This window comes from Methylobacillus flagellatus KT, from assembly GCF_000013705.1.
Taxonomy (GTDB): domain Bacteria; phylum Pseudomonadota; class Gammaproteobacteria; order Burkholderiales; family Methylophilaceae; genus Methylobacillus; species Methylobacillus flagellatus.
Window position 1 is genome coordinate 1 of the sequence record NC_007947.1, and the last position, 457586, is coordinate 457586.

The window sequence follows — 457586 nt, forward strand, 5'->3', positions numbered from 1 at the left end:
CTTGACCTCGTCATTTCACTTTCACTGCGGAGTTTCGGGCAACCGATGGAAAATTTTTGGTCACTGTGTCTCGGTCGCTTTGAAGAAGAGTTATCAGCCCAGCAATTCAACACCTGGATCAAGCCACTGCGCTTCGAAGCACGCGAAGGAACCTTGCGACTGCTCGCGCCCAACCGTTTCGTACAGCAATGGGTGAAAGACCGTTTCCTGCAAAAGATCAGCGCTCTAGCGGAAGAGGTATTATCCACACCTGTGCAGATCGAGCTGGCCTTGTACGATGCCAGCGAAAAGTCACCCATAACGCTCGCAAAACCCAAACCCGCTGAAGCGCCCGGCGCTGCAGCAAAAATTGAAGCTGAAATCAGCAAAGTCACGAAAACTGTCTCGCCTGCCAAACCCGCTTCAGCCGCGCCCAAAAAACCCAAAACGTTAACGGAGACCAGCGGTCTCAACCCGGCATTCCGCTTTGACAATTTTGTCACGGGCAAGGCCAATCAATTGGCTCGCGCTGCAGCAATCCAAGTAGCAGAAAACCCAGGTACTGCCTATAACCCATTGTTCATCTATGGCGGGGTCGGCTTGGGCAAGACCCATGTTCTGCAAGCGATCGGCAACCACCTGAAGTCGCAGCGACCCGATGCCAAGATCCGCTATCTGCACGCCGAACGCTATGTTTCAGATGTGGTGAAAGCCTACGAACACAAGGCTTTCGACGAATTCAAGCGCCAGTATCATTCCCTGGATCTACTGTTGATCGACGATATCCAGTTCTTCGCCAAGAAGAGCCGCACGCAGGAAGAGTTCTTCTATGCCTTCAATTCGCTGATTGAAGCCAAGAAACAAATCATCATCACCTGCGATACCTATCCCAAGGAAATCGCCGATGTCGATGAACGCCTGCGCACACGCTTCAGCTGGGGTCTGACCGTGGCAGTAGAACCGCCCGAGCTGGAAATGCGCGTCGCGATCCTGCTCAAGAAAGCAGAAGCAGCCAGGGTCACGCTGGATGAAGATGTAGCATTCTTTATTGCCAAGCAAGTGCGCTCCAGCGTTCGTGAACTCGAGGGCGCACTGAACCGCATCATCGCGATGGCCAACTTCACCGGGCATGCCATCGACGTCAGCCTGGCCAAGGAAGCCCTAAAGGATCTGATCGCTGTACGTGGCCGCCAGATCACCATCGAGAACATCCAGAAAACCGTTGCTGATTATTACAAGATCAAGGTCGCCGAGATGTACAGCAAGAAGCGCTCACGCAACTTTGCCCGTCCACGACAGATTGCCATGACACTGGCACGTGAGCTCACCAACCACAGCTTTCCTGAAATCGGCGAAGCCTTTGGCGGTAGGCACCATACCACGGTCATGCACGCTTGCGATGAAATCGAACAATTGCGGCAGAATGATCAAAACGTGGCACGCGATATCGCGGTATTGATCCAAGTCATCCGCGATTAGGAAGGGCATCAGGCCTATGGAAAGGCTGTGGGTAGAAATACAGTTTAAAAGCGTTTTTCAGAAAGCGGTAAAATAAGCCACAATCTATCCACAGCAGCGTATAACAGTTTCAAGATGGTACAGCCTCTCAAAGGTTGTTGATTTTAAATTTAAAAATGGCGTTATCAACAGAAGTTTCCGACATTATTGTTATTACCAATTTATTTTTTATATATTAGGTTTTAAAGATATGAACATCAAAATCAATCGCGATACACTGCTAAAACCTCTTTCATCCGTCAGTAGTATTGTTGAAAGACGTCATACCTTGCCTATACTCTCCAACCTGCTTCTGGAAGCCAAACAAGACAAAATCAAGCTGACAGCCACGGATCTCGAAATGCAGATTTCACTCTCTGTAGACTCAGCCGCAGGGGGTGAGCTTTCGACCACCATCTCCGCCAAGAAACTTCTCGATATTTGCCGTTCATTGCCTGAAAACGCTGAAATCACGATGGCTACCCAGGACAGCCGCATCCAGGTAAAGACCGGGAAAAGCCGTTTCAACCTGCAGACATTGCCTGCCGGTGATTATCCATTGATGACCAAGACGGAGGATGCCAGCAGTACACTCATCAAGATCGGCCAGAAATCCTTGAAACGCCTATTCAAGCAAGTCGAGTTTGCCATGGCGCAGCAAGATATCCGTTACTACCTCAATGGCTTGCTGTTCGAGGTCAACGGCAACCGCCTGAATGTCGTGGGTACCGATGGCCACAGGTTGAGTTTCACTTCCACCGAACTTGCCAGCAGCTATGAAAAACAGGAAATCATTCTGCCTCGCAAGACGGTGATCGAATTGATAAAACTGTTGGACGAAAGCGAAGATGAGGTCACAATAGAGCTTGCCAATGGCCAAGCTAATTTTGCATTTGGAGATATCCACTTGATTTCAAAGGTGATTGATGGGAAATTCCCGGATTACACCCGCGTCATCCCGACAGGACACCAGAACAGTTTTTCCGTGGATCGCACGATGATCCTACTGTCCATGCAGCGTGCTTCCATTCTTTCCAATGAAAAATACCGTGGCATTAGGATGGTGCTCTCAGCCAATAGCCTGAAATTGATCAGCACCAACAGCGAGCAGGAAGAAGCCGAAGAAGAGCTTGAAATCAGCTACGGGGGTAGCAACCTGGACATCGGCTTTAACGTCACCTATATGATCGACGTACTAAACAACTCAGATAGCGAAAGCGTGACCTTCTCCTTTGCAGATGCGAATAGCAGTTGCCTGGTGACTGTTGAAAACGACGATAACTACAAATACGTCGTCATGCCAATGAGAATTTAACTTACTGAATATTAAAATAATTTATTGTTTCACGTGAAACCTACAGGACTATGACCGATTACAATTCCGATAGTATTAAAATCCTCGAAGGCCTAGATGCAGTTCGTAAACGCCCCGGTATGTATATTGGCGATACATCCGATGGCAGCGGTTTACACCATATGGTGTTCGAGGTGCTGGATAACGCAATTGATGAAGCCCTGGCAGGTCACTGTGATGACATCAAGGTCACTATCCATCCTGATAATTCCATCAGTGTTTCCGATAATGGGCGCGGCATTCCAACCGACATCAAGGAAGACGACAAGCACGAACCCAAGCGTTCTGCCGCTGAAATCGTGATGACTGAACTGCATGCCGGGGGCAAGTTTGACCAGAATTCCTACAAGGTTTCCGGTGGTTTGCACGGGGTGGGCGTTTCTGTCGTGAACGCGCTTTCAGACTGGCTGAAATTGCGGATTTTCCGCAATGGCCAGGTCCATCAGATGGAATTCCGCCGAGGGGTGGCTGTTTCTCCACTCACCATTACCGGGACAACGGAACGGCGCGGTACCGAGGTACACTTCCTTGCGTCCACTGAAACATTCACCAATGTGGAATTTCATTTTGAAATTTTGGCAAAACGCATCCGTGAGCTTTCCTTCCTCAACAATGGTGTCAAGATCGAGTTGATCGACCAGCGCAACGGAAAATCGGAAAATTTTGCCCACTCTGGCGGCGTCAGGGGCTTTGTCGAATACATGAACCGCAGCAAGACCGTCCTGCACCCTAAGCCTTTCTATGCATCGGGTGAAAAAGACGGCATCATCGTAGAAGTCTCCATGCAATGGAACGACTCCTACAGTGAAAACGTATTGTGCTTCACCAATAACATTCCCCAGCGTGACGGTGGAACCCATTTGACCGGATTGCGTACGGCCATGACGCGCACGCTCAACAGTTATATCGAGCAGAATGATTTGGCGAAAAAGGCCAAGGTAGATACCAGCGGAGACGATATGCGGGAAGGATTGACTTGCGTATTATCCGTCAAGGTACCCGAGCCGAAATTCTCTTCCCAGACCAAGGACAAGCTCGTATCCAGTGAAGTACAGCCCGTTGTGCAGGAAGTGGTATCTGCGAAACTGGCCGAATTCCTGCTGGAAAACCCGAACGAAGCCAAGATCATCTGCAACAAGATTATCGATGCCGCCCGGGCGCGCGATGCTGCCCGCAAGGCACGTGAAATGACACGCCGCAAAGGTGCCATGGATACCATGGGCCTACCAGGCAAGCTGGCCGACTGCCAGGAAAAAGACCCAGCCCTCAGCGAACTCTACCTCGTCGAGGGAGATTCGGCGGGCGGATCAGCAAAACAGGGTCGGGACCGCAAATTCCAGGCCATTCTCCCATTGAAGGGCAAAATCCTGAATGTGGAAAAAGCACGTTTCGACAAGCTGTTGTCCTCACAGGAAATTGCGACCCTGATTACCGCATTGGGTACTGGGATCGGCAAGGCCGATTTCAATCCCGAAAAGCTGCGATACCACCGCATCATCATCATGACCGATGCCGACGTTGACGGTGCTCACATCCGAACCTTGTTGCTGACCTTCTTCTACCGCCAGATGGGCGAGCTGGTCGAACGCGGCCATGTCTATATTGCCCAGCCTCCCTTGTACAAGGTCAAGCAAGGCCGTGACGAGCGTTATCTCAAGGATGAGCAGGAACTGGACCAGTATCTTCTGCAATCCGCGCTCAAGGGGGCGGAACTGCTCAAGCAGGCCGATGGTGAAACCATCAGCGGCGAAGCACTGGCTGCCATTGCCAAACAAATGGTATTGACTGAAGCCATTATCCGCCGGCTGAGCCCCTTGTACGATGAAAGCATCCTGCGTGCATTGATCAGCCTGGGCAAGCTCGAGTTGGACACTGAAACACAAGCCGAAGCGACAGCAGCAAAGCTACGGGCCTTGCTGGGTCACACAGGCAGTGAAGTGCTGGTGACGCAGAACCAGGAAAACGGTGATTACCGTTTGGAAATCAACAAGTACATCCACGGCAACCTGCAAGCCAGCGTGATCGATAGCGATTTCATCAACAGTGGCGATTACCAGCAAATTCTTGCAACTTCCCTGACATTGCAAGGACTCGTAGGCGAAGGTGCGACTATCAAGCGGGGCGAGAAACAGCAACCGGTCAACAGCTTCAAGGAGGCCCTTGACTGGCTCATGTCCGAAGCCAAGCACGGACTCAATATCCAGCGTTACAAAGGGCTGGGCGAAATGAACCCAGAACAGTTGTGGGAAACTACCATGGATCCCGCCGTACGCCGCTTACTCAGAGTGCAGATCGATGATGCAATTGCCGCTGATGAAATCTTCACTACGTTGATGGGAGATCAGGTGGAGCCGCGCCGCGCCTTTATCGAAGGCAATGCGCTGGGTGTGAGCAATCTTGATGTTTGATTGAAGGCTGCAGAAGCTGCCGGAAAAAACGGCGCTTCTGCACGAGTGCAGTACCAGGTAAAGGTGTTCCCGCCAGTGGAGATGATAGTGGCTTATACCTTCACTTTCCGGAAAGGGAATCCAGCCATTTCAATGGTTTGGGCGAAACAACATAGGTAATGCCGCCAATATCCGACTTGAAAACAAATCCATAGTTGAATACCGCAGCATCCGGAAACCAGAATACCACTGGTTCCTGGCGGTTGATGCCGTCATAGCCATGCGCGAGTGCGGCATCATGGGCATAGTGGTAACTCGCCAGGAATGTTTCTACAGTGGGATGATCTGCCACTAGCCCATTGACTGCTGCTTCCGCCCAGTGACCGCCCAGCAGGTGTGCGGTTTCGCCTACGGTCCTGAGATAAAGCCAGCCATGGTCAATCGGGGCAATTTTGTACACATTCCATTGATCTTTCATAGGGATATTCCTGAGCCGGATAATGGGAAAAGTATCCAATATGTGGCACATTTTTACCACGGTCATTTGGCGGGATTTGCCATTGATGAAATAATGTCGGGCTTGCTTTTCCCATACCAAGCCCGTATTGGACCCATGTGATTTCCTTGATTCAGCCATTATTTAAACGAGATATCCATGGGTTGTATACGCCTGAACCATGCCGGCGCATGACAATGGCTGCTGAGCAGTACCGGAGCATATGATGTCAAATGCAGTACCCAGCGGGTTGAGCCCTGCCCAAATCAAGACCAATGTATTGAGCGGACTGACCGTGGCGCTGGCGATGGTGCCAGAGACGATTGCTTTTGCATTTGTGGCACATGTCTCGCCATTGACCGGCTTGTATGCAGCGGTCATCGTGTCTTTTATCACCTCCGCCTTTGGGGGAAGGCCGGGAATGATTTCAGGGGCTGCAGGCTCATTGGCGGTGGTCATGACGGCCTTGGTCGTACAGCACGGGGTCGAGTACTTGTTTGCGACGGTGGTGCTCATGGGAGTGCTGCAAGTATTGTTCGCAGTGGCGAGAATGGGCAAGTACATCCGTATGGTGCCTTATCCGGTCATGCTAGGGTTTGTGAATGGCCTAGCCATGGTCATTTTCTTTGCCCAGTTCAATCATTTCAAGGTCGCGGCGGATGATGGCAGTCTGCAGTGGATGAGCGGCCCATTGCTTTACACCATGCTAGGGCTGGTTGGGTTGACGATGGCGGTGATTTACCTGCTGCCGCGAGTGACCAGGGTGGTGCCGTCGGCGCTGGTTGCAATTGTGATGGTATCTGCGGCGGTTGCCGTCATGGGCTTGGAAACCAGGACGGTCGGCGATCTCGGGTCGATTGCAGGGGGATTGCCCAGTTTCCATGTCCCGCAGGTGCCGTTCAATCTGGAGACCATGAAGATCATCTTCCCTTATTCCCTGATCCTTGCTGCCATCGGACTGATCGAAACCTTGCTGACGCTCAATCTTATAGACGAGATGACCAATACGCGTGGCCAGCCCAACCGCGAATCCATGGCACAAGGTGCTGCCAATGTGGCAACCGGCTTTTTCAGTGGCATGGGAGGTTGCGCGATGATCGGACAGAGCATGATCAACATGAATGCAGGAGGCTTGCATCGTTTGTCCGGTATTGCCATGTCAGCATTCCTGCTGTCCTTTATTCTCTTTGCCTCGCACTGGATCGAAATGATCCCGCTTGCAGCCCTGATCGGCGTGATTTTTGTCATGGCGATCAAGACCTTTGAATGGGGTAGTTTCAGATTGTTTGGCAAGATTCCTGTGCCGGATATCTTTGTCGGCATCCTGGTAGCTATCATTACGCTGATCAGTGACCTGGCAATTGCTGTACTGGTCGGCGTGATTGTCTCCGCGCTGGTGTTTGCGTGGGAGCACGCCAAGGAGATAGCCGCGACCACCTATATCGACGAAGCGGGTCGCAAGGTCTATAGGCTCAAGGGTAGTGTGTTCTTTGCCTCGATCGCCAACTTCCAGGCCTTGTTTACGCCGCAGGAAGATCCAGTGCAGGTGGTAGTGGACTTCAAACAGGCCAAGGTCGTGGATCACTCGGCGCTGGCTGCGATTGATGCCTTGGCTGAGCGCTATGCGCAGCAGGGCAAGCAGTTATCGCTCAAGCACCTGAGCCCGGATTGCCGGGCATTGCTCGGGCGTGCGCGCGACCTGGTCGAGGTCAATTTGCTCGAAGACCCGACTTATCCGGTAGCAGACGATAAGCTGGGTTAGTGTTTTTGCGCTGGATCATCAAATCCACGGGTATCTACTTCACGCTGAAACGGTACTGGTTACGTCCCATGGATTTTCCATCCTGCCCGGTGATCTCGGCCTTGATCTCATATTGCCCCTTCTCAAGCACTGGTAGCGCGTAATCACGCAGCTTGTAGCCGGAATCAGGTAGCATTTCCAGTGGCAGTTTAAGCATATCCAATGGCTTACCCTCCCGATATAGGGTCACTGTATAACTTGCATGCTCGAATCCGCTCCAGGTATCGTTAATCGCCCATAGCCCAATCCGAGGTGAGGCGCCTGCCTCGTACTCGTCCTGCTTCCATTCCAAGCTGGGCAGGACGGGCTGGTAAGCCACGCGCAATGCTTCATAGCCTGCCTTGGGTTCCCGCCAATAATCGACGATGCCCCAATTGATGGAAGGCCAGTTTTCCACAAACATGAATTGGAACACGGCCGAAACCGGCGCATAACGCTGCCGACGGTAATTCTCCACGGCGAACTGGATCAAGCGCGCCTGATAATGCTGGCTGTTGGCAATGAATTCCTCAATGTTGCCGCCTTGCTTCACGCCAGCAAACTCGAATGTCTCCTTGCGCTGGAAGTTGTGATACTCCCATACCTGCCATTTTGCTTCAGTATCGGGCCAGAGCAATGCTTTGCTGAACATGCGTTCCAGGCTCTTGAGGTTAGGCAGCGCCTGGGCGCCGAATTCCGTGCTCCATGGAGTCGGGGCAGGGCGGGAAAATGCGAGCCAGTGGTCGAAGTACCATCCCATCCATTCGTGCTCCTTGGTGGCAGATTCCTTGCGTACCACGCGCAATGTATCCAGCTTGCTGACATCTTCATACAGCAACGCATCCAGTCTACGATTGATGTCGGGATGGTAGTCGGGGTATTTCTGTGCCATCCAGGGCGAATCCCAGGGAGGCTCATTGTGCATGGTCCAGGAAATGATGGAGGGGTGTCGCTGCAGTAATTGCACCATGTCCTTGGCCTGGCGGCGAGCCTCGGCGATAAAGTCCGGGTCGTCACTGTAGCCCCACAGTAGGGGGAAATCCTGAGTGACCAGGATGCCCATGCGATCACATAATTCATAAAAGTCTTGACCAGTGACATGGGCGTGCACGCGTACAGCGTTGATATGAGCTGCCTGCATCATTTCCAGGTCACGCCGGTAGCGATCGGGTGTCATTTCGGCCAGCCATTGGCTGGCAATATAATTGGTGCCCCTGAGGAACATGCGGCGACCATTGATGAACCATTGCAGGCCGTCATCTACCTTGACTTCCCGTACGCCGAATACTTGTTCCCGTTGGTCAAGCAGCTTGCCTGATGCGTCCTTGACGCTGAGTTCGAGTCTATATAGGTTGGGGTGGCCATATTCATATGGCCACCATAGAGCGGGATTATCCACAGGGAAACTGAATGCGATATGGTTGCCGCCCGGTTGCAGGGTTTGCGATTGTTTAAAGGCGAAGGACGCGCCTTTGAAGTTCTCCGGAAGGATGCGCGCTTCCACCGTGACCGATGTTTCATGTGAAACATCATGATGAATGTCGGCTTCCGTGCTGACCACCCATTGCTGGGGATTGGCCTCTGTCGCTTGTTTACGGGGAGTGACCTGTAATTGCCGCACTGCAGCCCGGTCGGCAAACTGCAGTTCAACAGGCGCCCATATGCCACCAGTATTCTTTTCCTGCCCGCGCTCGGACCAGGCGCCGCCAGGCCGGGTGTCATGATGGCTGAAAATGCCCTTGACCAGGCGTTTATGCAAGGACCAATCCTGCGGCTGCTCCAAGGGACTGTTTACTAATACCCGCAGCTGGTTTTCTCCTGGCTTCACCAGGCCGGTGACATCAAATTCAAATGGCTGGAAATAGCCGGTATGGTGACCAAGGTAACGATCATTGAGCCATACGTCAGCTGAGTAATCCACCCCATGGAATACAAGATGGGCGACTCTGGAGGCATTGTGAGCATCCAGCGCGAAGCGGGTCTGATACCACGCATAACCGCTGATGTCATGTCCCTGGCGATACCAATTGTCGGGAACATTGATCTTTTTCCAACCCCCTGCAGGTGCCTGCAGCTGAGGCGTGACGTGAAGCGTGGCGGCGACAGGCTGAAATTGCCAGCTGCCATTCAAGGACTGATGAGTGGTGCGCTCCTGTGCGTGCGACGATACTGCAGGCAGGGTAGTCAACAAGAGGGTGAGCAGGGTGGAAAGATAACGCATGGTTGATTTCTATAAAAAACAAGCCGGGCATAGCCCGGCGATTAAGATTAAGCGTCTACTAGTTTCGGTTTTTTGTGATTGAGATAATACTGTGTCAGCCGTTTGGCAACATAACCTGCAATCAAGGTCTTGAGTACTAGTTTCATAACACCTCCTAAGTGAACAATATATTGGAAAAAATTAATGTCGCTGGATGCTGCCTTGCTGGCTATCTGCATCCACCTGACCACGCCAGGCGCCTGTGGCTGCACCGCGGGATTCGATAAATTCCTTGAAGCGTTCGAGGTCGCCGTTGACGCGGTGGGTGAGGACGCCAAGGGCGTCACCCGCATTTTCCAATAGGCCTTCAGGGTCGTAATCCATTTGCAGCATGATGCGCGAAGTAGAAGCGTCCAGATGGTGGAATGTCACCACGCCAGCATTGCGTGCGCCGGAAATACTGCGCCAGGCAATGCGCTTGCCGGGGATCTGTTCTGTAATTTCAGCATCCCATTCCTTGCGCTGGCCGGCGACATCCGCTTTCCAGTGCAGATGAGTATCGTCCAGCTGGGTGACTTCGACAATACCGTCCATAAACAGTGGAAAATCCTCAAACTGGGTCCATTGGTCATAAGCGACCTGTGCGGGTACGTTGACTTCTATGGATTTCTCGATGATTGGCATAATGCCCTCCTATTTATATGGATGGTTTTCAAGCTAAACAGTTCCGCTGGAATATGTCTCTCTCAGCAGATATCCTGAACACCAGTCTAAGGGGGGCATCAAGTTCATTACATAAGCCAGCATCCGATAAGCGCGTCAGAGAAAGTGAATGCCCACAAATAATCCCGGCACATCCCTACCAGCGGTATAGCTGCAGAAACAGGAGCGTGCAGGCAGCCGGGAAATCGCTCTTTGCCTCGCGGTGCGCGTAGGGGGAGGCAATATGATCCAGGCCTTGATGCACGATATGATGCGGGTGCGCAACCTTGCCGGCGATGATTCCCTGTTTCCTCAGCCGAACAGGCTGGCCTGTTCCGGCAAATGCGGACCCAGGTCGTCTGCGCGTACCAGGTTGCTCACCTTGACGCCCAGCAAGCGGAAACGCTGATCCAGTGATACGCGCTTCAGGCAAGCGCCCGCAGCACGGCGGATGGCGGCAGCGTCATTGACAGGGGAGGGCAAGGTAAGGTCACGGGTAGCTGTGCGGAAATCCTGGTATTTGATCTTGATGCCCACCGTGTATCCGAAATAACCTTTGTGTTGTAGGTCGTTGGCGACACGTTCGCACAGCGATGTGAAGGCCATACCGAGCTGGCGCTTGTCCTGCCGGGCATGCATGTCGCGCTCAAAGGTGGTTTCACGGCTCATGGACTTGGGTGTCGAGGTTGTGACTACAGGTCGGTCATCCTGCCCCCGGGCCACGCGCATCAGCCAATGCGCGTAGCTCTGGCCAAAGTTTTCCTGCAGCAAGGCCAAGTCCACCATCGCCAGGTCGGCGATGGTGTGGATGCCAAGCTTTTCCAGCTTGGTGGCAGCTTTGGGGCCTATGCCGTTGATTTTTCTGGCTGGCAGCGGCCAGATGCGCGTATGGAAAGCCTGTTCGTCAATAATGGTCAGCCCATCGGGCTTGTCGAGATCGGAAGCGATCTTGGCCAGCAGCTTGTTGGTGGCAATACCGATGGAGCATGTCAGTCCGGTGGCTTCCTGGACTGCAGCCTTGAGGCGCTGCGCCAGTGGTTCGGAGTGTTCCTCGATAGCGCTGAGGTCAATATAGATTTCGTCGATCCCACGGTTTTCGACCAATGGAGCGATTTCCGCGACAGCTGCTTTGAACAGCCGGGAATAATGACGGTAAGACTCGAAATTTGCGGGAAGAAGGATGGCATCTGGCGCCAGCTGCGCGGATTTCATGAGGCCCATGGCAGAGAACACGCCCAACGCCCGCGCCTCGTAGGTCGAGGTGGTGACAACCCCGCGACCGTTATACTCGCGCAGGCGCGAGAAATGATGTTGCCCATTGGCGAGCCTGCGTGGCTGTTGCGTGGAACGTCCGCCCACGACGACGGCCTCACCGCGCAATTCCGGGTAGCGCAGCAGCTCCACGCCGGCAAAGAACATGTCCATGTCGAGGTGGGCGATGCGGCGATTGGGAAAGCGGGGGTCTTTCATTCAAGGATCAGTAAAATCTATTCAAGCGTTCAAAGCGCATTATCGTACCACTTGATGTTGCCGCCCAAATGCGCGGTGTTAGCGCGATGAGTATGTTGTGTGCTCATCTGCAGTCGGTCTGCTGTTCTCATGCCCGCTGGGCTATTGAACCCCGTTCTTTACACTGAAACGAGCAAGATAGAACCAAGTTTGCGCATGCGGATGCAGGGGTGGATCCCGGGCGTATTTCTGGAAGATGGAATATTTTTTCAGAATAAGCTGGTGTTCATCAGGGTTTTTAGTTAGAATTCGCACCCTCTAGAAACATTATGTTTCATGTCCCCATCGTCTAGAGGCCTAGGACATCGCCCTTTCACGGCGGTAACCGGGGTTCGAATCCCCGTGGGGACGCCAATTCCAATAAAAGCAGACCAGAGCGTCTGCTTTTGTTTTGCCCATGATATTGATCAGTTGATTGCAATATGTTTGTTGGTGCGAGCGAATTCAGGTTGACAGATGCAGAGCATGGGCTTTCATTCCCGGTATTGGTGATGTATCCCACCCGGCAGCTACCGTCTCGTCATGCGTTCGGCCCTTATCTGATGGATGTCAGTATGAATGCCCCCATTGCTGGTGGGCAGCATCCCTTGATCCTGGTCTCGCACGGCAGTGGCGGCTCGCACCTGCTATACCGGACGATGACTGCCCATCTTGCCCAGCACGGATATGTGGTGGCAATGATAGAACATCCCGGTAACAACCGGGTCGACAACCAATTCATGGGCAAGGTGGAAAACCTGCAATACCGTCCACGCCACCTGCGGCTCACTGCCGATGCACTATATGGGGATGCCGTTCTGGGCCCGCATCTACAGGCTGGCCGGATTGGTGTGATTGGACATTCCATGGGCGGTTATACCGCCCTCGCATTAGCAGGAGGAACCCCGTGGTATCCGCCAGAGGCATTTCAACCTGACTATCGGGGGCCAGCGCCAGCCGTCGTCGATGTGGAGCATGATGATAGAGTGAAGGCGCTGGTATTACTGGCGCCAGCTACGGTATGGTTCATGCCTGAACATGCCCTTGAAGACGTTGACGTACCCATTCTAATGTTGAGCGCGGAGCATGACCCGTACACGCCTGCATGGCATGGTGAAATCGTGCGCAAGGGGGTGCGTGATCCTGCCAATGTCACCAGCCGTTGCGTGAAGAATGCCGGCCATTTCTCTTTTCTTAGCCCGTTCCCTCCCAAGATCAAACAGGGGGGTGCGCTCCCGACCATCGATCCGGAAGGGTTCGACCGCGAGCGCTTCCATGAGCAGCTCAAGCAGGAAATACTGGCTTATTTCAATCTCAGACTCAAGACAGCACCTGCTTAACGACAATGGGGCATTGCCCCATTGTCGTTTTCAATAGCTAGTTGTTAGCTCAAGGAACGACAATATCGTCCTTGACGCCAGTGACGCCCTTGACTGCCTTGGTCAGCTCGACAGCGCGCTTTGCTTCTTCCTTGCTCTTGGCTGTACCGCTCAATTGCACGAGTCCGTCGCTGTCGGTCTCGACCTTGATATCTGTGGCGCTGACTAGTTTGTCCTTAGCAAATGCGGCTTTCACCTTGGTGGTGATGACGGAGTCGCTGAGCTTGGTTTCAATACTATCGCCCTCGGCAGCGATGCTGGCAATGGGCATCATCAACGCACCGATGAGGACGAGGCTTTTCAATTCTACTTTCATTTGAGACTCCTTTTGGGTGTAGTGATCGAGAACACGCATCCATTCTAGAAAGATAGGCTGACAGCATGAATCAGCACGCCGCTGAAACCGCTGTAGGAATGAGCTGACTGTCACGAGCGATAGGTTCTCCGCCTCATTCCTTTACAACATAGGTGATCAGAGGGTGGGCATACTGGGTTGCAAATTTATATTCAGTAGAAAGGGATCTGGAGGATGGCCGAAAGGGCCAGAGATGGAAGATGCCGACAGCGCCGGCTGGCATTTGTCTGGGAAGCTTGAAGGATTAGAACACCTTTTTTAGGTTCAAGCGGCCCGGATCAAGCGAACAAGATGGACGGACAGTCGCTCATCCTGACAAATGCCAGCGGCCTGCACAATGTACCCGGGCTCAGCCAAAAATGAAGCCAAGCGCAATCGGGCCGAACATGGCGGTTACCAGCACCGCATTAAGTAAGGCATGCATGATGGTCTCCTTATCATTACAAACATGGCGCTCATATTAAGCCGCATGTGTTGCGAGTGTTATCTGGAGAATTCTGATATGCATGTAGGACAGTTGGAAATGGCAGACTGTGACGAACAGGCAACAGGATGCGCAAGTCTGCCTATGTCAATTTCAAGCGCGAGAGGGTGTGGTATCGCACGGCCCTGAGCAATTCGGCATCTTCTATCAGGGATTGCCCGTAGGAAGGCAGCATCTCGCGCATGCGTTCTTGCCAGGCGGCGCTTTGCAATTGCGGCGAGAAGCAGCGCTGCAATACTTCCAGCATGGCTGGTACTGACGTGGAGGCGCCAGGGGACGCACCCAGCAATGCGGCAAGACTGCCATCCGCGGAAGACACGATTTCGGTACCGAATTCCAGCTTGCCGCCTTGATGCTCACATTGCTTGATGATCTGTACCCGCTGTCCTGCGGAGACAAGCGACCACTCGCTTTCGTTGGCCAATGGGTAGAAATTCCTCAATGCTGCCATGCGTTGCTGATGGCTCTGGAATACTTCACCGATCAGGTAACGGGTCAGGTCCATATGGTGGCGCCCGGCCCCGAGCATGGATTTGAGATTGCTGCGCTTGACCGAGTTGACCAAGTCAAGCAAAGAGCCCCGTTTGAGGAAGCGGGTGGTGAATCCGGCAAACGGGCCGAACAGCAAGGCAGGCTTTCCGTTGATGATGCGGGTATCCAGATGGGGCACCGACATCGGCGGGGCGCCAAGGGGCGCCTTGCCATAGACTTTGGCATGGTGCTGGTGGATAACGTCCGGGTTATGGCATACCAGCCACTGTCCGCTGACCGGGAAGCCGCCATAACCCCGGGCCTCCTGGATGGCGGATTTTTGCAACAGGGGCAGTGTGGCGCCGCCAGCGCCCAGAAAAACAAATCCCGCACGGATCTCCACGGGTTTGCCTTGTGACAAGTCGACGGCCTTTACCTGCCAGCTGCCCTGCTGCTTGAGTCCGGTGACGGCATGGCGGGTGAGCAGCTTGAACCCAGGCCGGCCCTGCAGATGCTGTACCAGCTGGCGAGTGAGGGAGCCAAAATCGACGTCGCTGCCGTAGGCAACGCGTGTTGCTGCCACCGGGATGCTGGGGTCGCGACCAGCCATGACCAGGGGCATCCATTGCTGCAGCACGGCAGGATCTTGACTGTATTCCATATCGGCAAACAGATGATGCGCACGCAATGCCTGGTGACGCTTCCGGAGAAAGGCCACGTTTTTCTCCCCCCAGACGAAGCTGCTATGCGGGGTGGGATTGATGAAGCTGGCAGGTTCCCGCAGGATGCCTTTTTCCACCAGCCAGGCCCAGAACTGCAGCGATTCCTCAAAGGCGGCATTGATCTTGAGCGCACGTGCGATGGGGACGCTGCCATCCGCATCCTGCGGGGTGTAGTTCAGCTCGCAATATCCCGCGTGTCCGGTCCCGGCATTATTCCAGCCGTCGCTGCTTTCCGTCGCTACTTCTGCCTGCAGTTCCACCAGCGTAATGCGCAGTTCCGGATTGAGCTGGTGCAGCAAGGTGCCGAGGGTGGCGCTCATGATGCCGCCGCCAACCAGCAGGATGTCGGTGTCCAGGGAAGAAGTCATGTCAGGGTGATATATCGGGTTGATTGCGAGCTTGGGCCGCCATGATATGCATAAGCCTCGCTGCTGTAAAACCCTGTTTCCAATTCAATCAACATTTTCCAGCCAATGCACCAGCACCCTGACTACATATGCTTGCTCGTCCGCGCTCAATGCGCGACCTGCAGGAATCAGGTGCCACTTCTGCAGGCAGCCCCGGCAGCAGCAGGCGGTGGCATGTTGTGCCACGAATACCGGGTGACCGCGATAAGGGGTTTGCTTGCCATCATTGGCAATCACGGCTGGAGCGAGCCGCTTGGCAATGAAATCGCGGGCATGATCCTGGATTAGCGACAAGCCCTTGGCGTGCAGGTAGGCGCGGTCATGCGCATTGAGCTTGAACGAGCTGCGGAAGCGTGACCGTGCCAGTGCAGCAAACAATTCATCCAGTTCGCGCATCAGGAATTGGTCAGCTTGGCTCGAAGCGCAGGGATGCGGAGTTGATACAGTAACGCAGGCCAGTAGGCGGCGGGCCATCGGGGAAGACATGCCCCAAGTGGGCGTCGCAGACATTGCAGATCACCTCGGTGCGCACCATGCCGTAAGCATAATCTGCTTTTTCCCGGATATTGTCCGGGTCGAGCGCCTCGAAATAGCTGGGCCAGCCGCAACCGGCATCGAACTTGGTGTCCGAGGCGAACAACGGTGTCCCGCAGCACACGCAATGATAGATGCCATGCTCGAAATGAAAGGCATATTCCCCTGTGCCGGCACGCTCGGTGGCTGCATGGCGGGTGACCTCATACTGTAGCGGGGTCAGTTGTTCGCGCCATTCGGCATCTGTCTTGAAGACCTTGGTCATGACTTCCTTCTCCTCCTCATGTGTGACGAGTCATATCGTGGTTCAAAACCAGTACAATGCTGGATTCAATGCATTAAGGAAACTGTAGTGACGCAACACGGCAAAGCCATCAGCATCCAGGGAGTAAGCGCCATTCTTCTCGATATCGATTACGGCGAATCACGGGAGAATGACGCTGCCACTGCCTATTTTAATATCAGATTCGACCTGGAGTTACGCCAACGGCAATATTCATTGACCTACAGCAAGCCTGTGGGCAGCGACGACCATTTCGGCGTCTCGGGCGACGATTACGAGCCTTTGCTACAGGCGCTGGAACCCGATCCAGCTTTGACCGCGCTACACCAATATAGTGTCATGACCGAACAGGCTTTGCACGAAGTACTGCTGCCGATGGCAGAGTCGGTGTACGAAGACGTTGAACACCATTCCCCGGACCAGGATGAAGAATAGTCTGCCGGGTGAGGTCGTGGTCGAAATATGCGACTTCAATGGCGATGAAATGCGGTGCTTGATGCAAAAGCTGGAGCAGGAGCTCTTGCAGATCTACCCTGGCATGCCCAGATCATCTCCTCTACAGCCATCCCTGGCGTTGGTTGCGCGTGCCGGAGCCCGGCCATTGGGATGTGTCGCCCTGCTGCCCTGGGGAACAGAGGCGGCAGAGATCAAGCGGTTGTTCATTGAGCCATCGGCACGCAGACATGGCCTGGCGAAACGCCTGCTCGCTGAGTTGGAGCGGCAAGCATCGCAGTTCGGAATCAAGCGCCTCTTGGTCGAGACTGGAAATCTGCAGGCACCTGCACTGTCCTTGTACCAAAGCCTGGGCTACCGGCCTATTGCTCCCTTTGGCCCTTATATCGGCAATCCTGTGAGCTGCTGCTTTGAGAAGTTGCTGGGCCATTGAGCCTCTCCGCCTCCTCTGGAACATGGCTGGTGCTGTGTGCCTGTGTCATTGATGTCTTCGGGCAATAAAAAACGCCAGTATCAACTGGCGTTTTTTATTGCCCATCGGGACTAGGCAACTTTTAGTTCAATGCATCCTTCAACGCCTTGCCGGCCTTGAAGCTAGGAGCCTTACGCGCAGCAATCTTGATTTCCTTACCGGTTTGAGGATTGCGGCCAGTGCGGGCAGCACGCTCGGAAACGCCAAAAGTACCGAAGCCGATCAATGTTACTGTATCGCCACTCTTCAGGGCTGCAGTAACGGATGCAGTGAATGCATCAACAGCTTTACCAGCAGCAGCCTTGGAAATTCCCGCTTCCTTGGCGATTTCTTCGATCAGTTCTGTCTTGTTCATATTTGTCCAGTCCTTGTGTTATTGGGTTATCAAGCTAATTTTGGTAAGGCTGATACTTCGCCTCGTTACCAGGTTAAGTAGTAACAGGGGAGAAAATATCACAACCCGTGCCCAATGAAACCCCTTTTGGCGCGGAATCCAGCAAATTTTTCCATCTCAAGCCCGGAATGTCCCCACCTGGAGACATTTCCGAAGGTTTTCAAGCATTACAGGGCATTAGTCCCTGTCAATCCGAGGATACCGATAATGATCAGGTAGAGCGCCACGATGTAATTGAGCAGGCGCGGGATGACGAGAATCAAGATACCGGCAATCAGGGAAACAAGCGGGGCCAGGCTGAGTTGGAAATCCATGATGATTCCTTTGTGAATGGATCAGGGACGATGCATGAAAAAGGGAGCGCGAACTCCCTCTTGGATTAAGCCTTTTTCAGATAGGATTTTGCCAGGCGCTTGACAACATAAGTCAGGACAGCTGCTTTGATCAGAAACTTCATGGTGCTTCTCCTTCAAGATTGAGTCTTCATCATATAACTCAGCTGTCACGTAGCACATCGGGCAGAAGCTGATCTTGCTGTAGGACAATGCCAGACAAAACCTGATGCCGGAAATTAAGATGATGTAATGGAATAGGCCACTTGATCTGGTATGCGGAGAAATACAATTGCCTATCCTCACTCGACATAGCCCGGTGCAAGCTGAGTCAGCCGTGTTATATCTGTCCCCTGTGGCGAGGCATGCTGTTGACCCAGTGTTACGGTGTCTGCCCAGCCGTGGATTAAACAAGATCAAGGTAATTGAAGCCAAAGTCCAATGGGGCAATAGATAATTTTTCTGAACCTATTCCATCCCTCGCGTACTAAAGAAGCTATTCCCGAGCTCATCCATTTGTTGCCGATCCTTGCTTTGCAAGGCTATTGGTGCTTTTGCTTTTGTGCAGCGGGAATGATCGCAGTGGTTGGTCAAGTCTCAGCCACACGTGTTGCAACAGGTAGGAAAGAGAACGATGACAGAAGATTGGAATAATTTTATAGGGTGGCTGCAAGGCCATCAGGAAGTGTACAGCCTGATGTGCGTTGTGCTGTTGATCGCAGGCGCCTGGGTTGCGAACTGGATCGTCAAACATATCCTGGTGCGCGGTTTGCACAAGGTGTTACGTTCTGCCAATGTTGGACAGGCTATTGCAAGAAGCCGCGTGGTCGCTAGGCTCTCGAATATCGTCCCTGCCTTGATCATTTCGGTGGGCATCGCCTGGATTCCTGGGCTGCCGGAAGCGCTGGTGACGGTAGTGCGCAATGTGGCGCATGGTTTCATTGTACTGACGATAGGCCTGGCAATTGCTGGCATGCTGGATATTGTGAATGATGTCTGGCAACAGCGGCCAGACGCCCACCGCAAGCCGATCAAGGGGTATGTGCAGGTGGTGAAGCTGGTGATCTATATCATTGCAGCCATCTTGGTGGTCGCGACGCTGATGGATCGTTCCCCCGTGATTCTGTTATCCGGTATCGGCGCCATGGCAGCGGTGCTCATGCTGATTTTCCAGGATACCCTCTTGTCGCTGGTGGCCAGCGTGCAGATTACTTCCAATGACATTATCCGCGTGGGTGACTGGGTGGAGATGCCGCAGCTCAATGCGGATGGGGATGTGATCGATATTGCGCTGCATACGGTCAAGGTGCAGAACTGGGATAAGACCATCACGACAATTCCCACCAAGCGCTTTATCACCGATTCGTTCAAGAACTGGCGTGGCATGTTCGAGTCCGGGGGGCGCCGCATCAAGCGCAGTATTTTCATCGATCAGAACAGTATTCATTTCCTGACCAATGAAGAATTGGCGCATTTGCGCCAATTCAGTCTGCTGGATGATTATTTGAAAAAGAAGCAGGATGAGCTGGATGAGTGGAACAGGGCGTTGGGAGAGAAGGGCAAGCAGCCGATCAATACGCGCCGCGTGACCAATATCGGCACATTCCGTGCCTATGTCGAACAATATTTGAAAAACCACCCGCGTGTAAACCAGAACATGACCATGGTCGTACGCCAGCAGAACTTGTCAGCCGAGGGCATCCCGCTGGAAATATGGTGTTTTACCAATACGACGGTATGGGTGCAGTACGAGGCTATCCAGGCTGATATCTTCGACCATTTGTTGGCGATCCTGCCGGAGTTTGGCTTGCGTGTATTCCAGAATCCGAGCGGAGCGGATTTCCAGGCTTTGCGTCCATCACCCGCTCGATCCGGAGACAGTTGAGTCGGAGCCCAGCGCTCCTGTTTCTTCCAATCGTCCGCGGTAGAGCGCGGCAATCAAATCGGTCTGGGTCACGATGCCGACCAGTCGGCGTTCGTGATCCAATACTGGCACATGGTGGATGCCACGTTCGGACAACAGTGGGACAAGCTGCACGATATGTGTGTCCTCGCTGACAGTGAGGACTTTGCTGGTCATGATCTGCCCTACCACCTCCGGCTTGTCTGTCTCGACCAGGAAGGTGCGGCGGATGAATTTCCTGAGTTTTTCCTCAAACCCGGGGTAAGCTTCTAGGTTGGCATGCTTCATGAAATCAAAACGGGTGATGATGCCGATGACGCGGTGCGCGCGGTCTATCACCGGCAATGCCTTGATATGGTGGTTAAGCAATAACGGCCAGGCCTCCTCCAGAAGCGTGCCATATTCCACGCTGACCACATCCCGCGACATGATGTCGCCACAGGTGATTTCTCCAAAACGCCGCTTGTAGGCCTGCATCTCAGTGCGCAGCATAAGGTTTTCCAGATCGACCCGTGCAATATCCAGTACCTGGTTATATTCCCTGAGCACGGTATCTACGTCTGCGGTGGTGAAGCCTACGCGGTGGGCCGGACGCATATCTTTGGTCTGGTGTGTCGTTTCGGGCCTGGACTGATGGGGGTAGCGCCGGCGGCTAGCATTGTTGTAGACCAGGGCAACCACCAACAATACGCCTGAATTAATCGCGACGAGCAGCATGAAGTAAGCAGTATGTTCCAACGCCAGAGATCCCGACAATACGGCAGTCAGCGCCACGGCTCCCCCAGGTGGATGCAGGCAGCGCAATACGAACATGACACCGATGGCAACTGATACAGCGACTGCTGCTGCTATGGGAATGCTGGCTATCCAATGCAGGCTGGCGACGCCTACCAACGCTGAAAGCAGGTTGCCGCCGATGAGAGACCAGGGTTGAGCCAGTGGGCTTGCTGGGACGGCATAGAGCAATACCGCCGACGCCCCCAGCGGAGCCATCAGGAACGGCAGGCTTTCTGCGCCCAGTAGCCAGGCGCTCAGGAAACCGCTTGCCAACATGCCGAGCAGGGCGCCCAGGCAGGCGCGAAATTTCTCCTGATGGTTGACCGGGTTTTGTTGCGGTTTGAAGCCTTTGAGCCAGTTGAGTGTGGCAGACACAAGCAGGACCTTATGTAAAACAAGAGAATCTATCATCAAATCGCAGGAATGATCCGGAATGGGGATGATGGTTTTTTTTGATAAGATATATCACCCGCTTATTAACTGTTTTAGGTCGATTAATAGTAACTATCATGACAATATGACATTAAGTGAATTGAAGTTTATTGTGGCAGTGGCGAAAGAACGCAATTTCAGGCGTGCTGCAGAGAAATGCTTTGTGAGCCAGCCGGCCCTGAGCTTGGCAGTGAAAAAACTGGAAGAGGAGCTGGGTGTCACCATTTTCGAACGCAGCCACAGGGATGTAGCGACGACACCGATTGGAGAACAGATCATTGCTCAGGCAATCCGCACCTTGGAAGAGTCTGACCGCATCAAGGAAATTGCGCGCATGGGCAATAACCAGCTTGCTGGACCGTTTAAGCTAGGGGTGATTTACTCCACAGGGCCTTACTTGTTGCCCGAGATTATTCCCGCCCTGCGGCGCCTCGCACCGGAAATGCCCCTGGAAGTGGAAGAAAACCTGACTGCCAACCTGGAGACGCAATTGCGCAATCGGGTGATTGATGCTGCGATCATTGCCTTGCCTTTCGATGTTCCGGGCGTACGCTGCGAACCCTTGTACGATGAAAGTTTTGTCGTGGCCGTACCAGATATTCATCCTTGGGCGGAGCGCAAGGAGATTCGTGCGGAAGAATTGGCTGATGAGAAAGTCTTGTTGTTAAACAGCGGCCATTGTTTCAGCAACCAGGTAGTGCTGGCCTGTCCGGAACTCTCGCGTCACGGTGAGGTGCTCCAAGGAAACTCCCTTGAAACCATCCGCAATATGGTGGCTTCCAACTTGGGGATCACTGTCTTGCCATGCAGTGCGGCTGCAGGACGCTACCAGAACCCGCTGATCAGGACGATTCCATTTGCGGATCCGGTCCCTACGCGCCGCATAGCCTTGGCCTGGCGCAAAGGGTATACCCGGGAAAAAGCCATCGACTGCCTGTTGCAGGCAATCAGAGCCCTGCAGTCACCTTGCTTGCAAGCCATCACAGCATTCTGACATTGAGCATTCGAGGCACGGCAGACATGGCTGCGTGGTCAAGAGCAGTAACAGCCGGTGCGGAAATGGAAAAAGCAAAAGGGGCCTGGCGGCCCCTTACGTACGGAGATGAGCAACAGCTTAGCGGTTGCAGACGTACATTGTTACTTCAAAACCAAAACGCATTTCGGTGACTTCTGGCTTGGTCCACATGATCAATCTCCTTTTAAGGTGGGTAGAGGCTGCACAATCAGTACCGCGCAATCCATGGTTCCCATCATATAGCCCGAGCTTGCTCATGCCATGCGCAGCATCATGATCTGCGCCTCATGATTTTCATTAGTATGTGCAAAGTCGGAGGGAGAATGGGCTCGAAAAACCAAGTATGCATGTTATACAGCCACAATATAGAGGCGCCCTTGAACAACCGCGGCATCAGTAAGTGACAAATACGCGGTAGCCTGAAACAGTTTCGCCGCTGGTGGAGAATGCCAGGTTGATCTGGATTTCGCCGTGGGCGGGCAGGCCTGCCTGGATATCCAGGCCAGAGGGCAGGTATTCCTCTGGGCTGAATATGCGGCGTAGCTTGGGCTGGTCCTCGTCGTCCGTCAGCGTCAGTTCTAGCATGGGGTACGCCTGGGCGTAGTTGGCGTTGTTGATTAGCTTGGTCGAAAGCTGGATGACGTCGGGATGCTCGAAATCCTCTTGCAAATCGGAGTCGTCGAGCGCCAGCATTTCTGCATTGCGTGGCAATGATACCGTGCATCCTAGCCACTGGCAGGCAGATTCCAGAGCCGGCCGGCTCGACGGCCAGTATCCTGCCAGCTGGGTACGGAAGAAATAGATGGATTGCCCAAATAGCATCAGCAGGAGCAGCAGGCTGATTGGCACCGTCAGCCAGAGGGAGACACGTCGTTGACGCGCCGGTTTTTCCGGGGTGAGAAAGCTGGCGGCGACGGGCTGCCCATCAGTGTCAGGAGCTTCCGCAATCTGCTCTTCTGCGTGATGTTCGCTGGATGCGGTGCTTGGCTCTGTTTCAGTATCTATCGATTCCCCGTGGTCGATTTCAATAGTACCTGTCGGCTCTACTTCAGGAATAGTTGTTGGTTCCTCGATCGGCGTGATCTCTTCTGGCGCTGGTGAATCCGCTGTTTCGCTATCTGTGTCGCCGGAGATGAAGTGCGTCGCCGGAGGCAGGGCAGGGCTTGCCTCTTCCGCCTCAGGTGGTATGTGATCGGAAAAGGGTTCCTCGCTTGCGTCGCTGGGCGGCAAGGGTGCCAGGGTTTGTGGCTCCAGAATCTCGTAAATCCGCGAGCCGGCATTGAAGAGATGCTGGCATTGACCGCAACGCAGGTCGCCGCCATGGGCCGCCAGTTGTTCCGGCTTGACGTGGAACCGGGTGTCGCACGCTGGGCAGGAGGTCACTAGCCGCATATCAGGTGTTCACCTTCTGCTTCCTGTGAGCAGCACCCAGCTATCCATGAACACCGGCGCATCCATCTCGAACCATTCCTGGTAAATGGCACTGACCTGATCGGCTTGTTCGCGAAGGATGCCAGAAAGTGCAATCCTGCCGCCGGATCGTGCGGCCCGCGCCAATGCCGGCGCAAGGACGGAAAGGGCACTGGAAAGGATGTTGGCCACGACGATGTCAAACTGTCCGCCAGGCAGGTCGCTGGCCAGATAGAAGCTGGCATCCACCTGGTTCTGGTCCGCGTTGTAGACGCTGGATTGAATGGCCTGAGCATCAATGTCTACGCCGACGACCTTGCCGGCCCCCAGTTTTCGTGCTGCGATGGCGAGAATGCCGGAACCGCAGCCGTAATCCAGCACACTCGTGTCCGGCTTCACTGTGTCGGCAAGCCAGCTGAGGCATAAGTGGGTGGTCGGGTGGCTGCCAGTGCCAAACGCCAGGCCGGGATCCAGCACAATGTTGAGGCCATCCGGGTTAGGTGCATCATGCCAGGAAGGCACGATCCATAAATCATCCCGGATACGGATGGGCTCGAATTGCGACTGGGTCGCGCGCACCCAGTCCTGTTCGGCAATCGTTTCCGTGCTGTAACGGAAATCGGTAATGCCTGTGGCAGCACTCAGTTCCTCCAGCAGGGAGTCCAGGTCTGCGCTCTCATCCAGTAGTGCAGTGACGACATTCTGCTGCCAGATGCCAGGAGGTGGGTCGCCCGGTTCGCCGAAAATTGGCTGTTCGTCCGGTGTTTCGGCATTGGCATCCTCTATGCTTGCAGAGAGTGCGCCGAGCTCCATCAGGGTGTCGCTGAGGAGCTCGGCGTTGTCATCCCGGGCGTCTATTCTGAGTGAAATCCAGGCCATTACTTACTTGCTATACCCAGTTTTTGTTCCAGATAGTGGATGCTGGTGCCGCCTTGATGGAATGCTGTATCGGCAAGCAGTTCCTTGTGCAGGGCCACATTGGTTTTGATGCCTTCGATCACCATTTCCGATAAGGCGATCTGCATGCGTGCAATGGCCTGTTCACGCGTGTCGCCATAGGCGATCAGTTTGCCGATCATGGAGTCGTAGTTGGGTGGCACCATATAGCCTTGATACGCATGGGTGTCGACGCGGATGCCGGGGCCGCCGGGCATATGAAAGGTCGTGATGCGGCCGGGAGACGGCACGAAGTTGAAAGGGTCTTCCGCATTGATACGACACTCGATCGAGTGGCCGGTGATCTTGACATCCTTCTGCTTGATGCCGAGCTTTTTATTGGCTGCAATCAGAATTTGTTGCTGGACGATATCAATGCCGGTGACCATTTCCGTGACGGGATGCTCTACCTGCACGCGCGTGTTCATTTCGATGAAATAAAACTCGCCGTTTTCGTAAAGGAATTCGAAAGTGCCGGCGCCGCGGTAGTTGATGCGTTTGCAGGCCTCGGCACAGGCGGTGCCGATCTTCTCGCGCAATTGCGGCGAGATGCCGAAAGCAGGCGCCTCCTCCAGCACCTTTTGGTGGCGGCGTTGCATTGAGCAGTCGCGTTCACCCAGGTATATGGCGTTGCCATGCTGGTCTGCCAGTATCTGGATCTCGATATGGCGCGGCTGTTCAAGGAACTTCTCCATGTAGACCATGGGGTTGCCGAATGCGGCCTGGGCTTCCGCCTTGGTCATGCTGACGGCGTTGAGCAGTGCGGCTTCTGTATGCACCACACGCATGCCGCGGCCACCACCACCACCGGCTGCCTTGATGATGACGGGATAACCAATATCCTTGGCGATACGCAGGATTTCATCGTTATCGTCGCCCAAGGCCCCTTCGGAGCCGGGAACGCAGGGCACTCCTGCGGCTTTCATGGTGTCCTTGGCACTGACTTTATCGCCCATGAGGCGGATGGTCTCGGCGCGCGGACCGATGAATGTGAAGCCGCTCTGCTCTACGCGTTCTGCAAAATCGGCATTTTCGGAGAGAAAACCATAGCCAGGATGGATGGCTTCCGCATCCGTGACCTCAGCTGCACTGATGACGGCAGGAATGTTGAGATAGCTTTGGCTGGAAGGCGCTGGGCCGATGCATACGGATTCGTCGGCAAGCTTGACGTACTTGGCTTCGCGGTCAGCCTCTGAGTGGACGGCGACCGTTTTGATGCCAAGCTCTCGGCAGGCACGCTGAATGCGCAGCGCAATCTCGCCACGGTTGGCAATAAGGACTTTATCGAACATGAGGATATTTCCTAACCGATGATGAACAGCGGTTCACCATATTCAACGGGCTGGCCGTTCTCGACCAGAATTGCCTTGATCACGCCGGCCTTGTCTGCCTCGATTTCATTGAGGAGCTTCATCGCCTCGATGATGCAGAGGGTGTCGCCGGCGTTGACGGTACTGCCGACATCAACAAACGCCTTGGCATCTGGAGATGGCGCACGATAGAAAGTGCCTACCATGGGCGATTTCACCACATGGCCTTCGATAGCAGGAGCAGTGGCGGCCTCGGCAGCTGGTGCGGCAGGGGCTGCCTGGGGAGCGGCAGGCGCGGCAATGTAAGGCTGGGCAAATTGGACTGGCGCCTGGTTGTTGGGCAGGTGGCGCGAAATGCGCACTTTCTCCTCGCCTTCGGTGAGTTCCAGCTCGGATATGCCGGACTCTTCGACCAGGTCGATCAGTTTTTTCAGTTTGCGTAAATCCATGGTTAACCTCTAAGAAGTGTAAAGGGTGCCGGTCAGGCACGGCTAATGTGGTGGATGGCGTAGTCCAGCGCCATTAAATATCCACGTGCGCCCAGGCCGCTGATCACGCCGACTGCCAGGTCGGAGAAATACGAATGATGCCTGAAGGATTCGCGTGCGTAGATATTGGAAAGATGGACTTCAATGAATGGGATTTTTACCGCGGACAATGCATCGCGCAAAGCCACGGAAGTATGGGTGAAAGCTGCCGGATTGATGATGATGAAATCCACTGGGGCATGCGCCAGTGCATGGATTTTTTCCATCAATGCCGCTTCATGGTTGCTCTGGAAGGTTTCAATGGCGATCCCCGCGCTGTCAGCATGATGCTTGAGCTGGTGGTTAATGCTTTCCAGTGTGTCCGAACCGTAATGGGTGGGTTCACGCAATCCCAGCAGATTGAGGTTGGGTCCGTGTAATACCAGTACGGTGTTGGAGGAGGGTTGGGCCATGAATGGGGGCGGTTTTGGCCGCCATGCAACTTTGATGGCTGCAAGTTTGCCGTAATTTGGGGTATTTTGTCTAGAGAATTGACGAAATTTAGCGAAATTGCTCGATATTGTTCAGCTTGGGAATTTGGCTCATGAATCAAGTGCGGGCTGCAATGTTTCTAGCAAAAGCACCTTGGTGACACGACCAAAATAACTCTTGAGGATTTTACCATCGGGACCGATGATCACGGTATGTGGAACCACACTATTCAGGTTACCGAGCGAAGCACTGAGAGTCATACCTTCATCCTCTGCGGACAATAAAGGATAGGGTACGGGCGTGTCTTGGGCAAAAACCTGCATTTTCTCCACGCTATCCAGGGAGATGCCAAGTACGACCAGCTTGCCCGCGTACTCACGTGCCAGCTCCGCGAGCTCTGGCATTTCCTCGCGACAGGGTGCGCACCAGGTCGCCCAGAAATTCACGATCAGTAGCTGTCCCTGCCACTGTGATAACGGCTGCTCCATGCCCTGGAGATCCGATGCATGAGCGGCAAAGAATGGCGTGGTGGAGGCAAATGTCTCGACGGGATGTGCCAAGCGAGGTTTGCTGGCATATTGCTGGATAAGCAGGATGGAGGCTGCCAGCGCCAATGCCAACATGAAAAATCCGCGCTTGCTCAAGCCCTTCTTATTGGATCGTGTCATTGGCCGATTTTACCCTATTCAATGTCTGGAGGAATTGATTGCTGTTTTGATAGCCGATGACCCGGTGATGCGTCATTTCCTGCCCTTTTCCGTCAAAGAAAATGATGCCGGGCGGACCAAACAGGCCGAAATGCTTGAGCAGCGCCTGGTCTTCGGCATCATTGACAGTCACATCTGCCTGCAGGAGGACGAATGCCTGCAAGTGGGCGCGTACATCGGCATCGCGGAAGGTGAAGTGCTCCATTTCCTTGCAAGCGGCGCACCAGTCGGCGTAAAAATCCAGCAACACCGGCTTGCCTGGATGCTGGCTTAGTGCTTGCTCCAGGTCGCTTACCTGCTTGATGCGCTGGAACGGCAGGCTGGTGTCGGGGCCAGCCTGGCCCAGTGCCAGTCTTTCCAACGGCTGCAGGGGAGACTTGGCGCCCGAGGCTGCACCAATGACCAAGGTGGCGCCCGCCAGCAGCATGATGATGGCAATCCCCTTCCAGAAACGTTGCCAGGCCGTGGCAGCCTCGTGGAGACGGTCGAGCGCACGCATGAAAATGGCCGGCACGATGAGCAGCGCAGCCCAGAGCAAGAGCTGGAGGCTGGTGGGCAGCAGTGGGGATACAATCCAGAGGGCGACAGCCAGCATGAAGACGCCAAACGCCTGGCGTATCGCGATCATCCACGGCCCGGCCTTGGGCAAGACGGCTCCCGCCGATGCCCCCACCAATAGGAGTGGCATACCCATGCCCATGGATAAGGCAAACAAGGCAGTGGCGCCTAGGGCAACATCCTGCGTCTGCCCGACGTAAAGCAGGGCGCCCGCCAGCGGAGCCGCGACGCAGGGACTCACAATCAGTGCGGAAAGCACGCCCATGGCAAATACACCGATCAGGTGGCCCCCCGGCAGACGGTTGCTGGCATTCACCAAGCGGTGCTCGAGCATGGCCGGCAATTTCAGCTCGTACAGGCCGAACATGGAAAGGGCCAACAAGATGAACACCAGTGCACTTGCGCCCAGTACCCAGGCATTCTGCAAGGTCGCGCTCAGCAGCTGCCCGGAAAGCCCGGCAGCTACGCCTGCGGCGGTATAGCTCAATGCCATGCCCAATGTATATGCCAGGGAAAGCCAGAAAGCATATAAGCGATGTTTGCGTTGGCTGCCGACGATGATGCCGGAAAGGATAGGGATCATGGGAAGCACGCATGGGGTGAGCGATAGCAATAGGCCGAACCCGAAAAAACCCGCGACAATCAGCCAGAATTGACCACTTGCGAGCAGGCTGGCAGCACGATCATGCTCAGCCTGTGGTGCTGGAATGGAACCTGGGCCGGCATGCGTGGTCGCAAGCAGGGAGTCCAGCGCAATGGTCTGATGCACAGGCGGGTAGCACAGGCCTTTTTCACTGCAGCCTTGATAGGTGGCCTTGAGGATGAGGTTACTGCTCAAGGTGGCGGCAGGCGTCATGCGCATATCTGCGGTAAAGTCGCGGTGGAACACTTCGGTGCGACCAAAGGTGGGATCCTGTTTCCATTCGCCTTGCGGCAGGTTGAGATCACTGACACTATGCCCGGCAGGCTCCAGCTCGAACTTGATTCTGTCCTTGTATAGGTAATGCCCGGGCGCTATCTTGAATGCTGCCTGTAGTCGGCTGGCGTCAATGAATTCGACCTGGAGCTTGAAAGCTTGCTCTGGTGGCAGAATATGATCGGTATCGGTTCCCAGGAATGCATTGCGTCCCTGATTCAGCCAGTCGCTTAACTGACTGCCGGGTGCGGCCTGCACGATGCTGGTTGTGAGCGGCATCGTGAAGAGCAGCAGGATGGATGTCAGCATGCAAGCCAGCTGGCGCGGTAATGCAGATTTCAATCCCGGGTTTCCTCGTGTAGCCATGTAAGATAGGCAGGCAAACCGCCCGTGACTGGGACATGGATGATCTCGGGAAGTTCGTATGGATGCAGCTCACGAATGACTTGCTCTAGCTGGGGGTAGCGCAGGCTGGTGGTTTTGATGAGCAAGGGTATTTCCGTTGCGGTTTCCATCTTGCCCTGCCACTGATAAACCGACTGGCACGGGGCGAGCAGGTTGACGCAGGCAGCCAGTTTCCGGCTGATGAGCTCACGCGCAATGTTTGCGGCACTATGCTGGTCTGGCAGGTTGGTCAGTACCAGGATGGCGTCGCTGTTTTCTATGATTGGAGATTGATTTTTCATGCGTTTTCTTTTCCTCTTGCTGATTTTACTCGCATTCCCGATTGCTGAGGTATGGGTGTTGGTGGAGTTGGCAGCAAGGTATGGCTGGCTGGTGCTGGCCTATTTGATATTAGTGGGCATGCTGGGATGGCGACTCATCCAGGACGAAAAGCTCATGATGATGGGGCGTATGGTGCAAACCTTGCAGGCTGGCGGCACTCCGCTGCGTGCCATTTTCGGCAGCGCGAAGAATATGCTGGCAGGCATGCTGCTCATCATGCCGGGGGTAATCAGTGACGCCATTGCCGTCGTCCTGCTCCTGCTGCCTGGCGGGAGCAAGCTTCACGAAGCCGCCAATGATGATATCGTTTCACGTGAAACCAGTAGCCAGAGTCAACGTCAGGAGACACACAGGCCCCCGGGCCGGGGTGATGTGATCGAAGGGGAGTACCGGCGCGAGGATTAGCGCTATGCTAGACTTGCGGATTTTTCCGGCCTGTTGGGGCTGTGCATAAGTCGGGGATATCTCCATGTCTTTTCAAGTCATTATCAAGCCTAGTGATCGCACGTTCATTGTCGAGGATGACGATACCGTGCTGGATGCCGCGATTGAGGCGGGAATCAATCTTCCTTATGGTTGCCGCAATGGCACTTGTGGTGCTTGCAAGGGTCAGTTGCTGGCCGGTGATGTCGAGTATGGTGAATATTTCGACAGTGCATTGAGCGAGCTCGAGAAGAAAACTGGCAAGGCGCTGTTTTGCTGTGCCCGGCCCTTGGCCGACTTGGTGATCGAATGCCGGGAGGTGGTCGGGGAAGGCATTCCGCCCCGTATCATGCCTGTACGTGTGGAGAAGCTCGAAAAGCTTTCTCACGATGTCATGGGTATGACACTGAAGTTGCCGAGCCACGAGCGCATGCAGTTTATGGCGGGTCAATATATCGAATTCCTGCTCAATGATGGCAGGCGCCGTGCATTCTCACTTGCCAGTGCGCCGCATCAAGACCGTTTTCTCGAGCTACATATGCGCCTCGTGCCCGGCGGCCAGTTCACGCAGTATGTATTCAATGAAATGCAGGAAAAAACCATCCTGCGCATCGAAGGGCCATTCGGGACGTTCTTCCTGCGGGAGGATAGTCTGCGACCTGTCATTCTGGTGGCCGGGGGCACGGGATTCGCCCCAGTAAAAGGCATTGTCGAACATGCCTTGCAGCAGGGCATGAAGCGCCCGATGACGCTGTACTGGGGTGCCAGGACTCGTGCAGACCTTTATCTCGACGCCTTGCCGCGGCGGTGGCAGGAAGAGCATCCCTGGTTCCGTTATATCCCGGTGTTGTCGGATCCCGTGCCGGAAGATGCATGGCAAGGCCGTACCGGGCTGGTGCACCAGGCGGTGCTGGAGGATCACCCCGATATGCAGGCTTACCAGGTGTATTGCTGTGGCGCCCCGCAGATGGTGGAGGTCGCGCACCGGGATTTCCAGGCTCATGGACTGCCGGAGCAGGAATTCTTTTCCGATGCCTTCACGTTTGCCAATCCCGGGGCAAAGGCTGCTATCTAGGTCTGGCACCGGGTGAGGCGGTGGTCCCTCATGGGGATTGTTCCGCTTGCTTTATTTTTCATCCCGGCAGAACTGCACGCTGAGCCGGTAGTGATGATTGGCCGCATCGGTTTCGCCGCGGCTTTCCAACAAGTGCGCCAGGGCGAGATGCGCCGCAGCGGAAGCTTGCACGCTGATACTGGCTTCCAGATAACTTTGCGCCTTGCCCCACAGGCCCAGGCGGACGCACATCTTGCCCAGTGACAACAGGAGCTGGGCATCTTGCTCGTGGCTGAGCAGCCAATGCTCTGCCTGCTGCAACTGCTTGTGGGGATTGGTGCTCGCACAGTCGCCCAGCTTGCCGGCAAGCTCGCTGTCCCAGGTTTTGGTCAGGCTCATCTCGATGACTTCCTGTGCCTGGTTGCCTGCGTTCAGCTTGATCAGGGCTTCGGCCATGATGTTGGCGATGCGCGTATTGAGCTTGTCATCTTCCGGCACTTTTTTCCAATAGGCCATGAGGGCATTCAAATCTTTGCTGTAACGCGCGATCAAATGCTGGTGGGCCTGGTGGCGGATTTCCCGCACCTGCCAGCTTTCCATGCCGTCATGCTTCTCAAGTTGCTGCAGCAAAGTCAGGACCTGTTCCCAATTGTTGAGGCGTAGCTGTACTTTCAATTCGAGCCGCATGGCGGGTACGAATCTGGGCTCGATCTTTTCGATTTTATGCAGCACGTCCAGGGCCTGGCTGTACAGGCGGTCATCCAGCAGGAGTTCTGCTTGCATCAACAGCCTGGCCACCGCAGCTTCGGGAGCCAGGCGCTCGGCCTCTGCCAGATAGTAGTCGCGTTGGCCTTTCTGCTTGAGCTTGTGCGAGGCGCGGGCCGCCAGCAGGGCTGTCAGGCTGGGATCCTCACCGTAATCGAGCGCCTTGGATGCTGCTTTCAGGGCAAGCTGGTAGCGGCCCTGGCTCATGGCATGCAAGGCTTCGAGCAGGGCGGCATGACCAAGCCGTATGCGGCGGTTTTCCTTGTAGGCGCGAACATTGGCAGGCAAGTCGCGCGCGTAATGGATGAAGCGGAGCAGCAGGTGGAGCGAAACGAATGCCAGCACGATCAGGATGAGTAGCAGGTTGAGCGACAGTTCCAGGCGGTAGGGCGGACGCACGATCAGCACATACCCTTCGTTGTTCCCCGCCAGCAGTGATACGCCGATGGCAAGCGCCAGTATGAACAGTATCCAGATCAGTACACGCACTATTGACCTCGTTCCAGGTTGGCTCTATCCGCAGTACGCTCGGAGTTGTTGGTGCGCTCCAGCGTCAGCTTGTATTTGCTGGCCAGGCCCAGCGTTTCTGAAAGGTCGGGCAATTGGATGACGATGGTGCTGGCTGAAAGCTCTTTCAGTGTATCAAGCGCGGCAATGGTGCTTTGTTCGCGCAGGTCGAAATAGCTTTTGATCCAGTGTTCTGCTTGGTGCAGGTCGGCACGGTAAGCGTTTTCGTCGCGCTGAAGCAGAGCAGTCCTAGCGGTCAGAAGGTGCAGCTTGAGGTTCTCGCGCAGGAAAAAGGTCTGGTCAGGGGCCAGTAAAGGTGGCTCCGGCCGGTCAACGCGCTCCAGACGGATCATATCCTTGAGGTCATCCCATATTTCGCGCAGCAGCTTGCGGAATTGGTTTTCCTCAGCCATGGTGGCTGTTGGCGTCGTTGTCTTCGGATGCCGTTCGCTCACCAAGGGAAGCGTGTCTATGCTCTCCATGAGGTTTTCCAGCTTGAGACTGATGCCGATAGTATCGACCTGCGGCAACTCCTGCAGCCGTTGGATATCCTTGGCAATGGCTTTGCGCAATTGGACGGCGGGTACACTATCCATTTGCTGCAGGCGGGAATCTGCCGTTTGCAGCGCCAACAAGGCCGGTTTGATATTGCCTGCAAGTTGCAGTTGTTGGTTGGCGATCACCAGTAACTGCTCGACTTCTGCAATGAGGCGCTCGTCATGATTGTTGACGAGTTCCATGTATAAGGTTTGCAATGCTTCCTGTTGGTCGCGGGATTCCGCGAGCTGCTGCTCCAGGCGGATGATGCGTCCATTGGCTTCGGCACTGCGCTCGTCAGCATTCTTGGCCAAGGCCAGGCTCTGCTGGTTGGTCACGTTGAACTGTTCGAGTCGCTGGGTCAGTGTCTGCTCGAGCGCATTGAACCGGTGGCGCGTGCTCAGCCACTGCCAGGAGGTCAAGGCAATCGCCCCGACCGCCAATATCAGGGCGAGCCAGGCCAGGAACGAAGGTTTGCTGGCCGTACTGGCCTGTGCAAGAGGTGTCTGGGCTTCAGGTGTGTGTTGTTCAGTCATGGTTTACTTTACTTAAGCATTGCATCATGGCGTCATCCCCAGGTGCTGACGCAATCAGGACACGCAGGCCCAGGCTGGATGGCAGTTCGGCGATGCGGGCATGGTTGACGCAGATTGTGATGTCACGCAGCCATTCTGCTGTGCCACTGCCGGTCATGGCAAGCAGGTTTCGCATTGCCTCGCTACTGGTGACCACAATGGTGTCCAGTTGCCCATTGTGCCATAGCGACTGCAATTTTCCTGCATCTGCCTGCGGGTTGATGCGTCGATAGCATTCTGCAAACCTGACTTCGGCGCCACGGTCACGCAAGGTATCGGCCATCAGTTCGCGGCCCCCGACCCCGCGCACGATCATGATGCGTAGGCCCTTGACCGCCTGCATTTGGGGCAGGGCGAGCAGGGATTCGCTATCAAAACGATGCTCGGGTTGTAGCACATTGGTGATGCCATACTGCATCAGCTGGCTGGCAGTGACCGGCCCGATTGCGGCGAACTGTGGCTTGGCTGGCGGCCATTGGGGCAATTTTGCCTGCAGCCTTGACATGGCATGCTGGACAGCGTTAGAGCTGATGAAGATCAGCCAGTCTTGCATGGTCACCTCATCCAGGGTTTGCTCGAAGCTGCTGTAATCCTGCAGCGGGGCAATGGCAATCAGCGGAAAGCCGATGGCATGCCCGCCAGCGGCTTCGATCATGCTGGTCAAGCGGGTGGCCTGGTCGAGTGGCCGTGTGATTGCAATATGGCGGCCTGTTAAATTAACCATATGCCAAGATTACCCAATGAAATCAGCCATGCGGGAGGTCACTCATGCGGGAGCGCAGCAAGAATGCGGTCCGCCCCCAGTGCCACCAGTTTGGCAGCCAGTGCCTGGCCCAAAGCTTCCGGTTGCTCAGCAGGGCCTTGGACCGATTCGCGCAAAAATTCCTTGCCGTCAATGCTCGCAACAAAACCGGTCATCTGGAGCGTATCGCCATGTTGCTGGGCAAAAGCGCCCAACGGTACCTGGCAGCTTCCTGCCAGGGCGCGGCTCATGCCGCGTTCTGCTTCCACGCAGGCTGCAGTTTCGGGATGATTGAGCGGCGCCAGCACCTTCAGCAGGTCAAGGCGTTCAGCGTTGATCTCGATACCCAGTGCGCCCTGCCCGACGGCGGGGATGCTGTTGTCGGGATCAATCGATTCCCGGATGCGAGATGCCAGTCCCAGGCGCTTCAGGCCGGCAGCGGCGAGGATGATGGCGGCGTACTGACCTTCGTCCAGTTTGCGCAAGCGGGTCTGCAGGTTGCCGCGCAGCGATTCCACCTTGAGGCCGGGAAACCGTGCCTGCAATTGGCTCTGGCGGCGCAGGCTGGAGGTGCCGACAATGCTGCCTGCAGGCAGGGAGGCCAGGTTGGGGTAATCATTGGAAACGAACGCATCGCGCGGGTCATCGCGCTCGCTGATCGCGGCCAGGGCAAAGCCGGGCGGCAAATGCATGGGCACGTCCTTCATGGAATGCACGGCGAGGTCGGCACGGCCGTCCGCCAGTGCTTGCTCCAGCTCCTTGACGAACAAGCCCTTGCCGCCGATACGGGCCAGGGGTGAATCCAGGATCTGGTCGCCTGTGGTTGTCATGCCGAGGATGGTGACCTCGGTTTCCGGATACAAGGTTTGCAAACGGCCCTGGATGTATTGGGCCTGCCACATGGCCAATGCGCTTTCGCGCGAGGCGATCACCAGTGTCTTGGGAGCGTTCATGGGGAAGTCGGGCAGGCCGGCATAATGGCCGCCTGCCGGTTTGTCATTATAAAGCGCTATCTTAGCATGTCCGGTCTTGCTTTTAGATCAGAGGGAGCCTAATGCGAGACCAGCTTGCGCAGCAGGTGATACTGCCGCCGGCTGACGGCGACAGTCTCCGGAACGTCCTTGAGGATGGCGTGCCACCTGCTTTCGCCGTTATTGTTGCGTTTCTCATAGCCCCTGATGCTGGCTTGCGCCACCAGGCAATTGCGATGGAGGCGTAGGAAGAGGTGTCCCAGCTCCTGTTCCAGGCTGGTGAGCGACTCCTCGATCAGGTACTCCTGCAACCGAGTGCGCAAGGTGACATACTTGAGCTCGGCACGCAGGTAGATGACCTCGTGCACCGGGATGAGAAGAATGCGGCCATGATCGCTGACGCTGAAATGCGTGCGTGCGCGCTGCAATGGCCTGAGTGCTTCGAGCTGGGCTGGCAGCAGCACGCGGGCTTTGTGGAGCGCAGATGCAAGACGTTCCTGCCGAATAGGCTTGAGCAAATAGTCGACGGCATTCATTTCGAATGCCTGGATGGCATAGCCGTCGAACGCGGTAGTGAAAATGATGGCCGGCGGCTGGGCCAGCTTTTGCGCATGGCTGGCGGCTTCTATGCCATCCATGCTGGGCATGCGGATATCGAGCAGTAACACGTGGGGCTGGAGCTGTTGGGCCAGATCAAGCGCCTCGTTGCCATGCCTGGCCTCGCCCACCAGTGCCACGCCTGGGATATCGGCGAGCAGGTCGCGCAAGCGGTTGCGAGCTGGCGGCTCGTCATCGGCAATCACGACATTGAGCAGGGAGCCACTCATGATACGGTCCTGTTGCGGTAAGGGATGATGATATGCACGGTAAATTCGTTGCCATCCTGGCGGATGGTGAGACGTGCTTCAGCGTCGAAATGCAGTTGCAGACGCTCTCGGATGTTACCCAATGCCATGCGGTTGCCCTGATGATTGCCCGAGCCGGGCCGGTAGGGATTGCGTAGCCGGATATGCAGCTCATCGCGCGTGCGGCTGAACTGGATGACGATGGTGCCACCTGCATCCAGTGGCTCGATGCCATGGTAGACGGCGTTTTCCAGCAGAGGTTGCAGGATGAGCGGGGGAATCATGGCGTCCGGTGGCATTTCGTCGACTTGCCAATCAACACTCAGGCGGTTTTCCAGGCGAAGTTTCTCCAGTGCCAGGTATTGCCTGCACAAGGCCAGCTCTTGCGCCAAAGGTACCAGCTCGCGGTTGTCCGCCATCAAGACACGGAACAGGTCGGCCATGTCCATTAACGCGGTTTCCGCCCGCCGACTATCGCTGCGTACGATGGAAAGCACAGCGTTGATGCTATTGAAGAGAAAATGCGGACGTATTCTGGCTTGCAAGGCTTGTAAACGGGCTTCTGAGATCGCAGGCGTCAGGGCGCGCTGGCGCAGTTGCAGGTAGGTCAGCGTGATGATCGCAATGCCCGCAGTCAGTGTCATGCTGCGCAAGGGGCTACCAGGCAATTCGATATTGAGTGCATGGACGGCTGTCATGTGGGCCAGCAGGCTGAGTGCCGTAGGCACCAGGCCTGCCATCGTGTAGCTAAGGATGGCATCAAGCCTAGCCAGCCAGGGCTGCAACGCATACAGCACCAACAGGCTTGCCAGGAGCACGGGTTGCATGAAGGCGCACCAGCGCGTGAAGCTTGGCAGCCATTCTGCCAGGGTGGCGATGCTGGCCAATGAAGCGAACAAGCCCATCAGGTTGGCAACCACCAGGATGCGCAGGCAGATGCCGAGATTGCGGAAGTCGGGCAGCTTCGCGGAATGAATGGCGTTTTGCTTTATAATGGCCATGGTTTAGCGCACTATTTCCACACTTATCGGTATCGTGAGTTCATCACGCAACATCATGACAGAAAAGTCCAATCACTTGAATCAACCCTCTTCCAAAACCTGGTCCGGACGTTTCAACGAGCCCGTGGCCGAGCTGGTCAAGCAATATACCGCTTCGGTGGGCTTCGACTATCGGCTGGCGGAATACGATATCCAGGGATCGCTGGCGCATGCCCGCATGCTTGGTGCCCAGGGCATCATCAGCCAGGATGACGTGGCCCAGATAGAGCAGGGCCTGGGCGAGATTATGGACGAGATCCGCAATGGCGAATTCGCCTGGCTGCTGGATCTTGAAGATGTACATCTCAATATCGAGAAACGCCTGACAGACAAGATCGGTGATGCAGGTAAGCGCTTGCATACGGGGCGTTCTCGCAACGACCAGGTAGCGACCGATATCCGCCTCTGGTTGCGTTCAATGGTGGATGATGCCTTGAGCCGCCTTCGCAAATTGCAGGCCTCGCTGGTGGCGCTCGCGGAACAGCACGCCGATACCGTGATGCCCGGGTTCACGCATTTGCAGGTGGCCCAGCCCGTGACCTTCGGCCATCATCTGCTGGCCTATTTCGAGATGCTGCAGCGCGATGCGGAACGCCTGGTGGATGCCCGCAAGCGTATCAATCGCCTGCCACTGGGCGCGGCGGCACTGGCTGGCACCAGCTATCCCATAGACCGTGAGCGCGTTGCACATGAGCTCGGGTTCGAGGCGGTTTGTGAAAACTCGCTGGACGCGGTATCTGACCGCGATTTCGCGATCGAATTTACCGCGGCGGCGGCATTGATCATGACGCACTTGTCCCGCCTCTCTGAAGAGCTGATACTCTGGTCCAGCCCGCGCTTCGGCTTTATCGACATTGCCGATCGCTTCTGCACCGGTTCGTCCATCATGCCGCAGAAGAAGAACCCGGATGTGCCGGAGCTGGTGCGCGGCAAGACCGGGCGCGTCAACGGACATCTCGTCGCGTTGTTGACCTTGATGAAGAGCCAGCCGCTGGCCTACAACAAGGATAACCAGGAAGACAAGGAACCATTGTTCGATACAGTGGATACCTTGCTGGTGACGCTGGAAATCTACGCGGATATGCTGCGCGGGATCAAGGTCAACAAGGACGCGATGCGCCTGGCGGCGGCAGAGGGTTTTGCTACCGCTACCGACCTGGCCGACTATCTGGTGAAGAAAGGCATGCCGTTCCGAGATGCGCACGAAGTGGTGGCGCTGGCGGTGCGCCATGCCGTGGAACAGGGCTGCGACCTGGCCGACCTTTCCTTGTCGCAATTGCAAAAATTTAGTCCCGAGATTGCCGAAGATGTATATGGGGTACTGACGCTGGAAGGCTCGCTGGCCAGCCGCAACCATCGCGGCGGCACGGCGCCAGCGCAGGTGCGTGAGGCATTGAAGCGTGCCCGGGCCTTGCTCGGGTGACAAATACCTGAACGATTGGCGAAAGCCCCGCTTGCGGGGCTTTGGGGTTTCTACTGTTCCGTCGCCTGATCAAGCATGCTGGCGCCCACCACCCGGTTGCGCCCACTGTTTTTTGCCCGGTACAAGGCCTGGTCTGTACGTCCGATGATGGCGTCGGCCGGTTCACCTGCCTTGCGCTCGGCGACACCAGCGCTGAAAGTGATGAGGATATGGCTGTCATTGTGCAGGAAAATTTTCCGTGTCAGCTCCCGTTGCGCGCGCATAATGACACTGATTGCGTCCTGCTCCGCAGTGCCGGGCAGGAGAATGATGAACTCTTCGCCGCCATAGCGTGCGATCACATCCGTTGTGCGCAGCGACTCCTTGATGACCGAGGCAAGGTGCGCCAGGGCCTGGTCGCCGGTGGCATGGCCAAGATTGTCATTAATCTGCTTGAAATGGTCGATATCCATCATGGCGATGCTGAGCGGCATGCCGAACCGGTCAGCCCGGTTGAGTTCCCTCACCAGTGCCTCATCCATCCCGCGGCGGTTCAAGGTGCCGGTCAGGTAATCCTCATGCGCGATTTCATTGATGCGGTCTAGTTGCAGGGTCAGTTCGTAGATTTGCTTTTCTGCTTCCCTTACTTTGCTTTCCGCCTCCATGATCTTGTTGCGGGAGTGTTGTGTCATGCTGCTGATGACCTGGGTATCTTCAAGCAGGCGGCTTAATACATGGTTGAGGTCCTGTATTTCGTCACTATGGCTGATTTCATCGCGATAGCCATTCAGCTTGCTTTGGTAATCGTCTGTTGCCAGGGTAATTTCCGCCAATTGTGCCACGAATATCTCTGCCATTTTCTTCAGTGTCTTCTTGGCCTCGATCAGCCCCGGCCGTAATTGGCCCTGCATGAAGATGAGGTCTTTCAGCGTATCCTCAGCCTTTGACAATGAGTCCAGATTCAATGGCTGGGTCAGAATTTCGCGCACTGCCGCCGTCGGGCCCTGAAGCCATTGTTCTTCCAGCACCAAGGCCTCCATGCTCACGACCAGCAGTCGCAGCAGATGCAGCAGCCGTAATTGCAGCTGGCTCTGGGTATCCAAGTGCATTTCCAGGCTAAACAGGATGTTTTTCAATGCGGTTTCCAAGGCCAGGATGTCTTCTCGGCTTTGCGCCAGCTGTGCTTCTTGCAGCAAGGCGTTTGCACGCGCCTGGGCATCGGGGACTTCCTGTAGTTGGGGTATGACTACCAGGTCTAGCGTCCTGATCAGCATGTTGCGCCAGAGCGTCACGAGGCCAGCCCTGTCTTGTGTTGTGGCGGCGGCCGGTGCGACGTGTCTGGACAAATCTGTCAGCAGCTGCAGCAGCGCAGTTTCCAGGCGGTTCCAATCCTCTGTTTCAAGGAGGTTGAGGATGTGGTTGATGCGAGTGCCGTAGGGGGGATGCTGTATGCCAACTTCCTTGAGCACGTTGCTCAATAGCCGGCCTATGGCCACTGCGCTATCTTCCGTGGCAGCCCGGCCATCAATGGCATAATAGACTTTGCGATAATTATCGGGTGTTGGCGCTATCCGGCTCTTGGCAAGCTGAATAAGGGTTTGTCGTGCAGTTTCAACTGACTTTTTATGTTGATCCATGGCCTGACCCAAGTTGTAGGTTTCCCCTGATGTTCTGGGCAAGGCTGGCAATGCTCACCCTCATGCCTGACAGTCATGCCCTTCCAGAATCGCTGTATTCTAATACAGAGTTTGTCCTACAAAGTGAAACTTAGTGTGAGACAGTCAATCCAGGAACAGTTGCAGCAGTTCATTCAGGAAGCGTTGTCCCAGCAATGTGGGGGCAATGCGCTCCTGGCCTACGTCCAATAACCCTTTTTGAACAGCATGTTGCAGCGTATGGGCAATGCTTTCCAGCGGCAGGCCGGTGCGTAGCTCGAAAAGTGCGGGTGCAAAGCCGCCGGTGAGCCGCAAGGCGTTCATCATGAACTCGAAGGGCAGTTCATGCCTGGCAATCTGCCATTGGTGCTCCACGGCATTGCCTCGGCTGGCATGTTCCAGGTAGCGTTTGGGATGTTTGTGGCGGCTTTCGCGCGTGATGCGGTCATGGAAGCTCAGTTTGCTATGTGCGCCGGCCCCGATGCCCAGGTAATCGCCGAACAGCCAATAATTGCGGTTGTGGCGGCACTGCTTGCCATGTTGCGCAAACGCCGAGGTTTCGTAATGCTCGTAGCCATGCCGGCCCAGCAGGTCTTCTATCGCTTCCTGCATGGCGGCACTGGTGTCGTCGTCCGGCAATGCAGGCGGAGTACGGTGAAACGGCGTATTGGGTTCCAGCGTCAGATGGTAGAACGACAGGTGTGCGGGTTGGAGGCTGCAGGCGCGTTGCGCGTCGGCCAGGGCATGTTCCAGGTGTTGTCCGGGCAATGCGTACATGACGTCCAGGTTGACGGAATCAAAGGTCTGCAGAGCGAGATCGGCAGCGGCCATGGCCTGTGCCTCATCATGGATGCGCCCGAGTTTCTGCAGATAGGTACTGTCGAAACTCTGAATGCCAAGCGAGAGCCGGTTGACGCCTGCCGCGCGGTATCCGCGGAAATGGGCGGCATCCACGGTGCCCGGATTGGCTTCCAGCGTGACCTCGCAATCCACGCTCAAGGGCACGAGAGCCCGCACATTGCTGAGGATGCGGTCGATCGCCTTGGGCGAGAACAGGCTGGGTGTGCCGCCGCCGAAGAAAATACTGTGCACGCGACGTCCCCAGATGCGTGGTACCGACTGCTCTAGGTCTGCAATCAACGCATCGACATAGGCTGCTTCTGGAATCTCGGTGCGCGACTCGTGCGAATTGAAATCGCAATAAGGGCACTTGCGCACACACCATGGGATATGGATGTAAAGCGACAACGGCGGGGGCTGGGTTGGCGCCGAGGCAAGCATTTCTGCAGGTGCTGGCTGCCCAGGGGGAGCGCTAATCGTCTTGATTGCTATGGTTGTGCTGATAGGGATTCACCAGTTCGTCAATCAGGCGATGCAGTGCTTCGCGCATTTGTGCCTCGGACACTTCCATCAATAGGCCGTCCTCCAGGGCATCTTGGGCGATCTGCCTGATTTCGTCGAAGTTCTCGGTCATGACTTTGACTTTTTCCGTGCAGGAAACGACGCTGCCGTCGTCTCGCAACCACTTAGGCCAGTTTCCGCTCATGACGCTAATCTTTCCAGTTGCTGCACAAGCTTGGCCAGTGCATGCCCGCGATGGCTGATGCGGTTCTTGATTTCGGCCGACAGTTCCGCTGCGGTTTGTCCGGTCTTGGCATCCAGGAATAACGGGTCGTAGCCAAAGCCGCCGCTACCTCGCGGCGCAGTAAGGATTTCGCCGTGCCAGGCACCCTCTGCGATCAATGGTTGCGGATCATCTGCATGGCGAACCAGGACCATCACGCAATAGTAGTAGGCATGCCGGTCATGCACGCCATCCAGGCTTTGCAGCAGTTTCTGGTTGTTGCGCTCGTCGGACTTGGGTTCGCCAGCATAACGTGCGGAATGGACGCCCGGCGCACCCTGCAAGGCATTGACGCAGATACCGGAATCATCGGCCAGAGCCGGGAGGCCGGTATAGCGGCTGGCATGGCGCGCCTTGGCCAGAGCGTTCTCGATGAAAGTCACGAACGGTTCTTCCGCCTCCGGCACATTGAGCGCGGATTGCGGCAGTACCTCAATCGACAGCGGCGCGAGCAAAGTCTGGATTTCCTTCAGCTTGCCCTGGTTGCCGCTGGCGATCACCAGTTTCTGGAAAGGCATTCCCATCATTATAGCCCCAGCGCTTCCTTCTGTTTGAGCAACAGGGTGCGGATGCCGCTTTCGGCCAGCTCCAGCATGCGGTTCATAGCTGCGCGCTGAAACGGCTCGCCTTCTGCGGTGCCCTGGATTTCGACAAAGCCGCCGCTGCCGGTCATGACCACGTTCATGTCGGTATCGCAGGCGGAATCCTCAATGTAATCCAAATCCAGGACTGGCGTGCCCTGATAGACACCTACCGAGATCGCGGCCACGGCATCGCGCAGGGGTGACTCTTGAATCATGTCGTTTGCCAGCATGAAACCAACGGCATCATGCAGGGCGACATAGGCACCGGTGATACTCGCGGTACGCGTGCCCCCGTCTGCCTGGATCACGTCGCAATCAAGGTGAATAGTGCGCTCGCCCAACTTCCCGAGGTCGATGACGGCGCGCAGGCTGCGCCCGATCAGGCGCTGGATTTCCTGGGTGCGGCCCGACTGCTTGCCTCGCGCTGCTTCGCGATCCATGCGGCTACCGGTAGAGCGGGGCAGCATGCCGTATTCCGCAGTTGTCCAGCCCTGATTCCTCCCGCGCAGGAAGGGCGGAACCTTGTCTTCGACGCTGGCGGTGCACAATACATGAGTGTCGCCAAACTTGACCAGCACCGACCCTTCCGCATGCTTGGTGTAATGGCGGATGATCTCGACTTCTCTTAGCTGGTCTGGAGCGCGGTTGCTGGGACGCATGATGTTTCCTGAAATTGCAAAGTGCATATTATATGCGATGGCCAGGGTAAGCGTGACGATTGCCACGGCCTGCTGCTTAGTCCTGAGCGGTGGCTATGGGTTCAATATTTGCTGCGCTTGATTGCTGCGTTGATTTCCGCGATAGCGCGCTCGATATCTTCTTCATCCAGATCTGCAGCCCGCGCCGCCGAGCTGCTGGCTGCCGGCGCTGCCAAGCCCAGGATGGTGTGGGACTGAGCCAGCGACATGTCAAGCGTGGAGATGGTCAGGGGCTGTTCAGCCTTGGTTTCCCATTGCACGCCGATGGCGCTCAGGTTGTCCATGTCCTTGCCTCCCAGTCTTTCTGCCGCATCCAGCAGGCTGGGTACGCTGTGGGCGACGCCAAGGCCATTGTTGAGGATATCCTGCATGCGTTCATCACTGAGCTGGGCCCACAGGCCGTCGCTGCAGAGCAGTATCTGGTCGCCGGCTTTCAGGGGAGAAGGGGGGGCGATGTCGATAGTGGGCAGCAATTCACTGCCCAGGCAGTTGTATATCTTGTTGCGGTCGGGGTGCTGCAGCATGGATTTCGCATCCAGCTTGCCCTGTTGCAGCATCAACTGGACGACCGAATGATCTTCGGTGCGGAACAACCGCTTGCCGTTGCGAAAATGATAGAGCCGTGAGTCGCCCACATGGGCGCAATAGAGCGTTTGGTGTTGCAGAATGCCGACGACCAGGGTGGTCTTGGGTGTTTCTGGCAATTCGCGGTTTTTTGCCAGCTGGTGGATGGCCTCATGCAATTTCATGATCTCGGTTTCCAGAAATGCCACTACATCAGGCAGCTCCGGCTGGGCTGCGCGCTGGAATGCGCTGGTCAGCATTGTGACCGCGAGCTGGGCGGCAACTTCGCCACGCTGGTGCCCGCCCATGCCGTCAGCAAGGACCAGCAACAAGGCATTCTTGCTATAGGAGTAAGCAACGCGGTCCTGGTTGACAAGCCTTCCTCCGCTGCGGCTGCTCTGGTGTATCGTGAATTTCATGGTGGTTCAGCCTGTTCTATATCAATCGCGGGTGAACAATGTAGAGATTTTGTGTAGCCAGCCATGGCGTACCGGCAGCGGCGTTTCATCCAGCAAGGATTTCTGCAAGGCAAATACGCTGGGAGGGCGGTCCATGTAATCCAAGGCCATGCAGTTGTCGATGATCTCCAGCAGGTTGGGCGAATATCTGCCTTTGCCCAGCCGCGCTGCAGGCACCAGCTGATCCTTCTTGACGCGTTGATCCGCAGCTTGTGGTGCCGCTTGGAGCAAGCAAGCATACATGCTGGCGCCTATGCTGTAGACATCGCTCCAAGGGCCCAGCTGCTTGCGGTCCCCATACTGCTCTGGTGAGGCAAAGCCCGGGGTATAGCTAGGCGGCAAGGCGTTGGATGCTTCGTTGAGCGCCATGCGGGCAGAGCCGAAATCCAGCAATACGGGAGAACCATCCAGTCGGATATAAATGTTGGCAGGCTTGATGTCGAGGTGCAGCAGCTTCTGCGCGTGCACCTCGCGCAGCCCATTGAGCAACTGGCCGAACACGCTGCGCAGCATGGTTTCCGGCAATGGCGTGTCGCGCGCCAGCACATATTCCTGCAAAGACTTTCCGCGTTCATACCGCATTACCATGTAGACGGTATCATTGGCACGGAAAAAGTTCTGCACGCGCACGATGTTCTTGTGTTCAATATTGGCTAGTGCGCGACCTTCCTCGAAAAAGCATTTCAGTCCGAAGCGGAATCCTGCGGCGGCTTCATTGGTCGGAATACGTACCTGGTCTCCCTCCTTGCGCAATGCGAGCATGTTGGGAAGGTACTCCTTGATGGCAACTGTGGTGTTGTTCTCCAGGTCGCGTGCAATATAGACAAAGCTGAATCCGCCAGCACTGAGAAGCTTTTTGATTTCATATCCCTGCAATTGGTAGCCTGGCGGCAGGGCAAGGTTCTGGTTGGCGGACATGGGCTGGTGAATGATGAGAGACAAGGGTAAAACCTATAATTTGCAGGCTATTCTGTCATGAAACCCTCTGGATTTGATACCATGGGCCAAATTTAATCAGGAATTGCCATCAATATGATTTTCAGCATGACGGGTTATGCCTCGCTGGAGCAAGAGGTGAGCCATGGTGTTCTGGTGCTAGAACTGCGCTCGGTCAATCATCGCTACCTCGAATTACAACTCAAGCTGGATGACAATGTGCGCATGTTCGAACCACAGGTGCGCGAGCTGATCGGCCAGCGCCTCAAGCGTGGCAAGGTGGAATGCCGCATCAGCCTGGCTCAGCGTGATACCGAGCAACGGCAAGTGCAACTGGATGATACGGTATTGCAGCAATTAGCACAGATGATGGTCAGCGTGCAGCGCCATTTTCCGGAAAGCCGGCCCTTGAGCGTGGCGGACATTCTGCGATGGCCGGGGGTAGTGTCGAGTGAAGGGATAGACCACGAAGCCCTGTCGATCGCCATTCGTGAAAGCCTGATGAAGCTGGTGCAGCAGATGACCGAAGCACGCGCACGCGAGGGCGCCAAGCTCAAGGCCATCATTGTCGACCGCCTGGCGGAAATGGAAACTCTGGTTGACAGGGTGCGTCCCTTGCTTCCTGAGCAGGTCAATATCTACCGGGAGCGCCTTTATGGCAAATTGCAGGATGCGATGGGTTCGGCGGATGATGAGCGTATCCGCCAGGAGCTCACCATCTTTGCCCAGCGTATTGATGTTGATGAGGAGCTGAGCCGCCTGGGCGCGCATATAGAGGAAGTCAAGCGCATTCTCGAGGCGGGCAGCCCGGCAGGTAAGCAGCTGGATTTCCTCATGCAGGAATTGAACCGCGAGGCCAATACGCTGGCTTCCAAGTCTGTTTCCACCGAAGTATCACAGGCCGCCATGGCACTCAAGCTGCTGATCGAGCAAATGCGCGAGCAGGTGCAGAACATAGAATAGCTGTCCCGATTATCCTGGCACAGGCAATGCCTGACCATGAACCTCATCGATCCGGAACTTAAGCAATGCGCGATTTCAGATATTCCTTTTTTGTCACTTTCCTCTGCCTCGGGCTGGCTGCGCTATGGGGGTATCAAAGCAAGGGTGGGCTGGTCGGCATCTGGCCTGCACTCAGCGTGGCATTGATACTCGGCATCATGGAAGTCAGCCTGTCTTTCGACAATGCTGTGGTGAATGCCTCTATCCTCAAGGAAATGGATGAGAAGTGGCGGCACATCTTTCTGACCGTAGGCATCCTGATTGCCGTGTTCGGCGTGCGCCTGCTGTTCCCTCTGCTGCTGGTGGCTGCAGCCACTGACCAGGGGTTGCTGGATGTGGCCGATATGGCCATCAATAATCCGGTGCTGTACGCCGACTACCTCGATGACGGCCATACCGCGATTGCGGCCTTCGGTGGTTCCTTCCTGTTCCTGGTGTTCCTGAGCTTCCTGCTGGACCCGGAAAAAGAGTTGCATTGGCTGGGGCGCTTGGAGGCGGCTTTCGGCAAGCTGGGCAGCCTGGAGTCGATTAAGATCATCCTCATTCTGCTGATTCTGCTGAGCCTGCAGAATTTCTTGCCCATCTCGCAGGCAGAGCGCCTGACTATTCTGCTGGCAGGACTGAGTGGTGTGGTGCTGTATGTGTTCATCGACAGCTTGAGCGGGTTCTTTTCCTCGCAGGCCGAGGGCGACGCTTTTGCCAAGACGGCGAAGCGCAACGGTGCGATGGGTTTTCTTTATCTGGAAATACTCGACGCCTCATTCTCGTTCGACGGCGTGATCGGTGCGTTTGCGATTACCCGCGATGTGGTGATCATTATGCTGGGTTTGACCATAGGTGCGATGTTCGTGCGCTCCATGACCGTACGCCTGGTGTACAAGGGTACGCTCGACAACTATGTTTATCTGGAACATGGCGCCCATTATGCGATAGGCGTCCTCGGTCTAGTCATGTTCTACACCATCTACCGGCCCGTGCCTGAGGTGGTGAGCGGGCTGATCGGCGTGGTGTTCATCATCGCGGCATTGTTGTCATCCATTTTCTACAAGCGCAGGCTGGCGCATCGGGTCTGATTTCTTAAAAGTCTGTGGACGGAACATTCATGCTATGAAAGGCAATCTATTCATCATCACCGCGCCATCAGGCGCCGGGAAAACCTCTCTGGTGCGCGCATTGCTAGACGGTGACGAGCATATCAAGCTCTCTGTCTCCCATACCACGCGCAAGCCTCGGCCCGGCGAGGAGGACGGCGTGCATTACCATTTTGTTGAGGAGGCCAGGTTCGTGGAGCTGCTCAACCATGGTGATTTTCTCGAAAGCGCGCAGGTGCACGGTGCTTATTACGGTACATCGCAGTCGACGGTAAATTCCGCACTGGCGGAAGGATATGACCTGATTCTGGAAATCGACTGGCAGGGTGCGCAGCAGGTGCGCAGCCTATATGCCGACGCCATCAGCATCTTCATCCTACCGCCTTCGATGGAGGCGTTGGAACAACGCTTGAACAACCGTGCGCAGGATAGTGCCGAAGTCATTGCGCGCAGGCTTGCTGCAGCCAGGGAAGAGATGCGCCACGTGACAGAATTTGACTATGTTACAATCAACGACAGATTCGAACATGCACTGGAAGACCTGCGGGCCATTATCCGCAGCCAGCGGTTGCGGCGTGAAAAGCAGCTCATCCGTTATCAGGATGTGGTGCAGAAACTGCTTTAGCCCGCTTCCGGTCTATGTAGATGACATGACAACATTCAGGAGATATTCATAACATGGCACGTATTACTGTTGATGATTGTCTGGAAAAGATACCCAACCGTTTCCAGCTGACCTTGGTGGCCGCTTACCGCGCCCGCCAGCTCGCCAATGGCGCGGAGCCGCTCGTGAATGTGCACGGCAGCAAGGACAAGCCCACTGTGCTGGCATTGCGTGAGATTGCAGCAGGCAAGGTCGGCTTGGAAGTGCTTAACCGCGGGCATGCCTGATCGCACGACAAAGTAGTGAATGCGAGCTGGTGATGCAGCCGGGTGATGCCGGATCATGCTTCCGGGTTGGCGACCATGTAGAACAGAATGATGACTGGAATTTATGCCTAAGACCGCAGCCAAAAGACCAGCCGAACCAACTTCACCCCCTCCTTTGCTGCCAGCCGACAGCGAAGACTCCCAGCTCACCCTGCGCCTGCGGGAATACCTCAAGCAAGATGACATAGACCACATCTGGGATGCCTACCGTTTTAGTGCGGCGGCACATGAGGGCCAGGTGCGTCGCAGCGGTGAGCCCTATGTCACTCATCCCGTCAGCGTTGCGGGCATCCTTGCCGAGCTGCATCTTGATCCTCCCACCCTGATCGCCGCCTTGCTGCACGATGTGGTCGAGGATACCGGCGTTACCAAGCAGGAGATTAGTGACAGGTTCGGCAAGCAGGTTGCCGAACTTGTAGACGGTCTATCCAAGCTCGACAAGATAGAATTCCAGAGTGCGACCCAGGCGCAGGCGGAGAATTTCCGCAAAATGCTCCTGGCAATGTCGCAGGATGTACGCGTGATCCTGGTCAAGCTCGCTGACCGACTGCACAACATGAGCACGCTCGACGTCATGAAGCCGGAGAAGCAGCGTCGTATTGCGCGCGAAACGCTGGATATCTATGCGCCGATTGCCAACCGGCTCGGACTGAACGAAATTTACCAGACGCTTGAGGATCTGAGTTTCAAGTATCTCTATCCCATGAGGCACCGCGTGATCTCCAAGGCGGTCATGGCGGCACGCGGCAACCGCAAGGAAGTGGTCGGCAAAATCCTAGATGCCATCAACCAGCGCCTGAAAGAGCAAAATATCGAAGCCGAAGTGACTGGCCGGGAAAAACACCTCTACAGCATCTACAAAAAGATGACGGGGAAGACCATCACGTTTTCACAAATCTACGATATCTACGGCTTTCGGGTCATCGTCCGTGACCTGCCGACCTGTTATGCTGCGCTAGGCGTGCTGCACGGACTCTACAAGCCCATTCCCGGCAAGTTCAAAGACTATATCGCCATTCCGAAGGCCAACGGCTATCAGTCCTTGCATACGACGCTGTTCGGCCCGTTCGGCACCCCGATAGAAATCCAGATCCGCAGCCGTGAAATGCATAACATTGCCGATGCAGGGGTTGCCGCGCACTGGCTGTACAAGACTACAGATGCCCATTTGACGGCTTTGCAGCAGCAGACGCACCAGTGGCTGCAGCGCCTGTTGGACATCCAGAGCGAAAGTACGGACTCGCTCGAGTTTCTCGAGCATTTCAAGGTGGACTTGTTCCCCGACGAGGTCTATGTTTTCACGCCCAAGGGCAATATCATGGCCTTACCCAAGGGCGCGACGGCAGTTGATTTTGCCTATGCGGTGCATACTGACATCGGCAATCGCTGTGTGGCGGTAAAAATCAACCAGGAGCTCGCTCCCTTGCGTACCGAGCTGCACAATGGCGACCATGTGGAAATCATTACCGCCGCCCATGCCCATCCCAACCCTGCATGGCTCAATTATGTGCTGACTGGCAAGGCGCGTGCCCATATCCGGCATTACCTCAAGTCCATGCAGTCTACCGAGTCGGCCTTGCTGGGCGAGCGCATGCTGAACCAGGCCCTGCGTGCGCTGCACGCGAATCCTGCGGAGATTGATGAGTCGGCCTGGCAACGCCTGGTCAGGGATTATGGCGCCAAGAGCAAGGACGAAATCCTTGCGGACATCGGCATGGGCAAGCGCCTGAATGTGATGGTGGCGCACCAGTTGATGGCGCAAGCCGGACAGCAGGACGCCGTGACAGAGCAGCAGAAAGCGCCTGCCAAGATACTGGACACGATTACGATCCGCGGTTCTGAAGGCATGGCGGTACAGTTTGCGCAATGCTGTCGCCCCATTCCCGGCGATCCCATTCTGGGTTTTATCAACAAGGACAAGGGGCTGGTGATCCATACGCACGATTGCCCTGCAATACGCAAATTCCGCCTTGACCCCGACAAATGGCTGGATGTGGAATGGGATCCGCAGGGTCACAGACTGTACAAGGTCAGCCTCAAGCTGGTGGTGGCAAATCGCCGCGGCATGTTGGCGAAAATTGCCTCCGGCATTGCCGAGGCCGGCTCGAACATTGACAATGTCAGCATGGAAGAGGCGGACAATAGCACCTATACCAACATGAATTTCACGGTGCAGGTGGAGAATCGCGTGCACCTGGCCGAGTTGATGCGGCGCCTGCGCAAGATCCCGGATGTGGTGCGCATCAATCGCGTCAAGGGGTCCGGGGCCGAGCAACGGATCCAGTAGCGCTTTATTTTCAACCAACAATACTTCAATCAGTTTTCAGGAGAGATACATGGCCAAGCAAATCATCCATACCGATGGCGCCCCCCAAGCGATCGGCACTTATTCCCAGGCAGTCAAAGTCAACGGCAGCACTGTCTACCTGTCCGGGCAGATTGGTCTTGATCCTGCGACCATGGAGTTGGTGGATGGCATCGAGGCGCAGGTTCACCGGGTATTCAAAAACCTCAAGGCTGTGGCGGAAGCCGCTGGCGGTTCGCTTGCTGATGTGGTCAAGCTCAATATTTTCCTGACTGACCTTTCCCACTTTGCGCTGGTGAATACCATCATGGCGGAATATTTCACTCAGCCTTATCCTGCCCGTGCAGCGGTCGGCGTGGCGCAATTGCCGCGCAACGCGCTGGTAGAAGCCGATGGTGTACTGGAGATTGGCGCCTAGCACACGACTTTCCTACGGCATTACTGCATTTGTGTCGAGTACAGGCGCCCAGCAATGCCACCAGGATCGCTTGCCAATTTTCCTGCCTGCTCAGACGTGAGCGATTCAGCCAGGATCAATAACTTCCCAGGATCATGGCGTCGAAACTACCGGCCAACAGCAAGCTCGATGGCATTAAAGGCATGACCCCGGCATTGCAGGGGCGGCTTGCCAAGCTTGGCATCTGCAACTGGCAGGGCCTGTTGCTGCACATGCCCCTGCGCTACCTCGACGAAACCCGCATTACGGCGATCCGTGATCTGCATACCGGCGAGCAGGCCCAGGTCCAGGGCGAGATCGTGCATACCGAAGTACAATACCGTCCGCGCAAGGCACTGGTTTGTCGGTTGCGCGACGATACTGGGCAACTGGTATTGCGTTTCCTGCATTTCTACCCCAGCCAGGTCGCCACCCTGAAAGAAGGACGGTATATTCGCGCTTTTGGCGAGGTGCGTGGTGGTTTCTTTGGCTGGGAAATGGTGCATCCGCAGTGCAGACAGGTGGAAGCTCATGCGCCAGTTGCCGAGGCATTGACGCCGTTCTATCCCACCACGGCAGGCTTGAGCCAGGCAGTGTTGCGCAAATGGATATCCTGGGCTTTGGAGCACGTGGATATTGCGGAAATCCTGCCGCAGGAAATATACAGTGGACTTTCCTTGCCAAGCTTTTCGGAAAGCCTGCACCTCCTGCACCATCCGACACCAGACACGGCGCTGCGCAGCCTGGAATCCCGCGACCATCCTGCATGGCGGCGGCTGGCCTTTGACGAATTGCTCGCGCAGCAGCTTTCCATGCGCAAGCACCATGCGCGTCGCAGGCATCAGGGTGCGCCTGCATTGGCGCCGTCCCGCACCTTGGTGACTGCTTTGCTGCGCAGCTTACCATTTACCCTGACCCAGGCTCAGCAGCGCGTCGCCGTAGAGATTTGCCGCGACCTGGAGCAGCCCTACCCCATGCAGCGCCTGTTGCAAGGCGATGTCGGCAGTGGCAAGACCATCGTCGCCGCAATGGCGGCGCTGCAGGCGGTTGAAAACGGTTGGCAGGCGGCCATCATGGCGCCGACGGAAATCCTTGCCGAGCAACACTACCAGAAAATGCAGACTTGGCTGGCGCCCTTAGGCATACGGGTAGCCTGGCTGTCGGGCAGCCAGGGCAAGAAGGAGCGGCGCGAGATGATGGCTGCTGTGGAGAACGGTGTGGCGCAGCTCGTGATTGGCACCCATGCCTTGTTTCAGGAACAGGTAGTGTTCCAGCGGCTGGGACTCGCCATTGTCGACGAGCAGCACCGCTTTGGCGTGCAGCAGCGCTTGTCATTGCGGCAGAAGGGCGTACAGCCGCATCAGCTCATGATGAGTGCCACGCCGATTCCGCGAACCTTGTCCATGAGCTATTTTGCCGACCTCGACGTATCGGTGATCGACGAGCTGCCGCCCGGGCGCACTCCCATCGTGACCCGGCTGGTGTCCGATGCCAGGCGCGACGAAGTGCTGGAGCGTGTGCAGCATGCCTGCATGGAGGGGCGTCAGGCATACTGGGTCTGCCCCTTGATCGAAGAGTCTGAGGTATTGCAATTGCAGACCGTGACCGAAACCTACGAGCGCTTGCGCGAGGCTTTCCCGCATTTACGCGTGGGGCTGGTGCATGGCCGCATGAAGCCTGCCGAGAAACAGGCGGTGATGGCTGCGTTCAGCGCAGGCGTAACCCAGCTGCTGGTGGCGACTACCGTGATCGAGGTGGGCGTGGATGTGCCCAATGCCAGCCTGATGGTAATCGAGCATGCCGAGCGCATGGGTCTGGCACAACTGCACCAATTGCGTGGCCGGGTCGGGCGCGGCGCAGCCAAAAGCAGCTGTATCCTGCTCTATCAGGAGGGCAAGCTCTCGGAAACGGCGCGCGCGCGCCTCAGGATTATCTACGAATCGAATGATGGTTTTGCCATCGCCCAGGCCGACCTCGCGTTGCGCGGGCCAGGAGAATTCATGGGCGTACGGCAGAGCGGCGTGCCGATGTTGAAGATTGCCGACCTGGAGCGGGACCAGGAGTTGCTGGAGGCCGCGCGCGATATCGCGGCGGAATTGCTGGAGAAATCACCTCGGGCGGCAGAAGCCCACCTGGCGCGCTGGCTAGGGCATGCGGAAGAATTGGTCAAAGTCTGAGATAATCGGTGAGTGAAAGTCTTTACCCACTTCCCGCAGATGCGTGACCGTTGGCTCAAGCGGGCCGTAGGTGCTCGACATTACCGTCCCTGGCTCACCGAGCGTGGTTCATTGACCAGGCGCTTGCAGCAACATAGCAGGCAGTTTGCAGTGCAGCCCTTGCATCTGGCGAGGAAAAAGCCGCCTCTTGCCGAAGCGCAGCTATTGCAGGTGTTACCTCGGCAGCATACCTTGCAGCGGGATGTCATATTGCGTTGTGACGGCGAGGCGGTAGTGTTTGCCCATAGCTTATTGCCCCAGCAAGCCATGCGAGGCACCTGGCGTGGCCTTGGCCGCCTGGGGTCTCATTCGCTCGGCAGCGCCTTGTTTGCTGATCCGCGCATGTGCCGCGGCGCATTGCAGTACAAGAAACTTTCACCGCAGCATTTTCTCTATCGCCTGGCTGTGGCGCATATTCCTGCGATGCGCGGCCCGATATGGGCGAGGCGCTCGGTATTCAGGCTGGGAAGGAAGGCAGTGCTGGTGAGCGAGTTGTTCCTGCCTAGCGTGTTGAAACTTCCCTTGATCAATAAATAGGGCAGACTGTTTGAAATGAAGAATCCCTCTCTTAGGCAAAAACTCGAAGCCTATTATCGCCTGACCCGGCTGGACAAACCTATTGGCATCTTGCTGCTGCTCTGGCCTACTTTGTGGGGGATATGGCTGGCCAGCCCGGGCTGGCCAGATGGTCTGGTATTGTTTGTCTTCATTGCCGGCACCGTGTTGATGCGTTCGGCAGGGTGTGTCATGAACGATTTGGCCGATCGCAATTTTGACGGTCATGTAGAGCGTACCCGTCAACGTCCGCTAGTAACTGGTGACGTGACGACGAAGGAGGCCGTTTTGCTGGCACTGGCATTGAGCCTTGTCGCATTTATTCTGGTATTGCAGCTCAACCCCTTGGTGGTGGCCTTGTCGTTTCCAGCCTTGTTTTTGGCCGCCAGTTACCCGCTGACCAAGCGCTTCCTCTCCATCCCCCAGGCTTATCTCGGCATTGCGTTCGGCTTCGGTATCCCGATGGCATTTGCAGCGATCACAGGCCAATTGCCGTTGGAGGCCTGGATATTACTATTGGCCAACGTGTTCTGGGCGATCGCCTATGACACAGAATATGCCATGGTGGATCGCAATGATGATCTCAATATCGGTATCAGGTCTTCGGCGATTTTCTTCGGTAGGCTGGACGTCTTCGCCGTCATGGCGTGCTACGGCGCTTTCCTGATCTTGATGGCTTGGGTGGGAGTACGGCTGCAGCAATCCTGGCCCTATTTCGCAGGGCTGGGGGTTGCGGCGCTGGTTGCTCTGTATCATTATGCGTTGATCCGCGATCGTGATCGACAGTCTTGCTTCAAGGCGTTTCTGCACAACAATTGGCTTGGCGCCGCGATCTTCGTCGGGGTGTTGGCGAGCGATTATTTCAGATCAAGTATTTTAAGTATCTAGGGAAATTGAATAATGCAGCGCGGAAATGTTTGACAAAGCTCAAGCGCCTGGCATACAATCCGCCTCTTAATTTTTCAGCGAATATTGGTTTGTCCGATGAAGACCTTTTCTGCAAAAGCGCATGAAGTAAAGCGCGACTGGTTCGTGGTAGATGCTACGGATTTGGTGCTGGGCCGTTTGGCGAGTGAAATTGCGCACCGCCTGCGTGGCAAGCATAAGACTATTTACACACCGCACGTGGATACGGGCGATTATATCGTTGTGATCAATGCCGACAAGATCAAGGTAACTGGCAACAAGGCGCTGGATAAGAAATACCACCGTCACAGTGGTTACCCAGGCGGTATCTCCACAACAACTTTTGGTAAGATGCAAGAGCGTTTCCCTGGCCGTGCACTGGAGAAAGCTGTCAAAGGCATGCTGCCAAAGGGGCCACTGGGGTATGCCATGTTCCGCAAGCTGAAGGTCTATGCTGGTGATAAGCATGACCATGTTGCGCAACAGCCGCAGCCATTGGTAATCCAAAGTCAAGCATAAGGATAAGCAGCGATGATTGGTAAATATAACTACGGTACAGGCCGCCGCAAAAGTTCGGTAGCTCGTGTATTCCTGAAGTCCGGTAGCGGTAACATCGTTGTGAACGACAAGCCTGCTGACGAATACTTCTCCCGTGTGACGTCACGCATGATTTTGCGCCAGCCATTGGCACTGACCGAGAACGAAGGCAGCTTCGATATCTTGGTGAACGTGACTGGCGGCGGTGAGTCTGGTCAAGCCGGTGCAGTGCGCCACGGTATTACCCGTGCGCTGATCGACTACGATGCGGCATTGAAGAGTGCCTTGTCCAAGGCAGGTTTCGTGACGCGTGATGCACGTGAAGTCGAGCGTAAGAAGGTTGGCCTCCGCAAGGCGCGCCGCCGTAAGCAATTCTCCAAGCGTTAAGCTTTACGTTGTTGCTGTTAATGAAAAGCCGCACTTGTTGCGGCTTTTCTGTTTTGGCGTTTTCAAAACAGGCAAGGCTTTTGTTACTATAGATTTCTGTAGAAATGGCCTGGAGCAAACGGAAGGTAAAGTCAGGTGATGCATAGCAAGAAGATAAAAGTGGGTATTGTCGGGGGCACTGGGTATACCGGCGTCGAGTTATTGCGCTTGTTGGCCTTGCATCCTGATGCGGAGTTGAGCGTCATCACCTCGCGTGGCGAGGCCGGGCTGCCGGTTGCGGATATGTTTCCCAGCCTGCGTGGGCGCGTAGACCTTGCCTTTACCGATCCTGCCCAGGCCGACCTGTCGCAGTGCGACGTGGTGTTCTTTGCAACACCGCATGGCGTCGCCATGAGCCAGGCACAGGCGCTGGTAGCAGCGGGCGTGAAGGTGATTGATCTTGCAGCGGACTTCCGGTTGCAGGATACGGCAGTCTTCGAGAAATGGTACAAACTGCCCCACGGCTGTCCTGATATCCTGGCGAATGCGGTATATGGCATTCCTGAGCTGTATCGTGAACAAGTGCGTTCCGCCCAGGTGATCGGCAACCCAGGGTGCTACCCGACGACCGTATTGCTGGGACTGGCGCCGTTGCTGGAGCAAGGACTGGTCGATTTGTCGGTTCCCATCATCTCTGACTCCAAATCGGGTGTTTCCGGCGCGGGCAGAAAGGCGGAGGTTGCGACCTTGTTTGCGGAGGCCAGCGACAACATGAAAGCCTATGGTGTTGCCGGCCACCGGCACCACCCGGAGATTCTTGCGCAATTGCAGCTATTGGCTGGTACATCGCTGCAATTCATTTTTGTGCCTCACCTGGTTCCGCTGATTCGCGGCATGTTGTCCACCATTTACGTCAAGCTGTCAGCCCGGGGACTGAAGACAGACACCCAGGCTCTGTACGAGACCCGATACCAGAATGAGCCGTTCGTCGATGTTCTGCCTCCAGGCAGTTTGCCGGAAACGCGTACGGTTCGCGGGGGCAACCAGTTGCGCCTGGCATTGCACTCGCAACCGGATAGCGGCTACCTGACGGTGATTGCGGTGCAGGATAACCTAGTCAAAGGCGCGGCAGGGCAAGCAGTGCAGAACATGAACATCATGTTCGGGCTGGATGAGCAGGCAGGGCTGAACACCGTTCCTTTGCTGCCCTGATTGGCGGATGAAGCGCATCTCGCGTCGCGTCAAGCGGCATTTCCACAAGCCGACCAAGCCGGTAACGGTCAAATCTTACCGGGCCTGGTATTGGCAGTTGCTGGGCATAATAGGCTTGATCGTGATTGGCTACGCACTAGCATACTGGAAGTTAAATGCCACAGGTACCTTGGCGCTGACACTAGAGCGACAACCTACCAGGAAGGAGCTCATGAATCGTGCTGTCCAGGCAGAAAGGCAGCTGCAAGTGCAGCGCGTTGCTCAGGAAAAGCTTACCCATGATTATGCGCAGGCACAGGATGAGTTGATGAAGCTCAAGGAAGACCTGGCTTTCTATAAAAGCATGCACAATAGCGGGGCTGCTCTGCAGGGGGTGAAGCTGACCCGTTTATTCGTGGAAAAGGGTAAGGAATCTGGCCATTATCAATATCATCTGGTGCTTTCGCAACAATCTGACGCAGGGAGGTCGGTGCAAGGCAACCTAAGCTTTATACTGCAAGGCAGGAATCAGCAAGGCCAAGTAGTTAGGGTGCCTCTGCTTCTGCAACCTGCCAACAACACTCATGCAAAAGTCAATTTCCGCTATCATCAACGCCTGGATGGCAGTTTTACGTTGCCGGGAGGTATCAAGGTTGAAGAGGTAGAACTCATTTTTCTTGAAACGGGGGCAACACAGCCCAATATCAGACAAAGGGTGGAGTTGCCACCAGAGGCTGTTGATTGTCTCCTCGATAAAGGGGCATACCCATGTTCTTGAAGAACAAGAATAAGCTGCAAAGCCGTATAGATACTTTGATCAGTACAGATCGCGCATTGAAGGCAACGTCATATTCAGTGGCGGTTTACGTGTGGATGGGCAGATCAAGGGGGATGTGAGCGAGGTGCCAGGTACTCCCAGTACATTGGTGTTGAGTGAGCATGGCAGCATTGAGGGCGCAGTCACAGTGGCGAGAATCGTATTGAATGGGGAGGTGCGTGGCCCTGTACATTCAACTCATGACCTGGAGCTGCTTGCCAAATCCAGGATTTCCGGTGATGTGCATTACAAATCGCTGGAAATCCATACTGGCGCCATCATTGAAGGGCGGCTGGTATATGTCGGTGAAAGTGCCAACGCGGAAACTCCTGCCATTTTGGAGGTCAAAGATTGACCGAAGAAGCCCCGTGCAGGATAATGAATTCAATTATTTAAGGAGTGGTTAGCCATGAATGCAGTGACAGAGGAAATCCCAAGCCCATTGATATTTACCGATAATGCGGCGCGCAAGGTCAAGGAGCTAATTGACGAGGAGGGCTCTCCAGATCTTAAATTACGTGTATTCGTGAGCGGTGGCGGTTGTTCGGGTTTTCAGTATGGCTTCACATTTGAGGAAACCATCAATGAGGATGACACGACGGTCGACAAGGATGGCGTCACATTGCTGATTGATCCCATGAGTTTGCAATACTTGGTGGGGGCGGAAATTGATTATCAGGATAGCCTGCAGGGTTCCCAGTTCGTGATTCGCAACCCTAATGCAACGACGACTTGTGGGTGCGGCTCTTCTTTCTCCGCTTGAGGCGTAAGCGCCGCGAATCCAATAGAGGAAAGGGGCCTACATGGCCCCTTTTTAAATTCTCCCCCAGAGGGTGCTCTAGCGTCTTAACGCTGATCCAGCGGAAGAAAGTCGCGACGTTCCGGACCAGTATATAGTTGGCGTGGACGGCCTATCTTGGAGCCTGGGTCGGACATCATCTCATTCCATTGAGCAACCCAGCCGACGGTACGCGCCAAGGCAAAGATAGCCGTGAACATTGAGTTCGGAATACCCATTGCACGCATGACGATGCCAGAATAGAAGTCGACATTCGGATACAGCCGACGGCTGACGAAGTATTCATCTTCCAGTGCAATCTTTTCCAGTTCCAGTGCAAGTTTGAACATGGGGTCATCATTCAGGCCGAGCTCGTCGAGCACTTGATGACAGGTCTGGCGCATGATGGCTGCGCGTGGGTCCATGTTGCGGTAGACGCGGTGGCCGAATCCCATTAAGCGGAACGAATCGGTTTTGTCTTTGGCGCGCTTAATGTACTCACCGATACGGCTGATATCGCCGATTTCCTCCAGCATTTTCAGCGTGGCTTCGTTGGCACCGCCGTGTGCGGGCCCCCACAATGAAGCAATACCCGCAGCGACACAGGCAAATGGGTTGGCCCCGCTGGAGCCTGCCAAACGGACTGTAGAGGTAGAGGCATTTTGCTCATGGTCAGCATGCAGAATCAGAATACGCTCAAAAGCCTTTGCCAATACAGGGTTGGGTTCGTAATCCTCACATGGGGTAGCGAACATCATGTGCATGAAGTTTTCCGCATAATTGAAGCGGTTCTTTGGGTACATGAAAGGCTGACCAACGTTGTACTTGTAGCTCCAGGCAGCAATGGTAGGGACTTTGGCCAACAGGCGATGCGCAGCGAACTCACGGTTTCTCGGATCGCTGACATCAATTGCCTCATGGTAGAAGGCTGACATGGAGCCGACAACACCGACCATGACTGCCATCGGATGTGCATCGCGTCTGAAGCCGCGGAAGATGTGCGTAAGCTGATCATGCACCATGCTGTGGCGCGTAATGGTATTGGTGAATTTTTCTTTCTGCTCCGCATTGGGTAGCTCGCCATAGATGAGCAAGTAGCTGACTTCCATGAAGTCGGAGTGCTCTGCGAGTTGCTCGATGGGGTAGCCGCGATAAAACAGCAATCCTTCCTCGCCATCGATGAAAGTGATATTGGAGTCACAAGAGGCTGTTGATAGGAAGCCGGGATCGTAAGTGAAATAGCCATGCTTGCTCAGGGAGCGGATATCAATAACACTGGGCCCCAGCTTGCCGGGTAGAATAGGGAGTTCGATTGGCGCGGAACCATCATCGAAAGTAAGGGTGACTTTGCTTGGTTTCATCATTCTGGAGTCATGGATGGTTGATTGGTTACAAATTAAGCAGCATAAACTGCGCCAAGTATTCTCGGACCACATGCGCCAGTCACGGCAGGCAGGTTGCCAGGCAGTCCATGTAAAGTCTGTTTCGCCAGCCAGGCAAAAGCAGCTGCTTCTACAGCATTGGCTGCAAGGCCCAGTGTATCACTCAGTGCAATAGGCACTGGCTGCAGCAATTGCCGTAAGCGTTGCATCAAGGCGTTATTATAAGCGCCACCACCACATACATACAGCTCATCAACATTACCGCAATGCTGTGTCACTGCCATGGCAATTGAAACGGCAGTCAGTTCCAATAGTGTGCGTTGCACATCCTGCGGCCGGGGTTTGTCTTTAATTTGGTGCAATAGCTGCTCAAGCCAAGCCAGGTTGAACGTATCACGGCCCGTACTTTTAGGTGGCTGTCTGGCGAAAAATGAGTCGGAAAGCATGCGGTGTAACAGATCGGGAAGGATGGAGCCGCTTGCTGCCCAAGTTCCTTGCCTATCGTAGTCCCTGCCTTGGTGTTTATTGATCCAAGCATCCATGAGCATATTGCCAGGGCCTGTATCAAATCCGATGATGTTGCCCCCTGTTGCCGGTAGGTTGGTAAGGTTGGCAATACCGCCAATATTGAGCACAACCCGGTGCTTCTCGGCAGAAGAGAACATGGCGGCATGGAAGGCAGGTACCAGGGGAGCGCCATGACCGCCTGCCGCAATGTCGCGGCTACGGAAGTCGGCGACGACGTCGATTCCTGTCAGCTCGGCCAACAATGCTGGGTTGCCGATCTGCAGCGTAAAGCCCCATTCAGGACGATGGCGTATGGTTTGGCCGTGGCAGCCAATCGCACGTATTGCCTTAGGGTGGAGACAGGCCTTCTTCAGCAATGCTTCTATATTTTCGGCGTATAACGTGGCAAGTTGGTTGCCTGTACGTGCCATTGACTCGAGCTCGTTATGGCCCGGATTATGCAATGCCAACAGCATATGTTTCAAAGCTGCGGGGTAAGGTGTGAACTGTTGCTGGATGACTTGGCAGCGCTGATTTTCCAGCTTGACGATTACGCTGTCGGCACCATCCAGGCTGGTGCCTGACATCAGGCCAATGAAAAGCTCAGGCTGCACTAGTCGAGCGAGGCGACAGTACTTGCACTCAGCAGTTGCAATTGGGCGTTCAGGTTGGCGCTATGAGCGAGAAAATCTTCCCGGTATTGAGGGGCAAGAGGTTGAGCCGCAGGCAGCGCCACTTTGAGAGGATCCCTATGGACGCCGTTCAGCAGGAACTCGTAATGCAGATGAGGGCCGGTTGCCATGCCTGTCATGCCGACATGCCCAATGATATCGCCCTGCGACACTTTCATGCCTTGACGTAGGCCAGGCGCGAAACGGGAAAGGTGGCCATAGACCGTTGTAACGCCGCCATTGTGTTGCAAATAGATGACATTGCCATATCCACCCTTGACCCCGACAAACTGCACTACGCCATCAGCGGGAGCCTTGATCCGGGTGCCGATGGGCGCGGCAAGATCTACGCCTTTGTGAGCGCGCATTTTTTGCAGGATCGGATGGAAACGGCCAAGGGTAAAGCCAGAGCTGATACGGGTAAACTCTAGTGGGGAACGCAGGAAAGACTTGTGCAAGCTCTTGCCTTCAGGCGTGTAATAAGCGACTTTGCCTTCGGGATTGCGATACATGACAGCTTTGTAGGTCTTGCCTTGATTGGTGAATTCAGCCGCCAGCACCTGCCCGGTGTTGACTAGGTTGCCGTTATTGTATTTGGCTTCGTAGATCACGACAAAACGATCACCTTTGCGCAGGTCGCTATGGAAATCAATATCGGAGGAAAAAATTTCAGCCATCTGGATGGCGATGGAATCTGGGATATCTACTGAGTCAGTCGCGGCGAAAAGCGAGCTTTTAATCTCAGCGGTTTTCAAAACGTTGTGAGTCTCTAGAGTTGGCTCGGCAGTTTTGGCCTGATAGCCGGAATCGGTACGTTCTACAGTCAAGGTGGAAGTGGGGTTGAGCTGGTATTGCAATTTGAGCAATTCACCACTGGCATTGACCTGTGCCTGGATGGCGCGTCCCGGTCGAAGCTGGGAGGCAAGCGCGCGTGCATCGGGATTCTTGCGCAAGAAATCCAGAGCCTCGCTATTTTGTACATTCAATCGGGACATCAGGCTAGCCAGAGTGTCATCACGGCGTACCTGATCGGCTTGCCAGTAATTTTCACTTTCTAGATTTTCTGAAACGAATGGTGTAGAAATTTCAGGTAGCTCGACATCTTCTACAATGGTGGAAATGGCCACATCCTGTGTAGATGTTTGTGGGGCAATACCGAATGCAGTGATGATGCCGAAGAGTGGAAGGCTTGAAATGGCGAGCAACCAACGCAGGCGTAGCTTACGTTCTTTTAATGCTGGGTTTTGCGTTAAAATAACTTTCCTTTGGCTCTGCTCAGTTTGCTGCACTGGTCGCTACCTCATGATTGCTGTGACAAATCGACGATGAGCCATGCTAACAGAAAAATTCTGCATGGTGAAGGCAAAAAAGCACCCTAAATCACGGTTATTTCTAAAGATATGGCAAATTTAAATGATAGTTTGGCGTTGATCAAACGTGGCATTGATGACTTGATCGGCGAGCAGGAGCTAATCGACAAGCTTAACACTGGGCAACCGTTGAAGGTAAAGGCAGGTTTTGACCCGACTGCGCCCGATTTGCATTTGGGGCATGCGGTATTACTTAACAAGCTGCGCCAATTCCAGGACTTAGGTCACAAAGTGCTGTTCCTGATTGGGGATTTCACCGGCATGATCGGGGATCCGACCGGCAAAAGCGCAACCCGTCCGCCACTGAGTGCTGAGCAGGTGCAAGTTAATGCGCGGACTTACCAGGAACAAGTATTCAAGATACTCAAGCCCGAGCAAACGGAAGTGGTGTTCAATTCAAGTTGGATCAATGAACTCGGCGCGGCAGGCATGCTCAAGCTGGCTGCAACACATACCGTGGCGCGGATGCTGGAACGGGATGATTTCGAGAAGCGCTACAAGAACAATCAGCCGATTGCGATCCACGAATTCCTTTATCCCTTATTACAAGGCTATGACTCGGTAGCCTTGAAGGCTGATATCGAGCTGGGCGGCACCGACCAGCGCTTCAACTTATTAATGGGGCGTGAGCTGCAAAAGCACTTTGGGCAGCTTCCGCAGTCCGTGCTGACGGTCCCGCTGCTCGAGGGGCTCGATGGCGTCAATAAGATGTCTAAATCCCTGGGCAACTATATCGGTATTGCTGAGCCTGCTAACACTATATTTAGTAAGTTGATGTCCGTTTCGGATGAGCTCATGTGGCGATATATCACTTTATTGTCGTTTGAGTCGATGGAAACGATTGAGCGTTGGCGCGCTTCCGTTCAGGCTGGGGAAAACCCGCGCAATATCAAAGTGCGCTTTGCGCAGGAAATCGTGACGCGATTCCATGGCAAGCAAGCTGCGGTTGATGCACTTGCAGATTTCGAATTGCGCTCAAAAGGCGGTATTCCTGAAAATGTGCCGGAGGTGAACGTGGTGATCAAGGAGGCTGCGGTTGCAATAGGTCCGCTATTGAAGCAGGCGGGACTGGTTGCTAGCACCTCTGAGGCTTTTCGCATGATAGAACAAGGCGGCGTGAGGTTGGATGGCGAGAAAGTCATGGATCGCGGGTTGCAGGTTGCGCAGGGCGCTGTGGTGGTGGCACAAGTGGGCAAGCGCAAGTTTGCCCGGATTACGATCAGCAAGTGATGTAAGCTTGATAGCCTTGAAATGTAATTATTTTGTAATAGTGACAAAAAAGGCTTGACCAAAATCCTGGGCTACGTAGAATGCGCACCTCGCTTGAACAGTGGGGCTCGCAGGAGGGTTTGAAGAAATGAAAATTCTCCTTGACCGATTAAAAAAGGTCTGTAAAATGCGCGGCTCGCTTGATAAAGCGAAACGCAGTTAAGCGGTTCGAAATTAATTTCAAAAATCACTTGACCAGTTCGAAAGAAACTGTAAAATGCGCGGCTCGCTGTAAGGGATGTAGATATAGAGGCGGGATCGAAGTTGTAAGAAATAAATTTCGAGACTAGCTTGACCGGATTAAAAAGGTCTGTATAATGCGCACCTCTCGCTGATTTGGAAACGAATCAGGGGCGAGTAAAAAGAAGTAACCTGCTCTTTAACAAAACGAACAACCGATAAGTGTGGGTGCTTGTAGGTGAGTGCAAAAGATACATATTAATATGTATCCCAAACTCAAAATACAAGTGCTTAACACTTAAATGAAATCTGTAGCTTTATAAGCTACACCTAAGATTCATTTGAGATTAAGCCAAGCGATATACCGGCCTCGCAAGAGGCCACAAAGTAATAGTCGGAATTAAACTGAAGAGTTTGATCCTGGCTCAGATTGAACGCTGGCGGCATGCTTTACACATGCAAGTCGAACGGCAGCACGGGGAGCTTGCTCCCTGGTGGCGAGTGGCGAACGGGTGAGTAATATATCGGAACGTGTCCAATAATGGGGGATAACTAGTCGAAAGATTAGCTAATACCGCATACGCCCTGAGGGGGAAAGTGGGGGATCTTCGGACCTCACGTTAATGGAGCGGCCGATATCTGATTAGCTAGTTGGTGGGGTAAAAGCCTACCAAGGCGACGATCAGTAGCTGGTCTGAGAGGATGATCAGCCACACTGGGACTGAGACACGGCCCAGACTCCTACGGGAGGCAGCAGTGGGGAATTTTGGACAATGGGCGCAAGCCTGATCCAGCCATGCCGCGTGAGTGAAGAAGGCCTTCGGGTTGTAAAGCTCTTTCGCAAGGAAAGAAAACTTATCCACTAATACTGGATGAGGATGACGGTACCTTGATAAGAAGCACCGGCTAACTACGTGCCAGCAGCCGCGGTAATACGTAGGGTGCAAGCGTTAATCGGAATTACTGGGCGTAAAGCGAGCGCAGGCGGTTTTGTAAGTCAGATGTGAAAGCCCCGGGCTCAACCTGGGAACTGCGTTTGAAACTACAAGGCTAGAGTATGGGAGAGGGAGGTAGAATTCCACGTGTAGCAGTGAAATGCGTAGAGATGTGGAGGAATACCAATGGCGAAGGCAGCCTCCTGGCCTAATACTGACGCTCATGCTCGAAAGCGTGGGGAGCAAACAGGATTAGATACCCTGGTAGTCCACGCCCTAAACGATGTCAACTAGTTGTTGGTGGAGTAAAATCCATTAGTAACGCAGCTAACGCGTGAAGTTGACCGCCTGGGGAGTACGGTCGCAAGATTAAAACTCAAAGGAATTGACGGGGGCCCGCACAAGCGGTGGATTATGTGGATTAATTCGATGCAACGCGAAAAACCTTACCTGGCCTTGACATGCCACTAACGAAGCAGAGATGCATTAGGTGCCCGAAAGGGAAAGTGGACACAGGTGCTGCATGGCTGTCGTCAGCTCGTGTCGTGAGATGTTGGGTTAAGTCCCGCAACGAGCGCAACCCTTGCCAATAATTGCCATCATTCAGTTGGGCACTTTATTGGGACTGCCGGTGACAAACCGGAGGAAGGTGGGGATGACGTCAAGTCCTCATGGCCCTTATGGCCAGGGCTTCACACGTAATACAATGGTCGGTACAGAGGGTTGCCAACCCGCGAGGGGGAGCTAATCTCAGAAAGCCGATCGTAGTCCGGATTGCAGTCTGCAACTCGACTGCATGAAGTCGGAATCGCTAGTAATCGCGGATCAGCATGTCGCGGTGAATACGTTCCCGGGCCTTGTACACACCGCCCGTCACACCATGGGAGTGGGTTTCACCAGAAGTAGGTAGCCTAACCGCAAGGAGGGCGCTTACCACGGTGGGATTCATGACTGGGGTGAAGTCGTAACAAGGTAGCCGTATCGGAAGGTGCGGCTGGATCACCTCCTTTCTAGAGTAAGCCTTGCTTGCAAGCATTCACACTTATCGGTTGTTTTAAAGAGCGCAACAAAGATTGGCCTTAAGGGTCTGTAGCTCAGCTGGTTAGAGCACCGTCTTGATAAGGCGGGGGTCGTTGGTTCGAGCCCAACCAGACCCACCAAGCACTTATCAAGTGGACGAGTAATACGAGGCGCGAATCTTCGCCGCATACTTTGGTATGTAAGAAGACGAGTAACGAAGTAATGCGAAGTTCAGAGGGGGATTAGCTCAGCTGGGAGAGCACCTGCTTTGCAAGCAGGGGGTCGTCGGTTCGATCCCGTCATCCTCCACCAACACTTTGTTGAAAAGTTAGACATAAGCGCAGCGTGCTGTCTTTATGTCTGGCTTTTACAAGCTAGATTGATCTTTAACAAAATGGAAGAAGTAAAGAGAATGAAGTAAGACTTTGTGATGAGGTCTGAAACATTCAATGGGTAATTTGATTGCAGAAATCAAAACATTGAACAGCGTTGTTTTTAACGTGGTTCGATAGTGCTTTAGAAGCAGCCTGTAACGGACTCACCACTACTCGTGAGTCACGGACTTGAATTTAAAAGGGTTCAGGGTCCAACGTTATAGGGTCAAGCGAATAAGTGCATGTGGTGGATGCCTTGGCGATTACAGGCGATGAAGGACGTGGTAGCCTGCGTAAAGTCTCGGGGAGCTGGCAAACAAGCTTTGATCCGGGAATGTCCGAATGGGGAAACCCACCCGCAAGGGTAACCCCCTCTGAATATATAGGAGGGCGGTGGCGAACCGAGTGAACTGAAACATCTAAGTAACTCGAGGAAAAGAAATCAACCGAGATTCCGGAAGTAGTGGCGAGCGAACCCGGAAAAGCCTGTTACTTTTAGCAGACGCGTTAGTAGAACGGAATGGAAAGTCCGGCCATAGTGGGTGATAGCCCCGTATACGAAAACCCGTTTGTGGAACTAGGGTAACGACAAGTAGGGCGGGACACGTGAAATCCTGTCTGAACATGGGGGGACCATCCTCCAAGGCTAAATACTCGTAATCGACCGATAGTGAACCAGTACCGTGAGGGAAAGGCGAAAAGAACCCCGGGAGGGGAGTGAAATAGATCCTGAAACCGCATGCATACAAACAGTGGGAGCCTCGCAAGGGGTGACTGCGTACCTTTTGTATAATGGGTCAGCGACTTACATTCAGTAGCGAGCTTAACCGATAGGGGAGGCGTAGCGAAAGCGAGTCCGAATAGGGCGTTCAGTTGCTGGGTGTAGACCCGAAACCAAGTGATCTATCCATGGCCAGGATGAAGGTGCCGTAACAGGTACTGGAGGTCCGAACCCACTAATGTTGAAAAATTAGGGGATGAGCTGTGGATAGGGGTGAAAGGCTAAACAAACTTGGAGATAGCTGGTTCTCTCCGAAAGCTATTTAGGTAGTGCCTTGTGTCTCACTCTCGGGGGTAGAGCACTGTTATGGCTAGGGGGCTCATAAGAGCTTACCAAACCATGGCAAACTCCGAATACCGAGAAGTGCAATCACAGGAGACAGTCCATGGGTGCTAACGTCCGTGGACAAGAGGGAAACAACCCAGACCGCCAGCTAAGGTCCCTAATGACGTGCTAAGTGGAAAACGAAGTGGGAAGGCACAGACAGCCAGGAGGTTGGCTTAGAAGCAGCCATCCTTTAAAGAAAGCGTAATAGCTCACTGGTCGAGTCGTCCCGCGCGGAAGATGTAACGGGGCTAAGCACGTAACCGAAGCTGCGGATGCTAGTTTACTAGCATGGTAGGAGAGCGTTCTGTAGGCCTGCGAAGGTGTTCTGTGAGGAATGCTGGAGGTATCAGAAGTGCGAATGCTGACATGAGTAGCGATAAAGGGGGTGAAAAGCCCCCTCGCCGAAAGCCCAAGGTTTCCTGCGCAACGTTCATCGGCGCAGGGTGAGTCGGCCCCTAAGGTGAGGCAGAGATGCGTAGCTGATGGGAAACAGGTTAATATTCCTGTACTTACATATGCTGCGATGTGGGGACGGAGAAGGTTAGGTCAGCCATCTGTTGGAATAGGTGGTTTAAGCGTGTAGGTTGATCTCTTAGGCAAATCCGGGAGGTTAAGACTGAGGCGTGATGACGAGTCTCCTTGTGAGACGAAGTGATTGATACCAAGCTTCCAAGAAAAGCCACTAAGCTTCAGGTATATGTGAACCGTACCGCAAACCGACACAGGTGGGCAGGATGAGAATTCTAAGGCGCTTGAGAGAACCCGGGAGAAGGAACTCGGCAAATTAGCACCGTAACTTCGGGAGAAGGTGCGCCCTTGGTATGTGAAGCGACTTGCTCGTGGAGCAGAAGAGGGTTGCAGTGAAATGGTGGCTGCGACTGTTTAATAAAAACACAGCACTGTGCAAACACGAAAGTGGACGTATACGGTGTGACGCCTGCCCGGTGCCGGAAGGTTAAGTGATGGGGTGCAAGCTCTTGATCGAAGCCCCGGTAAACGGCGGCCGTAACTATAACGGTCCTAAGGTAGCGAAATTCCTTGTCGGGTAAGTTCCGACCCGCACGAATGGCGTAACGATGGCCACACTGTCTCCTCTCGGGACTCAGCGAAGTTGAAATGTTTGTGAAGATGCAATCTACCCGCGGCTAGACGGAAAGACCCCATGAACCTTTACTGTAGCTTTGCATTGGACTTTGACAAGATTTGTGTAGGATAGGTGGGAGGCTTTGAAGCGAGGACGCCAGTTCTCGTGGAGCCAACCTTGAAATACCACCCTGATGTTGTTGAGGTTCTAACCTAGGTCCGTAATCCGGATCGGGGACCGTGCATGGTGGGCAGTTTGACTGGGGCGGTCTCCTCCCAAAGAGTAACGGAGGAGTGCGAAGGTAACCTAGGTACGGTCGGAAATCGTACTGATAGTGCAATGGCATAAGGTTGCTTGACTGCGAGACGGACAGGTCGAGCAGGTGCGAAAGCAGGTCATAGTGATCCGGTGGTTCTGTATGGAAGGGCCATCGCTCAACGGATAAAAGGTACTCTGGGGATAACAGGCTGATTCCTCCCAAGAGTTCATATCGACGGGGGAGTTTGGCACCTCGATGTCGGCTCATCACATCCTGGGGCTGTAGCCGGTCCCAAGGGTATGGCTGTTCGCCATTTAAAGTGGTACGTGAGCTGGGTTTAAAACGTCGTGAGACAGTTTGGTCCCTATCTGCCGTGGGCGTTGGAAGTTTGAGGGGGGCTGCTCCTAGTACGAGAGGACCGGAGTGGACACACCTCTGGTGGACCGGTTGTCACGCCAGTGGCATCGCCGGGTAGCTAAGTGTGGAAGAGATAAGCGCTGAAAGCATCTAAGCGCGAAACTTGCCTCAAGATGAGACTTCCCTTGTGCCTTGAGCACACTGAAGAGTCGTTCGAGACCAGGACGTTGATAGGTCGGGTGTGGAAGCGCAGTAATGCGTTAAGCTAACCGATACTAATTGCTCGTGAGGCTTGATCCTATAACCTTGAATCTTGAATCAAGGTGCTGACAAAGCAGCAATCAAAATACCATCTTTACTTCTTCTGTTTGTTGAAGACGAATTTGCTTATGCAAGTTCCATCAGATATCAGTGAATGTGTTCATACACATGCACTACCGGTTATGTCTGGCGGCCATAGCGAATTGGAACCACCCCTTCCCATCTCGAACAGGGCCGTGAAACGATTCCGCGCCAATGATAGTATGCACTACGCATGCGAAAGTAGGTCACCGCCAGGCTTTTATTTAACATTCAGAGTCTCTGAATGATGACAAAAGCCCTCTGTTAGAGGGCTTTTGTTTTTGTGTTATTGGTAGCTGATTGCTATAATAGCGATAATTGGGGATGGGCGTTGAGCCCATTTTTTATTTGTAGAATCAGGCAATAAGGTTTGCTATGCAGGATTTAAACGCACTGCTGGAAAGGTCTCTTGGTCAGCTTGGATATGAACTGGTTGACATGGAGTTGGCCAATCGTGGCAAATTGATTCGTTTGTTCATTGATAAGCCAGAAGGCATCAATATTGACGACTGCGTACTGGTGAGCAATCACCTGAGCAACTTATTGGCTGTCGAGCATGATATAGATTATGACAGGTTGGAAATCTCTTCCCCTGGCTTGGATCGCGTCTTGAAGAAAACGTCGGATTTTGTGCGGTTCGCGGGCGAGCGGGCTCAAGTGAAATTACGGATGCCGATTGAAGGCAGGAAGAATTTTTTAGGCATATTGCGTGGGGTGGATCAGGAATATCTTGTATTGGAATGCGATGGTGTGGAGCAACGTGTGCCATTTTCCAATATAGACAAAGCAAGATTGTCTCCTGAGTTCTAAGCACCAATTTTTTGGCGGAGATTGAAATGAGTCGCGAAATATTGTTATTGGTCGATGCGTTGGCCCATGAGAAGAATGTGGCCAAAACCGTTATTTTTACGGCATTGGAGCTGGCTCTGGCCTCTGCTACCAAAAAACGTTTTACTGAAGATGCTGATGTTCGTGTGGAAATTGATCGCGACAGTGGAGAGTATCGTTCTTTCCGCCGTTGGCAGGTGGTCGAGGCAGATGCGTTGGAAAATCCTGCCGCACAGATTGCGGTGGATGATGCACGTGCCGAGGGATTTGCCGTAGGCGACTATATTGAAGAGCCTCTAGAGTCAGTGGAGTTTGGGCGTATTGGGGCCCAGGCTGCCAAGCAGGTTATTCTGCAAAAGGTGCGTGAGGCCGAGCGAGAGCAGATTCTGGATGATTTTTTAGCGCGCAAGGAACATTTGGTGACAGGAGTCATCAAGCGCATGGAAAAAGGCAACGCTATCATTGAGGTTGGTCGTCTTGAGTCTGTGCTGCCTCGTGAGCAAATGATCCCTAAGGAAAACTTGCGGGTCGGCGATCGTGTGCGTGCCTATCTTTCTCGTATTGAGCGTAGTGGGCGTGGCCCACAACTCATTCTTTCCCGTGTGGCGCCTGAATTCTTGATTAAGCTGTTCGAGCTCGAAGTGCCGGAGATTGAAGAGGGCTTGCTGGAGATTAAGTCGGCTGCGCGCGATCCAGGCTTACGATCCAAGATTGCAGTGAAGTCGAATGACCAGCGATTGGACCCAGTCGGGACTTGTGTGGGCATGCGTGGTTCGCGTGTGCAGGCTGTGACAGGAGAGTTGGCAGGTGAGCGTGTCGATATCGTCTTGTGGTCCATGGATCCTGCCCAGTTCGTCATCAATGCGATGGCTCCCGCAGAAGTGTCCGGCATTGTGGTGGATGAAGACGCGCACAGCATGGATGTCATCGTCGATGAAGAGCAATTGGCCCAGGCGATCGGTCGCAACGGGCAGAATGTGCGCCTTGCTTCGGAGCTGACGGGTTGGACATTAAATATCCTCACTGAGGAAGAGGCTGCTAAAAAGAGCGAGGAAGAACATAGCAGCATCTTGCAGCTTTTTGTCGAGAAGCTGGATGTCGATGAAGAGGTTGCTGATATCCTGGTGCAGGAAGGATTCAGTACCCTGGAAGAAATCGCCTATGTGCCTTTGGCTGAAATGAGCGAGATCGAGGCTTTCGATGAAGATACTATCAATGAATTGCGCAAGCGTGCCCGCGCTGCCTTGTTGACCGAAGCGATTGCCAAGGAAGAGAAGGCCGGAGAAGCTTCTGAGGATTTGCTGCATATGGAAGGCATGGACGAAGCGACTGCGCGGACTCTGGCTGGTAAAGGTGTAGCCACAATGGATGATTTGGCAGACCTTGCCGTAGATGACTTGGTTGAATTGACAGGCATGGATGTAGAGCGCGCCAAGCAATTGATCATGACGGCGCGTGCCCCCTGGTTTGCTTGAGGCAGGGATAGATTAGCGTAGCTAAGAAAAATGCACTGGCTGACAGTGCAAGTGAAAGAGATTGGAGTAACAAAATGGGACAATCGAGCGTAGCACAGTTTGCCAGTGAATTAGGGCTGCCAGCTGAACTGCTCCTGGAGCAGTTGAGAGGAGCAGGCGTCAACAAGACTGCGTATGATGATGTACTCACAGAACAGGACAAAACCTCTTTGCTGGAATATCTGCGCAAAGAACATGGCGTACAAGAGCCTAAGAACAAGATTACGCTGACCCGTAAACAAGTTACTGAAATCAAGAAATCGGATAGCAGTGGTAAGGCGCGGACCATTCAGGTGGAAGTGCGGAAGAAGCGTGTACTTGTGCGGCGCGACCCAGCATTGGAGCCTGTGGTTGCAGAGGAGTCGGCTGAGATAGCGCCTGCTGCGGTTATAGATGAGCCAACATTGCAAGCCGCACCAGTTGTATTACCCGAGCCCGAGCCTGTTGTCGAGGCTGTGCCAGAGCCCGTTGCAGTAGAGCAGGAATTGGAGTCTGAGCCAGAGCCTACTGTTGCTCCCGCCGAACCTGAAGCCGGAGAAGTGGCTGTGGCAGTGGACGAAAAGCCAACAGCAGATGCGCGCCCGAAATTGACTGCTAGGGAGTTACTCGGCGCTGAAGAATTGGCTTTGCGCGAGCGCGAGGCTAAACGCCAGGCCGCATTGATGGCAATTCAAGCTGAGGAGCTGCGCAAGAAGCAAGAGCTGGCTCAGCGGCGCCAAGAAGAGGCCAAGCGTGCGGCTGAGGCTGCCGCGAACAAGCTGTCTGAAGGTACATTGCATAAGCCCGTAGCCAAAGAGGCTCCAAAGCCAGAAGAAAAGAATGCCAAGAAAACTGGCAAGAGCGGTGGCAAGGATTGGAACGACAGCGACGGTAAAAAGCGTGGTGGTGTCAAAGGTCGTAGTGATGCCGGCGTGGCTGGTCAGGGCTGGCGCGCCAAGGGAAGCAAGTCAAAGTCAAAGAACAATGAAAACCAGCAGCATGCATTCACAGCACCGACAGAGCCAATTGTGCATGATGTGTTGGTGCCAGAAACGATTACCGTGGGCGATCTCGCTCATAAGATGGCCGTCAAAGCCAGCGAGGTCATCAAGACCCTCATGAAAATGGGTATGATGGTCACGATCAATCAAGTGCTCGACCAAGAAACGGCAATTATTATCGTTGAAGAGATGGGTCACAACGCGAAGGCTGCTGCCTCCAATGATCCTGAAGCCTTCCTGGACGAGGCCGAACATGCTGAAGCTGTTCAAGAACCACGTCCACCTGTGGTGACGGTCATGGGGCATGTGGATCATGGCAAGACATCGTTGCTGGATTATATCCGTCGTAGTCGTGTGGCCTCTGGTGAGGCTGGCGGCATTACTCAGCACATCGGCGCTTACCATGTTGAGACGCCACGAGGCATGGTGACTTTTCTTGACACCCCGGGTCACGAGGCCTTTACTGCAATGCGCGCTCGCGGCGCCAAGGCAACCGATGTCGTCATCCTCGTCGTGGCAGCGGATGATGGTGTAATGCCGCAGACTATCGAAGCGGTGCACCATGCTAAGGCGGCAAATGTGCCGATTGTCGTGGCGGTGAACAAGATTGACAAGCCAGAGGCTAACCCAGAGCGTGTGAAACAGGAACTGGTCAGTCATGAAGTCGTGCCGGAAGACTGGGGCGGGGACACCATGTTCGTGGAAGTGTCTGCAAAGACTGGGGCGGGTATCGACAATCTGCTGGAAGCTGTGTTGCTTCAGGCAGAAGTCCTTGAACTCAAAGCACCCAAGAATATTCCTGCCAAGGGTCTCGTGATCGAGGGTCGGCTGGATAAAGGGCGGGGTCCGGTGTCGACAATTTTGGTCCAGTCCGGCACATTGCAACGTGGCGACATGATTTTGGCTGGCACGGCTTATGGGCGGGTGCGTGCCATGCTGGACGAGTCCGGGCGTGATGTGAAAGAGGCAGGCCCTTCCATTCCCGTGGAAATCCTTGGCCTATCTGACGTGCCGAGCGCAGGGGAAGAAGTGATTGTACTCAACGATGAACGCAAGGCGCGTGAGATTGCACTGTTCCGCCAAGGAAAATTCCGGGATGTGAAGCTGGCCAAGCAGCAAGCGGCCAAACTGGAAAGCATGTTTGAACAGATGGGTGAAGGCGAAGTCAAGGTCTTGCACCTCATCATCAAATCCGATGTCCAAGGCTCCTACGAAGCTTTGTCTACCTCGTTGCAAAAGTTGTCCACCGATGAGGTCAAGGTCAACATCATCCATACCGGTGTAGGCGCTATCAGTGAGTCAGATGTTAATCTGGCGGCTGCATCCAAGGCCGTGTTGATTGGCTTCAACGTCCGTGCCGATGCGGGGGCCCGCAAGCTGATTGAGAGCACCGGCGTTGATGTGCGTTATTACAACATCATCTATGAGGCTGTAGATGAAGTGAAGGCGGCATTGGGTGGCATGCTCTCTCCTGAGCAGAAGGAAAACGTCATTGGCACTGTGGAAATTCGCGAAGTATTCCGTATCTCCAAGGTTGGCTCTGTTGCGGGTTGTTATGTCCAAGATGGTGTGGTGCGTCGTAACTCCAAGGTACGCCTGATTCGGGACAATGTCGTGATCCATACTGGCGAATTGGATTCTCTGAAGCGATTCAAGGATGACGTCAAGGAAGTGAAGTCCAATTTCGAATGCGGTCTGTCGTTGAAGAACTACAATGAAATCGAGGTGGGCGATATCCTTGAAGTGTTTGAAGTCGTGGAAGTCGCACGGACTCTTTAAGCCATGGTGAAGGAATTTTCCAGAAGTGATCGTGTTGCTGAGCAGATTCAGCGAGAACTCGCTGATCTGCTGCAATTCGAGGTCAAGGATCCCAGGGTTTCTTCCATGGTAACGGTGACCGAGGTTGAAGTAAGTGGCGATATGTCGCATGCCAAGGTTTACTATACTGCCCCCCAAGGTACGCCTGAGCTACAAAAAGGATTAGAGAAAACAGCAGGCTTCCTGCGCAGTCAGCTGGCCAGGCGCCTGTTGTTGAGAACTGTGCCCCAGTTGCATTTCGTTTATGATGCTTCCATTGACCGGGGCATGCGCATTGCCAAGCTGATTGATGAGGCGCTGCCTCCTGTCGCCGATCCTGATCAGGACAGCGAGCCCAATTAACAAAACGGTTTTGGTGTGCAATTCAAACGAGTCAAGCGCAATATAGATGGTGTGCTGTTGCTGGACAAGCCGCTCGGCATTTCCTCCAATCAGGCATTGCAAATGGTCAAGCGGCTTTACCAGGCAGCCAAGGCTGGACATACAGGCAGCCTTGACCCACTGGCCAGTGGCCTGTTGCCCATTTGCCTGGGTGAAGCCACCAAATTTTCCCATTTTCTGCTTGATGCAGACAAAAGTTACCGGGCATTGGTGACATTGGGCAGTACGACAACCACTGGCGACGTTGAAGGCGAGATCATGACGCAAGCACCGGTAACGGTGACGCAGTCCGAATTGGAAGCCATACTACAGGACATGGTGGGCGATATATTGCAAGTTCCTCCCATGTATTCTGCATTGAAGCATGAAGGAAAAGCGTTATATGCATATGCGCGCGAGGGGGTAGAAATTCCCCGGAAGCCAAGGCCGGTGACCATACATGCCATTGCACTCGAGCGGTTTGACGGCAAGCAGTTCGAGATGGTGGTGTCGTGCAGTAAAGGGACTTATATCAGGACGCTGGCAGAGGATATAGGCAGTCGCCTGGGTTGTGGCGCTCACCTCGGTGGCTTGCGGCGCCTGACGACGGCGCACTTCAATCTAAAGAATGCTGTGACCATCGAACAGCTCGATCAAATGTCGCAAGCAGAGCGGGATGCAGTCTTGTTGCAAGTGGATGCTGCTATTGAAGACTTTCCAATTGTTACCCTGGATGCTGACAGCGCTTTTTATTTATTGCAAGGCCAAGAAGTGTGGAAGTCCGGGTTGAGCATTTCCGGGTTGTTCAGGTTATATTCCGAACAAGGTGCTTTTCTGGGTCTCGGTGAACAAACTTCCCGAGGATCCATTGCTCCCAGGCGTTTGCTTCGCCAGGCTGGCGAGTAATGAGCACGGTGCCTGCTCCAGGCGATCAGCCATTGTTGATCTATTGAACTTGGGCCTAGACTAGGTTATAATTAAAAGTTGATTGTAAATGAATGCTCTAGCGGGGTGGATGTAACCTGCATTTGCATTGACGCAAAACACATCTAACAAAACAGGATTAAGTTATGGCAATTACAGTTCAAGAAACAGCAAAAATTGTTGCTGATTTCCAACAAGCTCCAAACGATACGGGCAGCCCGGAAGTTCAGGTTGCGCTTCTTAGCGCCCGCATTACTTACTTGACAGAGCATTTCAAAAGCCATGCCAAGGATCATCACTCCCGTCGTGGTCTGTTGAAGTTGGTAAGCCAGCGTCGCAAGTTGCTGGATTATCTCAAGCGTAAGAATGCAGACCGCTATCGTACATTGATCGAACGTTTGGGTCTGCGTAAGTAGTTATCGCGCACTTGTGAATTCATAGGATAAGCCGAAAGCAACGCGGAGACGCAATGCTTGTCGGCTTATTTTTTTATTAAAGGACAAATATTGTGACGGCAATCAAGAAAACGATTACCTATGGTCAGCATGAGCTGACACTTGAAACCGGAGAAATTGCACGCCAGGCCGATGGTGCCGTAATGGTTAGTTACGGGGATACAGTGGTTCTGGTAAGCGTAGTTGGCAAGCGTGAAGTGAAAGAGGGTCAGGATTTCTTTCCGTTGACCGTAGATTATCAAGAGAAGACCTATGCTGCCGGAAAGATTCCTGGTGGTTTTTTCAAGCGTGAAGGGCGTCCTTCCGAAAAGGAAACACTGACCTCTCGCTTAATTGATCGCCCGCTACGCCCGTTGTTCCCAGAGGCCTTCTACAATGAAGTGCAGGTGGTCGCAACTGTAATGTCTTCCGATCCTGAAATTGATGCCGATATCCCTGCAATTATTGGTGCTTCAGCAGCTTTGGCCATTTCTGGTATCCCGTTCTACGGCCCAATTGGCGCTGCTCGTGTTGGTTATATCAATGGCGAGTATGTTCTGAATCCGACAGCCTCACAGCTCAAGGAGACCGCGCTTGATCTCGTGGTGGCAGCTACTGAAAGTGCTGTTTTGATGGTGGAGTCTGAAGCCAAGGAACTGCCTGAAGATGTCATGCTAGGTTCAGTGGTGTATGGCCACGAGCAGATGCAGATCGTGATCAGTGCGATTAATGAGCTGGCTGCCGAGGTCGGCAAGGAGCCGTGGGACTGGGCGCCTCCAGAGCCCAACACCGAGCTGATTGCCAAAGTTGAGGCGCTGGCTGGGGCTGACATCAATGAGGCCTATAAGATCAAGTCCAAGAGTGCTCGCTCCAGCAAGCTGGACGAAATCCGCAGTCGAGTGCTGGGTGAGCTGATCACGGAGACAACCTCGACCAGCGAAGCAAATGAAATCAAGTCCATTTTCCATAACCTGGAAGCCAAGGTTGTACGTAGCCAGATCCTGAATGGTGAGCCACGTATCGATGGGCGTGATACACGCACTGTGCGCCCAATCAGCATCCGCACTGGTGTATTGCCGCGCACCCACGGTTCTGCACTGTTCACCCGTGGCGAAACCCAAGCATTGGTCGTTGCTACATTGGGTACCGGCCGCGACGAACAGATCATCGATGCGCTGCAGGGCGAGTATGCCGACCGTTTCATGCTGCATTACAATATGCCTCCATATGCCACGGGCGAAACCGGTCGTGTCGGCACACCAAAGCGTCGTGAAATTGGTCATGGTCGTTTGGCAAAGCGTGCACTGCTGGCAGTACTGCCAAGTCAGGAAGAGTTTGGTTATACCATTCGCGTTGTTTCTGAAATCACCGAATCGAACGGCTCCAGCTCCATGGCCTCCGTCTGTGGTGGCTGTCTCTCCCTGCTCGATGCGGGCGTTCCGTTGAAAGCGCATGTCGCAGGTATCGCCATGGGCTTAATCAAGGAAGGCAACCGGGTTGCCGTATTGACGGATATCCTGGGTGATGAAGATCATTTGGGTGATATGGACTTCAAGGTGGCTGGTACTGAATCCGGTATTACTGCCTTGCAGATGGATATCAAGATCACCGGAATTACTGCGGAAATCATGCGAGTTGCATTGTCACAAGCCAAGGAGGGCCGTTTGCATATCCTCGGCCTGATGAAGGAAGCTGTTGGCGAGCAGCCTCAGGAACTTTCCGAGTTTGCACCACGTATCATCACCATGAAAATTAATCCTGAGAAGATCCGTGATGTGATCGGCAAAGGCGGCGCAGTGATTCGTGCATTGACCGAAGAAACAGGCACCACTATTGATATCGAGGAAGATGGCACGATCAAGATTGGGTGCACCAGTGCCGAAGCAGGGGAAGAGGCTAAGAAGCGTATTGAAGCGATCACTGCTGAAGTAGAAGTGGGGCAGGTTTATGATGGTACGGTCCTTAAGTTGCTGGATTTCGGTGCGATTGTTTCACTGCTGCCAGGTAAAGATGGTTTGCTGCATATCTCTCAAATTGCGCACCAACGTGTGAATGCCGTGGCCGATTTTCTCAAGGAAGGCCAAGTGGTGAAGGTCAAGGTATTGGAAGTGGATGACAAGGGCCGCGTGCGTCTGAGCGCTAAGGCATTGATCGAAGCACCTAGTGCCGAAGCGCCAGAAGAGCCAGCAGTAGCTGCAACAGGGGCGGATCAACAGTAGCCGTTATCTTGCTTCAGTAAAAAGGCCGGTGTATACCGGCCTTTTTATTTGATGATAGATGAAAACAATATGAAGATAGGTGATGCCCGCTCGGCGAAGCTGAACGGATAATTGCACCACTATTTTGCTTCGACCACTTTCTGGCGCAAGATTACATACGCCTTCATCGTGATGATAAACACTGAAAGTCAGGTGATGGTTATTTTGCTACCTGTTTTTCACGGATCTCGTCCAGCGTTTTGCAGTCAATGCATAGTGTTGCAGTAGGGCGGGCTTCCAATCGTTTTAGCCCGATCTCAATACCGCAACCGCTGCAATAACCATAATCGCCTTCGTCTATCTTGGCCAGCGTCTCGTCAATTTTCTTGATCAACTTGCGTTCACGGTCACGGTTACGCAACTCCAGCGCCATGTCGGACTCCTGGCTTGCCCGGTCATTTGGGTCGGCAAACATGGTGACTTCGTCCTGCATGGTATGAACCGTGCGATCAATGTCATGACTAAGCTCTGCTTTCCAGTCATTCAGAATTTTCCGGAAATGATCAAGCTGCTTATCATTCATGTATTCCTCACCAGGCTTTGGTTGGTAAGGAACAAACTGTCTTGTAATTGCTTCAGCCATGTGCGCCTTAAAAAGTTAATTTTCGATTAACAGAAAAATAAAGCAGGCGCAAGTGTACACTGAATAATTCAGTGATGCAAAAGCCCCGTAATGCAGGGCCTGGTGTACTGATCCATACACATTGGAAATTTAGGCTGGGGCTTGGTCGGATTCGCCTAATTCGAGTGCTGTCAGTGTATTCTGCATCAACGTGGCAACCGTCATGGGACCTACGCCGCCTGGAACGGGCGTAATCCAGGCGGCACGGGTTTTGGCAATGTCAAACTCGACATCGCCACATAGACTGCCGTCTGCTAATCGATTAATGCCAATATCTATTACGATTGCGCCAGGCTTGATCCACTCGCCTTTGATCAGGTGCGGCTTGCCTACGGCCGCAACCACGATGTCGGCGCGTGCTATGCTTGCCTGCAAATCTTTGGTGTGGCGATGGCAGCTGGTAACCGTGCAGCCTGCAAGCAGGAGTTCGAGCGCCATTGGGCGTCCTACGTGATTGGAAACGCCGACAACCACGGCATCCAGACCGAGCAGCCTGACACCTGTGGACTGCAACAACTTGATCACACCATACGGTGTACATGAACGCAGTGTGGGCTGGCGTACAGCCAGGCGCCCGATGTTGTATGGATGAAAGCCATCTACGTCCTTGGTGGCGCTGATGGTTTCTATAATTTTCTTTTCTTCGATATGCGCAGGAAGAGGAGACTGCACCAGAATACCATCCACTGCGTCGTCCTGATTGAGCTGCTTGATCAGTGCGAGCAATTCGGCTTCACTCGTCGTATCGGGTAGGTCATAGGCGAGAGAGCGAATACCGGTTTTATCGCAGGCCAGTCTTTTGTTGCGAACATAGATTGTAGAGGCGGGATCCGAGCCAAGAAGGATGACAGCCAATGTTGGAGCCCGCAGGCCTTTCTCCAACCTTTTGTCTATTAATGACTTTGTCTCGGACAGGGTGGCTTCGGCGATGGCTTTTCCGTTGATGATTTGGGCGGTCATGACAAGTTTTTTCAAAAATAATGCGATATTTTAGCAGAATCAGTTTGACCTTCCTGCCGGAGTGCGCTATATTTCTCGCCCTCGGGGTGTAGCGTAGCCTGGTAGCGCGCCTGGTTTGGGACCAGGATGTCGGGAGTTCGAATCTCTCCACCCCGACCATTTTCTTTATTGATGATTGCCCGACAATCTGCCCGTAGCTCAACCGGATAGAGCACCAGCCTTCTAAGCTGGGGGTTACAGGTTCGATTCCTGTCGGGCAGGCCATTACACTGGTTTTTATAATCCGGTTTCAATGGTGGCTGTAGCTCAGTTGGTAGAGCCCTGGATTGTGATTCCAGTTGTCGTCGGTTCGAGCCCGATCAGCCACCCCATTCTCCTTGCAATCTTGTGCCGACAGGGCGTTATGCTTATAGTAGCGCCATGGTTTGTACTCATTTCTCCCCCCACATGATTCACGGAAAGCCGTTCCGATGGTTGCACAGCTTCCTGCGCTGATCATCATTGATGATGATCCATTGATCACCGATACCCTGCATTTTCTGCTTGGCAAGGATTTCGACGTCTATGTTGCCGAGTCGCGCATGCAGGCCAGGAGCACGCTGCGTCAGCTTGAGACTCCGCCCCCGCTTGCACTGGTGGATTTAGGGTTGCCTCCGGTACCGCACAAGCCTGACGAGGGTTTCAAGGTGATTGGTGAGCTGCTTGCACATGCACCTACCATGAAAATCCTTGTGCTTTCTGGCCAGAACGAAGAGGCGAACGTCAAGCATGCACTGGCCTTGGGTGCGGTCGACTTCATTCCCAAGCCGTGCGATGTGGAACGCCTGCGCCAATTGCTGCAAAATGCGTTGAAGCTGCAAGACGCAGAACTGAGTGAGACGGCGAGCGCGGATGATGACTGGGGGTTGCTGGGCAATAGTCTGCCCATGCAAACCTTACGCACGCAGATTGCCCAGTTTGCGGATGCTCCTTTCCCTGTACTGATTGAAGGGGAGTCTGGTAGCGGCAAAGAATTGGTTGCCAGTTGCCTGCATCGCTTCAGCCGCCGCTCGCAACAGCCTTATCTTTCCCTGAATTGTGCTGCGATTTCGCCAAATCTTGCAGAGTCCATCCTGTTCGGTCATGGCAAGGGTTCATTCACCGGGGCAGCAAACGCGCATAGCGGCTATTTCGAGGATGCTGGTGAAGGCACATTGTTTCTCGATGAGGTGGGTGAACTGCCGCTGGAGTTGCAAGCCAAGCTGTTGAGGGTGCTGGAAAACGGCGAGTATCAGCGCATCGGGGAAACCCAGACGCGCCGCAGTCGTGCACGCATCGTCGCTGCAACGAATCGCGATTTGCGGGAGGAAGTTCGTGCGGGTAATTTCCGAATCGACCTCTATCACCGGCTAAGCGTATTTTCGGTACGCGTACCACCATTACGGGATCTGGACCAGGACCGCTGTCTGTTGTTGGAGCATTTCAATCAGTTTTACGCCCGTGAAACTGGGCAAACTCCTTTTGTTCTGGATAGCCAGGCCAAAGAGCGCTGGCTGGGCTATCACTTTCCCGGTAACGTCAGGGAGTTACGCAACATCATCATCCGGCTGGTGGCCAAATATTCTGGGCAGGTTGTGACGGATGTGCAGTTGGCCTCGGAGCTGGATCTGATGCATAGCGGCCTGGATCAAGGTACCGGGAATGGTGCAGATGTCCCGCTGATCACCGATGAAAATGCGATGGCGAGTCAAGCACACAAGCACTTGCAGATACAGGCCAATGTCAATCTGGACCAAGTGCTGAAATCCTGGGAGCGGGCGTATGTGGACGCTGCCATGAAAATTACCCATGGCAACCTGAGTCAGGCGGCTAAGCTGCTGGGCATCAACCGCACGACACTCTATAGCCGTATCCAGCTACAGCAGGACTACAAAGGCGAATAGTGTATTACGCACATTTTGGCCTCAAAGAGCCGCCGTTCAAGATTACCCCCAATACTGACTTTTTCTTCCGCGGTGGCAATCGCGGCGCGGTGCTGGAAGCGCTACGCTATGCCATCCTGCATGGGGAGGGGATTGTCAAGGTGGTCGGCGAGGTGGGTAGTGGCAAGACCATGCTGTGCCGCATGCTGCAAACCCAGCTGCCAGACCATGTGGACAGCGTCTACCTGGCCAATCCCAGCATGGCGCCGGAAGACGTGCTGCATGCGATTGCGCTGGAGCTGCACCTGGACATTCCTGACAGGCTGAGCAAGCTGGAGGTCATGCAGCGGCTGCAGCAGGCCTTGCTCGACAAGCATGAAGCCAGACGCCAGGTGGTAGTCTTTGTAGAAGAAGCGCAAGGCATGCCATTGGCCACGCTGGAAGAAATCCGTTTGCTCACCAATCTGGAAACCCGCCACCACAAGCTCCTGCAGATTGTGCTGTTTGGCCAGCCTGAGTTGGATGACAACCTCAACCAACGACAAATCCGCCAGCTCAAGGAACGCATTACCCATAGTTTCTATCTGGGCCCTCTGAGCAGGGATGAGATTGCTGAATACCTGATGTTTCGCCTGCGAGCAGCAGGATATTACGGGCCCCCATTGTTCACCAAGCGTGCCGTCAAACAATTGGCCAAAATGGCGCAGGGGTTGGTGCGCCGGGTGAATATTCTGGCCGACAAATCCTTGTTGGCGGCCTTTGCCGCCAATGCCGATCAGGTAACGCCGAGGCATGTCGCTGCTGCGATCCGAGACAGCGAGTTCGCCGGTGAAATACAGCGTCCGGTAGGACGCTGGAGCGTCCTGATCGGGGGGCTAGTACTGGGGGTAGCTGGCATGGCTTTATATGCCTGGAGTCAGGGCATGCTGCCGTTGCCTGTCGCGCCTGCACCAGTGACGCATGCCGAGACGGAGCAGCGTCTGGAAGAAGCGCATTCCTTGGAAAATGAAAGCGGACGCGGGATGTCTGGCGTCCTTCCACTGTTGATGCAACGTGAGGAGGCATCGCTTGTCTGGCTCGACAGCACACCGCCGGAATATATCACCATAGCGCTGATGCATGATTTTCCGGAGACCGACCAGGAAAAAGAGCAGCAGTTGTTATCGGCGAACCTGGTGCTGGATGATGTTTATGCCCTGAGGACTAAAGTTGGCGAAGAAGACCGCGTTATCATACTGTATGGCGCATATGAGAACCGTCAGCAGGCTTTGGAGGAATTCAGGTCATTACCAAAAGCGCTGCAAATGGGCGCATACTTGCGCACTATTGCTGGGATCAGAGAGGAACTGTTGCAACATCAATGACTTGGTTGTCATTATTTGTGTGTGGGCTGAGTTTGCAATCGTATAATTGAGTATGGGATCAATCCCGGAAATAGAAATGACGAGAAGGGGGTAACGCGTTGTCCGGCCAATTGCCAAAAATTGCCAGCATTCTTATCCTGCCATGTGTGCTTGGATTGGTGGGTTGCGCCCACCAATCCACAGTTTCTCCTTCCAGCGGTCATATTGACGAAGATCCGTCTGTGAGGCTGGCCTCGCCTGCCAGCATTCCCAAGCCGGTCAAGAGCAGCAACTATCTGCCCCACCCAAGCCCAGAGTCAAGGAGCAGACCTATAGCGTGGTCGTCAACGATGTGCCGGTCAAGGAAATCCTCTTTGCACTTGCGCGAGAAAGCAAGCTGAATATTGACATTCACCCGGCCATCCAGGGGCGGGCGACACTCAATGCGGTTGACCAGACCCTGCCTGCCATCCTGGAACGCCTCGCCAAGCAGGTCGACCTCACCTACCGTGTGGACGGCAATGTATTGAACATTACGCCTGATATGCCGGTGCTGCGTAGTTACAAGGTGGATTATGTCAACATGTCACGTGATACCACAGGATTCATCGGTGCCGCGGCAGAGATTGCGAGCACTGGACGGGCAGCTGCGACTGGTGGGATCGGTGGGGCCAGTGGCGGCATGGGCGTCTCGGGCGCCAGTACGTCCGGTGCTTCCGGTACCGCGAATAGCTCACGCACTGCAGTCAACAGCGAGTCCAGAAATCACTTTTGGGAAACCTTGATCCAGAACCTCAAGGATATTCTTGCCGAGACTGATAAGGAGGTGATCATCACTCGCACTGGTACTGCATCTCAGACAGAGGATGCTGCTGCAACCCATGCCGAAGATGAAGCCTCATCCTCTATACAGGCACCGTCACGCAATAGCGCGGAAGAGCGCGAGCAGGCGCGTACGGAATACAGGACATTGTTTGCCGCCACTGTCATTGCCAGCCCGGAAACAGGCATCATCAGTGTGCGTGCGACCAACCGCCAGCATGAGAAAGTGCAGGAGTTCCTTGATAAGGTGATGGACAGCGCCAGGCGCCAGGTATTGATCGAGGCCTCCATCGTAGAAGTGACATTGAACGATACTTTTCAGGCTGGCATTGACTGGAGTCGGTTGGGCAATGGCTTCAATATGAGAAGTGAGCTCGGGTTGAGCTCTGTGCTGACGCCTGCGGGGATCGCAGGAACGGCAGGCACATCCGTTCCGTTCAGTGTGGGGTATTCGAGCACCAACAGTGATATTGATTTCAGCCTGCGGCTGTTGCGGCAATTCGGCGATACCAAGGTGCTGTCCAGTCCAAAGCTGATGGTATTGAACAACCAGACCGCCGTTCTCAAGGTAGTGGATAATCTGGTCTATTTTACCATTCAGTCGCAAATATCTCAGGGCACCGTCCAAGGCTCCGCCAACTTGCAGGCCGTGACCACTACGCCGAATACTGTGCCTGTGGGTGTCGTGATGAGCGTCACGCCTCAGATTAACGACTCAGGACTGGTAAATATCAATGTACGCCCTACTATTTCGCGGGTGTTGGGATACGTGGATGACCCCAATCCCCAGCTAGCTGCGGTGACACCACCGATCGTGAGCAGGATCCCTCAGATCCAGGTGCGTGAGCTGGAGTCAATGCTACAGATCAATAGCGGCAATACCGCAGTGCTTGGGGGCCTGATGCAGGACAATATCCAGCAAGCGACGGACAAGGTGCCGGGTATTGCTAAGGTGCCATTGGTGGGCAAGCTGTTCACCGCGCGCAGCAATTTCAATGTGAAGACCGAGCTGGTGATTTTCCTGCGGCCCATTGTGATTCGGAATGCCAGTCTGGAAAGTGATGAGCTCGCCTCATATAAGCAATACCTGCCTGCCCAGCAGTTGCAGAGGTTGATTGATGAGTCTGTTAATTAGCGCATTGCAAAAGGCGGAGCAGGCCAAACAACAGCCCTTGGAGAAGGCCGAGCTCGAGGAGTTCTTGCTGGATATCGCGCCAGCTGAACCTGTGCGTGGCGGCGAGGCCAACCAGCCTTCAGTAGCGGAAGCAGGTACGTCCCCGTCGATGGGCGAGCCTGCTGCACAACAGCGCGCGGCGGCTCAGCTGCTTGCCGCCAGGGCCGATAAGATAAAGCGGGATGCGCTGATTTCGCCATTTGCCCAGGGGCGTTTATTGCTTTTGCTGGTGCTGCTATTAGGGGGTGCCGTGTTCTGGTACTTGAACTCCTTGGACCAGCCGGAAGTGATGGTACCCAAGCCTGTAGTCATGAGTGCTGCACAGGATGCCAGCCAGCCCGAGCACGATCTTAGGGAAGCAAGTGTTGCTACACCCGAAGTGATGAAAGAGCCCAATCCTGTTCAGGCGCAAGAGCAAGCGGTGGGACTGTCTGCAGCCAGTACGCCCGCGAATGTCATAGCGCAGAAAACAGTGCCTCAGGTATTTGGTGAAGTGCCAATAACACCGGCTGATAACCAAATATCGGTCACTCGCAATCGTCCGGCGGCGGTGGTCAATCAATATGTGCTTACGGCCTATGAGGCATTCAACCGCGGCGATGATACGGCTGCGCAGCAAGCATACCGGCAAGCATTGCAGGCAGATGTGCGCAATATCGATGCGCTGCTGGGCATGGCGGCGATTGCAGCACGCCAAGGCCGGACGCAGGATGCCGTAGGGTGGTATCAGCAGGTGCTGCAGGTCGAGCCGCGCAACAGCATCGCACAGACAGCCTTGCTGGAATTGCAGGGGCAGGCCGATCCGCTGAGCAGTGAAACCCAGCTCAAGAACCTCATCGGCCAGCAGCCGGGGGAGGCCTACCTGCATGCCGCATTGGGCAACCATTATGCTGAACAAGGACAATGGCCGCTGGCGCAACAATCCTATTTCCAGGCGCACCACCTTGATACCGCCAATCCCGAATATGCATTCAATCTGGCGGTGAGCCTAGATCACCTGGGAAAACACAGCCTAGCATTGGAATATTATCAGCAGGCACAGGCATTACTGGCCGGCAATGACGCTGCGAGTGTGGACCAGGCACAGCTGGCTGCCAGGATACGCCAGCTTCAGTAGGGCTTTCCGCTCGTAGGATATGCCGTGGTTCGGGGTGCTCGGGCCCACACATAACGGAAGCAACATCATTCATGGTAGAACAACGTCGCAAGCTCCGCTTGGGGGAGTTAATGGTGCAGCAGGGGCTGATCAGCCAGGACCAGCTGCGTATCGCCCTCATGGAGCAGGAGCAGAGCAATATTCCGCTGGGGCGCCAGCTGGTGCGCCTGGGCTTCGTTACCGAAGCGATGGTGCGCGATCTGGTGGCGCATACCATTGGCCAGGAAAGTATCGATCTTGCCACGGTCGTGGCCGATGGCGAGGCGCTGAAAATGGTGCAGGAGAGTTTCGCGCGCCGCTATCATATCCTGCCGGTGGCATTCGATGCCAACACGCGGCAGTTGACTGTGGCAATGTCCGATATGTTCAACGTGGTGGCGCTGGACCAGTTGCGGGCGACTGTGGGCGCCCAGGTGCAGGTCAAGCCTGTGCTCGCCGCGGAGGCTCAGCTTGAAGACTATATTGACCAGTTCTACGGCTACGAGCTGTCGGTGGATGGCATTCTTCGCGAGATCGAGACTGGGGAAATCGACTACCAGAGCCTGCAGACAGGCGGGGACGAATATACCCAGCCGGTGGTGCGCTTGGTCGGTGCCCTACTCATGGATGCGGTGAAGCGCGGAGCATCTGATATCCACTTCGAACCCGAGTATGCCTTTCTGCGCATCCGTTACCGCATTGATGGTGTGCTGCAGCAAGTGCGCAGTCTGCACAAGACCTATTGGCCCGGCATTGCCGTGCGCCTCAAGGTCATCAGTGGCATGGACATTGCCGAGACGCGATCTCCGCAGGATGGACGCTTGAACATGAACCTGTCTGGCAGACCGATCGATTTCCGTGTTGCCAGCCATCCCACCATCCATGGCGAGAATATCGTACTGCGGGTGCTCGACCGCGAAAAGTCGATTATCCCGCTCGAGCGCATGGGCTTGCGCGATCAGGCGCTGGACGAGTTGAAGCTCATGATGACGCGGCCGGAGGGCATCGTCATCGTGACCGGCCCTACCGGCAGCGGCAAGACCACGACGCTCTATTCGCTGCTTTCCTTCCTCAATACCGAAGGCGTCAACATCATGACATTGGAAGACCCGGTCGAATATCCTGTGACCATGATGCGCCAGACCTCGGTGGCGGAAGTGAATAAAGTCGACTTTGCCAACGGCATCCGATCCATCATGCGCCAGGACCCGGACATTATCCTGGTGGGCGAGGTGCGGGATGCCGATACTGCCACCATGGCGTTCCGCGCTGCGATGACTGGCCATCAGGTGTTTACCACGTTGCACACTAATTCTGCGCTGGGCACGTTTCCGCGCCTGCTTGATATTGGCATCTCGCCCGACATCATGGCTGGTAACATCATTGGCGTAGTGGCACAGCGCCTGGTGCGTGTATTGTGCCAGCACTGCAAGGAAGCCTATTTCCCAAATGACGAAGAGCGTAAGCTGCTGGGCAAGAACATTCGACCGGATTTGCGAATTCACCGTGCACCTGGTTGCAAGCAGTGCGGTTATACCGGCTTTCGCGGGCGCATGGCCATCATGGAGCTGCTGAGGGTGGATAGCGAGATGGATGCGTTGGTGGCGCGTCGTGCGCATTTTGACGAAATGCGCGACCTGGCATTGCGGAAAGGATTCGTCACGCTTGCGGAAGACGGTATCCGGCGCATCATCGAAGGACATACCAGCCTTGCTGAAGTGATGCGGGTGATTGATCTCACTAGTCGGGTCAGTTAGAAAGCCAGCGGATGCCAACCTTCAACTATAAGGCAGTGGATCAAACGGGCAAGGCGGCGCATGGTCAGATCGATGCCTTGAACGAAATCGACCTGGAGCTGCGGCTGAAGCGCGTGGGTTTGGACTTGATCACGTTCCGGCCATCCAGCCTGAGGCCGTCGATCCTGAGCCGCAGCAAGGTCAGCCTGCAGGATCTCGTGATTTTCTGTTTCCAGCTCGAGCAACTTACCTCGGCCGGCGTGCCGTTGCTGGAGGGGCTGGTGGATCTGCGGGACAGTACCACCAACCCGCATTTCCAGAAGATTATCGGCTCCCTGGTTTCCTCAGTGGAGGGCGGCAAAATGCTGTCGCAGGCATTGGCGGAGTACCCGTATGTCTTCAATCGCGTATTCGTCAGCCTGATCAAAGCCGGGGAGCAAACCGGGCGTCTACCGGAAATTTTCCGCCATCTGGCTGATACGCTCAAGTGGCAGGACGAACTGATCTCGCAGACCCGCAAGCTATTGGCATATCCCACGTTTGTCCTGGTGGTGGTTGTAGCAGCCGTGATTTTTCTCATGGCCTACCTGGTGCCACAGATGGTGTCGTTCCTGGGCAATATTGGCCAGGCATTGCCGTTGCAGACCCGCATCCTGATCGCGGTATCGAATGCCGTGGTCGGATATTGGTGGTTGATACTGGGCCTGCCGTTATTGATAGCTACCATATTTGGCATTGCCATCCATCGCAACCCTGACGTGCGATACCGCTATGACTTCATCAAGTTGCATCTGCCGGTCACGGGAAATATTCTCAATAAAATCATCCTGGCGCGGTTCTCGCGCTATTTTGCGCTGATGTACCAGACAGGCATTCCCGTGCTGGACGGCATACGCAGTTGCGAAGAGGTCGTGGATAACCTTGTGGTGGCAGAAGCATTGAACCGGGCTTGGCAGCAGATCAATGCAGGGGAAAGCATGAGCGACAGTTTCCGTAATGTCGGCCTGTTCCCGCCCTTGGTGGTGCGCATGATCCGCGTAGGCGAGAGCACTGGCGCGTTGGACAAGGCATTGCTCAATGTCAGCTATTTTTACGACAGGGATGTCAATGAGTCCGTGGAGAAGCTGCTCAAGATGATTGAGCCAGCCTTGACCGTGATATTGGGCGCTATTCTGGCGCTGATCATGTTCTCTGTGCTTGGTCCGGTGTACGATTCCTTCAGCCAACTTAAATTATAGCCATATGTTCGAACGCCTCATCCTGTGTGCTACCCATGACCGGTTGATTGCCAGTCGCTGGCGTTTCGGGCGTTTGCGCGGGATCGAGATATTCGATAACCAGCCGCATGGCCACCTCGGATTCGCTGAATTCCTGGCACGCTACCATTACATCCCGACCTATCTCATGGTAGATGCGCTGGAAGAGGATTTCCACCTTGAGATTTTGCCTCATACCTCGGGTCGTTCTCGCAAGGAACTGTTGCAGCGCAAGCTCAACCAAGTCTATCGCGGCACTACCTTCAAGGCGGCGCAGTTTCTCAGTCGCGAACGCGACAAGCGCAGAGATGACCGTTTTCTCTTCGTCGCATTGAACAATACCGAATCCCTGCAGCCATGGCTGGATGCTCTGGCTGCCCAGGATGTGCCGCTTGCGGGCGTCTACAGCCTGCCGATGGTCAGCCAGCTGTTGCTGCACAAACTCAAGTTCAAGGCCGGTGATATTCTGCTCAGCGAGCAGCTGTCGTCAGGCTTGCGCCAAAGCTATTTCAACCAGGGGCGCCTGCGCGTCAGCCGGATGGTGCAAATATCTCCCGAGGCATATCAGCAGGTATCTTACTTTCATCTGGTGGAAACGGACAAAGCCAGGCTCTATCTGTTGAGCCAGCGCCTGATCGCGCGCGATACTTCGCTCCGGGTAGTCGTACTCACGCCGGCAGAGGACGCAGAGCAGATCAGCCGCAATATCCAGCAAGAGCAGGGACTACCATGCGAGCATATCAACTTGGCGCAACTGGCAAAACGCAGCGGGTTACCTCTGGAGCAAGTGCGCCAGTTGCCAGAGCTGGTGCATATGCAACTGCTGGCACGCGGTCACAGGCCGGACAACCTGGCTCCCGAGCCGCTGGTCAAAACCTACAGGGTGGAGCTGGTACGCAAAGGCTTGGTGCTTTCCGCGCTGATCATTGCCGTCCTGGGATTGTTGCTGACCTCGCTGTATGTGGCGAAATCGGTCGAAGATATGCACCAACTCAATCAACTGGCAGTAGAAACCAGCCAGCAGGAGCAACGCTATAAAGAGGTCGCGGATAACTTCCCGGTCACGCCGGTTCAGGGCATGGATCTGCAAGTCGTTGCCAGCGTGCATGATGCCATTGCCAGGCAGACGGCTACACCGGCCAGGATGATGAATGTCTTGGGCACCGTCATGGATCAGATGAGCAGCATACAATTGAACCGCTTGCGCTGGGTCGTCAGTCAGGATGTCCATTTCAAGGATGAAGCAAGTGCTAGCGCTATACAGCCAGAAAATTCTGCTGGTACGGGAGAGGCTTACCAGATAGGGTTCATGACCGGTGAAATCCGCAATTTCAATGGAGATTATCGTGCGGCGCTGGAAACGGTGCAACGGTTTGTCGAGATGTTGAATGCAGATGATGAGGTACAAGATGCCACTGTGCTGCAACAACCGGTAAATGTGAGCTCTTACTCAAATTTGCAGGGCAGTACCACTGATGAGCGTACAGCGCGAAATGAAAAGGCCGAGTTCAAGCTCAAGGTCATACTGAGGCCGGAAGTGGAGCAGGGAGTGCAGCCATGAAATTGAACCGACAGGACTGGCAAAGACTGGCACTGCCATTGGCCGCCTTGCTGGTGTCGCTGGTGTTTGCCATCGGCATGGTGACATATGCCCAGGGCTACCATGGTGAAATCGAACAACGGCTGCAGCAGCAGCAAAACCTGTTGATGCAGGCACGCTCGCGCCTGTTGGCCTCGGATCAGGAGCGTGACAACATCATCCGCTACTTGCCGGTCTACCAGCGCCTGATGGATCAAGGCTTCATCGGCGAAGAGCACCGCATTGAATGGGTGGATGCATTGCGCAATATCCACCAGACTCAGCGGCTGTTTGGCATCAAGTACAGTATTGGCGCACAAGCACCCTACCAGCCCGGCTTCATCGGCAATACCGCGCCCTTTACCCTGTACCGCTCCGTCATGAAACTTGAGCTTTCCTTGCTGCATGAGGGTGATCTTCTCGTCTTGCTGGACGGTCTGAGGCGCTACCAGAGCACGCCTTTCCTGGTGCGGGATTGCACCATGGAACGCAGCGGTGTCCCAAGCACCACGATATTGGTTCCAGTGGCTTCAGCGGCCTGCGAGATCGACTGGCTGACCTTGCGCGAGTCCACGGCCGGAGCAATGCCATGATGAGAGTCATCCTTCTATCCCTGTTGCTGTGTGTCCATGTCGGTGCTGCGGCACAGTCTTTTGGTCGGTTGTTTACCACGCCTGCCGAGCGGGAAAGCCTGGAAAAATTGCGCCAACATCAGGGTGGCCAGTTACTGGAGCAGCCGGTCCAGGCGCCTGCTGTTTCTGGACAAGTACCAGCTCCCGTGCCGCCGCAGGAACTCAGTGTACAAGGCTATATACAACGCAGCGACGGTGGCAAGGGCACGGTCTGGATCAACCACCAGCCGTTACAGGAAGGCAGCGACAACGGCCAACTGCAAGTGGGGAAAGTCAACCGCCAGGGCATTCCCCTCACTATCCATGAAAGCGGGCGCCAAGTACGTCTCAAGGCCGGACAGGCATTCAATCCGGACACTGGCGAGATCATTGAGCGCAACGTGCACACGGCGGCACCCGGGCCGGCGACCAACCCGGCTGAACAGGGGACGATCCGGTAGCGTGCTGATGATGGTTGTTCATCGTTCCCATTTTTACCGGCATTCTTGCCGTGCTCAACGCGGGGCGGCATTGCTGCTTGCCATGTTCATTATCGGATTGGCAGTAACGGCGTTGGTGATGAGATCTTACGATGCTGCTGAAATGAAGGCCCGGCAAGAAGAAAAGACAATGAAGGCATTGGCGGAAGCAAAGGCTGCTTTAATTGCGTGGTCGGTTGCACATCCTCAATGGCCGGGTGTAATGCCGTTCCCCGATAGAAGCGATGATCCAGAGGGATATGACGGTAAAAGTGATTGTCCTCCTGCATCTGCAACCAACTTTTCTGATGGCTTATTGATCGGGCAATTACCAATATATGGGCAAACGACGCCATGTATTTCTCCACACATTGGGATAGGAGGGAATTGGCGCGATGGAGCAGGAAATAGAATCTGGTACGCAGTATCGCGAAACCTTGTACGGACAAGAACAGCTGCCGCTTCAAATTTACCTATTATTAATCCAGGTATATTGACTGCTGCAGGAGCGAGCTCGCCCTATAATGGCACAGATGCGACAAAGCCACATGCGTGGCTTAAAGTCGTAGATGCTAATGGAAATATTTTATCTGATCGTGTTGCTGCAGTTCTCATTGCACCTGGTGCGCCTATCGGTAATCAAAATAGAACAATAAACGCGGGTGTAAGTCATTTTCTTGAAAGTTCTTTGAATAATAATCAGACGTTTGTTAGGAAAAATCAAAGTACAGATTTTAATGACAAATTAATTTACATCACGATTGATGAATTAGTTGAAGCGTTGGCTCATAGAGTGGTGCGGGAAATCAAGAATGCGAGTTTTCCTGAGAATGGCTTAATCAGACAGTGCATTTTGCACGACACCTGCCAGATTGATACTGCATTGTCTTGGAAAATGCGGGGAATTTATGTAAGTGAAGGGCAACCACCTGCAAGTGACCAAATCGACAAACAATTACATTGTAGGCGTGAGCCGGTGTCAGATGCGCTGGAATGTAGTGATAAGTCCCAAATTGAGCTCAGTGAAGAAGATAGTAAAGCACTCTCACTTACTATACCTCTAGATAGTTCTTATCTTGGTCTGACAATGACTATGAGAAACATTGAGAAGCTCAGAGCTATGCATGCTGTTATCGAAGTCAAGGATAAGTCTAATCAAGTGCTTGGGCGAATTAAGCCGACTAATTCTGGAGGAATGCTAGAAGTATCCAATGCGAACCTAATGCAAGTGTCAAAAGAGGCATACTGGGATGATTGGTTTTTTCAGAATGAATGGGGAAGCTATACTGACATAGTGATTTCACCAGCTATGCGCAGGCTAGAATCTGATTGTGATTCTGGTTGTTTTACTGTGCATAGAAGCAATGGTGTTATTGAACATAATGTGAAGATGTTGATATTGGTAAGACGCGAAGGCGTAGGAGATATTGCCCTGCCAATTGTTTACGAGTCAGACCCAAAATTTCTTGCTATGTATTGGTTGCAATAAATGCTAAACATGAAAGTTGAGCGAGGATTTTCTTTGGTTGAAATGGCCGTAGTCCTGGTCATTCTTGGTTTTGTGATTACTGCTTTGATTTTACCTGTGTCAGCGCAGAGAAACGCTGGTTTTCTACGCCAAACAGATGATCAATTAGAAATTGCTCAAAAAGCTTTAATTGGATTTGCACAAACATATGGGCGTTTGCCTTGCCCTGCGTCGGCTGTTGGAAACGATGATCCAGGAAGCAGAGGGGTTGCGCAGCCAACAGAAGGAGGGCAATGTGCTGATATAAATGGTGCCAACACTGTTGCAATAGGTTATCTGCCTGCAGCGACGTTGGGTTTGGCACAAGTAGATCAGCATGGATTTGCCATAGATGGCTGGGGAAACCGGATTCGTTATGCTCTTACACAAAGTCCATCAGTTTCTAATCCAGTGATAATGACTCCTTTTTCGATTAATAATGGCATGATAAGTGCAAGAATGGGAAACTTAGTCCCCAACTTGCAAGTGTTGAACGGTGTAGGCGGTACTGCACTTATTAGTAATGCTGTGGCGGTAGTATATTCAACTGGAAAAGACCTAAATGTTGGTGGGATAGATGAAGCCGCCAATCTTGACGAAGATCATGTTTTTATTAGCCATGATATTCAAGCGAATGGCCCCAATGGTGAGTTTGACCATAGAGTGATTTGGATTTCTCCTTATGTTCTGTATAACGCCATGATCCAGGCCGGGCAACTACCATAAGCTTGACTGTCCTATTGGTAATTAACTAAGCGAATTGCAATCTCTCCCATCCATGAACGATAACCAACTTCTCCGCTATAGCCGTCATATTCTTTTGCCTCAGATCAGCTACGAGGGGCAGGAGCAGCTTGTTAATAGCCATGCGCTGGTGATCGGGGCGGGCGGGCTTGGCTCGCCGGTGGCGTTGTATCTTGCGGCAGGCGGCGTCGGTACGCTGACGATTTGCGATTTCGACGAGGTGGACCTCACCAACCTGCAGCGGCAGATCATTCACACCACAGCCGCGGTGGGGCGCAACAAGGCAGTCTCGGCTGCGGAAACGATAGCGACGCTCAACCCTGAGGTAACGGTCAATCCCCTGCAGCAGCGCGTGGATGAGGCAAGCTTGCGCGGACTGGTACAGGCTGCGGATGTAGTGGTGGACTGCACGGATAATTTCACGGTGCGTTATGCGGTCAACCAGGTGTGCGTGGAATTGCGCAAGCCCTTGGTATCGGGAGCCGCAATCGGGTTCGAGGGGCAGGTGACGGTGTTCGACATGCGGCATGACGACAGCCCTTGCTATCATTGCCTGTTCCCTGACCTCGGCGGCGACGAAGGGCTGCGCTGTGCCGAGAATGGGGTATTCGCGCCGCTGGTGGGCATGATAGGCACCACCCAGGCAGCGGAGACGATGAAGCTGTTGCTGGGCCTGGGCAAGAGTTTGCAGGGCAGGCTGCTGTTGCTCGATACGATTTCGATGGAATGGCGCACGCTCAAGTTGAGCAAGGATGAGGCTTGTCCTGTATGTAACAAGCCATCAATATAACTAATAAAAAAGGGAGCATATGCTCCCTTGGTTTTTATTTGCTCCCGCCAATCAGTGCTTTTACCGCACTGACTACATCACCTGGCATGACCACAATCTTACTGTTGCTGGAGCTGGACATTTTTTGCAAAGTTTGGATGTAGCGGTCACCCAGCAAGAAAGTGGCGGATGTGTCATTCTGCTTGACGGCCTCAGCAATCAGGCGGATCGATTCTGCGGAAGCCTCGGCAGCTACCTTTTGCGCCTCGGCATCCTTGCGGGCCGCTTCCAGCCTCGCCTCGGCATTGAGGATGAGAGATTGCTTGTCGCCCTCAGCGCGCGTCACCACGGCTACGCGCTCGCGTTCTGCGGAGGCCTGTTGTTCCATGGCGTTCTGCATGTTCACGGATGGCTTGATGTCCTGGATTTCTACCGACTTGACGGTAAGGCCCCAGTCGGCGGCTTCGTCGGCAATGGCGTTTTTCAGCTCGGTTTTGATGCGTTCACGCGAGGTGAGGGCTTCGTTGAGATCCATGCCGCCGATGATGGAGCGCAGGTTAGTCTGCACCATGTTGCGCATGGCTTCGCGGAAATCCTCGATGCCATAGACGGAACGTTCGATATTGGTCACCTTGATGAAAGCGACAGCATTGGCAAGGATGACGGCGTTGTCGCGGGTGATGACGTCCTGCTCGGGCACGTCGAGGATAATATCCTTGGTGGTGACCTTGTAGGTGACTTTACTGAAGATGGGATTGATCACGTGGAGGCCGGGAGTGAGGACAGCGCTGAATTTCCCCAGGCGTTCCACTACCCATTCTTCGCCTTGCGGCACGATGCGGATGCCTTTCCACGCCAGGATGGCAACGGCGGCGATCAATACAAATGCGAACTCGAACATGGTCTCTCCTCTGTAAGTATTAGTGCGCGGTTTTCCTGCTGACTCGCAGGCGGTTGCCTTCGACTGCCACGATGACGGCCTCGGCGCCTGCCTCGATTTCCTCGCTGGCCACGGCTTCCCATCGACGGCTGCCCAGCACGCCCTGTGCGAATTCGATCATACCGTTCTGCCTGGGGCTTACCGGCTCGATGATGATGCCGGTACGGCCGATTTCATCACTGCGCGATTGGCCGATATTGAAATTGTTCTTTTCACGGCGGTAGAACTGCTTCCATACCGCGAGCGAACCCAACGATAGCGCGGCAAAGATCAGCAACTGCCAGGCAATGCCCAATGCGGGCAGCAAGTAGGTCAGCAAGGCAAGACATAAGGCGGCAATGCCGAACCAGAGGATGTATAGTGTGCTGCTGAGCATTTCCAGCGCGATGAGTACCAATCCGAGTATGCCCCATATCCAGAACGGTTCAAGCATGGTGGTGGTTCCGTATTGATTTAGTACGCCATCGTACCAGAACTTTCAACTGACCATAGGTGTCATGCCACGGGGGGGAATTTTCAGGCACGAGATTTAGCTCGAGCTTTCATACAACATTCAAGGAGGTCGTGATGAAAATTCCAGCACTGGGATTCATGTTGTCTTTAGCATTTGCATCTGCAGCCAGCGCCAATACCACTATCAGTACACTCGATGATTGGGACAGCAGCGTTTCACCATTCGGTACACCAGAAACTGCCACCTATGGCCAGACCATTACCATCGGCGATAAGGCGCAGATTCTGGAGTCGTTTTCCTTCATCCTCAGCGATCTGAGTGCCGCATTCACGATTGAAGTGGGCAGCTGGACCGGCTCCAGGGTGGGGGAGATTCTCTATGCATCCGATCCATTCAAGTTTGTAGCCACCAGCGATTACATGGAGATCACGGCATTTCCATCCGTGACGCTTGCAGCAAACAGCCAGTATGTCCTGTATTTCACGACTTCCGGCATTCAGGATGGTGTAACCAGTACTAATGAGTGGGGCTTCACGCCGGACGAGGCTTATGCGGGAGGGACGTTCGTTTACCTGAACAACGGTAATGACCGCAGTCAGTTGACCGGGGCAGACTGGAGGACGAACCTTGGCGGTGACCTGGCCTTTACCGCGACACTGGCTCCTGTGCCGGAGCCCAGCATTTACGGGTTGATGCTGGTGGGCGTGGGACTGGTCGGGTTTGCTGCCCGCCGCAGGATATTTCGCTAAGACTTGAAGCAGTGGAGCAAAAAGCCAGCATTGCTGGCTTTTTGTTTTCCCCCAGGCGAGGGCTTGTCGCATGAAGTGTCTGCAAGATCGTATCGACGGGGTAACCCATGGTGCTTGGGTTTCTGGATGACAGCATTGCCCTGCGGCAGATATGCGGATTACACTGCTTGCAAAAAGGGGAGGGCATATGCAGATTATCTTGCTGGGATTGCTGGTGGCCGCTGTCGTGTATGTCATCATGATATACAACGGGTTGGTCAACCTGAGGCACAATATCGAGAAGGCTTGGGCCAATATCGACGTATTGCTCAAGCAGCGTCATGAGGAGCTGCCCAAGCTGGTCGATACCTGCAAGCAATACATGCAGCACGAGCAGGCCACCTTGCAGCAGGTGATCCAGGCGCGTTCGCGCGTGCAGGAAGCCAGCCAGCATCATGACGTCGCGGCGCTGGGTGCGGCGGAGAGTGCCTTGCGCTCCGGCCTGGGTGCATTGTTCGCACTGGCGGAATCCTATCCCGAGCTCAAGGCCAACGAGCAGTTCATGCATCTGCAGGCGCGCATCAGCAGCCTGGAAAACGCGATTGCCGATCGCCGCGAGTTCTATAATGAAAGTGTCAATCTGCATAATGTGCGCATTGCGCAATTTCCCGACCTGCTGGTGGCCCGCGCACTGGGCTTCAGCCGTGAGGCGATGCTGCGTTTCGCCCGCAGCGAGCTCAAGGATGTTGATATCGCTGCGCGTTTCAAGCAATAAGTTTTCCAGTTAACCCGATGCGGCTTACGTGGCGCGGCTGGCGCAGCCATTACCTGGATTGCTTCAGTGGCGCTTTGTACCTGCTCTTGCTCGTGGTCGCCGTGCAGTTGAACAATCACGGCGTATGGATGGCCTGCCTGGGACTCGGCGCTTTGCTTAGCCTGGTTGCCTGGGCAGCCCACTACAGGCGTAGCCGCGCGATTGCGGATTTGCCTACCTCCCGCATTGGTTCTGCCGCGCAGGGCTATGTCGAGCTGTACGGGCGGGCGGTGCCCGATCCCGAGCATCTGATCGTCAGCCCATTTTCTGCCGTACGCTGCGTCTGGTACCGCTTCCAGGTGTTTCAGCGCCGTGATCGCCGGCACTGGCACCTGATGCATGAAGGCACCAGCCATGAAACTTTTGTCATCGGCGACGGTTCAGGAGAGTGCTTCGTCGACCCTGACCATGCGGAGGTCATCGGTCCGGAGCGCAGGGTCAGTTATGCCGCAGGCTACAAGCGCGTGGAGGAAATCCTGTTTGCCGGGCCGATTTACGTACTGGGAGAATTTACCACGGTAGGCGGCGCGAATATGCCGCTCAACCAGAAGGAGGACGTCTCTGCATTGCTTGCGGAATGGAAGCGCGACCGGCCGAGCTTGCTCAAGCGCTTTGATCTGGACGGCAATGGCGAGATCGACCTCAATGAATGGGCGCTGGCGCGCCGGGCAGCCGTGCGCGAAGTGGAAAAACAACATCGCGAATTGCGTATGGCCCCCGGTGTACATGTGATGCGGGCGCCAGTCGACGGCCGCCTGTTTCTGCTTTCCAGTCTGTCGCCGCATCGTCTCAAGCGGCGTTATTTATTGTTATGTTGGCTGCATGGGCTGGTGTTCGTGGTGCTCATGCTGGGATTGCTGCATTTGCAGTCAGGCCGGTTTTTAGCGTAGCAGCGTTTTCGCATGAATGCGCTATGCTAAAATCCCACCCCTATGACTACCGATATCTCTGCAAGCCAAACCCTGGACAAATCCTTTGAACCCAAGAACATAGAAAGCCGCTGGTACCAATTCTGGGAAGCGCGCGGCTACTATGCTGCCGGGCTGGATTCCAGCAAACAAGATAATTTCTGCATCCTGCTGCCACCCCCTAACGTGACGGGCACGCTGCACATGGGGCACGGTTTCAACCAAACCATCATGGATGCATTGACGCGTTATCACCGCATGCGCGGCGCCAATACCCTGTGGCAGCCGGGCACCGATCATGCCGGTATCGCCACGCAGATCGTCGTCGAGCGCCAGCTCGATGCGCAGGGTATCAGCCGTCACGACCTCGGCCGCGAGAAATTTCTCGAGAAGGTCTGGGAATGGAAGGAATATTCCGGCGGCAGCATCACCAAGCAGATGCGCCGCCTGGGCACCTCGCCGGACTGGAGCCGCGAGCGCTTCACCATGGATGAGGGCCTGTCGCGCACTGTCACCGAGACTTTCGTCCGCCTCTACAACGAGGGGTTGATCTATCGCGGCAAGCGCCTGGTGAACTGGGATCCCAAGCTGCATACCGCTGTCTCCGACCTCGAAGTGATTTCCGAGGAGGAAGATGGCCATCTCTGGCATATCCGCTATACATTGGCGGACGGCGATGGCGAGCTGACCGTCGCCACGACGCGTCCTGAAACCATGCTCGGTGACGTTGCCGTGATGGTCCATCCCGAGGATGAACGCTATGCGCACCTGATCGGCAAGCACGTCAAGCTGCCGTTGTGCGACCGCGAGATCCCGGTGATTGCGGACGATTACGTGGACCGCGAGTTTGGTACCGGCGTGGTCAAGGTGACACCTGCCCATGACTTCAACGACTATGCCGTCGGGCAACGCCACAAGTTGCCGCTGATCAGCATCCTCACGCTTGATGGGCATATCAACGATGCCGCCCCGGTGCAATACCAGGGACTGGAGCGCTTTGCCGCGCGTAAGCAGATCGTGGCCGACCTCGAAGCGCAGGGTTATTTGGTCAAGGTCGATAAACACAAGCTCAAGGTGCCGCGCGGCGACCGTACCGGCGTCGTGATCGAGCCCATGCTCACCGACCAGTGGTTCGTCGCCATGAGCAAGCCGGGCGCGGATGGCAAAAGCATTACCCAAAAAGCGCTGGAAGTGGTCGCCAACGGCGAGATCCGCTTCGTGCCGGAAAACTGGGTCAATACCTACAACCAGTGGCTCAACAACATCCAGGATTGGTGCATCTCGCGCCAGCTCTGGTGGGGGCACCAGATTCCCGCCTGGTACAGCGACGACGGCAAGGTCTATGTCGCGCATGATGAGGCAGAGGCAAAACAGCTTGCTGCCAACGATGGCTATCAAGGCCACTTGAAGCGCGACGAGGATGTGCTTGATACCTGGTATTCATCCGCCTTGTGGCCGTTTTCCACATTGGACTGGACCGGGGACGAGGAAAAGGACAAGGCCAACCTGGCCTTGCAGCAGTTCCTGCCGTCCTCGGTGCTGGTCACCGGCTTCGACATCATTTTCTTCTGGGTGGCGCGCATGGTGATGATGACCAAGCACATCACCGGCAAGATTCCGTTCAAGGATGTTTACGTACATGGGCTGATCCGCGATGCGGAAGGGCAGAAAATGTCCAAGTCCAAGGGCAACGTGCTTGACCCGATCGACCTGATCGACGGCATCGGCATTGAGGAGCTGGTGAAAAAGCGCACTACCGGCCTCATGAATCCCAAGCAGGCCGAGCAGATCGAGAAGCGCACGCGCAAGGAGTTCCCGGAAGGCATTCCCGCATTCGGTACCGATGCCCTGCGCTTCACTTTTGCCTCGCTGGCCTCGCCGGGCCGCGACATCAAGTTCGACCTGCAGCGTTGCGAAGGCTACCGCAACTTCTGCAACAAGCTCTGGAATGCCGCACGTTTCGTGCTCATGAATACCCAGGGCAAGGATTGTGGCCTGGAAGACTGCAAGACCCAGCCTGAGGGCTACCTGGATTTCTCGCAGGCTGACCGCTGGATCGTCAGCCTGCTGCAGCGCACCGAAGCCGATATCGAACGCGGCTTTGCCGAATACCGGTTCGACAATGTGGCGCAGGCGATCTATAAGTTCGTCTGGGATGAATATTGCGACTGGTACCTCGAACTGGCCAAGGTGCAACTGCAGAACGGAGGCGAAGCCCAGCAGCGTGCCACGCGGCGCACCCTGCTGCGCGTACTGGAAACCATACTACGCCTTGCGCACCCCTTGATGCCGTTCATTACCGAGGAAATCTGGCAAATCGTCGGCCCGCTGTCTGGCCGTACCGGGCCCAGTATCATGCTGGAGCAATACCCCGTCAGTCAGCCGGCCAAGCTGGACGAGCAGGCGGAAGCCTGGGTCGCCTTGCTCAAGGAGTCGGTGGACGCCTGCCGCAGCCTGCGCGGCGAAATGAATGTATCACCTGCTGCGCGGGTGCCGCTGATCGCCGCCGGGGACGATGAAAAGCTGGCGGCCTATGCTCCCTACCTCAAGGCGCTGGCCAAGCTGAGTGACGTCGAGATCATGGCTGAGCTGCCCGAGGCGGAAGCCCCCGTGGCATTGGCGGGTGATTTCAAACTCATGCTCAAGATCGAGATCGACGTGACTGCTGAGAGGGAGCGCCTGGGCAAGGAAATCAGCCGCCTGGAGGGTGAGGTATCCAAGGCGCAGGCCAAGCTGGGGAATGAAAGCTTCGTGGCGCGCGCGCCAGCTGCCGTGGTCGAACAGGAGAAAGCCAGGTTGGCCGCCTTCAGTGATACGCTTTCCAAGCTGCAGGCGCAGCTTGCCAAACTGAAGTAGCACAGGTCCGGACACTGGATAAAAGGATATTGTCATGATTACGCAACCGCAAAATCCCAGCACCCGTGTCCTGTTGTTTTCGCTCAAGGGCTCCATTATCCCGGTGATCTGGCGCAAGGTATTGTTTACGACCTTGCTGAGTTCCCTGGTAGTGGCTACCCACGGCACGCTTTACCATTACAAGGTGACGTTGACGGCGACGCCTTTCACCCTGTGGGGGCTGACGCTGGCGATCTTTCTCGGGTTCCGTAACAGTGCGGCCTACCAGCGTTTCTGGGAGGCGCGCACCTTGTGGGGCGAGCTGATCATCAGCGCGCGTAATCTGACGCGCCAGGTGCAGCAGTATTTCCCGCAGCTGGACCGTGACGAGCGTTTGTACCTGCTGCAGCCTTTGCTGGCTTATCCTTACGCGCTGCGCAATTTTTTACGTGGCGTTATATATGAAAATGCGAATCGAATCGCCGATGATGAAGTGCGACGGCATATGGCATCGCCCGCCTTGATCCTGAATATGCTGGGCAAACGCGTCACTGAATATGCCAGGCTGTCCCGGCTGGATCCCATCCTGCTCGCGCAAATGGATGCGCAGCTCAATCAACTGTCGCAGGTGCATGGCGGATGCGAACGCATCAAGAGCACGCCAATTCCATACCCTTATATCCTCATGCTGCACCGCATCGTGCATATCTATTGTTTCCTGCTGCCATTCTGCCTGGTCGATAGTATAGGCTGGCTGACGCCAGTGGCGGTATGCATCCTGGCCTATACTTTCTTTGGCCTGGATGCGCTGGGAGACCAGATTGCCGATCCATTCGGCACCGAGCCCAACGACCTGCCGCTGGATGCCATGAGCCGCAATATCGAGATTGCCGTGCTGGAAATCATAGCGGAGCCTTTGCCACCTGCATTGCAGCCTGAGGAAGGCGTGCTGCTTTAATGACTGGCGCCGGCTGGCGCAGAAGCCTACTGTAGCCGTTTCCTGATATGGAAAATGAACTCCTTCTGCGGAGCATCTTCATTTTCCACAACGGAGAGCATTTCATGGCCGGTCTGTTTGCAGAACGCCTGGAAATCCTTGACGGATCCGGGGTCGGTCGCGGTGACCTTGAGGATTTCGCCTGGGGCAACGTCAGCCAATGCTTTCTTGCATCGCAGGATGGGGAGAGGGCATTTCAGCCCACGTGCGTCGAGTTCTTGGTGGAATTCCATCATCAATCGGTTTTAGGGACGAAGGTATAGCCGGCATTAGCCCATGCGAGGATGCCGCCACGCAGGTTGTAGACATTTTCCCGATCCATGCCTGCGATGAAGGCGGCTGCCTGTGCAGAGCGGATGCCGCTGTGACAATAGAAAACCAGCGCAGTATCGTGATGCTCGCAGAGCAGGCTGCCCATGCTGGGAATCACCATCATGGGCAAATGCATGGCACCCTCGATCACCCCGCGCGCCACCTCGTCATCGTTTCGGACATCAACCAGGATGGTTTTGCGGGAGGCGAGCAGTGCATGGAGCTCAGTCGCATCAATATCGGTGTGGCTGGTCATCAGTATGCTGGACCGGGAGTCATCAGGCGCAACATCATAGCATAACCCTGCCTTGCGTTCTTGCCGCCTCTCTATAATGTTTCATAAATATTGCAAGATTGTTTTGCAATATGTTGGTGATGACCAATGTGTAAAAGTGTATGTAGAAGTTCGCAAATTGACATATTTTGTTACATTTTGGTCAGTTTCAACATATTGTCTTTCTCCTCCCTCTATAAAATCGCGTTGCTTTTCAAAGTGAGAATCATTCTTTATCCACTTAAGGGGGAGAAATGGCAGTATCGAAAGCTTCATCAAGCAATTCTGAATTGCAATCAAACAAGACCGTTGCCACCGTTAGCCTTGCATTATCGGCTTTATCCATGGCCAATCTGGCCCAGGCGGAAGCAGCCGGCAAACAACAAGAAGGAAGCGACGCTGGAAGAGGTCAGCGTACGGGCTGCACGCGAGAATCCTTACAAGAGCGAGAGACTTGCGTCGCCTAAATATACACAGCCTTTGCGCGATGTGCCGCAAAGCGTGACGGTGATTCCCAAGGAAATCATCAGGCTGCAGAACGCGCAGACGTTGGAAGAGGTGTTGTACAACTCTCCCGGCATTACCTTCAATTCCGGCGAGGGCGCTGGTGGTGTGGGCGATGGCATCAATATCCGCGGCCTGTCGGCCAGCACTTATGGCGGCTCGGATATTTTCATCGATGGCGTGCGTGATTCCGCCATGCGTACACGCAGCGAAATGTTCAATATCGAACAGGTCGATGTAGTGAAGGGCTCTAGTTCTGCCGAATGGGGTGGCGGCCTGATCGGCGGCGGTATCAATATGGTGACCAAGCGGCCCCACCTGGAAAATGACCGATCCGTCAGCGTTGGTGCCGGCACTGCCGATTACAAGCGGATTACGGCCGATATCAACCAGGTGCTGGATGAAGATAACGGTATTGCATTCCGCCTGAATGCCGTGCGCCACGAGAGCGGTATCAATGGCCGCGACTGGATCAACCGTGATCGCTGGGGGATTGCGCCGTCCTTGTCATTCGGCCTGGGCACGCCGACGCGTGCGATCCTGGCTTACGAGCATCTGGATGATGATGGCAATTTGGATTACGGTGTTCCCACCTGGGTGAGCGGAAAGCCTTCCCGATTCAATGCTCTTGGCGGCATTGGTAATGTGCGTATTCCTGGCTTCACGGCTCCGAACGGTGGTCGTGCCGAGCTGGCGCCTGGCGTCAAGTGGTCCGATTACTATGGTTTCCGCAACCTGGATCGCGATTACACCCGCAGCGACCGTATCAATTTCCGTGTCGAGCATGATTTCAGCGATAGCCTGCAATTGACCAACAATTTCACCTGGAACAAATTGCATCGCGAGTATATCGTGACAACCCCGGAGGGTGGCACGCTGACTTACCGTCGTTTGCTTGGGGTGGCCAGCCAGTACGAGAACGAGGCATTTGCCAACCAGACCAATGCCATTTGGAAATTCAACACCGGCGCTATTTCGCATGCTCTGGTGGGCGGGCTGGAATTTGCCCGCGAGTCCATGGATAAACGGGGCGGCACTGGTGTGGGCCTCGATAATCGCGCCACCATTGGCGATGGCGGGGTGATTGCCTATCCAACCGGCAACCACCTCACCAAGCTGCCTTATGACGTTGACTATACCTGGGGTGCGTCGGTAGAGACACGCGCGGATACCGTTTCCTATTACCTGATCGATACTATCAAATTCACCCCGCAATGGGAAATGAATCTCTCGTATCGTCACGACAAATGGAAGGCCCATTCCAAGGATACCGCCACCAGGGAAAGTGGCAGCTCTACGGAGGACCTGGATAGCGGTCGTATCGCGGTGATCTATAAGCCCGAGGAGCATGGTTCGATTTACGCTTCCTACGCCACTGCAAAACAGCCGCGCGGGCTTGCTTCCGTCGTCAACAGTACCAGTGCAGCCAACTTGCGCGATGCGGCAGCGCCCATCAAGTCTGAGACCACGGAAATCGGAACCAAGTGGGATGTGTTCAACGAGCGTCTGGCGCTGACTGCAGCTATCTTCAATACCGAGGTTAAGAACCCGGGTAGCGACCTGGATCTGACCACCGGTGCAAGTTCGGTCATCGATGGCAAGCTGCGTGTTCGTGGCCTGGAATTGGGGGCTACCGGCGCAGTGAATGACAAGCTGTCTGTGTTTGCCGGCTATACGCATCTGAACAGTGAGTTGGTCGATCAGCGCACAGGCAACGCGACAACGGGCGAAGGCGGAACATTGACCAATGCGCCGAAGAATTCGGCCAGCGTGTTCGCGACCTATGAGGTATTGCCTTCGCTGTCCATCAGCTATGGCATCCGGTACATGGATAAGCGCTACATTGCGCCTGGCAGGAGTGGTAACGAGAATTCAAACCCTGAGCTCAACCACGAAGTGCCATCGTACGTGGTGCATAACCTGACGGCGCGCTATGTCATGAACCGGAATATCGACTGGCAGTTGAACATCATCAACCTGTTCGACAAGCATTACTTCCGCCAATACAACGGTCGCGGTTTCGGGATTCCTGGCGAGGGCCTGGGAGCGCAGTTGACGATGAACTATCGTTTCTAAAACAACATCTTTAACCCTGGATGGAGCCGTGGCGGAATCGCCACGGCTTTTCACATTACGACTATGTTGATCACTATTCCTGAAGTATTTACTCCCGAAGAAGCTGAATCCATCCGCCAACGGCTGGATGCGACAGAGTGGCTGGATGGCAAGGTCACGGCAGGGTATCAATCCGCCAAGGCGAAAAACAACCTGCAATTGGCAGAAAACCATCCGCTGGCGATTGAATTGGGCGACCTGATCGTCAGTCGCCTGACCCAGCACCCCTTGTTCATGTCGGCTGCCCTGCCCAGAAAAGTCTTCCCGCCCTTGTTCAATCGCTATGAAAGCGGGCAATCATTTGGATTCCATATCGATAACGCGGTCAGGTCATTGAGCGGCTCGCGTGAGCGCGTGCGGACAGATTTGTCCAGCACTCTGTTTTTCACGCCGCCGGAAGATTATGACGGCGGGGAGCTCATACGGCACGCAAGCAATCAAATTGCCCGCGGGACATATGGTGCTGTATCCCGGCACCAGCCTGCACAAGGTCATGCCGGTGACCCGGGGGGTACGCATCTCATCTTTCTTCTGGACCCAGAGCCTGATCCGTGAGGATAGCCAGCGCACCCTGCTGTTCGATATGGACAATGCCATTCAGCGTCTCTACCAGACCGGTGCGGATGAAGAGGCCATTATCCAGCTTACCGGCACCTACCATAACCTGATACGGCACTGGAGTGAAGTGTGAGCGCTTCCTCTCTCGATACCGCAGTCCCGATCACCCCGGAGCAACTGGAACAACTTACCGAGGCAGAGTTTGCCGCCATCCTTGCCGATGACCCGCGACAGGCAAGCCGCTGGATACGCGCTGCCGCTGAGCATGGCATCGTGCAGGCACAGGCAATGTGGGGGCAGATCCTATTAGAAGGGCGTGGCACAGAGAAAAACCCTGAAGAGGCATATCAATGGTTCAAGCATGCTGCTTACCAGGATCACCCCCATGCCATGAACATGTTGGCGCGCTGCTACGAGCATGGCTGGGGCACGCCGCACAATCCCGTCGTCGCCGCCTTCTGGTACAAAAAGGCGGCCAACACGGGCCTGGACTGGGGGATGTACAACTATGCCAATCTGTTGATCAAGGGCTATGGGGTCAAGGCGGATCGCGCAGAGGCCCTGAAGTGGTATCGCCAGGCGGCTTCACTCGGTCACGCGAAATCCATCAATATCATTGGCCGTTTTCATGAGGAAGGCTGGGAAGTCCAGCAGGACATCGGGTTGGCAACCGCCTATTACAAACAGGCGGCCATCGGTGGAGATTTCCGTGGGCAGTTCAACTATGCCAGGATGCTGATCAATGCGGGCGAGGCCGCCGAAGCCGTCAAATGGCTGATGAAGATTCCCGAGACAGCCACCGAAGCCTTTATGCAGGATCTGCTCGGCTATCTCGAGACATCCACCCACCCCGTGCTGCGGCAGGCAGCCGCCAAGTTGAAAGACAGGGCGTGACGTAGAAAATGAAAAAGGGCTAGCCCCATTACTGAAGCTAGCCCTTTGATATTCCTTGGTGGCCAGGGGCAGAATCGAACTGCCGACACGCGGATTTTCAATCCGCTGCTCTACCAACTGAGCTACCTGGCCATGCTACTTTGTTTATTACGTTGGCCCTTGAGCTCACGCAAGGCCAGCATTATAGCAAACTTCAGTATTTCGTCCAGCTGCGATCGAAAAAAATCACGTTTTATTCTCGTGGTTCAAAAAAGCGACGCGCTCGGGTATGCTCCAGGCTTGATTCAAGAAGTTAATTTCATGAGCCGCCAACCACTGTCATTACCACAACTTTCTATTTCCCCGCTGGACCAGGGCCTGAAAGCCGCATTGCAAGCCAAGATCGACAATAAAACCAAGCCAAGGGGGGCATTGGGTCAGCTGGAAAGCCTGGCATTGCAGCTTGGCCTGATCCAGCAATCGTTGACGCCTGTGTTGCAGCGTCCGGCCATCCTAGTGTTCGCGGGCGATCATGGAGTAGTCGAGGAGGGGGTCAGCCCTTATCCACAGGAAGTGACGCGGCAAATGGTGATGAATTTCCTGGCCGGCGGCGCGGGAATCAATGTGTTTACGCGCCAGCATGGGATGCGGATCAAGGTCGTGGATGCCGGGGTGGCCCATGTCTTTCCGGCGCATCCGGAGCTGATTCGCGCCAAGGTTGGCATGGGAACCCATAATTTCTCCAAGATGCCTGCCATGTCTACGCAGATGTGCGACCAAGCCTTGATCAACGGTTACAGGCTGGCGCAAATGGAAGCTGCTGCTGGGACTAACGTGATGGGGTTTGGTGAGATGGGCATAGGGAATACCACATCTGCGTCGGCCATTGTCGCGGTGTTGTGCCAGTTGCCGGTAGCGCAATGTGTCGGCCGTGGCACGGGCCTGGATGACGCCGGTGTGATGCGCAAGGCAGAGGTGATCCGCCAGGCAATGGCGCGGCACCAGGTGGACAACACAGATCCCTTGGCGGTGCTGGCAACGTTTGGCGGGTTCGAGATTGCCATGATGGTGGGTGCCATGCTGGGCGCTGCAGAAAAGCGGGTTGCCTTGTTGATCGACGGTTTTATCGCCACGGCGGCCCTGCTGGTGGCAAGCCGGGTAGCGCCCGCTATATTGGAGTACTGTATTTTCGCCCACTGTTCCGACGAGGCGGGGCACCAGCTGGTGCTGCAACAGCTGGGTGCCAGGCCCTTGCTCAACCTGGGCCTGCGCCTGGGTGAGGGAACCGGCGCGGCAATGGCCTATCCATTGGTGCAGGCCGCGGTGAATTTCCTCAATGAAATGGCCTCGTTCGAGTCGGCCAATATCAGCCGACAGGATGCTTCATGAACCGGCAATGGCGCTTGTTCCTGTTGGCGTTGGGATTCTTCACGCGCCTGCCGGTGCCCGCCATCCAGCATCTTGATTCCACTGAGCTGAACGATGCGGCACGCTATTTCCCGCTGGTGGGCATGCTCATCGGGTTGGCGGCGGCGCTGGTCTTGTACTTGAGTCTGCACATTCTGCCCGCAACCGTGGCGATCATCCTCAGTATGGTCGCCACGGTGTGGCTGACTGGCGCTTTCCATGAGGATGGGCTGGCGGATACCATGGATGGACTGGGCGGCGGATGGACGAAGCAACAGACGCTGGTCATCATGAAGGATGCCCGCATCGGCAGCTATGGCGCGATAGCATTATTCCTGGCATTACTGCTCAAGTTCATCAGCCTTGGTCAAATGCCGCCCGCAATGCTGCCTTGGATCCTCGTGTCAGCCCATGCCCTGAGCCGGCTTGCCGCGGTGCTCGTGATGGCTACCCAGGAGTATGTGCGGGAGGAGGGCAAGGCCAAGCCGCTGGCGACCAACCCGTCGAGGATTAGCCTGTGGATTGCCGTGGTGTCGGGCCTGGCCCCTTTGCTGCTGCTGCTGCCGGCACGGCTGTGGCTTGCGTTGCTGCCGGTGGTGATGGTGTGGTGTTGGTTCAGCTGGAAGCTGAAGCAGCGCCTTGGCGGATATACCGGTGATTGCCTGGGTGCCATGCAGCAGTTGACGGAGCTGGCGTTTTATCTTGGCATCTTGATGCTGGTTCGCGACATGTGGAGTATTTAATTGGAAATTTACCTGGTGCGGCATACGACGCCGGATGTGTTGCCCGGCACATGCTACGGGCATAGCGATATTGACGTCACTGAAACTTTTCTTGCCGAGTTCGAGGCCTTGCATCCCAAGCTCAGGCACCTGAAGAACCCCGTGATTTACAGCAGTCCCCTGCAGCGCTGCATGAAGCTGGCGGAATCCATGGCCGCCACCTTCAGTCCGCAGTTGACAGTGCAGCCCGATCCCAGGCTCAAGGAGCTGAACTTCGGCGATTGGGAAATGCGCTCCTGGAACGACATCCCGCGTGGATTGGTCGACGTCTGGGCGGAAGACCACGTGCGTCACGTGCCGCCAAATGGGGAATCCTTCCAGCAGCTTTTCCAGCGTGCGCAATCCTTTTTTGCTGATTTGCAGCATGAGCAGCAGCCCGCGCTGGTGTTCACGCATGCCGGTGTCATCCGGGCATTGATGGGCTATGCGCTTGGCCTGCCGCTGGTGCATACCTTCAAGCTGCAAATCGACTACGCCAGCGTGAGCAAGATCATCGTCGCACCGCAGTTCACCAGCGTCGCGTACGTTAATCGCTGAGGTCCTGCAGCTGCAGTTCTTTCAGCGCCACCGCCAGTTTCTGCCACCCATCTGCGGACGGCAGGCCGATCCGCACCCCCCGCAGTGCCGGAAAATGCCGGGTCCAGACGCCCTGACGCGCCAATTGCACATGCAGTCGTTCCGCATGCTCTAACTTCAACCATTGGAACAGTGCGCAGCCCTTGCGCGCTGGCAGGCCGGCCTGCCGCAGCATATCCGCCAATTGCCGGCTTTCAGCCAGCAACTTGGCACGGTGATGCTGCTGCCATGCATGGTCGGCCAGTGCGGCCTGTGCCACGATGCTGGACGGGCCGGTAACGGCCCAGGGCCCCAGCAGGTCGGCCATCCGGGTCAGCAGCGGCGTTTCTGCCAGAACAAAGCCGACGCGCGCGCCGGCCAGGCCAAAGAATTTTCCCAGCGAGCGCAGGATGATGAGCCCGGAATGGTGGCTGTATGCTGCCAGGCTATGTTCCGGGGTGCTGTCCATGAAGGCTTCATCCACGACCAGCCAGCCATCATGCTCCGAGAGGACCTGATGCCACTCCAGCAGCGTGCTGGGCGCAAGCAGGCGGGCAGTGGGGTTGTTGGGATTGCATACCAGCAGCACATCGGTTTCAGCCAGCATTGCCGCGCTGGGCAAATAGTCAATTTCGCTGACTTGGTGCCCTTGTTGTCGCCAGGCATGGGCATGTTCAGCATACATGGGGCCCAGCACGGTGACGCGGCATGGTTGGCGCAAGCGCGGCAGCGCCTGGATCGCGGCCTGCGAACCAGCGGTCACCAGTAGGCGCTGGGCGCCATAGTAGCTCGCCGCGATGCGTTCCAATGGAGGGTCGGCTTCCGGTAGCCGGTGCCAGGCCGATGCGGGAATCTCGGGCACTGGATAGCCCTGCGGATTGATGCCGGTGGATAGGTCCAGCCAGTATTCCCGCGCAATGCCGTATTGCTGACTGGCTACATGCAGATTTCCGCCGTGCTCAAGCATAGTATGCCCCGATCAGTGCGTATGCGATAAAAATCACCAGGCACCAGAGCACGATGCTGCGATCCACCATCCGCACTGCGGCATGGAGGCTGGCAGCCGAGGCGGCTGGCCCGGTGCCCAGCGTGGGGCGTACCTTGTCCTGTCCGTGGTAGCGCGCCTTGCCGCCCAGCGTGACTTGGAGTGCGCCCGCTCCTGCCGCCATCACCGGGCCTGCGTTCGGGCTGTACCACAGCCGCGCCTGTTGCCGCCAGCACGAGAATCCGCTCCTGACATGCCCGCAAAGCGCATAACTCAAGGCGGTGAGACGAGCGGGGATAAGGTTGAGCAGGTCATCCAGCCGAGCAGCGGCCCAGCCGAAATAAAGAAAACGCGGTGAGCGGTAGCCCCACATGGCATCCAGCGTATTGGCAAGGCGGAACAACAGCGCGCCGCTGCCGCCGAGCAGTACAAACCAGAAAATCGCGCCGAAAATTGCATCATTGCCATTCTCCAGCACCGACTCCACGCCGGCGGCGGCAATCCCGCGCTCGTCGAGTTCGGCAGTGTCGCGGCTCACAATCATGCCCACCGCTTGGCGTGCGGCAGGCAAATCTTGCTGAGCAAGGGCATGGTAGATGCGCAAGGCATGTTCCTTGAGGCTGCGGGCGCCGATAGCGAAATACAGCAGCACGACGTCGAGCAGCCAGCCATATGTCAGCTGAGTGAGCCAGAAGGCAAGCACCCATGCCGGCAACAACAATACAAGCCAGGCCAGCAGGCCCAGCAGGCGCGCCAAGCGTGGCGCATGTGGGCGGTTGAGGCGCTTTTCCAGTGCGGACGCCAGGTTACCGAAACCCACCAGTGGATGCCAGCGCCCGGGCTCGCCCAGCAGCCTGTCCAGCCATAGGGCGAAGATCAGCAGGGCTGGGGTTGCAAGGAAACTAATGGGATAATGGGCCAATGACATATGCCAACACATTGATGGTTCAGGGCACCACCTCGGACGCGGGCAAGAGCACGCTGGTGGCGGGTTTATGCCGGGTATTGTACCGCAGGGGCGTGCGCGTCGCGCCGTTCAAGCCGCAGAACATGGCGCTCAATTCCGCCGTGACCAGCGACGGCGGCGAAATCGGCCGGGCCCAGGCCGTGCAGGCGCAGGCTTGCGGCCTGTTGCCGCATACCGACATGAACCCGGTATTGCTCAAACCGAATACCGACACCGGCTGCCAGGTGATCATCCACGGTAAGGTGCTGGCCAATCTTGAAGCAATGGCCTACCACGCCTACAAACCCAAGGCGCGCGAAGCTGTGCTGGCTTCATGGCAGCGCCTGCGCGAGCAATATGAATGCATCATCGTCGAGGGCGCGGGCAGCCCTGCGGAAATCAATTTGCGGCAGAACGACATTGCCAACATGGGCTTTGCCGAGGCGGCGGATTGCCCGGTAATCCTGATCGCCGACATCGACCGAGGCGGCGTGTTTGCCCATATCGTCGGCACCCTGGCGCTACTCTCCGAGTCGGAGAGAAAGCGCATCATCGGCTTCGTCATCAACCGCTTCCGCGGCGATATCGCGCTACTGCAGTCCGGACTGGACTGGCTGCAGCAGGAAACCGGCATTCCCGTGCTTGGCGTGCTGCCCTATCTGCGCAATTTGCATCTCGAAGCCGAGGATGCCGTGGCGAAAGATACGCCGGACAAGCCGCAAACCTGGTTGCGTGTGATTGCCCCGGTCCTGCCGCACGTCAGCAACCATACCGACATGGACGCCTTGCGCATGCACCCGCATGTCGATTTCCAGTTCATCGAGCTCAACGAGCCAGTGCCGCCAGCCGACCTCATCATCCTGCCCGGCAGCAAGAACGTGCGCGGCGACCTGGCAGTGCTGGCGTCTCACGGCTGGCGCGACAAAATCTCCCGCCATCTGCGCTACGGCGGCAAGCTGATGGGCATTTGCGGCGGCTTTCAGATGCTGGGCCGCAAAATCCACGATCCGCACGGTCTCGAAGGCGATGCCGGCTCCAGCGACGGCTTCGGCTGGCTGGATATGGAAACCACGCTCACCAAGGAAAAACACCTCAAGGAAGTGGAAGGCAAGCTCACTTTTGCCGACGCCGTCGTCACCGGCTACGAAATCCATATGGGTGTCAGCAGCGGCCCGGCCTTGGAGCGGCCTTTGTTGCACATCGGCACGCAGGCAGAAGGAGCGTTGTCCGAGGACGGGCAGATAGCGGGCACTTACCTGCATGGCCTGTTCGACCATGCCGAGGCGACTCAGGCCTGGCTGAACTGGGCGGGTTACAGTCAGTTGAAACAGGCTCAGGAAACCATCGCCCATTATGATTATCTGGCCCTGCGCGAGGCCAGCCTCGAGCGGCTGGCTGATGAAGTGGAGTTGCACCTGGACTGGAACCGTCTGCAATCCTACTTATGAAGACAGGCTTGCTGCGAATCGTTGAAATGTATAGGCAGGGCGCTGGGGGCAGGCTGGAGCAGTGTTGTATCCAGGTCGCCTTGCTCATGATGGCGCTTGCCGGCCTGTATGGCATATCCGCCCAGCTGCACGGTTTGGCATATTGGCCAGTGTTCGGGATGTTGGTGCTTGTCAGCCTGCCCATGTTCTTCGCGCTCTCGGAGGATGTGCTCTTCAAGCGCCAGGCCATGCTCGACAGGGCGGCCCAGCCGCATGGCTGGCTGAAGCGCTGGTTCTGGGCTGGCAATCTCGCTCTTGCAATGCAGGTCTGCCGCGCGTTTGTCCTGGCAGCATTACTGTTGTGCGTGAGCACGCTGTTAAGTACGCTGCAATGGTATGTGGTGGTCATCGATGGCGTATTGCTCCTGCTGCTTTTCCATGCCTGTTGCAGACAGTTCTCCGGGCAGGTGAAGACGGACTATCTGGCCGTGTTTGTCAGGAACTGGCCCTTGTTCTGGCTCAATACGGCGTTGCTGGCCCTGGCATTTTTCTTCCTGGATTATTGTTACGGCACGGTTGATACGCGTTCCATATCGTGGGATGCATTACAGGAAGAAACCCGGGCGACAATGGCAAGCGGGGCGGCAACAGCCTGGATAGGCTGGCTGAGCGGGTGGCTGGCAGTCATTGACCAGTCGGTCTGGCATTTTTCCCAGAAGCTTATTCCTACCATCGAAAGCACGACGGTCAAGATCATGGTGTGGCTACTCGTCCTGCTGCCGGCCGGCATTATTGCCTATACCTTGAACTATTTCCTGATTGGCGTACTTAGCATCGCCGATCATGTTGCCAGGCGACAGCCTACCGAATCGCTCACTGGGTCTTTGCTGAAGAAATTCCTGGTGGTATCGGCGGCGCTGGCCGTGCTCTACTGGCAATTGCCCAAGGTGGCCATCAAGCCGGTGATCGCGCAGGCAAGCAGTATATTCAATCCCTGCGAAGTTGATGAGGGTAGGCTGGCATCCCTCCGCCTCGAGGTCCGGGAAGACATGCAGCGCTCCATGCGCAGTGCAGTCGCCACGGCGCATCAAGACATTGACCGTCAGGTGGATCAGGCATTCCTGGGGGTGGAAGCGCGCGTGGACGATTACCTCGACTGGTATTTTTCCTTGACTGGTGAATATAGCCGCCTAGGCACGTTGGCGGTTGGCAAGGTGACGGGGAAAACGCTGGAAGCGCTCTTGCAAGAGCAGCTCCAGGCAACCATGTTCGCTCCCGAGCCTGTCGATGCGATGGTCAGGGCAATTCCCCAGCAGGTATTCCATCATTCCAGCCTGGCAATGCAGTATGCCGCCTCCAACCTGCAAGGGCGCTTAGTGCAGAATGCTAGGCAAGCGCCTTGCGCGTTGGGTGCAATTCAAGTGCCAGTACTGACCAAACTCGATTTCGCACGGGATGCGCAACGCGCTGCCCTTTCACTGGGCGCAGGTGGGGTTGCCGCGGTGACAGGTCCGCGGGTGTATCGGATGGCCCGGGCGCTTTCATCAAGGATTGCATCTGGCTCCATCGTCAGGAAGCTAATTGGCAAGCGGGGTGGCTCAGCGCTGGGGAGCGCAGGCACTGCCACCGCAATGTGCGCTCCCGGCGGGCCATTGGCACTGGCGTGCGGCGCAGTGGTTGGCGGGGTAACCTGGTTTACTGTGGACAAGGCCATGATCGCTTATGACGAGTATCGCTACCGGGAAGAAATGAAGGCGAACATCCTCGGGTTGCTGGGTCAGCAGAAAAGCGACTTGAAAATGCAGATCAAACGCGCCCACGATGCTGCTTTGATGCAGATGGCGGAGAAAATGGGCCAGAACATCGACCAGGCCTTTATTCCTGCACGGGACGGTATTTAGGCTTTGTCCCTGGTCCTATCCGGCACATGTCTGTTGTGAAGCGAGGCAGCGCGGCGAACAATCAGGAAGAAAATTGAGCGTCGTCGTGAGGAAGTCAGCAAGGCCACTTGGCGCACCCAACAAACTCACCTGATGTGTTTGCCCTTCCTGGCCGGGGCCTGCTGCATGCGCCAGCGCGTCTACCGGGACCGCCGCGCTGAGTGTGCTTGGCCCATCATTATTTCTACCGCTCAATGCCATCAGATTTTTCATGGGCGTGCCAAATCAAGCGCATCTTCGTCGCTGGGTGCTATCGATGGTCGCGTTCCAGTCAAGGTCTTTCCCCATGCCCCAGCTGGATGAAAAATCTGCGGTCAATGTGGCATTTTGCTATTATACGTTTTGTATATATTTTGTTTATTGGAGTGCCAAATGGGCATCGTCAAGATTTCAGAGGCAATGCATGAGAACATCCGTTCCGCCAGCAATGCATTCAGCCGTTCGATCAATTCGCAGGCGGAGCACTGGTTGCGCGTGGGCATGCTGGCGGAGATGCATCCCCAGCTGAATTACACGGATATCTGCCGTTTATTGCTGCACATTGAGCAAAGCGGTAGTGAGGTGGGGAATGCCTTGAAGCCGGCCGGCGGAGACGCCGCTCCCGTGGTCAATTTAAGGCGGACTGTCTGATGCGGGTGGTGTTGCATGGGGCAGAGGGAATTGCCAAGGCGCGCCAAGCCGGCCAGATGGCTGCCCAGGTGCTCGCGATGATCAAGGAATATGTAGTGCCGGGCGTGACGACGGAAGAGCTCGACCGCATTTGCCATGAATATATCGTGCATGAGTTGAAGGTGGTGCCTGCCAATCTTGGTTACAGCGGTTTCCCCAAGACCATTTGCACGTCCGTCAACCACGTGGTCTGCCATGGCATTCCTTCCGAAAAGCAGGTGTTGCGGGATGGGGATATCCTCAATATTGATGTCGCGATCATCAAGGATGGCTGGTATGGCGATACCAGCCGCATGTATGCCGTGGGAACGCTTTTGCCGGAAGCCTCCCGCCTGGTACAGGCTGCCTATGATGCGATGCGGGATGGCATTTTGCAGGTCAAGCCGGGCAACACGCTGGGCGATGTGGGGCATGCGATCCAGAAAACGGCGAATGCCCAGGGCTTTAGTGTGGTGCGCGAATATTGCGGCCATGGTGTCGGCCAGGTGTACCATGATGAGCCGCAGGTACTGAACTACGGCCAGCCCGGCAAGGGGCTCAGGCTCAAGCCAGGCATGATCTTTACGGTGGAACCCATGGTCAACGCCGGCAAGGCCGGCACCAGGACATTGCAGGATGGCTGGACGGTAGTGACACAAGACAAAGGCTGGTCTGCCCAGTGGGAACACATGGTTGTTGTCACTGACGAAGGTTTCGAATTGCTGACCGAATGGCCGGATGGAATGGGTTCCTATCAGGAGATTGCGCCAGGTGGCTAGTCAACGAACCCCTGTCAAGCTGCAGAAGTAGGTCCATAGCCTTGTCCTTGCCGCCATCACGGATTCATTTCATTTTCTGGGCAGGTGAGAAGCTGGAGAAAATGATATGAAACATATATTCTCCGCACCACTGCACATTGGGCATGCGTGGGCGAGACGTGGTTTAATCTCCCCCCTGTTTCAACCACTGGAATGATCGTCATGGCATCTGTACAAGACACTGTAGAAAACGATAAGACACCTGACCCGGGAAAGAAACCCGGCATTATCGCTTTGCTGTTGTCTGTTTTCTGCGTGCCGCTGCTTGGTGTGGTGCTTGGGATATTCGCCCTGCACAAGTCGCGCACGGTGAGCCAAGGTAATTTGTTTGCCGTCCTGGCCATCGGGATCAACCTGATCTACACGGTGCTGTTGGTGCTGTTCCTGTTCAGCGCCCATTATGTATCCCAGGGCAAGGCAGTGCAGCAGCAACAGGAGGAGGTGCTTGAGGCCTTGGCCTTGCAGCAGCGAGGGCCCGTGGATACCGATCGAATTGCCCAGGAGCTGCATGGCAAGCTGGAATTATTCCGCGAAACGCATGGCGCTTACCCCTCTTATGAGCAGTGGCTGTCTGAAAGCGGCGCATTGGCATTATCGGATGAGCAACGGGAAGTGCTGGTTGAAACGGCGACCCCGCGCAGCACGCGCGTGGGCTTCCAAGCCTGTGTGGCTTCCAATGGCGTCAGCAGCGGTGTAATACTGAGGCCGGGTTCCGGTAATCCGCCATTGGTTGCTGGTGATTGCCGCAATATCGCCGCTAGGCGCGAGTAAGGCGGCGCCAGCCCATGACCATGCCGGCGGCAGTGAGGATGGTGCCGCCGATCGAGAACAGAATGACGACGATCCAGCGCGGGATCTCGGCATTGTCGAGTGGTGCGAAGTCGAGCCTGTGCAATGCTGCAAACAGCCAGCGATAGGTACGGCTGCGATTGTCATGTGATACCACGATGCGCGTAGTGGCCGGGTCAATGTAATAGCTGGTCGCAGATGCATCATCCAGGTCGATGCGGATGACCGGGGACACCGCTTCCATCCGTTTGCCGTAGTAATACCTGTCGCCATTTTCAAGCCGTGTGACAGCCTTGACCCTTGCTTCCGGTAGCATGCCTGACGCCTGTGTGGCGAAGGCTGATGTTGCGAATGGGGCGAGCGACGCTCCGCTTTCTGCATCCAGCATCCAGGTGCGATTTTGTGCAAGGCCGAGCAGGATGGGCGTGCCCGCAAAATATATCCATTCGATCTCGCCAATTTTGTCCGTAGCGTCCATCTTTGCTGGCAATGCCGGCAGTGGCCCATGTGGGCTTCCTGCCCAATGCTGCGATTCTTCCGTGCTCAACTTCCTGCCCGCGAACATATCGAATGGCTTCATCGAGATCCAGCCGCTGAACAACCATGTCACGCACAGTATCCCTGCAAGCAGGCCGGAAATGTGGTGCCATTTGGCCCAGCCGCGGTAGGGCGTCATGCGGCCGCCTTTGTAGCGACGGCGAAGGCGCAGACGGTCTATGCCCAGCCAGATGCCGATCAGGCTCATGGCTGTGGCGGGAAATGAGAGCCACATGACGACTTGGCGCCAGGCTTGATGATGGTCAAAACGCAGTGGCGTGAAATAAATCCAGTGGATGATGGAGCCCAGCCAGTTCCAGGCGCGCTCGCTACGCGAGGTGTCCAGCACGACCTCGGCCGTGTGGCTGGACAAGTACAGCACATCCCCACTGCTGAACGTCACACGATACAGGGGCCGATAGACATTGAGCGATGAGGAGATCGACCATTGGTCACGCTCGATCAATTCCATATTGCGCATAGAGGCGCCAGGGAGGAAAGCCTGCGCCGATGCGCGAATGATCTCTGACCCAACGCTGAGCTTGTCCCCATTGTCGGCCCAGATGGCATGCCATTGATCCTGGTAAAAGGCATGGTAAAGCGGCCGACCACTGAGCATGGTCAGCCGGAGTCGGTCCGGCTCGCCGCCCAGCATGCTAGCCACCTGGGCTGGCGCTACATGTGCCAAGCCGGTATTGATCGCTTCCAGGCGCGGAAGCCGCTCTTCCGGAGTGAGCTTGGGATAGGCGACAAATAACATGACCACCCCGGAAATGAACCAGAGCAGCACCAGTACTCCGAGCGCGATCCCCAGCCAGCGGTGCCAGAGGTGGAGATTGCGCATGGAGAATAGCTTCATGGTGTTGTACTCAGGGGGGGTGGATTAGTAACGGAATTCTGCGGTGAATTCTAACTGGCGCGGTGCGCCGATGATGTGTTGTGTACTGCCATAAGCCAAAGCTGCATAAAATTTGTCCGTTAGGTTACGGATATTAGCGCGCAGTGTCATCTGTTTGTTGACATGCCAGGCTGCACTGGCGTCGTAGACGGTATAGCCAGCAAGCGAAACATTATTGGCATTGTTTGCGTAGCGCTTGCCTACGTAACGCGCCCCTATGCCCGCTTCCCATGCAGGCGCTTGATAGTAGACCCATGCATTCGCGACCTTTTCGGGGACGTTCAATGGGGTGTTGCCTGCACGAGATACCGAGGATGCTGGACTGCCAACCGCTTCGCGCAATTCATCAAAGCGCGCATTCAATAATGTGGCATTGAAATCCACCCTCCAGCGTTCGACGGGATAGAAGGTAGTTGCGAATTCAATACCACGAGAGGATTGCGAGCCTCCCTGGATAGAGGTGGATGGCGTGACAGGATCGCGTGTGATGATGTCATCTTTTGCGATATGGTAAAGCGCCAGCGTCCATTCTCCCTTGATACTTTCCAGTGACTGCTTGATGCCAATTTCGGCCTGGCGAGATCGCGTCAGGCTGAACCTGGCGTTATCCAGGTTTAATCCCAGAAGGTTGGTAACCGGGTCTGTGCCTCGGCTGATTTGCCCGTAAATGCTCGTATTTTCAGAAGTATCGAATATGGTACCTAAACGCCAAGTCACTGGTGAGAAGTTATCTCGGACTTCATTGGCGGCATTTCTGAAGTCTTCGCTATCGGTATGGATAAATTCTTTTCTGACCCCGGCGATCAGCTTCCAGCGGTTTGTCAGACTGAATGCATCTTCAGCAAAAAATGCCTGCTGTCGGATAGTGCCATCGTAATTTCTAGTGACTGGATTCAGGCTAATAAATAGCCCAGGATTGAATCCGGCAGCTGGAATGGTGTCAGTAGCGCTGCTATTACCATGAATGTTGCGATGTTGAAATTCCGAACGCATGATTTCCCAGCCGGCCGAGAATCGATTCTGATGCCCAAACCAATCTTGTTGCGAGATTAACTCCGCACGATTCCCAATCTGTTTCTGGGCGTGCTCAATGGCGGTGAAGCTGCTACGCCTGACGGTATGGGTGGCGGGCTGGAACATGAATGCCTCGGCGTTGCGCCACTCACGGTCAGACTTGAACCAATAGCTTTCATTCCTGAAAGTGAGTTGAGGACTGATTTCCCATTCAATTTTTGCACGTGCGCGCGAGTCGACAAAATCCAATTTGTTGTCGGCAACATTGTAATTTCTGCTACGCAGTGAACGAGATAGATGTCCGTTGATCAACGGCGAGCCAAGATTGGCGGTTGGCGAGTCTTCTGCATGATCCAGGGTAAAGCCAATTTTTAGATTGTCTGTGGGAGCAAACGAGAAAGAGGTCATGAGTTTCTTGCTGTCGTAATCTCCGCGACTGATATAGCCATTGCCACCCAGGACGGAAGCATCAATACGGAAAGCCCCAATTTCGCCAATGGCGCCAGTGCCCCCTAATGCGGCCCGATATGCACCATAAGAACCGGCGCCTACCAATGCCTCCAGGGAAGCATCCCGGCTGGGCTGCTTGCGCACACTGTTGATGATGCCGCCAGCAGAACCATCGCCAAACAATACTGAGGCTGGACCTCGCAATACTTCGATACGTTCATATCCCCATGCATCTGAAGGATAGGTCAATGTACCGGCACCTGTCATGAGGCGTACCCCATCTTCGGCCTGGGCAACCGAGTTGTTTCCGGTAAAGCCGCGAGAAGAGAATGACTGGCCATTGCCGATCGTGCTGATATCGGTGATGCCTGTCGTACGCGTGACCGCCTCACGAATAGAGATATCGCCACGTTGGCGAATGGTTTGAATATCCAGTGTTTCAACGCTGGCAGGCGTTTCCTTTGCCGTCAGGCCAAGCCGGCTACCTGTATTGTTTTGTTTTTTCAGGTTCAGGCCAGGCTTGTCGGATGTTGCGTTGACCTGGATTTCCTCCAACGTGGCATCTTCCGCCAGCGCCCCGCTGGAAAAGACGGCCATCAAGACAGTGGCCAGAATGGGGTTGCTGCTTTTCATGGATTGCTCCCTGGTGGATTGTTCAGCATGACAAACTGTCATGTGTAAATCAGCTATAGGGTCGGAGCAGAGAGGAGGCATGCAAAAGCCGCGGCAACGGCAACTCGACCTGAGATGCCCATGGCGCCCAAGTCTGCAATGCATCAATCATGTCGAATGGAAAATGGTGAACATTCGCCGATTTCAGGACACCCCGCCCTTCTCGAACAACATAGCTCACTTGCGGCAGGTCTCCTGACTCTCGGGTCATCGTCTTGCTTGCGGCCTTCCCGGATCAAGTCCAGTGGCAAGAGTGGCAAACAGACTCACCGATTACAGTTGCGGGGGCAGTTCCGGATTACGAACATCTTGTCTTCACCGGATTCCCTATTATTTCCCCGTGATGATGCAGGGGAAAACCGTAAGTGAGGTGGATTCTAAGACTGGGGGGAGAAGTGGTCAATGTAAATCATGGGGTTGTTACTCATGCATGAGGCAATACAACAATGCGCTGCCCCATGCATTCCACTACCTGTCCCGCGCGGATTTTGGCAGTTTTGCGTGTTTCAGGCTGGCCGTCCACTTGCACCAGGCCTCCCGTCACCATGGTCTTGCCCTGGCCGCCGGATTCGGCAATGCCGACCAGCTTGAGCAAATTGCAAAGTTCGATATAGTTGTCGCGCAGCGTGAATTCCATGATGGTGCCTTATGTTGAATGCCTGCGATTACACCATGTTTTGCATGGCAATGAAACGAGCGCCGTGGGTGTTTCGAGTAAAATGACATTCAATTTACTCAGGAAGGTATGCCATGCAAGTCGATGCCCGATTCGGACCAGCATTTACCCAGGCAATGCAGGCCTTTGACGCACGCAATGCCCAAGACCCGAACCAGACGCTGGTCAACGGCGTGGCTGTGCCCAAGGAGCTGGCCTATGCCCAACGCATGACGGAGATGTTGCAGCGCTACCGCCCGGATGCCTCCGAGGCGTTGCAACTGGCCGCGCGTTGCCAGCATATCGAGCGCTGGACCTTGCCGCGCGACGCTTACCCGATGACCAAACCGGGCTATCACCAATGGCGGCGCAAGCTCAAGCAGTATCATGCCGAAGTGGCGCGTGAGATCATGCAGCAGGCTGGATATGACGAGGAAACGATACTGCGCGTGGCGGCCTTGGTCAGCAAGGAAGCGCCGCTGGCCGATGCCGAGATGCAGGTGCTGGAAGACGTGGTCGTGATGGTGTTCGTCGAGTACTACCTTGAAGAGTTCGTCGGCCAGCACCCGGAGTATGATGTGCCGAAATGGAAAGATATTCTGCGCAAGACCTTGCGCAAAGTATCCAAAGCCGGGCACCAGGCCTTGCTGACCCAGGTGAAGCTGCCCCAGGCGCTGGTGCCGCTGATCCAGGAAGTGATGATGGAGGAAGGCTGGCTGTGAGCCTGCGGGAGCGACAGTTGGCCTTATCAAACTGCAGCGTCGTGCTCAGGATGGGTTTGCACGAAGTGCTGGTGTTTTTGGGTGAGGAACAAGCAGGGCAGGTGCGTTTCCGCGCCCTGGGTTCTGCGAATTCCGATGAACCACCGGTTTACCGGTTGCAGGATATGCAGTTGAATGATGCTTTAATGAACCATTCCGCCAACATCGGCCAAGAAGCGATCAGCTTGTTTGCTGCCTACACAGGCGCCAGGGTGATCACCCCGAAGCGCTAGCCTTTCAATACCAGCGGCAGGCCAGCCGCAATAAAGCTGACTTTGTTGCAGATGGAAGCCACGGCTTGATTGAGGCGGCCTGCCTCGTCCTGGAATCGCCGGTTGATTTCTCCCAGCGGCACGATGCCCATGCCGACTTCGTTACTCACGAGCAAAATCTTTCCTGGCAGTAGTGGAAGCGTATCAAGCAGGGTGGCGCGTTCGTGTTGCCAGTCCACACCCTCGGGCGGCGCGCATTCCGGGCAGATGCACTGGGCCAGCCATAGCGTCAGGCAATCGACGAGCAGGCAACGGCCGGGCGCGGCCTGCTGTTGCAAGGCCTCTGCCAGTTTGTGCGGTACTTCCACGGTTTGCCAGTGTGCAGGGCGGCGCTGCTGGTGCTGGCTGACGCGATGACCGAATTCATTGTCGTACACCTGGGCCGTGGCGATATAGACCACTTCCAGGCCGCTTTCATGGGCGAGTTTCTCCGCATAGGCGCTCTTGCCTGAGCGTGCGCCGCCAAGGATGAGGTGGTGGTCGTGTGCGTTCATGTTCAACTCCAATGCTTGCTGTGCGCCTGGCTCACGCCCCAGCGCTGCATGATGGTTTGCAATTGCGGCAGCCCGTGCAGGATGGCGGAAGGGCCGGGCTGCAGGATGTCGGCCGACTTGATTTCATGTACTTGCCCGGACTGCACGGCGGGAATGGTATGCCATCCCGGCCTTGCCAGCACGTGTTCTGGCTGGAATTTCTTGCCGCACCACGAGCCGATGATGATGTCTGGCTGTCGCCGCACCACTTCGTCTGGGTCGGTAATGATGCGCTCCTTGGCAGAATGGTAAGCGGATAAATCGGCAAAGCAGTCCCTGCCGCCCGCCATTTCGATCAGTTCCGCCACCCACTGGACGCCGCTGATCAAGGGATCATTCCATTCCTCAAAATACACCTTGGGCGCAGTCGGCAGGTAGCTCGCGGTCTCGGCAACTTGCTGCATTCGCTGGCGCAGCCCGGCGATCAACGCCTCCGCACGGTCAGTAGCATGGGTCAACGCCCCCAGCGTCGCCACCATGTCCAGAATGCCTTGTACCGAGCGCTGGTTGAACACATGCACTTCCACCCCGGCACGCACCAGATCGGCGGCAATGTCAGCCTGCAGGTTGGAAAACGCCAGTACCAAGTCCGGCTTTACCGCAAGAATCTTCTCGATCTTGGCGGTGCTGAATCCTGAAATCTTGGGTTTTTCCTGTCGCGCAATCGCAGGGCGGGTAGTGAAACCCGAGATGCCCACAATGCGGGCCTGTTCACCGAGCAGGTACAATACTTCGGTAGCTTCCGCCGTCAGGCAGGCGATGCGCCTCGGACCTTTCATTCGCTGTCTGTCCAGGCGTTTTCCATCATCAGTTCCGACAAGGGGCGCTCCTTGGCCCAGCCTTCCTCCACCAGCATCGGGGTTTTATAGAACTCGTCAACATGGCCCAGGCAGAGAATGGCGATAGGCTTGGCGCCTTCGGGCATATTGAGTAGCTTGGCTAGCTTGACAGGGTCGAAGATGGACACCCAGCCCATGCCCAATCCTTCTGCGCGTGCTGCCAGCCAGAGGTTCTGGATGGCGCAGGCAACCGAAGCGAGGTCCATCTCGGGCAAGGTGCGGCGGCCGAAGATATAGCGCTCGCGGTGGTCGCACAAGCCGGCCACCAATAGCTCGCTGCACTGCATGATGCCTTCTACTTTCAGGCGCAGGAATTCGGATTCCCGTTCACCCAGCGCATGGGCAGTCTGCATGCGCTCTTCCTGCACCAGGTCGTAGATGGCTTGGCGTATTGGATCGCTGGTGATGCGGATGAAGCGCCATGGCTGCATTAAGCCGACGCTAGGCGCATGATGCGCAGCATCCAGCAGCTTGTGCAGGATTTCCGGCTCTATGGTGCCGGGCTTGAAGTGCCGCATATCGCGGCGCTGGTGGATGGCACGGTAGACCCCCGCGATCTCGGGCTCGGTAAAGGCGAATTCGTTGCTGGGCATTGCGTAATTGGAGCGAAGTTGGATATTAAACAGCCAGTATAAAGCGATTCATCAATTGGTGTAGGTCTCTCAAGGTTGGATTGTCGGATTCTCGATCAATACCAGTTTGCCGGTCTTGGGATCGCGGTAGACTTGCCCGACCGCCTGGTAGCCGCTGCCGACATTGCTGCCGGTGGTTTCCGGCGCTTCGATTTCCTTGCCTTGCTCGATCTCCTTGGGCTGGACCAGCATGGCCTGTCCGCCAGCGCTCAAGGCGGCGAGCAGGCCGCAGGCGAACACCAGCATGACGTCTACCAGATTGACCAGGCTGGCGCGCGGGTCTTCGTCGTCGTGGTCGAAGCGGCTCCTGAGGCGTAGTTTGCTTATGTTGGCCTTGCTCATGGTTGGGCTTCCAATACTTCCAGCACATCTTCGTACCAGCGGCGGCGCAGCTTGCCGATCACCAAGCCGATGATGCCCGCGATCAGGCCCAGCACGGTGGCATCGAAGGCGGTGGTGACCGCTTGCGCTAATTGTGCCGGATCGCCTTGGCCGAGAGCGGCCAGGCCAGGCCCTAGCGGGATGATGGTCGCCATCAGGCCGAGCATGGGTGGGATGCGGCCGAGCAGGTCGGCGCGTTCCAGTCGGTGGCGGGCCAGTTTCACTACCGCATCGGCATTGCCCGAGTCACGCATGGCCCGGAGGCCGAACAGGCGCTCGCCCATGGCCAGCCCGGCTTCCAGCACGGCGATGATCACGCTGAGCGCCAAGATGGCGATGACCGGCTTCAATAGCCAGGTGATCGCATGGTGTAGGGTGTCGAGTTCAAATGACATGATGATGCTCCGTCCTGTGTATGGATTACAACTTTGGCTTGCGCGTGCCGAACCAGAGCCCGGCGGCGAATACCGGTAGCAATGCCAGCCACCAATACCAGTATTCCTGCACAGATTTGATGGCGACCTCGAAGGCGCGCTGTGTAGGTGCGGGCTTGGCAGGCTCAGGTTCAGGCTGCGTAACAGGTTTGTCTTGCGGCTGTTGCGTCGGCGCGGCTTCTTGCGGCGCAGGTGCGGTCTGTCCTGCCTCGATGGCAGTCTGCTCCGCAACCGCGGCTCCGGCATCCACATAGCCAGGCGTTGCGTCGCCGCGCGCCTTGGCCAGGGTTTGCTGCAATGCGGCGGCAGTGCCGCCGTCGAGATATTGGCCCAGCCAGTGCCACATCGGGTGATTGGGCGAGGTGTGCCCACTACCGGGCAGGCCGTTCTTGTTGACCAGCCTGGCCAGGTCACTGCCTAGTTGGCGTAAAGTCTGTTCATCTGCTTGCCAGAAGCCTTTTTCCGCCGCCACCATCATGATGGCGAGCATATGTGCTTTCACATGGGCATTGTGTTTTTCTTCCAGAAACGGCTTGAGTCCCAGCTTGAGGCTGTCGTCCATGTAGACTTTCTTCACTTCGTCCCAGGCCCAGTCCTTGATGATGTCGGGTCGCGTGACCTGCCAGCCCCAGAGATTTTCCATGAATTCCTGCCCCATGGTGCGCGCGCCCGCATAGCCATGCTGCATGAGCGGGCGTATCCAGGCCGGGTTGAGGTAGCGCCCGCGCAACTCCATCAACAGGGCGGTTTCCAGCGGGTCGTCGCTGAGGTTATCCGGGTCGGTATGGTTGAGAATGCGCGCGGTGGGGCGCTTGCCGGTCACGGTTTCGGTCGCGAGCGACAGGCCGCCGAGATAGTCGAAGGCGTCGTTGTTGTCCATCAGGCCGTAGAGGTTGGAGGCGCGGCCGTGATAGGTATTGGCGATGCTGGTGAGCGCGGTCTTGAAGATATCCTGTGCGGGCTGGCCCTGGGCATCCAGTCCATAGGCATGGCCCATGCGCGTGAGATAGGCCTGGCCGAGCTCACTGCGGTCCTTCCAGGTGCCCGAACGCTCGGTGAGGCGGTTGACGCCGGTGCCGTAAGCGCCCGGCGCGTCGCCGAAGATGCGCCAGGCGGCTTCACGGCCTGCCTGCGGCAATGCCATGCCTTGTTGTTGATGCGCCTGGGTGCGGCGTATCCACTGCAGGGCGACGCCGTTGCCCGAAAGCGGCTCGTCGCCTTCCGTCAAACCAGCACCCAATGGCGACAACGCTGCTTCCAATGCAGGTTGCAGGGCGGGATATTGCGCCCGTATGGTTGTGGCCGAGGCGGCCAGCGCGAGGCGGCCGCCGGTATCGATCCACTGCATGAGGTTGGGGTAGAGGTCGCGGAACAGTCCCGAAGTAGTGACGATGACATCATGACGTGCAATCCCCGGCTTGAGCTGCATGCGCTGCACGATACCGCGCGCGTTCCATTCCGGCTCTATGCCCATCAGGCTGAGGATGAAGCTCACCATCACGCCCTCGTCGCGCACGGCATCCGATGCCCAGAGGATCACGCCTTCGCTGTCCTGCACGCTGTCGCGTTCGCGCACCTTGGCAGCCATATTGGCGCCGATCTGGAAGCCGAGACGGGTCGGCAGCACGTCGCCGTCCAGTGCATGGAAGTTGCGCCCGGTAGGCAAGGCGTCGGGCGAGCGCAAGGGATCGTTTCCCTTGCCGGGTGGCACGAAGCCGCCTTCGAGCGCATGCAGCAGGCTCTGCATTTCCAGGCGCGGCGAGGCCGCCAGCTTGTCGCGGGTTTCCGCGCTGACGCCTTGCTCATGGCCGCGCGCCATGGATTCCAGCATCAATGCCAGCGATTCCTCGGGCCAATCCTTGCCGAAGATATGCAGGCCATGCGGCATAAATTTCTCCTGCAGTTTGGTCAAGTAGTGGCCGATTTCATGCGCGAGCAGGTCGTCGTCAGTCTGCTCGTAGCCAATGCCGCGCACTTCCAGCACGTCGGCCATGCTGGCTTCCAGCTCAGCGCGCAGCTGCAGCGCTTCCACCAGGCGGCGCATTTCGTGCGCGGCCTCCACTTTCAAGGTCTCGGAGCTGGAAGACTCATAGCTTTCCACCACCTGGCGCAGTTCCAGCAATCGGTCGTAGAGCGGCGTCGAGGTCAGCGGCGGCGTAAGGTGGTCCACCATCACGGCCAGGCCGCGACGCTTGGATTGCGTGCCTTCACCCACGCCGTCGACGATATAGGGATAGATGCCGGGCAGGTCGCCCGCAATCAGGCGTGAGTAATCGCTTGCTGCCAGGCCGACCGCCTTGCCGGGCAAAAATTCATAGGTGGAATGGCGGCCGATATGTACCAGCGCATCCGCCTTGAACACGCTGCGCAGCCAGTGGTAATAGCCCAGGTATTGGTGCGGCGGCGGGATGGTGGTGTTGGCGTGCAGCAGCTCCTCGTCCACTTCCCAGCCGCGTGGCGGCTGCGGCCCGATGAATATATTGCCGAACTGCACTCCGGGAATCAGGATCTGGCGGTCATGCACCATGACCTTGCCCGGCGCGGGCCCCCAGCCGCGCATGCCCTCGATGCCCAGCGCGGCGAGGCGGGTTTTCTGCAAGGCCAGGGCGTTGCAGTCGGTGTGTTTTTCCAGGCACTGCAAATAGCCGTGGTTGAGCGCCTCAAGCTGCTTGAGCGCATTGTTGCGCTGCGGATGGTCCGCGCCTTCAAGCAGGTGGCGCAGCTCGTGCATGGCCTTGTCGAGGCGGTTGCGCGCGATGTCGGTCTCCCTGGCGCGTTGCGCCGCCACCAGGTCGGCATGCAGTTTGCCAAGCGGGCCTTCCACCATCTCCCCACGCACTTGCGCAGGCAGGGTGCTGAACCAGTTGAGGTAGGCGACACTATCGAGCTTGTTGACTTGCCGGCTCATCTCGGCCAATGCGGCCTGGTCTTCCGGCAGATTGACGCCGCGATCCTGCATCAGGTCGAGCAGCGCTTCCGGCGACGCGGGCAATTCGCCGGTATTGTAGCCCGCCCGCTTCAATGCATGCAGCATCTCGAACAATGAGGCGGGCACGTCCAGGTTGTCCGCGCCGATGTTCTGTCGGCCAGGCGGATGGTTGTAGTAGATCAGCGCGACTTTCTTTTCGGCATTCGGCTTGCTGCGCAGCTGTTGCCAATTGAGGCTGCGCCTGACCAGCGATTGCACTTCGGCAGGCAGGATCTGCGGCAATTTCAGTTCGACACCAGTGAGCTTGTCTAGGGAGGCAGGCCCGGCGGCGGCCACGACCAGCGGCTGCGAGCTGCCCTGGATTTCCGGCATGGCGACGCGATATTGCACCGAGTTGGCCGGCAGGCCGTCTTCCGACAGCTGCCAGGCATTGGCGCCGCGGTCTGTCAGGCGGATAGCCTTGCACACCGGCACGTCGAGCTGCCCCAGCAGTTCGGTCACGGCCTCGCGACCCTCGGCGGCGCCGACGACAAAGTCCTGCAGGACAACCAGCCCGCTGGGAATGGCAGGCGCGAGCATGTTGCGGAGATTGGCGATGGCGTCGCGCGACGCGGCTCCCCAGCGCGTCATGATGCCGATGCAGGACTGGCCCTGGGCTTCGCTAGCGGCACAAATGGCATCGATTGGCTGCGGGTCACTGGTGCTGAGGTCTAGCACCACCAGCATGGGCTTGCCGGCACCAGCGACCCTGGGCTGGCTGACCTCCCGCCCATCCTGGCGCAGGTGTACCAGCGGTTGCGGAGTGATGTCGGGCAACTGCTTCGACGGATGCAGCAGGTAGCGCATGAAGGCGACGAGGTTGTCCCCCCCTGCCTGCCAAAGGTTGTGCAGGCCCAGCCATTGCCGCGCGGCAGCGTGTTGCTGCGCAAGGTTGGCGACTTTTTCAGAAAGCTGGTTCTGCGTCAGGGTCAGGCTCTTGGCATGTGAAAAGCTGCTGACGGCTTCCCCTTGCCAGCGGCTTTGCAGCGAGAGTGCGCTTTCCCCATTGAAGGCGATGAAGGTATGCGGCTGCCTGGCGCCAATCTGTTGCAACTGGAATTGCAATTGCTGCGAGGCTTCGCCGTAGGCTGCCACGGCGAATACCGCGTCGGCACTGCGCAGCCAACCCTGCAGCGTTTGGCTGTCCGCCGCTAGTAGCTGGGAGTGCGTGCGCAGGATGATGCGATCCTGTGTGCCGGATTGCTGCTGCAGCGCATGCTGTGCAGCCATGGCTGCGGCGGGAGCGGTGCGGTCGGATACGACGCCGAACAGCGTGGCTGCCTGGACAGGACCCTGCGAGATGATAAGTGCAATGCCGAGCAGGGTGGAAAACAAGCGCCTCATGGGTTGAACAGCCGGGCAATCGCCGAAGGATTGGATGGGAAATAAAAATGCAGGTAGCTTGCCGTGAGGCTGCCGTGGCGGTATATGGCCTCGCCTGGCTTGCCGCGCTGGGTGCTTGCCTGTACGTATACCGGCAGCGCAGTTTCAAGGCGGGAGTAGTGGAAGGTATGCGCATGTAGCCTGCCTTCCGGCAATTGGGCAAATTGCACGCCCAGTCCCTGAAACCGCGACTGCATGGTGCAACTGCCGGGCAGCAGGCCAATGCCCGGCTGCTGGTTGATGCTCTCCGCCAGCGCCATCATGCCGCCACATTCGGCCAGAATGGGTAGACCTTGCTGCCAAGCCTGGCGCAAAGCGGTGCGCATGGCGTGGTTGCGGCCCAGCGCTGAGAGGTGCAACTCGGGATAACCGCCCGGCAGCCAGATGGCGTCTATGCCCATTGGCAAGGCCTCGTCATGTAGCGGCGAGAAGAACATGGTTTGCGCGCCCAGCGCATGCAGGCAATCGAGGTTGGCGGGATAGATGAAGCAAAAGGCTTCGTCGCGCGCGATGGCGATGGTCTTGCCCGCGAGCAATCGCTTCACATCTTTCGCAGAGGGTGGAGGCGCGAAAACGGTTTCAGGCGGCAAGGGCAACGCGCCTGATTCCGTCAGCAACGTCGCAGCCTGCGCGATGCGTTGCTCCAGGCCGTCGATTTCATCGGCGCGGAACAGGCCCAGGTGACGTTCCGGCAGCGCAAGCGCTTCCTGTTTCTGCAACGCGCCCAGCCAGGGAATATCCGGCGGCAGGCTGTCGCGCAGCAAAACGCCATGCCCGGCGCTGCCGGTACGGTTGGCGATCACGCCTGCGGGGATGAGTCCAGGCCGGTGGGCAAACAACCCGGCAGCCAATGCGCCGAAAGTCTGCGCCATGCCGCTCGCGTCGATAGTGAGCGCAACGGGGAGTTGGAACCGTGCCGCAATGTCCGCACTGCTGGGGCTGCCGTCATACAGGCCCATCACGCCTTCTACCAGGATGACGTCAGACTTCTGCGCAGCCTGGTGTAGCCGGGCGGCAATGTCATCAGCGCCGCACATGGCAAGGTCGAGGTTGTAAACCGGCCTGCCTGTCGCGGTTTGCAGGATCATCGGATCGAGAAAATCCGGGCCGCATTTAAACGCTTGAACGATCAGTCCCTGGTTGCGCCATGCGCGTGCCAGCGCAGCAGATACCAGAGTTTTTCCCTGATTGGAGGCTGGCGCGGACAGCAGCAATGCCGGGCAACTGGTTGTCACGAGCCTACCACTCCACCCCTGGCATCGCCTGCACACCGTGCTTGAAGGCATGTTTGACCATGGTCATGTCGGTGACGGTGTCGGCCTGCTCGACCAGCTCGGGCTGGGCGGCGCGGCCGGTGACGACGACATGCTGCATGGCGGGACGGGCGGCAATGTCGGCCAGCACTTGCTGCAGGTCGAGATAATGGTATTTGAGGACGATGTTGAGCTCGTCGAGAATGACGACACCTACGCTTTCATCCCTGAGCGCGGCTTGCGCAGCCTGCCAGCCTTGTTGGGCAGCGGCGATGTCACGCTCGCGGTTCTGGGTTTCCCAGGTGAAGCCTTCGCCCATCACATGCCAGCTGACATTGGGCTGGTGGCGGAAGAAGGCTTCCTCGCCGGTGTCGGAACGGCCCTTGACGAACTGCACCACCACGGCTTTCATGCCGTGGCCGAGGGCGCGGGCGAGGAGGCCAAAAGCGGCAGTGGATTTGCCTTTGCCGTTGCCGGTATTCACCAGGAACAGGCCTCGCTCAATGCGCGCAGCCTCTATCTTGGCATCAACAACTGATTTTTTGCGCGCCATCCGGTCTGAATGGCGCTGGTTAAGGTCTGGTTTTTCCTGATCGGTCATGCGGTTCGTTTGCTATCAGCGTAAAGCGCCTTCACCACAATGTGGATGATGGCAGCAGTCGCCACGTAGAACGCCAGCGTACCCAAATATGATGGGTAATACTTGGCGATGCGTGGCAGGAACTCGGCCAGCGTCGGGTCGACATAGCGGCCAGAGAAGAAATAGAAACCGCCGCTGGAGAACAGGTGGCAGACAAAACTGCTGCCCACCACTGTAGCCGCCAGCAGGGCGATGCGGCTGAAGGCGAACTGGTAGTGCTTGGCGAACCAGCGGCCGCCGAGCCAGAGGCTGCCATAGGCAGGCAGCAGGAAGCCGTAGGCGGGCGAGGTGCAGAAGCCGTCGACGCCGCCCCAGGTCACGGCGGCGAAATCAAGTGCCGCGGCCAGGCCGAGCAGGGCGGGAAACACCCAGGCTGGGCGCAAGTAGACGCCGGCCAGGAAGAACACCGCCCAGGATGCGCTGGGCAGGTGGTTTACCGCGGCGAAATGGTGGCCGCGTGTCAGGACGAGCAGCGCAGTCAGCAGCAGGCCGATCATGATCTGGTGATTCTTGTTGAGTGTCAGCATGTTATGTTCCTTGGTTGGGCCGGTTGGTCAAATAGGGTTGAATTTTAACCGAAATTCCCGGCCTGTTTCGTTTTATCCACGCCTGACCGCGCCTAGAATGCCGGCGCATAGCGCAATGAGACAAACAAGTTGGCCCCCAGGGTGCTAAAGCCTTGCGCGAGTTCATAGTGCCTGTCGAACAGGTTGTTGACGCGGGCATTGAGCGTCCAGTCCGGATTGATGCGGTAGTTGGCATACACGTTGACCAGGGTGTAACCACTCATGCGGGAAGATGGCGTATTGTTGATATTGTCGTAGCGATAGGAGGATGCTTCCAGTTCGCTGCCCAGCTCGAAGGACTGCCATGTCCGGCTGACACCGAAGTTGGCATGCGCTTTCGCGCGGCGCGGCAGTAGGTTGCCCGAGGTGGTGTCGCCGCGATCTTCTGGACGCTGGAGGTCGGCACTTCCATATAGCCGCCAATCCGTGAAGTTGCCCTTGTAGCTGAGGGTCAGGCCCCTGAGCACGGCTTCATTGATATTGGTCGGCATCAAACGGTTGACGCCATTCACCAGACTGCGGCTGTTGGCGATCAGGTTATCCACTTCGTTGTGGTAGTAAATGGCACCGATCTGGTGGGTGCCGTTGTCGTATTGCAGGCTGATTTCCTTGTTACGGGATTCTTCCGGCCTGAGTTCGGCATTGCCGATATAGTTGAAGGCAGGGTTCAGTGGACTGTATAACTGGTTGAAGGTCGGGATGGCGAAAGCCGTGCCAAACGCTGCGCCTGCCCTTAGTTGGGGCGTGATGTGGTAGCCGTAGTTGATTGAGCCGGTGGTCTTGTCGCCGAACTGCGTACTGTCATCATTGCGCAAGTTCATCTGCAAGCCATGTCTGTCGAACTGTTTTTGCCAACCTGCCATCCATGAGCGGATGTTGCGCCTGTCTTCTGCCAGGTCAGCATTGCTTTCCACTTTCTGCTTGCGGTATTCCAGGCCGGCATTGAATACGCCCAGGTCAGTCGTCACCGTGTTCTGCCACAGGTATTGATCCTGCGTGGTCTTGATGGTGTCGCGGCTGGTGGCCGTGGCGGACTTCGAGTACGAGGCCAGGTCATCCATGCTTCTGGCGATGCTCAGCGTGCTGGTCCAGTTGTCGGTAAAACGGTTTTTACTGTGTACCGTGTAGCTCGACAGGGTCTGTTCGCCATAATATTCATTGGCCCTGACCGCACCATCATGAAAATTCTTGTTATCACTGATGAAGGCATTGAAGCCAAGCTCATGGTGTTCGCTGAGGTGCTGGGTGATACGGGCATTCAGGTTCTGGTTGCGGTATCCATCGTGGTCGGGGTTGTAGTTCCTGTGATGCCTGTTATATGCGCTGACACCATGCGTATGAGTAGCGCCCGCCTGCAGACTGAAGCTGGTATCACTAATTCTGCCGCTGACGCCAATATCGCCGATGGCAGTGCCATAAGTGCCAAGCCCTGCTGAAGCCTGCAGCCGGGGCTGGCCCTTGCCGGATTTAGTGAAAATCTGGATGACGCCGCCAATCGCATCTGCACCGTACATGCTGCTTGCCGGGCCGCGCAGGATCTCGATATGGTCGATCTGGTTCAGGGAGATATTCTGGATTGCGGTAGTGCCGGAAGTTGCAGAGCTGACGCGAATACCATCGATGAGTACCAGGGTATGTGTCGAATTGGCGCCACGTATAAAAATATCGGTACTTTTGCCCAAGCCGCCGTTATGCATGATTTCAATACCAGGTTCGCGGCCCAACAGCTCAAGCACGGAAGACTGGCCTGCGCGCTGGATCTGCTCCTGGGAGATGACGGAAACATCCCCTAGTACTTCGCTGCTTTTCTGTTCACTGCGCGAGGCAGTGACAATCGTGTCTTCAAGCCGCATGCCATCAGCACTGGCGATTAATGGGAAAGAATGAATTGAGGCAAGGGCGGCAATGCCCAGAGAAAAACGCAACATTAGTTAATGACTCCAAAGAGCCCCTGCGTCCCCGCAAGAGCTGGTGCATGAATGGAGTGTGCGGGAAAATGGCTTGAGCCGGATGGTCATCGGACCGCCGCATCCCCGCAGCACTTCCTTGATCGTTTTCAGGCCGGTCTCCGGGCTTGCAAGATTTAAGAATATGCCGCCTTCCCATGAAGGTCTTTCACAGTGGCATGTTGGCATATCGGCTTGCTTACCGTTGCGGGGGCAGCACAGGCATTGTGGATCGCATTGGATCTCACGCACCTGTTTCCCAGTTTCACCCTTGCGCCATGAACAGGCCAAGGACACCTCAAAACTTGGTCGCTATTATAATTGATCTGTACTTTATACGGTGAAATAAGTTATTGATATAACATATTGTAATCATGCTATAAATTCCCGACTCCAGTTGACCATGGGCTGATTTTGCAATTATAGTGGCGCCATGAATGCCGATTTGATCATGTTGGAAGAAAAGCTCACGCAGCTGATATCTTTATGCCAATTGTTGCGGGCTGAAAATCTTGAGCTTCGTCAAGAGCTTGTACGCTGCCAGGATGACAGCAAGCAGTTGAAGGAAAACATGGAGCTTGCGAGCCAGAGGCTGCAAGCCTTGATCGAACGTCTTCCGGAGGGAACCGTATGAGCAGCGTGCGTGGCGTCGATGTCAGCATCATGGGGCGCGAGCTGACGATCGCGTGTACTGACGATGAGCGCGAGGCCTTGTTGCGCTCGGTCGATTATCTCGATAAGAAAATGCGCGAAATCCGCGATACCGGCAAGGTGGTCGGTGCCGAGAAGATTGCCATCATGGCGGCGCTCAATATCACGCATGAGTTATTGACTACTGATGCCGGTGGTTTTGACATTGGTGATTTCAAGCGTAGAATCACTTTAATGCAGGAACAGATTGATGCTGTCGTTGGCGATGATCAGAACCCGTTATTCGATCGCGTTGATTGATGTCAGACAGCGCAGCTGTCACAAGTTTTCAGGGGCCGGGCGATCCCGGCTTCTTCCCTTTGTTCCCTGCGGTGCTGTTCGGGCCATAGATTCCTTGAACCATAAATTTGGCTTTGGTTTCGGTCTGTTAAGTAACAGTGTGCGCGCCCCGATGCGGGTGTACCTAACGTAGCTTTAGGTCGTTACCACTTGAACCGTACAGGTTCAGGATGCCGGTCCGGATGGCATTTGCGGGGAACTCCCATTCAGTTGTTGGGCCTCATGAGCAGCGCTCATGCCTATCTCAAGGCATGGTACTCGAGGTCTGCAAGGCTGACGATATCCAGAGCACGTTCGTGGGTGGATTCCAGTACCACGGGCGGAGCGTAGCCCGCTTCGGCGGCTTCGTGCCATCGGGATGCGCAAAGGCACCAGCGGTCGCCTGGGGCCAGCCCAGGGAATCCGTATTCCGGTCGTGGTGTGCTGAGATCGTTGCCCCTGGAGAGCGAGAACGCGAGGAATTCCTCGGTCATCATAGCGCACACGGTATGACTGCCAACATCTTCTGGCCCGGTTTCACAGCTGCCGCTGCGGGTGAAGCCGGTGACGGGGTCTGTGCTGCAGGGTAGTAATCTAGTGCCGAGGACATTGCGGACCATGCTGAGGACTCTGAATATTTGAATGCGACTCGGGTTATGATACGGAATCTGTGTTGATTTGAGAATTTCATGCGTTATTGGTTGATGAAATCCGAGCCTTCCGATGTGTCGATTGATGACCTGGCTTCCTTTCCCAATCAAACTGTGGATTGGTATGGTGTGCGCAATTACCAGGCGCGCAACTTCATGCGCGACCAGATGAAAGTGGGTGATGGCGTGCTGTTTTATCATTCAAATTGTGCTGAGCCAGGCATCGTAGGGATTGCCGAAGTCAGCAAACAGGCTTACCCAGATCGCTTCCAGTTTATCGAGGGTCATAAATATTATGACCCTAAGGCGACGCCTGAGAATCCGCGCTGGTTTAATGTGGATGTCAAACTCGTGAGGAAAACTCGCCTGTTGAGCCTGAAAGAGCTGCGCGCAACGCCAGAGCTACAGAACCTGCGCATCCTGCAGCGCGGCAACCGGCTCTCGATTACGCCGGTGGACCCCAGGGATTGGGAGTTCATCATGAAACTGCTTGCCTGATGCTTGGCATCACCCCAATGCATGATATGCTATTGCGGCGTCAGGATTCAATTGATTAAGGAGATGAGTAGTGGGGACGAAGAAAGAAGACGGATTGGTGGATCCGCATCAGGATTTGAGGAATAGTGGCCTGAAAATCACGTTGCCACGTCTCAAGGTGTTGGATATCTTTCGTAACAGCGAGCAGCGCCATCTGGCGGCGGAAGATGTCTATCGAATCCTGATCACCGAGCATTCCGAGTTCGGCCTGGCGACGGTGTACCGTGTACTGGCGCAGTTCGAGCAGACCGGGCTGTTGAAGAAAAGCCAGTTGGGCAACAACAAGGCCGTCTATGAGCTGAATGACGGTGAAGAACATCATGGTCACCTTGTAAGTACCAGCACTGGCGAGGTGCGTGAATTCTACGACCTCGGCATTGAAGAACGTCTCAAGGTGATTGTGCGCGAGCTGGGCTACGAGCTCACCGATTATGACATTACCGCGTATGGTGTTCCCTTGGCTGAGAAAGCCTGATACAGCGCTACGAGCAACAAAAAGCCCGCCAACCTGGCGGGCTTTTTGTTGGGTGCGGGATTTAGCCGAGGAATAGCTTATAAGCCGGGTTGTTGCTTTCGTCCCAGTACGGATAGCCCAGATTCTGCAGGAAATCGGTAAACTCCTGCTCTTCCCCAGGCGGTACCTGCATGCCGACCAGGACCCTGCCGAAATCCGCACCATGGTTACGATAATGAAACAGGCTGATGTTCCAGTCATGCCGCATATTGTCGAGAAAATTCATCAATGCACCGGGTTTTTCCGGGAATTCGAAGCGGTAGACCTGCTCGTGCTTTGCCTGCGGCGCATGGCCGCCAACCAGGTGGCGCAGGTGCAGCTTTGCTACTTCATTCTCACTCAGGTCCAACGCCGGCAGTCCGTGCTCCTGCAGCCGGGTGACTAGCTTGCCGGATTCACTGGGGTCCTGGATGGCGATCCCGACGTAGATATGTGCGGCCGTGGCGTCAGCATAGCGGTAATTGAACTCGGTAATGTTGCGGTGGCCGATCAGCCGGCAGAACTTCTTGAATGAGCCCGGGGTTTCCGGGATGGTCACGGCCAGCACAGCTTCGCGCTTTTCGCCAATTTCTGCGCGCTCGGCGACAAAGCGCAGGCGGTCGAAGCTCATGTTGGCGCCCGAGGCGACCGCTATCAGGGTTTTGCCTTGCAGATTGTGCTGCTGGGCATAGGCCTTGAGTCCAGCCAGGGAGAGCGCGCCCGTCGGCTCGAGGATGGCGCGCGTATCCTCGAAGACATCCTTGATAGCTGCGCAGATGGCGTCGTTGTCGACCAGGATCATCTCGTCGACGTATTGTTGGCACAGGCGGAAAGTCTCTTCTCCGACCAATTTGACGGCCTTGCCGTCTGCAAACAGGCCGACCTGGTCCAAGGTGACGCGCGCGCCCTGTTGCAGCGAAACCGTCATCGCGTTGGCATCATTGACCTCGACACCGATGACCTTGATCTCCGGACGTACTGCCTTGATGTAGGCGGCCACGCCCGCGATCAAGCCGCCGCCGCCGACAGGGCAGAAAATTGCCTCGATTGGGCCGGGGTTGTCCTGCAGTATTTCCATTGCCACGGTGCCTTGTCCCGCGATCACGTCGGGATCGTCGAACGGATGAACAAAGGTAAGTTGCTGCTCTTCCATGAGCTTCATGGCGTGGTTATAGGAGTCCGTGTAGGACTCTCCAGCCAACACTACCTCAGCGCCGCGGTGACGTACCGCATCCACCTTGATGTCAGGGGTGGTGACGGGCATGACGATGACTGCGCGACAGCCTGCGTTCTTGGCGGCCAGGGCTACACCCTGTGCATGATTGCCGGCGGATGCGGTAATGACCCCGCGCGACAGTGCCTCGGCGGAAAGCTGCGCCATCTTGTTGTAAGCACCGCGAAGCTTGAATGAAAATACAGGCTGCATATCCTCGCGTTTGAGCAGCACCTGGTTGTGAATGCGTCGGGAAAGGTTGGGAAGCAGGTCCAGCGGGGTCTTGCTTGCCACGTCGTAGACGCGGGCGGATTTGATTTTCTGCAGGTAGTCGATTTTCATTGGGGGACGCTGTCCAAGGCTGCACGGGATAGTACGGCAGTGTATGATTGAGGGGTCTGATTCACAAAGAATCTGAATTATAAAGAAAACACGGGGTCTGCAAAATGTCGCGCTGGCTCATACAGCGTTTGCAATGCCCTGATTTGGTCAAAAATAAGCAAAAGGTTGAATAAATGGCTACACAAGACGAATTGAAGCAACAGGTCGCCAAGGCGGCCATTGAGTATGTAAAGGGCGGCATCATCGGTGTGGGAACGGGCTCCACAGCCAATTTCTTCATTGATGAGCTTGCCAAGGTCAAAGATCGCATCGATGGTGCTGTCGCCAGTTCCGAAGCAACGGCGCAACGCCTACGCGGCCATGGTATCAAAGTATTCGACCTCAATGATGTTGACGGCATGGAAATCTATGTGGATGGTGCAGATGAGATCACCGAGAAGCTGCATATGCTCAAGGGCGGCGGCGGAGCATTGACCCGTGAAAAGATCGTAGCGGCCTGTGCCAAGGATTTCATCTGCATCTGCGACCAGACCAAGCTGGTGCCGGTGCTTGGTAAGTTCCCGCTGCCCGTAGAGGTCATTCCGATGGCACGCGAATATGTTGCGCGCGAGTTGGTCAAATTGGGCGGCCAGCCCAAGTTGCGTGACTTCACCACTGACAACGGTAACGTGATCCTGGATGTGCACGGCCTGACCATTACGGATCCGGTGGCGCTCGAGTCCAGGATCAATGAAATCGTCGGCGTGGTGACCAACGGCCTGTTCGCTTCCCGTCCAGCCAATGTCCTGCTGCTGGCAACCGCCGACGGTGTCAAGACATTGACGGCCAGGTAGGCGATGCGCACCATCTCAACATGAAATTGTCATAATCGGCAATTAGACTACAACGTTGACTTAAAACACTGGCCGGAAGTAGCGCAGTCTGGCCAGTTTGGACCACGGAAGGGATCGCGTGATGCAATTTGAACATACCTACAAGCAATACGATGCCGAGCTGGAATCAGTCCGTGCAAAAGTGCTCGAAATGGGTGGTTTGGTCGAGCAGCAAATCGTCAATGCGCTGGAAGCCCTGGTGACGGTCAACCTGACGTTGGCAGACAAGGTGATCGCGAACGACCATAAGGTGAATGCGCTCGAAGTGCAGGTGGACGAGGACTGCAGCCATATCATTGCACGTCGCCAGCCTGCCGCGGGCGACCTGCGCATGATCATGATGGTGGTCAAAACCATTACAGATCTGGAGCGGATCGGCGACGAGGCGACCAAGATCGCTCGCGTGGCACAGAAGGTTTCCGAGTCAGGCCGTCTGTATACGCCGCGTTTCAATGAGATCAAGACCATGGTCGGCCATGTGCGCGAAATGCTGCGCACCTCGCTGGATGCTTTTGCTCGCCTGGACGTGACCAAGACTGTCGATGTGGCGCGTCAGGACGAGCAAGTGGACGAGCAGTTCCGTGCTGCCATGCGCCAGCTGATCACTTTCATGCTGGAGGATCCACGCACCATTTCCATGTCACTGGAAGTCCTGTTCGTTGCCAAGGCCATCGAGCGCATCGGTGACCACGCCAAGAATATTGCCGAATACGTCATCTACATGGTAAAAGGTAAGGACGTACGCCACACCACGGTTCAGGAGATGGAGCGCGAAGCCCAGGAGCCCTGACGTCAACTGCCGCGGTGGCGGCACGCGGTTTACCGTTTTACTAGAAGGTCGAACTTGCCTAACAAAAAATCGGATTTTCCTGAGATCGCGGCAGTCGATCTGGGGTCCAATAGCTTCCGTCTGCAACTCGCAAGAGTTGCAGACGGTCACCTCATTTTTCATGACTCCCTCCGCGAAGCCGTGCGTCTAGGCGCCGGTCTGGATAACAATAACAACCTCAGCGCGGATGCGCAGCAACGTGCGATCGATTGCCTGAAGCGGTTTGGAGAACGATTGCGTGGCTTGCCTCCGCAAGCCGTGCGTGCAGTGGCCACCAACACTTTCCGTGTGGCACGCAATGCGCCCAACCTGATGGAGGAAGCACAGGCTGCGCTCGGCTTCCCGATCGAAATCATTGCCGGACGTGAAGAGGCGCGCATGATTTTTGTCGGCGTCAGTCACAGCCTGCCGCCCGCCATGCATAAACGTCTGGTGATCGATATTGGCGGCGGTTCGACCGAATTCATCATCGGGCGTGGTATTGAGCCGATGGAAATGGAAAGCCTGTACATGGGCTGCGTCAGCTACAGCCTGCGCTATTTTCCCGATGGCAAGCTCACCGAGAACGCATTCGAGCGTGCGCGGATTGCTGCTGCCGCCGAAATCCAGAGTATACGCAAGCATTTCGTTGCCGAAGGTTGGGATGAGGCGGTCGGGTCATCGGGCACCGCCAAGGCTCTGGGCGAGATCATTCGCCTGAGCGGATTGGGCGAAGGAGAGATCACCAGGGAAGGACTGGCATTTCTGCACGAACAATTGCTCAAGGCCAAGGAGATCAAGAGAATTGACTTACCGGGCCTGAGCGCTGACCGGGCGGCGGTATTGCCGGGCGGGTTGGCCATCATGATGGCCGCATTCGATGCTCTCAAGATCGAGCGCATGACGACGGCGAACAGCGCGTTGCGCGAAGGCGTACTGTATGAGCTGCTAGGCCGCTTGCATGACCAAGATACCCGCGAAGTCACGGTTTCAAGCTTCATGCGGCGTTATCATGTCGAGCCTGACCAGGCTGCGCGTGTGCGGGAGATGGCATTGCGCCTGCTGGCACAGTGCGCCGATCAGTTGCAGCAATGGGATGAGGAAACGGCTGCACAATACCTGACTTGGGCGGCGCACCTGCATGAGATCGGGGTCTCCATCGCCCATGCGGGTTATCACAAGCATTCCGCCTATATCGTCGAGAATGCCGATATGCCGGGCTTTTCCAATATGGAGCAGGAAACGTTGGGCCTGCTGGTCAAGGCGCACCGCCGCTCGCTCGCCAAGCTCGAAGCCAATCTGATCGGCCATCATGATCGTTTGCTGCTGATCCTGATTCTGCGCCTGGCCGTACTATTCCACCGCAATCGCCAGCCTGACCACTATCCTGAGCCAGCGCTGTCTATTCTGAAGTCTGGCTACCGGCTCAATATTACTTCCACATGGCTGAAGGATAATCCGTTGACGGAGGCGGAGTTGCTGAATGAGGTGGCCTATTGGAAGGAGATCGGCCTGAGTCTGGAGCTGGTTTCCTGAGAGGCGAAACTTTCATCAAGCGCTAGTTAAAGAAAGGAAAAAGGCCGGAATTCCGGCCTTTTCGGTATCTGGTCCAGAGGCCTGGCTCAGCTCTCGGGCAATATTTCCTGTCCATGCTCCGCCATCAGGAATTGCTGTGCTGCAAAACTGGCCCGGCGGCTGGCCTTGCGTTCGTAATGGCCATCGGACTGCATTTCCCAGGCGTTGCTGTTATCCTTGAGATAGGGTTCCAGGCCTTCCTTGAACACGCGCTTCTTTACCTTGGCATCCAGTAGCGGGAAGCAAACTTCGATGCGGCGGAAGAAATTGCGATACATCCAGTCTGCGCTCGACAGGTAAATGTGTTCTGCGCCGTCGTCATAAAAATAGAAGATGCGCGTGTGCTCGAGAAATCGTCCCACGATGGAACGCACCCGGATATTCTCCGATATGCCCGGAATGCCTGGGCGGAGGGCGCAGACGCCGCGCACGATGAGGTCGATTTGCACGCCGGCGCAGGAGGCATCGTACAAGGCTCGGATCACGTCGGGATCGAGTAGGGCATTCATCTTGGCAATGATGCGGGCCTTCTTGCCCGACCTGGCAATTTCCGCTTCATTCTGGATTGCCTTGACCGTGCGCTGGTGCAAGGTGAACGGCGACTGCCAGAGATGGCGCAGCTTGCTAGCCTTGCCCAGGCCCGTCAGCTGGGCGAAGACGTCATTCACATCCTCGCTGATTTCTTCCTGGCAGGTGAGCAGGCCGAAGTCGGTATACAGGCGCGCGGTACGCTGGTGGTAGTTGCCGGTGGCAATATGCACATAACGCCGCAGCTTGTCTTCATCGCGCCGCACCACCATGGCCATCTTGGCATGGGTCTTGTGCCCCACCACGCCATACACGACGTGAGCGCCGGCATTTTCCAGCTTGGCTGCCCAGTTGATATTGGCTTCTTCATCAAAGCGTGCCAACAGCTCCACCACCACGGTGACTTCCTTGCCGCGCTGTGCGGCGTCAATCAGGGATGTCATCAGTGTGGAGTCTGCGCTGGTGCGGTAGAACGTCTGCTTGATGGCCAACACTTGCGGATCCTCCGCAGCCTGCTTGATGAATTCTACTACCGGATTGAACGACTGGAATGGATGATGCAGCAGGATATCCTGCTTGCGGATGGCCTTGAAGATGTCCTGGTCCTTATCCAGCTCCCGTGGCAGGCTGGGCGTGTAATGCGGATACTTCAGGTCCGGGCGGTCCACGCTGTCCGGGATCTGCATCAGCCGAACGAGGTTGACCAGACCATTGACCTGGTAGAGGTCGTCCTGGCCCAGGCCAAATTGACCCAGTAAAAAGGCGGACATTTCCGCCGGGCAGCTGTCGGCTACTTCCAGGCGTACGGCATCGCCGTATTGACGGTGAGTCAGCTCACCTTGCAGGGCGAGGCGCAAGTCCTTGGTCTCTTCATCATCCAAGGTCAACTCGCTATCGCGCGTGACGCGGAACTGGTAGCAACCTTTTACCGTCATGCCGGAGAACAGTTCGTTAACATGCGCGTGCAGGATGGATGACAGGAATACGAAACCATGGTCGCAGCCGGCAATGTCGCGCGGCAGGCGGATGACGCGCGGCAGCGCGCGCGGCGCCTGCACGATGGCGACGCCCGAATTGCGCCCGAAGGCGTCCTTGCCTTCCAGCTCGACGGCAAAGTTCAGGCTTTTGTTCAGTACGCGAGGGAACGGGTGTGCTGGATCCAGCCCGATCGGGGTGAGAATGGGCATCAACTCGCGGAAGAAGTAAGTAGCAATCCACTCGCGCTGGACCTCGTTCCAGTCACCGCGGCGGATAAAGCGGATTTCCTGGGCTGCCAGCTGTGGGAGTACGATTTCATTGAGGATCTTGTACTGGTGATCCACCATTTCATGCGCCAGCTTGCTGATCTTGGCGAGCGCCTGCTTGGGCAGCATGCCGTCGGCGCCTACATGCGGCGAGTTGTATTTGATCTGGTTCTTGAGGCCTGCTACGCGCACCTCGAAGAACTCATCCATATTGCTGCTGAAAATGCAGAGGAACTTGAGGCGTTCAAGCAGGGGTACGCGTTCGTCCTCAGCTTGGGCCAATACGCGACGGTTGAAGGCGAGAATGCCTAGCTCGCGATTGATGAAATACTCGGGAGTCAATTTGACGGGCAACATGATAAAACCTTCACTGTATGCCCGCGATATGACAGTTTCATGAAAAATGGTTCAACTATTGGGCGGAACATAGCCTGACGCAGTGTCTGCACCGTCGCCGAAGAAGTAGGCTTCGGTCTGTTGCGCGAGGTATTTGCGTGCTTGTGGATCTGCCAGGCTAAGGCGGTTTTCATTGACCAGCATGGTCTGCTGCTTGAGCCAGCCAGCCCAGGCTTCCTTGGAAACATGCTCGTAGATGCGCTTGCCGAGCTCGCCGGGGTAAGGGGGAAAGTCCAGGCCTTCAGCATTGCGGCCCAGTTTAACGCAGAAAACAGTACGTGCCATGATGTCGATCTTTGGGTGAAGTGAATCAAGACCGACATCATAGCGCAAGCTGTCCACGGCGGCGATACCGCCGCAGCCTGCCGACTGTCGCTAGAAATCTCCGCGCAGGCCGACGAGCACCGAGCGGCCGCCCATGGGTGCGATATCCTTGAGCATGGAGGTGTGGTCGCGTATGGTCTGGTCCAGCAGGTTATACGCCTTGGCAAACGCTTCCAGCTGGAAATGCTGCGAGGTCGGCAGCTTGTAGGTCACGGTGGCATTGACCAAGGTGTAGCCATCCGTGACAAGCTCGTTTTCATCGGTGCGGTCTTGTTTGAAGGCGCGCAGGATATCCAGCCGGGAGCCGAATCGGTTGAAGCGGTAATCCAGCCCGAAGCCCAGCTTCAATGGCGAGATGCGTGGCAGCGGATCGCCAGTGTCGCGGTTGGTGGCACGCACATAATCGCCACGCAGATTCAGGTCCAGCGATCCGGTCTTGTCGTAGATGCGGAATTTGCCTTCGGCCTCAATGCCTCTGAATGTCGCCTTCGCGCCGGTAAACCTGGCTTCGGTAATCACGGAGTCGGCTTGCCCTGGAATGCCATCCTCGTTCACCAGCTCGCCGCTGTTGAATAGCCCAATGAAGTTGTTAAACCGGGTGTAATAGGCGCCAATCTGGAAGGCGTGGTGGTGCCGCTTCCAGCGCAATTGGGCGTCGATGCCGTTTGAGCGTTCCTTATCGAGATCGCTGGAGCCGACTTCATACTGACCGGTGGCGACATGCTCGCCGTCAGCGTATAGCTCGAAATAGCTGGGCGCGCGTTCGTTGTGCGACAGGTTGGCGGTGACGGACCATTGCTCGTCCAGCTTGAATAGCGCGCCGCCTGCAAAGCTGTATGGCGTGAAGGATTTGGACTGGCTGGGGCCGAACTCGTCCCCGCCCCTGGAGTCGATCTTGGCGTGTTCCACACGTCCGCCAAAAGTGAGCTTGAGCGCGTCCAGCGGCAGTTCTTCATACAGGTATACCGCACGCGTATTGGTGCGATTGGACGGCACGAAGGCTTCTTCCCCCATCGCCTGGAACCGGGAGTTGTGGAACTGTATGCCGACCACGCCATTGAGTGGGCCGATATTGCCATGGGTGGCTTCGATCGAGCCCTCCACGCCGCGGTTCTTGAAGGTGGTACCCACTTCACCATCCTCTAGTTCCTGGTGCTTGTAATCGGTATAAGCCATGCGCACCTTGACCTTGCTGATCATCCTGCCCAGGTCGCGTAGTTCGGAGGCAAAGTCCCAGCGGTCGCTCTTCATGTCAATGAGGACATCTGGGTCAGCGACGGTGCCATATTTGTTGTTGAAGGTGGAATAGGACATGCCGACATAGCCGTTTTCCAGCGCTATCGAGGCTCCAATTGCGCCGCCATCGGCATCTGAGCCGCTATTCACGAGGCGGCCCTTGCGTTCCCGCGCCTCTCCGCTCTGCTCGCTCTTGCGGCGGGACATGGCATAGCCTGGGATGTCGAGGTCATCGGTCTTGCGCTTGTAGGCGTCGGCATGCACGGTCAGCACGCCATTGCCAGCATCGACGACGACTGCACCGTTCTTCTGGTTTTCCGCACCGCCAAACCGCACTTCGCTGCGGCCAGTGACACCGTTGATCGCTTCTTTTGGAATGCGATGATCAATCGCGTTCACCACGCCGCCCACTGCGCTGCCGCCGTAAAGCAGGGCGGCAGGGCCACGCACCACATCGATCTGCTCGATCACCAACGGATCCAGCGGCACTGCGTGATCAAAGCTCAGGCTGGAGGCATCCAGGATGCCGACGCCGTTCTGCATCATGCGTACGCGTTCCCCATCCAGCCCGCGGATGATGGGGCGCGAGGCGTTAGGGCCGAAATAAGTGGAGGAAACGCCGGGAATGGATTTCAGGGTTTCACCTAACGTGCTTTCGCGTTGCAGCGAAAGCTCACGCCCGCTTAGGGTGGATACCGGCACGACCATATCGTCGGAGCTGACGCCCAGCGGATTCGCAGTGACAGAGACAGTGGGCAGGTTGATTTCCCCCGCTGCCTGTACGTGCATGGAAGTCAGGGTGCTGCTGAAGGCCATGGTGATCGCCGTCAGGATGTGCTTTGGCGTAACTGGTGCGGGCGGCGTGAGGGTATGGGTGACTTTCTTCCCGGTGATGTGCATCTTGTAAGTCTCGCATCTAAATCTATGAATAGGTCATGCCAAAGCATGACCATGACTTTCCCGAATGGGGAAAGCGCAATGGCAGGCATATCCCGTAATGAATCTAAAGTGAAGAAATTAGGAGGGTATGCCTTGATCAGACTGGATGGAGAGGGTGGGCGGTGCGCGCGAGCTATAGGCCATCGTGCGCTCACTGCGGCATTCAATAGCGGCTGGGCCAATGCAGCCCGTATGACTGAAGACGGGGAGGAACGCGGGGGGTGTTGCGGGAATGTAGCTTTCCAGGCTGCCTAGCCCCAGGCATTGTTCGCAGACATTGCCCTGCGACGATTGATCCTTGGCATGGCTGAGCAGCTGGTCGTGCAGATGCCAGATATCGTGCGCGGCTATGCTTTGCTGGCTGAGCAGCAGCAATAACGAAAGTACATAACCGAGCAGGATTTTGCGCAACATGGTTGCGATTCTAGCAGTCAATGATGAAAAAAAGAAAGGTCCCGCATCATGTACGGTTTAACCAGGTTGATGTCGGCAATGGCGTGCGGGGCGGCGATGAGATCGGCAATATCCCGGCCTCCAACGTGCCAGAGCGCTTCCGCGAATTGTGTATATGCATCGTCAGTGGCATGCATTTCAGGCCAGAGTGGAGCTCAGCATGGCCGTTCTCCATGGTGAGCCAGGCTTTAACCTAGCGTTGAGGCTACTGCGGTAGGGAAAAAGGCGTAGGGTCGGTCCAGGGTGTCTCGCCGCACACCAAGGCTGCAGCCAGGCTGGCGCTCGCAGGCCCCATGGTCAATCCATAGCGGAAGTGCCCGGTATTGAGATATAGGTTCTCGATGCCTGGGTGTGGGCTGATGATGGGCAGGTTTTCAGGAGTTCCTGGTCTTAAGCCGCTCCAGTGCTTGAGGATGGGAAGGTCTGCTAGTTCCGGCATCAGGGCTGCTGCCTTGGCGCGGATTGCATCCCGGACGGTATCCGTCACGGAGGGGTCGAAACCGACATCCTCAAGGGTGCTGCCAGCCAGCAGGTATCCGTCTCGGCGCGGCACCAGGTAGAAATCCTCGCGGAAGATCACGGCGCGAGGATTGTGCTCAGGCTTGTAGAGCAGGATCTGCCCGCGCATGGGCTTGATCTGCAGCTTGCTGGCCACCTCTTTGAGCAGCTCGAAGCTCCAGGCGCCGGAAGTGACGATAAAGCGGTCAGCTTCCAGTAGTTCGCCAGACGTAGTGGCCCATGCGGTAAGCCTGGATGTGCCGGGGGAAAGCGGCATGAGCTCGGTGCGTTCCAGTAAGCGTACATGGTGGTTTTCCAGCCATGTACGCAGGGCATGCATCAGGCAGGGAGGGCGCACCTGTTTGACGTCGGGCAGCCAGAGCGCATCTTGTCCATTGGGTGATTGCACCCCGAAGCCTGCGGCCTTAGTGTCTTCCGCCTTGACCTGGTAGCGGGCACACCACGTCAGCGCGGCTTCGCGATCGAATGGTGGCAACAGCAGAAAGCCGGAATCGAGCATTTGCGGATCTATGCCGGTTTCCTTGAACAAGCGTGCACAGATGTCCGGATATAGGGATGCGCCATAATGCGTGAGTGTATTGACATGGTCTGAATACATCCACGGCAGCAATGGAAACATGATGCCAGTGCCCGCCCACGAGGACTCTCCCGAGGTCTGGCTGGCGATGTTGTTGCGCTCGACAATGGTGACCCTGCAGCCACGAGAAACCAGCTCCATGGCGGTGAGGCAGCCGACGATGCCGCCGCCCGCAATCAATACATGCTGGCTCATGAGGCGTGGTTCCGGGGCTGTGTAATGTGAAGATGGCAGGAATGGAATAGAGTAATCACGCAAAAATTATGCCGACTTTACCGGCATATCCTTTATTCAGGGAACATTCCCTTTTATACTTGGCACATATGGGAATTTCCAAGTTAAAGCCGAGCAATAGCGCCACTACGCTACTGCAACTTGCGCGCGAAGTGTTGGCCATCGAGGCGAGAGAAGTGCAGGCATTGGCCGGGCGCCTCGATCAGAGCTTCGTGAACGCAGTCGAGCTCATTTTACAATGCCGGGGCCGAGTTGTCGTGACCGGTATTGGCAAATCGGGTCATATCGGCAACAAGATTGCCGCTACATTGGCCAGCACCGGGACACCGGCATTTTTCATGCATCCCGCCGAGGCGAGCCACGGCGACCTGGGCATGATCACACGGGATGACGTGGTGATTGCGCTATCCAATTCGGGAGAGGCGGACGAACTGCTGGCACTGTTGCCGCCATTGAAGCGTATTGGGACGCCTATCATCAGTATTTCAGGCAACCGCCATTCGACCTTGTCCAAGGCGGCGGATATTTTTCTCGACGCCCATGTGTCACAGGAGGCGTGTCCCCTGGGACTTGCGCCCACCGCAAGCACGACTGCGGCGCTGGCGCTGGGAGATGCGTTGGCCGTTACCCTGCTGGATCAGCGCGGGTTCTCGCGCGAGGATTTTGCCCTGGCTCATCCTGGCGGATCCATTGGCCGGCGGCTGTTGCTGCATGTACAGGACGTCATGCGTAGTGGGGACGATATTCCTGCCGTGTCGGTCAGCAGCAGCCTTAAGGATGGCTTGCTGGAGATGTCGCGCAAGGGCTTGGGCATGACTGCGGTGCTGGATGCCGCAGACAAGCCTGTGGGCATATTCACGGATGGCGACTTGCGCCGGGCGTTCGAGGCAGGCATCGACATCAACGGGACCCGCATGGCCGATGTCATGCATGCGCACCCCCGCAGCATTTTGCCCGGGCAGCTGGCCGTCGATGCCTTGGCCTTGATGGAGCAATATTCTATAAGCAGTCTGCTGGTCGTCGACCAGCAGGGTAATCTGGTCGGCGCACTCAATATGCACGACTTACTCATGGCAAAGGTGGTTTAGAAGTTGATTTCCTTAGAAGAGCGCGCAAGGCGCATCAAGATGGCAGTATTTGACGTGGATGGCGTTTTGACCAATGGCGGGCTGATGCTGGGGGATGACGGCCTGGAATACAAGATTTTCCATTCCCAGGATGGTTTGGGAATGAAGATGCTCAAGAATACTGGCATCCGCATGGCCTATATCACAGGCCGCAAGTCCAATGTGGTGGTGAAACGTGCCGAGAATACAGGTGTACAGATCATCTATCAGGGTATAGACGATAAGCTAGAGGCATTCACCGACTTGCTGGAGAAGCAGGGCGTGTCAGCCGAGGACTGTCTGTTTATGGGGGATGATGTGATCGACATTCCTCCCATGCGCCGTGCCGGGCTCGCGGTGACCGTGCCGCATGCCATGCCGCTGGTCAAGGAGTATGCTCATTACACCACCGAGCGCCAGGCCGGGTTGGGTGCTGTGCGCGAAGTCTGTGAGCTGCTCATGCGGGCGCAAGGCACCTTCGACGCGCAAATGGCGCCATATTTGAAGTAAATGCGATAAATGCAAGGGCGCACCAATACCATCCTGTTTCCACTTGCCGTACTCGGCCTGATGGCCTTGATTACATTATGGATAGACCGCACGGTGCAGCCTCCGGAGCCGCGCATCGACGGGGCAACCCGCCACGACCCGGACTATATCCTGAATAACTTCGTCACGACGAAGACGGATGCGACGGGGTCGATCAGCCATATCCTCAAGGCATCTGAGATGCGGCATTACCCGGATGACGATACTACCGAGCTGGAAAACCCGCATTTCACCCAGTTTGGGGTGGGCAGGCCTGCGACGACGATAGAAGGTAAGCGCGGCTATGTCTCCAGTGACGGGGCGGTCGTGGAATTCCGCGACAATGTGCGCGTGGTGCGGCCGGCATTCGGGGATCGCCCGGAAATGACGCTGACAACGGAATATCTGCGGGTGGAACCGGATCGCGAGGTTGCGTCGACCGATCAGCCTGTCGTGATTACCCAGGGCCCTAAGAGCGTGGTGCGCGCAGTCGGGATGGTGTATGACAAGAAAAACCAGACCATACAGCTTAATAAGCGGGTGCGTAGCCATTATGAGCGCCCTCCCGCCAAGCGGGCCAGCAGCAAGCCAAGGGCATCTGCCAAACCTGTGGCTTCCAGAACCAGCAAGCAAACATCCGGTAATAGTAAAAATGCCAAGCAGCCAACCAAGACCCAGTAGAACGATATTTTTCAGCGGAGAATCTATGCGCCACCCGCCTTATTCATTAGTGCTTGCCATACTGGCTGGCATGCTGTCAGTTTCCGCCTTCGCGGAAAAGGCCGACCGGGACAAGCCGATTGAGTTGGAGGCCGATGCCGTGCAGGTCAACGATGCCAAGAAGACCAGTACCTACACCGGTAATGTGATCCTGACCCAGGGGACCCTGGTCATCCGCGGCGACAAGCTGATCGTGCGCGAGGACAAGGAAGGCTTCCAGCACAGCACATCTTATGGCAATCCGACGACGTTCAGGCAGAAGCGCGACGGCAAGAACGAATACATGGAGGGTGGCGGCCAGCGGATAGAGTATGATGGACGCATGGACAAGGTGCAGTTGTTTACCAATGCCTGGGTCAAGCGCGGCGATGATATCGTGCATGGGGATTACATCATGTATGACGCCAACGCCGAATATGCGGAAGTCATCAGCGGCGGATCACAAGCGACAACTCCGACTGGCCGTGTGCGCGCCATTATTCAGCCGAGGAAGAAACCAGAGGCGGAGGCTCCCTGAGCCGGACGGCTGTTTGCAGCCTTCTGCCTGTTTACCGGTCAAGGCGACCGCGCTTTATATTAGAGATGGTATCGACCGCATAAATGAGTGAATTAATCGTAGAAAGCTTGCGCAAGCAATATAAATCGCGCACCGTCGTGCAGGATATTTCCCTGCAGCTCAACAGTGGCGAGGTGGTTGGACTGCTAGGACCGAATGGCGCGGGCAAGACAACCAGTTTCTACATGATGGTGGGATTGGTGCCCCTGGATGGCGGACGCATACTGCTCAATGGCAAGGACCTGAGTCGGATGCCCATCCACCAGCGCGCGCGCATGGGGTTGGCCTACCTGCCCCAGGAGCCGTCCATTTTCCGCAAGATGACGGTGACGGAGAATATCCAGGCCATCCTCGAGTTGCAGGAAATGACCGCTGAGCAGCAGAATGAGCAGCTTGAATCCTTGTTGCAGGAGCTCCATATCACCCATATACGCAACAGTATGGCAGTCAGCCTGTCCGGAGGCGAGCGCCGCCGGGTGGAAATCGCCCGCTGCCTGGCGACCAATCCCAGTTTTATACTGTTGGACGAGCCGTTTGCGGGGATTGACCCGATCGCGGTACTGGATATCCAGAAGATCGTACGTTTTCTGACCGAGCGCAACATCGGAGTTTTGATCACGGACCATAATGTGCGTGAGACATTGGGCATATGCGACCGCGCCTATATCGTGAACGAAGGCCGCGTATTCGCATCGGGGAAACCCAGTGAAATCATTCATAACGAGAGTGTAAGAGAAGTTTACCTGGGCAAGGATTTCCGCCTGTAGTCCATGCAGAATTAGAGAGATGAAACAAAGTCTACAGCTAAAATTTTCCCAAAATCTCGCATTGACGCCGCAGCTGCAGCAGTCAATCAAATTGTTGCAGCTGTCCTCGCAGGAACTCAACCAGGAGCTGGAGTCACTGTTGCAGGCCAATCCCTTGCTGGAGCGTATAGACGGTCCAGACGGTGCTGCCGAGATATCCGAAAGCTACAGTCCTGCCCCGGATGCTGCGGTTTCTGCTCCTGCCAGCGAAGCGCCTGCGCCCGCGAGCGAGGAATTGCCACGCATTGACGAATTTGGCGGCGGGGATGATTACTATGAGTCTTTCCAAGGAGGTAGCCGCTGGGAAGAAGGCGGCGCTAATAGTGAAGACGATAACGACTTCAGCTTTCAGGAAGCGGCCAACCTCACTCTGCGTGAACACCTGCTGAGCCAGATCAAGCTGCTGCCTTTGTCGGAACGTGATCAGACCTTGGCGATGGTACTGGTAGATGCGATCAATGACGATGGGTATCTGGAACAGTCCCTGGAAGAGCTGGCCGAGCTTTTGCCGGAAGAGCTGGAGATCGATCCGCTCGAGCTTGAAACGGCACTCAAGCATATCCAGAATCTGGATCCGCCGGGGATTGGCGCCCGCAACCTGGCAGAATGCCTGACATTGCAACTGCGTGCCTTGCCGGCAGAAACACCTTTTGTGGAGTTGGCGATCAAGGTTGCCGAACAGCATCTGCCCCTGCTGGCAAGTCGTGATTACACGCGCTTGCGTAAACTGCTGCATTGCGATGATGATGTCCTGAAATCGGTGCAGCAACTGGTGACCCAGCTCAATCCGCGACCAGGCGGCGAATTCAGCCACATTACTTCGGATCATTACATCCAGCATGAAATCGTGGTGAAGAAGATCAAGGGGATCTGGGTTGCCAGCCTGAATGATGAGGTCGTACCCAAGCTGCGTATCAACCAGCTTTATGCCGGCATCCTGAAACGGAATCGTGACAGCTCCAGTCAATATCTCATGAGTCAGATGCAGGAGGCGAAATGGATGATCAAGAATATCCAGCAGCGCTTCTCCACTATCCTGCGTGTGTCGCAGGCAATCGTGGACCGGCAGCGTAATTTCTTCGAGCACGGCGAAGTGGCCATGCGCCCGTTGGTGCTTCGGGAGATTGCCGATGAGCTGGGCCTGCATGAATCGACCGTGTCGCGCGTGACCACAAGAAAGCACATGCTCACACCGCGCGGTGTTTACGAGTTGAAGTATTTCTTCGGCAGCCATGTGGCGACAGAGTCGGGAGGAGCGTGCTCCGCCACGGCGATCCGTGCGTTGATCAAGCAGATGGTGAGCGAGGAAAACCCGAAGAAGCCGCTGTCCGACAATCAGATCACCGATATCCTGAGCAAGCAAGGGATTGTCGTGGCAAGAAGAACTATAGCGAAATACCGCGAGTCTCTACAGATACCCGCGGCCAACCAGCGCAAGTCGCTTTGATTTGCGCGTTTTTCAAGTAAGGAGAGTGTTATGAATTTGCACCTGACCGGACATCATCTAGAGGTTACTCCAGCGTTGCGCGAATATGTGCAGTCTAAACTGGCTCGACTCAGTAATCACTTTGATCATGTGATTGACCTCAAGGTCACCCTGAGTGTAGAAAAACTGGTGCAAAAGGCGGAAGCCACCCTGCATGTGCCTGGCAACGACCTGCATGCGGAATGTGGTGCAGAAAACATGTACAGCGCGATTGACTTGCTAGCTGACAAGCTGGACCGCCAAGTGTTGAAGCATAAGGAGAAGATCAGCAACCACAACCAAGCATCAGGTGGCCTCAAGCACCAACCGGTTGAGTAACCTTCGGTGAGATGCTGCAAGCGCTATGCTACGAGCAAGGATTTGACGCGCTTGCAGCAATTTCTTCTGCATGTTCATCCCCCAAGGTATTAAGCATACATGGCTGAAATCAGTGTGACCCAGCTTTACAAGGATATGCGCCGCAAGCTCAAGCTGAAATGGGTAGCAGGGTTGGCGGGTGGCGACAATCCCCTGACAAGTGAAACCGTGACCAAGCCATCTCTGGCGCTGGTCGGTCACCTGAATTTCGTGCATCCCAACCGTGTACAGGTCTTGGGTTGCGCGGAAATGGACTACCTGCGCAGCCTGAAGGCGCGCGAATTGTTCCAGGCGATCAAGAACCTGTTTTCCGCTGACCTGGCAGCCATCATCGTCGCTAATGGCGAAGAAGCCCCGAAAGAACTGGTGGCGGCTTCCGACGAGTTCGGCACGCCTTTGTTCACTTCACCTTTACGCAGTCCCGGCCTCATGGATGTGCTGAGCCATTACCTTGCCCAAGCCGTGGCGATATCGGAAAGCTTGCATGGCGTGTTCATGGAAGTGCAGGGTTTCGGCCTCATGATCAAGGGCACCGCGGCCATTGGCAAGAGCGAGCTGGCACTGGAGCTGATTTCGCGAGGACACCGCTTGGTGGCGGATGATATCGTCGACTTCTATCGTATCGCGCCGGACAGGCTGGAAGGGCGTTGCCCGCCGTTGCTCCAAGACTTCCTCGAAGTGCGCGGATTGGGGGTGCTCAATATCCGCGCCTTGTTTGGCGACAATGCCGTCAAGCCGACCAAGCCGCTCGACCTGATCGTGCAACTGGAAATGGCGGATACCATGGTGCCGCTGGATCGGCTCAACATCAAATCGCAGCATGAGAAAATCCTGGATGTCAAAATCCCCAAGGTCGTGATCCCGGTCGCTGCCGGCCGTAATATCGCCGTCCTGGTCGAAGTGGCCGTGCGCAACCATATGCTCCTGTTGCGCGGCATCAACGGTACCAAGCAGTTCCTGCAGCGCCAGCATCGCGAGATGGCGCGCACTTCCCGGAAAACGAAACCACAGGCCGAATAGAGCATGCAGCTTGTCATCGTGACCGGTCTTTCGGGTTCAGGCAAGAGCATCGTGCTCAAGATGCTGGAAGACAGTGGTTACTATTGCATCGACAACCTGCCTGCCACCCTGCTGCCTCAAGCTTCGGAACATCTGAGCCAAGGCAATCACCAAAGAGTGGCAATCAGCATCGATACACGCAGTGCCTCGCTCGAGGCGCTGCCAGGCAACATCCGCAAGCTCAAGGATGAGGGCATCGAGGTACAGGTGCTTTTTCTCGAGGCCAATGTGGAGACACTGGTCAAGCGCTACAGCGAAACGCGCCGGCGCCATCCCTTGAGCAGTGACACCAGCACTCTGGCGGAGAGCATCAGTCACGAACGCCACATGCTGGAGCCTCTGGTTGATCTGGGGCTGCGCATCGATACCAGCAGTCTCAGCGCCAATGCCTTGCGCAATTGGGTCAAGGAATTCGTGACGCAGAAAAACGGTGAACTCATCCTGCTCTTCTCCTCGTTTGGTTTCAAGCATGGGATTCCGCTGGATGCAGATTATGTGTTTGACGTGCGCTGCCTGCCCAACCCCTACTATGATCCGGCGCTCCGGCCCCAGACCGGACAGGACAAGCCCGTGTGTGCGTTCCTGGAGGCACATGACAGCGTACAGAACATGTATGACGATATCCGCGGTTTCATCGAGCGCTGGCTGCCCAACTTCATTGCCGACAACCGCAGCTACTTGACCGTGGCGATCGGTTGCACCGGCGGCCAGCACCGCTCGGTCTATCTTGCAGAACGTCTTGCGGCACATTTCCGCCGCCAGGAATACCGCGTGCTGGTGCGGCATCGATCACTGGAGACCAACTAGGCCGCGTAGCCAGCCGCAGCGCAGCCGAGGATATGGAATACAACGCATGATAGGTATACTCATCATTGCCCATGGCACCCTGGGCGAAAGCCTGATTCACTGTGCAAGCCACGTCATGGGCTCGCGACCGCCGTTGCTGAGGCAGCTCGGGGTTGGTACGCATGACGACCCGGGCGAATTACTGCCGCAGGCCCAGCAAATGATCAGGGAACTGGACGAGGGGCAGGGAGTGCTGATACTTTCAGATATCTACGGCGCCACACCCTGCAACCTGGTGACAAGGCTGCTGATTCCCGGCCATGTCGAAGGCGTGGCCGGGGTCAACCTGCCTATGCTGGTGCGGGCGCTCACCTATCGGCAAGACAACGGCATCATGACCCTGGTCGAGAAGTCCATCAGCGGCGGACGCGAAGGCGTGGTGCATTTTTCCAAGGACGCATGTAAGCATCATGATTAAACAAGAAATAGAAATCATCAATAAGCTGGGCCTGCATGCCCGCGCATCCACCAAGCTCACGCAGACTGCCAGCCAATATGCCTGCGAAATCTGGATCGAACGCAATGGCAGGCGCGTCAACGCCAAGAGCATCATGGGCGTGATGATGCTCGCGGCGAGCAAGGGCAGCAAGGTGACGCTCGAAACGAACGGCAGCGACGAACAGGCTGCCATGGATGCCCTGGTGAAGCTCATCAACGACCGTTTTGGCGAACCTGAATAACGGTTTCGCCATGCCTTCCTTCCCCCCTCAGGAATAATCTTCCATGGCGCAGAGCAGCAAGGTCAGTTTTTCCATGCACGGCGTCGGCGTGTCGGGTGGCATCGCCATCGGCAGCGCCCATCTCGTCGCCAATGCCCTGGTCGAAGTGGTGCATCACCAGATTCCCAGGAAAGCGGTCGCAGCCGAAATCATCCGCTTCGAGCAGGCATTGGCCCATGTCAGGCGCGACCTCGAGTCCGTGCGCGAGCAATTGCCGGCCAATGCGCCTGCAGAGCTGGCAGCCTTCATCAACACGCATCTGATGATATTGTCCGACAAGCATTTGTCGGAAGCGCCCAAGGCCATCATCGAACAGGAGCTGTGCAATGCCGAATGGGCATTGAAGCAGCAGATGCATGAGCTGGTGGCGCAGTTCGAACTGATTGAGGATGAATATCTGCGCGAGCGCAAGCAGGATGTGGTGCAAGTGGTGGAGCGCATCATCAAGGCCCTGCTTGGCCACCCCAGCGCGGCCGTACGTCCGGAGGAAAGCGCGCAGATACTCGTGGCATACGATGTGTCGCCGGCCGATGCCATCCAGTTCAAGCATCACCAGTTTGCGGCTTTCATCACGGACGTGGGCGGCGCGACCTCGCATACTGCCATCCTGGCCCGCAGCCTGGGCATTCCCTCCATTGTGGCGCTGCACCGTGCGCGTGACCTGATCCGCGACGGCGAACTCATCATCGTCGATGGCAACCACGGCATCGTCATTGTCAACCCGGACAAGGATACCCTTGCCGAATATCGCCTGCGCCAGGAGGCGTGGGAGCTCGAGCAACAGAAGCTCAAGCGCCTCAAGCTGACCAAGGCAGTAACCCTGGACGGGGTTGAGGTCGAGCTGCATGCCAACATTGAAGTGCCTTCCGACGTTGCCAAGGCCAAGGCGGTGGGGGCTACCGGCATTGGCCTCTACCGCACTGAATTCCTGTTCATGAACCGGCGCGAGATGCCGGATGAGGAGGAACAATTCGCCGCCTATCGCACAGTGGCGGAGATGATGAAAGGGATGCCGGTGACCATCCGCACCCTTGATCTGGGCGCTGACAAGCAGATGAACCCGGATGCCGCACGCAGCTGCACCAATCCCGCGCTGGGCCTGCGTGCTATCCGTCTGTGCTTATCCGAGCCGCAGATTTTCCTGACCCAGTTGCGTGCCATCCTGCGCGCCTCGCATTACGGCAAGATCAAGATTCTGATTCCCATGTTGTCGTCGTTATTGGAATTGAGGCAGACGGTCAGCTTGCTGGAGCGTGCCAAGGACAGCCTGCGCGAGCAAAACATCCCGTTCGACGACGGGATCATGCTGGGCGGCATGATCGAGATTCCTGCCGCGGCCATCAATGCCGAGGCATTCGCGCGCGAACTGGATTTCCTTTCCATCGGCACTAATGACCTGATTCAGTATTCATTGGCGATCGACCGGACGGACGATGCGGTGTCGCATCTCTACAAACCTTCCCATCCTGCCGTGCTCAAACTGATCGAAATCACGATCAAGGCTGGCAACAAGCTGGGCAAGCCGGTGTCGGTGTGCGGCGAAATGGCGGGCGAGCTTCATTTCACGCGGCTGCTGCTCGGCCTGGGACTGCGCCAGTTTTCCATGCATCCATCGCACTTGCTGACCATCAAGCGCCAGGTGCTGCAGACTGAATTGCAGTCCATCGTCGCCATGGCCCGTAAAGTCATGAACACTTACGATATCGACAAGATCGAACCTTTGCTGGAAAAACTCAATCAGTAGTGTATCCATCATTGTTCCGGTCATTCATTTCCGAGGGGATTACACCATGAGTAACCTGATTCCGGTACCCAGTGCGGACGAAAAGAACATCGCTGTGGTCACTCATTTGGCGGGCACGGTCTTCAGCGTGTTTCCCGCACTTTTCGTCTGGCTGCTGAAGAAGGACAGCAGTCCATTCATCGCCGAGCAGGCCCGCGAGGCGCTGAATTTCCAGATCACCCTCTTGATAGGGTACGCCATCAGCTCCATATTGATGGTGATACTTGTCGGCTTCCTGCTGGCTGGCATTCTCTGGATTGCCAACCTCATCCTCTGCGTCCTGGCTGCCATTGCCGCTAGCCAGGGGCAGGAATACCGCTACCCTTTTACATTGCGTTTGATTAGTTAAGGATTCCACGTGAGCATTGCCAACAACCCATTGCTGGATTTTTCCGGCTTGCCCCAGTTCGACCAAATCAAGGCTGAACATGTCACCCCTGCGGTGGACCACTTGCTGGAAAAGGGCAAGGCCCTGATAGAAACCCTGGTCACAGACCCTGCGCCGCCCACTTGGGAAAACTTCGTGCGTCCGCTGGAGGATTTCGAGGAGCAGATCTCGCGCGCCTGGTCGCAAGTCGGCCATCTCAATGCCGTGGTCAACAGCCCGGAGTTGCGCGAGGCCTACAATCAAAACCTGCCCAAGCTCACTGCATTCTATGCAGACCTCTCACAGGACGAGCGCCTGTATGCCAAGTTCCGCGCCATCAAGGCCAGCGCTGCCTATGAACAGCTCAACACTGCCCAGCGCAAGATCGTCGATAACGAATTGCGTGATTTCCGCCTCGGCGGCGCCGAGTTGCCGGCAGACAAGAAGGCCCGCTTCAAGGCGATCCAGGAAGAGCTTTCCACCCTGGCCGCCAAGTTCGAGGAAAACCTGCTCGACACTACCAACGACTATGCCTTGTTCATCGAGGACGAAGCCCAGCTGCAAGGCATCCCCCAAGATGCCTTGCAGGCTGCGGCTGAAGCCGCCAAGGCCGATGGGAAGACCGGCTGGAAGTTCACCCTGCACTTCCCCTCCTATATGCCGGTGTTGCAATATGCCGACAATCGCGAACTGCGTGAAACCCTCTACCGCGCCTATGCCACCCGCGCTTCCGAGTTCGGCAAACCGGAATGGGACAACACCGAGATCATCCGCGATATCCTCACTCTGCGCCACGAAGCTGCCTTGCTGCTGGGCTATCGCAACTATGCCGAAGTCTCGCTTGCCACCAAGATGGCAGAAACCCCGGCCCAGGTGGAAGAGTTCCTCAACAACCTCGCTGAGCGCGCCAAGCCTTTCGCCGAGCGCGACATGCAGGAGCTCAGCCAATATGCCGCTGACAAGCTGGGTCTGCCTGAGCTGCAGGCATGGGATATCGCCTATGCCTCCGAGAAACTGCGCGAGGAAAAGTACGCGTTCTCCGATCAGGAGGTGAAGCAATACTTTCCCGAGCAACAAGTGCTGCAGGGCCTGTTCAAGGTCACCGAGACCATCTTTGGCCTGCAGGTGCGCAAGAAGGAAGCACCAGTCTGGCACAAGGACGTCAGTTTCTACGAAATCACTACCCCGGCAGGGGAGCCAGTGGGCCAGTTTTACCTCGACCTCTACGCGCGCAACAACAAGCGCGGTGGCGCCTGGATGGACGAAGCCATCACCCGCCGCAGGAAGAACCACGGCGTCGAAATTCCCGTGGCTTACCTTACCTGCAATTTCTCCGCGCCGGTCGGCGGCAAGCCCGCCCTGTTCACGCATGACGAAGTCATCACCATGTTTCACGAGTTCGGCCATGGCCTGCACCACATGCTGACCCGCGTCGAGGATTATGGTGTATCCGGCATCAAGGGCGTGGAGTGGGATGCTGTGGAACTGCCCAGCCAGTTCATGGAAAACTTCTGCTGGGAATGGGACGTGCTGCGTCACATGACCAGGCACGTCGATACCGGCGAGCATTTACCCAAGGCACTGTTCGACAAGATGGTCGCTGCCAAGAATTTTCAGGCCGGCATGCAGACCGTACGCCAGATCGAGTTCTCCCTGTTCGACATGCGTCTGCATTCCGACTTCAGCGAATACGACACCACCACAGCACTTGAGCTCATCGAAGCCATCCGCGACGAAGTCGCCGTGGTGCGTCCGCCCAAGTGGAACCGCTTCCCCAACAATTTCTCGCACATCTTCGCAGGTGGTTATGCGGCCGGCTATTACAGTTACAAATGGGCGGAAGTGCTCTCCGCAGATGCCTACAGCATGTTCGAGGAAAACGGCGTGCTTTCCGCGGAAACCGGCAAGCGCTTCTGGAACGAAATCCTCGCCCAGGGCGGCTCGCGCCCCGCGCTGGAATCGTTCATCGCGTTCCGGGGCAGGGCGCCGAGCATTGATGCCTTGCTACGGCATAACGGGATGACGGCTTGAACACGATACAGGCATGATGGTCGTGTCCTGCTTTTATAGTGGCATGCAGGAGGTGCGGCATAACCGGTTAGAACCATGATGATGCTCTTCCAGCATGCAGAGAAGGCTGGTTTTGCTGACGAGTCACTTTCGCTACAGATAATTATTGGCCAATGTTGTCCTGACCATCTATGCCATGTCAGGACAACATTACTGGGGTGGCCATGAGGGTGTATCAGGACTTTCTAATCCTCATCAACCCTAACAATCCCAGACCGGCCATCAGCATCGCCAGTGAGCCCGGCTCAGGAACGGCCGTGACGGTATAGCTGATATTGTCAATGCCAACATTGTAGGCGCTGTTGTACCACTCGATGGTGATATTGCTGCCGATGCCTGCTGCACCGAAAGCCGAGAAAGTGCTGGCGAGGTTACCAGTGCCGATAATGCCCTCGAAGGCATATGTGTCTATGCCATTGGATACTGTTAAATGCGTATAACGTGCACTGGATGGATATGCGCCGAGATCCAAGCTATCGAGATTGATGAAATAGCCATCCGTTGCAGCCAGGATGATACGCCCTCGGGAGTTGCTGTCGTTTCCACCGGCCCACAGGATATTTTCTAGTTGGTTGTAACTGGTGCTCCAGAATTGCAGACTGGTGTTGTCGGTGTTGGCATTGAGATAACTGACGTCCACTTCGGCCGTATCACCGTAATTCTGGTTGATATATGAGTAATTGCTGCAGGGCGAGAACGCACCAGAGCCGTCGATGTTGGCGCTACATATGTTGCTTTCTGAAAAATCCAGGGTGCCGGCCATGGCCCCGCCAGATAGTTGCAAACCCAAGAGTAAGCCGAGCAGTGCGGCTGCTTTCATTTTTATCCCCTTTAATGTGAAATTGAATGCGTTGCACTCGATGTGAGTGTACGCTCACTTCTTGATTGAATTGTAAAAGGATATATTGAAATAGAGCAAGTGATGGACATAGTCCATTCGGGCTAGGTGGAATGATGCCACCCTGGAGTATTGAGTTTGATGATATATGATCATCAAATTGATTATTTCCAGCTTTTTTGTATGCCGTAATTGCAGTTGCAGGGCTTTGTACCGAGCAACTCAGTGCGTGCCTGGCCGACAACACCAGCGGCAAGGTTGAGCTTTAGAAAGATGCATCTGGCGGGACGATCGGCATGTGCCATTTCCCTCAGAGAACGGTCATGTAAGAGTGGCCGTACGATGTGTGGTATTTGAATAATCCCTGTTCGATTTATTTCCTTCTCAACGCCAGTGGGGAGCATTGTCGCTGCTTCCTGGTACCCAGCCGTTTTCCTCTCATCACACGCTGTGTAGGCGTTGTCTCCAGGTTGTGTTTCGTGCTCTGCCTGCGCTTCACAGCCATTGATCCAATGGATGGCTGACGCAATATCCTTGCAAATAACGTGGGCTTTTCAGCGAGTTTCTCGAGTTTTTGTGCACAAACCGTACATTTGAACGGTGTTTTTCTGATTTTCCGCTCGCTAGACTTTGACTCATCTTAATTTCAAGTCACGAGCGGAGAAATCAGTATGGACACGAATTTTGAGCGTAGGCGAATCATGCAGATGCTTGCAGCGGCTTCTGCCGCAGCGGCAGTACCCATCGGGACAATTGCGGCCGCAGCGGATGGTGCGGCGCCGAAGAAACCTACTGGCAAGCCCATTGTGCTGGGTCTGACAATTTCGACTACTGCGGCGGCAGGGGTGGCTGATCATGCTGACCACATGAATGGCTCGTTGCTTGCGCAGGAGGAGATCAATGCCAATGGCGGCATCCTTGGCCGGCCATTGGAGCTGAGGCCAGTCGATGTCGATTTGCTCTCTGCGGAAAGCTGCCAGGCTTCTATCCGCAAACTGGTTGACCTGAAGGTACATGCGATCAGTTCGCCTTTCCTGTTTGTGCCGATCCCCGCCATGGATGCCTCGGCCAACTACAAGTGTCCGTACGTCAATGGCAATACCCAGCGTGCAGCTACCGACATGGTCGCCAAGCATCCCGAGAAGTACAACCATATTTTCCAGATGGACCCGTCAGAGGTGTTCTATGGCGAGACCTTCCCGGTGTTTCTCGAGAGCCTGGCGGACAGTGGCAACTGGAAGCCCAAGAACAACAAGGTGCATATCGTTCAGGAACAGATTGCCTACTGCCAGACGATTTCACGCGCCTGCCAGGAGGCGCTCAAGAAGAGCCGTTTCGAGCTGGCCAAGGTGACCGATATCCAGTACCCGGTACAGGATTGGGGCAGCGTGATCCGTGACATCAAGAAAACGGGCGCAGGGACGGTGATGATGGACCATTGGGTGGCTGCCGAGTATGCGGCCTTCTGCAAGCAGTTCCGGGCCAACCCGCTCAAGGGGACATTGATCTATCTGCAGTACGGTCCGTCGCAACCTGAGTTTCTGGAACTCACCGGCAAGGCAGCAGAAGGCTTTGTCTGGAGCACGATGCTGGGCGTGTATGCCGACAAGAAAGGGCAGGCTTTCCGCGATAAGTACCAGAAGCGGTTCCCGGGAAAGACGATGGGGCTGTGCTACACCGGCGGCGGTTATGACATCGCCTACATGATGGCGCAGGCATGGAATGCCGTAGGCAATCCCGATGACTTCAAGGCCGTGAACGATTACATCCGCAAGACTGCATTCCGTGGCGTATGCGGCTGGTCGTACATGAACAATCCCCGGCAGGAGGCGCGTCATTTCCCACTCGGGACGGACAGCATCGAGAGCGGCATGAGCCAGCTTTACTTCCAGATCCAGGATGGCAAGAACAAGATCATTTACCCGCCACAACTCAAAGAGGCAGATTTCCGGCTAACGCCTTGGATGTAACCAGGCTTTTACAGACGATTTGATGGGTGTGGGTGATGACAGCTTTATTTGAAGGCAGGGATATCAAGCTAGAGCTTGGCGGCAGGGAGATCCTGAAAGGTATTTCTCTCTCGGTGGAAAAGGGTGAGGTGATGGGCATCATCGGCCCCAACGGGGCGGGCAAGACCAGCCTGTTCGAGGTGTTGAGTGGCCGCATATTCCCCAAGAGCGGGCAGGTGACGTTCAAGGGGCAGGATGTGACTTCCCTGCCGCTCTTCAAGCGGGCGCGCCTTGGTATCGGGCGTACTTACCAGACGCCGCTGGTGCCGGACGAACTCAAGGTAGGGGAGGTACTCAAGGCAGCACGCCAGGCCTACCTGCCTTATCTCACCAGCCATGATGCCGAATGGGGGCTGGATCTGGTGAATCTGCATGTGGATTTTGACCAGTATGCCCGCGAGTTGGAAACGCTGAACCGCCGCAAGTTATTGCTGGCGTGCCTGCTGATGCGGCGTCCGCCCTTGCTGTTGCTTGATGAGCCGGCAGCAGGCTTGATCAACTCCGAGGTCGATGAGCTGGATCACCTGATGCGCAAGCTTTCAAAGGAAATGGGCGTGTCCATCATCATTGTGGAGCACCGCATGGAGCTGCTGGAGATGATTGCGGACCGCGTCATGGTCATGGATGCAGGGGAGCAGATTGCCGAGGGGACGCTGGCCAGTGTCCTCGCCAACCCGCAGGTCCATGCCGCCTATTTCGAGAATGTCGAGTAACCACATGAGGAAGAAGATGAACAAGGACATTCAATGGGAGGTAGGCCGTGAGTGAGCGAAAGGAAATTCTCAACATTCAGGGCCTTTCCGCAGGATGGGGGCCGATGCGGGTGATTCATGACCTGGATCTGGTGGTGTATGCCGGTGAGCGCATTGGCATCGTGGGGTTGAACGGTCATGGCAAGTCCACCCTGTTTTCCGCCATTGCCGGCATGACGGACTGGCAACGTGGTTCCATCAAGCTCAATGGCAAGGAAGTGGGCGGCACGCGCAGCCAAGGGCCCGGACGCTACACGCATCTGGTGGTGAGGCAGGGATTGGCGCTCATGCCGCAGGGCGATGAGATATTTACCGGCCTGACCGTGGAAGAGCATCTGGATAGCGGCGCCTTCACGCCGGCGGCATGGCGCGATCGCAAGGCGCGCAAGGAAAAGATACTGGAGATCTTCCCGCCACTGCGGAAGTTGATGAGTACGCCGGTCGGGCGTCTGTCAGGCGGCGAGCGGCGCATGGTGTCTCTCGGACGCGGTTTGATGTCGGATGCCTCTCTCTTGCTGGTGGATGAGCCCTCGCTGGGGCTGGCTCCCAAGATCGGCAAGGGGGTGATGAAGGCCCTGATGGAAATCGAGCTGGGCAATTCCGCCATGATCATTGCAGAGCAAAACATGGCTTTGCTCGAAGGGCAGGTCGACAGGGTGATCGGCATGCATGTGGGGAAACTGAAAGGCGAGGCATCCACTTCGCTTGCCCATGAAATGAAGAGGGAGATATAGGGCCATGGACATTGATATCGGTTTTGTTGCCATCACGGCGGTTACGCTGGCCTGTATATACGGCACCCTGGCTATCGGGGTGTCGATCACATGGTCCAGCCTGGGCCTGATTAATATGAGTTACGGATTTACTTTCGCGACAGCAGGTTACGGCGCCTGGCTCGTCAGTGAGTATATTTCCTCGTTGGGCCCGGTCGTGATCCTTGGCGGCATCCTGACCGGCGCGCTGGTCGGGGTGCTGGTATGCGCGGTGGCCTTCATCCCTATCCACGACAAGCCTAATTTTACGGTACGCGGGTTGATTGCATCGCTGGCGTTGAGCCTGATCGGCACCCAGGCCCTGCTGTATTTCTTCGGGCCGCAATCGAAAACGCTGCCGCCCCTGTTTGGCGACTGGGAACTTGAGCTGGGCGAAGTGGTGCTCACTGCCGACAAGGGCGGCGCCATCCTGACCTCCATCCTGATGCTTACCCTGGCCTTATGGTGGTTGCGCTCCAGTCGCCGCGGGCTGGAAATCCGCGCCATGATGATGAACCCGCATGCAGCCTCGCTGGTAGGCATAGGCGTCAGGCGTACTGGATTCTATGTCATGGCCCTGACCGGCGGGCTGGCTGGCCTTGCATCCGTCCTGCTGTCGCAAACTTACTTCGTCAGCCCGTTTTCCGGCGTCACCCCGCTGATCAAGGGCTTGAGCGTGGCTTTGTGCGGCGGGTTGGGCAGCGTCGGCGGCGCCATGATTGCTGCGGTCATGATCGGCGTCAATGAGGCGCTGACGGCCGATATCCTCGGTGGCCAATACATCCTGATCACCCAGTTCCTGCTGATCATACTGGTGCTGATCATCCGTCCGCGCGGTATCGCCGGCATTCTCGATAAACAACGCGAGGCGTAATCATGGCAAATCTCTGGAAAAATCCCGTCGCCAATTGGAGCATCAAGGGAGAGGCGGACAATGTGCCGACCATTCCATGGACCTCTCCTCTCAAGCCTTGGATTGAGACAACCAAGGCGAAGCAGAAACTATACAAGGTAGGGCGCCTGCGCTACTACTACAAATTCCCCGGACATGGCGCCAGGACCTGGCACCGCTGGCGTTATCCCTTTACCCGCAGGCGTATCCTGAACATCCGAGGTGAGTACAACGCCAAGAGCCTGCGCCGGGAAAAAACCATTCTCGACCGCCGCCCGGTCTACTGGATGCTGAGTTTCATCGCCATGGTGATTGCACCCCTGCTCATGCCCGGCGGGCTCGAAAGTACCCTGCTCAATGCGGGGGCCGTGTTCTTCATCTACGCTGCCATCAACCTATGCTGGACGCTGGTGATCGGCACTGCAGGGATTTTCTCCCTGGCATCGATGGCCATTGTCGGCGCCGGAGCCTACGGGGCTGCCTACCTCTCCCTGACTTACGGCCTGCCGTGGTGGTCGCTGCCCATGGTGGGGTCGGTGATCGGCCTGGTGTTCGGGATATTGATCGCATTGCCGGCAACGCGGCTGGAAGGCTTCTATTACGCGCTGCTCACCTTGGGCCTGGTGGAACTGTGCCGTGTGTACGTGATCCAGTCGCGTACCTTCGGCTCAGCCACTGGCGGCGTCTATGGCGCAGACAGCTACCTGCCTGACGGCATCAGTGAGATCAGCGGCCTCACCATCAGTTACTACGTCTGTTTTGCCGTCATGCTTGCGGTGCTTTTCATGTTCCGCTTCATCCAGGGCAAGCGCCTGGGACGGATTCTGCGCATGGCGCCCGAAAAGCGCGAGGCCTTTGCCGAGGCCACAGGCGTGAACTTCCGCTGGGCGCGCATTCAGGTCTTCATCATTACCTCGGTGGTCCTGGGGGCGCTGGGCGGGGTGTATGCCAGCCACTTCCACGGTGCATCTCCTTCGCTGTTTTCCATGGATTCCGTTCTGCTTGGCCTAGCCATGCTGGTGATCGGGGGGATCGGACGCTCGGAAGGCGCGGTCTTCGGCACCCTGGTCGTCGTGATGATCGACAAGGTCTTCATCGATTGGGGCCCGCTGCGATTGATCCTGATCGGCGTGATCATGCTGTCGGTGGTGTTGTTCCTGAAGGGCGGGGTCTTCGGGATCAAGCAGCAGTTTCGCGCCTGGCGCAACAAGAAGAAAAGTGAAAACCGTTCAACTCGTGCAGAAAAAGGTGGGGAAATGTTACCTGAAGAAGCTACAGAAACACATGACAAAGACCAGATATTCCTGCGTCGCTTCGACAAGATGCAACGTGATTACCTGAAGACCCTGGTATCCGAAGAAGTCATCGAGGAACACAGGCGCAGCCCGCTTGGGCAGCACAGCGAGGCATTGGAGCGCCTGCTGAATTACTTCCGCCGGCAGCCGCAAAGCGACAAGTATGCCCTCGAAGCCATCGAGCCCTTCAAGTCCTACCGCATCATTGCGATGTCTGGACAGCGAGGGGTACCGCCCCGCGTCGTGGAAGACAAAATCTATAAATCAGAATCAGAGGCCTTGCATGCCGTGTTCGTGCGCCGTGTACAGGACTTAATGGAGAGTTAGTGCCTAAAACAAAATCTGCAAATCAACCACGTTAATTTTTGAAGGATTTTGTGATGAAGAACAGGCTTGGAAGTAATATCTTACCCTCCGTGATGTTGGCCTGCAGTATGGGCTTCGCCTCGACTGCGCAAGCAGGCGGCACCATCAATTTTGGTGAGGATAAGTGGATATCACTGGGTTTTGGTATCCGGACCACGTTCACCAGTACGGAAGATGCCGCCCCCAATGCGAGCTCCAGAAGCAAGGATTTCGAGCTGGATATCGCCCGGATCTACCTTTCTGGCTCGTTGAACCAATATATCAAGGGAACGGTGACGCTGGACAAGATAGGAGACGATGACTTCAGGGTCATCGATGCCTATGGACAACTGGAGTTCATGCCCGAGTTCAATATCTGGGTTGGCCTGCTGCTGCCGCCTTCCGATCGCGTCAATATGAATGGGCATTTTTTCATGAACGGCTGGAGTTTCCCCGGCGTTGTGTCGCAATACCAGAACAAGCAGACCGGGCGAGACAATGGCATATTGTTCTGGGGGAAAGTGCTGGACAAGCGGTTGGTGTATTCCGCCGGCATCTATGAAGGCAACCAGGCATCCAGCTTTGCGGGCAACAATATTCTGGACCCTAACCGCAGCGACAACCTCATGTACGCGGGGCGCCTGCAGTATGACTTCTGGGAGGCCAACCTGGACCCAGGTTTCTACACCAGCAGCGCCTATTTCGGCAAGGATGTGCTGTCCCTGGGCTTTTCGGGCCGCTATCAGAAAGATGCTGTCGGCAGCGTAATTGCCCGCGATGATTACCTAGGCTATAACGTCGATTTCCTGCTGGAAAAAGTGTTACCCGGCGGCGTGCTGGACATCGAGGCAGCGGCTTACCGCTATGACTTTGACAATGATGCCGTGCTGGCAGGCATGGATATCAATGGCGTCAGCCGCGTCCAGGCGGGCAAGGCCTACCTCGGAGTTCTGTCCTGGATGTTTCCGCAGACGGTTGGGTGGGGAAGGTTCCAGCCTTATACCCGCTACCAGAAGTTCGCGGCCGATGGCAATGCCAGCCTGGATGTCAGGGAATACGACATTGGGCTGAATTACATCATCGACGGCCACAATGCCCGCATCAGCGGTGTTTACACCAAGAACAAGACGGAAAACCAGGATAGCTACGACAAGTTCGTCGTTGGTCTCCAGCTGCAGTTCTAACTGCTCAGCCTGGGACCATCGATGATGGTTCCAGGCTGCAGGGTTAGCGGTTCTAAAACGCTTTCTTCAGTCAGGAAATATGTATGTCTCAAATCAAGATATTTGGCTATACCGACAAAATCTCCGTTAAGCCTGGTGATGAGATCGGATTCCATGTGAGTGTCGATGGCACGAAAAAAGTCACTGCGCAACTGGTGAGGCTGATTCATGGGGATGCCTACCCGGACGGCCCTGGCTTCATCGAGCAGGAAGTGCCTTGTCCCGTCAATGGTGAGTGGGATGTGCAAAAGCAGTTCACCCAGGTCGGCTCGTTTCTCAGGGTGGCGGATCCGGGCAACAAGCTGGCGCATGACGGCAGCTTCACCCTGTATGCCTATATCTGGCCCACGTTGCCCACCATCGGCCTGAGGCAGGCGCTGCTGGGGCGCTGGGATTGCTATCACAACCAGGGCTATTGCCTGGGCATCAACAAGCAGGGGGTGCTCGAGTTCTGGCTAGGTGATGGCAAGGAAGTGGATTATGTGGCAGCGGAAGTGCCGCTCATTGCCAAGATGTGGTATTTCGTGGCGGTCAGCTATGACGCCTCGACCGGTAAGGCCACCCTGTACCAGGAAAGCGTGGCTAACCGCTACAACAGCCTGCTTGGCAAGGTCGTGCCGATGGATTATCGCTCGCATGTGATGGAAGTCATGCGTTTCAGGGCAAGGAATATTCCAGAGGTTCCTTTTCTTATAGCAGGTTCCCAGGATTGGCATGAGCTCCGCGGACATTTTGTCAACCAGACCTACTGCGGGAAAATAGACCGGCCCGGTATGTATGGCAGGGCGCTATCGCGCGCCGAGCTTGATGAACTCAAGTCGGGCAAACCACCTTCAACAGAAGGTCTGCTCGCACACTGGGACACCACGGCAGGCTACACCGACAACGGGATAGGGGACACCGTCGTGGATGTGTCGGGCAATGGCCTGCATGCACATGGATACAACCGCCCAGTCCGCGGACAGACCGGCTGGAACTGGAGTGGTCGCAATGACAGCTTCCGTCTCGCGCCGCAGGAATACGGTGGTGTCGAGTTCCATGCCGACGCCATGATTGACTGCAACTGGAAGCAGACCAAGACGATGCGCATCCCGGAAGATCTGCGCAGCGGTGTCTATGCCATCCGATTGCGTGCGGACAACAGCAAGCAGAACACCCAGGGCCTGGATGAGGAGTATGTCGTCTTTTTCGTGAGGGCGAAGCAGCCGAAAAGCACCTTGGCGCTGCTGATTCCCACCGGCAGTTACCTGGCCTACGCCAATGAACACTTGAGTTTTGATGCGCAGATCGTCCAGCCCATGAGTGGCCGGCCTCCCATCATCTCGGCAGTTGATGTCGAGATGTACCAGAATCCCGAGTTCGGTTTTTCGACGTACGACAGTTACATGGATGGTGCAGGGGTATGCTTCAGCTCCTATCATCGTCCCATCATCAATATGCGGCCCAAATTCCGCATGTCCGGGTTCGGGTCCACCTGGCAATTCCCTGCCGACCTGTCGATTGTCGGCTGGCTTGAGCATATGCAGTATGACTATGAAGTCATCACCGAAGAGGATGTGCATCGCGAAGGACTCTCTGCCATGGCGCCCTATCGATGCATCATATCGGGTACCCACCCTGAATATATTTCGGAGCGCATTCTGGATGCCCACGAGGATTTCATCGAGCAAGGGGGCCGCTTCATTTATATGGGAGGTAACGGCTATTACTGGAATGTGGCCTATCGTGACGATGAGCCGTGGGTCATGGAGGTCAGGAAGCTGGATTCGGGCATGCGCGCATGGGCCGCCAGGCCGGGCGAGCATTACCTGCAGACCACAGGACAGAAGAGTGGCATCTGGAAAAACCTGGGGCGTCCGCCACAGAAATTATTGGGCGTCGGCTTTATCGGCGAAGGCTTCGAGAGTGGCCGGCCGTTCCGCCGTATGCCGGATAGCTATCACCGCACCGTGTCCTGGATCACGGAAGGCATAGAAGGCGAAATCCTCGGAGACTTCGGGCTGGCCCATGGGGGGGCAGCAGGGGTGGAAGTCGACCGTTACGACCTGAGCCTTGGCACGCCGCCGCATGCCAAGATCATTGCATCGTCTGGCGGTCATACCGACAATTATGTCTTGTCCACGGAAGAGCTGCTGTATGCCTACCCTGGCACTGGCGGTACGCAGGATTACAGGGTCAGGGCGGACATCGTCTATTTCACCGCTCCCAATCATGGCGGCGTCTTCTCGACCGGCTCGATTGCCTTTGGTCAGGCACTGCCCGCATACAATTTCGACAACAATATTTCCAAGCTGCTCTCCAATGTAGTCAACGCCTTCATCAAGCCAGGCGCGCTTCCTGGCGGGTTGTGGATTTCGCAAGAGAAGCAGTGGCGATGATCATGGCTGACATGGCATGAATTGACCTCCTTAACTTCCCGGCTCCTCCCTTTCGCCAGCTATCGCACACCGCATGGCTGGCGCTTTTTCACGTTCATATATTCCAGCTTCGTATTTTCTACGCATATCTAATTGATTTGAATTGATTTTGGCATCTTTATTGCTTATTTGTACATGAAAGTACCCGGCAGCGGATCAATCGCCTGAAAGACGTTGCATAGGATAAGTAATCCGTTGTTTATATTAGTGTTTTTGTAAATTTTCGTGCAGGGTGGCTGACAGGGGAGTGCCCATGACCCAAGATTGGGCAGGCCTGCCCAATTCGGTGACATCACGACTGCCTGGAAATTGCAAGGGGAGCCAAGTCATGACCAGTACTGTCGAGGCATTCAGCAACGTATTGCTTAAACTGCATGATATTGCCGAATATGCGCCTATTGATCGATATCAGGAACTTGCATTGGATACAGTGCAGGAAATCCTGCCTTTTGATACCGCGTGGTGGGGGATCATGTCTCCCAATGAGATCAGTTTCAGCTTGCACGGCTCGCATCTGCATAACTTGCCGAACTCCTTTGTGCCGATGTGGGAAGAGCTCAAATACGATGATGCGTTGGCAAAGGCGGTGGAAGTCAAACCGGCGCAGACGGTGTATTTTGACCAGCCTGCATTTGACGATGCGCCCGGGCTGGCGACCCTGATGGGCGAACATGCCGTGAAGCAGGCTTTCTGCACTTCCCACTATCTGCCTTCTGAAAATGCTTTTGTCTTTCTGTCTCTTTATCGCGAGCAAGGGTCGCCGCGCTTCACTGTCAGGGAAGGCTTGCTCAACAAATTCCTCATGCCGCATTTGTGCGCACTATGGGAAAGCAACAGGATGCGCTACAGCGAGCAATACAAGGACAGATTGCAAGACGAATCCATCTACCTTGCCATTGTCGACCGGCAGTTCCAGATATTTGACGCCGATAACACCTTCTTCGATATCTTGCGGCAGGAGTGGCCGAAGCTGAACAGCCTGACCCTGCCTCAGGCGATGATTGCCCAAATGAGCCGTGAGACGAGGATTGCTGAAATCAAGTTCTCCAAGATCATTGCGCGTTATGAGTTCATTGGCGATTTCTGTATCCTGGCCATCCGGCAAAGGCAGCGGATCGATTTGCTGACCAAGCGAGAGTTGATGGTGGCCCAAGCCTTTTCCACCGGAGCCAGTTATAAGGATATCGCCAAGTCAGCCAACCTTTCACCCACCACCATACGCTACTACCTGCGGGTGATTTACGATAAGCTCAATGTCAACAACAAGGCCGAAATGGCGACCGTGCTCAGAAACACCTCCCTTTCTGAGTCGCAAAAAACCTGGATGCAGTCTTACCGCGTCATACAACGCGTGAGTGGGCGCGCCAGTGGCCCGATATTCAGCCTACCAGGCAAATGATCTGCGACGTGCAGCCGGAATGGTGGCAATCGCCACAAGATGTGCGTAAGCTTGCGTCCTTCTTTCACTCACTCCAGGCATGTCATGGCGCTCAAATCCACCGTATTCAAGGTCACCCTGCAGGTGGCGGATATGGATCGGCATTATTATCAAGACCATGCGTTGACCTTGGCGCGCCATCCGTCCGAAACGGATGAACGCATGATGGTGCGCTTGCTTGCGTTCGCATTGCAGGCGCATGAGCTGCTGGCATTCGGCCAGGGCATGACGGAAGACGAGGAGGCGGATCTCTGGCGCAAGGACCTCACAGGCAAGATCGAACAATGGATCGATGTGGGGCTGCCGGATGAAAAACTGGTCCGCAAGGCCTGTGGACGGGCGGATGAAGTGTTGGTCTATGCCTATGGCGGCCGTACGGCGGAGATGTGGTTCGAGCAGAACCGCAATGCGTTTGCGCGGCTCAGGAATCTGGGCGTGTTCAACCTGCCGCAGGCGCAGACCAAGGCTTTGGCAGCGCTGGCACAGCGCACGATGACCCTGCAATGCACGATCCAGGACGGCCAGACCTGGTTGAGCGACGGCGCGCGCAGCGTCGAGGTGTCATGCGACAGGGTGAAGTGACCCGCAGGGGTGGCAGCCGCTTTTACAACATGGCAATCCGCAGGATGACGGATCAGTTGACTCAAACCTTGGCAAAGCTGCCTTGTTCCGCATCGCCTAATAATTTCAGCAAATCCGTCCCTTTCAGCGCCAGGGCATAACCCAGTACGCCGCTGCCGATCACTACGGTTTCATAATCCTTCACGCTGTTGTCCACCAACACCTTGAGTCCTTCTGGCAGGGCGACCGGCGGCACGGCGCCGACCACGTAGCCTGTCGCCTCGGGCACTTCGTCATATTCCGCCATGCGCAGTTTGCGCTCGTTGAGGTGGTTGCGCAGGATCGCCCAGTCGGCACGACCGCCGCCAGCCACGGCAAGCAGGATGAACTGGTCCGAACCGGTGCGGAACAGCACGCTGCGCACTACCGATTTAGGGTCCAGTCCCTGGCTTTCCAAAAGCTCTTCCAGGTTGCGAACCGGTTTCTTGTCCTCACTCAACGGGATTTCAATGACGGTGAACGGGATGGAGTGGGCGTTCAGGAGGTCGGTGACGGGAGAGGCGAGTGAAGTCATGATGATCCTTAATCTTGTATTTGATGGTAGGAATTTACCCTATTTTTGCGGGACGTTGGCGCCATGCGGTCTAGTGAGGAATGGCGAATGGGGTATGATGGGATGTGTTGCCACATTATTGATGGCATACATACCCTTCGCCTGATCCCAGAATAATCCTGTCATGCGCGCTTATATAGGTTCTTTTTTCATCGCTATCTGCCTGATGCTGTGCATGAGCGGCCGCGCATATTCGGCATTGGAGGAATCCATCGTCCAATTGCAAACCGCCAACGGCGTGCTTGAAGGGACATTGCTGGTGCCTGAGGCGAGTCGAGGCATGCCCGTGGTCCTTCTGGTGGCAGGGTCTGGCCCGACGGACAGGAACGGCAACCAGCCCGGCCTGCATCACAATGCCTTATTGCAGCTATCCGGTGCGTTGGCCCAGTATGGGATTGCGAGCTTGCGCTACGACAAGCGCGGCGTGGGCCAGAGCATGGGTGCGGCGCCCAGGGAAGAGGATTTGCGTTTCGAGCAATATGCCGCCGACGTGCGGGACTGGGTGAAATGGCTTGCGCGGGACAAGCGCTTCGGCAAGATCACCGTGATCGGCCACAGTGAGGGCTCGCTGCTCGGCATGCTGGCTGCGCGGCAGGCGAAGGTGGCGAATTTTATTTCCATTGCCGGGCCAGGCAGGCCCGCCGACCAATTGTTGCAAATGCAACTGGCTTCTCAGCCTGCCGAGATACAGGCCATGGCATTGCCTGTGCTCGAGAGGTTGAAGCAGGGCAAGACGGTCAGTCCGGTGAACCCTGCCCTGCAGGCATTGTTCCGGCCGAGCGTGCAGCCGTACCTGATTTCGTGGTTCAAATATGACCCAGCTAAAGAAATTGCCAAATTAAAGATGCCGATATTGATCGTGCAGGGGACCGCGGACATCCAGGTGGGTGAAGAGGATGCCAGGCTGCTGGGCTTTGCCAATCAGGATGCTGCCGTGGTGCTGATTGATGGCATGAACCATATTCTCAAGCAATCGGTACCGGACCGGGCGCAGAACTGGAATACCTATACGCAACCCGAGCTGCCTGTGATGCCGGAGTTGACTGCAGTGCTGGCGAGGTTCATCCGCCAGGACGGCAAACTGGATTAGCAATAACGCTGGAGCAATTACCATGTGGGACGAACGATACGGCACCGAGGATTATGCTTACGGCAAGGCCGCGAATACTTTTCTTGCGGAGCATTTCCGCGCCATTCCCCAGGGCCGGGTCCTGAGCATTGCCGAAGGCGAGGGGCGCAATGCGGTATTTCTTGCCAGGCAAGGATACGCCGTGACTGCGGTAGACAGTTCCGCCATTGGGCTGGAAAAAGCCGGGAAGCTTGCCAGGGAGAATGGCGTCGAGATTGAATGCATCCATGCCGACCTCGCCAGTTTCGATTTCGGCGAGCAGCAATGGGACGGTATCGTCTCGATTTTCTGTCCTATGCCGTCGGCCTTGAAGGCCATTGTCTTTCCCAAGATCGTCAAGGGGCTGAAGCCCGGCGGGATTTCCTGCTGGAGGCCTACACGCCTGGGCAATTGGAATACGGCACCGGCGGCGGCAAGGACGCGGACGCCATGATGACCCAAGCCATACTGAGCCGCGAATTGCATGGATTCGTTTTCCATTGCCTGCAGGAAGTGGAGCGCGAAGTGGTGGAAGGCGCTTACCATATCGGGCTGGCCTCGGCGGTGCAGGCGATAGCCGCCAACCCAAACTAAGTGTCAAGGAGCGAGTTGCCATGTTGAAAGTGATCGCGCAGGATTTTATCAAGCCGGAATTTATCGACCTGTTAGCGCCGCTTTGTGCGGAGCGGACCGAGAAGACATGGTAGGAGCCGAACGATAACATAGTAATGGCCTTAGATTTGTTGCTTTTTCTCCTGAAAATCAAAATGCAATTTAAAATTCCATAGTTGGTGGAAATGTAGGTGTTAATTTTTAATTGATAAATCAATAAGTTGTTTTAAGTGTGTTCCCCGCACATGCGGGGATGAACCGGCATAGAGCTAATAAGAGTAACGGCAATGTAAGTGTTCCCCGCACATGCGGGGATGAACCGGCTCATTGGGACCAGAGCGGCTTTATGGCGTGGTGTTCCCCGCACATGCGGGGATGAACCGCCCACGAAAGGGCTTATATTGCGTACGACCTGTTTATTGACCAGAAAGACCCTGGGCATTTCATTTTTGTCGAGGAGTGGCCCGACCAGGCGGCGTTGGATATTCATTGCCAGACCAAGCATTTCCGGCGGCTGGTGCCGGCCATCAACCAGTACCGGCGGCAGGAAGGGATATTCCTGCTGATGGATGCGTTCTCAATGTAGCGCGGCTATAGCCATCCTATGAGCCAGCGTTCCCTCCCGGACGAGAAATCCGGCCTGCATCCGCGCAATCGGCACCGCCAGCGCTACGATTTTGCGTTGCTGGTCGAAGCCCACCCACCCCTGGCAGCGTTTGTCAGGCTCAATCAATATGAGGATGCCAGCATCGACTTCGCCGATGCGCAGGCCGTCAAAACCCTGAACCAGGCTTTGCTCAAGTGTTACTACGGCATCGCAGCATGGGACATCCCGCCGCAATTCCTCTGCCCGCCGATTCCCGGCCGGGCGGATTACGTGCATTGCCTGGCAGACCTGCTGGCCGCAGGCAATGACGGAAACATGCCATATGGCGGCAACGTCAGGGTGCTGGATATCGGGACCGGCGCCAACCTGGTGTATCCCATCATCGGGCAGAAGGAGTACGGCTGGCATTTCGTCGGCACCGATATCAACGTTGAGGCGCTGGAAAATGCGCAAGGGATCGTGGCTGCCAATCCCGGCCTTGCCGGTGCTATTGAATTGCGTTTGCAGCGCAATGTAGGGGCGGTGTTCTCCGGGGTGGTGCAAGAAAGCGAGCGTTTCGACCTGACCATGTGCAATCCACCGTTCCATGCATCCCAGGCGGCGGCGATGGCGGGCACAGAGCGCAAGTGGCATCACCTGGAGCGCAGCCGCGGCAAGCCTACGGGCAAGGGTGTGCGGCGCGTCAGATCAGGCCGCATGTCAGGAAATCGGCTCAATTTTGGCGGGCAGGCCGCCGAGCTCTATTGCGAAGGCGGCGAAGAGGGATTCATCAGCCGCATGATCAAGGAAAGCGCGGCGGTGGGGGCGCAATGCCTCTGGTTTACCACGCTGGTATCCAAGGCGGCGACGTTGCCGGCGGTATACCGCAGCCTGAGGGCGGTGGATGCCTACAAGGTGAAGACCATCGACATGGCACAGGGGCAGAAGAAAAGCCGTTTCGTTGCCTGGACGTTCCACGACACAGCCGGTCAGCGCGCATGGCGTCGCCAGCATTGGCGGGATGTTTGACAAACCTCCGCGAGCGCTCCTGGCCAGATGGCCTGTCGTAAACAGGCGCTAAGCCATGCGGCTGATGGTGTTGCGGAAGCGCGTCAGCGAGACGATGAACAGCACGGTGCCGATCAGCAACAGTGCCAGGAAAGAACCCCAGACCACATCCAGCCCGGCGCCGCGGAACAAGATCGCCTGTCCCAGTTCCACGAAGTGGGTGGTCGGTGCCAGCAGCATGATGTTCTGCACGAATTCCGGCATGCTTTCGCGCGGCGTGAGACCGCCGGACAGCATTTGCAACGGCAGCAGGGTCAGGATCAACAGCATGCCGAACTGCGGCATGTTGCGCGCCAGCGTCGCCATGAAGATGCCCATGGAGGTGGTGGCGAACAAATGCAGGGTGGCGCCCAGCAGGAACAGGCCGATCGAGCCCTGGATGGGCACTTTCAGCAAGCCTTCGACGACGAACACCAGGGAGCAGGTCGAGGCCACCAGCACCACCAGTGCCATGGACCAGACCTTGGCCAGCATGATTTCGGTCGGCGTGACCGGCATCACCAACAAGTGTTCGATGGTGCCATGCTCGCGCTCGCGGATCAGCGCCGCGCCGGTAAGGATGATGGAGAGCATGGTGATGTTGTTGATGATTTCGTTCATGGCGCCAAACCATGACTGGATCAGGCTGGGGTTGAAGCGCATGCGCAACGCCAGCTCGACTGGGAGCTCGGTGGCGCTGCGATAGCGCTGTACGAATTCGTTGACCTCGGTGAGCACGATTTCCTGGATATAACGGTTGCCGGAAAAGGCTTGCGACATGCGCGTGGCATCGACATTGAGCTGTAGCGCAGGCGACTTGCCGGCCAGCACGTCGCGCTGGAAATCGGGTGGGATATGCAGGGCGAACGTGTACTCGCCCGCATCCATGCCCGGGTCGATCTGGCTTTGCGTGATCAGCGGCGGCGTGGAAAAGTGCGGCGGGTAGAACGCGGAGATGATGCGTGCGGACAAGGGTGAGGCATCCTCGTCGACAATGGCGATCGGGGCCTTGTGCAGGGTTTCCGGCACTGCGGTGGCCGAGCTGTAGATCATAAGCGTGAAGGTGTAGCCGATCAGCACCAGCATGACCGGGTCGCGGATCAGGCTCCAGAGCTCCTTGACGCCCAGCCGGTAGATGTTGGCTAGATGGCGCATGGGGCATTGCTCTGGAATGGAATCAGGCGGTGCTGCATGTCATTTGTCCTGTTTCTTCAGTAGGAGCACTGTTGTCACCAGGACCACGGGAATGGCGGCCAACAACGGCCAGAATGAGGCTTGCAGGTCGGAGAAATCCAGCGCCTTGCTGAACACACCGCGGGTGATGATCAGCATATAAGTCGTCGGGTAGATCTCGCCGACGATGCGGCCTGCGCCTTCCAGCGACGAGACCGGGTTGAGCATGCCGGCGAACTGCACCGCCGGGACGATGGAAGCGATCATGGTGAAAAACAGCGCAGCAATCTGGCTGCGGGTGAAGGTGGAGGCGAGCAGGCCAATCCCAGTGGCGACGATGCTATAGAGGAAGGCTGCCAGCGCCAGTGTGGCGAAGCTGCCCTTGACCGGCACGTCGAATACCGTCACGGCGAGCAATACCATCAGCAGGAAATTCAGCATGGCAAGTGCGACATAGGGCAATTGCTTGCCGAGCAGGAATTCGGTGCGGGTCACTGGCGTCACGTACAGGTTGATGATGGAACCCAGCTCCTTCTCGCGCACCACGGACAGGGCGGACAGCATGGCAGGCAGCATGAGCAGCAGCAGAGGGATCACGGCCGGCACCATTGCCGGCAGGCTGCGCACATCTGGATTGTAGCGGTAGCGCGTCTCTATGGTGGCCGCGCTTGCGACCGTGACGCCCAGCCGCTCCTGCGCCTGTTGTTGCAGCCATTGCTGGTGGATACCTTGCACATAGCCCTGCACTGTCTCGGCGCGCTGCGGCATGGCGCCGTTCACCCAGGCGCCGATTTCGGCCCGGCTGCCGCGTTGCACGTCGCGGGCGAACCCCGGCGGTATTTCAATGGCGAGTGACAGTTCGCCGCTGCGCATGCGCTGGTCCAGCTCCTGATAATCCCGGATCGGTGGCTGCTCGATGAAGTAGCGCGAGCCGGAGAGATTGAGCGCGTAATTCTGGCTCAGCGTGGTCTGGTCGCGGTCCAGCACGGCATAGGTCAGGTCCTCGACATCCATGCTGATGCCGAAGCCCATGACGAACATGAGCAGCATCGAGCCTGCCAGGGCGAGGCCGCCGCGTACCGGGTCGCGCTGTAGCTCCAGCATTTCGCGCCAAAGGTAGCTGAACATGCGATTGAAGCTGAAAAACCTAAGCTTGGCCTGATGGCTGCCTTGTGCAATATCCGGCGTTGAGGGAGTGGTTTGTTGGGTGTCATTGGTGCCGGTGTCAGTGCCGCCGCCGGCTTCCACCAGGTAGTCGATGAAAGCCTGCTCCAGCGTATCGGCATTGCGCTGCGCGACGATGTTCGCAGGCGTGTCACTAACCAGCACCTTGCCCGCATGCATCAGCGACATACGGTCGCAGCGCTCGGCCTCGTTCATGAAATGGGTGGAGATGAAGATGGTGACCCGGTCACGGCGCGACAGCTCGATCAACAGGCGCCAGAAATTGTCGCGGGCGACCGGGTCGACGCCGGAGGTTGGTTCGTCGAGAATCAGCAGCTCGGGTTTGTGCACCATGGCGACGGCCAGCGACAGGCGCTGGCGGATGCCGAGCGGCAGGCCATCTGGCAGGCTGTCGAGCGCTTCCTCCAGGTCGAAGCGCTGCACCATTTCATTTACACGGGCGGGAATGTCTGCTTCCGGCACGTGGAACAGGCGGGCATGCAGCACCAGATTCTGCCGGACGGTCAGCTCGGTGTAGAGCGAAAACGCCTGCGACATGTAGCCGACGCGGCGGCGGGTGTCGATGTCCCTGGGGTCGATTTCGTGCCCGAACAGCCAGGCTTGCCCTTCGCTGGCGGGCAGCAGGCCGGTGAGCATTTTCATGGTGGTGGATTTGCCGCAGCCATTGGAGCCGAGAAAGCCGAAAATCTCGCCGCGGCGAATGCGGAAGCTGACGTGGTCGACGGCAACGAAATCGCCGAAACGCATGGTAAGGTCTTTGGCCTCGATGGCGATATCCGCGTTGCTGCCGTCGCCTTCTGGCAAGGGCGGAATCGTGACTTCCTCGTGGCCCTGTTTTTTTTCTTCCGGAAGCAGCGCGATGAACGCGGTTTCGAGGGAGCTGGAGCCCGTGCGTTCAAGCAGTTCCTGTGGCGTTCCCGTCGCCAGTACCTGGCCTTCATCCATTGCCACGAGCCAGTCGAAGCGCTGCGCCTCATCCATATAGGCCGTGGCGACAATGACGCTCATGCTGTTTCTTTCCTGGCGGATGCGCTTGATCAGATCCCAGAACTGGGCACGCGCGAGCGGGTCGACGCCGGTGGTGGGCTCGTCGAGGATCAGCAGGTCGGGGTCGTGGATCAGCGCGCAGCACAGGCCCAGTTTCTGTTTCATGCCGCCGGACAGCTTGCCTGCCGGCCGGTCTAGGAATTTTTGCAGGCCGGTGCTGCGCGTGAGATCGTCGATGCGTCGTCTGCGTTCCTGCGCATCATGGCCGAACAGGCGGCCGAAGAACTGCAGGTTTTCCTCTACCGACAATGTCGGGTAGAGGTTCTTGCCCAGGCCTTGCGGCATATAGGCGATGCGCGGGCAGACATCGTCGCGGTGCTGCTTGCTGGACATATCGCCGCCCAGCGCCTCCACCTTGCCCGTCTGCACCGCCCTTGCACCTGCCACCAGCGACAGAAGGCTGGACTTGCCGACACCGTCCGGGCCTATCATGCCCACCATGCAGCTGGCAGGGATATCGAGGCTGATACCGTCCAGTGCAATGGTCTTGCCGTAATGCAGGCTGACGTCCTGCAAGCGGACTGCGGACGCCACCTGCTGCCGGGTGTCGCTCACTCCGGTACTTTCACCGCGAGTTCAGCCGGCCATTCCGTCTGCTTGTCCACCTTGACCCAGGCTACGCCGGGCAGGCCGGTCTTGACCAGCTTCAGGTGCTTATGCAAGAGTCCGCGGTCTATCTGTGCCTTGACGCGGAACATCAACTTTTGCCGCTCGCTCTCGGTTTCCACTGTTTTGGGGGTGAATTGCGCGGTGCTGGCGACAAATGAAATCGTGGCGGGGATGACGTACTGCGGCGCGGCATCGAGGATGATGCGCGCATCTTCGCCCATTGCCAGCCTGCCGGCGGCAGCTTGGGGCAGGAAGAAGGTCATGTACACATCAGAAAGATCTACCAGGTTGAGCACCTTGCCGCCGCCCGCGAGCACTTCACCAGGTTGCGCAATGCGGTACTGCACGCGTCCATCGCGGGGAGCAGTCAGCTGGCTGTCGGCAATGTCAGCCTCGATACGCGCAATGGTAGCTTCCGCGGCGGCAACAGTGGAGCGTGCGCCAATGACTTGTGCTTTGGCCGCATCGATTGCAGCCTGCGCTGCGGAGACTTGTGCCTTGGCGGCCTCGACGGCAGCCTGTGCACTGCGTACTCTTGCCCGATCGTCATCCAGCTCTTGGATCGATGAGGCGCCTTCTGCCGAGAGCGTTTCGGAACGTGCCAGCCGGCGTTGTGCAGCATCGAGCTCGCTCTCCCGCTGTGCCACCAGCGCTTGCGTTGCGCGCTTGTCGCTTTCACGCAAGGCGACCTGGGCCTGTGCGGCGACTGCGCTATTGAGGGCCTGCTGGTATTGCGCGCGTGCTTCATCACGCTGCGCATTGAGCACGTCTATCTGCATCCTGGCGAGCAATTGCCCTTTCTCGACGAAGTCGCCTTCATTGACCAGGATATCCTCGACTCGACCTGGCAGTTTGGTGGCAACATCGATCTCCACAGCCTCTATGCGCCCATTGCCGCTGGCGAGGCCTTTGGTATTGTCGTCGCCGTTCATGGCCTGCCAGGCATACAAACCGGCAGCAGCCAAGGCGGCGATAATCACGATGGGCACTATTTTCTTGACTCTTGGATTCATGGGGCGTGATCCGTTCAGTTGGAGGGCTGTCGGGCAGCGGGAGTGGTTGAAGGTGGAGGAACGGTAATGGAGTGCGACCCTCCACCCAGGGCGGCATACAGGCTCACCTGACTTGAGAATAGCGCGCGCTGCATTTGCACCAGCTGCTGTTCAACTTCCAGCAGGCTGCGTTCCGCATCCAGCACTTCAAAGTACGAAGTAGCGCCATGGTCGTAGCGCAGCTTGGCGAGACGGGCGCGTTCCGCCTGGGCATCCAGCATCTCTTGCTGGCTGACCAGTTGCTGCCTGATGCTGTGCTGTGCAGCCAGGGCGTCCGCCACTTCGCGGAATGCGGTTTGGATGGTTTGCTCGTAGCTGGTCACGGCCAGGTCGCGCCTGACGTTTGCTAATTCCAGGTTGGAGCGGTTGCGCCAGCCGTCGAATATCGGCAGCGAAATGCTGGGGGCAAAGCTCCAGGCATGGCTGCCTGTATCGAACAATCCATCCAGCTCGCGGCTGGCGGTGCCGAGCGAGGTGGTCAGCGTGACGCGCGGGAAAAATGCGGCGCGCGCTGCGCCTATATTGGCATTGGCTGATTTCAGGATGTGTTCCGCGGCGATGATGTCCGGGCGCTGGGTCAGCACGTCAGATGGCAGTCCCGGCTTGAGCTGGTGCAGCATCTTCGTCTCGGAGAAGGCGTGGCTGGCCGGCGGCAGATCAACGGGCTTGCCCACCAGCAGGGTGAGGGCGTTGAGCTCAATGGCACGGGATTGCTGCAATTGGTAGCGCAGTGTCTGTGCCTGGGCAAGCAGCGCCTGCACCTGTTTCAGGTCCAGTTTGGAAGTGGAGCCTACATCGAACCGGCGCTGGAAAATCCGCACTGATTCCTGGCGGCTTTCTATGGTTTTCTCGGCAATCAGGATGCGCTGGTCCAGCTCGCGCAGGTTGAGGTAGCTGTTCGCCACCTGTGCCACCAGGGAAATGGCGGAAGCGCGCTGCGCAGACTCGGCGGCAAGGAAGGTTTCGAGCGCGGCATCTCTGAGGCTGCGGATACGGCCCCAGAAGTCCAGCTCCCAATTGGTGATGCCGAACCCGACGCGGTATTCGCTCAGGACCATGGGGCGCCCGATCAGGCTCATGTCTTCCGGCGTGCGCGAGCGTCCAAAGCTGCCTTGGGCGTTAAGGCCGGGAAACAGGTCGGCCCGTTGCACGCCATACAACGCCCGTGCACCTTCCACTCGCTGGATCGCGCTGCGCAGGTCACGGTTATTGGCCAGGGCTTCTTGGATCAGGTCTTGCAGGGTGGTATCGGCGAAATAATCCTGCCAGGCCAGGCTTGGGGCGTCGGCGGTGCCTGTGCCGGCCTGGGGGAAATGTTCCGCCACCGGCGCGGCTGGCCGTTCATAGTCGGGGGCCATGGACTGGCAGCCTGCAAGTGCGAGGCATAAGGCTGCAATCGCGATCTGCCAGTGCTGATGCCTGCTCCGTGGAAACGGCAAAGGAGGGGGTGTTTTCATTGTTGTCGTATCTCGCTAGCCCGGGCAAGAAAGCTTTTTGCCTACCCTGATACAAGTAATTTCTAAACTCAACAATGGTTACTTTACTCTAGTTTCAATTACAATTGAAACTGTTTTTGCCAGGAGGCATCGTGACTCCTGGCCATGGCGATCCACCATTAATCAGGCACAACATGAATGTTTCATCCCCATTAAGCCAGCCGCTCGCAGTCCGTGAAATCCGCTCTGACGGCCTGGCCACGCGCAAGCAGCTTTTGCAATCCGCGGGCGAGGTGTTCGCCGAGCGCGGCTATAGCGACACCACGAGCAAGGAAATCTGCGAGCGGGCGAATGCCACAGTGGGTTCGGTGAACTATCATTTCGGCAGCAAGGCGGGTTTGTATCATGCAATATTGGCTGAAGTGACGCAGTATCTCCTGCGTATGGACATGCTGGAAGCAATTGCGGCCAGTCAGCGCCCTGCCAAGGAAAAACTCGAAAAGATACTTGACCTGGTGCTGGTGGCACAGGCCTCGCAGGATTGGCAGATACGCCTGTTTTTCCGCGAGTTGACTTCACCGTCACCCGAATTCATCAACTACCTCAGGCTGGATACGTCTCCCAAGACCGGCATCATCAAACAGATCCTCAGTGAGATCGTGGGGGCCCCGGCCGATTCCGCCATGGTCGACCATTGCCTGCTGAGCATATTTTCCTTGTGCTCATTCCCTTTTATGGCGGACCCGCGCGTGCTGGGACACTGCGTTTCACCCACCTCATGCGAGGTAGCGCCATTGCACCAGCATATCAAGCGCTTCATCCTGGCCGGGCTGGATGCGTTTGCGGTGCGGTAGCGGGTTCTCACTTTCCCATGCGCCGCTGCTTGCACTTTTTCAAACGCGTCCTACTCAGCACAGCGTTTGTGTTGAGCGCTGGATGGGGCGCAATGGCCCTGTTGTACCAGTTTCCTTTCCCCGCATTGAAGGCGCTTGTGGTTGCGGGATGGTTAGGTGTTGCCGGGCTGAGCATATTCGTGGGGCGGCGGCATGGCGTCCTGCGCGGCAGCTTATTGTATATGGTGGCGCTGGCTGTGCTGCTGGGGTGGTGGATGAACCTCAAGCCCTCCAATACGCGCGAGTGGGCTGATGACGTCGCCGAGACCACGACCGCTGTCCGCCATGGCGACGTCGTCACGTTCAGCCATGTGCGCAATTTCGACTGGCGCAGCGAGACCGACTACACCTCGCGCTGGGAACAGCGCCAGTACGACCTTGGCCAGCTCCGCAGCGTGGATATGCTGCTTTCCTACTGGACCGTTCCGGCGATTGCCCATACCCTGGTGTCGTTCGGGTTCGCCGACGGCCGCCAGTTGGTGTTTTCGGTGGAAATCCGCAAGGAGCGCCATGAAGCCTTTTCCGAAATCGGTGGCTTCTTCAAGCAGTTCGAGACCAGCCTGATCGTGGCCGACGAGCGCGACATCGTGCGTGTGCGCACCAATATTCGCGGCGAGGATGTATATCTCTACCGCATCAACATGCCGCAGGACGCCATGCGCGAGCTCTTCCTGGCCTATGCCGACGAGGCGAACCAGCTGGCGGCCAAGCCGCGTTTTTACCATACGGTGACTGCCAACTGCACCACGGTGGTGTATGAAATGGTGCGCAAGATCATCCCGGGATTGCCCATGGACTACCGCTTGCTGCTGTCCGGCTACCTGCCTGAATACCTGTACGGTATCGGCGGCCTGGATAAGCGCTTTCCCCTGGAGGTGCTGCGTCAGCACGGAAGGATTACCGACAGGGCCAAGGCGGCAGACCAGGACCCCGATTTCTCCCGTTTGATCCGCAGCAACATGCCGGATTGACGCTGTCATCGCTATCTACAATCTGCGCGCTGTGTTCATCAGGCGTTCAAGGAAGACACCGCCTAGATTGCAGGATAAATTGCCAGCAGTGATACACTCGCGAATTCACCAATTTCCTGACACATTGCTTTATGAAACTCGCCACCTGGAACGTCAATTCCCTCAATGTCCGCTTGCCGCAGGTACTTGACTGGATCGCTGTTGAAAAGCCGGATGTGCTCTGCCTGCAGGAAACCAAGCAGGAGGACAGCAAGTTTCCCTTTGATGCATTGAAGGAAGCTGGGTATAACGCCGTCCATAGCGGTCAGAAAACCTATAATGGCGTGGCAATTCTCAGTCCGCATGAAATCGAGGATGTCACCTACGGCATTCCCGGATTGAACGATGAACAGAAGCGACTGGTGGCAGCCACCATCAATGACATCAGGATAGTGTGTGCATACATTCCGAACGGGCAGAGCCTGGACTCCGATAAATACCAGTATAAGCTGGGATGGTTGGAAGCCCTCACGGCTTATCTCAAGACCGAGCTCGCTGCCCATCCGAAACTGGCTTTGCTGGGAGATTACAACATTGCCCCGGAGGACCGTGATGTGCATGACCCGGTGGCATGGGCGGGGCAGGTGCTGGTGAGCGAGCCAGAGCGCGCGGCATTCCGTGCCATCATGGCATTGGGCCTGCATGACGGCTTCCGCCTGTTTGATCAGGAGCCGGACAGCTTCAGCTGGTGGGACTACCGCATGGCTGGTTTCCGCCGCAACCTGGGCTTGCGCATTGACCACATCCTGGTCAGCGAGGCATTGAAGAGCGAGTGCATGCGTTGCTGGATAGACAAAGGGCCGCGAAAGCTGGAACGGCCATCCGACCATACGCCGGTGGTGTTGCAGCTTGCATGCTGAGACGGCCATTTCCACACTGGGCTGAAAAAGGGAATGTGCGATATTTGACTGTCCTAGTTTCAGTGAGCAAGCTGGGATGTGGTAAGTGGCGGGATAGCGAACGTCATTTACTGGATGAATAAAGATATGATGCATTGTTGAGGAAGATATGCGTTCTACAGATGAGCAAACTTTAGAAGCTATCCTGGCCCGGCGTTCTGCCTGGCCGTTGAGCGAACCGGCGCCTGCGCCGGCAGAGCTGGAGAGCATACTGCAGGCTGCCGCCGTTGCACCGGATCATGCTGGCTTGCGGCCCTGGCATTTCAAGGTAGTGCAAGGCGACGACCGGCAGGCGCTGCTGCACAGGGTATTGCAGCACCCGGACGCCCAGAACGAACAGGTACAGGTATTGCAAGGAAAGTACACTATGAAGTTGACCACGGCCCCTGTCGTAATCGTGCTGGCTGCGCGCATCACGGTTCATCCCAAGGTGCCGGAGTTTGAGCAGTTGTTGGCGGCCGGGGCTGCCGTCATGAATATGCTCAACGCCGCCCACCTCCTGGGATATAGCGGCTTCTGGAGCAGCACGCCGGAGCCGTTGGCTGCCTTGTTGCACAACGTCATGGGGTTCGGCTCACAGGAACGTATCATTGGCTTGTTGAATGTAGGAATGCCTGCCAGTGCAGCCAGGACCGCCGTGGCCCGCCCATCCTGGCAGGAATATGCCCAGTTATGGCATGCCTGATGGCTGCCAGGCGCTATCCTGTGCAAAAACCGTCAGCTAACACAAGTCCATGACGCCATGATGTCAACGTGGTCAATGGGATAGCCGTTAAAAGCATCCTTGTGACAGAAAAGGCGTTAAGATGAATATCGCAAGTCATTATGAGGAGGTTGTGCCTGCAGCATTGTTCCGCAGACCGCAGAGTTTGTTTATTTATGTGAAGATTCCGATCAGGTCCCGTGCAAGGCCGGACCCCTTCCACCAGCGCGAGCACGAGCTTGCGCGGCTGCTGCAGGAAGCCGATGCAGGCACTGTGATAGGCTGGGGGCAGTCGTTTAGTGATGCTGGACAGGACGGTTACCAGCGCGTGGTGTATCAGCGTGTCGATATTACGACGAGCGACATCGGCAAGGCGCGCCCCGTATTGCGTACAATGCTTGAAACGCTTGCAGTGCCTGCCGGTACCGAAGTGCACTACACCCATCAAGGACAGGCATTGATGGATATTTATACCCACGGTGGCTGGCGCCTGGATCAACCCTATACCTGATACGCCTGGGTAGTCTTCACCCAGTCTGCTCAAGTTAATATTCCCGAAAGGCCGCGCTCGGTACGGCATGGTCTTTCCATTATCATGGCCGCTTCATCCTAATGACGACAGGGCACACCCTGTGAGGCCATGAATGCATGATTATTTCCTGATCACCATCCATCTTGTCAGCGCCATCGTGGCCGGCGGCATCATTGGCCTGGAGCGCAGCTTCCATGGCCGTCCTGCCGGTTTCCGCACACATACGTTGGTTTGCCTGGCTTCGAGTCTGCTCATGTTGTTGACGCTGTATCAGTGGCAGCTGTTGCCCGGAGTACCTAGGGATACCATCAATGCTGATCCTTCCCGCATGGCGCAAGGCATCATGACTGGCATCGGCTTTCTCGGCGCCGGCGTGATCTTCAAGGAAGGGTTTACAGTGCGCGGCCTGACGACGGCTGCTTCTATCTGGATCACCGCTGCGATCGGCATCATGTTCGGCATCGGTTTTTATTTCCCCGCAGTACTGGCCACCCTGATGACGCTGGGCACGCTTTCCCTGTTCCGCTGGATAGAGGTACGCCTGCCTTCCCATTATTATGCGCATTACCAGGTATCGTTTGATCGGCAAAGCCCGATGCCCGAAAGCGAGCTGCGCCAGTTCATCATGGACAAGGGGTTCACCATCGCCAATATGAGCTATGCCATTTCGCATGAAGGACGGCTGCTGGAGTACAGCATGATTCTCAGAACCTCCGACCAAGACAATATTTCCGTGTTGGCACATGCCTCGCAAAGCATGGAGATCGTCCGTATCTTTCGCATTGCGCCGACAAGGGATTAAGCGGAGCCGTCCTTTAACATTCAGCGGAAACGCTGGCTGGGCATTCTTCTGCAGACGCCTTGGGCATCGTCCCTTGCGATATCAAGATGTGGCCATGCTTTGTGCTGCGGCTGGCGAGCAAGCGGAATGTGCCGTTGCGCATGGCAATCTTCCGCGCCGTGATCCAGTTTTGCTTGCAACCTTCTATAGGCGCTGCATTGCCGTGCCTCACTATCCTGCGCGGCAACGCAGCCGTAGCCTGCGTCCCGGGTTGGATCATTAAAACTTGCGGCCGGGTGTCGTCCCGGTGCGCTTTCATGGCAATATCACGCCATGCAGAATAACCAAGACAAGACCATGCAGGACTGGGTGGACCGGCGGCGTTATGCCGCGGGCTATAGCGGGCAGCCTTTCAACTCGGATGAGGTGGATGGGGAATACCAGCGTGACCGCGCGCGCATCATCCATTCCGCCTCATTCCGCCGGCTGCAGTCCAAGACGCAGATTTTCAGCATCGGCGACAGCGACTTCTACCGCACCAGGCTCACGCACTCGCTCGAGGTCGCGCAGATCGGCTCGGGCATCTGCGAGCAGTTGCGCCAGCAATACAGAGCCCATGCAGAATACAGTACCTGGATTCCTTCCCTGAGCCTGATCGAGGCCATTTGCCTGGGTCATGACCTCGGGCACCCGCCGTTCGGGCATGGCGGCGAAGTGGCCCTGAATGCCTTCATGCATGCGCATGGCGGCTTCGAGGGCAACGGGCAGACGCTGCGCATCATCGCCCGCCTGGGCGAGTACTCGCCCGAGCACGGGCTGGACCTGACACGCCGCACCATGCTGGGCCTGCTGAAATACCCGGTGTTGCACAGCGAAGCGGCGAATTACAGCACGGCGGCGCAGGGTGTTTCTTCCAACATTGAATACGCCAAGCCGCCCAAGTGTATCCATGATGACGAGGCGGATATCCTGGATTGGATACTTGCGCCGCTACCCGAGCCAGACCGTGCCCGCTTCCGCGAAACCCGGCCGGTAGAGGGCAAGCATGCCAAGGCGTTGCACAAGGGATTCGATACGTCGATCATGGAGCTTGCGGACGATATCGCCTATGGCGTGCACGACCTGGAGGACGCGCTGGCGCTAGAGCTGGTCACCGAAAGGCAATGGAAGGCGCTGGTGATGATGCAGGTTCAAGCCTTGCCCGGCTGTCCTTTGCATGAACAGGCTGATTTCTACAACAGCAAGCTGTTCTCCGGCAGCGATCGTGACCGCAAGCATGCGATCAGCAAGCTAGTGAATTATTTCATCGGCAATATCCATATCAGCGAGCAGGGGGACTTCGTTTCCCCGTTGTTGCGCTTGCAGGCGGAAATGCAGCCGGAGGCTCGTGCATTGCTCGATATCCTCAAGAAGTTCGTTTTCGATGAAGTCATCCGCCGGCCGCAAATCCAGGCCCTGGAGTTCAAGGGACAGCAGATGATCATGCGCTTGTTTTCCACATTGCTGGAAAACCCAGAGCGCCTGCTGCCAGCCGCCCATCTGGTGCAGTGGCGCGATAGCCCGCAATCCATGCGGGTGATCTGCGACTATATCGCCAGCATGACCGATGTCTACGCCGCCCGCTTGTACAACCGTCTGTTCAGCCCGGATATAGGCTCGGTGTTTGATCGGTTGTAATGCCTATTGCCTGTGTAAGAGATATTCAAGGAGGGGTGATGAAGCATGTTTCGTTGATGCTGTTGTGCTGTTTGCCATTGGGAGCCTGCCATTCAGGGAGCGGACCTCAAGCTCGGCTTTATCAATGCGAAAGTGGTGGTGTGGCGCAGGTGGCGTATACGCAGGACAAGGCCGTGCTGCAATACCAGGAAAACACACACACGCTGACACAGGCGATCTCCGCGAGCGGGGCGCGTTATCGTAATGATGCACTCGAATGGTGGAGCAAGGGGGACGAAGCGACCTTGTTTACCGATGACCATGGGAATGCGGGAGACATCCTCGATCGCTGCAGGCATGTTCCGCACCACTGACCTCTAATTGCTGACAATTGTTGACGTTTTGATGCCGTTCAAGGGCGAAAAACCCTCCTATACTGGCGCTTGGCTATCGTTTGTCGATAGGGTGGCCGTAGACAGCTTATCAAGGAGGATCAAACAATGAATCGATATGGTGCGGAATTTTTGGGAACATTCTGGCTGGTGCTGGGTGGGTGTGGCAGTGCAGTATTGGCTGCAGCATTTCCGGAGGTGGGCATCGGCCTGCATGGCGTATCGCTGGCATTCGGCTTGACGGTGCTTACGATGGCATTTGCCATTGGTCATATTTCCGGCTGCCATTTGAATCCCGCAGTATCGATTGGTTTGTGGGCGGGCGGTCGCTTCGCAGGCAGCCAGCTGCTACCCTACATTGTTGCGCAGGTGTTGGGTGCAATAGCGGCTGGCGGCGTGCTTTATCTCATTGCGAGCGGCCAGGCCGGATTCGATGTCACTGCAGGATTTGCTTCCAATGGCTACGGGGAGCATTCGCCAGGCGGATATACCATGACGGCCGCATTGGTCGCGGAAGTGGTGCTCACCGCCTTCTTCCTGTTCATCATCATGGGCGCGACTGACCAGCGCGCACCAGCAGGTTTCGCACCGATTGCGATCGGCCTGACCTTGACCCTGATCCACTTGATTAGTATCCCTGTCACCAACACCTCCGTGAATCCGGCGCGCAGTACCGGCGTGGCCGTATATGCAGGTGGCTGGGCCGTAGACCAGCTCTGGCTGTTCTGGATCGCGCCTATCGTGGGTGGTGTGATCGGTGCCTGGGTGTATCGCGCTGTGGCGGGCAGTAAAGCCTGACACCCGCCACCTCAGACCTGCAATGGGGATGCACTGAGTACTTGTGCATGATCCATTGCAGGTCATGCCGTTTGTGTGTTTTCCTTGCAGAATGTTGCCCACTTCCGCGCTGCCTGCTGACAATTCACTCCCTGTCGCCGCCCTGCTCACATTGTCGGGCGGTTTTCTGGATGCCTTCACTTTTGTCGGGCATGGCCAGGTATTTGCCAATGCCATGACCGGCAATATCGTCCTGATGGGAATTGCGACCGCTGCCCAGGACTGGGAACAGGCGTTGCGACATGTGCCGCCTTTGCTAGCATTCATCGCCGGGGTATTTCTGGCCAACTGCTTGCGACTGCCCAGGGTGCGGGAGATGGTTGTCAGTCCGGCCTTGGTATGCCTGGCCCTCGAAATCGTGATGTTGGGCGTAGGCAGCCAGCTACCTGCAGATTTTCCGGATGCCTGGCTGGTGCCGGGGATTGCGTTGGTAGCAGCCATGCAGAATTCCAGTTTCACCCATGTGGGCAGTTCACCTTACAACTCGGTCATGACAACGGGCAACCTGCGACGCAGCATAGAAAGCCTGTTTAGAGGCCTCACACACAAAATGACACGGACCGACTTGCATGAGGCGCGCGTTTTTGGCCTGGTGTGCCTGTGTTTCCTGCTTGGCGCCGTGCTGGGCGGCCTGTGCACGATGAGTATGGACAACCAGGCCCTGCTGGTTCCTGTGCTGATCCTGGCCGTGGTGTTTGCTATCTGTCTCTACGATGCAAGGGCGCGGGGCCAGTAGCTATTTGGTCTTGACCCCGAGCTGCTTGAGTTTGCGGTAGAGGTGGGTGCGTTCGAGATGCACATTTTCTGCCACCTTGCTCATGTTGTTCCCTGCCTTGGCGATGTGATGCTCGAAGTACAAGCGCTCGAAGTCATCGCGCGCTTCCCTGAGTGGCTGGTCAAGGTCGATGGCCAAGGAGGTGGCAGCGGTATGACCGGCATTGTCCAGATGCATCTGTGCAAACTGTCCAATCACCCGGTTGACGTCTGCCAAGGTGATTTTTTCTCCTAGCGAGGTTTGCACAAGGTTGCGGATCACGCTGTCCAGCTGGGCGAGGTTGCCCGGCCAGTCAGCGTTACGCAACGCATTGAGCGCTGCAATATCGAACTCGCGGTAGGCGGCTTCGCCAGTTTCCACCATGAGGGTGACCATGGACCGGGCCAGGTCGGGAATGTCCTCGCGATGATCCTCGAGGGCCGGCACGCTGACAGTCGTAATGGAGAGCGCCTGCAGCAGGTTGCTGTCGAACGTGCCCTCCTGCACCAGTTGTGGCAGGGCGCGCGCAGTGCCGCATATCACGCGCACGTCATATTTTTCCGCCTTGGACAGCATGAGCAGCAGCCCCTTTTGCTCAGTCTTGTTCAGTTCGGCAACTTCCGGAATGAAAATCAGGCCATCGCTGGCATGTTCCAGCAATTCCAGCGGGGCTGAAGCCAGGCGCTCGGTTTCGCTAAGTTCCAGCCAGGGCGTGCCTGGCTGGTGCAAAAAGCGGGCGCAGAGTTCCAGGCCGCTGCCCTTGGCCCCGATCAATAGTAGGGCGGATCTGAGGTTGGCAACTTGTTCCAGGCGCTGGCGCAGTTCCGAGATGACGGGACTCTTGCCCAGATTGAGCAGATTCATGTCGGAGCGCGGCAACTGTTCGCCATGCTTGAGCGCTGCATTGACGGTCTTGAGCAGCTTTTGCAGTGCGATGGGTTTTTCCAGGAAGTCGAATGCGCCGATGCGGGTGGCCTCAACCGCCGTGTCGATGGTGCCGTGCCCGGACATCATGACGACGGGCATGGTCAGCAGGCCGCTGTTGCCCCATTCCTTGAGCAGGGTAATGCCGTCACAGTCCGGCATCCAGATATCGAGCAGGACCAGGTCAGGCCGGGCCTGCTGGCGCCAGGTACGGGCTTCCGCTGCATTCTCGGCCAGCCGCACCTGGTAGCCTTCATCCTGCAAAATATCCCTTAACAATTCGCGGATGCCGATTTCGTCATCCACGACCAGTACTTGCCTTGCCGTCATTGCTTCCGCTCCGCTATTGGTATGGTGACGGTGACAATTGCACCGCCCGATTCCAGGTTTTCCACTTTGATACTGCCTTTGTGTTCTTCGATGATTTTCTTGACGATGGCGAGCCCCAGGCCGGTACCATGCCGCTTTGTCGTCATGTAGGGTTCAAACGCGTGGGAAAGTATTTCCAGCGGGAAGCCCGCACCATTATCCTTGACGCATAGTTTGACGCATTCGTTCGCCAATCTGCAGGAAATGACGATTTCTGGCTGCGGATGGCGCTCCAGCGCATCCTGTGCATTCTGCAGCAGATTGTGCAGGACTTGGCGCAACATGGTCGCATCGCCGTGCACCGTGGGCAGTTCTGGAGGAATGTCCACCCGGATCTGGATAGAGGTTGCTTCGTACAATGCCAGTACGTCCTGGACCAGCTGCCTGAGATCCACGGTATCGAGGCTGAGGGCCGGTAGGCGGGCATATTCGCTGAATTCGTTGACCATGGCCTTCATGGCATTGACCTGGCTGACGATCGTGGTCGTTGCCCGGCTCAGCATTTCTGCATCCGCCTTGCTCAGCTTGGCTGCCAGTTTGTGCTCGATACGCTCGGCAGAAAGCTGGATCGGCGTAAGCGGGTTCTTGATTTCGTGTGCCAGCCTGCGTGCCACTTCCGCCCAGGCGGCATCACGCTGGGCCTGCGCCATTTGCGTGATATCGTCGAATACCACCACAAATCCGCTGTCTGGCCCATCCGGCAATCGCGTTCCCCGAACCAGCAATACCTGCTTGCCCTGGCTCGTGCTGATTTCCATCTGCTCCTGCCACTCAGAGGCGGAATCCGCCTTGAAATAGACCTGGATGCGGTTGACGAAACTTGCCAGGGTTTCCTGCTGGTGGGCGAGGAGATCCAGTGGCTGGTTGAGGGTTTCTTCGGTCAACCGGACGCCGAGGATGTGGGAGGCTGCATAGTTGAATGTGCGTAGCTGACCGTGCTCGCCTAGCACCAGCACTCCGGAGGAAAGGTGGGCGAGGATGGTTTCGAGGTAGCCGCGCGCTGCTTCGAGCCGGGCCCGATTGCGATCGGCGGCCTGGGTAGCGTCGTTGAGCTGGCGGGTCATGCTGTTGAATGATTGCACGAGGATGCCGAGCTCGTCCTTGCCATGTGCAGGCAACACCGTGTCGTAATCGCCGCGGGCGATGGCACGCGTGCCTTCGGCGAGGATGCCCAGCGGGGCGGAAAGCCGCCGACTCAGCAGGAAGGCGAATGCAATCGACGATAGCATGGCCAGCATCAATACCAGCGTCAGCGTCAGTGCAAACACCTCCTTGAGGGATTCCCGGCTGAATGAAAGCTCCTGGTAGTCCTCATAGACATCCTGCACGGCTTCTGCCGTTTCCGACAAGGATTTCGGTACCGGTTGCAGTAGCTGCAATATGCGGGTTTCTCCTGCCATGTCGTTCATCGTCACCGGTGCCAGCACCCGCAAATACAAGCCTTTGCCGAGAATAGGCTCTATGACGCCGTAGATATGCTGGCGCCCCTGGCGCAGCTGCGGGATGTTGGGCAGGTCGGGCAAGAAGCTTGACGGATCGCCGCTGGAGAAAGCCAGGATGCGTCCTTGTACGGTCAAGAGCACGGCATCGCGGACGCCGCTTTTCTCCCGCAAGTCGTTGAGCACGCTCAGGTGCAGGTTGCTGGGCTGGAATGCCAGCGACAACGCCATGGTTTCCGCCTTGTCCTCAAGGTCGGAAAGCATGATATCCAGGGCGCTTTGTCCTAGCCGTAAGCCGCCTTCAAGCGCCGCTTCCACCTTGACGTTGAACCAGGATTCGATGGACCGTGTCAGGAAGTTGACCGATACCGCATACACGATGACGCCCGGAATGATGGCCATGAGGGCAAAACTGCCGAGCAGACGCAGGGTCAGCCGGCTGCCCATGATGCTGTTGCGCATCTGGCGGTATAGCCGCCAGAGCTGGAAGCCGATCAACACGATCAGGGCCACAGCCAACGCCAGGTTCAGCACCAGCAGCAGGTTGTAGTAATTGCCCGCGGAAGCGCTGCGGGTGCTGGCGTGGGAAAGCAGGTACAGTAGTACCGCCCCCAGGACTGCGCTGATGAAGACGATGTACTTCATGTCTGTTTACGGATTGAGCGCGGGCGTCCAGCGGAAGCGCTCGGAAGCCATGTTCCAGTCTTCCGAACTCAATGTATCCACCTGCAATGCCTTTGGCAGCTTGGATTGATCCAGGCGCATGCGCAGCCCAGCCTGGTAGGGCTCACCTTTTTTCAACAGGCTGCCGTCAATGACTTGCCAGTTCCGCAGGCGTGAGATTTCTTCCTTGGCTTCCTGGATGCTGGCAAACGAGAGCTGGTGCCCATCGCGATTGACCAGATATTGCCGGGACAGGGCATGATAGCTTAGCGATACCTTGCTCGTCAGGCTGACAATTTCATCATCGAACCAGTAACGGCGGGGCGAGACAAGCTGGAATTCCACAAGGAAATTCAATGGCACCCCTTTGTTGACGGCTTCCTCCAGCCCAGGACTGAGTGTGAGGTCGAAGTCTGCATCCAGCAGGTAATCGCCATCCTCGGAGGCGACCAGCTCTGCGGATTCGATAGACAGGCTGCTTTGAATGGCGATGGCCTGATAGCTGACCAAAGCCAGCAATAAAAACAACAGCCTAAACTTTCTGCAGTAAAGCGTAAAAGAAGCCGTCATGTTCTGTACCGGGCAGTAATTGTCCTTGATTGGATTGTAAAGTGCCGTGCTTGCATGGCATCTGGCGTGCGTCGGGCTGGGTTTGCAGGAAACGCGCGATCTGTTGCTGGTTTTCCTCGTGGAATACCGAACACGTGACGTAAAGCAATTTACCACCCTTTGCCAGCAGCCGCCACAGACCCTGCAATATTAAGCGCTGTTGTTCGGCAAATGCCGCAATATCTTGCTCTCGCCGCAGCCACTTGATGTCTACGTGGCGGCGCACGATGCCCGAGGCGCTACAGGGCACATCGGCCAGGATGCGATCATAGGGCATGCCGTCCCACCACGCATCTGGGTTGGCGGCATCGCCTTGGACCAAGCTGGCAGATAGCCCTAGGCGTTCCAAATTCTGCTGGACGCGCAGCAGGCGATGGGCGTCGTTATCCATGGCTGTCATTCGTACATCTGCCAGCTCAAGCACATGACCGGTCTTGCCACCAGGGGCGCAACAGGCGTCCAGTACACGCATGCCATCGGCGACATCCAGCTCCATCGCGGCAAACTGGGCGCCCCAATCCTGGACCGAGGCATGGCCTGCCTCAAAACCTGGCAGGCGGGTGACCGGCACAGCAGACTCCAGCATGACGGCCTGTTCGTCCAGCGTACGGGCATTCAGCCCCGCTGCCCGCAATCTTTCCAAATAGCTTGCGGCATCATCATGGCGGCGATTTACGCGCAAGGTCATGGGAGGATGTTGGTTGCCAGCTTCCAGCATGGACTGCCAATGGACCGGGTATTGTTGCCGGAGTTTGTTGATCCACCATTGCGGATAGGAGTATTGAGCGACTTCGTCGTCGGCGATTCGCCGTTCCAGCATAGCGCGTTGGCGAAGGAAATTGCGCAGGACGGCGTTGACCAAGCCCTTGGCCCATGTTTTCCTGGTTTTCGCGGCGGCCAGCACAGCCTGGTTGACCACAGTGTGCGCACCGGCCCTGTCATAGACAAGCTGATACAGGCTGACCAATAGCAAGTGATGGATGAAGGCGTCGCTCAATGGTTTCTGCAGCAACTGTTGGAGTAACGCCTCCAGCCGTGCGTAGAAACGCAGCGTGCCGTAGGTCAAGTCTTGACTGGCGGCACGCTGCTGGGGCGTGATGTCGCGCTGGTGCTGGAACAATGTTTCCAGCACAACGGAAAGATTGCGCCCATCAAGCACTTGCCCGACGGCTTGCGCGGCAAGTTGCTGCGAAACCTGCACTGGTCAGGCAGCCATTGCCATGAGGCGCTTGATGCGTTCCTCGGTTTGCGGGTGAGTGCTGAACAGGCCCTTGATGCCCTCGGCTGACAGCGGGTTGATAATCATCATTTGCGCAGTCTCCGGATGTTGCTCTGCCGCTTCCAGTGGAACCTTGCGTGCGTAATTGTGGATTTTCTGCAATGCGGCGGCGAGCGCGGTAGGGTCCTTGCAGATTTCCGCCCCGGCACGGTCCGCCTCGAATTCGCGCGCGCGGGAAATCGCCATCTGGATCAGCATGGCCGCGATCGGGGCCAAGATCATGATCAGCAGTGCGACTGCCGGGTGCACATTGCGATCCCGGCCGTGCGCGAACAACATGCCAAACTGCGCAATTGAGGAAATGGCACCGGCAATGGTGGCAGAAATGGTCGAGATCAATGTATCACGATGCTTGATATGCGCAAGCTCGTGCGCCATCACGCCGCGAAGCTCCCGCTGAGTGAGGATACGCATGATGCCAGTGGTGGCCGCTACTGCGGCATTTTCGGGATTGCGGCCCGTCGCGAAGGCGTTTGGCTGATCTTCGTCGATGATATAGACCTTGGGCATTGGCAGGTCGGCATTCTGCGCCAGTTCCCGCACCATGTTATACAGTTCGGGGGCCGTGCTGGCATCGACCTCTCGGGCTTTGTACATCTTGAGCACAGCTTTGTCGGAAAACCAGTAGGCATAGATGTTCATCGCGCCTGCCAGCAGCAAGGCAATCAGCATGCCGCTTGCACCACCCAGTGCTGCGCCTACCGAGCCAAACAGCACGACTATCCCCGCCATGAGGATGGAAGTCTTGAGCCAGTTTCCTAACATTGTTGAGCTACTCCATTCTGTTATTTGGGCGATGACCGCCCTCTGTGACTGTTCTTGATTCCCCACTTAGATAGTGGTCAAGAGGGAAAATTCAAGCATACATGCAGGATTTCTGTCGATGAGGCTGAGCATGCAGCTGCGGGCGTCAGCTGCCGAACCTGTCGCCCGGGCAGAGCGGGTTGCCTGCCAGGAAATCCTTTGCCTGCAGGCGCTTGCCCCCCGGCAGTTGCAGCTCATCTATGCGTAGCAGGCCACGTCCGCATCCCACCAAAATGCCGTTGTCCACGGAGGCGATCATGCCTGGCTCTGCAGTGCCGGATACTGCTTGCGCCATCCAAATGCGGCAAGTTTCACCCTTCAACGTACTGTGTGCCACGGGGAAGGGATTGAAAGCGCGAACTTGCCTTGAAAGCTCGTCGGCGTTTTTGCGCCAGTCGATCACGGCCTCTGCCTTTTGCAGTTTTTGCGCATAGGTGACTAGGCTTTCGTCTTGGGGCTCGGCTTCCAGCCTGCCTTCCCGCTCCAGCTTGTCCATGGCCTGGAGCATGAGTTCAGCACCGATTTCCGCCAGGCCGTCGTGCAGGGTTTGTGCGGTATCGTGCTCCGTGATCGGCAAAGTGCCGCGCAATATCATCGCGCCTGCATCCAGCGCAGGCACTACTTCCATGATTGTGACGCCGGTCTCCTTGTCGCCTGCGAGCAGGGCACGCTGGATAGGTGCGGCGCCACGCCAGCGCGGCAATAGCGAGGCATGGATGTTGTAGCAGCCATAGCGCGGCATGCTGAGCACGGTCGCCGGGATAATGAGGCCATAGGCGGCAACGACGAGTGCATCGGCATGTTCTGCCGCAATCCTGGCCTGGACTGCTTCATCCTTGAGCGTTTCTGGTTGCAATAGCGGAATGCCGTGTTCCAGCGCAAGACTTTTGACCGGGCTGGGCTTCAGCTTCAAGCCCCGGCCTGCAGGGCGGTCAGGCTGGGTCAGCACTAGGCTGACCTCATGGGAGGATTGAATCAAGGCTCTCAGTGCAGGCACTGCGAAGTCGGGAGTGCCAGCGTAGATGATTTTCATGTCGATCAGGCCCGCTCGCGCTGGCGTTTCTTGAGCTTGTTCTTGATACGGGTCTGCTTGAGGCTGGAGAGATACTCAACAAATACCTTACCCAACAGGTGGTCGATTTCATGCTGGATGCAGACAGCGAGCAAACCATCGGCCTTCAGCGTAAATGGCTTGCCATGTTCATCCAGGGCCTCCACCGTGACTTCTGCCGCACGCGTGACGGGCTCGTAGATCCCGGGCACGGAAAGGCACCCTTCCTCGTATTCCTGGCTGCCGCACTGACTGACGATCTTGGGGTTGATGAACACCTGCAGTGCAGATTTGTCTTCGGACAGGTCAATGACGATCACTTGCTTATGCACGTCGACCTGGGTTGCTGCCAGCCCGATGCCAGGTGCGGCGTACATGGTTTCGGCCATGTCGCGCACTAGCTGGCGGATGTCGTCATTGACTTCCTCTACTGGCGCTGCCACTTTGTGCAGGCGCGGATCGGGATAGGTCAGGATGTCTAGAATTGCCATAGAATGCTTGATTGATTAATAGATTGATTGCAGAATCCAGTGCAAGTTTCAGAAATTAAATGAATCCTTACGCCTGCCGTTAAGATACATACCATGTATAAATACATTATAACGCTGCTCATGCTTTGTTGCCCGATTTTGCCTGTCCTGGCGGATGAGGTAAAGCTGCAACCTCATCATCCTGATCGGTATGTCGTGGTAAAAGGGGATACGTTATGGGGAATCGCTGGGCGCTTTCTCAAAGATCCCTGGCAGTGGCCGCAGGTATGGAAAATGAACCGCGAGCAGATCAAGAACCCTCATTTGATCTATCCTGGCGATGTCGTGATGCTCGATATGAGTAGCGGTTCTCCGCAATTGCGCCTGCTGCGCGAAACGGTGGCCAATCCCGAGGTAACCTTAACTCCTGGCATTCGTACTGAACAGCTGGATGTCGAAGCAATCCCGACGATTTCTCCCCGTATCATCGCTCCTTTCCTGAGCCAGCCGCTGATCATCGAAAATGACGGCCTCAAAGACGCGCCAAGGATTATCGCAGGACCGGAAAACCGCGTGGTACTGAGTCCGGGCTCCCGCATCTATGTCGACAAGATTGACGAAGGGGAGGGAACCTTGTGGAATATCTACCGTACGGGCAAGACGTATATCGACCCCGAGACCAAGGCAGTACTCGGTACGGAGGCGATTTACCTGGGAGATGCAAGGATTAGCAAGTATGGTGAGCCTGCCAGTGGCGATATCGTCAGCGCCAAGGAAGAGATATTCGCCAACGATAAACTGGTGGCAGCGCCCGAGAGCCTGCAAACCAATTTTGTGCCGCAGGCGCCGGAGGACGATGTCCAGGGGCGCATCCTCTCCATCTATGGCGGGGTGGCTGAAGCCGGGCGGAATACCATCATTGCCATCAGCAAGGGAAGTGACGACGGGCTGGAGCAAGGACATGTGCTTGCTATCAACCGTAATGGCCGGGTCATTAAGAACCCTGGTTACGACAAGAAGAACAAGAAAGGCTCAGAGAACATCAAGCTCCCCAACGAGCGTATCGGGCTCGCCATGGTGTTCCGCACTTTCGACAAGATATCCTACGCGCTGATCATGCAGGCCACCGAACCAGTCAATGTGCTGGATGTGGTGGAGAAGCCATAGGCGGCACCCGACCAGAGGAGGCCGGGCTGTGGGTCAGCCTGAGCCTGGTGCCTGGCCTTGGTGGCCAAGGTTTGTGTCGGTTGCTGGCAGCTTTGGGGTCTCCCGAGCAAATCTACAGCGCCAGCAGGCAGCAACTGCGCGATATTGTGCCGGATGCCGTGGCAAGTGCTATCGCCAGCGGCCCGGATCCTGAGCAGCAGGCCATGATCTCCGCCTGGCTGTTGCAGCCAGGAAACCACTTGCTGACCTTGGCCGATGCTTGCTACCCGCAATCGCTCCTCGATATTCCCAACCCTCCGCCCCTACTGTATGCAAAAGGGCGGCTGGAATTGCTCAAGATGCCGTCGATCGCGGTGGTGGGGAGCCGCAACGCCAGCCCACAAGGGGAGAAAAACGCCGAGGATTTCGCTGCCGCGTTGAGTAGGCAGGGTGTATGCATTGTCAGTGGCATGGCCTTGGGTATCGATGGCGCTGCGCACAAAGGCGCTTTACAGGTCGGTGGCGCCACAGTTGCAGTCGTGGGTACCGGCCTGGATATTGTTTATCCAGCCCGGCACCGTGCGTTGGCACACCAGATTGCTGAGCAAGGTTTGATCATTTCCGAGTTTGCATTGGGAACGCCTTCCCGTGCGCAGAATTTTCCGCGCCGCAACCGCATTATCAGTGGCCTGAGCCAGGGTTGCCTGGTAGTCGAGGCCAGTCTGCAGAGCGGCTCGCTCATTACGGCGCGGCTTGCGGCAGAACAGGGGCGCGAGGTGTTCGCGATACCCGGCTCCATCCATTCCCCCCATGCCAAGGGGTGTCATCAGCTGATCAAGCAGGGCGCAAAGCTGGTGGAAAGCACGCAGGACATCTTCGAAGAGATGAAGATGTTTCCGAAACCCATTCCGGATGCCATCGATACTGTGCAGCCTGCAGGAAGCGTGCATGACCCGTTGCTTGAAGCACTGGGCTACGACCCGGTCAGCCTGGATACGCTCGCTGCAAGAAGCGGCTTGACGACTGAGCGCCTTTCGGCCATGCTGTTGGTGCTGGAGTTGGAAGGTAAGGTAACCTCTCTACCGGGAGGGCGTTTCCAGCGCATCGCCTAATTCTGTGAACAATATCAACACAATGTCATGGCGATTCTCAAGGTTTGCCAAGTGAGTGGATATATCACAGGATCACCCGGGTCATTTTGATTGGGGAATGTATGTTCGAAGTCCTGGTGTATATGTTTGAAAACTACTTTGAGTCAGATATCCATCCCGACCACGAAACACTTTCTAAGGAATTATTCGCAGCAGGCTTCGACCAGGAAGACATCAACGGTGCTTTTGATTGGTATAGCGCCCTGGAGTCGATGTCTGAGGAGAGTGATGCGCAGCTTGGCACCGCTGGCATCCGGATCTACAGCGAAGCTGAGACCAAGAGGCTGAGTGCCGACAGCTTGAGTTTCATGATGTTTCTCGAGCAGGCCAAGGTGCTGACGCCAGCACAGCGTGAGTTGGTCATCGACCGCGCGATGGCATTGTCACAACCTGAAGTCGGCCTGGAAGAGACGCGCTGGATCGTATTGATGGCGCTGTGGAATCAGGACAAGGCGAACGACTACCTGTTTGTCGAGGACGCCATGTTCAACGATAACCGTCCGACCTTGCACTGAGGCGGTATTCCAGCATTACAATCCGGAGGCAGTCCCGCCTCCGGCGCATCCTTTATTTGTCCCCTGCACCTAATTGCTCAAGAATGGAAGCAATGGTGCCCGCCTGGTTAAGTGTGTAGAAGTGCAGCCCAGGGGCGCCACCGGCAAGCAGTTGTTCACATAAGTCCTCGACTACTTCGGTGCCGAAGGCGCGCAGCGAAGCGAGGTCATCCCCGTAATCTTGCAGTCTCAGTCTCAGCCAGCGAGGAATTTCCGCGCCGCACACGCTGGAAAATCGCGCGAGCTGGGTGAAGTTGTAGATGGGCATTACTCCTGGCACGATGGGAATGTCGACAGCTGACTTTTCGCACTGGTCCACGAAGCGGAAATAGGCATCGGCATTGTAGAAATATTGGGTAATGGCGCTGTTGGCGCCTGCATCCACTTTTTGCTTGAAATGCCTGATATCCGCGCTGGGTGATGAGGACTCCGGATGGAACTCGGGATAGGCTGCCACCTCGATTTCGAACCAGTCACCGGTTTCCTCGCGGATGAAGGCAACGAGTTCGCTGGCGTAGCGGAAATCTCCGGTACTCACTTCGCCAGAGGGAATGTCTCCACGCAATGCCACTAGGCGCTTGATGCCTTGGGTCTTGTATTGTGTGAGCAAGGTGCGGATTTCCGCCTTGTCCGCTGAAATGCACGATAGGTGCGGTGCGCCTTCGTATCCTGCCTGCTGGATATCGATGACGGTTTCCAGGGTGCGGTCGCGCGTCGAGCCGCCCGCGCCGAATGTGACGGAGAAGAACTTGGGATTGAAGGCGGCAAGCTGGTCGCGCGCCACGCGCAGCTTGGCCATGCCTTCTGCCGTCTTGGGCGGGAAAAACTCGAAGCTGATGGTTGGTTCAGTTTTCATTTAAAACTCATATGAAGGATCGGTTGGTCTTGAGGCTAATCCTTGTTGCCAAGCAGCAGGGCGATCAGCGCCCAGGAAATCAGGCTGTAGAGAATGGCCCCCAGAATGCCGCCCAGTAGTGTCTGGACTTCAAAACCGCTCAGGATGTTGCCGACAAAGAGGAACAACAGTCCATTGATGACAAGCAGGAACAGACCCAGCGTCAGTACGGTGACCGGCAATGTCAGGATGACCAGCACCGGCCGGATCAGCATATTCACCAGCCCGATGACGACGGCCGCGATCAAGGCGCTCCCCAGGCCGGCGACATGGATGGATGGAACCAAATAGGCCACTGCAAGCAGCGCCAGGGCATTGAGCAACCATACGATCAAGAGTTTCATACTGCTATCCTCCTTAGGTAAGCCCGGTGATGCTGGGCTGTTCGGTTACAGAGGCTGCCCAGTACTAGGCTGGGCAGCCTCACTTTCGGTATGAGCAAAACTTTCCCGGCTTGGTTGCCCTTCCTGCTGGCTTCCGGGTCTGGAGCCGGGAGGCTACTCAAGTCTTGGCTGTCGCTATCTCAGTAGCGATAGTGATCCGGTTTGAACGGGCCATGCTTGGGCACGCCGATGTAGGCAGCCTGCTCGTCGGTCAACGTCGTCAGTTGGGCATTCAGCTTCCTCAGTTGCAGCAACGCCACCTTCTCGTCCAGATGTTTTGGCAGGGTATAGACGCCTACCGGGTACTTGGCAGTATTGGTGAACAGCTCAATCTGGGCAATGGTCTGGTTAGCGAACGAGGAGCTCATCACATAGCTTGGGTGGCCTGTGGCACAACCCAGGTTGACCAGGCGACCCTTGGCCAGGAGGATGATACGCTTGCCATCCGGGAAGATGACATGATCAACCTGGGGCTTGATCTCTTCCCACTGGTATTTCTCGATCGAGGCAACATCGATTTCGTTGTCGAAGTGGCCGATGTTGCAGACGATGGCCTGGTCCTTCATCCTGAGCATGTGGTCATGGGTAATGACATGGTAGTTGCCGGTGGCCGTGACGAAGATATCGCCATGTTCGGCGGCATAGTCCATGGTGACGACACGGTAGCCTTCCATGGCTGCCTGCAGGGCGCAGATGGGGTCGATCTCGGTGACCCATACCTGGGCGGACAGCGCACGCAGGGCCTGGGCAGAGCCTTTGCCCACGTCCCCATAGCCTGCGACCACGGCAATCTTGCCTGCCACCATGACATCAGTGGCACGCTTGATGCCATCTACTAGAGATTCACGGCAGCCGTACAGGTTATCGAACTTGGATTTGGTGACCGAGTCGTTGACGTTGATGGCAGGGAAGGCCAGCTTGCCCTCCTTGTGCATCTGGTAGAGACGGTGCACGCCGGTGGTGGTTTCTTCCGTCACGCCGAGAATCTTGGACAGTCGGGTGGAGTACCAGGTCGGGTCCTGCTTGAGCTTGGTCTTGATGGCGTTGAACAGGCTGACCTCTTCCTCACTGGCAGGATGATTGAGGATGGTGGCATCTTTCTCGGCCTGGGTGCCCAGATGCAGCAGCAATGTCGCATCGCCGCCATCATCCAGGATCATGTTGCTGTAACCGCCATCTGTCCATTCGAAAATCCGGTGGGTATAGTCCCAGTACTCATCCAGGGTCTCGCCCTTGACTGCGAAGACCGGGATGCCTTGTGCTGCAATGGCGGCCGCCGCATGATCCTGGGTGGAGTAGATGTTGCAGGAGGCCCAGCGCACTTCCGCACCGAGGTCTCGCAAGGTTTCGATCAGCACGGCGGTCTGGATGGTCATGTGCAGCGAGCCAGTGATGCGTGCGCCACGTAATGGCTTGGTAGCCGCATATTCCTCACGGATCGCCATCAGGCCTGGCATTTCTGTCTCTGCAATGGCAATTTCCTTGCGGCCCCATTCAGCCAGCTTGATATCGGCAATCACGTAATCTTGGGTATTATCAGCCACAGTATTCATCCTTCAAAACGTTGAACAACGCGACACTGTTGTCGTGTCGATTGGAGAGTATGACCAGTGGGAGAGGCGATGTTGGAGTGTGTGCGTTTCACCATCTCATGACCGGTACATGTCAATCTGGTGAACGCCGTTTACACAGCTTGCGCTGCGGCAACCGAGCCTGGGGATGAACATCCTTGCAACGTTCCTCGGTAGAGGCGCCATTATAGTGGCTTTATCCTTTTTCTGTCACTGTTGGCATGGAAGATCAGGAAATACCTTGCTCTGGGCTGGGAATTTGCCGGGTACCAGGATGTTCGGTACCGGGAATGGGGAGTAAGGTAAGGCAAGTGCCCTGCATGCGAACGCATGCAGGGAGGTTAGAGCAGAGGTGTACTTGCAGGGATGAGCGGTGCGGGCTGGCAAGGAACCGCATTTCGGATGAGCCAGCCCTCGGTCGTTGGGATGCCCTCCGGTCAGAGGCCTGCCGCCGCGCGCAACAAAGCTGCTTTGTCAGTCGCTTCCCAGGTGAACTCTGGTTCGTCGCGGCCAAAGTGACCGTAAGCTGCCGTCTTGGCGTAGATGGGACGCAGCAGGTCCAGCATTTTGACGATGCCCTTGGGACGCAGGTCGAAGTGATCCAGCACCAGTTGGGTCAGTATCTCGTTCGATACTTTGCCCGTGCCATAGGTTTCGACCATGACGCTGGTAGGCTTGGCGACGCCAATGGCATAGGAAACCTGCACCAGGCAGCGCGAAGCGAGGCCAGCCGCGACGATGTTCTTGGCAACGTAGCGGCCGGCATAGGCGGCAGAACGGTCAACCTTGGAAGGATCCTTGCCTGAGAATGCGCCACCGCCGTGAGGGGCGGCGCCACCGTAGGTGTCCACGATGATCTTGCGTCCAGTCAGGCCGCAATCGCCTTGCGGGCCGCCGATCACGAATCGTCCAGTTGGGTTGACCAGGAATTTGATATCACCCTTGATCAGTTCCTGTGGCAGGGTGGGCTTGATGATTTCTTCGATGACGCTTTCACGGACCTGGTCCAGGCTGATGTCGGGCGCATGCTGCGTGGAAATCAGCACCGTGTCGATCTTGTGCGGCTTGCCGTCCATGTACTGGATAGTGACCTGGCTCTTGGCGTCAGGACGCAGCCAAGGCAGGCGGCCATCCTTACGCAGCTGGGACTGGCGTTCCACCATGCGGTGCGAGAGCCAAATGGGCAGCGGGAGCAACTGCGGAGTTTCATCGCAGGCATAGCCGAACATCAGGCCCTGATCGCCGGCCCCTTGGTCCAGAGGATCGTCGTTGGCGTTGTTGACGCCCTGGGCAATATCTGGGGATTGCTTGTCGTACGCGACCAGGACGGCGCAACTCTTGTAGTCGATACCGTAGTCGGCATTGTCGTACCCAATGCGTTTGATGGTGTCGCGCGCGATCTTAATGTAGTCGACATTGGCTGTCGTCGTGATTTCCCCCGCCAGCACGACCAAGCCGGTATTGGTCAATGTTTCTGCTGCCACGCGGGCAGTAGGGTCCTGCTCGAGAATTGCATCCAGGATGCTGTCCGAAATCTGATCCGCGACCTTGTCAGGATGGCCTTCGGAAACGGATTCGGAAGTAAATAGGTATTCGCTCATGAACTCCCACCAAATGAATTGTGCAAAAGGTTGTTAGAATAGCAAAATCATCATGTTTCAAAAAGAAGTACATGCTCAAAGCATTATTACGCGTTTTGGCGATGATGCCGCTGCCTATTATCAATGCGGTTGGCGTACTCACCGGGTGGGGGCTTTATTTCTTTTCCCACAAGGTATTGCGCCGTACGCGCAAGAATCTCAGTGTGGCCGGCATTACCTCTTCAACCGAGGAGTACCACCGGCTGGTGAGGCACAGCATCCTGGAAACCGGCAAAGGCCTGGTCGAGACGTTTGCCATCTGGTTCCGCCCGCAGGGTAAAGTGTTGCCCTGGGTCAGGGAGTGCCATGGCTGGGAGCATGTGGAGGCCGCTCAGGCTCAGGGGCAGGGCATCATTTTCCTGACGCCTCATCTGGGCTGTTATGAAGTGACCGCCCTCTACTATGCCGCACGTCACCCGATTACCGTGTTGTACCGTCCCGCGCGTCAGCAGTGGCTTGCCCCCCTGATCGACGAAGGCCGCAATCGCAGTCAGATCAAACAGGCACCGACCAGCCTGAGCGGGGTGCGTAGCTTGCTCAAAGCCTTGAAGCAAGGTGAGGCGGTTGGCATATTGCCAGACCAGGTGCCTGAGTTCGGTGAGGGCACCTGGGCGGATTTCTTCGGCACGCCGGCTTATACCATGACCCTAGTGGGAAAGCTTGCCGATACTTCGGGCGCCCGGGTGCTGCTGGCGTTCGGCGAGCGCTTGCCGTGGGGGAGAGGCTATATCATCCATATTCAGCCCCTCGAGATGGAGCCCACTCCTGCGAATATCAATCAAGGGATAGAACAGTTGATCAGGCAATGTCCTGCACAATATCTCTGGAGCTACCGCAGGTTCAAGCAGCCCAAGCCGCACGGAAAACCGCGCGAGACTCAGGGTGGGACGAATTAAATTTCACGCATGTGCGGCAGTTGCCGCCATTTCAAGGCAGTTTTTATGAAACTCAGTTTTACCAAGATGCAGGGCATAGGCAATGACTTCATTGTGGTGGATGGGTATAGCCGTCCAGTCAGCCTGGATGCAGATACCATCCGCCGTCTGGCCGATCGGCATTTCGGCATTGGCTTTGACCAGTTGCTGTTGGTAGAACGCCCTACAGTGGAGGGCGTCGATTTTCGCTACCGGATATTCAACGCCGACGGCGGCGAAGTGGAGCAATGTGGCAATGGGGCGCGCTGTTTCGTGCGTTACGTGCACGACAAGTCCCTGACCAGCAAGCGTGAAATCCGGGTACAAACGGCGCGTGGCATCATCCTGCCCAGGTTGGAAGACAATGGGTTAGTCACGGTGAATATGGGCGAGCCACGCTTTGAGCCGGCAGAGGTGCCGTTCATTGCCGACCGGGAGGCGATGACTTACCTGCTGCAAGTCGCCGACCAGGCGCTGGAAATTTCCGTGGCTTCCATGGGGAATCCCCATGCCGTGACCGTCGTTGAGGATGTCGATACGGCGCCGGTGGAAAGGCTGGGGCCTCTGGTTGAGCGCCACGAGCGCTTTCCCCAGCGGGTCAACGCAGGGTTCATGCAGATCGTAGATGAGCACCATATCCGTTTGCGCGTATTCGAGCGCGGTAGCGGCGAGACCCTGGCATGCGGGACCGGTGCCTGTGCCGCCGTGGCCAGTGGGATCAGGCGCGGCTTGCTGCAGTCCCCAGTCAGGGTTGCCACCCGGGGCGGCGAATTGATCATCGCCTGGGAAGGTGGCGGGCAGCCGGTCTGGATGACCGGCCCTGCCGAAACTGTATTCGAGGGTAGTATCGATATTGAGGTTTAGAGTGGTTGGCAACGCCAGGGAGCGCTGTCCAGGCAGCGTGCCGCAGCCGTTGCAATGGAGCGGCAGGATGATCCCATGAGGCTGGCCTAGCCGCGTTTACCCGCCAGGAATGGCGATTCAAGGAGTCAGCATGGAAGCACAAGATCACAACAACGAGCAGCAGGTGACGGAATATCAGGTAATGAGTTATCTGCGTGCCCATCCGCAGTTCTTCGAGCACCACACAGGCCTGCTGGCCGAACTCTACCTGCCCAGCCCGCATGGACAAGGTACGGTTTCCCTTGCCGAGCGCCAGCAACTGGCGCAGCGTGACCGTATCCGCGTGCTGGATGCGAAGCTTGCGCAGCTGATGAAGTACGGCGAGGAAAACGATGCGATTGGCGAAAAGGTGCACAGGCTCAGTCTGGGGTTGCTGGCCACCGAGCGGATGGAGGTCTTGGTCAGCTTGTTAGAGCATAGCTTGCACGAGGATTTCCAGGTGCCATATGTGAGTCTGCGCCTGTGGGCAAAGCCGCGTGAATCCGGTAATGGCAGCCTGCCGATCTTTGCCAGCGTCGACCAGGAGCTGCAGCGCTGGGCGCAGGGCCTGGCAACGCCATATTGCGGCAACCGGCCGGGCATGCCATTGCAGGGGTGGTTCGGCGTGGAGGCCAGGCCGGCTTCCTTTGCCGTCATGGCACTCAAGGCGCAGCAGGTGTTTGGCGTCCTGGCCCTGGCGAGCGATGACGACAAGCGTTTCTATCCCGATATGGGCACGCTTTACCTCAAGCGCATCAGCGAGCTGATCAGTGCCGCCCTGTTGCGGCATATCATTGTGTAAAGCCTGCGCCGCACAAAGCGATGGATGTGTTGCAGCGATATCTGGAGTATCTGCAATTCGAGCGAGGCTTGAGCCTGCTCACCGTCAAGCATTATCGGCGCGACCTGGAGCTGTTATTTGACCTCAAGTCCGGGATGGCGCTGGATGCGCTGCAACCATCCCACATCCGCCGCTTTATTGCTACCCTTCATGGCCGGGGGTTGAGCGGCAAAACGATTGCGCGCCACCTCTCGGGCTGGCGTGGCTTTTTCGATTACCTGGTCAAGCGCCACGGCGCAACCTGCAATCCCTGCCACGACATGCGCGCCCCCAAATCCCCCAAGTCCCTGCCCAAGGCATTGGCCATTGACCAGGCCGTGCAGCTGGTGGATATGAAAGGTGAGGACGTACTCTCGATACGGGACAAGGCTATCCTGGAACTTTTCTATTCATCCGGTTTGCGGCTTTCAGAGGTCACTGGGTTGAATATCGGGGATTTGAACTTGCATGAGGGAACGGTAAAGGTGCTGGGCAAAGGGAGTAAGTCGCGCATCGTCCCTATCGGCCGCCACGCTATCCAGGCCATGCAGGATTGGCTGGCGGTGCGCCAGCCTGCAATCTCAAGCGATGAACAAGCGGTTTTTCTCAACCGCAACGGCCGGCGCATCAGCGGCCGGGCCATCCAGTACCGCATCAAGCAATGGGCGATCAGGCGAGGCATTAGCAGCAATGTGCATCCCCACATGCTGCGACACAGCTTTGCGAGCCATGTACTGCAATCCAGCGGCGATCTGCGGGCGGTACAGGAAATGCTGGGCCATGCCAATATCAGCACGACTCAGGTATATACGCATCTGGATTTCCAGCACCTTGCCAAGGTGTATGATGCGGCGCACCCGCGGGCGCGCAAGAAATAAAGATGAATGATGCTTTATCGTACGCTGCTGGCGTATTCGCTTGACCACGTGATTGCCTTGCCTGGAGCGACTGCGCTGACAGATGACTTTACTGGAATTTCATCAGCAGCTTCCCTGGGCGGTTTTGTCACCCGAGTCAGGCAAGTTAGTCGTTGTTGCCAGCCTGCCAGTGTCCCGACTTGCCGCCCAGCTTCTCCAATAGCCGGATCTCGCCGATGGTCATGCCTCTGTCCACCGCCTTGCACATGTCGTAAATCGTCAGCAGGGCGATGCTGGTCGCGGTAAGCGCCTCCATTTCCACGCCGGTGCGACCAACGGTTTCTGCCGTCACTTGGCAATGCACGGCACTCACGGCGTCATCGATACTGAACTCCACGCCGATCCGGGTAAGCGGGATCGGGTGGCAAAGCGGAATCAATTCCGCCGTGCGCTTGGAACCTTGTATGGCGGCGATGCGGGCTATGCCCAACACGTCGCCTTTCTTCGCGTCGCCAGCAGTAATGATGGAGAGGGTGGCCGGCAGCATGCGGATGCTGCCATGCGCAACGGCAACACGCCTGGTTTCGGCTTTTTCGCCGACATCGACCATATGGGCCTGGCCGCCAGCATCGAAATGGGTAAGCTTGCTCATGCGTTTTCCTGCGTGATGGCCGGCGAATTCATGATCCGGCGCTAGTGAACTTGGTGCTTGAGGTTGCTATCATAGCAATGATGAAAGCGCTTTATCCATTTGCATTACTCTTTGGCTTGACACCCATGGCGCTTGCCGATGGCTTGCCCGAGCTTGGCGACTATTCTGCCACCGTCATGTCGCCGCTGGACGAGCAGCGCATTGCCGATGAGATCATGCGCGATGTCTATGCCAGTAGCCAGGTGCTGGAAGATCCGGAGGTCAATGACTACATCACTGCGCTGGGCTACCGGCTTGCTGCCAATGGCCCAGACAAATACCAGCGCTTCAATTTCTTCGTGGTCAAAGACAGCAGCATTAACGCGTTTGCCATGCCTGGCGGCGTGATTGGCGTGCATACCGGCCTGCTGCTTGCCGCCAAGAACGAATCGGAAGTGGCAGGCGTGCTTGGCCATGAGATCGGACACGTGGTGCAGCGCCACCTCGCACGCATGCTGGCCAAGCAGAAGAACGATTCCGTCATCAGCATGGCGACCATGGCATTGGCGCTGCTCGCTGCGCGCAGTAACCCGCAATTGACCGGGGGCGCGCTGACTGCGGCGACTGCAGGGTCGATCCAGAAGCGGATCGACTATACGCGCGAACACGAGCGAGAAGCGGATCGCGTCGGCTTGCAGATCATGGCTGATGCGGGCTTCGATACCCGCGCCATGCCCTCTTTCTTTGAAACACTGCAAAAGGGTACGCGGTTCTCGGAAGGCAGTGCTCCTGCATTCCTGCGTACCCATCCCCTCACAGTGGAGCGGATTGCGGATGTGCGCAACCGGGTGGAGCAGGGCAGCTTCCGCGTCGTACAGGAAAATCCGGATTTTTATTTCATCAAGGCCAAGTTGCTTGCCAACATCGGTACTGCGGACAGCGCCATCAATATTTTTCGCATCAACCTGCAGGAAAAGCATTATGTCAATGAGGCCGCAGAACATTATGGCATCGCACTTGCCATGTTGCGCAAGAATGATCTTGCCGGCGCACACAAAGAAGTTGCCTGGCTGCGCCAGCATACCGCATCGAATGCCCTGATAGAGACGCTGGCAACCAAGGTGGCCGTGGCAGGGCAGCCACCTGCGGTGGCAGAACAACGCTATCTGGATGCGCTGGGCTTGTATCCGGGCCATCGTGCATTGATCTATGGCTATGCTGAGCACTTGCTGGGATCGAGGCAATCGGAAAAGTTGTTGCAACTGATCGCGGACAAGCAGGCTCAGTTTCCAGATGATCCTTATTTCTACGAGTTGAAAGCGCGCGCCTACAGCATGCAGGGAAAATCCCTGCTGATGCACCAGGCACAGGGAGAGGCATATGTGCGGCGCTATAACTTGCGTGGTGCCGTAGAGCAAATGGACCTGGCAGCGAAGGCGGCAGATGGGGATTTTTATGAAAAATCCATTGTCGAGGCGCGCCTCAACCAGCTGCGCCGGCAGCTTGATGACAAGAGGTCAAGTTGAGGAAGCCCTGGATGAGCGCTGGGCGGCGCACGCTGTTGCAATGGCTAGCGGCCTGCTGTGTGATGCCGTGGCAAGCACTTGCTGCTTCGTGGCGCCTTCCGGTGATGGAACCCGGGCTGGCTGAGTCAGAAATGCAGGAGCCGGACAAGCTGGGCGATATCCAGGACAGTAGGATCGAGATCGTGGCGCCGGCTTTGGCTGAAGATGGTTCCAGCATCCGGGTCGACATCATGAGCAGGATACAGGGAACGGAAGCCATTGCTTTGTATGCGAGCAACAATCCAGAGTCTTTGATTGCCAACTTCACTTTCAGCCGTGGGGCACAGCCATGTGTCGTCACACATATCAGGCTTGCGCAGAGCCAAACCATTGAAGTCGTGGTGAAGGCTGGTAGCCGGTATTATCGGGCCAGCCGCCATATTGCCCTGACCAGTGCAGGAATGGTGAGGGATGCTCAGGGCTGATGGCATGACAGTACAGGCCCGGCTCAGTCACGGAGTAGCCGAGATAGTGCTGTCATTTTCCCTTCCCGTGGAGGACGGAATAAGGATGCAGGGTGCAGGTCCGGGAGTTTCTGCCTGTTTCATCCAGTTGGTGCAGGTCAGCCATAATGGACATCAAGTGCTGGAAGCGCATTTGAGCACCGGCACTGCCAGCGATCCTCAATTGGTTTTCTATGTAGCGGAAGCGAAGGCCGGGGATACAGTCAGCGTGACATGGCATGACAACAAGGGCCATAGTGGCCGTTATGCCATGACATTGACATCAGGGATGATTTTCCCGGCAGAGGCTAGGGTGTGATGGCTACCTTGATGACGCCGTCACGCTGATTGGCGAACAAGTCGTAAGCCTCCTCGATCTCGCTGAGCTTGAAGCGATGGGTCACCAGATTGCTCAGGTCAGCGCGGCCCGAGCCGACTGCCTCCATCAGTCTGCGCATGCGCTCCTTGCCTCCGGGACAGAGGGTGGACACGATCGTGAAGTCCCCCAGTCCGGCCCCGAAGGCATCTAGTGGCAGCCTGAGGTCGGAGGAATAGACGCCCAGGCTGGACAAGGTGCCGCCCGGACGCAGCACGCGCAGGCTGGACTCGAATGTCTGTTGCACGCCCAGTGCCTCGATTGCGACATCCACGCCGCGTCCGTCTGTCAGCTTGAGAATTTCCTGCACCGGGTCATGAGTCTTGAAGTTGATGACATGGTCTGCGCCTAGCGCGCGGGCGATGTTGAGCCTGTCAGGAATGGAATCCACGCCGATGATCTTGGTGGCTCCCAGCAGTTTGGCGCCTGCGACGGCAGAGAGGCCGATGGGGCCCAGCGCAAATATCACCACTGTATCGCCAATCTTGATGTTGCCCCGCTCTGCGCCAGAGAAGCCGGTCGACATGATGTCCGGACACATCAGTACTTGCTCGTCGCTGAGGTGGTCTGGGATCGGGCTCAGGTTAGCCATGGCATCCGGCACGCGCAGGAATTCCGCTTGGCTGCCGTCTATGGTGTTGCCAAATTTCCAGCCACCTGCCACCTTGAAACCGTGCGGGCTGTCCGGGCCATCCTGGGCGCCGATGCCGCACAGGCAGGCGTTGGAGTGCCCGCTGGGCGTGATCGCACCTGCGATGACGCGCTGGCCTACCTTGAAGCCGTGTACCTCTGACCCCAGCTTTTCAATGATGCCGACGGGCTCGTGTCCGACTGTCAGTCCTGCCGCAACTGGGTATTCACCCTTGAGGATATGCACATCTGTGCCGCAGATGGTCGTGGTGGTGATGCGGATCAAGGCATCCAGCGGGCCGATTTCAGGGACGGGCTTGTCGCGCAACGCTATTTTGCCGGGGGAGACGAATACAGCAGCTTTCATGGTAGCCATTGAAATACTCCTTTTCCAAAAATGGTTATTGCCATGGTAACAAACTTTCCCCTTGATTGCTCATCGCAATATTGGCGCTTCCCAGGCTGGCTTCTGCTATAGGCGTCTTGGCAAAATACAATTCACTGTGAACAGGGCTGTGCTGTACATCCATCATGTAGACGTTTGCAGCAATTGCTTCAGCAATGGCAGTGTCACCGCTCGCTTGCTGATGAGCGACCATTCGTCCAGTGCGTCGATGGTGGCGATCAGGCTGGGCATATCCCGGCGCAGGTGGCGCAGGCAGTAGTCGAGCACTTCATCGGGAAGTTTCATCCCGCGTGCCTCGGCGTGGTTCTTCAATGCCTGGGTTTTTTCCTCATCACTCAGGGGATGCAGCTGATAACTCAGCCCCCAGGCCAGCCGGGTGGCAAGGTCGTCGCGCAAGCCCATCTGGCTGGGTGCGGCCAGGCCGCTGACGATCAGCCTGCCGCCGGATTCGCGCAATTGGTTATAAAGGTCGAACAAGGCGACCTGGTCGTCATTGGAAAGCAAATGCACATCGTCGACGCAGATCATGTCGAGGCCAGAGGCGCTGGCCAGCGCATTGCAGGCCTGGATCAAGTGGGTCTTGCCGCAGCCGGTTTCTCCCCAAAGGTAGATGAAGCGTGCATCATCGTGTTCAAGCACCGTGCGTCTTAGCTGGAACAGGGCTTCGGCATTGCGACCAGTCACGAAGTTGTCGAGGCTAGGTGCAGCGGGTGGCTGGATATCAAGCAGTAGTTGTTTCAATATGGTTCACTTGCGGGCTGAGTTGGCAGGACGGTATCACTGCACCCTGATTCCTGCGGAGGTCTTTATTATCGTCTGTGCAGTATTATCAGGTAAAATTGCGCGTTGATTATCTAAAATTTATCCTGTGGAAAGCGAGAACTCAACTTGAATTCTGAAAAAAACTCGATTAGCTATCGCGATGCCGGTGTGGATATTGAGGCCGGGGATGCCTTGGTCGAGAGAATCAAGCCATTCGCAAAACGTACCATGCGTCCCGAAGTGCTGGGCGGTATCGGTGGTTTCGGCTCCTTGTTCGAAGTGCCGAAGAAATTCAAGAACCCGGTATTGGTGTCGGGTACCGACGGCGTCGGCACCAAGCTCAAGTTGGCTTTCCAGCTCAACAAGCATGATACAGTAGGGATAGACCTGGTCGCCATGAGCGTCAATGATATCCTGGTGCAGGGGGCTGAGCCCTTATTCTTCCTCGACTATTTCGCCTGTGGCAAGCTGGATGTCGATACGGCGGCGCAGGTGGTGCAAGGCATTGCCGCAGGCTGCGAGCAATCCGGCTGCGCGCTGGTCGGCGGCGAGACCGCAGAAATGCCTGGCATGTACCCGGCTGGCGAGTATGACCTCGCGGGGTTCGTCGTCGGGGCCGCCGACAAGGATGCGCTGATCGACGGCTCCACCATCGCCGAGGGCGACGTGGTGCTGGGGTTGGCATCCAACGGCGCACATTCCAACGGCTATTCGCTGGTGCGCAAGCTGATTGATCTTTCTGGCGTCGACCTGGAGAGCGATTTTTATGGTCGTCCTTTCCGCGACGTGGTCATGGCGCCCACACGCATCTACGTAAAACCCATCCTCAAGCTGCTGCAGGCAATCAAGGTCAAGGGCATGGCGCATATCACTGGCGGCGGCATTACCGAAAACGTGCCGCGTGTGTTGCCCGAGGGACTGACGGCCGAGGTGCGTCAGGGCAGCTGGGAGATTCCTCCGCTGTTTTCCTGGCTGCAGGAGCAAGGCAACATCACCGATCAGGAAATGTACCGGACGTTCAACTGCGGCATTGGCATGGTGGTGATCGTATCTGCACAGGACGTTGCAGCTGCCAAGGCGCTGTTGTCAGCCGAGGGCGAGCAAGTGTGGGAGATCGGGCGCATCCGTGCGCAGGGAGCGGGCGAAGCACAGACCGTGGTTGTCTAAAGAACTAAAGCACCATGGCTGTTGCCAACAGAATACTGCACGCACTTGAATAAGGATGCTTCAAGTGATGTGCCAACTCAGGGCGATGAGATGCATTGCCCTTCGATGTCCCAGGAGGTCTCATGTCTATATTTCGCTCCCTTGTTGCTAGTCTGCTGCTGCTTTGCTTGAGCAGTGTGGCAATGGCAGCACCCCAACGAGTGAAGCTCACTTATGAAGCCACGCGCAACGGCCAGCCGTTCGCGACGGTGAACGAAACCTATCGTCAAGAGGGAAGCCGTTATCGTATTGAAAGCGTGACCAAGGGTATCGGCGTGTATGCCTTATTTGGCGAGCGTAGGTTGACCAGCGAGGGAGAAGTGACGGCACAGGGTCTGAAACCCGAGCATTTCGAACTGCACCAGGGAGATAATGAAAAACGCTCCCTGTACACCGATTTTGACTGGGCGAACAACCTGCTCAAGATGAAGGTCAAGGGCAAGCTCAATAGCGTGCCGCTAGTGGCAGGCGCGCAGGATATCAGCAGCTTTGTCTATCAATTCATGTTTGTCGCGCCTTCCGGCAGTGAGCTCATATTGCCGGTAACGACGGGCAAGAAGTTGCGTACCTATCATTACCATATTGATGCCAAGGATGAATTGATGGAAGTGGGCGCGGGCAAGTTCAAGGTCATGCATCTGAGCGAGGCGGTGCAGGATGAGGACGGCAAAGAGCTATGGTTGGCAGTGGAGCACCACCACCTGCCAGTCAAGCTCAGGATGATAGATGACAAGGGCAGCAAGATAGAACAGGTGCTTACCCACATCCACATAGAATAATTCAGCCGCTATTGCCTGCATGGCTGGCTGACCAGAATCGCACTTCCCCTGATGAGCCTGTCCTGATATTGCCAGGTCATCAGCCTGGGGTTTGCCAAGCCAAGTGGATTCAATTCACCAAGTACCGCAGCGACATTTGCATGACGTGTCCGATGCTGCAAATCTGGCGTGAAATCAACGTCTGGATTTGGACTAAGCGGTTGAAAAAAGGGGATGCTCGCGGTTGTTGTTGGTAGGGGTCGCAGGCTGAACTTCCAGTCAATGGTAATAGATTGACTGTGCAACAGAGGTTTGCCGCTATGGATTGCCAACCCAGTATAGTTCAATACCAGCGACTGTTCATGTTCAACCTAATGTGGCGGGGTCATCACAAAAAACTGCAGGTGGCATATCCTGCACATTGCCAGGGCTGAGCATGATAGAAAGAAATACCAGTTATGGCAGGTAGTGAATCATCGCTGCTGGTTAAAATGCGCAACACAGAAGAGAATGGCAACGTGATCTGGCAGATGGCCGTTCACATACCGATGGATTGATTGAAACGAGTGTATGAACCAAACGATATTGAGGCTTGCCGCCATCGCCCTGGCGGATGTATTGGGTAACCCTGGCCCGGCGGACGCCAAGCTGGGCAAGTTCTTCCGCGAGCATCGCGAGCTTGGTAACAAGGAGCGGGCCTGGGTTGCCGAGGCAGTTTATGGCGTTCTACGTCGCCGCTCGTTTCTGGTTTATCTGGCAGGCAATGAAGACCCACGCCGCCTGTTGGTGGCGTGGCTCGTGCGTGTGCAGGGGAACAGTCTGCGCGAACTGGACGAGCTGCTTAACCAGCAGCAGAAGGAGTGGGCGCACGAAATCAAGGCCAAGTCGACGGAGGGCTTGAGTCCTGCGATCCAGGCCGACTTGCCCGAGTGGCTGTGGCAACGATTGGAGTCTCAGTATGGCGCAGAGGAGGCTCTGGTGATCGCACGCAGCATGCACAAGCCCGCCAGCCTGGATTTGCGTGTCAACCTGGTCAAGAGCAATCGCGAAGAAGTGCTGGCACGTTTCGCCAGCGAAAAGGCCGGGGCGGAAGCCACACCGTATTCTCCGACCGGCATTCGCCTGCCGCAGCGCATGTCCATTAACCGTCACCCTTTCTTTACCGAAGGCAAGATAGAGGTGCAGGATGAAGGCAGCCAGCTTCTGGCAATGCTGGTCGCACCGAGGCGCGGTGAAATGATCGCAGACTTCTGCGCTGGCGCCGGTGGCAAGTCATTGGCGCTAGGCGCATTGATGCGTAACACCGGCAGATTATATGCTTTCGATGTATCAGAAAGGCGTTTGCACAACCTCGGCCAGCGCCTCAAGCGTTCAGGCCTTTCCAACCTGCACAGCCAGGTCATCAGCAGCGAAAGCGATCCCAAGCTCAAACGTCTCAACGGCAAGTTCAACCGCGTGCTGGTGGATGCGCCCTGTAGCGGGCTGGGCACCTTGCGCCGCAACCCTGATCTCAAGTGGAAACAGACGCCGGAAGATATTGCAGAGCTGGTGGCCAAGCAGACTGCAATCCTGCAGCGAGCAGCCAAGCTGGTGAAGGCTGGCGGCAGATTGGTCTATGCCACATGCAGCTTGCTGGCTGAGGAAAACGAGCAGGTGGCAGAGGCATTCCTGTCAGCGCATCCGCAGTTCACATTGATCAATGCGACAGAAATCCTTGCGCAGCAACAGGTTGAGCTGGATACTGGGACTTATTTGAAACTACTGCCGCATCAACATGAAACCGATGGTTTCTTCGCTGCAGTGTTCGAACTCACTGCTTAAGGAGTCAGCATGAAGTTACCCAGCCTCAACACCCAGATATTGCTTGGCGCGTTACTGGGTGTAGGGCTGGGATGGTTACTGGGCAACCTGCATCCGGAATCAACAGCGCAAGAAGCTGGCTTATATATCAGCACAATGGCAGGCGGTATTTTCATCGGACTGCTCAAGATGGTGCTGGTGCCATTGCTGTTCACCTCAATCGTCGTGGGCGTCGCCAGCTTGCAGGCGCACCAGCAGATGCACCGTGTCTGGATTTCAACACTTGTTTTTTTCAGCATTTCCATGGCAATCGCCGTGCTGCTGGGACTGGTGGCAACTAATATATTCAAGCCTGGTGCTGGCATGCATCTCGACATGTTCGCCGATACCATGCAGAATTTTCATAGTGAAAAGCTGACGTTAGGTGAGTTTTTCAGCAATTTCCTGCTCGGATTATTCCAGAATCCTTTTGCGGCATTGGCGCAGAGTAATGTGCTGGCAGTGGTGATTTTTGCCTTGATCGTCGGCATTGCCATTGTGATGGGCGGCGAGCGCTACCGTAATTTCCTCAATATCATGCGTGAAGCCTTCGATCTGGTGATGATGGTGGTCGGATGGGTGATGCGCTTGGCGCCCATCGGCATCATGGCGTTACTCGCCAAGCTGGTGGCGACCCAGGATGCAGGCCTGTTCGCGAGCATGGGCGAGTTCATGCTGGTGGTGGTCGGGATTACCCTGGTGCATGGCATCATCATCCTGCCCGGCATCTTGTACCTGGTGACGCGGGTGACGCCGTGGACTTTCTGGAAAGGTGCCCGGGATGCCCTGGTCACGGCATTTGCCACGAGTTCCAGCTCTGCCACCATGCCGGTGACAATGCGCTGCGCCGAGCAGCAGTTAGGGGTGAGGCGTGACATCGCTGGATTCGTCGTGCCTCTGGGCGCTACCATCAATATGGATGGCACGGCATTGTATGAAGCCTCAGCCGCGCTGTTTATCGCCAACCTGGCCGGGGTTGAACTCAATCTGGTGCAACAACTCATTGTATTCTTCATGGCGATGCTGGCGTCGCTTGGCGCGCCTGGCATTCCAAGTGCCGGCATGGTCACCATGGTGATGGTGCTGCAATCGGTCGGGCTACCGGCAGAAGCGATCGCGATCCTGTTGCCAATAGATCGCTTGCTGGACACAATACGCACAACAGTGAATGTTGAGGGCGATATGATTGGTAGCCTGATTGTGCAGGAAGTTGCCTCACCCCCCGACCGCCAGCCTGTTGCAGGTGGATGATTTTGTATAGAATTGTCCGCGCTGTCATCCAAACCGCTACTGATACGTTATAGGGAACGTGTCACTGGTACTGGTCAAAGTGACCAATTTAATTGATAATATTTCTCAATTGGAAAATAATGGGAAACTGGCAATATGCCCTGATGCAGCAACATCAATATGGGCATAGTCAAAGCCAAAAGCTGTAGGGTGTTGAGTAGTAACAAAAGAGAAGTTCTATAACACAAGCCGTCTGGCTTAATTTTTAGATGAGGAAAGTAACCATGAAATCCAGCAAAATCGTCGCTTTGTTGTTCGCTTCACTGTTCTCCGGTTCCGTACTGGCTGCTGGCTGCTCGGTGGATGTCGAGGCTAACGACGCTATGCAGTTCAATACCAAGAACATCGATATTGAGAAGAGCTGTAAGGAATTCACCATCAACCTGAAGCACACAGGCTCCCTGCCCAAGAACGTCATGGGCCACAACCTGGTGATCACCAAGACTGCAGATTTCAAGGGCGCGATGAATGACGGTGTTGCTGCTGGAGAAGCTGGTCACTTCGTCAAGGCTGGCGATACTCGCGTGATTGCCCATACCAAGCTGATCGGCGGTGGTGAAAAGGATAGCGTGAAGGTCGATGTCAGTAAGCTGACCGCAGGTGAAAAGTATACCTTCTTCTGCTCCTTCCCTGGTCATGCCACGATGATGCGTGGTACCGTGACAGTGAAGTAACGCGCAATCGAACAACAGTCGTCTGGCTGTTGGCGTGTAGAAAGGCAGCTCTAGGGCTGCCTTTTTTGTATTTTTAAAACATGTATACGGACTTTACCAGTTGCTATGGTCCGGGATGATGGGCATCGAATAAAACAAACTGAAGCGTTAGCGCTTAGAACATCCGCTTTACGTTGCCGATTGTCTGGCCAGCAATCACAAAGCGACCGCACATGCTTCGCGTTGCCTAGTGTGTATGGATTATAGATTATGGTGATGGGACATTTTGTTCATGATCAAGGAATAGGCCGCTGGCACCACTACCAATGTCAACAGTGTGGAAGAGATCATGCCGCCGATGACGGCGATGGAAAGTGGACCGTTGGTCTCTGCCCCTGCCCCTAATCCAAAGGCTGCAGGCAGCAGGGCCAGGATGATGGTCAGCGAGGTCATGAGCACAGGGCGCAACCTGATGGGGCAGGCTTCGCGCAATGCGTCGTCCACTGATTTACCTTCCTCATGCAGCTGGTTGGTGAGGTCGATGAGCAGAATGGAGTTCTTGGCTACCAGGCCGATCAGCAATACCAGCCCGATCATCGAGAAGATATTGAGCGAGTTGTTGGTGATCCATAACGCAAACACCCCGCCGATAATCGCCAGGGGCTGCGCCAGCATGATGATCAAGGGCTGCAGGAACGAGTTGAACTGGCTGGCGAGCACCATATAAAGCAATACCAGCGCCAGGCCAAACGCGAATAGCATGCTGCTTACGGTTTTCTGCAGCTCTTCGGCCTGACCCACCAGGTTGAATTGGTAGCCCGGCGGTAGTGTTTCTGCGGCCAACCGGCGTACGTGCTCGACAGCGTCGCCCAAGGGCATGATGGGGTTAGAGTAGAGGCTGGCAGCATATTGCAGATCGAAGCGTCCGATCACGGCCGCGCCCAATGTCTGCTTGAAGCTTGCGACGCTATCCAGGCGCACGAGCTCCCCCGTGCCGCTGCGCAGATAAATCTTCTTGAGGTCGTCCGGGGTTTGCAGGCTGCCTTCCTTGGCCTTCAAGCGGATCTCGTAACGCTGGCCGTCTCCGGGTTCGTCGTTGAAATCGGCAATATCAATGCCGCCGGTGTACAAATTGAGCGCTGTTGCGATGTCGACAGCGGAAATGCCCAGGCTGGCGGCGCGTATCCTGTCTATTTTCAATGTGAGCTGGGGCAGGTCGAGATCCAGGTCCAGGTCTACCTTGCCGATTCCCGGAATATCCCCTAGTTTGCGTTGCATGGTTTTGCCGAGCTGGCTGACCTGCTCGAGATTGGCGCCGGTGATATTGAACTGGAGTTTTTCCGAGCGCTGGCCTCCAACAATGGCAACAGGCACAGGAAAGGCCCGTACACCGGGAATCTGGTCCAGTTCAGCGCGGATGGCGCGTATCAATGCCTGCTGGCTCATGTCGCGCTCCCGCCGATCCTTGAGGCGAATGCTGACCGTGCCCTTATTCACCTGGCCCTGCGCGCCCACGCCTATGGTACTGAAGTAGCTGGCGATCTGCGCATCATAGCGTTGCAATACTGCTTCCATTTTCTCCAGGCGACTGTTGGTGTATTCAATGCTGGAGCCCAGCGGGGTACGGAAGGAAATCAGGAAGCGGCCTTCATCTGAGTCTGGGATGAATTCCTTCTGCACCTTGCCAAAGAAGAACCCGCTGCTGACCACTACCAGCACGGTGAGCAGCATCACTTTCCAGCGGTGTCGAAGCGTCCATGCCAACATGCCGGCATAGAGATGGTCCATGCGGTGAAAGAGGCGGTCCATCCAGCCATAGAAGCGGCCTTCTGGCTCATGCGTCTTGAGATAGCGCGAGCATAGCATGGGTGTCAGTGTGAGTGAGACCAGCAGCGAGACCAGTACGCCGAAGGTGACGACTACCGCAAACGACTTGAAGAACTTGCCGATGATGCCTTCCATGAAAATCACAGGAGCGAAAATACAGACCAGCGAAAATGTGGCGGCAATCACGGCAAAAGCCACCTCCCGGCTGCCCGTGATGGCAGCCGCCCGGGCAATGGTGCCAGAGTCGGCAGCGGGCTCCTGTTGCGCACGTAGCCTCAGGTGGCGGTAGATATTCTCGAGTACCACAATGGCGTCATCCACAACCACGCCGATCAGTAATAGCAAGGCTAGCAGCGTCATGGTGTTGAAAGTAAAGCCGGAGAAATACATGACCGCGATCGAGCCCAACAGCGACACCGGGATCGCAGTGGCGATGATCAGGGTAGAGCGGACGGAACGCAGGAACAGCCAAACGATCAAGGCGGCAAGCAGGGTGCCTTCGACGAGATGCTCCTGCAATGCGCCGACGATTTCCTCAATGAACAGCGCATCGTTGGTCGAGATATCCAGCGTCATGCCGGGCGGCAAGCTGGGGCGGATTTCCGTATCCAGCTTGCGCAATACTTCATCAATGATCGCCACGGTATTGGCATTGGATACCTTGACAATCCCCAGGCCTACTGCAGGGTTGCCTTTATAACGTGCCAGTTGCCGGTAGTCGGCAACTCCATCCTCCAATTCGGCAATCTGTCTGAGCTTGATGGCAGCACCATCGCGGTATGCCACGATCATTTCCGCCATGTCGCGCAGGTTGTGGAATTCCATGTCCAGCTTCATGAGATATTCCGCATTCTCGCCTACCAGGAAACCGCCAGGCAGTTGCACATGTTCGCGCCTGAACGCATCGATCAGGTCAGTAGCCGTAATATTGTAAGCGGCCATACGTTCAGGCAGCACATTGACGCGGATGGTGCGGTCGCGTCGTCCTCCCAGGCGTACCTCGCCGACACCATTAATCGTCTCTAGCTTTTTCTTGATGACGTTGAACCCGTACAGGTTGATTTGCTGGATGGTGCGGTCGCCGCGCAATGCTAGCCACATAATGGGCTGGGCGTTGGTTTCCACTTTCTGTACCTGCGGCGGATCGGCATCATCTGGCAGGCGGCGCAGCACCTGGCTAACCTTGGCCTGCACCTCGTTGTATGCCACGTCGATGTTCTTCTCGAGGCTGAAGGTAATGGTGATGACAGAAACGCCTGGTGAAGAGGATGACTGGATATGCTCGATGCCCGGTGTGGTGTTGACCGAGGATTCGATGATGCTGGTGATGCTGGCATCGATGACGTCGGGGTTGGCGCCGGTCAAGGTGGTGGTGATTGAAATGACCGGGAATTCGATGTAGGGCAGCCGATCGACCCCGATGCGCTGGTAGCTAATGATGCCGAGCAGTACCAGCAAGCCGGAGACCATCCACGCCAATACATGGCGCTTGATCGATATTTCCGGCAAGGTCATGGCTGATCCCGCTGCGAATGGGCCTGGACCTGTACGCGGGTTTGGTCGGTGAGGAAGGCTGCGCCATCGACGGCGATGGTTTCACCTGCTTCGAGCCCTTCGATGATCTGAATGCGCCCGTCCTGATAGATACCGGTTTTGACAATGCGCTGATGTGCAACATTGTCCTTGATCACGTAGACGACCTCGCCGGCAGGACGCAGCACGATGCTTTGTTCTGGCACCACGAGCGCGGCAGGATATTCGCCGAGAATGATCTCGCCCGTGACGCTGGCGCCTGATTGCCAGCCGGGTTGGTCGACAATATCCACGAGTACGTCGATGGCGCGGTTATTGCTGCCAATGACGGGCTTGAACTCGCGCAATACACCTGTTGCCTCTTCTTCCGAGGTCGGTGTTTTCAATCTGACCTTGAGGCCAGGCTTGAGCTTGCTGCCCAGGCTTTCCGGGAAGGGAAGGTGGGCGCGCAACCGCTGGTTGCTGATGATCTGCAGGATGGGATCGCCTACCTTGACGTAGTCGCCAGGCGACACGATCTGTTTTTCTACCTTGCCATCAATGGGAGAAAGCAGCCGGGTTTTGCTGCCGTTATGCGTGATGGTGGCAAGACGGGATTTTGCGCCCTCGAGCTGGCGTTTCAAGGCGATTTTCTGCGTTTCCAGCTCGTCCAGGGCGTTTTGGGAAATGAAGTTTTTTTCCACGAGCTTCTGGTTGCGTTCCACATTACGCTGCTGGTTGAGGAGCAATGCCTCCAGTCGCGCTACTTCGCTCTCAGCCTCGCGTTGCTGCAATGCATAATCCTCGGCGTCCAGGAGGGCGATGACGTCGCCTTTTTTGACCGCCTGGCCGGGGCGGGCGAGTATTTTCAATACGCGCGCTGGCACTTCCGCGGCGACCGTAGGATCCATGATCCCCTCCAAGGTGCCAATGGATTGCTCGCGGACTTCCAGTCGGGCTGTTTCCACCGTAGTAACGCTGACCAACGGCATTGCAGCCGGTTTTGCGGGCTCTTCATTATTTTTGCCGCAGGCACTGATTAGTAAGGATAACAAGGCCAGCAAAGCAAGGCCCCTTGAGCGATAAGCTGACATCTATTCTGGTTTTCCCGGGTCATGTTGAGCGTGGGATGGAGTTTACCCACTTTCCGCTGGTCACTACAGCTTGCATGGCATACCGACAATGCCATTGAAACTCAAGAGTCTATACTGGATTGGCCATTTTTTTCCATGACTGTCCGCAGGTCACCCAGTTTTTCCCAGTCAAAAAAAGGACCGGGGTCTGTCTTGCGGCCAGGTGCAATATCGGAATGTCCGACGATATCGCAGATTGGGTATTGCAAAGCCAAAAGCTTGATCAGCGCTTCCAATACCTGGTATTGAACCTGGGTGTAAGCCTCGTCATCGCTTCCTTCCAGCTCGATACCGATGGAAAAGTCATTGCAGCGCTCTCGGCCTTGCCAGCTGGATGCCCCTGCATGCCATGCCCTGGCAGCACAGGGTACAAACTGTTGCAGGCAGCCATCCCGCCTGATGACAAAGTGTGCAGAAACCTTGAGCTGGTGTATACCTGCATAATAGGGATGCCCGGCTGGATCAAGCTGGTTGGTAAACAGTTCGGTAATGCCAGGGCCACCATACTCTCCGGGCGGCAAGCTGATGTTGTGGATGACGATCAGGCAGATGTCGGTGCCGGCAGGCCGATCATCAAAATTCGGTGAGGCGATGAACTCGGCTTCTGGCACCAGGCCTTGCGGGTCAATGGACAAGGTTGTGCCCATCGTAGATCAATCCGTATCCTTGCTCAGGCCCAGCTTGCTGAGGCGGTAGCGAAAGGTGCGGAAACTGACGCCCAATAGCTTGGCGGCGGCTGTCTTGTTATGCTGGGTTTTTTCCAGGGCATTGAGAATGGCAGTTTTTTCGATATGTTCTAGGTAGTCAGGCAATGGCAGGCCTTCGTCTTCCGGGGCTGATCGGGCAGAGGGCGCGTGAGCGCTGGCATCCTGGTCCAGCAGAAGGTCATCGACGGTGATGGTGTTGCCGTCGCATAATGCCAGGGCCCGTTCCAAGACGTTTTCCAGTTCACGCACATTGCCTGGGAAGCTATGCCTTGCCAGCATGTGGCTTGCTTCAGGGGATAATGTGGGGATGGGGCGATTCTGCTCCCGGCACTGCTTGGCTAGCAAGGCATCCACCAGCATGGGAATGTCTTCCGGCATGTCGCGCAGGGCAGGCAGCTTGAGTTCTATTACATTGAGGCGGTAATAAAGATCCTGGCGGAACTCGCCACGCTCCATGAGAACGGACAGGTTTTTATGGGTGGCGCTGATGATGCGCACATCCACGCTTTCTTCCTGGGTGCCCCCAACCATGCGCACCTTTTTTTCCTGAATGGCGCGCAACAGCTTGACCTGCATGGCAAGCGGCAGGTCGGCGACCTCATCCAGGAAAAGGGTGCCGCCCTTGGCGGCATGGAACATGCCCTCCTTATCCTGAATTGCACCGGTAAATGCCCCTTTCTTGTGGCCAAAAAATTCGCTCTCCATGAGATTTTCCGGAATGGCGCCGCAGTTGACGGCAATGAAGGGACCGTCGCGGCGCGAGCTGTGCTGATGGATCAGTCGGGCCGCCAACTCCTTGCCACTGCCGGATTCGCCACTGATATAGACTGGCGCCTGGCTGCGCGACAGTTTTTCTATCATGCTCCGCACATGCTGGATGGCGGGGCTGTTGCCGATAAGCTTCAGGGCGCCCGTGTCTTCGGATGCATTTGCCTTGTCTGCGGCGGACAGCTTGAGCGCGGATTGCACCAGGGGGCGCAATTGCTTGAGCGAAATGGGCTTGGTGAGGTAGTCGAAGGCGCCAGCTTTGAGCGCGGATACGGCATTCTCCGCACTGCCGTAGGCGGTAATGACGGCAACCGGCAGGCCGGGATAGTCCTGGGCAATGCGATTGACCAGGTCCAACCCGCTGCCATCCGGTAATCGCATGTCAGTGAGACATAAGCCATATTGCCCTTTTTTCAGCAGGTGCATAGCCTCAGATAGGCTGCTCGCGCTATCCGCACGGATGTCCATGCGCTCCAGGGTCAGCACCAGGAGTTCGCGGATATCGGTTTCGTCATCGACGACCAGACAGGCGGGGAAGGCACTCATGCAGGCTCAATTTTCTCAATGTGAATGACAAACGAGCAGCCTTGCTCGACGGCGGCATGCTCAATAGTAGCGCCATTAGCTTCGCATAGTTCGCGCGCGATATAAAGCCCAAGGCCGGTGCCTGTGCTTTCCGTGGTAAAGAAAGGCTCGAACAGGTGCGCCAGGGCGCTATCGGGAATGCCATTGCCATCGTCATGCACTTCTATCAGCCATTTCCTGGCTTCGCTGCGTAGCGACAGTGTCAGGCTGCCATTGCGTTGTCGGCTATGGCGCCAGCCGTTGCGGCAGAGATTCCACAGTACCTGATGCAGGTGGCGGTGGTCGAACATGATCGTGGGCTCCAGGACATCCGTGTCCAGCACGAACCCCTGCGGAGGAATTTTTTCCACCTGGTAGAACTGGTCGTGGAATTCGCGCAGGAAATCGGTCAGGCGGATTTCCTGCTGCCTGGTCCGGTCCCGGCGGTTGAGTTCCAGCACATCCTTGATCATCTGTTCCATACGCTGCACATTGTCGCTGATGATTTGCAGCATGCGCTGGCTGGCTGGGTCGTGGGATTCGTCCTCCTGCAATAATTGAGTCGCGTGGCTGATGGCGCTCAAGGGGTTGCGGATCTCGTGAGCAATATTGGCAGTGAGGCGGCCAAGTGCAGCGAGCTTGAGCTGCTGCGCCTGTGTCTGCAACTGGCTCCAGTCCTGGATGAAGATGACTGTACCTTGGGCATAGCTTTCACCAACGGGCATGAGCTTGAGGCGCAGGTCGCGCTTGCTCAGGCTGAGTTTGATCAGGCCTTGCTGCTTGCCGTGTCCCTGCTGTTGCCAACGCTGTAACAAGGTGGCGAGTTCGGGAACATATTCTGCCAGTGGCTGGTTAGCGCGTACTTCGCTTTGTATCCCCAGCAGGAAGTCGGCTTGCCGGTTGCGGTGGCGTAATGTGAGGGCTTGGTCAACGACAATGACACCATCGTCCATTTCCTGCGTGACCAGCTGATTGACCTGGGCCAGGTTCTCCAGGTCTATCCCGCGTTGCGACGCCAACTGCGCATTCAAGCTGGCGCGCTTGCTGAAGCTATGGGCGAGCCAGGCGGTGGCGAAGCAACTGATGCTCAGCATGACCGCATGTGAATAATCGCCGAAATCCTCGTTCCAGATCAGCATCTGGTAGGACTGCTCGAGTAGCAACCCTATGCTGGCGACCGCGGCATAAAACAGCGCCAGCCGTCCTTGGCTGATCAGGCTGGCGGCGGCAATGGTGATGATGAGAAGCAGTCCCAGCCCACTCTTGATCCCGCCGCTGGCATACATGAGCAGAATGATGAAGCCGATGTCCATCAGCGTCAGCAGGGATAGCTGTATGCTGAATCTGGGCTTGCGCAGCACGTTTAGACAAAGTGCCAGGCAGCCAAAGCTCAGGTATGCCAGAGAGAAGCTGAGGTATGAGGCTGGATTGTAATTAAGCCAGATGCGGGTTTCCTGCAGCAGGAAGTAGGAAGCAATGAAAATGATGCCAAGCAGGACGCGATAAATCCCGAACAGGGTGAGCGGCTGCCAGAAATCCGTGGCAGGGTGACCGCCGGCTTTGGATTTGGTCATTCCTGATGTTGCTGGCGGTGCGCATCCGAACAGTAGTGCAGTGCACCACTCTTGACGCTTTCGCTGCGCGGCAGGTGCACATGGCAATGGGCGCATTGCACCATGTCTTCTGGACTGCTGCGGGAAGGTGGCCGCTTTTGCACGCTGTTGCGGTAGTGCTTGAGGATGGCGTAGATCAGCCAGAATATGATGGCGAGTAGCAGCAGTTTCAGCATGATGCCCAATAGGTGGGTGAAGGATAGGGGGATTGTAGCTAAAAGCAGCCCGGGTAACAAAATCAAACCTGTTATACTCGGCGAGAACGGCTTATCCCAACTGCGTGCTGCGGCACTAAATGCAGTAATGCGCATCCAAGCAATTCAATGGCGAGCACACAAGAACTTTCCAATTTTCTAGCGCAAATAGAGCGTCGTGCTTTCAAGCAGACGGCGTATGCCGTGCGCGATGATCATGCAGCGATGGATATCGTGCAGGATGCCATGCTCAAGCTGGCGGAAAAGTATGCTGCTCGACCTGTGGAAGAATACCCCATGCTGTTCCAGCGCATTCTGCAGAACACCATGAAGGACTACTGGCGCCGGCAGAAAGTGCGCAACATCTGGACGACATTGCTTTCTTCACTTGGCGTCAGCCCGCAGGATGAGGAAGAGCACGATCCGCTGGAAACGATGGCTTCCGATCATGCTTACGAGAATCCTGAGATGCAGTATGAGCAACAGGAAACCATTGCAATTATCGAAGCCGCGATAAAAAATCTACCAAAGCGTCAACGAGAAGCATTTATCCTGCGTTACTGGGAAGATATGGATGTGGCTGAAACGGCTGCCGTCATGGGATGTTCGGAAGGTAGTGTTAAGACACATTGTTCACGGGCGGTCCACGCATTGGCTGCAGCCCTAGGACAATACGGATTTGCTAAGGAAATGCTCGATAGGGCTGGGGACGAGCAATGAATCAAGAACAGCGGTTTGCAAAAGACATCGTCCGTCGATTGGACGAAACGACGCAGCATCTTGCACCAGAGATTTCCACCCGTCTCGCGGAGGCGAGGCGCCGGGCACTTTTGCGTGCCACGGCTCAAAACCAGCAGTCTCAGGGTGGCGGCCTCATGGCCTTGTTCGGCAGTTATTTCGCGCAGTATCATCGTATCTTCTCCTGGGCAGCCCTCATTGCGGCCATATTCTTTACATTCATTGTCACCCAGCAGTTGACCGGGCACGGTCATGGTGAGCATGGTGATGCCTTTCTGCTGGCTTCTGAACTCCCCCCCGAGGCATATCTTGATCCAGGTTTCTACTCATGGTTAAAGCAGCAATAGCAACAGGCCTGTTCTTGTTCACACTGGCGGCGGCCGCCGAAACGGAACTACAAGAGCCTAGTTGGGCGCAACTGACGGAAAGCCAGCGCAAGGTGCTGGCACCTCTGGCGCAGGAATGGGACATTCTCAGGCCGTGGCAGCGTGAGAAAATGCTGGATATTGCACGCGACTACTCCAAGATGACGCCCGAGCAACAACAACGTGTGCAAAGGCGCCTGACGCACTGGAGCCGGATGACGCCCTACGAACGGGAGAATGCGCGCAAGAAATACCAGGCGTATAAAAACATGACCCCCGAACAGAAAGCGGCATTGCGCAAGAAGTGGGAAGAGTATCAGCGCCTGCCAGAAGCCAAGCGCGAGGCACTGCGCCGCGAAAACCCCGATATTGATACCGGTCTGGAAGATCTGGACTGACTCGATAGGCGCTAAGTGCGTGCGTACTGCGCCCGCAATACAGAACTACCTGCGTTCCACCCAGTACAACATGAAGATGCCGGCTGCCATGAACAGCAATGTCGGCATGACGGCGCTGAACAAGGGAGACCAGTCATTGAGCAGGCCAAGATGCACGAATACCCGGTTCAATACCTGATAGACAATACCCAGCATGATGCCGGAAAAAATCTTGGTGCTAGCCGAACTTGAACGCTGCTGCAGGAACCCGAACGGCAGCGCTAGGATGACCATGACCAGGCATGCAAGCGGGTAGATCATCTTGGACCAGAGCGCAATCTGGTGGCGTGAGGTTTTCTGCTTATTGCTCGCTAGGTGGTTGATGTAGAAATACAGGTTCCAGGCCGACATTTTTTCCGGCACGACCAGCAGCACATTCAACAGCTCTGGGCGGATCAGGGACTGCCAGGTGGCTTCCTGGAACACATTGGTGCGGATTTTCTGCTCTTCAAAATGGGTCTGCGTCACTTGGTGCAGATTCCAGCTATTGCCATCAAAGCTGCCTTCTTTCGCATTGCTGATGGTGCGCAACCGGAATTCGTTGTCGAATTCGTAAATATGGATGTCCATCAGGGAGGCATCCGGCATCACATTCTGCACGTTCACAAAGCTATTGCCATCCTTGACCCACAGGCCCGAGCGGAAATCCTGTGCCACCACGGAGTCCGTCGCCTGGATGCGGATGCGTTGCGCAGCCTTTTCGCTCATTGGAGCAATCAGCTCTCCGACGAGAAAGGTAATCACGGCAAACACCAATCCCACGCGCAACAGGGAAAATGCGATCTTGCGGATGGAAATGCCGCTCACACGCAAGATGATGAGTTCTGAATAGCGCGAGAACTGGCCGAGCGCGTACATGGTACCGACCAGCACGGCCACGGGTACCACTTCGTAGACATGCCCTGGCGCACTAAGCAGTACATACAGCAGTACCTTGCTGATACCGTAATTGCCCTTGCCCAGGCTTTCCAGCTCTTGAATAAGATCGAAAAAGGAAAACATCGCGAGCAGGGCCAGCATGATCAGCATGATGCTGGAGACGATTTCCTGTGCGAGATAGCGGTTGAGTAATTTCATCTCGGCCTATTTGCGCCACAAGCGCGGCAGGAAAGGTAACTGGAACAAACGACGGTAAAACATCCAGAATGTCAGCAACAGGAAAAATGCATGAACGGGCCACAGGCCAACCATTGCCGGCACTTTGCCTTGTGAGAGCCACGCCTGCATGATGCTGAGCAGGTTGTTGTAAACGATGTAGATCAACAGCGCCATCATCAGGTTGGCCGAACGTCCGGAACGGGGGTCGACAAAGCTCAGTGGGATGGCCAGCAGGATCAGTACGAATGCCGAAATCGGAATGGCAAGGCGCCACTGTAGTTCCGCAATGCTGTCGGGACTATGCTCATTGAAAAGCTCCAGACTGTTTTTCGACTGTGTATTGGGGGGCTGCTGCTGCACTTCGGCAGGCTCGATACGGATCGCGTAACGCTCGAATTCCGTGATCGAATACTCGGCAGTATTGGGCGTGCCTTCATAGCGGCGGCCATTCTGCATGACCAGGAAGTCGTCCCCGTTCTCTGCCGTTTCACGATGGCCGCGGGCAGCCACAATGATGCCGAGCTTCTGGTGCTGCATGGATTGTACGAAGATGTTCTTGACGATGTTGCCCAGCTCGTCGAAGCTTTCCACAAAGAACACACGGTCAGCATGACGCGACTCCTTGAAGACGCCGGGACTGATAGAGGCAAGCTCATCGCGGCTTTTCAGCTGGTCGCGGAACTCTGCTCCCTTGCCGGTCGCCCAGGGCGTGACGAACAGGCTGAGCAAGGCAATGACGACGATGACAGGCAGGCCGAATGTCAGGACTGGCCGGATCCAACTGGAGAGTCCTTGGCCGGCGCTGAACCAGACGACCATTTCGCTGTCGCGGTGCCAGCGCGACAGCGTCAACAGCACGGCGAGGAACAGCGTGAGCGAAAGCATCATCGGCAGGAACTTCAGCATGCTGAAGCCCAGCAATGTATTGATGGCATCGCTAGCAAGGCTGCCCTTGGCGGCAACGCCAATGTAATAGGCGACGCGCTGGGCGATGACAATGCCGAACAGCACCAGAAAGCCGCCGATGGCAGTGGTGACTAGCTCTTGCAGCAGTGAACGTTTGAAGAGCATCTTAGACAGGCAGGCAGTTCAGATTCCGCAATTGAGGTTGATTTACCGCGAAAACGCGGGATAATTCAGAGGGCTTTAACCTTAAGGATCAAGGAATGGAATTTAGCATAAAAAGTGGTACTCCGGAAAAACAGCGTAAAGATTGCGTTGTGGTCGGCGTGTTTGAAGCACGTAAATTCTCCGATGCGGCCGCAGTGCTCGATCGTGCATCTCAAGGCTATCTCGGTGACATCCTGCGTACTGGCGACATAGATGGGAAGCCTGGATCCACGCTACTGCTGCATTCCGTTCCAGGCGTTGCGGCAGGGCGCGTCCTGCTTGTCGGCCTGGGCAAGGAGCGTGAGCTTGATGAGCATAGCTACCGCAAGGCCTTGCGTGCTGCCATCAAAGCGCTACATACCCTGGATGATGCCGATGTGGCGATATGCCTGGCCGAAGTTCCGGTGAAAAAGCGGGATACCGCTTGGCGCGTGGCCCAGGTGGTGGAAATTGCCGAAGACAGTACTTACCGTTTTGACCGCTTCAAGAGCAAGCCAGCGAATGGCAAGAAAGGCATCGCCAAGCTACAAGTGCATGTCACCCGGCGCAGTGACGTCGCTGAAGGTGAGAAGGGCCTCAGGCAGGGCAAAGCACTTGCTGCGGGCGTGAGTTTCGCCAAGGATCTGGGTAACCTGGCACCAAACTATTGCACTCCCTCTTACCTGGCAGAACAGGCAGAGGCGCTGAGCGATAGTCATGGTTTGCAGGTGGAAGTGCTGGAGAAGGAGGATATCGAAAAGCTGGGCATGGGGTCGTTCCTGGGGGTGACCAAGGGCAGTGTGCAGCCGCCCAAGCTGATCGTGCTGCAGCACAGGAAAGGCAAGAAGAGCCAGAAGCCGGTGGTGCTGGTGGGGAAAGGTATTACCTTCGATACGGGCGGCATCTCGCTCAAGCCCGGCGCCGACATGGACGAAATGAAGTATGACATGTGTGGTGCGGCTAGCGTGCTGGGGACATTCAAGGCTATTGCCGAGCTGGACTTGCCACTGAATGTGGTAGGCATCATTCCGACGTGTGAGAACATGCCTGACGGTAATGCGACACGGCCTGGCGATGTGCTGACCAGCATGTCTGGCCAGACCATCGAGGTGTTGAATACCGATGCGGAAGGCCGGCTGATCCTCTGTGATGCCTTGACCTATGCAGAACGTTTCGAGCCGCAGGCCGTGGTGGATGTGGCCACCCTGACAGGGGCATGCGTGATTGCGCTTGGACATCACGCCAGCGGCTTGTTCAGCAACAAGGACAGCCTAGCCGAAGAATTGCTGGATGCAGGTAACGAGGCATATGACAGGGCATGGCGCTTGCCGCTCTGGGATGATTATCAGTCCCAGCTCGACAGTAATTTTGCCGATATGGCGAATATCGGCGGCAGGGCCGGCGGCAGTATCACCGCCGCATGCTTTCTCTCGCGTTTTGCCAAGAAATACGACTGGGCCCATCTGGACATTGCGGGTACTGCCTGGAAGTCCGGCAAGGAAAAAGGGGCCACGGGACGCCCAGTACCGCTGCTTACCGAGTTTCTCAAGCAGCGCGCCGGGAAGTAGGACCGCATGACCCGGGTTGATTTCTTTTTCAATGTGCCCAACAAGGCCGCCCATGTCGCCAGTCTCAGCAGCCGTGCCGTGCAACGGGGGCGCAGGCTGATGGTGCTGGCCTCTACCCAGCAGGCTGCAGAGCAGCTGGGCTCATTTCTATGGAGCAGTCCGCCGACCGGCTTCCTGCCGCACTGTCATGCCACGCATCCCCGTGCGGCAGAAACGCCCGTTATTATAGATTGGCGTCATGAACCGTTGCCTCATGACGATATCCTGATCAATCTTGATAGCCAATATCCACCATTCTTCAGCCGGTTCAGGCGACTGATCGAGATTGTCGGGTTGGAGGAAGAGGATCGTGCGGCGGCGCGTGAGCGGTATCGGTTCTATCGTGACCGCGGCTATGAGCTCAGGACATTCGATGCGAGTGGCGCTGCCTTGATGAAAGGAGGGTCCGATGAGCGATCAACCTCAAGATGAACTGGCGCTGGTGCTGCGCCGCATTAACGCGCTGAGCAATGTAGCAACGCCGACATCCGGGCAGGCAACCGAGGATGACATTCCCATATTGACGGAGTTTTATGAGGGAGGCGGTGCACTCAGTGCTATCGCGGTTGAGCAGCTGCTGGCGTCTTATCATGCCGATGATGTGCCTGCAAGCCTGGGGGATACGCCCGAGGTGTTACCTTCTCCCTCTGAAGGAAAGACGGCATCTCAGGTGCCAGGCATCAAGTTCTTGCCAGCGGATGAGGACGTGGAGCATCCTAGAGATGTTTCGAGCGAGCAGGAAACGGAGCATCCGCCATTGCTGCTGGCGCGTCGAGAACTGGCTGAGGCAGTGATTGCCGATATGCAGCCGGTGATTGCCCAGGCCATTCAGGAGGCCTTGGCAAAGGAAATGCAAGCATTGACTCCCAGGCTCAGTGCCGAGGTCGAGCGTGTATTGGCTGATAGTTTCAGGGAGCGCGTGCTCCAGGTGTTGAAAAAGGATTAGCCCAGCAGTGCTCTGTATTCAGCTGCACTTAGCAGTCCCGTAGGTGCATGCTCAGGCTCGAAGGAAAAAATCCAGGCATCGTAAGGCCTGTCGTTGATCTCTTCCGGTGTAATTTGCAGGGCTTCATTGATGGCGGTTACGGTACCATCGAGAGGGGCATGCAGGTCGGAACCGGTCTTGACAGATTCTACCAGTCCGCAAGGCTGGCCTGCGGATAGGCGGGTTCCCGGCTTAGGGGCCTCGACATATACGATATCGCCCAGCAAATCCTGGGCATGGTCGGTAATGCCGGCGAGCCAATGGCCGTTCTCGTCTGGACGTACCCACAGATGTTCGGCAGTGTATTGCAGGTTTTCAGGAATATTCATGAAAAGCTCAGGGGAATGATGTCGGCATATTTTCTCATAAACCAGTGAAACCGATACAGAGGCAGATTTTTTTATCTTTCTTCTATTAAGAAAATATATAAACTTCCGTTGCTATGTTAATGACAAATCAAATCTTTTTGGATATTATTTTTTCGATCATTGACGGGGCGGGTGTGACATGAAGCGTATCATCACATTATGGCTGACCATGCTGGCATTGTGTATGCCGCCGGTCTTGGCCTGTGCAGCGGAGAAAAAGCCGCAGAAATCTGCAGCCAGCAAAACCAAGGCGAGTAACAAAACCGTTGCCAATAAGAAAGCGGCGGTAGCAAAGAAAAATGAAGCCAGCGGCAGGATCATCAGTACCATACGTTCCAACAGTGCTGTTGCCACAGCCAGCCCTAGCGTGTTCAAGGATGAGGATGCGGGCTTAAAGCTGGCTTCCAGCAAGGCCATGATCGTGAATCAGGAGTCCGGCGAGGTTTTGTTTGCCAAGGGAACAGATATCGCTGCGCCGATTGCTTCTCTGACCAAGCTGATGACGGCAATGGTGGTGCTGGATGCCCAGCAGGATATGAATGAAAAGCTGAGAATCACGCGGGAAGACATTGACACCCTCAAGGGAACCGGCTCGCGGATGCCGATCGGGGCGACCCTGACAAGGGCAGAAATGCTGCAGCTTGCCTTGATGGCCTCAGAAAACCGAGCAGCTTCAGCGCTGGGCCGTCATTATCCGGGGGGGCTCAATGCATTTGTCGCTGCGATGAATGCCAAGGCCCTGCAATTGGGCATGCTGCATTCGCGTTTTGCCGACCCGACCGGGTTGAATAGCGCAAATGTTTCCACTGCTGAGGATCTGGTCAAGATGGTGCGCGCTGCATACCAATATCCCGAGATCCGCCATGTATCGACCACTACCGCCTATGCCGTGCCAGTCAATGGCGCGCGCGCGCCATTGCATTATGTGAATAGCAATGTACTGGTACGCAACAGCGACTGGGTGATCGGCTTGTCCAAGACCGGCTACATCAATGAGGCTGGCCGCTGTCTGGTGATGCAGGCGGAGGTTGGTGGCCAGCCCCTGATCATTGTGCTGCTGGATTCATTCAGCAAGAATGCCCGGGTAGGCGACGCACAGAAAATCCGCAAGTGGATAGAAAGTAGCAATAACCATCGCGATGCAAGCTGATGTGGCGATTCCTGAATAAATAAAAAGCGGCCTTGGCCGCTTTTTATTTATTCAGGCCCTATTGGTGCGTGATGGGCTGTGAGATGGATAGCGTATTGAGGAGGCTATTCGCTCTCGCCCGCCGATGCTTTTTTCCTGCGAGTCGTTGTAGCCGCCTTCTTGGTGCTGCTTGTCTTTTTCGCAGTAGTAGTCTTGGCCTTCTTGGCCGGAGCATCTTTTGCCGCCTTGGCTGATAGCAGCTCCAGGGCCTGCTCCATGGTCAGGGTTTCCGGTTCCTGGCCCTTGGGCAAGGTGGCGCGCAACTTGCCGTGTTGCACATAAGGGCCGAAGCGTCCAGCATAGATGGCAATATTACCCGTGCCGTCCGGGTGGTTGCCCAGCTCCTTGATGGGCGCTGCGCCGGCATTGGCCTGCGCCAGCAGTTCGATAGCACGTGCCAGGTCAATATCGAAAACACTCTCGCTCTTGGGAATAGACTTGAACTTGCCATCGTGGTTGACGTAAGGCCCAAAGCGTCCGATATTGGCGACCACTTTCTTGCCCGTTTCGGGATGCTGGCCCAAGTCACGCGGCAATGCAATGAGCTTGAGCGCCGTTTCCATATCCAGGCTGGAAACAGGGATTTCCTTGGGGATGCTGACGCGCTTGGGTTTCTTCTTGCTGTCTGCCTCGGGCAGGCCGATCTGCAGGTAGGGACCATAAGGACCATTCAGCAGCAGGATGTCCTTGCCGCTCTCGGGTTCCTGCCCAATGACCGTAGGCTCATTGTTGTTGGCATTCGCGTTCGGGTTACGGATATAGTCGCACTCGGGATAGCCCGAGCAGCCGATGAATTTTCCGAAGCGGCCCAAGCGGGACTGCAACGGTTTGCCGCATTTGGGGCATGCCTCATCGAGCATTTCAACGCCGGGGCGCTCCACGTTGCTTTTTTCATGAATTTGGTTGTTGAAGCCTTGCCAGAATTCATTGAGAACGGGAATCCATTCGCGCTCACCCTCCGCGATGTCATCCAGCTCATTTTCCAGGTTGGCGGTAAAACCGTAGTCCACATAGCGGGTAAAATGCTCGGTAAGGAATTTGTTTACCACGCGGCCAACATCAGTAGGGATGAAGCGTTTCTTGTCCAGCACTACATATTCGCGATCTTGCAGCGTGGAAATGATGCTGGCATAAGTCGAGGGGCGTCCAATGCCATATTCCTCAAGTGCCTTGACCAGGCTGGCCTCGGAATAGCGCGGGGGTGGTTCTGTGAAATGCTGATCCCCGTATATTTTCTGCACGGCGAGCACTTCGCCGGTTTCGAGGTGCGGCAGCTTGCTTTCGCCTTCCTCTTCCTCGTCGTCCACCCCCTCCATGTAAACCGCAATAAAACCCGGAAATATCAGTGTCTGGCCTGTGGCACGGAACAGGTTGGCATCGGATCCAACGGCGAGATCAATGCTGACGGCATCGAATTTGGCCTGGGTCATCTGGCAAGCCAGTGCACGCTTCCAGATCATCTCATACAACCTGAACTGCTCGTCAGTGAGGAACGCACGCATGCTGGCCGGAGTGCGTGAGATGTCGGTCGGACGTATCGCTTCATGCGCCTCCTGTGCGTTCTTGGCCTTGGTCTTGTACATGATCGGGGACTTGGGCAGATATTCGGCGGCAAAATTCTGCTTGATATAGTCGCGGATCTGCATGACTGCCTCGGTCGCTAGGCTGAAGCTGTCGGTACGCATATAGGTGATCAAGCCCATCGTGCCACTACCGATGTCGATACCTTCGTACAATTGCTGGGCGACCCGCATGGTGCGGCTGGTGGTGAAGCCGAGCTTGCGCACGGCTTCCTGCTGCAGGGTGGATGTCGTGAATGGGGCGGCCGGGCTGCGGCTGCGCTGTTTTTTCTCGACGCGGGAGACGGTGGTCTTGCCTGCACTCACGGCAAGCAGCTTGCCGACGACTTCCTGTTGCTGTGCTTGGTTGGTAATGGTGAACTGCTCTACCTTCTTGCCTTCAAGTTGCACCAGCTTGGCATCGAACACATGCTGGTGCTTGGCGGATTCCAGATGGATGGTCCAGTATTCCTGGCTCTTGAATGCCTCGATCTCAAGCTCGCGCTCGACGATCAGGCGCAATGCCGGGCTTTGCACGCGGCCGGCGGACAAGCCACGGCGAATCTTCTTCCACAACAAAGGCGACAGGTTGAAGCCAACCAGGTAATCCAGTGCCCGACGTGCCTGCTGGGCATTGACCAGCGGCATGGAAATGTCACGTGGTTCTTCGATCGCGTTCTGTACGGCATTTTTGGTGATTTCGTGGAACACGACGCGCTTGATCAGCTTGTCTTTGAGCAGTTTCTTGCTTTTGAGGATCTCGGCAATGTGCCAGGAAATGGCTTCCCCTTCGCGGTCCGGGTCGGTGGCGAGGTAGATGGCATCGGCAGTCTTGACCGCCTTGGCAATGGCATCCACATGGCGTGCGTTGCGGTCGATCACTTCATATTTCATGGCAAAGTCATGATCCGGATCGACGGCCCCGGTCTTGGGAACCAGGTCACGGACGTGCCCATATGAGGCCAAAACCTCAAAATCCTTGCCCAGGTATTTTTTCAGGGTCTTGGCCTTGGATGGCGATTCGACGATCAGCAGTTTTGACATGGACACATGACTTGTGGGATGCAGAGCGGCAGATGATAAGAGTAAATCGCCCGCTGCACAAGAAATCACTGTAAATTTAGATGCTTGCCGCTGATCTTTTCTTGAAGGGTGGAACGAGCTGTCAGGCGATATTGCGTTTGAACTCGATGCGGAAACCTTCGCTGGAAACCAGGCTCAAGGCCGGATTGCTTTCTTTATCAATATCGCCGAACAGCGGATCTTCATCCTCGGCCTTGCTCTGCGACATGTGCTTGAAATCATAGAGGTCGGTATCGGCGAGGTGCGAGGGTTCGACATTGCAGATGGCGCGAAAGATATTGTTGACGCGGCCCGGTTGCTCCCGCTCCCAGGCTTGCAGCATGTCCTTGACCTTCTGTCGTTGCAGATTCTCCTGGGAGCCGCAGAGGTCGCAGGGAATGATGGGGAAGTCCATCCCACGTGCATAACTGGCGATGTCCTTCTCGGCACAATAGGCGAGCGGACGGATCACGTGGAACTCTCCCTTGTTGGTGGCAAGCTTGGGTGGCATGGCTTTCATCTTGGCACCAAAAAACATATTGAGGAACAGCGTTTCCACGATGTCGTCACGATGATGACCCAATGCGATTTTATTTGCGCCCAGTTCTTGTGCCGTGCGGTAGATGATGCCACGGCGCAGCCGTGAGCAAAGGGAGCAGGTCGTCTTGCCTTCTGGGATCTTCTCCTTGACGATGGAGTAGGTGTCGGCCTCGACAATACGATGATCGACGCCCAGTTGTTCCAGATAGGCAGGCAGGATGTGAGCTGGAAAGCCCGGCTGTTTCTGGTCCAGGTTCATGGCGATCAGCTTGAAGTTGACGGGTGCGCGCTCCTGCAACGCCAGCAGCATCATGAGCATGGTATAGGAGTCCTTGCCGCCGCTCATGCAGACGAGAATGGTGTCGCCGTCTTCGATCATGTTGTAGTCGCCTATAGCTTTGCCAGTGGCGCTGATGAGGCTGTTGCGCAATTTGAGGAAGCTGTTGGAGGCATTGTCGGGATAATGTTTGATCATGATGGAATGATTTAAAGGTTGAGTGAACGTCCGCCATCGACGGCGATCACGTGTCCGGTGATGAAAGGCGCGTCCTGCAACAGGAAGCGCACCGCCTTGGCGACATCGTCACCCTCGCCGATGCGTTTCAGCAGTGTCTGGGAGATGACGCGCTGGCGGTATACTTCGTCGAACTGCGGGTTGTTTTCAGGCCATAACACTGGTCCGGGGGCGACAGCGTTGACCCTGACCTCCGGCGCCAATTCGTGCGCCAATGACTTGGTCAGTGTCACCAGACCTGCTTTGGCAACACTGTAAACGATATATCCTTTTTTCGGGCGCTCTACATGCGTGTCCGTGATATTGATGATGGTGCCGTGCGTTTTCTTGAGCTCGGGGGCGGCAGCCTGCGACAGGAACAATGGTGCCTTGAGATTGGGGCCGATCAGGTCTTCCCATTGGTCTTCGGTGATGCTGCCCAGCTCGCTGGGGTAGTAGCTGGAAGCGTTATTGATAAGGGCGTCCAGACGGCCGAAGTGGCGCACGGTCTCCTGTACCAGCTTGGGCAATACGCTTAACCGCAACAAGTCCCCCTGGATGATGGCGACAGAGTTAGGGCGTTGCAGATTCAGCTCGGATTGCAAGGTGCGCGCTTCATCGTCCGAGCTGCGGTAATGGATCATCAGGCTGGCGCCTTCAGCATGCAGCAGGCGGCAGATGGCCGCGCCCACCCTCCTGGCACCGCCAGTAATCAAAACCACCTTGCTGTCCAGGGATGCATCCACCAAATGTTCCAGATCGCGTCAAAATTCAGGAATAACTTGGCATTATAATCCAATACCATGAATATCTCCGCCTTGCCTGTCCCCGATGCAGACGCTATCAAGCATAGTGCACAGCTGATCGCACTCATTCGCCAAGAGGTGGTTGATGCAGGGGGGTGGGTCAGTTTTGCCCGGTATATGGAGCTGGCGTTGTATGCGCCTGGCCTGGGCTATTACAGTGCGGGCGCGCAGAAATTCGGTGTGGCTGGCGACTTTGTGACAGCGCCGGAAATGACGCCGTTGTTCGGCCAGACCCTGGCGCGACAGGTAATGGCGGTGTTGACGCAGACTGGCGGCAGTATTCTTGAGCTGGGCGCAGGGCGAGGCAAGCTGGCTGCTGTCATGCTTGAGGAGTTGCAGCTTGCCAACGCGCTGCCCGAGCGATATGAGATCCTGGAAGTGAGTGCGGGGTTGAGAAGTGTGCAGCAGCAATATCTGCAGTCTGTTCTGGCGCCCGCGCTCTATGCACGTGTTGCGTGGCTGGACAGCTTGCCAGAGGCGTTTACAGGCGTTGTGCTTGCAAACGAGGTGCTTGATGCCGTGCCTGTACATCTCGTACGGAAAGAAGAAGCAGGTTGGCAGGAGCTGGGGGTGGCTTTGAATCAGGAGGGGAACTTGATGCTGGCGTCCCGGCCCCTGGTGGATGCCGGCCTGGTCAGTGGAATCGAAGTGCTTGCATTGCCGGAATACTACCAGACGGAGACCAGTCCTGCAGCGCGGGCGCTGGTGGCAAGCCTGGCACAGTGCCTGCAGGAAGGTGTGCTGCTGTTTATCGACTACGGGTTCCCACGGGCGGAGTACTACCACCCGCAACGTCACCAGGGCACCCTGATGTGCCACTATCGCCATTATGCCCACCAAGACCCCTTGCTGTACCCGGGCTTGCAGGACTTGACCGCCCACGTTGATTTTTCTGCCGTGGCAGAAGCGGGCATTGGGAACGGGCTCCATTTGCTGGGATATTGCACGCAGGCGCAGTTCCTGATCAATTGCGGGATTACCGAGCTGATGTCACGTGTGCCGGCGCATGACCTGATGCGGTATGCGCCACTGGCAAGCGCGGCGCAGAAGCTATTGTCACCTGCCGAAATGGGTGAACTGTTCAAGGTGATTGCGCTGGGTCGGCACGTGCAGCCGCTTTCGGGTTTTGTTCGCGGTGACCGTTCCCATACCCTATAATCGCGGTTTTTTTCAGTGATTGAATCGGCATGGCTCAAGAGATGACAGGCAATGAAAATATCGGCAAGGAGGAGCTTGCAAGACGCCCGATCCGCAGCTTCGTGTTGCGCCAGGGCCGACTGACGCACGCCCAGCAGCGCGCATTGGACGAGCTGATGCCGGTGTTCGGGGTGCCCTATGCCCCTGTCATTCTGGACCTGGATTCGCTATTCGGCCGAGAAGGGAGCCCTAAAGTCCTGGAAATTGGCTTCGGCATGGGGGATAGCACGGCCAAGATTGCCCAGAGCCAACCGGAGTGCGATTTTATCGGCGTGGAAGTGCACACGCCAGGGGTAGGCAGCCTGCTCAAGCAGATTGGAGAATTGCAGCTGAACAACCTGCGCATCATCCAGCACGATGCGGTGGAAGTGCTGCAGCATATGATCGCCGACGCCAGCCTGGACGGCGTGCACATATTCTTTCCCGATCCCTGGCATAAGAAGCGCCACCACAAGCGCCGGCTGATCCAGGCGGCGTTCGTCAAACTGCTATGCAGCAAAATGAAGGCGGGCGCTTACTTGCATGTGGCGACGGACTGGCAGGAGTATGCGGAGTGGGTGCTGGATATCCTGCAGCAAGAGCCCTTGCTAGAGAATACGGCGCAGAGTTATGCGCCCAAGCCGGACTATCGCCCGCTGACCAAGTTCGAGAACCGTGGCATCAAGCTAGGCCACGGCGTCTGGGACATCATCTTCCGGCGCAAATAACCAGCGCCCGATCACGGTTTCGGCCTCTTCCACGCCTTGCTTCTTCAGGCTGGAGAACAATTGCACGCTGCAGTTGCCCCAGCTGGCCTCCAGTTCTTTCCTGACCTGTTGCAATGTCTGGTTGGCTGCCTGGCGCGACAGCTTGTCTGCCTTGGTGAGCAGGGCGTGGATGGGCTTGCCGCTCGGGCTGTACCAATTCAGCATCTGGCGGTCCAGTGGGGTGAGGGGGTGGCGACAGTCCATCACCAGCACCAGCCCGCCGATGCAGGGGCGCTGGCTCAGGTAGCTGGCCAGTGTAAGCTGCCAGTGCTTGCGCACGGCTTCTGGCACCTTGGCGTAACCGTACCCTGGCAAGTCCACCAGGAAGCGGTCATTGCCCAGGCTGAAAAAATTGATGAGCTGGGTGCGCCCGGGCTGTTTGCTCACGAAGGCCAGGCGGTTATGGTTGGCCAGTGTGTTCAATGCACTGGATTTACCGGCGTTCGAGCGCCCTGCAAATACCACCTCGATGCCCGCGGGGGCAGGCAGGTCGCTCAGATTGTGGGCGGAAATATGAAAAGTGGCGTTTTGAAACAAAGGCATGGAGGGTAGGCGCCGTGACGGAAAAGGGAAAAATATTAGCACGAAGTGGGGGTTTTTATATAAAATGCGGCCCTACTTGCAGTGTTGGTATCCGGAGAGTTGAGTGTTGCCAGCGCGCTAGCGTTGGGTAGGGTCAGGATTTCGCGACAAGTATATGTTTTGCCCGCCTGACAACCAGAAGCCTCGTACAAGCGTTAAGGGTGGCATCAGCCACCCTTAGTTTTTTGCCAGGCTTGCAACCAACCATAGGCATGATGGTCTCATCTCAAATTTTTTACATGGTCTTGTTTTGAATCCCATACAGTCCACCAGGCACAGGCTATATGAGCTGCTGAGCTCCATGCGCTTTGCAGTCAGCGTGTTGGTCGTGCTCGGCATTGCTTCCATTATCGGCACAGTGCTTAAGCAGAATGAGCCATATACCAACTATATTGTGCAATTTGGCCAGTTCTGGTTCGAGTTTTTTGAGTTTCTCGGGCTTTACGACGTCTACCACTCGGGCTGGTTCCTGCTCATTCTGCTCTTTCTCGTGCTTTCCACATCCTTGTGTATTTATCGCAACACCCCGCTCATGCTGAAGGAGCTGCGCGCATTCCGGGAGAGTGCCAAGGAAACTTCACTGCGCAGCTTCAGCCATCATCATGAGTACCACACCCCATATTCCACCGAAGAGACTGCTTCTCGATTGGCGCGATTCCTCGCAGCGCATGGGTTTCGGTACAAGACAGTGCGGCAAGAGAATGGTGATAGCCTGTTTGCCGCCAAGGCGGGCAGCTATCAGCGCCTGGGTTATATCCTGACCCATGCTGCGATTGTCGTTATCTGTGTCGGTGGCCTTCTGGACGGAAACCTGGTATTCAAGGCGCAGGAGCTGCTTGGGTACAAGGTGGTAGAAACGCGCGATATCCCTGAGCGCAAGGTGCCGCCGCAAAGCCGTATGTCTCCGGCGAACCTTTCGTTCCGCGCCAATATGACGCTGCCCGAAGGTGCCGGTGCCAGCGCAGCCTTCCTGCGCGTGCGTGATGGATACCTGGTGCAGGATTTGCCGTTCAGCATTGTCTTGAAGGCTTTCCGTATTGAGCATTACGATACTGGCCAGCCCAAGTCGTTCGAGAGCGATATCATGATCATCGATCCTGAGCGCGAGGAGCCGGTCACAGCGACGATCAAGGTAAACCACCCCTTGATTTACAAGGGGATAGCCATCTACCAGTCCGACTTCGGCGATGGTGGCTCCAAGCTGGACTTCAAGGTATGGAACCTGCTGGGTAGCCATGCCGACCATATTCCGTTCAGCGGCAACGTATTCAACAAATATGACGTCAGCGGTGGCAATAGCCCATTGAGCGTAGAGTTGTCCGATTTTCGCCTGTTCAATATCCTGAACCTGTCTATCGACGGCAAGGGCAAGCCGCGCAATGTCGGCCCGAACGTCACCTTCAAAGTGCGGGATGCCGAAGGTCAGGCGCGCGAATATGTGAACTACATGAACCCGCTGCTGCTGGACGGACGGCAGTATTTTCTCTCTGGCGTGCGTTCCATGCAGCAGGATAGTTATCGCTATCTGCGGATTCCTGCGGATGAGAATGGGGAAGTCGATGGCTATATGAACTTACGGGCGGCGATGTTTGACCAAACGCTGTATCCGGAGATTGTACGCCGCGTCTCCCAGCTGGCCCTGTCCAGTCATGGCGATCTCGACACGGAAACGCGCGGCAGGTTCGAAGCCAGTGTCAGGCAGTTGTTGTTGGCGTTCAGCCGTGGCGGATTTGGCCAGGTGGCCGAAATGATCGATGAAGCCGTGCCGGAGGCGCAACGTGCTGGCGCTGCGCAGGCATACGTCAAAATCGTGACGACGGCTGCCTTTGCTGCCCATGCGATCAGTCGCGAGCGTGCCGGTCTCCCTCCGGCAGAGAATGACGAGGCGTTGCAGGCTTTCATCGAGGACAGCCTGCACGCGATCAGCGACAGCTTCCATTACGGAGCGCCGCTATATCTGCAATTGACCGGGTTCGAGCATCGCCAGTCCAGCGGTTTGCAGCTGACGCGCTCGCCGGGCAAGGTGCTGGTCTATTCCGGTTCCGTGTTGTTGGTACTGGGTATATTCGCCATGATTTATATCCGCGAGCGGCGTATCTGGTTGCTGGTGAAGCCGGAAAGCAGCCGTGTGCTGTTTGCCATGTCGGCCAATCGCAAGAACCGTGATTTCGACATTGAGTTCGACAATATGCGCGGTAAGCTCGCGCGACTGCTGGAAAACCAGCACATGTGACTTGTGTCACGTAACCAATATGGATTGGGGTTGATGATGAAGACTGCCTATATGGAAGATGCGCCGGAGCCGTTGCTCAGGCGCCTGAGCTTGGCGGACTGGGCCTATGCGCTATTGCTGCTGCTTGGAGGAGTGTTCGCATACCGGCAATATGCCGAATTCATGGATGCATATGAAGTCGGTATCCTGTTTGGTTCGGTCGCGTTGTTCAGCTGGCTGGGGTGGCAATGGAAGCCCATGCGTATCCTGTTGCTGGTCGTAGCGGGCATCAGCCTGGCATCCATCCGGCTTTATGATGGCAGTCAGGCGAATGTGGAGCAGGTATTTTTGCTCAAGTACCTGATTTCCAGCCAGTCGGCCATCATGTGGATGAACGTGTTGTTCGTCCTATCCATGCTGGCCTACTGGCTGGGCCTGTTAGCGCGTTCCGCCTTTGCGTCCAAGGTGGGGTCTGGCCTGGTCTGGTCTGCCGTGGTCATGGGCTTTGTTGGTCTGATGGTGCGCTGGTATGAGTCCTACCTGATCGCCCCGGATGTCGGGCACATTCCGATCAGCAACCTGTATGAAGTCTTCATCCTGTTCTGCCTGATTACCGCGCTGGCTTATCTCTATTACGAGGGACGTTATGCCACGCGCCAGCTTGGCGGTTTCGTGCTGATCGTCATCAACGCCGCCGTGGGCTTCATCCTCTGGTACACCTTCGACCGCCAAGCTTATGAAATCCAGCCATTGGTGCCTGCCTTGCAATCTTACTGGATGAAAATCCATGTCCCGGCCAATTTTATCGGTTATGGCACGTTCGCCCTGGCGGCCATGGTCGGCCTGGCCTATTTGCTGGTGAGCAAGGGCGTGCTTGCATCGCGCCTGCCTAGCCTGGAAGTGCTGGATGACGTGATGTACAAGGCCATCTCGGTCGGATTCGCCTTCTTTACCATCGCCACCATCCTGGGCGCCATGTGGGCCGCTGAAGCGTGGGGCGGCTATTGGTCTTGGGACCCGAAAGAGACCTGGGCGCTGATCGTCTGGCTCAATTATGCAGCCTGGCTGCACCTGCGGCTGGTCAAGGGACTGCGCGGGCCTATCCTGGCATGGTGGGCATTGGTGGGCTTGCTGGTCACCACCTTCGCCTTCCTGGGTGTGAACATGTTCCTGTCCGGCCTGCATTCTTACGGCGAACTATAGACGCGTGCGGCAAGGAAAAGGGGCATGCATGCCTCGGCCTGAGGTGAAGAAGGCCGCGCCTGCACTGCAGCGTGGCCTGTTCCTGTTTGGTTAAGCCATCTCCAATCGGAAACGAACTGCACCTGGATTGTTCTCCACCAGTGCAAGCTGATAGCCGGCCTGTTGCGCCTGGCGCCCAGCTTGGTACAGCCCAATCCCTAGCCCGCCTTCGGAGCGGATGCGCTTGCGAAAAAGGTTGGTCGCCACCTCTGCTGGCATGGGGTTGCCGCTGTCGGCGATTTCCACAAATTTCTGATTGCCGACCATCAATGAGGCGGAGATGCTGATATCCGGTTCGTGCCGGGATTTTGCCAGGGCATTTTGCAACAGATTGTCCACGACACTATCCCAGACCTCGCTGTCTATCGTTGGATCTGCTTCGGTGCTGATGGTCTCGCTGAAGCTGATGCGACTGCCAGCATAGCGCTGTTGCAGATTGTCCCACCATTCGAGCAAGGGCAGCATGCGTGTGTTCTCGTTGCGTGGCGCGCCCAACTTGTCGATCGTCAATGCCAGGCGTTGATTGAGCAAAGGCAGTTGCTTGCGAATCAGCGCGACCAATCGTTCATTGTCGGCCTCGGTTGCCTGCTCTGCCGCACTACAGAGTGCGCTCATCGATTGCACGATATTTTTCATGTCGTGGGTGAGGCGTGCCCCCGTCTCATAAATAGCCTGCATATAAGTGTTCTGCAGCAAAGCTTCCTCGCGCCGCTTGGCTTCATGGAACTCGCCAAGTATCTGCGCGAGCAGTTTGAGATGCATTGTGAGCGCAGGTGTCAGCGGCCAACGGCTATAAAGCGTCAGGTGGAAGTCATGGAACGCGAGGTCGGCGAAGTAGGGCGCAGGGGCTCCAAACTCGCCTTGGTCATCTTCAGTCCTCCATTTTCCGCCTACCACCCACGGCAGGGCTTCCACTTCGCTCATTGCCGCTTGCATGAATTCCCTGGCGCTGGTTTCGCGCTCGGCGAGCTCGGCAATATTCTTGATCCAGCGTTCGAATGGCAGACCCACGCTGAGAAGATAGCGAGACAGTAGCTGCCCGATACCACTGAAACCCGCACGCGGGTTCCATAGCCAGCTGGCCAGCAATAAGACGGCGGCGAGGCCGAACACTACCCATACCACGACCTCGGCGTAATCCGCCTCGGTGGTGCGCGAGAGCGTGAAAATGCTGAGGATCAAAGTCACCGAGAGCAAGAACAGCAGTAGGGTGTAGAAGAAATCCAGAATGGGCGCATGCTGGTGAGTCTCCTGCTTGACATGCAGGAACAGAATGACCAGTGGAAGAATGGGCAGCAGGTAGAGCATGAGGAATTCTGTCACTTGCAAGGTCGTGTCGGCATCCAGCAGGTGAGGGATGACCCACAGCAGGAGGACCGAAAGCAGGTAGGTGGCAGCGAACAGGTAGCTGTGGCGCGAAGCGCGCGCAGTCGCGGAAAAAACGCGTCCACCCAGCAGGCCGAACAAGGCAGAGAGCCAGATGGCCAGCAACCACCAACTTACGAACAAGGTAAGCAGGATGCCACCTGCTGCGAACAACAGAATGGCTTGCGGGGAAAGTTTCTCCTTGGTTTGCCAGATTGGCTGCCAGATCAGGAACAAGCCATAGTGGCAGAGCAGTAGCCCCTTCTGCAGCGGATCCTCGAAACCCCATAGCAGCACGCCGTGAAAACTCAATAACATCAATCCCAGCATCCACTGCTGCAACGTTGATGCGCTGGGTCGGGGAAAATTGTGACTGTTGCTCAGAATGGCCATGAGGCGAGAGGGGTCTCTAATAATGAAGTGTCGTAATTTTGTCACTATAGACGAAATGTCAACACTTTGACGATATTTTGGCAAATGTGAAATTTGCCCTGATCTGCTAGAAAACCCCAGGGCTGCCGGGCTTCTGGGCAGTCTTGATGTCAGGCAGGCTGGCATGGGAGTTGCATATCTCATACCACCTTATTTTTTAGCTGCCGCGATCTGGCGGCCTCTCGCAAGGATAGTATATGAAAAAAACATCCGGCTTCACGCTGATCGAGCTGGCGATTGTCCTCGTGATTATCGGCCTGCTACTGGGCGGCGTGCTCAAGGGGCAGGAGTTGATTAATAGTGCTAAGGCAAAAAATATTGCCAATGATTTTAAAAATACGCAGATATTGCTGTATGGGTATCAGGACAAATATAGGGCATTGCCTGGGGATGACGCGGCAGTCGCCATGCACATAACGAATGGAACGCCAGCTGCTGCTGCTAATCGTGGGAATGGTCGAATTGATGGACATTGGAATTCTGTGACGCCGACAGATGAGTCCTATTTGTTCTGGCAACATGTCAGGTTGGCTGGCTTGGCTACAGGTTCGACTCAAGTGGGGACTGATGCTTACATTCCACGCAATGCTGATGGTGGGCGTATTGGGGTGCAAAGTTTGAATGGATTTAATACGATTCAGGATGATGAAAACCCGATGGTGGGAACCTTTGTTGTTTGCTCCGAAGGAATTACTGGGCGTTTAGCAAAGCAGATTGATGTATTACTGGATGATGGATTGACAAATAATGGGGCGGTACGTGTTACTACGACTCCTGCTGCTGTTGGAGCAGCTGGCAACTCGCTGGCGAATGCCGCTGTTCCTGACGGTGGAACTTTCACTGTTTGTATGTCTTTCTAGTCAGAAATGATTTAAGTAAAAGCCCGCATTTGCGGGCTTTTACTTTTTCGGCGATATGAACTCAAGCGCTTTTGCATTAAAATACTGGGCTAACCTGAAAAGTGGCGATCATGAGCGACAATATCGTCGAAATCGACAATTTATCCTTTGGCTACAAGACGCGCTTGCTGCACAAGGGCATCAACATGAAATTTCCGCGCGGCAAGGTCGTGGCGATCATGGGCGGCAGCGGTAGCGGCAAGACCACGCTATTGCGATTGATTGGCGGGCAGTTGAAGCCGTCGGGCGGCGAAGTGCGCGTGACGGGCGAGGTGGTGCATAAGCAGGACCGCAAGGGCTTGCAAAAGCTGCGTCGCAAGATGGGCATGCTGTTTCAGCAAGGCGCCTTGTTCACTGATCTTTCCGTTTATGAGAATGTGGCCTTCCCGATCCGCGAGCATACCGACCTGCCGGAATCCATGATCCGCGACCTGGTGATGATGAAGCTCAATGCAGTGGGCCTGCGCGGTGCGCGGAATCTCAAGGCGACAGAGCTCTCCGGAGGTATGGCGCGCCGCGTGGCGCTGGCAAGGGCGGTGGCGCTCGACCCTTCCATCATTATGTATGACGAGCCGTTCGCCGGGCTGGACCCGATTTCGATGGCAGTGATATGCAACCTCATCCGCAAGCTCAACGATGCGCTGGGCGCGACCTCCATCATCGTGACGCATGATGTGCAGGAGGTGTTCGCCTTTGCCGATTATGTCTATTTCGTGGCGGACGGCGTCGTGGCGGCAGAAGGCGTGCCTGATGACCTACGCAAGTCCGAGATGCCGTTCGTGCACCAGTTCGTGCATGGCGAGGTGGATGGGCCGGTGCCTTTCCATTACGCCGCTCCCGACTACCGGCAGGATATCCTGAGGAGCGTGAATGTTTAGTGCTGTGGCGAATATGCTGCGCGGGATCGGTCATCGCGTGATTGACCGCCTGTGGCGGTTCGGTGCCGGGATCCGTTTTTTCTTCTACGTCCTGATTTACTCAGGCGAGAGTTTCCGCAGGCTACACCTGACCATACGCGAGATTTATTTTACTGGCGTGTTGTCATTGATCATTATCCTCGTCTCGGCGTTCTTCGTTGGCATGGTGCTGGCCTTGCAAGGATATAACACCTTGCAGCGCTATGGCTCTTCCGAGGCGATTGGCGTGCTGGTGGCCTTGTCGCTGGTGCGTGAGCTGGGACCGGTGGTTACCGCCTTGCTGTTCGCCGGGCGCGCCGGTACCGCGATCACGGCGGAAATTGGTCTGATGAGGGCGACTGAGCAGTTATCTGCCATGGAGATGATGGCGGTTAGCCCCATCGCCCGCGTGGTGGCGCCGAGATTCTGGGCGGGGCTGTTCTCCATGCCGTTGCTGGCGGCCTTGTTCTCCATGGTCGGGGTGCTGGGCGGCTACCTGGTGGCGGTTCCCTTGATTGGAGTGGATGCAGGTGCGTTCTGGTCGCAAATGCAGGCCAGTGTGGATTTTCGCGAAGATATTGTGAATGGGGTAATCAAGAGCCTGGTGTTCGGTATTGCCTGCACCATGATTGCCCTGTTTGAAGGTTTTGATGCGCCACCGACTGCCGAGGGCGTCAGCCGCGCGACGACACGTACGGTGGTGAATTCCTCTCTGGCAGTACTAGGGCTCGATTTTATAATGACTTCGTTCATGATTGTTGCGTAAGCGCAACACACTGGAGAAAAGATGGAACGTACTACAATTGATCTTTGGGTCGGTGTTTTTGTGGCGGCAGGCATTGCCGCACTGTTCGGCTTGGCCTTGAAAGTGGGCAACTTCAATAGCGCCACCCTTGGCGAGACCTATAGTGTGACAGGGGCCTTCGAGAATATCGGCAGTCTCAAGCCTCGTGCCCCGGTGAAAAGTGCAGGCGTGGTCGTGGGGCGTGTGGATGCCATCCGGTTCGACCCCGAGACTTATGAAGCGCTCGTGACAGTGAAGGTGGACAAGCGGTATCCTTTCCCCAAGGATACCTTCGCCAATATTTATACTGCCGGCTTGCTTGGTGAGCAGTATATTGGCTTGGAAGCGGGCGGCGATGACAAGATGCTGCAGGATGGCGACAAGTTCATCAAGACGCAGGATGCTGTAGTGCTGGAGAAAATGATCAGCCAGTTTCTTTACAGCAAGGCATCCGAGTCAGCCGATGGTCAGTCTAACAATAGCAAAGAGGCGGAGTAAGCATGCAAACAATGATGAAGTGGATGGCTGCGATGGCGTTTGTCGGGTGTGCAAACTTGGCTGTGGCGGAGGTGGCGCCCGATGCCCTGGTGAAGCAGACTGCCGAGGATGTGCTGGCGATAGTGAAGCAGGACAAGGATATTCAGGCAGGTAACCAGAGTAAGATTTTTGCGCTGGCAGAGGAAAAGATCCTGCCCAATTTCAACTTCGATCGTGTGTCGCGCCTAGTATTGGGCAAGGCCTGGAACAAGGCGACTCCCGAGCAGAAGGCAGCGTTTCAGGCTGAGTTTCGTACCTTGCTCCTCCGTACTTATGCAACTGCGTTGTCCAAGTACCGTGACCAGACCATTGAGTATAAGCCGTTTCGCGCTCAGCCTGGTGATACTGACGTCAAGGTGAAAACCCAGATACTGCAGCCAGGCGGTCAGCCGGTGGCTGTCGATTACAGCCTGGAGAAGAGTGGCGATGGTTGGAAAGTGTATGACATCACCATAGAAGGCGTCAGTCTGGTGACCAATTATCGTAGCCAATTCAGCAATGAGATTCGCCAGGGTGGCCTGGACAGCTTGATTCAGAAACTGGCTGCCAAGAACCAGGAATCCAACAAATAAGCGTAGAGTACAACTTGGCACAGATTCAACAACAAGGAAATCGCTGGCTGCTCAGTGGCGACATGACCATCAACCAGGTCAATGTTCTGCTTGCCGAAAGCAGAGCGCTGCAGATGCCCAGCGTACTGGAGGTCGACCTCGCCCAAGTGGCGGAGGTCGACACCGTGGCGCTCAGCTTGATTTTCGAATGGATGCGGCATGCTGCAGCCAACAAGGTCGATATTCGCGTGGTAAACCTTCCAGCCAATCTTGTCGGCTTGGCGACGCTATATGGCGTGCTTGAGCTGATTCCCCAATCCGACTCCAGTCATTACCATTGAAATGGTGGGGCTTGGTTCCCCGTCTTCCCTATGATTCCCGCGATCAATATCCAGCAGGTCCACAAGCGTTTTGGCGATCTACATGCGCTGAAAGGCATCGATTTGTCCATCGAGCAGGGGGAGTTCTTCGCATTGCTTGGCCCGAATGGGGCGGGAAAGTCAACGCTCATCAGCCTGTTGGCTGGCTTGTCTCGTCCCAGCAGCGGTAGCCTGCAGGTAATGGGTTTTGACGTCAGCACGCATTATGCCCAGGCGCGGCAGGCGCTGGGGGTAGTACCACAGGAGCTGGTGTTCGATCCTTTCTTCAATGTACGTGAGATGCTGCGCTTCCAGGCGGGGTATTTTGGCCGTGGTCGCGAAAATGATGCCTGGGTGGATGAAATCATCGAGTCTCTAGGCTTGGCTGACAAGGCTAGCACCAATATGCGCCGCCTGTCGGGCGGGATGAAGCGGCGTGCATTGATCGGCCAGGCACTTGCGCACAAGCCCCCCGTGATCGTGCTGGACGAGCCGACTGCCGGTGTGGATGTCGAGTTGCGCCAGACTATGTGGGAGTTCATTCGCAGGCTCAATCGCGAAGGCCACACTATTATCCTGACGACGCATTATCTGGAAGAAGCAGAAACACTCTGTAGCCGCATTGCCATGATGAAGCAAGGTGAAATCGTGGCACTGGACAGTACGCGCAACCTGTTGAATCGTGTCCCCGGAAAGCGCTTGCGCCTCAAGCTTTCTGCCAACCTGCCTGCTTCACTGGCCTCGCTGGTGAAAGAGGGGCAGGCAGGCGAATATGTCCTCGCTCTTGCCGATGTGGCGCAGCTGGAATTCATCCTGGCTGAGCTGCGGCTTGCGGGCGTGACTGTCGAGGATATGCAGCTGATCGAGGCTGACCTTGAGGATGTCTTCGTGGAGATTGTAGGCTGATGACCAAGGTAGCAACCTGGAATCTGCGTGGGACGTGGACCTTGTTCAAGAAGGAGCTGCTACGCTTCTGGCGCGTCAGCTTCCAGACGGTGGCTGCGCCGGTGATGACCGCGCTGTTGTACTTGCTGATATTTTCTCATGTGCTGGAGGGGCGCGTGCAGGTGTATCCCGGCGTTGGGTATACAGCGTTCCTGATCCCGGGCTTGATCATGATGTCGCTGCTGCAGAACGCGTTTGCCAATAGCTCGTCCAGCCTGATTCAATCCAAGATCATGGGTAGCCTGATCTTTATCCTGCTGACGCCGATTTCACACTTTGGCTTCTACTTGGCTTTTCTTGCCGCTTCTATCATCCGCGGGCTGGTGGTAGGCCTGGGCATCTACCTGGTTGCCATGTTCTTCATCGACTTGCCGGTAGCGCATCCTGGGTGGATATTGGCATTTGCCTTGCTGGGCAGCGCATTGCTGGGAACTGCCGGCATCATCGCAGGTATCTGGGCAGAAAAGTTCGACCAGATGGCAGCTTTCCAGAACTTCATCATCATGCCGCTTTCATTCTTGTCCGGTGTATTTTATTCGATACACTCTCTGCCACCATTCTGGCAGCAGGTGTCGCATCTCAATCCGTTCTTTTACATGATAGACGGCTTCCGCTACGGCTTTTTTGGGGTGGGAGATATTTCGCCTTATATCAGTCTAGGCGTTGTGGCAGGGTGCTTTTTTACCCTATCATTCATTACTTTACGGATGTTGAAATCCGGCTATAAATTGCGAGGCTGAACCGTGCTGAGTGCAGAAGCATTGAAAAACTATATTGCCCAGGGTCTTCCCTGTGATCATGTTCAGGTGCTAGGAGACGATGGGCAGCATTTCGAGGCGGTCATCGTGAGCCCGTTGTTTGCAGGCAAGAATATGGTGCAACAACACCAGTTGGTGTATCAGGCCCTGGGTGATCGGATGAAAGAGGAGATTCACGCCTTGTCGATGCGGACATTCACCCCGGAAGCCTGGGCTAAATTCAATGCCATGCGCTAATGGCAACCGATTGACAGAACAAGGATATGATATGGATACACAAGCATTGATAAAAAACCAGGTGACGAGCAATCCGGTCGTGCTATACATGAAAGGCAGTCCCAAGTTCCCGCAATGCGGCTTTTCCGGACTGGCCGTACAAATCCTGCAAGCCTGCGGCTTGAAGGACTTCGTCGCCGTTGACGTGTTAGCCGATCCGGCAATTCGTGAGGGTATCAAAACCTATGCCAATTGGCCGACCATTCCTCAGCTTTACATCAAGGGAGAGTTCATCGGCGGTGCGGATATCATGCGGGATCTCTACCAGCAAGGTGAATTGCAGAAACTGTTGCAGGAAGCCCAGGCATAACACGTGGATAAGCTAGTCATCCAGGGCGGTGTCCCTTTGCACGGCGAAATATCGGTTTCCGGCGCCAAGAACGCAGCCTTGCCTATTCTGTGTGCGGGTCTGCTGACGGATGGACCACTGACGCTGGATAATGTGCCGCAATTGCAGGATATCGCCACCATGCGCAAATTGCTGCTGCACATGGGCGTGAAGATTGCTGAGTTGGGAGCGCATTGTCTGCGCCTGGATGCCAGCGATGTTCATACCTGCGAAGCGCCGTACGACATGGTGAAAACAATGCGTGCCTCCATTCTTGTATTGGGGCCATTGCTTGCCAGGTTCGGTCATGCGAGGGTTTCATTGCCTGGTGGTTGTGCCATCGGCTCGCGTCCGGTTGACCTGCATATCAAGGGCTTGCAGGCTATGGGTGCGGAGATTCATATCGATCATGGCTATATCGAGGCCAAGGCTGCCAAGCTCAAAGGCGCGCGCGTCTTCATGGATATTGTGACCGTGACGGGCACGGAAAACCTCATGATGGCTGCAACTCTCGCAGACGGCTTGACGATACTGGAAAACGCAGCCAAGGAGCCCGAGGTGGTGGATCTGGCAGAGTGCCTGGTCAAAATGGGGGCAAAGATTGAGGGTGCCGGTACCGATGTGATCACGGTCACGGGTGTTGCCAGCCTGCATGCGGCTAGCCATGATGTGGTATGTGACCGGATCGAAGCGGGTACTTACATGGTGGCTACTGCCATGACCGGTGGGGAAGTCAGACTCAGCAATGCACGTGCCGACCTGCTTGATGCGGTGATCGACAAGCTGCGCGAGAGTGGCGCTGAAGTCGAATGCAGTGACAACAGCATCATTGTGCGGAGCAAGGGAGTGGTAGAGCATCCCGGTACGCTGAAATCGGTGAGCATCCGCACTGCCCCACATCCGGCATTCCCCACCGATATGCAAGCCCAGTTCATGGCGCTGAACACGGTGGCTGACACAGTGGCGACGGTGACGGAAACCATTTTCGAAAATCGCTTCATGCATGTGCAGGAAATGCAGCGCCTGGGCGCCAATATCGAGGTAGAAGGGAATACGGCCATTGTGCGCGGCCGCGAGTTTCTCGAAGGGGCGACCGTGATGGCGACTGATTTGCGTGCTTCGGCCAGTTTGGTACTGGCCGCATTGGTTGCGCGTGGTGAAACGGTCATCGAACGCATTTACCACCTGGACCGTGGCTATGAGCGATTGGAAGAAAAGCTCCGGCAGCTGGGCGCGCGCATCCAGCGGATAAAGTAAGCCCCTACAGGCTACATAAACAAGAAAGACAGTCATGATTACTATCGCCCTTTCCAAGGGTCGCATTTTTGAGGAAACCACGCCTTTGCTTGCAGCGGCAGGGATTACCGCGCTTGAGGATCCTGAGGCATCGCGCAAGCTGATCCTGCCTACCAATCGCTCCGATGTCCGTCTGATCATCGTGCGGGCCACCGATGTGCCGACTTACGTACAATACGGCGCCGCCGATCTGGGGATTGCAGGCAAGGACGTGCTGGACGAACATGGCGGCGAAGGCTTGTACCAGCCGCTGGACCTGAACATTGCGCGTTGCCGCATGATGGTCGCGGTCCGCGAGGATTTCGACTATGTTGGCTCCATTCGCCGCGGTGCGCGGCTCAAGGTCGTGACCAAGTACGTCAAGACTGCGCGTGAGCATTTCGCGGCCAAGGGTATGCATGTCGACCTCATCAAGCTCTATGGCTCGATGGAGCTCGGCCCCCTGGTTGGCCTGGCTGATGCCATCGTGGACTTGGTCAGTACAGGCGGTACTTTGCGTGCCAACAACCTCAAGGCGGTAGAGGAAATTACCGACATCAGTTCGCGCCTCGTCGTGAACCAGGCGTCACTCAAGCTCAAGCGCGACCAGTTGCAGCCCATCATGGATGCGTTTGCCCAGGCCGTGGCGGCCAATCAATAACCCAGGTTGAAATCATGAATATCAGACGTTTTTCTACAAGCGATGCAAGTTTTGATCAGGACCTAAAAGCCCTGCTTGCATTTGAGACCGCACAAGACGACACGATAGACAACGTCGTGGCGGACATTCTGCGCAATGTCAAAACCCGTGGCGATGCTGCCGTGCTGGAATATACTCAGCGTTTCGACCGACTGGATGCGCAATCCATGGCCCAGCTCGAAATCGCCGAGGCCGAGCTCCATGCCGCCCTGGATGGTCTGCCCGCTGAGCAGCGCGAAGCATTGCAGCAGGCGGCGCAACGTGTGCGGGATTACCACGAGAAACAGCTGATGTCCTCCTGGACCTATACCGAGGCAGACGGTACCTTGCTCGGGCAGCAGGTCACTGCGCTGGACCGCGTCGGCCTCTATGTGCCCGGTGGCAAGGCGGCTTATCCGTCTTCTGTGCTCATGAATGCAATCCCAGCCAAGGTCGCTGGGGTGCAGGAGCTCATCATGGTGGTGCCGACCCCGGGTGGGGAAAAGAATCAACTGGTGCTAGCAGCTGCGGCGGTGTGCGGCGTCGATCGCGTCTTTTGTATCGGCGGAGCCCAGGCAGTAGGTGCATTGGCGTATGGCACGGAAACCGTGCCGCAGGTCGACAAGATCGTCGGCCCCGGCAATGCCTATGTGGCGGCAGCCAAGCGCCGCGTGTTCGGCGTGGTGGGCATCGACATGGTGGCCGGTCCGTCTGAAATCCTCGTGATCTGCGACGGCAAGACCAATCCCGACTGGGTGGCGATGGATTTGTTTTCCCAGGCCGAGCACGATGAGCTGGCGCAAGCCATCCTGCTGTCGCCTGATGCCGCTTTCCTCGATGCGGTGCAAGCCAGTATCGAGAGGTTGGTCGAGGAAATGCCGCGCAAGGAGATTATCCGCACCTCGCTTCAGAACCGCGGCGCCCTCATCAAGGTGAATGATCTGGACCAGGCGGCGGAGATTGCCAACTATATCGCGCCTGAGCACTTGGAACTGTCGGTGGATGATCCGCTGACATACAGCAAGAAAATCCGCCACGCGGGTGCCATCTTCATGGGGCGCGACACTTGCGAGGCATTGGGAGATTACTGCGCTGGCCCGAACCACGTCCTGCCTACATCCCGTACCGCACGCTTTTCATCGCCGCTCGGCGTCTATGACTTCCAGAAGCGCTCCAGCCTGATCATGGTGTCCAGCGCCGGCGCGCAGAAGTTAGGCCGTGTGGCGGCCACCTTGGCCTATGGCGAAGGCTTGCAGGCGCACGCTCGTTCTGCTGAATTCCGCTTGAAGGGGTGATCTTGAGCAAGTTCTGGAGCGCGATTGTGCATGAGCTGACGCCCTATGTTCCAGGGGAGCAGCCTAAACTGACCAATCTGGTCAAGCTCAATACCAATGAGAATCCCTATGGACCAAGCCCCAAGGTACTTGCTGCACTTGAGGCGGAGGTGGCAGACAGCCTGCGCCTGTATCCTGATCCGACCTCGGCCAAACTGGTACAGGCCGTGGCGAAATTCTATAACGTGCCTGCCACGCATGTGTTTGTCGGCAACGGCTCCGATGAAGTGCTGGCCCACACTTTTCAGGCATTGCTCAAGCATGATCAGCCGATTCTGTTTCCTGACATCACTTATAGTTTTTACCCGGTATATTGCGGATTGTATGGGATCGAATACCAGACCATCGCCTTGAATGATGAATTCCAAATTGATGTAAGCGATTACAAACGCCCGAACGGTGGCATCATCTTCCCCAATCCAAATGCACCGACGGGTTGCGGCCTGCCGCTTGCTGAGATCGAACGGCTGCTCGAGGTGAATACCGAGTCGGTAGTGGTAGTCGACGAAGCGTATGTCGACTTCGGTGCCGAATCGGTAGTGGGACTGGTTGCCCGGTATCCCAACCTGCTGGTGACGCATACCATGTCCAAGGCACGCTCCCTGGCTGGTCTTCGTGTTGGCTATGCCATCGGGCAGCCACCCCTGATTGAAGCATTGACCCGGGTCAAGGATAGCTTCAACTCCTATCCGCTGGACCGCTTTGCAATCAGCGGCGCTACCGCGGCAATCGAAGACAAGGCCTACTTTGAAGAAACCTGCCGCAAGGTGGTTGCCACCAGGCAGGCGCTGGTCAGGGAGTTACAGGCTTTGGGGTTTTTCGTGCTACCCTCCGTTGCCAATTTCATTTTTGCGCGTCATGGCAAGCGCAGCGGTGATGAGCTGGCTGCCAGTTTGCGTGCACGCAACATCATCGTGAGGCATTTCAGCAAACCTGCCCGTATCAGTGATTTCTTGCGGATTACGATTGGCACCGATGTCCAGTCGCAGGCGCTGGTCGAGGCTCTGAAAGACATTTTGATTCATTGAGGATTGGTGTATTCGGTAGGCTATGACATTGATTCCCTGATAAATTAAGAGAATGCTGCACCATTACTTCCCTTAATCAATGGAAAAAATGTATCATAGCGCGGTCAGTACATCATAATTCTGTAATTAAAGCGGAGGAAGCATCGTGGCAAAACCATTAGTTCAAATGGCATTAGATTCACTAGATTTCGATCAGACTGTAGCGCTTGCTACGACTGTTGCACCACATGTTGATATTCTTGAAATCGGTACTCCTTGTATCAAGTACAACGGTATCAAGTTGCTGGAGACTCTCCGCGCAAAGTTCCCTAACAACAAGATCCTGGTTGACCTGAAGACCATGGATGCTGGTTTTTACGAAGCAGAGCCTTTCTACAAGGCAGGTGCCGACATCGTGACCGTGCTCGGCACTGCTGACATTGGCACGATCAAAGGCGTCATTGATGTTGCCAACAAATACGGCAAGAAGGCTCAAGTCGACCTGATCAACGTGACTGACAAGGCTGCACGCACCAAGGAAGTGGCCAAGCTCGGCGCTCACATCATTGGCGTTCACACTGGTTTGGATCAACAGGCTGCTGGTCAGACACCGTTTGCCGATCTCAACCTTGTTTCCAGCCTGAACCTGGGTGTTGACATTTCCGTAGCTGGTGGCGTGAAGGCGACTACCGCCAAACAAGTGGTTGATGCAGGTGCCACAATTGTTGTTGCTGGTGCGGCTATCTATGGTGCTGCCGATCCTGCTGCTGCTGCTGCTGAAATCAGCGCTGCGGCCAAGGGTACACAAAGCAGTGGTGGCCTGTTTGGCTGGCTGAAGAAACTGTTCAGCTAATTAAGCTTTGTCGCGGCATGCCTTGTTGGCATGCCTGCATTAGCTTGTCTGGAACCGTTGCAAGACTGCGTGGACTGTTTTGCAACGGTTTTGATTTTTGAGACTGATTGAATGACTGCCATGCGTAACGCTGAAGTGAGCCGCAATACCCTGGAAACCAAGATTGCCGTTGCCATCAACTTGGATGGTACGGGTATATCCAGGCTGAATAGCGGAGTCGGTTTTTTCGACCATATGCTGGACCAGATTGCACGGCATGGCATGATGGATATCAGCGTCGAGTGCCAGGGAGACCTGCATATCGATGCGCACCATACCGTTGAGGATGTGGGTATCGCCTTGGGGCAGGCGTTTAGCAAGGCCCTGGGCGACAAGAAAGGCATACGACGCTATGCGCATGCCTATGTGCCGCTGGACGAAGCCCTGTCGCGGGTCGTGCTGGATATTTCCGGGCGGCCAGGACTCGAGTTCAATGTGGAGTTTACTCGAGCCCGCATTGGGGAGTTTGATGTTGACCTGGTTAGTGAATTCTTCCAGGGATTTGTCAATCACGCTGCTATCACGCTGCATATAGACAATTTACGCGGCAAAAATGCGCACCATCAAGCAGAAACCATTTTCAAGGCATTTGGCCGTGCTTTGCGCGCTGCAGTTGAACTCGACCCCCGTATGGTGGGTATAATGCCTTCAACTAAAGGCAGCTTATAGATTTTTTCGGTTTTCTACCGATCCTACCATGACAGATATAGCCGTTGTTGATTATGGCATGGGCAATTTACGCTCCGTGTCCAAGGCGCTGGAGCATGTCGCCCCCAACCAGACTGTGATTGTGACCAGTGACCCGGCACAGATTGCCGCCGCCCGTCGCGTGGTGTTCCCTGGTCAAGGTGCCATGCCAGATTGCATGCGCGAGCTGGATGCGCGCGGCTTGCGGAATGCCGTTATTGCCGCTGCCGCCGAAAAGCCATTCTTGGGGATCTGCATTGGCTTGCAGTTGCTGTTCGAGCATAGCGAAGAAGGAAATGCTGCCGGTTTGGGGGTACTCAAAGGCAAGGTAAAGCGCTTTGCGGCGGCAGAGATGCACGATGAGCACGGAGCCAAACTCAAGGTGCCGCATATGGGTTGGAATCAGGTCTACCAGAGCCTGGAGCATCCGCTATGGCATGGTATTGCCGACGGTGAACGTTTCTATTACGTGCATAGTTATTACGTTTTACCGGAAGATGCTGGACTGGCTGCGGGCTATAGTGAGTATCCCAAGCGGTTCACCAGTTCCATTGCCCGCGGTAACCTGTTTGCTGTCCAGTTCCATCCGGAGAAGAGCCATGATGCCGGGCTCAAGCTTCTTTCCAACTTCGTCCGGTGGGACGGGGTGTTTTAATCATTAATTTGTCAATATCATGCTGATTATTCCTGCTATCGACCTGAAAGATGGTCATTGTGTTCGTTTGAAACAGGGTTTGATGGAAGATGCCACTGTATTTTCCGAGGATCCCGGCGCCATGGCCAGGCACTGGGTTGACCAGGGTGGCAAGCGCTTGCACCTGGTAGATTTGAATGGTGCGTTTGCTGGCAAGCCTGTCAATGAGGGCGCCATCAAGGCAATTGTCAAGGCTGTTGGCAACGATATTCCTATCCAGCTTGGTGGTGGTATTCGCGATCTGGATACGATAGAGCGTTACTTGGATGATGGCATCAGTTATGTGATTGTGGGCACTGCTGCCGTCAAGAGTCCCGGATTCCTCCATGAGGCATGCTATGCATTCCCTGGGCAGATCATGGTGGGTCTGGATGCCAAGGATGGCAAGGTGGCCGTGGATGGCTGGTCCAAGCTGACTGGCCACGACGTGATCGACCTCGCCAAGAAGTTCGAGGATTACGGCGTGGAAGCCGTGGTGTACACTGATATCGGTCGTGATGGCATGTTAACGGGTGTCAATATCGAAGCGACCGTGGCTTTGGCCCAAGCGCTGACCATTCCCGTCATCGCCAGTGGCGGCGTCACTAACTTGGATGACGTGCGTCGCTTGGCCGAAGTCGAAAGCGAAGGCATCATTGGAGCAATTACAGGCCGCGCAATTTACGAAGGAACATTGAATTTTACCGAAGCTCAGGCGCTCGCGGATGAGCTGAGTCAGATATGAGTCTAGCCAAGCGCATTATTCCCTGTTTGGATGTGACAAATGGGCGCGTGGTCAAAGGTGTCAATTTTCTCGAATTGCGTGATGCTGGCGACCCAGTGGAAATTGCGCGACGTTATGATGAGCAGGGTGCCGACGAGCTGACCTTCCTGGATATTACTGCCAGCTCGGATAACCGTGGCTTGATGCTAGGCATCATCGAACAGGTGGCTTCTCAGGTGTTCATTCCCCTGACGGTCGGCGGCGGGGTGCGTGAAGTAGAGGATATCCGCCGCTTGCTCAATGCAGGTGCTGACAAGGTCAGCATCAATACCGCCGCTGTGACCAATCCACAGCTGGTGGCAGACGCGGCGTCGCGTTTTGGTTCGCAATGTATTGTCGTCGCGATTGATGCCAAGCAAGTGGGTGATCATTGGGAGATTTTTACCCATGGCGGGCGTACGCCAACCGGCCTCAATGCCGTTGACTGGGCGCGGAAAATGGTCGAGCTTGGAGCGGGTGAGTTGCTTGTCACCAGCATGGATCGCGATGGTACCAAAATGGGGTTCAACCTCCCGCTCAACCGTGCAATCAGTGAGGCAGTCGATGTTCCTATCATTGCATCGGGCGGTGTGGGCAACCTGGTGCACTTGGTTGAAGGCGTCAGGGAAGGGGGTGCGGATGCAGTACTGGCTGCCAGCATCTTCCATTACGGTGAGTATACGGTGCGCCAAGCCAAGGAGTATATGCGCGATCAGGGAATCGAGGTGCGCTTATGAGCGATACATGGCTGGATAAGGTCCATTGGACGCCGGATGGCTTGGTACCCGTTATCGCACAGGAGGCAGGTACAAACAAGGTGCTGATGTTCGCGTGGATGAACCGCGAGTCATTGCGGCTCACGGCTGAAACCGGCCAGGCAGTGTACTGGTCGCGTTCCCGTAACCGCCTTTGGCATAAGGGCGAAGAGTCTGGCCATGTGCAGAAGGTGCACGAGATCAGGTTGGATTGCGACGAGGACGTCATCCTCATTCTGGTCGAGCAGGTAGGCGGCATCGCATGCCATACTGGCCGCCACAATTGCTTTTTTCAGAAACTGGAGCAGGACGGTTGGGTTACCGATCAGGCCATCATCAAGAACCCCGAGGATATTTATCACCATGAGTGATGTGCTGGATAGGCTTGCTGAACTGCTGGAGCAGCGCAAGAGCGCAGACCCGCAGTCATCTTATGTTGCCAAGCTGTATGCCAAGGGCACGGATGCGATTTTGAAGAAAATTGGCGAAGAGGCGACTGAAGCTATCATCGCCGCCAAGGATGGGGATGCGGAGCAAATCGTATATGAAACAGCCGATCTCTGGTTCCATAGCTTAGTTATGCTGGCGAACGCTGGGTTAGGCCCTCAGGATGTGTTGCGCGAGCTGGCAAGACGAGAAGGTTTATCGGGGCTTGAGGAAAAGGCCTCCCGTCCGGTAGAGTGATGGGTAAGATTGTTGGATAGGGACGCAATGTCAATGAGTGCTGACTGTATTTTCTGTAAGATAGTGACTAATGATATCCCTGCGCGCAAGTTTCACGAGGATGAAGAGGTCATTGCATTTCACGATATTCGTCCTATTGCACCGGTGCACTTTCTCCTCGTCCCCAAGGAGCATGTCGCGAGCCTGGCGGACTGTGATGCTACTCACCAGGCCTTGCTCGGAAAGATATTGTTATTAGCGCCCAGGCTCGCTTCCCAGTTAGGCCTGAAAGGATTCCGCACCATGATCAATACTGGGCGTGAAGGCGGGCAAGAGGTGTTTCATTTACATGTGCATGTATTTGGCGGTGGCGATACATTGCCAAAGGTTTGAGATTAGGAGAACTAGAAATGGGTTCATTCAGTATTTGGCATTGGCTGATCGTGCTGGCAATCGTGATTCTGATTTTCGGTACTAAGCGCCTGCGCAACCTAGGCAGTGATGTCGGTGGCGCTGTGAAAGGTTTCAAGGAGGCGGTGAACGAAGGCAAGTCCGCAGCGGCTGCGCTTGACGATGACGCTAAGGGACAGACCGTTGAGAACGACGTCAGACAAAAGGAAAAGCAGTAACGGAGCGGGACGGCTGTGTTCGATATTGCCTTTTCGGAACTGGTTGTCATCGGCATCGTGGCGCTGGTAGTCATTGGTCCAGAAAAACTGCCCAAGGTCGCCCGTACCGTGGGCTTGCTGCTGGGGCGTGCACAGCGCTATGTCAATAACGTCAAATCTGACATCAGTCGCGAGTTGCGTTTCGATGAATTGCAGAGACTGCAGGCGGACATGCGGGATGCGGAGTCTGCCCTCAAGCAGACGGGTGCTAGCATAGAACAAGATATACAAAGAATTGCATCGCCCGACAACGAAGGCACAGAAAGCACAGTCCCACGGAGCGATAGCTCTACTACTGATGATGGCTCCCAAGAGCGCGGCAGGCCAGATTGAATAACGCTTCAGATACTTTCGTCTCGCACTTGATTGAGTTGCGTGACCGCTTGCTACGCATCATTATCGGTATCGTGCTGTGTACGCTGGTGTTGTTCCCGTTCGCCAACGACATTTACCAGTTTCTTGCCAAACCTCTGTTGCATAGCTTGCCCGTTGGCGGTCAAATGATTGCGACTGATGTCACGACGCCATTCTTTGTGCCCATGAAAGTGGTATTTCTCACGGCATTCATACTTTCCCTGCCACACACCCTGTATCAAGTGTGGGCATTTGTCGCGCCAGGGCTTTATACACACGAGCGGCGCCTGATCGGGCCGCTTGTATTTGCGAGTACCGTGTTATTCCTGATGGGGATGGCATTCGCTTATTTTCTAGTGTTCCCCGTTGTCTTTGGCTTTATTACCCACACTGCGCCTGAAGGGGTGGCGGTGATGACGGATATTGGCAAGTACCTAGACTTTGCCATGACTCTTTTCATTGCATTTGGATTGGCGTTTGAGGTGCCGGTTGCCGTGGTCCTGCTGGTGAGTGCTGGTGTCGTCAGTGTTGCATCCTTGCGCGAAGCGCGTTCATACGTGATTGTCGGAGCATTTGTCATCGGCGCTATTTTTACCCCGCCTGATGTGATTTCTCAGGTGATGCTGGCTGTGCCTTTATGGGTGCTGTACGAGGCCGGCATCCTAGTGGCCAGCTTGATCCAGAAAAAAGGCCAACGGCAACTGGATTAATTGCATGAGCTGCATGAGCCGCAGCCCATTGCCGGTGCTGATGAACGACACATTCTTAACGGCCGCTGGCAATTTGGGGAGTCGGGCGTTTTCCAATGACGATAGGCAATACCAGTTCAGTCTGGTTACGTGCAATCTTGACCAGCACTTTCTTTTCCGGCTTCAGGTTCGAGATCACATTCAGCATCGTGGAGCTATCGGTGACTTCTCGACCATCAATCTCTAGCAAGATATCGCCAGGTCGCAGTCCAGCCTTGTCTGCCGGGCTGCCTCGTACTACGCCTGCTACTAGTGATCCGCGCGCCTGCTTGAGTCGGAAAGACTCTGCCAGTTCGGGAGTGATATCTTGGGCCTCGATCCCGATCCAGCCTCGGATTACGCTGCCTTGACGAATAATTTGCTCCATCACTTGCTTGGCTAGACTGACGGGAATGGCAAAACCGATACCCATGGAGCCGCCGCTGCGAGAATAAATCGCACTATTGATGCCGACTAGATTGCCTTCGGTATCGATCAATGCCCCTCCGGAGTTGCCGGGATTGATCGGCGCGTCGGTCTGGATGAAGTTCTCGAAGGTGTTGATGCCAAGATGGCTACGACCTAATGCGCTAATGATGCCTTGGGTGACGGTCTGTCCTACGCCAAATGGATTGCCGATTGCCAATACGACATCGCCAACGCTGATATTGTTGGATTGTGCGAATGTAATGGCAGGCAGGTTACGGACATTGATCTTGAGTACCGCAAGATCGGTTTCAGGATCGGTGCCCACAATTCTGGCCGGGAATGTTCGACCATCAGGCAATGCTACCTCGATCTCATCAGCGCCATCAATGACATGATGGTTGGTGAGGATGAGGCCCTGGCTATTGACGATGACGCCGGATCCTAGGCTATTCTCGCGTTGACTGGGATATTCGTTCCACTGGTCGCCAAAGAAATGGCGGAATAACGGGTCATCCAGAAAAGGATTTCCTATTGATTGCCTGGTTTTTTTTGACGTGAAAATGTTGACCACGCTCGGGATGGCTGCCTGGGCCGCCCGGCGATAGGAGCCGGGGGGCGCTTGGCTGCCATCATGATTGGGTGATACTTCATTGATGGGATTGTAGGCAGGAGCTTCCTTAATGGAAGTGCCGGACTTGTCGCCGAAAGGGAGTAGTTGTGGGTAAAACAACTGTGCCACGAAAAGAGCCGCCAGGCTAATGGTGACTGTCTGTGCAAAAATGAGCCAGAGTTTGCGCATATTGATTTCGACGAAGTGCGAATATGAATGTTAGGAAACAGAATGAAGCTAATAGAATTGATTGATTATACCGGACAATTTCTTGAGATTGAGCGGTTCCGGGATTATTGTCCCAATGGTTTGCAGGTGCAAGGACGTAGTGAGGTCGGCAAGTTGGTGACTGGTGTCACCGCCAGTCTTACCTTGCTTGAGGCGGCGAACCGCGCCGGTGCTGATGCCATCTTGGTGCATCATGGATACTTCTGGCGCAATGAGTCGCCCGTCGTCACGGGGATCAAGCATGCACGCTTGAAATTTCTGTTGCAGCATGACATCAGTCTGCTTGCATACCATTTGCCGCTTGATGCCCATCAAACGCTTGGCAATAACGCGCGATTAGGCCAAATCATGGGCGCCGAATTGGAAGGGTGGGCAGGCGAGCAGAATTTGATCGCATATGGTCGCTTGCCGGTTGAAACTACGCTGGGCGCATTTTCTGACACGCTCTCTAACCAACTGCGTAGATCACCACAAGTGTTGGGTGACCCGCAAAAAAAAGTACGTCGTATCGCCTGGTGCAGTGGTGGGGCCCAAGGTTATTTTGAGACTGCTATCGGGCTAGGCGTAGATCTCTACATTAGCGGGGAGATATCAGAACCAACATTCCACCTGGCGCGTGAGACGGGCGTGGCCTACATTGCCGCAGGACACCATGCGACAGAGCGGTACGGAGTTGCGGCATTGGGAGCTCACCTTGCCGAAAAGTTTGCACTGGCACATGAGTTCATCGACATTGAAAATCAAATATAAGTCAATGATTGGTAAGTGTAAAATGTGATTTCCCTTTCATTTTTCCGTCAGTGTCTGTAAAATCCCTCGCTTGCCTGAAGCGGATGATTTCATCATTGCGCTGAAAGCCTTTCTGTTCTCTGGCGGGACGCTAACCATCCTGCCGGACATTCTTCAAGTGAGATAGTGAAATATGATGACCTTGTATTCTGGTACCACCTGTCCTTATAGCCATCGTTGCCGTATCGTGCTGTTCGAAAAGGGCATGGATTTCCAGGTGATAGATGTCGATATGGCAAACAAGCCAGAGGATTTGGCTGTAATCAATCCGCATAACACGGTGCCTGTGCTGGTTGAGCGTGACCTGGTGCTTGAGCAGGCTAATATCATCAATGAATACATTGATGAGCGTTTCCCTCATCCGCAATTGATGCCGGCCGACCCTGTGATGCGGGCCCGTGCGCGCTTGTTTCTGCATAATTTTGAAGAGCAACTGTTCAATCATGTCGCCGACATCGAAACCGGTAGCGCCAAGGCTGCGGACAAGGCGCGCGCAACGATTCGCGATAATCTGACGCAGATCGTGCCTTTGTTCAGTCGCCAGGAATATATCCTGGGTGATGAATTCTCCATGCTGGATGTAGCAATTGCGCCGCTTCTATGGCGCTTGGGTCACTACGGCATTGAGCTACCGAAGCAGGCGGCTCCCTTGCTTAAGTATGCGGAGCGCATATTCTCCCGCCCGGCTTACATCGAAGCGATGACGCCTTCTGAAAAAGCAATGCGGAAATAGACTGGAATGAGTCAAATTGCTTCAACCAAGCCCTATCTGGTGCGCGCTATTCATGAGTGGTGTACGGATAACGGCTTAACGCCACATTTGCTGGTTGTGGTCAATGCGCAAACGAGAGTCCCCATGGCATATGTCAAGGACGGACAGATTGTGCTGAATATTAATTACAGCGCCACAAAAAATTTGCATATTGGGACGGATGCTGTTACATTCTCAGCCCGTTTCAATGGTGCATCGAGTGAGCTGTATGTGCCGATGAGTGCGGTGCGTGGAATTTTTGCTCGTGAGAATGGGCAGGGTATGTTTTTCGAAGAGGACTCATCAGGAGATGGGTCGGATGAAAAAGGTGCTCAAGACGTAAAGGTGGGTGATGGAAGCTCTCCAGATGCGTCAGAGGTAAAAAAGAAGCCATCGTTAAGGGTGGTGAAGTAGTTGTAAAGGTTTAGTTGTGCCGGATTAGCTCAGTTGGTAGAGCAGCGCACTTGTAATGCGAAGGTCGTCAGTTCGATTCCGACATCCGGCACCATTTCTTTAAAATGCGTTTGACACTAAGTCAAAATATACGCATAATCCCGGGTTCTGTTTGGAGGGGTGGCCGAGTGGTTAAAGGCGACGGACTGTAAATCCGTTCTCTCAGAGTACGAAGGTTCGAATCCTTCCCCCTCCACCAGCATAGAATTTGGGGCCAGGGCATGATTTCTGGTTAGATGTGCGGGTGTAGCTCAGTTGGTAGAGCACTTGCCTTCCAAGCAAGATGTCGCGAGTTCGAACCTCGTCGCCCGCTCCATTTGAAATTCAGAATTTAATAAAAATGCCCATGTGGCTCAGTGGTAGAGCACTCCCTTGGTAAGGGAGAGGTCGCGGGTCCGATTCCCGCCATGGGCACCATTTGGTGCTTGGATGTTAAACGCACTCAGTTAACTTGATAAAGTCGGTTAAAGGAAACGGAAATGGCAAAAGGAAAATTTGAGCGGACGAAGCCGCACGTCAACGTAGGCACGATTGGTCACGTTGACCATGGTAAGACAACATTGACAGCTGCGATCACCACCGTATTGACCAAGAAATTTGGTGGCGAAGCCAAGGACTACTCCCAGATCGACAACGCGCCGGAAGAAAAGGCCCGTGGCATCACCATCAACACCTCTCACGTAGAATACGAAACCGAAACCCGTCACTACGCCCACGTTGACTGCCCAGGCCACGCCGACTACGTCAAGAACATGATCACTGGAGCTGCCCAAATGGACGGCGCCATCCTCGTTGTATCCGCTGCAGACGGCCCCATGCCGCAAACCCGCGAACACATCCTGCTGGCCCGCCAAGTGGGCGTGCCCTACATCATCGTCTTCCTGAACAAGGCAGACATGGTTGACGACGCAGAACTGCTCGAACTGGTTGAAATGGAAGTGCGAGAACTCCTCTCCAAATACGATTTCCCCGGAGACGACACCCCCATCATCAAAGGCTCCGCCAAGCTTGCCCTTGAAGGCGACCAATCCGACATCGGCGAACCAGCCATCTTCCGTTTGGCAGAAGCCCTGGACACCTACATCCCCACACCGGAACGTGCTGTTGACGGCACCTTCCTCATGCCAGTAGAAGACGTATTCTCCATCTCTGGCCGTGGTACCGTCGTGACCGGTCGAGTAGAGCGCGGCATCGTCAAAGTTGGTGACGAAATCGAAATTGTCGGCCTCAAGCCCACCATCAAAACCACCTGTACCGGCGTCGAAATGTTCCGCAAACTGCTCGACCAAGGTCAAGCAGGTGACAACGTTGGCGTACTCCTGCGTGGCACCAAACGTGAAGAAGTTGAACGTGGCCAAGTCCTCGCCAAAGTGGGCTCCATCAAGCCGCACACCAAATTCACAGCTGAAATCTACGTTCTGGGCAAAGATGAAGGTGGTCGTCACACCCCATTCTTCAACGGCTACCGTCCCCAGTTCTACTTCCGTACCACCGACGTGACAGGTGCTGTAGAACTGCCGGCAGGAACCGAAATGGTCATGCCTGGCGACAACGTCTCCATCTCCGTCTCCCTGATTGCGCCGATCGCGATGGAAGAAGGCCTGCGCTTCGCGATTCGTGAAGGTGGTCGTACCGTCGGTGCCGGTGTCGTCGCTAAAATTATTGAGTAATGTCCCGTTGGCTGCACGCAGATAGGCGTGCAGCCTTTATTGTTGGTAAAGCTTTACAGGCCAGTAGCTCAATTGGCAGAGTATCGGTCTCCAAAACCGAGGGTTGGGGGTTCGAGGCCCTCCTGGCCTGCCATTAATTAAGTGCAAAATATGACCGAAAAAATTAAGCTGGTGATATCCCTGCTGCTGGTCGCTGCAGGGGTTGCCGGCTTTTATTTGTTGGCGGATCAGGCGCTTGTGGTGCGTATTCTAGCCTTTTTGGCAGGGATTGTTGTTGCACTGCTCGTGGTGAAGACGACGCCCGTTGGGCAAAATGCAATTTCATTTGCGCGGGAAGCCGTGCTTGAAACCCGCAAAGTCGTCTGGCCTACCCGCAAGGAAACAATACAAACGACTGCCGCAGTGTTCGGGTTGGTAATTATCATGGCCATTTTCCTCTGGATAGTCGATGTCGGCTTCATGTGGGCTGTCAAGCAGTTGATGGGGAGGGGCGCGTAATGAGTGGTATGCGGTGGTATGCGGTGCAGGCGTTTTCAGGGTTTGAAAAATCCGTCAAGAAAGCTTTAGAGGAGCGTATTGCTCGCTCTGACATAGGTGACTTGTTTGGCGATATCTTGGTGCCAGTTGAAGAAGTTGTTGAGATGAAGAATGGCGTCAAGAGTATCACCGAGCGCAAGTTGTATCCTGGATACGTGCTGGTTCAGATGCAAATGAGCGACGAAAGCTGGCACTTGGTGAAAAGCACTCCTCGGGTCACTGCGTTTATTGGCGGAACTGCGCAAAAGCCGACCCCTATCAAGGATAAAGAAGTGGAAATCATTCTTCAGCGCATGGATGAAAGTAAGAGTAATCCAACGCAGAAGCTCACTTTTGATAAGGGTGAGTCTGTGCGGGTGATTGATGGTCCCTTTAAGGACTTCTCGGGTAGTGTTGAAGATGTCAACTATGAAAAGAGCAAGTTGCGTGTGTCCGTGGTGATCTTCGGGCGTGCAACCCCTGTGGAGCTGGATTTCAGTCAGGTGGAAAAAGAGGTTTGACAGTATTCTGGCTGTGTCTTGTTGTTTGCAAGACATGGCTTTTGCACTCTGGCAATCTGGGGTGTTCAGCGTGATGTTTGCGCATCACATATCTAATGGCTGGGGAGCTTGTCCAAACAAGCGCTATTACCCAAATTAGGAGTTTATTAAAATGGCAAAGAAAGTTATTGGCTATATTAAGCTGCAGATTCCTGCAGGTAAAGCCAACCCAAGTCCTCCAGTTGGTCCTGCCTTGGGTCAGCGCGGTTTGAATATCATGGAGTTCTGCAAGGCATTTAATGCAGCAACCCAAAGCATGGAACCCGGATTGCCCATTCCGGTTGTGATCACTGCATTCGCGGACAAGAGCTTCACATTCGTGATGAAGACTCCTCCTGCCACCATCCTGATCAAGAAGGCTGCCAAGATCGACAAGGGATCCCCTCGTCCTCATACCGATAAGGTCGGCAAAATTACACGTGCGCAAGCAGAAGAGATCGCCAAAACCAAAGCGCCTGATCTGACGGCAGCAGATCTGGATGCTGCAGTGCGTACTATCGCAGGTAGCGCACGCAGTATGGGTATTGAAGTGGAGGGCGTGTAAATGGCTAATGTTTCTAAAAGAATCAAGGCATTGCGTGCCAAGGTTGATCGTAACAAGGTATATCCTGTCACTGAAGCATTGGCGCTGGTCAAGGAAACTGCGACTGCCAAGTTTGACGAGTCAGTTGATGCAGTGATTAATCTTGGTATCGATGCCCGTAAGTCTGACCAGTTGGTCCGTGGTGCATTGGTGTTACCGCATGGTACAGGCAAGACCAAGCGTGTTGCCGTATTTGCGCAAGGCGCTGCTGCTGAAGCAGCTAAGGCTGCCGGTGCTGACATCGTTGGTTTTGAAGACCTTGCTGAGCAAGTCAAGGGCGGCATGCTGGACTTCGATGTTGCCATTGCTACGCCTGATGCCATGCGAATTGTTGGTGCTTTGGGTCAAGTGCTCGGCCCCCGTGGTCTGATGCCTAACCCAAAGGTGGGCACGGTAACTCCTGATGTTGCTACTGCCGTGAAGAACGCCAAGGCTGGTCAGGTACAGTATCGTACCGATAAGGGTGGTATCGTGCATTGCACCATCGGCCGTGCTTCTTTCGAGGTGGACGCGCTGAAGGAGAATCTGGCTGCGCTTGTGGATGCCTTGAACAAGGCTAAGCCGGCATCGTCCAAGGGTGTTTACCTAAAGAAGGTCTCCGTCTCCAGCACCATGGGTGCCGGTGTGCGTGTTGATCAGTCTAACCTGGCGTGATGAATTTGGCGTCGTCCTGATGGCCGGCGCCGCAAAGAACTTTGGGCCCATGGTGCAGGAAGCCATGGGGTTATCAAAGACCGTAGGAGCCCAAGCGGGCTTAATGACGGCAGAACTTTAGCCTAATCCTACGCAGATGGCGTTACCCGGAACAGGATTTTTATTCCTGATGAAAGGTCGCCGTGGAAGGTGTTTGCAGGCGACTGCAAATGCTTAATTAACGGAAGGAGAAGACCTTGAGTCTTAATCTTGAGCAGAAAAAGGCAGTGGTTGCTGAGGTGAGCGAGCAAGTTGCTCAGGCCCAGGCAATTGTTCTCGCTGAGTATCGTGGCATCGAAGTGGGTGACATGACCAAGTTGCGCGCTGAAGCCAGAAAATCCGGTGTTTACCTGCGTGTTCTGAAGAATACCTTAGTACGTCGCGCTGTCGACGGGACACAGTTTTCTGGACTGGCGAACGACATGGTGGGCCCACTGGTGTTCGGCATTTCTGCCGACCCGGTTGCTGCGGCAAAGGTGCTGAATAATTTTGCCAAAGCTAACGACAAGTTTGTCATCAAGGCTGGCGCTTTGCCAGGCAAGGTTCTGGATGCCAAGGGTGTGCAATCCCTGGCTACCCTGCCAAGCCGCGAAGAGTTGCTGGCCAAGTTGCTCGGCACGATGCAAGCGCCTGTTGCGCAATTCGTTCGCACTCTCAACGAAGTGCCGACGAAGTTTGCACGCGGCCTTGCTGCTGTACGCGACCAAAAGCAAGCAGCCTAATTCATATCTTACATTTATCAGGAGTATTAACAAATGGCATTATCCAAAGCAGAAATTCTTGACGCTATTGCGTCTCTGACCGTTCTCGAACTGTCCGAACTGATCAAGGACCTGGAAGAGAAGTTCGGCGTATCCGCAGCTGCAGCTGCTGTTGCAGTCGCTGCTCCTGCAGCTGGCGGCGGCGACGCTGGTGCTGCTGCGGCAGAAAAGACTGAGTTCGACGTGATCCTGGCCTCCGCTGGCGACAACAAGGTAAACGTGATTAAGGCTGTTCGCGAACTGACTTCCCTGGGTCTGAAGGAAGCCAAGGACTTGGTTGACGCTGCTCCTAAGGCAATCAAGGAAGGCGTTTCCAAGGCTGATGCCGAAGCTGCTGCCAAGAAGCTGGAAGAAGCTGGCGCCAAGGCTGAAATCAAATAATACCGCTTCAACACAAGGGTATGCAGGCTGGCAGGAAACTGCCAGCCTTCACCATTTTAAGAAGTTAGAAGACAGCAGTCTGGTCGGGCTGCTGTCTTCTGCCCTCTATCCTCAGGAGATGCTATGAGCTATTCCTTTACCGAAAAGAAACGTCTGCGTAAAAGTTTCGCCAAGCGCGAAAGCGTGCAGGAGGTTCCTTACCTGCTCGCCATGCAATTGGAGTCCTACGCTGCATTTTTGCAAGCTGACACCCCCGCCGACAAGCGCACGGATACGGGCCTTCAAGCAGCATTCAGTTCGGTCTTCCCTATTGTCAGTCATTCCGGCAATGCGCGACTGGATTTCGTGAGTTATAACCTTGGCCAAGAGCCGTTCGATGTCAAGGAATGCCAGCAGCGTGGCTTGACTTACGCTGCACCTTTGCGCGTCAAGGTGCGCTTGACCATCATGGATAAGGAAGCTTCTAAGCCTACTGTCAAGGAGGTGAAGGAGCAGGAAGTCTATATGGGCGAATTGCCGCTCATGACGGAAAACGGGTCTTTTGTGATCAACGGCACCGAGCGTGTCATCGTGTCGCAATTACACCGCAGCCCTGGCGTATTTTTTGAACATGACCGTGGCAAGACCCACAGTTCAGGCAAGCTGCTGTTCTCTGCGCGCATCATTCCTTACCGTGGTTCCTGGCTCGATTTTGAATTCGACCCCAAGGATTATTTGTATTTCCGTGTTGATCGTCGTCGCAAGATGCCGGTGACCATACTCCTGAAAGCGCTTGGTTTTACTCCAGAGCAAATTCTGGAAACATTCTACGATTTTGACACTTTCCATATCGCCAAAAAGGGTGTGCAGTTTGAACTGGTGCCCGAACGCCTGCGTGGGGAGGTAGCCAAGTTCGATATTCTGGATAAAGATGGCAAGGTCATTGTTGCCAAGGATAAGCGCATCACCGTCAAGCATATCCGAGACATGGAAAAATCCGGGATCAGCAAGATCACGGTGCCGGAAGAGTTCTTGCTCGGCCGTTCCTTGGCTGCGGGTATCGTGGATAAGACTACGGGCGAAATTATCGCCAATGCCAACGACGAGGTGACTGAGTCGTTGCTGGACAAGCTGCGCGAAGCAGATGTTAATAAAATCAATACCTTGTATGCAAATGATCTCGATCATGGCGACTATATATCGCAAACATTGCGTATTGATGAAATTCCTGATGAGTACAGTGCACGCGTGGCTATCTACCGCATGATGCGTCCTGGTGAACCTCCGACGGAAGAGGCTGTGCAGGCGCTGTTCGAAGGATTGTTCTTCAATGAGGATCGATACGACCTTTCTGCTGTCGGCCGCATGAAGTTCAACCGCCGCGCTTTCCCCGAGAAGATAGAGGAGCGTACTGCTGCATGGTTGCGCCGCTTCTATGAGAAAGTTGGCCCGCAAGGTGCCGAAGGTCCTGGCACACTGTCCAACGATGACATTCTGGCTGTAATCGCTGTATTGATTGAGTTGCGCAATGGACGCGGTGAAATTGATGATATCGACCACTTGGGTAACCGCCGCATCCGCTCTGTGGGTGAGTTGGCCGAGAACCAGTTCCGTGCGGGCTTGGTACGTGTAGAGCGGGCAGTCAAGGAGCGTTTGTCGCAGGCTGAGTCCGACAACCTGATGCCGCATGATCTGATTAATGCGAAGCCGGTGTCCAGCGCGATTCGTGAGTTCTTTGGGTCTTCGCAGCCGTCGCAATTCATGGATCAGACCAATCCATTGTCCGAGATCACGCACAAGCGTCGTGTATCCGCATTGGGTCCAGGCGGCCTGACGCGTGAGCGTGCCGGCTTTGAGGTGCGCGACGTGCATTCCACCCATTATGGTCGTGTTTGCCCGATTGAAACGCCCGAAGGTCCGAATATCGGCCTGATTAACTCTCTGGCTCTGTATTCCCGCACCAACCAGTATGGTTTCTTGGAAACCCCTTATCGCCGCGTGGCGGATAACAAGGTTTCCGATCAGATTGATTATTTGTCTGCGATCGAGGAAAGTCAGTACATGATCGCTCAGGCGAATTCCGAGCTGGATCAGGATGGCAGGTTTAAGGAAGACTTGGTTTCTGCGCGTTATCACAACGAATTCACCATGGCGCAACCAGACCGTGTGCAGTATATGGATGTGGCGCCTGGCCAAATCGTATCGGTGGCGGCTTCCCTGATTCCTTTCTTGGAGCATGATGACGCCAACCGCGCCTTGATGGGCGCTAACATGCAGCGTCAGGCCGTACCATGTCTGCGTGCAGAAAAAGCGTTAGTCGGTACTGGCATTGAGCGTACTGTGGCTGTCGACTCCGGTACTGTAGTGACTGCCCGTCGTGGCGGCGTGGTTGATTATGTCGACTCAAGCCGTATCGTGGTGCGCGTGCACGATGAAGAAGCTGCCGCAGGTGAAGTGGGCGTCGATATCTACAACCTGATCAAGTATACGCGCTCCAACCAGAACACCAATATTAACCAGCGTCCGCTGGTCAATGTCGGTGACGTGCTGGCGCGCGGCGATGTGATTGCCGACGGTGCTTCCACCGATATGGGTGAGTTGGCGCTGGGCCAGAACATGTTGGTTGCCTTCATGCCATGGAATGGCTACAACTTCGAGGATTCGATCCTGATTTCCGAGCGTGTCGTGGCCGATGACCGCTATACCTCGATCCATATCGAAGAGTTGTCGGTGGTTGCCCGTGATACCAAGCTGGGCGCAGAAGAAATCACGCGGGATATCTCCAACCTGTCCGAGCGCATGCTTGGGCGACTGGATGAGTCCGGCATTATTTATATCGGTGCTGAAGTCGAAGCAGGTGATGTACTGGTTGGCAAGGTCACCCCGAAGGGCGAAACCCAGCTGACACCGGAAGAGAAATTGCTGCGCGCAATCTTCGGTGAAAAAGCATCTGACGTGAAAGATACTTCGCTGCGCGTACCATCTGGCATGTCCGGTACCGTGATTGACGTGCAAGTGTTCACGCGTGAGGGTATTGAGCGTGATGCCCGTGCGCAACAAATCATTGACGACCAGCTAGCGGATTACAAGCAGGATCTGGCTGACCAGATGCGTATTGTCGAAGATGATGCATTTGGCCGGATTCGCCGCCTGATTGAAGGCAAGGTTGCGACCGGTGGACCGCAAAAACTGAAGAAGGGCGAGACAGTCACCGCTGAGTATCTGGATGGGTTGGCACGCTATGACTGGTTTGACATCCGCCTGAGCGATGAAGACGTTGCGCGTCAGCTTGAACAGCTGCGTGACAGCCTGTCTCAGGCACGGATCGAATTTGACAGTAAGTTTGAAGAAAAGAAGCGCAAGCTGACCCAGGGCGATGAACTGCCTCCAGGGGTGCAGAAAATGGTCAAGGTCTATCTTGCCGTCAAGCGTCGTATCCAGCCCGGCGACAAAATGGCGGGCCGACATGGTAACAAGGGCGTGGTGTCCAAGATCGTACCGATTGAGGACATGCCGCACATGGCCGATGGGACGCCTATGGATATCGTCCTGAATCCGCTGGGTGTGCCATCCCGGATGAACATCGGGCAGATTCTCGAGGTTCACTTGGGTTGGGCTGCTAAGGGGTTGGGCATTCGTATTGGCAATATGCTGCAGGCGCAAGCCAAGGCGGCCGAGCTGCGGGACTTCCTGGAGCAGGTATACAACAAGAGCAATGGCAAGTCGGAAGATATCGCATCATTGAGCGATGACGAAGTCATCGACTTGGCAAAGAACCTCAGGAGTGGCGTACCATTCGCAACCCCTGTGTTCGATGGTGCGACCGAGGCCGATATCAAGGCCATGCTGGATCTGGCATTCCCTGACGACGATCCGCGTACGCAGCAGTTACAGTTTGCGTCCGGCAAAACCCAGGTAACCTTGTTCGATGGCCGTACCGGTGACGCATTCGAGCGTCCGGTGACAGTAGGTTACATGCATGTGCTTAAGCTGCACCACTTGGTGGATGACAAGATGCATGCGCGTTCTACAGGGCCTTACTCGCTGGTTACGCAGCAGCCGTTGGGCGGTAAGGCGCAGTTCGGTGGTCAGCGCTTCGGTGAAATGGAAGTCTGGGCGCTGGAAGCCTACGGTGCATCCTATACCTTGCAGGAAATGCTGACCGTGAAATCCGATGACGTGACTGGTCGTACCAAGGTATACGAAAACATTGTCAAGGGTGAGCACAAGATAGACGCTGGCATGCCAGAGTCCTTCAATGTGTTGGTGAAAGAAATCCGCTCGCTCGCCATCGATATTGATCTTGACCGCAACTAAGGAGAAACGCGCGTGAAAGCTCTATTAGATTTATTCAAGCAGGTCACTCAGGAAGAAGAGTTTGACGCGATCAAGATCGCGCTGGCTTCTCCGGAAAAGATTCGCTCCTGGTCTTATGGCGAGGTCAAGAAGCCCGAGACCATCAATTATCGTACCTTCAAGCCAGAGCGGGATGGTTTGTTCTGCGCCAAGATATTTGGCCCGATCAAGGACTATGAGTGTTTATGCGGCAAATATAAACGTCTCAAGCACCGTGGTGTGATCTGCGAGAAGTGCGGCGTTGAAGTGACGCTTTCCAAGGTGCGCCGCGAACGCATGGCACACATCGAGTTGGCTAGTCCGGTCGCCCACATCTGGTTCTTGAAGTCCCTGCCCAGCCGTTTGGGCATGGTGCTGGACATCGCTTTGCGCGATATTGAGCGCGTGCTCTACTTCGAGGCATATATCGTCATTGATCCCGGCATGACACCACTTACCCGTGGTCAGTTGCTGACTGAAGATGACTACTTGTCCAAAGTGGAAGAATACGGCGACGAGTTCAATGCCGTGATGGGTGCGGAAGCCGTGCGTGAACTGTTGCGCACCATGGATATCCATACCGAAATTGAGAAGTTGCGTCGCGAACTTGGCGAGACCGGCTCCGAAGCCAAGATCAAGAAGATCGCCAAGCGTTTGAAGGTGCTGGAAGCATTCCAGAAGTCAGGTATCAAGCCAGAATGGATGATCCTGGAAGTGTTGCCGGTATTGCCTCCGGAGCTGCGCCCATTAGTACCGTTGGACGGCGGCCGCTTTGCGACTTCTGACTTGAACGATCTCTATCGTCGCGTTATCAATCGTAACAATCGTTTGAAGCGGTTGTTGGAATTGAAGGCGCCAGAAATCATCGTGCGCAATGAAAAGCGCATGCTGCAGGAAGCGGTTGACTCGTTGCTGGACAATGGTCGTCGCGGCAAAGTCATGACTGGCGCCAACAAGCGTCCTCTGAAGTCCTTGGCAGACATGATCAAGGGCAAGGGTGGCCGCTTCCGTCAGAACCTGCTGGGTAAGCGTGTCGACTATTCCGGCCGTTCCGTGATCGTGGTTGGTCCTCAGCTCAAGCTGCACCAGTGCGGCCTGCCAAAGAAGATGGCACTGGAACTGTTCAAGCCGTTCATTTTCCACAAACTGGAAGTGTTGGGTCTGGCAACGACGATCAAGGCTGCCAAGAAGAAGGTGGAAGAGGAAGGACCAGAAGTCTGGGATATCCTCGAAGACGTCATCCGCGAGCATCCGGTATTGCTGAACCGTGCGCCTACATTGCACCGTCTAGGTATCCAGGCGTTCGAGCCGACCTTGGTCGAAGGCAAGGCGATCCAGTTGCACCCGTTGGTGTGTGCTGCGTTCAACGCCGACTTTGACGGCGACCAGATGGCCGTCCACGTGCCATTGAGCCTGGAAGCGCAGATGGAAGCCCGCACCCTGATGCTGGCATCCAACAACGTACTGTCTCCCGCCAATGGTGAGCCGATCATCGTGCCTTCCCAGGATATCGTCTTGGGGCTGTACTACATGACCCGTGAGAAGAAGGCTGCTCGTGGCGAAGGCATGCGTTTTGCCAATGTGGCCGAGGTTCAGCGTGCCTACGATAGTGGGCAGGTTGATTTGCATGCGCGCATTACCGTGCGCCTGCGCGAGTTCGATGTTGAAGTCGATGGCCAGAAGCGTGAAAAAATCACACGTTACGAGACCACCGTTGGACGTGCTTTGCTGTCGGAAATCCTGCCCGCAGGCCTTCCATTCAGTGTGATAGATAAGGCGTTGAAGAAAAAGGAAATATCCAGGCTCATCAACGCCAGCTTCCGCCGTGTGGGCATTCGTGAGACCGTGATTTTTGCCGACAAGCTCATGTATACGGGCTATACCTATGCAACCAAGGCTGGCATCTCGATCAGTATCAACGATATGCTGGTTCCGCCTGAGAAGGAGCAATTGATTGCATCGGCCGAAGCCGAGGTCAAGGAAATTGAAGATCAGTATGTTTCCGGTCTGGTGACTCAGGGTGAGCGCTACAACAAGGTCGTGGATATCTGGGGCCGTGCCGGTGACAAGGTCGCTGATGCGATGATGAAGCAGCTGCGTGAAGAGGTCGTACTTGATGCGAATGGTGAGGTTGCCAAGGACGCAGAAGGCAATCCTATCAAGCAGGAATCCTTCAATGCCATTTATATGATGGCCGACTCAGGCGCCCGTGGTTCCGCAGCCCAGGTACGACAGCTTGCTGGTATGCGTGGCCTAATGGCAAAACCGGATGGGTCGATTATTGAAACCCCGATTACCGCCAATTTCCGTGACGGCCTCAATGTGTTGCAGTACTTCATTTCGACACACGGTGCCCGTAAAGGGTTGGCAGATACGGCGTTGAAGACAGCGAACTCAGGTTACCTGACCCGTCGACTGGTCGATGTGACACAAGATTTGGTGGTGACCGAGCATGATTGCGGCACGACAGAAGGTTTGTACACCAAGGCTTTGGTCAAGGGCGGTGAAGTGGTTGAGCCATTGCATGACCGTATCCTCGGCCGTGTAGCTGCGCTGGATGTGCTGAATCCTGAAACCCAGGAAGTGGTTTATCCAGCAGGGACACTACTGACCGAAGATGAGGTCGAGCACATCGATGCATTGGGCATTGATGAAGTCAAGGTGCGGACTGCGCTGACTTGTGAAACACGCTACGGTATTTGCGCGAAATGTTATGGTCGAGACTTGGGACGCGGCAAACTCATTAACATGGGCGAGGCTGTCGGTGTGATTGCTGCACAATCCATTGGTGAGCCAGGTACCCAGCTGACGATGCGTACCTTCCACATCGGTGGTGCGGTGTCGCGTGCAGCTTCCGTCAGCCAGGTCGAGAGCAAGTCCAATGGTATCGTGCATTTCACATCCACTATGCGCTATGTGACCAATGCGCGTGGGGAGCAAGTGGTGATTTCCCGTAATGGCGAGGCGATCATTCAGGATGAGAATGGCCGTGAGCGCGAGCGCCACAAAGTACCTTATGGCGCTACGCTGCAAATTACCGATGGGAAGCCGGTCAAGGCAGGTCAGGCCTTGGCGACCTGGGATCCGCATACGCGCCCGATCATTACCGAATACGCGGGACGTGTGAAGTTTGAGAATGTCGAAGAAGGGGTGACTGTCGCTAAGCAAGTGGACGAAGTCACCGGCCTGTCTTCATTGGTGGTCATTGATCCGAAGCAACGTGCTGGCCAATCCAAGGGACTGCGCCCGCAAGTGAAGCTTCTTGATGCTAATGGCGTCGAGGTGAAGGTCGCTGGCGGTGAAGCGCCTGTGAGCGTGACTTTCCAGCTCGGTTGCATCATTACCGTGAAGGATGGTCAGGAAGTCGGCGTGGGTGAAGTTCTGGCCCGTATTCCGCAAGAGTCTTCCAAGACCCGTGACATTACCGGTGGTCTGCCACGTGTGGCTGAGTTGTTTGAAGCACGTTCACCTAAGGATGCTGGCTTGCTGGCAGAGGTGACAGGTACGATTTCCTTCGGTAAGGATACCAAGGGTAAGCAACGCCTGGTGATTACCGACCTGGACGGTGTTTCTCATGAGTTCCTGATTCCTAAGGATAAACACGTGACGGCGCACGACGGCCAGGTGGTCACCAAAGGGGAAAGCATCGTCGACGGTCCGGCTGATCCTCAAGACATCTTGAGGCTACAAGGCCGCGAAGCCTTGGCGCGTTACATCATTGACGAGGTGCAGGATGTTTACCGTCTGCAAGGTGTGAAGATCAATGACAAGCACATCGAAGTGATCGTGCGCCAGATGTTGCGTCGCGTACGCATCACCGATGCGGGCGACACCAGCTTCATCCTGGGTGAGCAAGTGGAGCGTGCCGATGTGCTGACAGAAAATGAACGGGTATTGGCACAAGATGGGCGTCCAGCCAGTTTTGAATATGTATTGCTGGGCATTACCAAGGCGTCCTTGTCTACCGACTCCTTCATCTCTGCAGCTTCCTTCCAGGAAACCACTCGCGTCTTGACCGAAGCAGCAATTCTGGGCAAGCGTGACGAGCTGCGTGGGCTGAAGGAAAATGTCATTGTGGGTCGATTGATTCCTGCCGGTACCGGCCTGGCTTATCACGAGACACGTAAACGTAATGTTGCGGGTGTAGATTCAGCGCCTGCCATCATTGAAGATGCTGGAAATGTGCAATTGGAAGAAACCTCTGGAAATCCCGAGGTTGCTTGACAACACATTGAACGCAAAATAGAATGCTAAGTTTTCCGGGATGGCGTTTAGCCATCCCGTAATTTTTAGCGGTTAAATATAAAGGCTAAAGGTTATGCCAACCATCAATCAATTAGTGCGCAAGCCGCGCCAAAAAGTAGTTGCTAAGAGCAAAGTGCCAGCACTTGAGAGCTGCCCACAAAAGCGTGGTGTCTGCACGCGTGTTTACACCACAACCCCCAAGAAACCTAACTCCGCTTTGCGTAAGGTTGCCAAGGTGCGCCTGACCAATGGCTATGAAGTAATTAGCTATATTGGCGGGGAAGGCCATAACCTGCAGGAGCACTCTGTTGTGCTGTTGCGTGGTGGTCGTGTCAAGGACTTGCCGGGTGTGCGTTACCATATGGTGCGCGGTAGCCTGGACACTGCTGGGGTTAAGGACCGCAAGCAGGCCCGCTCCAAGTATGGCGCCAAGCGCCCTAAGGCTGCTTGAGTGCAAGCGGCTAAAAGTTAAGGAATCGAGAAAGCCATGCCAAGACGTAGAGAAGTTCCCAAACGTAACATCCTGCCTGATCCTAAATTCGGTAGTCAGGAAGTTTCAAAATTCGTTAATGTGCTGATGACCGGCGGCAAGAAGTCGGTGGCAGAACGCATCTTGTACGGCGCATTTGATCAGATTACACAAAAGAGTGGCAAGGAAGCGCTTGAGGTGTTTACTCTGGCGATCAGTAACTTGCGCCCTGTGGTGGAAGTGAAGAGTCGTCGTGTCGGTGGTGCTAACTACCAGGTGCCTGTGGAAGTGCGTCCGGCGCGTCGTAGCGCCCTGGCGATGCGTTGGTTGCGCGATGCGGCCCGCAAGCGTGGTGAAAAGTCCATGGGTCTGCGTTTGGCTGCTGAGTTGATTGAGGCTTCCGAGGGTCGTGGAGCGGCGATCAAGAAGCGTGAGGAAGTTCATCGTATGGCAGAAGCCAATAAGGCATTCTCACATTTCCGTTTCTAACAACTCAGACAAATTAAGTTAGGTAATTACTGTGGCTCGCAAAACCCCTATTGAACGCTATCGCAATATCGGCATCAGTGCGCATATTGATGCTGGCAAAACTACCACTTCTGAGCGCATTCTGTTTTATACCGGAGTGACTCACAAGCTGGGTGAGGTGCATGATGGCGCTGCGACAACTGACTGGATGGAGCAGGAGCAGGAGCGTGGTATCACGATTACCTCCTCTGCTGTGACCTGTTTCTGGAAGGGTATGGATTTATCCCGTCCTGAGCACCGGATCAACATCATTGATACCCCTGGACACGTAGACTTCACGATTGAGGTCGAGCGTTCCATGCGTGTGCTGGATGGTGCCTGCATGGTGTACTGTGCGGTAGGTGGTGTGCAGCCTCAGTCTGAGACCGTATGGCGTCAAGCCAACAAGCATAAGGTGCCTCGTCTCGCGTTTGTCAATAAGATGGACCGTACGGGTGCCAATTTCTTCAAAGTTGTCGAGCAAATGAAGCTTCGTCTGCAGGCTAATCCTGTGCCTGTGGTGATCCCCATTGGTGCTGAAGATAATTTTGCAGGTGTGGTTGATCTTATCAAAATGAAGGCTATTTACTGGGATGATGCATCCCAGGGGATGAAGTTTGAGTATAAGGATATTCCTGCCGACCTCTTGGATACTGCCAACGAATGGCGCGAGAAAATGGTGGAGTCTGCGGCCGAGGCTTCTGAAGAGTTGATGAATAAGTATCTCGAGAGTGGCGAGCTCTCCGAAGCGGAGATCATCGCTGGATTGCGTCAGCGTACGATTGCCACTGAGATTCAGCCCATGTTATGTGGCTCTGCGTTCAAAAACAAAGGCGTGCAGCGCATGCTGGATGCCGTGCTGGACTTCCTGCCATCACCTGTGGATATTCCTGATGTGGTTGGTGAAAGTGAATCCGGTGAGCCGCTGACTCGCAAGGCTGATGATAATGAGCACTTCTCCGCATTAGCCTTCAAGCTCATGAGCGATCCATTCGTCGGTCAATTGACTTTTGTTCGTGTTTACTCTGGCGTTCTGACTAAGGGCGAGACGGTCTACAACTCTACCAGCGGACGCAAGGAACGTATTGGCCGTATCGTACAGATGAGTGCGAATGAGCGTAACGAGATCGAAGAGATTCGCGCCGGTGATATTGCTGCCTGTATTGGCTTGAAAGAAGTGACAACGGGCGAAACATTGTGTTCCATCGATCACCCTATCATTCTGGAGCGCATGGTGTTCCCAGAGCCGGTGATCAGCGTGGCGATTGAGCCTAAGACCAAGAGCGACCAGGAGAAAATGGGCTTGGCACTTTCCCGTTTGGCGCAGGAAGATCCTTCTTTCCGTGTGCGGACTGATGAAGAGACCAATCAGACCATCATTTCCGGTATGGGTGAGTTGCACCTTGAAATTATCGTTGATCGCATGAAGCGCGAATTCAATGTAGAAGCCAATGTAGGTGCTCCGCAAGTGGCCTATCGCGAAGCGATCAAGAAGCCTGTCGAAGTGGAAGGGAAATTCGTCAAGCAGTCTGGCGGTAAGGGTCAGTACGGTCATGTATGGATCAAGATGGAGCCTAACGAGCCAGGCAAGGGTTATGAGTTTATTGATCAGATCAAGGGCGGTACCGTACCACGTGAATTCATTCCGGCCGTAGATAAAGGCCTGCGTGAAACCATCCCAAGTGGTGTGTTGGCTGGCTTTCCTGTGGTTGACGTCAAGGTGACTTTGTTTGACGGTTCCTACCATGATGTCGACTCTAACGAAAATGCTTTCAAGATGGCAGCGTCGATGGCTTTCAAGGACGGTATGCGCAAAGCGGATCCTGTCTTGCTGGAACCTATCATGGCGGTCGAGGTTGAGACACCTGAAGATTATATGGGTGACGTCATGGGTGACTTGTCTTCCCGTCGCGGTGTGATTCAGGGTATGGATGATCTTGTTGGGGGTGGTAAGGCCATCCGCGCAGAAGTGCCTTTGTCCGAAATGTTTGGCTATGCCACGACAGTGCGCTCCTTGACGCAAGGGCGTGCGACCTACAGCATGGAGTTTAAGCACTATGCCGAGGCCCCGAGAAACGTGGCAGAGGCCATTATTAACAAGAAGTAATTGAAAATATCTAAATAGAATAGATAATTAAAGGAAACGGAAATGGCAAAAGGAAAATTTGAGCGGACGAAGCCGCACGTCAACGTAGGCACGATTGGTCACGTTGACCATGGTAAGACAACATTGACAGCTGCGATCACCACCGTATTGACCAAGAAATTTGGTGGCGAAGCCAAGGACTACTCCCAGATCGACAACGCACCGGAAGAAAGGGCCCGTGGCATCACCATCAACACCTCTCACGTAGAATACGAAACCGAAACCCGTCACTACGCCCACGTTGACTGCCCAGGCCACGCCGACTACGTCAAGAACATGATCACTGGAGCTGCCCAAATGGACGGCGCCATCCTCGTCGTATCCGCTGCAGACGGCCCCATGCCACAAACCCGCGAACACATCCTGCTGGCCCGCCAAGTGGGCGTGCCCTACATCATCGTCTTCCTGAACAAGGCAGACATGGTTGACGACGCAGAACTGCTCGAACTGGTTGAAATGGAAGTGCGAGAACTCCTCTCCAAATACGACTTCCCTGGAGATGACACCCCCATCATCAAAGGCTCCGCCAAGCTTGCCCTCGAAGGCGACCAATCCGACATCGGCGAACCAGCCATCTTCCGTTTGGCAGAAGCCCTGGACACCTACATCCCCACACCGGAACGTGCTGTTGACGGCACCTTCCTCATGCCAGTAGAAGACGTATTCTCCATTTCTGGCCGTGGTACCGTCGTGACCGGTCGAGTAGAGCGCGGCATCGTCAAAGTTGGTGACGAAATCGAAATTGTCGGCCTCAAGCCCACCATCAAAACCACCTGTACCGGCGTCGAAATGTTCCGCAAACTGCTCGACCAAGGTCAAGCAGGTGACAACGTTGGCGTACTCCTGCGTGGCACCAAGCGTGAAGAAGTTGAACGTGGCCAAGTCCTCGCCAAAGTGGGCTCCATCAAGCCGCACACCAAATTCACAGCCGAAATCTACGTTCTGGGCAAAGATGAAGGTGGTCGTCACACCCCATTCTTCAACGGCTACCGTCCCCAGTTCTACTTCCGTACCACCGACGTGACAGGTGCTGTAGAACTGCCGGCAGGAACCGAAATGGTCATGCCTGGCGACAACGTCTCCATCTCCGTCTCCCTGATTGCGCCGATCGCGATGGAAGAAGGCCTGCGCTTCGCGATTCGTGAAGGTGGTCGTACCGTCGGTGCCGGTGTCGTCGCTAAAATTATTGAGTAAGTTACTCTTTATGGTTGGGTACGCGAGTACTTGGTGCTCGCGGCCTTTTCGCTCTTTAGAAATATCGCTCTTTAAGGAAATAACATGGCAGCTCAAAAAATCCGTATCCGCCTCAAGGCATTCGACTATCGCTTGATTGATCAGTCCGCGCTTGAGATTGTTGAAACGGCCAAGCGTACTGGTGCGGTGGTCAAGGGTCCCGTGCCTTTGCCAACCCGGATTGAGCGCTTTGACATTTTGCGTTCTCCTCACGTCAACAAGACATCCCGTGATCAGTTCGAAATCCGCACTCATCAGCGTTTGATGGACATCGTGGACCCTACTGACAAGACAGTTGATGCATTGATGAAGCTGGATCTTCCAGCTGGGGTCGATGTGGAAATCAAGTTGTAAGCTTGTGTTTTTGAAGTGGGTCGGATATAATCCGACCCTTTCGCGTAACCGGGTCGGTCAATTGTAATCGGCCTTTTTAATTATTATAAGGAATCGATCATGAGCTTAGGGCTTATTGGTCGCAAGGTGGGCATGACCCGCATTTTTACCGATGAAGGCGAAAGCGTTCCGGTAACGGTGCTCGAAGTTGTGCCTAACCGTGTGACACAGATCAAGACTGCTGCAAGCGACGGCTATACTAGTCTTCAGGTTGCTTACGGCGAGCGTCGTGCTAGCCGGATTGGCAAGGCGTTGGCTGGTCATTATGCCAAGGCTGGTGTTTCTGCCGGTGCTGGTATCAAGGAATTTCCAGTGTCTGACGACGTGTTGGCTAACTATAGTGTGGGTGGCCAAATTACAGTCGAACTTTTCCAGCCTGGTCAATTGGTAGACGTTACTGGTACTTCCCTTGGTAAGGGCTTCTCTGGTGCTATCAAGCGCCATAACTTCTCTTCCAATCGTGCTTCTCATGGTAACTCCAGGTCTCACAATGTGCCTGGCTCCATTGGTATGGCGCAGGATCCTGGCCGGGTTTTTCCTGGTAAGCGCATGCCTGGTCATCTGGGTGCTGTAAAGACCACGGTGCAGAATCTAGAGATTGTGCGTGTGGATGCTGAGCGTAACCTGTTGTTGATCAAGGGTGCGGTTCCTGGCTCTAAAGGCGGCGATGTTGTCGTTCGCCCTAGTGTGAAGGTGAAGGCATAATGGAAATCAAATTAATCGATAAGAATGGCAGGCCGGCTAAGGCTGGCTTGGCTGTTTCTGAGGCGACTTTTGGCCGTGAATTCAATGAAGCGCTGGTGCATCAGGTGGTTGTTGCCTATCAGGCCAATGCACGCACCGCGACTCGTGCCCAGTTGACGCGCGCGGAAGTTAGTCATACCACCAAGAAGCCATGGAACCAAAAGGGCACCGGTCGTGCCCGTGCCGGGATGAGCTCTAGCACTATCTGGCGCGGAGGTGGTCGTGCCTTTCCTAATACGCCGGACGAAAACTTCAGTCATAAGATCAATCGCAAGGCTTATCGGGCTGGCGTGCGTTCCATTCTGTCTGAGTTGGTGCGTCAGGATCGCTTGAGTGCCGTTGAAGAGTTCGCTGTTGATACGCCAAAGACTAAGCAGTTGGTTGAGAAGATCAAGGGTCTTGGCTATAACGAGGGTTTGCTGGTGCTCGTGGATAAGTTTGATGAAAACTTGTATCTGTCCGCCCGTAATCTTCCGCATGTGCTCGTTCTTGAGGCGCAATACGTTGATCCTGTAAGTTTGGTTCGCTTCCCGCAAGTGCTGGCTACTGCAGGTGCTGTTAAGAAGCTTGAGGAGATGCTGGCATGAGCGCATTGAGTACCCAGGAGCGGTTGTTGCAAGTCATACTTGCCCCCCAAATTACAGAAAAAGCTACCCGCGTTGCTGACAAGTACCAGCAAATTGCCTTCCGTGTCCGCACAGATGCAACCAAGCCCGAAATCAAGGCTGCGGTTGAGTTGGTGTTTAAAGTGGAAGTCGATTCCGTTACTGTCGTGAATGTGGGCGGCAAAGTGAAGCGTGCAGGCCGTACATTTGGTCGCCGCAAGGACTGGAAGAAGGCTTATGTGAGCCTGAAGCCGGGCCAGGAAATTAACTTCGCAGCGGGCGAATAGGAGAAAACATGGCACTGATTAAAGTCAAGCCTACTTCCCCAGGCCGGCGCTCAGTAGTTAAGGTGGTAACACCTGAGCTGCACAAGGGTAAGCCCTATGCGCCGCTGCTGGAGAAGCAGAGTAAAAAAGCTGGTCGTAATAATAACGGTCATATCACGACGCGCCACCAGGGTGGCGGTCACAAGCAACATTACCGTATTGTTGATTTTCGTCGCAACAAGGATGGCATCCCTGCTAAGGTCGAGCGTCTGGAGTATGATCCAAACCGCAGTGCGCATTTGGCATTGCTGGTGTATGCGGATGGCGAGCGTCGCTACATCATTGCACCTCGTGGCGTTTCCGTTGGTGCGCAATTGGTGAGTGGTTCCGATGCTCCTATCCGTGCAGGTAATGCCTTGCCTTTGCGTAACATTCCTGTCGGGAGCACGATCCATTGTATCGAGTTGCAGCCAGGCAAGGGTGCGCAAGTGGCACGTTCTGCTGGCACTTCGGTTCAGCTGCTGGCGCGTGAGGGCAGTTATGCCCAGTTGCGCCTACGTTCCGGCGAAGTTCGCCGCGTGCATGTTGACTGCAAGGCGACCATCGGTGAAGTGGGCAATGAAGAGCATTCCCTGCGTTCGATTGGTAAGGCGGGTGCTGTGCGCTGGCGTGGTGTTCGTCCTACCGTGCGCGGTGTGGTCATGAACCCTGTCGATCACCCGCATGGTGGTGGTGAAGGTAAGACGGCTGCCGGTATGAACCCTGTCAGTCCGTGGGGCCTGCCAACCAAGGGTTATCGTACGCGTAGCAACAAGCGTACTGACAACATGCGCGTTAGCCGTCGTCCTGCGAATAAGAGGTAATCAATATGGCACGTTCAATTAAAAAAGGGCCATTCGTTGATGGCCATCTGGCGAAGAAGGTAGAAGCTGCTGTTGCTTCCCGTGATAGAAAGCCAATCAAAACTTGGTCACGTCGTTCTACCATCCTGCCTGATTTCATCGGTTTGACCATTGCGGTTCACAACGGCAGGCAGCATGTGCCGGTGTTGATTTCTGAAAACATGGTAGGTCACAAGCTCGGCGAATTTGCACTGACTCGTACGTTCAAGGGTCATGCCGCCGATAAAAAGGCCAAGAGGTAGGAGAAAGACGATGGAAGTATCTGCAGTATTAAGAGGTGTTCATCTGTCCCCGCAGAAGGCTCGCTTGGTGGCTGATTTGGTTCGAGGCAAGAAAGTGGATCAAGCGCTTAATATCTTGGCATTCACCCCGAAAAAGGGTGCTGAGGTAATTAAGAAGGTGGTTGAATCCGCTATTGCCAATGCTGAGCATAATGAAGGCGCTGATATCGACGAATTGAAGGTGACTTCAATCTATGTTGACAAGGGTCTGGTATTGAAGCGTATTCGCGCTCGTGCCAAAGGTCGCGCTGGACGGATTATCAAACCAACATGTCACATTACTGTGACGGTTGGTAACTAAAGGAATCGTTATGGGTCAGAAAATTCATCCGTTTGGTTTCCGTCTGAGCGTCCAGAAGAACTGGTCTTCTCGTTGGTATGCCAATAGCAATAATTTCCCTGCGATGTTGAGCAGCGATATCAAGGTGCGTGAGTTTCTCAAGAAGAAGCTTGCCCATGCTGCTGTCAGCAAGATCGTGATCGAGCGTCCTGCGAAGAACGCCAAGATCACCATCTACAGCGCCCGTCCTGGTATCGTGATCGGCAAGAAGGGCGAAGACATCGAGTCCTTGCGTTCCGGATTGCAGGGCTTGATGGGTGTTCCTGTTCACTTGAACATCGAAGAAGTCCGCAAGCCTGAAATTGATGCGACACTGATTGCTGAAAGTATTGCCCAGCAGCTTGAAAAGCGCGTGATGTTCCGTCGCGCCATGAAGCGTGCGATGCAGAACGCAATGCGTCTGGGTGCCCAAGGCATCAAGATTATGAGCTCAGGTCGTTTGAATGGTATTGAAATCGCACGTACCGAGTGGTACCGCGAAGGCCGTGTGCCTTTGCATACACTGCGTGCCGATATCGATTACGGTGTGGCAGAAGCGAAGACTACCTACGGTATCATTGGTATCAAGGTATGGGTATTCAAGGGCGAAGTGTTCGGCAACAAGATCGAACAAGCCGCTCAACCCGCTGAGCCAGAAAAGAAAGTAAGAAAGTCGGGGGCAAAAAATGCTGCAACCAGCTAGACAAAAATTCCGTAAGATGCAGAAGGGCCGCAACAAGGGCATCGCAACTACCGGCAACAAGGTAAGCTTTGGCGAGTTCGGTCTGAAGGCAATTGGTCGTGGTCGTCTGACTGCACGCCAGATTGAAGCGGCTCGCCGTGTGATGACCCGTCATATCAAGCGTGGTGGCCGGGTATGGATTCGTGTCTTCCCAGATCAGCCGATTTCCAAGAAGCCGGCCGAAGTGCGGATGGGTAACGGTAAGGGTAGTACCGAGTACTACATTGCCCAAATCCAGCCTGGCAAGATGCTGTATGAAATGGACGGTGTCAGTGAAGAGCTGGCACGTGAAGCGTTCCGCTTGGCTGCTGCGAAGCTGCCAATTGAGACTACCTTCATTACTCGTCATATTGGGAGCTAGTCATGAAAGCGTCCGAATTGAGAAACAAGACTGTTGAAGAGCTGAATAATGAGTTGATTGAGTTGCGCCGTGCGCAATTCTCCCTGCGCATGCAACTTGCCACTCAGCAGCTGAACAAAGTTGATCAGGTAGGCAAAGTGCGCCGTGACATCGCTCGCGTTCGTTCTGTGCTTGCTGAAAAAGCCAAAGCGGCTAATGCAAGTCAAGCTTAAGCGGAGTCATTATGAGCGAAAATCAAACTGAAAAATTAGTTCGCACTTTGAGTGGCCGTGTAGTTAGCGACAAGATGGACAAGACCGTAACCGTGCTGGTCGAGCGTAAGGTGAAACATCCTTTGATCGGCAAAGTTGTGCGTCGTTCCAACAAGTTCCATGCTCACGATGAGAACAATGAGTGCAAAGAAGGCGATCTGGTCATGATCGAAGAAAGCCGCCCGCTTTCCAAGACCAAGACTTGGCGTGTTAGCAAGATTGTAGAAAAAGCACGTATTGTGTAATTAAGGTTGTTCTTCCACTTGCACTTGAGTGGAAGAACACTATATAATGTTGGACCTTTTGGCGCCCATACAAGCTGGCGCCCCAATACTGACCGTGGTGCTGTCAGCCGTTTTTGACAAGCGGCTGGTGTTGGTTTAACGGATTAAGTTGGAGATTATTCTCATGATTCAAATGCAGTCTCGGCTGGATGTTGCCGATAACACTGGTGCGCGTTCTGTTATGTGCATCAAGGTGTTGGGTGGTTCTAAGCGTCGTTATGCAGGCATTGGTGACATCATCAAGGTCAGTGTTAAGGATGCTGCCCCACGTGGCCGCGTCAAAAAAGGCGAGGTTTATAGCGCGGTTGTTGTGCGTACTGCGAAGGGTGTTCGTCGTCCAGACGGTTCCCTCGTTAAGTTCGACAGCAATGCGGCGGTATTGTTGAACAATAAGCTGGAACCGATTGGCACCCGTATTTTTGGGCCGGTGACACGTGAGCTACGTGGCGAGCGTTTCATGAAAATCGTTTCTCTGGCACCCGAAGTTTTATAAGGAGTTGCTGGATGAGTAAGATTCGCAAGGGTGATGAAGTCATCCTGAACACAGGTAAGGATAAAGGCAAGCGCGGTACCGTGCTTCGCGTGTTGCCGACAGGCCAGGTTCTGGTCGAAGGTATCAACGTCGTCAAGAAGCATGCCAAACCCAATCCTATGCGTGGTATTGCTGGCGGTATTATTAGCAAGGAGATGCCGGTTGACATCTCTAATGTTGCTTTATTCAATCGTGCCACCCAGAAGGGTGATCGCGTTGGCTTCAAAACGCTGGATGATGGCCGTAAGGTTCGTGTTTTTAAGTCCAGTGGCGAAGTTGTAGACGCATAAGGGTAGATCAAGATCATGGCTCGTTTAAAAGATTTTTATAAGGACACTGTGGTTAAACAGCTGGTTGAGCAGTTTGGCTACAAGTCTGTAATGGAAGTGCCTCGTATTGAGAAGATTACCCTGAACATGGGGGTGGGCGAGGCTGTTGCTGATAAGAAGGTCATGGAAAATGCCGTGGCTGATCTGGAAAAAATTGCAGGCCAAAAGGCTGTGGTAACCAAGGCCAAGAAGTCCATCGCTGGCTTCAAGATTCGCGATGGTTACCCTGTGGGTTGTAAGGTGACTTTACGTCGCGAGCATATGTACGAATTCCTGGATCGTCTGATTACGGTAGCTATACCCCGAATTCGTGATTTTCGTGGCATTTCTCCCAAGTCCTTTGATGGTCGTGGAAATTATAATCTGGGTGTGCGTGAGCAGATTATTTTCCCGGAAATCGAATACGACAAGATTGATGCCTTGCGCGGGCTGAATATCACGATTACTACTACTGCAAAGACTGATGAAGAGGCGCGTGCGCTCCTTTCTGCATTCAGTTTCCCATTTAGGAACTAAATCATGGCAAAAATCTGCATGATCGAGCGCGAGCAAAAGCGTCGCGACACAGTGAAGAAATACGCAGCTAAGCGTGCTGAATTGCTTGCGGTTATCAATGATGCCAATGCGTCTGCTGAAGACCGTCGTGCCGCGCGTCAAAAATTGCAAAGTCTGCCACGTAATTCCAGTCCTGTGCGCCAGCGTAATCGTTGTGCGCTGACTGGTCGTCCACGTGGCGTGTTCAGTAAATTCGGCATTGCGCGTAGTAAGTTGCGCGAATTGATGATGCGTGGCGAAGTGCCAGGTGTCACCAAGGCTAGCTGGTAACGGAGGAATTTAGTATGAGTATGAGTGATCCGATTGCCGATATGCTGACGCGTATCCGTAATGCGCAAAGCACCAACAAGGTCTCTGTTTCCATGCCGTCATCCAAGCTCAAGCGTGCTATTGCGGCTGTGCTTAAGGATGAGGGCTATATTGATGATTTTTCTGTGCAGGATGTTGACGGTAAGCCACAGTTAAATATCAGCCTTAAATATTATGCTGGTCGTCCTGTGATTGAGAAGATTGAGCGCGTGAGCCGTCCTGGTTTGCGTATCTATCGTGGCAATCAAGAGATCCCGGTTGTAATGCATGGCTTGGGTGTGACGATTGTTTCCACATCCAAGGGCGTAATGACTGATCGTAAAGCGCGTGATGCCGGTGTGGGTGGCGAAGTGCTGTGCGTTGTGGCTTAAGGAGAAAAGAATGTCTCGTGTAGCTAAAAATCCAGTCGCCATTCCTGCCAAGGTAGAGGTTGTGTTGAGCTCTGACAATATTGCAGTCAGTGGCCCGCTTGGGAAATTGTCCCTTCCTTTGAGTGGAGACGTTGCCATTGAGCGTGATGGTGACAATCTGACGTTTGCTGCGGCTAGCGAGTCACAGCATGCGCGTGCAATGTCCGGAACATTGCGCTCTCTGGTTTTCAATATGGTGACAGGCGTCTCTCAAGGCTTTACCCGTAAGCTCACTCTTTTGGGTGTGGGTTACAAGGCGCAGGCGCAAGGTGCGAACCTTAACTTGGATTTGGGATTTTCCCATCCAGTGAGCCACAAGATGCCTGATGGCGTAACTGTGCAAACACCTTCTCCTACTGAGATCGTGTTGACCGGTGCTGATAAGCAGGTGGTTGGTCAGGTTGCCGCGCAGATTCGCGCATATCGTGCCCCAGAGCCTTATAAGGGCAAGGGCGTGCGCTATGCCGATGAAGTGGTGATTATTAAAGAAACCAAGAAGAAGTAGGGTGTAGCCATGAGTAATGTGAATTCACGTCTGCGTCGCGCACGTAAAACCCGTGCCAAGATCGCCGAGTTGAAAGCTATCCGCCTGAGTGTGCATCGTAGCAACTGCCATATTTATGCTCAGATTATTGCCGAAACTGGTGACAAGGTGCTTGCTAGCGCTTCCACCCTTGAGGTTGAAGTCCGCAAAGACATCAAGAATGGTGGCAATATCGCCGCTGCCGCGTTGGTCGGTAAGCGCATTGCGGAAAAGGCAAAGGCTGCAGGGATCACCACTGTCGCATTTGATCGTTCCGGCTACAAGTACCATGGTCGTATCAAGGCGTTGGCTGATGCCGCGCGTGAACACGGCCTGTCCTTCTAAAGACTGAGGTTGATGATGGCAAAAGTTGAAATTGAACAGCAGCAAACTGATGGTTTGCGCGAGAAGATGATCGGTGTCAACCGCGTTACCAAAGTGGTGAAGGGTGGCCGAATCATGAGTTTTGCCGCACTGTCCGTAGTAGGAGACGGTGATGGTGGTGTGGGTATGGGCAAAGGCAAGGCGCGTGAGGTGCCGGTTGCTGTGCAGAAGGCAATGGACGAAGCGCGTCGCAGCATGATCAAGGTAAGCCTGAATAATGGCACTTTGTACCACGCCGTGACTGGGGTTCATGGGGCTGCAAAAGTATTCATTCAGCCTGCCTCTGAAGGTACCGGTATTATTGCCGGTGGTGCAATGCGTGCCATCTTCGAGGTGATGGGTGTGACTAACGTGCTGGCAAAATGCATTGGTTCAACCAATCCATATAATGTCGTACGCGCTACCCTGAATGGCCTGAAGTCCATGAATACTCCTGCTGAGATCGCTGCCAAGCGCGGCAAGAGCGTTGAAGAAATCAGAGGTTAATTATCATGGCCAAGTCAAATAAAGCAAATGATTTGATCAAGGTTACCTTGGTCAGGAGCACCATCGGTAGAATCAAGGCTCATCGTGCAAGTGTCGCTGGTCTCGGTCTGCGTCGTTTGAATCAGACTGTGGAAGTGCAGGATACACCTGCCAATCGCGGCATGATTAATGCGGTGAGCTATCTGTTAAAGGTAGAAGCATAATGAAGCTGAACACTATCAAGCCTGCTGAAGGCGCGAAACACGCTAGGCGTCGTGTCGGTCGTGGTATTGGTTCCGGTCTGGGCAAGACTGGTGGTCGTGGCCATAAGGGTCAGAAGTCTCGTGCGGGTGGTTTCCACAAAGTGGGTTTCGAAGGCGGTCAAATGCCTTTGCAACGCCGCTTACCCAAGCGTGGCTTTAACTCATTGACAAAAGCTGATACTGCCAATGTGCGTACTGCTGACTTGGTGCGTGTTGAAGCTGACGTCATTGATATCCTGGCATTGAAGCAAGCCAATGTGATTCCTAGTGGCGCTCGTGCTGTGAAAGTGTATCTTTCAGGGGATGTGACTCGCGCTGTGACAGTGCAAGGTCTGGCTCTGAGCAAGGGTGCGCGCGCTGCAGTTGAAGCCGCTGGCGGCAAAATCGTAGAGTAATCAATTCGTGGCTAACGATAGTATTTTCGGTGCAGTAGGAAAAGTAAGCGAGTTGAAAAGTCGCTTGCTTTTCGTTCTGGGAGCTCTGATCGTTTTCCGTCTCGGCGCACACATTCCGGTTCCAGGTATTGATCCGGATGTGTTGGCGCGTTTGTTCGAGTCGCAGAGTGGCGGTATCCTTGGCATGTTTAACATGTTCTCGGGCGGCGCTCTGGAGCGCTTTACGATTTTTGCCCTGGGTATCATGCCGTATATCTCAGCCTCTATCATCATGCAGCTTCTAACCGTGGTTTCCCCGCGGATGGAGCAATTGAAGAAGGAGGGCGAGAGTGGTCGCCGTACGATTACTAAGTACACACGCTATGGCACAGTATTCTTGGCAACATTCCAAGCGCTGGGCATCGCTATTGCATTGGAAGGCCAGGCCGGACTAGTCCTTGATCCAGGCTTCATGTTCCGCTTCACTACTGTGATTACTTTGGTTGGCGGCACCATGTTCCTAATGTGGTTGGGCGAGCAGATCACCGAGCGTGGTATTGGCAATGGTATTTCCATCATCATTTTTGCTGGTATCGTTGCGGGCTTGCCTCATGCGATTGGCGGTACCCTGGAGTTGGCACGCACAGGTGCGTTCTCGATTCCTCTGGTGTTGTTCCTGTTTGTTGCTGCCATATTGGTGACTGCATTTGTCGTATTCGTGGAACGCGGTCAACGCAAGATTACAGTGAACTATGCGAAGCGCCAGGTGGGCCGTAAGGTGTTCGGCGGTCAGACCAGTCATCTTCCACTGAAACTCAACATGGCTGGTGTGATCCCACCGATTTTTGCGTCAAGCATTATTTTGTTTCCGGCGACATTGGCGGGGTGGTTTGGCAGCCATGAGAGCATGACCTGGTTGAAGGATATCGGCTCCACGCTGTCTCCGGGACAGCCGCTGTATATTCTTTTCTTTGCTACAGCAATTATCTTCTTCTGTTTCTTTTATACCGCATTGGTATTCAACCCAAAAGAAACAGCGGATAACTTGAAGAAGAGTGGTGCATTTGTTCCGGGAATTCGACCTGGCGAACAGACTGCACGATATATTGATCGCATTATGGGCCGTCTCACTTTGGCTGGTGCGCTATATATCACTGCAGTATGTTTGTTGCCCGAGTTCTTGATCCTGAAATTTAATGTGCCTTTCTATTTTGGTGGTACTTCTTTGTTGATTATCGTGGTCGTAACCATGGATTTTATGGCGCAAGTACAGTCTCACTTGATGTCGCATCAATATGAAGGATTGCTGAAAAAAGCTAACTTTAAGGGCGGGGCGGGACTTCCGCGTTAATTGGTAGTATGGCAAAAGAAGATCGTATTGAAATGCAGGGGGAGGTTCTGGAGAACCTCCCAAATGCAACGTTTAGGGTCAAACTAGAAAATGGCCATGTCGTCCTGGGCTATATTTCGGGCAAGATGCGCATGCACTATATTCGTATCCTGCCTGGTGACAAAGTCACCGTGGAAATGACCCCTTATGATTTATCGCGTGCGCGAATTATATTCCGCGCCAAGTAAGTTTTTTGCGAAGAGGTGAGAGATGAGAGTTCGTGCATCAGTGAAGACATTGTGCCGTAATTGCAAGGTGGTTCGCCGCCGTGGTGTCGTGCGTGTTATTTGTACTGACCCGCGTCATAAGCAACGCCAGGGTTAATCCGGTAACTATGGTTTTAAAAGGGACTGGTTTTTAATCTATTTGTTAAAAACCAGTCAAGCTGTTAAAATTTTGGGCTTTTTTGGCGATTTGATAACGATGCGCCATTAATTTTGGAGTAGCTACATGGCTCGTATAGCAGGGGTAAATATCCCAAATCATAAACATACTGAAATCGCATTGACTTCGATTTACGGTGTGGGCCGTACTACGGCAAAACAAATTTGTCTGGCTGCAGGGGTATCCGCGACAGCGAAGATCAAGGATCTGAACGACGCTGAAGTTGAAAAGCTGCGTGATGAAGTCGCCAAACTGCAGGTTGAAGGTGACCTGCGTCGCGAGGTGACGATGAACATCAAGCGTCTGATGGATCTCGGCTGCTATCGTGGCATTCGCCACCGCCGCGGTTTGCCCGTTCGTGGTCAGCGCACCAAGACCAATGCGCGCACTCGCAAGGGTCCAATCAAGCCTATCAAGGCATCCAAGTAAGGAATAGCAAACAATGGCTAAAGCTAACGTACGCGTACGCAAGAAAGTCAAAAAGAATATTGCCGAGGGCATTGCTCACGTGCACGCTTCTTTTAACAATACCATCATCACGATCACTGACCGCCAGGGTAATGCGCTGTCTTGGGCAACTTCTGGTGGCGCAGGGTTCAAGGGCTCTCGTAAAAGTACCCCTTTTGCTGCTCAAGTAGCCGCTGAGGCTGCTGGCAAGGCTGCTCAGGAATGTGGTGTGAAGAATCTTGAAGTGCGCATCAAGGGGCCAGGCCCAGGTCGTGAATCTGCTGTGCGTGCATTGAATGCGGTTGGTTTCAAGATTACCAGCATTTCAGATGTGACTCCCGTGCCACACAATGGTTGCCGTCCGCCGAAGAAGCGTCGTATCTAAGCTGGATAATAATAGGTTGCAGCCACGATAACCGAGTTGTCGTGGTTGATTTATTTAAAGAAATCGTGGACCGTAAGGATAGCTATGCAAAACAGTCCGACTGAATATTTGAAGCCACGCGTCGTCGACGTCGATGTGATTTCGCCCGTGCGTGCACGGGTGACGCTCGAGCCAATGGAGCGCGGTTTTGGTTACACGCTGGGTAATGCCCTGCGTCGAGTATTGCTGTCTTCCATTCCTGGCTTTGCAATTACTGAAGTCAAGATTGATGGTGTCGTGCATGAATACTCTACACTGGACGGTGTGCAGGAAGATGTTGTGGATATTCTGCTAAACCTCAAGGGCGTTGCACTTAAGCTGAACAGCAAGAACGAAGCAACATTGACATTGAACAAGAGTACCGAGGGCGTGGTGACTGCCGGTGATTTTGATACTGGTCATGATGCTGAAATCGCTAATCCTGACCATGTCATTGCACACCTGACCAAGGGTGGCAAACTTAATCTTGAAGTCAAGGTTGAAATGGGGCGTGGGTACCAACCTGTGCCGCAACGCCGGAAAACTGAAGATGAGGACCGTGTGCTGGGCTTCATCCAGGTGGATGCTTCCTTCAGCCCGATCAGCAAGGTCAGTTACCAGGTCGAAAGCGCGCGTGTTGAACAGCGCACTGACTTGGACAAGCTGATCATGGATGTCGAAACGAATGGCATTATCGAACCTGAGCAAGCGATTCGTGATGCAGCGCGTATTCTGATGGGACAATTGTCCGTGTTTGCCGATCTTGAGGGAGCACCTTCAGAAGTCGAAGTGAAGCAAGCACCACAAGTGGACCCGATTCTGTTGCGTCCGGTGGATGATCTGGAACTAACAGTGCGCTCTGCTAACTGCTTGAAGGCAGAAAATATTTATTACATTGGTGACCTGATTCAGCGTACTGAAAACGAGCTGTTGAAAGCGCCAAATCTAGGCCGTAAATCTTTGAATGAGATTAAGGATGTACTGGCCTCCAAGGGCCTGACATTGGGCATGAAACTAGAAAACTGGCCACCTGCTGGCCTGGAAAAGGTGTGAGGAAATCACTATGCGTCATCGCAACAGTAATCGTAAACTAAACCGCACCAGTAGCCATCGTCAAGCTATGTTGCGTAATATGGCTAACTCCCTGCTTCGTCATGAGATTATCAAGACGACCTTGCCAAAGGCAAAGGAACTGCGTCGTGTAGCAGAGCCTCTGATCACACTCGGCAAGGACGCTACGCTGGCCAATCGCCGTTTGGCATTCAGCCGTCTGCGCGACCGTGATATCGTGGGTAAGCTTTTCAATGAGCTGGGACCTCGTTACCAGACTCGCAACGGTGGTTACCTGCGTATTCTGAAGTGCGGTTTCCGCGTGGGCGACAATGCTCCTATGGCACTGGTCGAATTGGTCGACCGTCCGGAGCTTGCTACTGATGGTGAAGTGGTAACAGCTGAGTAGATTTCAGCTTTGATCCCCTAAAAGCCGGTTCTTGAACCGGCTTTTTTATTATTGGGTCTATGCGGTGCTTTTCCGACGTCATGGGTTTTACCGTCTTGACCAAGGGAAAATGGTCGCTCAGATGTGCAATAGATTGCTTTTCGGTGTTATGGGATTGGATTGATAGAAAAATCTTTGACTTAGCTCAAGATACTTAAAGAAATAGTTTAGTATTTGCTGAAGCAGTAATAATGCAGAATATATAATTCCTTACTGTGACTAATGCCTGCCAGGCATTTCATTCCATAGATTGGCACAGGTTTCAAAAGCATATGGCGGATATTCAGGAATCGAAGGAAAGTTTGCAGGAAAGCCTGCAGCAGGTCATTACCCTGTTGAACAAGCACCGTCTGGTAGAGGAGCTGGTGCATAAGCAGGATATGCCGAAGCAGGCATTGGTGCAAACGCTCGTGCACAGGCAGAACCTTGCCGAGCTGCAGAAAAAGCTGGATAGCCTGCATCCGGCCGACGTAGCGTATATTCTTGAAGCCCTACCGTTAGAACAGCGCCTGGACGTCTGGGACTTGGTCAAGGCCGAGCGCGACGGCGAGATTCTGCTGGAAGTATCAGATGCGGTGCGGCAGACGCTGATCGCAGACATGGATAGCGATGAGCTGCTTGCCGCCGCCGAACAACTGGATACGGATGAGCTGGCAGACCTGGCGCCTGATTTGCCCAAAGACGTGCTGCAGGAGCTGCTTGAGAGCCTGGATGCCCGTAATCGGGAACGCCTGCAGTCCGCACTGGCTTACGCCGATGATTCCGTCGGTGCGCTGATGGATTTCGACATCATTACTATCCGTGAGGATATCACCCTGGAAGTCGCCCTGCGTTATTTGCGCCGCATCGGCAGCTTGCCCGACCATACGGATAAGCTGTTCGTCGTTGACCGCAATGATGTATTGCGTGGCGTACTGCCCCTCAAGCGGTTAGTGGTGAACGACCTTGATTCTGGCGTGGCCGAAATCATGGCGGACGACGCAGTGGTATTTCACCCTGAGGATAAGGCTGATGAAGCCGCTAAGGCGTTCGAGCGATATGACCTGGTGACTGCGCCTGTCGTGGATGAGAATAACCGCCTAGTAGGCCGCCTCACTGTGGATGCGGTCATGGACTATATCCGCGAAGAGGCAGAAAGCGACATGCTGTCGATGGCCGGCCTGCGCGAGGAAGAGGATATATTTGCTTCTGTATGGAAGTCTGTACAGAACCGTTGGATGTGGCTGGCCATCAACCTGGTGACTGCATTTGTCGCATCCCGTGTCATCGGCTTGTTTGAGGGATCCATCGAGAGGATCGTGGCCCTGGCTGCCTTGATGCCGATTGTGGCGGGGATAGGCGGGAATTCCGGCAACCAGACCACGACCATGATTGTGCGTGGTCTGGCGCTCGGGCAGATATCCAGCCATAACACCAAGTCACTGCTGATCAAGGAAACCGGCGTGGGCCTGCTCAATGGCCTGATCTGGGGCAGCGTTCTGGGCGTGATTGCCTACCTTCTCTACAATAACGTGGCTCTTGGAATCGTGATGACGGCCGCCATGACCTTGAACCTCTTGCTGGCTGCCGTGATGGGCGTGATGATTCCCCTGGTGATGTCGACAAAGTTCAACAGGGATCCTGCGGTTGGCTCCAGCGTCCTGATTACCGCCGTCACGGATAGCGGCGGTTTCTTTATTTTCCTAGGGCTTGCAACGCTCTTCCTGCTATGAACAGTACGATATTTCATGTCTGGCAGGAACTGGCCAACGATTTTTCTTCAGCTGCGGTATTGTGGCAACTCGCCATTATTGTGAGCAGCCTATTGCTTGCATGGTCTATCAATAGCATGCAGCGTGCACGCCTTGCGAGCAGCAATGCTCATTACGCAGCTATCGGGGGCATAACACGCGTCTTGTTCCCCATTTCCTCGTTGGTCATGGTATTGCTGGGCCAGTTGGTCATTGGCCATTGGTACAGTACCAGTTTGCTGGCACTGGCCTCACGCTTACTGGTTGCCATGGTTGTCATCCGCTTGGCAGTGTATGTGTTGCGATATGTGTTTGCCCCTAGTGGTTGGCTGAGAACCACCGAAAATGTGGTCTCGACTGCTGTCTGGCTGGTGTTGGTGTTGCATGTCACGGGGCTGCTGCCTGATATGATTGAGGCGCTAGATGGCATACGTTTCAACATCGGCAAGAGCACTGTCAGTTTATGGCTGGTGATCCAGGGCTTGTTTACGGTACTGGTCACAGTGTTCGTGGCCTTGTGGCTAAGCCGGCTGATTGAGAACAAGTTGATGATGGCGACTCACATTGCCATCAATATGCGAGTCGTCATCAACAAAGTGATCCGCATTACCTTTGTGTTCTTTGCTGTGTTGGTGGCCCTGTCGGCGGTCGGTCTAGACATCACATTGCTCTCGGTGTTCGGTGGAGCACTGGGCGTAGGGCTGGGGTTTGGCCTGCAGAAGATTGCGAGCAATTACGTCAGCGGGTTCATCATCCTGTTGGATGAATCCATGAACCTGGGAGATTTTGTTACCATCGGTTCTTATTATGGCAGCGTGCAGGAGCTGCGCTCGCGGTATATGGTGTTGCGGCAGCTCGATGGGACTGATGTGATTATTCCCAACGAAACCCTGATGACCAGCGCAGTGGTGAACCATACCGCTACCCGCAGACACGTCAAGATTGCCTTGCCCATCCAGGTGGGGTATGAAACTGACTTGAGAGCGACATTGGAGCTGATGAAGGAAGTCGCAAGCCGGCATCCACGCGTGATGAAGGATCCTGCGCCGGATGCCAAGCTGGTCGGCTTTGGCGAGAGCGCGATAGACCTTAACTTGACTGTATGGGTGCCCGATCCGGAGAACGGGGCGGGCGATGTTCCATCCACTGTTTATTTGAATCTGTGGGATGAATTCAAAGCGCGCGGTATTTCGATTCCTTATCCACAGCGCGAGGTGCATGTCTTTGGGCATGGAGTGGGTATAGAAGAGGCAAAATCTGGATTGAATAATGGCAGCGCAGCTTAGCCTGATGTGAATGCGTTCAACAAAAAGGGGTTTGCTTTATTTGCAGTCTATTTATAACTTTTGACGATAGTCCCAGAACTATATTCGTTCACTCCTCCTTTCACCACCCCGCCTTTGATAACTACCGTGAAATTTTCTTTGCAGAATGCAATCCCAATTGTCTGATTGCTTATCTTCAGTGATCTTCCAAAAAAGCCTTACTTAATACCCCGAGTGCATTGCGACAATAATTGGATCTGCAGGTGATCGAAGGATATTTAATCTAATTCCAGATTTGCTGTAGCCACTCCCATCCGAAGTTTGAAGTGCTTTAGTTATATTTTCCATCCTGCGAAACCATTGGGACAAAACCTTTCAGTTAAAACCAGAGGCTTGTAAATAATTCCAGAAAGTGTACTATTGGGTTCATTATCATACTATACTGTTTAGTATGATAATTGATACCGTTTGGGAGAGAGATATGCACAATTTGATGAGAATAATAAAATCCGTACTAATAATTGGCTCTTTAGTTTCTTCAGCAGCATATGTTGAGGTTGGGACTAAAGTTGCAGTCATGGCCTTTTCATTAAATGACATGACTAATCTGCCAAATGCCCCTGAAGAGTTGAAGCGCATCAATCTACTCTCCCCCAATTCCATGAAAGCCTCAAAAGCAAAAGTATCAACGTGGTGCCTGAAGGCACAAGAGTTAAATCGGAGATCGAGAAGTACTCTTCTACCCGCTTGATCATCGTGGATGTCAAAAACAAATCTGTGGTGATGTCGAAGTTTGCTCAATTGAGTTCTTGGGCAGACGAGAAGACGACAATCCGTACCGCTGAAAAGCTTGTGCTCAGGTAATTAAAGAACGCGAGGATACTCTTCATGCTGCAGCAGAACAGTAAATAATGAAGATTTAGGGGTATGGAAATGCTCAAGGAAATATCAAGTACACCACTGTTAAATTTGCAAGGATCCGAATAATGGAATTGCTGAATAGTTCCTGGTTAATTCGTATGATCGAGAAGGCTGGCCCAAGGCCAATCGACAAGCTTCTTTCTGTGTATACATTGTTGGAAACTTGGTTGCATGCGCCTGGGATTCGGCAAGGCGTCAATGAAGAATATTCCAATAACTCGCTAATGTTTCAGAGCTGTCCTGCGCTAACTTCCTATCTTGTCTCTTTAGCCATAGCGGCCAAGCTCAAGAATCCTGCAACTGTCGTTACTCAAATGATGATTCTCCTGCAGGGGGCGATAGCAGAGGAATTACGCAATCCCGAGATGGGCGCTCTGCTTGCTGCGCAACAGGCCGCAAAGGTAGTAGTAAAAGACGCAACGCCATCAATCATGGTGAGAGCGGATGAAGCCATTCGGGCAAGTGGATATGCTGCTACATTCTTGGCGTGCACTATATTGGCGGTGCATTTTTTGCCTTCAAAGAATTCAGCTCCAGTACACAATGCACAGCAGGATGTCGGATATCAGCAAGTTACTTTGCTATCAAGTATCGATCCTGAGTTACTTCTAAAAGCGTTTGCACTTAGAAAAAGCATGGAGGCCGGGACTTGTCCAACCCCCAATTTCTTTAGTATGCCCAAGGAACAGATATCGGTATATATGGATATTGTTCACGCTAGGTTATCCAATAACCCGGATATTGATAATAAGAGATTGTCGACTTTCTTGGCGTGGTATGACCAACAGCGTGCGTGGGAATGCTACCCAAAATCTCAAATCAAGCAACGATTCATATCTAGGATAGGTGTTTAACATGTCATCAAGAATACGCGATTATATCCTTGAGGCTGCTGGCGATCTTTTTTCTCGCCAAGGTTTCAATTCGACTAGTGTTGATAATATTGCCGCACAGGCACAAGTGGCCAAAGTCACGCTATATAAATATTTCAAATCCAAGGAATTGCTCATCATTGAATATTTGCGCGAGCAGAATTCAAAGCTATGGAAAAAACTGGCGGAATCTCCTCAACAAGAAAATGCACGAGCTGAGCTTGAGTCAATGGTAATCAGCCTCTTGGAAGTCATTAGTGACAAGGACTTCAAAGGGTTTGCTTCCATCAATGCAGGAGTCGAGTTTCCCCAAGTCGACAACCCTGTCAATCAAATCTCGAAAGAGTTCTCCAAGCAACTTCGAGAACAAATGACTGAGTTAGCTACTCGAGCAGGAATCAAGCATGCGGAAGCTTTGGCCTTGCAGCTGGCCTTGGTGATTGAAGGCGCTTCAATTACCGAAAGAAACCAACAAGGCAGTCAATCAATTTTGCATGCGCAGACCTTGGTCAAGACATTGATTAATTCGGCTACTTAATGAAGGGAGGTTGCTCAGAGAGCCCATTTTGCAACCACAGCCTTCGTCATGGATATGTGAGATACAACTGTGGTCAACTTGGGTCAAAAGTTGAGATATCTAAAAGTTAACTAAGATTCAATACTTGAGTTTTTAAAAATCCGCTAGGGCACGCAAAAAACACGTGATGCGATAAATAAATGGAGGAGTTGCAATGAGAAACATATTAATAGCGCTGTGTCTTTCCCTGACAGCGTTGAATTCACATGCTGCTGATCAGATTGAGAGAATGGCAGCTGATAAGATGCAATCGTATAAAGAGTCTAAAATCAACTGGAAAGATGACCCTATTCTCCCGAAAGGTGCGAAAAGCGCACTTATCTTAGGTGATCCATCAAAACCTGGAGTTTTCATTGCGTGGCTTAAATTCCCGGCCAACTACCCAATCCCGGCTCATACACATCCATTTACTGAGGTCATTACCGTGCTTAAGGGTAAACTGGGAAATGGGATGGGCGAGGTTTTGGATAAGAAAAAAGGAGAAACTTTGAACGTAGGTGAGAGTTTTGTCCTGCCAGCGGGCCATGCACATTATGTATGGACAGGAAATGAGGAAACTATTATCGAGTTGATTGCTACAGGGCCATGGGATATTACCTATTCCAATCCAAAAGATGACCCTAGAACAAAATAAATGTTTAATAGTGTGATTTTGTCTAACTGAGCAAGCGACAATTAGAAAGCTCAGGATTATCTAAGCGAAAAAAAGCCCGCATTTGCGGGCTTTTTGTTCAGCTGAGATTATTACTTCAGCTTGGTTTCCTTGTACAGGACATGCTTACGGGCAACGGGATCAAACTTCTTGATCTCCATTTTTTCTGGCATGGTGCGCTTGTTCTTGGTCGTGGTGTAGAAGTGACCAGTACCTGCGCTGGATTCCAGTTTGATTTTTTCACGCATGATTCAGTCCTTAGATCTTTTCGCCGCTGGCGCGCAGATCAGCCAGAACAGCATCGATACCATTCTTGTCGATAGTGCGCAGAGCAGCATTGGTGATACGTAGGCTAACCCAGCGGTTTTCGCTCTCAACCCAGAACTTGCGGTTTTGCAGGTTAGGAAGGAAACGACGCTTGGTCTTGTTGTTTGCGTGGGAAACATTATTCCCAACCATCGGCTTTTTGCCGGTTACCTGACATACGCGTGCCATGGCGGACTCCGAAATTCGAAAAGACCGCATTTATACCATGAAAAACGGAGTCTTTTCAAGTGAATTCAAAGATTTTTCCAATGACTTACTGCCGGCCGGTGCTGCCGAAACCGCCTGTACCGCGTTCGCTGGCCTGGAAATCGTCGACAATATTGAAGTTCGCCTGCATGACCGGAACGATCACCAGTTGGGCAATGCGCTCCAGCGGATTGAGGATGAAACTTTCCTTGCCACGGTTCCAGCAGGAAACCAGGAGCTGTCCCTGATAGTCCGAGTCGATCAGTCCAACTAGGTTGCCAAGCACGATGCCGTGCTTATGGCCTAGGCCGGAACGCGGCAGTATCAATGCCGCATAATGCGGATCAGCGAGGTGGATTGCCATGCCGGTGGGGATCATGATGGTCTCGCCTGGCGCAAGGGTTTGCGTATGTTCGGTACAGGCCCGCAAATCCAGCCCTGCGGAGCCAGGCGTGGCATAGCTGGGCAGCATATGATGCAAACGGTTGTCAAGAATCTTGACGTCTATTGTGAGGCTCATGAACGTACTTCCTGGGTTTGTGTTGGGGGCGGCTTGGCCGCTTGGCTTTTGTCCAGCATGGCGGCGACATGTTGCAACAGGCCGCGCGCCAAGGTGAGTTTGGGCGCCTGTGGCAAAGGGTGTATTCCTTCATCGTCGAGCAATACCAGGCTGCTTTGGTCTCGCCCCAGGGCTTCGCTGGCGATATTGGCGGCAATCAACGGCAGGCGCTTTCTGCGGCGTTTTTCTTCGGCATACTGCAGCATATTCTCGCTTTCAGCGGCAAAGCCGACGCAGAACGGTGCATCATCGCGCGAGGCGATAGTGGCGAGAATATCCGGCGTCGCTTCCAATGTGAGGGTGAGCGGCGCTGTGTTTTTCTTGATCTTGTGCTGGCTCACCTGGATAGGGCGGTAGTCCGCCACGGCCGCGACCGAGATGAAAATGTCCTGGTCCTTGAGGTGAGCTTCGACGGCCGCGAGCATTTCCTGCGCGCTCGTGACATGAATGGTGTTGGCACCTGCAGGCGCCTGTAATGCAACCGGCCCGCTCACCAGCGTGACTTCTGCGCCCATCTCGATGGCTGCGCGGGCAAGGCTGTAGCCCATTTTGCCCGAGCTGTGATTGGTGATGACACGTACCGGGTCGATGGTTTCCTGTGTGGGCCCGGCAGTGATGAGCATGCGCTTTCCTGTAAAAAGTTTGGGCTGGAAGGCCGAGAGCAGGTGCTCGACCAACTCGTCCGGCTCAAGCATGCGGCCGAGCCCGGTTTCCCCGCAGGCTTGCGAACCGCTGGCGGGCCCCAGAATGCTGATGCCGTCGTGCTGCAATTGGCGGATATTGCGCTGCGTGGCGGGATTGCTCCACATTTGCCGGTTCATTGCCGGTGCGACCAGCAGCTTGCAGTCGCGCGCCAGGCAAAGCGTAGACAGCAGGTCATCTGCCGCGCCATATGCCAGCTTGGCCAGGAAGTCCGCACTGGCGGGCGCCACCAGTATGGCATCTACCTGGCGAGACAGGTCGATATGCGCCATGCCGTTGCCTTTGTCCCCTTGCCATAAATCAGTGTAGACAGGCTTGCCGGAAAGTGCCTGGAATGTCATGGGCGTGACGAATTGCGTCGCTGCCTGTGTCATGGCCACCTGCACATCAATGTCCTGCTTGACCAGCAACCTGACCAGTTCCGCAGCCTTGTAGGCAGCAATGCCGCCTGTCACGCCGAGCAAGAGTTTTTTTATGGAATAATGGCTCATCAGGAAATGCGCAGATGCAGCAAACACTGCGATATAGAAGTTGCTTGATTTTATATGAAAGGCTGAATCGTGGCGATTACTGATTGGCCCGAGGGTGAGCGGCCTCGGGAGAAGTTGCGGGCGGCGGGCGCGATGGCGCTTTCGGATGCTGAACTGCTGGCCATTTTTCTGCGTACCGGCGTGGCCGGCAAGAGTGCCGTAGACCTGGCGCGCGAACTGCTGAAGCGGTTTTCCAGCCTCAACGGCATTTTTGCAGCCAGTGCCGAGGAGATTTGCCAGGTGCATGGCATGGGGCTGAGCAAGTTCGTGCAGTTGCAGGCGATCTTCGAAATGAGTCGCCGGGCATTGCTAGAGCAGATGCAGGGGCGTGATGTGCTGACGTCGCCCCAGGCGGTGCGCCAGTACTTGAGCTTGAGAATCGGCGCGTTGCCACGTGAAGTCTTCATCGGTATTTTTCTCGATGCGCAGCACCGGGTATTGGCGGTGGAGGAGCTGTTCAGCGGCACATTGACCCAGACCAGCGTATATCCACGCGAAGTCGTCAAATGCGCCCTGCGACACAATGCCGCAGCCATGATATTTGCCCATAACCACCCATCCGGCGTCCCGGAACCCAGTCAGGCCGACCGCGCACTGACCGAGGCATTGAAAGCGGCACTTAACCTGATCGACATTCGCGTACTCGACCATTTTGTCGTTGCTGGCAATCAGCTTGTATCATTTTCGGAGCGGGGATTGATTTAAAGGCGGCAGGTTCTGCATGCCGCTGGCAAACCCCGGTTCAGCCAGTGGCCGTGGGCGTAAAGCAAGCAGTCGAACGCAAGGTAGGGGGTGCAAAAAAGGCGTTCTAACTACGTCTAGCGCCCCTTGCGGCTGAGAGATCCACGGTTGAAGTCCTTGTCTCCTGGCGGGATGCATCGCGTGCCAAACCAGCCGCCCTGTGATCCGGGCGGACAATCCCTGACAGATTGCCTAGGTTGTGTTTTCTCCTGGTCGGCATACTGCCAGCTGCCGTCCTCGTTCAGGATGACGCGTTCACCGTTGGCAGTGGTCGCATGCTGCGGTGAGGGTGCCTCTTCTGCCCAGGCGAGCATAGCGAATATGCTCCCAAGCGCAGTGGCAAGCAAAAACTGTTTCATATCATCATCTCCATTGATGTCATTGTGAATAGTGTTATTGTCAGGAGGAATGACATGCATGCCAAAGGTTGGTTCCGGGACAGAATGGGTTGTCAGGGCGGGAAGGGCCGGCTCGCTTCGACTGGTGGCATGCTAACCCTCTTCATGAGTATCCTGGGTTGAAGGGGGCTCACTAGGCATTCTTGTAGTCGCTGTGTTAATACACATCCCGCACATAGCGCTTATCCTGCGCCATCTTGGCGACATATTGTGCCGCGGCCTCTGCGCTCATGTTGCCGTGTGTCTGCACAACCTGCTTGAGCGCGGCATCCACATCGCGCGACATGCGGGCGGCATCGCCGCAGACGCAAAAATGCGCCCCCTGCTCCAGCCATCGCCATAGTTCCGCGCCATGTTCCAGCATTCGGTGCTGCACGTAGATTTTCTCCTGCTGGTCACGCGAGAATGCCGTGTCCAGACGATGCAAGATGCCTGCCTGCTGCATGGCGGCCAGTTCGTCGCGGTAGTAAAAATCCGTATCAACATGCTGCTCGCCGAAGAACAACCAGTTTTTCCCGCTGGCGCCTGCGGCCTGCCGCTCTTGCAGGAAAGCGCGGAACGGGGCAATGCCGGTGCCGGGACCTACCATGATGAGTGGAGTCTCGGGGTTGCGGGGAACCCGGAAATGGGGGGATTTCTGCAGGAAGATGGGGACAGGAAGTCCTTTCGCCCGGTCGGCAAGAAAGGTGGAGCAGACACCACCGCGTTCGCCGTAACGCACGATGGACACCGTCAGGTGCACTTGGTCGGTAACGGTCTTGGGACTGGATGAAATTGAATACAGGCGTGGTTGCAGGCGCTTCAATACCCCCAGCCATTCCGAAACTTCCACCTTGATGGGATAGGCATGCAGCAGGTCTACCGGCTGCTTGCCCCAGAGCCATGGCTTGAGCTCGCCCTGCTTGCCGATCCTGTCGGCAAGGTCGGCACTGCCGGAACGTGCAGCGATGAACTGCAGCATTTCAGGCGTGATACGCGCGATCTCGTAGTGGTTCGACAAGGCCTCCACCAATGTCATTTCGCCGTGCTCATGCACATCTACGACAGTGGCGGGGGAAAACTGCAGGGCCGTGAGCATTTCCCCTACCAGTGCCGGATCGTTACGCGGCCAGACACCCAGCGCATCGCCCGCCTCATACTGGAAATCGCTGCCGCCGAGGTCAAAGGCAAACTGACGCACCTCTTTTTCCGCGCCGTTGCCACTCAGGCGTTGGTTCACCACCAGCTGGGCATGCAAGGGGTGGTGACGAGTATAGGAAGGGGCTGTCGTGCCGGGGCACGTCATGTCGGCCGGCATGTCGCCGGCTAATATCAGCTCGGGTTGCCGGTCTGTTGTGGTGGATGGGTGAGGAGATTTCCGGCTTGCAAGTGCGCTGACCACTTGGCCGAGCCAGACCTGGGCCGCAGTTTCATAATCCGGCTCGCAATCGGTGCGTGCCGTGAGCGCAGTGGCGCCCAGCGCAGCCAGCCTGGCATCGAGCTTGCGGCCGAATCCGCAGAACTGGTCATAGTTGGAGTCGCCGAAAGCCAGCACGGCGTATTGTAAGCCGGACAGGGTCAGGTGGTCTGATTGCAATGCCGCCCAGAACTGGCTGCCGTTGTCGGGGGGATCCCCATCGCCGAAGGTGCTGGCCAGCAGGAGCGCACGGCTAGCGTTTGCTAGTTCGGCGGGCTGGACCTCATCCATGCTGCTGAGTACGGTTTGCCAGCCTTCCGCCTGCAGCTTGGCGGCGCATTGGCTGGCAAAGGTTTCGGCGTTGCCGGTTTGCGATGCCCAGAGGATATGGACAACAGGCTGGGTGGCGGTGTCTTCGTGACCCTGTGTCGGGAGGCTGCCCGCCCCGATCCAGGTGCGGGAGAACAGTCCTGCCAGAATGCCGTCGACCAGGGTCTTTTTATCTGGCGGCAATGGCGCCGTGGGCGGCAGGATGGGCACGCCGCCCGCTTGTCGGGAAGCATCGCTGCGCAGGCCAGCCAGGTAACCTTGCAGGTAAAGCTGCTCCGCCGGCTCCAGTTTGATGGCTGGGGTGTCTTTCAGGCCAAGCAATTGTGCCAGTGCATCAATATCCTTCATGGCAATTTCCCTTGCATTGTCAGTATGTGTTTCTTCATCCTTGTGGTGACCTTCAGGGGCGGCATTTCGCATGCGTTGGGGAGTGCCTTCCACCCTGGCGAGGGCGACGGCGCTGAACTTGAACTCGGGCTGCTGCGACAGCGGGTCTACGGCATCGCTGGTGATGGCGTTGATGGCCAGGTCGTCGCCAAAAACATCGTTCCAGTGGAATGGCGCAAAGCAATGGCCGGGCAGCACGCGGGCAGTGATGACGGCTGGCAATACTGCCCGCCCGCGGCGCGAACGGATTTCAACCTGGTCCTTGTCGCGAATGCCCAGGCTGGCTGCGTCCTCGGGATGCAGTTCGACAAAAGGCCCGGGATTGAGCTTGTTCAGGGTGGGAATCTTGCCGGTTTTGGTCAGAGTATGCCATTGGTGCTGTAGGCGGCCAGTATTGAGCACAAAGGGAAAGTCATGGTCCGGCATTTCCGCTGGAGGCAGCCAGGGCCGGGCAAAGAACACGCCTTTGCCGCTCTCCGTAGCGAAGGCGATGCGAGGACGTTCGCCATCCTCCCGTATCTTGAGCTGCTGGCTGATGCCGTCATTGAGGTAGCGGATGGGATGGCGGTCTTGCGGATCATCCGGTGGGCAGGGCCATTGCACCGGCGTTGCGCGCAGGCGGTCGTGGCTGACGCCGCGGATGTCGTATCCAGTCTTGGGGTTGGAGGTACGCTTGATTTCCTCGAAGACCTCGGCCGCGGACGCATAGCTGAATGCCTCGGCATAGCCCATCTCGCAGGCGATGCTGGCAATGATCTGCCAGTCAGGCATGGCGTCTCCAGGAGGCGGCACCGCCTGCTGCGTCAGTGTCATGTTGCGTTCGGAGTTGATCATCACGCCTTCTGCTTCCGCCCAGAGCGCCCCGGGTAGCAGGATATCGGCATAGCGGTTGGTCTCGGTATCGAGGTAGGCGTCCTGGGTAATGACGAGCTCTGCGCGTTCCAGGCCGGCAATGACGTTCTGCCGATTGGCGACGCTGGCGACCGGGTTGGTACAGATTATCCAGCAGGCCTTGATCTTGCCTGCCGCCATCTGCTCGAACATGGCAATGGTGCCGCCCGCGGAGCTGGTGTGCAGCGTACCGGCGGGAACACCCCAGAGATTCTCGATAAAAGCGCGATCCTGTGCCGACAGCACAGAGCGCTGCCCAGGGAGGCCAGGTCCCATATAGCCCATCTCGCGGCCGCCCATGGCATTGGGCTGGCCGGTGAGCGAGAAGGGCCCGCTGCCCGGGCGGCAGATCGCGCCGGTGGCGAGGTGCAGGTTACAAATGGCGTTGGTGTGCCAGGTGCCGTGCGTGCTCTGGTTGAGCCCCATGGTCCAGCAGCTCATCCAGTTGCTTGCTTTGCCTATCCATTCGGCTGCCTGGCGGATGTCGGCTTCCGGGATGCCGGTGATTTCGGAGACTGCTTCAGGAGAATAGTCTTCAAGGAATTCCGGCATGGCTTCCCAGCCTTCGGTGAAGCGGGCGATGAAGTCGGGGTCGGTATGGCCGTTCTTGTGCAGCAGATGCAGCAGGCCGTTGAGCAAGGCCATATCGGTGCCGGGCTTGATCTGCATGAAGAGGTGGGCTTTGTCCGCCGTGGCGTTGCGCCGGGGATCGACCACGATCAGCCTGGCACCGGCCTTGACCCGGTCCATCATGCGCAGGAACAGGATGGGGTGGCAATCGGCCATATTGGCGCCGATGACAAAGAACAAGTCAGTGTTGTCGAAATCCTGGTACGAACCGGGTGGGCCGTCTGCACCCAATGATAGTTTGTACCCACTTCCTGCACTGGCCATGCACAGTCTGGAGTTGGATTCAATATTGTTGCTGCCGATATAGCCCTTGATCAGTTTGTTGGCAAGATATTGTGACTCGATCGACATCTGGCCCGAGACATAGAGCGCCACGGCGTCGGGGCCGTGCTCGTCCAGGATGGCGCGCAGGCGGCGGGCAGATTCTTTGATGGCCTTGTCCATGCCGATACGTGCCGGTTCGGCGTTGCGCTCCGTGCGCAGGTAGGCGTGCTCCAATCGTCCCGAAGCCGTGACAGCCTGCGCGCAGGTGCTGCCCTTGGTGCACAAGCGGCCGTAATTGGACGGGTGCTGCTTGTCGCCCATGACCTTGATGATGCGCGCGTGCTCGACCTCCATGACGATGCCGCAGCCGACGCCGCAGTAGGGGCAGACCGATTTGACTTGCGTCGCCACTGTGCTCTGGCTCCGTTCAGGCCTATGCCTGCACCCAGACAGCGCCGTTGCGCAGCTCCACCGGATAGGTGGTGAGCCGCGTGCCTGCATCTTCGACGCAGATGCCGGTGCGTAGCTGGTAATGCTGCTTGTAGATGGGCGAAGCCACAACCGGCTCGCCGCCCAGGTCGCCGATGATTCCGCGCGAGAGTACATTGGCGCCGCTGTGCGGGTCGTGATTGTCGATGGCGTATAACACATCGTCGTGCATGCGGAAAATCGCGATCTGGCGGCCCTCCACCAGTGCGCATACGCCTGTGTTGGGCCAGATATCTTCCAATGCACACACGTGTTGCCAGGTGCCTGCCAGATCTGCGGACGATATCTGAGGCTGGACTGCAGCCCCGGGAGCCGCGGTTTGTTGTACTTGACTCATGGTATGACTCCGTTGATTACTCGGCGAGGGCCATGATGGGAATGACCTTGGCCTGTTGCTTTTCCTGCGGCGTGGCAGGGCGCATTTGCTCACGCTCCTTGACGAAGACGATGTTGTCGTCGCCGGCCATGCTGTTGACGAAGCTGCGGAAGCGCTTGCGCACTTCGGGGTCCGTGACTGCGGTCTTCCACTCATCCTGGTAGGTATCCACGACGTGCTGCATTTGCGCTTCAAGCTCCGCGCCCAGACCCAGCGAGTCGTGGATGATCACATCCTTGAGGTAGTCCAGGCCGCCCTCCAGGTTGTCGCGCCAGGTGCTGGTACGTTGCAGGCGGTCCGCAGTGCGGATGTAGAACATCAGGAAGCGGTCTATCATGCGGATCAGTTCTTCCTTGCTCAGGTCGCTCGCGAGCAGTTCGGCATGGCGTGGTTTCATGCCGCCGTTGCCGCAGACGTAGAGGTTCCAGCCATGCTCGGTGGCGATCACGCCCACATCCTTGCCCTGCGCCTCGGCGCATTCGCGTGTGCAGCCCGAGACGCCGAACTTGATCTTGTGCGGCGCGCGCAGCCCCTTGTAGCGGTTCTCCAGCTGTACGGCGAGGCCCACGCTGTCGTCCACGCCATAGCGGCACCAGGTGGAGCCGACGCAGCTCTTCACGGTGCGCAGCGACTTGCCATAGGCATGACCGGACTCGAAGCCAGCGGCGATCAATTCCTCCCATATCTGTGGCAACTGCTCGACGCGCGCGCCGAACATGTCCACGCGCGCGCCGCCGGTGACCTTGGTATAGAGGCCGTATTTCTTGGCGATCTGGCCGATGGCGATCAGGCCGTCGGGCGTGACCTCGCCGCCGGGCATGCGCGGCACCACCGAGTAGCTGCCATCCTTCTGGATATTGCCGAGAAAGTAGTCGTTGGAGTCCTGCAGCGGGGCCAGATCCTTCTTCAGGATGAAGTCATTCCAGCAGGAAGCCAGGATGCTGGCGGCAGTGGGCTTGCAGATGTCGCAACCGAGGCCTTTGCCGTGTTTGTCCAGCAGTTCGTCGAAGGTCTTGATCTGGCCCACGCGCACCAGATGGTAAAGCTCTTGCCGGGAATAGGGGAAGTGCTCGCATAAGTGATTGTTCACTGTCATGCCGAGCTTGAGCATTTGCGCCTTCATTACCTGGGTAACGAGGGGAACGCAGCCGCCGCACGCCGTGCCGGCCTTGGTGCAGGCCTTGATCTCTCCGATGGAGCAGGCGCCGTTGGCGACCGCTTCGCCAATCTGGCCCTTGGTGACGTTGTTGCACGAGCACATGATGGCCTGGTCGGGCAAGGCGTCCACGCCCAGGCCGGGTTTTTCCTTGCCGTCGCTGGCCGGCAGGATCAGGAATTCGGGGTTTTCCGGCAAGGGCATATCATTGACCGTCATTTGCTGCAGGGTGCCGTATTCGTCTGCATTGCCGATCAGCACCGCGCCGAGCAGCTTCTTGCCATCCTCGCTGACGACGATCTTCTTGTAGATATTGCGTACCTCGTCCAGATATTGGTAGCTGCGCGCACCCGGGGTTTCGCCGTGGGCGTCGCCCACGCTGGCGACATCCACGCCCATGAGCTTGAGCTTGGTGCTCATGTCGGCACCTTGGAACGTCATGGCTGCATCGCCGGAAAGGTGGGCGCAGGCGATACGTGCCATGTCGTAGCCGGGTGCAACCAGGCCGTAGAGCTGGCCGTTCCAGTTCGCGCACTCGCCGATCGCATAAATATCGTGGTCGCTGGAGCGGCAGAACTCGTCAATCGCAATGCCGCCGCGTGCGCCGATGACGAGGCCGGATTCGCGCGCCAGTTCGTCGCGGGGGCGGATGCCGGCAGAGAACACGATCATGTCTGTCTCGAGCCAGGTTTCGTCGAAGAAGACCATGCGATGGCGCGCAGTGGCACCGTCGGTGATATTGACGGTGTTGCGGCTGGTATGCACATGCACGCCCAGCTCCTCGATCTTGGTGCGCAGTACGCGCCCGCCGATGTCGTCAACCTGCACAGCCATCAGGCGCGGCGCGAATTCCACGACATGGGTATCCAGCCCCATGTCGCGCAAAGCCTTGGCGCATTCCAGGCCGAGCAGGCCGCCGCCGACTACGACGCCGCTCTTGGCTGTCGCTCCTGCTGCGGTCATCGCTTCCAGATCTTCGATGGTGCGGTAGACGAAGCAGTGCTCGCGGTCGCGTCCGGGGACAGGCGGTACGAAAGGCACGGAACCCGTGGCCAGGACCAGTTTGTCGTACGGCAGCACGGTGCCGTCGGCCAGGCTGAGACAGCGCTGGTGGCGGTCGATGTGGGTGGCGCGGGCGTTCAGGCGCAGCTCCAGGCCTGGCCGGTCATAAAAGCCGGGCTCGACCAGAGAAAGGTTTTCAGCCGTGCTACCGGAGAAGAAGCTGGACAGGTGTACGCGATCATAAGCAGGACGGGGTTCTTCGCCCAGTACCGTCACTTGCAGTTTGGCGGCGGCAAGGTCAGGATGGCGCTTGACCAGCTCCTGCACAAAATAGTGCCCCACCATGCCGTTGCCGACGACCACTATACGGGTGTATTCATTCATCGCGGTGTTTCCCATCAGGTTGAAGCATGTCGGCACATGGCACTCGTTTCGCCATGGCCAGGCATTGCTGTTTCGTAAGCCCAAAAACAAAAACGGCGTCCATGGCTTATGCAGCAACTGCCTGGAGGGCAGCACTAAACAAGCCATGGACGCCGTTGTCCACAACAGGATTTCCAGACCTGCGGAAATCCCTTGCTAGAAAAACTCATTGCCATCGACAATGATTTGCTATGAGATAAGCAACAGGCATGCCAATACACGGGAGGCTGCAATCACGCGCTGGCGCAAAATGCCTTAAACCTTTTTCCTGTATGGGTTTTCTGGCTGTAGGCACGTCTCGCTGGCTGTTTGCAGAGATGCCGGGATCAGTAGGTCGATTCGGCATGATGCACATTCATGACGCACCTGAAGGAAATTGCACCAGAATGGTTCTTTTGTTAATGGGAATTATTTTCACGCCAGGCCCGAGTAGCCCCAGGTAAACAGGCATGGTCAAGAGACGCACAGCAGGTAGACCAGGATGATGTTGACCAGAAGCGAGCATACCGTCAGCCACTGCCATTGCTGCAGTCGCCCACGCGCGAGCAGCGGAGTGCGCTGCACGGGCAGGATGGGGCGGATTTCGCCGACTTCCAGCGCCAGCAGCATTTCCTCCGCAGTCTCAAAGCGGGAGGCCGGGTTACGCGCCACGGCCTTGAGGATGATGTTTTCCAGCCAACCGGGAATGTCGGGGCGGTAGCGGGTGGGCGGCACGGGTTCGCCGAAGCGCGGGTGCTGGAACGGCTCGATCTCGCCGTAAGGGTATTGGCGTGTCAGCAGATGGTAGAGCGTGACGCCTGCCGCAAAAAGGTCGCTGCGCACGGAGGCCGCTTCCCCGGCCTCGAACAATTCCGGGGCCATGAAGCTGGGGGTGCCGGGGTTGGACATCGCCGCCGCCTGCGCCTGGTGACCGCCGGAGGCCACGCCGAGATCGAGGATGCGCAAGCGGCCGTCCCTGCCCATGTGCAGGTTGGCGGGCTTGATGTCGCGGTGCAGGATATGCAGCCGGTGCAGGGCACCGAGCCCGCGCAGCATGTCTATGCCGATGCGCGTGATGCCGGCCGTCGTGAAGTGGTGCCCGTGCTGCAGGCGATAGTCCAGGGTCGCCCCCTCGTGCCAGCTCATGACGTAATAGAGCTTGCTGCGCTGGCTGGCATCGAGCGGCAGCACCTGCGGCAGGTATTGCGACATGACGCGCTTGGCGAGCCATTCCTCGTTGAGCAGGGCCTGACAACTTTCGTGGTCCTCAGCCAGCACAGGCTGCAGGGTCTTCAGCACCCACAGCTGGCCGCTGTGACGGTGCCTGACTTTATATACCAGGCTGGTGCGGGATTGGTGCAGGCGTTCCAGGATCTCGACATCATCGAGATGGTCTCCAGTCTTGAGCCTGGGCGGCAATGCGAGCTGGCAGGCTGCTGCCAGGTGGTCGGTGAGCGTTTCCTCGCCCGGCCTGACCACGCGTACCACCACTACCGTGGCGTTATCGCTGCCGCCGGCCGCCAGCGCCAAGCGTGTGAGTTCGTCGCAGCTGCGCTGCGGATGGTCGTACAGTTCCAGAGTGTGGTGGATGACAGCTTGCTCCAGGGCAGCCCACACGCCATCGGTCATCAAGGCGTAGACATCGCCGGCCTGTATGCCGCCTTCCGCGTAGTCCACGCTGAGCTGCTGGTCCAGGCCTACCGCGCGCTTGAGCACGTGGCGCATATCCGGCCTGTCCCAGACATGGTCGGTGGTGAGCAGCTCCAGTTTTCCGGTGCGCAGGCGGTATAGGCGGCTGTCACCCACGTGTCCTGAATAATAGCGCTGGCCGCGCAATACCAGCAGTGACAGCGTCGTTGCCATGCCCGCCATCTCGCGGTGCTGGGATGCCTGCGCAAGCACCCAGCGGTTGGCGGCTACGATCACCTTGTCCAGTGCCGCCGGGATTTCCCAGGTGTCAGGGGTGGCGTAGTAGTCTGTCAGCAGGCTGCGTACAGTCATCTCAGCGGCTTCGCGCCCGCCGGCATTGCCACTGACGCCGTCGGCCACGGCAAAGATGGCACCCTTGACATCAAGGACGGCGCCGGTAGGGGTCACCATGCCCGCAAAGTCTTCGTTGCGTTCACGCTGTCCGGTGACCGAGCTCGACCCCGTCGTAAATTCCAGTGTCACCGGTCCGCTACACCCTGGCGCTGGTGACAGCGGCAGAGCCCCAGGTGGTACGCCAGCGCTTCTTGACCAGTGTCAGGCCGAACAGGGCGACGACTGCCAGGCTGGCGAATACGGCCAGGCCGAGCTGGTAGCTGCCGGTGACTTGCTTGGAATATCCCAGGCTGGAAGCCAGATAGAAGCCGCCAATGCCGCCTGCCATGCCGATCAGGCCGGTCATCACGCCGATTTCCTTGCGGAAACGCTGGGGTACGAGCTGGAATACTGCACCGTTGCCCATGCCAAGTGAGATCATCGCCAATACCACGATGGCCAGCCCTGCCAGTTGCTGGCCCAGGCCAACACTGAGAATGAACAGGAAAACCGCCGCCAGGATATACATGGCGCTCAGCGTGCGGATGCCGCCGATGCGGTCAGCCAGGTTGCCGCCGATAGGCCGGACGAAAGAGCCGGCAAATACGCAGGCCGCAGTGAAATAGCCTGCATGCACCGGGTCCAGGCCATACTGGTCGTTGAAGTAGATCGTGAGCGAGGAGGCCATGCCGACGAAACCGCCGAAGGTGACGCTATAGAAGAACATGAACCACCAGGCATCCTTGTCCTTGAGCACGGCCAGGTACTGGCTCAGCGACTTGCCCGCTGGCGGATTGGGCGCATCCTTGGCGAATACCATGTAGACGACCAAGGCGATGCCCAGTGGGATCAACGCCAACCCGAAGACGTTATGCCAGCCGAATGCGAGCGCAAGGCCCGGGGCGAACAGGGCGGCGAGGGCGGTGCCGGAATTGCCCGCACCGGCGATACCCAGGGCGGTGCCTTGGTGCTCAGGCGGATACCAGCGCGAAGCCAGCGGCAGGGCGACGGCGAACGAGGCGCCGGCAAAGCCCAGGAACACGCCCAGCAACAATGCCTGCTGGTAGGAGTGGACGCCATGCAGCCAGGCGAAGGCCAGGGCCGCCAGCACGATCAACTGGCCGATCAGCCCGGCCTTCTTCGGCTGGATCTGATCCACCAGTACGCCCATGACCAAGCGCAGCAGGGCGCCTGTCAGTACCGGCGTGGCCACCATCATGCCTTTCTGTGCGGGAGTCAGGGCCAGATCGGCGGCCATTTGTACCGCGAGCGGACCCAGCAGTACCCAGACCATGAAGCTGAGGTCGAAATAGAGGAAAGCGGAGAACAGGGTCGGTTTGTGTCCTGCCTGCCAAAAACTTTTTTGCATGATATTTCCTTGAGTCAGGGATGGAGAACGCCAGCCGTGGATGATTTCGGTGCTGTCGTCCTGTTTATGCCGCGATTGAAATAGATTGCAGCAGCGCCTTGCCGTGGGCCAGCCGGACCACGTCGCCGACCACGATAATGGCCGGGCTGGCGAGGCCTGCCTGCTGCACTGCCGTCGCCAGCAAGGACAATGTGCTGGTGATGTGCCGCTGCTGGGGGAGGGAGCCGTGCTGGATCGCCGCTGCCGGGGTATCCGGCGCCATGCCGGCCGCCAGCAGTTCGCGAGTGATGCTGGCGAGGTGTTTCATGCCCATGTAGATCACCAGCGTGGTGCCGCTTTGCGCCAGGGCCTGCCAATTCTGCCCGCTCTCACCATCCTGCAGGTGGCCGGTGACGAAGCTCACGCCGTGCGTGTAGGCACGATGGGTGACCGGGATGCCCAGGGTGGCCGGCACGGCAATACCGCTGGTGACGCCGGGAATCACCTCCACTTCGATGCCTGCGGCCCGCAGCTCCAGCATTTCCTCGCCGCCGCGGCCGAACAGGAAGGGGTCCCCGCCTTTCAGCCTGACCACGGTCTGGCCTTGCTCTGCCAGTGCCGCCATCAGGCGGTTGATGAAGTGTTGTGGCGTGGATTTGCAGCCGCCACGCTTACCGACCTCGATGACGCGGGCGTGCGGCGCATGCCGGAGAATGTCGCGATTGACCAGGTCGTCCACGAGGACAACCTCCGCCTGCTGCATGGCCTTGACTGCCTTCAGTGTCATGAGCTCCGGGTCGCCGGGCCCGGCGCCTATCAAATAAACTTTTCCTGCCATGGTGTGCCTGTGCCAACAATACTTGGTTAAAAACTGTCTGGATTGACCAACTTGGCGTTGGCCGCTGTTCCGTTGCCTCATGGGTGATATTCCCCGTTCTTCACCGCCTGCAGCACCAGCTCGTCAAGCTCGCTCGTGATATTGGCCAGAACGCTGGCCACGACGGAAAACTCCTTTCCGGCCTCGCCAGCCCTGGCAGCGATGATCTTGGCATTCACGGATACGATCTTGGCCTGCTTGGTGATGCGCTGGATGTTTTCCATCAGGTCCCGCTGCTGCTTCTGGTGCAAGCTGGCATGTTGCCGGGCTTCGTTCTCGTACACCTGGGTGATCTGGTTGAGGATGGTCACCATGGGGGTCGCGTATTGCCCCAGCCTGTCGATCAAAACGGTCGATGGAGTGTTGGCATCAAGCGCCTGCAATGCCTGCCCGGCATGCTCGATAAATGCCCTGATGCGGGCGTCAGCCTTGCTGTCCCCGAGGTATGCATCTTGCAGCGCCAGCGAGAAGAGGCCGGGTAGTTGTTGGTTGCCATGCACGAGATCGTGGTGCGTGGCGGTAAATAGTTGCAAGGCTTCCTGGGCAGTGGCCTTGGCAGCCTGATCTCCCTGGCTGGCGAGGATGGTATTGAGGATGATGCGTTGCGACAGCATGCGTTGCCTGCCGGCAAGGTTGATGAGTGAGCCGAACGTTTCCGCACCGAGCGGCGGGGCGGTGTCGGCGGAGGGCTTCGAGTGGCGCATGTTCATTTGGCGTATGGCAGATTGCATGGTCATGGGGGTTTCGTTTCTTAGTGCAAAGATGCTGTATGTCGGCTTTAAGAACGGCGAACAAAGCCCAGGGAAGTGATCGGTTTTGTTCGCCGCAAGCATGATCAGAAGGTATACATCATGGTGAGCCAGAGTTTTTCCGTATCGCGCACCCGGCCCGCGGCATTGTTGCCTGGCAAGGCGGTATATTGATCCTTCTCGGAATACTTGCCGTACTCCAGTTTGGTCATCAGGTGTGCGTTGACGTGATAGGTGACGGCGGCATTCCATTCCGTCCCGTACTGATCGCCGAATCCCCCGCCCACGGTATTGAAGCGGTCATCCGACTTGATGACGTGATAATCGGCAAAAAACTGGAAGTCGCCGATCTTATAGGTTGCCGTGATGAATGTATCCTGGATGCCTTCCGGTGGGGTGGTCAGGAATTTGTCCACCCAGCCCTGGAACAGGTGGTTGGTGCCGAACGGGGTCTGGAAGCCATAGCGGCCATTGTTGCTGGACAGCAGTTCCTGGTCGGCGCGCAGCGAGAAGTTGCCATAGGCCGCGCCGCCGCCCAGCTTGTAGTAATGGGCATCGATGCGGGAGTCGCCGCCGCTGTAATCGGTCTGCTTGGCATATTCCACCGTGTAGAGCCCTTTCCAGTCGGGCGTGAACGCATGTGCGCCGTCCAGCCGAACCCCCAGGGTCTTGTGGCCCTGGTCGGCTTCCTGGTTGATGTTGCCGTTCTTGCCGGCGGCAATGCCGCCCGTTCCTGCCGCGTTGCCAAACCATGCGCGGCCGAAGCCGAGGTCGTCGAAACTGGAGAAATAGCCGTAGCCCGTCAGGGATTCGGTTGGTGAGATACGGTATTTCAGGTTGACGATTTCGAGTGCGCCGTCGGAGCGCAGCTTGGTGGTGATCTGTTTCACGCGCTCGATATGGCCGACATAGATTTCAGTGTTGGGCAGCGACTTGTTCAACAAGGTGACGCCATCGAACACCTGCATGACCTGGCGGAAGGCGATATCACCGATGAAGCGAACGTTGTCCAGGTTGATCTGCTGGCGGCCGATACGTAGCCGGTTGTTCTTGATGCCGGTCCAGTCGACGTACAACTGATTGATGTCGGTATCGTCCGGGTCGACAATCTTGGCGTAGTCGAGCTTCCCGGGCTGGTTGGAGATGCTGTTGATCAATGTGCCATTGGTGCTGTCATTGAAGTCGTCCTGGAACTTGCTGACGTCGATGATCTGCCCGGTAACGCTGAAATTTCGGTATGGCGCGGTTTGCCAGCCCACCAGGCTGCGCAGGGTCACGCCATTGGCATCCTTGAGCGGGCGGCCGCTCGGCGCGTTGCCGTCCTGCTCCACATGTTCGTAGCGTAGCCGGAAGCTGGTCAGGTTCTTGCCGGCCTTGACGGCATCCATGAACGTGTAATCCGATAAGACTTCTTCCGCTTGCGCCGGTCCGGCGGAGGCGAGTGCCAATCCCAACAGGCTGCCATAACAGACTTGACGCATCGTGAATCTGGAATTACTTTGCATGTGTTGCTCCTTTTCTCAGATGAGGGGTAACGGTAGTACCGGCCCGTCCTGCCCGACGGGCCTTCTTTTTTTAGGTCGCGCAGCGCACGTTCTGGTCAAGCCGCCTTGCGTGCGTGCCGTTCGTACAGGAATTTCAGCACTTCGCTGCGTAGGTGGTTGTACCGGCTGTCCTCCGCCAGTTGCAGCCGCTTGCGCGGGCGCTCCAGGTCCACTTCGAGGATTTCGCCGACTGTCGCGGCCGGGCCGTTGGTCATCATGACGATGCGGTCCGACAGCAGCACGGCTTCGTCCACATCGTGTGTGACCATGACGGCGGTGCAGCCGGACTGGGCCATGATGCCCATCAGTTCGTCCTGCAGGTGGGCCCGGGTCAGGGCGTCGAGCGCGCCGAAGGGTTCGTCCAGCAGCAAGACCTTGGGCTCCATCGCCAGCGCGCGGGCAATGCCCACACGCTGTTTCATGCCGCCGGAGATTTCATTCGGACGCTTGTCCGCGGCATGGGCCAGCCCTACCAGCGTGATGGCGTCCTGGGTGCGTTGCTTGAGTTTTGCCTTGCCTTCCTTGGCTCCGAACACACGCTCCACCGCCAGGTGGACGTTTTCCGCGCACGTCAGCCATGGCAGCAGTGAATGGTTCTGGAACACGATGGCGCGATCCGGCCCCGGCCCGGCGATCTCGCGCCCGGCGCAGAACAGGTTGCCTTGCGTCGGGCGCAGCAGGCCGCCGATCAGGTTGAGCACGGTGGATTTGCCGCAGCCCGAGTGGCCGATGATGGAAATGAATTCGCCTTCGCGGATGCTGATATTGACGTCCTTCAACGCTTCGAATGTGCCTTTTTTGGTGAAGAAGGTCATGTCGATGTTCTCGAGCTGTACGTAGCGTTCCTGTATGATTTTTTCCATGATGGCCTCGTGTTATTCGTAGCTGAAACGTTGTGCAATGGAGGTGAGCGCCACTTCCAGCAGCAGGCCGACGATGCCCACCACGAAGATGGCGATGATGATGTGCTCGACGTTGAGGTTGTTCCATTCATCCCAGACCCAGAAGCCGATACCGACGCCGCCGGTAAGCATTTCTGCAGCGACGATCACCAGCCATGCCACGCCGATGGACAGGCGCACACCGGTCATCATGTAGGGCAGGACGAAGGGGAACAGGATCTTGGTGATGATCTTCCATTCCGACAGATTGAGCACGCGGGCGACATTCATGTAGTCCTGCGGCACCTTGGAAACACCTACCGCTGTATTGATGATCATCGGCCAGATGGCGGAAATGAAGATCACCCAGATGGCAGCAGGATCAGCGGCTTTGAACACCAGCAGGCCGATCGGCAGCCAGGCCAGGGGGGACACCGGGCGCAGGATGCCGATCACGGGAGCGGCCATGCGCGAGATGAACTGGAACCTGCCGATGACGAATCCCAGCGGGATGCCGACCAGGGCTGCGAGGCCGAAGCCTAGCGCGACGCGTTGCAGCGAGGCGAGAATGTTCCAGCCTATGCCCTGGTCATTGGGGTCGTTGACGTAAAACGGATCACTGAACAGCGCCGTTGCCGCGTGCCAGGTGGAAGCCGGGCCCGGCAGGTTGGGGGATTGGTGTGAAATCAGCGTCCAGACGGCAAGCAGCAGCAACAGGCCGGACACGGGCGGCAGCATCCATTCGAAGAATGCGCGCGACTTCAAGGCCAGGACGCCGGGACGGGTTGCCGCCGGTTTGGCGGCGGTTGTCTGTTTGACGATGGTTTGATCGCTTTTCATGATGGTTTTGATGTCTTCCTTGTTGATACTGACTGAGCTCATAATCGGTTGCCTCGCATCACTTTGTTGGGTTGGCGGACGGGCAGTGCCCCGGCCGCCACTGCTCCTGCTCAGGCCTTGATCTTGAAGGCGCTGGCATAGGCCTTGGGATCCTTGCCGTCCCATAGCACGCCGTCGATCAGCTTGCTGCTGCGCATCGGGTCGCTCGGTACGGCAATGCCCAGTGACTTGGCGGCCTCGGTATAGATATCGATGCGGTTGACCTTCTTGGTGATGGCAAGGTAATCCGGGTCCGTCTTCAGCAGGCCCCAGCGCTTGTGCTGGGTGAGGAACCACATGCCGTCCGATAGATAGGGGAAGGTCACCTTGCCGTCATTGAAGAACTTCATGTAGTTCGGGTCTTCCCATCGCTTGCCGATACCGTTGTCGTAATGGCCGAGGAAGCGGCCTTCGATCACACTTTCTGGCGCGTTGACGTAGGCCTTGCCTGAAATCAGCTTGGCGACGGCCGGGCGGTTGGCCGTGGCGTCGATATAGCGGCAGGCTTCGAGGATGGCCTTGGTCATGGCCAGGGCGGTATTGGGGTTCCTGGCGGTGAAATCCGCCGTCGTGCCCAATACCTTTTCCGGATGATCGGCCCAGATATCCTGGCTGGTGGCGACAGAGAAGCCGATCTTGTCGTGGATCGCCCGCGCGTTCCAGGGCTCGCCGACGCAATAGCCGTCCATGTTGCCGATGCGCATATTGGCGACCATCTGCGGCGGCGGTACCACGATGGTCTTCACATCCTTGAACGGGTTGATGCCATAGGTGGCGAGCCAGTAGTAGAGCCACATGGCGTGGGTGCCGGTGGGGAAGGTCTGGGCGAAGGTGAAGTCGCGGTTTTCGTTGTCGATCAGGCGTTTGAGGGCTTGTCCTGTGGTGACGCCCTTTTCCTTGAGCTGGTTGGCGAGTGTGATGCCCTGGCCGTTGTGGTTCAGCGTCATGAGGATGGACATATCCTTCTGCTGTCCGCCTATGCCCATCTGCACACCGTAGACCATGCCATAGAGCATGTGCGCGGCATGCAGTTCGCCATTGGCGACCTTGTCGCGGATACCAGCCCATGAGGCTTCCTTGGAGGGGGTGATCTTGATGCCGTATTTCTTGTCGAAGCCCATTTGCGCAGCCACGACGACCGGCGCACAGTCGGTGAGCGGAATGAAGCCGATCTTCACTTCGGTAAGCTCCGGCGCATCTGAACCTGCCGCCCAGGCCTGACGGCTGAGGGTGGAAGGGATTATGTCCAGCATGGCGGCGGCACCGAGGGTGCTGGCAATCGCCTGGTGAAAAAACCGCCGCCTGCCATGGTCCATATCGTCATTGCCAGCAGTGGGTTCGGGCAATGTCGGCTTGTATTCGGAATGACTCATCGTGACTCCCTGGATCAGTGGTTAAAGTAAACGCCCAAACAAAAAAGGCGTCCTGAATGCAGACAGTGTGGTTGTCTGCATTCAGGACGCCTTTGTCCTTGGTCTTCCATATCCGGGCCGATGCGCTGCTTCAGTCATCAGCGCGCGTTGCCCGGTATTGTCGAGATGCTGCTGGAACAATGGTAGCCGCCATTGGCTGCCGCTGTTCAATCAGGCATCAGCAATTGTTGTGCCAAGGGGAAATTATTTTTAAAACTTATTGTTATGTAAGGGATTTTATGAAATTTAAGGATTTTTGTTAATGTCGGCTGATCGTGGCGGATTGCACCACCTGAGTGCGGTTGCACCATCATTACCGCACTCAGGATAGGGAATTCTGCTTGGCAAGGATGTTGTCGGCGACATCGATGATTTTGCGGTTTTGCTCCATGGCGGTGCTGCGCAGGATCTTGTAGGCCTCCACCTCGCTGATGCCGCGCTTGCTCATGAGCAAGCCCTTGGCACGCTCGATCTGCTTTCTCTCCGCCAGTGCTTGCTTGGTTTCCGCCAGCTCGTTTTCAATCTCGGCAATCTGCTGCGATTGCTGTTGCAGCAGTGAGACAATGGACTCCATGGGATAGGCGTGCTGGCTGTCGTGTGCGAGGAAGGTGTAGGCGTTTTCCACCGGGATGGAGAGGTTGAAGAAGGCGCTGTCCAGCGTAGCGGACTGGGCCGGCTGACGGCGCACTTTCTGCAGGTACTGGCGGGTCTTTTCCAGGTCGTTCTTCGCCTCCTTGGCCAGCGTTTCCAGCATGTCGTGCATGCCCTTGATGAGCTGGCACTGGAGATGCCAGATATCGGTGAGGCGCTGGCTGCACAGCTCGAACCATTCGTCTCCGTCGTGCGTTTTCACGGCCTGGCCATCGTGCGCATGCGTGAGCTTGCCACGGAACTGCCGGTGCCGCTGGTGGATGCTGGTATCCATGGAGGCCGCCCATGCCTTCTGCAGCTGGTGGCCGCCAAACTGGCAGAACAACTCGAAATGCCTGTCCTGCAAGGCAATCAGTTCCAGCAGCTTCTGCTGGTGTTCCTGCTGTACTTGGCCGGAGCCGAACATGTAGGAGCCGACGGCGCGTTCCTGCCCGGCAAACTCCTTGCCTTGCACCAGGTTGTAAAGCGCGAGCAGATAGGTGGAAATCTTGCTGTTGACGGCATTGTCGGTAATGTCGAAGATCAGCGAGATCAGGCAGCCGACGAAACGATTGAACGACTGTATGCAGTCAGGAAATGAAATCTTGTGCAGGGTGACCTGGTGGCGCAGCGCTTTCAACTGGTCGAACCCGAGCAATATCCACGAAATCAGGGTGAGCTGCTTGGCATCGACCATGCTGTCATGCTCCAGGTGACGCTGCAATGCTTCGCGGAACCTGAGTTCCAGGCCCTGGTTCTGTTCGATGATGTCACTGCGCTCCCTGCCGAAACGCTGACCGGCCGACGCCAGGTAAAGGCAGCTTGCGCCGCGCTCTGCCTGGATCTGGTGAATGATCAGGCCGATGGTCTCGACAAAGACGGTGCATGCCGAAAGCCGTTCGAGCTCCTCGATATGCCGGATCTTGGCCAGAATGATGGTTTGGTCGGGAGAAAAGTCTTTCATATTAAACTCGGTAGCAATAATCATGCGCGTCCTGTCGATGCTGAATCCAACGATGATGGGGCAATCGGTCAGGCCACCACGGGGCGGGCAGTATGCCCTGTAACCTGGATGTCTTGCCTGCATGCAGGCTCAGGAGCGTTGAATGATGCACAGCAGGATGATGACGAGCAACAATAATAGCAGGCTGGTCGTCTTCCAGAACAGGAGCGGATTCTTCTCAATCAGCCCGCTCCTGTGCCGGTCGAGGAATTGCCGGTTGGGGTGCCTCAGGTCATGCATGAATTCCGACAGCGCAGGATAGCGTTTGTGTGGTTCCGGATGCACGGCTTTTGCGAGCGCATCGTCTATCCACGAAGGGATGCCGTTGTGTCCGTCGATGGCGGAGAGATAGGACAGGCGCTGCAGTTGCGTGCGTGACTTGATTTTGGCGGCTTGGGCGCCGTAAGGCAGCTTGCCCGTGAGCATCTGATAGGCGATGACGCCCAGCGAAAACTGATCCGACTGCGGCGAGCCGGGCTCGCCGAGGAAATACTCAGGCGCCATGTATTGAATGGCGCCCGGAACGGGCAGGCTTTCCAGAGGATGGCTCTCTTCCAGGCCTGCGACCCGGACTGCGCCGAAGTCGATGATTTTGACCACGCTATTGCGGTCTATCATGATGTTTTCCGGACGCAGGTCCTGATGCAGCATCTCGGCGCGATGGAAGGCCTGCAGGCCTTTGGCAATTTGCTCGACGATGCCGCGCACCGTTTCCAGCGACGGCCTGGGATGATCCCGCATCCATTGCGCGAGGGTGATGCCCTCGATGAACTCCATGGCGACATAAAGATATTGCGGCTTCCGTTCGCGCTTGCATGGCTTCAGCACGTGTGCGTGATTGAGGCGGCGAGCCACCCATTCCTCGAGTGCGAAGCGGTTCAACTGCGCCGGATTGGCGACCAGGTCGGTAGATGGGGTCTTGAGCGCCACCTGCTGGCCGGTAGCGTTGTCGATCGCCAGGTAGAGGTGGCTACGGTGGCTGTGGTGCAGCTCCCTGAGGATATGGTAGCCGTCGAAATCGGTTCGTGCTTCCAGTATTGGCGGCGCGCGCAGGTCCGCGGATGGAAAGCGGCCAGGCTGGCGAAGGTCGAGACGGTCTATCCTGACAATCTGTATGGTCAGGTTATCCCGGCTGCCGCGCTCAAGAGCCCCTTCTACAATTCGTCTTGCAGCGGCGTCTAGGTCATCAGCATTATTGGAGATGGCGGCGGCGATGCATTGCGCATCCGCATGTTCGTATACGCCGTCTGAGGCCAGCAGGAAGATATCTCCCTGTTCGACCGGTATGCATAGGTAGTCGATCTCGACTTGCGGACCTATGCCCAATGCCCGGCTCAGGTAGTGCTGCTCTGCATTGACGGCAACCCTGTGATCCTCGGTGAGTTGCTCGAGCGCTTGGCCGCTGAGCCTGTAGATGCGCGTGTCGCCGACATGAAACAGGTGGGCCTGGCCTGACTTGACGACCAGGGCGCTGAGGGTGCAGACATAGCCCTTGTCCTTGTCGTACCGGTATTGGCTGCGCCGGGTCTGGGCATAGAGCCAGGAATTGACCGCGTTCAAGACGCAGCTGACGGCATGTTTGACGCTCCAGGCATCAGAAGTGCAGTAATAATCGCTGAGCAGGTTGCGGATCGCGGACTCGCTGGCGACCTGGCTGACGGTACTGCTGCTGATCCCGTCAGCCAGCGCCACCAAGATGCCCTTGGTGGCGAGCTGATGGCCTCGCGGTATGCACGCGCCATGGAAATCCTGGTTGATGTCCTTGCACCCCCGGTCCGAATGCTGGCCGATGGAAATGGCGAGCGTATCGTTCATGTTGTCCTGTCAGTCGCCCTGGCACACCTGACTATCATCCAATACTGCGTTTCGGCGCTGTGCGGATATGGGTGGAATACAGGGTCAGCCCGGTGAATGCCAATCCCCCGACCAGGTTGCCGAGCACGACGGGCAGCTCGTTCCAGATCAGGTAGTCCATGATGGAGAAATTGCCGCCCATGATGAGCGCGGAGGGGAACAGGAACATATTGACGATGGAGTGCTCGAAGCCCATGCCGAAAAACACCATGATGGGCATCCACATCGCCATCACCTTGCCGGAAACGCTGGTGGAGATCATGGCGCCGACTACCCCGGTCGATACCATCCAGTTGCACATGACGGCCCGGATGAATACCGTCAGCATGCCGGCCGCGCCAAATTCGGCATAGCCCAGTGTGCGCTTTTCGCCGATGCCCGCGATGATGGTGCCCACCTTGTCCGGCTCGGCTGCAAACCCATAGGTGAAGACGATGGCCATGAATACCGCGACCGTGAATGCACCGAGGAAATTGCCGACGAACACCAGCCCCCAGTTGCGTAGAATGCCTTTGACGGTGACGCCGGGGCGCTTGTCGATCAGGGCCAGGGGCGTGAGTACGAAGACACCGGTCAGCAGATCGAACCCCAGCAAGTAGAGCATGACGAAGCCCACTGGAAACAGGATGGCGCCGATGAGGGGATAGCCGGTCTGCACCGAGGCGGTGACGGCAAACACGGCGGCCAGTGCCAGGATGGCACCGGCCATGTAGGCACGGATGATGGTGTCCCTGGTCGACATGAATACTTTCGACTCGCCGGCATCGACCATTTTGGTCACGAATTCTGAAGGTAGGAGATAAGCCATGATATTGCACCTCTTAAAAATAAAAAAAGCGTCCACTCCAGATACCCTTTTTCAAGTGCTATCTGGAGTGGACGCCATTGTCCTGATCGTCAAGTGATATATGGCACTGCCTGTAGACGCATCGCGCCGCCATTGGCGCGATCACTGCAGTCCATGCGTAGGGAACCAGCAAAAAATATGCCGAGGATGAAAACCACCCAGGCATCCTTTTTATTTTCTGGTGTCGGTGGCTTGAGGTGATCAGCCTGTGATGCGGGCTGCCGGGCGGCTGCCCTCGGTTGCCGTCAGGCGTTGTTCCAATATTGGACCCCAGGCAGGTTGGGCCAGGACATTAGCCTAGCCAGGCAATAGGATGTGCTGGTTGCACGATTGTGGTGCGGTTGTGTCAGGGGCGCTTTATTGCGGTGCGTGATCGGGATGGATATCCAGTTGAAGCTTGGCGAGGCGGCTGTACAGCCCGGATTGCCGGCGTAATTCATTCGGCGTCCCGGTTTCGACGATGCGGCCATGCTCCAGTACCACGACGCGGTCGGCATTCTGGATGGTAGCAAGGCGATGGGCGATCACCAGTGTGGTCCTGCCGTGCATGGCCGAAGCCAGGCCCTGCTGTACCAAGGTTTCCGATTCCGCATCCAGGGCGCTGGTTGCTTCATCAAGCAAGAGGATGGGCGCATTCTTGAGCATGGCACGGGCGATGGCGATGCGCTGGCGCTGGCCGCCCGAAAGCCGGGTGCCGCGCTCTCCCAGGAAGGTGTCATACCCCTGCGGCAGGCGTTCGATGAATGCATGGGCTTGCGCCGCCTGGGCTGCGTGCTTGATCTCTTCATCGCTGGCATCGGGCCTGCCATAACGAATATTCTCAAGCGCATTCGCGGAAAAGATCACCGGGTCCTGTGGCACGATGGCAATCATGCCCCTCAATGTGTCGAGGGACAGGTTGCGGATGTCCAGGCCGTTGATACTGATGGATCCTTCGAAGATGTCGTAAAAGCGCAACAGGAGTTGGAACAGGGTAGTCTTGCCTGCGCCCGATGGTCCGACCAGGGCAACGGTTTCGCCCGCATTGATCTCGAGAGAAATATGGTCAAGCGCTGGCTGATCAGGTTTTGCCGGATAGTAAAAACTCACGTTGTCGAACTTGATGCTTGCCATGTCGGTGCTGCTGGGGAGTACCGGCGTTGACGGGTCGCGGATCGCAGGCTTGCTGTTCAGCAGCTCCAGCAGGCGTTCGGCCGCTCCCGCGGCGCGCATGATGTCGCCCCATACCTCGGCGATGGTGCTGACGCTGCCGGCAACCAGCGCCGCATAGAGAATGAAGGAGGCGAGCTCGCCGCCCGACAACTCGCCTTGCGTGACCTGGTGCGCCCCCAGCCACAACACGAAGATGATGGCCGCACTGATGCCGGCAATGACGAATGCAGCCAGGAAGGCACGCACGCGGATACGGCGGACGGCAGCCTTGAAGCTGGTTTCCACGCTGTGGCGGAAACGCTGTTGTTCGCGGGGCTCCTGGGTGAAGGATTGCACTGTCGGCATGGCATTGAGGATTTCACCCGCCATGGCCGAGCTGTCGGCAATGCGATCCTGGGATTCCCGTGACAATGTCTTCACCGAGCGGCCAATCAGCATGATCGGCAGTGTCAGCAACAGCATGAGTCCGAGATTGAGGCTGAATAAATACCAACTCGTGACCGCGAGCATGATCATGCCGCCAATGAATTGGAACAGGCTGCGCAGGCCGAGGGAGATTGAGCTGCCGACAACGGTCTGGATCAAGGTGGTGTCCGCGGTCAGGCGGGACAGCACCTCTCCCGTCTGCAGGGTTTCGAAGAATTGCGGCGACTGGGTAAGCACTCGCTCATACACCAGGGAGCGCAGGTCTGCGGTGACGCGTTCGCCTATCCAGGACACGATGTAATAGCGGCATGCCACGATCAAGGCCCAGACAATCACCAGGCCGCAGATAAAGACGAAATGACGGTTAATGTCCTGAGCGTTCTGCGCGGCAGCGGTGCCTGTGCCGAACCCTTGGTCGATCAGGTCGCGGAACGCCCAGGGCACGAGCAGCAGAATGGCGGAAGCCAGGCTGAGCAAACAGAATGCGAGCAGGATTTGCCAGCGATATGGCCGCAATAACGGCCATAAATCACTGAACAATCGTAAAGGACGGTTGGGTGCTTGCAGGGGGAACCTCGCTTAGGCTGGCGCTGGATGTCTAGCATACCGCACTGCGCAAGCTTAGGGTAAAGCGGGTACCCGCTTCAGAAAAGACTAGCGGCCTTTGCCGCTCATGGAGCCGCGATTGAAATCCTTGTCGCCAGGGGGAATGCAGCGGCCGATACCGAACAAGCCGCCCTGGGTGCCGGGAGGGCAGCCCTGATTTTCCGGGTATTGCTTGGCGATCTTGTCCGCTTCAGCCTTTTTCTCCCTGTCCACATACTCCCACTTGCCGTTGGGGTGCAGTAGGATCTTGTCGCCATTTGCGGTCGTGGTTTCAATTGGCGGCGCGTCGTCCGGTGCCGCCGTCGCAGGCATGCTCAAGGCCAGCAGGGTCAAAAGGCTAACACAGGTCAATTTCATGCTTATCTCTCAAATGTTGTTGGTTTGGGTTCCGGAATACTAGCAATATCTGTTCCGGAATGTTTTCAGCGCTGGTTCACGCTCTCAGTCTGCGGATTTGGTTTTATACTGGCGGGCATGAATGGGGATATATCATAAACCTAAATGAATAAAATCTTGCAATACTTGATCTGGCTACTTGTCGCCGTCGTCGGGGCTTCTGCGGTGGGTGGCATTGCCCTGCACCGCGGCGAAAGCATCAATGCCTTGTGGTTTGTGGCGGCGGCGGTCTGTGTGTTCGCGCTTGCCTATCGTTTCTATGCGGCCTGGATTGCCGCCCGTGTCCTGATGGTGGATGCCACCCGGGCGACCCCGGCGGAGCGTCTGGACAATGGCCGAGACTACGTCCCGACCAACAAATGGGTGGTATTCGGTCATCATTTCGCCGCGATTGCAGGTCCGGGGCCGCTGGTGGGGCCGACGCTGGCGGCGCAGTTCGGTTACCTGCCGGGCACCTTGTGGATATTGGTGGGTGCCGTGCTGGGTGGTGCGGTGCAGGACATGGTGACCCTATTCCTGTCAACACGGCGCAATGGCCGCAGCCTGGGTCAGATGGCGCGAGACGAGCTGGGGCCGGTTGGTGGCTTTGCCGCCTTGGTGGGAACGTTCACCATCATGGTGATCCTGATTGCGGTGCTCGGACTGGTGGTAGTCAACGCCATGAAGCATAGTCCCTGGGCGACATCGACCGTGGCGGCCACGATACCGATTGCCATGATCGTCGGCCTCTATATGCGTCATTTGCGGCCAGGCCGTGTGCTGGAAGCCTCGGTACTCGGGGTGGTGTTGCTGCTGCTCTCGGTCTTCGGTGGCGGATACATCGATCATCATCCCTACTTGGGCAGCCTGTTCAATCATGACGGGCTCACGCTTGCCTGGTGGGTCATCGCTTATGGCTTTGCCGCCGCTATCCTGCCGGTTTGGTTATTGCTGGCGCCGCGCGATTATCTTTCGACCTTCATGAAGCTGGGCACCATTTTCCTGCTGGCTGTCGCGATCATCCTGCTGCAGCCCGAGGTCAAGATGCCGGCGTTGACCCAGTTCATTGACGGCACCGGGCCGATTTTCGGCGGGGCCTTGTTTCCGTTCGTCTTCATCACTATTGCCTGCGGCGCGGTATCCGGCTTTCATGCCTTGATCGCTTCGGGCACGACGCCCAAGCTGATTGCCAATGAAGGGGATATCCGCCTCATTGGCTATGGTGCCATGCTGCTGGAGTCCTTTGTCGCCATCATGGCAATGATTGCCGCTACGGTGCTCGATCCGGGTGTGTTTTTCGCGATCAACAGCCCGGCCGGCTTGGTGGGCAAGGAGGCCGCAGATGCGGTGGCGGTAATTTCCAGCTGGGGGTTCCCGGTCACAGTGGCGCAGATGGAAACCCTCGCGCGCCAGATGGGCGAGGCTACCTTGTTTGCGCGAACCGGTGGTGCGCCCTCTCTTGCTGTGGGTATGGCGAGTATTTTCGGCAGCGCATTCGGCGAGCACTTGCTGGCATTGTGGTACCACTTCGCCATCATGTTCGAGGCAATCTTCATCCTCACGACGCTGGATGCCGGCACCCGCGTGGGACGGTTCATGCTGCAGGACATGCTGGGAAATGTCTGGCCCAGGATCGGCCGGACCTCGTGGTATCCCTCAGTGCTGCTGACCAGCGCGATTGTAGTGGCCGGCTGGGGCTATTTCCTTTACATCGGTGTCATCGACCCGAACGGCGGAGTGAATATCCTCTGGCCGTTGTTCGGCATTTCTAACCAGATGCTGGCGGCGATTGCGTTATCGGCAGGGACAGGCATTCTCATCAAGTCCGGCAGACTCAAGTATGCCTGGGTGACTGGCTTGCCGCTGAGCTGGCTGGTGGTGGTGACGACGACGGCCGCCTGGGAAAAGATCACCAGTACGGACGTCCGCGTTGGCTTCATTGCCGCTGCCAATGATATGTCGGCAAAGCTTGCGGCGGGGGTGCTGCCTCCCGAGAAGGCCGCCGTGGCGCCGCAGTTGATATTCAATCAGCAGCTCGATGCCGTGTTGACCTTGTTCTTCGTGGCGGTGCTATGGATCGTGATCATCGATATGCTACGCGTGAGTTGCCGCAGCCTCAGCGGCAAGTCCGTGCGCCCTTCCGCTGAGGCGGCTTATGTCGAAACCAAGCTCGGTGCAGCCTGGGGGCGGGATTGATGTGGCAGGCGTGCCGACAGCTTATCCACCGGACCTGGCGCTATCTGCGCCAGGTATCGGGGGATGATGCCTATGAGCGCTACCTGCATCTGTATGCTGCCAATCAGGAACGGCATGGTCACCAGGGACCGCCGCTGAGCAGGGAGGCGTTCTTCAAAGCGTGGCAGCAGCAGAAGTGGGATGGCATCAAACGCTGCTGCTGAGGCCGCTGTGGTCGATGCATGCCAGCATGGCGGGAACAATGTTCAATGTTGAGGTAGGGTAGCGCGAGTCTGCCGGGTTGTCGCCAGCAACTGGGCCGGGCGGGTCAGGCTGCATGGTTCAGGCTAAGGGATGGCGTCTAGGCTTCGCCGTTTCCTGCATCCGCCAGCATGCCGCAAGCCAGTGCTCCAACTTGTCTTACCGCTTGCTCGATCGCCAATGTCCATAAATGGCTGAAATTGAGCCGGATATAGTGGGTCAGGTCTTTCTTGCGGGAAAAAATGGTGCCCGGCGCCACGGTAATGCCGTTGTCGATGGCGGCGCGATAGAGCTTGAGCGCATCCAGCGGCGCGGGCAGGTTGACCCAGATGACGTATCCTCCCTTGGGTGCAGAAAGCTGCGTGCCTGCGGGGAAACTTTCCTCTATCACGTTGCGGATCAGCACATACTGCGAGCGCAGTGTGTGCCGCAATTGCTTGAGGTGTCGCTCGAAACTGTCGCGCTGCATGAATTTCGCAATTGCGATCTGCGGTGCGGAGGGCATCGACAGGCTGTTGAGGAACATCAGGCGCTCCACTTCCTGCCGGTAGCGTCCGGCCACAGTCCAGCCGACGCGGTAGCCTGGCGCCAGGGATTTGGAGAACGAAGCGCAATGCAGCACCAGTCCGGAGCGGTCAAAGGCTTTGGCAGGCTTGGGCGCTGTTTCGCTGAAGTAAAGCTCGCCATAGACGTCATCCTCGATGAGCGGAATTTGCTGCTCTTCCAGAAATGCCACCAACGCTTGTTTCTTGGCGTCAGGCATGACAAAGCCCAGTGGATTCTGGAAGTTGGCGGTGAGTATCACGGCAGCGATGCGGACATTGCCGGCGGTGGCCCGCAATGCATCCAGATCAATGCCGGAATCCGGATCGGTGCGCAGCTCGGCCACCTTCATGCCCAAGCGCTCGACAGTATGGGCCAGGGCGTAATAGCCGGGGGATTCCAGCGCAATGACATCCCCGGCCTTGGCGACGGCTTGCAGGCACAGCGTAATGGCCTCGGTAGCGCCATGCGTGATGACGATGTCATCGGGTGATACGTCCATGCCGTTGGCAAGGTAGCGGCGCGCAATCTGTTGGCGCAGCATTTCATTGCCGGGCGGCAGGTCGCTCAGCACTCCCCATTCGCCTTCATCATCGGTCAGGGCTTTTTCGTATTGGTGAATCTTTTTAAGCGGAAACAGCTGCGGATCCGGGAAAGGTGAGCCCAGCGGCACGGTACCGAACTCGCGGATGGACTTGAGCGTAGTGAGTACCAGCTTGCTGGCATCGACTTCGGACAGATTGATATCCTTGGACAAAGGCGATGTCTCGTGCCGCTGTAGGCGCTTGCGCGGCGTGACGTAGTAACCTGATTGGGGATGGCTGCTGATGATGCCTTCCTGCTCCAGCAACAGGTAACCACGCAGGACGGTGCTGATGCTCAATCCGTACTTCTGGCTGGCTTGCCTGACCGAGAAGATCTTGTCGCCGGGCCGCAATACGCCTTCATCGATCATTGCGCGTATGCGGGCAGCAAACGAGACATAAAGCTTCATGTGAGCGTAGGCGAGGCTGTGGTCGGGTTCCGGATGCCTGTCATTGTACTCCAGCGCCGGGTATGCGCGGCTGGTGTTTTACAGGTTTGCAAAATCGACGATATGTTGGGGGATGCTGGGTCGAATCCAGCCCGAGAGCGGAGGCGGTATTCTGGCGGATGCCGGGAGCAGCGCAGGCACTATCTCACAGTGCCATCAGCGAATGACGCTGGATTGGCGTCCGGCAAGCATCCACGCCATCCCTGCATGGGCTTGTCGTCCGAGCATATGCCTAGGCAGCCTGCAGCGCCCGGGAAATTTCTTCTCCGTTGGCTGTCAGTGCGGCCACCAGTCGCTCCTTCTCTGTAGAGATGATGACAAGCTCTTGTTCACCCAGCGCGGTCATCAGGCGCTGCAGCGTGCTCATGCGGATGCCGAGGCGCTTGCAGATCGCTGCCAGCGGCACACGGGCGCGGCCTGCTTCATGCTCGGCATGCAGCAGTTCCAGAATGCCCAGCATCAGCACGGCGCTCTGATCGAGCTGGGCATGCTCGGAAGCAAAGTCATTCGCTTCCTGTTCGGCAGCATCATGATCAAGCAGCATGGGACACCTTCTGCTCACCGGCCTTCTCGATAATGACCGGGATCGACTTGGAGGTTGGCGTATGCGACAGGTCGGCAACACTTTCCAGGGGCACCAGGTTGTTGGTTTCCGGATAATAGCCGCCCAGGCAGCCTTGTGGAATGTCGTAGGCCACCACTAGGAAATGATCGGCGCGACGCGTGACACCGTCCTGCCAGACACTGACCAGGTTGATCCAGTCGCCGGCCTTGAGTCCCATGCGCTTAATATCTTCCGGGTTCATGAATATCACGCGGCGCTGGCCGAACACGCCCCGGTAGCGATCATCCATGCCGTAGATGGTGGTGTTGTATTGGTCATGGGAGCGCGTGGTCATCAGCACGAACATCCGGTCGCCGTATTGCGCGCGCGCCTGGTGAATAGGGGAGTTGCGCGGAATTTCGTGCAGCGTGAACTCTGCCTTGCCAGAAGGGGTATTCCAGATGCGGTCACTGGAAGGCACGGGCAAGCGGAAGCCGCCAGGATGCTTGATACGTTCGTTGTAGTTCTCGAACAGGTGAGGCAGTGTCTGCTCGATGGCATCCCGGATCTTGCTGTAGTCCTTGATGTATTCCAGCCAAGGCGTCTTGCTGTGTTTGAGCGTTGCATGGGCCAGGCGTGCGACGATGGCGGGCTCGGACAGCAGGTGCGGAGAAGCTGGCTTGTTCATGCCGTAGGAAATATGCACCATGCTCATGGAGTCTTCCACCGTGACACCTTGCGGGCCGGTTTCCTGCATGTCGATCTCGGTGCGGCCCAAGCATGGCAGGATCAAGGCTTCCTTGCCATGCACCAGGTGGCTGCGGTTGAGCTTGGTGGTCACGTGAGCGGTCAGGTCGCAATTGCGCAGCCCTTGCCAAGTGCGGTCGGTATCGGGCGTGGCAATCGAGAAATTGCCGCCTAGCGCGAAGAAGAACTTGGCCTTGCCGTCTATCATCGCTTGGATGGCGGCGACGGCATCGTAGCCTGGCTCCCTGGGCACTTTGATGTCAAACACGCGTTCCAGGCTCTCCAGGAAAGCCTGAGGCATTTTTTCGTAGATGCCCACAGTGCGGTTACCCTGCACGTTGCTGTGGCCACGTACTGGGCACAAGCCTGCGCCTTCCTTGCCGATGTTGCCGCGCAGCAGCATCAGGTTGACCAAAGTCTGGATGGTGGCGACGCCATGCTTGTGCTGTGTGATGCCCATGCCCCAGGTGGAAATGACGCGGTCACCAGTAGCATAGATCCGGGCAACTTCCTCAATCTGCTCCAGAGGCACGCCGGACTCTTCGACGATCACATCCCAGCTTTCCTTGCGCGCATCCTCGGCGATCGCCTCGAAGCCATTGGTATGCTGCTCGATGAACGCCACGTCCACGACACGCTCGGTGCCGTTTTTGATGGCCTCATCATCCCACTGGATGATGAACTTGATCATGCCCTTGATCAGCGCCAGGTCGCCGCCCAACTTGGGTTGGATGAACATATCGCTGATCTTGCTGCCCTTGAACGACAGCATGTCGAACGGGCTTTGTGGATCGGCAAAGCGCTCCAGGCCGCGTTCCTTCAATGGATTGATCGCCACGATGCGTGCGCCGCGCTTGGCGGCTTCGCGCAACTCGCCCAGCATGCGCGGATGGTTGGTTGCAGGATTCTGGCCAAAAATCAGCAAGGTGTCGGCATGTTCGAAATCATGCAGCGTCACAGAACCTTTGCCAATGCCCACGGTGGGTGGCAATGCCATGCTGGTGGATTCGTGGCAAAGGTTGGAGCAGTCCGGGAAGTTATTGGTGCCGAACTCGCGTACGAACAATTGATAGAGAAAGGCGGCCTCGTTGCTGGCGCGGCCCGAGGTGTAGAAGATCGCCTCGTTCGGGTCAGCCAGCGCATTCAGGTGCTTCGCCATCAGCTCGAAGGCGCCGTCCCAGGAGATTTCCTCGTATTTGTCCGTGGCTGGGTTGTAACGCATGGGATGCGTCAGGCGGCCTTCGTTTTCCAGGTCAAAGTCGCTCCACTCCATCAGTTCGGTGACGGTGTGCTTGGCGAAGAATTCAGGCGGCACGCGCTTGGCCGTTGCTTCAGCGGCCACGGCTTTGACGCCATTCTCGCAGAATTCGAAAGTAGAGGTATGCTCCTTATCCGGCCAGGCGCAACCCGGACAGTCGAAACCGTCGGGCTGGTTCTGCGAAAGCAGGGTGATGACGCCCTTTACAGGAATCTTCTGCAGCGCGAGCTGCGCGGCAACTTGCTTCAGTGCCCCCCAGCCGGCGGCTGGGTGGTGGTAAGGCTTGATGGCTGCTTTAGGTTGCGACATATCTTCTCTATATAGTTTTCCAGAAATTAGGCCGGCACCCGTGGAAATGAGCCGACGCTATGAGTACACAATGACAATGGCAACAATCGTAAGGGAACGAATGGAAGGAAACCAGATACAGAAACGGGGGAATTTTTAGGGTACAGTTCATAGCCAAACTAGCGGGGATAGCGCTTAGATATTGGCTCGATAGTTGTTCTCATTCAGAGGATGCTACTTGCGCTCTGCCCTACAAACATAATGATGTTGGCCGCGCAGGCCTGAAACCTGCCGGAGAATCAGGTTCTTTGGTCATCGGCGCAAGCTCACAATCAGCAGCCACACGCCCGCGATCACCATCGGCAGGCTCAGCCATTGCCCCATGCTCAAACCCAGCGATAGCAGTCCGAGGAAGCTGTCCGGCTCACGGGTAAATTCAACCAGGAAGCGGAAGCTGCCATAGCCGATCAGGAACAGTGCCGACACCGATCCCCTGGCGCGTGGCTTGCTGGAGTACCACCAGAGCAGGATGAAGAGCGCGACGCCTTCGAGCAGGAATTCGTAAAGCTGCGAAGGGTGGCGCGCGATGCTGTCCACATGGGGGAACACCATGGCCCAGGGCAGGTCGCTGGCACGGCCCCAGAGCTCGCCATTGATGAAGTTGCCCATGCGTCCTGCACCCAGGCCTACAGGCACCAGGGGAGCGACAAAATCCATGATGCCGAAAAAGGTCAGGCCACGCCGTTTGGCGAATAGCAACATGGCGACCATGACGCCGAGGAAGCCGCCGTGGAAGGACATACCGCCTTGCCAGAGAAAGAGGATTTCGTGCGGGTGGGTCAGATAGTATTCGTGTTGGTAGAACAGGGCATAGCCCAGTCTGCCGCCGAGGATGACGCCCAGTGCGCCATAGAACAGGGCATCGTCGAGGTTTTTTTTCGTCCAGCCAGCTTTTCCCCACCAAGGCTGGTGGGCGATGCGCCAGCGACCCAGCCACAGAAAGGCCAGGAATCCAATGAGATACATCAGGCCATACCAATGGATACCGAACGAGCCCAGGTGAATGGCGACTGGATCAAATTGTGGGTGAACAAGCATTGGGATTGGCCCTTGGATTGGAGTAAAATCTCCCAATTATACGTTTAGTTTAGGGTTTTTATGCCGCAATACCGCTCCAGGACCTCCACCCATGGCCGCAACATGGCAGGCGCACGCGCACTCTGGCGTGCTACCGGGATGAAGGAGGACGACTTTCAGAAACCAATCATTGCGATTGCCAATTCTTTCACCCAATTTGTTCCCGGGCACGTACACCTCAAGGATTTGGGACAGCTGGTGGCTAGGGAGATCGAGCGTGCGGGTGGCGTCGCCAAGGAATTCAACACGATTGCCGTGGATGATGGCATTGCCATGGGCCATAGCGGCATGCTGTACAGCTTGCCCAGCCGTGACCTGATTGCCGATGCCGTGGAGTATATGGTGAGCGCCCACTGCGCCGATGCGCTGGTGTGCATCTCCAACTGTGACAAGATCACTCCTGGCATGCTCATGGCGGCGCTACGCCTGAATATTCCCGTGGTATTCGTCTCGGGCGGGCCGATGGAGGCCGGCAAGGTCAATTGGCAGGGCAATATGCACAAGCTCGACCTGGTGGATGCCATGGTCGCTGCTGCAGACAGCAATGTGTCCGATGCGGAGTCCGAGGCGATCGAACGTTCTGCCTGCCCGACCTGCGGTTCCTGTTCCGGCATGTTCACCGCCAACTCGATGAACTGCCTGACCGAGGCGCTCGGCCTGAGCCTACCTGGTAACGGCTCCACACTGGCCACGCATGCTGCGCGCAAGGAGCTGTTCCTCAAGGCTGGTCGCCTGATCGTGGAAATCACCAAGCGCTACTACGAACAGGATGACGAGAGTGTACTGCCGCGCAGCATTGCCAACTTCAAGGCATTCGAGAATGCCATGAGCCTCGACGTCGCCATGGGCGGCTCGACCAACACTGTATTGCATTTGCTGGCAGCGGCGCACGAGGCTGAGGTGGATTTCACCATGGCTGACATTGACCGTATTTCCCGCGGCGTGCCCTGCATATGCAAGGTGGCACCTGCTACGGCCAAATATCACATGGAGGATGTACATCGTGCAGGTGGCGTGATGGCCATCCTGTCAGAGTTGAGTCGGGCCGGGCTGATCCACCGTGACACTCCCACCGTGCACAGTCCAACCCTGGGTGAGGCGTTGGATAAGTGGGACATCATGACCACCAACGACGAGGATGTGAAGAAATTTTATCGTGCCGCACCTGGCGGTATTAGCACGACGATCGCATTCAGCCAGTCCATGCTCTGGCCGGACCTGGACACTGACCGCAAGGAAGGCTGCATCCGCGACAAGGATCATGCGTATTCTCAGGATGGCGGACTGGCAGTGCTTTACGGCAACATTGCCCTAGACGGCTGTATCGTGAAGACGGCCGGCGTGGACGACAGCATTCTCAAGTTCACGGGGCGCGCGCGCATTTTTGAAAGCCAGGATGATGCCGTGGCTGCCATTCTTGCAGACAAGATCGAAGCGGGGGACATCGTCATCATCCGCTACGAAGGCCCGCGCGGCGGACCTGGCATGCAGGAAATGCTTTACCCGACCAGCTACCTCAAATCCAAGGGACTTGGCAAGGCATGCGCGCTGCTGACCGATGGCCGCTTTTCCGGCGGTACCTCCGGTCTGAGTATCGGCCATGCCTCTCCGGAAGCTGCCGAAGGCGGCGCAATCGGCCTGGTGGAGGAAAACGATATCATCGAGATCGACATTCCCAATCGTACTATTCATCTGGCGGTCAAGGACGAAGTGCTTGCCCACCGGCGCGCTGCCATGGAGGCACGCGGCAAAGATGCATGGAAGCCGGTCAACCGCCAGCGTCATATATCCGTTGCATTGCGTGCGTATGCTGCCATGAGCACGTCCGCGGCCAAGGGGGCTGTGCGTGACGTCAGCCAGATCGAGAAGTAGGCGCGAAAATAATAAGAAGAATTCATCCATCTTGTTTTAAAAGAGCGTATGCAATCAGTACACGAATTGAATGCCCGATACGGGGTTGGGCATAAAATCCATTTTTCCGCAGACCTGAACGGATTGGTGACGCTGGAAATCGAGAACCCACATGCCTCTGCCAAGGTCGCCCTGCAAGGGGGCCATGTCATGCAGTGGAACCCGCGCCATGCCGAGGCGCCGGTATTATGGTTATCTGATCAGGCGCGTTTCGTCGCCGGACGCTCTATCCGGGGCGGTGTGCCGGTCTGCTGGCCGTGGTTTGGCCCGCATGCCACGGACGAGACACTCTGTCCCCATGGCTTTGCCCGAGTGGTGCCGTGGGACGTGGTCGACGCTAGGCCAGAGGCGGACAATACAACCAGCCTGGTATTGAAGCTGGTGGAGAGTCGCCAGGTGGAAAAGCAGTGGCCTTACGATTGCGAGCTGACCTTGACTGTCAATATCGGCCCGACGCTCAAAATGGCGTTGACGACCACCAATAAGGGTCATGAGCCGTTTGTGATCGGCGAGGCGTTGCATACCTATTTCCAGGTCAGCGACATCGAGGTCGTCAGGGTGCTTGGGCTGGATCATACCGAGTACGAGGATAAGGTCGAGGATTATGCCCTCAAGCGCCAGTCTGGAGATATCAGTTTCAATGACGAGGTGGACCGGGTATACCTCAATACCGATTCGACCTGTGTCTTGGAGGATCCTGGCCTGCGCCGCAAGATTATCATCGAGAAATCAGGCAGTCATTCCACTGTGGTCTGGACGCCATGGGAGCGGAAGGCAGCCGAGATTGGCGATTTGGGCAGTCATCATGGCTGGCGGCATATGGTATGTGTCGAGACTTCCAATGTCAGGGGCAATGTTGTCACCGTCGAGCCAGGCAGTGCTCACACCCTGAGCGTGCAGTACAGCACTGAAAGTTTGTAGCCGGGTTTAGGTGTGGCAGCACGGTATTGCCACCGTCTTGGGCGTTGTAACCCGATTCAGCGGGAGCGAAAGCTCCAGGGAGAAGGAATGAAGGCAATCATGCGCATATTGATGTCCGCGGGCTGCCTGCTCATGGCTGGGCAAGCGGCCGCGGTGGATGCAAAGGCGGCAGAGTCATTGGCACAGAAAAACGGTTGCTTGGCTTGTCACGCACTCAAGCAGAAAGTCATTGGCCCTGCATTGCAGGATATTGCAGCCAAGTACCGTGGCGAACCTGGAGCCGAGGCCAAGCTGATAGGCCGGGTCAAGAACGGTACCAGCGGGGTTTGGGGGCCGGTGCCCATGGGACCGAACAGTCCGCAAGTCAAGGATGAGGATATCAAGGTCATCGTGCAGTGGATCTTGACCTTGTAAGGGGTGATGCAATTGCTTAAAACAAGCCAGTCAGTGAGCTGACTGGCTTTTTTGTTGGCTGGGATTCATGATGGCTTGAACGCCTTGGGAGGGGTGCCTGGTCTTTAGGCTAGGCCGAGTGCCTTGAGTCGGCGGTAGAAACGATTACGGCTCATGCCGAGTTCTCTGGCAGCGGCGGAGATATTGCCTTCATGGTGTTGTAGTGCCTGTTTGACAACCTCATTGGTGATGGCGTCGATGGAACCTGCAGTAGGGCCGGGCGTTTTCTGTTCCAGTGTCATGCTGTTGTCCAGTTCATCCATAAACCCGGGAGGTAGGTGCCGCCGCTGCAAAGGTCCGCCTCCAGACAAGGCCAGCATCGTTTTAAGCACGTTGTGCAGCTGGCGGATATTGCCTGGCCAAGGGTGTCGGCGGAACAGGTTGAGCACGTCTTCATGGATTTCCACATGGCCGCCCCTTTCTGCAGACATGATGTTGTAGATGATGGCGGGCAGATCCTGGCGCTCGCGTAACGGTGGCAAAGTCAGGCTGATGCCGTTGAGGCGGTAGAAGAGGTCTTTGCGGAAAGTGCCTTCGGCGACTTTTTCCTGCAGCTTCTGATTGGTGGCGCTGATGACGGCAAAGTCCAGCTTTCTGGACTTGCTGCCGCCCAGTGGGGTGATGCTGCGTTCCTGTAGTACACGCAATAGCCTGGCTTGCAGGAGTAATGGCATGTCGCCGATCTCATCGAGGAACAAGGTGCCACCATGCGCCTGCTCGATTTTGCCTTGGCTGCCTTTCTGGCGCGCGCCGGTGAAAGCGCCTTCTTCGTAGCCGAACAGCTCTGCCTCAATCAAGCCTTCCGGCAGTGCGGCGCAATTGATGGCGATCAGTGGGCCGCTGGCGCGTGCGCTGTTCTGGTGGATGGTGGTGGCCAGCAGCTCCTTGCCTACGCCAGTCTCGCCCTGAATCAGGATGGGAATGTCCTGATCCATGACCAGCCTGGCCTGGGTCAATATTTCTGCGATACGAGGATCCTCACTGGTCATTGCCATGGCAGGCGCAGTGGGTGGCTTGGCAGCGTGGCGTATGCCGGCGATCCCGTGATTGGCGGTTGTGTCTGGGGCGACATCAAGTGTTGCATAGGCAGGCCCGCCGTTCGTGAGCGTGAGTGTCAGTGGGGCGTTTGCGTTCTGCCTGTACTCCTCAAGGAGCTGGGAGAGTGGCTCAAGGAATATGGATTGGAAATCGGTGGGCGGGTTCGACTTGCCCAGCAGCTCCAGGCCATTCCGGTTGATGGCCAGCAGGGCGCCTTCACGCGACAATACTGCACAGCCTTCCCATGCCGAACCGATAAAGTCGGCAGCAGTGTGGAAATGAAGTGTGAGTGGTCCTTGGTAACAGGCCCTGAACACGCGGTTTTCTATCTGTTGTGCTGTCATTTTTACCAGCGTCAGCGTGTGTTGCTGGTGGGCGGCAAACGCATTGGTGACATTGAGCGTGCCAAGCAATTGCCTGTTGGGACCGAAAATGGGGACGGCATAGCAGCTGAAATTCTGTAGCTGTTCAACGAAGTGCTCTGCGCCCTGCACAGCGACTGGTTGCTGCTCCACGATCGCTGTACCGATGGCATTGGTGCCGCGCTCCTGCTCGCACCAGGAGTAGCCTGGACTCATGATTTCCCTGGGGGCAAGGTCCACCAGCAAGTGCTGGCCTTCGCTATGGAGGATAACGCCTTCGGCATCTGTCAGTGCCACTACGCTATACGAATGGGCGATCTGCTCGTACAGCATGGAAATTTCTGGCTTGGCTTGTGTCAGCAGCAAGCGGTATTTGCTGCGTTTTTTTTCCAGCTCTACCCGGTCCAGTGTGGCGGTGCTGAGGGGCTGGAAAGCGTTGATGCCGTTGTCCAAGCTGCGTTGCCAGGAGCGTGCGATAGTCTTGTTGACCACACCTTCCACCATGCTACCTTGCTTGAGGAATTGCAGCCTTGCATGCTCGATCTGCTGCAGGGACTTTGTCATGGGGTTTTGCATGGTGAGCTTCATGGTTGATCGTAGGAACTGTTCCTAAATGTAGCACTTGTGCAATTTTGTGACAACTTGTTACGTTGAGACCAGGATGCGGTCCAGGAATAAATCCGTATGGCAACGTATTATTTTTTCATGGTTTTTAGGAATTATTCCCATTTATTTATTTTGTTGGCATGAGGATTGCTGTATAGGCCCTGCAAGTTGATGACCAGATATGGAGTTGGTCATGGTGCCGGCTGAGGTGGAGAACATCAGCCAGTAATAAAACAACAAACATACTATGGAGAATATCCCTTGAAAGCGAAGCATTTGAAAATAGCACTGGGTGCCAGCCTCATCGGCCTGGCTTCCATTCCTGGTTTTGCAGCCACTGATCTGGAAAAGCTGATGCAGGACGACAACCAATGGGCCACACAGCGCAAGGACTATGCAAACACTGGTTACAGCAAGTTGTCCCAGATCAACCAATCCAATATCAAGAACCTGAAGGCCGCCTGGACGTTTGCGACCGGGGTCAACCGCGGTCATGAAGGTGCTCCGCTGGTGGTTGATGACACGTTGTATTTCACCACGGCATTCCCCAATAACGTCTATGCGCTTGACTTGAACAATGAAGAAAAGATCAAGTGGTCTTACTTCCCCAAGCAGGATCCTTCCGTACAGGCATTGCTTTGCTGCGATAACGTTACCCGCGGCTTGGCTTATGGTGACGGCAAGATCTTCCTGCAGCAGAACGACGGTCAATTGGTCGCGTTGGACGCCAAGACCGGCGCCAAGGTATGGGAGGTGGGCGTTGTGGACGTCAAGCAAGGCGCTACTACTACGAATGCACCTCATGTATTCAAGGACAAGGTCATTACCGGATGCTCGGGTGGTGAGTATGGCGTACGTTGCTACCTGACAGCCTACAACATCAAGGACGGCTCGATTGCGTGGCGAGCTTACGCAACCGGCCCTGACAGCGATGTGCTGATCGGCAAGGATTTCAACAAGGATAACCCGCATTACAGCGCATTGTCCGTGTATGAAGACATCAACGGTGGCAATCAGGAAGGCGGCTCTTTCAAGGCCCTGCCCAAGGAAAAGCTGAAGTTCCCTGAGACCGACCTCGGCGTGAAAACCTGGCTCAAGCCACAGGCTGCCAAGAATGGCTGGGAACACGGTGGCGGCGGAACTTGGGGCTGGTACTCCTACGATCCTGCATTGAATCTGGTTTACTACGCGACAGGTAACCCATCTGTCTGGAACCCAGACGTACGTCCTGGCGACAATAAATGGTCCATGACTATTTTCGCGCGTGACCTCGACACAGGTTTAGCGAAGTGGGGCTACCAGCTGACACCGCACGATGAGTGGGACTATGATGCCGTGAACGAAACCATCCTCTGGGATGCAGATGGCAAGAAACTCGCTACCCATTTCGACCGCAATGGCTTTGGCTATACCTTGGATCGTCAGACAGGCAAGCTGCTGGTGGCGGAAAAGATGCATCCGTTCGTTAACTGGGCAACTGGCATTGACTTGACAACAGGGACTCCAATCAAGGATCCCAAGTACGCCACCCATCAGGACGTGCAGATTTCGGGCATTTGTCCTGCTGCATTGGGCGTGAAGGATCAACAGCCTGCTGCTTACTCTCCCAAGACCAAGCTGTTCTATGTACCGCTCAACCACGTCTGCATGGATTACGAGCCTGTAGAAGTGAAGTATGTCGCTGGCCAGCCTTGGGTTGGTGCAACCTTGAGCATGTATCCTGGTCCCGACGGTGTCATGGGCGGCTTCATGGCCTGGGACGGCCTCAAGGGCAAGCAAGTCTGGTACAAGAAAGAGAAGTTCTCGGTATGGAGCGGTGCTTTGGCTACTGCGACCGACATCGTTTTCTACGGCACACTGGATCGCTGGTTCAAAGCGGTTGATGCCAAGAGCGGTAAGGAACTTTGGAAATTCCGTGTGGGTTCAGGCGTTGTCGGTAATCCGATCACCTATACCCATAAGGGCAAGCAATACGTCGCACTTCTCTCCGGCATTGGTGGCTGGGCAGGTGTGGCAATGAACCTGGGCCTGACCAACGACAACGAAGGTTTGGGCGCAGCAGGTGGTTACAAGGAATTGAAGGAGTGGAATGCAGCGCCTGGTGGCGGTGCACTCAACGTCTTCAGTTTGTAATCGCCGTTCAGTAGTACCCCTGCCGCCAGGCAGGGCTCATCTCCATTTTAGTAGTCCCTTCTTGCCAGTCCCTTGTGGACTGGCTTTTTTTTGCCTACGAAATCCAGGGGCGAGCGTAGCGAAGCCAAGAATGGTTTTGACGTTGTTCCCCGTCTGGCTGCGCCGAGTAGCGCAGATATGTCTGGAAAAAGAGCTTGCGTCTGTCTGAGCGAAGCGAGTTCCGCAAGCTCCCAGACAGATTGAGCAACGCAGGGGAAGGGAGCTTGCTCCCGGCGTAGACGCCGGGGTCGCCTTTTGTTTGGTTCCTTTATTTTGGCGAAGCAAAATAAAGGGACTCGCTGACAAGCGAAAGACAACGGGTCAATCACCTGCGATAGTGGTCAAGACCATGGTTGCTTAACTCACTATCTAAGTTCTAATTTTCAACCCCATCAAGCTCCACGATTTTTAGACTTCATCCATAGTGTGATTGCGCGAGGATGGGTTTCGCCCCGTCAGGCAAACCTATTATTTCTTTTGTTTCGCCAAAAGAAAGATGTGAAAGAAAACGAAGTTTCGGCGGAGCCAAAAGGCTCCCCGATTGTCCGTGTCCCTACACCACGTTCAGGGCAACCTGCGTTGTTCGCTTTTAATGGGGCTGGCTAAACTCGCTACGCTCAAACAGACGTCAGTGCTGTTCCATTAAAAGCTGCGCTATTCGGCGCAGCCAGACGGGAGGGAAAGCCAACACTTGGCATCGCGCTTACGCTCGCCTTTGGGGGAGTGCCTAACTGTTGCGTTGCCTGAGCTTGCTGTGATGCATGGAGTAGGCGAAATACATGATGATGCCGATGCCCACCCATATCAGGAAGCGGTGCCAGGTTTCGCCGGGCAGGAATGCCATGAGGGCGCTGCAGGAGATGATGCCCAGGAGGGGAATGATGGGGCCGCCTGGATTCTTGAATGGTCGGTGCAAGTCGGGCTGGCGTTTGCGCAGGACAATGACGCCGACGCATACCATGACGAAGCTGGCGAGGGTCCCGATGTTGACGGTCTCGGCCAGGGTGCCGAGCGGGAAGAAGCCGGCGACGATGGAGATGATACTGCCGCAGAACAGGATCACGCGGGTTGGGGACTGGCGGTCCGGGTTGACCTTGGAGAAGGCTGCGGGAATCAGTCCGTCGCGGCTCATGGCGTAGAGGATGCGGGTGAGGCCGTACAGTAATACCAGTAGTACCGTGATCAAGCCTGCCAACACGCCGGTCGCGACCAAACTGGACGACCAGCTGTATCCAAGCTTGCTCAGTGCGTAGGCAACGGGTGAGGAGACATTGAGGTCGGAATAGTGCACCACGCCAGTCAGTACGCCCGAGACCAGGATATAGATGAGGGTGCAGAATGTGACAGAGGCAATCAGTCCTATGGGCAGGTCGCGTTGCGGGTTGCGTGCTTCGTCGGCAGCGGTGGAGACGGCATCAAAGCCGAAATAGGCGAAAAAGACCAGGGAAGCGCCCGCCAGGATGCCGATATTGCTGCCATCCGCCTGGCTGGAGAACCAGCCGAACGGCATGAAGGGGTGCCAGTTGTCGCTATTGATATGGCCGACGGCGATGGCGAGGAAAATGGCGATGGTGCTGAGCTTGATCGCCACCATGATGTTGTTGACGGTGGAGCTTTGCTTGACGCCGCTGATCAAGATGAATACCAGCAGCCAGATAATGCCGAAGGCGGGCAGATTGATGATGCCGCCCTGGCTTGGTGCCTTGGTCCAGGCTTCCGGGATGGCAATGCCGAAATTGGCCAGGGTATTGATGAAATAGCCGGACCAGCCGTTGGCCACCGCGGCGGCACCTACGCCATATTCCAGCAGCAGTATCCATGCAATGACCCAAGCAATGAATTCACCGAAAGCGACATAACTGTAACCATAGGCGCTGCCGGAGCCGCCCACGGAGGAGGCGAGCTCTGCATAGGCAAACCCGGCAAAGGCGGCGGCAAACCCGGCAATGACGAAGGAAATCACTACGGCCGGGCCAGAATATACGGCGGCTGCAATACCGGTAAGCACGAAGATGCCAGTGCCAATGGCGCAGCCTATTCCGAGCAGGGCAAGGTCGAATGCCGACAGGCATTTCTTCAGGCCGCTGTGGTGACCTATTTCAACCGGTTTCGTGCGGAACAGCTGTGCCAACATAGGAACTCCCGTTTTTTTGTTTTTCTAGTATGCACGAATTATGCCTGAGCTTTAAATCTCCCCGGCTCGGGCATGCCGGGGTGGTTGATTTATTTGTGTTCCGTGAGCCAGTCGCGTCCGGTAATGAAGTCGCTATAGAGCCTGGCTTCGGGTGAGCCCGCTTCCGGCTTCCAGTCGTAGCGCCATTTGACGATGGGCGGCATGGACAGCAGGATGGATTCGGTACGGCCATTGGACTGCAGCCCGAAAATGGTGCCGCGGTCATAGATCAGGTTGAACTCCACATAGCGACCACGGCGGTAGGCCTGGAAGTCGCGTTCGCGTTCGCTGTATGGGATATCCTTACGTCGCTGCACAATGGGCAGGTAGGCATTGATGAAGGCATCGCCCACGCTGCGCTGGAACGCGAAACTCTGCTCGAAGCCCAGTTCGTTGAAATCATCAAAAAAAATGCCGCCAATGCCGCGCGCTTCCTTGCGGTGCTTGAGGTAGAAGTAATCGTCGCACTCTTTCTTGAAGCGAGGATAGTACTGCTCGCCGAACGGCGCCACCGCATCGCGACAGGTGCGATGGAAATGCACCGCATCCTCTTCAAAACCGTAGTAGGGTGTCAGGTCCATACCGCCGCCGAACCACCAGATCGGTTCCTCGCCGGGTTTTTCCGCCACGAAGAAGCGCACGTTCATATGCACGGTCGGCACATAGGGGTTACGCGGGTGGAACACCAGCGAGACGCCCATGGCCTGCCAGCTGCGACCTGCCGCCTCGGGGTGGGCGACACTCGCAGACGGCGGGAGCTTGTTGCCAATGACATGGGAGAAGCCGATCCCGGCCCGTTCGAACACATTGCCTTCTTCCAGCATGCAGGATGTCCCGCCACCGCCTTCTGCGCGCTGCCAGCTATCGTGCAGGAAACGTTTGCCATCCACCAGCTCGATGGCTTCCACGATGCGGGTTTGCAGGCCTTGAAGGTAGTCGAAGATTGCAGTTGGGTTCATGAAGCTCTCCAGGTGTCACGGAATTTCAATATGTCACGGGCGTACAATCGCGCCAGTGATGAGGTCCTGTATGGTCGAAGGTTTGCTCGCGCCGCCGGTTCTGCCGGGCAGCACCTTGACGCGGCCGCCGAACAGGCGATGGCATTCGCGAGCAGTCTTGGCCGGAACCCGGCCATTATGGTTGGCGCTGGTGGATACCAGCGCCATGCCGGCGTGGCGGCAGAGATTCGCTGCGAGTGGATTGGCTGTAACGCGTACTGCCAGGGAGGTGTGCCTGCCGCGCAACAGTGCCGGGCATCGCCGTGACGCAGGTACGAGCCAGGTATGCGGTCCGGGCCAGCGGGTGAACATGCGCTGTTTTTGCTCTGGCGTGACAGGGGCAATCAGCTTTTGCAATTGAGAGAAATGCTGGGCAATCACAATCAAGCCCTTGCGCTGAGGGCGACCCTTGATGCGCAGCAAACGCTTGAGCGCCCGGTGATTGGTGGGGTCGCAACCGAGTCCGAAGCAGGACTCGGTTGGATAGGCAATGACACCGCCGCTACGCAGGAAATGCTGTAGTGCGCGTGCTCTCATGCGTCTTGTCAGGATTTGACGGCGCGGTAGCCGATGTCGGTGCGGAACTGCATGCCATCAAACTTGATCCCCTCCGCAACCTTATAGGCTTGGGATTGGGCATACTTCACGGTTTCTCCCAGCGCCGCCACGCACAGCACGCGGCCACCGCTGGTCACGACCTTGTCGTCCTTGATGGCGCTGCCGGCATGGAATACATAAGCATCAACCAGGTCTTTCGGCAGGCCGGTGATCTCATCGCCCAGGCGCGGGGTATCGGGATAGTTAGCGGATGCCAGCACCACGCCCAGTGCGCAACGGCGATCCCAGTCTGCCTGGGTTTCGTTTAATGTGCCATCGACGGCATGCTCCAGCAGGTCCACCAGATCGCTCTTGAGGCGCAGCATGATGGGCTGGGTTTCCGGATCGCCCATGCGGCAATTGAATTCCAGCGTCTTGACGCTGCCGTCTTCGCTGATCATGAGGCCGGCATACAGGAAGCCGGTATAGGGAATGCCGTCTTTGGCCATGCCTGCCACGGTAGGATCAATGATCTCGCGCATGACCTTGGCATGAATGTCCGGCGTGACCACGGGAGCAGGGGAGTAGGCACCCATGCCGCCGGTATTCGGGCCTTGGTCACCATCCAACAGGCGCTTGTGGTCCTGGCTGGTGGCGAGCGGCAGGATGTGCTTGCCGTCAACCATGACGATGAAGCTGGCTTCCTCGCCGGTGAGGAACTCCTCGATCACCACGCGCGCGCCGGCCGCGCCGAGTTTGTTGTCGGCAAGCATGGCGTCAATCGCGGCATGTGCTTCGTCCTCATTCATGGCGACCACTACGCCTTTGCCGGCGGCCAGGCCGTCGGCCTTGATCACGATAGGCGCACCTTGCTGCTTGACATAGTCATGCGCGGCAGCGGCATCGGTGAATGTCGCGTAAGCGGCCGTAGGGATATTGTGGCGGATCATGAACGCCTTGGCGAAATCCTTGGAGCTTTCGAGCTGGGCTGCTGCCTGGGTCGGGCCGAAAATCTTCAGGCCCGCAGCACGGAATGCATCCACCACACCTTGCGACAACGGCGCTTCCGGGCCGACGACAGTCAGGCCGATCTGCTCTTGCTGCGCAAACTCGACCAGTTCAGGGACTTTGGTGATGGGCACATTGACCATATCAGGATCAAGCGCGGTGCCTGCATTGCCTGGCGCCACAAATACACGGCTGATGCGTTCGCTCTGCGCAAGCTTCCATGCCAGTGCGTGCTCACGTCCGCCGCCGCCGATTACCAAAATTTTCATCTTTACCCTTTGATTATCAATTAGCCAAACACGCTGATATTTTAACGTTTCCTGGTTTTATGTGGCTTCAACCAGCAGAGTCATTGGCACAGTGTTGCTGGCAAGGCGCACCGACGAGACAGTACAAACGAGTACGGCAAGGAGGTGCAACGCAGCCAGCGGCGTTGTGCCAGTGACGATCAATGGCGGAAGTGGCGGATATTGGTGAATATCATGACTAACCCATGTTCATCCGCCGCCGCAATCACTTCGTCGTCGCGGATGCTGCCGCCTGGCTGGATCACGCAGCTGGCACCAGCTTCCGCCAGGACATCCACGCCGTCGCGGAACGGAAAGAACGCATCGGACGCCACAGCGGAGCCTTGCAAGCTCAGGCCGGCGTTCTGCGCCTTGATCGCGGCAATTCTGGTGCTATCGACGCGGCTCATCTGGCCAGCGCCCACACCCAATGTCATGCCGTTGCCGCAGAAGACGATGGCGTTGGATTTTACGTATTTGGCGACACGCCAGGCAAACAGCAGATCTTCCAGCTGTTCCGGCGTCGGTTGCTTCTTGGTGACGACCTTGATGTCGGCCGCGCTGATTTCATGGTTATCTGCGGTCTGAATCAGTACGCCGGAACCGACGCGCTTGGTGTCATGGGAGTTGCGGCCTCGGCTCCATGGGCTGTCGCCGCCTACCGGCAAGGCGATCTTGAGCACGCGTACATTGGCCTTGGCCTTGAATACTGCCAGGGCTTCCTCGGTGTAGTCCGGTGCAATCAACACTTCGACGAACTGCTTGGAAACGGCCTCTGCTGCTGCGCCATCCAGGGTGTGGTTGAAGGCAATGATGCCGCCGAACGCGGAGGTCGGATCGGTCTGGAACGCTTTCTGGTAGGCCTCGAGCGGTGTGGCGCCCAGTGCCACGCCACAAGGATTGGCGTGCTTGACGATGACGCAGGCCGTGCTGTCGAAGCTCTTGACGCATTCCCATGCCGCGTCGGCATCGGCAATATTGTTATAGGAAAGCTCCTTGCCCTGCAATTGTTGGGCAGTCACGAGCGAGCCGGGCGCAGGATACAGGTCGCGGTAGAACGCTGCCTGCTGATGCGGGTTCTCGCCATAGCGCAGATCCTGCACCTTGACCAGGCGGCCATTGATCTGGCCGGGGAACTCGTTGCGTGTGCCGTCTGCATTAAAGGAGGAAAGGTAGTCGCTGATGGCGCCGTCATAATTGCTGATGCGGTTGAACGCGGCAACAGACAAGGCAAAGCGCGTCGCCTTGCTGGTAGCGCCACCAGTGCTGCGCATCTCGGCCAGTACTTCCTCGTATTGGGAGGCATCGGTCAATACCGCAACATCCTGCCAGTTCTTGGCAGCGGAACGTACCATGGCGGGCCCGCCGATGTCGATATTCTCGATCGCATCTTCCAGTGTGGCGTCAGGACGGGCGACAGTCGCTTCGAACGGGTAGAGGTTGACCACGATCATGTCGATATCCGGGATGCCGGCAGCTTGCATGGCGGTGACATGTTCCGGCAGGTCGCGGCGACCAAGCAGGCCACCGTGGATTTTCGGGTGCAGCGTCTTGACGCGTCCGTCCAGCATTTCCGGGAAGCCGGTGTAGTCACTGACCTCCGTGACGGGAATGCCGTTGTCGCGGAACAGCTTTGCTGTACCGCCGGTAGAGAGTATCTCCACACCGAATTCGGCAAGGGCCTTGGCAAATTCGAGAATACCGGTTTTATCAGAGACACTGATAAGCGCACGTTTGATCACAGCCATAATGAAAAGCTTTTGTCGATGAAGGTTATTGAAGATTGTATTGCTGGAGCTTCTTGCGCAGGGTATTGCGGTTGAGGCCGAGAATCTCGGCCGCCTTGCTCTGGTTGCCGCCTGCGCGGTTCAGTACGTATTCCAGCAGTGGTTTTTCCATGCATTGCAGTACCATGTCATACACCGCATGGGGAGGCTGTCCGTCGAGGTCCTTGAAGTATTCATCCAAGGCCGCGCGCACGCAACTGGCGAGATCCTGCTGGCTAGCCATTATGCTGCCATGGCCTCATCGTCAGTGGCGACGGACTCTGCCTCGTATTGCAGGCGCGCATTGCGTTGCTTGAGCTCGCCGAAGAAATCATTGATGGATTGCAGTTGCTCTTCAATGCTCTGCAATTGGTTCATGTGGTGGCGGAAGTTGGCTGATCCCACCAGGCCCTTGGTGTACCAGGAAATATGCTTGCGCGCGACGCGCATGCCGGTGAGTTCGCCGTAGAAATGGTAAAGGTCGTGGATATGCTCAAGCATGACCTGGTGGATTTCCTCGACTTCCGGCGCAGGTAGGTGCTCGCCGGTATTGAGGAAGTGTTCGGTCTCGCGGAATATCCAGGGACGGCCTTGCGCGGCACGACCGATCATCACGGCGTCGGCCTTGGTGTAGTCGAGCACGAACTTGGCCTTTTCGGGCGTGGTGATATCGCCATTGGCGATCAAGGGAATCCTGATGGCCTGCTTCACGGCGGCAATGGTGTCATATTCCGCATCGCCAGTGTAGAGGCATGCGCGCGTGCGGCCATGGATAGCGAGCGCCTGTACTCCGATGTCTTCCGCCATCCTGGCGACGGCGACGGCATTGCGGTTGTGTTTGTCCCAGCCGGTACGGATCTTGAGGGTGACGGGAACCTCTACGGCATTGACCACGGCCTTGAGGATTTGTGCGACCAGTGGCTCATCCTTGAGGAGTGCGGACCCGGCCATGACGTTGCAGATCTTCTTGGCGGGACAGCCCATGTTGATGTCGATGATTTGGGCGCCGTTGTCCACGTTGTGCTTGGCGGCTTCCGCCATCATCTTCGGGTCGGCGCCCGCGATCTGCACAGAAATCGGGTCAACCTCGCCTTCGTGATTGGCGCGGCGTAAGGTCTTGGCACTGCCATATAGGAGTGAGTTGGAGGTTACCATCTCGCTGACGGCCAAGCCTGCGCCCATTTTCTTGCACAGCACGCGGAAAGGCCGGTCGGTTACGCCTGCCATCGGGGCGACCACCAGATTGTTCTTCAGCTTATAAGGACCGATCTGCACCTGACTATAACCGTATCAATGACATGGAAAAGCTGCCTATTTTATATGCAAACGCTGACGGAACAAAGCACATATTGCGAGAGCCCGGGAGCGGAAACAGCGTGTGCGGGTAGGGTTAGGCAATGTTTTACTTTAAGTTGTCCGCGTAACCCCATGGATAATTTTATATACGGATTTGTATGTCCCGGATGCATGGCGTCACCTTCAGCTTAGCCGGAACAAGGCAACCGCCCTGCTCAATTGCTGGGCCTGCTCATCCAGCGAATGGGCGGCAGCCATCGCCTGCTCTACCAAGGCGGCGTTTTGTTGTGTCGCTTCGTCCATCGTGGCGATGGCAATGTTGATCTGCTGGATACCACTGTGCTGTTCCTCCGAGGCATGGGCGATCTCGCGCATGATGCCGGAGACGCGCTGTATCGCAGTGACGACTTCCTCTATGGCATGGCCAGCATCAGAGACCTGTTCCGAGCCTTGCCCGATCTTGGCGATCGCCCCGTCGATCAGTTGCTTGATTTCCTTGGCGGCACTGGCGCTGCGCTGTGCCAGATGACGCACCTCCTGCGTTACTACGGCAAAGCCGCGGCCCTGCTCGCCGGCGTTGGCAGCCTCCACTGCGGCGTTGAGCGCCAGGATATTGGTCTGGAAGGCAATACCCTCGATCACATTGGTAATCTCCGACATCTTGCGTGACTCGTCCGATATCTGCTGCATCGTGTTCACGGCCCCGGTCACGCTGTTGCTGGCGTGCTCGGCGGTATTGCAGGCCGTGGCGGCGAGTTCGTTGGCCATTCTCGCGTTGTCAGCGTTCTGGCCCACGGTGGAGGTGAGCTCTTCTATGCTGGCGGCGGTTTCCTCCAGCGATGCTGCCTGGTTTTCTGTCCTCTGTGACAGGTCGGTGTTACCGAGTGCGATCTCTGAAGACGCGTTGGAAACGTACTCGCTACTGGTGCGGATATCGCTCACCATATCGCGCAGTTTTTCCTGCATGACCTTCATTGCGTGCAGCATACTGAAGTTGTCGCCCGGCTTGAGAGTGACCCGGGAGGTCAGGTCGCCGCTGGCAATATGGCTGGCCAGGTTGGCGGCATCGCCGGGTTCGCCGCCGATCGGGCGGATCACCATGCGGTCTATCAGGTAGCCCAGGGCCAGCGAAACCACGACGACGCTCAGCAAGCCGATGACGATGGCCGTATTGCGCAGGTTGTACACGCCCTCGAGGATCTTATCCTCCGGGATGGCGACGGCGAAAGACCACGGCGTCTTGCTTTGGGCAATCTCGATCGGATGGTAGATCCTCAAGACCGTGGCATTCGACGCCCCGTCCCAGGCGCTGTCCTGATAGGGCTGCCCGGAAGTGACTGCCTGCCTGATCTTGTCCCAGGCGCCGCCGGCGGGCAGGGGTTTGCCGACATTGCCCGCCTCGCGGTCGCCAATGTAACTGCCCTGGTTGGAAACCAGGCTGGCATACCCGGTGGAAAACGGCTTGATGTTGGCAATGCGTTGCTGGAACGCCGAGAGCAACATATCTACACCGGCAACGCCGACAACCGCGCTCTTGTAACGGATTGGCACCACCATGCTGGTAATCAATATTTTCTTGCCGCCGATCTCGTATTCGTAAGGCTCAAGTAATGTCTCCTCACCACTGTCCCGGGCCAGAAGATAGTAGTTGCCCGCGCCGGGGACGGTATAGTCGGCTAGCGCTTCCACTGCCACCTGACCGCTACTGCGATTCCAGTAGGGCAGGTAGCGGCCTGTGGCATCGGTGCCAGGCTGGTTGACGAATTCCTTATCGCGCCCGTCGAATGCATTGGGTTCCCAGATGGTCCATACACCGACAAAGCCCGGATTGCCTTCCAGCACCCGCTTTAGCATGCTGTCGGCAAGCTGGCGGCTTGCCAGCCCGTCGTGGCGAAGCCCTTCGAGGGATTGCGCCAGGGTGCGGGCGGCATCGAAAGCGCTGTCTATCTCGGCCTTGGTTTCGTTGGCGTATTGCTTCGACAATGCGCGGGCATACTCGAGCGCCGATGCCTGCTGCAAGTGCGATGCTTTGTAAGTCAGTACTGCGATGGTGAGGCCGAAGCCTGCGAGGATCATGGCGATGACGATCAGCAGGACCTTGCTGCGCAAGGTGAGATGGTGAAGAGCAAACATGTGGTTAAAGGCTTAAAAAAATACGGTGTGAGCCTTAAGCAAATAGTGTTCCCCTGAGCTGGCCGACCGGAGGTGCTCCCGAATGCCGGTTATTGCTGAAAGGCACTGCAGCCCGGGTGACGCATGCGACGGCGCTATGCGCCTATGCACCAAGAGTGAGAATCGGTATGCGCAATGATCAATCTTGGTGCATAGTCTTGTCTAAGAGGCGCATGATGTCCCATGCATTGGCGGTGGCGCCGCCGCGCGCTGTATTGTCGAAGATGCACCAAGCCGGCCCGATCGATGCTTGCAGCGTATGCGCAAGCTGCCTCAAATATGCTTCGGGGTAGGACGAGTAATAGATTTCCGGCGCGCCATGCAGCCGGTAATAGCTGAAGCCAGTGTCGCCGCCTGGCGTTCCGGCAGTAGGAAACTTGGCTGGGTCAGCTGCCACGCGTGCCAGCCTGAAATCCTGCAATAGCTTTTCCCCCTGCATTGAAAACCAGCTTGCATGGCGCGGTTCGCAGGCTGCCACGCCGGCGTAATGCTGGCGCAGCAATGTGAAAAACGCCTGTGCGGAAGGCACGTCCAGCGCCAGGCTGGGCGGCAGCTGGACCAGGATGCCGCCCAGCTTGTAGCCTAGCCCGGAGATTTCCTCCAGAAAGCGCAGCAGGCTATCTTCGCACTCGAGCAGCCGGCGCTGATGGGTGATTTCCCGGGGCGTCTTGACCCAGAAGCGAAAGCTGTCCGGCACCGTATCCGCCCAGCGCACATAGGTCTTGTGTTGGTGCGGGCGGTAGAAGGACGAGTCGATCTCGACGGTGTCGAACAGCCGCGCATAGCGCTCGAGGTGGCCGCCGCCGGGCGGGAATAATGCGGCATGTTGCGGCGGGATTCCCCAGCCAGCACAGCCTATGCGGATCGCAGGTTTGCCTGTGACAGATAAGGGGGGCGGTGTCATGAAGTGCTCATGCATGGCTGAGGGGTGCTGTCTTGGGCATTGCACGGGGACATTGCCGGCAAGCACTGATATCTGGATTCAATATTCAGCCCGCATACTCGATATCTTCCCTGTATCCTGCATAGGCCTGGTGGTATTCCATGATGCGGGCGACTTCCGCGATGAAGTTTTCATCATAGCCGGCCCGGCGCAGCAAATGCAGCCCAACCTCCATACCTGCGGCTATGCCGCCGCCGGTCACGATCCGGCCGCTGTCCACCACGCGGGCGCGGCTGATCCTGCATTGCGGGGCAAGTGCCGCCAGTCGATCTATGGGGACCATGCCGGCGTTGGACTGCTCGATACGGTCAGGCTCCTTGCGGCTGGTGGCGGGAATGCCATCCAGCAATCCCATCTTGCCGTAAATCCAGGAACCCGTGCAGACACTGGTCAGCAGTGTCTGCTCGGGCAGCGAACGGATATAGTCGTGCAGGCGCTTGTTGTGCATTTCCTGCCGGGTGCCGAAGCCCCCAGGGATCAGGAGGGCATCCATGGCGGGATTGTCGGCAAAGCTGTAGTTGGGCAGTACAGTGAACCCGGCCTGGGTCTGCACCGGGCGCAGGCTATCGGCGATCAGGAAGGCGTCGAGCTCTGGGTCGAGGCGGCGCGCCACGGAGAACACGCCGTGCGGGGCGGCATAATCGATGATTTCCGCGTCCTTGAATACATAGATGCCAAGGCGGAACCCGGCAGTTTTCGTGTTGGTTTTGGTTGGTAGTGACATGTTAGGTTCTCCTATCAGTGGGGGAAACGGCCTGCAGCAACATGGTGGCCAGCTGGCGGGCCTGGATCGCGGCCTGGCTGCCTGGCGTGACGAGTTCGGTGGCGATGGCGCCTTCCATCAACAAGGCGAAATAGCGCGTCTGAGTTGAAGGCTGCGGCAATCGGGCGGCAATGCAGAGCGTGAGGATATAGTCGGCCAGCCGCTGTTTGTGTTGCGCAGCGATCAGGCGGAAATTGTGGTCGGGATCGGAAAATTCGGCCGAGATGTTGATGAAGGCGCAGCCGTGGAAGCCGGGTTCCTCGAACCAGGATTGCAGGAAATCGAACAAGGCGAGCAGGGATTGTCGTGGGCTTTGCGCCTGTGCATCCACGAAGGCTTGCAGGCTATGGAGCCAACGCTGGTCGCGGAGCTTGAGGAATTCCGCGACCAGCCCATCCTTGGACTGGAAGTGCAGGTACAGACTTTGCCGGGCGACCATGGCCTCATCCTGGATGTCTTCCACCGATGTGGCATGCACCCCATTTCTGTAGAACAGCTTGCAAGCCGCCTCCAGCAGCCTTTCCCGAGCAGGGAGGGTCATCAGAGCACTCCAGTAGAATGATCGTTCTATTAGAGGCCTGCTGGCGATAGACTGTCAATCTATGCGCTTATGGCGAGGTGAGTTGCTCCAGTTGTGTGAGCCAGGCAATGGCATGGCGGTTGTCATTGCCGCACATTTCGATGTCGGGCCGCAAGGAGCGACAGACTGTCGGCCGCTCCGGCTTGCCGAATATCATGCAGCGGTTCATCGCGTCGAGCTGCACGCAGCGCTGGCCGGCTGGCTTGCCTTCCGGCATGCCGGGAATAGGACTGCTGATCGAGGGGGCAATGCAGCATGCCCCGCAGGATGGGCGGCAGTCCATGATCTAGCCTTCTATGACCGGTTGCCAGGGATGGCCTGCTTCGGCGAGGGCTGCCTGGATTTGCTGCATGGCGTTTGCGACTGCGGTAGTGTCACCCTTGATGCCAAGTTCAATGGTGCGGCGTTCGTCCAGGCGCGGCAGGCTGAACAGCTTGATGCTGGGATATTGCCGCGTGATCTTTTCCATTAGATCCAGCAATTGGCTTTCCCCAGTATCGAACACCAGGATCGAGGACTCGACAGCCTGGTGCAGGTGGAACAGGTGGGCGTAATGCGTGTCCAGTATCCACTCCGTCATCGGCCAGGCCATTTCCGGGAAGCCGGGCATGAAATAGTGCCGACCTAGCGAAAAACCGGGCACGCGGTTCACTGGGTTGGGAATCAAGGCAGCATCACGGGGGAAATCCGCCATCAATACGCGCTTGGGATAGGCGTCCTTGCCGTAGCGCGCCTCGATTTCGGCGACCGCACCCGAGTGGCGTACGATCGGCAGGTTCGCTGCTTCCGCTGCGGCCTGGCGCGTCTGGTCGTCCGGAGTGGCGCCGATGCCGCCGAAGCAGAGGACGATGTCGCTGCTGGCCATGGTGCGTTGCAATGTTGCCGTGATCTGTGCACGGTCGTCGCCAAGGTATTCCGCCCATGACAAGGCGAGCCCTCTTGCACCCAGCACCGAGATGACCTTGTTCAGGTGAGCATCCTGGCGTTTTCCCGAAAGGATTTCGTCGCCGATGATGATGGCGCCGAAGCGGGCTGGCATGGTGTTGGTCATCATGTGGATAATGATAAGGTAGCAGGCCCTAAATTTGCCGCAGATGCTGCATATGATGCAAGTTTTTGCCGTTGAATGGGTACAATGACCCGTGTGATTGATAGATACTATATTTCATGAGTAAGGTGAAAGAAGACCCGGATGACGAAATCCTCTGCTTTTGCAGTGGCGTGAAGCGTGGCAAGATCCGCGCCTTGCACCAGCAGGGGTTCGATTTGCAGGGCATTGCCGATATGACGGGTGCGTTGACCGGTTGCGGCGGATGCGAATGGGAGATCGACTATTTCCTCAAGGAACTGGACAAGGAGCAAGGCAAGTAATCCCTAGCTCACCTGCCTGAGCCGCATTGGGCGCTCGCCTTGAAGCCGCTGACGAAACGCAGCGCAGTCCTTGGCTTGCGGCGCTTGCCGCCCAGGCGCTGCCAATCGTACGACGGCAGACGGGCGCAATAAACTCAAAAAATTTCTGCCCGCCGATTTTAATGCGCGGCTTCCCAATTTTTACCTACACCCACTTCCGCCAACAACGGCACATCCAGTTTGGCGACACCCTGCATGAGTTGTGGCAGGGTTTGCTGTACCAGCTCCAGTTCCGCATCCGGCACTTCCAATACTAGTTCGTCATGTACCTGCATGATGATCTTGCTGTTCAGATTGTGCTCCCGCAGCCAGCGGTCCACGGCGATCATGGCGAGCTTGATCAGGTCAGCCGCAGTGCCTTGCATCGGGGCGTTGATCGCGGCACGCTCGGCACCCGCACGGCGCATGCCGTTGGGGCTGTTGATTTCGGGTACCCAGAGCCTACGGCCGAAAAAGGTTTCGACATATCCTTGTTCCTTGGCCAGCATGCGCGTGTTCTGCATGTATTCGCGCACGCCGGGATAGCGCGCGAAATAGCGGTCTATGTAGTTTTGCGCCGCGCCGCGCTCGATATTGAGGTTCTGGGCGAGGCCAAAGGCACTCATGCCGTAAATCAGGCCGAAATTGATCACCTTGGCATAGCGGCGCTGTTCGCTGCTGACTTCGTCGCGTGGCACGCCAAAAATCTCTGCCGCGGTGGCGCGGTGGATGTCCTCGCCCTTGGCGAATGCGGATAGCAGACCTTCATCCTGCGACAAGTGCGCCATGATGCGCAGCTCGATCTGCGAATAGTCGGCGGAAATGATGGACGCGCCTGGTGGTGCGATGAAGGCTTCGCGAATGCGCCGGCCTTCCGCGGTGCGCACCGGGATGTTCTGCAGATTGGGGTCTGAGCTGGCCAGGCGCCCGGTGATCGCCACGGCCTGGCTATAGCTGGTGTGCACGCGGCCAGTGGCGGGGTTGATCATGCGCGGCAGCTTGTCTGTGTAGGTCGACTTGAGTTTGGCGAGGCCACGGTATTCCAGCAGGACCTTGGGTAAAGGATAATCCAGCGCCAGCTCCTGCAGCACGTCTTCATCGGTGGATGGCGCGCCACTCGGGGTTTTCTTGAGTGGCTTGATGCCGAGCTTGCCGAACAGGATTTCCTGTAGCTGCTTGGGCGAGCCAAGGTTGAACGGCTGGCCTGCGATATCGTAAGCCTGCTGCTCCAGGTCGATAAGCTTTTGCCCGATTTCATGGCTCTGTGCCTGCAGCATAGCTTGGTCGATCAATACGCCGTTGCGCTCTATCGTGTAGAGAATATCGAGCAGTGGCATCTCGATCTCACGGTACACGAACGCCAGTTTGTCATCGGCCTCTATCTGGGGATACAGGGCTTGGTGTAGCTGCAACGTGATGTCGGCATCCTCGGCGGCATATTCGGCAGCGGTTTCGATGCTGATCTGGCTGAACGGTACCTGCTTGGCGCCCTTGCCGGCAATTTGCTCGTAAGTGACGGTCTGCACGCCCAGATGGCGCATGGCGAGGTCGTCCATGCCGTGGGTGCGGTGGCTTTCCAGTACGTAGGACTGCAGCAGGGTATCGTGCGTAATGCCGTTCAATGCGATGCCGTGGTTGGCAAGCACATGTTTGTCGTACTTGAGGTTCTGGCCCAGCTTGGGAATGGAGGCATCTTCCAGCATGGGCCGGAGCTGCCGCAGTGCTGCCGTGAAGTCCAGTTGTTGTGGCGCGCCGGTATAGTCGTGGGCCAGCGGTACATAGGCGGCCTTGCCTGCCTCCACCGAGAACGACATGCCAACCAACTTGGCCTGCATGGGGTCCAGGCTGGTGGTTTCTGTATCGAGTGCGACCAGGGGGGCCGACTTGAGCAGCAGCAGCCACCTGTCCAGGCTGGCCTGGTCGAGAATGGTCTCGAATTCGCGGCCAATGTGGGTTGCACTGGCACTGAACAGGTCGCCTGGTGCGGAGGAGGGGTCTATCCTGGCGGGAGCTGTGCCAGCCGTTGACGCCGCATCCAGTTCGCGCCGCCAGGTGTTGAACTCGAAACGCTCATAGAGCTCGGCTAGCTTGGCATTGTCGGCGGGCTGAGTGACCAGTTCAGTCACCATGTGTGGCAGGTCCAGTCTGCAGCGGATCTTGATGAGTTCGCGCCCGGTGGGCAGCCAGTCCAGCGCCTTGCGCAGGTTATTGCCCACCACGCCGCCGATGTTTGCGGCATTGGCTATGATGTTGTCGAGGGAGCCGTGCTGGGTAAGCCACTTCACAGCGGTCTTGGGGCCGACCTTTTCTACGCCCGGCACGTTGTCTACGCTGTCGCCGATCAGGGTCAGGTAGTCAATGATCAAGGAAGGCGGGATGCCGAACTTGGCCTCCACACCTGCTTCGTCCAGTATTTCGTTGGTCATGGTGTTGACCAGCTTGATATGTGGTGTGACGAGTTGAGCCATGTCCTTGTCGCCGGTCGAAATCACCACTTGCATGCCTTGTGCCTCGGCCTGCTGTGCAAGGCAGCCGATCACGTCGTCGGCTTCCACGCCGTCTATCATCAGCAGGGGCCAGCCCATGGCCCTGATCGCCTCATGCAGGGGTTCGATCTGCCGGGAAAGATCATCCGGCATCGGCGGGCGATGCGCCTTGTAGTCCGGGTAAATATCGTCGCGAAAGGTTTTTCCCTTCGCATCGAAGACGCAGGCGCTATAATCAGCCGGGTAGTCCTTGTGCAGTCGGCGCAGCATGTTGAGTACGCCATACATTGCGCCCGTGGGTTCGCCCGCCTTGTTGCGCAGGTCAGGCAGCGCGTGAAAAGCGCGGTAGAGGTAGGACGAACCATCGACTAATAACAATGTTTTCATTTTGAACTGGTATGGAACCTTATGTCAGCGGCTAAAAAACTCCCCAAGATCCTGGACCCCGAACTCCCCAACAAGAAGTACTCGGCACGTGAATCGTGGCGTGCGTTCGAGATTATGGCAGAATTCGTCGAGGCGACCGAGCGCATGAAGGAAATCACCCCTGCGGTTTCCATCTTCGGCAGCGCCCGTACGCCCCCCGACCATCCTTACTACAAGTTGACGGAAGAGATCGCACGGCTGCTGTCGGATGCTGGGTTCAGCGTGATTTCAGGAGGCGGTCCCGGCATCATGGAAGCAGCCAACAAGGGCGCATACAAAGGCAGGTCGCCCAGCATCGGCCTCAACATTGAATTGCCGCATGAGCAGAAAGGCAACCCCTACCAGGACATCAGCCAGAACTTCCAGCATTTCTTCATGCGCAAGGTGATGTTCGTCAAGTATGCCTCTGCCTATGTTGTCATGCCAGGCGGTTTTGGCACCCTGGATGAACTGATGGAAGCGCTCACGCTCATCCAGACTGCCAAGACGCGGAGAATTCCTCTGATATTGGTGCATGAGCCGTTCTGGCGCGGGATGCTGGCCTGGATCAAGGAAACTTTGGGCGGGGAGGGGATGATTTCGCCGGAGGATCTCGATCTGCTGCAGGTGATCGACAAGCCTCATGAAATTGTGGAGGCCATTTTCAAGCACTACGAAACCCGAGGGTTCGAACCCTCGCCTGCAGAGCAGCAGATCATGCAGTTCTACCTTTAAGTGGATCAATGTGTGGCAATGGTTGCCGATTAGGTTCGCATCTTGTTGTGAATAAGCAACAACGCCCTTTTGGCGGATGGGGCTATTTGATAGAATCACTGCATTATTCTGATGTCGAGGTTGTCATGCGTACCCTTAAATTTTTGCTGATGTTGGCGTTTCTCCTGCCGCTGATGGCCTATGCTGCGGACATCCCCGACAATCTGGAACCTTTGCCCGAGCCTCCGCCGCCGCCTGCTGGGATTGAGGGGGACATTCCCGAGCCTGAGGTGACCATCACCAAGAGGGGGGAGGATACAATAGAAGAATACCGCATCAACGGTGAGCTTTATATGATGAAGGTGACGCCCAAAGTAGGCGCACCCTACTACCTGACCAAGGAGGATTCCAATGCCGGTTGGTCCCGTAATGATGGTGTTGCGGAGCCCGTCAGCATTCCCAAATGGGTATTGTTCCGGTTCTGATTGCCAGGATCGGCAGATCGATATCTCAAGGAGAGGGGCTTGACCCTCTTCTCAACCTTCCCAGGTTTTTCAAAAGTTTTCTATGTCCGTATTCACCACCGTTTCATTCGAGCAGATGCAGCAATGGCTCAAGGGCTATGACCTGGGCGAGCTGCTTGACCTGCAAGGGATCGCGTCAGGCATCACCAACACCAATTATTTCGTTACTACCGATAACGGCCGCTATGTGCTGACCTTGTTTGAGGAGCACAGTGCGGAAGAGTTGCCCAACTTCCTCGATCTGATGACTCACTTGGCCGAGCGTGGCATCCCGTGTCCGCATCCGGTCAAGAACAATGCAGGCCGCGCGCTGGGCGAGCTGAACGGCAAGCCCGCCGCCCTCGTCAGTTGCCTTGCAGGCAGGTCGCTGGACAACCCCATGCCTCAGCATTGTGCCGCGATTGGCGAGGTGCTGGCGCGCATGCATATTGCAGGGGCATCATTCAAGGCAGGCATGAGCAACCTGCGAGGCCAGGAATGGCGTATCGCCACGGCAGCCAAAGTGGCGCCTTTCCTGGATGAGGAAAACCACCGTATGCTGGACGCGCAACTCGAGTTCGAGCGGACGTTCGATACCCGTCGGCTGCCACGTGGCGTGATTCACGCAGACCTGTTTCGCGACAACGTGCTGATGGACGGTGACAAGGTCGGTGGCGTCATTGACTTCTATTACGCCTGCCATGATGCACTGTTATACGATATCGCGATTGCGGTGAACGACTGGTGCGTGAATGCCGACTGTACGCTGGACGCAGTGCGGGTGCGGGCCTTTCTCGATGCCTATCATGCCATCCGCCCGCTGACAGGCGAAGAGCATGCCGCCTGGCCTGGCATGTTGCGTGTTGCCGCTATGCGTTTTTGGCTGTCGCGCCTCAATGACCTGTATTTTCCCCAGGCAGGAGAACTGACGCATGCCAAGGATCCCGCCTATTTCGAGCGCATCCTTAAGCACAGTATTGCCGCACGCGAGCAAATACTGGCAGTTTGGGTCAATGCACATTAATCTCTCTATGTCTGGCTATCACATGAATATGCCGGCGCCAGGGTGCCGGTTGCTTTAAGGAGCAATATGCAAGTTCAACCAACCATTCTTGGGCAAGTGAATGCCTGGGTGCGCGACATACTCGCCTTGTTCCGCCAGAAGCCGGGCAAATGGATGCTGCTTGGCCTGGCGCACGTCTTCTTCTTTGCCATGCTGCCTGGCCTCATCGGCCTGAAATTTGTTTCTTTCCTCTTATTGCCTGCTTTTCTGGCTTTGGCAGTCGGGTTCTATCGCGATGCCGATATTGGCCGCGAAAGCGACTTGGGTGATCTGCTCAATGAAATCAAGCCCAGCTTCAGGAAGCTGCTGGGCCTGGGTGCCATCTGTGTAGCCTATGTGCTGCTCATCAACCTCCTGACCGCAGAAGATGCCATGCAGCTCGAAGCCATGGCCCGGAATGAAGAGAACCCGGAACAGGTGCTGGAGCAGTCCTTTCCCATCTTGGTCAAGTTGATGCTGCTGCTGACGCCATTGGTGTTGGTGATTTGGTTTGCCCCGGCATTGGTGGCTTACCAAGAGTATTCAGTGGGGCGTGCCATCAAGTCCAGCTTGGCTGCCTTCATTCAGTACCTGCTGCCATTATTGCTGACATGGGTAGCCGTGACATTAATCATCATGTTGAGCATGACACTGGCGGGCGTGCTGGTGGGGATGATGTCAGCGGCCTCCAAGACCATGGGCGGCTTTCTGATGCTGGTGCTGGTGTTTGCCTGCATGCTGTTTGCCAGCGCGTTGATGCTGGCATTCCAGTATGTCAGCAATCGCGACATTTTCAAGATGCCGCGGCCTGGACGTGTTGAACTGCTATAGCGGTTCCAGCTTGGCGTATTCCAGCGCCAGCCATTTCAGCCCTTCACGCCCAAAGTTGACCTGTACGCGCAGATCATTGGCATTGCCTTCGTAATTGACCACTACGCCCTGGCCAAATTTGCTGTGGGCAACGGCCTGCCCGATTTTCCACGGCATGCTGGCTTGAGGGCGCGCAGCTGGAGCTGGAGCAGCGGCCGGGTATTGGCTGGTGCTGCCATAGGATTTGTTCGAGACAGTGTTCAGGCGCTTGACCAACGCTTCCGGGATTTCATCCAGGAAGCGTGACGGGATGCCGTAGCGCACCTGCCCATGCAGCATGCGGCTCTGTGCAAAACTGAGATACAACCGCTGGCGCGCACGGGTCACGGCTACGTACATGAGGCGACGCTCTTCTTCCAGGCCATTGGACTCGTAACTGCTCTGCTCGTGCGGAAATAGGCCCTCCTCGAGCCCACTGATGAAAACGGTATGAAACTCCAGGCCCTTGGCGGCATGCACAGTCATTAACTGCAGCGCGTCGCGGCCGACATCTGCCTGGTGTTCGCCAGCCTCCAGGCTGGCGTGGGCAAGGAATTGCGCAAGCATGGACATGGCGACTTCGCCGTTCTCATCCACTGGCATGCCGATATCCTGGTTCATGAAGGCAATGGCGGCATTGACCAGCTCATCCAGGTTGGCAAGGCGGTCTTCGCCTTCCTTATCCGCAGCATAATGATCCCGTAAGCCGGAAAGCCTGGTGGCGAGCTCCACCTGCTCAGCAAGTGTCAGGCCGATGGATTCTTCCTGCATTTGCTTGACCAGCGCGACAAAACCTTCCAGGCCACGGCCTGGGCGGCCATCACCCGCCTTGGCACAGGCGGCCTGCCAAAGGCTGCTGTCCTGTTGGCGGGCCAGTTCCTGCAATTGTTCCAGGCTGCGCGCACCGATACCGCGAGTGGGGAAATTGATGACACGTAACAGGGCAGTATCATCATCGCCGTTGGCGATCAGGCGTAAATAGGCGAGTGCATGCTTGACTTCCGCCCGCTCGAAAAAGCGTAATCCGCCATAGACGCGGTAAGGCAGTCCTGCTGAGAACAATTCATGCTCCAGGATGCGGGACTGGGCATTGGAACGATAAAGCAGGGCGATCTGGCTGAGTTCTATGCCTTCCTTATGCAAAGCCTTGATCTCATCAACGATGAACACCGCCTCATCCTTGTCGTTGTAGCCTTCGTAAATGCGGATAGGTTCGCCCTTGCCTGCAGATGTCCAGAGATTCTTTCCCAGCCGGTTGCGGTTATGCATGATGATGGCATTCGCTGCGTCCAGGATATTGCTGTGGGAGCGATAGTTCTGCTCCAGCTTCACGACGTTCTGCACATTGAAATCATGCTCGAAGTCGCGCATATTGCCCACCCGCGCGCCGCGGAAGGCATAGATGGACTGGTCGTCATCACCGACGGCAAAGATGCAGTTGTTCGTGCCGGCGAGTAGCTTCAGCCACAGGTATTGCAGGCGGTTGGTGTCCTGGAATTCGTCCACCAGGATGTACTTGAAGCGCTGCTGGTAATGTTCGCGAATGCTTTTGTTGCTGCTCAATAATTCATAGCAGCGCAGCAGCAGTTCCGCGAAATCCACCACACCTTCGCGCTGGCATTGCTTGTCGTATTCTTCGAAGATTTCGCGCATGCGTTGCGAATGGCTGTCATAGGCATCTACTGCATAGGCGCGCAGGCCTTCCTCCTTGCAGCTGTTGATATAGCCCAGCACCTGTTTGGGTGGAAACTTCTCGTCATCGATATTCATCGCTTTCATGACGCGCTTGATCGCAGAAAGCTGGTCTGCCGTGTCCAGTATCTGGAATGTGGGGGGCAGTTCCGCTTCACGATGGTGCGCCCTCAGCAGGCGGTTGCATAAACCATGGAAGGTTCCGGCCCACATGCCGCGGATGTTGATAGGCAGCATCGCACCCAGTCGGGTCAGCATTTCCTTGGCGGCTTTGTTGGTGAACGTTACGGAAAGAATGCCGTGCGGTGAGACTTGTCCAGTTTGGATCAGCCAGGCAATGCGCGTGGTGAGCACGCGGGTCTTGCCGCTGCCGGCGCCAGCCAGGATGAGTGCGGATTGGTGCGGAAGGGTGACGGCTTCGAGTTGCTTTTCATTGAGGCCGTCGAGCAAGGTGGTGGTTGGGTTCGTCATAGCCTGCATTATCGCAGGTGAAAGCAGCGAAGAGAACCGCAGTCGTGACGCTGCAGACGGGCCTTTTTAGTGCATAATTGTAAACAGATGTAAAAAATGCACTTTGAGTGAACTATCCTGCCAAGGCCCGGTCTTATTTTCCAGACGACGCACTCGTCTCCCGCTTTCCTCCCTGAGCGGGAAGCCTTATCCCAATGAGGCTTAAATGCTTAACCCCGATTTTACTCCCCTTTAATCGGGGTTTTTTTTGCCTGTCGCATATACAATATATAGAACATGCCAAGCAGGCAATTGATTCTGCTGTTAATAATAATCGCTAATCAATCAATTGCGAGTATATGCCTAATTTATTCTAGGTGGTGAAAATATTCTGACTGTCAAATGTGACGAATTGACGGCAGTGGGAACCATCGGCCAGTGGGATGCAACTGAGTGAGCATGGTAGGAAATAAAAAGCCCCGGAAAACCGGGGCTTTTTATTTAGCATGGCTGCCTTGTGGCGGCAGCCTGTGAGCGTGGCTGAATTAGAAGCCCATGCCACCCATGCCGCCTGCGTCAGGCATGGCTGGCGCAGCTTCTTCCTTAGGCAGCTCTGCTACCAATGCATCGGTAGTCAGGATCAAGGAAGCTACAGACGCAGCGTTCTGCAGTGCGGACCGCGTTACCTTGGCTGGATCCAGAACACCCAGCTCAACCAGGTCACCGTAGGTGCCATTGGAAGCGTTGTAACCGTAGTTGCCAGTACCTTCCAGTACTTTGTTGACCACAACGGATGGCTCGTCACCAGCGTTGGCGACGATCTGGCGCAGAGGCTCTTCGATCGCGCGCAACACGATCTTGATGCCAGCGTCTTGATCTGGGTTGTCGCCCTTCAGCTCCTTGATGGAAGAACGGGCGCGCAACAGGGCAACGCCACCGCCAGGCACGATGCCTTCTTCAACGGCAGCACGTGTAGCATGTAAAGCATCCTCAACGCGAGCCTTCTTTTCCTTCATTTCGGTTTCGGTGGCAGCGCCAACCTTGATCACGGCAACACCGCCGGCCAACTTGGCTACGCGTTCCTGCAGTTTTTCGCGATCATAGTCGCTGGTAGCGTCTTCGATCTGCTTCTTGATCTGGTCGATACGTACCTTGATGTTGTTTTCTGAGCCAGCACCATCGATGATGGTGGTGTTTTCCTTGCCGATTTCAACACGCTTGGCTTGGCCGAGGTTTTCCAGTGTCACCTTCTCCAGGCTCAGGCCGACTTCTTCGGCAATCACGGTACCACCAGTCAAGATGGCGATATCTTCCAGCATGGCCTTGCGCCGGTCACCGAAGCCAGGTGCCTTCACAGCCACGGCCTTCAGGATGCCGCGGATGTTGTTGACCACCAGGGTGGCCAGTGCTTCACCTTCCACATCTTCAGCGATGATCAGCAGGGGACGACCAGCCTTGGCAACTTGTTCCAGAGTAGGCAGCAGGTCGCGGATGTTGCTGATCTTCTTGTCGTACAACAACACGAATGGGTTTTCCAGCAGGGCGATCTGGCGCTCTGGGTTGTTGATGAAGTATGGAGACAGGTAACCACGGTCGAATTGCATGCCTTCCACGACATCCAGCTCGTTTTGCAGGCCGGAACCGTCTTCAACGGTAATCACACCTTCCTTGCCTACCTTGTCCATCGCATCGGCAATGATCTGGCCGATATCGGCGTCGGAATTGGCGGAAATGGAGCCAACCTGGGCAATTTCCTTGCTGGTGGTGGTGGGCTTGGCGATGGCCTTGATCTCGTTCACGATTTCGGCAACTGCCTTGTCGATACCGCGCTTGAGGTCAGTCGGGTTGAAGCCTGCAGCAACATACTTGAAGCCTTCGCGGACGATGGCTTGTGCCAGAACGGTAGCAGTAGTGGTACCGTCGCCGGCATTGTCATTGGTCTTGGAAGCGACTTCTTTCACCAGCTGCGCACCCATATTTTCCAGCTTGTCGCTCAGCTCGATTTCCTTGGCGACAGATACGCCGTCCTTGGTGACAGTCGGGGAGCCGAAGGAGCGCTCCAGAACGACGTTGCGGCCCTTGGGACCCAGGGTTACCTTGACGGCATTTGCCAGAATGTTCACGCCATTGACAATCTTGGCGCGGGCGTCATCACCAAAAATCACTTGTTTTGCAGCCATTTATATCTCCTAATAAACTTGTTTGAGCTAACGTTGTGCCACTAATTTAGGCCTCTACAATACCCAGAATGTCATCTTCACGAAGTACCAGTACTTCTTCGCCATTTACTTTGACGGCCTGGCCGGCATACTTGCCAAACAACACCTTGTCACCCACCTTGACGTCCAGGGGAATGGATTTGCCGTTGTCGTCCTTCTTGCCTGGACCAACAGCAATCACTTCACCTTGATCTGGTTTTTCAGCCGCTGTGTCAGGAATGACGATGCCGGATGCGGTCTTGCGCTCTTCTTCCAGCCGTTTCACGATAACGCGGTCTTGCAATGGACGAATTGCCATGTGTTTTTCTCCTAAAATCTTTGAATGATCATTGATTGGGTTTGTTACAAGTTTTGGTTGCTAGGGTGATTTAGCACTCAACCCTATCGAGTGCTAATAATAGGGGCGGCATGGCAGTTTTTCAAGGGCGTGTGTTGAATTTGTTCTATTGCTGCGGCTAGCAACCGGATTTTTGCCGCGCCATTCATGGGGTATAGATGGCGTTAAAGTGCTTGATTTCTCAGCCCGCTAGTCACTAGGACCCTCGATAGGGATAAATAATTTTTGTCACAGATAAATGGTTGCCATGGATTGTAATATCATGCTGAAAGTGTACTATACAGTTTAGTATTTATTCATTGCGCAGGGAGATGTCGGGTATGCGGTTAATTGTGAATGGGTTGTTGGGCATATTGCTGGGCTTGGTCGCAGCGGGGGGCGTCCTTGCCGCTGAGGACAGCCCCAAGGTCGTCGTGTTGGCGTTCGAGCTCAATGATCTGACCGGCTTGCCCAATGCACCGGAAGAGTTGCAGCGCATCGAGCTGTTATCCACCACGTTCAAGCAGGAGCTCAAGGCTCAAGGCGTGAATATGGTGCCGGAAGGGGAGAGGGTGAGGGCTGAGATTGAGCGTAATTCGCCGACTTATCTCTACGATAATGTGGAAACGGCAATTGAGCTCAACAAGGAAACCGGGGCGGACTACCTCATCATTGGCGTCGCCTTGAAGCCTACCTATTTATTCGTCTATCCGCGGATCATTATGGTGGATGTTGGAAAGCGGGCTGTCGTGATGTCCCGCTACATGCAGCTGGAGAGTTCGTGGAGTGATCAGCAAACCACTATTCGCACGGCGGAGAAGCTAGCCCAATTGGTCAAGGCCAGACTGGACAAGCTCGGCGCAGCAGCCCCATAACAGGTTTGATGATGCTGGAATGAATGGTATATGGCCGAACGAATGGCAAGTTCCTATGCCAGGATAAGCCGCATGGTTCAAAGGTGACGCATGGATTTACTCAGCAGTCCACGGTTGGTCCACATGATGGCGGCCTGCAGCAAGAAGCCTGCGGAGAGGCTGCTTGCTTTGTATCCTCTTCTGGATAGCTGGCTCAATGCGCCCGGTAGTCGGGACATGGTTCGGGTGCAGTATTCATCGCCAGACGCTTTGGCCCGGGCTTGCTCTGCACTGGGCGCGCATCTGCTTCCTTTTGCCTTGGAGGCAAAGCTGCAGCACCCTCCTGCTGTCATTGCAAAGCTGATGGTCTTGCTGCAGGGGGCAATCGCCGAGGAGTTGCGCAATCCCGGCCAAGGGGCCTTGTCCAGTGCTCAGTTGGCAGCCAGGATGGTATTGGAGGAAGCGAAGCCGTCGTGGATGACAAGCGTAGAAGAGTCCTGGATGGCGGGCGGGTATGTTGCCACCGCAGTTGTGCTGGCCATTCTCGGCATACATTTCTGGCCTGCCGGAGTTCCGCCCGAGGTTGAGCCGGCCTGGCAGAGCGCCGGATACCATGAGGCTGATGTTGCCATCGAACCGGCACTGCTCATCAAGGTGCTTGCGCTCAAAAGCGATATTGCGTCGGGCACCTGCCCGGCTCCTGGCTTTGCGAGTGTTCCCGGTGATCAGCTTGCGGTCTACATGCATATCGTTCAGTCCGGCCTCTCCAACAATCAGGCCCGTCAGGGGCTGGATGGTCAGAAGCTGGAGTCGTTTCTGGCATGGTACGCACAACATCGGGCCTGGGAGTGTTATTCCAAGTCGCAAAGCAAACAGAAGACGATATTGGGGATGGGAGCGTGATATGGCCGGGCGAATGAGGGAATACATCCTGGAGGTTGCCGGAGACCTGTTTTCCAGGCAAGGCATCCATGCGACGAGCATAGATAGCATTGCCGCCCAGGCTCGGGTGGCCAAGGTCACCTTGTATAAATATTTCAAATCGAAAGAGCTTCTTATCATTGAGTATCTCCGTACCCAAGAAGACAGGCTTTGGCAAAGGCTGGCTGCAGTCCCGCGTCAGGAAAGTGCTCGGGCTGAGCTGGAAGCGCTGGCTACCGGCCTGCTGGATATCATCGGGGAAAAGGATTTCAAGGGGTTTGCTTCACTCAAGGCCGGCGTGGAGTTCCCCCAATCGGACCATCTGGTCAATCAGGCCTCCAGGGAGTTTTCCCGGCAGCTGCGAAGCCAGTTTGTGGAATTGGCACGCAAGGCCGGCATCAAGCAGGCGGAAACCTTGGCATTGCAACTGGCGCTAGTGGAGGAAGGTGCTGCGATGATGGAAAAAGGCCCGCAAGGCAATGCATCCATCCGCCATGCCAAATCTCTGGTCAGGACCTTGATCCATCACTCAGATTGAGTATGCCCCTGCTTTGGGCGGCGGATGTGTCGTACCCCTATTAAGCCAAGCCGTAAGTTCACTAAGGTGAGGATAATCTGTTTTGTTGCAGGGCGCCTAGGCCCATTCTCAGCGATAGTAATCGACGGGCGTCACTTTCTCGATTTGGAGAAGGCACCATAGACACGGTGTGCCCATTCGCATGGGTTTCCTCTTGGCTGCGAACATGTCAATGCTACATGATGACAGTGGATGGCAATATCGGATCTGAGATTGCTGCGGAGCTGGTAAATCTTCCCCTCCGGAAAGAGGGGGGGCCCCTATGTGCATCCTGATTGAGCCGGTATGCCCAATCAGGATGGCGGGGCTTATCAGCGCTGTCGCGGATCGTGGTAACGCGCCAGCCAATGGGCATAAGGTGGAGGCAGCACCCAGGCCGGATCTTTCTTGTTCAGCTCCTTCGCCGCCTGGTAGGTCCAGTGCGGGTTCTCGAGATGGGCACGACCTATCATGGCGATGTCCAGCTGTTCGTTACGGATAGCCTGGTCAGCAAGGTCGGGCGCGCCAAAGCCCCAGGCAGACGATACCGGGATACCGGCCTCGTTGCGCACGCGTTGGGCAATCGGGGCAAGGAACGCAGGTCCCCAGGGAATCTTGGCTTCAGGTGTGCTGAAGCCGATGCTGACGCTGAGCATGTCCAGGCCCAGTTGTTTCCATTCATTGACCAGCTGGATGGATTCGCTCAGGGTCTGTTCATCCTGCCCGTCGAATTCCAGCACGCCGAAACGTGCGGTCAAGGGCAGGTGTTCCGGCCAGGTCTGGCGCACAGCAGCCAGGGTCTCACGCGTGAAGCGGCCTCGGTTCTCGAGAGTGCCGCCATATGCATCGGTTCGCAGGTTGGAATGGGTAGAGGTGAAGCTCTGCGCCAGGTAACCATGGGCGAAATGTAGCTCCAGCCATTCGAAACCGGCTTCAAGCGCGCGACGGGCGGCATCGACGAAATTTTGCTGCACGCGCTGGATATCAGCGATCGTCATCTCAGTCGGCACGCGTGGCAGCAATCCGCCGAATGCCTTGGCTGATGGTGCGATAGGCTGCCATCCGCGAGCATCGCCTTCGGGAATGTGGTCGTCACCTTCCCAGGGAACATTGGCGCTGGCTTTCCGGCCTGCGTGGGCGATCTGGATACCGGGCACGGCCCCGGCTGCCTTGATTGCAGCTGCGATCGAACGCAACTGTTCCGCTTGCGCGTCATTCCACAAGCCCAGGCAGTGCGGAGTGATGCGTCCTTCAGGTGCAACGGCGGTGGCTTCGACGATCACGAGGCCGCTGCCGCCGCGCGCAAGCGAAGCGTAGTGGGCTCGGTGCCAATCATTGGCCAGGCCGTTGGTCGCCATGTATTGGCACATGGGAGGTACTGCAATGCGGTTTCTTAATTCGACATCTTTCAGCTTGTATGGAGAAAATAGGTCTGCCATTGTCATTCCTTTTGCGTAGTGACGGGTGGTTGTGAACAAGCATATTCCTGAGGACATCAGGAGTTGTTTCCATAGTTCCAAAATATTCGAACCATGGAAATATAGTAGCGGCTATGATAGATTTTGTCCATGAGACAAATTAAACACCCTGCCATCGAGCAGGTGGAGCTGACAGACATCATGTATGCACTTTCAGATCCGGCCCGAATGGAAATCGTCGGGCGTCTGGCACAGGCGGGACGACAGATGACGTGCGGCGAATTGGACCTGAACCGCCCCAAGTCGAGTATGTCGCACCACTTCAAGATACTGCGTGCCGCCGGGCTGGTGGAAACCGTGATTGATGGCAAGGAGCACTTGAATTCCCTGCGGCTTGCCGAGATCGAGCAGAAGTTTCCCGGTGTGCTGTATGCCGTGCTCAAGACGATCAAGCTCCCCTGATACATTCCCCTGCATTAAGTAAGATGTCTCATTATGTAGCAGTTTATGTAGCAGTGCAAAAAAATGGCCTGATTCAGTGAATCAGGCCCAGCGTGCAGAGTTTCGAGCTTTTCTACCAGCCTGCCCTTGATTGGAATTGAGCGTGGTTGACGATGCCCAGCCAAACGCTGCTGGCCAGCAGCGTTTTGTTGGCTGCCTTGATCAGCCTACATAGCGTTTGACCAGGAAGCCGTTTTTGGGATGTGCCACATAAACGAAATGCTTCCCCTGGTTGTGGTCCATTCGCTCAGCAGGAGCGTGGATGCGGTTGATGTTGAAACCATACTTGGGATGCGGACGGTTGTTGGTGATGACGGCGACCTCCTTGGATGTTCCGATTGCCCGTGTTTCTGCAACGCGTGCATCGAAGGTGGCATTGAGTGGGCTGATATTGGCTGCCGCCAGCACTTGGCCATTGAGTAGCGCGTTGCCGTCTTGCGCTTGTACAAGCAAGGCAGAAGAGAACAGCAATGCGAAGGCTAAAATAGAAATGGCTTGTTTCATGATAAATCTCCTAAAAATCAATGGATTAATATTAAGTTCTACCTTGTGCTACGGTTGATCGTCTCCTCTATTGCCAACCACCTCCCAACGCTCTGTATAAGTTGATCATGGCCATGATTTGCTTCTGCTTGGTCTCGATAAGGTCCATCTTGGCCTCCAGCGCGTCACGCTGCGTCAGCAGCACTTCCATGTAATCCGCACGGGCGGATTGGAACAGTTGGTTGGATATCTCGATCGAGTTGGTCAGGGTGTCGACCTGGCGGTTTTTCAACTGGTAGTTCTTGTCGAGGTTGTCCAGGTTCGATAACTGGGTGGCCACTTCGCTATAGGCGTTGATGATGGCCTGCTCGTACTCGTATGCGGCCCTGATCTGCTCGGCGCTGGCGTTTTTGTAGGTCGCGATGATGGCGTTGCGGTTGACCAATGGCGCGATGAGGTCTCCGCCGAACGAGCCGGCAACCGATTCAGGCATGTTGAGCAGGTAGCGCGGGTTGAATGCCTGGAACCCCAGCCCGGCCTTGAGGGCGAAGGATGGATAGAAATTCGCCTTCGCCACTTCGATATTGAGCTTGGCCGCTTCCAGCTCGAGTTGCGCCTGGCGGATGTCGGGACGGTTTTCCAGCAATTGGGAAGGTATGCCGACATCCAGTACCTTGGGCTTGATATCCATGAAGCCGGCAGAGGCCCGTGCTATCGGTTGCGGCGTGCGGCCCAGCAGGAAGTTGATGCGGTTTTCCGTCTCGACGATCTTCTGCTTCACCTCATAGCGCTGGCTCTGGTTTTTGTTGACTTCGGCCTCGAACCGCTTGACTGCGAGCGAGGTGGTGCGCGCATACTGCTGCAGCTCCCTCACGACGCCGAGCGCGTTTTCCTGGATCGCGATGTTCTTGTCCAGGTTGTCGAGCTCGTTGTCGAGCGCGAGCAGTTCGTAGTAGGCATTGGCGATTTCCGCCACCAGGTTGGTGACGAGAAAGCGTTTGCCCTCCACCGACGCCATGTATTCCATGGTGGCGACCTTGGTGGCATTGCGCAGCTTCTTCCAGACATCCAGCTCCCAGGAAGCGACCAGGCCAAACTGGTAATTGCCGAAATATTTGGGGAAATGCTTGCCTTCCTTGATCTCCAGGCCTTCCTCGATGGCGCCGTTGCGGGTGTAGCGCGCGGTCTTCTCGGTTTCGGCGGTGGCGCCGATGCCGACCGAGGGCAGGTATTCGCCCTTGCGCGCCAGTATCTCGTTCTCGGCAACGCTGATGCGCTGCATGAGGATGTTGATCTCCTTGTTGTTGGCAATGGCGGTATCGATCAAGGCGGCCAGGTGCTGGTCCTCGAAGAACTCCTTCCAGTTGACGCGGGCCGCGCTGTCGGCACCGGCCGCGCTATTGTTCGCATGGCTGTAGTGCTCTGGCAGTGCGACCTGCGGTTCTTTTTTCGTGATCGTTGGGATGGCGCACGATTGCACCATGAGCGCCAGGCATCCCAACACGACAAGTTGAATGGCTTTATTCTTGGTCATCATCGCTCTTGCTGTAATGGTAGGTTTCAGTGAGTGGCTCAAACTCTTCGTTCCGGATCATGGATTTGCCGTCGGACAGTTTGGCAAATATGTAGTACAGACCAGGGATGAGAATGACGCCGAAGATGGTGCCGAACAGCATGCCGCCGAGCGCGGAGCTGCCGATGGTACGGTTGCCCACCGCGCCCGCGCCCGTGGCGACGACCAGCGGGATCAGGCCGGCGATGAAGGCAAACGAGGTCATCAGGATAGGGCGGAAGCGTACGCGTGCGCTCTCGATCGCGGCATCCTTGATCGACAGGCCTTGCGCATGTTTCTGCACCGCATATTCCACGATCAGCACCGCGTTCTTTCCGAGCAGCCCGACCAGCATCACCAGCCCGACCTGGGCGTAGATGTCGTTGGCAAGCCCCAATGCTTTCAACATGAAGAACGAGCCGAACACGCCCGCGGGCAGCGAGAGCACGACCACCAGCGGCAGAATGAAGCTCTCGTACTGCGCTGCCAGCACCATGTAGACGAACACCAGCACGACGCCGAAGATGATGATGGCCTCGTTGCCACGGTTGGCCTCGTCGAATGACAGGCCTTCCCAGCCGATGTCATAGCCGTGCGGCAGGGTGGCTTTCGCCACTTGCTCCACCGCCTTGATCGCGTCGTCCGTGGTGTAGCCGTCGGCAGGCATGGCGCGGATGGTGGCGGAGTTGTAGAGGTTGTAGCGCGTGATCTCGTTCGGGCCCTGCATCTTCTTCAGCTTCATGAAGGCCGAGTAGGGCACCATTTCGCCTTCCTCGTTCTTCACGTAGTAGTTGAGGATGTCGGTCGGGTAGCGGCGGAATTCCGGCCCGGCCTGGGTGTAGACCTTGAAGAAGTTGTTGAAGCGGATGAAGCCCTGCTCGTAGGTGCTGCCGATCAGGATGTCCAGGTTGTCCATCGCCTTGGCGATCGAAACCTTCTTCTGCATCGCGAGCTTGTTGTCGATCTGGATTTCATACTGCGGGTAGTTCGCCGCATAGAAGGTGAACAGGCCGGTGAGCTCCTTGCGCTTGGCGAGCGCCTTCATGAAATCCTGGTTGATCTTGTCGAACTCGTGGTAATCCGTGTTATCGGTCTTGTCGAGCAGGCGCAGCGCCAGGCCCGATGCCGCGCCGTAGCCGGGGACGGCTGGCGGCTCGAAGAACTCGATCACGGCGCCGAAGTCCTTGGTTTTTTCTTCCAGCTCCTCGATGATCTGGTGCACGGATTGCTTGCGCTCAGACCAGTCCTTGAGGTTGATGATGCAAGTGCCGGCATTGGAGCCGCGGCCCTCGGTCAGCACCTCGTAGCCCGCCAGGGAAGATACCGACTGCACGCCCTCGACCTTGGAGGCGATGCCCTGCAACTGCCGGGCGATCTTGTTGGTGACTTCCAGCGTGGAGCCGGGCGGCGTCTGGATGATCGCGTACACCATGCCCTGGTCCTCGCCCGGGATGAAGCCTGCGGGCAATGTCTTGTCGACCAGGAAGGTACCGGCGGCGAACGCGGCCAGCATGAGGAAGGTGACGATGCGGCGCGTGACGACGATATCCAGCAATTGGGTGTAGCGTCCCGTCACCTTCTCGAACACATGGTTGAAGGCGTTGATGAACAGGCTGACCGGCGTCTTGCGCTTGGGCTGGCCGTGGTTGTTCTTCAGCAGCATCGCGCACAGCACCGGCGTCAGCGACAAGGCGACGACGCCCGAGATGATAATGGAAGCTGCCATGGTGATGGAGAACTGGCGGTAGAACACGCCCACCGGCCCAGTCATGAAGGCCACGGGCACGAACACGGCGGTCATCACCAGGGTAATGGCGACGATCGCCCCGCCGATCTCCCCCAGCACCTTTTGGGTGGCCTTGTAGGGAGTCAAGTGCTCGGTTTCCATCTTGGCATGGACAGCTTCCACAACCACAATGGCGTTATCCACCACAATACCGATTGCCAGCACCAGTGCAAACAGTGTGATCAGGTTGATCGAAATCCCGAACATCTGCATGACGAAGAAGGTGCCGATCAGCGACACCGGCACCGCCAGGATCGGGATCAGGGTGGAGCGCCAGTCGCCCAGGAAGATGAACACCACCAGGGCTACCAGGACGAACGCCTCGATCAGGGTGTGGATCACCTTTTCGATCGAAGCATCCAGGAACTTGGATACGTCGTAGTTGACTTCATAATCCATGCCTTCGGGGAAGGATGCCTTCAGTTCCTCCATTCTTTCCTTCACATGCTCGATCACTTCGGTGGCGTTGCTGCCGTAGTTCTGCTTGAGCACGATGGCCGCTGAAGGATAGCCATCTTTGTTGGAGTAAATGTCGTAGAACTCGCTGTTCAGCTCGACCTTGGCGATGTCCTTGAGGTGGAGGATCTCGCCTTCGGAGTTTGCGCGGATGATGATGTCTGCATACTGCTCGGGCTTGTTGTAGCGGCCCTGGTAGATCAGCACGTATTCCTTGGATTGCGCGGTGATGCCCGAGCTCTGGCCCAGGCGGCCGGGGCGGCCGATCACGCTCTGGCTGTTGATCGCCTTCATGACTTCCTCGGTGGAGACGTTGTAGGCGCGCATGCGTTCTGGGTTGAGCCAGATGCGCATCGCGTACTGGCGGCTGCCGAGGATCTTGGCCTGGGCGATGCCGTTGACGCGCTGTATCTCGGGGATGATGTTGACGTTGGCGTAGTTGAAGAGGAATTTCTCGTCCGCGTGCTTATCCTTGCTGTAAAGATTGATGTACATCAGCATGCTGGGCTGGACGCGTTCGACCACCACGCCTTCCATCTGAACCAGCTCGGGCAGGCGGCTCATCACCTGGTCGATACGGGTCTTGACGTTGATCATGGCCTGGTTGGGGTCCACGCCGAGGTCGAAGATCACCTGGATCGTGGCTTCGCCCGCGCTGGTGGCATCAGACACGATGTACTTCATGCCGGGTACGCCGTTGATCGCACGCTCAATGGTGATCAGCGATGACTGCACCAGCACGTCGGCGCTGGCGCCGGGGTAGGCCAGCGAGACGATCACGCGCGGCGGCGCGATGTCGGGAAACTGCGATGTGGGCAGGGTCTTGATCGACAAGAACCCCATGAATACGATCAATAGCGACAATACAATCGCCATGACCGGTCTTTTGATGAAAATATTCAGCATTGATTTCGTCGCCTGGTTGGGTTATTCAGCGTAAAGGCTCAGGTCCGACATGGCCTTGTCTGGGGGGATGAAATCGACGTTGACCTGCTCGCCGTTATGCACTTTCCTCAACCCCTCGATCAGGATCTTGTCGTCTGCTTCCAGCCCGTCCTTGACAATGTAGACGTGCGGCAACTCCGCATCGATGGTGACCAGCCGCTGCTCGATCTTGTTATCCTGGTTGATGACGTAGACATAGGTCTTGTCGAGAATCTCGAATGTGGCTTTCTGCGGGATCAGCAACGCATCCGTGTAAGGAATGTTCATGAGGATGCTGCCAGTCTGGCCGTGCCGCAGTACCCGGTTGGGATTGGGGAAAACGGCGCGGAAAGCGATGTTGCCAGTCTTGTTGTCGAAATCCGCCTCTATGGTCTCGATCACGCCTTCCTGGTCGAACACTTCGCCGTTCGCCATCTTCAGCTTCACCTTTTCCTTGTCCTGGGCGTGGTTCTTCTTGCTCTGCACATAGTCGAGATATTCGGATTCGGGCACGTTGAAGTACACCCACATCCTGCTGATGTCGGACAGTGTAGTCAGTAGGTCGCCTTCATCCAGCAGACTGCCGTTCCTCGCTTCCAGATGGTCCATGATGCCGGTGAAGGGCGCGTTGATGTTGGTGAAGCCGAGGTGTGTTTCCGCCACGTTGACTTCAGCGTTGGCCTTGTCCAGCTTGGCCTTGGCGAGTGCCAGTTCATTGGGCGAGACGATGTTCTTGTCTGCCAGTGCCTTGGTGTTTTCGTACTCGATACGGGCCATGCTGGCCTCGGCCTTGGCTTTTTGCAGGTCGGCCTGGTAAAGGTTGGGCATGATGCGGAACATGGGTTGGCCCTTGTTGACCTGCTGTCCTTCATCGACAAAGGTGTCCTGCAGATAGCCGCGCTCCAGTGCACGCACCTCGATATGGCGGATGGCACGGATCTGGGAAACATACTCCTTCACGATGGCCGTGTCCTGGCGCAGCGGCGAAGTCGCCTTGAGCCTGGGCTGCTCATGAGGCTCGTGGGGCTCGGTTTGGTGGCAGCCGCTCAGTAACGCCGCGATGACGCTTAAGACGCAAGAAAATTTTTTCATCATAAGATTTCGATTCATTTCAGAAGATCAAAAAACCTGAGTTCATCGTGCCCACTGCACGGCGCTGTCCGTGCGACAAACGTGCAGGACTGGGCGGCAATGGTCAGCTTGAGTTAGGGGTATGGAGGGCAGGGTTTCCGCAGAGGCGTCAGCTGCCGCCGAGTAGCGGTCAGCAAGCGGTATTGGCCAATGAAACGGGGAGCCTATGTGCTGGTCGCGATGCGGCGGGGCTGCGCATGGAAAGTCAGACGACTGGAAAAAGACAGCCCGAGTCTGACTAACCTATTGTGCTGCTAACGTCCGATGGAAATACTGCCTTGGGCAGGAAGTGCCCTTAGGCGGGGAGTGGAGGATCCCGTGGTCTGACATGGGTGGAGAAGTAGAGGCGCTTTGCTGCGCCATTGCATGTGAGCGCCCAGGAAACCGGGGCGTCGGCAACCAGCAATAGTGCCGTCAGCAGAAGGCTCGCGAACGACAGTACTAGCGAAGCAAGCGGTTCGCCATCACCATTGGAGGAGGCTTCGATATTGATGACTTCAACAACATTGGTGTCGCTGACATAGAGCGTGTCAGGCAACTGCATGCAGAGATAGGCCAGACTGACCAATGACAACACCACTGATAACAGGATCAGTCGTATCCTCAAGGCAGTGGGGTCTAATCTTGACTTCATTGGTCTCAATCGTTGCTGGTTAGGCGTATCGGAAGGCCGATACGTCAAAAATGGCGTTCATCCTAGCATGGTTGAAAAAACGACTGCAATAGCAATACTGAATAGCTCGGTATTGAAGGGTAAGACTTGAGCGAATGGAATTGGTTTCCTGACACTCGAAGTAGATATTGCCCTATGGCCAATGGCCGTTGAATCATGGTGCCCGGTTAAAAGCGCACGGATTGTCCGGTAAAGGGCTGCTTAAAGCTTTATAATCGCGAATTAATATGTCGTTTTTGCAGGGGTAGTGAATGTCGGAAGGATTCGAAGATATGGCAATCCAGCAGCTTCATTTGAGCTACAGCAGCCAGCAGGACCGCATGCTGCTTAAAATCAGCCTGGTGGATGCGGCAGAGCTGAATGCGTGGCTGACACGACGTATCGTGCGCGTATTGTGGGGCTTGCTGCAGGATATCGAGCTCTCGCCAGGGGAGATGCACGACACCTTGGCGGTGACGACCGAGGAGCTGCTAGAGCATTTCAACCAGGAAGTGGAAAGCTTGCCGGTGATGCAGGGCATTAATTTTTCCGGCGCATATCATGACATCAAGCAGGCAACGGCCGAGCCGCCGGTGCTGATCGCTGAATGCAGGTTGGTGCACATGGACCATACTGAATCCATGCTGGAGCTGCACAGCCAGGCAGGGGAAGTCTATAGCATTGCATTGACGGCGGAATTGAGCCATGCATTGAGCGGCATGCTGCAATTGGCAACCCAGGAGGCCGCCTGGGACCTGGGGCTGACCACAGACCGCATTGTGCTGGCAGATGAGGCTGCACAATACGTCCTGCATTGACACTGGCTCATGACAACGAGTAACGCCTCCCTGCTGCAGCGCAGCCTGGCTGCGGTGTGGCATCCCTGCACCCAGATGAAGCAGCATGAAGCATTGCCGCTGGTGCCGGTCAAGCGTGGTGAAGGCGTGTGGCTGGAGGACTTTGACGGCAAGCGCTACCTGGATGGTGTCAGTTCATGGTGGGTCAATCTATTCGGTCATAACCACCCGCATATCAAGCAGGCAATCAAGGCGCAGTTGGACCAGCTCGAGCATGTGATACTGGCCGGCTTCACCCACGAGCCTGTGGTGCGGCTTTCCGAACAGCTGTCATTGCTTACCGGACTGGGGCATAGTTTCTACGCTTCCGACGGCGCTTCGGCGACCGAGATCGCGCTCAAGATGAGCTTCCATTACTGGCGTAATCATGGCGAGACAGCCAAGACACGCTTCCTCAGCCTTCAGAACGGCTACCACGGCGAAACCCTGGGGTCGCTTTCCGTCACTGATATCGCTCTGTTCAAGGATACCTATGCACCCTTGCTGCGCGAGGAGTCTATAGCATTGCCCAGCCCGGATTGGCGTCGTGCGGAACCGGGGGAGAGTGCTGAGCAGTATGCCTTGCGTTGCGCAGGTCAAGCTGAGGCCTATATCGCCCAGCACCATGCCGGGATTGCAGCGGTGATCGTTGAGCCGCTGGTGCAGTGCGCCACCGGCATGGCAATGTATCACCCTGTTTATCTGCAACGTTTGCGTGCACTATGCGACCGTTACCAAGTGCACCTGATCGCTGACGAGATCGCCGTGGGCTTCGGCCGCACCGGCACCATGTTCGCGATCGAGCAGGCTGGCATCAAGCCGGATTTCATCTGCCTATCCAAGGGCATTACGGGCGGCTACCTGCCACTTTCCGTGGTGCAGACGACTCAGGATATCTATGCGGCTTTTTATGATGACAGCGTGACCCGCGGTTTCCTGCACTCGCACAGCTATACCGGCAATGCACTGGCGTGCAGCGCGGCGCTTGCTACCCTCGACATCTTCGCTCAGCATGATGTGCTGAACAGCAACCGTCGCAAGGCCGGTTACCTGAACCGCAGGCTTGCAGCATGGCGCGACCTGCCTATTCGCCATTTGCGCAATACAGGCATGATCTGGGCATTTGACGTCACGCCAAGCCGGCCCGGATTCCAACAACGTTTCTACCAGGCCGCGTTGCAACGGGGACTGTTATTGCGGCCAGTGGGCAATACAGTCTATTTCATGCCACCCTATATCATCAGCGAGGAAGAGATGGACTGGATGCTGGAGCAAGCCAGGGGTGCGCTGGAGGAAAGCCTATGATGAGGTTGCTTCTGGCGAGCCTGTTGCTGGGAATGAGCACGTTGCTTCATGCTGCTGCCATCCCGGAGCCGGTCAGTGAGCTGCTCAGGAAAAGCGGTATTCCCGCCGAGAATGTCGCCGTCTATGTGCAGCGCGTCGATCAATCATCGCCCTTGGTGGATCACCAAAGCGATCGTCCGATGAAGACGGCTTCGACCATGAAGCTGTTGAGCACTTATGCCGGGCTGGAGCTGCTGGGGCCGGGCTATCGCTGGCGTACTCAGGTTTACCATGATGGCAGTCTCGAAGATGGTGTCTTGCACGGCAACCTGATCATTCAGGGGCGCGGCGACCCTTATCTGCTGGCTGCCGATATGCGGATGATGCTGGAAAATTTGCGCCTGGCAGGTGTGGAGGATATTCAGGGAGATATCGTGCTCGATACCCACTACTTCGCCCGACGTTTTCACGATACCGCTGAATTCGATGGTAAGCCGCATGCGCCCTACAATGCTGTTCCTAATGCGTTTGCCGTCAATATCAAGTCTACTTCATTCCACTTCCTGGTCGAGAGAGGCAAGCTGGCCATAGAGGCCGATCCCATCCTGCCGGAAATTCACATTCATAACCAAACCAATCTGGTGCGCGGCGAGTGCGGAGACTGGAAAAGCCGCCTGAGGTTTGTCGTAGAGCCGATGGGGAACGAGGTGGCGGTGACATTCAAGGGAGATTATCCCTTGGCCTGCGGCAGTAAGACGCTGGAACTGAATGTGCTTGAAGACGGACCCTATGCCTATGGCTTGTTTCGAAGCAATTGGCTTTCGCTAGGGGGCAAGCTCCAGGGAGGGTGGCGCTATGGCGTGCTTCCTGAAGATGCAAGGTTGCTGCTCACGCACGATTCGCTGCCGCTGTCGGAAATCATCCGCACGATTAACAAGTACAGCAACAATCTCATGGTCAGGCAGCTGTTCCTGACGATGGGAGCAGAGCGAGTTTCCAGCCCGGCGATGGAGGCGGACGGTGTTCTAGCCGTCAAGGCATGGCTTGCCAGCAAGGGGCTGCACTTCCCGGAGCTGGTGCTGGAGAATGGTTCGGGGCTTTCACGCCATGAACAGATAACAGCGAGACATATGGCGGCTTTCCTGTTGGCGGCGTATGCCAGCCCCGTCATGCCGGAATATCTTTCCGCCCTGCCTATTCCCTCCGTGGATGGCACCATGGCCAATCGCCTGCGCCACAGCGAGGCCAGGGGAAGCGCGCACCTGAAAACCGGGACGATCAACGGCGTGAGCGCCTTGGCAGGCTATGTGCACGACCGCAGGGGGCGGCGCTGGGTAGCGGTGATCATGGTAAACGACCCCAAGGCCAGCAGTTCGCGTGCTGCTCAGGACGCACTTATCGACTGGATTTATCATCGGCCCTGATGCGCACAGGGTTGCATAATCTGGGTATCATACTGGCTCGCGCTGCGCGCAAGCGCCTGTTCTTGGCGAGCGCGCTGCTGTTGTAAACCTGCTATCGGAGTAATCCATGAAACCAATTGCCATGCTGGCAAGCGCGTTCGTGCTGGCCATGCTCGCCATGAGTGGCTGTTCAGCCGATACCAATAGTGACAAGGAAAAAATCGTAATGAGCGACAACATCACCGAATTACAGAAAATCGATACCCTGGTGGGGGAAGGCCGTGAAGCCGAAGCCGGCTTGAATGTGACTGTGCACTATACCGGCTGGCTGTATGACCCCAGCAAGCCTGATGGCAAGGGCACCAAGTTCGACAGTTCTGTGGACCGCCGTGAACCGTTCGTGTTCTATCTGGGCGGCGGGCAGGTGATCCGTGGCTGGGACGAAGGATTTGCGGGCATGAAGGTGGGCGGCAAGCGCACCCTCGTCATTCCGCCGGAGTATGGCTATGGTGCACGCGGCGCAGGTGGCGTGATCCCACCTAACGCCACCTTGCTGTTCGATGTGGAGCTGCTTGGAGTAAAGTAAGCGCTTGCTGATGGCATCCATGGCATGTGTCATGGATGTTGTTTGATGGATCTACGCTGGATGGAACAAAAAACGAAATGAAAGCACGTGTTAAGTGGATTGAGAATGTCTGTTTCATGGGCGAGTCCGAAACTGGGCATGCCGTCGTGTTGGATGGGGCGCCGGAGGCTGGTGGCCGCAACCTCGGCATGCGTCCGATGGAAATGCTGCTGATTGGGATGGGTGCCTGCACTTCGTTCGATGTGGTCACCATTCTCAAGAAATCACGTCAGCCCGTGACGGACTGCGTGGCTGAGATCAGCGCTGAGCGTGCCAACGACATCCCCAAGGTATTCACCAAAATCCATGTGCATTTCGTCGTGACCGGCAAAGGCCTGAATCCTGCCCAGGTGGAGCGTGCTGTCAAGTTGTCGGCGGAGAAATATTGCTCGGCTTCCATCATGCTGGGCAAGGCCGCTGAAGTTACGCACGATTTCGAGATAGCAGAGGCCGAACTTTGAACAGGCCTCATGGCATGCAGGGACTGCGCCATGTGGCCCTGTTCGTCCAGGATATCGAGGCTTGCCTGCATTTTTATGTTGATATCCTCGGCATGCAGGTCGAATGGCAGCCCGACCCCGATAACTACTATCTTACCTCGGGCAACGACAACCTTGCTTTGCACCGTGCCAGTGAGGCGATGGAGGGCAAGCAGCGCCTGGACCATATCGGGTTCATCATCAGCCGGATGGAGCTGGTGGACGAGTGGCATGCCCATCTCGTCGCCAATGGCGTCAAGATACTCATGGCGCCAAAAACTCATCGCGATGGCGCGAGAAGCTTCTATTGCGCCGACCCGGCCGGGACCCACGTACAGATCATCTACCACCCGCCGATTTCTGGCAGGCTTTAGAAAACAATACCACTAAGTAGAAATACAAAGCCCCGCATTGCGGGGCTTTGATCATTGATTGAGCAAGCGGACTTAACTCGCAGCGCTCAAATCAAGTAATCCGCACACTCAACGGCCCGGCATTCTCGATGACCCTGAATAACCGGTCAATATTGGGATGTTTTCCGGGATTGGCTTGGGCATCGGCAGCATGTTCCGCGTAGATTTCCAACCCTTCTCGTGCAGCCGCTGCGCTGATGATGCCGTATTTCTTGTAGAGGTGGTGGTATACCTTGACGGAGCCTTGGCTACCCGGTTTGTTCTCGATAATGCCGGCGGGATCACCTTTTGCGTCGAAAAGTTCGATTTTCTGGATATGGTCGCTGGACTCGAGGCCAGCCAGGATTTCGCTGAATGTCGTCATGGATGATAAGTCGTTGTTGTCATGATGGTGGAAAGAATGCGCATGCCTGCCTTGAACGGACAGAGGTCGATTGTCCTTTTTGCCACTGCCTGCTGTGCATGAACAGCAAGGTGCTCAAACTCTCTGTCAAATACAGTGATGCAATAGTCTTGCATAGCGAGCATGACAGGATGATCCCAGGCCGGCAGAGAGCGACCTGGGATTTTGCTTATTTGCGTTGCAGTATCTGCAGACCCTTCAGCAGGTTGAGCGCCTGATTGAACTGGTAGTCTGCCTTGGAGCCTGGCTCGATCGGGCCGTTTGCAGCAGGCTTGTCTTTCTGATCCTTGCTGTCAGGCTCGGTAGCAGGAGCCTCTGGCTTGGTATTCTCTGGCTCGGCTGGAGCAGGCTGGACAGTAGGCGCTTCTTCCCCTTCCTTGGGGTTGCTCAGGTGGCGGCTCAGGTCTGCTTCGCGCAGCATCGCTGCATGTTCTTGCGAGCTGACCGTGGCTTCTTCCACCACGATGTCGGGCACGATACCCTTGGCCTGGATCGAGCGTCCCTTTGGCGTGAAGTAACGCGCGGTAGTGAGCTTGATGGCCGCCCCATTGTTCATCGGCAGGATGGTTTGCACCGATCCTTTGCCGAAAGTCTGGGTGCCCATGATGATGGCACGCTTGTGATCCTGCAATGCACCCGCGACGATTTCCGAAGCGGAAGCCGAGCCGCCGTTGACCAGCACGACAATAGGCAATGTCTTCATTTCTGCAGGAAGGTCGCGCAGGTAGTCGGCGCGGGCGCCGCCGCGAACGTAATTCTCGGGATTCGCGGTCAGGCGCATCTTGGCTTCTTCGCCTCGGCCTTCTGTGTAAACCACCAGCTCACCTTTGGGCAGGAAGGCGGCAGAAACACCGACGCCTGCATTCAGCAATCCGCCAGGATTGTTGCGCAGATCGAGGATCAGCCCCTTGAAGGCTTCCTTGTTCTGTTCGCGCATGGTCTTCAGCGCCTTGGCGAGGTCTTCCCCGGTATGTTCCTGGAACTGGGTGATGCGAATATAGGCATAGCCGGGTTCAGACAGTTTGTACTTGACGCTCTGGGTCTTGATGATGGCGCGCGTGAGCACGAAAGTCAGGGGCTTGGCCTCACCTTTGCGCAGGACGGTCAGGGTGATCTTGGTATCAGGCTTGCCGCGCATGCGTTTGACAGCATCCGTGAGTGTCATGCCTTTCACTGGGGTATCGTCAAGCTTCATGATCAGGTCGCCGCTCTTGAGGCCGGCCTTGTATGCAGGCGTGTCCTCGATGGGGGCCACGACCTTCACGAAGCCGTCTTCCATGCCGACTTCAATGCCCAGTCCACCGAATTCTCCCTGGGTGCCGGCCTGCAAGTCCTTGAAGGCATCAGCATCCAGATAGGCCGAGTGAGGGTCCAGGCCGGCGAGCATGCCATTGATTGCCTCGGTGAGTAGCTTCTTGTCTTCAACGGGTTCAACATAGTCGCTCTTGATCTTGCCAAATACTTCGGCAAAGGTGCGTAAGTCGTCCAGCGGCAGCTGCGGCTTAGTCTCCTTGTCCGCAATGGCGGAGTAACTCAAGCTCAGCATGACACCAAGCAACGGGCCTGCGACGATCAAGCCGATCTTTTTAAGTTTGCGCATGTAAAACGATTCCTCAGTGGAAAACCAGAATGGTTGAATCTAACGATTGTATTAGGAAGATAGGGAGCGACGGGCCCATTTTCCGCTATTTATGTCGTCAATGCAAAACGTTGCAGAGTATCGCACAGTCATTTTTTGCTTTTCAATCATTTGAACGCTAAATTTCTATTTTTATGCCATGGAGCGAGCTTGGATGAGTATGCCCAAATTGCCAGAAGTAGAAATCGAATACTGTACGCAATGCCGTTGGTTGTTGCGAGCAGCTTGGATGGCCCAGGAACTGCTGACGACGTTTGAATCAGACATTCGGTGCGTCAGCCTAGTTCCGGGCACAGGCGGGATTTTCGAGGTCAGGTTGGATGGTGAGCTCTTATTTTCACGCAAGGAGCAGGGGCGATTTCCTGAGTCCAAGGAATTGAAACAGTTGGTGCGTGACCGTATCGATCCTGCGCGCGATCTCGGCCATAGCGATCGTAAGTAAGCGGCAGGTCGGGTCATGTGGTCACCTGTTGAGCGAGCTGACACAATATCCGACTAAAATAGTTGGAAATAACACTTCAAATGTAAATTGTTCTCATTTATGATGTTTCCTGACAGGGATTTTGTGGAAGGTTCATCAAAATGAATGCATTTAACCAATCGGAACTCGGGGCATTGTTGCTGGATCGTGAGGTCGCGCCACAAGAGATGGCACCAAATGAATTGCTCGATGTGGTGATGTCGAGGCACTTCGGCACTGACTACCAGCCTATTGTGGATGTGCAGTCCAGCGAGATGTTGGGGTACGAGGCCCGTGCCCGCTTCTGGGCTCGCGGTGGGCGACCGATTGATGCCGATAAGCTGAGAATGAGCCTACGCAAGAATCCGTTACTGCTGTTTCATTTGGAGCTTGAGCTCAAGAAGCAGCAGATTGCGGACTTCCCTGGCGAGGGCTGGCTGATGCTGGACCTCGACATGGACAGCTTCTTTGCCGGAGGCGAGGGGACTGATAACCCATTCCTGAACCTGTTCAGGGAACATGCTTGGTCCGACCGTGAAATTATCATCAATGTGGTGCAGAACCACACGATGCAAGAGACGTTGCGCACCCAGCACATGATGGATCTGTTACAACATTCCGGTACCTCGGTGGCGCTGGAGGATGCCGGGCTCTCGTGGGGGATGTTTTCCCTGAGTGCTTTTCTCGATGCGGCCATGGTGAAGTTCAGTAGCCGCGCCTTGCTGGATATGGATGGCAAGGCCGCCCAGGCCATGGTGGACTGGCTGGTGGGGGCGGCACGGAAAATTGGTGTACAAACGGTCATGACTGGCGTCGATACCTGCGCTGCCTTGGAATGGGCGCGAAAAATGCGGATTGATTGCGTCCAAGGGCGCTTGTTTTCCAAGCAAGCCATGCAAGTGCATTAGCTTCGGTATGCTGATGTGCTTTCTGCATTGCACAATGATGTTTTGCAGAAATATAAGACGACTCGCGAAGCTAATGCTCCTTGATGAATATCATGCAGCACGCCTGCTGGCTTGCGCCAGCCTTCATGAGCCTAGCCGGTCCCTCTATACCTGATACCATTTGCATCATAATCTGGCGTAACAGGCAGTAGCGTGATGGGCATTTAGCAAATGCCGCCTCCCTGAAAGTTGTGCGCAGCGAGGATCAAAGCCAACTTGCACCGCCTGAGTGTGCAAGGCGGTACCCGAAGGGTCCAGGCTGCTGCTGAACTTTCATCATCTTGACGGTCAACATCTCCCTGAGTATCCAAACTTTTCGCGGTTGTGGGCAATCTTGTTGCCTGCAGGATCAGCCGCCACACTAAAATCATGAACCCCAGTGTGATCTTCTATGCTAAAAAGCATTAAGATATGCCTGTGTCGCTTGACTGCGGTCATGGGGTTTGATATCCCTTAAAAATTTAATGATCAACACTAAGGAGCAAATAATGGCATATACATTACCCCCCCTCGATTATGCATATACGGACCTGGAACCCCATATTGATGCACAAACCATGGAAATCCATCATACCAAGCATCACCAGACTTATATCAATAATGTAAATGCTGCCCTGGAGGGCACGCCATTTGCCGACGAGCCTATCGAAGCGCTTGTGGCCAAACTCGACAGCTTGCCGGAGAATCTGCGCGGCCCGGTGCGCAACAATGGTGGTGGTCATGCCAACCATAGCCTGTTCTGGAAAGTCATGTCCCCGAATGGTGGCGGGGAACCTACTGGAGCCCTGGCAGATGCGATCAAGTCTGACATTGGCGGATTTGATACATTCAAGGAAGCCTTTACCAAGGCTGCACTGACGCGTTTCGGCAGCGGTTGGGCATGGCTGTCGGTGACGCCAGAGAAGAAGCTGATCGTTGAAAGCAGTGCCAACCAGGACAGCCCCTTGTCGCATGGCAATACGCCTATCCTGGGTCTGGATGTCTGGGAGCATGCGTACTACCTGCGCTACCAGAACCGCCGTCCGGAATATATCGGGGCATTCTTCAATGTCATCAACTGGGACGAAGTTGCACGTCGCTACCAGGAAGCTATCTCTAAATAAGGCATTGAGCTCGACATGAACTTCCCCTTCATTGTTGCTGGCCACCGGCAAAAGCTATGGGTGTGGATGATCGTCCTGGCTGTGCTGGGATTTGTCCTGCTCATGGTACAGTGGCTGGGGGATTGGGGACGGGCAGCGTGGAACATGCCCCAGGTGCATGATGCTCTGTGGGGAGGTTCCGCCGCAGCCTTGGCGACAGCGGCAGGTACACTGCCGGTGCTGTTCTGGAAGCAATTGCCCGATCGTATCATGGATACCCTGTTTGGTTTTGGAGCGGGCGTCATGCTCGCTGCCAGCGCTTTTTCCCTGATCGTGCCGGGTATCGAGTTTGCGCAGTCCCAGGGAGCTGGCGCCTGGGGTGCTGCCTCCATCGTAGGGGGCAGCATCATTATCGGCGCCGCATTGTTGCTGGCCCTGGAGCGCTGGGTGCCGCATGAACATTTCATCAAGGGAATGGAGCGCAAGAATACGCTGGCGCTGAAGCGAACCTGGCTGTTTGTATTCGCTATCGCCCTGCATAATGTACCGGAAGGTTTGGCGATTGGCGTGGGCTTTGCAGGTGGAGATGTGGTACGCGGTGGCGCACTGGCAACCGGTATCGCGATCCAGGATATCCCGGAAGGCTTTGTTGTGGCGATGGCTTTGGCCGTTGTCGGCTATTCCCGCCGAACTGCGATTTTGATTGGAATGGCGAGTGGCCTGGTTGAACCTGCAGGGGCTGTCCTCGGCGCTGCGATCGTGGGCTCTTCAGTGGCCCTGTTGCCCTGGGGGCTGGGTGTTGCTGCAGGCGCCATGTTGTTCGTCGTCAGTCATGAAATCATCCCAGAGTCTCATCGCAAGGGGCATGAAGTTTTCGCGACTAGCGGTTTGATCATTGGCTTTGTGCTGATGATGATGCTGGATACTGCCCTAGGCTAGGGCCCGCACCCGCCAGTATTTACTGGGAATTGACAATGCGGCGGGCACCATTGAAGCGCTTGGCCCAGTAGTTTTCGCTCATGTCCACAACTTGCACCCCTCCGCCGGAGCTGGGGGCATGAATGAACTTCTGGTTGCCGAGATAAATGCCTACATGAGAGAAAGCGGATCTCAATGTATTGAAAAATACCAGATCGCCAGGTTGCAGTTGTTCCTGCGGCACTGGCTGACCTAGCTGGCTGATGGCTTTTGCGCCGTGGGGCAGCGTCATGCTGGTAGATTGCTGGAAGACGTAGCGTACGAATCCGCTGCAATCGAAGCCGGTTTCTGGAGATTTTCCGCCATATGTGTATTTGATGCCGGTGAGGCTCAAGGCATGAAGAAGCACTTCATGCATGGAGTCGGTCCAGGCCTGAGTCGCATCCATCGCCTCCTGTCTAAACTGCTGCATGGCAGTGGTTTCCGTTGCCCATGTTGGAATGGGGTTCAGTAGCAGGAAGACAATAAGAGCAGTAGGTGATTTCATTGGCATTTCTGGATTTTATTCATTTATTTTCGGTCGTGTAAACCCATTCTTCAGTTTTCCTGAAACTCCAAGGCCAAGAAGACTGTCTTGCCAATAAAGGCAGCGCAAGCAGCCTGGTGTAGAATGGCTTGGTCGCCATTGGAAAGACATGCCATCAATGAACTCGAGCACATATCCTTCTATGCAGAAATCAAGGCCAGATATTGATGATGCAGAATGCGGGGCGTCATTGCGCCATTTGAGTCCTGAAGAAATGGAGCAAACGCTGAAAGATTATGCCGGTAGTTTCACGTTGAAACCAAGCGAGCGAGCGCGTTTGTTTGCAGGGTCTGTCGCCAGGCGGTTACATGGGGCAGGTAGCCACTTGAAGCGAGCGGGCAAGCGGGCGGTCAAGCATGTGGGGGCGAAAGTGGCTTATGCCGCCAGTCACAAGCTCAAGGACATGGCTGCCCGTATCGAGCAGCGCGCTGATCGCCTGGAGCAGGACAAATAATACAAAATCAGTTTTTTTGCCGGGAAGATTATGCTGCGTGAAACAATTTCAGTGATGCGTGATTTCGGGCGGGTGCGCGCCATTGCCCGCATCCTTATGCATTATGGCTGGGGAGATATCGCTGAGCGGCTGGGTAAGCGCAGCTGGTTGCGCAGGGCAGGCAATGCGCTTAATTCCGAGGCCTCGCGTGAGATCATGCAACTGCCATCCGAGGTACGCGCGCGCTTAGCATTACAGGAGCTCGGCCCGACTTTTGTCAAAATGGGCCAGGTGCTGGCGACACGTCCGGATATTTTCCCACCCAACTGGATAGCAGAGTTTTCCAAACTGCAGGACCAGGTGCCGCCTGTCCCATTTGAGGATATGTTGCCCGGCTTGCAGGAGGCGCTTGGCAAGTCTCCTTTTGAGGTTTTTCGCGATTTCGATACTACCCCTGTGGCGGGCGCTTCTATTGCCCAGGTTTACCAGGCAAAGCTTCAGGATGGTACGCCGGTGATCCTGAAAGTGCGCCGGCCTGGCATCCGGGAGAATATTGATGCCGACCTGCGATTGTTGCACCACCTTGCACGCTTGATCGAGGCTGAGGTGGAGGAAGCCCGGCGCTTCAACCCCACCGAGATCGTGGACCAGTTTTCCAAATCCTTGAAGCGTGAGCTCGACCTAGCATTGGAAGGACGGAATACCGAGCGGTTTGCACGCAACTTCCTCAATGACCCCAATACCCGTTTTGCCAAGATTTACTGGGAATACACCAGTGAAAGCGTGCTAGTGATGGAAAAGATTGATGGCATCCCGGGCAACAGCTTGGAGGAAGCGCGCCAAGCTGGAATGAACCTGCCATTGCTGGCGGCACGTGGTGCGGATGCGGTCATGAAGATGGTCCTGATCGACGGGTTCTTTCATGCAGATCCTCATCCGGGCAACATCTTCTTTTTGCCGGAAAACAAGATTGCCGTGATCGACTGCGGGATGGTGGGGCGCATCAGTCTGGATCGCAGGAATGAAATTGCCGATTTGCTCGCTGCCCTGGTATCGCGCGATATAGAGACCTTGCGAGATATTCTGATCGCCTGGGCCGGGAACGTGGTGGTGGATGAGGACAAGTTGGGGGCAGATGTCGATGAATTCATTTGCACTTATGACAATGCGCCGCTCAAGCACATCAGCTTCGGTACCTTATTGAATGACCTCACTACCATCATGCGGGAAAACCACCTCTCGGTGCCGCCTGACCTAACCATGCTTTTCAAGGCATTAGTCACACTGGAAGGCCTTGGTCGGCAGCTTGATCCTGATTTCCAGATCGTCAGCCATCTCACGCCATTCGTGAAGAAGGTCATCATTGAGCGCTACATGCCCGGAACCCTCTGGCGCAAAGGGGCGCGCGGCGTCGGCAAGGCGCTTGGCGCCGTAGGCGACTTGCCGGGAGATGTGTCTCAGGTGCTGAAGGAAGCAGGGCGTGGCAGGCTGAAACTCAATTTGGACTTGAAGCGCCTAGATCATTTCGGCCACCAGCTTGATCATAGTACCAATCGTCTTGCCATGGCGTTGATTACCGCCTCGTTGATCGTTGGCTCGTCGATCGTCATGACGGTGCGCGGTGGGCCGGAATTGTTTGGTTTGCCCGCATTTGGTTTCCTTGGGTTTTTTCTCGCTTTCGTCATTGGCATCATGCTGATGATCTCTATTTGGCGTTCAGGCAGAGATTGACCCAGGGTATTACCAGCATAGTGCCAACAGCATGACAACGTAGATGTTCGCACCATTTTGGTGCAAATGTAGGAATTTATCCATGGTGTTTTTTATAACACTATGAATGTAAATGGATATTTTTCTGGCATGACCCTTGCGAGAGTTAGTGCATGGATACCGCCAAGACTAAGCCTTTTGATGAGATGTTCCTGCAGGATGAGGTTATCCGGCCAATTTATGCCGAATATGCCGCCTGGCTGCAGGATGTACCGCACCAGCAGTTGGAGAGCAAGCGCCAGGAGGCGGAGCTGCTGTTCCGCCGTGTGGGAATTACCTTCAACGTCTATGGGGAGGATGCCGGCGCAGAACGGTTGATTCCGTTCGATGTCGTGCCGCGCATTCTTTCTGCTAGCGAGTGGGCGCGTTTGTCCGACGGGGCAATCCAGCGCGTCAAAGCGCTGAACATGTTCCTCCATGATGTCTATCACGATCAGGAGATCATCAAGGCGGGGATTGTCCCGTCCAGCATATTGGCGAATGCGCAATACCGCCCTGAAATGTTTGGCGTGGATGTGCCTGGGGGGGTGTATGCCCATATCGCCGGCGTGGATCTGGTCCGCACCGGAGAGAACGATTTCTACGTGCTGGAAGACAACTTGCGCACCCCTTCCGGGGTTTCCTACATGCTGGAAAACCGCAAGATGATGATGCGCCTGTTTCCCGAATTGTTCCGCCGTTACCCAGTAGCGCCGGTCGAGCACTATCCGCAGGTTCTGCTCAACAACCTGCGTGCCGTAGCGCAGGCCGGCGTTCATGAGCCGACGGTGGTGCTGCTCACGCCAGGGGCCTATAACAGCGCCTATTTCGAGCATGCCTTCATTGCCCAGCAAATGGGCATCGAATTGGTAGAGGGCCAGGATTTGTTCGTCCGCAACAATGCTGTCTATATGCGGACCACCGAAGGCCCCAAACGCGTAGACGTGATCTACCGCCGCATCGATGATGACTTCATCGACCCGCTGAGTTTCCGGCCCGACAGTATGCTGGGCGTACCGGGACTGCTCTCGGTCTACCGCAATGGCGGCGTTACGCTGGCGAATGCGGTGGGCACCGGGGTGGCGGACGACAAGGACACTTACATCTATGTGCCCGAGATGATCCGGTTCTATCTTGGCGAGGAACCCATCCTGTCGAATGTGCCGACCTACCAGCTGAGCAAGGCGGATGACCTCAAATATGTGCTGGACAACTTGGCAGAGCTGGTGGTGAAGGAGGTTCAGGGATCGGGCGGCTACGGCATGCTGGTCGGGCCAGCCGCCAGCAAACAGGAGCTGGAGGATTTCCGCCAGCGTATTTTAGCCAACCCGGCCAACTACATTGCCCAACCGACGCTAGCATTGTCTACCTGCCCGACCCTGGTGGAAACCGGCATTGCGCCAAGGCATGTCGATCTGCGGCCATTCGTGCTCTCGGGCAAAACCGTCAGCCTGGTGCCGGGTGCGCTATGCCGTGTCGCCTTGCGTGAAGGCTCCTTGGTGGTGAACTCCTCACAAGGGGGTGGCACCAAGGACACCTGGATTTTGAAAGATTAATGCCATGCTAAGTAGAACCGCAGATCATTTGTACTGGATGGCACGCTACATTGAGCGCGCCGAGAACATGGCGCGCGTGCTGGACGTCACTTACAACATGTCGCTGGTGCCGAATGCCTCGCAGAGCGAGACGACGCTCTGGGAGCCTGCGTTGCAGATTGCCGGCGGAGTGGACAGCTACCGCCAAGAATACGGTGAAGTGACAGCCGGGGGCGTGGTGCGCTTCCTGGCGATGGATACGAAAAATCCATCCAGCATCTATTCGACCTTACGCAGCGCGCGTGAAAATGCGCGTTCCGTGCGCGTCACCTTGTCGGCGGAAACTTGGGAAAACATCAATGCGCTATGGCTGGAGTTTAGCCAGTTTGTCGGCATGGACCTGATGCAGAAAGGGCTGGGCGAATTCTGCGACTGGGTGAAGTCGCGTTCCCATCTGTTTCGCGGCGTCAGCTTCGGCACCATGCTACGTGACGACGCGTTCCGCTTCCTGCGATTGGGGACATTTATCGAGCGGGCGGACAATACCGCACGCCTGCTTGATGTCAAATACCATTTGCTGTTGCCCAGCGGCGAGGAAGTGGGCGGTGCAGTGGATTATTATGAATGGAGTGCGATATTGCGCGCAGTCTCCGCTTTCCATGCCTACCAGAAGGTGTTCAACGACGCGATCGAGCCATGGAAGGTAGCGGAGTTACTGGTGCTGCGAGAAGACATGCCGCGTTCACTGCATGCATGTTTTTCCGAGATCACGCCCATCCTTGATCAGCTCAATGGACGTCACAGCAGCGAGTGCAGGCGCCTTGCCGGCGAGTTGCATGCCAGGCTGCGCTACGGGCGCATGACCGATATTTTTCAGGGAGGACTGCACGAATTCCTCACTGACTTCATTACCTCCAACAACAATCTCGGCGCCGAGATCCAGCGCACCTTCCTGAATGCGCCGATCAACGGCCTCGCCGCAGAAACTGAATGAACGGAGCCCTGCCATGCAGTTCACGATCAATCACCGCACGCATTATCTCTACACCGATGTCGTCAATTACACCATCCAGAAACTGCGCCTGACGCCGCAGGATGGGTTCGGGCAGCGGGTGAAGCGCTGGGAGATCCGTGTCAATGGCCACTTGCAGCGGCATGACGATGCCTATGGCAATGCCGAGCATCTGCTGGTGCTGGATACGCCGCATGAGGAGATCAATATCCTTGCGACGGGCGAGGTGGAAACCGGGCTGGATACCCCACCTGCGCATGATCTCCTGCCGCGCGAGATTTACCTGCGCACCACTGCCTTAACTGCTACGGATGCGACCCTGCGCAACTTTGCCGAGCAGTTCCGCTACGATCGTTTTACTGGCCAGATACTGGACGAAATGATGCATGCGATCGTGGATAAAGTGCCGTATTACAGGGGTGTCACGAATGTGAATACGCCTGCTGCGGAAGCATTTCGGAGTGGTCACGGGGTCTGCCAGGATCACGCGCATATTTTCATTGCCTGCTGCCGCTACCTGGGGATTCCCGCACGTTATGTCAGCGGATACCTGTTCACTGACGACGGTAGCCTGATGGAAAGCCATGCCTGGGCGGATGCATGTCTGCCCTCTGGCTGGATCAGCTTCGACGTATCCAACCGGTGCAGGACCAATGGTGTACATGTGCGCCTGGCAACCGGCCTGGATTACAGCGATGCCTGCCCGGTGAGCGGCATGCGCGTTGGAGGAGGGCTGGAGACGATGACGGTGGGGGTGCATGTCAGCCAACTCCAATCCCAACAATGATCGCGATGTAGAAAAAGCGTCTGGCGGCGTTGATCCACTTGCCGTACTTTAGTGTACTGTCTGCGTAGATGCGCCTTGCCAGCCACTTTTTCTGTATCGCTTAGGGGGATTTGTCCACCAGGTTTTTTTAAGGTTTCTGGTTTAGATAGCCGAAAGTATTACAAGGAAAACGCATGAATTCATTGCAGTTTCCCCGTCACGGGGACAAGGAGAACTCGGCATTTTTCGAGGAGTACCTGGTCAAGTTGCTGGAAGAGCGCGATGCGATGGGCCTGACCGCGATGGTGCACGAGATTGACGCGCTCATGATCACGGTCGATCCTGGACATTCGGTCAAGTATGTTGCCGAGCTATGCTTCATGACCTCATATCACTACCTGGTGACGCTGGAGAGCGAGTCGCACTGGACGCATGTGCTGCGCATCGACCTCGATTCGCCTGACCTGTTGGTGCGGGAGGTGAAAGACCCCAACCTGCGCGGCATTTTCCGCAGTCTCAACGAAATCTACCCGGTGGGCGCGCGCAAGCCCAACAGCCGTTACATGGGCGAGATTATTCGTGTGAACAACCTGCATGACGTGGTCAAGCTGCAGCAGGAGCGCGAATTCCGCTTCTTCACTCAGGACGAAGTGCGCAAGCTGGAATTGCCGGGCAACCTCGCCGTGAGCAAGCCTTCACCTTACACGCACAATATCGTGGCTTACCTGGAGCGCAAGCCGGACGAAATGCGGGTGTACTCCCTAGGGGTGAGCCGTGTCGATGCGGAATTGCAGATGGCTTATGAGGCGGCCAAGCGCTTGCAGGAGAAACTCAATTTCGCTGACCTGCTATTGCCTATTGATCACCTGGCCACCCGGGTCTACAGCCAGAACCGCGAGGTGGCGATTCTGGAATATCTGTCATGGTCGAGCTACTACTTCTGGGGCGCCTACAATATCTTCGACCAGAACTCATCGACCAATGTCACCAAGAGCGCGCACGGCCTGCCGGAGTCCAAGAGCCCGGCCAAGGTATTCACGGCCAACAATACGCCTTATTTCGTCAACCACCTGGAAAAGCTGCCATCGCCTACTGAAACCTTTGTGCGCAATTACGGCCCGCGCCTGCACCATATTGCCGTCGCGGTGCGGGATGGTGAGCGCGATGGCCTCGAGCATATCGAGTTCGCCGTGAATGCAATCGCCTCGCAAGGGAAGGGCTTCCTGCTCGACGTCATTGGTTCAAGAGAAGAAGGCCTGAAGCAGATCTTCTCCAATGCTTCCGAGCATTCATCGCTGATTGTGGAATATGTGCAGCGCTTTGGCGATTTCCAGGGGTTCTTCACCAAGGAGAATGTGGCGGTGCTCACCGAAGCGGCAGGGCGCGAAGAGGGCGTCAAATCCGGGGCTTCGCTGGGCTAACGCCAGCAGCAGGGCTTAATCGCCGCCTACGCCCAGTTTCTTGGCCACGGACAAGGTCAGCAATGAGGCGACAAACAAAGCGCCCAGGGTCATGAAGCTCTTGTGGATGAAGTCAGAGTCCTGGACCCAGTCCCAGATCATGGCGACGCCGAGCAACAGGCTGGCGAGTATGCACAGGATGCAGATGGTGAAGCAGATGTTGCGGATGGTGTTGATGCGCATGACAATGTCTCCTGAACCTATTATTTTTGCTTGTATCATGTTGATGCGCTTGGGCAATTCGGCGCTATCCCTTGCGTGATTATGGTATATTGCGCATCCTTTTGCCATTCGCTTTATTCCTACAAGCCATGACCCAAAGCCGTCGCCATCTTGAATTGCTCGCTCCGGCCAGGAATGCTGATTATGGCATTGCCGCGATCAACCATGGGGCCGATGCCGTCTATATCGGCGGTCCTGCGTTCGGCGCACGCGCCAAGGCGGAAAACTCGGTGCAGGATATCGCACGTCTGGTAACGCATGCACACCGCTACCATGCCGAAGTGTTCGTGGCATTCAATACCATTTTCCATGATTACGAGCTCGAGGCTGCGCGGCAGACCGCTTGGCAATTATACGATGCGGGCGTGGACGCGCTGATCGTGCAGGACATGGGCCTGCTGCAGATGGACATCCCGCCGATCCAGCTCCATGCGAGCACGCAGACCGACATCCGCACCGTGGAAAAGGCAGTGTTCCTCGACCAAGTCGGCTTCACCCAGATCGTGCTGGCACGCGAGATGGACCTCAATACCATCCGCAAGGTGGCGGATGCGACCAAGTGTAACCTGGAGTTCTTCATTCACGGTGCGTTGTGCGTGGCCTTCAGCGGTCAGTGCTACATCAGCCATGCACACACCGGACGCAGCGCCAACCGCGGCGAATGCTCGCAGGAGTGCCGCCTGCCTTACACGCTGGAAGATAGCCAGGGCCGCATCCTTGCCAAGGATAAGCACTTACTCTCGATGAAGGATAACGACCAAAGCGCGAACCTGCGTGCACTGGCAGAGGCGGGCGTGAGTGCTTTCAAGATCGAGGGGCGCTACAAGGACATTGCCTACGTCAAGAACGCCACGGCCTACTACCGCCAGTTGCTGGATGACATCCTCGAAGAAAACCCGCATTACCGCCGCGCTTCCTCGGGTCGTGCGGTATTTAGTTTCGTGCCGCAGCCTGAAAAAACCTTCAACCGCAGCACCACCGAATATTTCCTGCATGGCCGGGGCGAGGATGTCGGCGCATTCGATACGCCTAAGTTCGCCGGCGAGGAAATCGGCCGCGTCACCAAGGTCGGGCCGGATTATTTTGAAGTGGACACTACGCTGGAATTGCATAATGGCGACGGCGTCTGCTTTTTCGATGTGCACAAGGAGCTGACCGGCATGCGCATCAACACCGTGCAGGGCAAGCGTCTCTACCCGAACGAAATGCCCGTCGACATCCGCCGCAACATGATGGTCTATCGCAACCGTGACCATGCCTTCCTGCGGTTGCTGGAAAAGGACTCTGCCCAGCGCAGGATAGCGGTGGCGATGACGCTGCACGAAACGGCGGACGGTTTCGCGCTCAGCATGCAGGACGAAGACGGTTTCATGGCCTATGTGCAAACCAGCGCGGAAAAGCAGCCGGCCGAACAGGCGGAAAAAGCGCAAGCCAATATCCGCGACAACCTTGCCAAGCTCGGCAATACCGAGTTTTCCGTGAGTGAGATTGCGCTGGATCTCAAGGCGGCATGGTTTATCCCCACTTCCGTCGTCAACCAGCTCCGGCGCGAAGTGGTGGCCCAGCTGCAGGCCACGCGCCTGCTCGGTTACGAGCGTCCCAAGCCTGGCAAGCCTGCCGAGCCGCCCGCCCAATACCCGCAGGATACCCTGAGCTACCTCGCTAATGTCTATAACAAGAAAGCGCGCGAGTTCTATGAGCGACATGGCGTCAAGGCGATTGCCGCTGCCTACGAGGCCAATGAGGAACTGGGCGAAGTGCCGGTGATGATCACCAAGCACTGCCTGCGCTACAGTTTCGCCATGTGCCCTAAGGAAGCCAAAGGCGTGATCGGCGTACAGGGCACGATTACCGCCGAACCCATGACGCTCGTCAGCGGCAAGGACAGGATCAGCCTCAAGTTCGACTGCAAGCGCTGTGAAATGCACGTAATGGGCAAGGTGCGCAAGAATGTGCTGCAAATGCCACAGCCGCAGCCGGTGCAGTTTTTTGCGAAGCGGCCAGGGTTATAGTTTCTTATAGTTTTGCTCAGTTGCCTTATGCGCAATCCTGTCACAGTGAAATCACAGGTCTCCGTGACGGCAATCACTGCCAATCAGAATGACCCATGACTTGGCATGGCGGCGGCGCATTGCTGCACCCTCTGTCGACAGCATGGTATGAGGGATTCGCTGCCGCCGTGCTGCTGCAGTCAATCCAGAGGTTATGTCCCATGCATGTACACCACCAGGTGGTCAGGATGTCTGGCTGGACATGCTTGTCTGGCAATCTGCGCGTGCAATGACCTTGGTTGCGCGTAAGACCATTCACGCTTAGTCATTTCAATCGCTGCGGCATTGTTGCGCGCGATAGGCCCGTGGCGAGACACCGAATGCCTGCTTGAAGCTGCGGCTGAAGTGGGCCTGGTCGATAAAACCCCAATGAAAGGCAATGGTGGCAATGGCCTGGCCGTGTTGAGCGGGCTGCCGCAGGGTCTGGCGGCACTTTTCCAGCCGGCGTTGCCAGACGTAACGCATTAATGACAGGCCTTCGTCTGCAAACAGGCTGTTGATATAGCGTGCACTCAATCCAGTGGCGGCGGCGATCAGGCTGCTGTCCAGGTCATGGTCATGCAGGTGCTCCTCGATGAATTGCCTGACCCTGTGCAAGGAGGCCGATCGGCTGCGGCCGTAATGGATATGGTCTGGCCTGGCGCTGGCCAGGGAGGCGGCAAGCAGTGCCAATGCCTGCGGTGCGAGGCTGTTGAATTGTGGCAGATTCAGGCTGTTGGCATGCTGGGCTGCCGAGCGGATGAAATGGGTGCCAATGGCACTCATGCCAAGCTCAGGGCTGATGCGTCTCGCAGTGCAATGTTCCACCCCTGCAAGATGACTGCGCAGCAAGGCGCGGGGAATCGAGACGATCAGTTTGGAAAAGGGTCCTGGGCAGTGGATGCGATGCGGACTGGTGGCATCGTACAGCGCCATCTCTCCCGGTTGCAGGAACACTTCGCGCCCATGCTGCTCCAGCAGATATTGGCCTGAAAGCAGAATGACGGCGAAATAGGCATCCTGGCTCGCATTGCGACATTCGCCACGTTGCCGCTGGATGGTGATGCCATTGGAACGGATGGTGGAAAGGCGCATATCCTGCCAGGGGTAGATCGTCATTTCGTTGAATAAGGGCATGTCGCGAACCGCCTTGATCGCCACATGGGTGTACTCCTGCGAGATGATGTGCTGCAGCCAGTCATGGCGCCGGTGTATGGGCTGCTGTGCCGTACTGAGGAATAGCGGTTCGTTGTGGTGAGGTAACGAGGTATCCATGGCATTTGCACGATGAGGTTTTGCCTATGTTAAGAGGGCTTGACTCGGAGGTAAATCGCCAAACTTCCGTTTGAGACAAATTTTGCTTCCGACATGGATAAATACGCTTGTGACAGACACCTCATAATCTCCAGCGTCTGTTGACATCAGCAGGCACAAGGTTAACGAGGAGATGAGTCATGAAAAATGCAGAACGAGTGCTGGCTGCCACCAGCATCAATATTGTCATGGTCAGGGGCGCCTGCCTGTGGATGATCATGGCACTGATATTGGCCTGGTGCATGGTCGGGCTGAATTTCGGGATGCCGGGGTTGCCGGATATCTTTCAGGGTAAGCAGACCAGGGTATTACAGGCGCATATCGATTTTTTGCTGATGTCGGCCCTGATCCTGGGGTATTACGCCACCAGGGTGCCGTTTCCATGGCATGTGCGCTGGGCGATGGTAGTGGGTGCATTTACCAATTCCAGCCTGTTCCTGTTGATGGGGATGTTCCCATTGCTGGATAGGGCTGAGCCGCCGCAGCATCTAGCCCAGCATGCGTTCCAGTATTACTTGTTCGCTAGCCTGATCATCACCAGCTACGGTTTCGGCAAGGGAGCGGTACTGATATTGAAGTCGACCCTGGGGCACAATAGTGAGCGTTAGCTATTCGCTGACCGCTGCGCGGTAAAACTCCACATAAAACCTGCCGGGGATGACGAATTCCACCCAGTGGATGATTTCCGGCAATATGACGATGGTTTCACCCGCATTGGCGATCGCTGATGCGTCATGCGGTGCGGCCAGGTGATAGATGACCTGGCCTTCCAGCACCTGCAGCAGCCCCCAGACACCTGCCTTGGTGGAGTGCTGTGATTGCAGGGCTGCGGGCAGGTTGCCAGGCGTGAAATCAGGAGTGCGTTTGTATGCTTTCAGGCCTGCAGGTAATTGGCGAGGAATCAGCTTCCTGTTTCCAGCCTGACCAGGTTCTGAGGGTGGCCTGCTGCCCAGGCGCTGATATTGTCTAACGTGGTGCTGGCAATGGCATTGAGCGCTTCGCGTGTGAGAAACGCCTGGTGGGCAGTGATGATGACGTTGGGAAAGGTCAGCAGCCGCGCCAGTACGTCATCCTGCAACGGAAAGTCGGATAGGTCCTCGAAAAACAGGTCTGCTTCTTCTTCATAGACGTCCAGCCCAAGATAGCCGAGGTGTCCGCTCTTCAGCGCTTCGATCACGGCCGGCGTATCCACGAGTGCGCCGCGGCTGGTGTTGATGAGCATGCTGCCTGGCTGCATGCGGCTGAGCGAACCGGCATTGATGAGATGGTGGGTGGCAGGGCTCAACGGGCAATGCAGGCTGACGATGTGGGATTGCGCCAACAGCGTATCGAGTTCGAGGTAGCTGGCGCCGAGCGCAATGACTTCCGGGTTGGGGTAGGGATCGTAAGCCAGTATCCTGCAGCCGAAACCTGCCATGATGCGGGCAAAAGCTGCACCGATCTGTCCGGTGCCGATGATGCCTACTGTCTTGTGGACTAGGTCGAACCCTGTCAAGCCGCGCAGGCTGAAATCACCCTCGCGGGTACGGTTGTAGGCGCGCGTCAGGTGTCTATTGAGGGCCAGGATCAATGCGACGGTATGTTCCGCAATGGCATGGGGCGAATAGGCGGGCACGCGCACCACTGCCAGGTTGAGTCTTTGCGCAGCCTCCAGGTCGATATGGTTGTAGCCTGCGGAGCGCAGTGCAATCAGCTTGGTACCGTTGGCTGCCAGTCTCTCCAGCACAGGCGCGGACAGGTCGTCATTGATGAAGGCACAGACGACTTCCGCGCCTGTGGCAAGCACGGCAGTATCCAACGTGAGTTTGGGCTGTTGGAAAATGAACTCGGCATTCTGGAGCCTGGGGAGGGCCAGAAAACTTTCCCGGTCATATACCTGGGTGCTGAAAAAGACGATGCGCATCGGAATCCTCGTGGTGGCGGGCTGCATGACTGGTTGGTGGCCTGATTAAAGCATCAATCCAGCGCTGCGCCAAGCAAAGGCGTGTCAAACGCCTCGTGTAAGGGGATGCTGTCACGTCTTATCCATGCTCCTGGCTGAAAGGGCCAAGCCATATAGGCATGGCCTGTGGATCACCTAAGGAGGCCAAGCAGGTTATATTGTTCAGGCATACCCCGATGGAGGTTATCAAGGCGCGGGGATCATGTACCGCAGGTGGATGGCCTCGATTTCCTGCAGGATATCCTGCGACAGCGGTTTACTCCAGGCGCCGATATTCTCCTGGAGCTGGTCCAGGCTGGTCGCGCCGATGATGGTGCTGGTGACGAACCAACGGTGGTAGACGAACGACAGCGCCAGTTCGGCAGGGCTCAAGCCATGTTTGCGCGCGAGTCCCGCATAGGCCGCACTGGCAGGGATGACGTTGGGTTTGGTGTAGCGCTGGGCGTAGCCGGGAAACAGGGTGACGCGGCCTTTTGCCTGCGGATCCTCGATATATTTCCCTGTAAGATGCCCAAACGCCAGGGGAGAGTAGGGGAGTAAACTGACCTGCTCGCGGTAGACGATCTCGGTCATGCCGAACTCGAAGCCGCGGTTGAGCAGGCTGTAGCTGTTCTGGATAGAGGCGATCCGGGGCAGTCCGTATTGCTCGGAAATGCGCAGGAATTCCATCACTCCCCACGGCTGCTCATTGGACACACCGACGTAGCGTACCTTGCCTTCCTTGACTAATTCCGCCAATGTTTCCAGTTGATCCTGGATCGATACCCAGGCTTTGGTTTCCTTGGCGGGGTCGAACTGGTATTGGCCGAAGATGGGCACGTTGCGTTCCGGCCAGTGGATCTGGTAAAGGTCGAGATAGTCAGTCTGCAGGCGCTTGAGCGAGCCTTCGATTGCTGCCCGTACATTCTCGCGGTCTACCGCGACTGGTCCACCCCGTATCCAGTCAAGCTTGCGATTGCCGCCCGCCACCTTGCTGGCGAGGATGATCTTGTCGCGTGGCTGGCGCTTGAGCCAGGTGCCGATGATGCTTTCGGTACGGGTATAGGTCTCGGCCTTGGGCGGCACCGGATACATTTCGGCCGTGTCGATGAAGTTGATGCCCTGAGACAGCGCGTAATCCAGCTGGGCATGGCCTTCGGCCTCGGTGTTCTGGTCGCCGAAGGTCATGGTTCCCAGGCAGATCGCGGATACATTAAGGTCTGATTGCCCTAGCTTGCGGTATTCCATGTGACTGACCTGAATCTGTGGGAAAAGGACAAGTGTACGTCATTTTCCGTAAACGGTTGGTACTACTCCCATCGCGGTATTGTCGAGCCCTATGTGCATGCGTATGATGAACCCAAATCAACCACCGTGTGTTCCGCATGACTTATTGTGTAGGCCTGTTACTCGACCAGGGGCTGGTCATGGCATCCGATACCCGTACCAATGCTGGCGTCGACCAAGTGGCTGTGTTCCCCAAGATGAGCGTATTTGATGTGCCGGGTGAACGTGTGATTACCTTGATGACGGCAGGCAATCTTGCCATCACCCAGGCGGTCATCAATCGCCTGCGGGATGCGCTTGCGCTCAACGAGGGCGCGACATTGCACAATGTCACGAACATGTTTGACGCCGCCCAGCTGGTAGGCGAGCAGTTGCGGGTCGTGTATGAACTGGACCACGAGCACCTGAAAAACCACAATACCGAGTTCAATGCCAGTATCTTGCTGGGCGGACAGATCGGTAGCGAGGCGCCCAGGCTGTTCTCCATCTATGCGGCGGGCAATTTCATCGAAACCAGCCGGGAAACCCCTTATTTCCAGATCGGCGAAACCAAGTACGGCAAGCCCATCATTGACCGGGTGATTACGCATGGAAGCGACATCATGGAGGCGGTGAAATGCGTGCTGATCTCTTTCGATTCGACCATCCGCAGCAATATTTCCGTTGCGGCGCCCATTGATCTCTTGATCTACCGTACAGACAGCTTCCACGCTGATTGCAAGCAACGCATCACTGACAGCGATCCTTACTACACCATGATACGCCAGGGGTGGTCGGATGGATTGCGCCAGGTGTTTTCCGGATTGCCTAATCCCGACTGGTGTTGATTGTGGCCGCTTATTGCCGCATTTCCCGCAATAAGGCAATCAGGCGGCTGGCGCCCAGCCCCAGCGGACGGTCCTTGCTCCATACCATGTCTACCCACAGCCTTAATTGGTTGCTCATGTTCTCGAATTCGATCGCGTAAAGCGTTCCGCCCTTGATCAGTGGTTCGACCAGTGCCTGCGGCAGGTAAGCCCAGCCCAGGCCTGCCTGCACCATGCTGAGGCTGGCCAGGTAGCTGTCGGTACGCCAAACCTGGCGTCCGACGATAAAGCGCGGATCGTTTAGTTGCTCATCCCGGCTCGCAATCACAATCTGTCTGGCCGCCATCAAGTCGCTCTCGCGCAATTTGCGGCCCTGGGGCTGGCAGAAGGCATGGGATGGCGCGACTACCGCAATCAGCACTTCGCTGCGCAACTCCTGAAAGGCCTCCCTTTCGTCTAGCGCCGGCCGCTCGAACACCAAGGCAAGCTGGACGCATCCTTCGTGCAGCATGCGCAGGGCATCTTCCTGCGGGGCAGACAATACCTCGATTTCCAGCGCTGGAAATTCTTCTGCGAGATGTGCAAGGGGAAGGCTCCATGGCGCGGAAAGCAGCTCCGGGGCAATGGCGATGCTCAAGCGTTTTTCCAATCCTTGGTGCAGCGATAGGGCATGCGCCTGCAATTGCGTGAGCTGGCTCATCAACTGGCGAGCCAAGGGCTCCAAGGCAAGGGCGGCCGGTGTGGGGATCGGAGAGTGCCCGCTGCGGTCGAACAGCAGCAAGTCGAGTTCGGCCTCTAGCTGGGCGATGGCCATGCTGACAGCCGAAGGCACGCGGCCCAGCACGCGGGCGGCCGCAGAAAACGAACCCCTGTCTATGACGGCAAGGAAGATTTTGACATTGTCGCTGGAAAAAGCCATGGATTTAACTTTCAATAAAATTGAAAGATATTGACTTTTTCTATCATATTAACTCCCGTAGACTCATGTCAAATCAAATCGTGTTGGGAGTTATTTCATGCAAGGGATCAAGCGCAAGCTGGTCTATGTCACTCTTTATGAGGCATTCGCCATGCTGTTCACCAGCGTGGGGTTGGCCCTGTTCTCCGGCCGCAGCCTGGCGCATGCCGGCGTTGCCGGAGTGGCTTCATCTACCGTGGCGTTCATTTGGAACCTGATCTATAACACCGGGTTTGAAGCATGGGAGGCTAGGCAGCCCGGAACAGGCCGTAGTGTTGCCCGCCGTTTGCTTCATGCCGCCGGGTTCGAGGCCGGCCTGGTGGTGACGCTGGTGCCCTTGTTTGCTTGGTGGCTGCAGGTGAGCTTATGGGAGGCATTGTGGATGGATATCGGCCTGATTATATTTTTCCTGATTTATACCTATCTCTTTAACCTGCTGTTTGACCATGTGTTCGGACTGCCTGCCTCGGCTCAGGCCACTACTGGGCAGCAGCCCAAGGGTTGCAAGGCATGATGGGCTCGGGATTATTCCGCCAGACGCGCGGGCCAACTCCAGTATAATGACAAGGTCTTGTTCCCGAACGATGTTGAAGGCCCTGCTTGAGCGACCTAGATCATGTTTTTTCTGCCAATGGCCCATTGGCGGAGACCATTCCCGGCTATCGCTCGCGCGTCCAACAGCAGGAAATGGCGCAGGCGATCGCCGAGGCGATCAAGCATAACCGCCAACTGGTAGCCGAGGCCGGCACCGGCACCGGCAAGACTTTTGCCTATCTCGTGCCAGCGCTGCTGTCGGGCGGCAAGGTCATCATTTCCACCGGCACCAAGACATTGCAGGATCAGCTGTTCAACTTACCAGCTCAGTAAAGTGTCTTGCGCGAATCTTGGAGATTTGGCCTTTCGCTGGCTCATGATATTCAGTTTCCTGGTAGGACCACACTTCATGCCTTCTGACATTAAGAGCTTCGTCCAGCCGAGCATCGAACGCCTTTTCTGACAAGAATGTTGGACAGACATACGCAGCCATTGAGCGTAAGGACATCCAGTACAGCGCATTATGTTGCAGTGGCTCTGTCGTTCCTTGATGTTCTAAGATAAAAGGAAAATGCACTTGGAGACGAATTCACGCGTAATGCGTTGCGCCCAGAAATAATATCGCTAGTCGAATGCTCTGGATGAAAGGCCGCTGTCTTTGCCTGAACATAGAACGGAAGAACAGATGACACAACCGCGTCGTACCCGCCTCGATATCTCTCTTGTTTATGGGTGATCTCGCGTACTTTTGCCCTGCCGCTATCTAATCCGGGAGCTGACCTAACCAATCCATCAATCAGTGTAACCAATTCAGCTTCGTCAAATTTTGGGGGGTGGCTCATTTCTCTCGTTCTCGCTAATAGATCGTCAATCTATAGATAGGTCTAACGTAAAACTAAGAGGCTGCGAGCTTTAGCGTGCCCCACTTAAATGATGGGTTAGGTATGACTTCCCTTTTAATTTTCAATACGAGGTAATAATTACGGGTTGGTAATTTTGCGCACTTGTAACTGCCTTATTAGTTCGTTTTTCACTTCCTCAAATGGCGGTGGCTCTGCTTTTCTAATATTTTTTAGTTCAATGATATGCCAGCCAAAACGAGTTCTTATAGGTTCTGGAGTAAGCCCTTTAGGTGCTAAAGAAACCACAACTTGTGTGAATTCGGGTGCAAAAAAAACTGGCAGATTCCAACCCAACTCACCCCCATTATCTCTGGATCCAGGGTCAATTGAAACTGCTGCAGCGGCTTGAGCAAACGACTATCCGTCCTGTATTCGTTTCAGAGCAGATAAAGCTTCTTCATGCGAATAGGCCAAAATATGCCGCAAATCATATTCATCACCTGACCAATTTTTTGCATATGCTTCGTATGCACTTCTAACCTCCTCATCAGTGACATTCGTCTCATTCGCAGAATTCGTTACTTCAGATGCACTTGTGCCCGAATAAAGCAGTGTTAATAGAAATATAGCGATTACGTAATTTATAAGTGATATTTTTTGGTTCATGATTTTTTTATTAATATTTAAGATAAATGATCTACATACCTAACGTTTGAATTAAGGGGCGCCGTTAGGCGTCCTGCTTGAATGATGGTTAGGATTCAAGCTGGATGAAGAGCGAAATTTATGAGGCATTGGGAGTGAACTTACTTAACAGTTTTAATTGGACTTCGCTTTTTAAGGTAAACAATTGCTGTAATTACCAATGTTGGGGTTGCAACTAAAAAAGATAAATATGTCCATTCTCTCAATGCCCACTCCGAAATTGGTGTTGAGCAAAAAAGTTTTGTATATTTCTTGGCCAAACTTACTAATCAACTTCTTGATTAAGAAAGCTATAGGGTCGAATAAATCTCCGCTTCCGATATTCAACATAGATTCCCTCCCTAACGTTTGGCTAAGGGGCGGGCTTTAGCCCGTCCCAGTGAGCGAAGCGAACGATTTGAGCCAGTTGTTAGAACGCACTGGCTCGAACCTGAAAAACATTACCTTCGGGATCATGGGCATCACACACCTTATTGCCTTGAAATTCCCACTCGCGCTCTGGACTATTTAGTTCGCCACCTAACCGCACTGCAACCTCCCGTGCAGAAACAAGATTTTGGACGGCAAAGCAAAGCTTGATTGCTGTGTTTTCTCGGCGTTCCGGTGGCGATGAGATGGTGATTTGAGCTGCGATTGCAGGCGAGATGGCTACTACCGCAAGCTGGAAATTAGCAGACTCAAGCAGCGCATAGCCTGGCTCTTGTTGGACGACTGGCAGACCAGCAAGCTCGAAATAAAACTGACTCACACGCTCAATGTCCTTTGCATAGATGACCGCGCCTGCGACGAATTGATTTTGCATCTGATCTTCCTTGGAGCAGCTCGGTGCAGCTGCGTGTGTTCTAACGTTGGAGTTAAGGCCGCGCCGAAGGCGTCGGCCTTGAACGACTTGTTAGGCGCGGGATGGATGAGGCCGGACTCTTATAGAAATAGCCTAAGGTTTTGCCTGCTGGAGAGGCTGGCTAAGATGCGTTGGCTGGCATCATCAAGAGGAGCAGCTTGGTAGTGTAATGGATGACCATGCTTCTGTTTTCTTAGGCGCAATGCCGACAGCCTCTCTAACCTCAATATGGACTTTGGAATGTTGCTTATATCGTTTTCATCCAGGTCTATCTGATTAAGGCTGATCATATTCCCGATATTTTCTGGGATATATTTAATTAAGTTATCATCTAAATCCAGCATGACCACTGTGCTCATCTCGCAGATTTTTTCAGGTATTTCTCGTATTCTGTTTCCGGATAAGCAAATTCCTTGAATATTTGGAAGATATGCTATTTCTTCTGGGATCTCATCAATTCCTGCGTTTGTCGCGTGAATAAAGCGAAGGGACATAAGATCTTTCTTGTTTCTTGGAATCCCAGTCGTTTTGTAAAATGGCGTGTTAAATGGTGATAGCTCTGGGAGAGCATATTTATTTGCCCACTCGATAATTTTATCAAGGTGAGAGTCATTCTGTGACTGATGTGAGTCTTGATATTTTTGAAATGTAGATAGCCGGTCATGTACGGACTGCCACTGACCTGACTTGGCAGCATCAAATAGCGCAGTGGACATAATTTGGCATTTTCCAGTAAGTATGTTTGATAGTTGTATGCACTCCTGAACTTGAAAACTAATGTCAAGTGGAAGTCTGGTAATGCCTAGGTCAAATTTATAAAGCGCATCCAGAACTCTCGGATCACGTGTAAGCTCTTTGAACCTATCAAGATCAGCGTCTCGAAATTCAGGCTGCTTTCGATTATTAAAAATATTGAACATATTAAAATCTCCTGAGCATTGGGGAATATGGGGGCAAAACAAGCCCGTTGAGCGCCTAACACCTGAGTTAAGCCGCGCCGCGAAGCGGCGTCGGCTTGAATGAATTGTTAGGTGCGCCCCCCATGATCTGCACCAGCTGCTCTTGCCTCACGCAGTATGGTGAGGCCGCCTCGTACCACAACGGCCGCAATGAGAAGCCCGATGACCAAATCTGGCACTCGCGATGAGGTTATGGCAACAAGGATACCTGACAGAATAACGCCGAGGTTGGCGATGACATCATTGGCCGAGAAGATCCAGGAGGCCCGCATATGCACCTCGCCGTCGCGGTGTTTGGCGAGTAACGCAAGGCATACGATGTTAGCGGAAAGTGCTAGGGCGCCGATGCCCAGCATAAGCCCGCTCTCTGGCTCGCTACCGAAGATGAAGCGGCGACCGACCTCAACTAAGACGCTAAGGCCGAGGAGAATTTGCAGGACGCCACTTACACGAGCCGCTCTGGCCTTGAACGAGATTTCTCGACCGACCGCGTAGAGGCTGATGGCGTAAACACTGGCATCAGCGAACATGTCAAGGGAGTCAGCAAGCAGGCCAGTTGAATGGGCAGCCAAGCCAGCGACGAACTCAACAACAAACATTGCAGCGTTGATGCCAAGGAGAATCCGCAGAACCTTCAGTTCTGCATTGTTTTTTGCTTCAAACTCGCAGCCGCAATCTGACATAAGCGCACCTAACTAATAGTAGACACCCTAAAAATGCATGTGTAATGCACCTTGAAGGTGTATAATCTGGAAATTATTTTATAACTAACTGTTTTTAATGTAATTAAATTTAATGGCATACCCTAATTTTCCGGCCAATGTCACCGTGGGAAAAGCACCCAAGTTATTGGATATGGTGCGCGATAAGCTGCGACTCAAGCATTATAGTTTGCGTACAGAGCAGGCTTATGTTGATTGGATTAAACGCTATATTCTTTTTCATGGCAAGCGTCATCCGCGAGATATGGGAGCGGCGGATATTGAGGCATTTTTGACGCATCTGGCGGTTAAGCGGAATGTGGCTGCATCGACCCAGAATCAGGCGAAATCCGCGTTGTTGTATTTATATCGTGAAGTGCTTGAAGTTGAGTTGCCGTGGCTGGATAACGTCACGCAGGCTAACGTGCCCAAGCGGTTGCCTGTGGTGTTGAGTGTGAGTGAGGTGCAGTCTGTATTGGCTGGGTTATCTGGCACACATGCATTGGTTGCTGCTTTGCTCTATGGTGGCGGCTTGCGTTTGATGGAGGCAGTGCGGCTACGGGTGAAAGATGTGGATATTGAGCGGCGTGAGATTGTGGTGCGCGAGGGTAAGGGTTTTAAGGATAGGGTAACCATGCTACCCGAGTCTGTTGTGTCAGCGTTAAAAGGTCATTTGGTTAAGGTAAAGATGTTGCATGAAGAAGATGTGGCGGCAGGTTTTGGTGAGGTGTATCTGCCATTTGCATTGGATAAAAAATATCCGAATGCCGGACGTGACTGGGGTTGGCAGTATGTTTTTCCGTCGCGCCAGTTATCTGTTGACCCGCGCTCGGGCAAGACACGGCGGCATCATATGGATGAAAAAGGCGTGCAACGCGCCATGAAGCAGGCCGTGTTTGCGGCTGGAATCGCCAAGCCGGCGACACCACATACCTTGCGCCATTCTTTTGCTACCCATCTTTTGCAGTCCGGATATGACATTCGTACCGTGCAGGAATTGCTGGGGCATTCTGATGTTTCTACTACCATGATTTACACCCATGTGCTGAACCGTGGTGGCAAAGGGGTCGTTAGTCCGCTGGATCAGATAGGACTTTAATGACGGATATTGATCATGTCTTTTCCGCGCAAGGTCCATTGGCGGAAAACATTCCTGGCTATCGTTCGCGCGTCCAACAGCAGGAAATGGCGCAGGCGATCGCCGAGGCGATCAAGCATAACCGTCAACTGGTAGCCGAGGCCGGCACCGGCACCGGCAAGACTTTTGCCTATCTCGTGCCAGCGCTGCTGTCGGGCGGCAAGGTCATCATTTCCACCGGCACCAAGACATTGCAGGATCAGCTGTTCAACCGCGACCTGCCTGCCGTGCGCGACGCTCTCAAGGTGCCGGTTACCGTCGCCATGCTGAAAGGGCGTGCCAATTACGTCTGCCATTTCCACCTGCAGCGCGCGATGAGCGAGGGCCGCTTCTATTCGCGCGAAGACGCGGCCTATGTCCACAAGATCCAGGCCTTTGCCGAGAACAGCGCCACGGGCGACAAAAGCGAGCTGACTTCGGTGCCTGAGAGCGCCACCATCTGGCCCGCAGTGACTTCCACCCGCGACAATTGCGTGGGGCAGGAGTGCGCCTTCTACAAGGATTGCTTTGTCATGGAAGCGCGTAAGCGTGCGCTGGCTGCAGACGTGGTAGTGGTGAACCACCATTTGTTCTTCGCCGACGTGATGCTGCGCGACGAAGGTGTGGCCGAGCTGTTGCCCACGGCGAATACTGTCATCTTCGACGAAGCGCACCAGCTGCCCGAAGTCGCGGGCATGTTCTTTGGTGAGGGTTATTCCACCAGCCAGCTCATGGAGCTGGCGCGCGACTCTCACAATGAGTACCTCACGACTATCAAGGATTGCACGGTGCTGCCTGAGGCCACCGCGGCATTGGAAAAGGCCGTACGCGATTTTCGCTTGATTTTTGCTTACGAGGGCGCGCGCCTGCCGGTGCAGAAAGCCCTGGCCTTGCGCAACTTCGAGGCCGCCTATGCGACGATGCAGGAAAAGCTCGTTGACCTGGCGAAAATCCTGGAAACCCAGGCAGAGCGCGATCCCGCCGTCGACAATTGCTGGCAGCGCGCGCTTGCGTTGCAGGCTTTGCTGCAACGCTGGCATGACGCTACCGATGCCAATCTGGTGCGCTGGGTAGAGGTGTTCAGCCAATCGGTGCAGCTTCATGCCACCCCGCTTTCCGTAGCCGAAGGCTTCAGTAAGCAGCTTAACGCTCAACCCAGAGCTTGGATTTTTACGTCCGCGACATTGGCAGTCAAAAGCGATTTCAGCCACTACCTTTCCCAGATGGGCCTACAGGATGCCGCTACTGGACATTGGGACAGCCCGTTCGAGTACGGGCGGCAAGCCTTGCTCTATGTGCCGCAGGGCATGCCCGAGCCCAATAGCGCAGGGTATGTGGCCTCCGTCGCCGCCATGGCCTTACCGGTGATCAAGGCCAGTCGTGGGCGGGCGTTCGTGCTCTGCACCAGCTTGCGCGCAATGCGTGAATTGCACGCGCTGCTCAAGGATGCCTTTGCTGCCGAAGGTCTGGAATACCCGTTGCTGATGCAGGGCGATACGGCACGCAGCGAGTTGCTTGAGCGTTTCCGCCGGCTCGGCAATGCCGTGCTGGTGGGTTCGCAGAGCTTCTGGGAAGGGGTGGACGTGCGCGGCGAAGCACTGTCTGCTGTGATCATCGACAAGCTGCCGTTTGCTCCGCCCGATGACCCGGTGCTGGCGGCACGCATCGACAAGATGAATGCCGAGGGCAAGAACGCCTTCATGGAATACCAGTTGCCTTATGCCGTGATTACGCTCAAACAGGGTGCGGGGCGCCTGATCCGCGATGAACGCGACCGCGGTGTGCTGATGATCTGCGACCCGAGGCTGATCAGCAAGCCTTACGGGCGCCGCATCTGGCAGAGCCTGCCGCCGATGCGGCGGACGCGCAATGTGGAAGATGTAGTAGAATTCTTCGCTTCTTCCCCACCTGATCCGGCATGAAACTCCTTGCACTAGATACTTCTACGGAATACCTGTCGCTGGCCTTGCTGCTCGATGGCAAGCTGGCCGAGCGCGAGCTGCTGGCAGGCCAGTCCCATTCCCAGCGTATCCTGCCATTGCTGCGCGAGCTGCTGGACGAAACGGGCCTGTCGCTGCGCGACCTGGACGGCATCGCCTTTGGTGCCGGCCCCGGCTCGTTCACGGGCTTGCGCATCGCTTGTGGCGTCGCCCAGGGGCTGGCTTTTGGGGCAGGGCTACCCGTCATCGGCGTGAGTACCTTGCTGGCACTGGCCGAGGATGCCCAGGGCGCTGACAGGGTGATCGCCTGCCTTGATGCGCGCATGGGAGAGGTCTACCACGCTGCATATGAGAAAACAGCTACAGGTTGGCAGGAGGTTATTGCTGCCGGGCTGTATGCGCCGGATATGGTGCCGGATATCGGGGGCGACGGCTGGACCGGGACAGGCAGCGGCTGGAAGGCTTATGCGCAAGCGCTGGAGCAGCGCTATGGCCGCCAGCTGGCGCAGTGTATTCCTCAAGCCTATCCGCGTGCTGCGGCGATTGCGCGGCTGGCATTGCCCGGTTTTGCAGCTGCTCAGGGGCGCCCGGCCAGCGAAGCCGCCCCCATCTATATCCGCAACAAGGTCGCGCTGACCACGCGCGAGCGCGAAGCCAGGGCGGCCAGTGCATGAACGCCGTACTGAAGCCCGAAACCAGTTTGCGGCCCATGCAGGCGGCAGACCTGGATGCGGTGTCGAGAATAGAGCCGACGATTTATCCCTACCCCTGGACCCGGGGCAATTTCAAAGATTCCTTGAACGCCGGTCATCGCTGCTGGGTATATGAGCGCGATGGAGAAGTAATCGGCTATGCCGTCATGATGATGGTGCTGGATGAGGCGCATCTGCTGAATATCAGCATTGCGGCGCCCTGGCAGGGTAAAGGCTATGGGCGCAGTCTGCTGGCCCACATGATGGATGTTGGCCGCCAACATGGCGCTCTTCATATGTTTCTGGAAGTGCGTCCTTCCAACCAGGCGGCACTGAAGCTTTATGAAAGTATGGGCTTCAATGAAATGGCGATCCGCCGCGGGTATTATCCTGCGCCAAATGGTCGCGAAGATGCCGTGCTGATGGGTGCTGCATTGTGAAGAGGGCGACATGGGCCTGAGTCGTGAAGATATATTGCGCGAACTGGAGTTGCTGCCAGTCTGGCACTTGCGTAACCCGATTGTCTTGCCGACTGCAGCTCAGCCGCAGGACGGACGACAAGCAGCCACTGCGGTGGATCCCGGGCCAACTGGCGCCGAAGGGAATGCTCCTGCCGGCATGGAGTGCAGTGAGTCGTTGCAGCTTCAGACGCCTGAGCCGGTTGAGGCATCGCTAGCGCCGATGGCGGTTCAAGCCGAGCCAGCGTGCGAGGCCGATAGTCATGAGGCTGGCGCTATCCAGCCCGATCCGGAATATTTCGAAGCCATGCAGACATGGCCGGAGTTCGGTGAAAGCGTCGTACCACCATTGATTGAAGAGGTCTCTGCCCCGCAGGGCGACAGGCGTACTGCCATCATGGCCATGGATTGGCAAGCCTTGCAGCAGAGTGTATCGGAATGCGAAGCGTGCGACCTCGCACAGAAACGTACTCAGACGGTGTTCGGTATTGGCGACCCCAATGCGGAATGGTTGTTCGTCGGCGAGGCGCCCGGGGCCGAGGAAGACCGGTGGGGCGAGCCATTCGTCGGCCCGGCCGGGCAGTTGCTCGACAATATGTTGGCTGCCATTGCGTTGAAGCGTGGTGAGAATGTCTACATTGCCAATGTCCTGAAATGCCGTCCGCCCGCCAATCGTGATCCGCAGGGCGAAGAGGTGGTGAAATGCGACCCTTACCTCAAGCGCCAGGTGGAGCTGATCAAGCCGAAGCTGATCGTCGCACTGGGAAAGTTTGCAGCGCAGTCGCTGCTTGCCAGCGACAAGAGCATTGCAGGGTTACGCGGTGCATTGCATGACTTTCACGGCGTGCCGGTGATAGTGACGTATCATCCAGCCTACCTCCTGAGAAACCTGGCAGACAAGGCCAAGGCCTGGGATGACTTGTGTTTTGCGAGAGAAACCATGCAGCACTTGAAATCGGCGGCGTCATCCCCATCTCAGCGCTAGTCGATGTAGTGGCGGATTGCCGCCTGCGTGTGGAGCGGCCAACAGAATTTTTCCGGCGCCAGTGATTGTCTCCATATGATTGCCTTCGCCAGGATGTCTGGCTGCATCGTTGTGCCGGGTTTTGTTTGTTGCTCTCGCATACAATGAAAATGAATGAATTGAATTGACTCTTGAAATGAAGGGATTGAACATGCAAAAAATCTGGTTGAAGTTCGTTGCCGTACTCATGGTGCTGACCTTGAGCGGCTGTGGTTATAACACTTTCCAGAGCCTGGATGAGCAAGTCAAGGCGGACTGGTCCGAAGTATTGAATCAATATCAGCGTCGTGCTGACCTGGTACCTAACCTGGTGAATACCGTCAAGGGGTATGCAGCGCATGAGCAAGAAGTGCTGGCGCAAGTGACCGAGGCGCGCTCCAGAGTAGGCAGCATTCAGGCAACGCCGGAATTGCTGAACGATGAACAGGCATTTGCGCGGTTCCAGGAAGCACAAAATCAGATGACGTCTGCGCTTTCCCGCCTGATGGCCATTGCCGAAAACTATCCTCAGCTCAAGGCTGATGCCAACTTCCGCGACTTGCAGGCGCAATTGGAAGGTACTGAGAATCGTGTGGCCGTGGCGCGTAACCGCTATATCAAGTCGGTGCAGGCTTATAACACGGCTGTCCGGCAATTTCCCAACAACATGACCGCCAAGCTGTTCGGCTACCAGCCCAAGCCCAACTTCTCGGTTGAGAACGAGAGCGAGCTTTCCAAGGCTCCCGCCGTCAGCTTCGATAAATAACGAGGTCGCGCATTGGTTCAGAGCAAACACATCTTTGCCAGACTGCTTGCCCCGCTCTTGTGGCTATGGCTGGCGGTCGCCGGGATGGTTCATGCCGATGAAGTGGCCGTGCCCACGCTGACGGCGAGAGTCACGGACCTCACCGGCACTTTGAGCCAGCAGGAGCTGGCTGCGCTTGAGAACAGGCTTGCACAATTCGAGCGGGAAAAAGGTAGCCAGATTGCTGTGCTGCTGGTGCCGACCACGGGCCAGGAGGCGATAGAGCAATATTCCATGCGCGTGGTAGAAGCCTGGAAGCTTGGGCGAGGTAAGGTCGATGATGGCGTCTTGGTGCTGGTGGCCAAGGATGACCGCAAGATGCGCATCGAGGTGGGCTATGGACTGGAAGGCGCTATTCCCGACGTGATTGCCAAGCGCATTGTCTCCGACGTGATGGCGCCTGCGTTCCGTCAAGGGGATTTCTACGGCGGCATCGATGCGGCGCTGGGATATATCACGCGCCTGATTGCCGGCGAAGGCTTGCCCGCTCCGCCCAAACAACGTCCGCAAGGCGGTAGCGGTGGTTTCGGCGAAATGCTGCCTCTGCTGCTGTTTGGTGGGTTGATTCTGGGGGGCGTGTTGCGCGCCATATTCGGTAACTTCCTTGGCAGTGCCATCAATGGCGGCCTGGTCGGCGGCGCGGTGGTGCTTTTCGGCGGCGGATTATTGTTTGCCGCAGCGCTTGGTTTCGTCGCGTTCTTCATCACCATGGTGGGTTCTGCCATGGGAGGCGTACCGATTGTCGGTGGGTTTGGCGGTGGCCGTGGCGGCTGGGGCGGTGGATTCTCCGGCGGCGGCGGTGGCTTTGGAGGAGGAGGCGCCTCGGGCGACTGGTAAGACATGAAAAAGCGAAATACATTCATGCGATTGCTGGCGCATGTGTTCAATACCCCGTGGCATGTGCGTCGGCACTTTCCTGCCGCTGCATTGCAGCGTATCGAGCAGGCAATTTCTGCAAGCGAGAAAACCCATAGTGGTGAAATCCGCTTTGTCGTCGAGGGAGACTTGCACCCCCTGGCGATATTGCGCGGTGTGACGCCGCGTCAGCGGGCGATCGAGCTGTTCTCGCAACTAGGAATATGGGACACCGAGCAGAACAACGGTGTGCTGATATACCTGCTAATGGCCGATCATGATGTCGAAATATTGGCTGACCGTGGCATCAATCGTCATCTGGGCCAACAAGGCTGGGAAAGCATCGTCAAGGTCATGCAGGAAAAGTTCCGTCAGGGGCGGTTTGAGGAAGGCGTGATCTACGCCATCACAGAGATCGGCAAATCCTTGCAGCAACATTTCCCTGCCACCTCAGAGGCCAGGAACGAGCTCTGCAACAAGCCTGTGGTCTTGTAGTCGGGCTTGGAGTAACCCGGCTGGCACCAGGACCACCCAGCCTAGGCAAAATCCAGCAGGGGGCTGGCAGCTAAAACATTGGCCAGATTACCCATAGAGTTCGGCGGCAGCGTCATGGGGGCGCTGCCGACGGTGTTGCCTTTCAGGTGTAGTTGAGCACTTCGCCGCGCAATGTGTAGCTGGCGACGCGGCAGGCCTCCACGATAGGACGCCAGGCGCGACCATATATCTCGCTGCAGGGGACATGATCGATATTATGTTTCATGTCGGCAGGCTCAGGCGCCAGCAGGTTGTTAGCAGCCTCGATTTGCGAGAAGATGATCATGACTTGCTCGACGGCGGTAATGGTGCCGAGGTTGTGCAGTGGAATGGCATGCAGGGCCTTTTCAAGGCGACCTAGCTTACTGCGGTTGAAGTCGCGCATTTGCCGGGTTTCACTTTTTAGTGGATTGCTGCGCAACTGTTCGATATTGTGTAGTGTCAGATAAATATCATAGGCAATTTTGTGGGTGACCGACATCAGCCGCTTGGAATAGCCACGCTGTTCCATGCTGCGGCGACGGGTGTCTACATAATTTTGCCAGGCAGAAATACCGATGGCGGCGAAGATGGCAACGACGGAGCCAATAGCCTGAACCCAGGCGGCCCATTCAGATGATGTGAGTGTTGTCATAGTGGTACGGCGTCAATCTCTCTGTGATGTACATGGGCGCATGGACTATGTCATGCGGTCATAAGGGTATAACAGTTTTTTGTTGTTGTGTGAGTGCCCATAAAAAACGGCAGGAACATCCGGCTGGTGCTTTTATGGGGAGTGGGCGGACAGAGGCCAAAAGTCGAGGCCGCCAACATGCCGATCTCAGATTTTGTCACGGTATGTCGTTATATCAAATGGATACCATCCATGGAAGGATAATGAAATGAAAGCCTTGTTTAGAGGTAATGTCATCAAAGGCATGAGGCTGGTCGGTGTATACGACGACGAGGACCAGCCTGTCATCGAGCAGTATCTGGACCAGCTTGATGGCCCTGTTACTGACAACGATGAAAAGCTGTTTCATCAATTCGTCGATCTCATCCCGTCTTCCCAGGCAGAACAATACGGCGATATTCCTCCTCAGTCCCGCGTGATTCTGGTGTCGGGCAGCCTGACGCGAGGCATCGTGGCGCGCGGCCCTTTCCCGGCACGCTCAATTGCGCTTGGGTATGCGGTCAACCTCAGCTTCGGCCAGATGACAAATTACTATGTTGTCGATCAGGAGCCCGAGTACATGCCGCTACGGGATAAGCTTTACAGTCTGGTGGAAAAAAAGACGGCTGCCGTTGCCTAGATCCGTGCACGACGGCTGACGCGCCGCACGTTTCCCGATAAAATCCGCAGCATCCGAAATTTTCGAAGAAACGAACAATATGCGCGCGTCACAGTTTTTCCTCGCCACACAGAAAGAAGCCCCACAGGAAGCGGAGCTTGCCAGCCACAAGCTCATGCTGCGCGCTGGCTTGATCAAGCGACTGGGTTCCGGCTTGTATAGCTGGATGCCACTCGGCCTGCGTGTACTACGCAAGGTGGAAACCATTGTGCGCGAAGAGATGAACCGCGCCGGCGCGCTGGAGTTGCTTATGCCAGCCGTCCAGCCCAAGGAACTCTGGGAAGAAACCGGCCGCTGGGCAGTATTTGGGCCGCAAATGCTGAAGATTCGCGACCGTCACGAGCGTGATTTCTGTTTCGGGCCTACGCATGAAGAAGTGATCACCGATATCGCGCGTCGCGAAATCCGCTCCTACAAGCAGTTACCGCTCAATTTCTACCAGATACAGACCAAGTTCCGCGATGAAATCCGTCCACGCTTCGGTGTCATGCGCGCACGCGAATTCGTGATGAAGGATGGCTACTCCTTCCATACCAGCCTGGAGTCGCTGCAACAGACCTACGACACCATGTACCAGGCCTACAGCAATATATTCAACCGCCTGGGCTTGAAGTTTCGTGCCGTGCGTGCGGATACGGGGGCCATTGGCGGTGATGGTTCGCACGAGTTCCACGTATTGGCGGATTCGGGAGAGGATGCGCTGGCCTATTGCGAGCACTCCGACTTTGCCGCCAATGTGGAGCTGGCGGAGGCATTGGCGCCTGAGCATCCCAGGGGCGAGCCGAAAGAACCCCTGCGCGAGGTGGATACCCCAAAGCAGACCACGTGCGAAGACGTGGCGGCATTGCTGGGCATCAGTCTGCAGCAGACCGTGAAGTCGATTGCCGTCGTGGCAACGGACGAGGCGGGCAATAGCCAGTTCTACCTGCTGTTGCTGCGCGGCGACCATGCGTTGAATGAGGTCAAGGCCGCCAAGGTGCCCGGCCTGTCAAGTTTTCGCTTTGCTTCCGAGCTGGAAATCCGCGAATACCTGGGCTGCCCTCCGGGCTTTATCGGACCGGTGGGTGTTTCCACCCAGGTCAATGTGGTCGCAGACCGCAGCGTGGCCGTCATGAGCGATTTCGTCTGCGGCGCCAACAAGCCCAAACTCCACTTGGCTGGTGTCAATTTTGGCCGCGATTTGCCGGAGCCGATGATAGTGGCGGATATCCGCAATGTGGTCGAAGGTGACCCCAGTCCTGATGGAAAAGGTTGCATCAGCCTATGCCGTGGTATAGAGGTCGGGCATATCTTCCAGTTGCGAACCAAGTATACGGAAGCCATGGAAGCGACTTACCTTGATGAAAATGGCCAGAAGCAGTTCATGGAAATGGGCTGTTATGGCATTGGCGTATCGCGCATCGTCGGTGCTGCGATCGAGCAGGGCAACGACGAGCGCGGCATTATCTTCCCCGCAGCCATGGCGCCGTTCTCGGTGGCGATTGCGCCGATCGGCTATGACAAGAGCGAGGCTGTGCAATCTGCGGCCCATGCGTTGTATGATGAGCTGTCCGCGCTGGGCATCGATGTACTGCTGGATGATCGCGGCGAGCGTCCAGGCGTCATGTTTGCCGACCTGGAGCTGATCGGCATCCCGCACCGCATTGTCATCGGCGACCGCGGCCTGAAAGAGGGCCAGGTAGAATACCAGGCACGTACTGCTGCCAGTGCCGAGACCGTTGCATTGGCGGATATCGTGTCCATAGTCAGGCAGGCACTCTAGTGCAGCGGGCTGGCTTACTGTTGTTCGCCAGCCTGTGGTGCGCCAGCATGCCGGCGGATGCCGGCGCGCAGAAGGAAGAGCCATTGTCCAATAGCGTACGGGCGATGATGCAGCGCTCAATCAGCGACAGCGCCGCGCCGCGCCTGGCTGCTGCCAGCCCTGAAGAAGGGGAGGCCTGGCTGCAGGCCATGTCCAAGAGATTGCAAAAGCGGATTCCAGACATGCGGATGCGGGAGGAGTTTCTCCGAACCGTGCATTACGAGGCGACGCGGGCCGGGCTAGATCCGCAGCTGGTTCTGGCATTGATCCACGTCGAAAGCGCATTCAACAAGTATGCAGTGTCGTCGGCCGGCGCGCGCGGCTATATGCAGGTGATGCCGTTCTGGGTCAAGGCCATCGGCGCCAGCGACCACAACCTGTTTCACATGCGCCTGAACCTGCGGTATGGCTGCACCATCCTGCGGCATTATCTCGATATTGAGAAGGGCGACCTCTTCCGTGCCCTCGGCCGCTACAACGGTAGCCTGGGCAAGCCGGAATATCCCAACCTTGTCCTCAATGCCTGGCGCAAGTCCTGGGCCTATCAGGCGCCTGCCGTGACGGCAGCGGCATTGAATTAGGCGGACATGGCGGTAGCTTCTGGTCGCCAGCAGCGGTTGCTGGTCTATATTTCCGGCCATGGATACGGGCATGTGGCGCAGGTCGCTCCCGTGCTCAACCAGTTGGCGCGGGGTCAGCCCAACCTGGCGCTGGTGGTTTGCAGCATGGTGGCCGAAAGTTTTCTGCGCTCGCGCATTCATGCACCGTTTAATTATGAGCGGCGCGGCGCTGATTTCGGCATGCTGATGCACTCGGCGCTCGAAGTGGACGTGGCAGCCAGTATCGCAGCCTACCTGGACTTCCATGCAGACTGGGGCGCAAGGGTGGAGGCCGAGGCTGCATGGATTGCCGGGCAGCAGGCCGATGCCGTGCTCAGCAATGTCGCCTATTTGCCGTTGGCGGCGGCCTCGTCGCTTGGCATCCCTGCCTTGGCTATGTGTTCGCTGAACTGGGCGGACATTCTCCAACACTATGTTGCCGACCCTATCCTTGACCCTGTGCAGCAACAAATGCGCGCTGCCTATGCCAGCGCGCGCGGTTTCCTACGCATTGAGCCTGCCATGAAGATGCCGTGGCTGGATTGCCATGCGGTGGGGCCGGTTGCTGATATTGCCATGGATAGCCGCACTGATATCCTGCAGGCTACAGGTCTGGAGGAAGGCAGGCAATACAAGCTGGTTTTGGTCGGTATGGGCGGGATCAGTATGCAGGTGAACCCTGCCCATTTCCCGAGACTGCCCCATGTACATTGGTTATTGCCGCAAGCCTGGATGCAGGGCATCGAGCGGGCGGACTTTCATGCGCAGGAGCCGTTGCAGATGCATTTCTCTACATTGCTCGCAAGCAGCGACCTCGTACTGACGAAGCCTGGTTATGGCACATTCGTTGAGGCGGCCTGCCATGGCGTTCCCGTGCTGTATGTGCCGCGGGACGGTTGGCCGGAGCAGGATTGCCTCGTCTCGTGGTTGAGCTCGCATGGCCGGTGCTTGCAGGTGAGCGCAAAGCAGCTGGCGAGCGGAGATATTGCCGATAGCCTGCTGGCAATGCTTAATGCATCGCGGCCTGGGCGGGTAATGCCGCGCGGCAACCGCGAAGCTGCCGAGTGGATTGCGCTGCAACTTGGCCTCGGCTCCCTGGAAAGCATCCATGGCAGGAACGGTGGGCGCGGCTAGTAGCGCAGTCCGCCGGATATAAGCGCCTTGCCTGACCCAATACACTGACCCAATACACCATGGCCTGGCTTCAGGGCTCGTGTGTGCAGTGGCGCTACGCGCTTTCGCCCTCTCTCAATCCTGCCGCTCGATCAGCATTGCGTCGCCGTAGCTAAAGAAGCGGTAGCGCGCAGTCACGGCATGGGCATATGCGTTCCGAATATGCTCTACTCCGGCAAAGGCAGAAACCAGCATCAGCAAAGTACTCTTGGGTAAGTGAAAATTGGTGAGCAGGCGCTCTACCACCTGGAAGCGATAGCCCGGCGTGATGAAAATATCGGTTTCTCCCTGTCCTGCCTGGAGCGTTCCTGGCTGTGCTGCGCTCTCGAGCGCGCGCAGAGCGGTCGTGCCCACAGCCGTGACTTTTCCGCCGGTGGCCCGCGTCTGATGAATCATGTCCACCGTGTGCTGGGGCACCGAATAGAGCTCGCTGTGCATTTTATGTTCGCTGATATTGTCGACACGCACCGGTTGGAATGTGCCAGCGCCGACATGTAGGGTAACGTAGGCGATATTGACGCCAAGGCGCTTGAGCCCATCCAGCATGGCATTGTCGAAATGCAGGCCGGCAGTAGGGGCGGCAACGGCGCCGGGTTCGCGAGCATACACTGTTTGGTAGCGTTCCTCGTCGGTGCTTTCCGCATCGTGGGTGATGTAGGGCGGCAAGGGCAGGCTGCCGTGCTGCTCCAGCAAGTCCAGCAGCGGTAAGTCACCCAGGATTCTCAAGTGAAAAAGGTCGTCCTGCCGCCCCAGCATTTCAGCCTCGAATGCATCTGCAATCCGCAAGATGCTGCCGGGCTTGGGTGCACGTGAGGCACGGATGTGCGCCAATGCCTCGAAGGGCCCCAGCACGCGTTCGACGAGAACTTCTATTTTGCCGCCGCTGAGCTTTTCCCCATGCAGCCTGGCCTTGATGACGCGGGTGTCGTTGAAGATGAAGAGGTCGCCCGGCTCCACCAGATCGGGCAAGTCGAGAAACAGCCTGTCGTTGACTTGGCCAGTATTGCCGTCCAGGTGAAGCAGGCGGCTACCCCTGCGCTCCTTGGCGGGAAATTGGGCAATGAGTTCGTCGGGCAAGAAAAAATCAAAATCGTTAGTGCGCATTGTCATAAGGGTTGCTATAATGCACGCCTTGTTGCCGGGGTGGCGGAATTGGTAGACGCAGCGGACTCAAAATCCGCCGCCGCAAGGTGTGGGGGTTCGAGTCCCCCCCCCGGCACCAAATCAGGCAATATTCTCCTAAAAAAATCCCCTGTTGTTCCGTAAGTTGCTTGTGCGCCGACATATTGCCGTCTGGCGGAGGCCGGATTATACCGGAGCTTGCAGCAACTTGCCTTGCCTTCCTGGCAGTCTCTCCATATTTCCCAAATTTTACGCATGCGCGCCATGCTTGTGGCGTGCCTGGGCGACAGTCTTTGATATAATGAGACAAATTCTCATTTATTGGATTCGCCAGCGCTCGTAAGCCGACATGCAAAGTAATCAAGCTCAAACAAGGCGTTCTTTCTGGCTCAAGCACCTGTATCGCTGGCACTGGATCAGCTCTGCCATCTGCCTGGTCGGGATGCTGCTGTTTGCTGCGACCGGCCTGACACTCAACAACGCTGGCCGGATCGAGTCCGACCCGGTGGTGACCAAGAAAAACGGACAATTGCCATCACCATTGTTGTCGAAGCTGCAGCAGACCCATGGGGATAATGCGCCCTTGCCCATGGCGGTCGCGAGCTGGATGGCAGGTGCGCTTGGCATCGAGGCAGCCGGCCGCGTTGCTGAATGGTCGGACGATGAGGTCTATGTGTCCTTGCCTCGTCCAGGAGGCGATGCCTGGGTGGTGATAGACCGGGCAAGCGGCGAACTGCATTACGAACTGACAGAGCGGGGCTGGGTGTCCTATTTCAACGATCTGCACAAGGGTCGCAATACTGGAATGGCATGGAGCTGGTTCCTGGACGCGTTTTCCGTCATGGCCCTGGTGTTTTCCATCACGGGCCTGTGCCTGCTGCACATGCATGCGGGCAACAGGCCGTTTACCTGGCCTTTGGTCGGGCTGGGCCTGATCCTGCCCTGGGTGCTGGCCATACTATTCATTCATTAAGGAGAACTCGATGCGATATGCAGTGATTCCGGCCCTGATCGCGGCCACGTTCGCTGGCGCCAGCCATGCGGCCGGACTGGATGTGAAGGTGACGATTCCCCGAGTCAATGCTGCGGAATATCACCGTCCCTACCTGGCCATATGGGTAGAAACGCCGAACCAGGATATCGCGACCACGCTGTCCGTCTGGTATGCCAAGGATAAGGCGGAGAACAAGGGCACCAAGTGGCTGAAGGATTTGCGTCAATGGTGGCGCAAGGGCGGCCGCGACCTCAGTATGCCGCTGGACGGGGTTTCTGGCGCGACGAAGCCGGTCGGCGAACATACGCTTTCCTATACCGAGGGCAAGGCTCCCTTGGAAAAGCTGGCGCCAGGAGAGTACAACCTGGTCGTGGAAGCCGTGCGTGAAAAGGGCGACCGGGAGCTGGTGCGCGTGCCGTTCAAATGGCCGGTGCAACAAGCGGAAAGCCTGACGGCCAGCGGACAGTCGGAGCTGGGCGCGATTAGCCTGCAGTTGAAACCTTAACATTTCCCCATGAAGAGAATCATTGATATGAACGCTATGAAATATGTACTGGCTGCTGTTGCGGCCTTGAGCGCAACTGCTGCCCATGCGCATGGCTATTGGGTACTGCCATCCAGCACTGTGTTGTCGGCACCGCAGTTCGTCACGTTCGACGCTGCGGTTTCGAATGATCCATTCCACTTCAACCATCGCCCACTGCCGATTGACGAGCTGAAGATCATCGCGCCGGACGAGAGCCTGGTGCAGCCTGCCAATGTCAGCAAAGGCGAGCTGCGCACCACGTTCGATGCATATTTCGAGCAGAGCGGCACTTACCGCCTATCCATGTACCGCGAGGGCCTACGGGCCTTCTGGAAGGATGGCGATCAGCCCAGGCGCTTCATGGGGTCTGAGGAGGAGTTCCACCAGCGCGTGCCTGCGAATGCCAAGGACCTCAAGGTATCGGAATTTGTCGGCCGACTGGAAACCTATGTGACCGTGGGGTCGCCGACCAAGATCACGACCGTGGGGCGTGGGCTGGAGGCGGTGGCCAGTAGCCATCCAAATGATCTGGTCGCTGGTGAGCCGCTGACCGTGCAGTTCCTGGTGGACGGCAAGCCCACGGCAGGCGTCGAGGTCGAAGTGATCAAGGGTCAGACCCGCTACCGTAACCAGAAGGGCGAGCAGAAGCTCAAGACTGATGCCGACGGCAAGGTGACAATCAACCTGCCTGAAGCCGGCCTCTACTGGCTGGATGCCGACTATACCGACGACAAGGTCAAGACCAAGGTGGCCAAGGAGCGCGGCCTGGCTTATGTGTTGACACTGGAAGTATTGCCTCAGTAGGCATGCGACAAGTATTGATCCCGCAGCAACTTGCGGAGTTGCCGCGTGAGCTGCCCAGTGGCGGTATCGTCGTGCTCAGGGGCGAGACCATGGGGACCACCTGGTCGGTCCGCTATGTCGATACTGCCAAGCTGGCAGAGCGCACAGTGGCAGCTGCGGTTTCAACCGCGTTGGATCAGGTGGTGCAGCAAATGAGCACCTGGCTGCAAGACTCGGTGATCAGCCAGTTCAACCATGCGGCGCCGGGCACGATAGTGAAGGTGCCGCCGGAGTTTGCCATCGTCCTGACCAATGCGCTTGCCGTGGCGGCAAAGACGGACGGTTGTTTCGATCCTGCCATCGGGATATTGGTCGATCTCTGGGGGTTCGGTCCCCGGCAGGTACAGGTGTTGCCGCCTGCCCAGGTCAGTATTGACGAAGCATTGCGGGAGAGCGGCTGGAAAAAGCTTGAGTTCGACCCGGTCCGGCGCGAATTGAAGCAAGGGGGCAAGCTTGCGCTGGACTTTTCCGGCATTGCCAAGGGGTTCGGCGTCGACCAAGTGGCGCGGGTATTGCGCGCGCATGGCGTGCAGCATTACCTGGTCGAAGTCGGCGGGGAATTCTATGGGCAAGGCATCAAGCCAGACGGGCAGCCCTGGTGGGTAGCGCTTGAGCGCACGCCGGAAGCGGCCAGGCTGGATGAATACGTGGTGGCTGTGCACGGCTTGGGCCTGGCCACCTCTGGCGACTACCGCCGTTATTTCGAGCATCATGGAAGGCGCTACGCACACACCATTGATCCACAGACCGGCTGGCCGGTCGACCAGGCGCCGGTTTCCGTCAGCGTACTGTCGGCTAGCTGCATGGAAGCCGATGCATATGCCACCGCCTTGACTGTCATGGGGCTGGAGCGTGGGCTGGCCTATGCGCAGACGCATGACATTGCTGCTTTGTTCACGGTGGAAACCCCTGCCGGCTTGGAGCAGCATGCATCGCCCAGGCTGCGGGAAATGTGGCAGTGACGCGGCGGGTATCTGCTGCCCTGGCTGGCCTGCTGCTCAGCGAGACGGCGCAGGCTGCCGTGAACAATCCCGCTTTCAACCGCTACGCGCTTGCCTTGGGCCTGTGCATTGCCTATCTGCTATTTTGCGTTTGGATCATCAGGCGCCATCGGCGGCTGTCGGCGGTCCCGGGGCCAGTATCCCCTGTCGACGGCAAGGCCGTCCTCGTGGGCTATGCCAGCCAGGGAGGCTATGCCCGCGAGCTGGCCTTCAAGACGGCTGCAGCGCTGCAACGGCCCGGCGTCGCCGTGCATTGCCTGGCGCTGGATGCGGTGGATGTTGCCATGCTGGCTACCGTCCAGCGCGCATTGTTCGTCGTCAGCACCACCGGGGAAGGTGATCCTCCCGACAATGCCCGCCGTTTCGTGCAAACAACCATGTCGGCCACGCCGTCTCTTGCCCATCTGCAATATGGCCTCCTGGCGCTCGGGGACAGCAGTTACGCCAATTTTTGCGGTTTCGGGCATCAATTGGATGCCTGGCTGCAGCATGCACATGCATTGCCGCTGTTCGACCTGGTGCAAGTGGATGCAGGCGATGCCGGGGCTTTGCGCCACTGGCAATATCAGCTGGGATTGCTGGCAGGCAATACCGAGATGCCGGATTGGGAAGCGCCGCAATACCAGGCATGGCGCCTGGTGCAGCGCAAGCAGTTGAATCCAGGCAGCGCCGGCGCGCCGGTGTATCACCTGACGTTGCGCGCCGAGACAGTCGGTGTCTTGTGGCAAGCGGGCGATATAGCCGAAATTGGCCCGCGCAATCCGCAGCAGGCGGTGGTGCATTTCCTGGAGCAACTGGCATTGGATGGCGCCACGGTAGTGGAAGGCAGGCGCTTGAGCGATTGGCTGCAGGAGCGCCTGCTGCCCCATACGGAGTCTGAGCTCGCGGCCCTGCGGGATTTGTCCCTTGTGCAACTGGTACAACAGCTACGCCCGCTGCCGCATCGTGAGTACTCGATCGCCTCCCTTCCTGCCGATGGCCAGTTGGAGCTGCTGGTGCGGCAGGCTGCGCATGTGGACGGACGGCTGGGCCTCGGCTCAGGCTGGTTGACCCGGTATGCCGATGTGGGGGAGATGGTGGCATTGCGTATCCGCGAGAATGCGGCTTTTCATCCGCCCGATGAGCGCCGCCCCATGATACTGATTGGCAATGGTACCGGGATCGCGGGATTGCGTGCGCACCTCAAGGCGCGTGCCATTGCTTCCCGCTCGCCCAACTGGCTGTTGTTTGGCGAGCGCAATGCGGCACATGATTTTTACTTTATGGATGAGATCAGTGCCTGGCAGGCCAGCGGTATCTTGTCCAGGCTGGATACGGCGTTCTCCCGGGACCAGGCGGACAAGCGATATGTCCAGCATGTGCTGGCTTCACAAGCTGACCGCTTGCGGGAGTGGGTGGCGGAGGGCGCCGCCATTTACGTGTGTGGCAGTGCTAATGGCATGGCGCAGGCAGTGCATGCGGTCTTGTTGCAGGCGCTGGGCGAGGAGGCCATGTCCCGGCTGGCCTCCGATGGCAGGTACAGGCGGGATGTGTATTGACGTTTGCCCTGTCCCTGCTGCGGTATAAAAAGCATGCCTGGAAAAAACGAGGGTTGGACGGACGCCAGGCATGCGTAAAACGTTGTAAACAGTGCGTTACTGCGGAGACATGACTCCCGGTGGAAACAGGGATTTGCTCCAGGCCAGGCTGTGTGCCAAATCCTCATAGCGCACGATGCGGTTCCTGCCCAGGCGCTTGGCGGTGTATAGCGCAAGATCGGCCTGAGACAACAGTTCATTGATGGAACCATTCTCGTAAGGGCCATTCCAGGTGGCGTGACCGATGCTGACGGAGACTCTGCGGTGGTCGCCTGCCGATATCTTGAGTTTCTGGACAGCAAGGTGCAGTTTCTGAGCCATCGCATGGCACCCTTCTGCCGTGGTGGCCGGGAGCAGTACCACGAATTCCTCGCCGCCGAATCGGGCGACAAAGTCTCCAGGGCGTTGCATATTGGCGTGCAGCGCCTGGGCGATTTTCTTCAGGCACTTGTCGCCTTTCACATGGCCAAACTGATCGTTGTATCCCTTGAAGTGGTCGATATCCAGCATCAGGAGTGATATCGGCGTGCCATTGCGTTGCGCGCGCCGCCACTCGAGCTCTGCGGTTTCGTCAAAATAGCCGCGGTTATAGATGCCGGTAAGACTGTCCTTGTGGGCTTTTTCCATGAGATAAGCGTGCGAGTCGGCCAGGTCGCGGGTGAACTGGCTGAGCTGCAGGATCAGCACGGCAAGCAGCGTGGTGAAGGAAAACAGGCTAAGGAGGTGCGCCATATACCAGTTGGCACTGAATGGGGTATTGTCTATCAGCAGGTGCGAGACATGGCACAAGTGGGACAAGGCAGCGATGGAAAGAAAAATGGTGACCAGCTTATCGTCGCTGCAAAAAGCGCGCACCAGGACGAAGGTGGCTGCCGCCATGATCCAGCTCCCCCAGCCCAGCGGCGCAGTGACGATGGGCGAGCTGCTCATGATCGCGGAAAACAGGTTGCCCGCGTTGAGCGCCAGCATATAAACAATGATGCCAAGCAGCGGAGTGAGCATGAATGGCACCGTATTCTTGCCGAGGATGATGCGGTTCAGCTGCGGAAAGGACTCGGTGGCCTTGCGGAATGCCATTGCAATGATGATGAAGCCACAGAAGCCGAATTGCCAGTATGCCCCCCAATTCGACATGGTGTCGGAAGTCATGGGATTGGCATGGTCGGGCGACCCATGCATGGAGAGCAGGCTGGTGATGGCTGCCAAGGCATAAATGGCGTAGGCGCCGGCCAGGGGGAGCAAAAAGAACTGCTTCTGGATCTTGAACTGCAGCAGCAAGAGCAGGGCTGTGGTCGTAGTGCTGAGCACGACGATGGTGGCGACGGCTGGGGCGAATGCAGCCAGTTGCGGCCAGGGCTGGGTCGTGTGCAGCATGGCGAGCAGGCTGGCCACGGCCAGCAACAGCATGAGAATGCGTGTTGTCCAGCGTAACCGGGATGTCACTGTTTGGTGCAGGATGGCGTTCATCGCCTTCCTTTCGTTTGGTTTGCCTGTTGACTCGTGGCCCTATGTTGCAGCAGCTGGGGACTTTGTCATAGCGATCTGACAATTGTTGACAATTGCTGCGTGTTTGCTGGGGAAGGCCTGGGTGCGTGGCTAGGCGTGCCTGGGGATGAGGATGCTGAACGAGCTGCCCTTGCCAGGTGCGCTGGCGAGGCGTACTTCCCCCTGGTGGCGGGTGGCCACGGCCTGGACAAATGCCAGCCCCAAGCCAGTGCCTTCGATGTGGGGATGACTTTGCTGGTGGGCGCGGCTGAACGACTGGAAGAGCTGAGACTGGGCTTCGGGACTGATGCCAATGCCCTTGTCCTGCACCTCTAGGCTCCAGTACCTGCCCGAGGGGCGGATGCTGCATGAAATGACGGAATGGTCAGGGCTGAACTTGATGGCATTGCTCAGCAGGTTGGCCAGGGCGCGTTTGAGCAGGGTGCTGTCGACGCAGGCATGCGCCTCGAAAGGCGCGTCGGTCAGCGTGATGGTGATGTTGCGCTCATGAGCAAGGGCCCAGGCATCGTCTATCGCCTCGTGCAGCAGGTCCGCGAGGTTGTGTTCATGAAACTGGTAATGACCGGATTTTGCCCGCGTCAATTGCACGAAGTCGTCTGCCAATGTCAGGGCGTTATCGGCATGTTTCTCTATCATGGCCAGCCAGCGCTCCCCGTTTTTTTCCGGGGACAGTTTCTGCAATTCCACCAGCGATATGATGGAGGACAGGGGGGCTCGAATATCATGCGTGATGAAACGGAAAGCTTCGTCACGATCCTTTTCCGCCTGCCAGAGTTTAGATACATCGATGATGCTCAGTATCCAGCCGATGTGGCGCTCGGCAGCGTCCTTGCACGGGGCGAGCTTGACCAGCAGTTCGCGCTGCTTTTCATCCTGCGCCTCCACCTCGATGCCGGCCTGGGCCAGCAGGACTTGCAAGTTGATGGCTGGATGGCTGCTCTGCTTATCCTGAATATGCTGCAACAATGGCAGCAGTGGTTGCTGCTGCAGGGCCGTGGGATTGTCTGCGCCGAAATAACTGGCTGCCGCCTGGTTTGCGACACGGATGATGCCGCCTGGGTCGCAGATCAGGGTGGGATCCGGCAAACCATTCACGCTATCGCTGATGAAGCGGTGCATCCCCCGCAGTTGATGGGTAGCTTCGTGCAGGGCATTGATGCGTCTGTCCAGGAAGTCATGGAATGCTGCAGGAGGCTTGGACATCGGCAACATGGGGAAATCGCGCTTGAAGGATTCGAACTCTGCTGCCAGGAATCGGGCGGCGGTATCCAGTCGGTGCCAGCTCCAGAGCGGGTAGATCAGCACCAGCCCAAGTGCGCCTGCCGAGGGCGCCAGCAATAGGCCGGATGCGATGGCAGCCGCATAGGTAGCCAGGAGGAGCAGGACAAGCAGTGAAAAGCTGAGCAGCAGTGCTGCTAATGGACTGAGCAGCATGAAGCCAAGCAGGGCCATGCTGACGAAGACAAGGTTGAGGGCAACGTTTTGCCATGGAGCGGCAGGGGAGATCGTGCGGCCACTCAGCTGACTCTCCAGGATGTTGGCAATAATTTCAACACCCGGCATCAGTTGCCCGTCGCGTGAGACCGGGGTCGCATATTGATCGCCGATGCCGGTAGCGGTTGCGCCGACCAGCACCAACTTATCCTTGAACACCTCATCGGGTATCCTGCCCTCGATGACATCGCGGTAGGAGATGCGGGGGAAATAGCCCTGATTCCCAGCATAGGGGATCAGCTGGGCATCGGGCTGTTTCAGTGCTGTGCTCTGGTGCGGATGTCCTGCCGCGATCAGGACAGCGGTGCTGAAATGGGGATATTGTTCCTGGCCTGTCGATTGCCACATCAGGGCGGAGCGCACCACCCCGTCATCGTCCACCTTGATATGCACATGCCCGAGGCTGGCCGCCTCCTGTGCAAGCATAGGCGCAGGAACTTGTACATACGGGATCTGCCCCATCTGGTTGAAGACGACAGGCAGCGTGATTACACCGCTTTGCCTGATGGCCTGGGCCAGCAGCCGGTCGTCCTCGGGATGCTGTAGGTCAGCTTCGCTGAACAGGATGTCAAGGCCGATGGCGGCGGGTTGTTGCTCGCTGATGCGGTTGACCAGCTCTGCATGCAGGCTGCGACGCCATGGCCAGCGGCCAAGTGTGGTGATACTGTCATCGTCGATCGCGACGATGACCACCCTGCCGGTCAGCGGATGCTGCTGGCTGGCGATGATGGCATCATGGATCAGGTTGTCGGCAATGATGAATGTGCGCTGGTGGGACAATATCGCCACCAGCGCCAGGACGATTCCCGAAATCAATAGCCACAGCCGCTTGCTGTACAAGGGAGCGGAGGATGTCATCGCCGAGGCCATGCAGTGATTGATGCTACTCAGGACCTGGGTTTATCAAACCAGGTGCGATCCATGCCATTGTCCTCATGCTCTACTTCAATGATGCGGGCATCCGAGAATGGCCCGGTATCGTTTTCCAGTCTGGTGGCAAGCCTGACGTAATAACGCCCGGCGGGCAGCGACTGGATATTGATGCGTGGACTGTCCAGTTCCTGTTCGGCGACCAATGTGTCGAAGCGGGGCGAGCGGCTGATCTGAGCGATATAGCGGGCATCCTGCAGCGTACTTGTCCAGTAGGCCTCTCCTGCGATGATAGGCAGCGTATGCGCATCCTGGCTGACGGTCAGGGAGGCTGGCTGGCTGTATGGGCCCAGGCGGCCTTCTTCCTCGGCATTGACAGAAGCGACGCGCCAGTAATAGTCACCCTCCGCGAGCGATGCGAGCTGGTATTGGCAGCGGTCCAGGGGACCACTATCCACCACCAATTCCCGGAACTCGTCGTCAGTGGCAATTTGCAGGTGATAACCTTGTGCTCCTTCCACCGGCGTGCAGCGCAGGATGCCGTTGCCGTCAATGGGTTGACCTTGCTGAGGGGACAGCAGCCAAGGACTGGAAGGATGGCTATGAATGATGAAACGGTGCTGGGCTTCGTATCCCGGAATACCATAGCTGTCCAGCGCGCGTACTGCCAACAGGTACTCACCATCCTGCAGGGATGGCAGCGTGGCGCTGGCGGAATACGATGCCGCGTTCCATAGCACCTGCTCCATGCCTTCGTCCTGGGCAATCCGGTACTGGTATTCACTCCCGCCATTCACGGCCGGCCAGTCGAACTGCAATAATTCGGGCTCAGGAAGCATTGACGGCAACTGGCTCAAGTCCGGCGCTGCCAGCAATGGCTGCACTTCCCCGAGCCCGTTGCCCGAGGCTGCAATACCTTGCCCGGCTTGCAGCATCTTGCCGCTCCTGGACTTGCCTGGCTGGGGCGGCTGCATTTCCACCTTGCCCTGCGTCACGCTGGTGGCGGAGACACTGCCAACCCCCACACTGAAACGCGTGCCGCGCACTGCTGCCACGGCCTGCGGCGTGATGACCTTGAAATGCTGAGAATTGCACTTGGGCGCGGGCGTCACGGAAACGTCCATGTTCCCCTGCTCAAGGTAGATGACCCTTTGGCCCTGCGGCACGAGACCGCTTTCCTTGATGCGGTCCAGGCGCACGTGAGTATTGGACAGGATGCGGGCGACACTGTGGTCGGCAAACTCCAGCGAAAGATAGCTGTGCTGGCCAGTACGGACGATGTCGCCTTCGTTCAGCTGGTCGCCGTGCGCGATGCGTTTGATCGTGTTGCCTGCATCATCGACCAGCCATGCCTCACCATGGACAAAGCTGGCAGTCACAGTGCTGCTGACCTTGGGGATGAGCAGGCTGGTACCTGGCTTCAGGCGGTGTGGGTTGGAAATATGGTTGAGTTTCTGGATATCCGGCCAGGCATGGGGATTGCCCATGTAGCGGGCGGCAAGGTTGTAAAGATTGTCCCCGGGCTCGACGGAATGGCTGATGGTACCGGCCTGGGCCGATGCATGAACTGCCAATGCGAGCCCCGCGAGGGAAGCCACCTGCCAGCAAGGCCGCCATGGCGGGTTTCCGTGATTGCGTGCTACGTTCATATGATCCTCGGCGATGAATTAATTAATTGTTTTCTTCCACTAGGGGTACCAGCGTATCGCTCTCGAGTCGGTAGCCCATGCCATATACCGCGGTCAGCTTGTAGCCATTGTTGGGGTGCAGCTTGAGCTTGGAGCGTATCGCTGAAATATGCGTATCCAGCGTGCGGGTCTGCAAGTCCACCGACTGCATGCCCCATATCTGTTCCTGGATATGCTGGCGCGACAGCAGGCGCCCCTGGTTCTGGAACAGGAACAATGCCAGTTCAAATTCCTTGTTCTTGAGGGCGACCGGTACGCCATGATGCTCGAAGCGCTGCTGCGCCACATTGCATTTGTAGTTCCCCCAGACGAACTCCTGCTGGCCTTGCTGGGGGTATAACCGTCTTAATAGTGCATTGATGCGGGCATGCAGCTCGCGCACGCGAACCGGCTTGCTCATGAAGTCGTCTGCACCGGAGGTGAGCCCGTGTACCACGTCGCGCTCATCGCTGCGGTTGGTGATCATGAGGATGGGAATAGCCTCCTTCAGGTTGGTGCGTACCCACTTTACGATATCCGGGCCGGAAGTGTCCGGCAGTTCCCAATCAAGAATGAGAAAGTCGAAGGTTTCGTGTTGCAACGTACGCAGCAAGGATTTGCCGTCACTAAAAGTGTGGCAGTCATGTCCCAGTGACACGACGGTTTTCTCTATCAGCTCCAGTTCAGAGTTATTGTCATCCAAAGCAGCAAAACGCATTTCTTTTCAATCCTCTTTTTGCATTATAGGCGCGCATGAAGGAAACATGCCAAGCCATTGCGGCAATATCACGCACCACCGTAGCCAATCTTATACCGGGCCAGGGCGGGGAGATTGTCAACAAATGTCAACGGATCAGGTCTCGTTGTGTGCACATCATTGGTGCATTGAACTATTTTGGTGCACCCAAATATCCCTAAACATCGTACCGATGCCCAAATTTTTTTACATCTATATGAAATATAAAAGAAATATTTGCTGGCATGAGAGTTGCTGAATATCGGCTGTTATAACGACGCAACTGAATGTGCCAGGTTTCTGGTGATTATCAACAATCTTTGATGCAAGGAGCATGTATGAAATTCATATCCGCTATCATCAAGCCGTTCAAGCTTGACGAAGTGCGGGAAGCTCTTTCCGCTATTGGCGTGCAGGGGATCACCGTCACTGAGGTGAAGGGATTCGGGCGACAAAAGGGGCATACCGAGCTTTACCGCGGCGCTGAATATGTGGTGGATTTTCTTCCCAAAGTGAAACTGGAGGTCGCCATAGAGGACAGCTTGCTCGACCAAGTGATTGACGCAATCGAGCAATCTGCCAGCACCGGGAAGATCGGGGATGGCAAGATTTTTGTCTTTGATCTTGAACAGGCTTATCGCATTCGCACCGGTGAAACCGGTGGCGATGCGCTTTGAGGGAGGGTGTCATGAAGCGATTTTTATCCATTTCTACCTTGCTGGGCGGCATGCTGGCGGCAGGTTCCAGCTTGGCTGAAGAAGTAGCCGAGGAAGCGCCGGCAATATTGAACAGCGGCGATACCGCGTGGATGATCGTAGCCACCGTGCTCGTCATCATCATGGCCGTGCCTGGCCTCGCCATTTTCTACGGCGGCATGGCACGTTCCAAGAACATGTTATCGGTACTCATGCAGGTGCTGGTGACATTCTCACTGCTGTCCGTATTGTGGGCAGTGTATGGCTACAGCCTGGTCTTCACCGAGGGCAATGCCTTCATCGGCGGCCTGAGCAAGGCGTTTCTGTCGGGCATTACGCCGGATAGCCTGGAGGGCACCATTCCTGAACTGTTGTTTGTTACCTTCCAGATGACATTCGCGGCCATTACACCGGCCCTGATCGTCGGCGGCTTTGCCGAGCGCATCAAGTTCTCTGCAGTCCTGCTGTTCATGGTGCTGTGGATGACTTTCTCCTACCTGCCCATGGCGCACATGGTCTGGGGCGGCGGCTGGATCGGCGAAATGGGCGCGGCTGACTTTGCTGGCGGCACCGTGGTGCACATGAACGCGGGTATTGCTGCCCTGGTCGGCGCCTTGGTACTGGGCAAGCGCATCGGCTTCGGCAAGGAAGCCATGCCTCCGCACAACATGGTCCTGACCATGGTCGGTGGCTCCCTGCTGTGGGCTGGCTGGTTCGGCTTCAATGTCGGCAGTGAATTGGCTGCTGACGGCATGGCTGGCCTGGCAGTGGTCAACACTCAGCTGGCAACTGCCTCCGCTGTCGTTGGCTGGGTCATTGCCGAGTGGCTGAGCAAGGGCAAACCTTCCATGCTGGGCGCAATTTCGGGTGCCATTGCCGGTCTGGTTGCCATCACTCCCGCTTGTGGCTTCGTCGGTCCGATGGGTGCGATCGTGCTCGGCTTCATCGCCAGCCTCATCAGCTTCTGGTCCGTCACCAAGCTCAAGAACGCCCTGGGCTACGATGACACCATGGATGTATTCGGTGTTCACGGCATCGCCGGTATCGTCGGTGCATTGGGTACTGGCATCTTCATGGCGTCATCCCTGGGCGGCGTCGGTTACGACGAAGGCGTGACCATGGGCCACCAGCTCTACGTGCAAGCCGTGTCAGTGGGCTTCACCGTGGTCTACGTCAGTATCGTCAGCTACATCCTGTTCAAGATCGTGGACCTGGTCGTCGGCCTGCGTGTCTCCGAAGAGGAAGAGCGCGAGGGCCTGGATACCGCATCCCACGGCGAGCGTGCGTACCACTCCTAAATAGCCTGGCAGTTGCAGGCCTAGAAAAAGCCCGGCATTTGCCGGGCTTTTTTCATTTGGCGGTGGTGTTGAGTTCGTGCAGGACTTTCCGGGCGCCAGCGATGCTCAAGTGGTTGTCGTCATAATAGAGTGCCTGGCCATCGGCGGCCGCCGGGCAGTGTCCATGCGGGCAAAGTCGTTCCACCGGCTTGATGGCGTGCAGTCGTTCACCATAAGGCAGGCTGTCCAGTTTCCCCAGGATGAAGGCATGGCGGGCAAGGTAGAATTCCCGGCTGGTCATGTGATCAAGATCGTGCGGCGAGATGGTGTGCAGGATGGACATCGGCATGATTGCCTTGGTGATATCCTTGGGCAGCTCCGGGATGGGATACATGACATGTACCTCCTTGCCCGCCGCAAGCAGGCGGTTGATCGTGGCTGCCAGGCTTTGCCAGTACTCCTCCCTGAGCTCCTCGCGGCTCAGGCCCGCATACTCGGCCGTGAATTTGTTGACCGGGCTCTTATCCGGCAATGACGGATAGTGTTCCAGGTTGCCGAACAGGGCGCGGGTGTAGCTGAAGCCGATCAATACGTGCCTGATCTCCTGCCGCTGCTCCAGGTGGGCAACGGCTTCGCGCATCCAGGCGCTGCATCCAGGCTCCCTGGCCTCAAACAGCAAAGAGGGCGAGCAGGCGCTGAAGCTCAGGTGCAGCAGGCCTTCGTCGCGTTGCTTGAGTTTTTCTCCCAGGGCATAGGCCAATTCCACGGTGTGGCTGTCACCCAACGTGGCCCAGGTAATGCGCTGGCCGAAGTATGTGCATGATTGCGCCGGTTTAAGATAGTCGGTGCCGCTGGTGTGGCATTTCTCCCGCAATGGGCTGCCAACGGCGCTGGTCATGAGTTCCGGTTGCTGGAAGCGCCCGGGAAAGCCCTGGCCCAGCATTCCAGCCAGTCCTGCGGCCAGCATTACGGCGAATGCTACGCCGGAAAGCTGGAAGACGCGGTTGCGGGAGTAGCGTTTCTTGTCGCGGAAGGGCTGTTCCACATAGTAATAGCTGAGGATGGCGAGCAGGAAGGCGAGCGCGATCGCAACGAAGAACATCATCGCCCCGGGATGGGATGCGCTTTTCATGCGCAGGAAGGCAAACAGCGGCTGGTGCCAGAGGTAGAGCGAATAGGAAATCAGGCCGATGCCGACCATGGCCCGACTACACAGGAGTTTTCCTAGCGTGTCGGAAGGATCGCAAAACGCGATGACGAGGCAGGCGCCGAGCACGGGGAGGAGGGCGAAAAAGCCGGGGAATGGTGTTTTCTGGTCGAGCAGGAAAACGGCGCCGATGATCAGTGCGTATCCGCTCCACGCCAGGCCGTGGCGTATGATTCTGCCGGGTCCGCGCCATTGTTCTGGCCGGGCCAGTGCAAGCAGGGAGCCTGCCAGCAATTCCCATGCGCGGCTGAAAATGAGGTAGAAGCTGGCATCGACCGCATCCTGCCGCAGCAGGTATTCCGACACGGCCAATGATGCCAGGGCCAGGATCAGCAGCAGCCAGGCAATGTTGATGCGGCGCATGAACCACAGCCCAGCCAGCAACAGCGGGAACAGCAGGTAGTACTGCTCTTCCACCGCGAGGCTCCAGGTATGGAGCAGGGGTTTCTCTTCCGATGCCGTGGAGAAATAGCCACTGCTGAGGTAGAAGAATACATTGGAGCCGAATGCGGCTACCGATACCAGGCTTCGCGCATAGTCCTGCATCAGCGAAGGTGGCATGAGGAGAAATGCCGCGATGCTGGTGGCGAGCAATACCACACTCAGGGCAGGCAGGATGCGACGTGCGCGGCGTTCGTAGAAATTGAGAATGGAAAAGCGTTGCTGCGCGAGCTCATCGCGCAGGATGGACGTGATGAGGTAGCCGCTGATGACGAAAAAAACGTCAACCCCGACATAGCCGCCGCTGAACCCCGAGAAGCCGGCATGGAAGAATACCACTGCCAGGACTGCAACCGCACGTAACCCGTCTATCTCCCGCCTGTATTTCAAAAGCCCCTTTCCGCTTGCGCTCGTGCAAGGTGTGACACTCCGCGTCGCCTGAAATTCAGCATGGCCTGATGCCAAACCTGATGGCTATCTGGTGCGCGGTTGGCCAGTATGCAGGCAGTCAAATCAGGATTATATGCGCTTTGAGGCTGAGTCCGCGCGGATAGAGGGGCTGGGCCTACAGGAAGATGTTGCGTGCCTGCAGGCGCGTGGTATTCCAGCCCAGGTGATCGTAATAGGCAATGGCGGGCTGGTTGTCCATGTCCACCAGTAGCTGGGCGCGGGTGGCGCCGTGTGCCTTGGCCCAGTCCAGCGCCTGATGCAATAGTTGCCTGCCCAGGCCGAGGCCTCGGTATTGCGCATCGATGACCATGTCCTCTATCCAGGCGGCAGGGCTTCCCTGCGCGGTAGAGACGACCAGTTGCGCACTGACCATGCCGATCACCTCGCCGTTGGCAAGGACTGCCACCAGGATGGCGCCCCGGTCCGGTTTCCCCAGCAGCAGGCGCAACCCTGCGGCTTGCTTGGCCGGGTTGGGGGTGAAATCCTGTTCTATGCTGAAGAGTTGCTGTAGCAGGCCGCACAATGCAGGAATATCTGCAGGCTCAGCCGTGCGGAGGATGGCAACAGGCTCAGTCATGATCTATCGGCTCTTCCGTGTCGTAGTGAATGATGGCAAGAAAGCGGATTGGCAGTTTCGCATGGTATTCCGGACGGTGCGGGATCTCGCCGCGGAAGGTGAGGGCGTCACCCGGCTCCAGCATGTAGACCTCTTCGCCCACGCGGTATCCCAGCTCGCCTTCGAGCATATAAAGAAACTCAGTGCCGCTGTGCTCAAAGGAGGGAAACTCTTCACCCGGATCTTCCAGCGTGATGAGAAAAGGCTCGAACAGCTTCTTGGGACCCTGGTCGTAAGCCAGCAGGTGATAGGTATGCCCGTTACGGGTGCCACGGCGCACCACTTCCATGCCCTGGCCTTTTTTTACAAGCTGGGCGCCACCGGTTGGCTGGTTGTACCCCTGGAACAGCCTCGAGATCGTCACGCCAAGACTATTGGCAAGCTGTTCCAGGGTATCCAGGCTGGTGGAAACCAGGCCGTTCTCGATCTTGCTCAGCATGCCGCGGCTGATATTGGCGCGCTCAGCCACCTCTGCAATGGTCAGGCCATGCTGCTGGCGAATATCCTTGATCACATTGCCCAGGTGCTTGCCTAGCGGCTTGATCTCGCTGTCGCCGCCTGCCGGCGAGGTTTTTTTCATATTCTCCGCCATGTCCTGCCTTTCCTGCTTTTCTCCAGGTGTTCGCTTTGCCTGATTCTTGCTTTCTGCAAGCGATACATTGCAAAATGTTTCCTGAAATTAAAAAAAGTTTATTAATAATATGGGATGGTCACCTATCGGGCAAGGTGATCACGCAATATACAAAATACAAAGGAGTGATTTCGTTAATGAAACCCGTCATGATCATACAATTCAGTGCTTCCGAGGGGCCTGGACACTTTGGGGATTTTCTTGCCGGCGAGCATATTCCATTTCAGGTGCTGAGAATGGATCGCAGCGATCCTTTGCCAGCGGAAATTCGGGACTGCAGCGGCCTGGCCATGATGGGGGGGCCGATGAGCGCCAATGATGATCTGCCATGGATGCCGACGCTGCTGGCATTGATCCGGGACGCAGTAGCGCAGAGGGTGCCTGTGATCGGGCACTGCCTGGGAGGACAGTTGCTTGCCAAGGCCATGGGCGGCGAGGTGACGGACAGCCCCCACGCCGAGATCGGCTGGGTGCGCGCCTGGCCCCAGCATGTGCCGCAAGCCCTGGAGTGGCTGGGCACCTGGGACGAACTGGAGCTGTTCGAATGGCACTACCAGACGTTCTCCATCCCGCCGGGCGCGGTGCATATCCTGCGCAGCGAGCACTGCGCCAACCAGGCCTATGTGCTGGACGACCTGCATATCGGCTTCCAGTGCCACATCGAAATGCAGGCGCACATGGTGCGCGAATGGTGCAGCATCTCGCCGGAGGAACTCAAGGGGGGCGCCGAGGCCGACCCTGCGCAACCCATGGTCCAGTCTGCCGTGGAGATATTGCGCGACCTCGATGTGCGCATTGCCACGCTGAACCGGTGGGCAGAGCATGTGTATGCGCGCTGGATCAAGGGGTTGCAGCGGGACTGAAGCCGCCCTGGAGCGCGGATACCACCTTGGAAGTACACCTTCGAGAGAATTCCCCGGGGCGGGCGTTTTGACTATCGTTGACCTTGAAATAATCACTTCTCAAGGATACAGCATGTCAAGGAATTCGATTCTCAACGAACGCCACCGCGCCCTCGGCTCCAAGCTGGATGGCGAGACCTGGAATGATATGCCCATTCCGTGGAGCTACGATACCGATGTCCACGACGAAGTCGTCGCGGTACGATCGAGGGCCGGGCTCTATGATGTCTCCGCACTGAATATCGTCAATGTCACTGGCCCGGATGCCGAGCGGGCGGTGGACCGCCTAGTGGCGCGGGACATCACCAGGCTCAAGCCGGGGCACTCGCTGCTGGCAGCGGAGGTGAATGAGGCTGGCGCTATTTGCGACGACATCATGGTGATCCGGGATGCTGCCAACAGTTTCCGCATCTCGCACGGCAGCGGCGCGACCAAGCAGCAGCTTGCCAAGGCGGCTGAGGGCCTCGATGTCAAGGTCGAGCCCGACCTTGACGCGCATATCCTTTCCTTGCAAGGCCCCAAGTCGCTGAGTGTGCTGAAGCCCTTGCTGGCGTTTGACCTCGATGAGCTCGCATATTTCCAGCACAAGCAGACCCAGTTGTTTGGCAAAACCGTTTACATCGCCCGCGGCGGCTATTCGGGTGAGCTGGGCTACGAAATCTACTGCCGTGCGGAGGATGCCGTGCTGCTCTGGGACGAAATCCTCAAGGCGGGCGAGCCGTTCGGCGTGATTCCCGCCTCATGGAACTCCCTGGAGCTCACCAGGATAGAAGCCGCATTGCTGTTCTTCCCGTTCGAAATGATAGAAGGCGACACCACGCCATGGGAGGTCAATATGGCCTGGGGTGTCGATATCGACAAGCCGGGCGACTATATCGGCAAGGCTGCCGTACTGGCATCCCGCGGCAAGGAGCGCTTCCGGCAGGTCGGCCTGATTTGCCGCGCGGCGACTGCCGTGGAGGCGGGCGCCGCGATCTACCATGAAGGCCGGCAAGTGGGGGTGGTCACCAGCGCTTCGTATAGCCGCTACCTGATGCAATCACTGGCGCTGGCGCATATTGCGCCTGCGCTGGCGGTCAATGGCACTGCCGTCGAGGTCAAGGGCAAGGCGGCAAGCTGGCCTGCCTATGTCGCGCCAACCCCATTCTATGACCCGCTGCGCCTGCGCACCCATCCACGGGAGGAGGTGTGAGCCATGCAGCATGGATACTGGATCAGGAGCAAGCCGGTCTATACCAGCCTGGCCTGGCAGTACAGGGCGCAGGCCCATATGGTGCTGGCCCATGGCGAGGCCGGGCGTGCCGTGCTGCGTCTTTACCAGCAACGCCTGCCCGAGCAGCCTGTGAGCGTCCTCTATCTGGTTGGCGACGAAGAGGCGGATTACACCGCCTCGCTGCGGGCCCTGGCAGGGGATTGCCTGCTGACATTCACTAAGCAGGAAGCATTATGGGCGGCGTTCAATGCCGCGCTTGCCTCCGCCTGCATGGGCACGCGCCTGTATGCCGCGGGGAATGAAGCTTTCCTCTGGCAAGTCTCGACACTGGCCGCCAGCCATGGCGTGCTCCATGCCGACATCATGCGCGAGCAGCCAGCCTCACTGGCCCGGCCAGTGTACTGTGTGCACTGCAAAACCATCACGCCACATGTCACGACCAATATCGCGGTATGCAGCGGCTGTCAGCGGCATCTGTTCGTGCGCGACCATTTTTCGCGCCGCCTGGGTGCCTATATGGGCCTGATGGTCGATGCCGAGGCGCCTGGCGAAGTTCCTGCTGCCGAGGAGATCTATCCATGAGCCATTTGAACGTCATCGTGTCCGCCATTGCCGATGTGGCGGAAGGCATACGCCATTTCACGCTGGTGGACGCAGCCGGCAGGGAGCTGCCAGGATTTTCCGGCGGCAGCCATGTGGTGGTGTCCATGCGCGCAGGGGCACGTACCTACCGCAATGCCTATTCGCTGCTGAGCCCTCCCTCGGATCGCAGTAATTACCAGATCGCGGTACGCCTGCAGGAGAATTCACGCGGCGGTTCACGCTTCATGCACGAGCAGGTGCAGGTCGGCACTGCGCTGGAGATTGCCTGGCCGGTCAACCTGTTCGCCATTTCCCGCGTCGGCCGCAAGCATATTCTGGTCGCAGGCGGCATCGGCATCACGCCATTCATGTCGCAGGCGCATGATTTGCTGCGCACCGGCGCCAACTTCGAGCTGCATTATGCTTTCCGCTCCCCGCGCCATGCCGCATTCGTCGATGAGTTGCGCCGCCTGCTGGGCCCCCGGCTGAAGTGCTACGACCAAAGCCAGGGACAGTTGCTCGACCCGGCTGCGCTGCTCTCGCACCAGCCGCTGGGCACGCATGTTTACGTATGCGGCCCCGGCGGCATGGTCGATGCCGTGCTGGATACTGCGGCCAGGCTGGGATGGCCCGACGCGCATGTCCACCATGAAGAGTTTCTTGCCCCGCCCGTGGGCGAACCGTTCGCGATCCGCCTTGCGCAGTCGCAACGGGTCGTGGAGGTCGGTGCCGAGGAAAGCATGCTGGAAGCGATGGAAGCTGCCGGCGTGGACGTCCCCTATCTCTGCCGCGGCGGCGCCTGCGGGCGATGCGAGCTGGAAGTGCTGGCGACGGACGGCGTGCTGGAACACCACGATCACTATCTTTCCGAGGATGAAAGGCGCGCAGGCAACAAGATCATGCCTTGCGTTTCCCGTGCCAAATGCACGTTTATCGAACTCAACCTTTGAGGTACACCATGAACAACCTTGCCTACAAACTCGAAACCTTTCGTGACGATTACACCTTTCGTAACTCTCCCGACGCGATTCGCCGCTTCCCCTTCCCCTTCGACCAGGACCATTACATGTACTCGGTCAATATCGAGCCGCACAAGCCGGGCGCCCCTGGCTCCGTGTTCGAGCACACGTTCGACATCGACGAGCACTATGTGGCCGAATGCGCGGACAAGGCACTGACCCTGGCGCAGGACAAGGGGCGTTATGCCGCACTGCCCCACATGATGGATGCGCAATGGGACTTCCTCGAGCTCACCATGGAGAGTCTCGCGCGGGATTATCCTGACCAGTTCAAATTGTCCAAGGAGGGTGAACGCTGGACCTGGACCAACCTGCCGCTGGGGATCGAGGATAGTTTCATCTTCGGCGATGCGTCCACCCTGCCCATGGAACCGCTCGAATACATGGGACGCCAGGTGCAGGGCGACTTCGTGCTGCTCGACCAGCGCGAAGGCACCTTGTTCGCGGATGCTGGCTTCATCACCAGCCAGGCGGACTGGTCGCTGGCATTCGATATCGGCATGGCATGGCATGAATGGCATGGGCCTGTGCCGCAGGTGGAAAAAATGGGGGTCATGGAGCGTGCACTCAAGTTCCTCCTGAGCCTGCAGCAGGGCAGCCCGGTACGCCGCCTCAACTGGACCATGACCATCAACCCGCGCCTGGATACCTCACCCGAGCACTATCCGCAATGGGGACCGGACAAACTCAAGGTGACCGCGGAAAATGCTGGCAGGAAGGCGCACCTGCGCGTGGAGCTGCAAGGCCTGTTCCGCCTGCCGCGCAGCAACGCCATCCTGTTCAGCATCCGTTGCTACCTCATGAGCCTGGAGGAAATGGCCACCTATCCGCGCTGGATCAAGCGTTTCCATCGCGTGATCCGCGACCTGCACCCGGACCTGCTGGAATACAAGGGCATCAAGGTCTATCACGCGCCATTGATGGCCTGGCTGGCGCCGCATGACGATGGCGAGGAATTGCCGCTCGGCACCCAGCCGGAATGACCGTCATGCCTGCCGGGATAGGATAAGGATCAGCCGGCCTGGCCGTGGCGCCTTGAGCTGTGTGCCTAGGCGCTTGCCGTGCTTTGCCGGCCGCCAAGCTTGCGCTGCAGTTGCATGAAGTCGGGAGCGGCTTCCGCATCCTCCTGCCCAAGGGCTGCGATGAAGCCCTCCACAGCGAGCAATTCCCCGGTGCTGGCATAGATGCCATTGCCGTGCTCCCATACCCACTGGTAGGTGCCGTTACGCGAATATAGCCGGTATACCGCCCGCAAGGATTGCTCCTGCAGCACCTGTTCGCGCGCGGCCTCCCAGACCGGCCTGTCATCGGGATGCAGCAGCTTCCTGAAGCTCAAGGCCGGGCTGGCGATCAGCTCATGTGCGCCGTAGCCCGTGAGGTTGAGGCTGCCGTCACTGACGAACTCGAAATTGAGGCCGTGGTCCGCCTTGCGCCGGTATATCATGCAGGGCACATTGTTGATGAGGCTGCTCAGCGAGTGACGGTTGCTCCTGAGGCTGGCTTCCACTTGGCGGGCCTCGGTGATGTCGGTGAGGGTGCCGACCACGTTGGCCCCTTCGTTTTCCGCCATTGCCGAGCTGCGGGCGCGGATTTCCACCCAGCAGGGTTCGCCGTTGCGCCTGATCAGGCGAATCTGCTCATTGCAGCGCATGCGTTTGCCGCGCGCGATCGAGTCGAGCCGGGCAATGGCCAATGGCTTGTCCTCGGGGTGGATGAAATCGATGAACGATTTGCCCAGTGATTCCTCGAGCGGGTATTCCAGCAGGGTTTCCCAGCTTGGGTTGAGAAAGCTCAGCTTGTTGCCGCGCTGCAGCTCGAACACGACCTCTTCCAGGCGGTTGATGAGCAAGTGGTAGTTGAATTGCTCGTTGAAGCGGACGCCGGTGGCCGGGCCGCTGGAAATCAGGGAAAATTGCAGCAGCAGGCGCTGATGCGTCGTGCCTTGCCCCATGGGCGAAAGCGAGAGCTTGCTCGGCAGCACCGTGCCGTCCAGGCAGAGCAGGCGCAAGGGGGTATCCGCGCCGCTCGAGGTGTCGATATTGGCCAGCCGGGAAGCCAGCAGCTTGTGGTCGCCAGGGTAGACGACATTGGTGAGCGGCATGCCGACAATCTGGTCCGACATGCCGGTCATGCCCAGCTCGTTGAGGAAGGCCTGGTTGGCAAAGACGACGGTATGGCCTTCAATCACCGCAGCCGGCGACGAAAGCCGGGATGAAACCTCGCGCTCCCAGTTGGGGCTCTGCATGCGCGCCAGCGTGCGGCTCGACCCCTGTCGCGCCAGCACTGGTGCCAGGGCGGCCATGAGCAGCACCGAGATCAGTACGCTGCCGGCGATCAGCAGCCCGGTGAGGTGCGTGGTGAACGGGGCGCCCGCAGACCACCAGCTGTTGAACACGAACAGAAAGACGATACTGAGGATCAAGGTGCTGAAAAGGTATAAGCTCATGGCAATCACTCAAGGCTAGGGTAATGTTGCGACTCGACAGATTCAGGGCCAGCCTGGGCCGCGTCATTGGCACATTGCGGCAACGCATGCTGCGTCATGCGCTTTACCTGCGCTTCATCACGCTGCTCGCCTGCACGGCGATACTGGCCGTGATGATGCAGGCGGGTTCGCTCTTTCTTCTAGATTACATACCTGCCAGCCAGTCTGCAATGCAGCAGGTTGCCCAGCGCAAACTCGAATGGGCGCGGTTCCTCGACAACCCGTCGCAGGATCGCCAGCCTGCGCCATGGAACGTCCATACCCTGACCGGGGGAGAAAACCCCCATGGCTGGTATGCCGGGCACCTGTCCGGCAAGCTGGCGAAGCTGGTGGAAGATGTCAGGGAACAGGAGCGTACCTATCACCTTGGGAATGCAGCCAGGGATGAGTGGCAACCGCAGCGGATGCTGGACAGCCACGATGCCCTGCTGGATGGCCTGCGCCGGGATGCGGAAGAGAAACAGGCGGTGCTGGTCATGCTGCAACTGATGGGCTTGCTGCTGCTGTTGTGCTGTCTTGGTGCGATGGCGCTGCTGATCCGGCAGGTGCTGATCGACAGGATTGCCGGGCTGGTGGCGCTGCTGCCGAACCAGGCATTGTCGCAGCAGGACAGGCGCGATCTCGACGAATTGTCGCAGCTCGAAAGCCTGGTGCAGGAATTCTCTGCCCAGATGCAGGGATTCAAGGCGGAAACCGAATGGTTCAACCGCACGCGCAGCGACCTGTTGCGCCGGATGCTGCGCGCGCATACCTTCCTGCACGACCTGGTGGTCGCATTCAATGACAGCGTCGTCAACGAATCCTCGCTCAAGACCATGATCTATGCCATGGAGAGCAGCCTGGATCTGCGCAATGTCGCATTGCATTTCATGCTGGACGGCGGGGAGGCCGGGGGAGAACGCCTGCTGTTTTCGCAGCATGCCCCTGGAGCCCTGCCGGAAGGGGTATCGCGCGACCTTGCCGTCAAGCGCTCGGCCAAGTTCCTGGTGGCCGATGGCGCGGAATGCATTGCCGCTACCTTTGCCTGTCCCGGGGACAACTCCGGCACGCTGCTGCTGGAAGCCAAGCCGGGGCAGGAGTTCCATGAATCCGATATCACGCTGGCGGAAATCACGGCGCAGCTGCTTTCATTGGTGCTCGGGGCGCAAAGCCGGGAAGAACAGGCGCGGCGGCTGGCCCTGTTCGAGGAGCGTGCCGCGATTGCGCGCGAGTTGCACGATTCCCTGGCGCAGTCGCTGGCCTACATGAAGATCCAGATCGCACGCCTGCAGACGCAGGGCAGCGGCGGCCAACACGACACCAATGAAATCACGACCGAGCTGCGCGAGGGCCTGGATACCGCCTACCGCGAATTGCGCGAGCTGCTGTCCACTTTCCGCATGCACATGGATGTGCGCGGCCTGGGGTTCGCCATTCAGGCGGCCATCGACGAATTTTCCCACCGCTCCTCCGTCTCCATCACGCTGGATAACCGCCTGGTCAATTGCCGCTTGACCGTCAACGAAGAGTTCCACATCCTGCATGTGATACGGGAGGCGCTCTCCAACATCATCCGCCACGCGGGGGCGAAGAACGTCGTGGTGGCCCTGGCCTACACGCCGGGCAGCACGGTCGTGGTTACCATAGACGACGACGGCGTGGGCATTCCCGCCACGGCCACGGACGAGCCCGGGCACTATGGTCAGAGCATCATGCGCGACCGGGCGTACAGCCTGGGCGGGGACATCACCATCAGCGCCAGGCGGCAGGGCGGCACGCGCGTCAGGCTGATCTTCACCCCCAAGCTCAACCAATGACAATGCCGTATTACAAATCATCAAACGAAAGTAAGTGAACACTATGCTGAAGGTATTCCTGATTGACGATCACGCCTTGTTCCGCAAGGGAGTGGGGCAGATGATCGCCGCCGATCCCCTGTTCGAGGTGGTCGGCGAAGCCTCCTCCGGCCTGGAAGGGCTGGAGCGCGCGCCGGGATTGGCACCGGACATCGTGTTGATCGACCTCAACATGAAAGGCGTGGATGGCCTGGAGACATTGCGCCGCTTCAAGGCCGGCAGCCTCCGGGCGCGCTTTGTCGTGCTGACGGTGTCCGATGCCGAGGACGACCTGCTGGAAGCCCTGCGGGCCGGGGCAGACGGTTACCTGCTCAAGGACATGGAGCCCGAGCAGCTATGCGACAGCCTGAAGAAAATTGCGGAAGGCGTCACCGTGATCCAGGACCGGCTGACCGAGGTGCTCAGGCAGGCGCTGCAGGAGCAGGGCAGCAAACCTGGCCCTGCCACGCCAGACCAGGTGTCCCTGACCGACCGCGAGCAGGAAATCCTGCAATTCCTGGCCGACGGCCTGAGCAACAAGGCGATTGCACGCAAGCTGGGCATTTCCGATACTACGGTGAAAGTGCATGTGAAGCACCTGCTGAGCAAACTGCGCCTCACCAGCCGCCTCGAGGCCGCAGTCTGGGCACACCGGCAGAAGTAATGCCATGCGCCACCCAATCCGGTGCGCTGTGGCGGCCTCCTTGCCGGGTAGCGATGGGCGGCTACCCCCTAAGGAGTAATCCGTAGGAGGAATTGTGGGCGCAGGCCCATCCGTTATCCAATGCAATCCTGGAAAAGATGCATTTCCGCATCTTGATATTCATCTTCAGGAGACTGCAAATTGAGTGCTACCTCATCCCTCGATGTCACGGCGGCCATCAGTGATCCGCCGAAATCCGGCAGCCTGCACCGCAAGATAGGCTGGCAGGGCGCGTTCTGGGTTGCCAGCGGCGTGCCGGCGCTGGTGCTGTTCTCGATCGGCGCCATTGCGGCCACCGTGGGCAAGCCCGCCTGGCTGGCCTGGATGCTGTCGATCACCTTCGGCTTCATCCAGGCCTTCACCTATGCCGAGATCGCCGGCATGTTCCCCCACAAGTCCGGCGGCGCTTCCGTCTATGGCGCGATCGCCTGGGTGCGCTACAGCAAGTTCATCGCGCCGATCTCGGTCTGGTGCAACTGGCTGGCCTGGACGCCGGTGCTGGCCATCGGTTCCGGCCTGGCTGCGGGCTACATCCTGCTGGCCATGTTCCCCGCCGATGCCGTCATCAACACCTGGCAGATCACCCTGCTGGACCTGAGCTTCCTCAAGTCCGATCTCAGCCTGCGCATCGATGCCACGTTCATCCTCGGCGCCGCGGTCTTGCTGGCCGTCTTCGGCATCCAGCATGGCGGCATCCTGCGCTCGGCGCGCGTGACCATGGTGCTGGGCCTGGCTGCCCTGATTCCACTCATGCTGATCGGTATCGTGCCCATCCTCACCGGCGACATTTCCGCGGCCAACTTCCTGCCGATCGCGCCGCTGGCCTTCGATGAAGCCGGCAATGTCATCAACGGCGAATGGAATATCGAAGGCTGGAAGCTCATGGCAGGCGGCATGTTCATCGCTGCCTGGTCCACCTACGCCTTCGAGACGTCCGTCTGCTACACCCGCGAATTCCGCAATCCCAAGAAAGATACCTTCAAGGCCATTTTCTACTCCGGCCTGCTGTGCCTGGCGGTATTCACCCTGGTGCCGCTTGCATTCCAGGCCGACCTGGGCCTGGGCCAGCTGGTGACGCCAGCCGTGCTGGATGCGGCAGGCAACGAAGTCAGCCCGGCCGTGTACGACGGCATGCTGGCCCCCGATATCTACAGCGGCATGGGCGTGGCTACGGCCCTGGCCGCCATGGTGGGCGGCAGCCAGCAGCTGGGCAACATCATCATCATCATCATGCTGGTGCTGGCCTTGCTGCTCTCCATCATGACCTCCATGGCAGGTTCCTCCCGCACCCTCTACCAGGGCGCGGTGGACGGCTGGCTGCCCAAGTACCTCTCGCATGCCAACGAGCACGGCTCGCCCACCCGGGCCATGTGGACCGACCTCTGCTTCAACCTCGTCCTGTTGCTGATGTCTGACTACGTGTTCGTGCTGGCAGTGTCCAATGTGTGCTACGTCATGTTCAACTTCCTCAACCTCAACGCAGGCTGGATACACCGGCTGGACAGGCCCAACTGGGAGCGTCCCTACAAGGCGCCGCTCATCCTCATCGTGCTCGGCACCATCCTCAGCTTCGTCAACGTGGCGCTCATGGGCCTGGGTGCGAATATCTGGGGCGAGGGCACCCTGTGGTCGGGCGTGGTCTGCGCGGCGCTGATCCTGCCGGTCTTCCTCTATCGCCACTACGTGCAGGACAAGGGCGTATTCCCCAAGGCCATGGTCGAGGACATGCACATGGGCGATGAAAGCGGCGTGAAAAAGCGCGCGGGCATCCTGCCCTTCGTCGCCATCGCCGTGGCAGTGCTGATCGTGGTCTATATGCAGCAGCTATAGGCGCGACTGTGGTGCCGTGAAGCAAGCCCCACCCCCGGGTGGGGCTTTTCATTGCCTGCCGCATCCCTTAGGCACGATGTGTTTTTTCTGCTGTTTTCCTGGCGGGCTTCGCGCAGAGAATACCCATTTCCAGTGATATCCAAGCGTGGGTTA

Annotated in this window: 446 protein-coding genes, 13 tRNA genes, 3 rRNA genes, 4 pseudogenes and 3 riboswitches (1 of these 469 running past the window's edge); of the genes and pseudogenes, 292 read left to right on the forward strand and 174 right to left on the reverse strand. The window is 56.2% G+C overall.

Annotation, left to right across the window (positions count from 1 at the left end):
• Positions 1 to 45 precede the first annotated feature (45 nt).
• The 3 genes from dnaA (at position 46) to gyrB (ending at position 5238) form a co-directional block, all read left to right on the forward strand.
• Positions 46 to 1458, forward strand: coding sequence for a chromosomal replication initiator protein DnaA (dnaA, locus tag MFLA_RS00005; RefSeq protein ID WP_011478369.1), 1413 nt, complete (start codon positions 46 to 48; stop codon positions 1456 to 1458).
• 229 nt (positions 1459 to 1687) lie between these two features.
• A complete protein-coding gene (dnaN, locus tag MFLA_RS00010; RefSeq protein WP_011478370.1) occupies positions 1688 to 2791 on the forward strand; it encodes a DNA polymerase III subunit beta in 1104 nt (367 codons plus the stop codon).
• A gap of 50 nt (positions 2792 to 2841) precedes the next feature.
• Positions 2842 to 5238, forward strand: a complete 2397-nt coding sequence (gyrB, locus tag MFLA_RS00015) for a DNA topoisomerase (ATP-hydrolyzing) subunit B (RefSeq protein ID WP_011478371.1) — start codon at positions 2842 to 2844, stop codon at positions 5236 to 5238.
• Between the two features lie 100 nt (positions 5239 to 5338).
• On the opposite strand, the gene MFLA_RS00020 is transcribed toward gyrB, so the two are convergent.
• The gene (locus tag MFLA_RS00020; protein ID WP_011478372.1) at positions 5339 to 5695 is read right to left on the reverse strand and encodes a hypothetical protein; all 357 of its coding nucleotides are present in this window, start codon (positions 5693 to 5695) and stop codon (positions 5339 to 5341) included.
• Between the two features lie 244 nt (positions 5696 to 5939).
• On the opposite strand from MFLA_RS00020, the gene MFLA_RS00025 reads away from it, so the two are divergent.
• Entirely contained in the window at positions 5940 to 7475 is a 1536-nt protein-coding gene (locus MFLA_RS00025; RefSeq protein ID WP_011478373.1) for a SulP family inorganic anion transporter, read from the forward strand.
• 34 nt (positions 7476 to 7509) lie between these two features.
• Here the strand turns inward: MFLA_RS00025 and MFLA_RS00030 are convergent, their stop codons facing one another.
• The 3 genes from MFLA_RS00030 to dinB form a co-directional block, all read right to left on the reverse strand.
• Positions 7510 to 9714 carry a glycoside hydrolase family 2 protein gene (locus MFLA_RS00030; protein ID WP_011478374.1) on the reverse strand — a complete coding sequence of 735 codons (2205 nt, stop codon included), beginning with the start codon at positions 9712 to 9714 and terminating at the stop codon, positions 7510 to 7512.
• Positions 9715 to 9894: 180 nt separating this feature from the next.
• Entirely contained in the window at positions 9895 to 10377 is a 483-nt protein-coding gene (locus MFLA_RS00035) for an SRPBCC family protein (RefSeq protein WP_011478375.1), read from the reverse strand.
• A gap of 330 nt (positions 10378 to 10707) precedes the next feature.
• On the reverse strand, positions 10708 to 11865 hold the full coding sequence (gene dinB, locus MFLA_RS00040; RefSeq protein WP_011478376.1) for a DNA polymerase IV: 1158 nt from the start codon (positions 11863 to 11865) through the stop codon (positions 10708 to 10710).
• 317 nt (positions 11866 to 12182) lie between these two features.
• Between dinB and MFLA_RS00045 the strand changes: the two genes are divergently transcribed.
• Together MFLA_RS00045 and MFLA_RS00050 are read left to right on the forward strand one after the other, a co-directional pair.
• Positions 12183 to 12258 (forward strand) — tRNA-Glu (locus MFLA_RS00045).
• A gap of 68 nt (positions 12259 to 12326) precedes the next feature.
• Positions 12327 to 13223, forward strand: coding sequence for an alpha/beta hydrolase family protein (locus tag MFLA_RS00050; protein ID WP_011478377.1), 897 nt, complete (start codon positions 12327 to 12329; stop codon positions 13221 to 13223).
• 49 nt (positions 13224 to 13272) lie between these two features.
• On the opposite strand, the gene MFLA_RS00055 is transcribed toward MFLA_RS00050, so the two are convergent.
• From MFLA_RS00055 to msrB, 4 genes are all read right to left on the reverse strand, one after another.
• Complete coding sequence (locus tag MFLA_RS00055) at positions 13273 to 13578, reverse strand: BON domain-containing protein (RefSeq protein ID WP_011478378.1); 306 nt, start codon at positions 13576 to 13578, stop codon at positions 13273 to 13275.
• A 605-nt stretch (positions 13579 to 14183) separates the two neighbouring features.
• A complete protein-coding gene (gene mqo / locus MFLA_RS00060) occupies positions 14184 to 15662 on the reverse strand; it encodes a malate dehydrogenase (quinone) (RefSeq protein ID WP_011478379.1) in 1479 nt (492 codons plus the stop codon).
• An 84-nt stretch (positions 15663 to 15746) separates the two neighbouring features.
• Positions 15747 to 16097: a DUF4186 domain-containing protein gene (locus MFLA_RS00065; protein ID WP_011478380.1), complete on the reverse strand. Its 351-nt coding sequence runs from the start codon at positions 16095 to 16097 to the stop codon at positions 15747 to 15749.
• 10 nt (positions 16098 to 16107) lie between these two features.
• On the reverse strand, positions 16108 to 16500 hold the full coding sequence (msrB, locus tag MFLA_RS00070) for a peptide-methionine (R)-S-oxide reductase MsrB (protein WP_011478381.1): 393 nt from the start codon (positions 16498 to 16500) through the stop codon (positions 16108 to 16110).
• A gap of 87 nt (positions 16501 to 16587) precedes the next feature.
• On the opposite strand from msrB, the gene MFLA_RS00075 reads away from it, so the two are divergent.
• On the forward strand, positions 16588 to 16953 hold the full coding sequence (locus MFLA_RS00075; RefSeq protein ID WP_048811454.1) for a hypothetical protein: 366 nt from the start codon (positions 16588 to 16590) through the stop codon (positions 16951 to 16953).
• Entirely contained in the window at positions 16943 to 17404 is a 462-nt protein-coding gene (locus MFLA_RS00080; RefSeq protein ID WP_011478383.1) for a GNAT family N-acetyltransferase, read from the forward strand. Before MFLA_RS00075 ends, MFLA_RS00080 begins: the two co-directional genes overlap by 11 nt.
• A 121-nt stretch (positions 17405 to 17525) precedes the next feature.
• On the opposite strand, the gene MFLA_RS00085 is transcribed toward MFLA_RS00080, so the two are convergent.
• Both MFLA_RS00085 and MFLA_RS14205 read right to left on the reverse strand, forming a co-directional pair.
• Complete coding sequence (locus tag MFLA_RS00085; RefSeq protein ID WP_011478384.1) at positions 17526 to 17798, reverse strand: HU family DNA-binding protein; 273 nt, start codon at positions 17796 to 17798, stop codon at positions 17526 to 17528.
• A 206-nt stretch (positions 17799 to 18004) separates the two neighbouring features.
• Positions 18005 to 18151, reverse strand: a complete 147-nt coding sequence (locus MFLA_RS14205; protein WP_011478385.1) for a DUF3096 domain-containing protein — start codon at positions 18149 to 18151, stop codon at positions 18005 to 18007.
• 652 nt (positions 18152 to 18803) lie between these two features.
• Between MFLA_RS14205 and MFLA_RS00090 the strand changes: the two genes are divergently transcribed.
• A complete protein-coding gene (locus MFLA_RS00090) occupies positions 18804 to 20054 on the forward strand; it encodes a mechanosensitive ion channel family protein (RefSeq protein ID WP_011478386.1) in 1251 nt (416 codons plus the stop codon).
• Here MFLA_RS00090 and MFLA_RS00095 read toward each other — a convergent pair.
• Positions 20028 to 21224, reverse strand: coding sequence for an HPP family protein (locus MFLA_RS00095; protein ID WP_229407074.1), 1197 nt, complete (start codon positions 21222 to 21224; stop codon positions 20028 to 20030). The genes MFLA_RS00090 and MFLA_RS00095 overlap by 27 nt on opposite strands.
• 142 nt (positions 21225 to 21366) lie before the next feature.
• Here MFLA_RS00095 and MFLA_RS00100 point away from each other — a divergent pair, with 142 nt between their 5' ends.
• Positions 21367 to 22275, forward strand: coding sequence for a hydrogen peroxide-inducible genes activator (locus MFLA_RS00100; RefSeq protein WP_048811455.1), 909 nt, complete (start codon positions 21367 to 21369; stop codon positions 22273 to 22275).
• A 120-nt stretch (positions 22276 to 22395) separates the two neighbouring features.
• Here MFLA_RS00100 and pqqA read toward each other — a convergent pair whose 3' ends face one another.
• The 9 genes from pqqA to cutA form a co-directional block, all read right to left on the reverse strand.
• On the reverse strand, positions 22396 to 22467 hold the full coding sequence (gene pqqA, locus MFLA_RS14980) for a pyrroloquinoline quinone precursor peptide PqqA (RefSeq protein ID WP_081774944.1): 72 nt from the start codon (positions 22465 to 22467) through the stop codon (positions 22396 to 22398).
• Between the two features lie 222 nt (positions 22468 to 22689).
• A complete protein-coding gene (locus MFLA_RS00105) occupies positions 22690 to 23688 on the reverse strand; it encodes a zinc-ribbon and DUF3426 domain-containing protein (RefSeq protein ID WP_011478390.1) in 999 nt (332 codons plus the stop codon).
• Positions 23689 to 23697: 9 nt separating this feature from the next.
• Complete coding sequence (gene prmA, locus MFLA_RS00110; protein ID WP_011478391.1) at positions 23698 to 24585, reverse strand: 50S ribosomal protein L11 methyltransferase; 888 nt, start codon at positions 24583 to 24585, stop codon at positions 23698 to 23700.
• Entirely contained in the window at positions 24585 to 25934 is a 1350-nt protein-coding gene (gene accC / locus MFLA_RS00115; protein ID WP_011478392.1) for an acetyl-CoA carboxylase biotin carboxylase subunit, read from the reverse strand. The genes prmA and accC overlap by 1 nt, the downstream gene beginning before the upstream one ends.
• 11 nt (positions 25935 to 25945) lie before the next feature.
• Positions 25946 to 26401 carry an acetyl-CoA carboxylase biotin carboxyl carrier protein gene (gene accB, locus MFLA_RS00120; protein ID WP_011478393.1) on the reverse strand — a complete coding sequence of 152 codons (456 nt, stop codon included), beginning with the start codon at positions 26399 to 26401 and terminating at the stop codon, positions 25946 to 25948.
• A gap of 32 nt (positions 26402 to 26433) precedes the next feature.
• On the reverse strand, positions 26434 to 26892 hold the full coding sequence (gene aroQ, locus MFLA_RS00125) for a type II 3-dehydroquinate dehydratase (RefSeq protein WP_011478394.1): 459 nt from the start codon (positions 26890 to 26892) through the stop codon (positions 26434 to 26436).
• 129 nt (positions 26893 to 27021) lie between these two features.
• On the reverse strand, positions 27022 to 27579 hold the full coding sequence (locus MFLA_RS00130; RefSeq protein WP_011478395.1) for a TlpA family protein disulfide reductase: 558 nt from the start codon (positions 27577 to 27579) through the stop codon (positions 27022 to 27024).
• A complete protein-coding gene (gene dsbD / locus MFLA_RS00135; protein WP_011478396.1) occupies positions 27563 to 29434 on the reverse strand; it encodes a protein-disulfide reductase DsbD in 1872 nt (623 codons plus the stop codon). The genes MFLA_RS00130 and dsbD overlap by 17 nt, the downstream gene beginning before the upstream one ends.
• Positions 29431 to 29778: a divalent-cation tolerance protein CutA gene (cutA, locus tag MFLA_RS00140; protein ID WP_011478397.1), complete on the reverse strand. Its 348-nt coding sequence runs from the start codon at positions 29776 to 29778 to the stop codon at positions 29431 to 29433. The genes dsbD and cutA overlap by 4 nt, the downstream gene beginning before the upstream one ends.
• Between cutA and MFLA_RS00145 the strand changes: the two genes are divergently transcribed.
• Positions 29777 to 30223 (forward strand): FxsA family protein, encoded by a 447-nt coding sequence (locus MFLA_RS00145; protein WP_048811457.1) that lies wholly within the window; start codon positions 29777 to 29779, stop codon positions 30221 to 30223. The genes cutA and MFLA_RS00145 overlap by 2 nt on opposite strands.
• Positions 30224 to 30287: 64 nt before the next feature.
• Positions 30288 to 31316, forward strand: coding sequence for a CDP-6-deoxy-delta-3,4-glucoseen reductase (locus MFLA_RS00150; RefSeq protein WP_011478399.1), 1029 nt, complete (start codon positions 30288 to 30290; stop codon positions 31314 to 31316).
• Positions 31317 to 31367: 51 nt separating this feature from the next.
• Here MFLA_RS00150 and MFLA_RS00155 read toward each other — a convergent pair whose 3' ends face one another.
• The 6 genes from MFLA_RS00155 to MFLA_RS00180 all read right to left on the reverse strand — a co-directional run bounded on the left by MFLA_RS00155 (position 31368) and on the right by MFLA_RS00180 (position 37238).
• Positions 31368 to 32549 carry a heme biosynthesis HemY N-terminal domain-containing protein gene (locus MFLA_RS00155; RefSeq protein ID WP_011478400.1) on the reverse strand — a complete coding sequence of 394 codons (1182 nt, stop codon included), beginning with the start codon at positions 32547 to 32549 and terminating at the stop codon, positions 31368 to 31370.
• Positions 32549 to 33640, reverse strand: a complete 1092-nt coding sequence (locus tag MFLA_RS00160; protein WP_011478401.1) for a uroporphyrinogen-III C-methyltransferase — start codon at positions 33638 to 33640, stop codon at positions 32549 to 32551. The genes MFLA_RS00155 and MFLA_RS00160 overlap by 1 nt, the downstream gene beginning before the upstream one ends.
• Complete coding sequence (locus tag MFLA_RS00165) at positions 33633 to 34403, reverse strand: uroporphyrinogen-III synthase (RefSeq protein ID WP_011478402.1); 771 nt, start codon at positions 34401 to 34403, stop codon at positions 33633 to 33635. Before MFLA_RS00165 ends, MFLA_RS00160 begins: the two co-directional genes overlap by 8 nt.
• Before the next feature lie 38 nt (positions 34404 to 34441).
• On the reverse strand, positions 34442 to 35374 hold the full coding sequence (gene hemC / locus MFLA_RS00170; protein WP_011478403.1) for a hydroxymethylbilane synthase: 933 nt from the start codon (positions 35372 to 35374) through the stop codon (positions 34442 to 34444).
• Positions 35375 to 35472: 98 nt separating this feature from the next.
• On the reverse strand, positions 35473 to 36219 hold the full coding sequence (locus MFLA_RS00175) for a LytR/AlgR family response regulator transcription factor (protein ID WP_011478404.1): 747 nt from the start codon (positions 36217 to 36219) through the stop codon (positions 35473 to 35475).
• Positions 36216 to 37238, reverse strand: a complete 1023-nt coding sequence (locus MFLA_RS00180) for a sensor histidine kinase (protein WP_011478405.1) — start codon at positions 37236 to 37238, stop codon at positions 36216 to 36218. The genes MFLA_RS00175 and MFLA_RS00180 overlap by 4 nt, the downstream gene beginning before the upstream one ends.
• A 55-nt stretch (positions 37239 to 37293) precedes the next feature.
• Between MFLA_RS00180 and argH the strand changes: the two genes are divergently transcribed.
• A complete protein-coding gene (gene argH / locus MFLA_RS00185; RefSeq protein WP_011478406.1) occupies positions 37294 to 38700 on the forward strand; it encodes an argininosuccinate lyase in 1407 nt (468 codons plus the stop codon).
• Between the two features lie 50 nt (positions 38701 to 38750).
• Here the strand turns inward: argH and MFLA_RS00190 are convergent, their stop codons facing one another.
• The 7 genes from MFLA_RS00190 to MFLA_RS00220 all read right to left on the reverse strand — a co-directional run bounded on the left by MFLA_RS00190 (position 38751) and on the right by MFLA_RS00220 (position 45180).
• Positions 38751 to 40316 (reverse strand): sensor domain-containing diguanylate cyclase, encoded by a 1566-nt coding sequence (locus MFLA_RS00190; RefSeq protein WP_011478407.1) that lies wholly within the window; start codon positions 40314 to 40316, stop codon positions 38751 to 38753.
• Between the two features lie 144 nt (positions 40317 to 40460).
• Positions 40461 to 41615: a radical SAM family heme chaperone HemW gene (gene hemW, locus MFLA_RS00195; protein ID WP_011478408.1), complete on the reverse strand. Its 1155-nt coding sequence runs from the start codon at positions 41613 to 41615 to the stop codon at positions 40461 to 40463.
• A 31-nt stretch (positions 41616 to 41646) separates the two neighbouring features.
• A complete protein-coding gene (locus MFLA_RS00200; protein WP_011478409.1) occupies positions 41647 to 41880 on the reverse strand; it encodes a hypothetical protein in 234 nt (77 codons plus the stop codon).
• Entirely contained in the window at positions 41877 to 42482 is a 606-nt protein-coding gene (gene rdgB, locus MFLA_RS00205; protein ID WP_048811458.1) for an RdgB/HAM1 family non-canonical purine NTP pyrophosphatase, read from the reverse strand. Before rdgB ends, MFLA_RS00200 begins: the two co-directional genes overlap by 4 nt.
• A 2-nt stretch (positions 42483 to 42484) precedes the next feature.
• Positions 42485 to 43201, reverse strand: coding sequence for a ribonuclease PH (gene rph, locus MFLA_RS00210; RefSeq protein ID WP_011478411.1), 717 nt, complete (start codon positions 43199 to 43201; stop codon positions 42485 to 42487).
• A gap of 101 nt (positions 43202 to 43302) precedes the next feature.
• A complete protein-coding gene (locus tag MFLA_RS00215; RefSeq protein ID WP_011478412.1) occupies positions 43303 to 44223 on the reverse strand; it encodes a PP2C family protein-serine/threonine phosphatase in 921 nt (306 codons plus the stop codon).
• 21 nt (positions 44224 to 44244) lie between these two features.
• Positions 44245 to 45180, reverse strand: coding sequence for a serine/threonine protein kinase (locus MFLA_RS00220; RefSeq protein WP_048811459.1), 936 nt, complete (start codon positions 45178 to 45180; stop codon positions 44245 to 44247).
• A 114-nt stretch (positions 45181 to 45294) separates the two neighbouring features.
• Here MFLA_RS00220 and MFLA_RS00225 point away from each other — a divergent pair, with 114 nt between their 5' ends.
• The 15 genes from MFLA_RS00225 to erpA all read left to right on the forward strand — a co-directional run bounded on the left by MFLA_RS00225 (position 45295) and on the right by erpA (position 58313).
• Positions 45295 to 46161 (forward strand): YicC/YloC family endoribonuclease, encoded by an 867-nt coding sequence (locus MFLA_RS00225; protein ID WP_011478414.1) that lies wholly within the window; start codon positions 45295 to 45297, stop codon positions 46159 to 46161.
• Between the two features lie 65 nt (positions 46162 to 46226).
• On the forward strand, positions 46227 to 47273 hold the full coding sequence (locus tag MFLA_RS00230) for a DUF475 domain-containing protein (RefSeq protein ID WP_011478415.1): 1047 nt from the start codon (positions 46227 to 46229) through the stop codon (positions 47271 to 47273).
• Between the two features lie 34 nt (positions 47274 to 47307).
• Complete coding sequence (gmk, locus tag MFLA_RS00235; RefSeq protein WP_011478416.1) at positions 47308 to 47916, forward strand: guanylate kinase; 609 nt, start codon at positions 47308 to 47310, stop codon at positions 47914 to 47916.
• A 53-nt stretch (positions 47917 to 47969) separates the two neighbouring features.
• Positions 47970 to 48182 (forward strand): DNA-directed RNA polymerase subunit omega, encoded by a 213-nt coding sequence (gene rpoZ / locus MFLA_RS00240; RefSeq protein ID WP_011478417.1) that lies wholly within the window; start codon positions 47970 to 47972, stop codon positions 48180 to 48182.
• A gap of 103 nt (positions 48183 to 48285) precedes the next feature.
• The gene (locus MFLA_RS00245) at positions 48286 to 50508 is read left to right on the forward strand and encodes a RelA/SpoT family protein (RefSeq protein WP_011478418.1); all 2223 of its coding nucleotides are present in this window, start codon (positions 48286 to 48288) and stop codon (positions 50506 to 50508) included.
• 49 nt (positions 50509 to 50557) lie between these two features.
• Positions 50558 to 50944 carry a RidA family protein gene (locus MFLA_RS00250; RefSeq protein WP_011478419.1) on the forward strand — a complete coding sequence of 129 codons (387 nt, stop codon included), beginning with the start codon at positions 50558 to 50560 and terminating at the stop codon, positions 50942 to 50944.
• A 134-nt stretch (positions 50945 to 51078) separates the two neighbouring features.
• Entirely contained in the window at positions 51079 to 53139 is a 2061-nt protein-coding gene (gene recG, locus MFLA_RS00255) for an ATP-dependent DNA helicase RecG (RefSeq protein WP_011478420.1), read from the forward strand.
• A 12-nt stretch (positions 53140 to 53151) separates the two neighbouring features.
• Positions 53152 to 53715: a chorismate--pyruvate lyase family protein gene (locus MFLA_RS00260; protein WP_229407076.1), complete on the forward strand. Its 564-nt coding sequence runs from the start codon at positions 53152 to 53154 to the stop codon at positions 53713 to 53715.
• 15 nt (positions 53716 to 53730) lie between these two features.
• Positions 53731 to 54621 carry a 4-hydroxybenzoate octaprenyltransferase gene (ubiA, locus tag MFLA_RS00265; protein ID WP_011478422.1) on the forward strand — a complete coding sequence of 297 codons (891 nt, stop codon included), beginning with the start codon at positions 53731 to 53733 and terminating at the stop codon, positions 54619 to 54621.
• 96 nt (positions 54622 to 54717) lie between these two features.
• A complete protein-coding gene (rplM, locus tag MFLA_RS00270) occupies positions 54718 to 55158 on the forward strand; it encodes a 50S ribosomal protein L13 (protein WP_011478423.1) in 441 nt (146 codons plus the stop codon).
• A gap of 12 nt (positions 55159 to 55170) precedes the next feature.
• Positions 55171 to 55563, forward strand: coding sequence for a 30S ribosomal protein S9 (gene rpsI / locus MFLA_RS00275; protein ID WP_011478424.1), 393 nt, complete (start codon positions 55171 to 55173; stop codon positions 55561 to 55563).
• Between the two features lie 138 nt (positions 55564 to 55701).
• A complete protein-coding gene (gene argC, locus MFLA_RS00280; RefSeq protein ID WP_011478425.1) occupies positions 55702 to 56754 on the forward strand; it encodes an N-acetyl-gamma-glutamyl-phosphate reductase in 1053 nt (350 codons plus the stop codon).
• A 211-nt stretch (positions 56755 to 56965) separates the two neighbouring features.
• Positions 56966 to 57511: a DUF6776 family protein gene (locus MFLA_RS00285; protein WP_287109643.1), complete on the forward strand. Its 546-nt coding sequence runs from the start codon at positions 56966 to 56968 to the stop codon at positions 57509 to 57511.
• A 91-nt stretch (positions 57512 to 57602) separates the two neighbouring features.
• On the forward strand, positions 57603 to 57905 hold the full coding sequence (locus MFLA_RS00290; RefSeq protein ID WP_011478427.1) for a bactofilin family protein: 303 nt from the start codon (positions 57603 to 57605) through the stop codon (positions 57903 to 57905).
• A 54-nt stretch (positions 57906 to 57959) separates the two neighbouring features.
• Positions 57960 to 58313, forward strand: coding sequence for an iron-sulfur cluster insertion protein ErpA (gene erpA / locus MFLA_RS00295; RefSeq protein WP_011478428.1), 354 nt, complete (start codon positions 57960 to 57962; stop codon positions 58311 to 58313).
• An 83-nt stretch (positions 58314 to 58396) separates the two neighbouring features.
• Here the strand turns inward: erpA and gltA are convergent, their stop codons facing one another.
• From gltA to MFLA_RS00310, 3 genes are read right to left on the reverse strand one after another with little or no spacing between them, the layout of a single operon-like run.
• Positions 58397 to 59692, reverse strand: coding sequence for a citrate synthase (gltA, locus tag MFLA_RS00300; protein WP_407635285.1), 1296 nt, complete (start codon positions 59690 to 59692; stop codon positions 58397 to 58399).
• A gap of 32 nt (positions 59693 to 59724) precedes the next feature.
• Positions 59725 to 60831, reverse strand: a complete 1107-nt coding sequence (locus tag MFLA_RS00305; protein ID WP_195742031.1) for an anhydro-N-acetylmuramic acid kinase — start codon at positions 60829 to 60831, stop codon at positions 59725 to 59727.
• Positions 60831 to 62177, reverse strand: coding sequence for a peptidoglycan DD-metalloendopeptidase family protein (locus MFLA_RS00310; RefSeq protein ID WP_011478431.1), 1347 nt, complete (start codon positions 62175 to 62177; stop codon positions 60831 to 60833). Before MFLA_RS00310 ends, MFLA_RS00305 begins: the two co-directional genes overlap by 1 nt.
• Before the next feature lie 111 nt (positions 62178 to 62288).
• Between MFLA_RS00310 and tyrS the strand changes: the two genes are divergently transcribed.
• The 13 genes from tyrS (at position 62289) to pnp (ending at position 78263) form a co-directional block, all read left to right on the forward strand.
• Positions 62289 to 63488 (forward strand): tyrosine--tRNA ligase, encoded by a 1200-nt coding sequence (tyrS, locus tag MFLA_RS00315; RefSeq protein WP_011478432.1) that lies wholly within the window; start codon positions 62289 to 62291, stop codon positions 63486 to 63488.
• Positions 63489 to 64109: 621 nt separating this feature from the next.
• Positions 64110 to 65652, forward strand: a 16S ribosomal RNA gene (locus tag MFLA_RS00320).
• A gap of 73 nt (positions 65653 to 65725) precedes the next feature.
• Positions 65726 to 65802, forward strand: a tRNA-Ile gene (locus MFLA_RS00325).
• Positions 65803 to 65898: 96 nt separating this feature from the next.
• Positions 65899 to 65974: transfer RNA gene (locus MFLA_RS00330), tRNA-Ala, on the forward strand.
• A 286-nt stretch (positions 65975 to 66260) separates the two neighbouring features.
• Positions 66261 to 69144: ribosomal RNA gene (locus tag MFLA_RS00335) — 23S ribosomal RNA — on the forward strand.
• A 146-nt stretch (positions 69145 to 69290) separates the two neighbouring features.
• Positions 69291 to 69404, forward strand: a 5S ribosomal RNA gene (gene rrf / locus MFLA_RS00340).
• Together the 16S, 23S and 5S rRNA genes with 2 tRNA genes alongside form the textbook arrangement of a ribosomal RNA operon.
• A 157-nt stretch (positions 69405 to 69561) precedes the next feature.
• Positions 69562 to 69996, forward strand: coding sequence for a ribosome maturation factor RimP (gene rimP, locus MFLA_RS00345; protein WP_011478433.1), 435 nt, complete (start codon positions 69562 to 69564; stop codon positions 69994 to 69996).
• A 26-nt stretch (positions 69997 to 70022) separates the two neighbouring features.
• Complete coding sequence (gene nusA, locus MFLA_RS00350; RefSeq protein ID WP_011478434.1) at positions 70023 to 71489, forward strand: transcription termination factor NusA; 1467 nt, start codon at positions 70023 to 70025, stop codon at positions 71487 to 71489.
• 74 nt (positions 71490 to 71563) lie between these two features.
• Complete coding sequence (gene infB / locus MFLA_RS00355; protein ID WP_011478435.1) at positions 71564 to 74287, forward strand: translation initiation factor IF-2; 2724 nt, start codon at positions 71564 to 71566, stop codon at positions 74285 to 74287.
• 3 nt (positions 74288 to 74290) lie between these two features.
• Positions 74291 to 74668 (forward strand): 30S ribosome-binding factor RbfA, encoded by a 378-nt coding sequence (gene rbfA, locus MFLA_RS00360; protein ID WP_011478436.1) that lies wholly within the window; start codon positions 74291 to 74293, stop codon positions 74666 to 74668.
• 15 nt (positions 74669 to 74683) lie between these two features.
• On the forward strand, positions 74684 to 75592 hold the full coding sequence (truB, locus tag MFLA_RS00365; RefSeq protein ID WP_011478437.1) for a tRNA pseudouridine(55) synthase TruB: 909 nt from the start codon (positions 74684 to 74686) through the stop codon (positions 75590 to 75592).
• A 164-nt stretch (positions 75593 to 75756) separates the two neighbouring features.
• The gene (gene rpsO, locus MFLA_RS00370) at positions 75757 to 76026 is read left to right on the forward strand and encodes a 30S ribosomal protein S15 (RefSeq protein WP_011478438.1); all 270 of its coding nucleotides are present in this window, start codon (positions 75757 to 75759) and stop codon (positions 76024 to 76026) included.
• A gap of 92 nt (positions 76027 to 76118) precedes the next feature.
• Positions 76119 to 78263 carry a polyribonucleotide nucleotidyltransferase gene (gene pnp, locus MFLA_RS00375; protein ID WP_011478439.1) on the forward strand — a complete coding sequence of 715 codons (2145 nt, stop codon included), beginning with the start codon at positions 76119 to 76121 and terminating at the stop codon, positions 78261 to 78263.
• A 199-nt stretch (positions 78264 to 78462) separates the two neighbouring features.
• On the opposite strand, the gene dksA is transcribed toward pnp, so the two are convergent.
• The gene (gene dksA, locus MFLA_RS00380; RefSeq protein ID WP_011478440.1) at positions 78463 to 78885 is read right to left on the reverse strand and encodes an RNA polymerase-binding protein DksA; all 423 of its coding nucleotides are present in this window, start codon (positions 78883 to 78885) and stop codon (positions 78463 to 78465) included.
• Between the two features lie 129 nt (positions 78886 to 79014).
• A complete protein-coding gene (folD, locus tag MFLA_RS00385; RefSeq protein WP_011478441.1) occupies positions 79015 to 79884 on the reverse strand; it encodes a bifunctional methylenetetrahydrofolate dehydrogenase/methenyltetrahydrofolate cyclohydrolase FolD in 870 nt (289 codons plus the stop codon).
• An 82-nt stretch (positions 79885 to 79966) separates the two neighbouring features.
• Between folD and MFLA_RS00390 the strand changes: the two genes are divergently transcribed.
• The 15 genes from MFLA_RS00390 (at position 79967) to MFLA_RS00455 (ending at position 94961) form a co-directional block, all read left to right on the forward strand.
• Positions 79967 to 80043: transfer RNA gene (locus MFLA_RS00390), tRNA-Pro, on the forward strand.
• A 28-nt stretch (positions 80044 to 80071) separates the two neighbouring features.
• A tRNA-Arg gene (locus tag MFLA_RS00395) sits at positions 80072 to 80148 on the forward strand.
• A 31-nt stretch (positions 80149 to 80179) separates the two neighbouring features.
• A tRNA-His gene (locus MFLA_RS00400) sits at positions 80180 to 80255 on the forward strand.
• A 99-nt stretch (positions 80256 to 80354) separates the two neighbouring features.
• Positions 80355 to 81806, forward strand: coding sequence for a sigma-54-dependent transcriptional regulator (locus MFLA_RS00405; protein ID WP_011478442.1), 1452 nt, complete (start codon positions 80355 to 80357; stop codon positions 81804 to 81806).
• Positions 81806 to 83149 (forward strand): ExeA family protein, encoded by a 1344-nt coding sequence (locus MFLA_RS00410; protein ID WP_011478443.1) that lies wholly within the window; start codon positions 81806 to 81808, stop codon positions 83147 to 83149. The genes MFLA_RS00405 and MFLA_RS00410 overlap by 1 nt, the downstream gene beginning before the upstream one ends.
• A gap of 316 nt (positions 83150 to 83465) precedes the next feature.
• On the forward strand, positions 83466 to 85085 hold the full coding sequence (mshL, locus tag MFLA_RS00415; protein ID WP_011478444.1) for a pilus (MSHA type) biogenesis protein MshL: 1620 nt from the start codon (positions 83466 to 83468) through the stop codon (positions 85083 to 85085).
• A complete protein-coding gene (locus tag MFLA_RS00420) occupies positions 85069 to 86241 on the forward strand; it encodes a tetratricopeptide repeat protein (RefSeq protein WP_011478445.1) in 1173 nt (390 codons plus the stop codon). The genes mshL and MFLA_RS00420 overlap by 17 nt, the downstream gene beginning before the upstream one ends.
• Before the next feature lie 71 nt (positions 86242 to 86312).
• On the forward strand, positions 86313 to 88016 hold the full coding sequence (locus tag MFLA_RS00425) for a GspE/PulE family protein (protein ID WP_048811460.1): 1704 nt from the start codon (positions 86313 to 86315) through the stop codon (positions 88014 to 88016).
• A gap of 11 nt (positions 88017 to 88027) precedes the next feature.
• Positions 88028 to 89233 carry a type II secretion system F family protein gene (locus MFLA_RS00430; protein WP_011478447.1) on the forward strand — a complete coding sequence of 402 codons (1206 nt, stop codon included), beginning with the start codon at positions 88028 to 88030 and terminating at the stop codon, positions 89231 to 89233.
• A 4-nt stretch (positions 89234 to 89237) separates the two neighbouring features.
• Positions 89238 to 90812: a hypothetical protein gene (locus MFLA_RS00435; protein ID WP_011478448.1), complete on the forward strand. Its 1575-nt coding sequence runs from the start codon at positions 89238 to 89240 to the stop codon at positions 90810 to 90812.
• Positions 90809 to 91423 (forward strand): hypothetical protein, encoded by a 615-nt coding sequence (locus MFLA_RS00440; protein WP_011478449.1) that lies wholly within the window; start codon positions 90809 to 90811, stop codon positions 91421 to 91423. Before MFLA_RS00435 ends, MFLA_RS00440 begins: the two co-directional genes overlap by 4 nt.
• Positions 91420 to 91902: a hypothetical protein gene (locus MFLA_RS00445; protein WP_011478450.1), complete on the forward strand. Its 483-nt coding sequence runs from the start codon at positions 91420 to 91422 to the stop codon at positions 91900 to 91902. Before MFLA_RS00440 ends, MFLA_RS00445 begins: the two co-directional genes overlap by 4 nt.
• Before the next feature lie 7 nt (positions 91903 to 91909).
• Positions 91910 to 93409 (forward strand): hypothetical protein, encoded by a 1500-nt coding sequence (locus MFLA_RS14215; protein ID WP_195742032.1) that lies wholly within the window; start codon positions 91910 to 91912, stop codon positions 93407 to 93409.
• 9 nt (positions 93410 to 93418) lie between these two features.
• Complete coding sequence (locus MFLA_RS14220) at positions 93419 to 94153, forward strand: type II secretion system protein (RefSeq protein WP_229407079.1); 735 nt, start codon at positions 93419 to 93421, stop codon at positions 94151 to 94153.
• 52 nt (positions 94154 to 94205) lie between these two features.
• Positions 94206 to 94961 (forward strand): HesA/MoeB/ThiF family protein, encoded by a 756-nt coding sequence (locus MFLA_RS00455; RefSeq protein WP_011478453.1) that lies wholly within the window; start codon positions 94206 to 94208, stop codon positions 94959 to 94961.
• 34 nt (positions 94962 to 94995) lie between these two features.
• On the opposite strand, the gene MFLA_RS00460 is transcribed toward MFLA_RS00455, so the two are convergent.
• Positions 94996 to 95841: an SPFH domain-containing protein gene (locus tag MFLA_RS00460; RefSeq protein ID WP_011478454.1), complete on the reverse strand. Its 846-nt coding sequence runs from the start codon at positions 95839 to 95841 to the stop codon at positions 94996 to 94998.
• Between the two features lie 19 nt (positions 95842 to 95860).
• A complete protein-coding gene (locus tag MFLA_RS00465; protein WP_011478455.1) occupies positions 95861 to 96313 on the reverse strand; it encodes an NfeD family protein in 453 nt (150 codons plus the stop codon).
• A 134-nt stretch (positions 96314 to 96447) separates the two neighbouring features.
• On the opposite strand from MFLA_RS00465, the gene MFLA_RS14785 reads away from it, so the two are divergent.
• The 5 genes from MFLA_RS14785 (at position 96448) to MFLA_RS00490 (ending at position 102577) form a co-directional block, all read left to right on the forward strand.
• Positions 96448 to 97083, forward strand: coding sequence for a PEP-CTERM sorting domain-containing protein (locus tag MFLA_RS14785; protein WP_011478456.1), 636 nt, complete (start codon positions 96448 to 96450; stop codon positions 97081 to 97083).
• A 187-nt stretch (positions 97084 to 97270) separates the two neighbouring features.
• Positions 97271 to 97837 carry a LemA family protein gene (locus MFLA_RS00475; RefSeq protein ID WP_011478457.1) on the forward strand — a complete coding sequence of 189 codons (567 nt, stop codon included), beginning with the start codon at positions 97271 to 97273 and terminating at the stop codon, positions 97835 to 97837.
• 17 nt (positions 97838 to 97854) lie between these two features.
• Complete coding sequence (locus tag MFLA_RS00480; RefSeq protein ID WP_011478458.1) at positions 97855 to 98766, forward strand: hypothetical protein; 912 nt, start codon at positions 97855 to 97857, stop codon at positions 98764 to 98766.
• A gap of 42 nt (positions 98767 to 98808) precedes the next feature.
• Positions 98809 to 101640, forward strand: a complete 2832-nt coding sequence (locus tag MFLA_RS00485; RefSeq protein ID WP_011478459.1) for a valine--tRNA ligase — start codon at positions 98809 to 98811, stop codon at positions 101638 to 101640.
• Positions 101641 to 101674: 34 nt separating this feature from the next.
• Positions 101675 to 102577 carry a bestrophin family protein gene (locus MFLA_RS00490; protein ID WP_011478460.1) on the forward strand — a complete coding sequence of 301 codons (903 nt, stop codon included), beginning with the start codon at positions 101675 to 101677 and terminating at the stop codon, positions 102575 to 102577.
• Between the two features lie 26 nt (positions 102578 to 102603).
• Here MFLA_RS00490 and MFLA_RS00495 read toward each other — a convergent pair whose 3' ends face one another.
• Together MFLA_RS00495 and MFLA_RS00500 are read right to left on the reverse strand one after the other, a co-directional pair.
• Positions 102604 to 102849, reverse strand: a complete 246-nt coding sequence (locus tag MFLA_RS00495) for a sulfurtransferase TusA family protein (protein ID WP_048811463.1) — start codon at positions 102847 to 102849, stop codon at positions 102604 to 102606.
• 2 nt (positions 102850 to 102851) lie between these two features.
• On the reverse strand, positions 102852 to 103184 hold the full coding sequence (locus MFLA_RS00500) for a rhodanese-like domain-containing protein (RefSeq protein WP_011478462.1): 333 nt from the start codon (positions 103182 to 103184) through the stop codon (positions 102852 to 102854).
• Between the two features lie 327 nt (positions 103185 to 103511).
• Here MFLA_RS00500 and MFLA_RS00505 point away from each other — a divergent pair, with 327 nt between their 5' ends.
• The 4 genes from MFLA_RS00505 to MFLA_RS00515 all read left to right on the forward strand — a co-directional run bounded on the left by MFLA_RS00505 (position 103512) and on the right by MFLA_RS00515 (position 107273).
• Positions 103512 to 105782, forward strand: coding sequence for a TonB-dependent receptor (locus tag MFLA_RS00505; RefSeq protein ID WP_195742033.1), 2271 nt, complete (start codon positions 103512 to 103514; stop codon positions 105780 to 105782).
• A 63-nt stretch (positions 105783 to 105845) separates the two neighbouring features.
• The gene (locus MFLA_RS00510; protein ID WP_011478464.1) at positions 105846 to 106376 is read left to right on the forward strand and encodes a Fe2+-dependent dioxygenase; all 531 of its coding nucleotides are present in this window, start codon (positions 105846 to 105848) and stop codon (positions 106374 to 106376) included.
• A gap of 28 nt (positions 106377 to 106404) precedes the next feature.
• Positions 106405 to 106512 carry a hypothetical protein gene (locus MFLA_RS15060; RefSeq protein WP_229407080.1) on the forward strand — a complete coding sequence of 36 codons (108 nt, stop codon included), beginning with the start codon at positions 106405 to 106407 and terminating at the stop codon, positions 106510 to 106512.
• Positions 106509 to 107273, forward strand: coding sequence for a tetratricopeptide repeat protein (locus MFLA_RS00515; RefSeq protein WP_011478465.1), 765 nt, complete (start codon positions 106509 to 106511; stop codon positions 107271 to 107273). Before MFLA_RS15060 ends, MFLA_RS00515 begins: the two co-directional genes overlap by 4 nt.
• Positions 107274 to 107329: 56 nt before the next feature.
• Here the strand turns inward: MFLA_RS00515 and MFLA_RS00520 are convergent.
• Positions 107330 to 107405, reverse strand: a tRNA-Phe gene (locus MFLA_RS00520).
• A 168-nt stretch (positions 107406 to 107573) separates the two neighbouring features.
• Between MFLA_RS00520 and cobT the strand changes: the two genes are divergently transcribed.
• The 3 genes from cobT to cobC are packed head-to-tail and all read left to right on the forward strand — an operon-like array spanning position 107574 to position 109978.
• Entirely contained in the window at positions 107574 to 108641 is a 1068-nt protein-coding gene (cobT, locus tag MFLA_RS00525; protein ID WP_011478466.1) for a nicotinate-nucleotide--dimethylbenzimidazole phosphoribosyltransferase, read from the forward strand.
• A complete protein-coding gene (locus tag MFLA_RS00530) occupies positions 108638 to 109402 on the forward strand; it encodes an adenosylcobinamide-GDP ribazoletransferase (RefSeq protein ID WP_011478467.1) in 765 nt (254 codons plus the stop codon). Before cobT ends, MFLA_RS00530 begins: the two co-directional genes overlap by 4 nt.
• Complete coding sequence (cobC, locus tag MFLA_RS00535) at positions 109403 to 109978, forward strand: alpha-ribazole phosphatase (protein ID WP_011478468.1); 576 nt, start codon at positions 109403 to 109405, stop codon at positions 109976 to 109978. It begins immediately after the preceding gene.
• Here the strand turns inward: cobC and cobD are convergent.
• Both cobD and cbiB read right to left on the reverse strand, forming a co-directional pair.
• On the reverse strand, positions 109968 to 110963 hold the full coding sequence (cobD, locus tag MFLA_RS00540) for a threonine-phosphate decarboxylase CobD (RefSeq protein WP_011478469.1): 996 nt from the start codon (positions 110961 to 110963) through the stop codon (positions 109968 to 109970). The genes cobC and cobD overlap by 11 nt on opposite strands.
• A complete protein-coding gene (gene cbiB / locus MFLA_RS00545) occupies positions 110956 to 111909 on the reverse strand; it encodes an adenosylcobinamide-phosphate synthase CbiB (protein WP_011478470.1) in 954 nt (317 codons plus the stop codon). The genes cobD and cbiB overlap by 8 nt, the downstream gene beginning before the upstream one ends.
• A 14-nt stretch (positions 111910 to 111923) precedes the next feature.
• On the opposite strand from cbiB, the gene MFLA_RS00550 reads away from it, so the two are divergent.
• The 5 genes from MFLA_RS00550 (at position 111924) to MFLA_RS00570 (ending at position 117531) form a co-directional block, all read left to right on the forward strand.
• Complete coding sequence (locus MFLA_RS00550; RefSeq protein ID WP_011478471.1) at positions 111924 to 113375, forward strand: cobyric acid synthase; 1452 nt, start codon at positions 111924 to 111926, stop codon at positions 113373 to 113375.
• Positions 113376 to 113383: 8 nt separating this feature from the next.
• A complete protein-coding gene (locus MFLA_RS00555; RefSeq protein WP_195742034.1) occupies positions 113384 to 115255 on the forward strand; it encodes a hypothetical protein in 1872 nt (623 codons plus the stop codon).
• A 411-nt stretch (positions 115256 to 115666) separates the two neighbouring features.
• The gene (locus MFLA_RS00560; RefSeq protein ID WP_011478473.1) at positions 115667 to 115924 is read left to right on the forward strand and encodes a ParD-like family protein; all 258 of its coding nucleotides are present in this window, start codon (positions 115667 to 115669) and stop codon (positions 115922 to 115924) included.
• Complete coding sequence (gene map, locus MFLA_RS00565; protein WP_011478474.1) at positions 115924 to 116721, forward strand: type I methionyl aminopeptidase; 798 nt, start codon at positions 115924 to 115926, stop codon at positions 116719 to 116721. Before MFLA_RS00560 ends, map begins: the two co-directional genes overlap by 1 nt.
• A 201-nt stretch (positions 116722 to 116922) precedes the next feature.
• Positions 116923 to 117531: a hypothetical protein gene (locus MFLA_RS00570; RefSeq protein ID WP_195742035.1), complete on the forward strand. Its 609-nt coding sequence runs from the start codon at positions 116923 to 116925 to the stop codon at positions 117529 to 117531.
• On the opposite strand, the gene MFLA_RS00575 is transcribed toward MFLA_RS00570, so the two are convergent.
• The 3 genes from MFLA_RS00575 to MFLA_RS00585 all read right to left on the reverse strand — a co-directional run bounded on the left by MFLA_RS00575 (position 117518) and on the right by MFLA_RS00585 (position 121757).
• A complete protein-coding gene (locus MFLA_RS00575) occupies positions 117518 to 118945 on the reverse strand; it encodes a PepSY domain-containing protein (protein WP_011478476.1) in 1428 nt (475 codons plus the stop codon). The genes MFLA_RS00570 and MFLA_RS00575 overlap by 14 nt on opposite strands.
• A gap of 24 nt (positions 118946 to 118969) precedes the next feature.
• A complete protein-coding gene (locus MFLA_RS00580; RefSeq protein WP_011478477.1) occupies positions 118970 to 121081 on the reverse strand; it encodes a TonB-dependent receptor in 2112 nt (703 codons plus the stop codon).
• Between the two features lie 206 nt (positions 121082 to 121287).
• Positions 121288 to 121499: riboswitch (cobalamin riboswitch) on the reverse strand.
• 45 nt (positions 121500 to 121544) lie between these two features.
• Positions 121545 to 121757, reverse strand: coding sequence for an RNA-binding S4 domain-containing protein (locus MFLA_RS00585; protein ID WP_011478478.1), 213 nt, complete (start codon positions 121755 to 121757; stop codon positions 121545 to 121547).
• A 113-nt stretch (positions 121758 to 121870) separates the two neighbouring features.
• On the opposite strand from MFLA_RS00585, the gene MFLA_RS00590 reads away from it, so the two are divergent.
• Positions 121871 to 122497, forward strand: coding sequence for a DUF4202 domain-containing protein (locus MFLA_RS00590; protein ID WP_011478479.1), 627 nt, complete (start codon positions 121871 to 121873; stop codon positions 122495 to 122497).
• Between the two features lie 17 nt (positions 122498 to 122514).
• Positions 122515 to 122769 carry a hypothetical protein gene (locus tag MFLA_RS00595; protein ID WP_195742036.1) on the forward strand — a complete coding sequence of 85 codons (255 nt, stop codon included), beginning with the start codon at positions 122515 to 122517 and terminating at the stop codon, positions 122767 to 122769.
• Here MFLA_RS00595 and cobU read toward each other — a convergent pair.
• The 10 genes from cobU to MFLA_RS00645 all read right to left on the reverse strand — a co-directional run bounded on the left by cobU (position 122766) and on the right by MFLA_RS00645 (position 134365).
• Positions 122766 to 123302, reverse strand: coding sequence for a bifunctional adenosylcobinamide kinase/adenosylcobinamide-phosphate guanylyltransferase (gene cobU / locus MFLA_RS00600; RefSeq protein ID WP_011478481.1), 537 nt, complete (start codon positions 123300 to 123302; stop codon positions 122766 to 122768). The genes MFLA_RS00595 and cobU overlap by 4 nt on opposite strands.
• 2 nt (positions 123303 to 123304) lie before the next feature.
• Entirely contained in the window at positions 123305 to 124120 is an 816-nt protein-coding gene (locus MFLA_RS00605) for a cobalamin-binding protein (protein WP_011478482.1), read from the reverse strand.
• Positions 124117 to 124773 carry a 5,6-dimethylbenzimidazole synthase gene (bluB, locus tag MFLA_RS00610; protein WP_011478483.1) on the reverse strand — a complete coding sequence of 219 codons (657 nt, stop codon included), beginning with the start codon at positions 124771 to 124773 and terminating at the stop codon, positions 124117 to 124119. The genes MFLA_RS00605 and bluB overlap by 4 nt, the downstream gene beginning before the upstream one ends.
• A gap of 69 nt (positions 124774 to 124842) precedes the next feature.
• Positions 124843 to 125154: a DUF2149 domain-containing protein gene (locus tag MFLA_RS00615; protein WP_011478484.1), complete on the reverse strand. Its 312-nt coding sequence runs from the start codon at positions 125152 to 125154 to the stop codon at positions 124843 to 124845.
• Entirely contained in the window at positions 125151 to 125588 is a 438-nt protein-coding gene (locus MFLA_RS00620) for a MotA/TolQ/ExbB proton channel family protein (RefSeq protein WP_011478485.1), read from the reverse strand. Before MFLA_RS00620 ends, MFLA_RS00615 begins: the two co-directional genes overlap by 4 nt.
• Before the next feature lie 25 nt (positions 125589 to 125613).
• Complete coding sequence (locus MFLA_RS00625) at positions 125614 to 129939, reverse strand: cobaltochelatase subunit CobN (protein ID WP_011478486.1); 4326 nt, start codon at positions 129937 to 129939, stop codon at positions 125614 to 125616.
• Complete coding sequence (locus MFLA_RS00630) at positions 129936 to 131264, reverse strand: cobyrinate a,c-diamide synthase (protein WP_048811469.1); 1329 nt, start codon at positions 131262 to 131264, stop codon at positions 129936 to 129938. The genes MFLA_RS00625 and MFLA_RS00630 overlap by 4 nt, the downstream gene beginning before the upstream one ends.
• Complete coding sequence (gene cobO / locus MFLA_RS00635) at positions 131218 to 131832, reverse strand: cob(I)yrinic acid a,c-diamide adenosyltransferase (protein WP_011478488.1); 615 nt, start codon at positions 131830 to 131832, stop codon at positions 131218 to 131220. Before cobO ends, MFLA_RS00630 begins: the two co-directional genes overlap by 47 nt.
• Positions 131829 to 132398, reverse strand: a complete 570-nt coding sequence (locus MFLA_RS00640; RefSeq protein WP_011478489.1) for a hypothetical protein — start codon at positions 132396 to 132398, stop codon at positions 131829 to 131831. The genes cobO and MFLA_RS00640 overlap by 4 nt, the downstream gene beginning before the upstream one ends.
• A 92-nt stretch (positions 132399 to 132490) precedes the next feature.
• A complete protein-coding gene (locus MFLA_RS00645; protein ID WP_011478490.1) occupies positions 132491 to 134365 on the reverse strand; it encodes a TonB-dependent receptor domain-containing protein in 1875 nt (624 codons plus the stop codon).
• A 113-nt stretch (positions 134366 to 134478) separates the two neighbouring features.
• Positions 134479 to 134699: riboswitch (cobalamin riboswitch) on the reverse strand.
• Between the two features lie 117 nt (positions 134700 to 134816).
• Here MFLA_RS00645 and MFLA_RS00650 point away from each other — a divergent pair.
• Together MFLA_RS00650 and MFLA_RS00655 are read left to right on the forward strand one after the other, a co-directional pair.
• The gene (locus MFLA_RS00650) at positions 134817 to 135017 is read left to right on the forward strand and encodes a hypothetical protein (protein WP_011478491.1); all 201 of its coding nucleotides are present in this window, start codon (positions 134817 to 134819) and stop codon (positions 135015 to 135017) included.
• Positions 135014 to 135334 carry a cell division protein ZapA gene (locus MFLA_RS00655; RefSeq protein WP_011478492.1) on the forward strand — a complete coding sequence of 107 codons (321 nt, stop codon included), beginning with the start codon at positions 135014 to 135016 and terminating at the stop codon, positions 135332 to 135334. The genes MFLA_RS00650 and MFLA_RS00655 overlap by 4 nt, the downstream gene beginning before the upstream one ends.
• Positions 135335 to 135612: 278 nt before the next feature.
• Here MFLA_RS00655 and MFLA_RS14230 read toward each other — a convergent pair whose 3' ends face one another.
• Positions 135613 to 135972 carry a DUF2237 family protein gene (locus MFLA_RS14230; RefSeq protein ID WP_011478493.1) on the reverse strand — a complete coding sequence of 120 codons (360 nt, stop codon included), beginning with the start codon at positions 135970 to 135972 and terminating at the stop codon, positions 135613 to 135615.
• Positions 135973 to 136041: 69 nt separating this feature from the next.
• Between MFLA_RS14230 and MFLA_RS00665 the strand changes: the two genes are divergently transcribed.
• Both MFLA_RS00665 and MFLA_RS00670 read left to right on the forward strand, forming a co-directional pair.
• Positions 136042 to 136500, forward strand: coding sequence for an EVE domain-containing protein (locus MFLA_RS00665; protein WP_011478494.1), 459 nt, complete (start codon positions 136042 to 136044; stop codon positions 136498 to 136500).
• A gap of 70 nt (positions 136501 to 136570) precedes the next feature.
• On the forward strand, positions 136571 to 137014 hold the full coding sequence (locus tag MFLA_RS00670) for a transcriptional repressor (RefSeq protein ID WP_011478495.1): 444 nt from the start codon (positions 136571 to 136573) through the stop codon (positions 137012 to 137014).
• 61 nt (positions 137015 to 137075) lie between these two features.
• Here the strand turns inward: MFLA_RS00670 and ilvA are convergent, their stop codons facing one another.
• Positions 137076 to 138587, reverse strand: coding sequence for a threonine ammonia-lyase, biosynthetic (gene ilvA, locus MFLA_RS00675; RefSeq protein WP_011478496.1), 1512 nt, complete (start codon positions 138585 to 138587; stop codon positions 137076 to 137078).
• Between the two features lie 173 nt (positions 138588 to 138760).
• On the opposite strand from ilvA, the gene rpiA reads away from it, so the two are divergent.
• From rpiA to ppx, 3 genes are all read left to right on the forward strand, one after another.
• Positions 138761 to 139420, forward strand: coding sequence for a ribose-5-phosphate isomerase RpiA (gene rpiA / locus MFLA_RS00680; RefSeq protein ID WP_011478497.1), 660 nt, complete (start codon positions 138761 to 138763; stop codon positions 139418 to 139420).
• A gap of 121 nt (positions 139421 to 139541) precedes the next feature.
• Positions 139542 to 140249 carry a phosphate signaling complex protein PhoU gene (gene phoU / locus MFLA_RS00685; RefSeq protein ID WP_011478498.1) on the forward strand — a complete coding sequence of 236 codons (708 nt, stop codon included), beginning with the start codon at positions 139542 to 139544 and terminating at the stop codon, positions 140247 to 140249.
• Positions 140250 to 140303: 54 nt separating this feature from the next.
• Complete coding sequence (gene ppx / locus MFLA_RS00690) at positions 140304 to 141803, forward strand: exopolyphosphatase (protein ID WP_011478499.1); 1500 nt, start codon at positions 140304 to 140306, stop codon at positions 141801 to 141803.
• Between the two features lie 86 nt (positions 141804 to 141889).
• On the opposite strand, the gene ppk1 is transcribed toward ppx, so the two are convergent.
• The 4 genes from ppk1 to MFLA_RS00710 all read right to left on the reverse strand — a co-directional run bounded on the left by ppk1 (position 141890) and on the right by MFLA_RS00710 (position 146923).
• The gene (gene ppk1, locus MFLA_RS00695; RefSeq protein ID WP_011478500.1) at positions 141890 to 143971 is read right to left on the reverse strand and encodes a polyphosphate kinase 1; all 2082 of its coding nucleotides are present in this window, start codon (positions 143969 to 143971) and stop codon (positions 141890 to 141892) included.
• A gap of 51 nt (positions 143972 to 144022) precedes the next feature.
• The gene (locus tag MFLA_RS00700; protein WP_048811790.1) at positions 144023 to 144295 is read right to left on the reverse strand and encodes an oxidative damage protection protein; all 273 of its coding nucleotides are present in this window, start codon (positions 144293 to 144295) and stop codon (positions 144023 to 144025) included.
• Positions 144296 to 144385: 90 nt separating this feature from the next.
• Positions 144386 to 146470 (reverse strand): TonB-dependent receptor, encoded by a 2085-nt coding sequence (locus MFLA_RS00705; protein WP_011478502.1) that lies wholly within the window; start codon positions 146468 to 146470, stop codon positions 144386 to 144388.
• A gap of 117 nt (positions 146471 to 146587) precedes the next feature.
• Positions 146588 to 146923, reverse strand: coding sequence for a hypothetical protein (locus tag MFLA_RS00710; RefSeq protein ID WP_011478503.1), 336 nt, complete (start codon positions 146921 to 146923; stop codon positions 146588 to 146590).
• A 20-nt stretch (positions 146924 to 146943) separates the two neighbouring features.
• On the opposite strand from MFLA_RS00710, the gene MFLA_RS14235 reads away from it, so the two are divergent.
• Positions 146944 to 147159, forward strand: a complete 216-nt coding sequence (locus MFLA_RS14235; protein ID WP_195742037.1) for a hypothetical protein — start codon at positions 146944 to 146946, stop codon at positions 147157 to 147159.
• A gap of 8 nt (positions 147160 to 147167) precedes the next feature.
• Here the strand turns inward: MFLA_RS14235 and MFLA_RS00715 are convergent, their stop codons facing one another.
• The gene (locus MFLA_RS00715) at positions 147168 to 148253 is read right to left on the reverse strand and encodes an NAD(P)/FAD-dependent oxidoreductase (protein WP_011478504.1); all 1086 of its coding nucleotides are present in this window, start codon (positions 148251 to 148253) and stop codon (positions 147168 to 147170) included.
• A 128-nt stretch (positions 148254 to 148381) separates the two neighbouring features.
• On the opposite strand from MFLA_RS00715, the gene MFLA_RS00720 reads away from it, so the two are divergent.
• The 14 genes from MFLA_RS00720 to MFLA_RS00785 all read left to right on the forward strand — a co-directional run bounded on the left by MFLA_RS00720 (position 148382) and on the right by MFLA_RS00785 (position 160656).
• Positions 148382 to 149380, forward strand: a complete 999-nt coding sequence (locus tag MFLA_RS00720; protein ID WP_048811471.1) for a KpsF/GutQ family sugar-phosphate isomerase — start codon at positions 148382 to 148384, stop codon at positions 149378 to 149380.
• A 39-nt stretch (positions 149381 to 149419) separates the two neighbouring features.
• Positions 149420 to 149908 carry a KdsC family phosphatase gene (locus MFLA_RS00725; protein WP_195742038.1) on the forward strand — a complete coding sequence of 163 codons (489 nt, stop codon included), beginning with the start codon at positions 149420 to 149422 and terminating at the stop codon, positions 149906 to 149908.
• Positions 149909 to 149917: 9 nt separating this feature from the next.
• Complete coding sequence (lptC, locus tag MFLA_RS00730; RefSeq protein ID WP_011478507.1) at positions 149918 to 150607, forward strand: LPS export ABC transporter periplasmic protein LptC; 690 nt, start codon at positions 149918 to 149920, stop codon at positions 150605 to 150607.
• Positions 150608 to 150632: 25 nt separating this feature from the next.
• Positions 150633 to 151163 (forward strand): lipopolysaccharide transport periplasmic protein LptA, encoded by a 531-nt coding sequence (gene lptA, locus MFLA_RS00735; protein ID WP_011478508.1) that lies wholly within the window; start codon positions 150633 to 150635, stop codon positions 151161 to 151163.
• Between the two features lie 83 nt (positions 151164 to 151246).
• Positions 151247 to 151969 (forward strand): LPS export ABC transporter ATP-binding protein, encoded by a 723-nt coding sequence (gene lptB / locus MFLA_RS00740; RefSeq protein ID WP_011478509.1) that lies wholly within the window; start codon positions 151247 to 151249, stop codon positions 151967 to 151969.
• Between the two features lie 19 nt (positions 151970 to 151988).
• Positions 151989 to 153455: an RNA polymerase factor sigma-54 gene (locus MFLA_RS00745; RefSeq protein ID WP_011478510.1), complete on the forward strand. Its 1467-nt coding sequence runs from the start codon at positions 151989 to 151991 to the stop codon at positions 153453 to 153455.
• 30 nt (positions 153456 to 153485) lie between these two features.
• Complete coding sequence (gene hpf / locus MFLA_RS00750; RefSeq protein ID WP_011478511.1) at positions 153486 to 153812, forward strand: ribosome hibernation-promoting factor, HPF/YfiA family; 327 nt, start codon at positions 153486 to 153488, stop codon at positions 153810 to 153812.
• Positions 153813 to 153911: 99 nt separating this feature from the next.
• Positions 153912 to 154871, forward strand: coding sequence for an HPr(Ser) kinase/phosphatase (hprK, locus tag MFLA_RS00755; RefSeq protein ID WP_011478512.1), 960 nt, complete (start codon positions 153912 to 153914; stop codon positions 154869 to 154871).
• Positions 154872 to 154874: 3 nt separating this feature from the next.
• Positions 154875 to 155717: an RNase adapter RapZ gene (gene rapZ, locus MFLA_RS00760; protein ID WP_011478513.1), complete on the forward strand. Its 843-nt coding sequence runs from the start codon at positions 154875 to 154877 to the stop codon at positions 155715 to 155717.
• A gap of 46 nt (positions 155718 to 155763) precedes the next feature.
• Entirely contained in the window at positions 155764 to 156174 is a 411-nt protein-coding gene (locus MFLA_RS00765) for a PTS sugar transporter subunit IIA (protein ID WP_011478514.1), read from the forward strand.
• The gene (locus tag MFLA_RS00770) at positions 156167 to 156436 is read left to right on the forward strand and encodes an HPr family phosphocarrier protein (protein WP_011478515.1); all 270 of its coding nucleotides are present in this window, start codon (positions 156167 to 156169) and stop codon (positions 156434 to 156436) included. The genes MFLA_RS00765 and MFLA_RS00770 overlap by 8 nt, the downstream gene beginning before the upstream one ends.
• 43 nt (positions 156437 to 156479) lie before the next feature.
• Complete coding sequence (ptsP, locus tag MFLA_RS00775) at positions 156480 to 158219, forward strand: phosphoenolpyruvate--protein phosphotransferase (protein ID WP_011478516.1); 1740 nt, start codon at positions 156480 to 156482, stop codon at positions 158217 to 158219.
• A 46-nt stretch (positions 158220 to 158265) separates the two neighbouring features.
• Complete coding sequence (locus MFLA_RS00780; protein WP_011478517.1) at positions 158266 to 158607, forward strand: DUF4870 domain-containing protein; 342 nt, start codon at positions 158266 to 158268, stop codon at positions 158605 to 158607.
• Positions 158608 to 158616: 9 nt separating this feature from the next.
• Positions 158617 to 160656, forward strand: coding sequence for a M3 family metallopeptidase (locus MFLA_RS00785; RefSeq protein ID WP_011478518.1), 2040 nt, complete (start codon positions 158617 to 158619; stop codon positions 160654 to 160656).
• 214 nt (positions 160657 to 160870) lie between these two features.
• Here the strand turns inward: MFLA_RS00785 and MFLA_RS00790 are convergent, their stop codons facing one another.
• Positions 160871 to 161515 carry a PEP-CTERM sorting domain-containing protein gene (locus MFLA_RS00790; protein ID WP_011478519.1) on the reverse strand — a complete coding sequence of 215 codons (645 nt, stop codon included), beginning with the start codon at positions 161513 to 161515 and terminating at the stop codon, positions 160871 to 160873.
• 719 nt (positions 161516 to 162234) lie between these two features.
• Between MFLA_RS00790 and MFLA_RS00800 the strand changes: the two genes are divergently transcribed.
• The 9 genes from MFLA_RS00800 to MFLA_RS00840 all read left to right on the forward strand — a co-directional run bounded on the left by MFLA_RS00800 (position 162235) and on the right by MFLA_RS00840 (position 173238).
• A complete protein-coding gene (locus MFLA_RS00800) occupies positions 162235 to 163503 on the forward strand; it encodes an ABC transporter substrate-binding protein (protein ID WP_195742039.1) in 1269 nt (422 codons plus the stop codon).
• Between the two features lie 35 nt (positions 163504 to 163538).
• Positions 163539 to 164255, forward strand: coding sequence for an ABC transporter ATP-binding protein (locus MFLA_RS00805; RefSeq protein ID WP_011478521.1), 717 nt, complete (start codon positions 163539 to 163541; stop codon positions 164253 to 164255).
• A 47-nt stretch (positions 164256 to 164302) separates the two neighbouring features.
• Positions 164303 to 165028: an ABC transporter ATP-binding protein gene (locus MFLA_RS00810; RefSeq protein WP_011478522.1), complete on the forward strand. Its 726-nt coding sequence runs from the start codon at positions 164303 to 164305 to the stop codon at positions 165026 to 165028.
• Positions 165029 to 165032: 4 nt separating this feature from the next.
• On the forward strand, positions 165033 to 165920 hold the full coding sequence (locus MFLA_RS00815) for a branched-chain amino acid ABC transporter permease (RefSeq protein ID WP_011478523.1): 888 nt from the start codon (positions 165033 to 165035) through the stop codon (positions 165918 to 165920).
• Positions 165921 to 165922: 2 nt separating this feature from the next.
• Complete coding sequence (locus MFLA_RS00820) at positions 165923 to 167560, forward strand: branched-chain amino acid ABC transporter permease (protein ID WP_011478524.1); 1638 nt, start codon at positions 165923 to 165925, stop codon at positions 167558 to 167560.
• Positions 167561 to 167613: 53 nt separating this feature from the next.
• A complete protein-coding gene (locus MFLA_RS00825; RefSeq protein ID WP_011478525.1) occupies positions 167614 to 168762 on the forward strand; it encodes a hypothetical protein in 1149 nt (382 codons plus the stop codon).
• 83 nt (positions 168763 to 168845) lie between these two features.
• Entirely contained in the window at positions 168846 to 171179 is a 2334-nt protein-coding gene (locus tag MFLA_RS00830; RefSeq protein WP_011478526.1) for a N,N-dimethylformamidase beta subunit family domain-containing protein, read from the forward strand.
• Between the two features lie 367 nt (positions 171180 to 171546).
• A complete protein-coding gene (locus MFLA_RS00835) occupies positions 171547 to 172617 on the forward strand; it encodes a response regulator transcription factor (RefSeq protein ID WP_048811473.1) in 1071 nt (356 codons plus the stop codon).
• 84 nt (positions 172618 to 172701) lie between these two features.
• Entirely contained in the window at positions 172702 to 173238 is a 537-nt protein-coding gene (locus MFLA_RS00840) for a YaeQ family protein (RefSeq protein ID WP_048811474.1), read from the forward strand.
• Positions 173239 to 173299: 61 nt separating this feature from the next.
• Here the strand turns inward: MFLA_RS00840 and MFLA_RS00845 are convergent, their stop codons facing one another.
• A complete protein-coding gene (locus MFLA_RS00845) occupies positions 173300 to 173791 on the reverse strand; it encodes an aminoacyl-tRNA deacylase (RefSeq protein WP_011478529.1) in 492 nt (163 codons plus the stop codon).
• 163 nt (positions 173792 to 173954) lie between these two features.
• Between MFLA_RS00845 and MFLA_RS00850 the strand changes: the two genes are divergently transcribed.
• The 5 genes and pseudogenes from MFLA_RS00850 to rlmF all read left to right on the forward strand — a co-directional run bounded on the left by MFLA_RS00850 (position 173955) and on the right by rlmF (position 177165).
• Positions 173955 to 174920 carry an alpha/beta hydrolase gene (locus MFLA_RS00850; RefSeq protein WP_011478530.1) on the forward strand — a complete coding sequence of 322 codons (966 nt, stop codon included), beginning with the start codon at positions 173955 to 173957 and terminating at the stop codon, positions 174918 to 174920.
• Between the two features lie 22 nt (positions 174921 to 174942).
• Entirely contained in the window at positions 174943 to 175392 is a 450-nt protein-coding gene (locus MFLA_RS00855; RefSeq protein WP_011478531.1) for a class I SAM-dependent methyltransferase, read from the forward strand.
• A complete protein-coding gene (locus MFLA_RS14795; RefSeq protein ID WP_229407083.1) occupies positions 175389 to 175532 on the forward strand; it encodes a hypothetical protein in 144 nt (47 codons plus the stop codon). Before MFLA_RS00855 ends, MFLA_RS14795 begins: the two co-directional genes overlap by 4 nt.
• 415 nt (positions 175533 to 175947) lie before the next feature.
• Positions 175948 to 176136: pseudogene (locus tag MFLA_RS15065) on the forward strand (putative quinol monooxygenase); the annotation flags it as partial.
• A gap of 18 nt (positions 176137 to 176154) precedes the next feature.
• Positions 176155 to 177165 (forward strand): 23S rRNA (adenine(1618)-N(6))-methyltransferase RlmF, encoded by a 1011-nt coding sequence (gene rlmF / locus MFLA_RS00865; RefSeq protein WP_011478533.1) that lies wholly within the window; start codon positions 176155 to 176157, stop codon positions 177163 to 177165.
• A gap of 48 nt (positions 177166 to 177213) precedes the next feature.
• Here the strand turns inward: rlmF and MFLA_RS00870 are convergent, their stop codons facing one another.
• The 4 genes from MFLA_RS00870 to MFLA_RS00885 are packed head-to-tail and all read right to left on the reverse strand — an operon-like array spanning position 177214 to position 183706.
• Positions 177214 to 178338: an ABC transporter permease gene (locus MFLA_RS00870; protein WP_011478534.1), complete on the reverse strand. Its 1125-nt coding sequence runs from the start codon at positions 178336 to 178338 to the stop codon at positions 177214 to 177216.
• A 39-nt stretch (positions 178339 to 178377) separates the two neighbouring features.
• Positions 178378 to 181143, reverse strand: a complete 2766-nt coding sequence (gene rbbA, locus MFLA_RS00875; protein ID WP_011478535.1) for a ribosome-associated ATPase/putative transporter RbbA — start codon at positions 181141 to 181143, stop codon at positions 178378 to 178380.
• Positions 181140 to 182210, reverse strand: coding sequence for an HlyD family secretion protein (locus tag MFLA_RS00880; protein ID WP_011478536.1), 1071 nt, complete (start codon positions 182208 to 182210; stop codon positions 181140 to 181142). The genes rbbA and MFLA_RS00880 overlap by 4 nt, the downstream gene beginning before the upstream one ends.
• A gap of 14 nt (positions 182211 to 182224) precedes the next feature.
• Positions 182225 to 183706, reverse strand: coding sequence for an efflux transporter outer membrane subunit (locus MFLA_RS00885; RefSeq protein ID WP_011478537.1), 1482 nt, complete (start codon positions 183704 to 183706; stop codon positions 182225 to 182227).
• 173 nt (positions 183707 to 183879) lie between these two features.
• On the opposite strand from MFLA_RS00885, the gene MFLA_RS00890 reads away from it, so the two are divergent.
• The 6 genes from MFLA_RS00890 to MFLA_RS00915 all read left to right on the forward strand — a co-directional run bounded on the left by MFLA_RS00890 (position 183880) and on the right by MFLA_RS00915 (position 188524).
• Positions 183880 to 184539: a CerR family C-terminal domain-containing protein gene (locus tag MFLA_RS00890; RefSeq protein ID WP_195742040.1), complete on the forward strand. Its 660-nt coding sequence runs from the start codon at positions 183880 to 183882 to the stop codon at positions 184537 to 184539.
• A 92-nt stretch (positions 184540 to 184631) separates the two neighbouring features.
• Positions 184632 to 185549, forward strand: a complete 918-nt coding sequence (locus MFLA_RS00895; RefSeq protein ID WP_229407085.1) for an Lnb N-terminal periplasmic domain-containing protein — start codon at positions 184632 to 184634, stop codon at positions 185547 to 185549.
• A gap of 131 nt (positions 185550 to 185680) precedes the next feature.
• Positions 185681 to 186448: an exodeoxyribonuclease III gene (xth, locus tag MFLA_RS00900; RefSeq protein WP_011478540.1), complete on the forward strand. Its 768-nt coding sequence runs from the start codon at positions 185681 to 185683 to the stop codon at positions 186446 to 186448.
• A 148-nt stretch (positions 186449 to 186596) separates the two neighbouring features.
• Positions 186597 to 187172, forward strand: a complete 576-nt coding sequence (locus tag MFLA_RS00905) for a nitroreductase family protein (protein WP_011478541.1) — start codon at positions 186597 to 186599, stop codon at positions 187170 to 187172.
• Positions 187173 to 187293: 121 nt separating this feature from the next.
• A complete protein-coding gene (locus MFLA_RS00910) occupies positions 187294 to 187701 on the forward strand; it encodes a hypothetical protein (protein ID WP_011478542.1) in 408 nt (135 codons plus the stop codon).
• A gap of 133 nt (positions 187702 to 187834) precedes the next feature.
• Complete coding sequence (locus MFLA_RS00915; RefSeq protein WP_011478543.1) at positions 187835 to 188524, forward strand: MgtC/SapB family protein; 690 nt, start codon at positions 187835 to 187837, stop codon at positions 188522 to 188524.
• A 13-nt stretch (positions 188525 to 188537) separates the two neighbouring features.
• Here MFLA_RS00915 and MFLA_RS00920 read toward each other — a convergent pair whose 3' ends face one another.
• A complete protein-coding gene (locus MFLA_RS00920) occupies positions 188538 to 188822 on the reverse strand; it encodes a hypothetical protein (protein WP_011478544.1) in 285 nt (94 codons plus the stop codon).
• Between the two features lie 14 nt (positions 188823 to 188836).
• On the opposite strand from MFLA_RS00920, the gene MFLA_RS00925 reads away from it, so the two are divergent.
• From MFLA_RS00925 to MFLA_RS00940, 4 genes are all read left to right on the forward strand, one after another.
• Positions 188837 to 190180: an anti-phage deoxyguanosine triphosphatase gene (locus MFLA_RS00925; RefSeq protein WP_011478545.1), complete on the forward strand. Its 1344-nt coding sequence runs from the start codon at positions 188837 to 188839 to the stop codon at positions 190178 to 190180.
• 38 nt (positions 190181 to 190218) lie between these two features.
• The gene (locus MFLA_RS00930; protein ID WP_011478546.1) at positions 190219 to 190533 is read left to right on the forward strand and encodes an MliC family protein; all 315 of its coding nucleotides are present in this window, start codon (positions 190219 to 190221) and stop codon (positions 190531 to 190533) included.
• A 126-nt stretch (positions 190534 to 190659) separates the two neighbouring features.
• A complete protein-coding gene (gene aqpZ, locus MFLA_RS00935; protein WP_011478547.1) occupies positions 190660 to 191349 on the forward strand; it encodes an aquaporin Z in 690 nt (229 codons plus the stop codon).
• Positions 191350 to 191440: 91 nt separating this feature from the next.
• Positions 191441 to 192124 (forward strand): YoaK family protein, encoded by a 684-nt coding sequence (locus MFLA_RS00940; protein ID WP_048811478.1) that lies wholly within the window; start codon positions 191441 to 191443, stop codon positions 192122 to 192124.
• Here MFLA_RS00940 and MFLA_RS00945 read toward each other — a convergent pair whose 3' ends face one another.
• The 7 genes from MFLA_RS00945 to def all read right to left on the reverse strand — a co-directional run bounded on the left by MFLA_RS00945 (position 192125) and on the right by def (position 199771).
• A complete protein-coding gene (locus tag MFLA_RS00945) occupies positions 192125 to 193396 on the reverse strand; it encodes a sigma-54-dependent transcriptional regulator (protein ID WP_011478549.1) in 1272 nt (423 codons plus the stop codon). It abuts the gene before it with no gap.
• Positions 193393 to 195519, reverse strand: coding sequence for a sensor histidine kinase (locus tag MFLA_RS00950; protein WP_011478550.1), 2127 nt, complete (start codon positions 195517 to 195519; stop codon positions 193393 to 193395). Before MFLA_RS00950 ends, MFLA_RS00945 begins: the two co-directional genes overlap by 4 nt.
• Before the next feature lie 6 nt (positions 195520 to 195525).
• Positions 195526 to 196065, reverse strand: a complete 540-nt coding sequence (locus tag MFLA_RS00955) for a DUF4390 domain-containing protein (RefSeq protein ID WP_011478551.1) — start codon at positions 196063 to 196065, stop codon at positions 195526 to 195528.
• A 4-nt stretch (positions 196066 to 196069) separates the two neighbouring features.
• Positions 196070 to 197347, reverse strand: a complete 1278-nt coding sequence (gene rsmB, locus MFLA_RS00960) for a 16S rRNA (cytosine(967)-C(5))-methyltransferase RsmB (protein WP_011478552.1) — start codon at positions 197345 to 197347, stop codon at positions 196070 to 196072.
• Between the two features lie 3 nt (positions 197348 to 197350).
• Positions 197351 to 198190, reverse strand: a complete 840-nt coding sequence (htpX, locus tag MFLA_RS00965) for a zinc metalloprotease HtpX (protein ID WP_011478553.1) — start codon at positions 198188 to 198190, stop codon at positions 197351 to 197353.
• A gap of 145 nt (positions 198191 to 198335) precedes the next feature.
• On the reverse strand, positions 198336 to 199262 hold the full coding sequence (gene fmt / locus MFLA_RS00970) for a methionyl-tRNA formyltransferase (protein WP_011478554.1): 927 nt from the start codon (positions 199260 to 199262) through the stop codon (positions 198336 to 198338).
• Between the two features lie 5 nt (positions 199263 to 199267).
• Entirely contained in the window at positions 199268 to 199771 is a 504-nt protein-coding gene (def, locus tag MFLA_RS00975; protein WP_011478555.1) for a peptide deformylase, read from the reverse strand.
• Between the two features lie 93 nt (positions 199772 to 199864).
• Between def and MFLA_RS00980 the strand changes: the two genes are divergently transcribed.
• From MFLA_RS00980 to MFLA_RS00990, 3 genes are all read left to right on the forward strand, one after another.
• On the forward strand, positions 199865 to 200917 hold the full coding sequence (locus tag MFLA_RS00980; protein ID WP_011478556.1) for a LysM peptidoglycan-binding domain-containing protein: 1053 nt from the start codon (positions 199865 to 199867) through the stop codon (positions 200915 to 200917).
• Positions 200918 to 200988: 71 nt separating this feature from the next.
• Positions 200989 to 202008, forward strand: a complete 1020-nt coding sequence (dprA, locus tag MFLA_RS00985; protein ID WP_229407088.1) for a DNA-processing protein DprA — start codon at positions 200989 to 200991, stop codon at positions 202006 to 202008.
• A 101-nt stretch (positions 202009 to 202109) separates the two neighbouring features.
• Positions 202110 to 202562 (forward strand): DUF494 family protein, encoded by a 453-nt coding sequence (locus MFLA_RS00990; RefSeq protein ID WP_011478558.1) that lies wholly within the window; start codon positions 202110 to 202112, stop codon positions 202560 to 202562.
• 52 nt (positions 202563 to 202614) lie between these two features.
• Here MFLA_RS00990 and metF read toward each other — a convergent pair whose 3' ends face one another.
• The 4 genes from metF to metK form a co-directional block, all read right to left on the reverse strand.
• Complete coding sequence (gene metF / locus MFLA_RS00995; RefSeq protein WP_011478559.1) at positions 202615 to 203457, reverse strand: methylenetetrahydrofolate reductase [NAD(P)H]; 843 nt, start codon at positions 203455 to 203457, stop codon at positions 202615 to 202617.
• A 35-nt stretch (positions 203458 to 203492) separates the two neighbouring features.
• Complete coding sequence (locus MFLA_RS01000; RefSeq protein ID WP_011478560.1) at positions 203493 to 203840, reverse strand: phage holin family protein; 348 nt, start codon at positions 203838 to 203840, stop codon at positions 203493 to 203495.
• 179 nt (positions 203841 to 204019) lie between these two features.
• Entirely contained in the window at positions 204020 to 205432 is a 1413-nt protein-coding gene (gene ahcY / locus MFLA_RS01005; protein WP_011478561.1) for an adenosylhomocysteinase, read from the reverse strand.
• A gap of 115 nt (positions 205433 to 205547) precedes the next feature.
• A riboswitch (S-adenosyl-L-homocysteine riboswitch) is annotated at positions 205548 to 205628 on the reverse strand.
• A 259-nt stretch (positions 205629 to 205887) separates the two neighbouring features.
• Positions 205888 to 207051: a methionine adenosyltransferase gene (metK, locus tag MFLA_RS01010; RefSeq protein WP_011478562.1), complete on the reverse strand. Its 1164-nt coding sequence runs from the start codon at positions 207049 to 207051 to the stop codon at positions 205888 to 205890.
• A gap of 71 nt (positions 207052 to 207122) precedes the next feature.
• Between metK and MFLA_RS01015 the strand changes: the two genes are divergently transcribed.
• The 4 genes from MFLA_RS01015 (at position 207123) to xerC (ending at position 210584) form a co-directional block, all read left to right on the forward strand.
• Complete coding sequence (locus MFLA_RS01015; protein ID WP_011478563.1) at positions 207123 to 207986, forward strand: lysophospholipid acyltransferase family protein; 864 nt, start codon at positions 207123 to 207125, stop codon at positions 207984 to 207986.
• Between the two features lie 45 nt (positions 207987 to 208031).
• Positions 208032 to 208868 (forward strand): diaminopimelate epimerase, encoded by an 837-nt coding sequence (gene dapF / locus MFLA_RS01020; protein ID WP_048811482.1) that lies wholly within the window; start codon positions 208032 to 208034, stop codon positions 208866 to 208868.
• 130 nt (positions 208869 to 208998) lie between these two features.
• Positions 208999 to 209688: a DUF484 family protein gene (locus MFLA_RS01025; protein WP_011478565.1), complete on the forward strand. Its 690-nt coding sequence runs from the start codon at positions 208999 to 209001 to the stop codon at positions 209686 to 209688.
• 20 nt (positions 209689 to 209708) lie between these two features.
• Positions 209709 to 210584 (forward strand): tyrosine recombinase XerC, encoded by an 876-nt coding sequence (gene xerC / locus MFLA_RS01030; RefSeq protein ID WP_011478566.1) that lies wholly within the window; start codon positions 209709 to 209711, stop codon positions 210582 to 210584.
• Positions 210585 to 210729: 145 nt separating this feature from the next.
• Here xerC and moaC read toward each other — a convergent pair whose 3' ends face one another.
• Positions 210730 to 211215, reverse strand: coding sequence for a cyclic pyranopterin monophosphate synthase MoaC (moaC, locus tag MFLA_RS01035; protein WP_011478567.1), 486 nt, complete (start codon positions 211213 to 211215; stop codon positions 210730 to 210732).
• 77 nt (positions 211216 to 211292) lie between these two features.
• On the opposite strand from moaC, the gene MFLA_RS01040 reads away from it, so the two are divergent.
• From MFLA_RS01040 to MFLA_RS01050, 3 genes are read left to right on the forward strand one after another with little or no spacing between them, the layout of a single operon-like run.
• The gene (locus MFLA_RS01040; protein WP_011478568.1) at positions 211293 to 212720 is read left to right on the forward strand and encodes a M48 family metallopeptidase; all 1428 of its coding nucleotides are present in this window, start codon (positions 211293 to 211295) and stop codon (positions 212718 to 212720) included.
• A gap of 11 nt (positions 212721 to 212731) precedes the next feature.
• On the forward strand, positions 212732 to 213184 hold the full coding sequence (locus tag MFLA_RS01045) for a thiosulfate oxidation carrier protein SoxY (protein WP_011478569.1): 453 nt from the start codon (positions 212732 to 212734) through the stop codon (positions 213182 to 213184).
• Positions 213171 to 213521 (forward strand): thiosulfate oxidation carrier complex protein SoxZ, encoded by a 351-nt coding sequence (locus MFLA_RS01050; RefSeq protein WP_011478570.1) that lies wholly within the window; start codon positions 213171 to 213173, stop codon positions 213519 to 213521. Before MFLA_RS01045 ends, MFLA_RS01050 begins: the two co-directional genes overlap by 14 nt.
• Here MFLA_RS01050 and MFLA_RS01055 read toward each other — a convergent pair.
• Genes MFLA_RS01055 through MFLA_RS01060 form a run of 3 tightly spaced genes read right to left on the reverse strand, consistent with a single transcriptional unit; the run spans position 213511 to position 215355 of the window.
• Positions 213511 to 214584: an NAD(P)-dependent alcohol dehydrogenase gene (locus MFLA_RS01055; protein WP_011478571.1), complete on the reverse strand. Its 1074-nt coding sequence runs from the start codon at positions 214582 to 214584 to the stop codon at positions 213511 to 213513. The two genes, MFLA_RS01050 and MFLA_RS01055, sit on opposite strands and share 11 nt — an antisense overlap.
• 25 nt (positions 214585 to 214609) lie before the next feature.
• Positions 214610 to 214741, reverse strand: coding sequence for a hypothetical protein (locus MFLA_RS14985; RefSeq protein WP_267864433.1), 132 nt, complete (start codon positions 214739 to 214741; stop codon positions 214610 to 214612).
• Positions 214738 to 215355, reverse strand: a complete 618-nt coding sequence (locus MFLA_RS01060) for a DnaA regulatory inactivator Hda (RefSeq protein WP_011478572.1) — start codon at positions 215353 to 215355, stop codon at positions 214738 to 214740. Before MFLA_RS01060 ends, MFLA_RS14985 begins: the two co-directional genes overlap by 4 nt.
• A 147-nt stretch (positions 215356 to 215502) precedes the next feature.
• On the opposite strand from MFLA_RS01060, the gene purM reads away from it, so the two are divergent.
• The 5 genes from purM to azu all read left to right on the forward strand — a co-directional run bounded on the left by purM (position 215503) and on the right by azu (position 221143).
• On the forward strand, positions 215503 to 216543 hold the full coding sequence (gene purM / locus MFLA_RS01065; RefSeq protein WP_011478573.1) for a phosphoribosylformylglycinamidine cyclo-ligase: 1041 nt from the start codon (positions 215503 to 215505) through the stop codon (positions 216541 to 216543).
• Positions 216544 to 216665: 122 nt separating this feature from the next.
• The gene (locus MFLA_RS01070) at positions 216666 to 217361 is read left to right on the forward strand and encodes a DUF3108 domain-containing protein (protein WP_011478574.1); all 696 of its coding nucleotides are present in this window, start codon (positions 216666 to 216668) and stop codon (positions 217359 to 217361) included.
• Positions 217362 to 217910: 549 nt separating this feature from the next.
• Positions 217911 to 219161: an RsmB/NOP family class I SAM-dependent RNA methyltransferase gene (locus tag MFLA_RS01075; RefSeq protein ID WP_011478576.1), complete on the forward strand. Its 1251-nt coding sequence runs from the start codon at positions 217911 to 217913 to the stop codon at positions 219159 to 219161.
• A 9-nt stretch (positions 219162 to 219170) separates the two neighbouring features.
• Entirely contained in the window at positions 219171 to 220430 is a 1260-nt protein-coding gene (locus tag MFLA_RS01080; RefSeq protein WP_011478577.1) for a dicarboxylate/amino acid:cation symporter, read from the forward strand.
• A 263-nt stretch (positions 220431 to 220693) separates the two neighbouring features.
• The gene (gene azu, locus MFLA_RS01085; protein ID WP_011478578.1) at positions 220694 to 221143 is read left to right on the forward strand and encodes an azurin; all 450 of its coding nucleotides are present in this window, start codon (positions 220694 to 220696) and stop codon (positions 221141 to 221143) included.
• Positions 221144 to 221383: 240 nt separating this feature from the next.
• Here the strand turns inward: azu and MFLA_RS01090 are convergent, their stop codons facing one another.
• The 6 genes from MFLA_RS01090 to MFLA_RS01115 form a co-directional block, all read right to left on the reverse strand.
• Positions 221384 to 224464: an efflux RND transporter permease subunit gene (locus MFLA_RS01090; RefSeq protein ID WP_011478579.1), complete on the reverse strand. Its 3081-nt coding sequence runs from the start codon at positions 224462 to 224464 to the stop codon at positions 221384 to 221386.
• A complete protein-coding gene (locus MFLA_RS01095; protein ID WP_229407093.1) occupies positions 224461 to 225453 on the reverse strand; it encodes an efflux RND transporter periplasmic adaptor subunit in 993 nt (330 codons plus the stop codon). Before MFLA_RS01095 ends, MFLA_RS01090 begins: the two co-directional genes overlap by 4 nt.
• A 203-nt stretch (positions 225454 to 225656) precedes the next feature.
• Positions 225657 to 226241 (reverse strand): 1,6-anhydro-N-acetylmuramyl-L-alanine amidase AmpD, encoded by a 585-nt coding sequence (ampD, locus tag MFLA_RS01100; RefSeq protein ID WP_011478581.1) that lies wholly within the window; start codon positions 226239 to 226241, stop codon positions 225657 to 225659.
• Between the two features lie 6 nt (positions 226242 to 226247).
• Entirely contained in the window at positions 226248 to 227615 is a 1368-nt protein-coding gene (locus tag MFLA_RS01105) for a sigma-54-dependent transcriptional regulator (RefSeq protein ID WP_011478582.1), read from the reverse strand.
• Positions 227612 to 229207: a sensor histidine kinase gene (locus MFLA_RS01110; protein ID WP_011478583.1), complete on the reverse strand. Its 1596-nt coding sequence runs from the start codon at positions 229205 to 229207 to the stop codon at positions 227612 to 227614. Before MFLA_RS01110 ends, MFLA_RS01105 begins: the two co-directional genes overlap by 4 nt.
• Entirely contained in the window at positions 229204 to 229422 is a 219-nt protein-coding gene (locus tag MFLA_RS01115; protein ID WP_048811797.1) for a PP0621 family protein, read from the reverse strand. The genes MFLA_RS01110 and MFLA_RS01115 overlap by 4 nt, the downstream gene beginning before the upstream one ends.
• A gap of 147 nt (positions 229423 to 229569) precedes the next feature.
• Between MFLA_RS01115 and MFLA_RS01120 the strand changes: the two genes are divergently transcribed.
• From MFLA_RS01120 to MFLA_RS01130, 3 genes are read left to right on the forward strand one after another with little or no spacing between them, the layout of a single operon-like run.
• Entirely contained in the window at positions 229570 to 230160 is a 591-nt protein-coding gene (locus MFLA_RS01120; RefSeq protein ID WP_011478585.1) for an RNA polymerase sigma factor, read from the forward strand.
• A complete protein-coding gene (locus MFLA_RS14245; protein ID WP_011478586.1) occupies positions 230157 to 230525 on the forward strand; it encodes a DUF3619 family protein in 369 nt (122 codons plus the stop codon). Before MFLA_RS01120 ends, MFLA_RS14245 begins: the two co-directional genes overlap by 4 nt.
• Positions 230507 to 230941, forward strand: a complete 435-nt coding sequence (locus tag MFLA_RS01130) for a DUF3106 domain-containing protein (protein WP_011478587.1) — start codon at positions 230507 to 230509, stop codon at positions 230939 to 230941. Before MFLA_RS14245 ends, MFLA_RS01130 begins: the two co-directional genes overlap by 19 nt.
• Positions 230942 to 230986: 45 nt before the next feature.
• On the opposite strand, the gene lptG is transcribed toward MFLA_RS01130, so the two are convergent.
• Entirely contained in the window at positions 230987 to 232057 is a 1071-nt protein-coding gene (gene lptG / locus MFLA_RS01135; RefSeq protein ID WP_011478588.1) for an LPS export ABC transporter permease LptG, read from the reverse strand.
• 6 nt (positions 232058 to 232063) lie between these two features.
• Positions 232064 to 233149, reverse strand: coding sequence for an LPS export ABC transporter permease LptF (gene lptF / locus MFLA_RS01140; protein ID WP_011478589.1), 1086 nt, complete (start codon positions 233147 to 233149; stop codon positions 232064 to 232066).
• A gap of 95 nt (positions 233150 to 233244) precedes the next feature.
• Between lptF and MFLA_RS01145 the strand changes: the two genes are divergently transcribed.
• Genes MFLA_RS01145 through MFLA_RS01155 form a run of 3 tightly spaced genes read left to right on the forward strand, consistent with a single transcriptional unit; the run spans position 233245 to position 235720 of the window.
• Positions 233245 to 234735, forward strand: a complete 1491-nt coding sequence (locus MFLA_RS01145) for a leucyl aminopeptidase (RefSeq protein ID WP_011478590.1) — start codon at positions 233245 to 233247, stop codon at positions 234733 to 234735.
• A 6-nt stretch (positions 234736 to 234741) separates the two neighbouring features.
• Positions 234742 to 235206 carry a DNA polymerase III subunit chi gene (locus MFLA_RS01150; protein ID WP_011478591.1) on the forward strand — a complete coding sequence of 155 codons (465 nt, stop codon included), beginning with the start codon at positions 234742 to 234744 and terminating at the stop codon, positions 235204 to 235206.
• Entirely contained in the window at positions 235184 to 235720 is a 537-nt protein-coding gene (locus tag MFLA_RS01155) for a hypothetical protein (RefSeq protein ID WP_048811483.1), read from the forward strand. The genes MFLA_RS01150 and MFLA_RS01155 overlap by 23 nt, the downstream gene beginning before the upstream one ends.
• Here the strand turns inward: MFLA_RS01155 and gcvH are convergent.
• Positions 235717 to 236088, reverse strand: coding sequence for a glycine cleavage system protein GcvH (gene gcvH / locus MFLA_RS01160; RefSeq protein WP_011478593.1), 372 nt, complete (start codon positions 236086 to 236088; stop codon positions 235717 to 235719). The two genes, MFLA_RS01155 and gcvH, sit on opposite strands and share 4 nt — an antisense overlap.
• 178 nt (positions 236089 to 236266) lie before the next feature.
• Between gcvH and pbpG the strand changes: the two genes are divergently transcribed.
• The gene (gene pbpG, locus MFLA_RS01165) at positions 236267 to 237277 is read left to right on the forward strand and encodes a D-alanyl-D-alanine endopeptidase (protein ID WP_011478594.1); all 1011 of its coding nucleotides are present in this window, start codon (positions 236267 to 236269) and stop codon (positions 237275 to 237277) included.
• 104 nt (positions 237278 to 237381) lie between these two features.
• Here the strand turns inward: pbpG and topA are convergent, their stop codons facing one another.
• The 3 genes from topA to MFLA_RS01180 form a co-directional block, all read right to left on the reverse strand.
• Positions 237382 to 239919, reverse strand: a complete 2538-nt coding sequence (gene topA / locus MFLA_RS01170) for a type I DNA topoisomerase (protein WP_011478595.1) — start codon at positions 239917 to 239919, stop codon at positions 237382 to 237384.
• Between the two features lie 121 nt (positions 239920 to 240040).
• On the reverse strand, positions 240041 to 240952 hold the full coding sequence (ttcA, locus tag MFLA_RS01175) for a tRNA 2-thiocytidine(32) synthetase TtcA (protein ID WP_011478596.1): 912 nt from the start codon (positions 240950 to 240952) through the stop codon (positions 240041 to 240043).
• 11 nt (positions 240953 to 240963) lie between these two features.
• Positions 240964 to 241716, reverse strand: a complete 753-nt coding sequence (locus tag MFLA_RS01180) for a pteridine reductase (RefSeq protein ID WP_011478597.1) — start codon at positions 241714 to 241716, stop codon at positions 240964 to 240966.
• 57 nt (positions 241717 to 241773) lie between these two features.
• On the opposite strand from MFLA_RS01180, the gene MFLA_RS01185 reads away from it, so the two are divergent.
• Positions 241774 to 242934: a class I SAM-dependent methyltransferase gene (locus MFLA_RS01185; protein ID WP_011478598.1), complete on the forward strand. Its 1161-nt coding sequence runs from the start codon at positions 241774 to 241776 to the stop codon at positions 242932 to 242934.
• 29 nt (positions 242935 to 242963) lie between these two features.
• Positions 242964 to 243680: a tRNA (guanosine(46)-N7)-methyltransferase TrmB gene (gene trmB, locus MFLA_RS01190; RefSeq protein WP_011478599.1), complete on the forward strand. Its 717-nt coding sequence runs from the start codon at positions 242964 to 242966 to the stop codon at positions 243678 to 243680.
• On the opposite strand, the gene yihA is transcribed toward trmB, so the two are convergent.
• On the reverse strand, positions 243639 to 244262 hold the full coding sequence (yihA, locus tag MFLA_RS01195; protein ID WP_011478600.1) for a ribosome biogenesis GTP-binding protein YihA/YsxC: 624 nt from the start codon (positions 244260 to 244262) through the stop codon (positions 243639 to 243641). The genes trmB and yihA overlap by 42 nt on opposite strands.
• Before the next feature lie 340 nt (positions 244263 to 244602).
• Between yihA and MFLA_RS01200 the strand changes: the two genes are divergently transcribed.
• Positions 244603 to 246534: a cytochrome c biogenesis protein ResB gene (locus MFLA_RS01200; protein ID WP_048811800.1), complete on the forward strand. Its 1932-nt coding sequence runs from the start codon at positions 244603 to 244605 to the stop codon at positions 246532 to 246534.
• A gap of 36 nt (positions 246535 to 246570) precedes the next feature.
• Positions 246571 to 247716 (forward strand): c-type cytochrome biogenesis protein CcsB, encoded by a 1146-nt coding sequence (gene ccsB / locus MFLA_RS01205; protein WP_011478602.1) that lies wholly within the window; start codon positions 246571 to 246573, stop codon positions 247714 to 247716.
• 90 nt (positions 247717 to 247806) lie between these two features.
• On the opposite strand, the gene MFLA_RS01210 is transcribed toward ccsB, so the two are convergent.
• A complete protein-coding gene (locus MFLA_RS01210) occupies positions 247807 to 249450 on the reverse strand; it encodes an ATP-binding protein (protein ID WP_229407095.1) in 1644 nt (547 codons plus the stop codon).
• A gap of 299 nt (positions 249451 to 249749) precedes the next feature.
• Between MFLA_RS01210 and MFLA_RS01215 the strand changes: the two genes are divergently transcribed.
• From MFLA_RS01215 to tatC, 25 genes are all read left to right on the forward strand, one after another.
• Positions 249750 to 250412 carry a prepilin-type N-terminal cleavage/methylation domain-containing protein gene (locus MFLA_RS01215; RefSeq protein ID WP_011478604.1) on the forward strand — a complete coding sequence of 221 codons (663 nt, stop codon included), beginning with the start codon at positions 249750 to 249752 and terminating at the stop codon, positions 250410 to 250412.
• A gap of 110 nt (positions 250413 to 250522) precedes the next feature.
• Positions 250523 to 251329, forward strand: a complete 807-nt coding sequence (locus MFLA_RS01220; protein ID WP_011478605.1) for an ABC transporter ATP-binding protein — start codon at positions 250523 to 250525, stop codon at positions 251327 to 251329.
• Complete coding sequence (mlaE, locus tag MFLA_RS01225; RefSeq protein WP_011478606.1) at positions 251322 to 252113, forward strand: lipid asymmetry maintenance ABC transporter permease subunit MlaE; 792 nt, start codon at positions 251322 to 251324, stop codon at positions 252111 to 252113. Before MFLA_RS01220 ends, mlaE begins: the two co-directional genes overlap by 8 nt.
• Before the next feature lie 21 nt (positions 252114 to 252134).
• Positions 252135 to 252629 (forward strand): outer membrane lipid asymmetry maintenance protein MlaD, encoded by a 495-nt coding sequence (mlaD, locus tag MFLA_RS01230; protein ID WP_011478607.1) that lies wholly within the window; start codon positions 252135 to 252137, stop codon positions 252627 to 252629.
• An 11-nt stretch (positions 252630 to 252640) separates the two neighbouring features.
• Complete coding sequence (locus MFLA_RS01235; protein WP_407635288.1) at positions 252641 to 253240, forward strand: MlaC/ttg2D family ABC transporter substrate-binding protein; 600 nt, start codon at positions 252641 to 252643, stop codon at positions 253238 to 253240.
• A gap of 14 nt (positions 253241 to 253254) precedes the next feature.
• Positions 253255 to 253560, forward strand: coding sequence for an STAS domain-containing protein (locus tag MFLA_RS01240; protein WP_048811484.1), 306 nt, complete (start codon positions 253255 to 253257; stop codon positions 253558 to 253560).
• Positions 253561 to 253590: 30 nt separating this feature from the next.
• Positions 253591 to 254484, forward strand: coding sequence for an ABC transporter ATP-binding protein (locus MFLA_RS01245; protein ID WP_011478610.1), 894 nt, complete (start codon positions 253591 to 253593; stop codon positions 254482 to 254484).
• Positions 254484 to 255263: an ABC transporter permease gene (locus MFLA_RS01250; RefSeq protein ID WP_011478611.1), complete on the forward strand. Its 780-nt coding sequence runs from the start codon at positions 254484 to 254486 to the stop codon at positions 255261 to 255263. Before MFLA_RS01245 ends, MFLA_RS01250 begins: the two co-directional genes overlap by 1 nt.
• Before the next feature lie 3 nt (positions 255264 to 255266).
• Entirely contained in the window at positions 255267 to 255518 is a 252-nt protein-coding gene (locus MFLA_RS01255; protein WP_011478612.1) for a BolA family protein, read from the forward strand.
• A 31-nt stretch (positions 255519 to 255549) separates the two neighbouring features.
• Positions 255550 to 255867: a Grx4 family monothiol glutaredoxin gene (grxD, locus tag MFLA_RS01260; protein WP_011478613.1), complete on the forward strand. Its 318-nt coding sequence runs from the start codon at positions 255550 to 255552 to the stop codon at positions 255865 to 255867.
• A 3-nt stretch (positions 255868 to 255870) separates the two neighbouring features.
• A complete protein-coding gene (gene murA / locus MFLA_RS01265; RefSeq protein ID WP_011478614.1) occupies positions 255871 to 257142 on the forward strand; it encodes a UDP-N-acetylglucosamine 1-carboxyvinyltransferase in 1272 nt (423 codons plus the stop codon).
• Positions 257143 to 257176: 34 nt separating this feature from the next.
• A complete protein-coding gene (gene hisG, locus MFLA_RS01270; RefSeq protein ID WP_011478615.1) occupies positions 257177 to 257821 on the forward strand; it encodes an ATP phosphoribosyltransferase in 645 nt (214 codons plus the stop codon).
• Positions 257822 to 257835: 14 nt separating this feature from the next.
• Entirely contained in the window at positions 257836 to 259134 is a 1299-nt protein-coding gene (gene hisD, locus MFLA_RS01275; protein WP_011478616.1) for a histidinol dehydrogenase, read from the forward strand.
• Between the two features lie 2 nt (positions 259135 to 259136).
• Positions 259137 to 260201 carry a histidinol-phosphate transaminase gene (gene hisC, locus MFLA_RS01280; protein WP_011478617.1) on the forward strand — a complete coding sequence of 355 codons (1065 nt, stop codon included), beginning with the start codon at positions 259137 to 259139 and terminating at the stop codon, positions 260199 to 260201.
• A gap of 166 nt (positions 260202 to 260367) precedes the next feature.
• Positions 260368 to 261033 (forward strand): 3-hexulose-6-phosphate synthase, encoded by a 666-nt coding sequence (hxlA, locus tag MFLA_RS01285; RefSeq protein WP_048811485.1) that lies wholly within the window; start codon positions 260368 to 260370, stop codon positions 261031 to 261033.
• A 120-nt stretch (positions 261034 to 261153) separates the two neighbouring features.
• A complete protein-coding gene (gene hisB / locus MFLA_RS01290; RefSeq protein ID WP_048811486.1) occupies positions 261154 to 261741 on the forward strand; it encodes an imidazoleglycerol-phosphate dehydratase HisB in 588 nt (195 codons plus the stop codon).
• A 28-nt stretch (positions 261742 to 261769) separates the two neighbouring features.
• Positions 261770 to 262414 (forward strand): imidazole glycerol phosphate synthase subunit HisH, encoded by a 645-nt coding sequence (gene hisH, locus MFLA_RS01295; RefSeq protein WP_011478620.1) that lies wholly within the window; start codon positions 261770 to 261772, stop codon positions 262412 to 262414.
• A gap of 19 nt (positions 262415 to 262433) precedes the next feature.
• The gene (gene hisA / locus MFLA_RS01300; protein ID WP_011478621.1) at positions 262434 to 263177 is read left to right on the forward strand and encodes a 1-(5-phosphoribosyl)-5-[(5-phosphoribosylamino)methylideneamino]imidazole-4-carboxamide isomerase; all 744 of its coding nucleotides are present in this window, start codon (positions 262434 to 262436) and stop codon (positions 263175 to 263177) included.
• Entirely contained in the window at positions 263174 to 263932 is a 759-nt protein-coding gene (hisF, locus tag MFLA_RS01305) for an imidazole glycerol phosphate synthase subunit HisF (protein WP_011478622.1), read from the forward strand. The genes hisA and hisF overlap by 4 nt, the downstream gene beginning before the upstream one ends.
• Positions 263929 to 264321 carry a phosphoribosyl-AMP cyclohydrolase gene (gene hisI, locus MFLA_RS01310; RefSeq protein ID WP_011478623.1) on the forward strand — a complete coding sequence of 131 codons (393 nt, stop codon included), beginning with the start codon at positions 263929 to 263931 and terminating at the stop codon, positions 264319 to 264321. The genes hisF and hisI overlap by 4 nt, the downstream gene beginning before the upstream one ends.
• Complete coding sequence (locus MFLA_RS01315) at positions 264314 to 264634, forward strand: phosphoribosyl-ATP diphosphatase (protein WP_011478624.1); 321 nt, start codon at positions 264314 to 264316, stop codon at positions 264632 to 264634. Before hisI ends, MFLA_RS01315 begins: the two co-directional genes overlap by 8 nt.
• Positions 264635 to 264667: 33 nt before the next feature.
• Entirely contained in the window at positions 264668 to 265006 is a 339-nt protein-coding gene (locus MFLA_RS01320) for a histidine triad nucleotide-binding protein (protein ID WP_048811801.1), read from the forward strand.
• A 17-nt stretch (positions 265007 to 265023) separates the two neighbouring features.
• Positions 265024 to 265242 carry a Sec-independent protein translocase subunit TatA gene (gene tatA / locus MFLA_RS01325; protein ID WP_011478626.1) on the forward strand — a complete coding sequence of 73 codons (219 nt, stop codon included), beginning with the start codon at positions 265024 to 265026 and terminating at the stop codon, positions 265240 to 265242.
• 15 nt (positions 265243 to 265257) lie between these two features.
• Positions 265258 to 265614 (forward strand): Sec-independent protein translocase protein TatB, encoded by a 357-nt coding sequence (gene tatB, locus MFLA_RS01330; protein WP_011478627.1) that lies wholly within the window; start codon positions 265258 to 265260, stop codon positions 265612 to 265614.
• A complete protein-coding gene (tatC, locus tag MFLA_RS01335) occupies positions 265611 to 266345 on the forward strand; it encodes a twin-arginine translocase subunit TatC (protein ID WP_011478628.1) in 735 nt (244 codons plus the stop codon). The genes tatB and tatC overlap by 4 nt, the downstream gene beginning before the upstream one ends.
• 55 nt (positions 266346 to 266400) lie before the next feature.
• Here tatC and MFLA_RS01340 read toward each other — a convergent pair whose 3' ends face one another.
• Entirely contained in the window at positions 266401 to 267591 is a 1191-nt protein-coding gene (locus tag MFLA_RS01340; protein ID WP_011478629.1) for a Do family serine endopeptidase, read from the reverse strand.
• A gap of 42 nt (positions 267592 to 267633) precedes the next feature.
• On the opposite strand from MFLA_RS01340, the gene MFLA_RS01345 reads away from it, so the two are divergent.
• From MFLA_RS01345 to MFLA_RS01605, 54 genes are all read left to right on the forward strand, one after another.
• A complete protein-coding gene (locus MFLA_RS01345; protein ID WP_011478630.1) occupies positions 267634 to 268380 on the forward strand; it encodes a Nif3-like dinuclear metal center hexameric protein in 747 nt (248 codons plus the stop codon).
• Positions 268381 to 268552: 172 nt separating this feature from the next.
• Complete coding sequence (locus MFLA_RS01350; RefSeq protein ID WP_011478631.1) at positions 268553 to 269152, forward strand: glutathione S-transferase N-terminal domain-containing protein; 600 nt, start codon at positions 268553 to 268555, stop codon at positions 269150 to 269152.
• A gap of 6 nt (positions 269153 to 269158) precedes the next feature.
• Complete coding sequence (locus MFLA_RS01355; protein WP_011478632.1) at positions 269159 to 269584, forward strand: ClpXP protease specificity-enhancing factor; 426 nt, start codon at positions 269159 to 269161, stop codon at positions 269582 to 269584.
• An 18-nt stretch (positions 269585 to 269602) separates the two neighbouring features.
• Positions 269603 to 269678 (forward strand) — tRNA-Thr (locus MFLA_RS01360).
• 59 nt (positions 269679 to 269737) lie between these two features.
• Positions 269738 to 269822 (forward strand) — tRNA-Tyr (locus MFLA_RS01365).
• Positions 269823 to 269863: 41 nt separating this feature from the next.
• Positions 269864 to 269939 (forward strand) — tRNA-Gly (locus MFLA_RS01370).
• A gap of 26 nt (positions 269940 to 269965) precedes the next feature.
• Positions 269966 to 270040 (forward strand) — tRNA-Thr (locus MFLA_RS01375).
• Positions 270041 to 270102: 62 nt separating this feature from the next.
• On the forward strand, positions 270103 to 271293 hold the full coding sequence (gene tuf / locus MFLA_RS01380; protein WP_011478633.1) for an elongation factor Tu: 1191 nt from the start codon (positions 270103 to 270105) through the stop codon (positions 271291 to 271293).
• Between the two features lie 57 nt (positions 271294 to 271350).
• Positions 271351 to 271426 (forward strand) — tRNA-Trp (locus MFLA_RS01385).
• 17 nt (positions 271427 to 271443) lie between these two features.
• A complete protein-coding gene (gene secE, locus MFLA_RS01390; RefSeq protein WP_011478634.1) occupies positions 271444 to 271791 on the forward strand; it encodes a preprotein translocase subunit SecE in 348 nt (115 codons plus the stop codon).
• Complete coding sequence (gene nusG, locus MFLA_RS01395) at positions 271791 to 272330, forward strand: transcription termination/antitermination protein NusG (RefSeq protein WP_011478635.1); 540 nt, start codon at positions 271791 to 271793, stop codon at positions 272328 to 272330. The genes secE and nusG overlap by 1 nt, the downstream gene beginning before the upstream one ends.
• Before the next feature lie 151 nt (positions 272331 to 272481).
• Positions 272482 to 272913, forward strand: a complete 432-nt coding sequence (gene rplK, locus MFLA_RS01400) for a 50S ribosomal protein L11 (RefSeq protein ID WP_011478636.1) — start codon at positions 272482 to 272484, stop codon at positions 272911 to 272913.
• Complete coding sequence (rplA, locus tag MFLA_RS01405; protein ID WP_011478637.1) at positions 272914 to 273606, forward strand: 50S ribosomal protein L1; 693 nt, start codon at positions 272914 to 272916, stop codon at positions 273604 to 273606.
• A gap of 236 nt (positions 273607 to 273842) precedes the next feature.
• Positions 273843 to 274367, forward strand: coding sequence for a 50S ribosomal protein L10 (gene rplJ, locus MFLA_RS01410; protein WP_011478638.1), 525 nt, complete (start codon positions 273843 to 273845; stop codon positions 274365 to 274367).
• A 33-nt stretch (positions 274368 to 274400) separates the two neighbouring features.
• Entirely contained in the window at positions 274401 to 274787 is a 387-nt protein-coding gene (gene rplL, locus MFLA_RS01415) for a 50S ribosomal protein L7/L12 (RefSeq protein ID WP_011478639.1), read from the forward strand.
• A 123-nt stretch (positions 274788 to 274910) separates the two neighbouring features.
• Positions 274911 to 279083: a DNA-directed RNA polymerase subunit beta gene (rpoB, locus tag MFLA_RS01420; protein WP_011478640.1), complete on the forward strand. Its 4173-nt coding sequence runs from the start codon at positions 274911 to 274913 to the stop codon at positions 279081 to 279083.
• A 12-nt stretch (positions 279084 to 279095) separates the two neighbouring features.
• Complete coding sequence (gene rpoC, locus MFLA_RS01425) at positions 279096 to 283325, forward strand: DNA-directed RNA polymerase subunit beta' (RefSeq protein ID WP_011478641.1); 4230 nt, start codon at positions 279096 to 279098, stop codon at positions 283323 to 283325.
• A 94-nt stretch (positions 283326 to 283419) separates the two neighbouring features.
• Positions 283420 to 283797 (forward strand): 30S ribosomal protein S12, encoded by a 378-nt coding sequence (rpsL, locus tag MFLA_RS01430; protein WP_011478642.1) that lies wholly within the window; start codon positions 283420 to 283422, stop codon positions 283795 to 283797.
• Positions 283798 to 283833: 36 nt separating this feature from the next.
• A complete protein-coding gene (gene rpsG, locus MFLA_RS01435; RefSeq protein WP_011478643.1) occupies positions 283834 to 284304 on the forward strand; it encodes a 30S ribosomal protein S7 in 471 nt (156 codons plus the stop codon).
• Between the two features lie 31 nt (positions 284305 to 284335).
• Positions 284336 to 286429 (forward strand): elongation factor G, encoded by a 2094-nt coding sequence (gene fusA, locus MFLA_RS01440; RefSeq protein ID WP_011478644.1) that lies wholly within the window; start codon positions 284336 to 284338, stop codon positions 286427 to 286429.
• Between the two features lie 42 nt (positions 286430 to 286471).
• The gene (gene tuf, locus MFLA_RS01445; RefSeq protein ID WP_011478645.1) at positions 286472 to 287662 is read left to right on the forward strand and encodes an elongation factor Tu; all 1191 of its coding nucleotides are present in this window, start codon (positions 286472 to 286474) and stop codon (positions 287660 to 287662) included.
• 84 nt (positions 287663 to 287746) lie between these two features.
• Positions 287747 to 288055 (forward strand): 30S ribosomal protein S10, encoded by a 309-nt coding sequence (rpsJ, locus tag MFLA_RS01450; protein ID WP_011478646.1) that lies wholly within the window; start codon positions 287747 to 287749, stop codon positions 288053 to 288055.
• A gap of 99 nt (positions 288056 to 288154) precedes the next feature.
• Complete coding sequence (rplC, locus tag MFLA_RS01455; protein WP_011478647.1) at positions 288155 to 288799, forward strand: 50S ribosomal protein L3; 645 nt, start codon at positions 288155 to 288157, stop codon at positions 288797 to 288799.
• A complete protein-coding gene (gene rplD, locus MFLA_RS01460; RefSeq protein WP_011478648.1) occupies positions 288799 to 289425 on the forward strand; it encodes a 50S ribosomal protein L4 in 627 nt (208 codons plus the stop codon). Before rplC ends, rplD begins: the two co-directional genes overlap by 1 nt.
• Positions 289422 to 289730: a 50S ribosomal protein L23 gene (gene rplW / locus MFLA_RS01465; protein ID WP_011478649.1), complete on the forward strand. Its 309-nt coding sequence runs from the start codon at positions 289422 to 289424 to the stop codon at positions 289728 to 289730. Before rplD ends, rplW begins: the two co-directional genes overlap by 4 nt.
• Before the next feature lie 8 nt (positions 289731 to 289738).
• Positions 289739 to 290572, forward strand: a complete 834-nt coding sequence (rplB, locus tag MFLA_RS01470; protein WP_011478650.1) for a 50S ribosomal protein L2 — start codon at positions 289739 to 289741, stop codon at positions 290570 to 290572.
• Between the two features lie 5 nt (positions 290573 to 290577).
• A complete protein-coding gene (gene rpsS / locus MFLA_RS01475; protein WP_011478651.1) occupies positions 290578 to 290853 on the forward strand; it encodes a 30S ribosomal protein S19 in 276 nt (91 codons plus the stop codon).
• A gap of 10 nt (positions 290854 to 290863) precedes the next feature.
• On the forward strand, positions 290864 to 291193 hold the full coding sequence (gene rplV, locus MFLA_RS01480) for a 50S ribosomal protein L22 (RefSeq protein WP_011478652.1): 330 nt from the start codon (positions 290864 to 290866) through the stop codon (positions 291191 to 291193).
• A 10-nt stretch (positions 291194 to 291203) separates the two neighbouring features.
• Complete coding sequence (gene rpsC / locus MFLA_RS01485; protein ID WP_011478653.1) at positions 291204 to 291914, forward strand: 30S ribosomal protein S3; 711 nt, start codon at positions 291204 to 291206, stop codon at positions 291912 to 291914.
• Entirely contained in the window at positions 291898 to 292314 is a 417-nt protein-coding gene (rplP, locus tag MFLA_RS01490; protein ID WP_011478654.1) for a 50S ribosomal protein L16, read from the forward strand. The genes rpsC and rplP overlap by 17 nt, the downstream gene beginning before the upstream one ends.
• A 2-nt stretch (positions 292315 to 292316) precedes the next feature.
• Positions 292317 to 292526, forward strand: a complete 210-nt coding sequence (rpmC, locus tag MFLA_RS01495) for a 50S ribosomal protein L29 (protein WP_011478655.1) — start codon at positions 292317 to 292319, stop codon at positions 292524 to 292526.
• A gap of 11 nt (positions 292527 to 292537) precedes the next feature.
• Positions 292538 to 292810, forward strand: coding sequence for a 30S ribosomal protein S17 (gene rpsQ, locus MFLA_RS01500; RefSeq protein ID WP_011478656.1), 273 nt, complete (start codon positions 292538 to 292540; stop codon positions 292808 to 292810).
• Between the two features lie 163 nt (positions 292811 to 292973).
• The gene (gene rplN, locus MFLA_RS01505; RefSeq protein WP_011478657.1) at positions 292974 to 293342 is read left to right on the forward strand and encodes a 50S ribosomal protein L14; all 369 of its coding nucleotides are present in this window, start codon (positions 292974 to 292976) and stop codon (positions 293340 to 293342) included.
• Between the two features lie 11 nt (positions 293343 to 293353).
• Complete coding sequence (gene rplX / locus MFLA_RS01510) at positions 293354 to 293671, forward strand: 50S ribosomal protein L24 (RefSeq protein WP_011478658.1); 318 nt, start codon at positions 293354 to 293356, stop codon at positions 293669 to 293671.
• A 15-nt stretch (positions 293672 to 293686) separates the two neighbouring features.
• Positions 293687 to 294226: a 50S ribosomal protein L5 gene (gene rplE / locus MFLA_RS01515; protein WP_011478659.1), complete on the forward strand. Its 540-nt coding sequence runs from the start codon at positions 293687 to 293689 to the stop codon at positions 294224 to 294226.
• 3 nt (positions 294227 to 294229) lie between these two features.
• Entirely contained in the window at positions 294230 to 294535 is a 306-nt protein-coding gene (rpsN, locus tag MFLA_RS01520; protein WP_011478660.1) for a 30S ribosomal protein S14, read from the forward strand.
• Positions 294536 to 294549: 14 nt separating this feature from the next.
• Positions 294550 to 294945 (forward strand): 30S ribosomal protein S8, encoded by a 396-nt coding sequence (gene rpsH / locus MFLA_RS01525; protein ID WP_011478661.1) that lies wholly within the window; start codon positions 294550 to 294552, stop codon positions 294943 to 294945.
• A gap of 10 nt (positions 294946 to 294955) precedes the next feature.
• Positions 294956 to 295489, forward strand: coding sequence for a 50S ribosomal protein L6 (rplF, locus tag MFLA_RS01530; RefSeq protein WP_011478662.1), 534 nt, complete (start codon positions 294956 to 294958; stop codon positions 295487 to 295489).
• 9 nt (positions 295490 to 295498) lie between these two features.
• On the forward strand, positions 295499 to 295852 hold the full coding sequence (rplR, locus tag MFLA_RS01535; protein ID WP_011478663.1) for a 50S ribosomal protein L18: 354 nt from the start codon (positions 295499 to 295501) through the stop codon (positions 295850 to 295852).
• A 15-nt stretch (positions 295853 to 295867) separates the two neighbouring features.
• Complete coding sequence (gene rpsE, locus MFLA_RS01540) at positions 295868 to 296377, forward strand: 30S ribosomal protein S5 (protein WP_011478664.1); 510 nt, start codon at positions 295868 to 295870, stop codon at positions 296375 to 296377.
• Positions 296378 to 296382: 5 nt separating this feature from the next.
• A complete protein-coding gene (gene rpmD / locus MFLA_RS01545; protein ID WP_011478665.1) occupies positions 296383 to 296580 on the forward strand; it encodes a 50S ribosomal protein L30 in 198 nt (65 codons plus the stop codon).
• A complete protein-coding gene (gene rplO / locus MFLA_RS01550) occupies positions 296580 to 297014 on the forward strand; it encodes a 50S ribosomal protein L15 (RefSeq protein WP_011478666.1) in 435 nt (144 codons plus the stop codon). The genes rpmD and rplO overlap by 1 nt, the downstream gene beginning before the upstream one ends.
• A gap of 7 nt (positions 297015 to 297021) precedes the next feature.
• The gene (gene secY, locus MFLA_RS01555) at positions 297022 to 298344 is read left to right on the forward strand and encodes a preprotein translocase subunit SecY (protein WP_011478667.1); all 1323 of its coding nucleotides are present in this window, start codon (positions 297022 to 297024) and stop codon (positions 298342 to 298344) included.
• 8 nt (positions 298345 to 298352) lie between these two features.
• Entirely contained in the window at positions 298353 to 298571 is a 219-nt protein-coding gene (gene infA / locus MFLA_RS01560) for a translation initiation factor IF-1 (protein WP_011478668.1), read from the forward strand.
• A gap of 22 nt (positions 298572 to 298593) precedes the next feature.
• Positions 298594 to 298707: a 50S ribosomal protein L36 gene (gene rpmJ / locus MFLA_RS14250; protein WP_011478669.1), complete on the forward strand. Its 114-nt coding sequence runs from the start codon at positions 298594 to 298596 to the stop codon at positions 298705 to 298707.
• A gap of 126 nt (positions 298708 to 298833) precedes the next feature.
• Entirely contained in the window at positions 298834 to 299196 is a 363-nt protein-coding gene (gene rpsM, locus MFLA_RS01565) for a 30S ribosomal protein S13 (protein WP_011478670.1), read from the forward strand.
• Positions 299197 to 299209: 13 nt separating this feature from the next.
• Positions 299210 to 299599 carry a 30S ribosomal protein S11 gene (rpsK, locus tag MFLA_RS01570; protein ID WP_011478671.1) on the forward strand — a complete coding sequence of 130 codons (390 nt, stop codon included), beginning with the start codon at positions 299210 to 299212 and terminating at the stop codon, positions 299597 to 299599.
• A gap of 84 nt (positions 299600 to 299683) precedes the next feature.
• Entirely contained in the window at positions 299684 to 300670 is a 987-nt protein-coding gene (locus MFLA_RS01575) for a DNA-directed RNA polymerase subunit alpha (protein WP_011478672.1), read from the forward strand.
• A 10-nt stretch (positions 300671 to 300680) separates the two neighbouring features.
• Entirely contained in the window at positions 300681 to 301076 is a 396-nt protein-coding gene (gene rplQ / locus MFLA_RS01580; protein WP_011478673.1) for a 50S ribosomal protein L17, read from the forward strand.
• A gap of 311 nt (positions 301077 to 301387) precedes the next feature.
• Positions 301388 to 302827, forward strand: coding sequence for a magnesium transporter (gene mgtE, locus MFLA_RS01585; protein WP_011478674.1), 1440 nt, complete (start codon positions 301388 to 301390; stop codon positions 302825 to 302827).
• On the forward strand, positions 302824 to 304131 hold the full coding sequence (locus MFLA_RS01590) for a mechanosensitive ion channel family protein (RefSeq protein ID WP_011478675.1): 1308 nt from the start codon (positions 302824 to 302826) through the stop codon (positions 304129 to 304131). The genes mgtE and MFLA_RS01590 overlap by 4 nt, the downstream gene beginning before the upstream one ends.
• 965 nt (positions 304132 to 305096) lie before the next feature.
• On the forward strand, positions 305097 to 305885 hold the full coding sequence (locus tag MFLA_RS01595; RefSeq protein WP_011478676.1) for a hypothetical protein: 789 nt from the start codon (positions 305097 to 305099) through the stop codon (positions 305883 to 305885).
• A 1-nt stretch (position 305886) separates the two neighbouring features.
• Positions 305887 to 306441: a TetR/AcrR family transcriptional regulator gene (locus MFLA_RS01600; RefSeq protein WP_011478677.1), complete on the forward strand. Its 555-nt coding sequence runs from the start codon at positions 305887 to 305889 to the stop codon at positions 306439 to 306441.
• 193 nt (positions 306442 to 306634) lie between these two features.
• Entirely contained in the window at positions 306635 to 307114 is a 480-nt protein-coding gene (locus MFLA_RS01605) for a cupin domain-containing protein (RefSeq protein ID WP_011478678.1), read from the forward strand.
• Positions 307115 to 307224: 110 nt separating this feature from the next.
• Here the strand turns inward: MFLA_RS01605 and rpmG are convergent, their stop codons facing one another.
• From rpmG to coaBC, 4 genes are all read right to left on the reverse strand, one after another.
• Complete coding sequence (rpmG, locus tag MFLA_RS01610; RefSeq protein WP_011478679.1) at positions 307225 to 307380, reverse strand: 50S ribosomal protein L33; 156 nt, start codon at positions 307378 to 307380, stop codon at positions 307225 to 307227.
• Positions 307381 to 307390: 10 nt separating this feature from the next.
• Positions 307391 to 307627, reverse strand: coding sequence for a 50S ribosomal protein L28 (gene rpmB / locus MFLA_RS01615; RefSeq protein ID WP_011478680.1), 237 nt, complete (start codon positions 307625 to 307627; stop codon positions 307391 to 307393).
• Between the two features lie 85 nt (positions 307628 to 307712).
• The gene (dut, locus tag MFLA_RS01620; RefSeq protein WP_011478681.1) at positions 307713 to 308165 is read right to left on the reverse strand and encodes a dUTP diphosphatase; all 453 of its coding nucleotides are present in this window, start codon (positions 308163 to 308165) and stop codon (positions 307713 to 307715) included.
• Positions 308162 to 309397, reverse strand: coding sequence for a bifunctional phosphopantothenoylcysteine decarboxylase/phosphopantothenate--cysteine ligase CoaBC (coaBC, locus tag MFLA_RS01625; protein WP_011478682.1), 1236 nt, complete (start codon positions 309395 to 309397; stop codon positions 308162 to 308164). Before coaBC ends, dut begins: the two co-directional genes overlap by 4 nt.
• A 69-nt stretch (positions 309398 to 309466) precedes the next feature.
• On the opposite strand from coaBC, the gene radC reads away from it, so the two are divergent.
• On the forward strand, positions 309467 to 310141 hold the full coding sequence (gene radC, locus MFLA_RS01630; protein WP_011478683.1) for a RadC family protein: 675 nt from the start codon (positions 309467 to 309469) through the stop codon (positions 310139 to 310141).
• A gap of 113 nt (positions 310142 to 310254) precedes the next feature.
• Here the strand turns inward: radC and MFLA_RS01635 are convergent, their stop codons facing one another.
• The 17 genes and pseudogenes from MFLA_RS01635 to MFLA_RS01715 form a co-directional block, all read right to left on the reverse strand.
• Positions 310255 to 310536 (reverse strand): hypothetical protein, encoded by a 282-nt coding sequence (locus MFLA_RS01635; protein WP_195742042.1) that lies wholly within the window; start codon positions 310534 to 310536, stop codon positions 310255 to 310257.
• A 196-nt stretch (positions 310537 to 310732) separates the two neighbouring features.
• Positions 310733 to 314884, reverse strand: coding sequence for a bifunctional nitrate reductase/sulfite reductase flavoprotein subunit alpha (locus tag MFLA_RS01640; protein WP_011478685.1), 4152 nt, complete (start codon positions 314882 to 314884; stop codon positions 310733 to 310735).
• 22 nt (positions 314885 to 314906) lie between these two features.
• The gene (gene nirD, locus MFLA_RS01645; protein WP_011478686.1) at positions 314907 to 315299 is read right to left on the reverse strand and encodes a nitrite reductase small subunit NirD; all 393 of its coding nucleotides are present in this window, start codon (positions 315297 to 315299) and stop codon (positions 314907 to 314909) included.
• Between the two features lie 16 nt (positions 315300 to 315315).
• Positions 315316 to 317880 (reverse strand): nitrite reductase large subunit NirB, encoded by a 2565-nt coding sequence (nirB, locus tag MFLA_RS01650; RefSeq protein WP_011478687.1) that lies wholly within the window; start codon positions 317878 to 317880, stop codon positions 315316 to 315318.
• 492 nt (positions 317881 to 318372) lie between these two features.
• The gene (locus MFLA_RS01655) at positions 318373 to 320070 is read right to left on the reverse strand and encodes a bifunctional protein-serine/threonine kinase/phosphatase (protein WP_011478688.1); all 1698 of its coding nucleotides are present in this window, start codon (positions 320068 to 320070) and stop codon (positions 318373 to 318375) included.
• 7 nt (positions 320071 to 320077) lie between these two features.
• Positions 320078 to 321289 (reverse strand): nitrate/nitrite transporter, encoded by a 1212-nt coding sequence (locus tag MFLA_RS01660; RefSeq protein WP_011478689.1) that lies wholly within the window; start codon positions 321287 to 321289, stop codon positions 320078 to 320080.
• 64 nt (positions 321290 to 321353) lie between these two features.
• Positions 321354 to 322103, reverse strand: a pseudogene (gene cobA, locus MFLA_RS01665) (uroporphyrinogen-III C-methyltransferase); the annotation flags it as partial.
• 80 nt (positions 322104 to 322183) lie between these two features.
• Positions 322184 to 322882 (reverse strand): type IV pili methyl-accepting chemotaxis transducer N-terminal domain-containing protein, encoded by a 699-nt coding sequence (locus MFLA_RS01670; RefSeq protein ID WP_229407098.1) that lies wholly within the window; start codon positions 322880 to 322882, stop codon positions 322184 to 322186.
• Between the two features lie 98 nt (positions 322883 to 322980).
• Entirely contained in the window at positions 322981 to 324399 is a 1419-nt protein-coding gene (locus MFLA_RS01675; protein ID WP_011478692.1) for an alginate export family protein, read from the reverse strand.
• Between the two features lie 95 nt (positions 324400 to 324494).
• Positions 324495 to 325301 (reverse strand): ABC transporter ATP-binding protein, encoded by an 807-nt coding sequence (locus tag MFLA_RS01680; protein WP_011478693.1) that lies wholly within the window; start codon positions 325299 to 325301, stop codon positions 324495 to 324497.
• Between the two features lie 12 nt (positions 325302 to 325313).
• A complete protein-coding gene (gene ntrB / locus MFLA_RS01685; protein WP_011478694.1) occupies positions 325314 to 326201 on the reverse strand; it encodes a nitrate ABC transporter permease in 888 nt (295 codons plus the stop codon).
• A gap of 68 nt (positions 326202 to 326269) precedes the next feature.
• Positions 326270 to 327571, reverse strand: coding sequence for a CmpA/NrtA family ABC transporter substrate-binding protein (locus MFLA_RS01690; RefSeq protein WP_011478695.1), 1302 nt, complete (start codon positions 327569 to 327571; stop codon positions 326270 to 326272).
• A 361-nt stretch (positions 327572 to 327932) separates the two neighbouring features.
• Positions 327933 to 329228, reverse strand: coding sequence for a nitrate regulatory protein (locus tag MFLA_RS01695; RefSeq protein ID WP_229407099.1), 1296 nt, complete (start codon positions 329226 to 329228; stop codon positions 327933 to 327935).
• A 105-nt stretch (positions 329229 to 329333) separates the two neighbouring features.
• Positions 329334 to 331058, reverse strand: coding sequence for a bifunctional protein-serine/threonine kinase/phosphatase (locus MFLA_RS01700; RefSeq protein WP_011478698.1), 1725 nt, complete (start codon positions 331056 to 331058; stop codon positions 329334 to 329336).
• A 34-nt stretch (positions 331059 to 331092) separates the two neighbouring features.
• Complete coding sequence (locus tag MFLA_RS01705) at positions 331093 to 331905, reverse strand: formate/nitrite transporter family protein (protein WP_011478699.1); 813 nt, start codon at positions 331903 to 331905, stop codon at positions 331093 to 331095.
• Positions 331906 to 332301: 396 nt separating this feature from the next.
• The gene (locus tag MFLA_RS01710; RefSeq protein WP_011478700.1) at positions 332302 to 334062 is read right to left on the reverse strand and encodes an ABC transporter transmembrane domain-containing protein; all 1761 of its coding nucleotides are present in this window, start codon (positions 334060 to 334062) and stop codon (positions 332302 to 332304) included.
• A 114-nt stretch (positions 334063 to 334176) separates the two neighbouring features.
• A complete protein-coding gene (locus MFLA_RS01715; RefSeq protein ID WP_011478701.1) occupies positions 334177 to 334485 on the reverse strand; it encodes a hypothetical protein in 309 nt (102 codons plus the stop codon).
• A 144-nt stretch (positions 334486 to 334629) separates the two neighbouring features.
• Between MFLA_RS01715 and MFLA_RS01720 the strand changes: the two genes are divergently transcribed.
• Both MFLA_RS01720 and MFLA_RS01725 read left to right on the forward strand, forming a co-directional pair.
• Complete coding sequence (locus tag MFLA_RS01720) at positions 334630 to 336699, forward strand: carbon starvation CstA family protein (RefSeq protein WP_011478702.1); 2070 nt, start codon at positions 334630 to 334632, stop codon at positions 336697 to 336699.
• The gene (locus MFLA_RS01725) at positions 336699 to 336902 is read left to right on the forward strand and encodes a CstA-like transporter-associated (seleno)protein (RefSeq protein ID WP_011478703.1); all 204 of its coding nucleotides are present in this window, start codon (positions 336699 to 336701) and stop codon (positions 336900 to 336902) included. The genes MFLA_RS01720 and MFLA_RS01725 overlap by 1 nt, the downstream gene beginning before the upstream one ends.
• Before the next feature lie 137 nt (positions 336903 to 337039).
• On the opposite strand, the gene MFLA_RS01730 is transcribed toward MFLA_RS01725, so the two are convergent.
• The 4 genes from MFLA_RS01730 to lgt all read right to left on the reverse strand — a co-directional run bounded on the left by MFLA_RS01730 (position 337040) and on the right by lgt (position 342450).
• Positions 337040 to 338476 (reverse strand): PLP-dependent aminotransferase family protein, encoded by a 1437-nt coding sequence (locus MFLA_RS01730; RefSeq protein ID WP_011478704.1) that lies wholly within the window; start codon positions 338474 to 338476, stop codon positions 337040 to 337042.
• 271 nt (positions 338477 to 338747) lie between these two features.
• The gene (locus MFLA_RS01735) at positions 338748 to 339059 is read right to left on the reverse strand and encodes a hypothetical protein (protein ID WP_011478705.1); all 312 of its coding nucleotides are present in this window, start codon (positions 339057 to 339059) and stop codon (positions 338748 to 338750) included.
• A complete protein-coding gene (locus tag MFLA_RS01740; RefSeq protein ID WP_011478706.1) occupies positions 339049 to 341373 on the reverse strand; it encodes an FdhF/YdeP family oxidoreductase in 2325 nt (774 codons plus the stop codon). The genes MFLA_RS01735 and MFLA_RS01740 overlap by 11 nt, the downstream gene beginning before the upstream one ends.
• A gap of 291 nt (positions 341374 to 341664) precedes the next feature.
• Positions 341665 to 342450 carry a prolipoprotein diacylglyceryl transferase gene (gene lgt / locus MFLA_RS01745; RefSeq protein WP_011478707.1) on the reverse strand — a complete coding sequence of 262 codons (786 nt, stop codon included), beginning with the start codon at positions 342448 to 342450 and terminating at the stop codon, positions 341665 to 341667.
• A 60-nt stretch (positions 342451 to 342510) separates the two neighbouring features.
• On the opposite strand from lgt, the gene ilvD reads away from it, so the two are divergent.
• The 3 genes from ilvD (at position 342511) to MFLA_RS01760 (ending at position 345735) form a co-directional block, all read left to right on the forward strand.
• Positions 342511 to 344361 (forward strand): dihydroxy-acid dehydratase, encoded by a 1851-nt coding sequence (gene ilvD, locus MFLA_RS01750; protein WP_011478708.1) that lies wholly within the window; start codon positions 342511 to 342513, stop codon positions 344359 to 344361.
• Positions 344362 to 344409: 48 nt separating this feature from the next.
• The gene (locus MFLA_RS01755) at positions 344410 to 345321 is read left to right on the forward strand and encodes a D-hexose-6-phosphate mutarotase (protein WP_011478709.1); all 912 of its coding nucleotides are present in this window, start codon (positions 344410 to 344412) and stop codon (positions 345319 to 345321) included.
• Positions 345322 to 345408: 87 nt separating this feature from the next.
• The gene (locus tag MFLA_RS01760) at positions 345409 to 345735 is read left to right on the forward strand and encodes a c-type cytochrome (protein ID WP_011478710.1); all 327 of its coding nucleotides are present in this window, start codon (positions 345409 to 345411) and stop codon (positions 345733 to 345735) included.
• A gap of 104 nt (positions 345736 to 345839) precedes the next feature.
• Here MFLA_RS01760 and MFLA_RS01765 read toward each other — a convergent pair whose 3' ends face one another.
• Complete coding sequence (locus MFLA_RS01765) at positions 345840 to 347738, reverse strand: sigma-54-dependent Fis family transcriptional regulator (protein WP_229407102.1); 1899 nt, start codon at positions 347736 to 347738, stop codon at positions 345840 to 345842.
• A 303-nt stretch (positions 347739 to 348041) separates the two neighbouring features.
• On the opposite strand from MFLA_RS01765, the gene MFLA_RS01770 reads away from it, so the two are divergent.
• Positions 348042 to 349913, forward strand: coding sequence for a methanol/ethanol family PQQ-dependent dehydrogenase (locus tag MFLA_RS01770; protein WP_011478712.1), 1872 nt, complete (start codon positions 348042 to 348044; stop codon positions 349911 to 349913).
• A gap of 766 nt (positions 349914 to 350679) precedes the next feature.
• On the opposite strand, the gene MFLA_RS01775 is transcribed toward MFLA_RS01770, so the two are convergent.
• The 13 genes from MFLA_RS01775 to MFLA_RS01835 all read right to left on the reverse strand — a co-directional run bounded on the left by MFLA_RS01775 (position 350680) and on the right by MFLA_RS01835 (position 363529).
• Complete coding sequence (locus tag MFLA_RS01775) at positions 350680 to 352086, reverse strand: APC family permease (protein WP_011478713.1); 1407 nt, start codon at positions 352084 to 352086, stop codon at positions 350680 to 350682.
• An 89-nt stretch (positions 352087 to 352175) separates the two neighbouring features.
• A complete protein-coding gene (gene hemF / locus MFLA_RS01780; protein ID WP_011478714.1) occupies positions 352176 to 353084 on the reverse strand; it encodes an oxygen-dependent coproporphyrinogen oxidase in 909 nt (302 codons plus the stop codon).
• A gap of 33 nt (positions 353085 to 353117) precedes the next feature.
• Complete coding sequence (locus MFLA_RS01785) at positions 353118 to 353660, reverse strand: L-threonylcarbamoyladenylate synthase (protein WP_011478715.1); 543 nt, start codon at positions 353658 to 353660, stop codon at positions 353118 to 353120.
• 8 nt (positions 353661 to 353668) lie between these two features.
• Complete coding sequence (gene purD, locus MFLA_RS01790; protein ID WP_011478716.1) at positions 353669 to 354937, reverse strand: phosphoribosylamine--glycine ligase; 1269 nt, start codon at positions 354935 to 354937, stop codon at positions 353669 to 353671.
• A 179-nt stretch (positions 354938 to 355116) separates the two neighbouring features.
• A complete protein-coding gene (gene purH, locus MFLA_RS01795) occupies positions 355117 to 356703 on the reverse strand; it encodes a bifunctional phosphoribosylaminoimidazolecarboxamide formyltransferase/IMP cyclohydrolase (RefSeq protein WP_011478717.1) in 1587 nt (528 codons plus the stop codon).
• Positions 356704 to 356728: 25 nt separating this feature from the next.
• The gene (locus MFLA_RS01800) at positions 356729 to 356965 is read right to left on the reverse strand and encodes a Fis family transcriptional regulator (RefSeq protein ID WP_011478718.1); all 237 of its coding nucleotides are present in this window, start codon (positions 356963 to 356965) and stop codon (positions 356729 to 356731) included.
• A complete protein-coding gene (gene dusB, locus MFLA_RS01805) occupies positions 356965 to 357996 on the reverse strand; it encodes a tRNA dihydrouridine synthase DusB (protein ID WP_011478719.1) in 1032 nt (343 codons plus the stop codon). Before dusB ends, MFLA_RS01800 begins: the two co-directional genes overlap by 1 nt.
• Before the next feature lie 204 nt (positions 357997 to 358200).
• Positions 358201 to 360150: a methyl-accepting chemotaxis protein gene (locus tag MFLA_RS01810; RefSeq protein WP_011478720.1), complete on the reverse strand. Its 1950-nt coding sequence runs from the start codon at positions 360148 to 360150 to the stop codon at positions 358201 to 358203.
• Positions 360151 to 360328: 178 nt separating this feature from the next.
• Positions 360329 to 361093, reverse strand: a complete 765-nt coding sequence (locus MFLA_RS01815) for a DUF72 domain-containing protein (protein WP_195742044.1) — start codon at positions 361091 to 361093, stop codon at positions 360329 to 360331.
• A gap of 85 nt (positions 361094 to 361178) precedes the next feature.
• Positions 361179 to 361856 carry a DJ-1/PfpI family protein gene (locus tag MFLA_RS01820; protein WP_011478722.1) on the reverse strand — a complete coding sequence of 226 codons (678 nt, stop codon included), beginning with the start codon at positions 361854 to 361856 and terminating at the stop codon, positions 361179 to 361181.
• A 1-nt stretch (position 361857) separates the two neighbouring features.
• On the reverse strand, positions 361858 to 362436 hold the full coding sequence (locus MFLA_RS01825; protein ID WP_011478723.1) for a TetR/AcrR family transcriptional regulator: 579 nt from the start codon (positions 362434 to 362436) through the stop codon (positions 361858 to 361860).
• Between the two features lie 67 nt (positions 362437 to 362503).
• Positions 362504 to 362758, reverse strand: coding sequence for a YkgJ family cysteine cluster protein (locus MFLA_RS14255; RefSeq protein WP_011478724.1), 255 nt, complete (start codon positions 362756 to 362758; stop codon positions 362504 to 362506).
• A 3-nt stretch (positions 362759 to 362761) separates the two neighbouring features.
• Complete coding sequence (locus MFLA_RS01835) at positions 362762 to 363529, reverse strand: competence/damage-inducible protein A (RefSeq protein WP_011478725.1); 768 nt, start codon at positions 363527 to 363529, stop codon at positions 362762 to 362764.
• A 113-nt stretch (positions 363530 to 363642) separates the two neighbouring features.
• Here MFLA_RS01835 and MFLA_RS01840 point away from each other — a divergent pair, with 113 nt between their 5' ends.
• Positions 363643 to 363846: a (2Fe-2S)-binding protein gene (locus MFLA_RS01840; protein WP_048811492.1), complete on the forward strand. Its 204-nt coding sequence runs from the start codon at positions 363643 to 363645 to the stop codon at positions 363844 to 363846.
• A gap of 158 nt (positions 363847 to 364004) precedes the next feature.
• Here MFLA_RS01840 and polA read toward each other — a convergent pair whose 3' ends face one another.
• Positions 364005 to 366737: a DNA polymerase I gene (polA, locus tag MFLA_RS01845; protein WP_011478726.1), complete on the reverse strand. Its 2733-nt coding sequence runs from the start codon at positions 366735 to 366737 to the stop codon at positions 364005 to 364007.
• 21 nt (positions 366738 to 366758) lie between these two features.
• Between polA and MFLA_RS01850 the strand changes: the two genes are divergently transcribed.
• The 4 genes from MFLA_RS01850 (at position 366759) to MFLA_RS01865 (ending at position 369845) form a co-directional block, all read left to right on the forward strand.
• Positions 366759 to 367490: a TIGR00730 family Rossman fold protein gene (locus MFLA_RS01850; RefSeq protein ID WP_011478727.1), complete on the forward strand. Its 732-nt coding sequence runs from the start codon at positions 366759 to 366761 to the stop codon at positions 367488 to 367490.
• Between the two features lie 125 nt (positions 367491 to 367615).
• Entirely contained in the window at positions 367616 to 367954 is a 339-nt protein-coding gene (locus MFLA_RS01855) for a DUF2782 domain-containing protein (RefSeq protein ID WP_048811807.1), read from the forward strand.
• 82 nt (positions 367955 to 368036) lie between these two features.
• Positions 368037 to 368996 carry a homoserine kinase gene (gene thrB, locus MFLA_RS01860; RefSeq protein WP_011478729.1) on the forward strand — a complete coding sequence of 320 codons (960 nt, stop codon included), beginning with the start codon at positions 368037 to 368039 and terminating at the stop codon, positions 368994 to 368996.
• Positions 368997 to 369062: 66 nt separating this feature from the next.
• Positions 369063 to 369845, forward strand: a complete 783-nt coding sequence (locus MFLA_RS01865) for a BPSS1780 family membrane protein (protein WP_011478730.1) — start codon at positions 369063 to 369065, stop codon at positions 369843 to 369845.
• On the opposite strand, the gene uvrD is transcribed toward MFLA_RS01865, so the two are convergent.
• The 3 genes from uvrD to groES all read right to left on the reverse strand — a co-directional run bounded on the left by uvrD (position 369840) and on the right by groES (position 374522).
• On the reverse strand, positions 369840 to 372035 hold the full coding sequence (gene uvrD / locus MFLA_RS01870) for a DNA helicase II (protein ID WP_011478731.1): 2196 nt from the start codon (positions 372033 to 372035) through the stop codon (positions 369840 to 369842). The two genes, MFLA_RS01865 and uvrD, sit on opposite strands and share 6 nt — an antisense overlap.
• Before the next feature lie 515 nt (positions 372036 to 372550).
• Entirely contained in the window at positions 372551 to 374185 is a 1635-nt protein-coding gene (gene groL / locus MFLA_RS01875) for a chaperonin GroEL (RefSeq protein WP_011478732.1), read from the reverse strand.
• A 46-nt stretch (positions 374186 to 374231) separates the two neighbouring features.
• Positions 374232 to 374522, reverse strand: coding sequence for a co-chaperone GroES (gene groES / locus MFLA_RS01880; protein ID WP_011478733.1), 291 nt, complete (start codon positions 374520 to 374522; stop codon positions 374232 to 374234).
• A 359-nt stretch (positions 374523 to 374881) separates the two neighbouring features.
• Between groES and MFLA_RS01885 the strand changes: the two genes are divergently transcribed.
• The 3 genes from MFLA_RS01885 to MFLA_RS01895 all read left to right on the forward strand — a co-directional run bounded on the left by MFLA_RS01885 (position 374882) and on the right by MFLA_RS01895 (position 376853).
• Positions 374882 to 375415 (forward strand): DUF2380 domain-containing protein, encoded by a 534-nt coding sequence (locus tag MFLA_RS01885; protein WP_011478734.1) that lies wholly within the window; start codon positions 374882 to 374884, stop codon positions 375413 to 375415.
• Between the two features lie 90 nt (positions 375416 to 375505).
• Positions 375506 to 376297 carry a hypothetical protein gene (locus MFLA_RS01890; RefSeq protein ID WP_195742045.1) on the forward strand — a complete coding sequence of 264 codons (792 nt, stop codon included), beginning with the start codon at positions 375506 to 375508 and terminating at the stop codon, positions 376295 to 376297.
• Position 376298: 1 nt separating this feature from the next.
• Positions 376299 to 376853 carry a TetR/AcrR family transcriptional regulator gene (locus MFLA_RS01895; protein WP_011478736.1) on the forward strand — a complete coding sequence of 185 codons (555 nt, stop codon included), beginning with the start codon at positions 376299 to 376301 and terminating at the stop codon, positions 376851 to 376853.
• Between the two features lie 350 nt (positions 376854 to 377203).
• Here MFLA_RS01895 and MFLA_RS01900 read toward each other — a convergent pair whose 3' ends face one another.
• Positions 377204 to 378310 carry an NADH:flavin oxidoreductase/NADH oxidase gene (locus MFLA_RS01900; protein WP_011478737.1) on the reverse strand — a complete coding sequence of 369 codons (1107 nt, stop codon included), beginning with the start codon at positions 378308 to 378310 and terminating at the stop codon, positions 377204 to 377206.
• A 129-nt stretch (positions 378311 to 378439) separates the two neighbouring features.
• Between MFLA_RS01900 and MFLA_RS01905 the strand changes: the two genes are divergently transcribed.
• Positions 378440 to 378751 carry an ArsR/SmtB family transcription factor gene (locus MFLA_RS01905; RefSeq protein ID WP_011478738.1) on the forward strand — a complete coding sequence of 104 codons (312 nt, stop codon included), beginning with the start codon at positions 378440 to 378442 and terminating at the stop codon, positions 378749 to 378751.
• 201 nt (positions 378752 to 378952) lie between these two features.
• Here the strand turns inward: MFLA_RS01905 and MFLA_RS01910 are convergent, their stop codons facing one another.
• The 5 genes from MFLA_RS01910 to MFLA_RS01930 all read right to left on the reverse strand — a co-directional run bounded on the left by MFLA_RS01910 (position 378953) and on the right by MFLA_RS01930 (position 385756).
• On the reverse strand, positions 378953 to 379294 hold the full coding sequence (locus MFLA_RS01910) for a hypothetical protein (protein ID WP_011478739.1): 342 nt from the start codon (positions 379292 to 379294) through the stop codon (positions 378953 to 378955).
• Positions 379295 to 379361: 67 nt separating this feature from the next.
• Positions 379362 to 380810 (reverse strand): TolC family protein, encoded by a 1449-nt coding sequence (locus tag MFLA_RS01915; protein WP_195742046.1) that lies wholly within the window; start codon positions 380808 to 380810, stop codon positions 379362 to 379364.
• Entirely contained in the window at positions 380794 to 383973 is a 3180-nt protein-coding gene (locus MFLA_RS01920) for an efflux RND transporter permease subunit (protein ID WP_011478741.1), read from the reverse strand. The genes MFLA_RS01915 and MFLA_RS01920 overlap by 17 nt, the downstream gene beginning before the upstream one ends.
• Positions 383974 to 383994: 21 nt before the next feature.
• The gene (locus MFLA_RS01925) at positions 383995 to 385086 is read right to left on the reverse strand and encodes an efflux RND transporter periplasmic adaptor subunit (RefSeq protein WP_048811494.1); all 1092 of its coding nucleotides are present in this window, start codon (positions 385084 to 385086) and stop codon (positions 383995 to 383997) included.
• 331 nt (positions 385087 to 385417) lie between these two features.
• The gene (locus MFLA_RS01930) at positions 385418 to 385756 is read right to left on the reverse strand and encodes a hypothetical protein (protein ID WP_011478743.1); all 339 of its coding nucleotides are present in this window, start codon (positions 385754 to 385756) and stop codon (positions 385418 to 385420) included.
• A gap of 290 nt (positions 385757 to 386046) precedes the next feature.
• Here MFLA_RS01930 and MFLA_RS01935 point away from each other — a divergent pair, with 290 nt between their 5' ends.
• From MFLA_RS01935 to MFLA_RS01960, 6 genes are all read left to right on the forward strand, one after another.
• Positions 386047 to 386592: a hypothetical protein gene (locus tag MFLA_RS01935; protein WP_011478744.1), complete on the forward strand. Its 546-nt coding sequence runs from the start codon at positions 386047 to 386049 to the stop codon at positions 386590 to 386592.
• A gap of 9 nt (positions 386593 to 386601) precedes the next feature.
• On the forward strand, positions 386602 to 387915 hold the full coding sequence (locus tag MFLA_RS01940) for an adenosylmethionine--8-amino-7-oxononanoate transaminase (protein ID WP_011478745.1): 1314 nt from the start codon (positions 386602 to 386604) through the stop codon (positions 387913 to 387915).
• Positions 387912 to 389318, forward strand: a complete 1407-nt coding sequence (dacB, locus tag MFLA_RS01945) for a D-alanyl-D-alanine carboxypeptidase/D-alanyl-D-alanine endopeptidase (protein ID WP_011478746.1) — start codon at positions 387912 to 387914, stop codon at positions 389316 to 389318. Before MFLA_RS01940 ends, dacB begins: the two co-directional genes overlap by 4 nt.
• A gap of 106 nt (positions 389319 to 389424) precedes the next feature.
• The gene (locus MFLA_RS01950) at positions 389425 to 389883 is read left to right on the forward strand and encodes an FKBP-type peptidyl-prolyl cis-trans isomerase (RefSeq protein ID WP_011478747.1); all 459 of its coding nucleotides are present in this window, start codon (positions 389425 to 389427) and stop codon (positions 389881 to 389883) included.
• Between the two features lie 77 nt (positions 389884 to 389960).
• Entirely contained in the window at positions 389961 to 390383 is a 423-nt protein-coding gene (locus tag MFLA_RS01955) for an OsmC family protein (RefSeq protein WP_048811810.1), read from the forward strand.
• A 14-nt stretch (positions 390384 to 390397) separates the two neighbouring features.
• Positions 390398 to 390775 (forward strand): VOC family protein, encoded by a 378-nt coding sequence (locus MFLA_RS01960; protein WP_011478749.1) that lies wholly within the window; start codon positions 390398 to 390400, stop codon positions 390773 to 390775.
• A 91-nt stretch (positions 390776 to 390866) separates the two neighbouring features.
• Here MFLA_RS01960 and MFLA_RS01965 read toward each other — a convergent pair whose 3' ends face one another.
• Positions 390867 to 391178 (reverse strand): DUF2322 family protein, encoded by a 312-nt coding sequence (locus tag MFLA_RS01965; protein WP_011478750.1) that lies wholly within the window; start codon positions 391176 to 391178, stop codon positions 390867 to 390869.
• 208 nt (positions 391179 to 391386) lie between these two features.
• Positions 391387 to 392817 (reverse strand): S41 family peptidase, encoded by a 1431-nt coding sequence (locus MFLA_RS01970; protein WP_011478751.1) that lies wholly within the window; start codon positions 392815 to 392817, stop codon positions 391387 to 391389.
• A gap of 193 nt (positions 392818 to 393010) precedes the next feature.
• On the opposite strand from MFLA_RS01970, the gene MFLA_RS01975 reads away from it, so the two are divergent.
• From MFLA_RS01975 to MFLA_RS01990, 4 genes are all read left to right on the forward strand, one after another.
• Positions 393011 to 393298 (forward strand): SelT/SelW/SelH family protein, encoded by a 288-nt coding sequence (locus MFLA_RS01975; RefSeq protein WP_011478752.1) that lies wholly within the window; start codon positions 393011 to 393013, stop codon positions 393296 to 393298.
• 140 nt (positions 393299 to 393438) lie between these two features.
• Positions 393439 to 394224, forward strand: coding sequence for an EAL domain-containing protein (locus MFLA_RS01980; RefSeq protein WP_011478753.1), 786 nt, complete (start codon positions 393439 to 393441; stop codon positions 394222 to 394224).
• Positions 394225 to 394751: 527 nt separating this feature from the next.
• Positions 394752 to 395366, forward strand: coding sequence for a superoxide dismutase (locus tag MFLA_RS01985; protein WP_011478754.1), 615 nt, complete (start codon positions 394752 to 394754; stop codon positions 395364 to 395366).
• A 15-nt stretch (positions 395367 to 395381) separates the two neighbouring features.
• Positions 395382 to 396284 (forward strand): ZIP family metal transporter, encoded by a 903-nt coding sequence (locus MFLA_RS01990; protein WP_011478755.1) that lies wholly within the window; start codon positions 395382 to 395384, stop codon positions 396282 to 396284.
• 19 nt (positions 396285 to 396303) lie between these two features.
• Here MFLA_RS01990 and MFLA_RS01995 read toward each other — a convergent pair whose 3' ends face one another.
• On the reverse strand, positions 396304 to 396816 hold the full coding sequence (locus MFLA_RS01995; RefSeq protein WP_011478756.1) for a C40 family peptidase: 513 nt from the start codon (positions 396814 to 396816) through the stop codon (positions 396304 to 396306).
• A 232-nt stretch (positions 396817 to 397048) separates the two neighbouring features.
• Here MFLA_RS01995 and MFLA_RS02000 point away from each other — a divergent pair, with 232 nt between their 5' ends.
• The 6 genes from MFLA_RS02000 to MFLA_RS02025 all read left to right on the forward strand — a co-directional run bounded on the left by MFLA_RS02000 (position 397049) and on the right by MFLA_RS02025 (position 403765).
• The gene (locus tag MFLA_RS02000) at positions 397049 to 397303 is read left to right on the forward strand and encodes a hypothetical protein (RefSeq protein WP_195742048.1); all 255 of its coding nucleotides are present in this window, start codon (positions 397049 to 397051) and stop codon (positions 397301 to 397303) included.
• A gap of 30 nt (positions 397304 to 397333) precedes the next feature.
• Positions 397334 to 399013: an ABC1 kinase family protein gene (locus MFLA_RS02005; RefSeq protein ID WP_011478758.1), complete on the forward strand. Its 1680-nt coding sequence runs from the start codon at positions 397334 to 397336 to the stop codon at positions 399011 to 399013.
• Positions 399014 to 399165: 152 nt separating this feature from the next.
• Complete coding sequence (locus MFLA_RS02010; RefSeq protein WP_011478759.1) at positions 399166 to 400587, forward strand: circularly permuted type 2 ATP-grasp protein; 1422 nt, start codon at positions 399166 to 399168, stop codon at positions 400585 to 400587.
• A 4-nt stretch (positions 400588 to 400591) separates the two neighbouring features.
• On the forward strand, positions 400592 to 401560 hold the full coding sequence (locus MFLA_RS02015) for an alpha-E domain-containing protein (protein ID WP_011478760.1): 969 nt from the start codon (positions 400592 to 400594) through the stop codon (positions 401558 to 401560).
• Between the two features lie 13 nt (positions 401561 to 401573).
• Complete coding sequence (locus MFLA_RS02020; protein ID WP_011478761.1) at positions 401574 to 402365, forward strand: transglutaminase family protein; 792 nt, start codon at positions 401574 to 401576, stop codon at positions 402363 to 402365.
• A 173-nt stretch (positions 402366 to 402538) separates the two neighbouring features.
• A complete protein-coding gene (locus tag MFLA_RS02025) occupies positions 402539 to 403765 on the forward strand; it encodes a hypothetical protein (RefSeq protein WP_011478762.1) in 1227 nt (408 codons plus the stop codon).
• Between the two features lie 15 nt (positions 403766 to 403780).
• Here the strand turns inward: MFLA_RS02025 and MFLA_RS02030 are convergent, their stop codons facing one another.
• Positions 403781 to 403987, reverse strand: a complete 207-nt coding sequence (locus MFLA_RS02030; protein ID WP_048811498.1) for a hypothetical protein — start codon at positions 403985 to 403987, stop codon at positions 403781 to 403783.
• A gap of 128 nt (positions 403988 to 404115) precedes the next feature.
• Here MFLA_RS02030 and MFLA_RS02035 point away from each other — a divergent pair, with 128 nt between their 5' ends.
• Positions 404116 to 406038 (forward strand): peptidase U32 family protein, encoded by a 1923-nt coding sequence (locus tag MFLA_RS02035; RefSeq protein ID WP_011478764.1) that lies wholly within the window; start codon positions 404116 to 404118, stop codon positions 406036 to 406038.
• A gap of 309 nt (positions 406039 to 406347) precedes the next feature.
• Here the strand turns inward: MFLA_RS02035 and MFLA_RS02040 are convergent, their stop codons facing one another.
• Positions 406348 to 407331 (reverse strand): helix-turn-helix domain-containing protein, encoded by a 984-nt coding sequence (locus tag MFLA_RS02040; RefSeq protein WP_011478765.1) that lies wholly within the window; start codon positions 407329 to 407331, stop codon positions 406348 to 406350.
• Between the two features lie 179 nt (positions 407332 to 407510).
• On the opposite strand from MFLA_RS02040, the gene MFLA_RS02045 reads away from it, so the two are divergent.
• On the forward strand, positions 407511 to 407978 hold the full coding sequence (locus MFLA_RS02045) for a hypothetical protein (protein WP_011478766.1): 468 nt from the start codon (positions 407511 to 407513) through the stop codon (positions 407976 to 407978).
• Here the strand turns inward: MFLA_RS02045 and MFLA_RS02050 are convergent, their stop codons facing one another.
• From MFLA_RS02050 to MFLA_RS02060, 3 genes are all read right to left on the reverse strand, one after another.
• The gene (locus MFLA_RS02050) at positions 407979 to 408323 is read right to left on the reverse strand and encodes a DUF1971 domain-containing protein (protein ID WP_324286809.1); all 345 of its coding nucleotides are present in this window, start codon (positions 408321 to 408323) and stop codon (positions 407979 to 407981) included.
• Entirely contained in the window at positions 408272 to 409273 is a 1002-nt protein-coding gene (locus tag MFLA_RS02055) for a 2-hydroxyacid dehydrogenase (protein ID WP_011478767.1), read from the reverse strand. Before MFLA_RS02055 ends, MFLA_RS02050 begins: the two co-directional genes overlap by 52 nt.
• Before the next feature lie 225 nt (positions 409274 to 409498).
• A complete protein-coding gene (locus tag MFLA_RS02060) occupies positions 409499 to 410539 on the reverse strand; it encodes an NADP(H)-dependent aldo-keto reductase (protein ID WP_011478768.1) in 1041 nt (346 codons plus the stop codon).
• Between the two features lie 137 nt (positions 410540 to 410676).
• On the opposite strand from MFLA_RS02060, the gene MFLA_RS02065 reads away from it, so the two are divergent.
• Positions 410677 to 411405 (forward strand): proteasome-type protease, encoded by a 729-nt coding sequence (locus MFLA_RS02065; RefSeq protein ID WP_011478769.1) that lies wholly within the window; start codon positions 410677 to 410679, stop codon positions 411403 to 411405.
• Between the two features lie 10 nt (positions 411406 to 411415).
• Here MFLA_RS02065 and MFLA_RS02070 read toward each other — a convergent pair whose 3' ends face one another.
• The gene (locus tag MFLA_RS02070) at positions 411416 to 412303 is read right to left on the reverse strand and encodes a LysR family transcriptional regulator (protein WP_011478770.1); all 888 of its coding nucleotides are present in this window, start codon (positions 412301 to 412303) and stop codon (positions 411416 to 411418) included.
• Between the two features lie 97 nt (positions 412304 to 412400).
• Here MFLA_RS02070 and MFLA_RS02075 point away from each other — a divergent pair, with 97 nt between their 5' ends.
• Both MFLA_RS02075 and MFLA_RS02080 read left to right on the forward strand, forming a co-directional pair.
• Entirely contained in the window at positions 412401 to 412856 is a 456-nt protein-coding gene (locus MFLA_RS02075; RefSeq protein ID WP_011478771.1) for a PACE efflux transporter, read from the forward strand.
• An 86-nt stretch (positions 412857 to 412942) separates the two neighbouring features.
• A pseudogene (locus MFLA_RS02080) lies at positions 412943 to 413203 on the forward strand (DEAD/DEAH box helicase); the annotation flags it as partial.
• 653 nt (positions 413204 to 413856) lie between these two features.
• On the opposite strand, the pseudogene MFLA_RS14260 reads toward MFLA_RS02080, so the two are convergent.
• The 4 genes and pseudogenes from MFLA_RS14260 to MFLA_RS02100 all read right to left on the reverse strand — a co-directional run.
• A pseudogene (locus MFLA_RS14260) lies at positions 413857 to 414123 on the reverse strand (peptidylprolyl isomerase); the annotation flags it as partial.
• Between the two features lie 709 nt (positions 414124 to 414832).
• Positions 414833 to 415225 carry a VOC family protein gene (locus MFLA_RS02090; RefSeq protein ID WP_011478774.1) on the reverse strand — a complete coding sequence of 131 codons (393 nt, stop codon included), beginning with the start codon at positions 415223 to 415225 and terminating at the stop codon, positions 414833 to 414835.
• A gap of 119 nt (positions 415226 to 415344) precedes the next feature.
• A complete protein-coding gene (locus MFLA_RS02095; protein ID WP_048811501.1) occupies positions 415345 to 416184 on the reverse strand; it encodes a leucine-rich repeat domain-containing protein in 840 nt (279 codons plus the stop codon).
• A 107-nt stretch (positions 416185 to 416291) separates the two neighbouring features.
• Complete coding sequence (locus tag MFLA_RS02100; protein WP_011478776.1) at positions 416292 to 416906, reverse strand: cation transporter; 615 nt, start codon at positions 416904 to 416906, stop codon at positions 416292 to 416294.
• A 112-nt stretch (positions 416907 to 417018) separates the two neighbouring features.
• Here MFLA_RS02100 and MFLA_RS02105 point away from each other — a divergent pair, with 112 nt between their 5' ends.
• The 8 genes from MFLA_RS02105 (at position 417019) to MFLA_RS02140 (ending at position 424289) form a co-directional block, all read left to right on the forward strand.
• The gene (locus MFLA_RS02105) at positions 417019 to 418023 is read left to right on the forward strand and encodes an integron integrase (protein ID WP_011478777.1); all 1005 of its coding nucleotides are present in this window, start codon (positions 417019 to 417021) and stop codon (positions 418021 to 418023) included.
• Complete coding sequence (locus MFLA_RS02110; RefSeq protein ID WP_011478778.1) at positions 418023 to 419963, forward strand: ATP-dependent DNA helicase; 1941 nt, start codon at positions 418023 to 418025, stop codon at positions 419961 to 419963. The genes MFLA_RS02105 and MFLA_RS02110 overlap by 1 nt, the downstream gene beginning before the upstream one ends.
• Positions 419960 to 420655, forward strand: a complete 696-nt coding sequence (gene tsaB / locus MFLA_RS02115; RefSeq protein ID WP_011478779.1) for a tRNA (adenosine(37)-N6)-threonylcarbamoyltransferase complex dimerization subunit type 1 TsaB — start codon at positions 419960 to 419962, stop codon at positions 420653 to 420655. The genes MFLA_RS02110 and tsaB overlap by 4 nt, the downstream gene beginning before the upstream one ends.
• Positions 420652 to 421113: a ribosomal protein S18-alanine N-acetyltransferase gene (gene rimI / locus MFLA_RS02120; RefSeq protein ID WP_011478780.1), complete on the forward strand. Its 462-nt coding sequence runs from the start codon at positions 420652 to 420654 to the stop codon at positions 421111 to 421113. The genes tsaB and rimI overlap by 4 nt, the downstream gene beginning before the upstream one ends.
• Before the next feature lie 10 nt (positions 421114 to 421123).
• A complete protein-coding gene (locus MFLA_RS15030; protein ID WP_011478781.1) occupies positions 421124 to 422116 on the forward strand; it encodes a uracil-DNA glycosylase in 993 nt (330 codons plus the stop codon).
• Positions 422117 to 422306: 190 nt separating this feature from the next.
• Positions 422307 to 422900, forward strand: coding sequence for a LemA family protein (locus MFLA_RS02130; RefSeq protein ID WP_011478782.1), 594 nt, complete (start codon positions 422307 to 422309; stop codon positions 422898 to 422900).
• Between the two features lie 12 nt (positions 422901 to 422912).
• Positions 422913 to 423776 carry a TPM domain-containing protein gene (locus tag MFLA_RS02135; protein ID WP_011478783.1) on the forward strand — a complete coding sequence of 288 codons (864 nt, stop codon included), beginning with the start codon at positions 422913 to 422915 and terminating at the stop codon, positions 423774 to 423776.
• 3 nt (positions 423777 to 423779) lie between these two features.
• On the forward strand, positions 423780 to 424289 hold the full coding sequence (locus tag MFLA_RS02140) for a TPM domain-containing protein (RefSeq protein ID WP_011478784.1): 510 nt from the start codon (positions 423780 to 423782) through the stop codon (positions 424287 to 424289).
• Between the two features lie 142 nt (positions 424290 to 424431).
• On the opposite strand, the gene MFLA_RS02145 is transcribed toward MFLA_RS02140, so the two are convergent.
• Positions 424432 to 424962 carry a hypothetical protein gene (locus MFLA_RS02145; RefSeq protein ID WP_011478785.1) on the reverse strand — a complete coding sequence of 177 codons (531 nt, stop codon included), beginning with the start codon at positions 424960 to 424962 and terminating at the stop codon, positions 424432 to 424434.
• Between the two features lie 247 nt (positions 424963 to 425209).
• On the opposite strand from MFLA_RS02145, the gene MFLA_RS02150 reads away from it, so the two are divergent.
• The 4 genes from MFLA_RS02150 (at position 425210) to MFLA_RS02165 (ending at position 429193) form a co-directional block, all read left to right on the forward strand.
• Complete coding sequence (locus MFLA_RS02150; protein ID WP_011478786.1) at positions 425210 to 425620, forward strand: hypothetical protein; 411 nt, start codon at positions 425210 to 425212, stop codon at positions 425618 to 425620.
• A gap of 79 nt (positions 425621 to 425699) precedes the next feature.
• A complete protein-coding gene (locus MFLA_RS02155) occupies positions 425700 to 427421 on the forward strand; it encodes a proline--tRNA ligase (protein WP_011478787.1) in 1722 nt (573 codons plus the stop codon).
• 47 nt (positions 427422 to 427468) lie between these two features.
• Positions 427469 to 428041, forward strand: coding sequence for a lytic transglycosylase domain-containing protein (locus tag MFLA_RS02160; RefSeq protein WP_011478788.1), 573 nt, complete (start codon positions 427469 to 427471; stop codon positions 428039 to 428041).
• 6 nt (positions 428042 to 428047) lie between these two features.
• Complete coding sequence (locus MFLA_RS02165) at positions 428048 to 429193, forward strand: glycosyltransferase (protein WP_011478789.1); 1146 nt, start codon at positions 428048 to 428050, stop codon at positions 429191 to 429193.
• Positions 429194 to 429307: 114 nt separating this feature from the next.
• On the opposite strand, the gene queA is transcribed toward MFLA_RS02165, so the two are convergent.
• Positions 429308 to 430336 (reverse strand): tRNA preQ1(34) S-adenosylmethionine ribosyltransferase-isomerase QueA, encoded by a 1029-nt coding sequence (gene queA / locus MFLA_RS02170; RefSeq protein WP_048811814.1) that lies wholly within the window; start codon positions 430334 to 430336, stop codon positions 429308 to 429310.
• Positions 430337 to 430369: 33 nt separating this feature from the next.
• On the opposite strand from queA, the gene MFLA_RS02175 reads away from it, so the two are divergent.
• The 6 genes from MFLA_RS02175 to MFLA_RS02200 all read left to right on the forward strand — a co-directional run bounded on the left by MFLA_RS02175 (position 430370) and on the right by MFLA_RS02200 (position 435256).
• A tRNA-Leu gene (locus MFLA_RS02175) sits at positions 430370 to 430454 on the forward strand.
• 249 nt (positions 430455 to 430703) lie between these two features.
• Positions 430704 to 431327, forward strand: coding sequence for a PepSY-associated TM helix domain-containing protein (locus MFLA_RS02180; protein ID WP_011478791.1), 624 nt, complete (start codon positions 430704 to 430706; stop codon positions 431325 to 431327).
• Between the two features lie 10 nt (positions 431328 to 431337).
• The gene (locus tag MFLA_RS02185; RefSeq protein ID WP_011478792.1) at positions 431338 to 431853 is read left to right on the forward strand and encodes a DUF2271 domain-containing protein; all 516 of its coding nucleotides are present in this window, start codon (positions 431338 to 431340) and stop codon (positions 431851 to 431853) included.
• A 27-nt stretch (positions 431854 to 431880) separates the two neighbouring features.
• The gene (locus MFLA_RS02190) at positions 431881 to 432678 is read left to right on the forward strand and encodes a DUF4198 domain-containing protein (protein ID WP_048811503.1); all 798 of its coding nucleotides are present in this window, start codon (positions 431881 to 431883) and stop codon (positions 432676 to 432678) included.
• Positions 432679 to 432680: 2 nt separating this feature from the next.
• On the forward strand, positions 432681 to 433679 hold the full coding sequence (locus MFLA_RS02195) for an FAD:protein FMN transferase (RefSeq protein ID WP_011478794.1): 999 nt from the start codon (positions 432681 to 432683) through the stop codon (positions 433677 to 433679).
• The gene (locus MFLA_RS02200; protein ID WP_011478795.1) at positions 433676 to 435256 is read left to right on the forward strand and encodes a sulfite reductase subunit alpha; all 1581 of its coding nucleotides are present in this window, start codon (positions 433676 to 433678) and stop codon (positions 435254 to 435256) included. Before MFLA_RS02195 ends, MFLA_RS02200 begins: the two co-directional genes overlap by 4 nt.
• Before the next feature lie 96 nt (positions 435257 to 435352).
• Here the strand turns inward: MFLA_RS02200 and MFLA_RS02205 are convergent, their stop codons facing one another.
• From MFLA_RS02205 to MFLA_RS02220, 4 genes are all read right to left on the reverse strand, one after another.
• Entirely contained in the window at positions 435353 to 436762 is a 1410-nt protein-coding gene (locus MFLA_RS02205) for a GGDEF domain-containing protein (protein WP_011478796.1), read from the reverse strand.
• 129 nt (positions 436763 to 436891) lie between these two features.
• On the reverse strand, positions 436892 to 439153 hold the full coding sequence (locus tag MFLA_RS02210) for a CHASE2 domain-containing protein (protein WP_195742049.1): 2262 nt from the start codon (positions 439151 to 439153) through the stop codon (positions 436892 to 436894).
• 29 nt (positions 439154 to 439182) lie between these two features.
• The gene (locus tag MFLA_RS02215; RefSeq protein WP_011478798.1) at positions 439183 to 440814 is read right to left on the reverse strand and encodes a FecR family protein; all 1632 of its coding nucleotides are present in this window, start codon (positions 440812 to 440814) and stop codon (positions 439183 to 439185) included.
• Positions 440815 to 440836: 22 nt separating this feature from the next.
• A complete protein-coding gene (locus MFLA_RS02220) occupies positions 440837 to 441550 on the reverse strand; it encodes a response regulator transcription factor (protein ID WP_011478799.1) in 714 nt (237 codons plus the stop codon).
• 356 nt (positions 441551 to 441906) lie between these two features.
• Between MFLA_RS02220 and glnK the strand changes: the two genes are divergently transcribed.
• Positions 441907 to 442245 carry a P-II family nitrogen regulator gene (gene glnK, locus MFLA_RS02225; protein WP_011478800.1) on the forward strand — a complete coding sequence of 113 codons (339 nt, stop codon included), beginning with the start codon at positions 441907 to 441909 and terminating at the stop codon, positions 442243 to 442245.
• Positions 442246 to 442256: 11 nt separating this feature from the next.
• Positions 442257 to 443561 (forward strand): ammonium transporter, encoded by a 1305-nt coding sequence (locus tag MFLA_RS02230; RefSeq protein ID WP_011478801.1) that lies wholly within the window; start codon positions 442257 to 442259, stop codon positions 443559 to 443561.
• A 52-nt stretch (positions 443562 to 443613) separates the two neighbouring features.
• On the opposite strand, the gene MFLA_RS02235 is transcribed toward MFLA_RS02230, so the two are convergent.
• The 3 genes from MFLA_RS02235 to MFLA_RS02245 form a co-directional block, all read right to left on the reverse strand.
• Positions 443614 to 445578, reverse strand: coding sequence for an acyltransferase family protein (locus MFLA_RS02235; RefSeq protein ID WP_048811504.1), 1965 nt, complete (start codon positions 445576 to 445578; stop codon positions 443614 to 443616).
• Positions 445579 to 445753: 175 nt separating this feature from the next.
• Positions 445754 to 446215, reverse strand: a complete 462-nt coding sequence (locus MFLA_RS02240) for a GNAT family N-acetyltransferase (protein ID WP_011478803.1) — start codon at positions 446213 to 446215, stop codon at positions 445754 to 445756.
• Entirely contained in the window at positions 446208 to 446846 is a 639-nt protein-coding gene (locus MFLA_RS02245; protein WP_011478804.1) for a helix-turn-helix domain-containing protein, read from the reverse strand. The genes MFLA_RS02240 and MFLA_RS02245 overlap by 8 nt, the downstream gene beginning before the upstream one ends.
• A 188-nt stretch (positions 446847 to 447034) precedes the next feature.
• Here MFLA_RS02245 and MFLA_RS02250 point away from each other — a divergent pair, with 188 nt between their 5' ends.
• The 5 genes from MFLA_RS02250 to MFLA_RS02270 all read left to right on the forward strand — a co-directional run bounded on the left by MFLA_RS02250 (position 447035) and on the right by MFLA_RS02270 (position 451584).
• Positions 447035 to 447748: a type 1 glutamine amidotransferase gene (locus MFLA_RS02250; protein WP_229407122.1), complete on the forward strand. Its 714-nt coding sequence runs from the start codon at positions 447035 to 447037 to the stop codon at positions 447746 to 447748.
• A gap of 112 nt (positions 447749 to 447860) precedes the next feature.
• The gene (locus MFLA_RS02255) at positions 447861 to 448979 is read left to right on the forward strand and encodes an aminomethyltransferase family protein (protein WP_011478806.1); all 1119 of its coding nucleotides are present in this window, start codon (positions 447861 to 447863) and stop codon (positions 448977 to 448979) included.
• A 3-nt stretch (positions 448980 to 448982) separates the two neighbouring features.
• Positions 448983 to 449582, forward strand: coding sequence for a dimethylamine monooxygenase subunit DmmA family protein (locus MFLA_RS02260; RefSeq protein ID WP_011478807.1), 600 nt, complete (start codon positions 448983 to 448985; stop codon positions 449580 to 449582).
• Positions 449579 to 450532 carry a PDR/VanB family oxidoreductase gene (locus tag MFLA_RS02265; protein WP_011478808.1) on the forward strand — a complete coding sequence of 318 codons (954 nt, stop codon included), beginning with the start codon at positions 449579 to 449581 and terminating at the stop codon, positions 450530 to 450532. Before MFLA_RS02260 ends, MFLA_RS02265 begins: the two co-directional genes overlap by 4 nt.
• An 8-nt stretch (positions 450533 to 450540) precedes the next feature.
• The gene (locus MFLA_RS02270) at positions 450541 to 451584 is read left to right on the forward strand and encodes a heme-dependent oxidative N-demethylase family protein (RefSeq protein WP_011478809.1); all 1044 of its coding nucleotides are present in this window, start codon (positions 450541 to 450543) and stop codon (positions 451582 to 451584) included.
• A gap of 65 nt (positions 451585 to 451649) precedes the next feature.
• Here MFLA_RS02270 and MFLA_RS02275 read toward each other — a convergent pair whose 3' ends face one another.
• Positions 451650 to 453047 carry a PAS domain-containing protein gene (locus MFLA_RS02275; RefSeq protein WP_011478810.1) on the reverse strand — a complete coding sequence of 466 codons (1398 nt, stop codon included), beginning with the start codon at positions 453045 to 453047 and terminating at the stop codon, positions 451650 to 451652.
• A gap of 23 nt (positions 453048 to 453070) precedes the next feature.
• Here MFLA_RS02275 and MFLA_RS02280 point away from each other — a divergent pair, with 23 nt between their 5' ends.
• The 4 genes from MFLA_RS02280 to MFLA_RS02295 all read left to right on the forward strand — a co-directional run.
• Entirely contained in the window at positions 453071 to 454882 is a 1812-nt protein-coding gene (locus MFLA_RS02280; RefSeq protein WP_011478811.1) for a histidine kinase, read from the forward strand.
• A gap of 43 nt (positions 454883 to 454925) precedes the next feature.
• Positions 454926 to 455564, forward strand: a complete 639-nt coding sequence (gene narL, locus MFLA_RS02285; RefSeq protein ID WP_011478812.1) for a two-component system response regulator NarL — start codon at positions 454926 to 454928, stop codon at positions 455562 to 455564.
• 180 nt (positions 455565 to 455744) lie between these two features.
• The gene (locus MFLA_RS02290; protein WP_011478813.1) at positions 455745 to 457433 is read left to right on the forward strand and encodes an APC family permease; all 1689 of its coding nucleotides are present in this window, start codon (positions 455745 to 455747) and stop codon (positions 457431 to 457433) included.
• Positions 457434 to 457578: 145 nt separating this feature from the next.
• Positions 457579 to 457586: the 5' portion of a response regulator gene (locus tag MFLA_RS02295; RefSeq protein ID WP_011478814.1), read on the forward strand. Its footprint extends 727 nt past the window's final position; 8 of the gene's 735 nt are visible here — the first part of the coding sequence; its start codon is at positions 457579 to 457581; its stop codon lies beyond the right edge, outside the window.

Coding starts and splice junctions, on each gene's coding strand:
- MFLA_RS01315 (WP_011478624.1), top strand. CDS start 264,314: ATGAGTGATGTGCTGGATAGGCTTGCTGAACTGCTGGAGCAGCGCAAG.
- pbpG (WP_011478594.1), top strand. CDS start 236,267: ATGAAGCGTATCATCACATTATGGCTGACCATGCTGGCATTGTGTATG.
- MFLA_RS14985 (WP_267864433.1), bottom strand. CDS start 214,741: ATGATGGATGTACAGCACAGCCCTGTTCACAGTGAATTGTATTTTGCC.
- MFLA_RS01940 (WP_011478745.1), top strand. CDS start 386,602: ATGACAACGAGTAACGCCTCCCTGCTGCAGCGCAGCCTGGCTGCGGTG.
- MFLA_RS00495 (WP_048811463.1), bottom strand. CDS start 102,849: ATGGAATTCCACCAAGAACTCGACGCACGTGGGCTGAAATGCCCTCTC.
- rplR (WP_011478663.1), top strand. CDS start 295,499: ATGAGTAATGTGAATTCACGTCTGCGTCGCGCACGTAAAACCCGTGCC.
- MFLA_RS01245 (WP_011478610.1), top strand. CDS start 253,591: ATGATTCCCGCGATCAATATCCAGCAGGTCCACAAGCGTTTTGGCGAT.
- MFLA_RS01320 (WP_048811801.1), top strand. CDS start 264,668: ATGAGTGCTGACTGTATTTTCTGTAAGATAGTGACTAATGATATCCCT.
- MFLA_RS02280 (WP_011478811.1), top strand. CDS start 453,071: ATGTTGCGACTCGACAGATTCAGGGCCAGCCTGGGCCGCGTCATTGGC.
- MFLA_RS00460 (WP_011478454.1), bottom strand. CDS start 95,841: ATGTTCGAGTTCGCATTTGTATTGATCGCCGCCGTTGCCATCCTGGCG.
- rplF (WP_011478662.1), top strand. CDS start 294,956: ATGTCTCGTGTAGCTAAAAATCCAGTCGCCATTCCTGCCAAGGTAGAG.
- MFLA_RS00020 (WP_011478372.1), bottom strand. CDS start 5,695: ATGAAAGATCAATGGAATGTGTACAAAATTGCCCCGATTGACCATGGC.
- ccsB (WP_011478602.1), top strand. CDS start 246,571: ATGAAGACTGCCTATATGGAAGATGCGCCGGAGCCGTTGCTCAGGCGC.
- MFLA_RS01935 (WP_011478744.1), top strand. CDS start 386,047: ATGTCGGAAGGATTCGAAGATATGGCAATCCAGCAGCTTCATTTGAGC.
- hxlA (WP_048811485.1), top strand. CDS start 260,368: ATGGCATTAGATTCACTAGATTTCGATCAGACTGTAGCGCTTGCTACG.
- hisG (WP_011478615.1), top strand. CDS start 257,177: ATGATTACTATCGCCCTTTCCAAGGGTCGCATTTTTGAGGAAACCACG.
- MFLA_RS01050 (WP_011478570.1), top strand. CDS start 213,171: ATGCTCAGGGCTGATGGCATGACAGTACAGGCCCGGCTCAGTCACGGA.
- MFLA_RS01080 (WP_011478577.1), top strand. CDS start 219,171: ATGAAGTTACCCAGCCTCAACACCCAGATATTGCTTGGCGCGTTACTG.
- cobU (WP_011478481.1), bottom strand. CDS start 123,302: ATGAACGCACACGACCACCACCTCATCCTTGGCGGCGCACGCTCAGGC.
- nusG (WP_011478635.1), top strand. CDS start 271,791: ATGAGTGGTATGCGGTGGTATGCGGTGCAGGCGTTTTCAGGGTTTGAA.
- MFLA_RS01850 (WP_011478727.1), top strand. CDS start 366,759: ATGTCAGCGGCTAAAAAACTCCCCAAGATCCTGGACCCCGAACTCCCC.
- MFLA_RS00720 (WP_048811471.1), top strand. CDS start 148,382: ATGGGAATTTCCAAGTTAAAGCCGAGCAATAGCGCCACTACGCTACTG.
- rlmF (WP_011478533.1), top strand. CDS start 176,155: ATGAGCCAGCGTTCCCTCCCGGACGAGAAATCCGGCCTGCATCCGCGC.
- map (WP_011478474.1), top strand. CDS start 115,924: ATGCGGGTGGTGTTGCATGGGGCAGAGGGAATTGCCAAGGCGCGCCAA.
- MFLA_RS00825 (WP_011478525.1), top strand. CDS start 167,614: ATGAAGAACAGGCTTGGAAGTAATATCTTACCCTCCGTGATGTTGGCC.
- MFLA_RS00200 (WP_011478409.1), bottom strand. CDS start 41,880: ATGAGCGGAAACTGGCCTAAGTGGTTGCGAGACGACGGCAGCGTCGTT.
- polA (WP_011478726.1), bottom strand. CDS start 366,737: ATGAAAACATTGTTATTAGTCGATGGTTCGTCCTACCTCTACCGCGCT.
- mgtE (WP_011478674.1), top strand. CDS start 301,388: ATGGCGGATATTCAGGAATCGAAGGAAAGTTTGCAGGAAAGCCTGCAG.
- MFLA_RS01715 (WP_011478701.1), bottom strand. CDS start 334,485: ATGAAATTGACCTGTGTTAGCCTTTTGACCCTGCTGGCCTTGAGCATG.
- MFLA_RS00885 (WP_011478537.1), bottom strand. CDS start 183,706: ATGAAAACACCCCCTCCTTTGCCGTTTCCACGGAGCAGGCATCAGCAC.
- MFLA_RS00835 (WP_048811473.1), top strand. CDS start 171,547: ATGACCAGTACTGTCGAGGCATTCAGCAACGTATTGCTTAAACTGCAT.
- MFLA_RS02030 (WP_048811498.1), bottom strand. CDS start 403,987: ATGCGCATCAACACCATCCGCAACATCTGCTTCACCATCTGCATCCTG.
- gcvH (WP_011478593.1), bottom strand. CDS start 236,088: ATGAATATTCCTGAAAACCTGCAATACACTGCCGAACATCTGTGGGTA.
- MFLA_RS02015 (WP_011478760.1), top strand. CDS start 400,592: ATGCTAAGTAGAACCGCAGATCATTTGTACTGGATGGCACGCTACATT.
- mqo (WP_011478379.1), bottom strand. CDS start 15,662: ATGACTTCTTCCCTGGACACCGACATCCTGCTGGTTGGCGGCGGCATC.
- lptA (WP_011478508.1), top strand. CDS start 150,633: ATGCGCCACCCGCCTTATTCATTAGTGCTTGCCATACTGGCTGGCATG.
- MFLA_RS02180 (WP_011478791.1), top strand. CDS start 430,704: ATGCAAAGTAATCAAGCTCAAACAAGGCGTTCTTTCTGGCTCAAGCAC.
- aroQ (WP_011478394.1), bottom strand. CDS start 26,892: ATGGCCCAACCCTCCTCCAACACCGTACTGGTATTACACGGACCCAAC.
- MFLA_RS00190 (WP_011478407.1), bottom strand. CDS start 40,316: ATGGATCAACATAAAAAGTCAGTTGAAACTGCACGACAAACCCTTATT.
- rpsG (WP_011478643.1), top strand. CDS start 283,834: ATGCCAAGACGTAGAGAAGTTCCCAAACGTAACATCCTGCCTGATCCT.
- MFLA_RS00990 (WP_011478558.1), top strand. CDS start 202,110: ATGTTCGAAGTCCTGGTGTATATGTTTGAAAACTACTTTGAGTCAGAT.
- MFLA_RS01970 (WP_011478751.1), bottom strand. CDS start 392,817: ATGCGCAAACTTAAAAAGATCGGCTTGATCGTCGCAGGCCCGTTGCTT.
- MFLA_RS01700 (WP_011478698.1), bottom strand. CDS start 331,058: ATGAACGATACGCTCGCCATTTCCATCGGCCAGCATTCGGACCGGGGG.
- MFLA_RS01045 (WP_011478569.1), top strand. CDS start 212,732: ATGAGCGCTGGGCGGCGCACGCTGTTGCAATGGCTAGCGGCCTGCTGT.
- MFLA_RS01740 (WP_011478706.1), bottom strand. CDS start 341,373: ATGTCGCAACCTAAAGCAGCCATCAAGCCTTACCACCACCCAGCCGCC.
- MFLA_RS02065 (WP_011478769.1), top strand. CDS start 410,677: ATGACTTATTGTGTAGGCCTGTTACTCGACCAGGGGCTGGTCATGGCA.
- rimP (WP_011478433.1), top strand. CDS start 69,562: ATGCAGGATTTAAACGCACTGCTGGAAAGGTCTCTTGGTCAGCTTGGA.
- MFLA_RS00160 (WP_011478401.1), bottom strand. CDS start 33,640: ATGACTGAACAACACACACCTGAAGCCCAGACACCTCTTGCACAGGCC.
- MFLA_RS02205 (WP_011478796.1), bottom strand. CDS start 436,762: ATGAACGCCATCCTGCACCAAACAGTGACATCCCGGTTACGCTGGACA.
- lptB (WP_011478509.1), top strand. CDS start 151,247: ATGAGTGAATTAATCGTAGAAAGCTTGCGCAAGCAATATAAATCGCGC.
- metK (WP_011478562.1), bottom strand. CDS start 207,051: ATGAGCGAATACCTATTTACTTCCGAATCCGTTTCCGAAGGCCATCCT.
- rplA (WP_011478637.1), top strand. CDS start 272,914: ATGGCTAATGTTTCTAAAAGAATCAAGGCATTGCGTGCCAAGGTTGAT.
- hisF (WP_011478622.1), top strand. CDS start 263,174: ATGAGTCTAGCCAAGCGCATTATTCCCTGTTTGGATGTGACAAATGGG.
- MFLA_RS01115 (WP_048811797.1), bottom strand. CDS start 229,422: ATGCTGAAACTGCTGCTACTCGCCATCATATTCTGGCTGATCTACGCC.
- MFLA_RS01815 (WP_195742044.1), bottom strand. CDS start 361,093: ATGACACCGCCCCCCTTATCTGTCACAGGCAAACCTGCGATCCGCATA.
- cobO (WP_011478488.1), bottom strand. CDS start 131,832: ATGACCGATCAGGAAAAACCAGACCTTAACCAGCGCCATTCAGACCGG.
- MFLA_RS01155 (WP_048811483.1), top strand. CDS start 235,184: ATGAGCGATCAACCTCAAGATGAACTGGCGCTGGTGCTGCGCCGCATT.
- MFLA_RS00490 (WP_011478460.1), top strand. CDS start 101,675: ATGATTACGCAACCGCAAAATCCCAGCACCCGTGTCCTGTTGTTTTCG.
- MFLA_RS00215 (WP_011478412.1), bottom strand. CDS start 44,223: ATGAAATTCACGATACACCAGAGCAGCCGCAGCGGAGGAAGGCTTGTC.
- cutA (WP_011478397.1), bottom strand. CDS start 29,778: ATGAAAAATCAATCTCCAATCATAGAAAACAGCGACGCCATCCTGGTA.
- MFLA_RS01925 (WP_048811494.1), bottom strand. CDS start 385,086: ATGATGAAAAAATTTTCTTGCGTCTTAAGCGTCATCGCGGCGTTACTG.
- rpmB (WP_011478680.1), bottom strand. CDS start 307,627: ATGGCACGCGTATGTCAGGTAACCGGCAAAAAGCCGATGGTTGGGAAT.
- tsaB (WP_011478779.1), top strand. CDS start 419,960: ATGAAACTCCTTGCACTAGATACTTCTACGGAATACCTGTCGCTGGCC.
- MFLA_RS00890 (WP_195742040.1), top strand. CDS start 183,880: ATGAATGTTTCATCCCCATTAAGCCAGCCGCTCGCAGTCCGTGAAATC.
- rpsM (WP_011478670.1), top strand. CDS start 298,834: ATGGCTCGTATAGCAGGGGTAAATATCCCAAATCATAAACATACTGAA.
- rplC (WP_011478647.1), top strand. CDS start 288,155: ATGAGCTTAGGGCTTATTGGTCGCAAGGTGGGCATGACCCGCATTTTT.
- MFLA_RS00145 (WP_048811457.1), top strand. CDS start 29,777: ATGCGTTTTCTTTTCCTCTTGCTGATTTTACTCGCATTCCCGATTGCT.
- MFLA_RS02010 (WP_011478759.1), top strand. CDS start 399,166: ATGGATACCGCCAAGACTAAGCCTTTTGATGAGATGTTCCTGCAGGAT.
- grxD (WP_011478613.1), top strand. CDS start 255,550: ATGGATACACAAGCATTGATAAAAAACCAGGTGACGAGCAATCCGGTC.
- ahcY (WP_011478561.1), bottom strand. CDS start 205,432: ATGAATACTGTGGCTGATAATACCCAAGATTACGTGATTGCCGATATC.
- MFLA_RS00705 (WP_011478502.1), bottom strand. CDS start 146,470: ATGCACATCACCGGGAAGAAAGTCACCCATACCCTCACGCCGCCCGCA.
- MFLA_RS00790 (WP_011478519.1), bottom strand. CDS start 161,515: ATGAAAGCAGCCGCACTGCTCGGCTTACTCTTGGGTTTGCAACTATCT.
- MFLA_RS01890 (WP_195742045.1), top strand. CDS start 375,506: ATGGATTTACTCAGCAGTCCACGGTTGGTCCACATGATGGCGGCCTGC.
- MFLA_RS01075 (WP_011478576.1), top strand. CDS start 217,911: ATGAACCAAACGATATTGAGGCTTGCCGCCATCGCCCTGGCGGATGTA.
- MFLA_RS02090 (WP_011478774.1), bottom strand. CDS start 415,225: ATGCAAAATCAATTCGTCGCAGGCGCGGTCATCTATGCAAAGGACATT.
- MFLA_RS00500 (WP_011478462.1), bottom strand. CDS start 103,184: ATGACCAGCCACACCGATATTGATGCGACTGAGCTCCATGCACTGCTC.
- hisI (WP_011478623.1), top strand. CDS start 263,929: ATGAGCGATACATGGCTGGATAAGGTCCATTGGACGCCGGATGGCTTG.
- MFLA_RS01250 (WP_011478611.1), top strand. CDS start 254,484: ATGACCAAGGTAGCAACCTGGAATCTGCGTGGGACGTGGACCTTGTTC.
- xth (WP_011478540.1), top strand. CDS start 185,681: ATGAAACTCGCCACCTGGAACGTCAATTCCCTCAATGTCCGCTTGCCG.
- xerC (WP_011478566.1), top strand. CDS start 209,709: ATGGATGTGTTGCAGCGATATCTGGAGTATCTGCAATTCGAGCGAGGC.
- MFLA_RS02275 (WP_011478810.1), bottom strand. CDS start 453,047: ATGAGCTTATACCTTTTCAGCACCTTGATCCTCAGTATCGTCTTTCTG.
- MFLA_RS02245 (WP_011478804.1), bottom strand. CDS start 446,846: ATGGCGGAGAATATGAAAAAAACCTCGCCGGCAGGCGGCGACAGCGAG.
- MFLA_RS02165 (WP_011478789.1), top strand. CDS start 428,048: ATGGCGGTAGCTTCTGGTCGCCAGCAGCGGTTGCTGGTCTATATTTCC.
- MFLA_RS01105 (WP_011478582.1), bottom strand. CDS start 227,615: ATGAGTGCCTTCCCCGCCTGTCTGGTCGTCGATGACGAAACCGATATC.
- MFLA_RS01960 (WP_011478749.1), top strand. CDS start 390,398: ATGCAGGGACTGCGCCATGTGGCCCTGTTCGTCCAGGATATCGAGGCT.
- dnaA (WP_011478369.1), top strand. CDS start 46: ATGGAAAATTTTTGGTCACTGTGTCTCGGTCGCTTTGAAGAAGAGTTA.
- tuf (WP_011478645.1), top strand. CDS start 286,472: ATGGCAAAAGGAAAATTTGAGCGGACGAAGCCGCACGTCAACGTAGGC.
- MFLA_RS00710 (WP_011478503.1), bottom strand. CDS start 146,923: ATGTTGCGCAAAATCCTGCTCGGTTATGTACTTTCGTTATTGCTGCTG.
- MFLA_RS00605 (WP_011478482.1), bottom strand. CDS start 124,120: ATGAAAGGTCCGAGGCGCATCGCCTGCCTGACGGCGGAAGCTACCGAA.
- MFLA_RS01340 (WP_011478629.1), bottom strand. CDS start 267,591: ATGCGCAAACTCTGGCTCATTTTTGCACAGACAGTCACCATTAGCCTG.
- MFLA_RS00845 (WP_011478529.1), bottom strand. CDS start 173,791: ATGACTTCACTCGCCTCTCCCGTCACCGACCTCCTGAACGCCCACTCC.
- MFLA_RS00615 (WP_011478484.1), bottom strand. CDS start 125,154: ATGAGCAAGGCCAACATAAGCAAACTACGCCTCAGGAGCCGCTTCGAC.
- MFLA_RS01095 (WP_229407093.1), bottom strand. CDS start 225,453: ATGCCGTTGGTCAGCGTTACTACGGTGGAAACAGCCCGACTGGAAGTC.
- MFLA_RS00855 (WP_011478531.1), top strand. CDS start 174,943: ATGTGGGACGAACGATACGGCACCGAGGATTATGCTTACGGCAAGGCC.
- aqpZ (WP_011478547.1), top strand. CDS start 190,660: ATGAATCGATATGGTGCGGAATTTTTGGGAACATTCTGGCTGGTGCTG.
- purD (WP_011478716.1), bottom strand. CDS start 354,937: ATGAAAATTTTGGTAATCGGCGGCGGCGGACGTGAGCACGCACTGGCA.
- MFLA_RS01800 (WP_011478718.1), bottom strand. CDS start 356,965: ATGGCTAGCCAGCAGGATCTCGCCAGTTGCGTGCGCGCGGCCTTGGAT.
- MFLA_RS00630 (WP_048811469.1), bottom strand. CDS start 131,264: ATGCCTTCAAGCACGGTGTGCAGGCGATGCCAGGGGTGGAGTGGTAGG.
- MFLA_RS00250 (WP_011478419.1), top strand. CDS start 50,558: ATGGCCAAGCAAATCATCCATACCGATGGCGCCCCCCAAGCGATCGGC.
- rpsK (WP_011478671.1), top strand. CDS start 299,210: ATGGCTAAAGCTAACGTACGCGTACGCAAGAAAGTCAAAAAGAATATT.
- MFLA_RS00745 (WP_011478510.1), top strand. CDS start 151,989: ATGAAACAAAGTCTACAGCTAAAATTTTCCCAAAATCTCGCATTGACG.
- MFLA_RS00560 (WP_011478473.1), top strand. CDS start 115,667: ATGGGCATCGTCAAGATTTCAGAGGCAATGCATGAGAACATCCGTTCC.
- MFLA_RS01695 (WP_229407099.1), bottom strand. CDS start 329,228: ATGATTATTGCTACCGAGTTTAATATGAAAGACTTTTCTCCCGACCAA.
- MFLA_RS01110 (WP_011478583.1), bottom strand. CDS start 229,207: ATGACCAAATCCAAAGCCGGCGGTCACCCTGCCACGGATTTCTGGCAG.
- MFLA_RS01765 (WP_229407102.1), bottom strand. CDS start 347,738: ATGACAAAGTCCCTGCAGCAGATCGAGCATGCAAGGCTGCAATTCCTC.
- MFLA_RS02210 (WP_195742049.1), bottom strand. CDS start 439,153: ATGACATCCTCCGCTCCCTTGTACAGCAAGCGGCTGTGGCTATTGATT.
- MFLA_RS01200 (WP_048811800.1), top strand. CDS start 244,603: ATGCGCTTTGCAGTCAGCGTGTTGGTCGTGCTCGGCATTGCTTCCATT.
- recG (WP_011478420.1), top strand. CDS start 51,079: ATGGCGTCGAAACTACCGGCCAACAGCAAGCTCGATGGCATTAAAGGC.
- secE (WP_011478634.1), top strand. CDS start 271,444: ATGACCGAAAAAATTAAGCTGGTGATATCCCTGCTGCTGGTCGCTGCA.
- MFLA_RS01675 (WP_011478692.1), bottom strand. CDS start 324,399: ATGCAAAGTAATTCCAGATTCACGATGCGTCAAGTCTGTTATGGCAGC.
- rpoZ (WP_011478417.1), top strand. CDS start 47,970: ATGGCACGTATTACTGTTGATGATTGTCTGGAAAAGATACCCAACCGT.
- MFLA_RS00050 (WP_011478377.1), top strand. CDS start 12,327: ATGTTTGTTGGTGCGAGCGAATTCAGGTTGACAGATGCAGAGCATGGG.
- rpsN (WP_011478660.1), top strand. CDS start 294,230: ATGGCAAAAATCTGCATGATCGAGCGCGAGCAAAAGCGTCGCGACACA.
- tuf (WP_011478633.1), top strand. CDS start 270,103: ATGGCAAAAGGAAAATTTGAGCGGACGAAGCCGCACGTCAACGTAGGC.
- MFLA_RS01595 (WP_011478676.1), top strand. CDS start 305,097: ATGGAATTGCTGAATAGTTCCTGGTTAATTCGTATGATCGAGAAGGCT.
- MFLA_RS00150 (WP_011478399.1), top strand. CDS start 30,288: ATGTCTTTTCAAGTCATTATCAAGCCTAGTGATCGCACGTTCATTGTC.
- MFLA_RS02075 (WP_011478771.1), top strand. CDS start 412,401: ATGCAAGGGATCAAGCGCAAGCTGGTCTATGTCACTCTTTATGAGGCA.
- uvrD (WP_011478731.1), bottom strand. CDS start 372,035: ATGCAGGCTATGACGAACCCAACCACCACCTTGCTCGACGGCCTCAAT.
- moaC (WP_011478567.1), bottom strand. CDS start 211,215: ATGAGCAAGCTTACCCATTTCGATGCTGGCGGCCAGGCCCATATGGTC.
- MFLA_RS01840 (WP_048811492.1), top strand. CDS start 363,643: ATGAGTAAGGTGAAAGAAGACCCGGATGACGAAATCCTCTGCTTTTGC.
- MFLA_RS00230 (WP_011478415.1), top strand. CDS start 46,227: ATGCGCGATTTCAGATATTCCTTTTTTGTCACTTTCCTCTGCCTCGGG.
- MFLA_RS00980 (WP_011478556.1), top strand. CDS start 199,865: ATGTATAAATACATTATAACGCTGCTCATGCTTTGTTGCCCGATTTTG.
- MFLA_RS00425 (WP_048811460.1), top strand. CDS start 86,313: ATGGTAGAACAACGTCGCAAGCTCCGCTTGGGGGAGTTAATGGTGCAG.
- gltA (WP_407635285.1), bottom strand. CDS start 59,692: ATGATGAAACCAAGCAAAGTCACCCTTACTTTCGATGATGGTTCCGCG.
- rpsI (WP_011478424.1), top strand. CDS start 55,171: ATGATTGGTAAATATAACTACGGTACAGGCCGCCGCAAAAGTTCGGTA.
- MFLA_RS00480 (WP_011478458.1), top strand. CDS start 97,855: ATGCGGCTTACGTGGCGCGGCTGGCGCAGCCATTACCTGGATTGCTTC.
- MFLA_RS01900 (WP_011478737.1), bottom strand. CDS start 378,310: ATGGCAGACCTATTTTCTCCATACAAGCTGAAAGATGTCGAATTAAGA.
- MFLA_RS00080 (WP_011478383.1), top strand. CDS start 16,943: ATGAAGAATAGTCTGCCGGGTGAGGTCGTGGTCGAAATATGCGACTTC.
- MFLA_RS01995 (WP_011478756.1), bottom strand. CDS start 396,816: ATGCCAATGAAATCACCTACTGCTCTTATTGTCTTCCTGCTACTGAAC.
- MFLA_RS00585 (WP_011478478.1), bottom strand. CDS start 121,757: ATGGAATTCACGCTGCGCGACAACTATATCGAACTTTGCAATTTGCTC.
- MFLA_RS02220 (WP_011478799.1), bottom strand. CDS start 441,550: ATGCGTTTTGCTGCTTTGGATGACAATAACTCTGAACTGGAGCTGATA.
- MFLA_RS00180 (WP_011478405.1), bottom strand. CDS start 37,238: ATGGCCATTATAAAGCAAAACGCCATTCATTCCGCGAAGCTGCCCGAC.
- MFLA_RS00065 (WP_011478380.1), bottom strand. CDS start 16,097: ATGCGCGAACTGGATGAATTGTTTGCTGCACTGGCACGGTCACGCTTC.
- metF (WP_011478559.1), bottom strand. CDS start 203,457: ATGAAAACTGAACCAACCATCAGCTTCGAGTTTTTCCCGCCCAAGACG.
- MFLA_RS00175 (WP_011478404.1), bottom strand. CDS start 36,219: ATGAGTGGCTCCCTGCTCAATGTCGTGATTGCCGATGACGAGCCGCCA.
- MFLA_RS00445 (WP_011478450.1), top strand. CDS start 91,420: ATGATGAGAGTCATCCTTCTATCCCTGTTGCTGTGTGTCCATGTCGGT.
- MFLA_RS01910 (WP_011478739.1), bottom strand. CDS start 379,294: ATGAAACAAGCCATTTCTATTTTAGCCTTCGCATTGCTGTTCTCTTCT.
- rdgB (WP_048811458.1), bottom strand. CDS start 42,482: ATGGGAATGCCTTTCCAGAAACTGGTGATCGCCAGCGGCAACCAGGGC.
- MFLA_RS00085 (WP_011478384.1), bottom strand. CDS start 17,798: ATGAACAAGACAGAACTGATCGAAGAAATCGCCAAGGAAGCGGGAATT.
- MFLA_RS01915 (WP_195742046.1), bottom strand. CDS start 380,810: ATGATGACCAAGAATAAAGCCATTCAACTTGTCGTGTTGGGATGCCTG.
- MFLA_RS00910 (WP_011478542.1), top strand. CDS start 187,294: ATGAATATCGCAAGTCATTATGAGGAGGTTGTGCCTGCAGCATTGTTC.
- MFLA_RS01145 (WP_011478590.1), top strand. CDS start 233,245: ATGGAATTTAGCATAAAAAGTGGTACTCCGGAAAAACAGCGTAAAGAT.
- MFLA_RS00165 (WP_011478402.1), bottom strand. CDS start 34,403: ATGGTTAATTTAACAGGCCGCCATATTGCAATCACACGGCCACTCGAC.
- MFLA_RS00915 (WP_011478543.1), top strand. CDS start 187,835: ATGCATGATTATTTCCTGATCACCATCCATCTTGTCAGCGCCATCGTG.
- MFLA_RS02110 (WP_011478778.1), top strand. CDS start 418,023: ATGACGGATATTGATCATGTCTTTTCCGCGCAAGGTCCATTGGCGGAA.
- MFLA_RS02150 (WP_011478786.1), top strand. CDS start 425,210: ATGAAAGCCTTGTTTAGAGGTAATGTCATCAAAGGCATGAGGCTGGTC.
- MFLA_RS00715 (WP_011478504.1), bottom strand. CDS start 148,253: ATGAGCCAGCATGTATTGATTGCGGGCGGCGGCATCGTCGGCTGCCTC.
- MFLA_RS02260 (WP_011478807.1), top strand. CDS start 448,983: ATGCAGCATGGATACTGGATCAGGAGCAAGCCGGTCTATACCAGCCTG.
- MFLA_RS14245 (WP_011478586.1), top strand. CDS start 230,157: ATGAATCAAGAACAGCGGTTTGCAAAAGACATCGTCCGTCGATTGGAC.
- fmt (WP_011478554.1), bottom strand. CDS start 199,262: ATGAAAATCATCTACGCTGGCACTCCCGACTTCGCAGTGCCTGCACTG.
- MFLA_RS00780 (WP_011478517.1), top strand. CDS start 158,266: ATGAGTAACCTGATTCCGGTACCCAGTGCGGACGAAAAGAACATCGCT.
- MFLA_RS00920 (WP_011478544.1), bottom strand. CDS start 188,822: ATGAAAGCGCACCGGGACGACACCCGGCCGCAAGTTTTAATGATCCAA.
- rpiA (WP_011478497.1), top strand. CDS start 138,761: ATGGCTACACAAGACGAATTGAAGCAACAGGTCGCCAAGGCGGCCATT.
- hprK (WP_011478512.1), top strand. CDS start 153,912: ATGGCTGAAATCAGTGTGACCCAGCTTTACAAGGATATGCGCCGCAAG.
- MFLA_RS00430 (WP_011478447.1), top strand. CDS start 88,028: ATGCCAACCTTCAACTATAAGGCAGTGGATCAAACGGGCAAGGCGGCG.
- MFLA_RS01635 (WP_195742042.1), bottom strand. CDS start 310,536: ATGAAACAGTTTTTGCTTGCCACTGCGCTTGGGAGCATATTCGCTATG.
- MFLA_RS00930 (WP_011478546.1), top strand. CDS start 190,219: ATGAAGCATGTTTCGTTGATGCTGTTGTGCTGTTTGCCATTGGGAGCC.
- MFLA_RS00645 (WP_011478490.1), bottom strand. CDS start 134,365: ATGTTGCGTTTTTCTCTGGGCATTGCCGCCCTTGCCTCAATTCATTCT.
- MFLA_RS01355 (WP_011478632.1), top strand. CDS start 269,159: ATGAGTCAAATTGCTTCAACCAAGCCCTATCTGGTGCGCGCTATTCAT.
- nusA (WP_011478434.1), top strand. CDS start 70,023: ATGAGTCGCGAAATATTGTTATTGGTCGATGCGTTGGCCCATGAGAAG.
- MFLA_RS02020 (WP_011478761.1), top strand. CDS start 401,574: ATGCAGTTCACGATCAATCACCGCACGCATTATCTCTACACCGATGTC.
- MFLA_RS01600 (WP_011478677.1), top strand. CDS start 305,887: ATGTCATCAAGAATACGCGATTATATCCTTGAGGCTGCTGGCGATCTT.
- MFLA_RS01905 (WP_011478738.1), top strand. CDS start 378,440: ATGAGACAAATTAAACACCCTGCCATCGAGCAGGTGGAGCTGACAGAC.
- MFLA_RS00590 (WP_011478479.1), top strand. CDS start 121,871: ATGCAAGTCGATGCCCGATTCGGACCAGCATTTACCCAGGCAATGCAG.
- MFLA_RS02240 (WP_011478803.1), bottom strand. CDS start 446,215: ATGACTGAGCCTGTTGCCATCCTCCGCACGGCTGAGCCTGCAGATATT.
- narL (WP_011478812.1), top strand. CDS start 454,926: ATGCTGAAGGTATTCCTGATTGACGATCACGCCTTGTTCCGCAAGGGA.
- MFLA_RS00925 (WP_011478545.1), top strand. CDS start 188,837: ATGCAGAATAACCAAGACAAGACCATGCAGGACTGGGTGGACCGGCGG.
- cobD (WP_011478469.1), bottom strand. CDS start 110,963: ATGCTTGAGCACGGCGGAAATCTGCATGTAGCCAGTCAGCAATACGGC.
- MFLA_RS00245 (WP_011478418.1), top strand. CDS start 48,286: ATGCCTAAGACCGCAGCCAAAAGACCAGCCGAACCAACTTCACCCCCT.
- rplV (WP_011478652.1), top strand. CDS start 290,864: ATGGAAGTATCTGCAGTATTAAGAGGTGTTCATCTGTCCCCGCAGAAG.
- MFLA_RS01680 (WP_011478693.1), bottom strand. CDS start 325,301: ATGGAAAAAATCATACAGGAACGCTACGTACAGCTCGAGAACATCGAC.
- hemW (WP_011478408.1), bottom strand. CDS start 41,615: ATGCTTGCCTCGGCGCCAACCCAGCCCCCGCCGTTGTCGCTTTACATC.
- MFLA_RS00485 (WP_011478459.1), top strand. CDS start 98,809: ATGACTACCGATATCTCTGCAAGCCAAACCCTGGACAAATCCTTTGAA.
- MFLA_RS01825 (WP_011478723.1), bottom strand. CDS start 362,436: ATGACCCTCCCTGCTCGGGAAAGGCTGCTGGAGGCGGCTTGCAAGCTG.
- ttcA (WP_011478596.1), bottom strand. CDS start 240,952: ATGATCAAACATTATCCCGACAATGCCTCCAACAGCTTCCTCAAATTG.
- rplM (WP_011478423.1), top strand. CDS start 54,718: ATGAAGACCTTTTCTGCAAAAGCGCATGAAGTAAAGCGCGACTGGTTC.
- MFLA_RS14235 (WP_195742037.1), top strand. CDS start 146,944: ATGATGAAAAAAAGAAAGGTCCCGCATCATGTACGGTTTAACCAGGTT.
- MFLA_RS00055 (WP_011478378.1), bottom strand. CDS start 13,578: ATGAAAGTAGAATTGAAAAGCCTCGTCCTCATCGGTGCGTTGATGATG.
- MFLA_RS01730 (WP_011478704.1), bottom strand. CDS start 338,476: ATGAAGCTTTATGTCTCGTTTGCTGCCCGCATACGCGCAATGATCGAT.
- MFLA_RS02145 (WP_011478785.1), bottom strand. CDS start 424,962: ATGACAACACTCACATCATCTGAATGGGCCGCCTGGGTTCAGGCTATT.
- lptG (WP_011478588.1), bottom strand. CDS start 232,057: ATGAAATTACTCAACCGCTATCTCGCACAGGAAATCGTCTCCAGCATC.
- rpsS (WP_011478651.1), top strand. CDS start 290,578: ATGGCACGTTCAATTAAAAAAGGGCCATTCGTTGATGGCCATCTGGCG.
- MFLA_RS01965 (WP_011478750.1), bottom strand. CDS start 391,178: ATGACGACATTCAGCGAAATCCTGGCTGGCCTCGAGTCCAGCGACCAT.
- mlaE (WP_011478606.1), top strand. CDS start 251,322: ATGTTTAGTGCTGTGGCGAATATGCTGCGCGGGATCGGTCATCGCGTG.
- rpsO (WP_011478438.1), top strand. CDS start 75,757: ATGGCAATTACAGTTCAAGAAACAGCAAAAATTGTTGCTGATTTCCAA.
- MFLA_RS01985 (WP_011478754.1), top strand. CDS start 394,752: ATGGCATATACATTACCCCCCCTCGATTATGCATATACGGACCTGGAA.
- rpmD (WP_011478665.1), top strand. CDS start 296,383: ATGGCCAAGTCAAATAAAGCAAATGATTTGATCAAGGTTACCTTGGTC.
- MFLA_RS02035 (WP_011478764.1), top strand. CDS start 404,116: ATGACCCAAAGCCGTCGCCATCTTGAATTGCTCGCTCCGGCCAGGAAT.
- rplK (WP_011478636.1), top strand. CDS start 272,482: ATGGCAAAGAAAGTTATTGGCTATATTAAGCTGCAGATTCCTGCAGGT.
- MFLA_RS00405 (WP_011478442.1), top strand. CDS start 80,355: ATGGTTGCACAGCTTCCTGCGCTGATCATCATTGATGATGATCCATTG.
- infB (WP_011478435.1), top strand. CDS start 71,564: ATGGGACAATCGAGCGTAGCACAGTTTGCCAGTGAATTAGGGCTGCCA.
- MFLA_RS01055 (WP_011478571.1), bottom strand. CDS start 214,584: ATGGCTACCATGAAAGCTGCTGTATTCGTCTCCCCCGGCAAAATAGCG.
- infA (WP_011478668.1), top strand. CDS start 298,353: ATGGCAAAAGAAGATCGTATTGAAATGCAGGGGGAGGTTCTGGAGAAC.
- MFLA_RS02100 (WP_011478776.1), bottom strand. CDS start 416,906: ATGTCAGATTGCGGCTGCGAGTTTGAAGCAAAAAACAATGCAGAACTG.
- lptF (WP_011478589.1), bottom strand. CDS start 233,149: ATGCTCTTCAAACGTTCACTGCTGCAAGAGCTAGTCACCACTGCCATC.
- MFLA_RS14795 (WP_229407083.1), top strand. CDS start 175,389: ATGATGACCCAAGCCATACTGAGCCGCGAATTGCATGGATTCGTTTTC.
- cobT (WP_011478466.1), top strand. CDS start 107,574: ATGAGCCGCCAACCACTGTCATTACCACAACTTTCTATTTCCCCGCTG.
- hpf (WP_011478511.1), top strand. CDS start 153,486: ATGAATTTGCACCTGACCGGACATCATCTAGAGGTTACTCCAGCGTTG.
- MFLA_RS01215 (WP_011478604.1), top strand. CDS start 249,750: ATGAAAAAAACATCCGGCTTCACGCTGATCGAGCTGGCGATTGTCCTC.
- MFLA_RS01955 (WP_048811810.1), top strand. CDS start 389,961: ATGAAAGCACGTGTTAAGTGGATTGAGAATGTCTGTTTCATGGGCGAG.
- MFLA_RS00700 (WP_048811790.1), bottom strand. CDS start 144,295: ATGGCACGTACTGTTTTCTGCGTTAAACTGGGCCGCAATGCTGAAGGC.
- MFLA_RS00770 (WP_011478515.1), top strand. CDS start 156,167: ATGATTAAACAAGAAATAGAAATCATCAATAAGCTGGGCCTGCATGCC.
- folD (WP_011478441.1), bottom strand. CDS start 79,884: ATGACCGCCCAAATCATCAACGGAAAAGCCATCGCCGAAGCCACCCTG.
- MFLA_RS02055 (WP_011478767.1), bottom strand. CDS start 409,273: ATGCGCATCGTCTTTTTCAGCACCCAGGTATATGACCGGGAAAGTTTT.
- MFLA_RS01345 (WP_011478630.1), top strand. CDS start 267,634: ATGAAGCTAATAGAATTGATTGATTATACCGGACAATTTCTTGAGATT.
- dapF (WP_048811482.1), top strand. CDS start 208,032: ATGAAACTCAGTTTTACCAAGATGCAGGGCATAGGCAATGACTTCATT.
- MFLA_RS01885 (WP_011478734.1), top strand. CDS start 374,882: ATGCGGTTAATTGTGAATGGGTTGTTGGGCATATTGCTGGGCTTGGTC.
- argC (WP_011478425.1), top strand. CDS start 55,702: ATGCATAGCAAGAAGATAAAAGTGGGTATTGTCGGGGGCACTGGGTAT.
- MFLA_RS01835 (WP_011478725.1), bottom strand. CDS start 363,529: ATGATGACCAACACCATGCCAGCCCGCTTCGGCGCCATCATCATCGGC.
- MFLA_RS00940 (WP_048811478.1), top strand. CDS start 191,441: ATGTTGCCCACTTCCGCGCTGCCTGCTGACAATTCACTCCCTGTCGCC.
- MFLA_RS00570 (WP_195742035.1), top strand. CDS start 116,923: ATGGCATCTGTACAAGACACTGTAGAAAACGATAAGACACCTGACCCG.
- MFLA_RS14215 (WP_195742032.1), top strand. CDS start 91,910: ATGATGGTTGTTCATCGTTCCCATTTTTACCGGCATTCTTGCCGTGCT.
- rapZ (WP_011478513.1), top strand. CDS start 154,875: ATGCAGCTTGTCATCGTGACCGGTCTTTCGGGTTCAGGCAAGAGCATC.
- MFLA_RS02095 (WP_048811501.1), bottom strand. CDS start 416,184: ATGTTCAATATTTTTAATAATCGAAAGCAGCCTGAATTTCGAGACGCT.
- rplB (WP_011478650.1), top strand. CDS start 289,739: ATGGCACTGATTAAAGTCAAGCCTACTTCCCCAGGCCGGCGCTCAGTA.
- def (WP_011478555.1), bottom strand. CDS start 199,771: ATGGCAATTCTAGACATCCTGACCTATCCCGATCCGCGCCTGCACAAA.
- MFLA_RS01975 (WP_011478752.1), top strand. CDS start 393,011: ATGAGTATGCCCAAATTGCCAGAAGTAGAAATCGAATACTGTACGCAA.
- queA (WP_048811814.1), bottom strand. CDS start 430,336: ATGCGCACTAACGATTTTGATTTTTTCTTGCCCGACGAACTCATTGCC.
- prmA (WP_011478391.1), bottom strand. CDS start 24,585: ATGGCCTGGATTTCACTCAGAATAGACGCCCGGGATGACAACGCCGAG.
- MFLA_RS01810 (WP_011478720.1), bottom strand. CDS start 360,150: ATGTTTGCTCTTCACCATCTCACCTTGCGCAGCAAGGTCCTGCTGATC.
- MFLA_RS02005 (WP_011478758.1), top strand. CDS start 397,334: ATGCTGCGTGAAACAATTTCAGTGATGCGTGATTTCGGGCGGGTGCGC.
- MFLA_RS01120 (WP_011478585.1), top strand. CDS start 229,570: ATGGCGAGCACACAAGAACTTTCCAATTTTCTAGCGCAAATAGAGCGT.
- MFLA_RS01670 (WP_229407098.1), bottom strand. CDS start 322,882: ATGACCATGCAATCTGCCATACGCCAAATGAACATGCGCCACTCGAAG.
- dut (WP_011478681.1), bottom strand. CDS start 308,165: ATGAGCCTCACAATAGACGTCAAGATTCTTGACAACCGTTTGCATCAT.
- rplQ (WP_011478673.1), top strand. CDS start 300,681: ATGCGTCATCGCAACAGTAATCGTAAACTAAACCGCACCAGTAGCCAT.
- purH (WP_011478717.1), bottom strand. CDS start 356,703: ATGGCTGTGATCAAACGTGCGCTTATCAGTGTCTCTGATAAAACCGGT.
- MFLA_RS01025 (WP_011478565.1), top strand. CDS start 208,999: ATGGAAGCACAAGATCACAACAACGAGCAGCAGGTGACGGAATATCAG.
- MFLA_RS01755 (WP_011478709.1), top strand. CDS start 344,410: ATGCAATCAGTACACGAATTGAATGCCCGATACGGGGTTGGGCATAAA.
- MFLA_RS01920 (WP_011478741.1), bottom strand. CDS start 383,973: ATGCTGAATATTTTCATCAAAAGACCGGTCATGGCGATTGTATTGTCG.
- rplX (WP_011478658.1), top strand. CDS start 293,354: ATGAGTAAGATTCGCAAGGGTGATGAAGTCATCCTGAACACAGGTAAG.
- rpoB (WP_011478640.1), top strand. CDS start 274,911: ATGAGCTATTCCTTTACCGAAAAGAAACGTCTGCGTAAAAGTTTCGCC.
- MFLA_RS00100 (WP_048811455.1), top strand. CDS start 21,367: ATGACATTAAGTGAATTGAAGTTTATTGTGGCAGTGGCGAAAGAACGC.
- MFLA_RS00550 (WP_011478471.1), top strand. CDS start 111,924: ATGGTTCAGGGCACCACCTCGGACGCGGGCAAGAGCACGCTGGTGGCG.
- MFLA_RS14220 (WP_229407079.1), top strand. CDS start 93,419: ATGAAAGTTGAGCGAGGATTTTCTTTGGTTGAAATGGCCGTAGTCCTG.
- MFLA_RS00905 (WP_011478541.1), top strand. CDS start 186,597: ATGCGTTCTACAGATGAGCAAACTTTAGAAGCTATCCTGGCCCGGCGT.
- rplW (WP_011478649.1), top strand. CDS start 289,422: ATGAGCGCATTGAGTACCCAGGAGCGGTTGTTGCAAGTCATACTTGCC.
- MFLA_RS01690 (WP_011478695.1), bottom strand. CDS start 327,571: ATGAGTCATTCCGAATACAAGCCGACATTGCCCGAACCCACTGCTGGC.
- topA (WP_011478595.1), bottom strand. CDS start 239,919: ATGTCAAAACTGCTGATCGTCGAATCGCCATCCAAGGCCAAGACCCTG.
- MFLA_RS00850 (WP_011478530.1), top strand. CDS start 173,955: ATGCGCGCTTATATAGGTTCTTTTTTCATCGCTATCTGCCTGATGCTG.
- dinB (WP_011478376.1), bottom strand. CDS start 11,865: ATGAAAGACCCCCGCTTTCCCAATCGCCGCATCGCCCACCTCGACATG.
- MFLA_RS01000 (WP_011478560.1), bottom strand. CDS start 203,840: ATGAAACTCTTGATCGTATGGTTGCTCAATGCCCTGGCGCTGCTTGCA.
- MFLA_RS02265 (WP_011478808.1), top strand. CDS start 449,579: ATGAGCCATTTGAACGTCATCGTGTCCGCCATTGCCGATGTGGCGGAA.
- MFLA_RS01720 (WP_011478702.1), top strand. CDS start 334,630: ATGAATAAAATCTTGCAATACTTGATCTGGCTACTTGTCGCCGTCGTC.
- MFLA_RS00030 (WP_011478374.1), bottom strand. CDS start 9,714: ATGCGTTATCTTTCCACCCTGCTCACCCTCTTGTTGACTACCCTGCCT.
- dnaN (WP_011478370.1), top strand. CDS start 1,688: ATGAACATCAAAATCAATCGCGATACACTGCTAAAACCTCTTTCATCC.
- ampD (WP_011478581.1), bottom strand. CDS start 226,241: ATGGGCACAACCTTGTCCATTGACCCGCAAGGCCTGGTGCCAGAAGCC.
- MFLA_RS00870 (WP_011478534.1), bottom strand. CDS start 178,338: ATGCGCCATCTAGCCAACATCTACCGGCTGGGCGTCAAGGAGCTCTGG.
- MFLA_RS00580 (WP_011478477.1), bottom strand. CDS start 121,081: ATGAAAAGCAGCAACCCCATTCTGGCCACTGTCTTGATGGCCGTCTTT.
- MFLA_RS00435 (WP_011478448.1), top strand. CDS start 89,238: ATGTTCGAACGCCTCATCCTGTGTGCTACCCATGACCGGTTGATTGCC.
- MFLA_RS00880 (WP_011478536.1), bottom strand. CDS start 182,210: ATGAATCCAAGAGTCAAGAAAATAGTGCCCATCGTGATTATCGCCGCC.
- MFLA_RS01210 (WP_229407095.1), bottom strand. CDS start 249,450: ATGCTGGGATTGATGTTATTGAGTTTTCACGGCGTGCTGCTATGGGGT.
- accB (WP_011478393.1), bottom strand. CDS start 26,401: ATGGATTTACGCAAACTGAAAAAACTGATCGACCTGGTCGAAGAGTCC.
- MFLA_RS00830 (WP_011478526.1), top strand. CDS start 168,846: ATGTCTCAAATCAAGATATTTGGCTATACCGACAAAATCTCCGTTAAG.
- MFLA_RS00090 (WP_011478386.1), top strand. CDS start 18,804: ATGACAGAAGATTGGAATAATTTTATAGGGTGGCTGCAAGGCCATCAG.
- thrB (WP_011478729.1), top strand. CDS start 368,037: ATGTCCGTATTCACCACCGTTTCATTCGAGCAGATGCAGCAATGGCTC.
- rpsC (WP_011478653.1), top strand. CDS start 291,204: ATGGGTCAGAAAATTCATCCGTTTGGTTTCCGTCTGAGCGTCCAGAAG.
- MFLA_RS02190 (WP_048811503.1), top strand. CDS start 431,881: ATGAACGCTATGAAATATGTACTGGCTGCTGTTGCGGCCTTGAGCGCA.
- rimI (WP_011478780.1), top strand. CDS start 420,652: ATGAACGCCGTACTGAAGCCCGAAACCAGTTTGCGGCCCATGCAGGCG.
- MFLA_RS01865 (WP_011478730.1), top strand. CDS start 369,063: ATGCAAGTTCAACCAACCATTCTTGGGCAAGTGAATGCCTGGGTGCGC.
- MFLA_RS00440 (WP_011478449.1), top strand. CDS start 90,809: ATGAAATTGAACCGACAGGACTGGCAAAGACTGGCACTGCCATTGGCC.
- hemF (WP_011478714.1), bottom strand. CDS start 353,084: ATGAACCCAACTGCAATCTTCGACTACCTTCAAGGCCTGCAAACCCGC.
- cbiB (WP_011478470.1), bottom strand. CDS start 111,909: ATGTCATTGGCCCATTATCCCATTAGTTTCCTTGCAACCCCAGCCCTG.
- MFLA_RS14205 (WP_011478385.1), bottom strand. CDS start 18,151: ATGGATTTCCAACTCAGCCTGGCCCCGCTTGTTTCCCTGATTGCCGGT.
- rplD (WP_011478648.1), top strand. CDS start 288,799: ATGGAAATCAAATTAATCGATAAGAATGGCAGGCCGGCTAAGGCTGGC.
- MFLA_RS00765 (WP_011478514.1), top strand. CDS start 155,764: ATGATAGGTATACTCATCATTGCCCATGGCACCCTGGGCGAAAGCCTG.
- MFLA_RS00220 (WP_048811459.1), bottom strand. CDS start 45,180: ATGTCCGCCAACCAGAACCTTGCCCTGCCGCCAGGCTACCAATTGCAG.
- hisD (WP_011478616.1), top strand. CDS start 257,836: ATGAATATCAGACGTTTTTCTACAAGCGATGCAAGTTTTGATCAGGAC.
- rplO (WP_011478666.1), top strand. CDS start 296,580: ATGAAGCTGAACACTATCAAGCCTGCTGAAGGCGCGAAACACGCTAGG.
- MFLA_RS02215 (WP_011478798.1), bottom strand. CDS start 440,814: ATGAACGTAGCACGCAATCACGGAAACCCGCCATGGCGGCCTTGCTGG.
- lptC (WP_011478507.1), top strand. CDS start 149,918: ATGCAAGGGCGCACCAATACCATCCTGTTTCCACTTGCCGTACTCGGC.
- rpmC (WP_011478655.1), top strand. CDS start 292,317: ATGAAAGCGTCCGAATTGAGAAACAAGACTGTTGAAGAGCTGAATAAT.
- MFLA_RS02230 (WP_011478801.1), top strand. CDS start 442,257: ATGAAGCGATTTTTATCCATTTCTACCTTGCTGGGCGGCATGCTGGCG.
- phoU (WP_011478498.1), top strand. CDS start 139,542: ATGCAATTTGAACATACCTACAAGCAATACGATGCCGAGCTGGAATCA.
- MFLA_RS02155 (WP_011478787.1), top strand. CDS start 425,700: ATGCGCGCGTCACAGTTTTTCCTCGCCACACAGAAAGAAGCCCCACAG.
- rplP (WP_011478654.1), top strand. CDS start 291,898: ATGCTGCAACCAGCTAGACAAAAATTCCGTAAGATGCAGAAGGGCCGC.
- MFLA_RS15060 (WP_229407080.1), top strand. CDS start 106,405: ATGGACAATGCCATTCAGCGTCTCTACCAGACCGGTGCGGATGAAGAG.
- dksA (WP_011478440.1), bottom strand. CDS start 78,885: ATGGCTGAAGCAATTACAAGACAGTTTGTTCCTTACCAACCAAAGCCT.
- MFLA_RS00840 (WP_048811474.1), top strand. CDS start 172,702: ATGGCGCTCAAATCCACCGTATTCAAGGTCACCCTGCAGGTGGCGGAT.
- MFLA_RS00640 (WP_011478489.1), bottom strand. CDS start 132,398: ATGCTGACACTCAACAAGAATCACCAGATCATGATCGGCCTGCTGCTG.
- hemC (WP_011478403.1), bottom strand. CDS start 35,374: ATGAACGCTCCCAAGACACTGGTGATCGCCTCGCGCGAAAGCGCATTG.
- MFLA_RS02195 (WP_011478794.1), top strand. CDS start 432,681: ATGCGACAAGTATTGATCCCGCAGCAACTTGCGGAGTTGCCGCGTGAG.
- MFLA_RS00025 (WP_011478373.1), top strand. CDS start 5,940: ATGTCAAATGCAGTACCCAGCGGGTTGAGCCCTGCCCAAATCAAGACC.
- rpsL (WP_011478642.1), top strand. CDS start 283,420: ATGCCAACCATCAATCAATTAGTGCGCAAGCCGCGCCAAAAAGTAGTT.
- MFLA_RS01820 (WP_011478722.1), bottom strand. CDS start 361,856: ATGTCACTACCAACCAAAACCAACACGAAAACTGCCGGGTTCCGCCTT.
- MFLA_RS00575 (WP_011478476.1), bottom strand. CDS start 118,945: ATGAAGCTATTCTCCATGCGCAATCTCCACCTCTGGCACCGCTGGCTG.
- MFLA_RS02185 (WP_011478792.1), top strand. CDS start 431,338: ATGCGATATGCAGTGATTCCGGCCCTGATCGCGGCCACGTTCGCTGGC.
- MFLA_RS00035 (WP_011478375.1), bottom strand. CDS start 10,377: ATGCCAATCATCGAGAAATCCATAGAAGTCAACGTACCCGCACAGGTC.
- MFLA_RS02160 (WP_011478788.1), top strand. CDS start 427,469: ATGCCGGCGGATGCCGGCGCGCAGAAGGAAGAGCCATTGTCCAATAGC.
- rplE (WP_011478659.1), top strand. CDS start 293,687: ATGGCTCGTTTAAAAGATTTTTATAAGGACACTGTGGTTAAACAGCTG.
- MFLA_RS14785 (WP_011478456.1), top strand. CDS start 96,448: ATGAAAATTCCAGCACTGGGATTCATGTTGTCTTTAGCATTTGCATCT.
- MFLA_RS02270 (WP_011478809.1), top strand. CDS start 450,541: ATGAACAACCTTGCCTACAAACTCGAAACCTTTCGTGACGATTACACC.
- azu (WP_011478578.1), top strand. CDS start 220,694: ATGAAATCCAGCAAAATCGTCGCTTTGTTGTTCGCTTCACTGTTCTCC.
- MFLA_RS00895 (WP_229407085.1), top strand. CDS start 184,632: ATGGCCCTGTTGTACCAGTTTCCTTTCCCCGCATTGAAGGCGCTTGTG.
- rplN (WP_011478657.1), top strand. CDS start 292,974: ATGATTCAAATGCAGTCTCGGCTGGATGTTGCCGATAACACTGGTGCG.
- rpmJ (WP_011478669.1), top strand. CDS start 298,594: ATGAGAGTTCGTGCATCAGTGAAGACATTGTGCCGTAATTGCAAGGTG.
- MFLA_RS01725 (WP_011478703.1), top strand. CDS start 336,699: ATGTGGCAGGCGTGCCGACAGCTTATCCACCGGACCTGGCGCTATCTG.
- MFLA_RS01930 (WP_011478743.1), bottom strand. CDS start 385,756: ATGAAGTCAAGATTAGACCCCACTGCCTTGAGGATACGACTGATCCTG.
- tatA (WP_011478626.1), top strand. CDS start 265,024: ATGGGTTCATTCAGTATTTGGCATTGGCTGATCGTGCTGGCAATCGTG.
- bluB (WP_011478483.1), bottom strand. CDS start 124,773: ATGCCCAGCAACGAATTCGCCTTTACCGAGCCCGAGATCGCGGGGGTC.
- ppk1 (WP_011478500.1), bottom strand. CDS start 143,971: ATGTTGCCCGTCAAATTGACTCCCGAGTATTTCATCAATCGCGAGCTA.
- MFLA_RS02105 (WP_011478777.1), top strand. CDS start 417,019: ATGGCATACCCTAATTTTCCGGCCAATGTCACCGTGGGAAAAGCACCC.
- MFLA_RS01705 (WP_011478699.1), bottom strand. CDS start 331,905: ATGGCTTATCTCCTACCTTCAGAATTCGTGACCAAAATGGTCGATGCC.
- ptsP (WP_011478516.1), top strand. CDS start 156,480: ATGGCGCAGAGCAGCAAGGTCAGTTTTTCCATGCACGGCGTCGGCGTG.
- ubiA (WP_011478422.1), top strand. CDS start 53,731: ATGAAGAATCCCTCTCTTAGGCAAAAACTCGAAGCCTATTATCGCCTG.
- MFLA_RS00510 (WP_011478464.1), top strand. CDS start 105,846: ATGTTGATCACTATTCCTGAAGTATTTACTCCCGAAGAAGCTGAATCC.
- MFLA_RS02255 (WP_011478806.1), top strand. CDS start 447,861: ATGTCAAGGAATTCGATTCTCAACGAACGCCACCGCGCCCTCGGCTCC.
- MFLA_RS01590 (WP_011478675.1), top strand. CDS start 302,824: ATGAACAGTACGATATTTCATGTCTGGCAGGAACTGGCCAACGATTTT.
- MFLA_RS00665 (WP_011478494.1), top strand. CDS start 136,042: ATGCGTTATTGGTTGATGAAATCCGAGCCTTCCGATGTGTCGATTGAT.
- MFLA_RS01760 (WP_011478710.1), top strand. CDS start 345,409: ATGAAGGCAATCATGCGCATATTGATGTCCGCGGGCTGCCTGCTCATG.
- coaBC (WP_011478682.1), bottom strand. CDS start 309,397: ATGAGCCATTATTCCATAAAAAAACTCTTGCTCGGCGTGACAGGCGGC.
- rpsH (WP_011478661.1), top strand. CDS start 294,550: ATGAGTATGAGTGATCCGATTGCCGATATGCTGACGCGTATCCGTAAT.
- nirD (WP_011478686.1), bottom strand. CDS start 315,299: ATGAGTCAAGTACAACAAACCGCGGCTCCCGGGGCTGCAGTCCAGCCT.
- glnK (WP_011478800.1), top strand. CDS start 441,907: ATGAAATTCATATCCGCTATCATCAAGCCGTTCAAGCTTGACGAAGTG.
- lgt (WP_011478707.1), bottom strand. CDS start 342,450: ATGCTTGTTCACCCACAATTTGATCCAGTCGCCATTCACCTGGGCTCG.
- ntrB (WP_011478694.1), bottom strand. CDS start 326,201: ATGAGCTCAGTCAGTATCAACAAGGAAGACATCAAAACCATCATGAAA.
- gmk (WP_011478416.1), top strand. CDS start 47,308: ATGAAAGGCAATCTATTCATCATCACCGCGCCATCAGGCGCCGGGAAA.
- MFLA_RS01070 (WP_011478574.1), top strand. CDS start 216,666: ATGTCTATATTTCGCTCCCTTGTTGCTAGTCTGCTGCTGCTTTGCTTG.
- MFLA_RS01605 (WP_011478678.1), top strand. CDS start 306,635: ATGAGAAACATATTAATAGCGCTGTGTCTTTCCCTGACAGCGTTGAAT.
- MFLA_RS14230 (WP_011478493.1), bottom strand. CDS start 135,972: ATGGTCCGCAATGTCCTCGGCACTAGATTACTACCCTGCAGCACAGAC.
- hisA (WP_011478621.1), top strand. CDS start 262,434: ATGCTGATTATTCCTGCTATCGACCTGAAAGATGGTCATTGTGTTCGT.
- accC (WP_011478392.1), bottom strand. CDS start 25,934: ATGTTCGATAAAGTCCTTATTGCCAACCGTGGCGAGATTGCGCTGCGC.
- groES (WP_011478733.1), bottom strand. CDS start 374,522: ATGGCAATTCGTCCATTGCAAGACCGCGTTATCGTGAAACGGCTGGAA.
- MFLA_RS02045 (WP_011478766.1), top strand. CDS start 407,511: ATGAAAAATGCAGAACGAGTGCTGGCTGCCACCAGCATCAATATTGTC.
- argH (WP_011478406.1), top strand. CDS start 37,294: ATGACAGAAAAGTCCAATCACTTGAATCAACCCTCTTCCAAAACCTGG.
- MFLA_RS01220 (WP_011478605.1), top strand. CDS start 250,523: ATGAGCGACAATATCGTCGAAATCGACAATTTATCCTTTGGCTACAAG.
- MFLA_RS00475 (WP_011478457.1), top strand. CDS start 97,271: ATGCAGATTATCTTGCTGGGATTGCTGGTGGCCGCTGTCGTGTATGTC.
- trmB (WP_011478599.1), top strand. CDS start 242,964: ATGGCTCAAGAGATGACAGGCAATGAAAATATCGGCAAGGAGGAGCTT.
- MFLA_RS01785 (WP_011478715.1), bottom strand. CDS start 353,660: ATGAGAGCACGCGCACTACAGCATTTCCTGCGTAGCGGCGGTGTCATT.
- msrB (WP_011478381.1), bottom strand. CDS start 16,500: ATGACCAAGGTCTTCAAGACAGATGCCGAATGGCGCGAACAACTGACC.
- MFLA_RS00285 (WP_287109643.1), top strand. CDS start 56,966: ATGAATCGTGCTGTCCAGGCAGAAAGGCAGCTGCAAGTGCAGCGCGTT.
- hisH (WP_011478620.1), top strand. CDS start 261,770: ATGACAGATATAGCCGTTGTTGATTATGGCATGGGCAATTTACGCTCC.
- MFLA_RS01575 (WP_011478672.1), top strand. CDS start 299,684: ATGCAAAACAGTCCGACTGAATATTTGAAGCCACGCGTCGTCGACGTC.
- MFLA_RS01735 (WP_011478705.1), bottom strand. CDS start 339,059: ATGCTGCTTGATCATGATGCTGCCGAACAGGAAGCGAATGACTTTGCT.
- rph (WP_011478411.1), bottom strand. CDS start 43,201: ATGCGTCCCAGCAACCGCGCTCCAGACCAGCTAAGAGAAGTCGAGATC.
- MFLA_RS01990 (WP_011478755.1), top strand. CDS start 395,382: ATGAACTTCCCCTTCATTGTTGCTGGCCACCGGCAAAAGCTATGGGTG.
- MFLA_RS00815 (WP_011478523.1), top strand. CDS start 165,033: ATGGACATTGATATCGGTTTTGTTGCCATCACGGCGGTTACGCTGGCC.
- MFLA_RS02130 (WP_011478782.1), top strand. CDS start 422,307: ATGCAAAAAATCTGGTTGAAGTTCGTTGCCGTACTCATGGTGCTGACC.
- MFLA_RS02250 (WP_229407122.1), top strand. CDS start 447,035: ATGATCATACAATTCAGTGCTTCCGAGGGGCCTGGACACTTTGGGGAT.
- MFLA_RS15030 (WP_011478781.1), top strand. CDS start 421,124: ATGGGCCTGAGTCGTGAAGATATATTGCGCGAACTGGAGTTGCTGCCA.
- MFLA_RS01350 (WP_011478631.1), top strand. CDS start 268,553: ATGATGACCTTGTATTCTGGTACCACCTGTCCTTATAGCCATCGTTGC.
- MFLA_RS00725 (WP_195742038.1), top strand. CDS start 149,420: ATGGCAGTATTTGACGTGGATGGCGTTTTGACCAATGGCGGGCTGATG.
- hisB (WP_048811486.1), top strand. CDS start 261,154: ATGCGTAACGCTGAAGTGAGCCGCAATACCCTGGAAACCAAGATTGCC.
- dacB (WP_011478746.1), top strand. CDS start 387,912: ATGATGAGGTTGCTTCTGGCGAGCCTGTTGCTGGGAATGAGCACGTTG.
- MFLA_RS01855 (WP_048811807.1), top strand. CDS start 367,616: ATGCGTACCCTTAAATTTTTGCTGATGTTGGCGTTTCTCCTGCCGCTG.
- MFLA_RS00130 (WP_011478395.1), bottom strand. CDS start 27,579: ATGACACGATCCAATAAGAAGGGCTTGAGCAAGCGCGGATTTTTCATG.
- MFLA_RS00530 (WP_011478467.1), top strand. CDS start 108,638: ATGAACCGGCAATGGCGCTTGTTCCTGTTGGCGTTGGGATTCTTCACG.
- mlaD (WP_011478607.1), top strand. CDS start 252,135: ATGGAACGTACTACAATTGATCTTTGGGTCGGTGTTTTTGTGGCGGCA.
- MFLA_RS01150 (WP_011478591.1), top strand. CDS start 234,742: ATGACCCGGGTTGATTTCTTTTTCAATGTGCCCAACAAGGCCGCCCAT.
- MFLA_RS00950 (WP_011478550.1), bottom strand. CDS start 195,519: ATGAAGTACATCGTCTTCATCAGCGCAGTCCTGGGGGCGGTACTACTG.
- MFLA_RS00805 (WP_011478521.1), top strand. CDS start 163,539: ATGACAGCTTTATTTGAAGGCAGGGATATCAAGCTAGAGCTTGGCGGC.
- htpX (WP_011478553.1), bottom strand. CDS start 198,190: ATGTTAGGAAACTGGCTCAAGACTTCCATCCTCATGGCGGGGATAGTC.
- rpsE (WP_011478664.1), top strand. CDS start 295,868: ATGGCAAAAGTTGAAATTGAACAGCAGCAAACTGATGGTTTGCGCGAG.
- MFLA_RS00105 (WP_011478390.1), bottom strand. CDS start 23,688: ATGCGGCTAGTGACCTCCTGCCCAGCGTGCGACACCCGGTTCCACGTC.
- MFLA_RS00455 (WP_011478453.1), top strand. CDS start 94,206: ATGAACGATAACCAACTTCTCCGCTATAGCCGTCATATTCTTTTGCCT.
- rplL (WP_011478639.1), top strand. CDS start 274,401: ATGGCATTATCCAAAGCAGAAATTCTTGACGCTATTGCGTCTCTGACC.
- MFLA_RS00945 (WP_011478549.1), bottom strand. CDS start 193,396: ATGACGGCAAGGCAAGTACTGGTCGTGGATGACGAAATCGGCATCCGC.
- MFLA_RS02140 (WP_011478784.1), top strand. CDS start 423,780: ATGAAAAAGCGAAATACATTCATGCGATTGCTGGCGCATGTGTTCAAT.
- tyrS (WP_011478432.1), top strand. CDS start 62,289: ATGGCAAATTTAAATGATAGTTTGGCGTTGATCAAACGTGGCATTGAT.
- MFLA_RS01040 (WP_011478568.1), top strand. CDS start 211,293: ATGATGAAAGCGCTTTATCCATTTGCATTACTCTTTGGCTTGACACCC.
- MFLA_RS00225 (WP_011478414.1), top strand. CDS start 45,295: ATGATTTTCAGCATGACGGGTTATGCCTCGCTGGAGCAAGAGGTGAGC.
- nirB (WP_011478687.1), bottom strand. CDS start 317,880: ATGAATGAATACACCCGTATAGTGGTCGTCGGCAACGGCATGGTGGGG.
- rpsJ (WP_011478646.1), top strand. CDS start 287,747: ATGGCAGCTCAAAAAATCCGTATCCGCCTCAAGGCATTCGACTATCGC.
- MFLA_RS00820 (WP_011478524.1), top strand. CDS start 165,923: ATGGCAAATCTCTGGAAAAATCCCGTCGCCAATTGGAGCATCAAGGGA.
- rpsQ (WP_011478656.1), top strand. CDS start 292,538: ATGAGCGAAAATCAAACTGAAAAATTAGTTCGCACTTTGAGTGGCCGT.
- rbfA (WP_011478436.1), top strand. CDS start 74,291: ATGGTGAAGGAATTTTCCAGAAGTGATCGTGTTGCTGAGCAGATTCAG.
- groL (WP_011478732.1), bottom strand. CDS start 374,185: ATGGCTGCAAAACAAGTGATTTTTGGTGATGACGCCCGCGCCAAGATT.
- MFLA_RS01775 (WP_011478713.1), bottom strand. CDS start 352,086: ATGTTGGCACAGCTGTTCCGCACGAAACCGGTTGAAATAGGTCACCAC.
- yihA (WP_011478600.1), bottom strand. CDS start 244,262: ATGCCTTTGTTTCAAAACGCCACTTTTCATATTTCCGCCCACAATCTG.
- erpA (WP_011478428.1), top strand. CDS start 57,960: ATGAATGCAGTGACAGAGGAAATCCCAAGCCCATTGATATTTACCGAT.
- MFLA_RS01185 (WP_011478598.1), top strand. CDS start 241,774: ATGAATATCTCCGCCTTGCCTGTCCCCGATGCAGACGCTATCAAGCAT.
- MFLA_RS01130 (WP_011478587.1), top strand. CDS start 230,507: ATGGTTAAAGCAGCAATAGCAACAGGCCTGTTCTTGTTCACACTGGCG.
- MFLA_RS02040 (WP_011478765.1), bottom strand. CDS start 407,331: ATGGATACCTCGTTACCTCACCACAACGAACCGCTATTCCTCAGTACG.
- rpmG (WP_011478679.1), bottom strand. CDS start 307,380: ATGCGTGAAAAAATCAAACTGGAATCCAGCGCAGGTACTGGTCACTTC.
- MFLA_RS14255 (WP_011478724.1), bottom strand. CDS start 362,758: ATGGACTGCCGCCCATCCTGCGGGGCATGCTGCATTGCCCCCTCGATC.
- MFLA_RS00625 (WP_011478486.1), bottom strand. CDS start 129,939: ATGAGGCGCTTGTTTTCCACCCTGCTCGGCATTGCACTTATCATCTCG.
- MFLA_RS00800 (WP_195742039.1), top strand. CDS start 162,235: ATGCAGATGCTTGCAGCGGCTTCTGCCGCAGCGGCAGTACCCATCGGG.
- MFLA_RS01895 (WP_011478736.1), top strand. CDS start 376,299: ATGGCCGGGCGAATGAGGGAATACATCCTGGAGGTTGCCGGAGACCTG.
- gyrB (WP_011478371.1), top strand. CDS start 2,842: ATGACCGATTACAATTCCGATAGTATTAAAATCCTCGAAGGCCTAGAT.
- MFLA_RS02070 (WP_011478770.1), bottom strand. CDS start 412,303: ATGGCTTTTTCCAGCGACAATGTCAAAATCTTCCTTGCCGTCATAGAC.
- MFLA_RS00655 (WP_011478492.1), top strand. CDS start 135,014: ATGAGCAGCGTGCGTGGCGTCGATGTCAGCATCATGGGGCGCGAGCTG.
- MFLA_RS01235 (WP_407635288.1), top strand. CDS start 252,641: ATGATGAAGTGGATGGCTGCGATGGCGTTTGTCGGGTGTGCAAACTTG.
- MFLA_RS02060 (WP_011478768.1), bottom strand. CDS start 410,539: ATGGAATACCGCAAGCTAGGGCAATCAGACCTTAATGTATCCGCGATC.
- ilvD (WP_011478708.1), top strand. CDS start 342,511: ATGCCGCAATACCGCTCCAGGACCTCCACCCATGGCCGCAACATGGCA.
- MFLA_RS01015 (WP_011478563.1), top strand. CDS start 207,123: ATGCTCAAAGCATTATTACGCGTTTTGGCGATGATGCCGCTGCCTATT.
- MFLA_RS01660 (WP_011478689.1), bottom strand. CDS start 321,289: ATGCAAAAAAGTTTTTGGCAGGCAGGACACAAACCGACCCTGTTCTCC.
- MFLA_RS01090 (WP_011478579.1), bottom strand. CDS start 224,464: ATGACCTTGCCGGAAATATCGATCAAGCGCCATGTATTGGCGTGGATG.
- MFLA_RS01950 (WP_011478747.1), top strand. CDS start 389,425: ATGAAACCAATTGCCATGCTGGCAAGCGCGTTCGTGCTGGCCATGCTC.
- MFLA_RS00465 (WP_011478455.1), bottom strand. CDS start 96,313: ATGCTTGAACCGTTCTGGATATGGGGCATACTCGGATTGGTACTCATC.
- MFLA_RS02025 (WP_011478762.1), top strand. CDS start 402,539: ATGAATTCATTGCAGTTTCCCCGTCACGGGGACAAGGAGAACTCGGCA.
- MFLA_RS01980 (WP_011478753.1), top strand. CDS start 393,439: ATGAATGCATTTAACCAATCGGAACTCGGGGCATTGTTGCTGGATCGT.
- MFLA_RS00420 (WP_011478445.1), top strand. CDS start 85,069: ATGAGTCTGTTAATTAGCGCATTGCAAAAGGCGGAGCAGGCCAAACAA.
- MFLA_RS00650 (WP_011478491.1), top strand. CDS start 134,817: ATGAATGCCGATTTGATCATGTTGGAAGAAAAGCTCACGCAGCTGATA.
- MFLA_RS00620 (WP_011478485.1), bottom strand. CDS start 125,588: ATGTCATTTGAACTCGACACCCTACACCATGCGATCACCTGGCTATTG.
- ilvA (WP_011478496.1), bottom strand. CDS start 138,587: ATGAAAATCGACTACCTGCAGAAAATCAAATCCGCCCGCGTCTACGAC.